Consider the following 459,201-nt stretch of genomic DNA (forward strand, 5'->3'; position numbering starts at 1 on the left):
CTGATCACTAAGATCGGCGATGTATCGATTGGGGAGGCGGCCAATCAACATGCTGAGCCTGCCCGCCCAGCTGATGCGAGAACCGCCTAATGAGCGGAAAGAACGATCAGGTTTTTCAGCTCTCGCTTACCGAAATCTTTATCATCGTCTGCTTTATTTTGTTGTTGTTAATGGGGTACCAGATTTTTAAGTTAACCCATAAAAATCAGGCGTTGAATGAGAAAATGGCCGCCTTCCAGGATTTGGATATGCGTGAAAAGGCGATCAGTACAGTAGCCGAGGCGTTGAAGGCACGTATGACCGCATTAGGTGTGCGTAAGCCTGATGAGATCATCAGCAAACTGATAGATGCCTCGAAAGCCAATGCAGAGCTGGATCGCTTGAAAGTGCTCTTGACCCAAAAAGATCAAGAGCTGACTGCTCTTGCAGCCATCGAAAAAGCGTTGATGGAAGTGGCCGGCCAGAAAAAAGGTGATGACGCCAAGCAACTGATACTAGAAACCATGATGTCGTTTGAGCAGTTGAAAAAGCTGGTTGTCGATCCTGATGACGAAAGCGACGCGCAGCCTACCGATGTGGTGAAGCGTGTCGCGGCGTTAAAGGCCCAAGAAGACATGCTAGAGGCGGCTTTCGGGACAACAAATGATCAACTCCAGCAAACGATCAAGCATGCTGTGGCCTTGGTTCAGGCAGAAAAAAGCGGCGTAAATCCGGTTGAGTTGCAGAAAGCGAATAAAGACTTACGGGGCCAAGTTCAGTTCCTGCAGAACCGCTTAAACAAGGGGCGCGGCGGCGACCTTCCACCGTGTTGGGTGAATGAGGTCACGGGCAAGGCGGAGATGTTCCTCACCGTCAAACTCAGTGAGAATAATCTCACGTTCGAACCTGCCTGGCCGCCTGCGCGCCAGGAGGATGCAATGACGCTGCCAGGTATTGGCGAGCTGATGGCTAATACCACTCGTACCTATGAGAGCTTTATTCAAGCGGCTAAACCGGTATCGGATTTGGGTACGCAGAAAGAGTGCAAGTACTACGTGCGCTTGGCGAGCCTGATTCAGGATGCGGTGACGTCTGATCGACGGCGGCTGATGGTTGAGAATTTGTTCTACAAGGTAGAAGTCAGGCGGTAGCGCCTTTGCGTGGCTATTACATATTTTTGGCTGTCGTCGGACCGGCGATGGCTCCACACGAATTAATCCCGCTCATTTTGCAGTTAAGCAAGGTGATTGGGTTAGGTTGCGGCATCTGTAGCTGTTTAGCTAAGGGAGAAAGGTATTGATGGACGTTTCGACTGCAGATGTATTGGCGCAATGCTCAAATGAGGATCTTGCGCCGTTGGTCAAGTATATCCTGGAGGCCAGTACAGAAAGTCTTTCCAGTCACGAACTGTACAAATCGCACGCGCCGGATCATCACCAATATGCAGCGCAGATACTCCAGGAGATACGCCTGTTCGGGGGTAATTCCTTCGTTAATCTGTTTCGCAAGGAAGGTCCTGAGTACCTTGAAGTCGTGCAAGATGTCGCGAGTAAATTCGGTGTACTCAAGGCCAGCAAATTCACTTCCGTTACGGCTCTGGAAGAAGAGCTGATTCAAAAGATACTTCGCGATGCTTTGAAAAAAGCCGATGGCCAGGCGCGTGAAGATATGGAAGCAATCCTCAAGGAGGCCGGCTTAGGTCAGGCGGACCTGAGCGCGCTGCTATCGGGATCTTCATTGGTCACCCTACTGGGCGCCAAGGCAGCGAGTTATCTGACCTACGAGTTGTCCAGCATAATTGCCGGAGCGGTGGCCAAACAGTTACTCGGAGTGGGTGCCAGAGTCGCAGGCAGCGCTGTATTAGGCAGGGGAATAGCAGCATTGGCGGGGCCAATTGGCTGGGCCATCACCGGCGTATGGACTGCGATTGACCTCGCGGGTCCGGCCTTTCGCGTGACGGTTCCTTCTGTTCTGCACATTGCCATGCTGAGGCAGCGCGTGATTTGCGCACACGCTACAGCGGGTATGAAGGAAGCTTTCAATGATTGATTTGAGTGTGGTGTTTAAGGTGCCTGAGTGGCTGGCCGCCGGTTTGGAATCTGGCGAGCTTGAGCGAGTGGGTGGGGTCATACGGGATAAAGTCACTAAAAAGGTCGTTGCCTGGCTGAAGGAGGGCGACACCATAAGCACTGAACCGCCCTCAGAAGTGCTTAACGGGCAGCTCTCGCAACTGATGATGCAGGGCCAGGTGTTGATGGGGTTGCAAATGGCCAACCTAGCTGTAAGCACAATCGGCTTTGCGATGATTTATCGCAAGCTTCAGGGCATCGAACGTAAATTGGAGGGTATTCAGTCTGGTGTCGAGCAGCTTCAGGACGGCCAGAAATGGCAGGACAGGAAGGCATTTATCAGCCATCTGGCGCCTGTGATGAGTGCGACAGGCGCGCTGTCGTCACTGCGTTCATACAAGTCTGCCGATTTTGCTCAGAACAAACTGATGCACGCCGAGCGCCAGTTTGACACAGCGGAATATTACTTCAAGCGGGTCACTCAAGAGCTAATGAGCGAGCGTAAGCACTACGCCCGGAATATCGAGTTTGCGATGAATTACCGTTCCTGGATCATCGCCGCGCAGGGCAAGGTGCAATCGCTCTATCAATTGGGAGAGTCAGTCGCGGCGGTTGATGCGGCAGTACGCCTTCAGTCGGAGCACGCCGACTTCGGTAAAGAACTCGCCAGCCTCCTAGCTGCTCCACTGCACCGTTTTGCCCCAGGCAATTACGAGGGAGGAGATGCGTTGACGTTGTTTGGCCAGCAGGCTGTGCAAACACATCAGATCCTCAAAGGTAACGCGTTGCAGCTGGCATTTATGAACGACAACGATATTCAAGTGCAGCAAGAGTTGATTTCAACTGAGATCGATCAAAGTGGTCTGCTGATTTACATTCCACGGTAAAGGACAACTTTTGTGATTGGGTATGTTCGCATGCGTTTCACGTATAACTTTTACCTTGACCTTGTTCAGATTCAGCTCGCCCACTGTATCTGGGCAAAGGAAATAGCGGTGGAAATGTCGAGCGATATCGAGGTAAAAGACTTCACGAGTAACGACTCCGGCAACGCCCAATCCCACTTTTCGCGCAACATATTTTGCACCTCCTCCAAAAGCGAATTGAGATCGCTAGGGTCCAACGTGCCCACAGTCTTGAGTGCCTCTCTTGCCTGATCGATGTTTGCATAGATCTCTATAGCCAAGCCCGAATTATCACAGGATAGGCCCACATGATTGAGCAGCAGACGCAGAGCATCATTAGCGTAATCCCCAAGCCAACTGATCAAATAACATTTCCCACTCGACTCGATAAGGTAGCGCTCGCCTAGCCCCGATAAGGCAAAAGTTTTTCGGGCCTCGTCGAGTAAAATCTTGGCGCCTTGATCGATAAACGGGCAGGGATTGGAGTCCGCCAAGACTGCTCGCATCTCCTCACGTACGGCGTCATGTACCATGGCGCCCAAGCCATCGAACTGTGGAGGAGCCCCGCCGCGTGCCGTTGAGACAATGATGACCTTGGCCTGCAGGTCAACATCACGCACCTGCCAGCGACGGCCACCGAAGATAATGCGTTGGTCTTTGGTCAGCGGACGGCTAACGGGGACCGAGCCCAAGGCTTTACCGTCGCATACCAGACGGAATTCTTCATCGCTGGTGAATGCGCTGTAGAACTCATAGTGATTGATCATGCGCTCGCCAACTGTTCCTGGCAGCAGCAATCCTGAGCTGTCCTGGACAATCAATTCGTGCTCACCCAGAGATTTGAGTAGTTTCACAAAGTCTGGCTTTTCAATACCTTGAAATACGCCTTCAGCAATCAAGTTTTTCCATAGGTCGGCAGCCGAAGCGCCGCCGCATTGAGCAATGATCGAAAGGCATTGCTGAACCAAGGTGGAGGCATGAATGCCCTGGGCTCTGGGAGGTTCAAACCAACCTCTGGTCAGCAGTCGAACCATGGCAATGGTTTGTACCAACCCTTGGCGTAATTGATCAGATAAGCCAGATTTATCCGTGAGCGGTGATTCTTTACAGTAAACGCGTAACGTTGCTTTCTCTCCTGGGCGTCTGCCGGAACGCCCTAAACGTTGACGCAGACTTGCCACGGAAGGTGGGGCACCAATTTGCACCACCGTTTTGATACTGCCGATGTCTATTCCGAGTTCAAGTGTTGTAGTGCAAATCGCAGATGCTGGCCGGTCGCCGGCTTTCAGTGCATGTTCAGCCTGCTCCCGCAGGTCTTTCGAGAGACTGCCGTGATGAGGCCAGAACTCGTTGGGCACGCCGTCTTTCTCGCATCGTCGGCGCAGTTGATCTGCGTACCATTCAACCTGGGAGCGACTGTTCGGGAAGATCAAGTTATTGCTGCCGCGTAGTACCTGGTAGAGATGCTCAGCAATTGCGAAGTCGGGGCTTGCCTCATTTTCCGTTTCGTCTTCATTCCCCTCCTGCTCATTGGGTTGAGCAGGTTTCTTTTTAAGCTCGCTCATTGGCGGCTGAATGTAGCCGCGAACTTGCACCTGAAGTGTCTGGTTAGCGTTTTTCGATTCAATAACGGTAACGTTATCGGCATTGGCTGGGCGCAAAAACGCTGACGCCATCTTCATATCGCCGAGGGTGGCTGAAAGCCCAACCCTGGGGAGGCGCCTCCCCGCAGCAAGTTCAACCCTGTGCATCAATGACTGAAGTTGTTTGCCTCGCTCACTGCCGATGAAAGCGTGTAGTTCGTCCACGACGATATAGCGCAGGTGTTGGAATACCCCGCCGAGACTTGAGCCACGGTTGACGAACAATGCTTCAAGAGATTCGGGAGTGATTAGCAGCACGCCCTCAGATGATTTGAGAAAACGGTGTTTTTTGCTGGATGAAACATCTCCGTGCCAAGCGACCACAGGGATCTCAAGCTGCTCACAGAGTCGGCTTAACCTGTCCCATTGATCGTTAATCAAGGCCTTGAGCGGACTGATATACAGCACCGCACCAGGCGGATCATCGTTATTGAGCAGATTCGTCAGGATGGGCAAGAAGGCGGCTTCGGTTTTGCCAGCGGCTGTTGCTGCGGCGATGATGACGTCCTGATCGGCGTGCACCAGAACAGGCACGGCCCATTCCTGGGCGTCGCGAAGGGAGGTCCAACCTTCAGCCCAAATCCAGCGCTGGATCCGGGGCTCTAGCTGTTCGAAGCCTGATGAATCAGAGTGTGAAGGTGGCAAGTTCATCGTCCGCATCGACCTTCATATCATCTTCACCGCCGGAATCCTTGGCGACCTCGACTGCCCCTAGCAGTGTTCGCCAATCGGCCCCTGGGTTTTGCTCCAGGATGGCCAGTAGATTGATGAACGCTGTAATCGTGGTACGCGGTGTGCGGAAGTAGGCTTCCCCTAGGCGTTGGTTGCAGTGAGCCATAAACAGAGGAAGCGCCTCGTCAGGCAGCAAATACTTTTCAGCATCGCCGCCGGCATATACGTGGCGGAGTTTTTGAAGCAGTACATAGAAGTCTTCAGGGGTAAGACTGGTAAGGCGAATGACCGGCCCTGAGAGATCCACCAGTCCGGTTTTGGCAAACGAGTTCTCAGCCAATCGCGACTGCAGGGCAGGGTAGCTGAATAACCCTCGACGAGTGTCCATCAAAAACTCGGGCGTGCCGCCCAGCACGAAACCTAACCCTTCGGATGACCCTTGCAATGAGTCGTTGAGGATGCGGAGGATCTGTTCGTAGTTGGCATTACGAGCCTGCGTATTCGCCAGTTTGTAGAGGTTAACCAGTTCGTCGAGGCAGATCATCAGGCCACCGAACCCTGCGAGCCTGACGAATCTGGAAAGCAACTTGAGCTGGTCGTAGACGGAGGCGTCATCAATGATGGTCCGCACGCCCAAGGCAGCGCGGGCATCGGTTTTGGTGGTGAATTCTCCGCGCAGCCAACGAATGGCGTCGGCCTTCAGTTGCTCATTGCCTTCCTCAAAACCGCGGCAATAGGCAGCGATCACCTCGGCAAAGTCGTACCCATTGACCATCTCGGTCAACTCGGCCAAGTGCTTACGAATAACTGTCTCGCTGTCGGTACCCGCTGCCTTGGCTTCTGTTTTGGCCTGGGAGATGAATTTCTCCACGATGCCTTGCATGGCACCACCGTCAGGCTTTGTGCGCGTTGACATGTTCTTGGCTAGTTCGGAGTAAAGCGAGCGAGCTTGCCCCCCAGTGGCATGCAACCGGCGGTCAGGGTTCAAGTCGGCATGCATGGTCACGAGTTTTCGTTCCATGGCGATAGCACGAACCAGGTTCAGAAAGAACGTTTTACCTGCGCCGTACTCGCCTATCACCACCCTAAACGCTGATCCGCTCTCCACCAGACGTTCGACATCCTTGATCAGAGCATCAAGCTCACCCACACGGCCAACCTGAATCAGGTGCTGACCAACACGTGGCACTACGCCCGCGCGTAACGATTGAATGACCGCATCGCGATCCTTGGCTCTGATAGTGCTCATAGGGCTAATTCTTCCAGGATGTCTGTGTTTATCTCGATCGGGTCGTCGCCTTCTGTGACGGGCATGTCGAATCGTTCAAAAGCCATGTCGTTGATTTGTTCCAGAGCGCCATCGAGCATGAGCTCCATGTCGCTGGCAGCGGCTTCCAGTTCTGCGCGGCTCCATTCCGGGCGAGAGATCAACAGGCGGAGGAACGCCGAGTGTTCCAGGTCAAGCCCTGGCACGTCCGCGCTCGACTCCGAATTCGGTTCAGCGCTTTCAGTCGGCCGCTCCGCCTCCTCAACCTGATCCTCAGTGAACACCCTGGCGAGGAGGGCGGAGACCTCCTCCGTCTCCCGCTGAAGCTGTGCAATCCGATCATGATCAAGGACGAAACCTTGTTTCGAAGATGAGGCAGGCTGCGCGCCGGGTTCGGCGGATGGGTAAGTGGTGGCAGGCGTCACGGCAATACCCACACCGGCTGCCGCCCCATGGAGGTCGCTGTAAAGCAACTGGCTATCCAATTGCAGTGCCTTATACACACGCTCCAGCAACTTCACTTCCGTAGGGCTGACGATGCCATCGGCCTGCGCCAGATGAGCGAGGAAGCCGGCAATGGTGCGTTTTGCATCGACGGGCAAGGGATCGAGCTTTTTCTTAAGGCTAGCAAGCGTGGGCGGTTGTTGGAGTTGGATTTGCAGATGTGCCTTGAGGCGTTTGTGATGGGCACCGCTCAAGTGACTCCATGAGTCGATATGTTGAGCAAGCAGTGTGATTTCTTCGTTGGAGGTATCACCGTCGGCCGAAGCCACCGCACTAGCCAAATCAAGGGTTACCGATGCGGCGTTGTATGCAGCAGACGCACGGAGTGATCCATCTTCAGGCTGGGTTACAAACAACGCGATCCGGTCCTCGGCTTTTGGCGTCTTGCTACCACCCAGTACGTCGGGTTCCATTCCAATATGCAGCGACTCCAATGCGCGGGCCAGAGCGAGTACTTTGTCTCGAGACAATGCGCCCGCGCTTTTAAAGCGCCCTGCGAGCTCTCCAAAACTCATGACGACCAGGTCGTTACCAATCCTGGACTGCAACTCATCCAATTCGTCGTGGGCTGCCTTCGGCCAGAGCGCGACAGGAAGCTGCAGGAGCCCCTCAAGTGCCTCTGCGCTTTCAGGGTTTCTTCCCAAATAACGGCTGTAGGGCTCAACTTCGCTGGTGCATTGCTCGACCAGCAGTTGCAAAATTTTACGTGTGCCCGAGGTTGCCATGACGTCAGGCAGATCCCCTAGGGTAAGGGTGGGGGCCTTTATTACGGCAGAGGCAGGGCGATAGCTGGCCTTGAGCTTGGTTTTGTTCTGCGCCAGTGTCAGGCCCGCAGGATAAGAGGTTTCGTACTTGAGCTTGAACAGGCGTGAAAACACATCTTTGCAGCGTATGACTGGCGTACGTTTACTGATGTTGGGGTCGGCCAACGCCCATGCCAGTGCCCAATCGGCAGTCAGCGGATGCTTATTGGACGCGTGCTGACCTAAACCAATGCGCAGCGGCAGAGGCATTTCGTAGCTGTGCTCGGCCACGTTGGGCGGCAGGCCAAGGTAGAGATTCGCGTCAACGGCGCGGTTGCCCAAGTAGTCGAGGAAGCTTTCTGCATAGCCTCGGAATGACCCATTTCCTCTATAAATACTCAGTAGGCGCCGGACCTCGTCGACTATAAGAGGCATCTCATTATTCACCTTTGAATCGTAAATAGGATCAATGAGGGCTCGACGTTCCAAACCGTAGAAAAACAAAAATACATAGCCGGTATCCGCCAACGGATCACTACGCCCACCTGCGAGCCATTGCAGGTATCCGCGTCGCGCTTGCGGTGTAATGGAGTGAAAACTCGGCCAATAAGACATCAGTCGCTCGTTGAGGTCGACGTAGTTCTTGGCAATCCGAAGCTTTGGGTTGATCAGTGAAGGCTCTTGAGCATCATGTTTGCTATCGAGTGTGCTCCCGATATAAAGCATGCCGCCAGGCAGGGAGAAGCCGGCAACTTCGATGATTTCGCCAGCAGGCACCCAGCGGGCGTCGGCCTTCTGTGAACTGATACTTGGAATTTTAAAGGTATTGGCAGGGGGAGAGCCAAGTTGCACCGTATAAAACTCGGGGCTTTCCTCATTGTCCCTATTGCTCGTCGAGACCTCACGCATGGAAAACGTTACGCCTAAGCCTTGTGGCTTTTGCGGGCGTATATTCTTTGCAGCCGATTCTTGAAGCTGATTGAGCCGGCGTTTTCCGCGTTCGGCCAGCAGCCACATAATCGTGCCGATACCCGCTATGACACCGATCGCTATCCAGGCGTTTTTGGGGATCGCAGCGAGAGCACTGAATGCCAGAGCAAAAATGATAAGTATGCCGGTGCCACCGGAGTTTTTGGCTTTCTTCCTTGCCATGTGTCATTTCAACCTTGAAAGATGGGTGCTGGCGCATTGGCAGTATCCAATGTTTCTAACGCTTGAGCCAATGGCTTGACTGAGCAGATGATCGGAAAGTTGAACGATCTTGGATGGAGATGTCATTTCAGCTCGAGATTTAATGCTTAGCGCATTTCATCTGAACGTCGCGGCGTTTACGTGAGCCATCCTCAGTAATTTCAAGCATCAGTAATGGGGCCTGTCTGACAACGACTTGACTCTAACGGAGCCTTCCGACCCCATTAATAAATACGGACCACATACCCAGGCGGATATTCCTGTGGGACTTTCGGTGAAGCGCTGGTTCGACACGCCGTTCGAGCATCCGTGGTTGCCGGCAGTGGCGGATTATTTCCAGCGCTTGAGCGAATTTGCCGAATCCCCCCTGCAGGGGCATGGATGCTACGGGGTGGCGTAGGGGCGCCCTGATGCAGTGTCCTCCTGGCCCTCGGCGTCGTTGTACACGGCCACCTGCCGCTGCCGCCTTGGAGCGCGGGCTTTGTGAAGTGCAAGCGCAAGCTTACGGACAACATCTATTGATGGTGCGCTACCATCATTGTCGTTCACACGACTCCTCACTTGTTCTCGTATGGAGGTTCATCCATTAACTGAGGTTATCGACTAGCGTTCGACGGCGGTTGGGAACAGCGCAGGGGAGACTTTTCGAGAGCGGAACTGTTGGGCCTTAGACTGGGGGCATCCTTTTCAAACCATCCAAAACATGCCCCCAATGTAGCAATCCACTGGAAGTCAATGGAGCTCCATGGTTTGTGGAAAGACAGAAATGATTAGCCGAACAGCCTGCCCGACGACGCCTAAAGACTATCCGGATCACCAAAGAACATCTGAATCCGCGAACGCAACCAGCGCTCCCCCGGATCATTGTCCTGGGAGCCGCGCCAGGCCATGTGCAGCTCGAAGCTGCGCACCGGCAGCGGCGGGTCTTCGGCGCGCACGCCGCCGGCAGCAGTCAGGGCCTCGGCGGTGTAGTCGGGCACGGTGGCGAGAATGTCGGTGCCGGCCAGCAGGGTGCTCAAGCCGTTGAACTGCGGTACGGCCAGTACCACATGACGTTTGCGCCCGAGTTTTTCCAGCTCTTCATCGATAAAACCACTGAGGTCTCCGGCAAAGGACACCAGGGCGTGGGGGCGGGCGCAGAAGTCGTCGAGGGTCAAAGGCCCGGGCACGGTGTCGGCGCGCAGCAGTTTCGGCAGGCTGCGCCGCAGCACCTTGCGCTTGGCGTTGGCCGGCAGGTCGGCGGTGTAGCTGACGCCGATGGAGATCTCGCCAGAGGCCAGCAGCGATGGCATCAACAGGTAGTTGGCCCGGCGTACCACCAGCACGATGCCCGGGGCCTCGGCCCGCAGGCGCTTGAGCAGCATCGGCAGCAGGGCGAACTCGACGTCGTCGGAGAGGCCGATGCGAAACACCGCGGTGCTGGTGGCCGGGTCGAATTCGGCGGCGCGGCTGACCGCGGTGGAGATCGAGTCCAGGGCCGGCGACAGCAGGGCGAAGATTTCCACTGCCCGGGCCGAAGGTTCCATGCTGCGGCCAGTGCGCACGAACAGTGGGTCATCGAACAGGTTGCGCAAGCGCGAGAGGGCGGCGCTGATCGCCGGCTGGCCAAGGAAGAGTTTCTCGGCGGCGCGGGTCACGCTGCGTTCGTGCATCAGTGTTTCGAACACGATCAACAGATTCAGGTCGACACGACGCAGGTCATTACGATTCATCTGGAGTCCTGGCAGAGTCAGCGAACTTGACGGTAGCGACCCTGTCAGTACAAAGGTCGGCGTGAATCTTACGGGTAAAGGCTGGTACTCTGCACCGGCTAAATGTTGTTTGTTTGTAGTCGGGCAGTGCTCCGGCAGGCTGTACGCCCTGATTTCCAAGGGCACGAAATCAATGACAGACATGTCGACTATTAATAGGCACTGATAGTCTTGCTTTCAAAGCCCGGATAAAGTTCGCGGCATTAGAGGTTAATTTGACGAGGTTTGCGATGTCCCGCACGATTCGTTTTCACAAGTTTGGCCCGGCCGAGGTGCTCAAATGCGAAGAGCATGCGGCCTCGTTGCCTGCCCCAGGCGAAGTGCAGGTACGAGTCGAAGCCATCGGTATCAGCTGGTATGACGTGCTCTGGCGGCAGAACCTGGCGTCGTCCCATGCCCGGCTGCCGTCCGGTCTCGGACATGAAATGGCCGGTGTGGTCACCGCCGTGGGCGAGGGCGTCGATGACCTTGCCGTTGGTGACAAGGTCGCCAGCTTTCCTGCCGAGAGCCCCAATGATTACCCGGTGTATGGCGAACTGATCGTCCTGCCGCGCTCGGCCCTGACTCGTTACCCGGACGTGCTGAGCCCGATTGAAGCGGCGGTGCACTACACGCCGCTGCTGATCGCCTATTTCGCCTACGCCGATCTGGCACGGGTCAAGCCCGGGCAGTTTGCCCTGGTGACCGACGCCAGCCACTGCGCCGGCCCGTCCTTTGTGCAGTTGGGCAAGGCCCTGGGTGTGCGAGTAATTGCCGCGACCAAGACTGCGCAAGAGCGTGAGTATCTCTTATCCCTCGGTGCCGAGAAGGTGATCGTCACCGAAGAGCAGGACCTGCTGATGCAGATCAACAAGCTCACCGACAATCGCGGCGTCGACGTGGTGTTCGACGGTCTCGGTGGCCCGCAGATGTCGATGCTCGGTGATGTCCTGGCGCCGCGCGGCAGCCTGGTGCTGTATGGCCTGCAAGGCGGCAACCAGACGCCGTTCCCGGCCTGTGCGGCGTTCCAGAAGAACATCCAGTTCTTCGTCCACTGCATCGGCAACTTCACTGGCAAGCCGGAACTGGGGATCCTTCAGGACCAGGTGGCGTTGCAGCGTGCGTTGCGCGACATCAACCAGCTGACCGCAGACCGGGTGTTGCTGCCGTTGAAGACCCGGGTGTTCCCTTTCGATGAGTTTGTCGAGGCGCATCGCTACATGGACGAGTGTCCATGCCGTGAGCGGGTCGCGCTGCAGGTCGAACCGGCCTGATTGACCAACGCCAGGCTTAGCCTGGCGTTTTTGCATCTGGCTCCTGTGTAGAAGAGGCGGCTTGCCGGCGAAGGGCGCGTTAGGTCATGCGTTGCTCATGCAGGCGCCTTCGCTGGCAAGCCAGCTCCTACACAAGCCAGCTCCTACACAGCCAGCTCCTACGCCAGCCAATGCCTACATGAGTCAGCTCGAAAAGGCGGGGCTGTACCGGGATAGATTTCGTCGCGCCGTGGTCAAACTGCCAGTAAACTGCGCTCCATTCCCGAACCATCCTTTTTCAGAGGTTTTGCATGACTCTCAGTCCTTTTGCGGGCAAACCGGCACCCGTTGAGTTGCTGGTCGATATCCCGCGACTGGTTACGGCGTATTACACCGGTCAACCCGATGCAGCGGTGCCGACCCAGCGAGTGGCTTTTGGCACCTCCGGGCACCGCGGCAGCTCGTTCGATCTGAGTTTCAATGAATGGCATGTCCTGGCCATCAGCCAAGCCATCTGCCTGTACCGCGAAGCCCAGGGCATCACTGGCCCGCTGTTCGTCGGCATCGATACCCACGCCCTGTCGACTCCAGCCGGGGCCAGCGCCCTGGAGGTGCTGGCGGCCAACGGCGTGACCGTGATGATCGCGGCCAATGATGAGTACACCCCGACGCCGGCGGTGTCCCATGCCATCCTCTGCTACAACCGCGGCCGCACCAGTGGCCTGGCGGACGGTATCGTCATCACCCCGTCCCACAACCCGCCACAAAGCGGTGGCTACAAGTACAACCCTACCAACGGCGGCCCGGCCGATACCCACATCACCAAATGGATCGAAGCCAAGGCCAATGAACTGCTGGCGGCCCGGCTCGCCGGGGTCAAGCGCATCAGCTACGAGCAGGCGCTGAAGGCCGAGACCACCCATCGCCACGACTACCTCAACACCTATGTCGCCGACCTGGTCAACGTCATCGACCTGGACCTGATCCGCAATGCCCAACTGCGCCTGGGCGTGGATCCGCTGGGGGGAGCAGGGGTGAACTACTGGTCGGCGATCGCCGAGCACTACCGCCTGGACCTCGAAGTGGTAAACCGCGAAGTGGATGCCACCTTCCGCTTCATGTCGGTGGACTGGGACGGGCAGATCCGCATGGACCCGTCCTCCAGCCACGCCATGCAAGGCCTGATCGGCTTGAAGGAACGTTTCGACGTGGCTTTCGCCTGCGACCCCGATCACGACCGCCACGGCATCGTCACCCCGAGTGGCGGCCTGCTGGCGCCGAACAACTACCTGGCGGTGTCCATCGACTACCTGTTCCAGAACCGTCCGCAATGGCGCGCCGATGCTGCGGTGGGCAAGACCGTGGTCAGCAGTGGCCTGATCGACCGGGTGACGACGCGCCTGGGCCGACGCCTGTATGAGGTGCCGGTGGGCTTCAAGTGGTTTGCCGACGGCCTGTTCGACGGTTCCCTGGGCTTTGGCGGCGAAGAGAGCGCCGGCGCCTCGTTCCTGCGCAAGGACGGTGGTGTCTGGTGCACCGACAAGGACGGCCTGATTCCGTCCCTGCTGGCTGCTGAAATGACCGCCCGTACCGGCCGTGATCCGAACCAGGCCTATCGCGCCCTGTGCGACGAGCTGGGCGAGCCCTTCTCGGTGCGGGTCGATGCCAAGGCCAATCCGCAGCAAAAGGCCTTGCTCAGCAAGCTTTCGCCGCAACAGGTGACCTCGACCCAACTGGCCGGCGAACCGATCCGCCAGATCCTCAGCCAGGCCCCGGGCAATGACCAGGCGATTGGCGGCCTGAAGGTCATGACCGAGAACGGCTGGTTTGCCGCTCGCCCGTCCGGCACCGAGGATATCTACAAGATCTACGCGGAAAGCTTCATCGGCGACGACCACCTCAAGCAACTGGTGCAGGAAGCCCAGGCCCTGGTGGACACGGCCATCAGCGGCAACTGATCCGCGTAGCCGGCTGGCCGGCGAAAAGGCCCTTAAGACGGATACAGGTCTTGCGGGCGCTTTCGCTGGCAAGCCAGCTCCTACGGTCGTTGTTCATTGCGCGGTCTTTGTAGCCGGCTCGCCGGCGAAAAAAAAGGGGGCGACCATCACGGTCGCCCCTTTTCATTTCACGCGGCGATTCACGCCAGGTCCACCAGGACGATTTCGCTGTCCTGCAGGGCGGTTACCCGCAGCACCTGCTCATCCTGTACCGCCACACCGTCTCGAGCTTCGGCGCGCAAGCCATTGATCTCGATCGCCCCGGTGGCCGGCACCAGATAGGCCCTGCGCCCGCTGTCCAGGTGGTACTCGGCGGTTTCGCCGGCTTTCAGGTTGGCCGCTACCAGCCGTGCATCGGCGCGAATCCGCAGGCTTTCACCGTCGCCGTCCTTGCCGCTGGCCAGGGTCACGAAGCCCTCGCGCTGGCCCTTGGGAAAAGGCTTGGCACCCCAGGACGGCGCAGAACCCGCCTGGTTGGGAATGATCCAAATCTGGAAGATCTTGGTCGGTGTGGCTTCCAGGTTGTACTCGCTGTGGGCGATGCCGGTGCCGGCGCTCATCACCTGTACGTCACCGGCTTCGGTGCGGCCCTTGTTGCCCAGGTTGTCCTGGTGGCTGATCGCGCCTTCGCGGACGTAGGTGATGATTTCCATGTCCCGGTGCGGGTGCTGCGGGAAGCCGGTGCCGGGGGCGATCACGTCGTCGTTCCAGACCCGCAGGTTGCCCCAGTGCATGCGCTTGGGGTCGTGGTACTCGGCAAAGGAAAAGTGGTGGTGAGCATCCAGCCAGCCGTGGTGAGCGCCGCCCAGGGAGCTGAAGGGTCTGAGTTCAAGCATGATCGTCTCCTCAAAAGGGCTCGTCATGGCGCCGGGATTGCGGGCCAGAGAACGATAACCGTGGGTTGATGGCGTGCATCATCTATCAGTCATTGATCGATAAAAAGCGCAAAAAATGCTGGAATTCAATCGTATAATTCGATGGTTATTTTGCCCGCAAGCTGCTGTCAAACCTTCGGTTCATCGCTTAAGTTAATGACTTGCAAGCAATTCGCTGGATGCCATGAAAGAATCCGGCGACCATTACCGCTCAGCCTCACACCCTGGAGTCCGCGTGTCGCAACACAATCCCGATCTGCCCCCCGAACTGCTACCCCTGGCCCAGATGCCGTGGCTCAAGCGCCTGGCGGCGCGTTTTTTCGGGCATGGCCTGAATCGCCTGCGGGCCCAGCATCGGGCGTCCTGGCTGCACGGCCAGGCCGACGGCTTTCGCAGCGGGCATACGGCAGGGGTGGAATACGGTTATCAGGAGGGGCGACTTGAAGGGCTCGAGGAAGGCCGCCAGGTGCTGCTGATCCGGGACAGTCGCGACACCGAGCACCGGCTGCCGGGGGTGGATGACCGGTTGTTCGATGATTGGCGCCTGCCGCTGGGCGCCGAGGTGAAGAAGCGCTTCAAGGCCGATGTCGCCCGCTTGCTGCCGCCCCAGGCGCAGCCCAGTGCAGCGCAGTGGAAGATGATCTTCAGTGATACCCCGGCCACCGCGGTGATTGCCGGGGCCGGGGCTGGCAAATCCACCTCGCTGGTATTGCGCCTGTTGCTGCTGGTGCACTACCTGGGGTTCGAGCTGGATGCCCTGACCGTGGTGACCTTCACCCGCGAGTCGCGCAAGGACTTCATCGGCAAGCTGCTGGAGGTCTTTGCCTTGTGGGGCCGGGTGCTCAACCCTCGTGAGGCCCGGGACCTGGTGCGTACCTTCCATTCGCGAATCCTGCCCATGGTTCGCAGCCTGCCGGGGTTCGAGCGCCTGCAGGCCTTCGAGAACCTCAGCGAGCGCCTGCAGGGCGCCGAGGATGAGGTGGACAGCAATCCCTTCGATCTGCGGATCAATGCTGCCCAGCGCCAGCAGCTGAATGCCTGCTATCAGGGGCTTTACAGCAGTGATGAGCGTTTTCGCCTGGCGCTCAAGCCCTTGTTGCGCCATGCCCTGCAGCTCAAGGAACTGGAGCGCGACCACCCGGATGTGCAAAAGCGCGTGGCGGTCACCGAGCTGGCCGCCAAGCGTGATGAGGAGCTCTGCGACACCGTCGAGGACCTGTGGATCCGCGCCGGTGCCTGGCCGATCAAAGGAATCGAGCCACAACGCCAGCGCTTTGAAATCAACGGCTCGACCTTTCATTGCCACGGCTATGCCGCCGAGCTGGATGCCTGGGTGGTGCTCGGGTTCGACCCGCGGGAAAGCCCGCAGATCACTCGGCCCGGGGCCAAGCTGACGGTGCGGGCCGAGTGGGCAGTGAAGCGCACCCTGTTTCAAGCTTTCTGTCGTAAGCCATTGATTTGGCTTGATAGTTATGAGGCATCAAAACGCTCGATGGGCGCTTTCAGTGCGCAGGTCAGTGCCGGGCCAGGCTTCGACTACAAGGTCAAGGGTGAGTTGGCCTCGGCGCCGTTGCTGGATTGTTTTGTCGCCGCCGCCGGTTTTATCGAGAACCTGGGGCTGGATGTCGGCGAAGCCGTAGGCAACATGAGCTTTGCCCAGGACGACCCCGATCGTTATTTCTTCGAGGCCTTGAGCCTGTTCTGGCGGGCCCTGGAGGATCATCTGCTGGATCAGTCGCCGCCCATCATGAGCTACAACCGGATGTTCGCCCTGTTCAGCGAACGTTCGCCGGAGAACTTCAAGCTGCTGAGCGACGCCTGCCTGAGGCCGATGTCGCACCTGATGATCGACGAATTCCAGGACGTATCGCCGCAGATCGTCTCCTGGATCAAGGCCTGCCTCAGGGAGATCCGCAGTCGCGGCACGGCCTTGCATATAGGGCGCGGGGCGCAGCATTCCTCCTTGCTCTGCGTCGGTGACGACTGGCAATCGATCTACGGCTGGCGCGGCAGTTCGCCCAAGTACTTCATCGAATTCGACAAGGAGTTCCCGTCTCCGAGCACCACCCGGGTGATGCTCAGCGACAACTATCGCAGCCATCAGCATGTGATCGATGCCGCGGAGCATATCGTCCGGGCGGCCCCGGCCATTGCCGGAAAAAAGGCCAAGGCCAGTGGCGAGCCGAGGGAGCTGTGGCCGGTGCAGGTGCTGGATCGCGACGATCAGGCCCTGGCCCAGCGTCTGGAAGAGCACTATCGGCAGGGTGATTCGATCTTGATGCTGTTTCGAAAAACTAGCGATAAGCTATTGATTGAGCAGCATATTTCACAGATAGTTAATGTTGATTCTAGCTTGCCGCCTGCCGCTCGCCGGCTGAAACAGCTGACCTATCACAGCGCAAAGGGCTTGCAGGCAGACGCGGTGTTCCTGTTGGGTGATTGCCAGCATTTGAGCGGTTCGCCCTACAAGAACCAGGTGTATCGCATGGCCGGGCTGGGCAAGGACGGCGACGCCGAGCCCTATGACAGCGCACAGAAGGACGAGATCCTGCGCCTGGCCTATGTGGGCATCACGCGAGCGGTCAAGCATTGCTACTGGTACGTCGATCGCCAGGAGCCGGGTTCCGGGAATGCGCCCAGGGCCTCGGCGCGAGTCCCCCGTGACAAACCTTACTTCCAGGACCTGCGCCAATGAGCATGAAAAAGCCCGCCGGTGCGGCGGGCTAAGGGGCAAAGGGGTGTTTCAGGCCTTGAATGACAGGGACGGAGAAAAGGCCTCCAGCTCATCTTCCACCGCCTCGATTATTCGCTCGACATCGGCGGCGCTCATCACGGTGGCGCAGGGGATGCCGGCAATGGCGATCATGGTTTCGCCGCTGGCACGGTCGAAGAGCCGGGCGATCATGCTGCCAGGCGCGTCCATGCTGGCCTCGAAACCCATGGGGTGAAAATGCCAGCGCATCAGCTGGCAAGCATTGGGAAAGGTGACTTTACTGGCCCAGACTCTGTTCATCGGTGGCCCACCCTGATTCATTGAGCGCTTCCTTGTGCTCGCGGTAGGAACGACCGGATCGTCAATGACCCGATCGGTTGAGGTTTTAAAAATAGCACCGGCCGGTGACCATTCGCAGGTTTTTTAGCCGCCGTCCGGCGGTTCATTCCTGGAATTTTGATGCAAGTCATGTCTTGTCAGCCACAAGCGCCGAAGGCCGCGGCCTTGCGCCATCGACCAGGCATTGAAGGGGCCGGCGAAGTTCGGCAAGCTGCGCTTTTGCCGCTTCGAGTAGCTTATGTCTGCCCCTGACGACGGGCCGCTGCAAACCCAGGCCACCGGCGAGACCGTGATGCGCTATCACCTGTGCTGGAAGCATCGCGACCTGGATGGCGTAATGGCGCTTTACCATCCCGAGATCCAGTACCACGACTTTTTCCAGAATCGCACCCTGGGCCTGGATGAGCTGCGCGAATACGTGCGGGTCAGCATGCCGCGGGCTCCTGATGAGGCCCTGGAACACAGCGATCGCATCCGCCTGGATGGCAACACGGCGTTCATCCAGTACCAGGTGACCCTGCGCGGTGGTCAGGGGCTGGTGTCATTTCGCTCAAGCGAGGCGATCACCGTGCGCGACGGGCTGATCTGGCGGGTCAACGAATACGCCTCCCTGGTGCGGGAGCCGGCGACCGGCAAGTCTGCCGGTGGCCTGCGTCCGGCGGTCAGCCGCCTGGGGTTGTCGCCGCGCCAGTTGAGTTTCATGGCCGAGGACCTGCAGCAGTATTTCCAGCACCAGCAGCCCTATCTCGATCCTGAGCTGGACCTGCAACGGGTGGCCCGGGAGTGCGGTTATAGCCGCAATCAGATCTCCTACCTGCTCAACCAGGTGCTGGGCCAGAGTTTCTATCGCTATGTGAACCAGGCCCGCTTGCAGCATGTGCTGAGGGCCCTGGACCAGAGCTCGCTACCGGTGCGCATCGATGAGTTGGCGTTCGCGGCCGGGTTCAATTCGCTGTCGGCGTTCTACAGCTGCTTTCGCCAGCATACCGGGCAGTCACCCAAGGCCTACGCCAAGCAAATTTCTTTGCGTGCACGCGCGCAAGACAGCGCTTGAGGTCAGGCACTAGGATCGCCGCATTCGAAGTTCGGGTTGCGGAGTGCTTGCATGCCAGCGTGGCGCAGTATCAGTTTGTGGATGGACCAGCTCGACGAGCCGCTGCTGCCGCGGCCGTCGCTCGCGCAGGACCTGGATCTGGACGTGGCGATCATCGGTGCCGGTTACACCGGGCTGTGGACCGCCTATTACCTCAAGCGCCAGGCGCCGCAACTGAATGTGGCGGTGATCGAGGCGCAGACCGCCGGCTTTGGCGCCTCGGGGCGCAATGGTGGCTGGCTGATGGGCAACCTGCTGGGGGAGGATCGCCTGTTGGCCGGGCTGTCACCGGAGCAGCGTCGGGCCTCGTTCGATCTGCTGCATGGCATTCCAGACGAAGTGGCCAACGTCATCGAACGTGAAGGCATCGACTGCGATTACCGCAAGGGCGGGGTGCTGTACTGCGCCGCTCGCTACCCCGAGCAGGAGGCCAGCCTGCGCCAGTACCTGGATTCGCTCTACGCCCAGGGCCTGAACCAGGATGACTATCGTTGGCTCAGCCCGGAACAGCTGGCCCAGCAAATCCGCGTGGCCAAGCCCTATGGCGGCATCTACGCCCCCCATTGCGCCACCATCCAGCCAGCCAAGCTGGTCCGGGGGCTGGCCCGGGCGGTGGAGCGCCTGGGGGTGCGTATCTATGAAAACAGCCCGGTGACCCATTGGCAGTCCGGCAGCCTGCAGACCCGTCAGGCGGCGGTGCGCAGCCGCTGGATAGTGCCGGCAGTGGAGGGCTACTCGGTGACCCTGCCGCCCCTCGGGCGTTATCAGTTACCGGTGCAGAGCCTGCTGGTGGCCACCGAGCCGTTGCCGGAGTCGACCTGGGAGGAAATCGGCCTGAGCCAGGGCCAGGCGTTCAGTGAAAGCAGCCGCCAGGTCACCTATGGCCAGCGTTCGATGGACAATCGGTTGGTGTTCGGTGCCCGTGGCGGTTATCAGTTCGCCAGCCAACTGCGCCACGACTTCGACCTGACCCGGGACGAGGTGGAGCTGCGCCGCTACCTGTTCGGCGAGCTGTTCCCGCAATTGAAGAATGTACGCATCACCCATTCCTGGGGCGGCAACCTGGGCATGTCCCGGCACTTCAAGCCGCACATGCTCTGCGACCGGCGCAAGGGCATTGCCCTGTCCGGTGGCTACGGCGGTGAGGGCGTGGGGGCCAGCAATCTCGGGGGACGGACCCTGGCCGACCTGATTTTGCAGCGTGACAGTCAACTGCTGCGCCAGCCCTGGGTCCTGCCTGAGCGTGGCCTGGAGGCCCTGCGCGCCTGGGAGCCGGAGCCATGCCGCTGGCTGGGCTACAACGCGATCATTCGCAGCTTTGTCCACGAGGACCAGACCCTGGCCAATCCGGCCTCGGCTCCATGGCGGCGCAGGATGGCCAGCCGGATCGCCGGGTTCATGGAAGGTTTCATGCACTGAGCCGGCTTCATGCACTGAACGACGTCCGTTCGGATTTTTCGTTGAAAGGTACAACCATGAGCATTACGCAATTCAAGAACACCGCCAGCGTCACCCTGGATGAATCGGCGCCAGTGGCAGTGCCCCTGGGCAGCCCGGTGGCCGTGACCTCGGTGACGGCCGTCGAGCGCAGCGATGGGGTCGAGACCGGTATCTGGGAGTGCACGCCGGGGCGCTGGCGGCGGCAGATCGTCGCCCAGGAGTTCTGCCATTTCATCCAGGGCCGTTGCACCTTTACCCCTGACAACGGCGAAACCCTGCATATAGAAGCCGGAGACGCACTGATGCTACCGGCCAACAGCACCGGGATCTGGGACATCCAGGAGACCGTGCGCAAGACCTACGTTTTGATTTTCTGATCCCTTGATTGCCTGCCAATAACAAAACCAGCCACAGGTATCGACTCATGATCCGCAAGACATCCGCATTGCTGTCACTCGGCCCGGTGTTCCTGGCCGCCTCCCTGGCCCAGGCCGCCGACACGGTGAAGATCTACAACTGGTCGGACTACATCGCCCCGGACACCACCAAGAACTTCCAGCAGGAAACCGGGATCGGTTTCACCTACGACGTCTACGACAGCAACGAAACCCTGGACGGCAAGTTGATGACTGGAAAATCCGGTTATGACGTGGTGTTTCCCTCCAACCACTTCATGGCCCGGCAGATCCAGGGCGGGGCCCTGAAGAAGCTCGACAAGAGCCAACTGCCCAACTGGAAGAACCTCAGTCCGGTGCTGCTCAAGGCCCTGGAGGTCAACGATCCGGGCAACCAGCACGGCTTCCCTTACCTGTGGGGCAGCACCGGTATCGGCTACAACGTGGCCAAGGTCAAGGAAGTGCTGGGGGACAATGCACCGCTGGATTCCTGGGACCTGATCTTCAAGCCCGAATACATGCAGAAGCTGCAGAAGTGCGGTGTGGCGATCCTCGACAACGGCCCCGAACTGCTGCCGACGGCCCTGAACTACCTGGGCCTGCCGCACCACAGCAGGAACCCGGCGGATTACAAGCAGGCCGAGGCGCTGCTGATGAAAGTTCGGCCTTATGTCAGCTACTTCCATTCGTCGAAGTACACCAGCGACCTGGCCAACGGCAATATCTGCGTGGCGGTGGGTTTCTCCGGTGACATCCTGCAGGCCGAGAGCCGGGCCCGGGAAGCGAAGAACGGGGTGCAGATCGGCTACTCGATCCCCAAGGAAGGTTCGCCGATCTGGTTCGACATGGTGGCCATGCCGGTGGACGCGCCGGATGAGAAGGCCGGTTATGCCTTCATGAACTACCTGCTGCGTCCCGAAGTGATGGCCGGCGTCAGCAACTACGTGCATTACGCCAATGGCAACCAGCAGGCCGACAGCCTGATCGATCCGGCCATCAAGAACGACACCAAGGTCTATCCCAGCCCGGCGATGATGGACAAGCTATTCGCCCTGGAGGCCATGCCGCTGGACATCGACCGCATCCGTACCCGGTTGTGGAACAAGATCCGCACTGGCAGTTGAGTGTCGGGCCGCTGCCCCTCCCGGGGCAGCGGCCTGGGTGGTGCCTACAACTGAGTGTTTTCCGGGAGCAGGGCGCCACCGTCCACCACCAGGGTCTGCCCGGTGATGTATCCCGCCTGTTTCGAGGCCAGGAACAGCATGGCCCAGGCAATGTCCTCCGGGCTGCCGAGGCGCCCCAGGGGAATGCCCCTGGCCAGTAGCGCTCCATCACCCAGATTGTCCATGGCCTGGGTGGCAATCAGCCCCGGTTCGACCCCGTTCACCGTGATCCCGTACTCCGCCAACTCCAGCGCTGCCGCACGAATGAACCCGTTGACCCCGGCCTTGGAGGCCGCGTAGTGGGCCAATCCGGGAATCGCCGTGCGCGGTCCGGTGACCGAGGAGGTGATGACGATCCTGGGCTGGGTGGCCTGGCGCAGTGCCGGCAAGGCCGCCTGGGTCAGCCAGAAGCAGCTCTTGAGGTTCACCGCCAGGGTGCTGTCCAGGGTCGCGTCCTCCAGCTCGGCGAGCTTCTGCATGGGGAAGATCCCGGCGTTGTGCAGCAGCAGGTCCAGGCCACCAAAGGTGTCCACTGCGGCGGCCACAGCCTGCTCGGCGGCGGCCCGGGTGCCGAGGTCCAGGGTCAGTAATTCTGCGGTTCCTCCGGCCTCGCGGATCAGGCGCAGGGTCTCGGTACCGGAGGCCTTGCTGCGGGTGGCCAGCAGTACCTTGGCGCCCTGGGCGGCGAACAACTGAGCGATGGCTCGGCCGATGCCCTGGCCGGAGCCGGTGACCAGGGCAACGTGCCCGCTGTGCGCGCGGCTCATGCCTGGGCTCCCGGCACGACCTGGGCCAGGCACTGGTCCAGCAACTGATTGTGCAGGTCAACCTGTTCCGCGCTGGCGTAGGGGCACAGCAGGGCCATGTTATGGAAGGGGGTCAGCAGCACGCCGCGATTGAGCAGGAACAAGTGCAGGTACGCCTCGATCAGTCCATGGCGGGCATGGTGGGCCTCGCCGCCGTTGCGCGGCGCCTGCTGCATGAACAGGTACTCGACCCGCGCCCCGATGCGGGTCACGTGCCAGGGCAGGCGGTGTTTGTCGATGATGGCCTCGACCCCGGCCCGCAGGCGTTCCGCGAGCTGGAACATGTGGGCGTAGTTGGCCTCGGTCATCACTTCGCTGAAGGTGGCGCGCATGGCGGCCATTTGCAGGGCATTGCCGGCCAAGGTGCCGCCAAAGCCGAAATGGTTGATCGCCTGGCCCGGCTGGAAATGCGGCAGCACTTGCCAGATCCGTTGCGCCATGGCCTGGCTGGCCCCCCAGACCGCAGTGGGGATGCCGCCGGCAATGGATTTGCCGACGACGAAAAAATCCGCTTGCAGCCCGTGTTCGCCGCAATACCCACCCGGCCCGCAGGACAGGGTGTGGGTCTCGTCGATGATCAGCGGCACCTCGAAACGTTGGGTCAGCGCCCGCAGGCCCTCATGAAAGCCCGGGGCGGGTGGCACCATGCCGACGTTGGTCATGAAAGGTTCGGTCAATACCGCGGCCACGTCGCCATGGGCCAGGGCCGCCTCCAGGGCCGGCAGGTCATTGAATTCCACCAGGCGGGTGGTGGCTTCGTGCTGCAAGCCATTGGCGTGCACGCCTTCTCGGGGAATCATCTGCCCCTGGGGGTCGAACTCCACCTGGGACTCATCGACGCTGCCGTGGTAGTTGCAGTTGAACACCAGGACCTTGTGGCGTCCGGTGATCATCCGGCACAGGCGCAGGACGAAGCGATTGGCGTCGGTGGCCGAGGTGGTGACCTGCCAGTAGGGCAGGCCGAAGCGCCGCTTCAGTTCCTTGCCGACCCACAGGCTGTCTGCCGTGGGCAGCATCAGGGTCGAACCATGCCGGGCCTGTTCGGCGATGGCGGCGGCCACGGCTGGTTGCCCGTGGCCGAACATGGCGCCGGTATCGCCCAGGGCGAAGTCCACGTATTGGTGGCCATCGCAGTCGGTGAGGGACGCGCCCTGGGCGTCCGCCACCATGATCGGGTACGAGCCCGGCCATTGCTGCATCCAGTGCAGTGGGGCGCCGTACAGCCAGTGCTGGAGGTTTTCCTGGTAGAAGGCGCCGGAGCGCGGGTGCTGCTCGGCAAAGCGTTGCAGTTCGGATTGATAGTTGTTGGCGACACGTTGCAGATCAAGGCCCAGGGTCATGGCGGTGTCCTGTGAACAAGAGGGTGGGCTGGCGCGGGTACCGAGGCCATTCGGGGGCTTTCGGGACTTGCGACAGGGGTGGAATCAGCGGTGCTGGGTGCGGTTGAGCACCTGGGCCAGGGCGCCGACCGGGAAGTTGGCGGCGCTGCTGAAGTCCGCGCCCTGGTAGCCAAAGATCTTGCCGTCGGTACGCCCGGCCTTCAGGTCAATGAGTACCAGGCCCAGGGTCGGTACGATCTTCTCGCGCCAGACGAACAGGTACAGTTGGTCGGCGATCTTGTAGGAGTGGCAGCGGTCGGTATCGGCCAGCCCTTGCTCGACTCCCTTGAGGCATTGCCAGCTGTAGAAATTGGCGTTCAGGTAGATGTGTTCATAGGCTTCGCTGGCGCTGTAGACATACTGGTTGCGCAAGCCGATCAACTCGTCGGTGGGCTCATGGCGTGGGGTGTTTGCCGTGGGCGGCGTGTCGAGGCTGCCGTGGAGGAACTGCGCCTTGACCGACGTCAGCTCGCCACCGGCCAGGGCTCGGCTGAACAGGTCGACACTGGCCTCGGCCTGGCTCGGCATTTGCCCGACAACCGCGGTGAAGCAGTGCTGCTCAAGATCGAGGATCAGGCTGATGGAGTGAGTCTGGCCTTGCTCCTGCTTGAGAAAGTCCACCAGGTAGAGGCTTGGGCGCAGCGCCGTGGCGCGGTAGGGCAACTCGATGCTGGCGGGTTCGCCGACGCGGTTCCAGCGCAGGGTCCGGGCGCCGAAGCGGTGCTCGATCTGCCAGCCATTGTCGAAGTACAGGGTCAGGGTACGACCATCCAGGTCATCCAGCGCCGGGAGGATATGGTTGTCACCGGCAAAACCGTCGGCCAGGGCGCCGACGGTGATCCATTCAGGTTGCGAGTTCATGGCAGGGCTCTTGTCTGTCGAGGGAGAGCCCCATGTTCAGCCTTCGATCCGGGGCTGAACATCAACCGGATGGTTGATGGGCGACGCCCTACAAGAACAGCGTGCCCACCAGTTCCGTGCGATTGACCACCCCGACCTTGCGAAACAGGTTGACCAGGTGGGTCTTGACCGTCGGCAGCCCCAGGTCCAGGCGCCGGGCGATGGTCTTGTTGTCCGCGCCGTCGCGCAGCAGCCAGGCAATCTCCCGTTCCCGTGGCGTCAGCCCGGCCAGGCGCTGATCGACTTGGCAATAGGGGGCCAGGGCGGCGATTTCCAGCAGGCCCTGCAAGGTGTGCAAGGTCTCCAGTTCGTCGACGCTGAAGCGCCCCAGGCTGCTGTCGCGCAGCAATGACAGGCCGGCGATGGGGCGCTCGCCGTCACAGGCGAGGATCTCTACCACATCCAGTACCCCGTGGCGTTGCAGGAACCCTTGGTAAACCTCGGCTTCATGGCGTTGCTGCTGGGCCATGCCCATGTGCAGCGACAGCACCGGGCGGCCCGCGGCGGCACAGTGGCGTGGCTGCAGCGGGTCGTAGTGGCGGTAGCGCTGCAGGTACGACTGATGCATCTGTGCGGGCATGCGGTGCAGCGAGAAGTCCTGGGCCTGCAGGTGCGGATCGATGCGGTAGAACGCGCACAGGGTCGCTGGCACCACCCGGGTAAAGGCGGCAATGCAGCGTTGCCCGAGCTCATGGGCCCCGGGCAAGGAAGCGGATGGGATCATCGGAGGGCTCCTGGACTGCCCGCCGGGCAGCAGCTCGGGTAGGAAAGACGATTACGTGCAGGGAGCATGCAGAGTACTGTGCCGAGTGAAAACCATGGGCAGGGTACCTGGCAAGCTCCGGTAGGCAGGAGGCAGGCTGCGATCGTCGTCCCGTCGACCGCAGCCTGTGCTGGTGACTAGCGGCGGGCTTTGCTCAAACCCTCGGCCAGGGCGTCGATGATGGCGTCGGCCTGTGCCTGCTGGATCACCAGAGGCGGCGAGAGGATGATCTTGGTGCCCACCGGGCGCACCATGACGCCGTTGTCCCGGGCGATCTGCGCCACCTGGTTGGCGTAGCCGCTCATGGGGTCGATGGGTTCACGGGTGCTCTTGTCCGCCACCAGGTCCAGGGCCAGCATCAGGCCCTGGCCGCGCACTTCGCCAACACTGTCGAAGCGCTCGGCGAAGGGCCGCAGCTTGTCCAGCATGTAGTCGCCCATCTTCGCGGCGTTGGCCGGCAGGTCTTCCTTGACCACGATGTCCAGGCAGGCCAGGGCCGCGGCGCAGGCCACCGGATGCCCGGAATAGGTGTAGCCATGCATGATGGCGCCGGTGAAGTTGGCGTTTTTTTCGAAGGCTTCCTCGATCCGCCGGTTGACCACGGTGGCGCCCAGGGGGATGTAGCCCGAGGTGATGCCCTTGGCCAGGCACATGATGTCGGGCTTGACCCCCCACAGGCGGCTGCCGAACATCGAGCCGCTGCGACCGAAGCCGGTGACCACCTCGTCGGCGATCAGCAGTACGCCGTACTTGTCGCAAACTTCGCGGATCAGCGGCCAGTAGTTGGCCGGCGGCACAATGACCCCGCCAGCTCCCTGGATCGGTTCGGCAATAAAGGCCGCCACGGTATCCGGGCTCTGGAACTGGATCTCGCGCTCCAGCAGGTCGGCGCAGATCTTGCCCAGCTCTTCCGGGTCCTGGCTGTAGGGGTTGCGGTACAGCCAGGGAGTGTCGATGTGGTAGCAGCCTGGCAGCAAGGGCTCGTAGTTGCGGCGAAACACCGTATTGCCATTGACCGAGGCTCCCCCGAAGTGGGTGCCGTGGTAGCCCTGACGCAGGGAAATGAACTTGGTGCGGTCGGCCTGGCCCTCGAGCTTCCAGTACTGGCGAGCCAGCTTCAGGGCGCTCTCGATGGCGTCCGAGCCGCCGGAGCTGAAGGACACCCGGCGCATGTCCTCGGGCTCCAGCAGGTTCATCACCACCCGCGAGAGTTCTTCGGCACGGGGGTGGCTGACGCCGTCGAACAGCTGGAAGTACTCCAGTTCGTCGAGCTGCGCGGTGATCGCGGCCTTCACTTCCTTGCGGTTGTGGCCGACGTTGACGTTCCACAGCCCGGCAACGCCATCCACCAGTTGGTGGCCCTTGTCGTCATACACGTAGCAGCCATCGCCACGGACAATGCGGATCGGCTCGCGTTGCTTCATTTCGTTGGGGTGCAGCATGGGGTGCCAGAAACGGCTTGGTTCGCTCACGTTGAGTCTCCTGATAACGCACGGACAGCGTGGGTCTATTAGTGCGTCATTTATAGACGCTTGGCTTGCTTCTGTGTGCCAGGGCATTTGATCCAGGCTGCCAGGTGGTGGGCATGGATGGCTATGCGTCCCAGTCCTGCGCTGCTGGCTGGCAGCCAGGGCCAAGTTTTGCGGCAGCCAGGGTCAAGACGGCGACGGCCTTTGGGCTCAGAGTCCTTATCGAACAAGGTCCAATCCAGAGGAATCAAGATGAGCGTTGCCATCGACCCACGCGTCGCCGCATTCATAGACAGCCAGCACGGTCTGCTGATCGACGGCCATAGCCAGCCGGCGCTCAGCGGTGCGCGAATGCCGGTGTACAACCCGGCCAGCGGCGAGCAGTTGACCCAGGTGGCCGCCGCCGCCCAGGCTGATATCGACCTGGCGGTAGCGGCCGCGCGCCGGGCCTTCGAAGGCAGTTGGAAGGCGCTGCGCCCGGCTGACCGGGAGCGCCTGCTGCTGAAACTGGCGGACCTGCTGGAGGCCCATGGCGAGGAACTGGCGCAGTTGGAGACCCTCAACAACGGGCAGTCGATTCACCTGGCCCGGGCCCTGGAAGTGGGCGCGGCAGCGGAGTTCACCCGCTACATGGCCGGTTGGGCCACCAAGATCGAAGGCAAGAGCCTGGATGTTTCCATCGCCGCAGTCCCCGGGGCGCAGTACCGGGCCTATACCGTGCCGGAGCCGGTAGGGGTAGTGGGGGCCATTGTGCCGTGGAACTTTCCGCTGCTGATGGCCATCTGGAAAATCGTTCCGGCCCTGGCTTGCGGTTGCACCGTGGTGCTCAAGCCGGCAGACGAGACACCACTGACCGCGCTGCGCCTCGGCCAGTTGTGCCTGGAGGCGGGCATCGCCCCCGGGGTGGTCAACGTGGTGACCGGCAGCGGCGCGGAGGCAGGGGCGGCGCTGGCCGCTCATCCGGGGATCGACAAGCTGGCGTTCACCGGCTCGACCCAGGTCGGCAAGCTGATTGGCCATGCCGCGGTGGACAACATGACGCGCTTCTCCCTGGAGCTGGGGGGCAAGTCGCCGGTGATCGTGCTCGACGACTGCGATCCGCAGACCGCTGCCGCCGGCGCTGCGGCGGCGATCTTCTTCAACCAGGGGCAGGTCTGCACGGCCGGGTCACGGCTGTACATCCAGCGCGAGATCTACACCGAGGTGCTGGAACGGCTGGTGGACATCGCCGGTTCCCTGAGCATCGGCCCGGGCCTGGATGAACAGGCGCAGATCAATCCGCTGGTTTCCGCCAAGCAGCAACGGGTGCTGCGCATGCTCGCCCGTGGCGTCGAGGAGGGGGCCAGGGTGCTCTGTGGCGGCGTTGCCCATGGTGACCAGGGGTTCTATGTGCGTCCGACCGTGGTGGCTGATGCCCACGGCGATTCGCAACTGGTGCGCGAGGAGATCTTCGGCCCGGTGGTGGTAGCCACGGCGTTTGACACCCTGGAGGAGGTGGTGGCCCTGGCCAACGACAACCAGTACGGGCTGGGGGCGAGCATCTGGTCCAACAACCTGGGGCAGGTGATGCAGTTGATTCCGCAGATCAAGGCCGGCACCGTCTGGGTCAACACCCACAACATGCTGGACCCGTCGATGCCCTTTGGCGGCTACAAGCAATCGGGCATCGGCCGCGAAATGGGGCATGCAGCCATCGAGGCCTACACCGAGAACAAGTCGGTGTGCATCGCCTATTGACCCCCCGTGAATCGGCGTGCCGGCGAGGAAGCCCTTGCCAGCACGCTTGCGTTGCAGGACCCGGTGCCGGGAAACCGGTCAACACTCATCCTTGAGCTGCGCCAGACAGCCAACCTACTGCGCCTTTGCCGGGCGTGCCCTTGAAATGCCTAGAACAACAATCATCAACCCATGCTTTCGAGGTTTGCCACCATGTCGCTCAACGACAGACTCAGCCGCCACCTGGACCAGGGTGTCGTCGGTTTCCCCACCGCGCTGGCCAGCGCCGTGGGCCTGATCATGGCCAGCCCGGTGATCCTCACCGCCACCACTGGCTTTGGCATCGGCGGCGGTGCATTCGCCGTGGCAATGCTGATTGCCCTGCTGATGATGCTGGCGCAATCCACCACCTTTGCCGAAGCCGCCTGCCTGTTGCCCACCAACGGTTCGGTCTATGACTACCTGGCCTGCGGGCTGGGGCGCTTCTTCGCCATAACCGGGACCCTGTCCGCCTACCTGATCGTGCATGTGTTCGCCGGGACCGCGGAAACCATCCTCAGCGGCATCATGGCCCTGGTGAATTTCGAATCCCTCAATACCCTCATGGAGCAAAGCGGCAGCGCCTGGCTGGTGGGAGTGGGGCTGGTACTGTTCTTCGGCCTGCTGAACGCCGTGGGGATCACCGCCTTCAGCCGTGCCGAGGTGATCCTGACCTTCGGCATGTGGATCACGCTGATGGTGTTTGGCGTGCTGGGGGTGATCAAGGCGCCGGCGGTGCAGCTGGACGGCTGGTTCGGGGCCTCGATGGTGGGCACCGACCTGCCGACCATCCTGTCCCTGGTGGGCATGGCCATGTTCATGTTCGTTGGCTGCGAGTTCGTTACTCCCTTGGCCCCCGATGTGCGCAAGGCCGCGAGGACCATTCCCCGCGCCATGGCCCTGGGGCTGGTGGGCGTGGCGCTGTGCATGTTCATCTATGGCGCGGCGATGAAGCGCCAGGTGGAGAACCTTGCCCTGAGCGAGGATGGCAGTGTCCATTTGCTGGACACGCCCATGGCCATCCCGCATTTCGCCGAGCAGATCATGGGGCCCTTCGGCCGCATCTGGCTGGGGATCGGCCTGCTGTTCGCCGGTGCGGCCACCATCAATACGCTGATGGCCGGGTTGCCGCGGATTCTCTATGGCATGGCCCTGGACGGTGCGCTGCCCAAGGTCTTCACTTACCTGCATCCGCGCTTCAAGACGCCGCTGCTGTGCATTGCCGTGGCGGTGCTGATCCCGTGCCTGCACGCCTGGTGGCTGGGGGGCAGCACTGACAGCATCATGCATCTGGTGCTGGCGGCGGTCTGTGCCTGGAGCACCGCCTACCTGCTGGTCACCCTGTCGGTGGTGATGTTGCGCATCCGCCGGCCAGACCTGCCTCGTGCCTATAAATCACCCTGGTTTCCGCTGCCGCAGATCCTGTCCTCGGTGGGTATCCTGCTGGGCATGTGGTTCATTACCCCGCCAGGGATGAACCCGCGGGATATCTATGTGCCGTTCGGCAGCATGCTGGGGCTGACCGCGCTGTATGCCCTGGCCTGGACCCTGCTGGTGCAGAAGGTCAATCCGTTTCGCCCGGTGCCGGTGGAAGAGGTCCTGGAACAGGCCCTGAACCTGGCGCCGGATGCAACCGCCACTTCCCGGGAGAACCTGTCTGATGAGCCTTTCAAGCTGGCGACTAAACCTTTCTGAGTTCTGGCACCGGCCGCCTTCGGGTTATCGGCCGGGGGTGACACTGGGGCAGGTGCGCCGGGACCTGGTCGGGCTTGATTTTACACAGCACAGTGCTGCGCAAGGGGTGTTCCGCTGCCCACGAAGCGGCCTGGAACTCGTTGTGCAGGAACGCGCCCAGGCGCAGTTCCTGATGCACATCGTGGTGTGCGAGTGGCACGTACAGGTACCCTGCGAACAGTCCCGGCAGGCACGCATTCGCATGCGCCACACCGGGGCGATTCGCCGCCAGGGCGTTGCCGCGCGCCTGCTCGCCGGTGAGGCTGGCGAATGGGACCCGTTGCTGCAAAGGCTGCGCAACGATCCGCAGTTGCTGGGGCACTTGCTGCCATTGGACTTCAAGCGCCTGGAACTGCGCCGTGACGACCAGGGCTGGCAGATACACCTGGAGCATTTCGGCGCCAGCGAAGTGGTCAACCGCTTGCCGGGGTTCAGGCGCTACATCCGCTTGAGCGCAGAGCAGCGAACAGCGCTGTTGGGCAGCTTCGTCCAGTTGTACAACCTTCTGCGAGAATTCTGACTGACATAACCGTATGCACTGGCATACACCCTGCTTAAGCCATAACAGACTATCCATGCTGTCAGGCGCCTTGCCTGGCAAATAGATAACATGTTAATGATATCGCCATAACAACAAAGGCGGTCTGAACCGGCTTCTGGAGGTGCACAGTGCTTGCTTCGCATAGTTTCAGTTCCTGGGTAGGCGCCCTGCAGGGCGTTTGCGGTCGATTCGATGCCCGTCCGGCGCGCAATCCTGCCTTGTTCATCGGAGAAGTGGGCCTGCAGGATTATGCCGGCCTGGAAGTGGCGCAGATCCGCACCAACGCCGGGCTGATTTCCCGGCAGGGCACCAAGGTCGACCAGGACGACGATCGCCATTGCTTCCTGATCATCCAGCGCAGTGGCCACGCACGATTGAGCCAGGGCGGGGAGAGCGTCGAACTGGCTCCTGGCGACATGGCCCTGCTGGATTCCGCCGGGGCCTGCGAGATCGTGCCCCACGGCCTGATCGAGCACGCCTCGTTCCACCTGTGCCGGGAAGAGGTCTATCGCCACCTGCCGGCCCAGCAGCGCAAATTCGGCAAGCTGTCGCAGAACTGCGCCAGCGGTCGCCTAATGCGCCTGCTGGTGGAGCAGGTCTGTGCCGGCGAACTGCAGGGCTGCGCCGCCCAGCAGGAAGGTCAGGCCTTGCAGGAAGCGTTGATTGCCCTGCTTGGTCCTACCCTGCGCCAGACCATCGGCACCCTGGACGGCTTTGACCAGCGCCTGCATGGCAGCGGCTTGCAGGATCAGGCCCGGCAGTTGATCCAGCAATCCCTCAACGAGCCGGGCCTGACCCCGGTGTCCCTGGCCGGTCAGTTGAACATCTCGGTGCGCCAGCTGTACCGACTGTTCGAAGAGCAGGGGGACAGCGTCTGTCGCTTCATCCAGCGCGCGCGGCTCAAGCGCAGCGCGGCGGACCTGAGCAATCCACACCTGCGCAACGAGTCGATCACCGACATCGCCTTCAAATGGGGTTTCACCGATTCGGCGCACTTCAGCCGGACCTTCAAGAAACATTTCGAACAGTCGCCCCGGGATTATCGTGCCCGCTCCCTGAACGCGTAGGAGCCGGACTTCCGCGCCGTCTCAAAGAGACCTCTGCTGACCCTGTAGGAGCCGGCTCGCCGGCGAAGAGGCCCTTGAATGTTGTATTGCTCCCGAGGGCGCCTTCGCTGGCAAGCCAACTCCTACGGCAGGCATGCCGTAGGAACAGGCAGGGATGCAGGAGGAACAGGTAGGCATGCAGGAGGTAGGTAGACAGGCGGGCAAGTCCGCACGCAGGCAGGAAGGCAAAAACGCAGAAACCCGAAACGACAGGCAACAGCACGCAGTGCAAGGGTTTCAGGGGTTTTCCAGGTCATGCCCCAGGGACTGGATGAACAGCGAAAACAACTCGGGCTGGCTGGAGATATCCAGCTTGGCGTAGAGGTGCCGGCGGTGCACCTTGATGGTGTCCGGCGAGATCTTCAAGCGTTCAGCCATGGCTTTGGAAGAGAACCCGCGGAGGATCAGCCGGGCGATCTCCAGCTCACGGTCCGAGAGCACGGCACTGCCGAAATGGCTCAGGGCGTCGCGAATCTGGCTGGCCATTTCCTCGGCCACCGGAGTCTGGGGCCGTATCTGGCTGTGTTGCCAATGCTGTTGCATCAGCGGCAGCACCCAGGCGGCAAAGGTCGTGAGCTGGCCGATTTCATCGCTGTTGAACACCCGCTGCCGGCCCAATGACAGGGACAGGGTGCCGCTATCGGGCAGTTGCAGGATGAACTGCACTTCATCTTCCAGCACGTTGTCGTGGAAGTAGCTGAGGAAGTATTCGCTCTGGCGAAAGTGATCCGGGGCCACTTCCTCCAGGCGGTACAAGCCACTGGGGTAGCCCTCGCGGCAGGCCTGGAAAAACGGATCCAGCAGGTACAGGCCGTTCAGGTAGGTGAGCATCGACGCCGGTTTGCTGCTGGGTTCCGCGTCATATTCCTCCAGGGCCCGGGGCGGCCCATCCACCGGGTAGAAAATCGCCAGGGCGTTGTCGAACGGCGTGGCCTGGTGCAGCAACAGGATCAGCTGTTTCCAGAGTCGCGGGTGGCCGATCAGTGTGAGGGTGCGACCCAGGCCGGCGTGCAGGCCGACCTCCCTGAACAGATTACTCACAGGCGTTGCTCCGTTGATCCGTAGAAAGTGTCCTGGCACGGTTTCGTCGATTTGCCGGTTGCCGTCAAGAGGAGTACTCCAATAGGGGAATTGGTCGCCACACCCCGACTGCCTAGAGTGGTCCCACCTAGTGTGTCCCAGAACACACCGCCCGATGAATTTCGTTTCTGCCTCAAACCAACAATAAACACGAGGATAACGACATGAGCTCTCCCTCCGCGCCAGACGGTGCGCTGAAACCAACCTTGAGTGTGTTCGATGTGGTGGCGATCACGGTTTCCGGCGTGACCCCTGCCAGTTCGGTATTCGTGATCGCGCCCTTTGCCATCCATCAGGCCGGCAGCGGGGTGTTCCTGGCGTTCGTCATGGCCGGCCTGCTGGCGCTGATGTTTGCCTTTTGCTACGCCGAACTGGGGCGGGCCCACAACAGCGCCGGTGGCGAATACGTGTACGCCAAGCGGGTGTTCGGCGGCATGGCCGGCTACGCCACCTTCCTCACGGTGCTGGTGATGCTGCTGTTCATCCCGCCGGTGCTGGCCACTGGCGCCGCCACCTACCTGAACAACGCCCTGGGCACGAATTTCGACTCCCAGACCGTGGCTCTGGTGATTGTGGTCTGCAGCTACCTGCTGGGCATCCTCAACATCAAGCTCAACGCCTGGATCACCGGGACCTGTCTGTTGCTGGAGATTGCGGCACTGCTGGTGATCGTCTGGCTGGGGTTCGGCAACGCGGCGCAGCCGATCAGCATCCTTCTGCAACCGCAGATCGTCGATCACGGCGTGTTGCAGATGGCACCCTGGGCGCTGGTGATCGGCGCCGTGGGCATTGGCCTGTTTTCCTACAACGGCTATGGGCCGGCGGTGCTGCTGGCCGAAGACATGAAGTGCCGGGGGCGAGGCGTGCACAAGGCGGTGCTCTGGTCTCTGGCGCTGGTGGTGATCATCGAGCTGGTGCCGATTACTGCCTTGCTGATAGGCGCGCCATCGCTCAGTGCGATGCTCGCCAGCCCCGACCCCATCGGCTACCTGTTGACCAGCCATGGCAATGAAACCCTGGCCCGGGTGGTCAGTGCCGGGATCTTCCTGTCGGTGTTCAACGCCATTGTCGCCATCGTCATCCAGATCGGTCGGGTGGTGTTCAGCAGTGGCCGCGACGCTCTGTGGACGCCAACCATCAACCGCCTGTTCACTCGGATTCACCCGCGCTGGGATTCGCCCTGGTTGGCGACGCTGTTCCTGGCAATTCCCTCGGCGGTGCTCAGCTTCAGTTCCAACCTGGCGGACCTGACATCCTTCAGCGTGCTGCTGATCATGCTGGTGTACCTGATCGTGGCCCTCAGTGCGCTGATGAGCCGGATACTGCTGCGTGATCGCGAGCACCCGTATCGCATGCCGCTGTGGCCGTTGCCGGCGCTGCTGGCGGTGCTCGGGGCGGGGTATCTGTTGATCAATCTGTTTCTTGAGGCGTCGCTGCGGGACATCATGGTGATTATCGGCCTGCTGGCGCTGTCGGTGATCCTCTATGGCACTAACGGCCGGTACAGCCCGGCGTTCCAGAAATTGTAAGGAGTGGTTATGCGAGCACGTCAATTGGGCATCAGCCTGGGCCTGGGGACACCGGGCCCGTTCAATGCGATCACCGATGTTCCGGGGGTGCGGGTAGGGCACAGCACCCTGAACACCACGCTGGCAGGCAAGCAGGTACGCACCGGGGTCACGTTGATCCAGCCCCGGGACGGGCATGCCCGGCAGCAACCCTGCTTTGCCGGTTGCCATGTACTCAACGGCAATGGCGACGCCACGGGGTTGGAGTGGATTCGCGAGGCCGGCACCCTGACCACGCCGCTGGCCATCACCAATACCCACAGCGTCGGCGTGGTGCGCGATACGCTGATTGCCCTGGAGCGCGAGGCCCTGGAGGACCCGGCGGTGTACTGGTGCATGCCGGTGGTGATGGAGACTTACGATGGCTTGTTGAATGACATCTGGGGCCAGCATGTCGGCCCGCAACAGGTGCTCGAAGCCATGGCCCGGGCCGAATCCGGTCCGGTGACCGAGGGGGCGGTGGGCGGCGGCACCGGGATGATCTGCCACGAGTTCAAGGGCGGCATCGGCACCGCTTCGCGGCGCCTGAGTGCGGAGCAGGGCGGCTACACCGTCGGTGCCCTGGTCCAGGCCAACCATGGCAAGCGCGAGGAGTTGCGGGTCGACGGTTACCCGGTGGGGCGCCACCTGGGAGCGATTGCCTCGCCCTTTGCCGAGCGTGGCACGCCGGGCATGGGGTCGATCGTGGTGATCCTGGCCACCGATGCGCCCTTGCTGCCCCATCAATGCCAGCGCCTGGCGCAGCGTGCGTCCATCGGCATTGCCCGCACCGGAGGCGGCACCGAGGATTCCAGTGGCGATATCTTCCTGGCCTTTGCCACGGGAAACCGGGACCTGCCCACGGCGGATTATTCGCGCAAGGACCTGGGATTCAGCACTTCACTGGCCATGCTCAACAACGATCACATCTCGCCCTTGTTCAGCGCTGCCGCCGAAGCGGTGGAGGAGGCCATCATCAACGCCCTGCTCGCCGGCGAGCCAATGACCAGCGCCGACGGGGTGCACGTGCCGGCATTGACCTCGCAAGTGCTGCTCGAGGCATTGGAACTAACTGGTTGGAACAGAAGTTGACGGACTAAGAAGTGCGACACAGTCGGCATAACTGTCTATATGGATATTTAATTATTAAATTGTAGATTGTCGGACAATGGCTGCCGTTAATCAGTTGAAAAAGAATCTTTCGACTGTATGGTCATTGTTTGCTGGAGTTCGTCGGAACAGTGGAATTTGGCGTCAAAAAAGTAGTGGACGCCAGATTTCAAATTGTGTCAGTTTTCTTGCGCCTGCTTAGGGCGAGTGATAGGACGATCTCGCCAGGGATTGTCGCTATCTGACAAAAACTGTTCCATTGATTACAAGGAAGTGTGTTTATGTCGAAAGTAAAAGTGAACGCTATTGATGCTGCCGAACAACAACTGGTGCCATTGGCGGCAGCAAGTTCGGCGTATAACCAGATCAATAGCTTCAGCCACCAGTACGACCGTGGCGGCAATCTCACGGTCAATGGCAAACCGTCGTTCTCGGTGGATCAGGCCGCCACGCAATTGCTGCGTGACGGTGCTGCCTACAAGGACCTGAACGCCAACGGCAAGATCGATCTGACCTATACCTTCCTGACCTCGGCCTCCTCGAGCACCATGTACAAGCATGGCATCTCCGGGTTCAGCCAGTTCAGCGCCCAGCAAAAGGCCCAGGCAGTGCTGGCCATGCAGTCCTGGGCCGATGTGGCCAATGTGGTCTTCACCGAGAAAGCCTCGGGTGGCGACGGTCACATGACGTTCGGCAACTACAGCGGTGGCCAGGATGGCGCGGCGGCATTTGCCTATCTGCCAGGCACCGGTGCCGGGTATGACGGGACGTCGTGGTACCTGATCAATAGCAGTTACACCCAGAACAAGAACCCCGATCTGAACAACTATGGCCGTCAGACCCTGACCCATGAGATCGGTCACACCCTGGGCCTGGCTCACCCTGGCGACTACAACGCCGGCGAAGGCAATCCCACCTACAAGGACGCCTCCTACGGCCAGGACACCCGTGGCTACAGCGTCATGAGCTACTGGAGTGAAAGCAATACCAGCCAGAACTTCAGCAAGGGCGGGGTCGAAGCCTATTCGTCCGGCCCGCTGATGGACGATATCGCGGCCATCCAGAAGCTCTACGGCGCCAACTACGCCACCCGTGCCGGCGACACCACCTACGGCTTCAACTCCAACACCGGGCGTGATTTCTACAGCGCCAGTTCGTCTTCGGACAAGCTGGTGTTCTCGGTGTGGGACGGTGGCGGCAACGATACCCTGGACTTCTCCGGTTTTACCCAAAACCAGAAGATCAACCTCAATGAAGCCTCGTTCTCCGACGTTGGCGGCATGGTGGGTAACGTGTCCATTGCCCAGGGCGTGACCGTGGAGAACGCCATTGGCGGTTCGGGCAACGACCTGCTGATCGGCAACAATGCCGCCAACGAACTGCGTGGCGGTGCCGGCAACGACATCATCTACGGTGCCGGTGGGGCCGATAAGCTCTGGGGCGGCTCGGGCTCGGACACCTTCGTGTTCGCTGCCAGTTCCGATTCCAAGCCGGGTGCGGCCGATCAGATCATGGATTTTGTCAGCGGCCTGGACAAGATCGATCTGACCGGGATCACCAAGGGTGCGGGGCTGCATTTCGTCAACGCCTTCACCGGCGCGGCGGGCGATGCCATCCTCACCACCTCCGGTGGCGTCAGCACCCTGTCCGTGGATTTCTCCGGGCATGGCGTGGCGGACTTCCTGGTCAGCACCATCGGCCAGGCAGCGGTCACTGACATCGTCGCCTGAGTGAAGTAGACGCGGGGCTGCGCCGATGCGCGGCCCGGCGTTCTTGCATTGACCCCGGGGCTGAGCGAGTCTACCGGGCGGATGGAGCACCCCATGACCCCACACACCTTGCGTTGCACGGCAGCCCGTTGGCTGCTGGCGACACTGATGATCTTTTATGGAGCAATGACCATGGCAAGCAGCCTGCGCTTGGCGGACCCCTCGGAACTGGTTGGACACTGGCAGTTGCAGCAAGCGGCCGATCCCGGCAAGGGTTGCACCCTGGACCTTTTGCAGAATGCGGCCCTGGGCGACGGCGCCGACTGCCTGTCGCAGTGGATCGGTGAAACCGCGGTGGGCTGGTTCCCTGAACCCGACGGTATTGCCATCACCGGCCGCGAAGGCTCGAAGGTCATTTTCTTCAGCCGCCAGAAGGACGGGCTCTATGAAGCACGCTTGAAAGCCGACGGCTTGATTGTTTTACAGCGTGGGGCTAATTAATAGGCCTCGGTGTTCGTCTATTAAGTTGGCGGCCAGTATATTGCCACTCTCTTGAACGACGTAAACATGCTCGGGCTGCTGTTGGATACAGCTGTCCGAATTGTTCGTGTTCGTCTGATTTATAAACTAAGAGGGTGGCTTGTTAGTTGTGCACTATATTGGTTCATCGCTACCGGGCACGAATTAACCGCTCAGGGAAAATGTTAAAAATGGTGAAGAACACTCCTCCTGCACCGCTGTTCAAGGCACTGGGCGAATATAAGAGCATCCTGATCAGCGTTGGTTGTTTCACCGCATTGATCAACGTGCTGATGCTGGTGCCTTCCATCTATATGTTGCAGGTCTACGACCGGGTGCTGTCTTCGCAGAATGAAACCACCCTGGTGATGCTGTCACTGATGGTGGTGGGCTTTTTCGTGTTCATCGGCCTGCTGGAAGTGGTACGCAGCTTTATCGTGATCCGCATCGGCAGCCAGCTGGAGCGGCGCTTCAACCTGCGGGTCTACCAGGCCGCGTTCGAACGCAACCTGGCGCGGGGCGAAGGCCATGCCGGGCAGTCCCTGGGCGACCTGACCCATATCCGCCAGTTCCTCACGGGGCCTGCGCTGTTCGCCTTCTTCGACGCTCCCTGGTTCCCCATCTATCTGCTGGTGATCTACGCCTTCAACGTCTGGCTGGGGGTGTTCGCCACCGTGGGTGCGGTGTTGTTGATCGCCCTGGCCTGCCTGAACGAGGCCATGACCAAGAAGCCTTTGGGCGAGGCCAGCGGCTATTCGCAAAAATCCACCCAGCTGGCCACCAGTCACCTGCACAACGCCGAGACCATCCAGGCAATGGGCATGCTCGGCGCGTTGCGCAAGCGCTGGTTCGCCGTGCATTCGGGGTTTCTCGGGCTGCAGAATCAGGCCAGCGACACCGGGTCGGTGATCAGTTCCCTGAGCAAGACCCTGCGCCTGTGCCTGCAGTCCCTGGTGCTGGGGCTGGGCGCCTGGCTGGTGATCAAGGGCGACATGACCGCCGGGATGATGATTGCCGGGTCGATCCTCATGGGGCGGGTGTTGAGCCCCATCGACCAGTTGATCGCGGTATGGAAGCAGTGGAGCTCGGCCAAGCTGGCCTATGGGCGCCTCGATGCGCTGTTGCGCGAGTTCCCGCCCAGCGACAGCGCCATGTCGCTGCCACCGCCCAAGGGGCAGGTGAGTTTCGAGCAGGTCAGCGCCGGCCCTCCAGGGCGCCGGGTCGCGACCCTGCAGCAAGTGAGCTTCAGCCTCAACGCCGGTGAAGTGCTGGGAGTGCTCGGCGCTTCCGGTTCCGGCAAATCGACCCTGGCCCGGGTGCTGGTGGGCGTGTGGCCGACCCTGGGGGGCACGGTACGCCTGGACGGTGCCGACATCCATCGCTGGAACCGCGATGAGCTGGGGCCCTATATCGGCTACTTGCCCCAGGACATCGAGCTGTTCACCGGCAGCATCGCCGAGAACATTTCGCGCTTTCGCCAGGCTGATCCGCAACAGGTGGTCCAGGCCGCGCAGATGGCTGGCGTGCACGAGCTGATCCTGCGTCTGCCCCAGGGCTACGACACGGTGCTGGGGGACGACGGCAGTGGCCTGTCCGGCGGCCAGAAGCAGCGAGTGGCCCTGGCCCGTGCGCTGTATGGCAACCCGAGCCTGGTGGTGCTCGACGAGCCCAATTCCAACCTCGATACCGTGGGCGAAAGCGCCCTGGCGGCAGCCATTTCCCAGCTCAAGGCCCGCGGCACCACGGTGGTGCTGGTCACTCATCGTTCCTCGGTACTGGCCCTGGCCGACAAGCTGCTGGTGCTCAATGACGGTCGCTTGCAGGCCTTCGGCCCCAGCCAGGAAGTGCTCAGGTCGCTGGCTGGCGGCCAGTCCCAGGCACAAGCTCAGGCTCAAGGGCAAGGGCAAGGGCAAGGGCAAGGGCAAGGGCAAGGGCAAGGGCAGGCGCAGGCGCAGGAAGCGCCCAGGGACAGGCCCGCAGCAGCGGCTCCCGGTGGCTTGAGCATGAGCCGCCAGTATTCGGCCCCGACACGGAATTCAGGCGCATGAGCAAGGACGGCAACATGATGATCGAACAGGATTACGCGCCGGAACGGGTTGAGCGGGACGCCGGCTTCTTTGCCCGCATGGGCTGGATCCTGGCCCTGGCCGGCGCCGGCAGTTTCTTCGTCTGGGCGGCCATGGCGCCCCTGGACCAGGGGATCCCGGTGCAGGGCACGGTGGTGGTGTCCGGCAAGCGCAAGGCGGTGCAGTCCATGAGCAGCGGCGTGGTCAGCCGGATCCTGGTGCGCGAGGGCGAGGCGGTGAAACAGGGGCAGCCGCTGTTCCGCCTGGACCAGACCCAGGTGGCGGCCGATGTGCAGTCGCTGCAGGCCCAGTACCGCATGGCCATGGCCAGTCTGGCTCGCTGGCGCAGTGAGCGCGACAACCTCAAGCAGGTGGATTTTCCGGTGGCGCTGAGCAACAGCGATGACCCGCGCCTGGCCCTGGTGCTGGAAGGCCAGCGGCAGTTGTTCAGCAGCCGGCGCGAGGCGTTCAATCGCGAGCAGGCGGGAATCCGCGCCAATATCGAAGGCGCCACCGCGCAACTGGCGGGGATGCGCCGGGCGCGTACCGATCTCAGCAGCCAGGCCGAGTCCCTGCGCCAACAGCTGAGCAACCTGCAGCCCCTGGCGGACAACGGCTACATCCCGCGCAACCGGCTGCTGGAGTACCAGCGCCAACTGTCCCAGGTGCAGCAGGAGCTGGCACAGAACACCGGGGAGAGCGGGCGGGTCGAGCAGGGCATCGTCGAGTCGCGGCTCAAGCTGTCCCAGCACAACGAGGAGTATCAGAAGGAGGTGCGCAGCCAGTTGGCCGAAGCCCAACTCAAGACCCAGACCCTGGAACAGCAACTGACCTCCGCCGGTTTCGACTTGCAGCACAGCGAGATCATCGCCACCGCCGACGGCATCGCGGTCAACCTGGGGGTGCACACCGAAGGCGCGGTGGTACGCCAGGGCGAGACCCTGCTGGAGATCGTGCCCCAGGGCACGCACCTGGAAGTGGAGGGGCGGTTGCCGGTGAATCTGGTGGACAAGGTCGGGCCCCACCTGCCGGTGGACATCCTCTTCACGGCTTTCAACCAGACCCGCACGCCACGGGTGCCGGGTGAGGTCAGCCTGATTTCCGCCGACCAGATGATCGATGAGAAAACCGGGATGCCGTACTACGTACTACGTAGCAGCGTCAGCGACCAGGCCCTGGAAAAGCTCAATGGATTGGTGATCAAGCCCGGCATGCCGGCGGAGATGTTCGTACGTACCGGCGAACGTTCGCTGCTCAATTACCTGTTCAAGCCTCTGCTTGACCGGGCTGGCTCTGCACTGACCGAAGAATAAGGATGTCGCGTCGTATGAGTAAGCTTTCCATTCTCGCGGCGGCCTTGGCGCTGTTTGCCTGTCAGGGCGCCCAGGCCATGGGCCCGTTCCAGATCTACGAGCAGGCGCTGCGCAATGACCCGGTGTTCCTGGGGGCCATCAAGGAGCGCGATGCCGGCCTGGAAAACCGCGCCATCGGCCGGGCAGGCCTGCTGCCCAAGGTGGGCTACAGCTACAACAAGGGTCACAACAACTCCAAGGTCACCTACCTGGACACCGTGCGCGGCACCGTGAGCGAAAAACGCAACTACGACAGCTACGGTTCGTCCCTGACCGTGCAGCAGCCGCTGATCGACTACGAGGCCTATGCCAACTACCGCAAGGGCGTGGCCCAGTCGCTGTTCGCCGACGAGAACTTTCGCAGCAAGAGCCAGGAGTTGCTGGTTCGGGTGTTGAGCTATTACACCAAGGCCCTGTTCGCCCAGGACCAGATCGACATCGCCCAGGCCAAGAAGAAGGCCTTCGAGCAGCAGTTCCAACAGAACCGGCACATGTTCCAGCAGGGCGAGGGCACCCGCACCGACATCCTCGAAGCCGAGTCGCGCTACGAGCTGGCCACCGCCGAAGAGATCGAGGCCCGGGACGAACAGGACGCCGCCTTGCGCGAGCTGGGGGCCCTGATCGGCGTACCGAGCATCGACGTGGGTGACCTGGACCCGTTGCAGGCCGACTTCCAGTCGTTCTCCCTGATTCCGGCCAACTACGACACCTGGCATGAGATGGCCCTGAGCAACAACCCGGTGCTGGCTTCCCAGCGCCAGCGCGTGGAAGTGGCGCGCTATGAAGTGGAGCGCAACCGCGCCGGACACCTGCCCAAGCTCAGTGCCTACGCCACCATGCGCCAGAACGAATCGGAAAGCGGCAACACCTACAACCAGCGCTACGACACCAACACCCTGGGTATCGAGCTCAGCCTGCCGTTGTACGCCGGTGGTGGGGTTTCAGCTTCTACCCGTCAGGCCAGCCGCTCCATGGAGCAGGCCGAGTACGAGCTGGACGGCAAGACCCGGGAAACCCTGATTGAACTCCGCCGCCAGTTCAGTGCCTGTCTATCAGGTGTGAGCAAGTTGCGCGCCTACCAGAAGGCCCTGGCCTCGGCCGAGGCGCTGGTGGTTTCGACCAAGCAGAGCATCCTCGGGGGCGAGCGGGTCAACCTCGATGCGCTGAATGCCGAGCAGCAGCTCTACACCACCCGGCGGGATCTGGCCCAGGCCCGCTATGACTACCTGATGGCCTGGACCAAGTTGCACTATTACGCCGGCACTTTGCGCGAAGAAGACCTGGCCAGGGTCGACGAGGCCTTCGGCCAGCGCGCTCAGCCTTAGGAAGCGTTGCCGACTGCAGGCTCAGGGACAATAAAAAAGAGGAACGAGCATGAGTATCTTCGATTACAAGACCGCCCTTGGCGGTGACGGCAAGGCCCTCTACAGCGAGGCCATCGCTTTGGCCCTGTATGCCTCTGCACCCACCGGCGAGGCGCTGCCGGGCACCGCCTGGCGCCCCATCAGCGCCAGCCAGCTGGGCTACCAGGGCAACGTCAGTGCCCAGGGCACCATTTCCGGCGAGCAGGCGATCGTCAGCGATGCCCAGGTCGAGGTGCTGGGCAAGTACGACGCCAGCGGGCAGTTGCTGTCCATCGGCATCAGCTTTCGCGGCACCGACAGCCTCAAGGACGCTATCAACGACCTGCAGGCCGCCTTCGTGCCGGGCTTTGCCGACAACTACAGCCGCCTGGCCTTCGACAACCTGTTGGGCAAGGTCGCGGCGTTTGCCGCGGCCCAGGGCCTGAGCGGCAGCGATGTGCTGGTCACCGGGCACAGCCTGGGTGGCCTGGGGGTCAACAGCCTGGCGGCGATGAGCGGTGAGCACTGGGGCGGTTTCTATCAGGACGCCAGCTACCTGGCCTTCGCCTCGCCGACCCAGAGCGCCAACAGCCCTCAGGTGCTGAACATCGGCTATGAAAACGACCCAGTGTTCCGCGCCCTGGACGGCACGCATTTCAACGCCTCGTCCCTGGGCACCCACGACAAGCCCCAGGAGTCGGCGACCAATAACATCGTCAGCTTCACCGATCACTACTCGTCGTTCCTCGGCAAGCTGATTCCCCAGAGCATTCTCAATCCGCAGTCTTGGTCGGCCCACAGCGCGGTGGACTATGCCGGTGGCCTCAACCGCCTGATCGAATCGGATTTCTATGACCTGACCAGCCGCGATTCCACCGTGGTGATCTCCAACCTGTCGGAAGGCAAGCGCGACCAGGTCTGGGTCAAGGACCTCAACCTGTATGCCGAGAAGCACAGCGGCAGCACCTTCATCATCGGCACCCAGGGCAACGACCTGCTGCATGGCGGCAAGGGCAACGACTACCTGGACGGTGGCGCCGGCGATGATCGCTTTCGCGACGATGGTGGCTACAACATCATCCATGGCGGGCAGGGCCATAACGTGCTGGAGCTGCAACAGCCGCTGAAGAACTTCTCCATTGCCAATGATGGCGACGGCACCCTGTACATCCGCGACGCCTACGGCGGCATCAGCATGACCCGGGACGTTGGCGCCCTGGTCAGCCACGAGGCCGGCAACTTCTGGCAGTGGTTCGGCAAGGACGTGACCTACAGCGTGACCGACGCCGGCCTGCAGAATGGCAACCAGTGGACCGCCTACAACCACTCGCTGAACGGCGATGCCTATGGCAACGCCCTGGTGGCCAGCGTCGATGGCGACTGGCTGTTCGGCCATGGCGGCGACGACCTGCTGAGCAGCGACAAGGCCAACGTGACCTTTGTCGGTGGCAGCGGCAACGACGTGATGCACTCCACCGGCGGCGGGGCCAATACCTTCCTGTTCAGCGGCAATTTCGGCCTGGACCTGATCCACGGTTATCAGAACACCGACAAGCTGGTGTTCATGGGCGTGCCGGGTGTCGATGGGCAATACGACTACAGCCAGCACCTGTCGCAGAACGGCAACGACACCCTGCTCAGTGTCGGCGAGTTCTCGGTGACCCTGGTGGGGGTCGGCCTCGACGGCCTGAACGGCTCGGGCATCGTGTTCGCCTGAGGCAAGCAGCAGGCGCGGCGTCCTTGAGGGGCGCCGTGGCGTTGACGGCAGTGTTCGGGGAGGGCGCTTCACTCCCCGGGTTCAACAAGCAGGAAAACCAGAGGACGGGCCCCGGCCCCAGGCGGTAACAGGCAACACAACGATCGGTCCCGGAAGGACGGTCCAACAACAACAAAAATCGAGAAGTCATCAACATGGATGTGAAGTGCGATCAGCTCAAGGCGCTGACGGGCACCCTGTGCCTGGCATTTGCCACAGGACTGCCGTTGCCGGCCCAGGCCACCTATCAGGACAGCGGACGGCTGGGGGACCCTGCCAGTTGGCGCTCCGCCGAATACCTGCAGGACTGGGGCCTGGAACGGATGCAGGCAAACCAGGCCTATGCCGCCGGCTACAGCGGTGCAGGAGTGAAGATCGGCGCCCTGGACTCGGGGTTCGATGCCGCCCATCCCGAGGCCAGTTCCACACGTTTTCATCCGCTCACCGCCACGGGAAACGATCGGGATGGCAAGCCGTTCAGCGTCTCCGGGGTGCTCAATGGCGCCAATGACAGCCACGGCACCCACGTCACCGGCACCATGGGCGCGGCCCGCGACGGTAACGGCATGCACGGCGTGGCCTTCAACGCCCAGGTGTATGTAGGCAATACCAATCACAACGACAGTTTCCTGTTTGGCCCCAGCCCCGACCCGCAGTACTTCAAGGCGGTGTACTCCGCCCTGGCCGAGGCCGGGGTGCGGGTCATCAACAACAGCTGGGGCAGCCAGCCCAAGGATGTCAGCTACCAGACCCTGGACGGCCTGCGGGCAGCCTACGCCCAGCATTTCCAACAGGGCACCTGGCTCGATGCCGCCGCCGAGGTTTCGCGCCGCGGGGTGATCAATGTCTTCAGTGCCGGCAACAGCGGCTATGCCAATGCCAGCGTGCGTTCGGCCCTGCCGTATTTTCAGCCGGAACTGGAAGGCCACTGGCTGGCGGTCTCGGGGCTGGACAAGAACAACCAGCAGAAATACAACCAGTGCGGCATCGCCAAGTACTGGTGCCTGGCCACGCCCGGCGCCGCCATCACCAGCACCGTGCCCGGCGGCGGCTACGCCACCTACAACGGTACGTCCATGGCTGCGCCCCATGCCACCGGCGCCCTGGCCCTGGTGATGGAGCGTTATCCCTACCTGGACAACCAGCAGGCCCTGCAAGTACTGCTGACCACCGCCCGGCAGCTCGACGGCTCGCCCACCCAGGGGCCCAGTGCGCTGGTGGGCTGGGGCGTGCCGGATTTGCGGCGGGCGATGCACGGGCCGGGGCAACTGCTGGGCGAATTCAACGTCAACCTGGGGCGCGGCCAAGGGGATGTCTGGAGTAACGGCCTTTCGGACCAGGCGCTTATCCAGCGTCAGGCCGAGGACGCCGCCGAACGCCAGGCCTGGCGGCAGACCCTGCAGGACCGGGGCTGGGAGCATGGCCTGAGCCCGGGAGCCAGCCAGCAGGAGCAGACCGACTATGCCCTGGGCATGGCCCGCGATGCGGCAGCGGCGGCGCGGATCTACCAGGGCAGCCTGGTCAAGTCCGGGGCCGGCTGGCTGGTGCTCAGCGGCGACAGCAGCTATCGCGGTCCAACCACGGTCAATGGCGGCTTGCTGGCGGTCAACGGCACGCTGGCGTCAGAGGTCAGGGTCAATGCCGGCGGCACCCTGGGCGGTTCCGGGCAGGTCGCCGGGATCAGCGCTGCGGCCGGTGCCCGGGTGGCGCCGGGCAACTCCATCGGCACCTTGAATGTGGCGGGGAACGTCGACTTCCAGCCGGGCTCGACCTATGTGCTGGAGCTGTCCCCGAGTGCCAGCGACCGGATCGTCGCCACGGGCCAGGCCAGCCTGAATGGTGCCGCTGTCGACCTGGTGCCCGAGCCTCGGGGGAATGTGCTGGCCGCGCAGCAGGTGCCGAGCCTGGTTGGCCGCCAGTACGACATTCTGCAAGCGGCAGGTGGCGTCGTCGGGCGTTTTTCCAGTGTCCAGCCCGAATCGCTGTTTCTTGGCACAGCCCTCGACTATTCGGCCAGCAGCGTGCAGTTGCAGGTAATGCGCAACGCGACCTCCTTTGCCAGCGTCGGCCTGACCCCCAACCAGCGCGCGACCGGCGCTGCAGTGGAACAGTTGGCGGCGGGCAATCCGGTCTATGAAAGCCTGTTGCTGTCGCCTTCGGCGGCGGTGGCCCAGGGTGCACTGCAGCAATTGTCCGGGGAGATCTACCCGGCCCTGAGTTCGATGCTGGTCAGCCAGGGCTCGGTGCTGCGCGACGCCCTGGGCGAACGCCTGCAACGCCCGGCCCTGGGGCACGCGGGAGCGGAGCCGGCGACTGCCAGTGGCTGGATCAAGGGCCTGGGGGCCTGGGGGCGGGTCGAGGGCGCCAAGGGCACCACTGCCTATGACAGCTCTCTTGGCGGCATGCTGGCCGGTATCGACCGCGACCTCGACGAGCAGACCCGTATCGGCCTGGCGGCTGGCTACAGCGAAAGTGCCTTGCACATGGGCGCCGGCACCCGGGCCAAGGCCGAGGTCGACAGCTATCACCTGGGGGCCTATGCCCGCCACGACCTGGACGCGCTGCGCCTGAGCCTGGGCGCCAGCCATAGCTGGCATCGCGCCGAGGTCCGTCGCGACCTGGCCTATGCCGATGTATCCGGCCGGGAGAAGGCCCGGGTCGATGCCCGCAGCACCCAGGTGTTTGCCGAGGCGGCCTATGCCGTGCCGCTGGCGCCCCTGGTGCTGGAGCCTTTCGTCAACCTGGCCTACCAGCACCTGGACCGGGATGCCTTCCACGAGAAAGGCGCCGCCGCGGCCCTGGAGGGCGACCGCGACCAGCGCGATGCCTGGCTCGGCACCCTCGGCCTGCGTGGTCGCCAGCAGCTGCGGCTGGCGTCGGGACAGGCCCTGGAACTGTCGGCGAGCCTGGGCTGGCAGCACCGCCTGAATGGCGCCCAGGCCCGCGAACCGTTGTCCTTTGCCGGCAGCGACCAGGGCTTTGCGGTGAACAGCGCCGCGCCCGTGCGCGACGCTGCGCAGGTCGGTGCCCAGGCACGCCTGGCTCTGGCCCGGGACCTGTCCCTGAGCCTGGACTACCAGGGGCAGTTGGCCAGTCGACAGCAACAGCATGGAGCAGGACTCAATCTCGAGTGGCGCTTCTGAGGCGCCACTGAACTCGACAGCGGCGCGGGATTGGCCGCAGGGATATTTGCCAACACAACTAAGGAAGGTCGTAGTGAAGAGAGTCAAACGCAAGGATCGCGCGCAGGCAGGACAGGGCGGGGTACGCACCCCGCTGAGCCGGGCATTGCTGGGGTGCGTGGCACTGATCGGCGGGGCCCAGGCCGCGCCCTATGTGGAAGCCGGTCGTGCTGGCGACGCCAGCAGCTGGCGCAGCGCCGAGTTCAAGGCGGACTGGGGCCTGGGAGCCATTCATGCCGACAGCGCCTATGCCGCCGGCTACAGCGGCAAGGGCGTCAAACTGGGGATCTTCGACCAGCCAGTGTATGCCCGGCACCCGGAGTTCGTCGGTCCGGACAAGGTCATCACCCTGATCACCAGCGGCATCCGCCAGTACACCGATCCCTATATTCCGGTGAAGGCCGGTGACGCCTTTCGCTATGACGGCAGTCCGTCCGTGGGCTCGGACGGCAAGCTCGGCTCCCACGGCACCCACGTCGGCGGGATCGCCGGCGGCAGCCGCGATGGCGGGGCCATGCACGGGGTGGCTTACGATGCGCAGATCATCAGTGCCGACAACGGTGACCCGGGCCCGGAAGACGGCATCGTCCTGGGCAACGACGGCGCGGTGTACAAGGCTGGCTGGGATGGCCTGGTGGCCAGTGGCGCGCGGATCATCAACAACAGCTGGGGCATCGGCATCACCGACCGCTTCAACAAGGGCGGCCGCGACCCGGCGTTCCCGCATTTCACCCTGGAGGATGCACGGGCCCAGTTCGCGCAGATCCAGCCGCTGCTGGGCACCTTGCCGGGGGGCGCCTACGACGGCGCCATTGCCGCGGCCCGAAGTGGGGTGATGACCATCTTCGCCGCCGGCAACGACTACAACCTGAACAACCCGGATGCCATTGCCGGCCTTGGCTACTTCGTCCCGGAGATCGCTCCCAACTGGCTGACCGTCGCCGCATTGCAGCAGAACCCCGATACCGCCAGCGCCGACCCCTATGTCATCAGCACCTTTTCCTCGCGCTGCGGCTATACCGCCAGTTTCTGCGTCTCGGCCCCCGGCACACGGATCTACAGCTCGGTGATCGGTGGCACGAACCTGGACAACATGACCCTGGGCTATGCCAACAAGAACGGCACCTCGATGGCCGCCCCTCACGCGGCGGGGGCCGCAGCGGTGCTGATGGAGCGCTTTCCCTACATGAGCGGGGCGCAGATCGCCAGCGTGCTACGCACCACCGCCACCGACCTGGGCGCACCGGGCATCGATTCGCTGTACGGCTGGGGCATGATCGACCTGGGCAAGGGCATCCACGGCCCGGGCATGCTGGTCGCGGAGCAGGACATCCCCGTGGACCTGCGGGTTCCCGGTGCCTATGGCGCAACCCAGTTCGTCGCTGACCTGCCGGGGGTGGGGGCCCTGGTGGACGTGGGCAAGCCAACCCAGCGGCGCTGCAACGACATCAGCTGCGGCCGGGATGTCTGGAGCAACGACATCAGTGGCCATGGCGGCCTGACCAAGCAGGGCATCGGCACCCTGGTGCTCAGCGGCAGCAATACCTATTCCGGCCCGACCCTGGTCAACCAGGGGCGCCTGGCGGTCAATGGCTCGCTGGTGTCGGCGGTGACCGTCAATGACGGCGGGATCCTCGGCGGTAGCGGCCGGGTCGGCGGGCTGATGGTCAATGCCGGTGCCACCGTGGCCCCGGGCAACTCGGTCGGCACCCTGCATGTCGCCTCCGACGTGACCTTCCTGCCGGGCTCGACCTACGCGGTGGAAGTGTCCCAGAGCGGCAGCGATCGGCTGATTGCCGACGGCCAGGCGCTGCTCGGTGGCGCCACGTTGTCCATGGAACTGCAAGGCGAAGGCGGCGCGGGCTTGCTCAGTCGGCAGAGCGTGCCGAGCCTGCTGGGGCGCCAGTTCGATATCATCGATGCGGCCGGCGGTATCCAGGGGCGCTTCGGCGCGGTGCAATCCAACGCGCTGTTCCTGACGGGCGATCTGGATTACGCGGCCAATGGCGTGCAACTGGCGGTGGCGCGCAATGCCACTTCCTTCAGCAGCATCGGCCTGACCCCGAACCAGCGCGCCGTGGGCGCCGCCACCGAGCAACTGGGGGCTGGCAATCCGCTGTTCGAAAGCCTGTTGCTGGCACCTTCGGCAGCCAGTGCCCAGCAAGCCTTCCAGCAATTATCCGGGGAGATTCACCCGGCCATCAGCAGCCTGCTGATCAACGACAGCCGCTACCTGCGCGACGCCATGGGCGAACGCCTGCGCCAGTCGCCTGCGGTGCCTGCGGCGGCAGGCACGGGCCAGGACAACGGGGTCTGGATGAAGACCCTGGGCGCCTGGGGCAAGGCCGATGGCGACGCCGACCATGCACGCTACAGCACCTCCATCGGCGGCTTGCTGGCGGGGATCGATGGCGCCGTGGACGAGGCCACGCGCCTGGGCTTCTTCACCGGCTACAGTGACAGTTCGTTGAACATGGGTGACGGCACTCATTCCTCGGCCAAGGTCGACAGCTATCACCTGGGGACCTACCTGGGCCGGCAACAGGAGGCGTTGCGCCTGAGCCTGGGTGGTTCCTACAGCTGGCACCGGATCGAGGTCAAGCGCGAGTTGCAGTACGCCGGGGTCGCCGACCGCCAGAAGAGCAAGCGCGATGCGCGCAGCGCCCAACTGTTCGGTGAGGCGGCATGGCAGTTCGAGCAGGGCCCAGGGCGCCTGGAACCTTTCGTTAACCTGGCCTACGTCAATATCGCCAGTGACGCCTTCAAGGAACAGGGCGGCGCTGCGGCACTCAAAGGCTCGGATGACCATCGCGAGGCCTGGCTCTCGACCCTGGGCATGCGTGCCGGCCAGCGCCTGGCGCTGGCGCAAGGACAGGCACTGGAGTTGTCCGCGACCCTGGGTTGGCAGCACAACCTGAGCGGCACCGGCTCCGACCAGCACCTGGCCTTTGCCGCGGGAGGGGGAGAGTACAAGGTCCAGAGCCTGTCCCTGGAACGTGATGCAGCAGTGGTCGGCGCACGTGCCGGGGTGGTCCTGGGGCGTGCGACCCGAGTCAATCTGGATTACAACGGTGTGCTGGGCAGCAAGGACAAGAGCCATGGGGTCGGCTTGACCCTGGACTGGGCGTTCTGACGCCGCGTCACCGCTGAAAGGTGTTGTACCGCGTCACCCAGGCCTGGCAACGGGCCTGGGTGGCCGGAGCTATCTCTGACAATTCCAACAAAAGAGAGGCAATACCATGGGTGTGTTTGACTACAAGAACTTCACTGCAGAGGATTCCAAGGCGCTGTTTACCGATGCCATGGCGATTACCCTGTACTCCTATCACAACCTCGACAACGGCTTTGCCGTGGGTTATCAGCACAACGGCTTCGGCCTGGGCCTGCCAGCGACCCTGGTCACCGCGCTGATCGGCAGCAGCGATTCCCAGGGGGTGATCCCCGGGATTCCCTGGAACCCCGATTCCGAGAAGGCCGCCAAGGAGGCGCTGAACCAGGCCGGCTGGTCCACCATCAGTGCCGAGCAGTTGGGCTATGGCGGCAAGGTGGATGCCCGGGGCACCTTCTTTGGCGAGAAGGCCGGCTACGGTACGGCCCAGGTGGAGATCCTCGGCAAGTACGATGCCCAGGGCCAGTTGAGCTCCATCGGCATCGGCTTTCGCGGCACCAGCGGCCCCCGGGAGTCGCTGCTCAGCGACTCCCTCGGCGATGTGATCAATGACCTGCTGGCGGCCCTGGGGCCCAAGGACTATGCGAAGAACTACGCCGGCGAGGCCTTCGGCACGCTGCTGGGCGATGTCGCGGCCTTTGCCCAGGCCCATGGCCTGTCCGGCAAGGACATCCTGGTCAGCGGCCACAGCCTGGGCGGGCTGGCGGTCAACAGCCTGGCGGACCTGAGCGGCGAGCGCTGGTCCGGGTTCTACAAGGACTCCAACTACATCGCCTATGCCTCGCCGACCCAGAGCGCCAGCGACAAGGTGCTGAACATCGGCTACGAGAACGACCCGGTGTTCCGTGCCCTGGACGGTTCGAGCTTCAACCTGGCGTCGCTTGGGGTCCACGATGCGCACCAGGACTCGGCCACCAACAACATCGTCAACTTCAACGACCATTACGCCTCGACCCTGTGGAACGTGCTGCCGTTCTCGATCCTCAACATCCCCACCTGGATCTCCCACCTGCCCACCGGCTACGGCGATGGCCTGACCCGGGTGCTGGAATCGAAGTTCTACGACTTCACCAGCAAGGACTCGACCATCGTCGTCGCCAACCTGTCGGACCCGGCGCGGGCCAGTACCTGGGTCCAGGACCTGAACCGCAATGCCGAGACCCACAAGGGCAGCACCTTCATCATCGGCAGCGACGGCAACGACCTGATCCAGGGCGGCCGCGGCAACGACTACCTGGAGGGTCGCGACGGCAATGACACCTTCCGCGACGAGGGCGGCTACAACATCATCCTCGGTGGCCAGGGCCACAACACCCTGGACCTGCAGCAGTCGGTGAGCAACTACAGCTTCGCCAGCGACGGTGCCGGCACCCTGTACGTGCGCGACGCCAAGGGCGGGATCAGCATCACCCGTGACATCGGCGCGATCCAGAGCAAGGAGCCGGGGTTTCTCTGGGGCCTGTTCAAGGACGATGTGTTCCATCAGGTTACCGACCAGGGCTTGAAGGCCGGCAACCAACTGACCCAGTACGCCTCGTCGGTGAAGGGCGATGGCAGCGACAACCTGCTTCGGGCCCATGATGGGGGCGACTGGCTGTTTGGCCTGGATGGCAACGACCACCTGGTCGGCGGCCGCGGCAACGACGTGTTCGTCGGCGGCAACGGCAATGACCTGATGGAGTCGGGGGGCGGCAATAACACCTTCCTGTTCAATGGCCATTTCGGCAACGATCGCATCGTCGGCTATCAGGGCGGCGACAAACTGGTGTTCATGGGCGTGGCCGGGGTGCTGCCGGACCAGGACTACCGGGCCCATGCCAGCAGCAGTGGCAACGACACGGTGCTGACCTTCGGCCAGGATTCGGTGACCCTGGTGGGAGTCAGCCTCGACCACCTCAACGGCTCGGGCATCACCATCGCCTGATACCGAAAGGGCGCGGGGCCTGCAACGGGCCCCGGGCCCTTGCCTGGATAAAAAAAGTGACCTGTCAGTCAAATGCCGACTCCAATACCGGTAAAGCTGCAGCCCGCTGATGCGTTACTAGAGGTACGCAAGGTTTCAGGGATGCAACCGCAATCGATTCAAGGCAGTGACAGGAGAGTTTTGACAGTGAGTAACAGCAAGAGGTATGCGAGCGGTCTGGTGCTGGCCCTGTGGGCATGCATGGCATCGGCCGAGGAGTTGCCTCACAGCTCGATTTTGAAACGCTACGGGGTGACCGTGGATCAGTTGCCGCCCGGTTTACCCGCGCCAGCCACCACCGAGGAGCCTGCCCCCAGTCTTTTCCAGCTGGACCCGGAGCAGCCCCTGGCGCAGTTTCGTCTGAAGGACGACGCGACGCCGGACACCACAGGCAACATCAGCATTGATAACGCCAATGCCAGGGAGCGTGATCGCTGCCGGCAGGTGAGCCAGGAGTTGTCCAAGCGTGGCAAGCCGGTGCCGGGGTTTTTCTGCGAGCCGGGGCAGGGAGGCTTGCTCTGGGGGCATTGAAGTGCTGCGGTGAATCATTTTTCCTGGCGGACGGTGGCCACATCGTCCGCCTTGACCCGAATGGTCTTGCCGGAGATGTCCTGGAATTCATAGAAACCATCGGCAGTCTTGGTCTTGGGCTGATCACGGGTCAGGTACTGCGTGCCGTTCTGCAAGGTCACCACGGTGGGCGAGGCGCAGCCGGCCAAGGTCAGGGCAGCGAGCAGGAGCAATCCCAGGTTTTTCAGGTTCATACAGGTTTCTCGTCAGTAGTGGTGCATCCACGATGCGCTGGACACTATAGCCATGGCCCGTTGGTGTAGTGAAGACGACAAAAGTTCTGTGGGCCATTGTAAAAAACTTCGCCGCGCCATTTATCCAATAGTGTTTGCCAGAGCGGGGCAACGGCTGTTATCTGTACGCATAACCAGTATTCAACCCGCCGTGGCGTCTTAGTTCCGTGACCTCCAATCCCCTCGAAAACCCCCTCTATTACCTGCACAACTTCCAGCAAGTGTTGAGCTGGCTGGAGCTGCGCTATGCCGATGTGCTGACGGACGCCGAGCAGTGCTTCATTCGTGACTTCACGGCCCTGGCCCAGCCGTCCCAGGCCTTGCTGGTGCGCATGGTGATGCGCAAGGGGCGGCACTTTCGCCTGGGCAAGCTGAGTTACCCGGAGATTGGCGACAGCGCCCGGGCCCTGGTGCCGCTGCTGGCCCTGGGCTGGGTCGACGAGCAGGCGCCGCTGAGCCTGGAGGAGTTGTTCGGCTTGCTGCACAAGGCCGAGTTGCAGCAGGCGTTCAAGGCCCTGGCGCTGCCGGCCAAGGCGAAGAAGAGCCAGTGGCTGGAGGCGCTGCAGGCCCAGCACCCGCAACCCCAGGCGTTTGGCCAATGGTGCCCGGAGCTGGATGACAGGCTGCTGAGCCTGACGCTCATGCCACTGTGCGACCGCTTGCGCCTGATGTTCTTCGGCAACCTGTACCAGGACTGGTCGGAGTTCGTGCTGGCGGACCTGGGCATCTACAGCTACGAAAAAGTCGAGATCAGCGCCGATGCCCGCGGCCTGCGCAGCCGTGACGACGTCGATGGCTTCTTTTACCTGCACCAGTGCCAGGAAGGATTCGAGGCCGGGGATGAACTGCCCCAGGTGCTGGAGCGAATCGCCGCGTTCAGCACCGCCAACCCCTGGCTGGAGAAGCGCCGGGGCAAACTCTTGTTCCTCCTGGGCCAGCACGGCGAGCGCCTGGCGGACTGGGCCCTGGCCCGGGCAATCTATCAGCAGTGTGCCTACCCCGGGGCGCGCTTGCGGCTGATCCGGGTGCTGGAGCGCAGCGAAGAGTACCCGGCGGCCCTGGCCCTGGCGGAGCAGGCAGCGGCTGCCCCCGAGAGTGCCGCCGAGGCCCAGCAGTTGCTGCGGGTCATGCCCAGGCTGCGACGCAAGCTGGGCGGGCCGCCACTGCCACGCACGGCCGCTCGCGAGGTGCAGCGCCTGGACCTGCAATTGCCCCAGGACGGGCAGGGACTGAGCGTTGAGCAACGGGTCCAGCTGCATCTGCACCAGCCCGAGGGGCCGGTGCACTACGTGGAGAACAGCCTGATCAATTCGCTGTTCGGGCTGCTCTGCTGGCCGGCGGTGTTCGCTCCGTTGCCGGGGGCCTTCTTCCATCCGTTCCAGCGCGGGCCGGTGGACCTGCTCAGCGAAGATTTCCATGAGCGGCGCAGCGCGCTGTTCCAGGGCTGCCTGGCGGAACTGGACGATGGCCGCTACCGCGACAGCATCCGCCAGCGCTTTGCCGAAAAGTGGGGCCTGCAATCGCCCTTCGTGTTCTGGGGGGCGCTGACCGAGGAACTGCTCGAACAGGCCCTCGACTGCCTGCCTGCCGAGCACCTGAAGCACTGGTTCCAGCGCCTGCTGCTGGACATCCGGGCCAACCGCGCGGGGATGCCGGACCTGATCCAGTTCTGGCCCGAGGAGAAAACCTACCGGATGATCGAGGTCAAGGGCCCGGGGGATCGCCTGCAGGACAACCAGTTGCGCTGGCTGGACTTCTGCCAGGAGCACCGGATGCCGGTGACGGTGTGTTATGTGCAGTGGCAGGACTGCGAGGGGTGAGCTATCGCATCGCGGTCCGGGCCTTGTGCGAATTCAGCGCCAAGAGTGGTGATCTGGACCTGCGCTTCACCCCGTCGCCGACCGCGCTGGAGGGCATGCACGGGCACCGTACCGTGGCCTCCCGCCGCAACCCCGAGTACCAGAGTGAAGTGGCGCTGGAGGGGCGCTACGGCGAGTTGCTGGTCAAGGGCAGGGCGGACGGCTACGACCCGACGCAGAACCTGCTGGAGGAGATCAAGACCTACCGCGGCGACCTGGCGCGCATGCCCGACAATCATCGGCAACTGCACTGGGCCCAGGCCAAGGTCTATGGCTGGTTGCTGTGCCAGAGCCTGCAATTGCCGGTCATCCGCGTGTCTCTGGTGTACTTCGACGTCCTCAGCGAGCAGGAAACATCGCTGGTACAGGAGCACAGCGCCCAGGTGCTGGAAGACTTCTTCAACCAGCAATGCGCGCTGTTCCTGCACTGGGCCCAGCAGGAAATGCAGCACCGCACAGCCCGTGACCAGGCCACCCGCAGCCTGAGTTTTCCCCATGGCGAGTTTCGCCGCGGCCAGCGTCACCTCGCCGAGTCGGTGTACAAGGCGGTCAGCACTGGCCGTTGCCTGTTGGCCCAGGCGCCCACCGGCATCGGCAAGACCCTGGGCACGATCTTCCCGATGCTCAAGGCCATGGCCCCGCAGCAACTGGACAAGCTGCTGTTTCTCACCGCCAAGACCCCGGGACGACAATTGGCCCTCGATGCGGCCCGGGTGCTGTTCGCCGACCAGCCCGAGTTGCCGTTGCGGGTCTTGGAGCTGGTGGCCCGGGACAAGGCCTGTGAGCACCTGGACAAGGCCTGTCATGGCGACTCCTGTCCGTTGGCCAGGGGCTTCTACCAGCGCCTGCCGGCGGCGCGCCAGGCGGCCAGCCAGGTGCCGATGCTGGACCGCCAGGCGCTGCGCCAGGTGGCCCTGGAGCATCAGGTCTGCCCCTATTACCTGAGCCAGGAAATGGCCCGCTGGAGCGATCTGGTGGTGGCCGACTACAACTATTATTTCGATTTCAGCGCCTTGCTGTTCGGCCTGGCCCAGGCCAACCAATGGCAGGTCGCGGTACTGGTGGACGAAGCCCACAATCTGGTGGAGCGCGGACGCGGGATGTACAGCGCCAGACTCGACCAGCAGCAACTGGCCAAGGTGCGTGCCAGCGCGCCCCAGGCCTTGAAAAGCTCATTGCAACGTCTCAATCGCGAGTGGAATGCCCTGCACAAGGACCAGGTCGCGCCCTATCAGGCCCATGACCGGCTGCCGACGGCGTTGCTCAAGGCGCTGGGGCTGTGTGTTGCGGCCCTGGGCGACTATTTCAACGAGCACCCCGAGGGCCTGGACAGCGAGCTGCAGGGCCTGTATTTCGAGCTGCTGCAATTTGCCCGGGTGGCGGAGCTGTTCGAGCCGCAGCAGTTCATCTTCGACATCAGCAAGCGCGTGTTGAGCGCCAAGCGCAGCCTGTCACGCCTGTGCCTGCGCAACGTGGTGCCAGCGGCGCTGCTGCGCCCTCGGTTGACGGCGGCCCGCAGCAGCGTGCTGTTTTCCGCGACGCTCAATCCCCGGCATTACTACGCCGATCTGCTCGGGCTGCCGGAAAACACCGTGTGGCTGGACGTCGAGTCACCGTTCGAGGCCCGGCAACTGGAGGTGCACATCGTCAGCCGCATCTCCACGCGCTACGTTCATCGGCAAGCGTCGCTGGCGCCGATTGTCGAGTTGCTGGCGCACCAGTTCCAGGCGCGCCCGGGTAACTATCTGGCCTTCTTCAGCAGTTTCGATTACCTGCAGCAAGTGGCCGAGTTGCTGGCCCTTGAGCATCCGCAGATTGCCTTGTGGCAACAGTCCCGGGGCATGGACGAGTCATCCCGCGAGGACTTTCTCCAGCAGTTTCGGGCCGAGGGGCAGGGCATAGGTTTTGCCGTGCTCGGCGGAGCCTTCGGCGAGGGCATCGACCTGCCGGGATCGAAACTCATCGGTGCCTTCGTCGCGACCCTCGGGCTGCCTCAGCTCAACCCCTTGAACGAACAGATGAAGCAGCGCATGGCGGCGCTGTTCGGCTCCGGTTATGACTACACCTACCTCTACCCCGGGCTGCAGAAAGTGGTGCAGGCCGCCGGGCGAGTGATCCGCAGCCAGGCGGACCGGGGTGTGCTGATGTTGATCGATGATCGCTTTGCCGAGCCGCGGGTCAGGCAACTGCTGCCGGGCTGGTGGGCCCTCGATGGGCCCGGCGGGTCGGTGGTTGCCGGCTAGGGGCGGCACCGGGCCTGGGTCCTGAAGCCTCGGCAAGAGGGGCCTGGCAGGTGCCAAGCCCCGGGGGTTCACTGGCCCTGACGGACCCGGATGAAGCGCCGCAGGGTTTCGCCCGGGCCGGTGTGGAAACGGGTTGGCCGGGGTTGGCCGGTGTCGGCGGCGATGAACACGAAGTGATCGTCGCTCAGCTGATAACTGGCGGGCAGGGGCTGTCCGGCATCAGCGCCGACGCTGTCGATCCAGGTGATGGACTTGGGCGTGGTGCTGCTGTCGAGGGTGAAGGTTCCGGCCAGCAGTTGCTCGCCCTCCACCGTGACCACGCGAAACCGGTTGCCTTCGATCAGGGTCAGGGCACCGGGAGCGCTGTGCTCGTCCGGTGGGTCGAATACACCGCCGTCTTCCATGCCGGTCTGCTCCCAGGCTCCTTGCAGGCGTTCGAGCTCCCGCAGGTCAGCTGCCTTGCGTGATGACAGAGTATCCATTGTCGATTGGTACCTTGGGGTGGGGTCAGTTGAAGATATTACGGCCAATGCAGTAGGTCAGCAGGTCCTGGTCGCTTTGCACTTCCAGTTTGCGCATCGCGGAAATTTTCTGCGCGCTGATGGTTTTCGAGCTGCGGTTCTGGCTGCGGGCGATGTCGCTGACGCTCTTGCCGGAAACGAACAGGCGCAGGATCTCGAACTCCTTGGGCGACAGGGTGGAGATTCGTGCATCGATTGCCACGTTGGATTCCAGCACCGAGTTGGAGGCCGGCTCCAGGCTGCGGTAGATGCCTTTTTGTGCAATGGCCTTGAGGGCGGTCTGGATTTCCTCGTGCAACTGGCTCTTCTGGATCACCCCGACCACCCCCAGTTCATGCAGGCGGGTGAGGATCAACTGGTTGGAAATCATGGTCAGGACCAGGATCTGCAAATGGGGGAAGTTGCGCTTGAGGTATTCCACCAGTTTCAGGCCGTCGCCGTAAGGCGAGTCCCCGGGCATGTTGTAGTCGGTGATGACGACATCCACCGGGCGCGCCTCCAGAAGCTGGACCAGGCCCTTGGAGCACACCGCCTCACCAACGATTTCAAATCGATCATCGCGCTCCATCAGCTCGCGAACGCCGAGCAACACAATCGGGTGATCGTCAGCAATGACTACTTTCAGTTTTTCCATGACAAACACACCCGTGTAAGACGCTAATTAATAAAGAAACCCGAGACTGACGGTACATTAAACCCTGGCGCTCATTATTCAAGGGGCAGCAGGAGTTCCGACAGGCGCTGCATCAATTGCCGGACCTGGGCAACCAGAGCCGGGCTCAGGCTGTTTTCCAGCAACTGGCACTCCAGTTCGGCGCAAGCCCTGGCCAGTGCCACGGCCTGCACGGCGCCCATGGCTCCGGCGATGCTGTGCAGGCGCTCGGCGGCAGCGTTGGCGGACCCGGTCTCCAACGCCTTGGTCAACCGTTGCAGGTCCTCGTGCATGGTACTGACAAACAGCGGGCGCATCTTTTCCGAGAGCTGGAGGGTGTTGCCCGCAGGCACAGGGGCGGTGTCTACCCTGGGCCGGGCTTCAGCCGGCGTCGGCGTTGCAGGCGCCGGAGGTGGGGGGGGAGTGCTTTGGCAAAGCTTCAATAGTTGGCCTCGCAACGTCTGCAGGTTCATGGGTTTGACGATCCAGGTGTTCATTCCGGCGGCCAGGCAACGGCTGCCTTCCTCGCGCATGGCATTGGCGGTGACGCCGATGATCGGCAGTTGCGGGTCGCGTCGGCGCAACTCCCTGGCCAGGTCGTAGCCATTCATGATCGGCATGTTGACGTTGCTGATGGCGATGTCGAACAGCTGCGGTTCCCACTGCTCCAGGGCCTGCTCGCCATTGGCCGCCAGGGTCACCTGGCAACCCAGGGCCTCGAGTTGCTCCTTGATGATCACCTGGTTGATCGGGTTGTCCTCCGCCACCAGGATGTGCAGGTGCAATGGCTGCAAGGAGTTCGGCTGATGCGGAGTCAGGTGCAGGGGAAGGCCTTGGCGCGCCAGGGCTGCGGCGCGGGCGATGGCGCGGATGTCGTGGGCGTCGACCTGGCATTTTTCCCCCTGGCGGCTGTCGCTGGTGTGCCCGCTGGATACAGCCCTCAGACAAGGCCCGGACCAGGGCGCGAGGGAGCCCCGGGGCAGCAGGTCGATGAGCAGCCGCTCCTGGGGCTGGTCTTCCCAGCCGTTGGGCAGCGGGTAGGCCTGGACCCCCAGGCGGCCGAGCCAGTCGCAGGTGCTTTTCACCAGTTCCGGCACCGGCGCGCGGACATAGACCGCAGGCCCGTCGGGCACCAGCGGAGTTGCCGGCAGGGCTCCAGGCAGGTGCTGCAGGCTCAGGCGCAGGGAGAAATTGCTGCCCAGCCCAGGCTCGCTGATCACCTGCATCTGGCCACCCATCATCTGGCTCAGGCGCTGACAGATGGCCAGTCCGAGCCCGGCCCCGGCCTCGCTGGAGGCATCGCGCACCTGATAGAAGGGATCGAACAGAAAGGGTTGCTGCTGGGCAGAGATGCCGATGCCGGTGTCGGTGACTTGCCACTCGATGCAGGCCTCTCGCTCTTCGAGCGTCAGCACCCGGACCCGCAGCACCACCCGGCCACTGTCGGTGAACTTGATCGCGTTGCTCAACAGGTTGTTGAGGATCTGGCGGATTCGTGTCGCGTCTCCCAGCATCAGGGCCGGCAGGTTCGGGTCGATGCAGGCGTAGAGCAGCAGCCCGCGCTGTTCGGCAGAGGCGGCGTAGGAGTGCAGGGCGTTCTCCAGCATGTCCAGCGGGCAGAACTCCACCGGGTCGATGCTCATCTGCCCGGACTCGATCTTCGACACGTCAAGCACGTCGCTGATCAGCTGGAACAGGGTGCTGGAGGAGCGTTGGATGGTCTGCAGGTAGTCGCTCTGGCGTGGATCCAGGGTGGTCAGCCCGAGCAGCTCCAGGGTGCCGAGCACACCATACAACGGGGTGCGGATCTCATGGCTCATGGTCGCCAGGAACAGGGTCTTGGCTTCGTTGGCAGCATCTGCCGAGCGCCTCGCCTGATCCAGCGCCTGGGCATCCTCGACGTGATGGGTGACGTCATTGAAGGCACAGAGCAGGGCATCCTGGCCCTTGTAGCGGGTCGAGACGAAACCGACCTGCAGGTGGCGCCCATCGATGTCGAGATAGGTTTCCCCTGCGTCGACCAGGCGTTGGTCACGTTGCAGCAGCGACAGCAGCTTTGCCGTGCCTTGCCAGTGCCGGGCCTGGTGGTTTTCCAGCAGCACCTTGAAGTTGTCCCGGCGCGCCACGCACAAGCCGGTAGGGGCGGTGTCGATGATCACCCGGTTGAAGGCTTCGCTTTCGGCGATGGTCTGGTGCGCCAGTTGTGCGGGTATCACCACGTGGTTGCGGTACCAGCGGCACGCCGCCCAGCCGCTGGCAACGGCGCCCAGGGCCAGGCCCAGCAGGCCCAGCAGCGCCCACTGGGCATAGTCGAAATAGCTCTGGTAACTGATGGTGTAGAGCCCGGTCCAAAGCGCCGGGGACTGGCTGGTGAGTTTGAAGGTCATTCCTCGCAGGCCGAAATTCAAGCCTTCCTGCAAGGCATTGGCAGGGTCATTGGCGCCGGTGAGGACCAGGCCCGAGGGGTCGATGAGGGTGAAATCGTCATAGATCGACCAGTGCATGAGCCGTTCGATGTTGTTGACACCGTCCAGGTTGAGCAGCGATGCCGCTACCACCCAGTCGCTGGCCCCGTTGATGTGCAACTGTTCCGAGCCCAGGTGCAGGTTGATGAAGGCCAGCAGCTTGGGGGCGACATCCGCCGAGTCCGGCTGGTTGTACCGCTCCCAATAGACCTGGCGGTCCGGGAAGCCGTTGTTCTTCACCGTCAGGTGGCGCAGCACCCGCTCCACCACGCTGTTGTAGGGTATCTCGCTGCGCCAGGGGTTGCCCCGCATGTGCCGCGCCGCCGGCACGCTGATGTCGAAATTGCCGTAGGCGTTGAAGATGAAGGTACGGGGCGCGGGATAGTGCGAAGTGGACCAGAAGGCGCTGTAGAAGGTCGACAGGTGCACGCCCAGGGCGAACACCTTGGGCAGTTCCCCGATGGCCAGCTGCTGGTGATTGAAGTTCAGGCTGAAGGGAATCGAGTAGGGGTATTCCTGGCCTTCATAGGCATTGTTGCCCTCGCTGGGCAAAGGCCGCTGCAGGTACAGGGCGTGAGGCTCGTCGCTCATCATCGAGTCGACCGCATGGTGCGCTGCCAGGCGGCGCAGAAACAGTTCCTGCTCCTGGACATTCTCCATCAGCCGGGCGAAGTGGAAACGTACGCTGCTGTACTGTTCGTCAATCAGGCGCTGGGTGGTCCAGTAGAGAGTGGCGAACAACAGCAGTGCCAGGCCCAGCAGGATCAACATGCCTTTGTTCAACCGGATCGAGCTGCGAGTCAGGTTCTCCAGGAAGGTGTTGCTGTTTTTCATCACTGATTTCCCAAACACGTATAAGGGCCTCGATCTTGAGATTCCTACCTCTGAAGCAAGGCCGTCAGCGATGAGTGACTGTTGCGCGGGTGAGCAATGGGTTCATCGGCTAATACATCGTTGCCGGTCCGTCTTGGGCCAGCAGTTGCTGAAACTGTTGCGAAGAGACCGCATGGGAGATCAGGAACCCCTGGACCTGGGTGCAGTCGATTTTCCTCAGCAGGGCGAGCTCCTGCGCGCTCTCCACCCCTTCGGCCACGACAGTCAGGCCCAACTGCCGGCCCAGCGCGATGATGCTGGTCAAGGCCTGGGTCATTTCTTCATTGTTGTGGCAGCCCTGGACCAGGCCGCGGTCGATCTTCAATTCAGTGAACGGAGTCGATACCAGGTTCATGTAGGAGCTGTAGCCCTTGCCGAAATCATCCTGGGACAGGCCGAAGCCCTTGATGCGCAGGCGGCAGGCGCCCGCATAGAAGTTGCTGATGTGTTCCGGGGTCGAGCACTCCATGAGTTCGAAGCAGATCTTGTTCGGTACGCCTTGGCGCTGGATCACGAAGTCGTGCAGGCGGTCGGCCAGATCCGGGCTGTTGAGCAGGTGGGTCGGCAGGTTGATGGACACCGGGATGTCATAGCCGTTGTCGCGCCAGCGCATCTGGGCGTCCAGGGCCTGCTGCAGGATCAGCCACAGCAGGTCTTCTTCCAGGCCCTCCACCGTGAGCTCGGGGAGAAAATCACAAGGCAGCAGCATGCCGTGTTGCGGATGCATCCAGCGCACCAATGCCTCGGCGGCGACGATGCGCCCATTGTTCAGGGCCTTCTTGGGCTGGAACCAGGCCTGGATCTGCCCGTTGCGCAGGGCATCCAGAAGGGTTTCACGGCTGCACTCCACGCCCAGGGCGGGCTTTTCAGCCGCGCTGAGAAGGCCGGGCAACTGGGCGGTGAGGCTGCGCAAGGCTGCCAGGTTCACCGGTTTGGATATCAGCCCGATCACCCGCAGCCCGAGGTTGCGCGCTACCAGGCTTGCCCCCATCAGCATGCGCCGGGACGAGGCGCTCATGATCGCCAGGGCCGGGCGGGCACGCTGGTCGGCCAGGCCCTGGATGAACTGCACGCCGTCCATGCCGGGCATCAGCAAGTCAGTCAGTACCAGATCGAAGTGCCGATGCTTGAGACGCTCCAGAGCTTCTGCGCCATTGCGCGCAACCTCCAGTTGATAGGGGCCCAGCTCGTTGAACAGGTGTTGCAGGTACATGTACTGAAACGGCTGATCTTCGACGATCAAAATGCTACAGGACTTCATGGGGAGCTCTTTCATAAGGCGCCAGATAGTTGAACAACGCTCTTAATGCAAAGGGCTTCACCAGGCAGTGGTTCATCCCGGCTGCAATACAGAGCTCTTCTTCTCCGCGCATTGCATTGGCCGTCGCCCCGATGATCGGGATCGAACAGCCCAGACGTCGAAGCTCCTTGGCCAGTTCATAGCCGTTGAGCTTCGGCATGTTCACATCCGTCAACACCACGTCGAATTGACCGCTTCTCCAGATGGCGAGGGCTTCTTCACCGTTCGAGGCCAGTTCCACGCTGCAGCCCAGTTCCTCCAGCTGGTCCTTGAGGATCAACTGGTTGATCACATTGTCCTCGGCCACCAGCACATGCAGGCTGAGCTTCTTCAACTCGCGGATATCCGGGTGTTCTTCACTCTGGGCCACCCATACACCCTGGGCCTGGCTGACGGCCTGATGGATCGCCCGCAGGTTGTTGGTGTTGACCTGCCAACTGCCGCCATGGATCCGCGGCTCGTTGTGACCGTCGCCACTGGCCAGCACCAGCGGGCCTTGCCAGTCGGGCTCCAGCCGGTGTTCCAGTGCCCCGGGGTGCAGCTCGATAAGGACATGGCCGCGGCAGCGATCCGACTGGGTGGGCAGGCTGAACTGAGCCCGGGCGCCCCAGCGGCGCAGCCAGCCGGCCACGGATTCGGCAAGCTCGCGCACCGGCGACACCACGTAGATCATCTCTGGCAGCAACGGGCTGATCATTGGCGTGCCCGGCATCGTCGAGGAGGCCTCCAGCGGCAGGGTCAAGGTAAAGCTGCTGCCCAGCCCGAGCTCGCTGACCATGCGCAGGTTGCCGTTCATCAACTGGGTCAGGCGCTGGCAGATCGGCAGGCCGAGGCCGGTGCCGGCGATGACGTTGGTATTGCCCTCGGTCTGGTAGAAGGGTTCGAAGATCAAGGCCTGATCGTCCTGGGCAATGCCGCGGCCGGTATCCGATACCTGCCAGAGGATGTTGCTGCGTTCGCCATCGCGGCTGTCGACCCTGACCCGCAGGACGATGCGCCCGGAGTCGGTGAACTTGACCGCATTGTTCAAGAGGTTGCTGAGGATCTGGCGGATCCGCGTGACATCACCCAGAAGCACTTCCGGCAATTGCGGTTCGATGCAGGCATAGAACTGCAGGCCCTTGGCCTGGGCTGCGGCGGCGTAGCCCTGAATGATCTCGTGGACCAGGTCCAGGGAGGAGAACTCGCTGAGTTCCAGGGCCAGTTGCCCGGCTTCGATCTTGGACACGTCGAGCACGTCGCAGATCAGTTGCAGCAGGGTCCCGGACGATCCTTCGATGGCCCGCAGGTAGTCTTTCTGCTGGTTGTCCAGATGGGTCCGCGAGAGCAGTTCCAGGGTGCCGAGCACACCGTACAGCGGGGTGCGGATTTCGTGGCTCATGGTGGCCAGAAACAGGGTCTTGGCTTCATTGGCGGTGTCGGCCAGGCGCTTGGCTTCCTCCAGCGCCGCCTCGATCTGCTTGCGTGCGCTGATGTCGCTGAAGGCACAGAACAGCACATCCTCGCCCTTGTAGCGGGTGGGAGCCGAGCTGAGGTAGAGGTGGCGCCCGTCAGCAGTCTCGAAGTAGTCCGAACTGTTGGGGCGGCTGGGGTTGAAGGCCTGTTCGATCCAGCCGGCACACAGTTGGTCGCGTTCGCTGCCATTGCCCAGCCACTGCTGGGACAGAGTGTTTTCCAGCACCACCCGGCCATCGCTGCGACGCAATACGCACAGGGCTACCGGGGCGATCTGGATCACGTCGCGGCTGAAGGCTTCGCTTTCGATCAGGGCCTGGATCCGGTGCAGCGCCGGACTGATCAGGCGCACTTCGATCCAATGCGTGAGCAGGCTGATCAAGCCCATGCCCAGCAGGCTGATGAGCAAGGCCGCAAGTATTTGCGGCCAGAGACTCTTGAGCAGGTTGTGCAGATCGAAGGAGTACACCAGTTGCCAATCCGATGACCCCAGCTGCTTGCGTATCACCAGGTGGTCCGGCCACCAGCGACCGCCAAGAAAACCGAAGAAGCTGCCTCCCTGGACCCGTTGCACGTCCGCGCTCAATCGGGCACTGGGGGTGGTGCTGAAAATTAATCCGCCCTGGGAATTGAACATCATGAAGTCCCCGGCGCTCTGGTCGCTGAGGGCGGTGGAGACGCTCTGGCCGTCCATTTCCAGGCCCAGCCAGCCGGAGTTGGGGAAACGTTCGTCGAGGCGGGTGAATATGTACAGGTGGGCGGCACCGGCGGAGTGGTCCATCAACCACAACTCTTCGCCGGGCGGCACGTCGTCGAGGTCCAGCTCGCTCAGCTTGTTGAGCAGCATCTTGGGGAAATAGGCCGATTCCGGTTGTGTCCTGAACAGGCGTTGCACCTGGGGCGGGTCGCCGTCGCGGACATAGAGCAGGTTCAGTTGTTTGTTCTGCAGGTAGTCGCGCATGCGCTGGGTCAGCCAGACACTCCACTGGTTTTCATTCGGGGCGCCCAGTTGCAGGTGGATTTCCTCATTCGGATCGGATTCGGAGTCTGCGTTGCTATCGTCCCCTCGAGAGCGATGCACGGCCGAAAGACTCAGGCTTTCCAGCAGCGCCTCGCGGCTGGTGAAGAAGGTCTGGGCTTCGGCGATGGCGCTGCTCATGTAGCTGCGCCGTTGTGACAATTCGTTGTTGAAACTGGTGCGCAGGAAGTTGTAAACGGCGCCTAGCAGGCCAATCAAAAGAATCAGCGCCACGACACGAAGCAGCCGACGGGCTGCTTCAGGACTGGAAAAAAGAGGATTGATCTGATGCAGGTAGCTTTTTAATCTCATCCGCCCACTGTAATTGGGGGGCATGCCAAGCAGGGATCAGACGATTCTTAAATCACTAGGTACAAAGTAGCATTGTTGTTTTTGGGCTCTAAACTAGGGCTTTTTGAGCGTTTTAAACGACAACGGTTCTCAAGAATCGATTGTCTTGTCAGGTCGCTGCCGGTTCAGACCATTTCCAGACGCTGCTTGCGCCGCGGGGCAGGGAAGGCTTGATCCAGGGCCTGCAGGTCCTCCGGTGCCAGCTGTAAATCCGCCGCCTGGGCATTGAGGCGAATGTGGGCCGGACGTACCGCCTTGGGAATCACCAACACACCCTCCTGGCGCAGCAGCCAGGCCAGGGCCACCTGGGCCGTGTCGACCCCGTGGCGCTGGGCGACCTGCTGCAGCGCCGGCTCGGCCAGCAACGCGCCGCCCTGGCCGATCGGGCAGTAGGCCATGAGTGGCATGTGCCGCTGCTGGCAGGCCGGCAGCAGGTCGAACTCGACCCCACGGGACTCGAGGTTATACAGCACCTGATTGGTGGCGCAGGCGCTTGAATCGAGCTCGTCCAGGTCGGCCACATCGAAGTTGGAGACACCCCAGCGGCGGATCTTGCCGGCTTCGCGCAGGCGTTCGAAGGCCTCGACGGTTTCCGTCAGCGGGTATTGGCCACGCCAGTGCAGCAGGTACAGGTCGATGACCTCGGTGCCCAGGCGTTTCAAGCTGCGCTCACAGGCCAGGGGCAAGCCTTTGAGGCTGGCGTTGTGGGGATAGGCCTTGCTCACCAGGAACACCTCGTCGCGGCGTCCGGCAATGGCCTGGCCGACCACTTCTTCGGCGCCGCCCTCACCGTACATCTCCGCGGTGTCGATCAGGGTCATGCCCAGGTCGATACCCGTGCGCAGCGCGGCGACTTCCTGATCCCGCTGCTGCCGACCCTCACCCATTCGCCATGTGCCCTGGCCAATGACCGGAACCTGTGTGTCGGCGAGTTGCAACATGCGCATGGCTACCTCCTGGTAGGTGTCGAATGGCGTCAGTGAGGGGCACAGGGAAGCAAAGCCGTCAGCAGGGGTCAAGGCCCTGGGGGGGCGAGGGCGGCAAGGGGGGGGAAATCATATATTCGATAAAGGAATAAAATACTAATTATTTATTCCTTTAAAGACTTTTTCCAAGGGTGCATGTTAACCACCAGCCGCTCAACTCCTGATTCCGGCCCTTGCGAAGGATTTTTCCCATGACTATTCAAGCCATCAACGTGCGCAACCAGTTCAAAGGTGTGATCAAGCAGATCCACGAAGGCCAGGTGGTCTCGGAAATCGACGTACAGACCGCCTCGGGTATCGTCACCTCGGTAATCACCACCCGCTCGGTACGGGACCTCGAACTGAAGATCGGCAGTGAGGTGATTGCCTTCGTCAAATCCACGGAAGTGTCCATCGCCAAGCTCTGAGACCGTCCTCACTGACCCAGGGCTCAGCGCCCTTCATGCTGCTTGCGGTAGGCCCCCGGTTGCAGTCCCACGGCCTTGGTGAAGGCTCGGGTGAACGCCGCGATGGACTGATACCCCACGGCGGCGGCTGCTTGCTCCACCGTCTGGTTGGCCTTGAGCAACTGGCAGGCATGGCGCATGCGCAGGGCCAGCAGCACCTGGCCGGGGGATTGTCCGGCCAATTCGTTGAACCGCTTGAAGAATGCCGAACGCGAGAGCCCGGTGCAGGCTGCCATGCTTTCCAGCGGCCAGGGCTGGCCGGGGTGCTGGATCAATTGTTCCAGCAGGGGCGCGAACCCCGGGTGGCGGGCCAGGGCCACCAGCCCGCCGAGGTCTTGGTTGGTGCTGACCTGCTGGCGCAGCACGTACAGGAACAGCAAGTGGCTGAGGCGCTCCAGCAGGGCCGAAGACGGCGCGGGAGTGCGTTGGCATTCCTCGAGAATCAGCTGGAACAGTGCCCGGGCGGCACTCAGGGACGGATCGCCGGCCCGCAGGATCAGCCAGCCCGGCAGGCCATCGATGATCAGCGACGATAGCCCGGACTTGAAGTGAAAGAAGCCGCAAACCAGCCCGACACCGTCCTGGGCCTGGGGATCAAGGGCGGTCATGGCCTGGCGTGGCAGCTGGCGCGCCAGGTCCGGTTGTTCGGCGCCGGACAATCGGTAGGGCAGATCCTGCAGCAGGAACACCGCATCCCCGCTATCGAGGCGCAAGGCTTCAGGCTGGCCGTCGATGTGCAGCCAGCAATGGCCCTGCACGATCAGGTGGAAGCTGGCCCGGGCCAGGCCCTGGGTGCTGGCGTGCCAGCCACCGCAGTAGCGTCCGACGTGAAACAGGCTGGCGTCGAGTTCCAGGCCTTCTAATAACCAATCAACCAGTGGGCTTGATGAAATCATCTAAGGGAAACACTCAGGAGCAAGTAATAGCTACTTTAGAATATGGATCGAATTTCTTATAACCAACAGACTTGGCGCACACCCCACAGCAGGAGTCCACTCCATGTCCCGCGTCACTCTACACACCTTGAACAGCGCCCCCGAAGCCGCTCGACCCTTTCTTGAGAACGCGCTGAAGAATTCCGGATTCATCCCCAATCTGCTGGGCATCCTGGCCAATGCGCCGGCGGCCCTGGAAACCTATGTCACGGTCTCGGCGCTCAACGGCAAGGCCGAGCTGAGCCTGGCCGAACGTGAAGTAGTGCAGTTGATTGCCGCCACCACCCATGGCTGCGATTTCTGTGTCGCAGGTCATACCTCGGTGGCCCTGAACAAGGCCAAACTCTCCGACCCGGTGGTCAGTGCCCTGCGTGAGCAGAGCACCTTGCCCGAAGCCCGGCTGGAAGCCCTGGCCGCCTTCGCCCGTGAAGTGATCGCCACCCGGGGCAAGGTCAGCGACGCAGGCTATGCCGAGTTCAAGGCCGCAGGATACAGCGAAGGCAATGCCCTGGAAGTGATCCTGGGCATCAGCCTGGCGACCCTGTGCAACTTTGCCAACGTGTTCGCCGGCACCGAACTGAACCCCGAACTGGCCAAGTATCGCTGGTCCGTGCAAGGTCAATGAATCAGCACGCCGGTGATTGACCGGCGTCCCCTTCAAGGAGAAAACCCATGCTCGATGCGCAATTGAGTGAATGGCTGGATGCCCAGGCCCAGGCCCTCGACCAGGGCCACTGCGACCCCCAGGAAGTGTTGGCGCGCCTGGCCGACGCCGGTGTGCTGCGGGTCGGCATCAGCCAGGCCCAGGGCGGCAGCGGCGGTGAACTGACCGATGCCCTGGAAGTGATGGCCGCCGTCGCCAGCCACTCCCTGGCCGCGGCCTTTGTCTTCTGGGGCCAGCGCGCCTTTGTCGAATACCTGCTGCACAGCCCCAATGCGGCGCTGCGCGAGCGCCTGTTGCCGTCGCTGCTCAACGGCGAGCTGGCAGGGGCCACCGGGCTGTCCAACGCCATGAAGTACCTGTCGGGGATCGAGGCCTTGCAGGTCCGGGCGCAGGACCAGGACCACGGCTGGAGCCTGAGCGGGCGCCTGCACTGGGTCACCAACCTGCGCAAGAGCGGCTTCGTGGTGGCCGCGGCCATCGAGCACGAGGAGGGCGGTGCGCCCTTTATCCTGGCGATTCCCGATGCCCTGGCCGGGTTGCAGCGCTCCGACGACCTGCAACTGATGGGGTTGCAGTCGAGCAACACCGCGGCCCTGGACCTGGATCAGGTGCAAGTGCCGCGGGAGTGGTTGCTGCACGAGGACGCCCGGGTGTTCCTGCCGGCGGTGCGCCCGGCCTTTCTCGGCCTGCAATGTTCGCTGGCCATCGGCCTGGCGCGTCGCGCCCTGGTTGAGGCGGGGCGTCACATCGAAGGCGCCCGTTCATTTCTGCTGCCGGCCTTGCAGGACCAGCGCGAGCAGTTGGAGCAGACCATCAGCGAACTCAAGAGCGGCCTGCTCGACGGCCGTTTCCTGGCTCAGCCGGCGGCGCTGTTCCGGGTGCGCATCGCCCTGGCCGAGGCCACCGCCAATGCGCTGCAACTGGAGCTGCAGGCCAGCGGCGGCAAGGCGTACCTGGACGAATACGGCAGTGGTTTCGCCCGGCGCTGGCGTGAATCGGCGTTCGTGCCGATCGTCACCCCGAGCCTGGTGCAACTGCGTGCCGAACTGCAGCGCCAGGCACGGAACGCAGCCGCATGAGTGCGCTGCTCAACGCCCAGGGGATCAGCCTGGGGTATGCCGCGCAGGGCGGCTGGCACAGGGTGCTGGAGGGCTTCGACCTGCAACTGCAAGCCGGCGAAGTGGTATCGATCCTCGGCCCCAGCGGGGTCGGCAAGTCCAGCCTGCTGCGGGTCCTGGCCGGCCTGCAGCAGGCCCACCAGGGGACAGTGAGCCTGTTGGGGGAGCCGATCACCGCGCCCCACCCGCGGGTCGCCGTGGCGTTTCAGGACCCGAGCCTGCTGCCCTGGCTGAACCTTGAGCACAATGTGGCGTTCGGCCTGGACTTCGCCCGCCAGCCCCGGCTCAGTGCACCGGAGCGCCAGCAACGGATTGATCACGCGATCGCCGCGGTGGGCCTGGCGCCGGCGCGCCAGCGCTACCCGGCGCAGCTCTCCGGTGGCATGGCGCAACGTACCGCGCTGGCCCGTTGCCTGGCCCGCCAGCCTCAGGTGCTGCTGCTCGATGAGCCGTTCGGCGCCCTGGACGAGGTGACCCGGGCCGACATGCAGCAACTGCTGCTCAAGGTGATTGGCGAGCACCAGACCGCCGCCTTGCTGATCACCCACGACATTGACGAAGCCCTGCTGCTGTCCGATCGGGTCCTGCTACTGGGTGACAGCCCGGCGCGTACCCTCGGCCAGTGGCGCATCGACCTGCCGGCGCCGCGTGCCGAACGGATCGAGGAACTGGGCGCCCTGCGTATCGAGATTCTCAAAACCCTTCGGCGGGCGAGCCGCAACCCCCTTCATTCCCCTTTGCCTGCATCGTCGGAGATTGACCATGTGCCTGGACGACTTCACCCACACCCGTCGTGACTTCCTCAAACTCAGCGCGCTGCTGACCGCCGGCGGCGCCTTGCCGCTGCTCAGCAGCCTGCAAGCCCGCGCCGCCCAGGAGCCGGATGCACCGGTGCGCATCGGCTACCTGCCGATCACCGATGCCACGCCACTGCTGGTGGCCCACAACAATGGCCTGTTCGAGGCCGAAGGCATCAAGGCCGAGCGCCCGGTGCTGCTGCGCAGCTGGGCCCAGGTGATCGAGGCGTTCATCTCCGGGCAGGTCAACGTGATTCACCTGCTGTCGCCGATGACCGTCTGGGCCCGTTACGGCAGCCGGGTGCCGGCCAAGGTGGTGGCCTGGAACCACGTCGGCGGCTCGGGCCTGACCGTGGCCCCGGGGATCACCGAGGTCAAGCAACTGGCCGGGCAGTCGGTGGCGATTCCGTTCTGGTACTCGATCCACAACGTGGTGGTGCAGCAACTGTTCCGCGACCACGGCCTGGTGCCGGTGAGCAAGGCCGCCGGCAGCACCCTGGGGGCCAACGAGGTCAACCTGCTGGTGCTGCCGCCGTCGGACATGCCACCGGCTCTGGCCAGCAAGCGGATTGCCGGCTACATCGTCGCCGAACCCTTCAATGCCCTGGCCGAGGAACTCAAGGTCGGCCGGGTGCAGCGCTTTACCGGGGATGTCTGGCGCAACCACGCCTGCTGCGTGGTGTTCATGCACGAACATGACCTGAACAACCGTCCCGAATGGTCGCAGAAGGTGGTCAACGCCATCGTCAAGGCTCAGTTGTGGACCCGCGACCACCGCGCCGAGGCCGCGCAACTGCTGTCCAAGGACGGCGCCAACCGCTACACGCCTCATGCGCCCCAGGTGCTCAACCGGGTGCTGGCGCCGGCGGCGGCCGACCGCGAGGCCTACCTGGCCAGCGGCGCGATCCAGCACAGCCACTGGGATGAGCAGCGCATCGACTTCCAGCCCTATCCGTTTCCCAGCTACACCGAAGAGTTGGTCAAGCGCCTCAAGGACACCCTGATCGAGGGCGACAAGGGCTTTCTCGCCGGCCTCGATCCGGCCCACACCGCCAAGGACCTGGTGGACGAGCGCTTCGTGCGCAACGCCATCGCCGCGGTGGGCGGGCTCAAGGCCTTCGGCCTGGCGGACAGCTTCGAACGCAGCGAGGAGTTCGGTCTTTGATGGGCAAGCAACCTTCCTCCCTGAGCCACTGGGTCCTGGGCCTTGCCGGGCTGTTGAGCCTGCTGCTGGGCTGGTGGCTGGGGGTGCACCTGCTGGGTGACGGCAATGGCCTGGCGGCGCGTTTCTCCCCCGAGGCAACCTTCGCCAGCCTGCTGGAACTGCTGGGGCGCGGCGAGCTGTATGAGCATGTGCTGGTAAGCCTCAAGCGCATCCTCGTGGGGCTGCTCCTGGCCCTGCTGATCGGCGTGCCCCTGGGCCTGCTGGTGGGCAGCTACCGGCACCTGGAGGCGGCCACCACCCCGGCGTTCCAGTTTCTGCGGATGATCTCGCCGCTGTCCTGGATGCCAGTGGTGGTGATGCTCATGGGGGTCGGGGACCAGCCGATCTACTTCCTCCTGGCGTTTGCCGCGCTGTGGCCGATCCTGCTCAACACCGCGGCTGGCGTACGCCAACTGGACCCACGCTGGCTGCAACTCAGCCGCAGCCTCAGCGCCACCCGCTGGGAAACCCTGCGCAAGGTGATCCTGCCCGGCGTGGTGGGGCACGTCCTGACCGGGGTGCGACTGTCCATCGGCATCCTGTGGATCGTCCTGGTGCCTTGCGAAATGCTTGGTGTCAGCGCCGGCCTGGGCTACTTCATTCTTGATACCCGAGACCGCCTGGCCTACTCGGAACTGATGGCCATGGTGCTGCTGATTGGCGTCCTTGGATTCGCCCTCGACGCCTGCGCCCGGGCCCTGCACCGACGCTGGTCCCACGCCTGAGCCCCATATTGCCGGCGCCACCCCGGCTCCCCTTGTAGGAGCCGGCTTGCCGGCGAAGAGGCCCGTGAGCCCTGCATCGCCCCGGCCGACGCCTTCGCTGGCAAGCCAGCTCCTACAGCCCCAGCGCAATCGCCGCAGTACCTGTGTAGGAGCCGGCTTGCCGGCGAAGAGGCCCGTGAGCCCTGCATCGCCGGTGCCGGCGCCTTCGCTGGCAAGCCAGCTCCTACGGCCCCAGCGCAATCGCGGCACTACCTGTGTAGGAGCCGGCTTGCCGGCGAAGAGGCCCGCAAGCCTTGCATCGCCGGTGCCGACGCCTTCGCTGGCAAGCCAGCTCCTACGGCCCCCACGTATTCGCGGTGCGCCCCGACAATCAATGCCCGACCAATTCCTCCAGCAGCTGCTCCTTGTAGCCCTGCAACACCGGGGAGCTGCGGTCCCGCGGATGGGGCAGGTCGACTCGAATCTCATGTTTGATCCGCCCGGGATGGGCGTCCATCACGATCACCCGGTCCCCCAGGTACAGCGCTTCTTCAATGTCATGGGTGACCATGATCACCGTGCAGCGCTGCTGCACCCAGATGCGTTGCAGCTCATGCTGCAAACGCACCCGGGTCAGGGCGTCCAGCGCCCCCAGGGGCTCATCCAGCAACAGCACCTTGGGCTGGTTGATCAGCGCCCGGGCAATCGCTCCCCGTTGCGCCATGCCGCCGGACAGTTGATGGGGATAGGCCTGCTCGAAACCCTGCAGGTTGACCAGGGCAATATGCTCGGCCACCCGCTGCTGTTTTTCCGCTTCGGACAGGGGGTGGTTCTTCAGCGCCAGGGCAATGTTCTGGGTCAGGGTCATCCAGGGAAACAGCCGATGGTCCTGGAACACAATGCCGCGTTCCAGGCTGGTGCCGGTCACCGGCTTGCCATCCAGCAGCATCTGGCCCTGGTAGTCGCCTTCCAGGCCGACGATCAGCCGCAGCAGGGTGGATTTGCCGCAGCCGCTGGCGCCGACAATGCTGATGAACTCGCCGGGTCGCACGTCAAGGTCGATGCCTTGCAGCACCGGCAGGGACTGGCCCTGGATCTGGTAGCGCTTGCTCAAGCCGCGGATTTCAAGGGCGCCGGACTGTTGCTGCTGGCGATGGAGTGGGGCGTGTTGGGCGATTGCATTCATGGGAGGGGCCTTAACGGGTTGGCCGCCAGCGCAGCAGGCGGCGGCTCAGAAGGGTCAGCAGCAGGGTCATCAGGTAGCCGCACAGGCCGATGCACAGCACACAGAGCACGATCACCTCCATGCGCGAGCCGGCCTCGGCATTCATCATCAGGTTGCCCAGGCCGGCACCGGAGGACAGGAACAGCTCGCTGCCCACCGCCGTGACCCAGGCAAAGGCCAGGGCCTGCAGCAGGCCGGTGGCAATGCTCGGCAGCGCCGCCGGCAGCAGGATGTGCCGCAACCGTTGCCAGGGCCCCAGCACCAGCACCTGGCCGACCTCGCGGTAGCGCGTCTCCAGCTGGCTGAAACCCTGGTAGGTGTTGAGCACCATGGGGTAGAAGGCCGCCAGGCTGACGATCAGCATCTTGGAGAACTCGCCGTTGCCGAACCACATGGCAATCAGCGGAATCCAGCCGAGCATCGGCACCTGGCGGATGGCATGGAACAACGGGCCGATCAGGCGGTTGGCCAGGGCCGACTGGGCCATCAGCGCCCCCAGCACCACCCCGGCCAGGGCGCCCAGCAGCAGGCCGCCACTGGCCCGCCCCAGGCTGGCCAGCAGGTTGACTAGCAGCTCGCCGTTGCCCAGCAGCTCCAGCAGGGCACTGGCGATGGTGGACAGCGGCACGAAGGCATAGGCCCCGGCGGCGTCCTGGCGCGACAGGTATTCCCAGCCGCCGATCAGCAGCAGGGGTAGCAACAGACCGCGAAGCCGGGTCAGTAAAAATGTCATGGGAAGCTCCTAGCGGGTTTGCCAGCGCAGCACGCGCCGCTCCAGGCGGCGCAAGGAAAAGTCCAGGGCAAAGCCGATCACCCCAGTGACCACTATCCCCACCATCACCACATCGATGCGCAGCATCTGCCGGGCCATCTCGATCATCTGCCCCAGGCCGCTGTCGGCGGCCAGCAGCTCGGTGGCCACCAGCACCACCCAGCAGCGGGTCAGGCCGATGCGCAGCCCGGTGATGATCGGCGGCGCGGCGGCGGGCAGGGCGATGTTCCACACCAGGGTTGGCCAGCGCAGACGGTAAACGTCGGCCACCTCGAAGTAACTGCGGGGAATGGCCTTGACCCCCTCGCTGGCGGCCAGGGCCACCGGAAAGAACGCGGTCTTGGCGACGATGACGATCTTGAAGGTTTCATCGATGCCCAACAGCAGCACGAACAGCGGGATCAGGGCAATGCTGGGGACCTGCCGCAGGGTATGGAACAGCGGCGCGCAGTAGGCCTCGACGCTTTTCGACAGGGCCATCAACACCCCGAACACCAGACCGCCGAGGGCCCCCAGGGCAAAGCCCAGGCCCAGGCGCGACAGACTGTTGTGCAAGTGCTCCAGCAGCTCGCCGCTGGCCAGCAGGGTTTCGAAGGTTTGCAGCACCTGGGCTGGGGGCACCAGCAGATTGCGCGGAAAGATCCCGGCGTCGGCCACCAGGGTCCAGAGCAGCAACAGGGCCAGGGGCGAGATCAGCCAGGTCAGGGAAGTGAGGATGCAGCGCAAGGAATGAGCCATGGCGGTTCTTATATCGGCGAAGTACCCGCTGCCTATCGCAAGACCTGTGCCATCCCACCCTTGTAGGAGCTGGCTTGCCAGCGAAGGCGTCCGTCCAGGCGCTGCAAGGCTCAAGGTCCCCTTCGCCGGCAAGCCGGCTCCTACGGGAGGAGCGCCGCTGGTGCCTGGGCAGCAGTCACTGCTGCCAGGGCAACACCCCGGCAGCAGTCCGGCATCAGAAGTCGTAACTGAGGCTGGTGTAGTAGAACGCGCCCTGGGCGCCCTCGGGGCTGGTGATGGAGTATTTCGGCACGCCATACAATTGCGCCCCGGATGCCTTGTCCGGGTGGGTATCGAACAGGTTGATGGCGCCCACGGACAGTTTCAGCGCCTTGTCGAAGCGGTAGGAAATGTCCAGGTCGGTCACCCACTGCGCGCTGTAGGTCTGGTCCAGGGTCGGGTTGCTGGCATTGAGGCTTTTCCATTGCCCGTAGCGGCGCTGGGCCAGGGTCAGGCCCCAGCTGTCGTACAGCCAGTTGGCGCTCAGGGTCAGCTTGTTCTTCGGCGTGCCGTCCTCGATCAGGCCCTGGGTGGTACGGCCGACAATCTGCGAGCCGGCGATATTGCCCACGTCCCGCAGGGCGGTGATCCGGATGTTGTTCTGGCTGTAGCCGCTGGACAGGTTCAGGCGCCCCCATTGCTGCAGGTCCAGCTGGTAGTTGCCGGTCAGCTCGACGCCGTCGGTGCGGGTGTCGGCGACATTGGTGTAGAACGCCGCGCTCTGGATGTTGGCGTACGGGGTGCCGGCAAAGATCGGCGTGACCACCGCGGCCGGCAATTGGTCGGACAGGGTGATGCGGTTGTCGATGTTGATCCGGTACGCATCCAGGGTCACCGAGGCGTTGGCCAGCGGGCGCCAGACCAGGCCCAGGGAGTAGTTGGTGGACTCTTCGGGTTTCAGTGCCTTGCCCCCCAGCAGCTTGGCCTCCGGGCTGTCGGCGCGCAGGGTGCGTTGCTGCACCTCGACGTAGTTGCCGCTGCCCGGCGGCTGTTCCACCACCTGCACGCTGAACGACGACAGCCCGCTTTGCACCAGGGACGGCGCCCGGTAGCCGGTGCTGGCGGTGGCCCGGGCGGCGAGTTGCGGGGTGAAGTCGTAGCGCAGCGACAGCTTGCCGTTGGTGGTGTCGCCAAAATCCGAATAGTGCTCGGTACGCACCGCGACCCCGGCCTGGAACTTCTCGGTGATCTGTCCTTCAACGTCGATGTAGGCGCCCCAGACCTTGCGCTCAAGGGATGCGGCGTCGACCTGGGTGATGCCCGAGTAGTAGCCGGGAATGCGCCGGCCGGTGACCGGGTCGGCGGTATTGAACAGCGGCCCGTTCTGCCAGCCCGCGGCTTCGCCGGCACTGAGCTCATAGTTCTCCTGGCGCCAGGCCAGGCCCGCCGACAGGGTCAGGGGCTTGAACAGCAGCTCGGTGGGAAAGTCCCGCACCCAGTCCAGGGTCAGGTTGGTCTGGTCGGCCTCGCGCTTGCCGGTGTAGATCTTCGCCGGGCTGGCGTCGCCCCAGCTGGGGTTGATGGCGTTGCGGTCGGTGGACTTGAGGCTGTTGTCGCCATGGTTCAGGGCCAGGTCGAACTTGCCCAGGCGCTCGTCCTCATAGCGCAGGCCGCCGGTCAGGGCGTAGTCCTCCAGCGCGTAGCGGGTGATCGGCAGGCGGCCGTCGGGGTAGCGTTGCAGGGCGTCGCTGCCGTAGTTGTTGCGCAAGGTGGTGGGCGGGTCGAAGAAGCCTTCGGCATCGGTGTTCTTGTGGGAGTAGGTGGCAAAGCCGTAGGCGGTCAGCCCTTCGCTCAGGCCGAACTCGCTGTTGGCGGCGAAGTTGTACTGGTCCGAGACATTGCCCGAGCCCCAGCGCCAGGTGCGGTAGCGGTTGTTCTGTTCCCGGGGAGTGCTGGTGCTGGTGGAGCCGGGGTAGAAAATCCGGTTGTCGGGGTTGGTGTCACTGGCCGGGTCCTGGCTGCCGGCGTCGAAGCTCAGGGTCAGGAAGCCGTCGTTGGGCAGGCTGAAACCCTTCCAGCCGCTGAGCTTGCGCTGCAGGCCGTCGCCCTTGTCGTAGCCACCGAAGCGATAGCCGAGGCTGCCGCCTTCGTCCTTTTCCTTGAGCACGATATTGATCACCCCGGCGATGGCGTCGGAGCCGTATTGCGCCGCCGCGCCGTCGCGCAGGATTTCCACCCGCTCGATGGCGCTCAGGGGGATCAGGCTCAGGTCCACGGCCGCCGCGCCGCGGCCGTTGACCAGGCTCTGGCGGGTGACGTTGGCGCTGGTATGGCGGCGCTTGCCGTTGACCAGCACCAGCACCTGGTCCGAGGCCAGCCCACGCAGGGACGCACCCTGGGCGATGGAACCGGAGAAGGCGCCCTGGGGCGACTGCGGGTAGCTGAAGGACGGCGACAGGGCGGTGAGGGCGCCGGACAGGTCGCTGGCCCCGGTCTGCTGCAACTGCGTGGCGGACAGCACGTCCACCGGCGCGGCGCTTTCCAGGGCGGTGACATCACTGCGCCGGGTGCCCAGCACCACCACGGTGTCCAGGTGATCGGCGCTGGCGCCGGGGGCATTGCTTGAGGCTTGGGCAGCGAACGCGGGCACGGCAAGGCTGCCGACGACCAGCGCCACGGCGCCGGCCAACGGATGACGATGGAACATGCTTGGATTCCTTCTGAAATGGATGGCCCCAACCGGCCCATGGGAGCTGGCTTACCAGCGAAGGCGTCGTCATGGACGGCGCAAGGCTTGCGGGCCTCTTCGCCGGCAAGCCGGCTCCTACAGGGTGGATGTGGGCGGTGGTTAGCGATACCGGCAGCCCGGAAATCAGGGTTTGGGTTCTCGCTCCCGTAGGAGCTGGCTTGCCAGCGAAGACGTCGTCATGGACGGCGCAAGGCTTGCGGGCCTCTTCGCCGGCAAGCCGGCTCCTACAGGGTGCGGCGGTGGTTAGCGATACCGGCGGCCCGGAAATCAGGGTTCGGGTTCTCGCTCCCGTAGGAGCTGGCTTGCCAGCGAAGGCGTCCGCATGGACAGCGCAAGGCTTGAGGGCCTGTTCGCCGGCAAGCCGGCTCCTAGCGGAAAGGGCGCGCAGTGCTGCGGCGTCAGAAGCGGCTGGTGACGCTCAGGCCCACGGTGCGCGGGTCACCGTAGGTGATGACGTATTGCCCCAGGGTGCCGTTGGGCCGGCCATGGACCTGGTAGCGGCGGTCGGTGAGGTTGTTGATGAAGCCGGTGACGCTGAGCTTTTCATCCGGGCTGAACCAGGTCAGGCGGCTGTTGGCCAGGGTGTAGTGGGGTTGGCTCAGGGTCTTGTCGGCGCTGCTCTGGCGGTCGGCGAGGAAATACTCCTTGTCGCGGAAACTCACGTCGCCACCGGCCACCAGCTTGCCGCCGATCTCCAGGGGAATGGTGTAGTCGGCCCCCAGGGACACTACGTTGCGCGGCGAACGCACGAAGCTGTTGCCGCTGTAGTCGCCGGTGATCGCGCCGGTGTTGGGGTTGGTGTTCTTGAAGTCGGTGTACTCGGTATCCAGGAACGAGATCGCCGCCCGCAGGTGCAGGTAGTCGGTGGGCTGGCCTTCCAGCTCCAGCTCGGCGCCCTTGACCTTGCCCTTGGCGCCATTGGTCAGGGCGGTGGTGAGCACGCCGTTGTTGACCGTCAGCAGGTTCACCTGGATGTCCGAGTAGTCGTAGTAGAAGACGTTGGCGTTGGCCGTCAGGCGGTGGTTGAACCATTCCGACTTGAGGCCGATCTCGTAGGCGTCCAGCTGTTCCGGGTCCACCGTGGTCAGCTGCGCCAGGCTGGTGGACAGCCCGGTATTGAAGCCCCCAGAGCGGAAGCCGTGGGCATAGCGGAAGAACACCCGGACGTTGTCGTTGATCCGGTATTCCGGGGTCAGGTCGTAGGTCCAGGCTTCCCAGGTCTTGCTCTCGTCGCGGCTGCCATTGCTGCCGGCGGCGCCCAGGGGAATCAGCGGGCCGTTGGCCGTGGCCCGGGTGAGCTGGGTCAGGTCCAGGTCGATGTCTTTCTTTTCCTGGGTCCAGCGCAGGCCACCGGTGACGGTGAAGTTGTCGGTGAAGTCGTAGGTCAGGTTGCCGAACAGCGCGTAGCTGTCGGTGGTGTGCTGGTAGTTGAGGTCGCGAAAGTCGGTGGCGCCGCCGGTCTGGTTGGAGCCGCTGCCATTGGGCGTGGGGCCCGGGGTGATGAGGCGCTTGGCCGAGCTGTCGAGGTCCTCATGGAAGTAGTGCACGCCTGCCAGCCAGCGCAGGGTTTCCTGCTGCGGCGAAGCCAGGCGCAGCTCCTGGGAGTACTGGTTGTAGCGGTTGTCGCTGATGGCCGCGCCATTGACCTCGTAGGGGGTGTAGTCGGCGTCGCTGGTGGATTGCCCGCGAATGTAGTCGTAGGCGCTGATGGAGGTCAGGGTGTAGTCCCCCAGGCGCCAGTTCAGGGTCAGGGAGGTGCCGTCGTGATCGAGCTTGGCGTCCTCGTTGACGTTGAGGGCGATGTTGCGTCCGTTGGGCCGCTGGTAGCCGACGTTGTAGTAGCGCCCCACCGGCAGCGAGCCGTTGCTGCCGTCGCCCTTGTATTCCCGGGCGTGGATCTTCAGCAGGGCGTCCAGGTCCGGGTTGAGCTTGGCCAGGAACTGCAGGCGCACGGCCTTCTTGTCGACGTCTCCGTAGGTATGGTCGTCGGTGAGGTTCTTCTGGAAGCCGTCGCGCTCTTCCGAATACAGCGACAGCCGCGCTGCCAGCCGGTCATCCACCAGGGCGCCGCCGATGGCGCCATTGAGGATGCGCTCGCTCTTGCTGCCGATGCCCAGGGTGCCGTAGCCGTCGGTGTCGAAGGTCGGCTTCTTGGAAATCACGTTGACCGCACCGGCGGTGGTGTTCTTGCCGTACAGGGTGCCCTGGGGGCCGCGCAGGATCTCGATGCGCTCCAGGTCGAACAACGGTCCGCCACCGGCAATCGGCGCATTGAGGTAGACGTCATCGGCGTAGATGCCCACTGGGAACACCGTGGCGGCCCCGGTATCACCGGTGCCCAGGCCACGGATATACCAGCGCGGCCGGCCGTCGCCGTCGGGGTTCTTGGCCGAGGCGTTGGGAATGAAAGTGGTGATGTCGCCCATGTTGCGCACCCCGTCGGTCACCAGGCTGGTGCCCTGGACTGCCGACACCGCCACCGGAACCTCTTGCAGGGTTTCCTCCCGGTGCTGGGCGGTGACGGTCACCGTCTTCAAGGCGGGCTCGGTGCTGTTTCTGGTGGTGTCGGCCTCGGTGGTTTCAGCGGCCAGTGAAGCCTGGCTGAATGAGCTCCCGGTGATGGCTAGCGCCAGCCATAGACTCTTGGTGATCGGATTAAGCGTATGCATGTGAATCTCCCCCATTTAAAGTTTCGCTGAAGGGGCAGGAGCAGAGATCGTGCCAAGAGTTTTTTATGGCTGTTTTGATTTGCTAAGTGATTGAAAACAAATGATTAAAGCCAAAGGCTTGGGCCGTAAAAACGGCAGCTTGCGCCGAGGCGAACAGCCGCATTGGAGAGGGGGTAAAACACCTGCGGTGGATTCAGCAGAAGTTGCTGGGTGGCTGCTGCTGGAGCAGCACCGCGTACCCCGCGAAATGCTGCCTCACCAACACAAGCGCAAGAGCCGGTTTGCCGGCGAAGAGGCCTTCGAATCTTGCGCTGAACTGGCGGACGCCTTCGCTGGCAAGACAGCTCCTACAGGTCCTAGGTGATTGCGGTGTTCCCCCCGTAGGAGCCGGCTTGCCGGCGAAGAGGACTTCGAACCTTGTGCTGAACTGGCGGACGCCTTCGCTGGCAAGCCAGCTCCTACAGGGCCCGGGTGATTGCGGTGCTTCCCCCGTAGGAGCCGGCTTGCCGGCGAAGAGGCCTTCGAGCCTTGTGCCGAACTGGAGGACGCCTTCGCTGGCAAGCCAGCGCCTACAGGTCCGAGGTGATTGCGGTGTTCCCTCCGTAGGAGCCGGCTTGCCGGCGAAGAGGACTTCGAACCTTGCGCCGAACAGACGGACGCCTTCGCTGGCAAGCCAGCTCCTACAGGTCCCAGGTGATTGCGGTGTTTCCCCCGTAGGAGCCGGCTTGCCGGCGAAGAGGCCTTCGAACCTTGCGCCGAACTGGCGGACGCCTTCGCTGGCAAGCCAGCTCCTACAGGTCCCGGGTGATTGCGGTGTTCCCCGGTAGGGGCCGGCTTGCCGGCGGGTCAGACGGCTACTCGGGAGGTGGAGCCGATGACCGTCTCCAGCACGCTGAAGTCGATCCATTCCCGTACATCGAAACGTCGGGGAATGAACTGCCAGCGGTGCAGGAAGTCGGTGAAGTCCTGCAAGGCCTCGATGGACCGCGCATCCAGGGTGGTACGCAGGCGTCGGTGGGCATCCTCGCCATAGGCGGCCGCCACCCAGTACTCGCTGGTGTTCAGCTCTCGGGCGAGAAAGCGCCGGGTTTCTTCAGGGTTGGCCCAGGCCCATTGCTCGGTGCGCAATACGGTGTCGACGATTTTCACGCTGGCATCGAAGTGCTCGCGCAGCAGGTGGGTGTCCACGGTCAGGGTACGGGGCGTGCCGTTGTTGGAGCGGATCAGCGGGTCGGGGTGGGAGCCGGTGTCCACCACCACCTGCAGGCCGAACTCGTTGGCCAGGTGCACGGCGTGGGCACCCTTGAGGAAGATCGCGTCGATGTCGCCGCGCAGCAGGCCGATCAGTTCGTTGTTGCGGCGGCTGAAGCGGGTCACCCCAAGGCTGACTTCGGAACCGTACAGGTGCTGTTTCTGCTCGTCGCTGTAGGTGCCGCCATAGGGGTAGTCCACCAGTTCGACGTCACTGACGGCCAGGCCTTCGAGCCTGAGGGCGTTCTCCAGGCCGCGCAGGGCCTGGGCCCGGGTGAAGTCGATCTGCACGTTGGCCCACTTGGGCAGGCCGAAGCGCCGGTTCTTCAGGTCGCGGATGCTCTTCACGCCGCTTTCCGCGGTGGTCAGGATCAACTGCACCTCGTCGCTCCAGGACAGCCCCAGGACCCGGGTCTGCACGCCGCTGGAGTAGGCCCAGATGGCCGGGATGTTGCCGCCATGGCGCACCGAGTTCTGCAGGTGGTGATCGTAGTGGGCTTCGCGCACTTCGCGTTCGCTGGATTCGCGCAGGGACTGGATATTGGTGCCGAACGGCAGGAAGGCCTCGGCCAGGCGTCCGGACTGTACCGCGATGCCGAGCCCGGTAGGCACCGGGCTATGGGTGTACCAGAGGGTATCGAGTGATTTGCTCATAAGGGTCTTCAGTTCGAATCCATGAAACCTGGCGCGGTCAGCCGGCCAGAGCGGTAGGGGTAGCCAGCAGCGCATCCAGCGGCCGGCGGTCGATCCATTGGCGTACGTCGACCTGTTGCGGGATGAAGCGCCAGCGCCGCAGGAAGGCGCTGAAGTCTTGCAGCGCAGCGATGGCCTGTTCATCCAGGCCGGTGCGCAGGCGTAGGTGGGCGTCGTCGCCATAGGCGGCGCTGACCCAGTACTCGCTGCTGTTGGTTTCCCGGGCCAGGTAGCGGCGGGTGTCTTCGGGGTGCCTGTGGGCCCAGTCTTCGGCCTTCAGCACCGCGCCGAGAATGCCCTGTGCGACGTCGAAGTGCTGCTCCAGCAGATGACTGTCCACCGTCAGGGTGCGTGGCGTGCCGTTGTTGCAGCGGATCAGCGGGTCAGGGTGGGCACCGGTGTCGATCAGGGTGCGCAGGCCGAACTCGTGGGCGTGGCGGGCGGCGCTGGCGCCCTTGAGAAAGATCGCGTCGACCTCGCCCCGCAGCAGGCCCTGCAGTTCCAGGTTGCGGCCACTGGCCGGCTGGGCGCTGACCGGGGTGTCGGCCAGGGTCTGCACCTGCGGGTCGCTGAAGGTGCCGCCGTAGCGGTAGTTCACCAGTTGCAGGTCGCCCACTTGCAGGCCCTCCAGGCCCAGGGCGTTTTCCAGGCCGCGCAGGGCCTGGGCGCGGGTGAAGTCGATCTGCGCCGCGGCCCAGTCGGGCAAGCCGAAACGCCGGCCCTTGAGCTGCTTGATGCTGTGAATGCCGCTGTCGGCGCGGGTCAGGATCAACTGCACCTCGTCGGCCCAGGACAGGCCGATCAACCGGGTTTCCCGGCCCTGGGCCCGGGCCCACAGGGCCGGGATGCTGCCGCCGTGGCGCACCGAGTTGCGCAGGCTGTGGTCGAAGTGGGATTCACGCACGGCCTGGTCGGCGGACTCGCGCAGCGACTGCACTTGGGTGCCCAGGGCACTGAGGCTGTCCTGCAGCCAGCCTTGCTGCACGGCGATGCCCAGGCCAGTGGGGACCGGGCAGCGGGTGTACCAGAGGGTGTCCAGAGGATGAGACATGAACGGGCTCCTTAAGGCGTCAGGCACGCGCCTGCAAGGGCGTCGCCTGGGCGACGGGGCGTTGCTGCACCAGGGGCAGCACTTCCTGGCCGATGCGCAGGGCTTCTTCCAGGTGCGGGTTGCCGGCCAGGATGAAGGTGGAGAAACCGGCGTCGCGGTATTCCACCAGGCGTTCGGCGATGTTCTGGTGGCTGCCCACCAGGCCCACGGTGGGGCCGGGCTTGGCCTTGGCGAAGCCGGCCCAGAGGTTGGGGCCGAGGATCAGGTCGTCGAAACGGTCGATGTTCTGGTGATAGGCGGTCTGTCGGGCGCCGCCGACGGAATCGGAACCACTGGTGAAGTTCTTGGCGATCAGGCTGCTCTTGCCTTCGAGCCTGTCGAACTGGCGGCGCAGGTCGGCCCAGGCCAGCTCCTCGGTTTCCCGGGCGAACAGGTCGACCCGCAGGCCGAAGCGCACCGTGCGGCCCTGTTTGTCCGCCAGCTCCCGAACCCGTTCGATATGCGGCTTGAGCTGGTCGATGGGCTCGGCCCAGTTGAGGTAGACGTCGGCATGCTTGGCCGCCACGTCCAGGGCCGCGTCGGAGAAACCGGAAAAGTACACCCCAGGCTTGCGTTCATGTTGCAGGCCCGGGGGCAGGGCGCCGTTCTCCAGCTGGTAGATATCGCCCTCATAGGAGAAGCGCTCGTTGTCCCAGAGACCCTGGATGATGTCGAGGAACTCGCCGGTGCGCTGGTAGCGCCGGTCATGGTCCAGGTAATCGCCGTTGGCCCGCTGGCTGACCGGGTTGCCGCCGGTGATGATGTTCCAGTCCAGGCGGCCGTGGCTGAGGTTTTGCAGGATCGCCGCCTGCTGGGCGGCATAGGCGGGCAGGGTCCAGGTGGCCTGGAAGGCGATCAAAAAACGGATGCGCCGGGTTTCCCGGGCCAGGGCCGCGGCGGCGATCCACGGCTCGGGGCCGGTGGGCAGCAGCGCACCCTCGAAGCCGGCGAGCTCGGCGGCCTTGGCCACCTGGGCGATGTAGTCGATGTAGGTGAAACCGTCGGCCTCGCCGTTGGGCAAACGCCCGGGAGCGATATGCCCGGGACGGTGCTGGGGGTTGCCGCGATTGTGTTTGTCGGTGCTCAACTGCGGACCGTCGGTGCCCAGCGGCAGGCGCCAGAAAAATTCAGTGCTCATGGGTGCTCCTGATTCAGTAACGCGTTGCGCCGCGCGGGTGCGAAGACGCCTTCAGGAGTGGTTGCAACGGCCATGCCATGGGCCGCTGATGCCGCAGGTAAGGGGATTGAGGGGCCATGCCAGTGGCCTTGGCGAGGGCGAGTGCTGCTGTAGCAGCACCCGGTCAGCAACCGTTGCTGAGCGCGCAACAGAGGCGCCGCCGCCCAATACCCCCGTAGGAGCCGGCTTGCCGGCGAAGAGGCCCTTGAGCCTTGTGCTGCCCTTGCGGGCGCCTTCGCTGGCAAGCCAGCTCCTACGGCTGGCGCGATAGCGGCGTCGTTCTTGTAGGAGCCGGCTTGCCGGCGAAGAGGCCCTTGAGCCTTGTGCTGTCCTTGCGGACGCCTTCGCTGGCAAGCCAGCTCCTACGGCTGGCGCGATAGCAGCGTCGTCCTTGTAGGAGCCGGCTTGCCGGCGAAGAGGCCCTTGAGACTTGTGCTGTCCTTGCGGACGCCTTCGCTGGCGAGCCAGCTCCTACAGCTGGCGCGATAGCGGCGTCGTTCTTGTAGGAGCCGGCTTGCCGGCGAAGAAGCCCTTGAGTCTTGTGCTGTCTTTGTGGACGCCTTCGCTGGCAAGCCAGCTCCTACAGCTGGCGCGATAGCGGCGGTGCTTTTGTCGGCGCCGGCTTGTCGGCGAAAGGGGCTGCGGGGGTTGCGCCGCCGGGCTGGTCGGCGCTGCGCAGGTAAGCCTGGTACAACGCAGCATAGGCACCGTTCTGCCGGATCAACTGCTGATGCGGCCCCTGTTCCACCAGCCGGCCATGGCGGATCACGGCTATCCGGTCGGCATCGCGGATGGTCGCCAGGCGGTGGGCGATGATGATCGCCGTGCGCCCTTCGCACAGACGGCGCAGGGCGCGCTGAATGCGCTGCTCGGTGTGGATGTCCACCGCCGAGGTGGCTTCGTCCAGGACCAGCACCGCCGGGTTGGCCAGGTAGGCCCGTACCAGGCACACCAGTTGCCGCTGGCCATGGCTCAAATGCCCGCCCAGGGGGCCGACCTCGCTGTGGTACTGGTGCGGCAGGCGCTCCAGCACTTCGTCCGCGCCCAGCTCCCGGGCCGCCGCGATCAGGGTCGCGTCATCGGCGTCGGGAGCCGCCAGGCGCAGGTTGTCAAGGATGCTGCCGCTGAACAGCACATTGTCCTGCAGCACCACGCCCACGGCCCGGCGCAGGTCATGCTGGGCCAGTTGCCGGATGTCGATGCCGTCGAGCTTCACGGCGCCGCCCTGGACGTCGTAGAAACGCGTCAGCAATTGCACCAGGGTGCTTTTGCCGTGACCCGAGGGGCCGACGATCGCCAGCACTTCCCCGGCCGCAATCTGCAGGTCCAGGTCATGGATCACCGGGGTCGGGCTGTTGGGGTCATAGGCGAAGCGCACCTGTTCGAAGCTGACGTCGCCCCGTGGACGCTGCAAGGGGGGCGGCTTGTGCGGGTCGAGGACCTGGGGCCGGGTATCGAGCAGCAGGAAGATCCGCTGGGCCGAGGCCGAGCCGGTGGCGTAGCGTTCGAACAGGTCGGACAGCTCCTGCAAGGGGCCGAGAAACAGAAACACGTAGAACAGGCTTTCCGCCACCTGGCCCACGCTGACTTGCGCACTGGCCAGGCCAAAGGCGCCCACCAGCAACAGCGCGGCCATGCCGGCGGAGCTGAGCAGGGCGGTGAACGGGGCGAACCAGCTGGAGCGCAGGCTGCCGCGGATCAGCGCCTGATTGAAGTCCTCCAGCAGGCCGCGATAGCGCTGCAAGTTGCGCCCTTGCTGGCCGCATTGCTGGAGCATGCGCACGCCGCTGACGCTTTCCACCAGGTGCGCGGTGAAACGGCTGCGGTTCTCCGCGACCTTGGCCCAGTTGCGCTGGGAGATGCGCTTGAACCCCCAGGTCGCCACTGCCAGCAGCGGCACCGTGGCCGCCAGGCTGAGGAAGAATCGCGGGTCGATGCGCCACAGCATCACCGCGGCCAGCCCGCAGCGCAGCAGGGCCCCCAACAGCTCCGGCGGGCCCTGGATCAAAAGCGGCTCCAGGCTGTCGACGTCGCGGTCGGCGCGGGAAATGATCCGTCCGGCACGCGTCTGGTCGAAGTAGCTGATGCTCAGGGCCTGGACATGGGCGAAGACCTTGATCCGCAGGTCGTTGAGCACCCGGATCGCCGCGCTGCCGGCGACGAACTGTGACAGCCCGGCGAGGACAAAGCGCCCCAGCCAGCTGGCCGCCAGCCCCAGTCCCAGCCACAGCAGCAGCGACTCGTCCAGCCACCAGTGCCCCTGGTCGAGCACCAACCCATGGTCCAGCAGTTCACGGACGAACCAGGGCCGCAGAAAGACCGTGAACACCAGCAGCAGCTCGATGCCGATCACGCCCAGGATGGCCCCGCGAATCGGTCGCAACAGGGGCAGCAGGCGGGAAAACATGCTGCGGTCCAGGGCCTGCCTGGCGAGCATTTCTTCTATTTCGATGTCGCTCAGGGCCTTGCCGGCGATTGGGTTAGCCATGGTCGATTCCCAGCAGTTCGCGGTAGTGCGCGTTGGTGTTCAAAAGGTCGGCGTGACGGCCGCTGGCGCTGATGCGCCCGTCCTGGAGCAGCAGTACCCGGTCCGCCAGGAGAATGGTCGAGAGCTTGCTGGAGATCAGCAGCAGGGTGGTGGCCCGGCCCTGGTCCCGGCGCAGTTGGCGGATGTTGTGCAGCACCTGGCGTTCGCTGATGGCATCCAGGGCACTGGTGGCGTCGTCCAGGCAGAGAATGTCCGGCTCGCCGAGCAGGGCCCGGGCCAGGCTCAAGCGCTGGCGCTGGCCGCCGGACAGGGTCACCCCGCGATCGCCGAGCCGGCTGTCCAGCCCTCGGGGCAGGCGTTCGAGTACCTCTTCGGCGGCCGCCAGGGCCAGGCCCTGGCGCAGTTGCCGGTCGCTGGCAGCGGGGGCGCTCAGGCGCAGGTTGGCGGCCAGGGTGTCGGAAAACAGAAAGCTTTCCTGGGGCACCACATGCACTCGGCGCCGCAGTTGGTCCAGGTCCAGGTCGCGCACGTCCTGCCAGCCGCTGTGCTCGGAGCCCAGCAGCAGGCGGCCTGCGCCGACTTCCGTGAGGCGCGGCAGCAGGCTGGCCAGCAGGCTCTTGCCGGTGCCGGTGGCGCCGACCAGGGCGACGATCTCGCCGGGCTGCAAGGTCAGGGAGCAGTGCTCGAGGATCTGCCGGCCACCGCCCGGAGCGCTGACGCTGACCTCTTCCAGCTTCAGCCCCAGAGGCGTCTGTGGCAGCAGGGCCGTGCCGCTGCGAATGCCGGCCGGCTCATCCAGCAGGTGCCAGATGCGTTCGGCGCTGGAGCGGGCGTCGGCGAAGGTCTGCATCACCCGGCCAATGCCCTCGATGCGAAACACCAGGGTGGTGACGATCAACAGCGCGCTGACCAGCTCGCCGATTGCCAATTGCCCGGCCGCCACCCGATGGGCGCCATACACCAGGACCCACACATGGCTGAGGGCGACCACCGCCTGGGGCAGGGGAATCCGCGAGCTTGAATAAGCCAGGGCCCGGCGTGCCTGTTCGGCGAACAGCGCGACCTGGGCGGCAAAGCCCTGGACACGGCTGTGCTCCAGGGCGAAGGACTTGATCACCCGCACGCCGCCGATGCCTTCGCTGAGGTCCTGGTTGACCCGGTCGTAGGCGGCACCCACGGCGCGGTCCAGGCTCACCAGGTGCCCGGTCTGGCGCACGAAAATCCACAGCCCGCAGGCGGTCAGCAACAACGGCACCACGCCGAGCCAGGGGCTGTACCAGCTCAGCAGGCCGACCGTGGCCAGCACCACCAGGGGCGTCTCCACCACCTGGCGCCAGAAGCTGATCAGGGCATCGCGGACCTTGTCCGCATCGCGGGTGGTACGGGTGATCATCTCGCCCATGCCGTGCTGCCAGTGGTAGCCCAGGTGCAGGCCCTGGACCTGCTGCAGGATGCGTTCGCGCAGGCGGGTCAACAGCTCCTGACTGAGCACCAGGGACAAGACGCTGGCGGCGTACTGCAATGCGCCACGGCCCAGGGCCACCGCCAGCATCAGCCACAACCAGTACCAGCCGAGGCGGGCGTCCAGGCTGCCGTCTGCCAGACGCTGCACCGCCCGCCCGGCACTGACATCGTTGATTGCATGGCCGATCAGCCACTGTTGCCAGACCAGCCCCAGATTGACCGCGATATAGAGCAGCGCCACCAGGGCGAAGCGCCAGGGCATTTCCCGGTAGATCGCCAAGGCGCGCAAGAGAGGGTGTTTTTCGATCATGCAGGGCTCATTCAAAAAAGTCGGACACCCCCGTAGGAGCCGGCTTGCCGGCGAAGAGGCCCTTGAGCCTTGCATCGCTCTTGCAGGCGCCTTCGCTGGCAAGCCAGCTCCTACAGCAGTCAGATGGATCCCGCAGTCTCTGTAGGAGCCGGCTTGCCGGCGAAGAGGCCCTCGGGCCTTGCATCGCTCTTGCAGGCGCCTTCGCTGGCAAGCCAGCTCCTACAGCAGTCAGATAGATCCCGCAGTCCCTGTAGGAGCCGGCTTGCCGGCGAAGAGGCCCTCGGGCCTTGCATCGCTCTTGCAGGCGCCTTCGCTGGCAAGCCAGCTCCTACAGCAGTCAGATAGATCCCGTAGTCCCTGTAGGAGTCGACTTGCCGGCGAAGAGGCCCTTGGGCCTTGCATCGCTCTTGCAGACGCCTTCGCTGGCAAGCCAGCTCCTACGCGGGGGGCGGCGGTGGTTGGGTTATGGGGTCGGGCGGGTCGCTCCCTGTTGCTCCTTGGCATTGAGGATGGCGGTGTATTCGCCTGGGTCGACGCCGTTCAGGTAGTAGTTGCCAACGTGGTGCAGGCGCCAGCGGATCGGGTCGTGGGTGGTGTGCACCCGGGCGTTGCGCCAGAAACGATCGAGGTTCCATTTGCTCAAGGAGGAGCTGGCCCCCAGCAGGGAGAAGATGTCGCTGGAGATCTTCAGCGAGGCACTGTCGGAGAGGGCCCGGGCGGTGGCCACGGACAGGATCAACTGGTCCTGCAGTTCCTTGTTGTCCGGGTCCTGCTCGTGTTCGTCGAACACTCGGGCAGCGTCGCGCAGCAAGGATTCGGCGGCGCGCAGGGCCACGGCGTATTCGCCGATCTGCTTGATGATGTGCGGCTCTTCGCTGGCGTGGTCGACGCCGCTTTCGACCCAGGGCCGGGCGTGCTGTTTCAGGTAGTCCACCGCCGCTCCCAGGGCGCCGGCGGCGATCCCGGTGTCGATGGCCGCATGGAGGATCTGCGGGAAGGTCAGGCCGGTGCGCTTCATCGGGCCCTTGCGCGGCGAGACGAAGTCTTCGTCCAGTTCGATGTTGTCGAAAATCACCGTGCCGCTGACCGAGTTCTGCTGGCCGAAGGCGTGCCAGTCGTCCACCAGGGTCAGGCCCGGGGTGTTGCGGTTGAGCAGCACTCCGGCACCGCCGTCCTCACTGGCGGCGGTCAGGGAAATCCACTCGGCCAGGTAGGCGCCGGTGGAGTAGAACTTGCTGCCATTGAGGATCAGCTTGCCGTCGGCGCGACGTTCGATGCGGGTCTTGAGGGCGAACTTGTTCTTGCCGCCGACTTCCGCCAGGGCGTTGCCAAAGCGCTTGCCGGCCAGCACATCGCTGATCAGGCGGTCGCGTACGGCATCCGGGTAGCCATTGAAGATGCCCCGCAGCATCACGTTGTGGATCTGCAGCAACTGACCGACGCCGCCATCGGCCACCGAGATCAGGCGCACCGTCTCGACGATGGTGGCCACCGAGGCCCCCAGGCCGCCAAAGGCTTTGGGTACACCGATGGCGGTCAGGCCGCTGGTGGACAGCAGCTCGGCCTGGCGCCGGGGCAACTGGCCATTGGCCTGGGGATCGGCGGCGATGGCGGCGATTTGCGTGGCGATCTCCCGGGCGGCGGCGATGGCCTCGGCCTCGCTGCGCAGGACGCGTACCGGCGCGATGCTAAGGGTTTGTACGCTACTCATGTGTCTACCTCTATCAAAGGAATCGATCCACCGCAGGAGCCGGCTTGCCGGCGAAGGGGCCCTTGAGCCTTGCGCCAGTCCTGGCGACGCCTTCGCTGGCAAGCCAGCTCCTACAGGGGCGTGTGTATCGGCCTGATCCGTAGGAGCCGGCTTGCCGGCGAAGGGGCCCTTGAGCCTTGCACCAGTCCTGGCAACGCCTTCGTTGGCCCGCCAACCCTTGCAGCAGGTGTTGTGAGGGGCTTGAGCAAGTTCTGCGCCAGGGCCTTTTCAGCTGGCGAAAAATCCGTTGCAGGCCTTGTGCAACAAGGCCTTTGGGCGGGTGGTCAGGCGCGGCCAAAGCAGGTGTTGCTGCTCCAGCAGCAATGTCCGTCGGCCCGTTGCTCCAACAGCAGCAGTCGCCGTGCAATGCTGCTGGCCGGGCAGCAGTCGGCCTCGCGTCGATTTCGCCAGCAGCGGCGCAGGCCCCGTAATCCGCGGCCTTGCCCGGTTGGCACGGGCGCTGCAATGGCTCCGGCAACCGCCATTGCACAGGAACCGGTCCATGACGCTTGCTGCCTCTTTACCCCTATCCACTGCCCAGCCCGAGCTGGAGCAGATCTGGTTCACCCGTTGCCCGGTGCCCACCGCGTCCGGAATCGCCTACAAGCTGGGCTGGCTCAGCGAGGAGTTCGCCGCCGACGGCCTGCCGGTGGCGACCCTGCAGGAAGCCCGGCAACTGGGCCATCACCACTACGATCACCAACTGCCCGGGCTGTTTCGCGAGGGCGGCAACGTCCCGGCCCTGGCGGCCCGCGCCGCCGGTTCGCCGAGCCGGTTGATCGGCCTGACCTGGATCGAGGAGTGGCAGACCCTGCTGGTACGCCCGGACTCCGGCATCCGCCGCCCCGAGGACCTCAAGGGCAAGCGCCTGGCCTTGCCGGCCTGGGGTGAAAATCGTCCGGGGAGCATTGCCCGGGCCATGAGCCTGCACGGCTACAAGGGCGCCCTGAGCCTGGCGGGCCTGAGCTTCGATGATGTCGAACTGGTGGAAGTGGCGCTGCAGGACCAGGAGCGGGCAGCCAACCCCCAGGAAGGTTTGCAGCGCCTGTGGTCCGGCCTGGACTACCTGGCGCGCGGCGAGGTGGATGCGGTCTACGTCAAGGGCGCGGCGGCCGCCGATGCCGCACGGCGCCTGGGGCTGGTGGTGGGCATCGACCTGGACCTGATCGCCGAGCCGCGCTACCGCATCAACAACGGCACCCCGCGGCCGATCACCGTGCACCAGAGCCTGCTGGACAACCACTTCGACCTGGTGGTGCGCTTTCTCGCCCAGACCCTGCGCGCCGCCGATTGGGCGGCGCACAACCGCCCGGCGCTGAACGCCATCCTGGAAGAGGAAACCCGTGCCGGCAGTGCCGGTGTGAATGAGGCCTACCGCGGCGATTTCCATACCACCCTGGCGCCGGACCTGTCGCCCCAGCGTCTTCAGTTTCTCGATATCCAGAAAAACTTCCTCTACCGGCACGGCTTCCTGGAACGGGATTTCGCCATTGCCGATTGGGTCGATCCACGCCCATTGCTCGCCGCCCATGAACTGCTGGCCAAGCGCCGCGCCTGAACCCGGAGAATCGCCATGACCGTATTGATCAACGAAACACCCATTACCCAGGAACTGCAGGCCTTTATCGACCAGGTGCTGCTGGAGGCCGAACAGGCGTTCACCGTGTTTCGCGAAACCCGGACCATTACCGCCAACGGCACCGTGGGCTTCATCGAGCGGGTGCCGGGCCAGGAACTGCTGGTGTCGGTGAACTACGGCGGCCCGTGGAACTACCACAAGCCGTTGCAGGCCACGGTCACCGACTTTGCCGGCAAGGTCATCCTCGGCCAGGGCAAGGGCGGCCTGGGGCGCTACACCAAGCTGTTCCAGCAACACCCCGACATCACCACCGTGTCCCACGTGCATTCGCCGTACCTGGGGGCCTGGGCCCAGACCCACCGGAGCCTGCCGTTCCACTACGTACCGGTGCAGCGTTACCAGCTGGCCCGGGAGCTGCCGGTGTACATCGACCGGCGCCAGCCCGAGGTGGACTTCATCCTCGACAGCATTGCCCAGAACCCCTTCAATCTGGCGATTCTCGAAGCCAATGGCGGCTCCACCGTATGGGGCAAGCAAGGCTTGCGGGCCACGGCGGAATTCATCCTGCTGCTGGAGGAGGGCGCGCAACTGCAACTGCTGGCCGACGCCTTGGGTGGCTCCCGTCCTTATGGGCCGGGGGTCTTGACCCAGCAATGGAAGATGAGCGGCCTCTACGAGCGCGCCAGCGAACTGGGCCTGGTGCCGGCCATCGACCGGCGCAATTGACCTGACGCCCCACCGAGTCGCGCCGCGCCGGGTCGGGTCCCTACGGGATCTATCTGACTGCTGTAGGAGCTGGCTTGCCAGCGAAAGCGTCCGCAAGAGCGATGCAAGACCCGAGGGCCTCTTCGCCGGCAAGCCGGCTCCTACAGGGACTACGGGATCTATCTGGCTGCTGTAGGAGCTGGCTTGCCAGCGAAAGCGTTCGCCAGGACAACGCCCGAACGCTGCCAAAGGCGTTCAATCATTCAAGGAACAGGCACATGGCCGTCAAGATTCTCTGGTACCTCACCACCCCCGATGGCCCCTATCCCTGGGAGCCGGAAGGGCGCTGGAACACTGATTTTCAACACCTCAAGCAGCTGGCGGTGGCCAGTGATCGCCTGGGTTACTACGGCTCGCTGCTGGGCTCGAGCCCCAATGAAAGCCTGGCGGTCTCGGCGGCGTTGATCGATGCCACCCAGCGCTTGCGCTTTCTGGTGGCCCAGCATCCGGGGGAGTTGTCACCGGCGGTGCTGGCCAAGTGGGCGCTGACCTTCGATCAGTTCTCCAACGGTCGCTTGCTGTTCAATGTGGTCAACGGCAGCGACGCCGGGTTGGCCACCCTCGGGGTGCACTATCCCCACGATGAACGTTATGACTTCAGCCTGGAGTACTGGCGGGCCTTTCAGGGCTTCTACGCCGGCGATACCGCCGGCTACGACGGTCGCTACGTCAGGCTGGCGCCGCGCTCGCCGGCTGCGGCCAGCCATCCCCTGGGCGGCTGGCACGCACCAAGGCAGCGCCCCGGAATCCCGCTGTGGGGTGCCGGCACTTCCGGCCCGGGAGTGGCGCATTCAGTGCAGTTGCTGGATGTGTACCTGAGCTTTGCCAACACCCCACCGAAGCTTGGCGAGAAGTTTCGCAAGGTGGCCGCCGAAGCGGCGAAGATCGGCCGCGAGCTGAGCTTTGGCACGCGCCTGCAGATCATTGTCCGGGAAACCGCGGAGGAGGCCTGGGCCCACGCCGAGAAGCTGCTGCAGCGCACCTCGTTGCAGACCGCCCGGGCCTCCATCGAGCGCCAGTTGCCGCCGGGAGAAACCCTGGACAGCTTCCACAGCGACGATCCGCAGATCCAGCGCAATGTCGAGGCCATCCGTGCCGGGCGCCTGCCTAGGGCCCGGGACCTGGAGATCTACCCCAATGTCTGGCTTGGCCCGAGCCTGTTCGGCTTCAACATCCTCGGTCCGGCTGCAGGCACCTACCTGGTGGGCAGTGCCGAGCAGGTGGCCGAACGTATTCGCGAATACGAGGAGCAGGGCACTTCGGCCTTCATTCTTTCGGGCTTTCCGCTGATCGACGAAGCCCATCGGGTGGCAGACCTGCTGTTCCCGCTGCTGGACCTGGATCACGGTTTCGAAGTACCGCGCCTGGGGGCCACTGCGCCGGCCCGAGAGCCGGCGGTTGCCAGCGAGCAGGCCTGAGGAGCGAGCCATGAGCGAGGTGTTTTCCCGCCGGGAGTTTCTCGGCAATTCCCTGGCCGTGGGTGGCGGCCTGTTGCTGGGCACCAGCCTGCTCGGCGGCTGCGACAGTGGCGTGGCGTTGAGCGCTGCGGCGCTGGCGTCTAGCACGCCGGTGCGCGGCGGACGCCTGCGGGTAGGGATCATCGATGGCGACCAGTCCGGCAACCTCGATGCCCATAAACCCGTGGGCGGCGGGATCATTCGTGGTTGGGCGCTGTACAGCAAGTTCTGGGAGTGGAACCCGGACGTCAGCACCCGCCTGGCCCTGGCGGAATTCGCTGAACCCAATGCCGATGCCAGCGCCTGGACCATCCGCATCAAGCCGGGGCTGGAGTTTCACCACGGCAAGAGCATCGGCGCCGACGACATGCTGTTTTCCATCCTGCGCCTGACCGATCCGCAGCTGGCGTCACCCTTCGCCGGGCTGGTGGGGGCCATTGACCGCCAGGCCTTGCGCAAGCTGGACGAGCGCACCATCGAGATCCGCTTCAAGCAGGGCCAGAGCTTCTTTCCCCTGGACGAGACCCTGATCAGCTTCGGCGGCATCGTGCCCACCGACTACCACCCGCAGACCAACCCGGTGGGCGCCGGCCCTTACCGGCTCAAGCGCTTCATTCCCGGCCAGCGTTCGCTGTACAGCCGTTTCGAGAACTACTACAAGCCGGGGCAGCCCTATGCCGACGAGCTGGAAATCATCGAGTTCAAGGATCAGGTCTCCCGGGCCGCCGCCCTGCGAGCCGGGCAGATCGATGTGGCCAGTGGGGTCCAGGCCGAGCACAGCGCGCTGCTCAAGGCCGATCCGCGGCTCAGGTTCTATGCCTCGCCGAGCACCTCGTTCACCGGCTTCAACCTCAACCTGGCCAAGGCACCGTTCCAGGACGAGCGGGTACGCCAGGCGTTTCGCCTGCTGGCCGACCGCCAGGAACTGGTGGATCGCGGCCTCAACGGTTTCGGGCGGATCGCCAATGACCTGTATTCGCCCCACGACCCGACCTACAACCACGGCATTGCCCAGCGCCCCTACGACCTGGACCAGGCCCGCTCGCTGTTGCGCCAGGCCGGGCAGAGCGACTTGCGGGTAGAGCTGACCAGCACCCCGGGTGCTGGTGTCAATGCGGCCCTGGTGTTCGCCCAGCAGGCGAAGAAGGCCGGGGTGCAGATCAAGGTGACCCAGGTCGACGGCTCGGTGTTCAACGGGCCCCAGCGGGAAAACTGGCTGCTGTCGCCCGGGTCGACCCCGGCCCGGGGCTTTCTTGCCTCGGCGTTGCACAACGACGCGCCCCAGGCCATCTATAACCGCAGTAATTTCCACGATCCGCGTTTCACCGAGCTCTACCGACAGGCCCTGGCCCAGCCCGACCTGGAATTGCGCAAACCCCTGGTGCATCAGGCCCAGGCCATCCAGCACCAACGTGGCGGGCTGTTGATCTGGGGCTTCAACGATGTGCTGGACGCCGCCTCGGTGCGGGTCGGCGGCCTGACGCCGGAACAGACCACCTTCGCCTCCTGGCGCTTCGACGAGTTGTGGTTGAACCATGTCTGAACCCTGCGCAAAAGCCTCCAGAACCCCAGCCTGGCTGTCCTGGTTCATCGGTCGCCTGGGCTATGGCCTGCTCACCGCCTGGGTCATCAGCCTGGTGGTGTTCGTCGCCACCCAGGCACTGCCCTCGGACCCGGCGCGGGTGATCCTCGGCCCGGATGCGCCCCTGGACAGCATCCTCACCCTGCAACGCCAGCTGGGGCTGGACCGGCCGCTGCTGGAGCAATACCGGCACTGGCTGGGGCAGACCCTGACCGGTGACCTGGGCCAGTCCCTGGATTCCAATGCCCCCGTGGCCGAGGTGCTCTTTGCCCGGCTGGGCTACACCCTGGCGCTGCTGGCCGGGGTCATGGCCCTGGTGGTGCCCGTGGCCCTGGGCCTGGGGGTGGCCCTGGCCCTGCGCCGGGACAGCCGCCTGGATCGCTGGAGCCTATCGCTGCTGATCTTTCTCAAGGCGACGCCGGGGTTTCTCCTGGCCATTGGCCTGGTGCTGCTGTTCTCCATGCCCCACATGGACCTGCTGCCGGCGGTGTCGATCCTCGACCCGCAGTTGCCGCTGTGGCGGCAGTTGCAGTTCCTGGTGCTGCCGGCGCTGGCCCTGGCGCTGTCAGCCTTGCCCTACCTGACGCGGATGCTGCGTGCGGCGATGATCGAAGCCCTGGAGTCCGACTATGTGATTGCCGCGCGGCTACGGGGCATCCCGCAGTGGCGCATCGTCTGGCGCCACACCTTGCCCAATGCCCTGGTGCCGGCCATCCAGGGCCTGGCCCTGACCCTGCGCACGCTGATTGGCGGGGCCCTGCTGGCGGAAGTGGTGTTCAGCTACCCGGGCATCGGCACCTCGCTGAACTCGGCGATCCAGATGCGTGATTTGCCGATGATCCAGGCCATCGTGCTGGTGATCACCCTGGGGGTGGTGCTGATCAACCTGCTGGCGGACCTGGCCACGGTATTGCTCACCCCGAAACTGCGCACCGCGAGGCGGGTCGGCCTGATCCGCCGCAACCGGCGCGGCATCCAGCCCTGGTGGCGCCGCTCGGCGCCCAAGGCCCCCTGAACCTGCGGCATGAGAACCGATCCATGAGTGATTTCCGTACGTCCCGCTGGCGCCTGTGGCTGGCCGAACCGCAAACCCGCAAGGGCGCCCTGATCACCTTGCTGGTGGTGCTGCTGGCGCTGTTCGGCCCCTGGCTCGCGCCCCGGGGCAGCACCGAGATGCTCGGCCCAGTCTACGGTGCGCCCGCTGCCGGAGCCTGGCTCGGCTATGACTTTCTCGGCCATGACGTGCTGTCGCGCCTGCTCAGCGGTGGCCTGTCGGTGCTGTGGATGTCCCTGGCGGCGGCGTCCATCGCCTTGCTGCTGGGGGGCACCCTGGGGTTGCTGGCAGGCCTGTCACGGCGCCGCCTGGACCAGTTGATCAGCTGGCTGGCGGACGTGTCCCTGGCCTTTCCCGACCTGATCCTGGTGCTGCTGATCGTCTCCATGCTCGGGCGTGCGCCCTGGTTGATCGTGCTCACCGTGGCCATCGCCTTCACCCCCGGGGTGGTGCGCCTGGCCCGGGGCAGCGCGGTGGCGGTGGCCGGCCAGGAGTTCGTCGAGGCGGCGCAGATGATGGGGTATTCGCAGTGGCGGATTGTGTCCCGGGAGATCCTGCCCAACATCCTCACGCCCTTGCTGGTGCATTTCGGCAACATGCTGACCTGGGGCGTGGGCATGCTCTCGGGCCTGAGCTTCCTGGGGTATGGCGTGGCGCCGCCGGCCGCCGACTGGGGGCTGATGATCAATGAAAACCAGGCCGGGCTGCTGGTCCAGCCCTGGGCGGTACTGGCCCCGGCGCTGCTGATCGGGATCTTCGCCTATGGCACCAACATCCTTGCCGAGGGCATTGGGCGCAGCCAGTCGCGGATCGGGGAGAAGCGCCCATGAACGCGGTCGCGGAAATTGCCCGGGACGTGCGGGTGCTGCAGGTCGACGACCTGCGGGTGGAGCTGGCGCCCGAGGTGGATGTGCTCTCGGGGGTGTCGTTCAGCGTCGCCACCGGGGAGATCCTCGGCCTGGTGGGGGAGTCCGGATCGGGCAAGACCACCCTGGCCACGGCGCTGCTGGCCCATGCCCGCCAGGGCGCGCGGATCGTCGACGGCCGGGTCGAAGTGGCCGGTCAATCGTTGCTGGAGCTCTCGGGCCAGGCCTTGCGCCGGGCCCGGGGCAGCCTGATCGGCTACGTCGCCCAGGACCCGGCCACCGCCTTGAATCCGTCCCTGCGCATCGGCAGCCTGCTGCGCGAAACCCTGGCCGTGCATCAGCAGCACCTGGCACGGGGCGCGCAGCAGCAGCGGATCGTCGAAACCCTGGAGAATGTCGGGCTGCCGGCAGACCCCGAGTTCCTCCGGCGCTTTCCCCATCAACTGTCCGGTGGCCAGCAGCAACGGGTGATGCTGGCCCTGGCCTTTGTCCTGCGGCCCAGGCTGATTGTCCTGGACGAACCGACCACGGCCCTGGATGTGACCACCCAGGCGCACATCCTCGCGACCCTGCGCCAGCTGTGCAAAAGCCAGGGCGTGGCGGCGATCTACGTCTCCCATGACCTGGCGGTGATCAAGGACCTGGTGGACCGGGTGCTGGTGATGTATGCCGGGCGGATCGTCGAAAGCGCATCCCGCGAGGCGCTGTTTCGCCAGCCGGCCCATCCCTATACCCGGGGCTTGCTGGCGGCGATTCCCGACGTCGGCCAGCGCCGGCCATTGCTGGCGATCCCCGGGCAGGCCCCGGCGCCGGGACAGCGCCCCCGGGGTTGCGCCTTCGCCCCCCGGTGCCCGCGTCGCGGCCCGCAATGCAGCGTGCTCGAACCGCCATTGCGCACCCTTGCCCCCGAGGTCCAGGTGGCCTGCGTCGATCCCCATCGCCAGGCACTGCCGGAGCCTGTACCCGGGCCCGCGCTGCAGTTGGCGCCCGGAGCCGGGCTGGTGCCCTTGCTGGAGGTCAAAGACCTGAACCTGGCCTATGACCGCCAGGTGCTCTTTGATGTGTCACTGCAGGTGGCGCCTGGAGAGTGCCTGGCCCTGGTGGGCGCGTCCGGCTCCGGCAAGACCAGCCTGGCCCGGGCCCTGGCGGGACTGGGCGACAACGCCCAAGGCCGGGTGCGCTATGCCGGCCGGCCCTTGAGCCTGGCGGCGCGCCAGCGCGAGAAAGGCCTGCGGCACCAGATCCAGTACATCTTCCAGAACCCGTACCGGGCGCTGAACCCGCGGCACACGCTGTACCAGACCCTGAGCGCGCCCCTGGAGCATTTCTTCGGCATCCAGGGCGCCGAGGCCCGGGCCCGAGTGGACGCGGTGTTGCAGCGAGTGTCGCTGTCGCCGGCCCTGGCGGACCAGTATCCCCACAGCCTGTCGGGGGGCGAACGCCAGCGGGTGGCGATTGCCCGGGCGCTGGTGTGCGAACCGAAACTGCTGATCTGCGATGAAGTGACCTCGGCCCTGGATGTGTCGGTGCAGGCCTCGATCCTGGCGTTGTTGCGGCAACTGCAGGAAGAGGGCCTGACCCTGCTGTTCGTCACCCATGACCTGGGCGTGGTGCGCGCCATTGCCGACCGAGTGCTGGTGCTCAAGCAGGGACGGGTGGTGGAGCAGGGCACGGTGGATCAGGTACTGGGCCGGCCCGAACATGCCTATACCCGGACCCTGCTGGAGAACTCGCCGCGGCTTGGGGGATGAACGACATCTTCAGAGACCATTGCCCCGCCTTCGCTGGCAAGCCAGCTCCTACAGGGTCCGCGCGCATCCGTAGGAGCCGGCTTGCCGGCGAAGGGAGCGCCACAGACACACCCCGAGCCACAATCCGCCGTCGCCATCGCCCCCCACGCATTAGCCTTCCAATGTCACCCCGGCATTTGGAGGGCAACAGCATGCCTCAGCGTTTTCACGGCAACCGGCTGCGCATCGGGCGCTACTCGCAAACTGGCCAGATCTACCTGCTTACTGCGGTGACCCACCGCCGAGAGCGGATCTTCGATGATTGGCGCATCGGCCGCCTGCTGGTGCAGCAACTGCGTCAGGCCGAGCTCCACGGGCTGGCCCATTCCCTGGCCTGGGTGGTGATGCCGGATCATTTTCACTGGCTGCTGGAGCTGGGCGGTTGCTCGCTGTCGAGCCTGATGCGCAGGATCAAATCCTGCAGCGCGGGGGATATCAACGCTCGCCTGCACCGGAGCGGTCGGCTCTGGCAAAAGGGTTACCACGACCGCGCCCTGCGTCGCGAAGAAAACCTGCGCCTGGTTGCCCGTTACCTCATCGCCAACCCGATCCGCGCCGGCCTCGTCACTCGCGTGCACGACTATCCCCTGTGGGATGCTATCTGGCTTGCTGACGAATAGCGCCGCGAGTCTCGTATTGCCCGTGCGGACGCCTTCGCTGGCAAGCCAGCTCCTACAGCAGTCAGATAGATCGTGCAGGTCCCTGTAGGAGCCGGCTTGCCGGCGAAGAGGCCCTTGAACCTTGTGCTGTCTATGCGGACGCCTTCGCTGGCAAGCCAGCTCCTACAGTAGCCAGATAGACCGTGCAGGTCCTTGTAGGAGCCGGCTTGCCGGCGAAGAGGCCCTTAGGCCTTGTGTTGCCCTTGCGGGTGCCTTCGCTGGCAAGCCAGCTCCTACCGGGATGGGTGGGGCGCGGGGGAGCGGCGGGCGGCGGCTTCGCGGACGGCAGGGATGATCCAGCGGCCATAGTCGACGGTGTCGTAATACGGGTCGTAACCCCGGTTGAGGAAGGTGCTGACGCCAAGGTCGACATAGTCCAGCAGGGCCTGGGCCACGGTCTCGGGGGTGCCAACCAGGGCGGTGGTGTCTCCGTAGGCGCCCACGGCGGTGGCGGTGGGCATCCACAGGGCGCGGTCGTGGCGGTCGCCGCGGGCTGCCGCCGCCAGCAGGCGTTCGGAACCAGTGCCCTTGAGGCGCTGCTGCCAGGGGCTGCCAGCGGCGAACTGCGGGTTGGCCTGGATCTGCGCGAGGATCTGCTCGGCCCGTTGCCAGGCCAACTCTTCGGTAGCCCCCAGGATCAGCCGCACCGAGAGGCTGACCCTGGGCGCGCTCACTCCGGCGGCGCTGGCGGCAGCCTTCAGTTTGCCGATCTGTTCGGCAACCCCGTCCAGGGGTTCGCCCCACAGGGCATAGAGGTCGGCGTGCTTGACCGCGATCTGGTAGGCGATGTCGGAGGAGCCGCCGAAGGAAATCGGAATCTGCGGTTGTTGCAGGGGTTTCACCGGGGAGAAGGCGCCCTTGATGTTGAAGTAGCGGCCTTCGAAGTCGAAGGGTTCCTCGGCAGTCCAGGTGCGCCGGACAATCTCCAGGTATTCGTCGGTGCGCTTGTAGCGTTCGGTCTTGTCCAGCAGGGTGTCGCCTTCCTGGGGCTCGGCGGTGATGCCGGTAATGGCATGCAGGCGGATGCGCCCGCCACCGGTGGTGTGGTCCAGGGTGGCAAAGGCCCGGGCGGCCACGGTGGGGGCGCTGAGGGCCGGGCGGTGGGCGATCATGAAGCCCAGGCGCTCGGTGTGGGCCGCGGCGTAGGCGGCGATCTGCAGGCTGTCGGCGCTGCCCGGGCCGCTGGCGATCAGCACCCGGTCGAAGCCAGCGTGTTCATGGGCGCGGGCGTGCTCGCGGATGAATGCCAGGTCGAAGTCCGGGCTGCGGATGCCGCGGGTTTCGGACCATTGGCGGGGGAAGATCATGCCGACGAATTCGATGCTCATAGGGGGCGTTTCCTCGGGGGCAGCGTGTGGGAAAAGGGGGTTAGAAGCGGTAATCCACTTGGGCCAGCACGGTGCGTCCGGGCATCGGCTGCAGGAAGGTGTTGGTGGAGCCGGCCAGGCCGCTGACGAAGTTCAGCTCGTTGGTCAGGTTGAGCACGCGCAAGGTGCTGCTCCACTGGGGCTGGCGGTAGTAGAGGGCCAGGTCGAGGTTGTATTCGTCGGGGATCTTCACCGTCTTGCTCAGGTTCAGGTACCAGCTGCTAGTCCACCAGCCGGAGAGTTCGGCGCCAAAGCCCGAGTCGAAGCGGTAGTCGAGGTAGCCGCTGGCGGTGTATTCGGGGATCTGCACCGCGTCGAAGCGCCCGGAGGGCCGCTGGTTGAGGCTGTTGTTGTCGCCGAACACGGTGCCGTTGTCGGCAATGAACCCGGCGGAAGCGAAGCCGGCCTGGGAGGTGAATTCGTTGTAGGCGCTGAGTCTGGACAGGTTCAGGCCGCTGCGCAGGTGCGGGTCTGGCTGGTAGCGCAGGGTGGCCTCGGTGCCCTTGATGATCAGCCGGGCGATGTTGTTGTTGCTGTCCGGGGACTGGTCCCGGGCCTGCTTGAAGGTGGCCAGGGTCATGAACAGCTGGTCGGGGATGGCTTCGACCTTCAGCCCCAGTTCATGCAGCACGCTGAGGCTCTGGAAGGCCAGGGGATTGAGCTGGTTGGCGCCACTGCCGCTGCCCCAGCCCAGGCCGTTGGAGAAGAACCCGGTGTTGACCGCCAGGGAGCGGTCGAAGGTGTAGTACAGGGTGCTGTTTTCGGTGGGTTTGACGTAGGGGCTGACCTGGAAGGCGAACAGCCGGTAGTTGTGGCTGTCGTGCCGGTCGTTGCCACCTTTGAGGACGAAGGGGTTGTCGATCTCGGCGTCGATCCAGCTGCGGCTGGCGCCGATGTTCAGCCCCACCCGGTCGCCCAGGCGCAGGTTGTGCTGGCTGAACAGGGTCTTGGTGGTCCAGGTGCTTTCGGCGGTGTAGGGCGCCAGGGATTCGGCGTACAGGCCGTGGCCGGCGGGGTACATGGCCCCCAGGTTGAGCCAGCCGTAATAGTTGGAGTACTGGGGCACCCCGGGCTGGCCGATCCAGGCGCCGTTGCCGCCGGCGGGGTTGCTGCCGGTGAGCCCCAGCAGGTCGCCGGGGTTCTTGCCGGAAGGGTCCTGGGTCAGGTCGTAGGCGTTGATGGTGGAGCCGAAGTGGTTGTTGGCAGCGATCGACTGGTTGAACTCGCGGCGGTAGATCAGCCCGCTGTTGCTGTCGTCCCGCAGGGTCAGGTTGCCGAGCCGGGTTTCATTGCCTGAGCGGAACTCGAAACGGTTGTCCAGCAGGTTGTCCCTGGACTGCACCTGGAAGGCGCCGACGGCGTCGGTCAGGTCCCTGGAGCGCTGGTAGAAGGTGCTGTTGGCCAGGGTGATGGTCGGTGACAGATCGGCCTCGACCCGCAACTGGGTGGTGAAGCGCCGCGAGCTGTTCTGGTCTTCGCGGCGCTGCCCGGCCTGGGGCGACAGGGAACTCAGGCCGTTGCCCGCCAGGCTCGGGTCATACACCCAGCCACGCAGGGTGCCGGGGCTGGCCTGGGTGTTGGGCGAGGCCGCCTGGAAGCTGCCATCCACCACGCTGTACTGGCCCTGGGCGTTGCGCTGGCGCTGCACCCAGCCCAGGGTCGGGGCATTGGCCGCGCCCGAGGCCAGCACCGGCGACCACAGGCTGTTGCCATTCTGGATGATCGGCGTGGCACGCCCGGCGTAGTACTTGCCGCTGTCCACCAGTTGCTGGGTGGCGCGGTTCCAGCCGTGGGTGATGTTGTAGTCGTAGTAGTTGTCGTAGCTGGCGTTCCAGTCCACCCGCAGGTTGTCGTTGCGCCAGGCCAGGGCGCCGTAGAAGGCGTCGAAATTGTTGTCGACGTTGTCGTAGTAGTCCTGCTGGCGCTGTTTGCTGATGCTCACCCGGTAGGCCAGCTGATCGCTCAGGGGGCCGGTGTTGTCGATGCTGAACTTGCTGGAATCCCGGGACTGGCCGTCAGGTACCCAGGCGCCGAGCTCGCCGCTGAGACGGGTCTTGAATGCGCTGAAGTTGGGCTTCTTGCTCAGGTAGTTGACGTAGCCACCGCTGCCGGACACCGAACCGTAGGTCACCGAGGAGGGGCCGGCGACGATGTCCGCCCCCTCGTAGGCGTTGAAGTTGGCCGGATGGCGCACGCCGTAGGCGCGCTGGCCGTCCTGGAATACCTCCGAGCCCTGGGCGCGGAACTGCGGGGCGATACCGGCGTTCTGCCCGCCACCGCGGGTGATGCCCGGGGCGTACTTGACCAGGTCGTCGGCGCTGCGGATCGGGTCGTTGGCCAGTTGTTCGGCGTTGATCTGGGTGATCGAGCGCGGGGTGTCCAGAACCTTGGTTTCGGTGCCGCCATACACTGAAGTCGGCGGCCGGGTGGGCAGGGCGTCGTCATCGGGCTGGCTGCTGGCCTGGACCGTCACGGTTTGCAGCTGGGTATCGGCGGCGCACAGCGGCGATGTCAGGGGTGAAAGCATCACTACGGCCAGAGCCGGGCCGAATGCGGGGCGAGCGAAGGCGTTGGAGGGCATGGCACATGAGCCTCATGTTGAATCGCATGGGTGTTCTGCAGGAGCCGGCTTGCCGGCGAAGAGGACCTTGAGGCTCGCGGTGCTCTTGCGGGCGCCTTCGCTGGCAAGCCAGCTCCTACGGGTTGTGTGGCGGTGCGGTGGTTCCTTGCAGGAGCCGGCTTGCCGGCGAAGAGGACCTTGAGGCGTGCGGTGCTCTTGCGGGCGCCTTCGCTGGCAAGCCAGCTCCTACGGGTTGTGTGGCGGTTGCGGTGGTTCCTTGTAGGAGCCGGCTTGCCGGCGAAGAGGACCTTGAGGTTGGCGGTGCTCTTGTGGGCGCCTTCGCTGGCAAGCCAGCTCCTACAGCAGTCAGATAGATCGCGCAGTTCCTTGTAGGAGCCGGCTTGCCGGCGAAGAGGGCCTTGAGGTTGGCGGTGCTCTTGCGGACGCCTTCGCTGGCAAGCCAGCTCCTACAGCAGTCAGATAGATCGTGCAGTTCCTACGGGGTCAGGCGCTGTCGTTGAGCCACAACCTTTCGAAACGCCAGGTGCTGAACAGCGATTGTTCTTCGTGGGCACCGCCGACGCGGGTGGAGACGCTGTCCAGCAGGTCGGCGTAGCCCCAGATCAGCAGGCCGCCACGCTCGTACTGGATCTGCTGCGCCTGGTGCACCAGGGCCGTGCGCCGTTGCAGGTCGGGCTGGGCCATGGCGGCAAGAAACACTTCGGCAAACTGCGGGTCGTTGAAGTGGGTCTTGTTGGACACGGCAAACGGCGCGTCGGTGTGGATGGCGCTGGCCAGGAACGGCGCACCGATGCTGCCGCCGGTGCTCAGGGTCCAGTCGTCGCGCTGCGGGCCCTGGAAGGTCGCCAGATCCACCTGGCGAACCTTGAGGGTCACGCCAATGCGCTTGGCCTGTTCCGCCAGCACCAGGGCCGAGGTCAGGCCCGGCCCGGGGGTGGTCACCAGTTCCAGCTCCAGGTTCTCTTGCCCGGCCTCCTTGAGCAGTTGCGCCGCGCGCTGTGGGTCGTGGGGGCGCGGGCCCAGGCTGTGGTTGAAGGTCGGGTCGCTGGGGGCATAGAGGTCGTTGGCCACCCGGCCCTGGCCATTGAGGGCGCGGCGCACCAGTTCCTCGCGGTCGGCCAGCAGGCGGAAGGCCTCACGCACCCTTGGGTCGTTGAACGGTGGCTTGTCCAGGTTCATGTCGAAGGACAGCCAGTTGCCGGTCACCGATTTCAACAGCCGTACCCGTGGGTCCCGTTGCAGCACCTGCAGCTGTTCGGTGGGCATCACGTTGGCCATGTCGATCTGCCCGGAACGCAGGGCCGCCAGGCGCGCCACCTGGTCCTTGAAGTCGATGATCTCCAGTTCGTCGGCGTAGGGCTGGCCGTCCTTGTAGTAGTTGTCGAAACGAGTGAACAGCGAGCGCTGGCCCGGGGTGAAGCTTTTCAGCTTGTAGGGGCCGGCGCCCACCGGGTTGGTCACCGGGTGGTAGTCCACCGGCACTATGCCGCCGAAGTTGACCCAGGTTTCCGCCAGGGGCATGTAGCTGCGGCCCTGGCGAAAGCTCAGGCGCACGGTGCGTTCGTCGAGCTTCACCAGGTTGTCGCGGTCGACCCAGTGCAGCAGCGCCGCGTAGGGCGAGGCCAGCTGCGGGTCGGTGAGGCGGCGGATGGAGAAGATCAGGTCGTCGGCGTCGATGCTCTTGCCGTGGTGGAATTCCAGGCCCTGGCGCAGGCGCAGGGTCCAGCTGCTGGCATCGGCATTGGGTTCGGCAAACTCGGCCAGGGCCAGGCGCGGTTGCATCTGTTCGTCCCATTCCCAGAGTTTGCTGTACAGCGCAAAGCCGCGGACGATACCGCTGCCGATGGGTTTGTGGGCGTCCAGGTTGCCGCTCTGGTTGCCATCGAGGATGCCCAGGCGCAAGCGCCCGCCGTAGCGCGGCGAGTGGCTGGTGGCGGTCACGCTGCCTGTGCCGCTGGAGCTTTCGGCACCGCAGCCGGCCAGCAGGCCGCCGCCCAGCAGCAGGCCGCCACCGAACAAGGCACTGTGACTCAAAAAGCTGCGACGGCTGAAACCGGAGGGGTCCTGGCTCATGGCATCAGGCTCCGGCCGGGCCGTTGGCGCTGCGCAGTTCCAGCGGCGCTTGCGGTTGGCGGTTCAAGGCGGCGCGTTCGCCGCGAAAGTGCGGCAGGATGTGCTCGCCCAGGCGGTAGGCCTCCTCCAGGTGCGGGTAGCCGGCGAGGAAGAACAGATCGATGCCGATGGCGTGGTACTCGCGGATGCGCGCCACCACGTTTTCGTAGCTGCCCACCAGGGCGCAGCCCGGGGGAATGCCGATGTAGCCGAAGCCGGTCCAGACATTGGGGTGGATGAAGAAGTCGTCGAAGCCCTGGGTCTCGTTCTTCTGCGCGAAGCCGTTCTCGTAGCTGAGCTTGCGCGCGGTGCGCAGCCCGGCATGGGCGGCCACGGCCTTGACCGCGCCCTTGGCGATGCCTTCGTCGAAGAAGCGCTTGGCCTCGGTGCGCGCCAGCTCTTCGGTCTCCAGGGTGATGACGTCGATCGACAGGCCGAAGCGGATGTCGCTGCGCCCGTACTGCAAGGCGCGCTCACGGATGTCGGCGATCAGCGCGGCGATCTCGTCCGGGTGTTCGGCGCGCATCAGGTAGAAATCGGCATGCTTGGCGGCGAACTCCCGGGCGGCGATGGACGATCCCGCGGTGCAGATCAGCGGCAGCTCGGCCTTCTTCAAGGGCCCGCGCAGGCCACCGCCTTCGGCGCGGTAGAAGCGCCCTTCGTAGTGAAAGTTCTCGTTGTGCCAGTAGCCCTTGACCAGGTCCATGAACTCGCTGGCGCGGGCATAGCGCTCATCGTGGTCGCTGAAGTCGCCGACCTGGCGCTGAATCGCGTCCGAGCCGCCATTGATGATGTTCCACACCAGGCGGTTGCCGGTGGCGCGCTGGTAGGTGGCGGCCTGCTGCACCGCGACCCAGGGTGTGTAGTGATAGGGCTGGAAGGCGGTGACGAACTTCAGCGTGCGGGTTTCCCGGGCCAGCAGCGAGCACACGGTCCAGGGCTCTTCGCCGGACGGCGCGTTAACCATCAGCGCGCCGCCGAAGCCGTTGATTTCCGCGGCCCGGGCGATCTGCCCCAGGTAGTCGATGTAGGTGAAGTGGTCACCGACGCTGAAGCCTGAGACGGCGCCGGTGCTGGGCCCGCCGCGGTGCCAGTCGCCACGGTTGCGCGGGTCGCCGGGAAGGAACTGGGTTTCGCCGTGCAGGGGCAGGCGGGTAAAGAATTCGATGCTCATGGCAATGGCTCCGGGTTATTGCACGCTGGGGTTGCAGACGGGGGTGATGGCTTGGCCGCTGATGACCTTGTGGGCGAAGGGCACCGAATCCTTGAGGGAGGCATTGACCGTTTCGCTGTGGCCCAGGCCCTTGTACAGGTGGCCCTCGACCACCGAGCCGGCCTTGCAGGCGTCCTGCATCAGCGCCACCTGGGTGGCGGCGGCCGGGGTCTTGTCTTCGGCGCCGGTGCCGATGAACACCGGCTGGGCGGTTTTCAGGGTCGGGTAGGACACTTGTTGCTGCCAGGCCGCCAGTTGGTTGCCCTGGTAGTCCTTCTTGGCGTTGGCCGGGGTCAGCCCGACTCCCACCACGTCGCTGACCAGGGATGCCAGGCAGCTGGTGCGGGCCTGTTCGAACAGCGGCAGGGCCTTGTCGGTGTAGAAGTCCTTGGGGTTGATGCTCGGGTCGTACTGCTGGGCGGCCAGCAGGGTGTAGAAACCGTAGGCCAGGGAGGCATCGACCTTGTTCGGATCCTGCTCGCCGACATTTTTCGCGCCGATGGTGTAGATCACCCCGGTGCCGATGCTGCCCTTGACCCCCAGGTCCGGGGCGTAGCTGGCGGCATAGGCGGCCGAGGCGAAAGCCCCGGCGCCGCCCTGGGACTGGCCGACGATCAGCACCTTGTTGGCCAGCCCGGGCACCCCGGCGACCACGGCTTTGGCGGCGTCGAGAATGCCGTAGGCAGCCATGCGGTTGTTCAGCAGCGGATGGCCGCCGGGCACCCCCAGGCCCTGGTAGTCGGTGGCGACAATGGCAAAGCCTTCATCCAGCCAGCGGCTCAGGTACTGCACGTCACGGTAGGAGCGGCCCTGCCAGGACGGTGCGCAGACGTCGGCCACGCCTACGGTGCCGTGGCCCCAGCTGGCCACCGGCCAACCGCCGGCGGGAGCCTTGCCCCTGGGCAGGAACAGGGTGCCGGAGACCACCACCGGGGTCTTGCCGTCGATGCCGTCGGTGGAGGTATAGAGAATCCGTTGCGCGCTGGCGGCGTTGGGCAGACTCAGGGTGGCTTCCAGGGGCTCGCTGCGCAGCAGCTTGCCCGGGGTGGCGGGAATCGCGTCCTGCCAGGCGTAGAAGGCCGAGACCCGGCCGTCGCCCTGCAGCGGATCGGGCTTGGGCGCGTAGGTTGGAGCCGCCAGGGCCGAGAGGGAGACGGCCAGGACACTCAGGCCAAAGGTGAATTTTGCGGACAGTTTCATCAAGAAGACTCGTGTTCAGGGTTCAGGGATGGGTGGCGATCTGGCCGCGCAGGGCGGGCCAGTAGTCACTCAGGTGCAAATCGATCAGCGCCTGGTTGGTGAAACCGGTGGCCAGTGCCGGGGTGATGTCGTAGGGCGTGCGGATCAGCTGGTTGGCCAGGGCGTAGGTGCTCAGCGCCTGGTAGTGAGCCTTGAGCTGCTGGTCGCTCTTGGGCGCCCAGCGCTCCTTCCAGGCCACCGGATCGCCCTGGTCGTCGCGACGCAGCACGCTCTCGGCGGTGCCGGCCCGGGACGACAGCTGGTAATAGGCGTCCTGGTTCTGTTCCTGGGAAATCCACCAGGCGGCCTTGACCCAGGCAGTGGCCAGCAGTTGGGTGATATCCGGGTGCTGTTCGATGAAACTGTCGGTGCCCCAGAGGTCGGAGATCAGCCGCCAGTCATTGGCCCCTTGCTTGGTGGACCAGATGATCCGGCCTACGCCCTTGTCTTCCAGGGCATAGGCCTCGCTGAGCAGCACCGCGGCGTCGACCTTGCCGGCGGACACCGCGGCCGCGCCGACCTGGGGGTTGAGGTTGGCGATCTTGAAGTCGTCGAGCTTCAGGCCCTTGCTGGCCAGGAAGTTGCTGAAGGCAAACTCCCAGGGCCGGCCGCGATGCAGGGCCAGGCGCTGGCCCTTGAGGTCCTCGATGCTCTTGGCCGTGGAGTTCGTCGGCACCACCAGATAGATATTGTTGCCACTGCCGCCGGGCACGATCAGCTTGCCGGGTACGCCGCCGGCGCCGGCGATCACCGAGGGCAGGTCGCCGCGCACGGCGAAGTCGATGCTGTTGTTGCTGAAACCTTCGTTGATCTGCGGCCCGGCGCCGGCGTGGGGCAGGGCGATCCACTGCAGCTTGATCCCGCGCTGGCTCAATTGCTGCTCCAGCCAGCCGTCCTCGATGACCCGCCCGGCGATCCCGCCGAACACCGGCTTGCCGCCCTGGGTAAAGGCGACGATGGCGATCTTCACCGACGCCGGGGCCGGGTTGGCCAGGGCGGTGCCACTGATCAGCAGTGCGGCCAATGCGGCCAGGGTGTTGCGCCATAAAGCTTGCATTGCACTCTCCCTAAAAATGTTTGCCGTCATCGCCCGAGCGAATCTCGACCTGGGCCCTTGAGCCTTGCGTCGCCCTTGCGGACGCCTTCGCTGGCAAGCCAGCTCCTACGGGTGTGGCGGTGTTTCCTGTAGGAGCCGGCTTGCCGGCGAAGAGGCCCTTGAGCCTTGTATCGCCGTTGCGGACGCCTTCGCTGGCAAGCCAGCTCCTACGGGGTGTAGCGGTGTTTCCTGTAGGAGCCGGCTTGCCGGCGAAGAGGCCTTTGAGCCTTGCGTCGCCCTTGCGGACGCCTTCGCTGGCAAGCCAGCTCCTACGGGGTGTGGCGGTGTTTCCTGTAGGAGCCGGCTTGCCGGCGAAGAGGCCCTTGAGCCTTGTGTCGTCCTTGCGGATGTCTTCGCTGGCAAGCCAGCTCCTACAGGGGGCGGTGTTGGTTGCAGCGGCGTGGGGGCCGGTGTTGGCAGGGAGAGAGCAGATTGCATGCCAGGGTCCGGAAAAATCGCTGCAGGCCTTGCAGGGCAAGGGTTTCAGAAGAGTCGGGGCGAGCCGCCGCAGGCTTCTGTTGCTGATCGGCGAACAGCTGGGTGCTGGCCGATTGCTGCTCCAGCAGCAGGCAAGGCGCAGTCATTGCTTATATTCGTAAAAGGAATATCTAAAGATTAATTAATAATTATTTAGTCTAAATATCTTCGTGCACTATTGAACCCGCGCTTTTACTGCCAGGAATGCACCATGTCGCTGATCACTCATCCACACGCCCGCGAATTGACCAAGTCGGTACGGGCCACCGTTCTGGTGTTCAAGGACCCGCGCTCCCAGGAATTGCTCAGCCGCATCGAGCGCCTGGCCCCCAGTGAGGCCAATACCCTGATCATTGGCGAGACCGGCACCGGCAAGGAGCTGGTGGCGCGGCATATCCATCATTTGAGCCGCCGCGGGCGCGAGCCCTTTGTTGCGGTGAACTGCGGGGCCTTTGCCGAATCCCTGGTGGAAAGCGAACTGTTCGGCCATGAAAAAGGCGCCTTTACCGGCGCCACCACCCATAAGGCCGGCTGGTTCGAAGCGGCCAACGGCGGCACCTTGTTCCTCGACGAGATTGGCGACCTGCCGTTGAACATGCAGGTCAAGCTGCTGCGGGTGCTGCAGGAGCGGGAAGTGGTGCGCCTGGGCTCGCGTACGCCGATTCCGATCAATGTGCGGCTGGTGGCGGCCACCAACGTCAACCTCGCCGATGCGGTGGTGGCCGGGCACTTTCGCGAAGACCTGTTCTACCGTCTGCACGTGGCCACCATCCGCCTGCCACCGTTGCGCGAACGCCCGGGGGACATCCTGCCCCTGGCCGAATTCTTCCTTGAAGAACACTGCCAGCGCCTGGGCTACAACCGCGCCTCGCTGACCGAGGAGGCCGAACGCAAGCTGCTGGAGCACAGCTGGCCGGGCAACATCCGCGAGCTGGAAAACGCCATTCACCACGCCTTGCTGGTGTGCCGCCAACAGCGAGTGGCACCGGGGGACCTGCACCTGGTGGACATGCGCTCCTCGGGCATCCGCCAGGAACAGGCGCCCCTGGCGGTATCGACGCCGCAGGCGCCGGCAGACCTGGGCCGGGCCTTGCAGGCGCTGTTCGAGCAGAACATTCCGGACCTGTACGAGCACATCGAAGAGACGATCTTCCGTGAGGCCTATCGCTATTGCCACGGCAACCAGTTGCAGACCGGGCGCTTGCTCAATATCAGTCGCAACATCGTGCGTGCCCGCCTGGAAAAGATCGGCGAGTTGAACAAGCCCCTGGCAACCTCGGTTTCCTAGGCCCGAAAACCGCCCCGGAGCTTTTTTTGCCCGGGCCGGTTGACGGCTGCCGGCTGGATCTCTAGTCTTTGGAACGATCATTCCAGAAAGGTAACAGCCGTGCGTCCCAAGGAGTTCGACCCCGAGCAGATTGCCGATGCGGCCATGCAGGTGTTCTGGCAGCGCGGTTACGCGGCCACCTCCATTCAGGACCTGGTGCAAGGCACCGGCCTGAGCCGCAGCAGCCTGTACAACGCCTTCGACAGCAAGCATGGCCTCTACACCTGCGCGCTCAAGCGCTACCAGCAGATGACCAGTGCCAATATCGAATTGCTCGGCGCGGACGTGCCGGTGCTGGAGCGGGTGCGGCGTTTGCTGATGCGCATTGTCGACAACGAGCTGGAGGACGGCCAACGCCTGGGTTGCCTGGCGGCCAATGCGTCCCTGGAAATGGCCGGGCAGGACCCGGCGGTGGCGCAGATCGTCGCGCAGAATTTTCAGCGCATTGAAAGCGCCCTGGAGCAGGTGCTGCGCCAGGGGCAGGAGCAGGGCGAGATCAATCCGCAGAACAATCCCCGGGCCCTGGCCAGTTTTGTGGTGTGCACCGTGCAGGGGCTGCGGGTGCTGGGCAAGGGCAGCCTGCCCAATGAGCGGCGCCAGCGCTTGCTGGATGTGGTCGAGGTGACGCTGGCCAGCCTGTCCCCGGCGCAGCCCCTCCCGTAGGAGCCGGCTTGCCGGCGAAGAGGCCCTCAGCGCTATCAGGCTCAAGGGCGCCTTCGCTGGCAAGTCGGTTGCTATCGGAGCGGGCGTTTTTTTTGCCTTGTATTGGAATGACCATTCCATAATTCGATCAACATTGGAGACACACAGATGGACAAGCAACCAGCAACCATCGCGGTATTGGGCATCGGCATCATGGGCGCGGCGGTGGCGCGCAATCTGCGGCGCAAGGGATTTGCGGTGCACGCCTGGAACCGCACGCCACAGCGGGCCCAGGCGCTGTTGGCGGAGGACATCCAGGTGTTTGACCAGGCCGCCGAGGCAGTGCGCGGGGCGCAGGTGATCATCACCTTGAACAAGGATGGGCCTGCCGTTCTGCAGGCCATGCAACAGGCCGCGCCGGGGCTGCAAGACGGCGTCATCTGGCTGCAGATGGCCACGGTCGGCGTGGACGCTATCGATGAGCTGCATGGTTTTGCCAAGGCCCGGGGGCTGGTCTTTTATGACGTGCCGGTACTGGGCACCCGGCAACCGGCAGAGCAGGGGCAACTGGTGGTGCTGGGGGCCGGTTCCGGTACCTATCGGCCATCGTTGCAGCCGCTGTTCGACGCCATCGCCAAGCGGGTGCTCTGGGTCAGTGAGCAGCCGGGGGCGGGCAGTCGCCTGAAACTGGCCCTTAACAGCTGGGTCCTGGCCCTGACTCACGGAGCAGCAGAAAGCCTGGCCCTGGCCAAGGGCCTGGGGCTGGACCCGGCGCTGGTGGTGGAACTGGTCAGCGGTGGCCCCCTGGACAGCGGTTATTTCCAGGCCAAGACCCAAGCCATGCTCAGTGGCGACTACAGCCCGAGCTTCACCCTGGCCAATGCCTTGAAGGATGCCGAGTTGATGGTGGCTGCGGCCCACAAGGTCGGGGTTCGGCTGGACCTGGCCGAGGCGGGCATCCAGCGTTTTCAGCGGGCCCTGGACCTGGGGCACGCAGACAAGGACATGGCCGCGTCCTACCTCGGCTGAATGCCCGTAGGAGCTGGCTTGCCAGCGAAGGCTGCCGTCCAGGCGCTGCATGTCTTGCGGACTTCTTCGAGAGCGATGCAAGGCTCGAGGGCCTCTTCGCCGGCGAGCCGGCTCCTACAGGGTCCTGCACGGTGTATCTGACTGCTGTAGGAGCTGGCTTGCCAGCGAAGGCTGCCGTCCAGGCGCTGCATGTCTTGCGCACTTCTTCGAGGGCGATGCAAGGCTCAAGGGCCTCTTCGCCGGCAAGCCGGCTCCTACGCGGTGGACTTTTTTTTCTTGTGTGAGCACCTGTTCATGAATCGTTCTTCATCTCTTCCGGCCGCCTCCAACCGGCTGCCGGTCTGGCAATTGCTGGCCTTCACCCTGGCCGGCTTTGTCGCCATCGTCACCGAAACACTGCCCGCCGGCCTGCTGCCGCAGATCAGCCAGGGCCTGGGCATCAGTCAGGCCCTGGCCGGGCAGTTGATCAGTGTCTATGCCCTGGGTTCGGTGGCCGCGGCGATTCCGCTGATCGCGCTCACCCGCAGCTGGCGTCGCCGGCCCTTGCTGTTGCTGGCCATCGGCGGCTTGTTGCTGTTCAACAGCCTCACCGCGTTGTCGACGAACTATCTGCTGACGCTGGCCGCACGCTTTGCCGCAGGCATGGCCGCCGGGCTGGTCTGGGGCTTGCTGGCCGGTTATGCCCGGCGTCTGGTGGTGCCCGAGCTGCAGGGCCGGGCCCTGGCGGTGGTGGGGGGCGGCCAGCCGATTGCCCTGTGCCTGGGGGTGCCCCTGGGGGCCTGGCTGGGAACGCGGATGGATTGGCAGGAGATTTTCTGGGGGCTGTCGCTGCTGGCGCTGCTGCTGTGGTTCTGGGTGCGCCTGGCGGTGCCGGACTATCCCGGCCAGTCGGCCCACCAGCGCCAGCCGATCGCGCGGATCTTTCTCACCCGGGGCCTGCCCCAGGCGCTGCTGGTGATCTTCGTGTGGATCCTGGCCCACAACATTCTCTACACCTACATCGCGCCGTTCCTGGCGTCCCTGGGCCAGGCGGCTTCCCTGGATCGAGCCCTGCTGGTGTTCGGCCTGGCCTCTCTGGCGGGGATCTGGCTGACCGGGCTCGGCGTCGATCGCTGGTTGCGCGGGCTGACCCTGTGCAGCCTCGCCGGCTTTGCCCTGGCCTGCCTGCTGTTGGGCATCGGCGCCAGCCAGCCCTGGCTGCTGTGGCTCGGCATTGGCGCCTGGGGCCTGACCTTCGGCGGCGCCCCGACCTTGCTCCAGACCGCCGTGGCGGACGTGGCCGGGGAGGGCGCGGACGTCGCCCAGTCGATGCTGGTGACGATCTTCAACCTGGGAATCGCCTGTGGCGGTGTGGTCGGAGGCCTGCTGTTGCAACGCTATGGCGCGGTGTCCTTTCCCTGGGCCATGGCCGCTCTGGCGCTGGCGGGCCTGATGCTGGTGTGGGGCGCACGCAGCCATGCCTTCAAGCCGGGTCAGCGCGCGACCTGCTCGGCCTGAGGTTTTGCCTCGCGGGCCTGCTGCAGGAGGGTTACCCATTCATTGGCGAAGCGGTGGCAGTCCCCCGGCCAGCGTGCGGTCAACAGGTTGCGGTCACGCACCACAAAGCCGCGCTCGGGATGCGCCGCCGAGTCCCGGCGGGGCAGCCAGGGGCCGCGGAGAAAGTCCGCCGGGCTGGCCAGTGCCTGCTTGATCTCGTGCTCGACGCTGTGGTCGTAGGTGCGGTAGTAGCGCCCCAGCCACGGCGCGGTGACGATCCAGGCCGCCAGTTCCATGGGGCCGGCGAGCAGGGCGGTGACCTGGCGTCCGTAGAGCACCGAGCGCCGGCTTTCGGGGTCGATGCAGCGGGCCAGCGCCAGGGGGCCATGACACACCGCGGCCACGGGTTTATCGGCCTTGAAGAACGCCAGGATGATGCGCCTGACCTCCACGGATTCCAGCAGGCTGCGCATGCCCCGGGCATGCCCGCCCGGAATCAGCAAGCCCTCGAAGGCCTGCGGATCGACTTCGGCGTAGTTCAGGGGGCTGAGAAACGCCGGGTCGCGGGTCATGCTGTGGTAGCGCTCAAGGTCGGCGGCCGGGGTCATCAACAGCGGGTTGAGCGGGCCGAAGCCCAGGCTCACCAGGCGCGAGTCGGCGTAGGCCACAAACCCCAGCGGCGTGGCGAATTGCGCCTCGAACCCGGCCTCCCTGGCAGCCTGCCAGGGCAGGCTGCTTTCAGTGGGATCGTAGTCGGCGTGGGGCAGCAGGATCAGGATCATGGCGCAGGCTCGCAGCACAAAAGGTGCGCTGCAGGTTAGCAGCCCCTGGCGTACGCGCAGGGGCTCAGGGCCGGGCGCTGTTGCAGCGCGCTGTTGCCGCTCACTTGGCCGCGGCGGCCCGGGTGCGTTCGATGTCCTGGACCAGGCCGTCGATCCGTTGCAATTGCTCGCGGTTGTCGTGATCCCAGGGATGAAAGCCCGGCTTGAAGAACTGCAGCCAGGGCAGGGCGATCCGCGGGAACACGCCCTTGGGCCCGTAGAGGTACTTGATCACCTGCCACAGGCCGCGCCAGTGGCCGCCGCGCCGGCGGTCGGCGATCAGCATGCGCAGGTGAAAGTCGAACACCACCAGCCAGAAGGTCAGGGTGGTGAACAGCATGCTTCCGGTGCGGATCAGGTAACGCTTGGGCCCGGGCTTGAGCACGCTGTTGAAAACGTCGTAGGACACCGCCTTGTGCTCGGTTTCCTCCAGGGCGTGCCACAGCCACATCTGCCGATAGCCCGCCAGCGAATCGCCAAAGCGGCTCGGGTCGCGCAGCAGCAGGTCGGCGAGGATCGCCGTGTAGTGCTCCAGGGCCACGGTGATCGCCAGGTTGAAGGCCGCGGGGAAGTGTTTCTTCTGGAAGTCGAGGATCATCCGCAGCCGCCGGTCCAGCAGATGGGCCGGCAGCCCGGCGTCCTGCAGCAGGTCGTTGTAGCGCAGGTGCTCGCGGCTGTGCATGGCTTCCTGGCCGATGAAACCCTGGATCTCGCGCTTGAGCTCGGGGTCGTGAATCTGCTCGCGGTAATGGCGCACGCTGTCCATGAAGAACAGCTCGCCGGCAGGGAACAGCAGCGACAGGGCATTGAAGAAGTGGCTCACGTGGCTGCCTTGTTCGTGCCAGTCGCAGGCACGGTCGGCAGGCAGCTCGACCTTGATGTCACGGCGGATGGGCAGCATGGCTGGCGCTCCTCTAGACATGAATCGGCATGGGGCCTCAGAGGCCCCGCTCGTCCTGGGTTTCGTAGACCGCCGGCGCCTTGCCGGGCCTGGGCGCCATGCGCCGGCTGATCCACACCACCAGGGCCTGGTAGGCACTGGGCAGCAGGCGCACGAACAGGTCGAGGAAGTGCGCATCGCGCCCGATCAGCACTCGCCGTCTGTTCTTGCGCACGCCCAGCAGGATCACCTTGGCGGCGGTCTGCGCCGAGGTGATGAAGAGTTTCTCGAAGTCGTCGCGGGCCTGTTGCTCGTTGTCGATCAGGAAGCCCTTGACGTTGTCGCAGATGCGGCTGGAACGGGCGATCTCGGTCTGGATGCCCCCCGGGTGCACGCAGGTGGCGGAGACGCCGTTGCCTTGCAGGTCCAGTTCCTGGCGCAGGGATTCGGTGAAGCCGCGCACGGCGAACTTGGTGGCGTTGTAGCCGCTCATGCCCGGCTGGGCGAACAGCCCGAAGACGCTGGAAGTGTTGATGACATGGCCTTCGCCGGCCTGCTTGAGGTAGGGCAGGAAGGCCTGGGTGCCGTGGACCACGCCCCAGAAGTTGACGTCGACGATCCACTCCAGGTCAGCCAGGCTCGAGCCTTCCACGGTGCTCGACAGGGCCACCCCGGCGTTGTTGAAGATCAGGTTAACCTGCCCGTGCTCGGCCACAGTGGCGGCCGCCCAGGCGAACATGGCCTGGCGGTCGCCGACGTCGAGTTCCTGGCTGCTGATGCGCAGTGCCAGCAAGGTGGCGGCCCGGGCCTGGGCCACGGTCTCGGCCAGGCCCTGGGGGTTCTTGTCCGCCAGCGCCAGGTGGCAGCCTTCCCGGGCCAGGGCCACGGCCAGGGCGCGGCCCATGCCGGAGGCGGCGCCGGTGATGGCGGCGACTTTACCGTTAAAGTTTTTCATCGAGGGCAGCCTCTTGCAGGTTCAATGGGCGTGCTGCAGCCGGCGTGGCGAGCACACCGGGATGGGGCAGGTGGGTGGTCAGGTAGTCCTGCAGTGCAAAGTGCTGCACGGTCTTCCTGAAGGCCCAGGTGGAGCCGGGCCAGAGGGTGGTGTTCTGGCCGCTGCGCGGGTCCAGGTACCAGCTGCGGCAGCCGCCGGTGGACCAGATGGCCCCGGCCAGGCGCTGTTGCAGGCGCTGGTTGTACTGGCTCTCGACCTGGGGCTTGACCTCCAGGGTGGCAATTGCCCCTTGGCGCATCTGCTCCAGGGCCTTGAGCAGGTAGTCCACCTGGGCCTCGATCATCAGGATCATCGAGTTGTGCCCCAGGCCGGTGTTGGGGCCGATGATCATGAAGAAATTCGGAAAACCCGGCAGGCAGGTCCCCAGATAGGCATGGGCGCCTCTGGCCCAGCTATCCATCAGGTCCTGGCCCTGGCGGCCGAACAGCAGGCCCCGGGGGATCGGGTCGGTGGCCTGGAAACCGGTGCCGAAAATGATGCAGTCCACCGGGTGGCGGCTGCCGTCGGCGGTGACCACGGCGTCGCCGTCGATGCGCTGGATGTCATCGCTGATCACCCGCACGTTGCCCCGAGACAGGGCCGGGTAGTAGTCGTTGGAAATCAGGATGCGCTTGCAGCCGATGGTGTAGTCGGGGGTCAGGCGCTGGCGCAGGGCCGGGTCGAGCACCTGTTTGCGCAGGTGCCGCAAGGCCACCCGCTGCACCATTTTCATCAACCCGGGACGCCGGGCAAAGGCGATCACCCGGCTTTCCAGGGCCCAGTACAGCGCCGAGCGCATCAGCCGCTGGGTGAACGGCAGGTGCTTGAAGGCCCAGCGCTCCACAGTGCCGAGTTCGCGGTCGGGCTTGGGCATGATCCACGGCGGGGTGCGCTGGAACAGTTTCAGCTGGGCCACCCGCGGGGCGATTTTCGGCACGAACTGGATCGCGCTGGCACCGGTGCCGATCACCGCCACCCGCTTGCCCTGCAGCCCGTAGCGGTGGTCCCACTGCTGGGAGTGGAAGCGCTTGCCGGTGAAGCTGTCGAGCCCGGGGATGTCCGGGATCGCCGGGCGCGACAGGCCGCCCATGCCGGAGATCAGCACTCGAGCACTGACTTCGCGGCCATTGCCAAAGCGCAGCTGCCAGCGCTCGCGGGTCTCATCGAAGACCGCCCGCTCCAGGCCCATGTTGAAGTGCAGAAAGGGCGCCAGGGCGTACTCCCGGGCGCAGTTCTCCAGGTAGTCGCGGATTTCCGCCTGGGGCGCGAACTGCCGGGTCCAGTTCGGGTTGGGGGCAAAGGAGAAGGAATAAACGTGGGATTGCACGTCGCAGGCGCAGCCGGGGTAGTGATTGTCGCGCCAGGTGCCCCCCAGGGACGCGGCTTGTTCGGCAACCAGGAAGTCTTCCAGCCCGGCTTCCTTGAGCTTGATCGCCATGCACAGTCCGGCGAAGCCGGCGCCGATGATGGCGATGTCAACGACCTCGGGGTCGTTGGGTGGCGAGTACGCATTCATGGTGTGTACCTCGATTGTGGTGACGCTTGGGGTGACTTTCGTCGGTGGGTGAAAACTCAGGATTGCACAATTTAAAATAATGTTTTAAAAATTAATTTAAATAAATTACCTGGAAATGTCACCTGCACCGGCCGCCAGTGGATTGTGTGGGGCTCATCCGGATCAAGGATGGGACGTCACCGGCGGTACCGGACCTAAGGCGACAGCCGCGAGCCGGATCATCCTGATCCCGGACGCCGGCGCAGGGAAGCTGAGGGGGCGCGTTATGGAGTGGCTGGTAGCGGCAGCGGTGTTCCTGGCGGTCAGCGCGGTGCTCGGGGTGGTGAGCTATCGCATCAATCGACGGATCGAACGCCAGGTGCCGATCAATGGGCGGTTCCTGGAGATCGGCGGCGAGCGCATTCATTACACGGACGAGGGCAGGGGGCCGGCGCTGTTGATGATCCACGGCCTGTCCGGTTGCGCACGCAACCTGACCCACTCCCTGGCGCCGCAGCTGCGCGAGCAGTTCCGGGTGATCACCATCGACCGCCCCGGTTCCGGTTACTCCACCCGGGCCCGGGGCGCGTCGGCGGACCTGCCGGCCCAGGCCAGCCTGGTGGCCAAGTTCATTCGCACCCTGGACCTGGGGCAACCCCTGGTGCTCGGGCACTCACTGGGTGGCGCGGTTGCCCTGTCCCTGGCCCTGGATCACCCACAGTCGGTCTCCGGCCTGGTGCTGGTGGCGCCGCTGACCCATCCGCAACGCATGCTGCCGCTGGTGTTCCTGTCCCTGGGGGTGCGCCCGGCATTGCTGCGGCGCTGGGTGGCCCTGACCCTGGCGGCACCCATGGCCATGCTCGGGCGCCGCGCTCTGGTCAAGGCGGTGTTTGCCCCGGACCCGGTGCCCGAGGACTTTGCCGAGCGTGGCGGCGGCTTGCTGGGCATGCGTTCGGAAAACTTCTACAACGCCTCCAGCGAGATTGCGCTGGTCAATCGCTTCCTGCCGGACATGGTCAAGCACTACCCCAGCCTGACGCTGCCGGTCGGGCTGATCTACGGCTCGGCCGATCCGGTACTCAACTACCGCCGGCATGGCGAGTCCATGGTCGGCAAGGTGCCAGGGCTGACGCTGGAGGTGGTCCCGGGCCGTGGGCACATGCTGCCCATCAGCGCGGTCGAGCGGGTGGTGGCCATGGTCCGGCACGTTGCTTCCCAGGCTGCGCCGCAGCGCAGCGCGACGATCCTGCATCCGCCGTTCGCGGCTTCAAGAGCAAGTTGAGGGGGTGGCGAGGGCGGTCTTGAGCGCTCGCGTCACGGCTTCGACAGCAGTGGTAAACGCTTCACGGGTGACATTCGAAACAAGCCGAAAAAATAGTTGACGAGCTAACGAACCCGAGCTATTTTTTTAAAAAAATGTTTTGAAAGTGCAATTGAGCGATTAAAATAATGAAAATAACGCCATTTCACGCTTTTGTTTTTTCATCCCTTCACGCTCTGAACGGCGCCACCGCGCTGTCCTTTATAGCACCTCTGCCGACTGCCATCCTGCGGAGGCTGCCATGACTGTTTCCGTGGCGGCACCCGGCGTCTGGACCGATGGCAAGCGCCACCTGTGGTGGCTCGGCACCTTGCCCATGATCACCCCACTGCTGGCCGGTCTGTTTGCCCTGGCCACCGGTGTCCAGGTGTTCTGGTGGAGTGGGGTACTGGTGATCTTCGGCCTGATCCCGCTGATTGACGGCCTGATGGGGGAGGACGCCAGCAACCCGCCGGAGTCGGCGGTCCCTGATCTGGAAAAACAACCCTACTACCGCTTCATCGTCTACAGCTGCGCCGTGCTCTCGGTGCTGTCCCTGGTGGTGACGGCCTGGATGGCGGTCAGCGGGGTGGACTGGATCATCGCCGGCGGCCTGTTGCAGTTGAGCGAGCAGTTGAACCTGCACGGCAGCCTGGCGAGCTTCGCCGCCTTCCTCACCGAGCGCTCACAGTTGCACGGCAGTGTCGGCTGGTTCACCTACCTGGGCATGGCCATGTCCACCGGCGCGGCCACTGGCATCGCCATCAACATTGCCCATGAACTGGGGCACAAGAACCGCGGGATGGCCAAGTTCCTGGCCAAGCTGGCCCTGGCCTCGACCTTCTACGGGCACTTCTTCATCGAACACAACCGTGGCCACCATGTGCGGGTGGCGACCCCGGAAGATCCGGCCAGTTCGCGTCTGGGCGAGTCGTTCTGGAGCTTCCTGCCACGCACCGTGTGGTTCAGCCTGAGTTCGGCCTGGCATCTGGAAAGCCAGCGCCTGGAGAAGCTCGGCCTGCCGACCCTGCACTGGAAGAACGGGGTGCTCAGCGCCTGGCTGTACAGCGTGGTGCTCTGGGGTGTGCTGATTGCCTGGCTGGGGGTGGCGGTGATTCCTTTCCTGGTGATCCAGGGGATCTACGGTTTCTCCCTGCTGGAGGTGGTCAACTACGTCGAGCACTACGGCCTGCTGCGGCAGAAACAGCCCAACGGCCGCTATGAACGCTGCTCGCCGCGTCACTCCTGGAACAGCAACCGGATCGTCACCAACATCTTCCTGTTCCAGCTGCAGCGTCACTCCGACCATCACGCCAACCCGACCCGTGCCTACCAGGCCCTGCGCCACTTCGACGAGTCGCCACAGCTGCCCTACGGCTACGCCACCATGATCGTCTGGGCCTACGTGCCGGCGCTCTGGCGGCGCTTGATGGATCACCGGGTGCTGGCGCACTACGCGGGAGATGTACGCCTGGCCAACATGCACCCGGCCAAGCGCGATGAATTGCTCAAGCGCTACGGTTTCAGCAACACCGATTGAGACACCGCTCTTTAGTCGTACTGCTCACCACTTCAAGTGCTGGTGAACCTGCGGTGTTCGCCGGCGATTCCCCCGCTTGAAGTGTGAGCAGAGCAACACAGAAGTCCTTAAGCAGGTTGACCGACAACAACAATAAGCAACTGTAAGGAAGTCACGGATGTCTATCTCACCTTTGTTCGCTGCCCGTCTGTTCGTGGTCCTGGTGGGGGTATCGCTGATGGGCGCTGCCGATGCCGCGCGCATCGAACCGGCCAACAGCGAGTTCACCGCCAAGGGGCCCATCAGCTTTGCCAAGAGCATCATCAATGCCGACTGCACCATCCAGGTCAGCGGCAAGGTCAGTGCCGATGGCAGTTTCGCCAGCGTCGAGAAGGTCGACTTCAGCGGCGGCCTCAAGTGCGGCCAGGTCGAAGCCACCCACCTGCCCTGGAAACTGATCGCCAAGGATGAAACCAGTGGTGCCATGTCCGGCATCCAGGTCACCGTGCACGCGCCCCTGGTGGGCGGTGACTGCGGGCCGACCACCGCCGAAGGCTCATGGAACAACAGCACCGGGAAACTCGAGGCGGCCCAGGTCAGCCTTGACGGTGGCTGCACCATCAAGACCGTATCGATCCAGATGCCGCCCACGTTTCGGGTCGCACCCTGAGGCACTACAGAATCCATGGAGGGACGCTGATGAAACTGCGATTGATTGCGCAAGCACCGGTGGTTCAAACCGGGTCGGTATCGCCCTAGCGTGCTCCAGCACCGAATTCGGTCGAGTCCGAGAGCCGATGGCGTCATCGACCCCCTGGCAAGGCTGATAACCCCCTGGCAACTGCCTGTTGCCTAAATCTTGAGGAAAACAACAATGCAAAGCATCAAGACTCTGGTATCCGTAGCTTCTTTCGCTATCTGCATGGGCGCCGCGTCGCTGGCCAGCGCTGCAACCATCGCTCCTGCCGGGGCAACCTTCTCGGCACCGGGTACCATCGCGGTATCTTCGCCTGCTTCGTTCGGCCTGCCGGTCACCTGCAACATCAACTTCACCGGTACCGTGGCCGCCAACGGCTCCAGTGCTGCGATCACCGGTGCCACGGTCAGCGGCAGCAACTCCCTGTGCAGCGTGCCGGTCCTGCTGAACCTGCCTTGGACCCTGACTGCCTCCAGCGCTACTGCCGGCACTGTAACGGGCGTCAACTTCAAGATCCTCTCCAATTGCAGCAGCACTCCGGTGACCATCAACGCCACCTGGAACAACGCGACCAACACCCTGAGCATTCCTTCGGCGCAAACCGTCGGCAGCTGCAAAATCACTGCTCTTAGCGTCAACCCAAGCCCAGCCTTCACCGTTACTCCATGAAGTTGATGTGACTTCAGCCTGTTGATCACTTGCTGAAAAAAACAGGCGCCTCGTCAGAGGCGCCTGTTGCAACACCCTGGATCGGTGGTGACCGGTCACGGTTGATAATAATAAGGAGTGGGGCATGAATAATAAGAAACAGAGGATCCAGGTGGTCGTCGGTCTGGCGGTGCTGGGTGGCTTGATCAGTTCCGGACCAGTGCAAGCAGGCGGCTTTACTACTCCTACCTATGGCACCCCCGGTTGGGGCCGGGCATTCGGTGGCGGCTCGCTGTTCAAGAATGATCCCAGTGCGGCCTACAACAACCCGGCGGCCATGGCGTTCATCGATCACAACGTGGCTCAGATGACCGTCGACTACGCGCGAATCAAGATGAAATACAAGGGCAGTGCCTACGACTATCAAGGCAATCCGGCGTCCAGTTCTCCGATCGACGACCCTTTCGCCCAGACCCCTCTTGAGGGCAATGGTGGCGAGGGTGGTTTTACCGCCTGGCTGCCGACCGGCTTCCTGGTCATGCCGATCAATGATCGCTTTGCCTTTGGCCTGAGCCAGGTGGTTCCCATGGGCATGCGCAGCACCTGGGACAACGGCTGGAAGGGGCAGGACTTTGCGGTGGACACCAAGATCGAAACGGCGGGGGTCTCCGGTTCCTTCTCGTTCAAGGTCAACGATCAATTCTCCCTCGGCCTGGGCGCGATCCTGCAACACACCAATGGCTTTGTCAGTCAGAACCTCAACTTGAGTGGTGCCGCCGGGGTCTCGCTGCTGCCGGGCGCGCCTTCAGGCGTGGGTTCCAACCTGATGCGGGTCAAGGTGGACAACACCTCCGTCGGCTGGTTTACCGGGGTGACCTGGAAGCCCACCGAACGGGACACCCTGGGGGTCAACTATCACGCCAAGATCAAGAACAAGCTGGAAGGCAAATACAATATTCGCGCCGACGATTTGGGCCGGGCCTACACCGATTCCTCTTCGGGGCCGTCCCTGGTGGAAATCGCCTACCCGGGGCTCAAGCTGTACCCGGATGGTGCCAACGCCTCGGCTCAGCTGGACATTCCGGCCAGCGCCGGGATCGACTGGGTACACGTGTTCAATGATCGCTTCACCCTGGGTGTCAGCGCCCTGTGGACGCAGTGGTCGTCGTTCAAGGACCTGACGCTCAAGTCCGATGGCAACACCCTCATTTCGATTCCCTACCGCTACAAGGACTCGATGATGTACTCGGTGGGTGGCGATTACCGTTTCACCGATCAGCTGACACTGCGTGCCGGTGTGGCCTTCGACCAGACGCCGACCCGTGGCTCGACCCGTGACCCGCGGATTCCGGACAACGATCGCTGGTTCACCTCGCTGGGTTTCGGCTATGACATCAAGGCGGTTCCAGGGCTGACCATCGACGGCGCCTACTCACGGCAATTCGTCAAGGAAGCCCGGATCCAGACCCAGAACCAGGATCGTCTTGGCGGCTCTCGCCTGGACGGCAAGGTCGACGCCAAGGGCGAGGTGGTGAGTCTCTCCGCGACTTATCACTTCTGAGGGTAAGCGCCTTACCCACCCCTCGAAATGACGGCAGTACAAAGGACTGTGCTACTGCCGTCGGCGGGACGGGTCATCTCAGGACCCGTCTTGGCCCGCCATTTTCCCAAGCCCTGGCTGACATCGTTCGGCCGTTGTGCGTTGCCGAAAGCTCTCAAAACAATATTTAAAAATAAAATTTGAAACGCGTCAGTTTCCTTTGTAGGGTGAGCTTCGAGGGGCCGGCACAACGCCCAGGCTCCAAGTCGTCGTCTCGTTAGAACAAGAGAGGTATTCCATGATTGTCTGGTTATTGGCGGGATTCGCCGCCGCACTCACACTGGCTTACCGACAGGCGACTGCGGCCCTGTGGCTGGCTGCCGGCCTGGCCTGGCTGGCGGCCGGGTATGTGTTCAACCTGTCGGGAACCCTGGGCCTGACCCTCGGCACCTTGCTGGTGCTGCTGCCGGCGGCGCTGCTCAGCGTCAAGCCCCTGCGCCGGGCCTTGCTCACGCGCCGGGCCCTGGCGATGTTTCGCAAGATCATGCCGGCCATGTCCGACACCGAGCGCGCGGCCATCGAATCCGGCACGGTCTGGTGGGACGCCGAGCTGTTCAGCGGCAAGCCCGACTGGCCACGCCTGCTGGACTCGGCCCCCGCGAGCCTGAGCGCCGAAGAACAGGCGTTCATGGACCATGAAGTGGAAACCCTGTGCGACATGGCCAACGACTGGGAAACCACCCAGGTCTGGCAGGACCTGTCGCCCAAGGCCTGGCAGTACACCAAGGACGCCGGCTTCCTGGGGATGATCATTCCCAAGCAGTACGGTGGCAAAGGCTTCTCCCACTACGCCCACTCCCAGGTGGTGATGAAGCTTTCCACCCGTTGCTCGGCGGCGGCGATCTCGGTGATGGTGCCCAACTCCCTGGGCCCGGCCGAACTGTTGCTGCACTACGGCACCGAGGCCCAGCGCCAGCACTACCTGCCGCGCCTGGCCCGGGGTGAAGACATCCCGTGCTTTGCCCTGACCAGCCCCTATGCCGGCTCCGACGCCGGGGCGATTCCCGATGTCGGGGTGGTCTGCAAAGGCCAGTTCGAAGGCCAGGAAGTGCTGGGCTTTCGCGTCACCTGGGACAAGCGCTACATCACCCTGGGGCCGATCGCCACCGTGCTCGGCCTGGCGTTTCGCGCCGAGGACCCGGACGGCCTGCTGGGCAGCAAGGGCAGCCTGGGCATCACCTGCGCGCTGATCCCCACGAGCCATCCGGGCGTCAACACCGGGCGCCGCCACTGGCCGCTGAACGCGGTGTTCCAGAACGGCCCGACCACCGGCAAGGACGTGTTCATCCCAATGCAATGGGTGATCGGCGGAGGTGACCAGGTGGGCAACGGCTGGCGCATGCTGATGGAGTGCCTGGCAGCCGGGCGGGCAATTTCCCTGCCTTCGGCCAACGTCGGCATGGGCAAGGTCGCGGTACGCGGCACCACCGCCTATGCGGCGATGCGCAAGCAGTTCGGCCTGCCTATCGGCAAGTTCGAAGGGGTACAGGCGCCCGTGGCGCGCATGGCCGGGCACCTGTATGCCTGCGATGCGGTGCGCAAGGTTTCGGTGGCGTCCCTGGATGCGGGAGAAAAACCTTCGGTGATCTCGGCCATTGCCAAGTACCACGTCACCGAACGGGCCCGAGCCATCGTCAACGACGGCATGGATATCGTCGCCGGCAAGGGCATCTGCATGGGGCCCAACAACTTCCTGGCCCGGGCCTACCAGCAAAGCCCGATCGCCATCACCGTGGAAGGCGCGAACATCATGACCCGTTGCCTGATCATCTACGGCCAGGGGCTGATTCGTTGCCATCCCTATGTGTTCCGCGAAATGGAAGCGGCACGCGACACCGGGCGCAAGGGCCTGGAGGAATTTGACAGCGCGATGTTCGGGCACATCAGCTTTGTCTTCGCCAACACCGTACGTGCGGCGGTGCATGGGCTCAGCGGCGGGCGCCTGATCAAGGCCCCGGCCAAGGCCGACAAGGCCCTGGCCCCTTACTACCGGCAGATCCAGCGTCTATCGGTGGTGCTGGCCCTGGCTTCGGACATTTCCATGGGCGTGCTGGGCGGTGCCCTCAAGCGCAAGGAAAGCATCACCGGGCGCCTGGGAGACATCCTGTCCCAGCTGTACATCCTGTCCTGCGTGCTGAAGCGATTCGAGGACGATGGCCGTCCCCAGAGCGACCTGCCGCTGGTGCACTGGTCAGCCCAGGACTGCCTGCTGCGGGCGCATGAAGCCCTGGCCGAGGTGCTGGACAATTATCCGTCCCGGGCGGCGGCGCGCATCATTCGCGGCCTGAGCTTCCCCCTGGGCATTCCCCAGCACAAACCCTCCGACCGCTTGCTGGCCGAAGTCGCCGAGCTGGTGCAGACCCCGGGCCCGACCCGCGATCGCCTGCTGGCAGACTCCTACATGCCACAGCCGGACATCGACAAGCTGGCCTATGGCGAACTGGCGTTCCGTCTGCAGCCCCAGGTGGACCTGATCGAGGCACGGCTCAAGCCGGCGATCAAGCAGGGCACCCTGGCACCGCTGCCGATCTCCCGCGAGGCGTTCGTGATCTGGCGGGTCAAGGCCCTGGAACTGCAACTGATCAGCCAGGACGAGGACGAGTTGCTGGGCCGGTATGTGGAATACGGCGATCACGCGATCCAGGTCGACGACTTCCCGCAGGACTTCGGTCTGCTGGAAGCCCTGCAACAGCGTCAGGCGCACCTCGAGCAGAGCGCCAAGCCGGCCTCGCGCAAACGCGCGGCCAGCAGCGAAGACGCGGTGACGGCCAGCGATTCGGCCTATTGACCTTCTACTGGTTTTGATCGGGATCTCTTTATGTCTGACGGTTATCTTTCGTTCGTCAATTCCGGGTGGGGCCGCTGGCTGGCCCAGCGTACCGGCCTGCCGCAACCTATGCCGCTGCAACGCCAGCGCGAAGGGCAGGGCAGCCACCTGGTCAACCCGGTGGTGCTCGCCGCGGCACCCGAGGGGCGCCTGCTGGGTGAGCTGCAACGGATCTTCGCCGCCACGGACACGGTGGCGGCCCAGGCCGCCAGCATCACTGCGCCTTCCACGGTGAAGGTCCAGGGCCTGGTGTATGACGCCAGCGGGTTGGGGGACATTGCCCAGCTCGACGAGCTGTACCGCTTCTTCCATGCCAATGTCCGGCGTCTGGCCGCCCACGGCCGGGTGCTGGTACTGGGCACGCCGCCGGAACACTGCAAGGAACTCGCCCAGGCGGTGGCCCAGCGCGCCCTGGAAGGCTTCGTGCGTTCCCTGGGCAAGGAGTTGCGCCGGGCGATCACCGTGCAGTTGCTGTACGTCGAGCCCGGCGCCGAAGCCGAGCTGGACAGCAGCCTGCGGTTCTTCCTGTCCCGGCGTTCGGCCTATGTCTCGGGCCAGGTGGTGCGCATTGGCGAACCGGTGGAGCTGCCCAGGGACCTGGACTGGCACCAGCCGCTCAGCGGCCGGCGCGCCCTGGTCACCGGGGCTTGCCGCGGCATTGGCTTGGCCATCGCCAAGGTCCTGGCCCGTGAAGGCGCCCAGGTGGTGTGCCTGGATATTCCCCAGAGCGAGGCCGAGCTGCAACAAGCCGCCGCCAGCCTGGGGGGCAGCGCCCTGGCCCTGGACATCACCGCCGCCAACGCCGGCCAGCGCTTGCTGGCGTTCGTCGGTGAGCACGGCGCCTTCGATATCGTGGTGCACAACGCCGGAATCACCCTGGACAAGACCCTGGCGAAGATGACCGAGGCCGCCTGGCGCAAGGTCATGGCGGTCAATCTGGAGGCGCCGCTGCTGCTCAGCCAGACGCTGCTGGAGGGCCAGGGGCTGAACCCGGGTGGACGGATTGTCTGCGTCTCGTCGATTTCCGGGATCGCCGGCAACCTCGGGCAAAGCAACTACGCGACCTCCAAGGCCGGGGTCATCGGCCTGGTGCAGAGCCTGGCCCCGCTGGCGGCACGCCAGCAGATCACGGTCAATGGCGTGGCACCGGGGTTCATCGAAACCCAGATGACCGCGAAGATCCCGCTGATGATCCGCGAGGCGGGACGGCGGATGAATTCCATGTCCCAGGGCGGGCAGGCCGTGGATGTGGCGGAGACCATCGCCTGGCTGGCCCATCCGGCCTCCGGCGGGATCAATGGCCAAGTGGTCCGCGTCTGCGGGCAAAGCCTGCTGGGAGCCTGAACCATGAATGCCGATTCCGCGATCCGCATCATCGAACCGCCGCCGTCCCGGGGCCAATTGCTCTACGACGGCATCCGCAGCTTGCGCAAACCCAAGCTCGAGGCTGCGCCACCACTGCCTGCCGAGCGCCTGGTGCGCCCGGCGGTGGAACTGCAGGCTGGGGACATTGCCCGCTATGCCCAGGCCTGCGGGTTTCGCCGGGAACACGGGGTGCCCCTGGCATTTCCCCATACCCTGGCGTTTCCCCTGCACCTGCTGCTGCTTACCCACCGCACGTTTCCCTACCCGGCCAGCGGCATGGTGCACCTGGCCAATCGCATCCGTCAGTACCAGAGGCTCGAAGAGGGCCAGGCCCTGCGCCTGGAAGTGTTCGCCGAACGCTGGCTGGCCCATCCCAAGGGCCAGGCCTTGTCCATTGCCACCCGGGTCCACAGTGGCGGTGACCTGGTCTGGGAGAGTGACAGCCTGTACTTGCGGCGGGGTGTCGCCGGGCCCATCGGCGAGCCCTGGGAAAGCTCCCTGAATCTCGACGAGCAGGCCCTGGTACGCACTCAGCGCTGGAGCCTGGGGGGCGACCTGGGCCGGCGCTTTGCCCAGGTCAGTGGGGATTTCAACCCGATCCACAGCTCCTGGCTCGGCGCCCGACTGTTCGGATTCCGGCGGCCCATCGCCCACGGCATGTGGACCCTGGGGCGGGCCCTGGCGGCCCAGCAGCCACCGCACCCGCTGGTCGCGGCGCAACTGCACTGCGAGTTCAAGCTGCCGATCTTCCTGCCGGCCGCGGTGACCCTGTGGAACCGTCTGCCGGATGGTCCACGCCATGAGTTCGAAGTGCGCAACAACGCGGGGGACAAGCCCCACATGCGCGGTCTATTTATCTGGGGAGCTCGTTGATGGCTGAGTACAGTTTCAATCCGGCGCCGGTGCGCCGGGTGGCGATCATTGGCGGCAACCGGATTCCGTTCGCCCGTTCCAACACGGTGTATGCCAATGACAGCAACCAGGACCTGCTGGTGGCGGCGTTGCAGGGCCTGGTCGACCGCTATGGCCTGTCGGGCCAGCGCCTGGGGGAGTTCGCCGCGGGGGCGGTGATCAAGCACTCGCGGGATTTCAACCTGGCCCGCGAGAGCCTGCTGTCCACCACCCTGGCGCCCGAGACGCCGGCCTATGATGTGCAGCAGGCTTGCGGCACCGGTCTTGAAGCGGCGCTGCTGGTGGCCAACAAGATCGCCCTGGGGCAGATCGAAGTGGGCATCGCCGGCGGCGCCGACACCACCTCCGATGCGCCCATCGGCATTAACGAAGGCCTGCGCCGCACGCTGCTTCAGGCCAACCGCGCCAAGGGCACCGGCGACAAGCTGCGCAGCCTGCTCAAGGTGCGCCCGGGGATGTTCTTCAAGCCGTTGCTGCCGCGCAATGGCGAACCGCGTACCGGGCTGTCCATGGGGGAGCACTGCGAGGAAATGGCCAAGCGCTGGCAGATCAAGCGCCTGGCCCAGGATGAGCTGGCCCTCACCAGCCACCAACAGTTGAATGCGGCGTACCAGCGCGGCTTTTTCGATGACCTGATGACCCCGTACCGCGGCCTGCAGCGCGACAACAACCTGCGGGCCGATGCCAGCCTGGAGAAGCTCGCCGGCCTGGGCCCGGCCTACGACCGCGCCAACGGTACCCTGACCGCCGGCAACTCGACGCCGCTCACCGATGGCGCCTCGGTGGTGCTGCTGGCCAGCGAAGACTGGGCCGCGGCCAACAACCTGCCGGTGCTGGCCTACCTGCGTACCGGGGAAACCGCGGCGGTGAACTTCGTCGATGGCAGCGAAGGGCTGCTGATGGCCCCGGCCTATGCGGTGCCACGGATGCTGGCCCGGGAAGGCCTGGGCCTCGGGGATTTCGACTTCTACGAGATTCACGAAGCCTTCGCCGCCCAGGTGCTGTGCACCCTCAAGGCCTGGGAGGACCCCGACTACTGCAAGGACAAGCTCGGCCTCGACGGCGCCCTGGGCAGCATCGAGCGCAGCAAGCTCAACGTCAACGGCGGTTCCCTGGGCTGCGGGCATCCGTTTGCCGCCACCGGTGGGCGGCTGTTGGCGACCCTGGCCAAGGCGATCCATGAACGCGGCAGCGGCCGCGGGCTGATTTCCGTTTGTGCAGCAGGCGGGCTGGGTATCACCGCCATCGTCGAAAAATAAAATAACAAGGAGACTGCCAATGAGTGTCGTGAGCCTGCAACCTGTCGAGCGCATCTGGCTGAACGCTTACCTGCCGGGTGTGCCCAGCGATATCGAAGCCGAGATCGACCGCTACCCGTCGCTGCGGGAAGTGTTCCTCGAGCACGTGGACAAGTACCGCCAGCGGGTCGCCTATGTGAGCATCGGCACCGAGATGGGCTACGACCTGTGGGAACAGCGGGTATTCGCCTTTGCCGCCTGGCTGCAGTCGAAAGGGGTGAAGAAGGGCGACCGGGTGGCGCTGATGATGCCCAACAGCCTGCAGTACCCGATCTGCCTGTTCGGCACCCTGCTGGTGGGCGCGGTGGTGGTCAACGTCAACCCCTTGTACACCGCCCATGAGCTGCGGCATCTGCTCAAGGACAGCGGTGCCGAGACCGTGGTGATCTTCGAGAACTTCGCCCATACCCTGGAGCAGGCAATGCCAGGCAGCCAGTTGAAGAACATCGTGGTGGCCTCGATTGGTGACCTGGTGGGGACCTTCAAGGGCGCGGCATTGAATTTCGTGCTGCGCCATGTGCAGAAGCAGATCCCGGCATTCAACCTGCCTGGGGCCATTCGCTTTCCGGCGATGATGAAACAGGCCTCGGTGCTGGAGCATCGTCCGGTGGAGCTCAAGCAGGAGGACATCGCCTTCCTGCAGTACACCGGCGGCACCACCGGCGATGCCAAGGGCGCCATGCTCACTCACCGCAACATCCTCGCCAACCTGATGCAGGCCAAGGCCTGGGTCGGCGACCAGTTGGACGAGAGCCAGCAGGAAACCAACGTTACCTTGCTGCCGCTGTATCACGTGCTGTCGCTGACAGTGAACTGCCTGATGTTCATGTGCCTGGGCGGGCGCAACATCCTGATCGCCAACCCCCGGGACGTGAAGCGGGTGCAGATGATCCTGCGCAAGGAAAAGTTCAGCGGCATCGTCGGGGTCAACACCCTGTTCAACGGCCTGCTGGAGAACGAGGAGTTTCGCGGCCGGGATTTCTCCGACCTGAAACTGGCGATCGCCGGCGGCATGGCCACCCATACCTCGGTGGCCCGCCGCTGGAAGGAAGTCACCGGGGTGCCGATCATCGAGGGCTACGGCCTGACCGAATGCTCGCCGGTGGTGAGCATCAGCCCGATCGACATCGCACGCATGCGTGAAGGTGATTTCACCGGCACCATCGGCGTGCCGCTGCCGTCCACCTGGGTGCGCTTCATCCGTGAGGACGGCGAGCTGGCGGAACTGGGCGAGGAGGGCGAGTTGCAGGTCCGTGGCCCGCAGGTGATGAAAGGCTACTGGCAGCGTCCGGAGGAAACCGCCAAGGTCCTGGACCGTCACGGCTGGCTGGCCACCGGGGACATCGGGGTGATGAACGAGCAGGGTTTCATCCGCCTGGTGGACCGCAAGAAGGACATGATCCTGGTGTCCGGCTTCAACGTGTACCCCAACGAGATCGAGGACGTGGTGGCCTTGCACCCGGGGGTGGCGGAAGTGGCGGCGATCGGCATCGAGGACGAGGTGACCGGCGAGAAGGTGAAGATCTTCGTGGTGCGCAAGGACCCGAACCTGACCCAGGAACAGCTGCTGGCCCACTGCCGCGAATACCTCACCGGCTATAAGGTGCCGCGCTATGTCGAGTTCCGCACCGAGGAGCTGCCCAAGACCACGGTGGGCAAGGTCCTGCGCCGGGCCTTGCGCTGAGCCCCTGAACGGCCGCCAGCGCCGACACGCCGACGGTGTTTGTGTCGGCGCCGGCTTGCTGGCGAAGAGCTCCGCAAGATCTGCAGCGCCCGCGCTGGCGCCTTCGCTGGCAAGCCAGCTCCTACGGGGGTGTTGTGGGTGTCTGTGGGGGCGTCACGGGGCGCCGGGGAGGCGCACCTGGCCCGGCTGCAGGCCGAACACTTCGACCCCCTCGGCGGTCGATTGGCCAACGCTCACCGACAGCCGCTTTGCCGGCTGATCGGCGCTCGCCCGGTACTCCACGCTCATGCCGTCTGCTCCACGCTGGATCGCGGCGGGCGGGACGACCATCGCCTGGTCGTTGCGGTAGGTGATGATGGTCAGCCGCGCACTCATGCCCAGGCGCACCCGCTGCAGTTGTTCGCGACTCAGTTTGGGAATCGACAGGCTCACCGGGAACTGCGCGCTGCCGCTGGAGGCGTCCCCTGGCAAGGCCAGGCTGCTGACGATATCGACCACGCCGCTGAGGCGCTCACCGTCGAAGCCGTCGCCAAGGATCTCCACGCTCTGGCCCTGGTGCAACTGGTTGATGTCCAGTTCCGAGACCTTGCTGACGATTTTCAGTTGCTCGATGTTAGCCAGCCCGAACAGCACCTGGCCCTGGCCGACCTTGCTGCCGGTCTGCACAGGGCCTGCGGCGCCGGTCGACGCCGCCTGGGCGAGGTTGATCCCCGGCGCTGGCACCACGATACCGGCGAACGGCGCCGTGACATCCTTGCCCGCCAGGAGCGTGCGCAGGGCTTCATACTTGACCGTGGCATTGGTCAGTTCCATGTCGGCGATCTGCCGGTACTCACCGGTGCCCTGGTTCAGCGCCTGCTGCAATTCGCCCTGGGCCGCCGTCAGGTCCAGGCGCTGGGTCTGCAGCAGTTGGCTGAGGTCGTCCAGCTCGTTGCGGGGAATGATTCCACGGGCGAACAGGTTCTGGCTTTCATTGAGCTTGCGTTCGGAATTGCTCACGGTCATCTGCGAAGTGCGCAGGGTGCGTCGGGCCCGGGTGACCTGGGCGCTGTTGTTCCAGTCCTGCAGTTCCTGCACCGCGCGGCGGGCCTTGAGCTGGGCCGAGAGCGCCTCGCGCAGCTGAATCTCCACCAGGCTGGGGTCCATTTTCAGCAACACCTGGCCGGCGGCGACCCGTTGGCCCTGTTCCACCAGGTTGGCCAGGACATTGCCATCGAACGGCGCGGTCAAGCTGATGGTTGCCTGGGGTTCTATCTTGCCCACCAGGCCGATCTGATGAATCAGCGGCGCGCTGTTCACCTGGATCCAGCGCCCGTTGTCGGGGCTCGGGTCGGCCGGTGCCCGGGAGGCCAGCAGCCCCGCGACCGCCAGGGCCAGCAGGGCAACGGCCACGCCCCCTTGCAGGTAGCGCTTGCGCGGTGATCGTGGGTCAGAAGTCATTGAGCGCAATGTCCCAGGTCTCCAAGGTCATGCCCAGGGTCAGATCCAGCTGACTCTGGGCGTTGAGGTAGGCGATGAGGGCATTGAGGCGAGCATTCTCGCTGGTGCGCAAATCGCTTTCATAACTCAGTACCTGGAAGTTGCTGGAGCGTCCGGCGCTGAGTTTTTCCCGTTCGATGTCCAGCTTGCGCTTGGACAGCTCCACGGCCCGCTGAGAAATTTCGTATTGCCGCCAGCGGGTGCCCAGGTCCCGCACCACATCATTGACGCTGCGTTCCAGGGCCTGGCGGGCATCGGCCTGCACCAGCTCCTGGTTTTCCACGTCGACCCGGGCATGGACTTCGGCCTGGCGGGTGCTCAGGTCGCCAATGGGAATCCGTACCTGAACCCCGGCGTAGCTGTCCCAGGTACGCCCAGAACCACTGCCGCCGTCGTTGTCGTAGCGGTTGCGCACCTGGTTGGCACCGGCCACCAGCGAGACGTCCCAGCGGCTCTGGTCCTTGGCGATCACCAGGTTCAGGTCGGCCTGCTGGCTGCCCAGCAGCGTCGCCAGGTACGCGGGCTGCTGGACCTGAGCCATGCGCAGGGCTTCCTTTTGATCGATGCTGATGCGCGCCGCCTGCAACCCCTCGCTGGCACGAACGCGGGTGGACAGGTCCAGGGCCAGCAGGCGCAGCAGGGACAGGCGATTGATGTCCACCTGGTTGCGGGCCTCTTCGACCCCCAGTTCCTGGGTGGCGATATCGGCTTCGGTCTGCACGATCTCGAACTCGGCCATGCGCCCGGCGCCGATCAGCGCCTTGTTCACCTCCAGCAGGGCATTGGCGCGCTTGAGCGCATCCTCCACGATCGCCAGTTGTTCCTGGGCCCGCAGCAGTTCGCGATAGGCACCGATAATGTCGGTGATGGTCTGGGCCACGCTGGCCTTGAGGTTGAGGCGATAGGCCTGCTCGTTGATCCGGGCCAGGCGCACCGGTGCGGTGGTCACGTCCCAGCCGGCGCCCTTGAGCAACGGCTGGATAATGGCCAGGTCCAGGCCGTCGCGGCGGTAGTAGCCGGCATGGTTGGCGTTGTTCAACTCTTGTCGCCAGGCCAGGTTCAGGCGGGTGCCGTACTCCCCCAGCAGGCTCGAGGAGGGGTTGAGGGTGGTGTTGCGTACGCCATCGTTGCTGCCGCGGTTGGCCTGGGAGGTGGCGCTGAGCAAGAGTTTGGGGTTGAAGGTGTCCTCGGACACCCGCAGGTCGAACTTCTGCGCCACCCGCTGCAGGTAGGCGCTGCGAATCCCGCGGTTGTTGCGCAGCCCCAGGTACACCGCATCGCTCAAGGTCAGGTCGGTCTGCTGCTGGCTGAGCATCACGCTGCGGTCATAGGCGCTGCGCATGGTCGGGGCCGAGGCTTGGCGGGCCACGTTCATGTCCTGGGAACCGGCCTGGCCCAGGGGGCTGAGCAGGCACAGCAGCAACAGCGCGGCGCGGCGCGGGCTATTCATCTCGCAGGGCCTCCACCGGTTGCAGGCGTGAGGCCGAGATGGCGGGATACAGACCGAAGAACAGCCCGATCAACAGGGTACTGCCGATGCCCAGGGGCAAGGACGCCGAAGCCAGGGAAAACTCCCAGCCCGAGACCCGGGCATAGGTGTAGGCTGCGGCCATGCCGAGCACGGCCCCGGACATCGCGCCCACTGCGGTGAGGGTCACCGCTTCGAGCAGGAACAGGTTGCGAATGTCTCGACGCCGGGCCCCGAGGGCCATGCGGATGCCAATCTCCCGACGCCGCTCCGAGACGTTCATCAACATCACGTTCATCACCCCGACGCCGCCGCCCACCAGCGAGATCCCGCCCAGGGCCATCAGCAGGTAGCCGAAGGTGCGGCTTTGGCGAGTCATGCCGTCGATGATCTTCTGCGGTACCTGCACCTCCACGCCACGTCCCGGGAGCATGTGCTTGAGTTGCGTGCCGAGAGCCGCGGCCAGTGTGCCCATGTCCTGGGCCGGGGCTGCCCGGGCAATCAGGTTGCTGATCTGCGGGCTGCTGGAAATCCGCCGCATGCCCTCCAGGGGAATGAACAGCGATTCGTTGGTCTGCACCGGAATCAGCACGGCGGCGGGCTGGTTGCGCAGGATGCCGATGACTTGGAACAGGTAGTCGTTGATGCGGATCCGGTCTCCCAGGCGCAGGGGGGCGTGGGGTTTGCCCAGGGCCTGGGCGACCTGGGCGCCGACCACCGCGTAGGTTTGCGTGGCGTCGAACTCTGAAAGAAAACGCCCCTCCTGCAGTTGCAGGCGCATGGCATTGGCCAGGGACGCGGTGCTGCCCACCAGGTTGGCGTTGGTGCTGCGCCCCTGAAAGACCACCGGCCCGCTGAACAGGGCGATCGGCGCGATGTGCAGGATCGTGGGCAGGGCCTGGTGCAGCGCTTGGGTGTCCAGGGTCGCCGGCATCGGCGTACGACCTGCCGAGGTATCGGGAAACTGCACCGCCAGGGTGTCGGTGCCCATGTCCTGGAAAATCGCCGCGGCGTCTTTGGCGGCGTTGTGGCCGATGTTGATCAGGGCCACCACCGATGAGCTGCCAATAATGATCCCCAGCAGGGCCAGGATCGAGCGCTTGCCCAGGGTTCGCAGGCTGACGAAGGCTTCATGCAGCAACTGGCTGGCGCTTTGCTCGACCTTGAGGCTCATGCCGGGCAGGCCTCCTGGACCACGCCGTTGGTGACGCGGATCTGCCGTTCCAGACGCAGGGCGATGTTGGGGTCGTGGGTGACGATGATCAGGGTCACCTGCTGCTGGCGATTGAGCGCCAGCAGCAGGTCCATGATGTCCTGGGCGGTGTGGCTGTCGAGGTTGCCGGTGGGTTCGTCGGCGAGGATCACCGCAGGTTCGCCCACCAGCGCCCGGGCGATCGCCACCCGCTGGCGCTGGCCGCCGGAAAGGTCCGCCGGGCGATGCCCGGCGCGTTCCGCCAGGCCTACCTGTTCGAGCATGTGCATGGCCCGTTCCAGGGATTCACGCCGGGCCACGCCGCGATAGCTCAGGGGCAAGGCGACGTTGTCCAGGGCGCTGAGGCGCGGCAGCAGGTTGAAGCTCTGGAACACGAAGCCGATCTGCCGGTTGCGGATCGCCGCCAACTGGTCCGGGCTGGCGCGGAAAATGTCATGGCCGGCAAAGCGATAGTCGCCGCTGTCGGGCAGGTCCAGCAGGCCGAGGATGTTCAGCAGGGTGCTCTTGCCGGAGCCGGAGGCGCCGAGAATGGCGCAGCTTTCGCCGGCTTCGATGGAAAGGGAAACGTTCTTCAGGATATGGAGCGGTTGCTCCGCCAGCCGATAGCTCTTGCCTATGCCCTGCAGGGAGATAAAACCTTGCTCGATTATCGTCTCTGTCATCGCTTACTGCGCCGGCTGGCTCGACGGACTGCTGGTCGGGGTCGCGCCACGGGACTCATCGGGCGGGATTTTCGAGGGCAGCGCCAAGCTCTGGTTTTATTTATTATTTTAAAAACTTTGTTTGAATAGTAACTGCGTTCATCCTGGCGCGCCAGCCGTCTGAACCGGGTAATTGAGGGCTTTTTTCGGCGGTTTTTCTACAGGAACCCACGGGTCACAAAAAGGCCTGCGGCCACTTCGAGAGTCCCCCAGGCGCTTGCTTTTAGGGCTTCTCACGGGTATAAAAAATCAAATTTTTTTTTAAAACACTGTTCGAACGGTCAGTTTTTCATCCCAGCAAAGGTTAGTCCTCCATGGTCGCCAAGAAACTCAGTGCCCCCAATGTCACCAAGACCCGACTGCTGGAAGCGACCGAGGCATTATTCATCAAGTACGGCTACGACGCGGTGCTGCTGCGCCAGATCACCGAGCGAGCCAAGGTCAACCTGGCCGCGGTGAACTACCACTTTGGCGACAAGGATTCGCTGATGAAGGCACTGCTCATGCAGCGCCTGGGCCCGCTCAATGACCAGCGCCTCGAACTGCTGGCCAAATGCGAGGAACAATCGGACGGCCCCCTGGATTGCGAGACCCTTCTGGGGGTGCTGTTCGCACCGGCCATGGGCCTGGAGCGCAGCGATGAAAGTGGTGGGCTGGAGGGGCGCTCGTTCATTCGCTTCCTCGGCCGGGTGTACAGCGACACCTCGCCGTTCATTCAGGAATACCTCAAGGAACACTACCAGCCGGTGTTCGAGCGCTTCTTCAAGGGTTTCGCCCTGGCCTTGCCGGATCTGCCGCGCAACGAACTCGGGGTGCGCCTGCAATTCGCCCTCAAGGCGATCTCCGGGGTAATGGCCGGCACAGAACTGCGCTTGCTGATGCAGGCCATGAGCCTGGGGCGCCCGGCCACCGACGCTGAAGTCATGGCCAAGCTGATCAGCCTGGTGTCGGCGGCGATTCGTGCACCGATGCAAGACCCGGATTCCGAGCAGGCACTGGAGAAAGTCCTCAATACCCAGCGCCTGATCCGCCAGCAATCCCAGTCCCTGGCCGGCCTGATTCCCGGTTGACCCCGAGCTGCAGCCGCGCGTCGCGTCCCTGCGCCAGCGGCTGCACAAGCACCTGGATCATTCCAGCGATCAATGATTCTCAAGGGGTGAAGCAACCTCTGCTAGTTTCTGCTCCCTGAACCTGTTCTGGAGCCCGCGCCATGTTATTCCCTGAACCGCACCTCCTGGCCGTCAATGGCATTGAACTCAGTGTTCGGATCAGCGGCCCGGAGCAGGGGCGCCCGGTCTGGCTGCTGCACGGTTTTCCCGAGTGCTGGCATTCCTGGCGGCATCAGGTACCGGCGCTGGTGGCGGCGGGATATCGGGTCTTTGTGCCGGAGTTGCGCGGTTACGGCCGCAGCTCGGCACCCCAGGCGGTAGAGGCCTATGACCTGCTGACCCTGTGCGCCGACATCCAGCAGGCCATGGACCTGCTCGGCCATCGGCAGGTGTGCATCGTCGGCCACGACTGGGGCGCACCGCTGGCCTGGCACCTGGCGCTGCTGGAGCCGCAGCGGGTGGTGGCCCTGGTCACGCTTTCGGTGCCTTTCGCCGGGCGCCCGAAACGCCCGGCCAGCGAGATCATGGCCGAAGTCCACCGCGAGCACTTCAACTACATCCTCTACTTCCAGCAGCCGGGTGTGGCCGAGGCGGAACTGGACGCGGACATCGACGCCAGCCTGCGACTGTTCATGGGCAACGTCGCTGCGCTGCTGCAGCTCAAGCCTGCCGATGCCCGGCTGTTTGATGGCGTTGCAGTCCCCGCCGGGCTGCCCGACTGGTGCAGCGAGGATGATTTCCAGGCCTACCGGGAGACGTTTGCCGAGCGCGGCTTTCGCGGGGCCTTGAACTGGTACCGCAACTTCGAGCGCAACTGGCAGCGCAGCGAGTTCCTCAAGGAGGCCCAGGTGCTGCAACCGACCCTGTTCCTGCTGGGGGATCGTGACCCGGTGGGCGTGCTCGAAGCCCATACCCTCAAGCGCATGCCGGCGGTGGTGGCGCAGCTCGAGCAGCACACCCTGCGCGACTGCGGGCACTGGATCCAGAACGAGCAGGCGCCTGAGGTCAATCGCCTGCTGTTGGACTTCCTGAATCGTCACTTTGCCGCTCAAGGTGCGGATTGACCCCCACACCGTGCCCGGCGCTGGCAGTAAGCTCAGATCCGGCTATCACCCACGAAGCGCTTGCGTTTGCCCCATTCGCGCACTGACGCCACCAGGGCCCTCACCGCCGGGCTGCCCCCTTCGGCAAAGGCATAGAACCGGGCCACGGCCAGCTCCGGCAACGCCTGCTCGGAACCCAGCTCGCAGAGCCCCTCACGCAGTTGGCTGCGGGCGATCGGGGTGACGGCAAACCCCGCCAGGGCCGCGGCGATGCACCCGGCCATGCTGCTGCTCTCGAAGGCCAGGCGCCAGGCCCGCTGCCCCTGGGACAAGGCATCGACGGCCGACTCACGGTACACGCAGGGCTCAGGGAACACCGCCAGGGGCAGGGGAGACAGTGGGTCCAGTGACAACTGGCTGCTATAGGCCCAGACCAATGGCTCTTCCCACAGCAACTCGCCTTCCTGTTCGACCCGCCGGCATTGCTTGCCGAACACCAGGTCCAGGTGGCCCAGGTCCTTGAACTGCAGCAGTTCGCTGGTGACTCCGACCTTGAGCTCGACGCTGGCCTGGGGATGGGCACGGCTGAAAGACTGCAACACATAAGGCAACCAGGTGCTGGCGAAGTCCTCGGAGGCGCCGACCCGCAGGCGACCTTGCAGGGGGCTGCCAGTGAGCTTGGCGCGAACTTCTCGTTCCAGGTTGAGGATGTTTCGCCCATAGGCGTAAAGCGTCTCGCCTTGGGCGGTCAGTTCCAGGCGGCGGGTGGTGCGGGCCAGGAGCTTGACCCCGAGATTGTCTTCCAGGCGCTTGATGTGCCCGCTCACTGCCGAAGGCGTCAGGGCCAGCCAGTCGGCCGCCAGAGCGAAGCTGTGGGCGTCGACCACGCAGAGGAAGGTGCGCAGCAACTGCAGGTCGAGGGTCGCGGAAAGGGCGCTGATCGGGGAGTTCATTGCAGCTCGACTCATCAGGAAATATCAACAGTACGACCTGATTCATCAGCAATCAATCGGCAATGCCTGCCTAGGATGGGGCTTTCTCTTGAGCGAGAGTCGAGCATGCAGCCCTATTCATTCGTTACCACCGTTGAACTTGAGGTGGCCTATCTGCAATGGAACCCTGAAGGGGTCAGGACCGCAGTACTGGTACACGGCTGGCCGGACAGCGCGCACACCTGGCACGGCGTAGCAACGCTTCTGGCAGCGGCTGGCTATCGGGTATTGGCGCCGGTACTACGCGGTTTTGCGCCGACCCGTTTCCGACAACGCAACACCTTGCGCAGCGGCCAGTTAGCGGCGCTGGGGGTGGACTTGCTGAACTTCATCGACGCACTTGAGGTGCAACAGCCGCTGCTGGTCGGTCACGACTGGGGGGCTCGGGCGGTGGCCAATGCCTGTGGCTTGCGTGCGGACGTGGCGTCGGCCCTGGTGATGCTGTCGGTGGGCTATGGCACCAACCATCCACAACAACCCTTGACCCTGGAGCAGGTCCGCAACTATTGGTACCACTGGTTCATGGCCACCCCCCGTGGACAACGCACGGTGAGCGAAGAGCGCCAGGCCTTTGCGCGGATGATGTGGGACTCCTGGTCCCCGCCGGGCTGGTACAGCGAGGCAGCGTTTCGCCAAGCCGCCCAAGCGTTCGAGGGCGAAGACTGGGCCGCCGTGGTGCTGCATTCCTATCAGCATCGCTGGGGAATGGCGCTGGGTGACCCGGCCTACGAGGCGGCCGAGGCGCAACTCGACCCGGCGCCCATTTTGGCGGTACCGACCCTGGTGCTGCATGGCGCCGTGGATGGCTGCAACCATCCGGACAGTTCCACGGGCCGTGAGGCCTGTTTCTCCGGGCGCTACCAGCGCACCGTGCTGGAAGGCGTCGGGCATTTCCCCCAGCGGGAAGCGGCGCCTGCGGTGGCCGAGGCCATTTTGCGCTTCATCCAGCCCTGATCCGGTTGCCCCCGGCACATCCGGGGGCGCGCTCGCGGGTTAACCCAGGGTTTCGCGCAGGCGATGCCAGAGCATGCCCAGGGCCAGCAGCGGGGTTCGCAAGGCCGGGCCGCCGGGGAAGGTCATGTGGGGCACCGCACTGAACACATCCAGACCCTGGCTGTGGCCGGCATGGATGGCTTCGGCCAACAGGCGCGCGGTCCAGTGGGTGACATTGAGGCCATGGCCGGAGTAACCCTGGGCGTAGAACACGTTGGGGTACTGGTTCAGGCGCCCGACCTGGGGAAAGCGATTGGCGGTGATGCCGATCTTGCCGCCCCATTGGAAGTCGATGGCGACCTGGGCCAATTGCGGGAACACCTTGAGCATCTTCGGCCGCATGTAGGCGGCAATGTCCGTCGGATCGCGCCCGGAATAATGGCAGGCGCCGCCAAACAGCAGGCGCCGGTCCGCGCTGAGCCGGTAGTAGTCCAGGCCGACCTTCTGGTCACAGAGCGCCAGGTTCTGCGGGATCAACCGGGCAGCCAGGGCTTCGGGCAGGGGCTCGGTGGCGATGATGTAGCTGCCCGCGGGCAGTACCTTGCCGCTCAGGCGCGGCTCCAGTTCATCCAGGTGGGCATTGCAGGCCAGCACCAGGCGCCCGGCTCGCACCGTGCCGGTGGCGCAGCGCACCTTTACGCTGTCACCGTGGAGCAGCTCCAGCACCGGGCTCTGCTCGAAGATCCGCACCCCCAGGGATGCGGCGAGCCGAGCCTCGCCGGTCACCAGCTTGAGCGGGTGCAGATGCCCCGAACCCATGTCCACCAGGCCCCCGGCATACACCGAGGATGCCACCACTTGCTGCATGTCCTCGGGCGCCACCAGGCGCGTGGGGTGAGGGTAGTCAAGGGCGGCCAGCTCCTCCTGCTCGGCCTTGAAGGCGGCAAATTGCGCCGTCGTATTGGCCAGTTCGCAGAAGCCCCAGCGCAGGTCGCAATCGATGCCGTGCTCGATGACCCGGCGGGCCACCACTTGCACGGAATCGATGCCGGCGCGGTTCAGGTAGCGCACACCTTCATGGCCGACATGCCGGGCGAAACCGCTGACGTCATGGCCGATGCCGCGGATCAACTGGCCGCCGTTGCGGCCACTGGCGCCCCAACCGATGCGCCGGCCCTCCAGGAGAATCACCGACAGCCCGCGCTGGGCCAGCTCGATGGCGGTGTTGACCCCGGTGAAACCGCCGCCGATCACACAGACGTCGGCCTGCAAGTCGCCTTCCAGCAGCGGATAGCGGGGCAGCTCGCCAGCGGATGCGGCGTAGTAGGAGCGGGCGTGCTCGTTGGCGTGGGTGAAAACAGTTTGCTGATTCATTTGTTGGATTTCACTTTGCTCCAGGAGCGGGTCATCAAACGCATGATGGCCGGCGACTGGGTGGTGGAAATGTACAGCTTGTCGAGCACCTCCTGAGGCGGGTACACCTCGGGGTTGCTCACCAGCTCGGCCTCCATGTACTGCTGGGACGCCGGGTTGGGGTTGGCATAGCCGACATAGGCGCTGACCTTGGCAATCACTTGCGGGTCCAGCAGGTAGTTGATGAAGGCGTGGGCCTCCTTGACGTTGCCGGCATCGGCGGGGATCGCCAGCAGGTCGAACCACAGGTTGCTGCCTTCCTTGGGAATCGAGTAGGCGATGTTCACCCCGTTCTTGGCTTCCTTGGCCCGGTTGGCGGCCTGGAACACATCGCCGGAGTAGCCGAAGGCGATGCAGATATCACCGTTGGCCAGGTCCGAGACGTACTTGGAGGAGTGGAAGTAGGTGATGTAGGGGCGCAGGGTCAATAGCTTGGCTTCGGCCTTCTTGTAGTCCTCGGGGTTCTCGCTGCGCGGGTCCAGGCCCAGGTAGTTGAGCACCGCCGGGAACACTTCATCCGGCGAGTCCATCATCGACACCCCGCATTGCTGCAGCTTCTTCAGGTTCGCAGGCTCCAGCAGCACCGCCCAGGAATCGATATGGTCGATGCCCAGCACCTGCTTGACCTTGTCGACGTTGTAGCCGATGCCGTTGGTGCCCCACAGGTAGGGCACCGAGTACTGGTTGCCGGGGTCGTTCTGCTCCAGCAGGGCCAGCAGCTTGGGATCGAGGTTCTTCCAGTTGGGCAACTGCGAGCGGTCCAGCTTGAGGAACGCGCCGGCCTTCACCTGGCGCGCCAGAAAATGGTTGGAGGGCACCACCACGTCGTAGCCGGTGCGCCCGGCCAGCAACTTGCCCTCCAGGGTTTCGTTGGAGTCGAAGACGTCGTAGATCACCTTGACCCCGGTCTTGCCCTGGAAGTCGGCGAGGGTGGTCTGGCCGATGTAGTCGGTCCAGTTGTACACGCTGACACTGGGTTGTGCCTGGACGGCGGTGCTGCACAAGACCGCCAGTGCGGCCGGGATCACTGCTTTCAAAAGACGCATGTCGACACCTCTTCGGGTTGGTTTTTGTGGATTGCAGACTGCGGGTACTCAGACGCTGAGCAGCAGGAACTCACGTTCCCAGGAACTGATCACGCGTTTGAAGTTCTCGTGTTCGGCACGCTTGACCGCCACATAGCCGCGGACGAACTTGCGCCCCAGGTACTGCTCGATGGTCGGGCAGTCTTCCATGTGGGCCAGGGCGTCCTCGATGGTGATCGGCAGGCGCAGGCTGCGCCGTTCATAGGCCCGGCCTTCCACCGCGGCGCTGGGCTCGATGCCCTCGACCATGCCCAGGTAGCCGCACAGCAGGCTGGCGGCGATCGCCAGGTAGGGGTTGGCGTCGGCACCGGGCAGGCGGTTTTCCACGCGCATGGCCTCCGGGCTTGCGGTCGGCACCCGCAGGCCCACGGTGCGGTTCTCTTCGCCCCACTCGACGTTCACCGGGGCCGAGGTGTCCGGCAGGAAGCGGCGGAACGAGTTGACGTTGGGGGCGAACATCGGCAGCACCTTGGGGATGTACTTCTGCAGGCCGCCGATGTGGTGCAGGAACAGCTTGCTTTTCTCACCGTTGGCGTCGACGAAGATCGGCTTGCCGGTGGCGATGTCCACCACGCTCTGGTGCAGGTGCATGGCGCTGCCGGGCTCGTCGGCCACCGGCTTGGCCATGAAGGTGGCGGTGACGTTGTGCTTGAGCGCGGCCTCGCGCAGGGTGCGCTTGAACACGGTGATCTGGTCCGCCAGATCGAGGGCGTCGCCGTGGCGGAAGTTGATTTCCATCTGCGCCGGGCCGTCTTCGTGGATCAGCGTGTCCAGGTCCAGGCCCTGGGCTTCGCACCAGTCGTAGACATCCTCGAACAGCGGGTCGAATTCGTTGGCGGCATCGATGGAGAACGACTGGCGACCACTTTCCGCGCGGCCCGAACGGCCCAGCGGCGCCTTGAGCGGCAGGTCCGGGTCTTCGCAGCGCTGGGTCAGGTAGAACTCCATTTCCGGGGCAACGATCGGCTGCCAGCCCTTGTCGGTGTACAGCTGCAGCACTTTTTTCAGCACGTTGCGCGGCGACAGCTCGATCGGGTTGCCGAACTTGTCGAAGGTGTCGTGGATGACGATGGCGGTGGGCTCGATGGCCCAGGGCACCAGGTAGATCGATGACGAGTCGGGGCGGCAGACCATGTCGATGTCGGCCGGGTCCAGCAGTTCGTAGTACAGGTCGTCGTCGACAAAATCCCCGGTTACCGTTTGCAGCAGGACACTTTCCGGCAGGCGCATGCCGCGCTCATGCAGGAACTTGTTGGTGGGCGCGATCTTGCCGCGGGCAATGCCGGTCAGGTCGCTGACCACGCACTCTACTTCGGTAATCTTGTGATCTTTCAGCCAGGAGGAAAGCTGATCGAAAGGGGCATTCATAAAGACCTCGATGATTGGTTGTACCTGCTCCGAGGTGAGCGGGAGTATCCCGGCAAGGCTTCCCCTGCGGCGCATTGGCGACTATCTTGGGCGAGCCTTGTTGTTCCATCTATCCACTTTAAGCAGCACCAAAGCGCACCAAAAGAGTGCGCAAGGTCCCCCGATGACAGCGTCCAATCCGCTCCAGGTTCAAGCCTTCAACACCTTCGATGTGGCCGAGCAGGTCCGTGCCACCCCGGGTTGGGTGCAGCACTACCAGCAGATGTCCCCCGGGCATTTCAATGGCCTGGTGCGCTACCTCGACCTGCAGGGCGTAGAGATCTACGAGGAGTGCATGAACACCCGGGTCGAGCAGAACTTCAGCGCCCCCGAGGGCGCCCTGGCGTTCTGTTTCGATCGCAGCGACAACGCCCTGTACCTGCTCAATGGCGAGAGCCGCAATATCTGGATCACCCCGGAGAACTACCAGGAAGTGGCGGTGGTGTTCGGCCCCGAGTTCGTCCAGCGCCAGGGCCTGGGGCTGGAGCGCCTGGACGGCCTGTTCATGGCGCCGCTGACCAACCAGCAGAACGCCCTGTTCTGTCGCTGGCTGAGTTCCACCTTGACCCGCCTGTCCCAGACCTTTGACCCACCCAGCCGCGAAGCCCTGACCCAGCAACTGCTGGACGACTGCCTGTACATCCTCGACAACGCCTGCGTGCGCCTGGACCCGGGCGGCCTGCAACGGCGCAACGAGGAGCGGGGGATCATGCAGCGGGTGGCGCAATGGGCCGCCGACGTCCCCGAGGAAACCCTCAACCTGCTGGAGTTGTCCCAGGTGGCCGGGGTTTCCCTGCGTCAGTTGCAAAGCGCGTTCAAGGCCTTTACCGGCATGGCCCCCAGCCAGTGGCTGCGCCTGCGCCGGCTCAACAGCGCGCACCGCGAACTGCTCAGCCGCGGGCCCAGCGAGACCACCGTGGCCGAGGTGGCGATGCACTGGTCGTTCTGGCACCTGGGACGGTTCTCCAGCAGCTATCGGGCGCTGTTCAGGGAATTGCCCAGTGAGACGTTGAAACGTCGTTCGAGCTGATCGGTGCCCGTCTAGCCTAGGCGCTGGCCGGCCAGCGAAGGCATGCGCAAACACCCCCGCGGTCCTGCTGGCCCGCAAGCCGGCTTCTGGAAAAAAACAATGGTGCGGGGAAGTTCGATTCTCGGAATCGGCATGTTTGCACGGTAGAGAGTGCCGTACGTCGCGGCCCTGGCCCGGCATTCGCAACGACGCTGAGGTGTTCAAGGTGCAACCCGAACTGGACTGGGGCATAGCCCGCGAGGTGGCGCTGACGGCGGCCGAATGGGCCCGCGACGCCGATCCTGAATAAGCACAAGAGGGGGGAGTGGCAATGCGCCATAAAGCATTTAAAGTAGGCGCCCCTCACCCATGCTCAAGGATTGGCGATGCGCAGAACTCGACTCTGGACCCATTGCAAGACAACGTTGCTGACAAGCTGCCTGCTGGGCCTGCCATTGGCCGCTCTAAGCCTTGAAGCCCAGGCCGCGGAGCCTGATTTCATCACCCTGGTGATCGAGAACGAAGGCGACTATCCCATCACCTTCGAGCCGCCGTTCAACGTCAACTCCTCGGACTTCGAGCGCAAGTACCCGGTCGATGTGCCCCGGTATGCCACGGTCAAGGGCCTGGAAACGGGGCCGGTGGTGATCGGCGCGCGCCAGCAGGGGATGCTGGTGATGGCCTTGAGCAAGCCGATGTTCAATTTCCTCGATATCTTCAGCAAGGACTGGGGCTTCAACCTCAAGTTCTGCCAGGAGCGCGGAGCCTGCGACGAGGCCCGGCTCAGCGGGACCATCCGCTCCACCACCAGCTTCAACTGGAATCAGTCGAAAAACTTCAGCGACGCGCAAGTCAGCAACCTGACCAATGACGAGCTGGACGCCTACGCCAAGACCAAGGTCATGGTCTCGGGCATTCTCACCACCCTGGGCAGCGTGCTCGGCCTGCCGTTCGGTGCCGCCGGCATGATCGGCGGCCTGCCGGACGTGCAGAACTTCAAGGTGACCCTGAAGCAGCAGTGCAACGCGCGCTTCTCGATGAACCTGGAACCTTCGCTGGCGGCCAACGGCGACTTTCTCGTCGACTTGCGAGTCAACCGCGTGCTGCCCAGCGACATGAGCAACTTCAACGGCTTTGTCATCGACGACAGCGCCGTGGTCGGCAAAGGCTTGCGCCTGATGGAAAACGGCTGCCGCGATGGCCGGCAGGCCCAGTGCCTGATCCGCTTCAACGGCGGCACCGACATGAAGAACCTCAACACCACCGAGTTTGCCGTCACCGACCGCGCCGGTTGCCAGGCCGGTGACAAGCTGGCCTATTCCCAGGGCGCCTTCATGCTCAGCAACAAGGTCGGTTTCCCGGTGCGCTACACCCTGTTCATCAAGGACCGCATGGTCGACAACGGCGAAGTCTGGCCCGACCAGAACAAGGACCTGCGCCAGCTGGTGGGCCAGGTCATGGCCACCGTCGGCGATCAGGAATGCCCGCAGGCCCAGGACCCCTGGATGGGCGGGCGACGCATGGGTGTCTGCCCGTTGCGCCTGGAAGTCCAGGGTGACGGCGGCCCGGGGCTCAAGGGCAGCCTGCGTTGCAGCCTGTCCATGCGCCAGGGCACCGTGGGCGAGCCGAATGCCGACTACATGAACCTCTACAGCCTGACCGGCTGCACCCCCGGCATGCCGGCGTCCATCAGCCCGGTGACCGATTTCTACCAGATGGACATCAAGCGCATGGTGCCGCTCAGTGGCATGCACAAGATGATTTCCATCGACCTGATCAAGCCGCAGCAGCAATAGGGCTGCGGCTCATCCAGCCCGGCAGGCAAACGCAAACCAGCACAAGGATCTAGGCAGATGTCGGCAACACAGGTATCCAGCGCCCCGGGCGGGCATGATGCGGCGCTCACTCAACGCGCCGACGATCTCCTGGACCGCTGGCCGGTGGCCAAGCTGATCCAGCGCATGATCACCGCGACGCCCACGGGCAGGTCCACCCGGATCGGCCTGTACGGCCCGTGGGGCAGCGGCAAGACCAGCGTGCTGAATTTTCTGCAGCAGATTGCCGAGGAGACCGGTGACATCGTGGTGCGCTTGCCCGTGTGGCAGGTCACCGGAGAGGCGGGGTTCATGGCGCAGTTCTATCTGCAATTGACCACGGAGTTGCACCGCAGGAACCTGGCCGAGCCCTTGCAGCCCTGGTTGAAGCGGTTGAGTAAAAAGGTCACCGACACCCTGAGCAAAGTGTCGAACTCCACTGCCCAGGTGACGCTTCCAGACTCGGCCGAGTACGCCTCGGTGATCAGCGCCGCAGCTCAGGTATCCGGAGTGGTTTTCGACAAGCTCAGCGGCATGCTGCAGCTGGATGCAGAAGACCTGAGCGCATTGCACGAAAAACTGGCAAAGAAGCGGGTGATCGTCTTCATCGACGACCTCGACCGGGCCGATCCGCAGGTGATTCCGCAGACGCTGCTGGCCCTGCGGGAACTGCTCGACTGGCCGGATTTCGTGTTTGTCCTGGCCTTTGACAAGGCGCTGGTCAGCCGGGCGCTGCACAGCTATTCCGCGGCCTTTGGCGAGTCTGCCCAGCATTTTCTCGACAAGATCATCGACCTGCCCTTCACCTTGCCGGCACCAACGCCCAAGCAGGTGCAGAGAATGGCGGCTAAAAGTCTGGCGGACAGCTGTGGGTTCCTGCCGGCCCTGGCCATCGAGCAGTGCGCCCAGTGGTTTCCCGGCAACCCGCGCTACGCCAAGCGCATCTGCCGCAGCTTGTCGGTCTTCGGCGCAGCCCGCGATCGGCACGCAAAGGATGAGCTGGATTGGCGCGGGATTATCCTGCAGACCCTGTTGCGCGAGAGCGAGCCGGGCATGGCGGAGTATTTCACGCAGCACTTCCAGGAGATCGTCAATGCATTCAGGCCACTGATGTTTGCTTCGCCCAATGAAGAGGCGTGCAACCTGCACCGGCAGGCTGCGCTGGCCATGACGCCCCATGCCGCCAACAGCCCGCAAGGCATCTGGGCGCTGGGGCTGTTCGAGGAGGTGATCAAAGCCCGGATCGATAGCCAGTCGTGGCTGGAAAAAATCCACTACGAGATGAGCCTGGCAGTGGGCGTACCGGCCTTTACCTCTTCCGAGCTCACAGGGTTTTTCGACGCCTGGCTTGAGCACAGAACCCCGCGAATCATTGATGAATTCATTCATGGCGCAGTGGATCGAAGTGGCGAAGCTGAAGCGGCCGTGGCCGCGGACATGCTCAAGGCTGTCAATATTCTCTATGCCCAACTGTGCAACGAGGCGCGTTCGAGCTACTCGCGCGACGGGTTTGAACGTGTCTCTGAAAACTGTGCTGACCTGCTTGAACTGATGGCGCTCTTGTACGGCGGCGAGCTGGGAGGCGTGCTGGCCGTTGTCGGTCGTGAACCTGAGACTTGTGTTACGGCGATCAGGACCTTCTTTAACTACTCGACCCAGGATGACACCGCGCTTGAGCGCGACCTGCGCCAGCGTGAACGGGCGCTGGCCCGCGACATCGCCCGGCGCTGCAACGACCCTACGGTGGTTTATCGTCAGGCCCAGGAGTTGCAGAACAACCTGACCTACAGCCGACAGGACCCGGAGCTGCGAATGGCTTACCTGCAGGATATAAGCCAGTCAGTAATACCGGAGCTCATCAGTCGGGCCCTGGAGCTGTTCTTCCTACCCAACGGAATCGCCAACGCCTATCTCAAGGGGGAGTCGAAATATCTCTGGGTCCTGAACTCCATGACGTCCCCCTTGTATCGAACACCGGAGGCAGTACAGCAGCTGGAGCAGCTCATGCGGCGCCCGAGAAACCCTGGGCAGCAGGCGGTAGTGGCCGAGAACGCAATGAGCTACCTGGGTAACTTCGGCCTGGAGCAGGACGGGATCCTATCGCTAATGCCCCAGTACTCGGCGCCGCTTCATGCCCGGTACATTGAACTGGCTTGGGAAGCGCTGATGCAGGTCGAGCCGAGAATACAGACGCTGGTCTACCTGGAGGAGCTGCACCAGCGACTGCTGCGCGGTGGCGTGGCAGTGGAACTGCTGCCGCTGCCCGCGTGGTGGAATGGCCGGGAGGGCGATATTCGGCATCCACTGCAAAGCCTGTTGTGATCCGTAACTGTAGATCAGCCTTGTTTAGCTGCCGTCATGCCTTCGCTTCACCCTGTTCCTGCTACAACGCGGCGAGCGGGCCTTGCACTGCCCTGGACGCTGGAGCAAGTTTCCCGGCTTTTCAGTGATTAACACCCTCGGACCTCAGGCTTAAGCTCAATCCATCGCCCGGTGCCACTGGGCGAACAGATGACTGACGAGCGCAGCAGAAGGTTCAAGCATGAAAAAACTGGAAAAGAAAATCGCCCTGGTGACCGGTTCCTCCAAGGGCATCGGCGCCGAGATCGTCAGGCAGCTCGCCGCAGAGGGCGCTACGGTCATCGTCAATTACACCCGCAGCCAGGCCGATGCCGAGCGGCTGGTGACGCAGATCGTCGAGCAGGGCGGCAGGGCCTTTGCGATCCAGGCCGATGTCTCGAAAAGCCTTGAGGTCAAGGCGTTGTTCAAGACCATCGGCCATCAGTACGGCCACCTGGATATCCTGGTCAACAATGCCGGGGTCTATTCCACCGGGGCCCTGGCCGAAGTCACCGAAGAAGCCTTCCACCGCCACTTCGACTTGAATGTCCTGGGCCTGATTCTCTGCTCCCAGGCCGCCCTCGAATACTTCAACCCGGCCGGTGGCAGCATCGTCAACATCAGCTCCAGTGTCACCTCGTTCACCCCGGCCAACTCCACGGTCTACACCGCGTCCAAAGGGGCGGTGGACGCCATTACCCGCACCCTGGCCAATGAGCTGGGGGCCAGGAAGATCCGCGTCAACTCGGTGAACCCGGGGCTGGTGGAGACCGAGGGTGTGCACGCCAGTGGTTTCTTCGCCGACGAGTTCCGCAGCAGGATCGAGTCCATCACGCCCCTGGGGCGGATCGGCAGCCCCCGGGACATTGCGCCGGCGGTGGCATTCCTGGCCTCGGACGCTGCCGGCTGGATCACCGGCGAGACCCTGATCATCGGCGGTGGCTTGCGCTAGCGGCGTTGTTGCCCGCGTTGGTAGTGCCGCGGCGCTTCGCTCATCACCCGCTTGAACGCGGTGCTGAAGGCGCTTTCCGATTCGTAGCCGAGGGAGAAGGCGATGCTGGAGATGCTGTCGTCGCCATTGCGCAGGCGGTCGCTGGCCAGGAGCATGCGCCAGCGGGTCAGGTACTCCATGGGGGCGACCCCGACAATGCTCTTGAAGCGCAGGGCGAAGGCCGAGCGCGACATGTTCGCCCGTTGGGCCAGCTCTTCCACGGACCAGCGTCGCGCCGGGTCGGCATGCAGTGCACTCAGCGCGGCGCTGAGGTTGCGGTCGGCGAGGCCGGCAAACCAGCCGGTGCCTTCGCTGCCGAGGGCGTTCAGGTGAGCCCGCAGCACTTCAACGAGCATGATGTGAGCCAGGTGTTCAGTCATCAGCGAGCGCCCCGGCTTGTGTTGGCGCAGCTCCGAGGTAAATCGCTCCAGGGCCCAGCGCAGGATGGACGCCTGGGCTGAAGCCCCGGTGATGTGGACCAGTGACGGCAGGGTGCTGAGCAGGACCTGGGCCGGCACTCCGGTGAACTCGAAGCGGCCGCCGACCAGTTGGGTCTGCTCGCCACCGTGATCGAGGGCGATCTCATCTTCGGCGAGCCGTCGAAAGTACGGGGTGGAATCCAGCGCAACCTGAGTCATATCGCTGTAGAGGGCGAAGGGAACGCCTCGGGTCATCAGGAAGCAATCACCTTGTTGCAGTTGTTGTGGTTGTTCGCCTTCAACTAATAACCAGCAGCCACCCTGGACCACGGTGGTGAACTTGATCCCGGCATTTTCAGGAAAGCTGAATGCCCAATCGCCTGCCAGTTTCAATGTTGCAGAGTGATAGTTGCGAATGCGCAATAAAGACAGAACACCTGAGAGCGGGTCCATTGGTCATCCGTTGTGTTGTTGAAAGTGGGAGAGGGATGTTAACACCGTGATTATCCAGCGAGATATATAAAGCACCATTTTTATCCCTATAGCAGTTTGTCGAGAGTTTCAATTTCAAGAGGCAGGATCATGAACGTCGAATTTTCTGAAGTGTACGGGCCGTTGATTAACGGCGTATTTGAAATAAACAATAACGGCACATTTACCGCACAGGACCCGGCGACGGGCAAGTGCCTGGCAACTATCCATTACTGCAATGAACAGGATGTTGATCGTGCGGTCAGTGCTGCCCATGGCGCCTTTGCCGGATGGAAAGCCCTGGGGCAGCAGGAGCGCGCACGGCTGATCAATGCCCTGGCCGATGCAGTGGAGGCCGACAGTGAACGCCTGGCGCGGATCGATGCCCTGGACGTTGGGCGCTGCATCAGTGAAGTGCGCAAGGACTACCAAACCGCAGTGCGGCACTACCGCTACTTTGCCTCGGTGATCCTGGCCCATGAGGACCATGGTCGCGAGATCGCTGGTGGCTATGCCCTGGGCAAGCGTGAGCCCCTGGGCGTTTGCGGGCAGATCATTCCCTGGAACGCACCGGCCATCATGGCGGCATTCAAGCTGGCGCCGGCCTTGGCCGCGGGCAACACCGTGGTGCTCAAGCCCGATGAAAATGCCTCGCTGTCGACCCTGGAGCTGGGGCGGCATATCGCGCGGATTTTCCCCGCCGGGGTGGTCAACATCGTCACCGGCCTCGGTGAAGTGGTGGGGGCGGCCCTGAGTGCCCATCCGCAGGTGCGCAAACTGTCGTTCACCGGCAGCACCGAAGTGGGCAGGATTGTCGCCGGGGTGGCTGCCGAGCGCCTGGTGCCGGCGACCCTGGAGCTGGGGGGCAAGAGCGCGAATATCGTCTTTGCCGATGTCGAGGACCTTGACGCCGTGGTGGATAACGCCACCTTCGCGGCGATTCACAACAACGGCCAGTCGTGCCTGGCCGGCACCCGGCTGTTTGTCCACGGGGATATTTTCGAGGCCTTCAAGGACAAGCTGATCGAGTCGTTCCGGCGGGTCAGGGTCGGCTCGCCCCTGGATGAAGAATCCCGGGTCAGTTGCCTGGTCTCGGCCCATCAGGGGCGCAAGGTCCTGGAATACATCGATATCGGCATAGCCGAGGGCGCCACGCTGCTGGTAGGGGGCGCACGGGCCGAAGTTGCCGGTTGCGAGGCGGGCTATTTCATCCAGCCCACGGTGTTGCTCGCCGGCAATCACATGCGTATTTGCCAGGAAGAGATTTTCGGTCCGGTGCTGTCGTTGATCCAGTGGAACGATTACGAAGAGATGATCGCCCAGGCCAATGACACCGAATACGGCCTGGCCGCCGGGATCTATACCGCGAACCTGAAGAACGCCATGGCCACCGCCAACCGTCTGGAGGCTGGTTCGGTGTGGATCAACCGCTACTCCAATATCAGTGATGGCACCGCCTTTGGCGGCTACAAGAACAGTGGCATCGGCCGTGAGTTCTGCCGCGAAACCCTGAATGCCTATACCCAGGTCAAGACGATTACCGTTCAGGCTGAAGTGCCGGCACCCTGGTTTGCTCCGCGTTAACTGCCAAGGGTTTTCCCAACTTCAGAGATGAACTTCTCAGGGCGGGCTGTGTTCGGTTGATTATCGAGTTGATGATTGCGAGTTGAATCGCCTGGCTCTTTCGAAGAGCAGGGTCCGCCTGCTGATTTGTGCTGATCATGCATATTGCCGGGTCTGCTTTTATTAACTTTTATCACCGTCGGCAGTAACTTTTGCGAAGCGGTCGGTGGGCTTTAGTTACCCGCAGGGCATTAACCTGCTGGGGGTAACAAATGAGGGTTATCGTCAATTGCAGTGCAGGTTCCTACACTTCGAGCCCTTAATCGATCGAATGTGGAGAGTGCAACAATGCGTTTACGCGACCTTGGCATCACCTTGGGTTCGGGTACCCCAGGCGTCTACAACGCTATTACCGATGTGCCCGGCGTGCGGGTCGGCCATCACACCCTCAGCCTGGAAACCGCCGAGGCGTCGATTCATACCGGGGTGACGGTGATCGAGCCGCGCAGCGGATCGGCGCACCTGGAACCCTGCTTTGCCGGGGTCCATGTGCTCAATGGCAATGGTGACGCCACGGGCCTGGAGTGGATTCGCGAGGCGGGCCTGCTGGCTTCGCCGATTGCCTACACCAACACCCACAGCGTGGGTGTGGTCCGCGATGCGCTGGTGGCGGCCGAGCGGGAGATGGCCAGGCAACACACCTACTGGTGCATGCCGGTGGTGCTGGAGACCTACGACGGGGTGCTGAGCGATATCTGGGGGCAGCATGTCACGGCCGAGCATGTGGCGGCGGCCCTGGGCGAGGCACGTTCGGGGCCGGTGGCCGAGGGCAATGTCGGCGGCGGCACCGGGATGATTTGCCATGAATTCAAGGGGGGCATCGGCACTGCATCGCGGGTCTTGAGCCAGGAGCAGGGGGGCTGGACCGTGGGTGCACTGGTACAGGCCAACTATGGCGTGCGCGAAGAGTTGCGCGTAGCGGGCTACCCGGTGGGCCGGGTGCTGGCTGAGGTGGCATCGCCGTTCAAGGGCGCGGGCCATGTCGGCGAGCCGGGCATGGGTTCGATCGTCATCACCATTGCCACCGATGCACCCTTGTTGCCGCACCAGTGCACCCGGCTGGCACAGCGAGCCAGTGTCGGCCTGGCCCGGGTCGGTGGCGGGACTGAGGATTCCAGCGGCGATATCTTCCTGGCGTTCTCGGTGGGCAACCGCAACCTGCCGGTGGCCAACCACGGGCATCCGGGGGCACCGACCACGGCTGTGCAAATGGTCAACAACGACTACATCTCGGCACTGTTCCTGGCCGCTGCGGATGCTGTGGAGGAGGCGATCCTGAATGCGATGCTGGCCGCCGATGACCTGAGCGGCTGTGGCCGCCAAGTCCTGGCCTTGAAGCCCGAGGGCCTGCTGGCGGCCCTGGAGCAGGTGGGCTGGCGCCGCTGAAAGCGATGGCCCGGCACCCGCTGACGGGTTGCCTGACCGACCGCTGCGGGTGCCCGCAGCCGGGCCGATCCACGATTTGATCTGGCGAGCGCACCTTGAGTGGTCCGCTCGCTTTTTTTTGCCTCTCTAGCCTTGCTCGCCACCTTCCTGGGCCTGCAGGAACAGGGCGAACAGCTCGGACTGGGACTTGATCCCCAGCTTGCTGTACAGGTGCTTGCGATGCACCTTCACGGTTTCGGCGGAAATCGCCAGCTTGCGCGCGATTTCCTTGTTCGAGCAGCCGCTGAGCAGCAGTTGAACCACTTCCATTTCCCGTGCCGAAAGGGCCGTGCCTGATTGCCAGGTGGCCTGTTCCAGGCGGCTCTGCCAGCTGGGCGCGGGCTGGGGCAGATCCGCCGGCTCGCGCTCGAACACCAGGCGCTGGCGCATCAGCGCCGCCACCCAGGGCTGGACCAGCCCCAGCAGGGCGGTCTGCTCGGGGCTGAAGCGGCACTGGCAGCCCAGGGACAGGCTGAGGGTGCGCTGGCCATCGAGCTGGACATTGATGTGCACCTCGTCGGCCACCACGTTGAGGCGGAAATAGCGCTGGTAGTAGTCGGTCTGCTCGAAGCATTCCGGGGCCACGTCCTCCAGGCGAAACAGGCCGCTGCGGGGCGTTTCCCGGTTGTGGATGTAGAACGGGTCCAGCAGGTACAGGCCCTTGAGGTAGTCCTGGAACAGGGCGTCCGGCTCGCCGTCTGCCGCCGCGGACTCGGCCAGGACCCGGGGCCGGCCAGGGCTGAAGATCAGCACCACCCAGTTGTCCACCGGCACGTAGTGGCGGAGCAGGCGTACCAGCGCGCTCCAGAAATGCTCCTGGTCCAGGGTTTCGATCAAGCGGCCCACGGCGTCGTGCCAGGCCACATCCTGCAAGGTCAGGTGCGTTTCGCTACCCATAGCGGGGTACCCCATCGAAGTGATTCTTTGCCGCTGTGCGGCGCTCCATACTCCAAGGGTCGCCGGTGCCTGTAGCGGCCATCGGCGACGCCTCCAACGCGTGCAAGGATCAGAGATGAAGATTGAACTGGTGCAACTGGCTGGCCGTGACGGCGACAGCGTTTATAACCTGGGGCGGGTGCTCGAAGCCATTACAACCTGCGCCGCGGACACCGATCTGCTGGTGTTTCCGGAAACCTGCCTGAGCGGGTTCGTCGGCGCCGAACAATTGCCGCTGTGCGCCGAGCCCCTCGACGGGCCGAGCGTGCAGGCGGTGCTGCAGGTGGTGCGCCAGCGCAATGTGGCGGTGGTCATCGGCCTGGCGGAAAGTGCCGAAGGCCACTACTACAACAGCTCGTTGCTGCTGACCCCCGAAGGCATCGCGCTGCATTACCGCAAGACCCATCTGTGGCCCTCGGAGCGCGGCGACTTTCGCCCCGGTGACCGCTATGCCACGGTGCTGTGGAAGGGCCTGCGGGTCGGCCTCCTGATCTGCTACGACATCGAGCTGCCGGAAAGCGCTCGGGCCCTGGCGCAGCTGGGGGCCGAGCTGATCATCGTCAGCAACGGCAATATGGACCCTTATGGGCCGGTGCACCGCACCGCGATCATGGCCCGGGCCCAGGAGAACCAGCTGTTCGCGGTGATGGTCAATCGGGTCGGCGAGGGCGACGACGGGCTGGTGTTCGCCGGTGGCAGCGCCGCCATCGATCCGTTCGGCCGGGTGCTGTTCGAGGCCGGGCGCGATGAGTGCCGGCAGGTGGTCAGCCTCGATCCGCAGCAGCTCCAGGCTGCCCGCCGCGATTACCACTACCTCAGCGACCGTCGCTTGTTCTTGAACGGCGAACGCATCGACCACCCGGACGGTCGTCGTGAACTGTTGATTCCCTGACTCAGCTTCAGCGCTCTGATTCCTGCCACAACAATCCCACTATCAGCAGGCACGGTGCTGTCCCCCCAGGGGCGGAAGCCGGCGCTGTGGAGTATCCCGATGACAAGCATGCGCTGCGCCCGACGGGCCCTGGCCTTGGTGTTCAGTTTCAGCCTGGCCTGCGCCGCCAGCGCCGAGCCCCAGGTACACATCTACAACTGGTACGACTTTATCGCCCCGGACACCACCAAGGACTTCCAGGCGCAAACCTCGATCGTTGCGACCTACGACGTGTTCGACAACAGCGATGTCATGCAGAGCAAGCTGATGGCCGGGCGCAGCGGCTACGACGTGGTGGTGGCCACCGGCGACCTGCTGCCGAACCTGATCAAGGCCGGGGTGCTCAAGGAGCTGGACCGCAGCCAATTGCCCAACTGGTCCCACCTGGACCCGCAGATCCTGGCCAAGGTCCAGGGCAACGACCCGGGCAACCGCTACGCCGTGCCCTACCTGTGGGGCACCACCGGCATCGGCTATGACGCCGACAAGGTCAGGGCGATCCTCGGCGCCGACGCGCCGGTGGATTCCTGGGACCTGATCTTCAAGGAAGACAACCTGGCCAAGCTCAGCCAGTGCGGCGTGGCCATGCTGGATGCCCCAGGCGAAGTAATTCCCATCGCCTTGCACTACCTGGGCCTGCCCTACAACAGCCAGAAGCCCGAGGACTATCGCCAGGCCGAGGCCCTGTTGCTGAAGCTGCGCCCCTATGTGCGCTACTTCGATTCCTCGAAATTCATCACCGACCTGGCCAACGGCAATATCTGCGTGGTGCTGGGCTGGGCCGGTGGCGTGCTGGACGCCAGGACCGCCTCGGAAGCGGCCGGCAATGGCCGGCATATCGAATACCGCATCCCTGGGGAGGGCGCGCCGATCTGGGTCGAAAGCCTGGTGCTGCTCAACGATGCACCCAACCCGCAACAGGGGCTGCAGTTCATCGACTACATGCTGCGCCCGGCAGTGATCGCCCAGACCACCAACTACCTGAAGTACCCCAACGGCAACCTGGCCGCCAAGGCGCTGATCGAGCAGAAGATCCGCGACAACCCCAGCGTCTACCCGAGCCAGGCGGTGCTCGACACTCTGTTCCCGCTGGAGCCGCTGCCGTTGAAACTGGAGCGGGTACGCACCCGGGTCTGGAGCAAGGTCAAGAGCGGCAGCTAGCGGTGCCGGTGGTGGCTTGGACCCGGCTCCGCGGTCACGGGCGCGGGCAGGCCAGGCGGGTTCTGTGGGCCATCAGCAACAGCGCGCTGCCGAGCACGAGGAACACGATCAGCGCGCTGTTGATCGCCCGGGCCATGCCGGATGAGTCCACCAGCAGGCCGAGGGGAATCGGCACGGCATTGAAGCCGTAGATGGTCATGTAGAAGTAGGCGATGAGCGTGCCGTGGCTACGGCCTTGGGCCAGTTGGTTGATCAGCCGGGCACTGCCGACGAAGATTGCGCCGTAGGCGTAGCCGCCGACGATCATGGCCAGCACCGCCAACAGCAAGGAGCCCTGGTAGAAGGCCATCAGCAGCATGACGAAGGCCAGGTTCTGGCACAGCAGGCCGCCCAGCAGGGCGCGCCGGGCCTCCAGGCGCTGGCAGAACAGCTGGCTGGCCCCGGCGATCAGCAGATAGGCGCAAATGCCGTAGCCGAATATTCCGTGGTCCTGCAGCCCCAGCAGTTGCTCGGCGGCTCCAGGGCCGATGACGAACACGCAGGCGGCAAACGACCAACTGAAAAACACCGCCCAGGCGCACAGGTGATAGGGCAGGCCAATGCCCTGCAGGCTCTGGACCAGCCCGGGGGACTTGATCGGCGGCGGGTCGGCAACGGTCGGCGCTAGGGTCGGCGCTGACGGCCAGCATCCCAGCACACCGACGCAGGCCGCCAGCCCCAGGAGCATGATCAACCAGAACGGCAGCATCAGGGGATAGAGCTCCAGCTGCAGGGCGGCACCGCTGAGCAGCGGGCCCAGGGCCAGCCCGCTGACCATCGCCAGGGTGGCCAGCAGCGCCGCGAGCTTGCCGTTGTCGGCGGGGCCGAAGCGCAACAGCGCCAGGTTGATCCCGACGGTCATCGCCCCCGAGCCCAGGCCTGCGATCAGCCGCCCGCTACCCAGTTGCCACAGGGAGTTGCCCTGGGAAAAAAGCCAGGCGCCCAGCACCACCAGGCTGGCGGCGGGCAGCAAGAGCTTGCGCAGGTCCGGCAGGCGCCCGGCGATCCCGGCCAGGGTCAGCAGCGACAGCAGGACGCCGACGCCGTACACGCCGAAGATCAACGTCAGCTCTACGGCGCTCAACTGCAACTGTTGCTTATAGAAGGGGTACAGCGGCGTCGGCACGCTGCTGTTCATCAAGGACACCATCAGTGACAGCGTCAGAAAGACCAGAAAGATTCGGGACGGCGCTTTATTGCAGGCGTGAGTGTTCGTGGACATGAGTTATCCAGGCCAATGGTTGTATCTGCATGGCAGTAAGGGGGACGCAGGAAGAGCAGGTTGGCGGGCAGGTTACCGCTCGGGACGATAACCCAGGTGCTGTGCCGGCCCCGTCTCGGGACAGGGACTTCGAGCGCCAGGGGCTGAAATACCCCCGCTCAAACCCTCCGGCAAATGATAGCGCCGGCCCTGGCCACTACCATGCTTGAAACCCCCGAGTTGTTTCTTCTGCGTCCAGCCGGCGCCTTGTGGGGCAAGACGCCACTCAGCCCGGCGGCAACAGGCGCAACGGGTCGACGGGCACGCTGTTGGCGCGGATCTCGAAATACAACTGGGCGCGGTCGGTGTCCTGGGACCCGGCCTCGGCGATCTTCTGGCCCTTGATTACCATCTGGCCCTCCTTGACCACCAGGCGGCTGTTGTAGGCGTAGGTGCTGGTGTAGGAGGGGCCGTGCTGGAGGATCATCAGGTTGCCGTAGCCGCGCATATAGCCGGCGAACGCCACCTTGCCGCCCAGGGTGGCGTGGATCGGCTGGCCCTGGGTGGTGGCGATGCGGATGCCCTGGTTGAGCTTGCCGGTGGGCGAGAAGCGGCCGATCAGCACCCCGCGCAGTGGCCAGCTCCAGCCCTGCAAGGTGACCTTGGGCATCGGCGGGGCAGGCGGCGCGGCCTTGCCCTTGCTCTTGCTGGCGGTGCTGCGCGACTTGCTGCTGACCACCCGGGTGGTCCTGGCCGCACCGCCAACCCGCAGCACCTGGCCGACTTCCACGGTATAGGGCGCCCGGAGGCCGTTGAGCCGCGCCACTTCCTTCCAGTTCGTGCCATTGCGGCTGGCAATCGAATACAGCGTGTCACCACGCTTGACCCGATACTCACCGGCCTTGAGGGGCGCGTTGCCGCCAGGGCTGGAGGAATTGGAGCTGCAGGCCGATACCGCCAGCAGTAGTGCAATCAATAGAAGTCTTACCAACACACGGCAACCATTAAGTCCTGATAAAGCCCTGCAGCTCGAGCTGCCCGCGACGCGCCAGGCAAGCCGGCAACTATACCTGTTTGCGACTTGAGAGGCGCGCTATAGACCGCAACAAGCAGCGTTAAATTCAATCAGGATGTCACCGCGTGCAGGGCCTTGTCCGCCGTTTCCCTGTCCGGGGAGCTGCCAGTGCGCAAACTTAATGAACCCTCGCTTGCGCCGCCCACCTAAAGCAGTTCAGACCGGGAGGAACTTCATGCCTATCGAATACATCTGGATCGCTCTGGCAGTGCTGGTGCTGCTGGCCGAACTCTGGGCCATCAAGGCTTTGCTCAAAAGCGCTGCGCGGGCCGAAAACAAGGGGCTGTGGATCGTGGTGATCATCTTTTTACCCTTGCTGGGGCTGCTGCTCTGGCTCTGCGTCGGCCCCAAGGCGTTGAGCCGTGACGCCGCCGCGTCGAATGCCGGCAAAGGCTGAGACGCAGTATTGACTGCATAACCGAGGAAGACCTTGCCGTGCCCAGAATCCTCATGTCCCAGGTGGATGAAGCCGAACTCAGCGAGCACAACGCCAAGATGTTCGGCTCACCCAAGGAGCGCCTGGACTTCTACCGCCGGGAAATCCAGTACGAAACCACCATCCTGGCCAACCGCACCGACGCGTACCTGACGGCCCAGGCCTTTCTGGTGATCGCCTTCGCGTCCTGCATGGCCAACCTCAATCCGGAGTGGGGCAAGCTCTTTACCCTGTCGGTGCCGCCGTTTCTGGCGTTGCTGGGAATCCTCAGTTCCCTCAATGCCTGGCCGGGGATCAGGGCCGCGTACGAGATCATCGATCACTGGCACTTCAAGCAGAGCCACCTGCTGCACAGTGAGCCGCTGATGGGCCTGGCCTACGACGAATCGCCACTGTTCTGCGAGAGCGAATCGAGCCACAAGGGCTATCGCAAGTCGTTGCTGTTTTCCATGCGCTCCCCCTGGTTGTTCGCGGTGTTCTGGCTGCTGTTGGGGAGCTGGGCGGTGTACATCCAGGTGACCAACCCGGGGTCTTGAGCCGGCTCATGGGTGGGCGCGGCACATCCGGCCAAACCTTCGGGAGCCCGCGTGGTCAGTCAGGGTAGGAGCCCGGCAAGAAGGGCATCGGGAGAAGGGGCATGAGCATTGTCTGTCTGGTGCGTGGTTGCCGGTGGTGCACCAAAGAACAACCCAGCGAGGGCCAGTTGCTGTGTCAGCGCTGCCTGCGCTGCGGCACGCAACGCTACCGGCACATGACCACCCGCCTGCCGGCTTGACGGGGGAGCAGGCGAGCGCGGCCCCTGGCCACGCTCGCGGGTCACTCAGTGCGGTGCGCGGTGAATGGTCTTGAGCAGGTCTTCAGGGCTGATATGGCCGACAACGGAATCGCCGGCGCTGCCTGGTAGCGGCAGGTCGAGGATATGGCCCTTGATCTTGCCCACCACGTGCATTTCGCAGGGCTTGCAGTCGAACTTCAGGGTCAGCACTTCGTCACCGTGCACCAGTTGCATCGGCGCCACCTTGGTGCGCACGCCGGTCACGCCCTTGGCCTGCTTGGGGCACAGGTTGAAGGAGAAGCGCAGGCAGTGCTTGGTGATCATCACCGGCACGTCGCCGTGCTCTTCGTGGGCCTCGAACGCAGCGTCGATCAACTGCACCCCGTGGCGGTGGTAGAAGTCCCGGGCCTTCTGGTTGTAGACGTTGGCCAGGAACGACAGGTGCGACTCCGGGTACACCGGCGGCGGGTTGCTCTCGGCCTTGCGGCTACCCCGTGGGTGCGCGGTGATGCGTGCCGCATCCAGGGCTTCGATCGCCTCACGGCGCAGGGCCTTGAGCTGGGAGTTGGGAATGAAATACGCCTGGGGCGCGTCCAGCTTGATGTCGGTGGCGTGGTAGAGGGTGGTGCCCAGTTGCCCCAGCAGGTCGCGCAATTGCTCCAGGGCCTGTTCCGGTTTGTTGGCCACGCCGAACGGGCCATCCAGGGTGACGCTGGCCTTGATGCCTTCTTCGCTGGTGGCGCTCAGTTCCAGACGCTCCGCGCTCAAGCGTGCGAGCCAGGACAGGCCGATGCGGCGCTCGGAAGAGGTGCGGGTCAGGGCCTGTTGCCAGTTGTGGTCGAGGTTGCGGCTCAGGGGATGGTTGGGCCGCAGGCGATGCAGGCCTTCGGGCATCTCGTTGGGCTCGACCCGATAGCGGTAGCGCTTCTCGCCGTCTTCCTCGAATTCGCCGCGGGCCTCGGCGATGTTGGCGCGAAAGCCCACCACTTCACGCTTGACCAGCAGGTTGAGGCCGTCGCCGTTGGACAGCGGCTCGAAGGTCACCACTTGCAGGTCGCGCTTGCCGACTTTTTCCACGGTGCCCACTGGCAGACCGGTGAAGGTCGGCGAATCGAAGGCGCCGATGTCGATCTTGCGCTCACTGACGAAATAGTCGGTGCTGCCACGGTGGAAGGTCTTGTCCGGGTCGGGGACGAAGAAGTGCGCGGTGCGGCCGCTGGACGCCCGGGCCAGGTCCGGACGGTCTTCGAGAACGTCGTCCAGGCGCTGGCGGTAGTAGGCCGTGATGTTCTTCACATAGGCCATGTCCTTGTAGCGCCCCTCGATCTTGAACGAGCGCACGCCGGCTTCCACCAGGGCGCGGATGTTGGCGCTCTGGTTGTTGTCCTTCATCGACAGCAGGTGTTTCTCGTAGGCGATCACGCCGCCGTGCTCGTCCTTGAGGGTGTAGGGCAGGCGGCAGGCCTGGGAGCAGTCGCCACGGTTGGCGCTGCGCCCGGTCTGGGCGTGGGAGATATTGCACTGGCCGGAAAACGCCACGCACAGGGCGCCGTGAATGAAGAACTCGATGGCCGCGTCGGTTTCGGCGGCAATCGCGCTGATTTCCTTCAGGTTCAGTTCACGGGCCAATACCAACTGCGAGAAACCGGCCTGGTCGAGAAACCTGGCCCGCTCCAGGGTGCGGATATCGGTCTGGGTGCTGGCGTGCAGCTCGATGGGCGGAATGTCCAGCTCCATCACCCCCAGGTCCTGGACGATCAACGCATCGACCCCTGCGTCGTACAACTGGTGGATCAGCTTGCGCGCCGGTTCCAGCTCGTTGTCGTGGAGGATGGTGTTGAGGGTGGTGAAGACCCGGGCGTGATAGCGCCGGGCGAACTCCACCAACTGGGCGATTTCACCCACCTCGTTGCTGGCGTTATGACGGGCGCCGAAGCTCGGGCCGCCGATGTACACGGCGTCGGCGCCATGCAGGATGGCCTCGCGGGCGATGGCCACATCGCGGGCAGGGCTGAGCAGTTCCAGGTGATGCTTGGGCAAGGACATATTTTTTTAATCAGGCTTGTCACGGTCGAGGCGCGCATTGTAGCGGCGAAACGCTCGACCGGCACCTGTGTGCTGCCCGATGGCGGCCGCCGGCATCGCACGGCCGCAGCTGTGGCAGCCGGTTCAGCCCTTGGCGGCCATCGCGGTGACTTCCACACGCATGCCTTCCACTGCCAGGGCGGCGACGCCGACCGCAGCGCGCACGGGCCAGGGCTTGGCGAAGAAGCGCTGGTAGACCTGGTTGAAGGCGGCGCGGTCGGCCATGTCGGTGAGGTAGATGGTCAGGTGCAGGACCCGGTCCATGGAGCTGCCGGCACCTTCGAGGGCCACCTTCAGCGCCTGCAGGGTGCATTCGCTCTGCGCGCTGATGTCGCCCAGTTCCAGGCTGCCGTCGGCGCGGGTGGGGATCTGGGTGGAAACCAGCAGGCCGCCGAAGCCGGCAACGTCGGAGGAAATGGAGTCGGCGTCGGGATCGGGAATGAAGGTCAGGTCCGGATTGGTCATGGAGAGCTCTTGTGGCATGGGGAAAAGGGTGATCTGCCGGGCAGTTTAAGGGTAAAGCGAGGTGACGGATATTCTGCCGAGCGCCTGATCCGCTCAGAACTGCAGGCTGAGCATTCTGGCCAGGCGCTGGTGGTGGTCCTCGCGCGAGCGGTTGCAGGCTTTCAGGGTCGTTTGCAGGCACTGGATAAAGCAGCGGGCGGCCGAGTCCAGGGGCTGGTCGCGCAGGTGAATCACACTGATGTCGGCCTCTTCGAGGGGCTCCTCCAGCTCCAGCGCCTGGGCGCTTTCGCGCAAGGGGGCGCACAGGAGCATGGGCTCGGGGGAGTAGCCGAGCATGCCGGCATCGACGATCAGGCTGCTGAGCATGGCGCTGGACTGGGCACACACGATGCGTCCGGGCGGCACGCTGAAGCCGTGCCGGCTGAACAGTTCATGGATCACCGCAGCGTAGCTGGACTGGCTGAAGTTCATTACCCAGTCTTCATCGAGCAATTGCCCCAGTGAGCGGGCGGCGCGTTGCGGGTGAGCGCGCGATGCCAGAACCCGCATGCGATAGCGCGCCAGGGGCAGATGGACGAACTCCTGGGCGGGCAGGGCACTGGCAGGGCCCAGGGTCAGGTGCATCAGACCGCTGCGCAGCAACGGCAGGCTGACCGCCTGCAAGCCTTCGTACAACTCCAGTTGAACGGCCGGCAGCGCTTGGCGAAAAGCCCGCACGGCCGGGGCCAGGAGCGTCTGCCCAAGCCAGGGTGTGACCCCGACGCAGAGCCTGGACGGGGTTTCTCCGCGCAGGCTGGCCAAATCCCTCTGGGCATTTTGCAACTGGTTGGCGATCTGCGTGGCGTGGGGCAGCAGGATCTGCCCCGCGGTCGTCAGCCGTGCGCCCCCTGCATGGCGGGTCAGCAAGGGCAGGCCCTGTTCATCCTCCAGCTCGCGCAGGGCCCGGGTCACGGCCGCCTGGGACAATCCCAGCCCGCGAGCGGCGGCGCGTATCCCACCGCCCTCGGCCACCGCGATCAACGCCTGCAATTGATGCAACTTCACGGGCTTGCCTCTCCTGAATACCAAAGGTTGTCACGACAACGTTTTTGCGGCTTATGTCCGCCGGTTCGCGGCGCTAGGTTAGCCACAAGGCCTGGACCGGTTCAATGGCGGTGCCAGCCTTCCTTGACGCTCAGGACATAACCCCATGCATAAAACCTGGATAACCCCCGGCATCGCCGATATCACCCCGGCCATGATCGAACTCAGGCAGGCGATCCACGCCGAGCCCGAGCTGGGCTACGAAGAATTCCTCACCCGGGAGCGGGTGATCCACCACCTGCGCGAATGGGGCTACGAGGTCCATCAGCACCTGGCCGGCACCGCGGTGGTGGGCACCTTGCGCAATGGCAGCGGGCCGTCCCTGGGGCTGCGGGCAGAACTGGATGCCTTGCCGATACAAGAACAGGGGCAACAACCGTGGCGCAGCCGCACCCCCGGCAAGATGCACGCCTGTGGCCATGACGGGCACATCGCGATGCTGCTGGCCGCAGCCTGCGAACTGGCCCGGGAACGGACCTGGCGCGGCACCCTGCACCTGTTCTTCCAGCCGGCGGAGGAGGGCCACGGGGGTTCCGGGGCCAAGCGCATGCTCGATGAGGGCGTGTTCGAACTGTTTCCCTGCGCTGCCATCTTCGCCTTGCACAATTCACCGGGCATGCCGCTCGGCCAGTTCGGAGTGCTCGGCGGGCCCTGCATGGCCTCGACCGACAGCATACGCATCCTCATCCATGGCACCGGCGGGCATGGCGCCATGCCGGACAAGGCGGTGGATCCGGTGCTGGTCGGTGCGTCCCTGGTCATGGCGTTGCAGAGCGTGGTCTCGCGCAATGCGCCACCCAGCGAAACCGCGATTATCACCGTCGGTGCGTTTCTCGCCGGTGATGCGCCCAACGTGATCCCCGAGCAAGCGGAGCTGCGCCTGAGTGTCCGGGCGCTGCAGCCCCAGGTGCGGCAGATGCTCAGACAACGGATCGAGGACCTGGCACGCCTGCATGCCCAGGGTTATGGCGCCAGGGCCGAGGTGATCGTTGGCGAAGGTTATCCGGTGCTGGTCAACGATCCGAGCGCCAGCCACCTGGCCGCCGAGGTGATCCGCGATTGGCTGGGCGAGCAGGGCCTGGTGCAGGGCATGCGCCCGATATGCGCCAGCGATGACTTCGCCTACTGGCTGGAACAGGTGCCGGGCTGTTACCTGCTGATCGGCAACGGCGACGGCGTGGGCAGCTGTGAGGTGCATAACCCGGGGTATGACTTCAATGACCAGGCCCTGCCGTTGGGGGCCAGTTTCTGGGTCCGGCTGGCACAGCGTTTTCTGGCCTGAATCGACAACCTGAGAGGATCCGTTGATGACAACAAAAGCAACAACAACCCTGCTCGAAACCTGCACCGAATCAAGCCCGCCGAAGAATCCCCGGGCCATTGCCGTGATCTGCGTGGGCAACGCCCTGGAGTTCTACGACTTCCTGGTCTACAGCATGCTGGCGACCCTGATGGCCCGGCTGTTCTTTCCCTTTGGCGACCACTCGCTGATTCCCCTGATGCTGTCACTGGCGGTGTTCGGCACCGGGTTCGTGATGCGCCCGCTGGGAGGCCTGGTGATCGGCCTGTACGCCGACCGCGTGGGCCGCAAAGCGGCATTGCGCCTGACCCTGTGGCTGATGGCCATCGGCTCGTTGCTGTTCACCGTGGCCCCCACCTATGCCCAGGCCGGGCTGTTCGGGCCGGCCGTGATCATCGTGGCCCGGTTGATCCAGGGGTTTGCCGTTGGCGGCCAGATCGGCACCTCCACCACCATGCTGATGGAGTATGCGGACAAGCATTCACGGGGCTACTACTGCAGCTGGCAAACCTTCAGCCAGAGCCTTGGTATCGTCTTTGGCGGGGTACTGGTGATGGGCCTGAGCAATCTGCTGACGGCAGAAGCGATGGACAGCTGGGGCTGGCGACTGGTCTTTGCCATCGGCATCCTGGCGATTCCGGTCAGCGAATACATCCGCCACCGGCTGCAGGAGCCCGAGGTGCACCGCAACCTCGTCCGGCACCAGCAACGGCCCAGCAGTTCCAGCCAGGTGCAACTGTTGCTGGCGCATCCGCGGCAGATCCTCGCCGGGGTGCTGCTGGTGATCGGCGCCACGGTGCCGATCTACACCATCCAGTTCTACCTGGCCAACCATGCCATCAGTGTGTTGGGCATGCCCCTGGGCGTGGCGACCTGGGCCGCGATCTTCGCCTGCCTGCCGCCGTTGCTGCTGTCGGCCCACGCTGGCCGTCTGAGTGATCGCATCGGGCGCCGCAAGTCGATCTTCTGGCCATTGCCGATTCTGCTGGTGGCGATCTATCCGGCGTTCCTGCTCATCAACCAGCACCCGAACATCGGAGTCCTGTTGCTGGTGGTGACCTTGCTCAGCATCCCCTTGACCTACACCATCGTGCCTAACTTGGCGATCCTGCCGGAGCTGTTTCCGGTGCAGATCAGGGCCAGCGGCATGTCCATCGCCTATTGCGTGGGGGTGGCCCTGTTCGGCGGCTTTACCCAGCTCTTCGCCACGGGCCTGGTCAGTCTCACCGGCAATCCGAATGCGCCGGCCTGGTACATGTTTGCCGCCATTGTGCTGTCCCTGGTGGGGCTGAAACTGGCCCCTGAAACCGCAGGCAAGGAACTGGACTGAGTGCAAGCTCAGGGATGAGCCCCAGGCACACAGCCTGGTCAGCGGGCCTGCTCGCCAGGCCCGTCCTGCAAGGCCCCATGCAGAAACATCCGCAGCAATGCGTCGGCCGAATTGGCGCTGGCTGCACGCCCGCGGCGCTCGGCATCCACCATGCCGTAGATCAAGGTGATGAAGAGCTCGGTGAAGATCGCCGCGGTGATATCGATGCGCAGTATTCCCTGCTGCTGGCCCCGCAGGAAAAAATCGTCAAGGGCATCGAGGTAGAACCGCCAGGGCGAATCTTCGCCGCTCACTTCAAGAAAATCCGGGCGGTAGCGGGCAATCAGGAAGGCCAGCAGCTCCCGGTGCGCCAGGTGTTCGTCGATCAGCCACGCCAGGGCCTCGAGGGGCGCGGCCTGCTGCAATCGAGCATTGTCGATGATGCGTTCGAGCACACCCCGGGCATGGGCTTCCAGCCTGTGCCCGAGGTTTTCCCGGGTGCCGCAGAAGCGGTGCAGGGTGGCCTTGCTGACCCCGGCCAATTGCGCCAGTTCACGCATGGTGGCCCGAGGACGGTCGATAAAGGCCAGGGTCAGGCGCTTGAGAAGACGCTCATCATGAGGCTGTGCAGCCTGGGCGATTTGCGCTGGGCGTGAGGAATTGACGAACGCGTGCATGTCGAGGGTCGTTCTCCAAGGTGAAGAGGCGAAGCCTTAAATATTTCATATGAGACATATTTGACTCATCAGGATTTGAAAAGTACCATTCGAGCCGTTTCCAGACAAGGCCGGGTGATACATGGGCAATTTGCGTGCAGTAGGGATGGCCGGCTCGTTGGCAGTCGCCATCATGTTGGCCGGATGTGGACCGGCAAGTGAACAGCAGGAAGCCGCCGAAGTAGCGTTTCCGGTACAAGTGGTCGCCGTGGTGGCCGAGCCCCTGACGTTGGTGTCGGAACTGCCTGGGCGGGTCGAACCGATGCGGGTTGCCGAGGTGCGGGCCCGGGTCGCAGGCATCGTCCTGCACAAGCGTTTCGACGAAGGGGCCGACGTCAAGGCCGGCGATCTGCTGTTCCAGATCGATCCGGCGCCGCTCAAGGCGGCGCTGTCCCGGGCTGAGGCCGAGCTGGCCCGCACCCAGTCGGTGGTCCTGGAGGCCCAGGCTCGGGTCAAGCGTTATGAGCCACTGGTGAAGATCGAGGCGGTCAGCCAGCAGGACTTCGACACCGCCAGTGCTGATTTGCGCAGTGCCCAGGCGGCCACCCGTAGCGCCCAGGCCGACCTGGAAAACGCGCGCCTGAACCTGGGCTATGCCTCGGTGACCGCGCCGATTTCCGGACGGGTCGGGCGAGCCCTGGTGACCGAGGGTGCGCTGGTGGGGCAGGGCGAGGCGACCTTGATGGCGCGTATCCAGCAGTTGGATCCGATCTACGTCGACTTCAACCAGTCTGCCGCCGACGCCTTGCGCCTGCGCCAGTCCTTCAAGGATGGCAGCCTGGCAGCCGGCGATAGCCGTGCCTTGTCGATCCGCGTCGACGGCACCTCCTATGAGCGCCAGGGCGCGCTGCAATTCACCGATGTAGCGGTGGACCGCAGCACTGGCCAGGTTTCCCTGCGGGGCAGGTTCGACAACGCCGACGGCATCCTGCTGCCGGGCATGTACGTGCGGGTGCGTACCCCGCAGGGTACCGACAACCAGGCGATCCTGGTGCCGCAGCGGGCAGTCCAGCGCGGCGGTGACGGCAACGCCCGGGTGCTGGTAGTGGACGAGGACGGCCGGGCCCAGGTGCGCGGGGTGCGCACCGGAACCATGCAGGGTTCGCGCTGGCAGATCAGCGAAGGGCTCAAGAGCGGTGACCAGGTCATCGTTGGCGGTAGTGCAGGCTTGCAGCCGGGCACCAAGGTCGCGCCGCAGCAGGCGCTTGAGCAACAGGCCCTGGGTCATTGAGACCCGGATCGCCACGAGGATCAGCAATGTCTCTGTTTTTTATCAAGCGCCCGAACTTTTCCTGGGTCATGGCGCTGTTCATCTCCCTGGCTGGCCTGCTGGTGATTCCAGCACTGCCCGTGGCCCAGTACCCGAATGTGGCGCCACCGCAGATTACGGTCACTGCCACTTATCCCGGCGCGTCGGCGAAGGTGCTGGTGGATTCGGTCACCAGCGTGATCGAAGAGTCGCTCAACGGCGCCAAGCACCTGCTGTATTTCGAGTCGACCAACAACTCCAACGGCGTTGCTGAAGTGCTGGTGACGTTCGAGCCCGGCACCGACCCGCAACTGGCCCAGGTGGATGTGCAGAACCGCCTGAAGAAGGCCGAGGCGCGCATGCCCCAGGCCGTGCTGACTCAAGGCATCGAAGTCGAGCAGACCAGTGCCGGTTTCCTGTTGATCTATGCCCTGAGCTACAAGGACGCCGCAGCCAATTCGGATACCACCGCCCTGGGCGACTATGCTGCGCGCAACATCAACAACGAGCTGCGCCGCGTCCCGGGGGTGGGCAAGTTGCAGTTCTTCTCCTCCGAAGCGGCCATGCGGGTGTGGATCGACCCGCAGAAACTGGTGGGCTACGGCCTATCCATCGATGACGTGAGCAACGCCATTCGCGGGCAGAACGTGCAGGTACCGGCCGGCAGCTTCGGCGGTGCTCCCGGCAGTTCCGAGCAGGAGTTGACCGCAACCCTGGCGGTGAAGGGCACCCTGGATGACCCGCAGGAGTTCGCGCGGATTGTCCTGCGGGCCAACCAGGATGGCTCCCGGGTCGTGCTCGGCGATGTCGCGCGCCTGGCCATCGGCAGCGAGAGCTACAACTTTTCCTCGCGCCTGGACGGTAAACCAGCGGTGGCAGGCGCCATCCAGCTGTCACCGGGGGCCAACGCGATCCAGACCGCCGCGGCGGTGAAGGAGCGCCTGGCCGAGTTGTCGGCGTATTTCCCGGAAGGCGTGGAGTATTCCGTGCCCTATGACACCTCGCGCTTTGTCGAGGTGGCGATTGAAAAGGTCATCTACACCCTGATCGAAGCCATGGTCCTGGTGTTCCTGGTGATGTTCCTGTTCCTGCAGAACGTGCGCTACACGCTGATTCCGTCGATCGTGGTGCCGGTGTGCCTGGCCGGCACCCTGGCGGTGATGTACCTGCTGGGGTTCTCGGTGAACATGATGACCATGTTCGGCATGGTCCTGGCCATCGGCATCCTGGTGGACGACGCCATCGTGGTGGTGGAGAACGTCGAGCGCATCATGGCCGAAGAAGGCCTTTCGCCGGCGGCGGCCACGGTCAAGGCCATGGGCCAGGTGTCGGGAGCGATCATCGGCATCACCCTGGTGCTCTCGGCGGTGTTCATGCCGCTGGCGTTCATGTCCGGCTCGGTGGGGGTGATCTACCAGCAGTTTTCCCTGTCCCTGGCGGTATCGATCCTGTTCTCGGGTTTCCTCGCGCTGACCTTCACCCCGGCGCTGTGCGCCACGCTGCTCAAGCCGATCCCCCACGGGCATCACCACAAGGGCGGGTTCTTCGGCGCCTTCAACAACGGCTTCACTCGCCTGACCCAGCGCTACTCGCGGATGAACAGCGCGCTGGTGGCCAAAGCCGGGCGCTGCATGCTGGTGTACCTGGGGGTGGTGGTCTTGCTCGGATTCTTCTACCTGCGCCTGCCGGAATCCTTTGTCCCGGTGGAAGACCAGGGCTACGCCATTGTCGACGTGCAACTGCCACCCGGCGCGAGCCGCAGTCGCACCGACCAGACCAGCCAGGACCTGGAGCGTATGCTGATGGCCCAGGAGGCGGTGGCTTCGTCTTTCCTGGTCACCGGTTTCAGCTTCTCCGGCATGGGCGAGAACGCCGCGCTGGCGTTCCCGACCTTCAAGGACTGGTCGGTACGGGGCAAGGACCAGTCGGCCGCCGCCGTGACTGCCGCGGTGAATGAGCAGTTTTACGGCTATGGCGATGGCACCATCACTGCGGTGACGCCACCGCCGATCGACGGCCTGGGCAGCTCGGGCGGTTTCGCCCTGCGCCTGCAGGACCGTGCGGGCCTGGGTCGCCAAGCCCTGCTGGATGCCCGCGATCGCCTGCTGATGCAGGCCAACAGCAACCCGAAGATCCTCTACGCGATGATGGAAGGCCTGGCCGAGGCTCCGCAGTTGCGGCTGGACATCGACCGCGAGAAAGCCCGGGCCCTGGGCGTTACTTTCGAGACCATCAACAGCACCCTGTCCACGGCGTTCGGTTCCGCGGTGATCAACGACTTCTCCAACGCCGGGCGCCAGCAGCGGGTGGTGGTGCAGGCCGAGCAGGGCGAACGGATGACCCCGGAAAGTGTGCTCAGGCTCTATGTGCCCAATGCCAGTGGCGAGCAGGTGCCCCTCAGTGCTTTCGTCACCACCCACTGGGAGGAAGGCCCGGTGCAACTGGTGCGCTACAACGGCTACCCGTCGATCCGGATTTCCGGTGACGCCGCCCCAGGTTTCAGTACCGGCCAGGCCATGGCCGAGCTGGAACATCTGATGGCCGAGCTGCCGGCGGGCATCGGCTATTCGTGGACCGGTCTGTCCTATCAGGAAAAGCTCTCCAGCGGCCAGGCCACGCAGCTGTTCGCCCTGGCGATCCTGGTGGTGTTCCTGCTGCTGGTGGCGCTCTACGAGAGCTGGGCGATTCCCTTGACGGTGATGCTGATCGTGCCGATCGGCGCCCTGGGTGCGGTACTGGCGGTGATGCTCGCCGGCATGCCCAACGACGTGTACTTCAAGGTCGGCCTGATCACCATCATCGGCCTGGCGGCGAAGAACGCGATTCTCATCGTCGAGTTCGCCAAGGAACTGTGGGAGAAGGGCTACAGCCTGCGCGACGCCGCCATCGAGGCCGCACGCCTGCGCTTTCGCCCGATCGTCATGACCTCCCTGGCCTTCATCCTCGGCGTGGTGCCCCTGGCCCTGGCCACCGGTGCCGGGGCGGCGAGCCAGCGGGCCATCGGCACCGGGGTGATCGGCGGCATGCTCAGCGCGACCTTGCTGGGGGTGGTGTTCGTGCCGATCTGTTTTGTCTGGGTCCTGTCGCTGCTGCGCTCCAAACCCGCCACCGTCGAACAACCGGCCCCGGGCCTGGAGTGATCCCCATGCGTATTGCCGTTTTGCCCCTGTGGTTGCTGGTGCCCCTGGTCCTGGGGGGCTGCTCTCTGGCCCCGACCTATGAACGCCCGGTCGCGCCGGTGGCCGAGCACTGGAGCGGCGCCCGCCCATCCGTCTCGGCCGCCAGCGAGCTGGATTGGCAGAGCTTTATCCTCGATCCGCAACTGCGGCGCCTGGTAGGCACCGCACTGGACAACAACCGTCCGCTGCGCCAGACCCTGCTGGACATCGAACAGGCCCGGGCGCAGTACCGCATCCAGCGGGCCGAGCGGGTGCCGGGGCTGAGCGCCAGCGCCAGCGGCAATCGCCAGCGACTGCCGGCGGACCTGGCCAGCAACGGCCAGTCCGGGGTTGCCAGCACCTATCAGGTGGGCCTGGCACTGCCGGAGTACGAGCTGGACCTGTTCGGCCGGGTCAAGAGCCTCAGCGACGCGGCATTGCAGCAGTACCTGGCGACCGAGGAGGCCGCCCGCGCAGCCCGCATTGCCCTGATTGCCGAGGTCAGCCAGGCCTACCTCAGCCATGACGGCGCCCAGCGGCGCTGGCTGCTGACCCAGCAGACCCTGGCCAGCCGTGAAAGCTCCCTGGCGCTGATCAGTCAGCGCCGGGCCAGTGGGGCCGCCACCGCCCTGGATTACCAGGAGGCCCTGGGGCTGGTGGAACAGTCCCGGGCCGAACAGGAAAGCAACCTGCGCCAGAAACAACAGGCATTCAATGCCCTGGTGCTGCTGCTGGGCACCGCTGATGCGGTGCACTCCATTGCCCAGGGGCCGCACTCGCAGCCGATGCTGGTACAGGACATCGCGCCTGGTGCGCCTTCGGCGCTGTTGGAACAACGCCCGGACATCCTGGCTGCCGAGCATCGCCTGCGGGCGCGCAACGCCGATATCGGTGCGGCGCGCGCGGCGTTTTTCCCGCGGATCAGCCTGACCGGCAGCCTCGGCACCTCCAGTGCGCAGGTGTCCGGCCTGTTCGACGGCGGCTCGCGCTCCTGGAGCTTCGTGCCGACCCTGTCGCTGCCCTTGTTCGATGCCGGCCGCAATCGCGCCGGACTGAGCCTGGCCGAAGCCCGCAAGGATTCTGCCGTGGCAGCCTATGAAGGCACGATACAAGTGGCCTTTCGTGAAGTCGCCGATGCCCTGGCGGCCACTGATACCTTGCGCCGCGAAGAGGCCGCACGGCGCGCCTTGGCCGGCACCAGCAGTGCAACGCTGAAATTGGCCAAGGCCCGTTATGAAGGAGGGATCGACAGCCATCTGCGCTACCTCGATGCGCAACGCAGCAGCTTCGTCAACGAATCCGCGCTGATCGAGATCGGCACCCAGCGGCAGATTGCCCTGGTGGACCTGTTCCGCTCCCTGGGCGGAGGCTGGCCGGCGCAATAGACCGATGGCCATGGGCGATCGGTAACCGCTCCTTTGGTTGGCCGCATCCAACCAATTTTAGCCCTGTGGGTCCTTGACTCACGGGGCTCTTTTTTTCTACCGGGGACGGCGATCGGGGAGGCAGGGCAGGGGCGATGGCATCATTGAGGGCGAGGAACGAGGGCGCCATGAAGGAACAGCTGTTCCAGTACATTCAATGAATTGGCGCTGGCGGCCCGTCCGCGGCGTTCGGCATCGACCATGCCGAAGATCATGGTCAGGAACAGCTCGGTAAAGACCGCCGCAGGGATGTCGATGCGAAACACCCCCAGCTGCTGACCGCGCAGAAAGAAGGCATCCAGGGCATCGCAATAGCCCTGCCAGCGGTCGTCGTCATCCGAGCAAAGCGTGTCGGGGTGGTACTGGAACAGCAGGAACATCAACATTTCACGGTGGGTCAGGTGTTCGCTGATCAAGGCCCGCAGCGCCGCCAGCGGTTCACCGTGCTCCAGGTCGATCGCCGCAATGATCCGGTTGAGTATGGTTTCACCATGGTTCTCCATCATCTGCACCAGGTTGTCACGGGTTCCGCAGAAACGGTGCAACGTGGCCTTGCTGACCCCAGCGGACTCGGCCAACTCCTTGAGCGTCGCCCGGGGGCGGTCAACGATGGCCTGGGCTAATGCCTTGATGAGTCGTTCGTCTTGGGGTGTCAGGTGCATCAGTGAACCTCGAATCCATATTCAGATGCATGCATTGTGCAGAAAAACCCGGGTGCTTCAACGCCAATGACCCTCTGGATCAGAAAAACCCCAATGCACGACGCTGCATCCATGCCAAGTGTGACGGGCTCACGGGGCGCTGCTGTCCTCCTGGGACGGGGCCAGCCATGACGCGATCACCCGCCGGTCCAGTTCCTCCCATTGCGCCATGCCCAGCACCCGGGTGGTGTTCAGCCCGCGCAAGTAGCCCCGCAACTGGTAGGCCACGGCGCGCCGGGTTTGCGGGTCGGCGCTGCCTGCATTGAGCACGGTTTCATACTCGACCAGGTATTCGGCCACGCGCTCGCGAAATTCCGGCAGGACAGCATCACGAATCAAGTCAAACGTTCGCACAGGGAGGATCCTTTTTTTAGTTGTAGTTGGGCTGCCAGCCAGTCTGCACGTGGCGTGGCTATGGGTTCAAGCGTCAGTGGCAGGGACCGTGCGCATAGGTTTGTAGTTGATAATCATTTGCAGTTAAGGGCAGAATGCCGACCCCCTCGTCTGATCCAGCCTTGAATGATCGCCGCCGTGTCTTGCCCCAGCGACAAACTCGAGCTCTACCTTTCCCATCGCGCTGCGCTGGTGGACTACTCGGCCCCCATCGTCGGCTGCCGGGCTCAAGCCGAGGAGGTGGTCCAGGAAGCCTGGCTGCGTTTCTGCGGCCAGGCCCCAGGAGGAGCCCAGCCGAACAACCCGGTGGGCTACCTGTACCGTATCGTGCGCAACCTGTCCTTCGACCTGCTGCGGCGCTCGACCCTGGAAAACCGCCACCCCGATGGTGGCGAGTTGCTCGACGAGTTGCCATCGACCGCACCTTCGCCGGAACATCAGGCGTTGCACCGCGACCAGTTGCGCTTGCTGCAGGACGCGCTGACGCTGCTGCCGGAGCGCACGCGCCGGGCCTTCCACATGCACCGCCTGCAGCACATGACGTTCCAGGAAATCGCCGTTCAATTGCAGATTTCCACCAGCTTGGCGCACCAGCTGGTGCGGGACGCACTGACCCATTGTGCGGAGCACCTGGCCGATGACTGAGACTCCCTTGTCTTCCCCTGTATCCGCTCCACTGCAGCACGACCCTATATGGCAGGCAGCCATGGACTGGCTGCTGCAATGCCGCGCCGCGCCCGATGACCTGTCGCTGCACCAGGCCCATGCACGCTGGCTGGCCGCTGATGAGCGCCATGCCGCCGCCTGGCGCAAGGCCGAGAAAGTCTGGCTGCTCAGTGGTCTGCTGCAGCCACTGGATACGCCCGAGCCGCAACCTGTGCCAGCCAGCGTGCACAAACTGCGGGGCCGGCGCCACGGGTGGCGACGTGCAATGGCCGCCGCCGCGCTGGCGGCCTGCGTACTGTTGCTGGTCGGGCGAGCACCACCGGCCGACCTGGCCAGCCCCGTCGGCGAGCACCGACAGCTGCGTCTGAGTGATGGCAGCCGCATCGAACTGGGCAGTGACAGTGCCATCCGAGTGGCCTTCGAGCCGGGTACGCGGGCCGTGACCCTGCTCAGGGGGCAAGCGTTCTTCGAGGTCAGCCACGACGCCGCGCGCCCGTTCACGGTGCAGGCTGCAAACGTGACGGTCAGGGTCGTAGGGACTGCGTTCGATGTGGACCTCAGCCGCCATGCCGTAGAGGTGGCAGTGCAGAGTGGCGCAGTCCAGGTTCGTGATGGACGCGGCGAACTGGCGACTCCGGCCCTGGGCCCCGGCGATAGCCTGCGCCTTGGCCTGGACCACAGCCCGCCACAACGCGGTCGACTGTTGCCTGGCCAGGTTGCCCCCTGGCGCCAGTGGCAGTTGCTGGTCAATGACCGGCCGCTGTCCGAGGTGATCGAGACACTGCGCGACTATTACCCCGGCGTACTGCTGTTGACGGACTCCGCCCTGGGCGAGCGGCGCATCACCGCTTCGCTGAACCTGCGCTCGCCGGTCAGCGCGCTGCAGCTGGCCATCGCACCGCTGGGCGCGCATCTCAGGCAGTGGGGGCCGTACCTCACTCTGATCGATGAAGAGCCCCAGGCGCCGGTAAAACAATAATTTTCAAAAACTTCTGGAAGTTCGCGATCGCCGTTCGTTTATTGCCCCGTTGAGTTAATCGTAAGCATTCTCATTAACAGGTGCGTATTGTTCGCACTGAACGGGGAGTCACCAGAGCATGTCCATTCGCCCCCTAGCAAGTTTTCAGGGTTGCCGGCGCAGCGCGCGTCTACTTTGGCTGTCGGTTGGGTTGTCGGTGTCGTTGCCGCTGCTGGCCGCTGATCCGCAAGCGCGGCACAGCATCGACATTCCGCGCCAGCCCCTGGGTGCGGCGCTGATGGCGCTGGCCCAGCAGACCGGCCTGCAGATCAGCGTCGAGAGCCAACTGTTGCTCAACCTGAAGGCTCCGGCAGTGCAGGGCGAGTTGAGCGTCGATCAGGCGCTGGCGAAACTGCTCAAGGGCAGCGATCTGGAATGGAAGTACATCGGCGACGATGCCCTGCTGTTGCAACGAGTGACCCGCCCGCGTACCGACCCGATCCGCCTGGGCAATACCAAGGTGCCTGGTGAATGGTTGCTGCCCCAGGGTGAAACCCGCGTGGATCGCGCGACGATCGAAGCGATGCCGGCCGGCAATGGCGACATCACCAGCCTGCTGCGCAGCCATCCCAACGTACAGTTCGACGACGCCCAACTGAGCAGCAAGACACCCGGTGAAATCAGCCCGGCCAACATCAGCATCAACGGTGCGCAGTTCTACCAGAATGCCTTCCTGGTGGATGGCATCAACATGAACAATGACATCGACCCGGCCGAATACCGGGTGCAATTGCTGGACGCGGTGCCGGGGCGCAGCCAGGGCCTGGCACTGGACACCGACCTGCTGGAGAACATCACGGTCCTGGACAGCAACGTGCCGGCGGCCTATGGCGGCTTCAACGGCGGCGTCATCGATGCGCAAACCCGCGCGCCGACCCAGGCCCTGCACGGCAAGTTCTCGGTGCAGACCACCCGTTCCGCCTGGACCAAATACCACGTCGACGCAAGCGAAGAGCAGCGCATGGAGAATTCCGGCTCCCCCGACGAGCAGCCCAGGTTCAACAAGGTCACCGTTCGCGGCACCCTGCAGGGGCACCTGACCGAGAATTTCGGCCTGCTCGGCAGCTTCAGTCAGAAGCGCTCGACCATCCCGCTGGGTTTCTATTCCTATACCAACGTCGACGAAATGGGCTTTCACGAGGAGAAGCAGGAACGGCGCATCGACAACTACTTCCTCAAATCGGTGTGGCGAGCCAGCGATCAGCTCACTGTCGAGACCAGCGTGACCCATGCGCCGGAGGAGAGTCATTACTTCCGCGCCAACGTCGCCAACTCGGGTTACGACAACAAGGTCGGCGGCACCCAGCTGAACCTGCGCACAATATGGGACGGCGAGCTGGCGCGGGTCGAACAGCACCTGGCATGGAGCGGCCAGGAACAGAGCCGCCAGTCGGACTCGGCCGACTACTGGAACTGGCGCAAGTCGGCCACCAAGGACTGGGGCATCGGCAACAAGGCCACCTCCAACACCCTGGAAGGCGGTTGGGGGGATATCGAGCAGCAGCAGCGCACCTGGCAGTACAAGCTCAATGCCGACTGGCGCAGCGTTGACTGGTTGGGCATGACCCACCGCCCGCAGACCGGCCTGGAGTTCTCCCGCCAGTACGTGCGCTACGAGCGCCTGACCGACAGCAGCACCTATGTTGCCCCCGCGGCCACCAAATCCTGCACCAACAGCGCCGGGGTTACCGACAACGTTGCCTGCAACATGGGCCAGACCCTGAACGGCTGGGCGGGCCAGTACATGAAAAGCCGTACCCGCTACGCGCCCGGCGAGTTCGACTTCACCACCACTTCCTGGGGCAGCTGGTTGCAGGACGAGATCAGCATCGGCCAACTGACCCTGCGCCCTGGCGTGCGCGTGGACAGCGACGACTACATGGACAAGACCACCTGGGCGCCGCGCTTCTCCCTCGAATATGACCTGTTCGGCGACCGCACCACCTTGCTCAATGCCGGGATCAACCGTTACTACGGACGCAGCGTCAGCAGCTGGCAGCTGCAGGACGGGCGCAATCGCCTGCGCTTCAGCGAAACCCGCGACAGCCTGGACAAACCCTGGGTGGTCAAGTCCAACGCCGCCAACCAGGTGCGTTTCAATCAGCTGGACATTCCCTACGACGATGAGCTGATGCTGGGGGTGGTGCAGCAATGGGCCGGGGTCGAATACGCCCTCAAGTATGTCAAGCGCAAGGGCCGCGACCAGGTGGTGCAGGTCTCCGGAAAGACCTTGGGCGAGCCCTCCACGGACCCGACGCTGGCGAGCAACTACACCACCTACACCAACGACGGCAAAAGCGAGACCGACACCTACACCCTGACGGTGACGCCGCTGCAACGCTGGACCCTGCTGGGCACCCAGACCGGGGGACAACTGGCCCTCAACTGGACCGACAGCAAGGCCTCCGCGCCGACCTACGTCGCTGCCGAAAACCTCTACTACCAGAACAACGTGATCCAGTACCAGGGCAGCTTCATCAACTATGACGACCGCCCGGCCAGCAACTTCAACCGGCCCTGGACGGCCCGCCTGACCACCATCACCGAGATCCCCCAGGCCAACCTGCAATGGAGCAACTTCTGGCGCTACCGCGCCGGCTACAAGCGCATTGGCGACACGGGGCGCAATGTGGACTACATGGGGACCTCGGTGGACGTCTGGGAGGAACAGAAATTCCAGGCCGCGCTGACCTGGGACACGCGCCTGGGCTGGCGCATTCCCACCGCCAAGGACCAGACGGTGTTCGTCAATGTCGATGTGTTCAACGTGCTCGACAAGAAGTCGGTCAATGCCAACCAGCTGGTCAACAGCAACTCGGTCTCGACCTATGAGGTGGGCCGCCAGTACTGGCTCGAAGTCGGGTACGCGTTCTGAGATGCGCCGGTCTCTGAAGCGTCTTGTGGTCATGCTCGGCATGCTGCTGGTGCTCGGGCCGCTGCCGGTGCTGGCCTGCACACTGAGCGAACCGGCTTGCCTGCGCGCGATGTACAGCCGGCCCTCCGCACAGTGGCCGGCGCCCCAGGTGGATGCCGGTGTGGCCTGGCAAGAGCTGGCCCCGTTGCCCGAGCGGGCGCCGGCTCCGGAACACAACCCCTACACCGAGCAGAAGGCCGAACTGGGCCGCCAGCTGTTCTTCGACCCGCGCCTGTCGCGCTCGGGGCAGATCGCCTGCGCCTCCTGCCATGAGCCGGACCTGGCCTTTGCCGACGGGCGTCGGGTTTCCTTCGGGCATGACCGGGCAGCGGGCCGGCGCAATGCGCCGAGCCTGGTGACCAGCGGCCTGGCCGGGCATCTGTTCTGGGACGGGCGCGCCGACAGCCTGGAGATGCAGGCCCTGATGCCGGTGGTCGACCCCAAGGAGATGGCCTTCAGCGTCGCGGAGCTGGTGGCCCGGCTGCGTGACAGCACGGACTATCCGCCGCAGTTCGCCAAGGTGTTTCCCGGACAGGCGCTGGGTGCCGAGCAGGTGGCGGCGGCATTGGCGACTTATCAGCGCGGACTGCTGCGGGTTGCACAACGCACGCCCTTCGAGCGCTTTCTGCGGGGCCAGGCACAGGCGCTCAGTGACCAGCAATTGCAGGGGCTGCACCTGTTTCGTACCAAGGCCCGCTGCATGAACTGCCACTTCGGCCCGGGCCTGCAGGACAACCGCTTCCACAATGCAGGCCTGACCTTCTATGGGCGACGCCGCCAAGACCTGGGGCGCTATGAGGTCACCGGGCTGGCGCAAGATGTCGGGCGTTTCCGTACGCCTTCACTGCGCCTGGTGAGTCGTACCGGCCCCTGGTTCCACAATGGACTGGCCAGCAGCCTCGAGCAGGTGCTGCTGTTCTACAACAGTGGCATGCCCAGGCCTGTTGCGAAGGGGGAACAACTGCACGATCCGAAGTTTCCCGTGACCTCGGCGCAGTTCCAGGTGTTGGCCCTGGACCGCACCGAGCTGAAGGCACTGAAGGCTTTTCTGCAGGCCTTGTGAGCGAGCCACGTTCAGTGCCGGGCGGCGCCATGCTCCGAAACAAGCGGCCGGCGCTGTCTGTCCCTTCAGCACCTGGCCCTCGATGGGCTCCCTGCCGGGTGGAGTCCGCCCCATCTGGCAGGCCCGTTACCCCTGGCCTGCCAGGCTGCTGAGGAAATCACCGAATCCGCCTTGCACCCGACAGTCACTGCGGCTGCTGGTGGAGACACTGTTGCGTGCGGTCCAGACGATACGGGCACCGCTTTGCTGCAGGTCATTCACCAGTTGCACGTCCTCGTGCAGCGCCAAGGCCTGGAAACCGCCGACCCGAGCATAGGCGCGGGCGCAGATGCCGAGGTTGGCGCCATGGATATGCCGATGCCCTTCGCGATCTTGGTAGTGGGCCTGGTAGCGTGCCCGCAGGGCGGCCCCCTGGTGGGGCTGCCAGGCTTCGATATGCACGGTGCCGCACACCGCATCGGCGGCAAAGGCCAGCTGGCACAGGAGCCAGTCGGCCGGTACGCAGCTGTCGGCATCGGTAAACGCCAGCCAACGCGCCCCGCGCTCGAGCATCAAGGCCGCGCCGGCGCGACGAGCCTGGCCGACATTGCGCGCCACCACCTTGAGCACCTCCACCCCATGGGCACGCGCCACCGCTTCACTGGCGTCGCTGCAATCATCGAGCACCACCACTGTCTGCACCTCCTCGCCGCTGACCGATGCCCCAAGGGTGGCCTGGGCCAGGGCCCGCAGGCAGCGGCCGAGCAGTTGTTCTTCGTTATGGGCAGGGATGATCACGGCAATCATAGGCAGGCCTCGTTCAGGTCAAGGGCACAAGGCTGGGCACACCAGCACTCAAGAAGAAAATCCGTCTCCTCGTGGTACAGGCTACGGTGCAGCGCCAGGCGCTCGGCCAGCAGTTGGTGGACCTGGCGTCCGGTTTGCGGGCAGCCTTCTATGGGGTGCAGCCAATGGCAGAGCAGCAGCGCGCCATCCGCAGCCAGGCTGGCAGCGGCGAGTTGCAACACGTGGCTCCACGCGGCGGGGTCGAGGTAGTAGCCGATTTCGCTCAGCACGATCAGGTCGAACTCGCCATCGGGCCAGTCATCCGGCAGGCTGCCTTGCACAACGCGGGCGTTCGGCCAGGGACGCAGGCGCTCGGTGGCCAGTGTCACCGCCTTGGCGTTGAGGTCCTGGCACAGCAGGTATTCGCAGCGTTCGGCGAGCCCGGCACTGAGCTCGCCGTTGGCACAGGCGGGCTCGAACACCCGCCGGTAGCGCTGGCGAGGCAGGCTGGCCAGCAGCAGCTGGCGTTTGCGCTTCTCGTACCAGCGGCTGCGGAAGGCCCAGGGGTCATCGTCGTGCTTGAAGAGTTGTTCGAAGTAGTGCGCCGGTACGCTCATATGAACACCAGTTCAAAGGGTTGCAGCAGGCGGGCCAGGGCCTCGTGCTCGAGGACCGGCGGGGTCTTGCCGTCGGCCTGCACCTGGCTGGCATGGGCGGCGATGGCGTGTTGCTTGCGGGCCAGTACATCGCGCGGCAGAAACAGTTTGCGGGCCCGTTGCCAAGGCAGCCGTGGGTCGTTCGGGTGCGCCCAGTGCCAGGCCCAGATGGGCACCTCGATCAACTCGGCAGCGCTGATCCGGCAGGCCTGGGCGCAGGCCCGGCCTACGGCTTCGTGGTCACAATGGCCGTCCTGGCGCCAAGTGCTCAGCACCCGATCGCCGGGTTGCAGCAACGTCCGCAGGTGGTCCCCGAGCCAGCGCTCGCGGCTGGCCACGGCGCTGTCCGCCAGGCCCAGGCGCAGCCAGCTCAGCTGGGGCAGGTGCAAGCCCAGGCGGCGCAAGGCTTCGGCACTCTCGCGAGGGCGTTGCTGGCGCAGGCGCCCAGGGTTCCAGTGGGTGGAATTCGGGTGGCTGGCTTCACCGTCGCTGACTGAAACCAGCAGCACCTCGGTCTCCCTGCCGGCCATGCCGGCGAGGATCCCGCCACAGCCAAGGATTTCATCGTCCGGGTGCGGGGCGACCACCACCAGGCGGCAGCCGGGAGGCAGCAGCTGCTCATGCCGGATCGCTGGAGTGGCCTGCAGCAACCCGCAGGTCTGCCACTGGGCCAGCGGCGTTCCCGGCGCCTGGATCGGGTTCAACACCGGTTGCTGGTTCATAGCGGCCACTCCCTGTGGGCGGTCCCAGGGAGCTGTCGGCCAAGCTCCGCGAGGTCACGTTCGGCATGGCTCTGGCGCATGAACACCGGCAGGTCGGCACTCAGGCGGGCAAAGTGGCTGTTGCGGCACAAGGGCGTCGCCCCCAGGGCTCTGCCGACATGCCTGAGGACTCTGTCGGCGGCGTCTTCGACCTGGGCCCGCAGGCGCCGGACCGGCAGTTGCGCATCGCGCTCGGGCTGTTCGTCGATCCACGCCGCGGTTTCGCGCAAGGCTGCCCGGGCGCCGGCCAGAGCGGCATCCACTGCTCCCAGGTGAGCCAGGGCGTGCGGGTCGGCGCGCCGCTCGCAGTGTTCCAGCAGGTATCCGCCCAGGGCCTGGGCCGCACCGTACCAGCACGCGGCGATGCCGGCGCCACCGTGCCAGAAACCCGGCCGTGACAAGTACTCACCGCTGCTGCCCACCAGTTGTCCCTGGCAGGCATCGAGCTGGACATCGACGCTTGCCGTGCTGGCCATGCCCACGGCCTGCCAGCCTTGCTCAAAAGTGCGCAGGGAAGGCTGGTCCAGCCTGACCGCAACCAACTGTGGGCACTGTTGCTCATCCCAGGCGGTGACCAGGGCGCAATCGAGCTGCAGCGCCCCCGAGCACCAGGCCTTGCGCCCTTGCAGGCGCACCTGGTGACCGTCGCGGGCGACGATGCGCACTCGTGCGCTGGGCGGCTCGGCTGCCCAGACGCCCCAACTGCCGGTGATGTCCAGATGGCTGGCAGCGCACTCATCGATGATGGCCAGGGCATCGGTATGGCCTTCGAACAGCTTGGCCAGCGCCAGGTCGGCACCGGCGACCTCGGCCAATACCCGCCAGCGCTGCAGAGTATGGCCCTGGCCGGGCAGGGGCAGTTGATCGAGGCCGCAGGCCCTGCACTGATCAAGGCAGCGCTGCAATTGCGGGTCCAGGTCCAGGTCCAGGCCCTGGGGCCGCTGGGCGAAAACCTGGAGGAAGGACAGGGTGGCTGGGTTCATCGGGGCAACTCCAAGATCGGCTTCTGCTCATTCGCGGTGCTTTTTTGCAAGCGGCGCAGGTTCAGGGCCACCAGGTACCACTGCCCCACGAGCCGCGCCCAGAGCAGGCCGACCAGGTTCCATCGGCTAACGCCCCTGGACTGCGGTCTGGACGACTGGCTATTGGGCGCCAGCCAGGTGCGCTCGCTGAGTACGCTGTGGGGGCGCGCCTGCAGAATGTCGTAGTCTTCCTGCTGGCGGGCCTGGGGATCGGCAGACTTGACCAGCAGCCACTGCTCCTGGTTGCCGGCCATGCGGGTCCGGAACAAGCTCCAGTTGCCCAGAAGCTTTGCCCCTTGCAGGCGAAAGCGCAGCCTACCGTTGGCATACCCCTGATGCGGGTCGCCCTCGGGAATCCAGACCCCACGGTCCCAGACAATCACCTCGCCCGCGCCGTAATGACCTTCAGGGATGCGCCCTTCGAAATCGACGTAGTCCAGCGAATGATCCTCGACATGCACCGCCAGACGCCGAACCCTGGGGTCCAGGGACGGCCCCTTGGGAATCGCCCAGCTCTTCAGGGCACCGTCCAGCTCCAGGCGAAAGTCATAGTGCAGGTGGCTCGCGTCATGCCGCTGGATGCAGTACTGCAATGCCTTTGCCGGGCCACCGCGAAGCGACTTGCTGGCAGGCTGCGGCGTGGCGTCGACGTCGTGTGGGTGCGGGTGCTCATCGAGGGGCTGGGCCATTGAGATACTCCAGAGAGCGTTGTCTAGCGTTGGGCGAACCGGCTTCTATTGCTTGGGAAAGTCCGGGGAGGGCGGAGTTCAATCTGCTTGCCTGGCCTGTGTCGGCCGCGCTGGCCGTTGCAGGCGCGGCCGATAAGAATCACCGGCCATTGGCGGGAGAGGGCGCGGTTCGGCACATCACCCGTGCGGGACGCAGGAGCGCTCAGCGATTGAGCAAGGCCCGGGCAATGGCCTGTTCGAAGTAGGGGCGACGCTGGGGGGCGCCTGACGATGGAGCCCCGGTCCAGGCAAAGGTTTGATTTTTTGCCCGCCCTGCGGACGACAGGGGGCAGGGGGCCGAACCCGCTGCAGCGCCGCGCAGACCTGGCGGCAATACCCCGGGCAGTTGTTCAAGATCTACGCCATACCCTAGGGGAACCGGCAGCAACGGACCGGCTCACCCTGATCCGTCTACCGATCCGGGAAATCCCCGCAGCGGCTCCGAGAGGCTGCCCCGGCAGCAACTGCAGCCCCCCGTGATGCCGCGGCAACGGATCTAAGACCGCTGCAGCGGCTCATTCCAGATGTTCAGGGTTGACCGGATCGCCAGACTTCATGTTCAGCTGTACCCGCACATCTTCGAACATGGCGTCGTAGTGCTTGTGGATCGAGCCGATGCTGCTCATGGCCTTGGGAATGCCGTATTTCTCGGCGATCTTGGTCACGTTGCTGGCGAAGTTGTAGGCCTGGTCCTTGGGCAGGTAGAAGGTTTCCTTCAGCTCCTTGCCCTGGATGCTGCCATGCATGGTGAACAGCATGCCCTTGCCTTCCCTGGGGTCCTGGGTGACTTGGTAGTCGATGCACAGGTTGTAGCTGACGTCGTCCTTGTTCAGCGCATGGCGCTCGATATGCAGGTGTCCGGGTTCGAACGTAGCCATTGTCATCTCTCCTCGCGATAGACCCAGATGATCTACTTTCATCTGGACGTTAGTGTGTTTTGAGGCTTTGTAAAGTGCGATTCGGGGGCCAGGAATTGCAAGGGTTTCCCGCGAAATCACGGCCCAGAATCGTCAGCGGACTGTTTCGCACTACACTCAAACCGGCCCGCGCCGACAGAGGTTTTCCCTGTGCCCGAGCCGGACATACGCGACCAGAGTCTGGACCTTCAAGCCTGGTCATTGTCAACCAGTGACCTGTACTTGTGAGGCTTTGACCATGGCAAAAGGTAAGAAGCTCGCCGCAAAGGGCACCAGCCCCCAACGCTCCAGGCTCAAGAACAAGGACTACCTGGCTCACCTGCAGCAGCTGCATGTGGAGTTGGTCAAGTTGCAGCAGTGGGTGATGCACAAGGGCATCAAGATCTGCATCATCTTCGAGGGGCGCGACGGTGCCGGCAAGGGTGGGACGATCAAGGCGCTTACCGAGCGGGTCAGCCCGCGGGTGTTCCGGGTGGTGGCGTTGCCTGCGCCTACCGATCGGGAAAAGAGCCAGATGTACCTGCAGCGCTATGTGCCGCATCTGCCCGCCGCCGGTGAAGTGGTGATCTTCGATCGCAGTTGGTACAACCGGGCAGGGGTCGAGCGCGTGATGGGGTTCTGTACTCCAGCCCAGGCCGACAACTTCCTCAAGTCCGTACCGCTGGTGGAGCGGGCCATCGTCGACTCGGGGGTGATCCTGCTCAAGTACTGGCTGGAGGTCAGCGAGGAGGAACAGACCCGCCGGCTTCAAGCGCGGATCAAGGACGGGCGGAAAATCTGGAAGCTGACGCCTATGGACCTCAAGTCCTATAGCCGTTGGTATGACTACTCGCGGGCAAGGGACGCGATGATCAAGGCCACCGACACCGAGTACGGCCCCTGGCTGGTGGCCGACTCCAACGACAAGCGCCGGGCCCGGCTCAACATCATCACCGACTTGCTCAGCCGCATTCCGTACAAGGCCGTGCCCCGCGCCAAGGTGACCCTGCCCAAGCGCCAGAAGCCGGACGGCTATCGCGAGGCGGACTATCCGTACCGGCATATCCCGGAGAAGTTCTGACAGCCTGTGCCAATAGCCGCGGCCCCAGGCCCTGTGCTTATCCTCAGCGCAGGGCAGGGGCATGAGCGGTGTCTATGGCCGATCCGCGCGCATGCCTTTCCAGCGCTCGTCCGGCGCCACGCGCCTGCTCGACCGCGCCCGGCGGTTGCGGGCGCATGCACGTGCCTAGCGTGAGGTTTTGACTTTCAGCACTTCGGTGTAGATGGCATCGACGGTCTGACCGACCTGGAGTTTCTTCATGCGGACCTGGAGGTCAGGATCCTCAACCTTGAGGACCCTGACTTTGCCTTCCGGCGGCAGCAAGGTCACCTCATGCTGGTTCAAGTCGATCTGGGTGATCTTCGAGGTGACCTTGACCCGGCGAATAGCCTCGCCACCCGGGTTGGGATTGTCCGGGGTGGCACGCACCGTCACCGTTTCGTTGCTGACCCCGGGGGCGCCGCCAACGTTGGTGTCGAGCACGTAGGCGACCGAGCGCATGACCTGTATGTCGACCTTGTCGCCGACTTTCAGGTTGTGCAGGGCCTTGGCCTGGTCCGTGAGCTGGATCGGCACCGGGCTCTTGTCCAGGCCTTCTACCGTGACCTGGTAGTTGGCCGGGTCCACCGCCAGAACCTGGGTGACGATATGCCCCTCCATGGCTTGGCTGCCCAGGGGGATGTCTGCGGCATGAGCGCTCAGGCTCCAGGTGAACAGGGTCGAGGCGAAGGCACCAGCGTACGCAAGCGTGCGGAGCGGTTTCATAGGGTTGCTTTCCATGTGGTGGAGAAGATCCGGGGACGGCGCACAAAGTGCGCCTGTCAGAGCATAGACATTGATTGGCGATGGGGTGGCAATGCCGGCAGCGCAAGCAGGCACAGGCGCTGGACCAAGGGAAAGCGGCGCCAGGCCGGTGTGCAACCTCGATTGGCAGAGGCTGCCGGCGACCAGCAGGCCGCCGGCAGTCGTTGGGTCAGAAGCTATAGTCCGCGGTTACAAAGAATGAACGGGGCTCGCCCATCAACCATTGCTGGCCGCTGTTCTGCTGGGCCACGGCGTAACGCCGATCCAGCAGGTTGTTCAACTGCAGGCCCAGGCGCACATCGGGCAGGGCCTGCCAGCCCAGGTTGGCATCCAGCACCGTGTAGCCCGGGACATCGACGGTGTTGGCAGTGTTGGCATAACGGGCATCGACGTAGCGCAGGCCCATGCCGGCCTCCAGGCTCTGGGTCAGCGCCTTGTTGAGCCACAGGTTGGCGGTGCGTCGCGGCACATTGGTGGGGCGGTTGCCTGCGCGAGACAGCGGTTTTGCGCCGACCATTTCATTGAAATCATCGTATTCGGCACGCACCACCGAGGCGTTGCCCGAGACCTTCCAGCCCTGCTCCAGGGCCAGTTCCAGGGAGGCCTCAAGGCCGTCGGAGGACTGTTGGCCAACCTGTTGCGCCAGGCGCGTGACCGGGTCGGTGGTCAGGAGCTTCTTCTTGACGATGTGGTAGGCCGCCAGGGTCCATTCGCCACGGCCGCTCCAAAACTGCTGCTTGAGGCCGAATTCGGTCTGCTTGGATTCGGTCAGGTCCAGCTGCTGCTGACTCGGGCTCAGGCTGATCAGGTTGTTGACCCCGTCTTCGCTGGTGGAGTACTGGCCATACAGGGAGAGCTGGTCAGTGACGGCAAACACCAGGCCGGCTCGCCAGTTGCCACCGCTCAGGCTGCGGTCGCTGCGGGAATCGGCTCGCAGGTCATTGCGGTCGATGTGGTTCTGGTCGCGGCGAATGCCGGTGACCAGGGACCAGCGCTCCGACAGCTGCAGGCGGTTTTCGGCAAACAGGGCAAAGGTGCGGGTCGTGCTTTCGGTCTGCGCCGAGAACGGCGACTGACTCTGGAAGTAACCGGGAGCAGGGTTCCAGGGGGCGATGTAGTCACCCCCCAGGTCCTTGTAGGGCGAGTTGTTGGCCACCCCGAAGCGGATCCGGTTGTACTCCAGGCCGACCACGGTCCTGCTGTCCAGGCCGAACAGCGAGTGATTGAAGGTAAAGCTCTGGCGGTCGCCGATCTGTTCCTGGTCGTGCTTGATCTCCAGGTAGTCACCGCGCAGCAACTGGTCCCGGGCGCTGATCCAGTTGTAGGCCTCGGCGTTCCGCCAGTGGCGGCGGCTCTTGATGTAGTAGAGCTGGTTGCTGGCGCTGACGTCGTCGCTGAGCTGCCAGTCGGTATTGAAACGGGTCCACTCGTCGTTGTAACGCTGCACGGCGTTGCGCAGGTTGTAGTTCTTGTCCCGCAGGCTGTCGCGGTACTGGCCTGCGATCAGCGGGGTGCCGAAATAGTTCGAGGGTTCGCTCTCGCCCCGTTCATGGGCCAGGGTGAAGCTCAGGTCATCGCTGGCCTGCCATCGCAGCGCGGCGCTGAGCGCCAGGTTGCGGGATTCGCCATGATCCACCCAGCCATTGCTTTGTTGCTGGTTGAGGGTCAGGCGATAGCTGAGGGTGTCACTCAGCGAACCGCCACTGTCCAGGCCCAGTTGCTGGCGATCATTGGAGCCATACCCCAGGCGCAGGCGGTTGCGGATGTCACCGTCGAAGGGCTTCTTGGGGATCACATTGATCACCGCGCCGGTGGCCCCTTCGCCATACAGCACCGAAGCCGGGCCGCGAATCACGTCGATGCGCTCGATCATCCACGGGTCCACTGGAAAGGTCTGGCTGCCGGCGCCGGTGTACAGGCGTGCGCCGTCGAACAGGGTCATGACCGAGGTGTGCCCGGTAAAGCCGCGGGCCGACAGCGCGGTGTTGCCATTGCCCGGCGTGGCCGCGCTGGTGATGCCCGGTGAACGGGTGACGGCGTCCTGCACGGTCAGGTTGTTGCGGTTAAGGATGGCGTCGCTGCCGAGGCTGCTGGTGCTGGCCGGTGTCTCCAGGGCGCTCAGGTTGAGACGGGAGCCGGCGGGCAGGGGCGTATTCAGGGGCAGTTCAAAGTGCTCTGAAACCCCGCTGACCTGAGTCTCGGGCAACGCCAGGGAGGATTGCTCCTGCGCGAAAACCGAGGTGCACATGGCCATGCACGGCAAGAGGGTAAAACGCAGCGAAGGACTCGCCAGATATTGAAACAGAGAGTTACGGGACATGATTCCTACTACTGATAAGGAATGAATGAATCCCGGAGGGAACAACGCATAGGGAATCGCGGGCAGCCGCGCCCACGCAAACCGGACTGCGCCCGCCCACCGCGGGGTTGTCAAACGAAGTTGCAGGCCGGTCTCCGGGCTTGCGAGGGGCATGAAGCATTCACCTTCCCATGCCTTGGCACAGTGGTCTGTCGAATGCTTCGCTCGCTTACCGTTGCGGGGGCAGCGCCGGACTGATCATCGAAATGACGCACCGGCTTCCCGTTTAACCCCATGCACGACGACATGGGACACCTGAAACTGGCGCGCATGGGACCACCCTTGAGGGGATCTCGTCAATGGCATCAGGCCAGTAGGGCGGGCAGGAGGCGGGCTGTACGGAATAACCCGCTGACCGTGGTAATCTGCGCGCCGCCTGATCGGCGGCACAGCCCATTCACTCGGCTGCCGATGCCGGCGACAACCGAACGGAGAGACACGGATGTTTGACGAGTTGCTCTTCAGCCCCGAGCCGCCTGCCGGCGACGCTGCCTATGCGGGAGGCGGGGCCTGCCTGCCACAGGCGCTGGCTTGGCCACGTGACGCTGAAGGAGTGCCCTTGACCCACTTGCTGGCGATTCCAGGCAGCTGGTTTTGCCCGGCATTGAAGGGCAGCGGCTACTGGGTTTCGCTGTTCATCCCCTATCAGCCCGGCGAGGTGGCCCACTACCGAAGGCTGCGTGCCCGGGAGGGTGCCTGCGAAGCGGTGGTCATGGGTTACCTTCGCGCCGCAGCTGAACGCCATGAGGCGCCAGCGCCGCTGCTGGAACGGGGAAGCATCCGCCTGTTGGCGAACGCCGATCCTGACGATGACGAGAACCTGGCTTCCAAGCTGGATGGCGTGGATGCCTGGTTGCAGTCGGCGCTGTCCTTTCCTGCAGGGCGCCGGAGGCTGTCGATCTATGGGGGCGACCTGGACCAGGCGTTGCCTGCGCACAAAGGCATTCTGTCCGATGGCATGGGCTACCTGTTTCTCGATGAAGACTTTGCAGCACGGACAGGTGCCCAGCTCGGCGGGTTTTTCCTGCAACTGGGGTAGGCCCGCGAACGGGGAGCAGGACGCCTGTCCAGCACAACCCCGACCAGGATCGGAGCACCATCGATGACCTCAAGGACCAAGAGATAAAAGGCATGAGCCAGGACTACAACTTCTTTGCCGCGCAGCTGAAGAGTAACGCCGCGGTCAGCCTGACGGAGGTCAGTGGGCTGCTGCGACAGTGGTTTGGACTGATGCAGTTGCCGATCCAGCGCTATGGCAGTCCATCGGGCAAGGTCGTCAAGTTTGCCGAGAAAGGCTATGAGAAAGCGCTGTTGGCAAAGCAACGGCGAGGCTTTTACCTGTGGGACATGACCGGGGCCGATCAGAGCGCTGCCAGAAAAGAGCTGATCAAACACGAGCTGCTTGCGGCCTGCATTGACCCAAGCGCAGGGCCTGCTATTTGAAAACCGAGTGCTGCCAATGAACTCTGCTTGCTACTCAAGAGCAATCCTTTATCGAAAGGCTCAAGGGAAAAAACGCCTGGCCGGCTACAAGGACAAAATCGAGCTGCTTCTGCACTCGGACTTCGATCCGGCACGGCTTTTGCGCCTGCCTGAAACAGACAAGCTGATCAGCGAGCTGCAGGCCCGCAATGAAAGCAGCTGCGAGCCGCTGGAGTTTGCTTCGGCCGCTGCAAGCCTTGATTTTGCTTCATCCAGAATGGCTGATCGCAGGGTCTATCTGCTGATCGATGACGACTGGAAATACTGCGGAGCCTACAGGCTGGAAAGCGCGCGTAGCCTTTGTACAGGGTTCGACTTTGATCAAGCCAAAAGCGATGAAGTCCGGCTGATCAGCAGCGACTTTTGCACACAACTCTCCATTGATTACAGCGAGGATCGCGGTGTCGGGATCTTCGAGTGTTGCCTGAGAACCTACGCATCAACCTGAGCAAGCCTTGCTCGGCGGCGCCGACCTGCTGTCGATCCGGGAGCGCCGATCAGCGCCGCGGCAGTCAGGCATTGGCCCCGGTCCATCGCCCGGACTTCGCCGTGTTTCCCAAAAGCCTCTGTTGTCGCCGTGTCGGTGCGCTGGTGGGAAACAGCACTTCGTTCGGCTGAAAGCGGGCCAAGCCACAGGCGGCGGCTAGGCGTTGGCGCTGCTGGCCTCGGGCAAGCACCTGGCGAAAATTGTTCTGGTTCTGCGCCAGTCCCCCTATGTAACCGACCCCCGCCTGGAAATGACCACCATGGGCTTGCCACCAGGCAGCGATGGCCTGTGGCGCGGGCCAGGGCAGGTTCTCATCGGGGTCCATGGCGACATGGGTATCGTGCGGGTCGTCATTCGGGCCGGCATCGAAGTCCGGCGGGTCCTGCAGCTCCAGGTCGAGCAACGCCAGGTCAGCGCCGGTGATCAGGCTGAAGGCTTCGCCAGCGACCCGGGCATAAGGCGGCTCGCTCATCTGCTGGATCAGCCAGGGCACGCCAGCCGGATCACCCAGCAGGCCAATGGCCTGGATGCCGATGCGGCGTTGTTCGGGATGCTCGAGCAACTGGCGTATCCAGGCAATGCTCGGCTCACGCTGTTGCCAGGCCAGCAACACGCAGAGCGCACGGTACTGGAATTCCCCCGGTTGCTCGGCGAACGGGCGCAGCAGTTCCAGGGCGCTCTGATCACCCATCTGCGCGGTGGCCCAGTTGGCCCAGAAGCGCGTGGCGTCCTCCTGATGCAGGCGATGCAGGCGAATGTTCGCCATCAGGTCGTGCCGGCGCAGTTCGCCGGCAGTACGGGCGGCGCGGGCCAGCAGCTGGGGCTCGGCAGCGCAAAGCCCGGCCAGCAGGGCCGGGCCGGGGTCGTAGCGATGCATGCCGCAGGCCGCCAGGCCAAGACGGCGGAACAGCGGCACGGAGGAGGCGAGCATGGATTCGATCCAGGGCAACAGGCACTGCCAGTCGAGCCAGCCCAGGGCCATCAGGTAACCGCGCTCGGTGTCCACCGCGGTTCTCAAGTGTTCGCTGAGCCGCGCCAACAGGGGCGCATCCTCGGCCTCGAAGGCCAGCACCACACTGGCGAACATCTCACCGACGGCCCGAGGCCCGAGCTGCGCCAGCAGGACCTCCTGGCCCCGTGCACCGGCAATGCGCAGGCCGTCGAGATGCGCGTCGATGCGCTGGTCCAGCTTGTCGAGGTCATCCAGGTCGTAATGCGGTGCGCGCAATGCATGATCCCGCAGCAGGGCGAGGAAAGCGGCTTCTTCGGCATGCAGGTCAAGGACCAGCGGCAGTGTGTTCATCAAGCGTCGTTCCTGGTGCCGAGGCCGGCTGGGGCTGTGGGGTTAGTCAATGCGCAGGCGCCGGGTCCAGCTCGAGCCGTCGAACTCCATGACATCCTTGGGCCCGATGGACCACAGGATGCCGTCGGCCGCACTCAGGTGATAGCAGCTCTGTGGTGCCTCGTCGCCAAAGTCCACGGGCTTGAGCTTGCCGTCCTCGAGGCGATAGACGAAATGGGTGGAAGACAGGTACAGCTGTCCGTCGAACACCTCCATGCCCCAGAGGTCTTCCCGGGTGCTGTCATGCTCGATCACTTCCCATTGCTCGTCGCGGCCCCGCAGCAGGGTCCCGAGCTGGCCACAGGCATAGACATAACCGTCCGGCGCGCAGCGAACCTTGTACAGCGCCAGGTTGGTGGGACTGTTCTGCTGGGTGAAGCGAGCGCCGTCGTACTTCCAGATTTCGCCTTCCCAGCCGACGGTATAGATTTCCTGCTCGCTGAACCCATCGATGGACTCGAAGCTGGTGTCGGTGATCGGGGTGTCGCCGCCCTGGGCGCTCTGGTCGATGCAGCGCCACTGGTCTTCGCCGTCGCGTACATAGGCCTGCCGGCAAGTGCCCACGGCATAGGCGCGACCTTTGGCGATACCGCGGATTTCACGAAGGGGGCCGCGCTTTTTCGGGTCGACGCCGCAGGTTGCGATGGGGGCCTCCTCCTTGACTACGCCGCCGCCACTGGCCCGTACCGAACCATCGGTGCCCAGCACCAGGTAACGTTCGGCCGGCACGTGGCAGACGGTTCCGGAACAGGCAAGCCAGGGCACGGTGCCGGCGCCCCAGGTTCCACGATCCAGGGTGAACAGCAGTGAGTCGGCGTAACCTTCACTGACAGAGGCGTCGTTGGTGGCAATCAAATAACTCAGGTCTGAATAGCGAACAGCTCCAGTCGTAATGCTCAGTCCGCTGAATCGTGGATCTCGTGTATCCATGTTGCTCTCCGGGTGTAAATGAATTAACGGGCAGACTCACTGGCGAACATCTCGGCCACCGCCTTGCCACGCTCATGCGGATCACTGGTCATCGACGCACTAGCGTTGATCGGTTTCTCTGGCCCAGGGTCCTTGGCCTTGTCGTGATAACTGTTCAACTGGGCTTCCAGGCACTCCTGGCTGCAGTCTGAATCTGGAAAGGTTTTCTTCGCCGCCTTGGCCCCTGTATGGGTCGCCTTGGACCTTGGCCATTCACCCTTCGCATCGGCCTCGTGCAGGGCCACCACCCCACGCCGGGTATGCATCTGGCCGTGGGTCGCGGTGGTCTGGTTGGGCCCCTCCGCACACATGACCGGGGCCTTGTCGGTCATGTATTTGCTCCAGCCGGCTTTGGTCGGGTGCTTGCTTCTGGGCTGGCCGGGAAAGGCCGGCCCGTCGGTAAAGGACGCCGAGTCGATAAGGTGGTCGCCGGTCTGTCCCGGGCAGCATCGGTTGGGCTTGAAGGGCACGAGAAAACAGCGCATGGCTTTCTGACAAGGATCGGCGTTGATGGTTTGCGCCAGGGACGAATATTCGCTCTGGACCTCGGCGTGCTTGGCCGCGTAGGCCAGGTTGTCCTTGAACCCGTCGCCTGCGGCGTCCTTGGCAGCCTTCCTGGCCTTGGTCGCGGCCTGCAGCTTGCTGATATCCGGGCAGATCATTTTCTGCTCGGTGTCCTTGCAGGCGTCTTTCGCGCGCTTTCTTTCGCCCTCGCACTGGGCCAGGTCCTTGGCCATCGCCATGCGGTCGGTGTAGGGCCAGGGCATGGTATTGCCCGGTTGAGAGGCATGGTTGTGGGTGGTCAGGTCCATGTGCCGGACGACGTTCTTGCCTTCGTACTTCACATCCATCGACCAGGAGGTGAAATACACCTTGCCCTTGTTGCGGCTGGTGACGACCCCCTTCTTCGGTGCGTTTCCAGCCTCATCCCCATAGCTGGTCTTGAAGAAGCTCTGGTCCTTGAGCATCACTTCCTTGCGGGTGATCTTCACCGTCCGCGTGCCCTTGGTGGTGTCCTTGGCCATGCCGGTGTTGGGGTAGGGGATGGGCACGCCCAGCGGGGTAGGCGGGGCCTGGGGCGGGGTGAAACAGACATCCGGGAAGCAGGCGATCGACTTGCCGTCGGCCGACTTGCAGGACACTTCCATATTGTTGGCAAACACCTGGTTGGCCATCAGGCAGCCCTCACTGTCTGGTAGCTGAGCAGGGCGACGGCCCGTTGTCCGGCATCGTTGCCCAGGTGGCAGAAAATCTTCGGTCCCTCGCCATAGCCCTTGCGGCTGGCGGCCAGTGCCACGGCGAGCATGGCCGGGCCGATGGCCGCGCCGACTTCGCCGATGCAGTCAGCGGGATGCCAGAGGTGGAAGAACTCCTTGCGCACCCGCAGGTTGCGGCTCAGGGCCAGGGACGCTTCCTTGAAGTAATACTGCTCGCCGGAAATATCCGTCAGGCGATAATCCATCTGCTCCAGGCCGCAGCCGGCTTCGCCGAAGGCCGCCCGCACCGCCTGGGTCAGGCCGTCTGCGCGCAGCGGCAGGTCTTCGGCCTCCACCGTGGCCTTTTCCATGCCAAAACCCAGGCCGATGCAGAGCAGTTGCGGCTGTTCGCTGGCGACAGGAGCCGCCAGCACCACGGCCGCGGCGCCTTCACCCGGGATGAAACCGTTGGAATTCTGGCTGGTCAGCAGGCGCTCCCGTTGTTCGAAGGCGGTCAGGGTCGCGGCGCTGAGGAACGAGTCGACGCCGGCCACCAGTACGTGGCGATGCCCTCCCTGGTAGAGCAGCTTGCGCGCCTCGAGCAGGGCCACGGCAGCGCTGACCCGGCCGTGAACGATGATGCTGGAGGCAGGGTGGAAGCGCAGGCCCAGTTCGTCTTCGATGGCGTGCAGCAGCGTCCTGTCCAGATCCTTGAGCCGTCCCGGGCGTTCGCCTTCCGCCAGCCCCAGCAGCAGCGGGGTCTGTTCCGGGGCCAGCCCGGGGGTGCTGTGCAGGGCCTCGGCAATGGCCCGGGCGGCCATCTTGATCAGTTTGGTGCGGCCGCGCCAGGGCTGTTCCAGCGGCACACTGGCCGCCATCAGCCATTCGCCAGCGCGGTCGATGAAGCGGGTTTCCTGGAAATTGTCGATGGCGCAGCGGATCGCCGCGCAACTCGCCGGGGCACTGAGGCCGACGGCGCTGACCATGCCGGAGCCGATAATGCTAAGGGCATTCATCCGTGGCTGTCCTCCGTGGCGCGCCTGGCTTTGACCAGGGCGCCGAGCGAGGGGTAGTAGTCCTTGCCCAGTTCCCGGGCGCGCCACCAGCCGGTGGGCATGGTGCCGACCAGCACCTGGGCTATCTCGAACACATTGCGCCGTAGCGGGCGCGAGATACGCCAGGTCAACTGCACCTGGGCGGTGTCGGTGTCGATCAGCAGAGTGTCGATCACCGCCGACACGGTCTCGTGACCGCCTTTTTTCAGGAAAAAAGTCACCGGCACCTCCATTTCGGGGATACGAAACCCGGCACGTTCCTGGGCGCTGAGGTTGAGCAACAGCACCTCTTCACCGCCGCGCAGGTAGTCGATCTGTTGGTCTTCGGGGGCCGCCTGGAAGTAGCGGGTATCGAAATCCTCCGGCAGAAACGGAAAGCTGTCGGCCAGCCAGGCATCGTCGTAGGTACCGGCGTAGCGCGCGCGTTGCGGCCAGCTGCGGCCGATGGGGCCGAGGGCCATGGGGCGAAAGTCGCCAAAGGGGCTGTCGACCGGCTTGCCCAACTCCTCGGTGCTGGGCATGGGCCGGCCAACGATGTCCAGGTCATCGGTGCCACGGGGAAACCAGCCGCAACCGCTGGGGTTGTCCGGGAAACCGTGGCGCATCTCGGGAGCGTTGGCCATGGGGTGGGAGCCCCCATAGGCCTGGGCATAGGTGATGCTCTGTTGGGTAAAGGGCTGGGGGACCCCGGGGGCAACGCCCAGCACCCCTGGCTGCCAATGCCTGGGGCCAAGGACGGAAAAGGCCTTGCTCATCCGGCCCACGCGTATGCCCGCAGTCAATTGCGTCACGGGGCGCCCGCCGGGGGCATGGGCCTTGCCGCACACCAGCACATCGCAAAATGGCTTGAACGGGGCGAAGTCCATCTCCTGCGAGGGGGCGCTGAGGCCCGGTTCGCCGAAAAAGGTGTCGGCCATCAGCAGCGGCGGCTGGTGCGCGGCAAGTGTCGCGGCGCGGCCGTCCAGGGGCAGATTGAAAGTACCCTTGGCCACCACGACCAGGGATTCGCGGCCATCGCGCGCCACCCCGAGGGTATAGGCCGTGACCAGGGGGCTGGCATTGAGCAGTTCCATGGAGCGGATACCTGTCTAGTTGATCTGCACCGAGCCACCCTTGATGCGGTTGACCCCGCTGGAGCGGCTGGACAGGTAGGCCCCCTGGATGATCACCTTGCCGGCGCGGGTCAGGGTGATGCTGGCCTTGCCGCAACGCAGCACGATCTCGCGTTCGGCGCTCAACTCCAGGCATTGCTCATCCAGCCGCACACTGGCGACGGGAGCGGGCAGGGCGCCGAGCAGGCGACCGATCACCAGCGGACGCAGCGGGTCACCGCCTTCGAACATGAGGGCCACCTGGCTGCCGATGTCCGCGGTACTCAGCAACGCGGTGCAACGAGCGATTACACCGTCGCTGCTGGGGCAGCCCGGGTAGGTGACCCTGGGCGCGCTTGCGTCGGGCAGCTCGAGCAGGGTGCCGATGATCACCGAGTCGATGCGCGCCTGGGCGGGTAGTGAGTGCTGAACCGTCATTTAGAAACCTCCACTGTCCTAGTTCTGCAGGATCTTCTGTCCTTTGATCACCACGTTACGGTTGGCCTTGACGTTGATGGCACCCGAGCCGTCGATGGTGATGTTCTTGCCGCTGATGACGATGGTGCCGTCTTTCTTCAAGGTGATGCTGGCCGCGCCGGTGGTCAGGCTGATGGAGTCGCCGGCGGTCAGGGAAAAGTGCTTGCCGACGTCCAGGTTGTCGCTTTGCCCGATCTGCGTGCCGCGGTTGCGGGAAACCTCACGAGATTCGTTCTGGCCGATCCGGGTGCTCTGGTTGCCGTTGATCTCGATCCCTTCGTTGCCCTGGACCGTCTCGTCGCGGTTGCCGGAGATGTCGATGGTCTCGTTGCCGCCGACATCCTCGGTGCGGTTGCTGGCGATGCTGATCTTTTCGTTGGCGCCGACCTTTTCCGTGCGGTTGGCACCGATGGTGATGGTTTCGTTGCTGACCACGTGCTCAGTGCGATTGGCGCCGATGGTGATCTTCTCGTTGTTGCCCACTTCCTCGGTGCGGTTCACGCCGATGGTGATGGTTTCGTGGTTGTCCACCGTTTCGGTCCGATCGTGCTTGACGTGCACGGTCTCGTCGTTGTCGATGGTCTTGCTGCGGTCATGGCCGACCCAGTGGGTCTCGTCGTTCTCGACCTCGATGTCCTGGTTCTTCTCGGCATGGATGAACAGCTGTTCTGCGCCTTTCTTGTCCTCCATGCGGATTTCATTGAAATTGGCCGGTGAGCCGTCCTTGCTGGAGCGGCTTTTCACCCCGCTCTGGGTGGCGTTGGCCGGCAGCTTGTAGGGCACGGTCTGTTCGGCGTTGTAGACCCGACCGGTGATGATCGGTCGGTCCGGGTCGCCTTCCAGGAAGCTGACGATGACCTCCTGGCCGATCCGCGGGATCTGCACCGATCCCCAGTTCTTGCCGGCCCAGGACTGGGACACGCGAATCCAGCAGGAGCTGTTTTCGTTGGACTGGTCATGGCGATCCCAGTGGAAGTGCACCTTGACCCGGCCGTACTGGTCGGTCCAGATCTCCTCGCCGCTGGGGCCGACCACCACGGCGGTCTGCGGCCCGCGGACAATCGGCATGGGGGTCAGGGGCAGGGGGCGGAAGGCCTGGCTGGCGTCCATGCAGTCCAGTTCGCTGACGAACTGTTCGGCCAGGTCCAGTTGCCCGCTTTCATAGACTTCCTGGCGGATCTGGTAGCGTGCGACCACCACCAGGTATTCGCGGTTCTGGTCCGCGCGGTCATAGCCGGTCAGCTTGAACAGATGGCCGGAACCCAGGCCACGGGTGCGACCGCGCAGCTGCACGCGTTCGAACTGACTGTGAATGGCTTCGATGCGGGTGCGCGCGTAATGCTCGCCGTCGTTGTATTGCAGGTATTCACCCGGGTAGTCGTAGAGCGGGTGGTCGCCGTTGCTGTGGTTGCGCGGCACGCTGGAGCGCACCTCCAGGCTGGCGCGGGGCCGCTGGAAGTCATAGTCGTTCAGTGCCAGCGAGCCGGGCTGGACCTCTCGGGCCATTTGCCAATCGTAGAAGTGGTCGCGCTCGCGCATTTGCTGATCGGGCGGGAAGAACGGCACCGATTCATAGCCCGGTGCGCTGAAGTGAGCGCCGTAGGCGTCCGCCAGGACCAGCACATGGCGGGACTTTTCATGGCGGAAGTAGTAATAGATGCCTTCCTGTTCCATCAACCGGCTGACGAAGTCGAAGCTGGTTTCACGGTACTGGACGCAGTATTCCCACTCCCGATAGCTGGCGCTGAGGTTGTCTTCGAAATCGGAGAAACCGAGGTCGCGAAACACCTGCTTGATGATGTCCGGCACGGTCTTGTTCTGGAAGATCCGGCAGTCCGAGGTGCGGGTCAGCAGCCAGAACCAGGGGCGCAGGCTGACGCGGTAACCGGCGAACTGGCCGTGGCCGGTCAATTGCCGGCAACTGCTGACAATCCCGTGGAAGTAGCGTTGGCCGCCGCCGTACAGTTCCAGGCCCAGGCCCATTGGCTTGCCCAGCAACTGGTCGAACTTGATCGCCCGGTCTTCGGAGGTGAGGTCCAGCTCATAATGGAACAGGCGTCCCAACTCTTCGCTGCCTTCCATGCTTTGCAGTAGCAGGACATCGCCGCCCAGGGGGCTGTCGACCTGCACCAATCGAGTGTTTTGCGTGATTGCCATCAACGGCTTCCTCTGGCTCGGGTTCGGGCGTCAGTTGGCCGTCTTGAAGCGAGGGGAAGGCGTGCCTGCCTTTTGTTGTACATCCACCACAGAGGTCATCTCCTTATCGGCCTCACAAACGGCGCTCAAGGTTGGGCGCGGTCTGATTTCAAACGAAAACTGCTCCAGTGAGGTGAACACGGAGGTGTCTCAAGATAAGTGAGCGAAGGTTTTTTATTTAGTTTCTTTAGCTATATGTATTATTCATTTATCGAATAACGGAGCGAGAACCTCGACGGTTCAGGGGTTCATCAAGCGCAGCTGGCGATTTGCCCGTAGTCCCGGGCCCTGAACCCAAGCCTAGGTGCTGGAGGGCATTGTGCAGAAGGGAGTGCGCAGAAGGGGTTGTGTAGAAGGGACAGGCCAAGCATGGAATGTCCTCTGCTGCATGAGCATTGCATCCGTTGCATCTCTTGAGGTTGCAGCTAGGTTCTGTACGAAAAGTTTTGAGACGAAGGTCAGGCAAGGCGAAAACGGTCGAGGAAGCGGAGTTTACGGGTTGTAAATGAGCATTCCGAGAGCGTTTTCAACGCAGCATCACCGAGTATCAAGGCTTTTCGTACAAAACCTAGTCTGTGGCGCCTGGCCCAGGGGCTGGCCCGGTGATGGTGGTTGCGCCGATGCTCGACGGATTTTTTTCAAGTGAGGAAGGGTTTTTGATCGATCGCAAGGTTTCGGCAGCAGGCGGCCAGGTCAGCCGTTTTTCTGAGCATAAAGACACTCGCTGTATTGTGCTCCTGGGCGACCCTGGAGCCGGCAAGAGCCATCTGTTCGAGGCCCTTGCCCGGCAGTCGGGCGGCCACTACCTGCAAGTTCGGGACTTCCTGCGCAGGAAACCCACGGTCTTTGCCCCAGGCAGCACGCTGTTTCTCGATGCGCTGGATGAATGCCGTGTGCATTACGCAGATGCGCCGGCCATGGACAGCCTGGTCAGACAGATCGGCGAATTGCAGTCGTGCCAGGTGCGGATTTCCTGCCGCAATGCCGACTGGATGTGGCAGGACGATCGGGAGGCGCTGAAGGATTGCTTTCCCGACGAGAACGCAGTGCAGGAACTGTATCTGCTGCCACTGGATGAAGAGCAACAGCAGCAGGTCATCGCCAGCATTCCCCAGGTGGCTGCGGACTTTCTGGCCCAGGCTCGACAACGGGGGCTCGAGGATATGCTGGGCAACCCCCTGACCCTGCGGTTGCTCGCCCAGGTGGTGGCGCAGGCGCCATGGCCGCGCACGCGTCGGGAGCTGTTCGAGCGTTCTTGCACGGTGCTCCTCACCGAAGACAACAGCACCCACCTCAATGACCGGCGCTTGCGTGCCGAACTCAGTACCCTCGAACTGCAGCGCGCAGCCGGGCTGTTGTGTACGGTGCGGTTGCTGGCGGATATCGATGGGTTCAGTGTCCAGGCGTCGAACAACCAGCGTTTTCCCTCCCTGGCGGCGCTGAACTTGTGTACGCCCAAGGCGCTGCGTGCCGCGCTGGCCAGTCGCCTGTTCAGGGCCACTGGTGAGCCTGGGGTGTTTGATCACAGCCACAAGGCCATCGCCGAATACCTGGCGGCCAGCTACCTCGGTGAACGGTTTCAGGAAGGTGTGCCGCTGAGCCGGATTCGCCTGCTGCTGGGGGGAGAGGGAACGCCGGTCTCCTACCTGAGGGGCCTGCATGCCTGGCTGCCGTTGACCCTGTGCGGCCATGCCGAGGAATTTATCCAGGCTGACCCGATGGGGATCTTGAGCTACGGCGATGGCGCGTCACTGAGCAGTCACAGCAAGCGCCAGCTGTTCCAGGCATTGACCCGTCTCGCCGAGAGCGATCCGGGCTTTTGGGGCACCGACTATTCTTCGAAGGTCCTGGCAGGCCTGGCGGAACCGGCCATGGTGGAGTGTTTCAGCAGCATCCTCAAGGACCCGGCCAAGCCCCATGAGCTGAAGATCCTGGTGCTCGATACCTTGCGAGTCGGGCAGCCGTTGCCAGAACTGGTGGGCGTCCTGGCGCAACTGCTGGCCGACGCCGCTACCCATCCCAATGAATGTGCCTACGCAGCCCAAGTGCTGTCGCAGTTGGGCGAGCCGGGACTGCACGCCTTGCGCATGGCTTTCAAGACTCTGGTCAGCGAGCGTCGGGGCCGGCGTCTGCGGGCCTTTATCCTCAGCCGGGTACTCAGGTCGGAGGCCGGTTACCAGGACCTGCTGGAGCTTTATCGGCTCAACGCCGAGCAGTTGCTGGACGATGAGGCGGCGCTGGCTCGCTGGAACCTGCATGAGCTGGTGGCGAGCGGGGATATTCCCGCCTGCCTCGACGGCCTGCTGGCGATCGATAGCCACGGCCTCAGCGATGCAGCCGGCCTGGACGCCCTGACATTCATGGCGCCGTTGATCATTCGTTACCTCGCCACTCAGACCTCGCTGGACGAAGCCAGGCTGTTCGCCTGGTTGTCCGCCTGCAACGGCTTGACCACGTACAAGGGCTACCGGCAGTTCAATGAGCTTAACGAGGCCCTGGGCAGTTACGACCGGACCCACGCACCGGGTTTGCTGCTGCGGGCGGCCCGCCATCCCGGCCTGGAGGGGTTTGCCGTTTCCGCAGCGCCGGCCAAGGAGCCCGAGGAGGTCCAGGCCGAAGTCGAGGAATCCGCCGCCGAGACATCCCTGGACCAGCGGGTGCTGGAGCTTGTCAACCGCGCCCTCGAGGAGCTTGAGCAGCAGCTGGACGCAGGCTATCCAGTCGCGGACGCCGATCCCTTGTTCCTCGGGGAGGTGCTGTTCAAGCTGATCGAACAGGATCAACTGGCAGGCAAGCCCTGGTTCCAGGCATTTCGCCGGGACCACTATGCGCTTTACATCGACTGCCTCGCCCAGCATCTGCTGAGTGAGGTCATCACCGGCGCAACGAGCCACTGCCTAGGCTTGAAACTCACCGGCCAAGTGCCCCTGGCGGACAAGCTGGATACGGTTCGCCAGTTGCTGGAATACGCGCCGCACCTTGACAAGACCCAGCTCTACTACCTGGTACGACCTTACTGCCGCCACCTGGGGCAGCAACAGTTCGGCGACGCCTTACTGGCTCTCCTGGCCGATGAGGCCGCTGCCCCCCATCGAGGTTTTATCACGGCTCTGGGCGTGCTGATGTCGCTGGACCGATTCGCTCCAGCACTGGCAGCGCTGGACCGCGACGGGAAAAATGAAGTGCTCTGGTACCTGCGGGACCTGACGGACCTGGTACGTGGTTTCGAAGCTCCGCTGGAAATGAGTGCCCTGCAGGCGGCCAGTTTTTGTCGCATGGTCGCCGAGCAGTTTCCCGTCGCGCTGGTGGACTCCGACTGGTTCACGCCCGTCAACACCGGCCCCGAGGATGCCGACGAGTTCATTCGAACGCTGATCGGTTTTCTCGCCACACACCCTTCCAGGGAGGCCGGAGAGCATTTGCTGGGGCTACAGGCCGATGCGGCCCTGGTCCCCTGGGGCGATTGTTTAAAGCATGGCTTATCGGTCTATCGAGCCCGGCAACATGACGCTCAGTACATCCGCAGCGGTTGGGAGCAAGTGCGTGATGTGCTGAGCAACGGGCCACCGGCCAACATCATGCACATGCAGGCGCTGGTCCTGGATGAGCTACACGCGGTGGCCAGCCAGCTGAAGAGCAACCTCGACGGGCATAAGTTCTTCTGGAACGAAGCCAACGGCAAGATCGACTCGCCCAAGTGGGAGAACAGCTGTCGCGACGCGCTCCTGGGGCTGTTGCGTCCGCGCCTGGAGGGCCGACGCATCACCGCCGAACCAGAAGGGCACATGCTCCATGGCAATCGAGTGGACATCGCGGTGCAGCATGGCGCCATCAAACTGGTCATCGAGCTCAAGCGAACCAGCCACGCCGAGCTATGGACCTCGATCCAGGATCAACTGGTCGCGCTCTACACCTCGGACCCCGGTGCTCGGGGCTATGGCATCTATGGGGTGTTCTGGCATGGCGTCGGCGTCCCGATCACCAGTGCCCCCACAGGGGTATCGCCACGCTCGGCTGCCGAGCTCAAGGCGCAGCTGGAGGCCAGCATCGCGCAAGAATTGCAGCCCTACATCAAGGTATTTGTACTGGATGTCTCCGGCACTTGAGGAATGCTCTCAGGGCCAGTTCGGGGCAGGCAGCGTGGGGGAACCGGAGCAAGGGTGGCCCCCTTGTTTCAGCTTCGTCAGCGCCCTCATGCAGCCATGGCCGGGGCGCCGGCGCCAATGAGCGACTGATAGCCGCAACACTTCAATGGGCGAGGGCCTGCACCCGGCAGCGACTCAAGGCTTTTCGCCGGCCTCGAACAACTGCAGCAAGCCCTGCAGGGCGTTGTCGACGAAGCGTTCGTCGCTGGTGCCCGCGGGAAAATGCAGCACCCCATGGATCACCAGTGACGCCAGGCCGTGGGTGTAGGACCAGCCGGCGAGGGCGACGCGGCGTACTTCCGGGGCCTGCGGCGTCAGCCCGAGCATCTGGGCGATGATCCGCTGCAGTTCGCCGAAGGCCTGTTCACGGGCCGCGATCAGCTCCGGGATCATCTGGCCATTGGCAAACTCGGCGCCGAACATCAGTTGATAGAGCGCCGGGTTGGCCCGGGCAAAACTGAAATAGGCCAGGCTGGCGCTGCGCAGTTTCTGCCGCCCGACCTGCTGCTGATCGTGTTGCACCAGCACCTGGGCCAGCTCGATAAAGCCCTGGGCCGCCAGGTGGCCGATGAGTTCCGCGCGATTGGCGTAGTGGTGGTAAGCCGCAGTGGCACTGACCCCGACCCGCTCCGACAGCGCTCGCAGCGACAGTTTGGTGGGGCCCACTTCCTCGAGCATGGCCCGGGCGGCGGCAAGCAGTTGTGGGGCCAGGTTGCCAACGTGGTAGGCGTCCCGTGAGCGTGGAGCGTGGGGCTTCATCAGAGGGTCCCGGATGGCGTGGACAGGGCTGGAAATCCGCGGAATCTTAGCATGGCGAAGAATCTTGACGGCGCTAAGATCGGACCGTAGCCTGAATCCCACAACAACACACTGCCCCCAGGGAGTACCCGATGTCCGAAGCGAAACTGCAACCCTCGGCCCAAGCCACTCTGCAACGCTGGCACAGCATGGTCGCCCGCCAAGACCTCAGTGCCTTGCCCGAACTGCTGTCGCCCCAGGTGGTGTTCCGCTCGCCCATGGCCCATACGCCTTACCCTGGAGCGCCGGTGGTGGCGACCATCCTTGGCACCGTACTGCAGGTGTTCCAGGACTTTACCTATCACCGCGAACTGGCGACGGCCGACGGCCTGAACCTGGTGCTGGAGTTCAGCGCACGGGTAGGGGAGCGGGAGGTCAAGGGCATCGACATGATCCGTTTCGATGAGACGGGCCAGATCATCGAGTTCGAGGTGATGGTCCGTCCCATGAGCGGGTTGCAGGCCCTGGGCGAGGAAATGGGAAAACGCCTGGCTGTCTACCTGGCGGCGAGCAAGGGGGCATAGCAGCCCCTCGGGACATGCCGCTCCAGAGGTTAATCCGGCGTGCTGATTCAGCCAGGATGCCGCCACCCGGGGGCGGCCCTGTGCAGGCAGCCGTGCCCGATACCGGGTTGCCAGACAGCGCTCCAGCGACCTGAACCGGGGCTGACTATCGGTTGAAGTGATAGTGACAATCAAACAACGCAGATTTTTTTTTGTTCGCTGACCCTGGATAATTGCCGCCGAAGAACACCATGACCGCAAGGGCAGCTCCGTGATGCTGGCCCCTTGCGCACCGAACCAGGCTTTTATTTCAGGATTCCCCCCGATGCGTTCTCCCGTTGTTCCCGCCTTGACCCTGGCGGCCTTGTTGTTGACCGGCTGTGCCTCTGCCCCCAATGACCCGAGCCTGGTGCTGCAGACCAGCAAGACTCCCGCCGAATATGCCGAGTGCGTGGTGCCCAAGCTGCAGGATCCAACGGTCTCCCAGACCCAGCGCGGCTACCGGATCGTGGTTTCCAGCAAGATCGCAGCAGACAACGTACTGGAAGCCTACAAGGCCCCCAATGGCGGCAAGGTGTACCTTTACGAGCGCCATTTGCTGGCTTCGAGCTTCAGCCCTTCGAGTTTCGAGCGGGCCGCCCAGGGCTGCCTCTAGTTCCTGTCAGATCGTTCTGTTCCAGCCATCTCCAGTGCCTGCAACAAACGTCCGACTTGTGCCAGCTCCCAGGTGCTCAACAGGCTGACCGGGTCGGTGCCGAAGCGCTGCCGAGCGTCGAGCTGCCACTCCAGGCCTTCGGCACTGCGGCAATGTCGGCAGTGCTGTAACTGACTGCCATCGACATCCAGCAGCAAGCGCCAATCGCCAATCTCCACTTGCACCTGGCCCTCGGTCCCGGTGACCAGGTGCAAGGGATAGACACCGAGGGCGGCGTCCCGCAGGCGCTGGCAAACCTGGCGGGCGTTGAGGGTGGCTGATGGTTGCATAGCGATCCTGAGCGGGAGGTGGTCCGGTAGCGGAAGGCGCAATGATGTCTGCGCCAGGGCCTCGGGGTCCAGTGCTGCGAGCGCCAGTGGCGACCAGCCCGGCTCGGGTTGGCGCAGGTACCCGGGGCAGGCCGGTGACAGCAGCACCGTCCCCGCCCCGGCCACCCGGGTCAGGGCTGCAGGCGTCGCACCGTCCAACCGGTTTCGTTCAGATCGTAGCGCAGGCGTTCGTGCAGGCGCTCCTGGCCGTTGCCCCAGAATTCCACGGAGTGGAAGCGCAACTCGAACACGCAATACCCCGCTGGACGAGGCAGGGGCCCCGGTACTGCAGCCAGTTCGCGGGCGGCGCGGCGCATGGCCTGGATATCCTTCAGTTCTTCGCTCTGGTGCGACACCGTGGACATCGGGTGGGTGGCATAGGGGCGGTTCAACCAGGCCTCGTCGGCCCGGCTATCGGGCAGGCGCACGGCGCGGCCGTTGAGGATGATCTGCTGGCTGGTTTCACGCCAGTACAGCACCCCCGAGGCCCAGGGATTCTGCGCCAGTTCACGGCCTTTCTGGCTGCCGGCGTGGGTGCTGAACAGCAGCCCGTTGTCGGTGATCTCACTGATCACGACGATGCGTGTCGACGGCCGCCCCTGGCTGTCGGCAGTGGCCAGCGCCAACGCCTTGGGTTCGCGTATACCCATGCGCCGAGCGCGCTCCAGCCAGTTGCGCAGCACACCCATGGGGTCTTGGGGCAGGGTCTGGTACTCGGGAAACGGAGCGTCGAGGGTTCCAGTGAGGGATTCCGACATGCCGTTGCCCAGCAACGGCTTGCCTTGCAGTGGGTTATTCATAGCACGATGCTCCCCCGTCCAAAGGTTACGCCATTGCCAGAAACCTCGACCCGCTTCAGGTCATCGGCACGGCCTTCGGCCCTGGCGAACATCAGCGATGGCCGGCCGATCTCCACGCCCTGGAGAATCTCCACCTGCTGGCCAAACGGCACCTGGCCATGGCGGCCCAGGTGGATGGCCAGCGGCCCGGCGGCAGAGCCGGTGGCGGCATCTTCGACCACGCCATAGGCGGGCGAGAACATCCGACTGCGCCAGTGCCGTCCCGCACCGGCAAAACAGTTGATGGCCATGTCGTGGAAGTTGGACAGGGCGCGATGATCGGGGTGCAAGGCAGACAGCGCCTCGATGCTCGGCAAACCGACGAACACGTGGCGCGGGCCGTTGTGGTAGATCTCGATGGCAAAGGTCGAGGCACTGATGCCCAGGGCACTGAGCAATTCGGCATCGCGTCCCAGGGCCGACCAGGTCGGTATCGGCTGGTCCATGCTGGCGGCGATCACCCGGCCGGCCTGGCGCTCCAGTTCGAAGACGATGGTGCCCATCTGGGTTTCCAGGTACAGGCGGTGATTGTCCGTCAGGGCCCCCAGCGCGATAGCGGTGCCCAGCAGCGGATGGCCGGCGAAAGGCAGCTCGTTGACCGGGGTGAAAATCCTGATCCGCCAGTCCCCCCCATTGCGTGGCTGGAGCACGAAGGTGGTTTCCGACAGGTTCATCTCCCGGGCAATGCCTTGCATCTGCTCGGCCGAGAGGTCGTCGGCCTTGAAGAACACCGCAACCGGGTTGCCTTCCAGTGGCACACTGGCGAAGGCGTCGATGATGGCATATTCGTGCATGGGTCAGCTCCCGGCGGCCGAAGCGCTGTTGTCGACAGTGGTGTTGATGAGCGCATGACGCAGCAGGTCGGCCATGATCCGTGGGCCTTCCTGGGTCAGCAATGATTCGGCATGGAACTGCATCGAGGCGAACGAAGGACCGCGCAGCGCATGCACTTCGCCGGTCTCGCGGTCGCGGCTGATTTCGACGGTGCCGAGGCCGTGGACATCCAGGCGGTCACTGCTGCTCTGGGCGGCAAAGGTGTTGTAGAACCCCACCCGCTCGGCGTTGCCGAACAGGTCGATCTGCTTCTGCACGCCCTGGTTGGGAATCAGCTTGCGTTGCAGTTCAAGGCCCAGGCACAGGCTCAGTACCTGGTGGCTCAGGCACACCGCAACGAAGGGCCGCTGCTGGCTGAGCAACGAGCGGATGGCCAGGTGCAGGTGGCTGATCTTCGGCTGCTGGACATCGCTGGGGTTGCCGGGGCCGGGGCCCATGATCACCAGGTCGTAGCCGTCGAAGCTGTATTCGTCGTTGAAACTGCACACGCTCACCATCAGCCCCAGGGACCGCAACTGCTTGGCGATCATCGAGGTGAAGGTGTCCTCGGCATCGACGATCAGCACCTGGCGCCCGCTGAAGTCGCTCTGGACCTGCTGCCGCTGCTGACTGTCCATCAGCCAGAAGTCGGAAACGTAGGCATTGCGGCTGGCCAGCGCGGCGCGCACCTGCAGGTGGTTGCCGAAGCGCGAGGGCGTCTGGTTCTTCAACGCACCAATCAAGCCGGCGGCCTTGGCCCGGCTTTCGGCGGCTTCGGCCATTGGCTCGGAATGCCGGACAATGGTCGAGCCCACGCTGATTTTCACCTGCCCGTGGCGGTCGATATCGGCGGTACGGATCAGGATCGCCGAATCCAGCGAGCGTCCGCCCTTGCCATCGCTGCCGATCAACGCTGCCATGCCGCTGTAGTAGCCGCGGCCCAGGGGTTCATGGCGGTGGATGACCCGGCAGGCGCTTTCCAGCGGGCTGCCGGTGACGGTCGGGGCAAACAGGGTTTCGCGCAGTATGTCGCGGACGTCGCGACGGGTCTTGCCTTCGATGAAGTACTCGGTGTGCGCCAGGCAGGCCATTTCCTTGAGGTAGGGGCCGCGTACATGCCCTCCGTCCTCGCAAATGCGCGCCATCATCTTCAATTCCTCATCCACCACCATGTACAGCTCATCGGCCTCCTTGCGGTTGGCCAGGAATGCCATGACCTCGCTCAGGCTGGGGCCGGCGGGTGGGTATCGGTAGGTGCCGCTGATCGGGTTCATCACCGCCACGCCGTCCTTGACGCTGATGTGGCGCTCGGGCGAGGCGCCGACGAAGGTGCGCTCGCCGGTATGGATGATGAAGGTCCAGTACACCCCTTTTTCCCGCTCCAGCAGGTGGCGGAAGAATGACAGGGCCTTGGCCGCACCGTACTCGCTGATCTCCGCCAGGAAGGTGCGCTTGATCACGAAGTTGGCACCTTCCCCGGAGCCGATTTCATTCGCGATCACCTGGCTGACAACCTCGGCGTAACGCTCGTCGCTGAGGTCGAAACGCTCGCCGTTGAGCTGGAGCGGCTCGTCAGGCAGCACGCCCAGCAATTGTTCGATGCCAATCGATTGCTGTTCGGTGATTTTCATCGCCAGCAGTGGCGACTGGTCGTCCACGGCCTCGAAACCGCGTTCGGCGATCTGCCTGTAGGGAATCAGCGCCAGCACCTCCAGACGCGCGGCACCGACGGTGGTGGCGGGCAGTTCGATGTCCGCCAGGCACCCGGGTTCGGACATCGTTCCCAGCAGCACGTCCAGCACCCCCGGGCCAGTGGACTCGGGGCGGTAGAGCAGGGCGAAGGGCCCGGGCGCCGGTTGCAGGATGCGCCCGATGAGGTGGGCAGTGGTCTGGCTCATAACACCACCTCGTCAGTGGTCACGACCATGGCGCAACGGCTGGCCGCATATTCGATGGCCATCCAGTGGTGTTCCTTGCTGAAGTCGGCGATCGCATCGGCAACCAGGAACGGCTGGATATCGTTGGAGTAGGCATCCACGGTGGAAATCAGCACCCCGACATGGGCGTATACACCGCACAGGACCAACTGGTTGCGGCCGCTGGCGCGCATGCGTTCGAGCAGGTCCGAGTTGAAAAAGGCGCTGTAGCGCCACTTGGTCAGCAGCCAGTCGCCCGGGCGCGGCGCCAGGGCATCGACCACCTCGCGGTCGTTCGGGCTGGCCTGCATGCCCGGGCCCCAGAAGTCCTTGAGCAAGCCTCGTTGCTCCTCGCTCATGCTGCCAGGCTGGGCGGTGTAGGCCACCGGCAGTTGGTGCTCGGCGGCCCATTGGCGAATGCGTGCGGCATTGCCCACCAGGCTTTCACGCAGGGGCTCGGGCAACGGCCGCAGGAAGTAGCGCTGCATGTCATGCACCAGCAGTACGGCGCGCTGAGGGTCGATATGCCATTGCGCGAGGTTGACGGGCAGGTCGCGGGCAGTGGGCAGGGCGTAGGGGACGATCGATGGAATGCCGGTCATGGCGACGAACTCCAGTCAGAAAATGGCAGCGGTGGGCGCGGTTTTCCAAGCCATGACCGCGGTGACGGCCTGCCAGGGAGTCAGGCGCGGATCGCACAGGCTCTTGTAGTGGCTGGCGACCTGGTCCAGCCCCAGGGCATCGGAAACGCATTCGCTGACCTCATCCGGGGTGGTCTCCAGGTGCAGGCCGGCGGCCACGCCCCCGGCCGAGGTGACGGCGTGCTTGAAATTGATGATTTCTTCGGTGATGGTCCGCACCATGCGGGTCTTGTTGCCGCAGGGGGCGACGATGGTATTGCCGTGCATCGGGTCGCTCAGCCAGATGATCTGGTGACCGGCGCTGCGAACGGCCGCCACCAGGGGCGGCAGTCGATCCCCGACCTTGTGCGCGCCCATGCGGGCGATCAGGGTCAGCCGACCGGGCTCGCGCCGTGGATCCAGGCGTTCGCACAGGCTCAGCAACTGGTCCCGGGTAATGTCCGGGCCGATCTTGCAGGCCACCGGGTTGAGCACTTCGCTGAGCAGGGCCACGTGGGCGCCGGCCAACTGGCGGGTGCGTTCGCCGATCCACGGCCAGTGGGTCGAGCCGAGAAAGACCCGGCCCTGGTGATCCTGGCGAACCTGGGGCAACTCGTAGTCGAGCACCAGCATCTCGTGGCTGGTCCAGGCTGGCGAACCACACAATGGCTCCTGGTTTGCCGGCTCGTTCCAGCCCAGGTGCTGCAGGATGTCATGGGCCGCGTGGTAGCCGCGCACCAGGCGCTGGGCATCATGCTGGCGATGGCTGCCCAGGGCCTCGCGGCCGTTGACCATGTCACCGCGATACACCGGCAACTCGACGTTGCCGATGCGCTCGCTGTTGCTGGAGCGCGGCTTGGCGAATTGCCCGGCAATCCGTCCCACCCGCACCACCGGCTGCTGGGTGACCAGGCGCAACGCACCGGCCAGGATGTCCAGGACCGCGGCTTTTCGCGCCACGTGGGCGGGAGAGCTTTCATCCATGTCTTCGGCGCAGTCACCGGACTGGATAATCATCGCCTCGCCAGCCGCGACTCTGGCCAGAGTGGCGCGCAGCACCAGAATGTCCTCGACTCGAATCAAGGGCGCGCTGTCCCTGAGATAGGCCTGCGCATCGTGCAGTTGTGAGGGCTCGCTCCATTGAGGTTGCTGGAACGCTTCACAACTTAGAACCCGTTTCAGTAAGTCTTCCATGATGCGATCACTCTCCCAGGGGGGATTAAGTAGGTAAGCCTTCGCGCTTGATTTGCGGCACGGGAATACCTAGGGCGCGCAACTGCTGGAAGACATTCATGAACTCGCGGTTCTGTTTTATCTTGCCGTCCTGCAACTCGAAAGAATGCAGGAAGTGATTCTCGTAATAACCTTCCGGGTACCCGGGAAACAGGATCTTGCCGTGGCCATCACATTCGACCCAGATATGGTTGGGGTCATCGGTTTCAAATATCTTGATGTTGTACCACTCCCAATCCGGGAAGCATCTGAGTGACCAGACCGCATGTTCGGCCAACTTTGCCTTGCCGTTGATGGCAATGGGGGCGCCGGTGTCCGTGGTCCACAGACCGCCGGAGCCATCTTCGGTAAACAGTTCGTGGCGCCGCAGGCGAGCCTGGCCCTGGGTATGCATGTATTGCTCGACCGTAGCGCGGTTTTTGCGTCTAAGTTCAGTGTCGTCGTGTTGGTTTAGTTGACGGGCTGGACTATTTGGCATGCGGAAATCTCCTATAGCAAGATGGGGTTTATGACGCAGGAATACCTTCGCGCTTGATCTTCGGTAGCGGAATGCCAAGACCACGAAGTTGCTCGAAGGGGTTCATGAATTCACGGCTCTGAGTGATCTTGCCGTTGTCCAGCTCGAATGAATGAATGTAATGATTTTCGCAATAGCCTTCGGGATAACCGGGCACCCGGGTCTTGCCGCGGCCATCGCTTTCCACCCAGAAATGGTTGGGGTTATCGGTGGCGAATACCCGGACATTGTGGAACTGCCAATCAGGAAAACACTTCTCTACCCAGGCTCCGAGGGCGGCGAGCTTGGCCTGGCCCTTGATTTCCAGCGGTTTTCCGCTCTCGGTGTTCCAGGAGCCAAGGCTGCCGTCGTGGGTGAAGAGTTCATGGCGGCGCAGGCGATCCTTGCCATTAGTGCCCATGTACTGTTCGACGGTGGCACGGTTTTTTCTGCGCAGTTCAAGTTGATCGTTAAATCCGTTGGCAGCTGTTGAAGCGGGCATGGGCAGCCTCCTCAGTTGTTTGAGTCATGAACCAATGATTTCGCTATTATAAAAAAAGTGCCGGGTTGATTGGCGCCAGGCGAAAGCCGTTACTTGCTTAAGCGATGCACTGTTTCGGCGGTGAGTGGAGGTTGTTTATACACTTGCATTTGTTGATGCTGGAACTACCAGATTTTGTAGTGAAAAGACCGCAGGGAGTTCGACCCAATGGACTGTTTCAGTATCGTGAAGTGATCAGGGCGTTGGTCGTCTGAATCGCAGTAGTGGCCCCGCAATATCAAGCATGACTGATGGCTATGGAGCCCAACTAGATAGTAGGGCTGCAGTATTAGTTCGAAGCAATCTATGGTTGTTCTGAATTAACTGTTGACATGAGTTCGGCTTGGTCTAGTCTCACGTCCTCCTTCAAACTTTAGTGGTGTTCAAAATGGAGTTAGGACAGCTGTTTGGATGGGATGCCTATTTTTACAGTATCTTTACGCAAGCCATGAGCGCCGAAGAGTTCACGGCGGTGGCGATCAGAGTACTGCAGGAACTGGGCTTTGATTTCTTTGCCTATGGCATGTGCAGCGCGACACCGTTCATGCGGCCCAAGACTTATATACACAGCAATTACCCTGTGGACTGGGTGCAGCACTACCAAGCACAGAACTACGCCCTGATCGACCCCACGGTGAAGCACAGTAAAGTTTCGTCGGCGCCGATCCTGTGGGGTAACGAGTTGTTCCGGGAATGCCCGCAGTTGTGGTCCGAGGCCAGGGACTCGGGCCTGTGCCACGGCCTGGCGCAACCGTCGTTCAATGGCCAGGGGCGGGTCGGCTTGCTGAGCCTGGCACGCAGGAACAAGGCCATCAGCCTTGAGGAACTCGAAGCCTTGAGGCCGGTGACCAAGGCATTTGCCGCCGCGGTTCATGAGAAGATCGGCCAACTGGAAAACGACCACCGTCTCGCCAAGGCCATCGTCGAGTTCAGTGGGCGTGAATGTGATGTGCTGCGCTGGACCGCCGACGGCAAGACCTCGGAGGAGATCGGCGTGATCATGGGGGTATGCACCGACACGGTGAATTACCACCACCGCAACATCCAGCGCAAGATCGGCGCCAGCAACCGGGTGCAGGCCGTGTCCTACGCGGTTGCCCTGGGCTACATCTAGGTCCAGCGCGAAGGCCGAAGTTCGACTGCCAACTGCTGCCGACCTGGCACAGTGATCAGGGCCGAAGCCCTCCGGGTTAGGCCCACTGGCGGTGGAACACGGCGCCATTTTGCCGGGGCTCATCCCTTGCGTCCGGATCAATCTTGAGGTCCGGCCGTTCCAGTCAGGCGGTCTCTTGCAGCAACGCGTCAGGGGTGAACAGGGCAGGGGCGAGGGCGCCACCATGCTGTTCGCGGTGAGCCGACAACGCGATCGCGAGGATCTTTTCATCCTGGTGCACGGTGACCGGTCCCAGCGCCTCGTAGCGCACACCGTTGATTTTGTAATAGCGCTGCATGGTCCTGTTGACGACCCCAACTATTGTGTCGGCCCCTGCAAGGCTGGCGAGTTTGAGGCTGTACCAGAACAGCGGCATGGCCAGTTGCGGCTCGCAGGTGGTAAAGCGGGACATTTCCCAGATCGCCGGATGCCGGGGGGGCGCCCCGGCACAGGCTTGGCTGAACACCCCCTCAAGCAAGTTGGGAAATGTGCTGGGTATCAGGCGGGCGCAGCCAATGATTGCGCCCTGCGGGTCGAATGCCAGCACGTAGCGGGCATGCGGGGTGTCGTACTGATCCCATTCACATCGGTCCGGGTGCGGATGGGCTGGCAAGTGCCAGCCCAGTTTCACGACAAACTGCTCATACCGAAAGCGACCGAGCATCCATCGCAGCGCGTCGCTCATGTCATTCAGCGAGTGCTCTTCCATGTGCATGGCTGGAGATTCCTGGCGGATAGGGGCAGTTTTTTATAGAGGACTTGCAGCGGCTTGGCACCTACAAGATTTGGTAGTGCCCTGGGTCGGCAAGTGGCGCACGTACTGGCGCCGATGACCGTGGTCGCAGCGGCAACGGCTACAACCGCGACCGTGTTTGCCCCATGCGTCCCGGGGATACCCAGGCCCCGGGACCGGCCATGGCAGGGCTGTCGGGCGACCGGCGCAGGGGCAATACCGGCCGCTGCAGGCGCCCGAAGCAGGCAGCCAGGCTGCCCGTGGCCTTTGCCAATGCCTGGCCACGGGCAGCCCGGGGCTCAATTGCCGCGGTGGAAGGCTTGCTCGGCAGGCAGCAGGGGGATTTTCATCGACGCCGGTGCCTCGACGCTGAAACTCTTGAGCTTGAAGGTCGTGCTGTTTGTCTTGAACACCGTTGGGTAGTTCTTCTTGGTCCAGGCGTTCCAACTGGCCACGCCCATGGCCATCTGCAGCGAATAGTCCAGCGAGTTGAAGCCGGGAGTGAAGGGCTGGTTGGATTGCAGATTGCGGTAGAACGGCGCTACCGCCACCTCATTCACCACGCACCCGGGCACACGCCCGTAGGTTTCGTTGATGCTGCCGCTGGGCTTGATCACTTCCAGGCAGTTGTCAGCGGGCTTGGGGTTAAAGTCCGGCCCGGGCTTTCCTCGGGTATCCATGGCCCGGCTGTGGCAGCTCATGCAACTGGACAGTGGACTGTCGACCGGGCCGTTCATGCGAGCCAGGTAACCTAGCTGGTCATCCGGTGCGCGTTTGGCGAACAGCGCCTTGGCCTCGGGATTGATCCAGCTTTCCTCAGGGCGTTTACCGGCCTGGTAGTCGGCGTAGGTGAAGCCAGGCGAGTTGCCCCACTCCAGGCCCACGGGAATCAGGTTCTCCCAATAGTTGGCCGCGCCCCGGGAACCGTTGAACACGAAGGTCGCGAATACCCAGCCGCTGTGAGTGGCATCGGCCTGTTCCTTGACCGCGATATCCATCTGCAGCAGGCGCAGGCTTTTCGGCTGGCCGTTGCCGGCTATATCCGCTTGCCACTGCAGGTTGTTGCCCTTGAGGTAGGGCGCCTCGCTATCGGTGGCATCGGTGAACAGCAGCTTGGCGGTGACCGTGCCCACCGGGAACACGGCACTGGTGGTGCTCGGCCGCACCGAGCCTTGCCACACCTTGCCGAAGGTACTGCCACCCAAGTCATTGTAGAAACCCACGGCCCAATTGCTGGTGCGCCGAGTCTGGTTCGGCCCGAGCTCGTGCAGGCGGCTGCCTCTTTCCATGGTCAGCCCATGAACGGGTTCGCGCTTTTCATGCATCCACGGGGCGTGATACCAGCGCCGCACGCTGTTCCTTTGCAATTCCCAGTCGACCTCGGTGTTGCCCTCAACGACATAACTCAGGACTTCGGCCATGTACTTCTGCGGGTCGCTCTTGTAGTTGGTGGCGCTCCATGGAAAGTGCGGCGTGCTGGCGAGCGGGCTGACCGGGTATTGGTTACTGATGGCGAAGCAGGGAAAACCGCTGATGCAGGGAGCCCTGGCGGAGGTGTTGAATTGCTGTTTGGCAGCCTGCTCATAGTCGCCATTGGACAGCGCATGGGCGTCGAGGGTTTAGACGGTCGGTAGGGTGAAGGCGGTGCAAAGCAGTAAGGATCTGTATGACATAGCGCTCTCCTTGGCCATGAGTCATTGCGATCAAGCTTGACTGCGCAGGGCGGCTTGGGCGCGCTACTCCAGGCATTAACAGCTATAAGTGGGAAGCCGAGTGCCGATGGCGAACGTCCATGCACAGCAGAACAGTAGTTGAAAAAATGCCCTTGTGCGTGGCCCCGAGAACGCGAAGGAGGGGGCCGGGCCCAGCCAGGCCGGCGGACAATCGCTATCCTGCAAGTCCGTGATGGGCGGCCGGGGCAGGGCGCGCAGGGGTGGCCCCTGCCAATTATTGAGGGAAATGAGTACCGGGCTTGCCAGCGCCCCTTGAACATTGACCTGGATCGACCTAAAAGCTGCTCCAGCTCATGGCTATCACGCGGCCAATTCGCTTGAATAGCGCCCCGCATCGCCTGGCCAACGAGATGGCTTGCCAGGGCGTGGCCGAATAAAAATATGCACCACTTAGAAAGGACTCTGCATGTCGCTCTTGCGTTGGTTATCTGGTCTGTCCAACTTGTTGCACTATCGCCGCGAGTGGTTGCGCGCCGACCTGCGTGCCGGCCTGTCCGTGGCCGCCATCCAGATCCCCATCGCCATCGCCTACGCCCAGATCGTCGGCCTGCCCCCGCAGTACGGGCTTTACGCCTGTGTATTGCCGATGATCGTCTATGCCCTGATCGGCAGCTCGCGGCAGTTGATGGTCGGCCCCGACGCCGCGACCTGCGCCATGCTCGGTGGGGCAGTGGCGCCCCTGGCCATGGGCGACCTGCAGCGCACCGTCGAATTGTCGATGATCGTCACCGTGCTGGTGGGCCTGATGCTGATCGCCGCCGGTATCGCCCGGGCGGGGTTTATTGCCAGTTTCTTCTCGCGGCCCATTCTCATCGGCTACCTCAACGGTATCGGCCTGAGCCTGATTGCCGGGCAGATGGGCAAGGTGGTGGGGTTCCAGATCGAAGGCGAGGGGTTCATCCTCGGCCTGCTGGATTTTCTCCAGCGCCTGGGCGAGATCCATTGGCTGACCCTGGCCATTGGCCTGGTCAGCCTCGGCCTGCTGATCTGGCTGCCGCGGCGCTACCCGCGCTTGCCGGCGGCGATGGTGACGGTGGCGGTCTTCACCTTGCTGGTCGGGCTGTTTGGGCTCGATCACTTCGGCGTCGCCATCCTGGGCCATGTGCCCGCCGGAATCCCCGAGCTGTCCTGGCCCAAGACCACCCTGGAAGAAAGCAAGAGCCTGCTGCGCGATGCCCTTGGGATTGCCACGGTCAGCTTCTGCAGCGCCATGCTCACGGCCCGCAGTTTCGCTGCGCGCCACGGCTACGCGATCAATGCCAACCACGAGTTCATCGCCCTGGGCATGAGCAACCTGGCGGCCGGTGCCTCGCAGGGGTTCGCCATCAGCGGGGCGGATTCGCGTACCGCGGTCAACGACATGGCCGGAGGCAAGAGCCAGTTGGTCGGGATCATCGCCGCTGTGGTGATCGCGTTGATCCTGTTGTTCTTCACCGCGCCCATGGCGTGGATCCCGCAACCGGCCCTGGGCGCGGTGCTGTTGATGGCCGGCTGGGGCCTGATCGACATCAAGTCCCTCAAGCAGATCTACACACTCAGTCGCTTCGAGTTCTGGCTGTGCCTGCTGACCACTGTCAGCGTGCTTGGCTTGGGCGTGCTGCCGGGCATCATGTTTGCCGTGACCCTGGCCATCCTGCGCCTGCTGTACAGCATCTACCAACCGACAGATGCAGTGCTGGGCTGGATGCCCGGCATCGAGGGCCAAGTCGATATCAGACGCTACCCGCAGGCCCGTACCGTCCCCGGCCTGGTGGTGTATCGCTTCGACGAGGCGATCCTGTTCTTCAACGCCGATTACTTCAAGATGCGCCTGCTCGACACGGTCCAGCGTGCGACCAAGCCCGAATTGGTGCTGTTCAACGCCGAGGCGGTCAACGACATCGATGTCAGCGGCATCGCGGTGCTGCGTGAGGTCCGCGATACCCTGGCCGCCCAGGGCGTGCACTTCGCCATTGCCCGGGCACGGGGCACCTTCCTGAGCATGCTCAAACGCTCGGGAATGGCCGCAGAGATGGATGACCCACTCCTGTTCACTTCAGTGCGCTCAGGGATAAGGACCTACCGGGTATGGCGCAACAGTATGCGCAAGAGCAATCCCCCGGAGGGGGGAGGAGAAGGCTAGCCAGCGGGGAGTTGCCCTAGCCGGCGGATTGATCGAGTTGCAAGCGGTCGAGGAAACCGTGATCAGCATCAGCACGGCATGCCCAGGTACACCGGGCATGCTGCTCATCAACGGCCTTACTGAGTGATGGTCATGCTGCTGGTGGCCTGGACCGAGCCGTAGCGGATGCGCGGATACGTCGGATCGGCGTAGCTGAAATCCATGACGGTGCCGATGGAGCCGTTAAACATCGCCAGGCAACTGAAGTTCACCGCCACCTGGCCGCCATAAGGCGTTACCCCTATGGCGACCTGGGTCGGCCCGGTCCATTCGATCTTGCAAGCCAGCGAGCTGCCGGCCGCGCCGCCATTGTATCCGCGGCAATTCAAGGTGGCATTGCCATTGCTGCTGCTGGGAAACCCGGCCCATTTTGCAATCGCCAGGTTGGCCGAGCATGAAGTGTTGACGCTACTGGCTCCCGGAGCGAGCTTGTACACCCCGGATGGCGGTGAAAGCGTTGCCGTTACCGGCGTCAATGGCAGGGCCGCAAGACGCAAGGCCGCCTGGTTTTCAACGACCGTCGTCGGCGACGGCGGGAGCTTGCACACCACCACGGCGCCGACGTCTTCAGACTTTTTCAACTCACCAAGCGCAGTAATATCAGTGCCGCCTTTGGATTCACAGAACAGCTTTCTCAACTGGGCTTTTTCTTCGAGATCGGCCGTGGACGAAGCCTGGACCCAAGGAGAAAGTGCCAAGCCGATGGCTCCTGCCAGCAACAGACGAGAGAGACTCATGATCGATTCCTTATCGGGGGTGTAAGGCTCAGCAAGATAGAGGCGGCAACCGGGTTATTTAATGACAAAAGCTCGGGTGTTGAATGGGGTGGCCGCCGCCAGGTCCTGGAGCACGACGCAATCTGCCCGAGTGCCTCCATGGCTGATCCGGCGTCAACACCGCGTCGCCTTCGGCTTCGTCTGGCGCAAGGCGCAACGCTTGAGGGCCGACAAGGGCCATGACAGCGAACGGGGCGGCCTCTCTTCGGCGCCGAAGTGGCGCTTCGCGCAGTCGGCTATCAATTTCTAGTTAACGACCGTTAACGAATCTCCTGATTATCAGCCTCAAGCCGCTCTCTCAGAATCCATTCATCCCACCAAGTCCCATGCGGCCGGTGGATTGCTCCGGTGAATGGAAGAGCTTCAATGACGTCATCAACTGCTGCCCCTGAAACGCTCAGTGCGACACCGGTGAGTCCCCGAGGGCTCAGTGATGTGCACTCAGCATTGCGCTGCTGTCACTTGTTGCTGCAACTGCATCAGGATCGGGTGCCATTGGCCGCCGATGGGCATGCCCGTGGAAGCGTGCGCCAGTCGGTGAATAGCTACGCGACCGCTTGCGGCGTCGATTTGCGTCTGGGGCGACTGAATCTGCTCGCTCTCAAGCCAAAGATGCTTCCACTGGCCTGGCGTACCCCCGCGGGTGACTACGCCCTCCTGGCGCGCTTGTCACCGACCCAGGCACTGGTGCAATCACCGCAGTCCAGCACGCCGCAGATTCTCAGTCGTCAACAGTTGCAGCAGGCCTGGACGGGCGAGGTCATCCGGCTACGACAAGGTGGCCTGCGTTTTGACCTTTCCTGGTTCATTCCCGAGCTGCTGCGCCATCGTCGAATTCTGGGTGAGGTACTCCTGTGTTCGTTGCTGCTCCAGGTGCTGGCCCTGGCAACACCCCTGTTCTTTCAGGCGGTGATGGACAAGGTCATGGTCCACCGTGCGCTGGCATCCTTGGATGTGCTGGTGCTCGCGCTGGTGCTGGTTGGTGTGTTCGAGGTCCTGCTCAAAGGCCTGCGGGAGTATCTTTCAGCGCACACCGCCAACCGCATTGATATCGGACTTGGGGTCAAACTGTTTCGCCATCTATTGGGCCTGCCGTTGCTCTATTTCAAGCAGCGACAGGTCGGCGCGATCATTGCCAGGGTCCAGGAGCTGGACGGAATTCGTGAGTTTCTCACCGGATCGTTGCTCACGCTGTGTGTCGATGTCGCCTTTTCGGTGGTGTTCTTCAGTGTCATGGCATGGATCTCCTGGCCGTTGACCTTGGTGGTACTGGCGACGTTGCCAGTGTATGCGGCTCTGGCCTGGGCCAGCGCCGGCCCGCTGGAGAGGCGTATCGAGCGGCAGTTCCAGACCACCGCCCGCAACACGGCCTTTCTCAACGAGACCGTCAGCAGCAGCGAAACCATCAAGAGCCTAGCGGTGGAACCGCGCATGCAACGGCGCTGGGAGGCGCAAACCGCCGAGATGGTCGAGGCCGGGTTTGCCAGCCAGAGCCTGGGGAGCGCCATCAGCCAGTGTGTGACCTTGTTGCAGAAAGTCACCGCGGTGGCGGTGATCTACTGGGGGGCGCACATGGTCATCGCCCTGGAGCTGACACTGGGGCAATTGATCGCCTTCAACATGATGCTGTCCCATGTCAGCCAGCCGTTGGCCAAGTTGATCGATGTCTGGCAGCAGTTCGTGCAGGTTCGCGTGTCGGTGGACAAGCTGGGTGACATGCTCAATCTCCCCGTCGAGCAGGCCCAGGGGCAACTGCGCCCTTGCGCGATATTGCGTGGCGAGGTTCGCATCGAACAACTGGCCTTCCGCTACCGTCCCGACCTGGACCTGGTGCTTGATGGGCTGGACCTGCACATCGAGGCGGGGCAGAGCCTGGGGATCGTCGGGCCATCCGGCTCAGGCAAGAGTACCTTGACCCGCCTGCTGCAGAAGCTCTACGTCCCCGACGCGGGGCGCATCCTGATCGATGGGCAGGTCCTGGAACAGTTGGACCCGGCCTGGCTGCGCAGTCAGGTCGGTGTGGTGCTGCAGGAAAACTATCTGTTCAACCGCAGCGTGCGTCAGAACATCGCCCTGCGTCACCCCACCGCGTCTCTGGAACGGGTCATCGAGATGGCGCGGCTGGCCGGCGCCCACGATTTCATACTGCAGCTGCCGCTGGGCTACGACACGGTGCTGGCCGAGGCTGGCAGTTCTTTGTCTGGCGGTCAGCGCCAACGCATCGCGATCGCCCGGGCGTTGATGGGCGACCCACGGATCCTGATATTCGACGAGGCCACCAGTGCACTGGACGATGAGTCCCAGGCGCTGATCCAGGACAACATGGCGCAGATCGCCGCGGGCCGGACAGTGATCGTCATCGCTCATCGGCTCACTGCAGTGCGTGACTGCCAGCGCATCATCGCCCTGGAGCATGGACGCATCAGTGAAAGCGGCAGCCACGCGCAACTGCTGGCCAAGGGTGGTTGCTACGCACGGTTGTGGACGATGCAGCAGGAGGTGCGGGCATGAACCGCAATCTTGCGGGTGTGTTCAGTCGACTGCGCGAGTTCTTGGGTAGAACCAGACGCACTCGGGACGAGTACGAGTTTCAACCGGGGTACCTGGAAATCGTCGAGCGTCCTCCAGCCCCATGGGCCCGTGGTACAGCCTGGTTACTGATCGGCACGGTGGTGATCGCCCTGGTCTGGGCGATCCTGGGCTTTCTGGATATCCACGCCAGCAGTACGGGGCGGCTGATCGTGTCCAGCTACACCAAAGTGGTCCAGGCCCATCAAGCGGGGGAGGTCAGCGCGATCTTCGTTCGTGAAGGCCAGCGGGTGCGCGCGGGAGCGCCACTGGTGGCCCTGAACCCCATCGGCGTCGATGCCGAGCTACGCGAGCTGCAGGCGCAACTGACCTTCAAACGCCTCGAAGTTGCCAGGGCCGAGGCACTGCTGAGCAGTGACCCGCTTGCCCACTATCAACCGCCGGCCGCCCTGTCTGCCGAGCAACTGACGGCCGCCCGCGCCCAACTGCACAGCACTTCGCGTGAAATCAACGCCAACCTCGACAGCCTCAAGGCAGAGATCAGCATCAACCTGGCCAACCAGCGCGCCCGCGCCGTGGAAATCGCTTCCCTGACCAAGCTGGCAAGCAATGTGCGGCTCCGTCTGCAGGCGCGGCGGGCCATGGCGGCCGAAGAGCTGATGCCCAGGGTCGAGTTGCTCGAGCAGGAAAAGGAACAGTTGGATGTGGAGCGCTCGCTGGCCCAGCAGCACGCCGAATTGAATGTGCTCAAGGCGCAAGCACGCAACCGCATCGAGCAGCGTGACAGCTACCTGGCCAAGACCCAGCGTGAACAGCATGAACTGGTCAACAGCAGCCGGCAGGATATCGCCGTGCTGCAGGAGCAGCTGGTGCGTGGGCGTGACCGGCAACGCCAGCAGACCCTGCTTGCGCCCGTGGATGGCGTGGTCCAGCAGTTGTCGGTGCACACCCTGGGAGGTGCCGTGCAGCCGGCGCAGCAGTTGCTGGTCGTGGTGCCGGACGGCAATGAACTGGACGCCGAGGTCATGGTGCTCAACAAGGACGTGGGCTTCGTCAAGGCCGGGCAGGCCGTCGAGGTGAAGGTCGATGCATTCCCCTACACCCGCTACGGCACCTTGCATGGCGAGGTGGTCCATGTCTCCCGGGACGCCATCAAGGATGAACAGCAAGGCCTGGTGTTTCCAACCCGGATACGCCTCGCGCGCACCAGTATCGCCGTCGACGAGCAGTGGCTGCCGTTGCAGGCGGGCATGAGTGTGACCGCGGAGATCCGCACCGGCGATCGACGGGTCATCGACTATCTGCTCAGCCCGATCCAGCAATACCAGTCCGAAGCCTTGCGGGAGCGCTGAGCATGAGCGAACTGTTCACCCATGAATCGCCGTCTCCACCGCAGCTGCTGGACACCGGCCTGAAGGCGCTGGCCTGGGCTGCGCGACGCTTCGAGATCGCGGCGGACGTTGCCCAGTTGCAGCATCGTCTGGGGCGCCTGGAGGGCATGGCAACGGCGATTGATTTGTGCCGCTGCGCAGGCTGGATCGGCCTGCGTGCCCGCCTGGTGCAGAGTACGCTCAAGCGCCTCGGCAACCTGCCACGGCCGGCACTGCTGGATACCCTGCACGGCTGGGCCGTGCTCGATGGCCTTGATGACGACCAGGTCACGCTGTACTGGCCACTGGAGGATCGTTGCCAGACCTTGAGCACGGATCTGCTGGGCGCACTCTGGCAGGGCACAGCCCTGCTCCTGGCGGACCGCCACGCTGCACTGCAGCCCCCGGGTTTCGGTATCGCCTGGTTCCTGCCGTCGATCGTCAAGCACATCAGGCAGTTTCGCAGTGTGCTGTTGGTGTCGTTGATGCTGCAACTGACGGCGCTGGTCACCCCGATGCTGTTCGAGAACATCATCGACCGGGTGCTGGTCAGTCGAGGGCTGTCGAGCCTGCAGGTGCTGGGGATGGCATTGCTGGCCCTGGCCTTGTTCGAACCCCTGTATGGGTTTGTGCGCAGCTGGCTGTTCTCCAACCTGGCGAGCAAGGTCAATGCCGAGTTGTCGGCGCGGCTCTACCAGCACCTGATCCAGCTGCCCCAGGGCTATTTCCAGCAACGCCAAACGGGCGAGATTATCGCTCGGGTCGGTGAGATGCAGCAGATCCGCCAGTTTCTCACCGGCTCGGCACTGACCCTGGTGCTGGACCTGGCGTTCTGCGGGTTGTTCATCGCGGTGATGTACAGCTATGCACCCACCCTGACCTGGGTAGTGCTCGGCTCGCTGGCCCTGTATTTCCTGTTCTGGCTGTGCGTGGGGCCCTTGCTGCGCAAGCGTGCCCTGCGCGAATACGAACGGGGCGCGGACAACACCGCCTTTCTCACCGAGACGGTGACGGGCATCGAGACGATCAAGACCAGTGCCACCGAAGAGGGCTTCCAGCAGCAGTGGCAACGCCGGTTGGCGGGCTACGTGCGCGCCGCGTTCTCGACGCGGCTGGTGGGCATCTGCGCCGGGCAGGGGATTGGCCTGATTCAGAAACTCACCGCCGCGTTGCTGCTGTGGTGGGGCGTGACCCTGGTGATGGACGGCCAGCTCAGCCCCGGTCAACTGGTGGCCTTCAACATGCTGGCCGGGCATGTGGTCGAGCCGATCCTGCGCCTGGCCCAGGTCTGGCAGGACTTCCAGCACACCCTGATCGCCCTGCGACGCTTGGGCGACATCCTCGACACCGAGTGCGAGAACGGCAGCGGTGGGCTGGCCTCGGTGCCGGCGCTGGCCGGCAGCGTGAGCTTCCAGGGCGTGCGGTTCCGCTATCACGAAGATGGCCAGGAGGTCCTGCGCAATCTCAGCGTGCAGATTGAACCGGGCGAGTTCGTCGGCATCACCGGGCCCTCCGGCTCCGGCAAGTCGACCCTGACCCGGCTGCTGCAGCGCCTGTACATCCCACAGCACGGACGGGTGATGGTCGATGGCATTGACCTGGCCATCGTCGACCCGGTGGCGCTGCGCCGCAACATGAGTGTGGTGTTGCAGGAGAGCGTGCTGTTCGCCGGTTCCATCATCGACAACATCCGCCTGTGCTGCCCGCAGGCCAGCGATGCGCAAGTCCGCGAGGCTGCGGCACTGGCCGGGGCTGATGGTTTCATCGAGGCCCTGGCACACGGCTACGAGACCCAGGTAGGCGAGCGGGGCGGCCAGCTTTCCGGAGGGCAGCGCCAACGCATCGCCCTGGCCCGGGCGTTGATCAGCAATCCGGCAATCCTGCTGCTGGACGAAGCGACCAGTGCCCTGGACTACGAGTCCGAAGCGGCGGTGATGGCCAACCTCATGCGCATCACCCAGGGGCGCACGGTGATCAGCGTCGCCCATCGCCTCAACACCTTGCGCCATGCCGACCGGATCCTGGTGATCGACCAGGGGCAGGTGGTGGAGCAGGGCAACCATGAACAATTGCTCGCACTTGGCGGTGTGTATGCCAGGCAATGGGCATTGCAGACGAAGGAGTGAAGTACGCCAACGGAGGGCGCCGGGCATGTCCCGACCTTGCAGAACTTCAGAATCTCAAAGCGGCTTAGCGAACCACCATCAGGAGTAGCACGATGTCTACTGACTTCAACGCAATAATGGAAGGCATTATCCGTAACCAGTTGGCCACTCAAGGACGGTACAGTGAGTGGTTCAGCATGACACCTGAAGAACAGGCTCAGTACATCAGTACCGTCAACCAGCGCCTCACCGAGATGCAGCAGAGCACCTTGAGTGTGCTGGCGGCGCAGTACTACGAAATGGAATCCAACCCTGTTTCCATTGATGAGCACCTGCAGCTGCTCAAAGACAGTATGGTCGTGGCACAAGCTCGACCCGATACAGATGCGAACCGCGATTACAGGCGCCAGTTGCAGATCGATATTGATCTCTACACTCGGCAGCAGACCGCCATGCGCAGTTTTGAGACGGCATGGAGCGAAGCCCTGAGCATCGTGTCACCGTCCGCTCAGGTGAACCAGGATGTACAGGCGCTGGTAAACGACAAAGACGCCAAGCAAGGGATGATCAGCGCCAGGATCAAGCAGTTGCAGGGTGCGCTGGCAGCCCAGGTCAAAACCGACACCTTCACCGAGAGCTACGTGAGGTTGTTTTCAGAGCTACAGGCCTTCAAACACGTCGAGCGCAATTACCAAACATTGCTGGCGGCCAAACCAGGTAACGCGCAGAACGAAGCGCTCGATGCGATGAGCAAAGTTCCCCAAGCGTCGGACAATGCACCGGTCAACGCATCGTTGCTGCTGATGGAAGAGCGTCCAGGCTACATTCGTATGAATGTAGCCCTGGTCAACGCCAGTTATGGCGGTCAATACAAGGACATGTTCCTTGATGGTGACAGGCTGGTCTTGCCCAAGGAGGGCATGCTCAACTTCTCCTTTGGTACCACCGCGCGCTCGTTGGCCTGGCAGGAGCAGTACCGCGTAAAAAACGAACCGGGTACTTCGCCGACCTTCACGCCCATTCGCTCGGTGTTGATGAAAACCGAGTTTGTCGAGAAGTACTTTGGACATTACCTGGTGTCCGAAAGTAGTGCGCGCGATGGCTTTAACATTCAACCCCTTGATGACCAGACCGGCATCAAACTGACCAGTGTCGACAGGAAGATCCCCAACCAGATCGGTATTGCGGTCGGCGAAATCACACCGCCCAAGAAAAATACTGTCGAGGAAACACTTAAGATCAAACCGGCAGATCTTGAGCGGCGGATCAATGAATATGCGGATATCAAGTCGTTCCAGACCATTGCTATGGAAGGCTTCCGACACACCTATTACTCAAAGGCGCGTGATGGGGCGTTCGTCAACATCAGCGATTTGGAACAGTCCATCGGATTCGCCGACCGCCTGTACCTGTTGGAGAAACCTGAAGGCAGTGACTTCGTTGCCGCAACACCCTTCATGAGTGTTACCCGACAAAAAAACAATACCCTGACCAGCAAGTTGCTGAGCCAAGCAGAAACACGTGAACTTTACGAGTACAACCTCGCATTCTTCGAAAAGCTCGAGGCGCTTCAGGACGGTCGCCACGTGGACAGTCCATGGTTCAACGACGCACAACAGCGTCACCAATTCGAGGCCCAGTTGACTCGAACGCTCGAGCGCAACCATATGACTCCTGGTGGCGTTGTTTTACCGACTCTCGAGCATGGTAATGATCAACGTGATACCAAGGGCAACAGCCTGAATAAAGTATTGTGGGAAAAAGATTTCGCTAAGGTGGTATGGCAGAACGCGTCCACTGATCAGTTGTTGTTCGATCTCTCGCAAAAGCTGGCAACCCGTATCACTCCGGTAAAATTGGTCAAGCTGCGCAAAAATGGCTATTTGGACAGTGACCTGGCAGCGCTAAAGCAGCTGCTGCCTGATGTGTACCAAGTGTTGAAGTCGAAGGCGCATGCTGAAGAGCAAGCGTACGTCGATGCCGAGAACGCCAAGCGCAACCCACAGGATAAACGTCCACCCCTCAGTAAAAGTCTCTCTGCGATTGAAGATGCGACCTCCGACAAACTGATCACGTTGCTGCTCAGTGCCCCTCCGTATCACTCAATTACCGATAACATTTTGCGCTCGAACGCGGCTGCGCTCCTCGAGAGCAGCGCTGGTAAATCATTGCGCAAACAGGTCTTGTTTCATGTCTTGCGACCTGTGGCAGAAGACGCGGTTGTCAGCACCCCGGACACGACCTACGCGCACCCGGAGATGGAAGGAAATCCAGGCTTGGACGTGGCGATCAACAATCGTGTGGCGCAACCTGATCCTTACCTGATCCTGAACACCAGGTTTGAAAGCCTGGCCTATCAGGAGGGCAGTTACGTCATCCTGGATGACAAGTACCAAAGCTACTCTCAGTTTCTGCCGGATCCCAACAAGAACAGCACCCTGTACATGCGTGACCTGGACACGCCTTTTGTGGGAGGTATTTCGGGCACCACGAGAATGGTGACCAAGGCATTGTCGGGGAAAGACCTCTTCGGACGAGGGCTGACCCTGAAGGAGTATTGGCAGTTCCAGATGGCCAATGCGGCCTTCATGATTCGCAACGGCTACCATTCGTTCTTCGAGACACTCTACGTGGCAGCACGGTACGAGCCGGCTCTGGCCGGTGGCGTTGGGCGCAAGCTTCTGGATATGTTTGACCGTTATCGGGTGCTTGGTGCCGGGCAGGAATTGCAGGGCAGTGTCTATGAAGAGGTCATGGCGCTTGTACTGCCGGTTGTCAATCAGGGCCTGCCGCCAGCAGAGCAGCTCAACGCCCCATCATACGACCGCTTCGGCCCTCGCTTGCAACCGCTGCTTAGCGAAGCCCTGCCCTACAGGACACTGCGGGAAAAGATTCAGTTGGTAGGGGAGGTCTACGAACGGCTCACCCGTGAATTGCGCTTGGGCGACGAAGTGCTGACACCGGGCTTCAAACAGTTGAGCGCAACCGAACTTGCCGCTCTCGACCTGACGGAAGCCAAGCTTCATCTGAAATCCGAACTGGACAAACTACTTGAGGCTCAACGCCGGCAAGGGTTCGCCGGGCCACTCGGTTTCAATGATGCCCAACGTGATCGAATTACCGAGTTGGCCGTGGAAGGGATTTTGCGCCAGGACTTCGGTAAACGCTCGGAATTGATGTTGTACCTTGAGTCGCTGGGCTTTTCGTTTGCCGCCAAGGGCAATCCAAACCGTTTGCTGACCTTCTGGTCCGACGATTTCCAAGGTTACAAAAGCGTGCTTGACGGCGCGTTGACCGCAGGCATCGCCACTGATTACGACGTGGCTGCACTGGATTTCGTGCACCAACTGCGTAATACCCTCGTCAATCACGCCAAGGGCAAACCATTGGAGAGTGCGACGTTCCAGGGCTCGTTGACCGTTGCCGGTTTTCTCAGTTCTGTTTATGCCGCCAGTACCGCCGATCTTGGTGGGACAATCTATGTGATGTCCAAGGGCGGTTTGAAGATCAACAGTTTCTTCTGGAACGCTGAGTTGCCGATCCTGCGGGCCTTGCAGAAGGCGGGAGTGGTGGGCGAGCTGCGAATGCTCCACGAACCATTTACCAATTATGAGGGGAAACCGCTCAACGACATTGGATCGCCCCTGACCAGCGCCGATGTCAAAGTCCTGGCCAATCCTAAATACCTGTCACAGGCATTCGCCGACGAGATGAACGCGGCTGCGCACAAACGCTGGCTCGATAATGGGCCCAAGACAATTCTGATCAGCTTGCACCAGGAGGTGAAGCGTTACATCGATACTCACGGGGGCTCCGGTCGCAACGCGGCAATGATCGCAGTGCTCAAACAGACCACCGCCAAGCTGCTTGAACTCAATGCCATGGACGCCCTGTCGGCCGGAGAGCGAATCGCCGCTGCCAGAGGCGATCTGGTGATGCCAGGAGCGCTTTGGAGCACAGCTGAACTGGTCAAGCAGGCCAATGTGTTCGGCAAGCGCCAAGGGGAATCCTACGTCAGCATTCAGCATCTGCTGGACAGCTGGCATGCTTCGACAAAACGCGGGGCTTTCACCTTCGCCGGGGATCCCAACAAGCTGTACCTTGAATTGTCGTTCAAGGGTAATGTCATCGATCGCTATACGGATCAGTTGAAGCGCCTGTTGCCATTCGATCTTCTCCGTAGCACCTGGGACATCGAAGTCACCAACAAGAGCGCGGAGGGTCTGTTAATCCTCAAGAACCGCGCCAACGCGACTACGCAAGTGCGTTTCGACCCCGCCACCACCTTCGAGCAGAAACGCGTCCAACAGTACCAGCTGGCATCGTTGCAACGGTTGCTGCTGGACAATTTCAGCGCCGAGACATTACCGGCCACCCTGAATATTCAAGGCACAAAGATTTACAGTGGCACGAGTGTCCTTGCCACTTTGGCAAACGATGCCTTGACTACTGACGAGGCTGCGATCAGCGCGGTACGTCGGGTGGCCAGCGGTCCCTTGACGGATGCTCCACTGCACAACCAGCAAGTCGGCAACTGGTCCAATGTGATCGTGCAAGCGAACCCGGAAGGGAGTGACAGTCAGTATCGGGCCCAGATCATCATTCAGAGTGAAAACGATCCCGTGGTTGCCAAAGCCGCCGCGAATCTGGCCGGTAAACATCCGGAAAAAACTCTGGTGATACAGCTCGATGCTTCAGGGCAAATTCGCCTCGTGCATGGCGATCCAGGTATGTTCCAAAGCCTCGACGTCAATGACAAGGTGCGCTGGCAGGTGGTAGGGCACGGGCGTGGGCCGGCCCAGGCGCGTACCCTAGGTGGGCTCGATGCCGAGCAATGGGCAATGCACCTGGATCGTTTCCAACAAGCGTTGCACGAGCAATACGGTATCGGCTCGGTACCCGCACGTATCAGCCTGGTCGGTTGCTCACTTGAGGATGCCGAGCAACAGGTCGGCTTTGGTCGCCAACTTGTTGCTGCATTGCAGACCCCTGAGCTGGAAGTCTCTGTACGTAGCGCCAATGTCTCGGTGGACAGCGATGGACGCAAGCTGACCCTCGATGTTGCCGGCGAATGGATTCACAGTGATGGCACCAACAAGCGGGTGTTGAATTGGACGCGAGCACAAGGGGTGCTCGAACGGGACGAATACGTCGCTGGCAGCGTCCTGCTCGGCCGCGAGAATATCGATGTGGTGGCGTTGCTTGACGATCTCGGACAAGGACGGATCAGGCCAGAACAACTTGGCGCAGCGCAGGAGTACGCGCTGAGCAGGCTTTACCCAGGAGTCGATGAGCGCCTCGATCAGGCCAAGCTGCGTTCGCTCCTCGATAATCCAATGGAAGTCGCCCAATTGCAGGACGCGCTGGAGGGGTTGGCCAAGCGCTATCAAAGCAGCGCGGAGCTGGAAAGCCTTGGCGCGGAGCAAATGATTCGAACCATGCTCGAAGAGCAACAGCGCAAGGCTGCATCGCAAAGCGGTGTGGCCATCGAAGGTGACCGGCTATTGACGGCGATGCTCGATAACAGACTGGATGTCGATATCGACCGTGGTCGTGCAGTGAGTCACCTCGACCCTGAAAGCCATGTCGAGCGCCTGCGCGCGGGTAATCGCCAGCAATTGTTGGCCGCAGGTTCTGTCTTGTTCGATGGTCCGTCCAAGGGACCCTTTGGGCAGACGATTCCGCTCGTGCAGGGTTCGCTATCAGCCGTGCTGCTGCATGACATGGGGTTGCTGGTGGACGGCAAGCCGCTCACCGCCGGGCTGTTGGCAACCCAGGGGGGCAAGCTGCGCGCGAATCAACAACTGACATTCGATCCGGTACGTTTCAACTATGAAATGTCAAAGGTGCCGTTGCAGCCCGAACTGATCGAGCTGTCGCGCCTGGTCAGCGTTCTGGTGGAGCGCAGTCGCGGTAGCAATGTCGCCTTGTTCAGCACCGAGGACGTCCCGCAGGAGGCGCTCAGGTACATCAACTTGCTGAAGGACTATTCCGGCCCTCAGCTGGAGGTGGAAATCGCCAAGGCCGCACAGGCCGCATTGGGCACCCGCCTGGGTGAGCGCGCCCAGTGGCTGGCGCAGGCTGGCAGCCTCAGCGTGGATGAGCGGCGCAAGGTGCAGAACCTCTACGAACTGTCGCGAGACGTGGGTGGTTTCGACCTCGAGCGGTTCAAGCAACTGCAGACGCAGAACCCGGGCGTATCGGGGGATCAGATCCTGCAGTCAATGGCGCTGGATGCGGCGGAAAAGCGCGTTGCTCCAGGGCAGGACACCGAGAGGGTGCTGCAGGCCGCACGCTGGACAGAGCAGCAGGCCACCTCGTTCATGCTTGAACGGGGATTGCTGGGTAAAAGTGGTGCGTCGATCAATGTCAATCGTGCTGCCTTCGAGCGCTTTGTCGAAAGTGCAAGTGGTATGGACCGTGTGCGCCTGGCGTCCGCCATGCTCAAGATCGCACCTGATCAGCATCTGGCCGTCAAGCGTGCACTGGAGAGCTCTGCGGACGCGCGGGTCCGAGGTCTCGTCGACACAGTCGATGCCCAGCGCACCAGCAAACCGAGCAAGGCGGTGGAAGCGGCTGACCGCTTCGGCAGCGCGCTGGATGTGTTCGAAACCCTCAACTCTGTGCGCGACCTGATCGGCAACTGGCAGCACATGAGCTCTACGGACAAAGGGCTCAACCTGACCGGGCTGATCGGTGGTGTGGCCATGTCGCCATTGAGCGCCGCAATCGCCAAGGCGGTGTCGGCGGCGGGCAAGGCCTTGGGGGCGGTAAGTTCGTTCTCCAAGGCGGCTACCGTGATCAGGGGTGGCGTGCTGGATGCCGCGCTGGCTCCAGTGACGTTTGCCAGCATCGGCCTGCAATGGCAGTCGTTCTGGTCGGGCAACGGTGACATGGGCAGCTACGAATACAAGAGCCTGGTGGCCAACACGGTGATCACCACCGTGACGACAGCTGTCAGCCTGGCACTGACTGGCGTGTCCATCGCCGCCTCGCTGAGCAGCGCGGTGGCCGCTTCGGTGCTGGGCACACTGGCGGCGTCGGCGGGGCCGATAGGGGTGGCGATTGCGGCTGCCGGCTTCATCATCAATGGCGTGGTGCAGGGGGCCATGCAGCTCGCCGAATTCGGTGACTATTTCGCCAGCACCGCCGACCAGGTCGCTCAGTTCTTCGCAGCCTGGGTGGGTGTTGAAACCGACGCGCTCAAGCGCGCAAGAATTGAGAAGGCAGCTGTCGGCGCCGCGAATGAGCTGCGCAACACACTTAACAGCGATTGGGAGAAAACCAAACTCTACCTCTCCGATCTGTTCGCCAAGGACAAATATGGCTACCTGAACTTCCGAGATCGGGATAACAAAGTCGCCCACGGTACATTGAAGTCAGGCGAGGATTTCTACTACGCCTTGCAGCACCAGGTGGCCTACGGTGGGGTGAATCGGGTCGCCACACAGATGTCCAACGACGGTGGTCAAGTCTGGATGGAACTGGGCAACCAGCATCCTGACTTCCAGGCGGTGGGCAGCCAGGACAAGCGCAACCTCTTCAATCTTGCCGGTCTGGCACTGGATAAGGCGACGGGTGGACGTCTGTCTGATGCATTCAACCTGGATGCGGGCACGCGCATTCGCCAGATCGATGCTGGGAGCCTGGATGCACAGCAACTGCAACAGGGGCTGAACGAGAACGACAGCCTGATGTTCGATGCCCAAGGAATGAATGTCGCTCTGGCGAGCGATACCGATGGGTCGATGACATTGAGTTACCGCGGTTCACGAGTGCTGCGTGGCGGGCTGACCAACCGCTCAGGGTCTTCTCGCCCGGCAGTGACACAGGCGGTCGATCGCCAGGTGCGTGTGGAGGGTGTCGAGAGCTATGTTCTGCATGGCGCGAACAAAGCCGACGTGAGAGGGTCCACGCGTCAGGAGTTCTTCGACGTGGCGGGGACGCAGGTGACGATCCAAGGCGGAGCCGGTGAGGGTAATGTCTACTCCGTCAACAAGGACAACCGCATCACCAGCACGAGTAACGATACTGCTCTGTGGAGCGCGGTCAACGCGACAATCAGCCTGCAGGGCGCCCGCAATGCACAAGGTGAGTTGCAAGCGTCGCAGACACTGCAGGTCAGCCTGTCGTCACGTTACAGCCAAATCAGCTTGCGGCGCAATGGCCAGACCATCGAGCTCAATGATGGCAAGGGTGTTCTCACTATCCTGGGGCTGTACAACGCGGATGGCTCGGTGGACAACGGCAAGGTTTTGCAACTGTTGGATGCCAACAAGTACAGCTTCTCGCTGCCAGGGCTGGGCCTGATCGACGACCAGTGGCGTTCCCTGGAAACCATGGCCAAGACCTTTGTATTCGGAGCCGATCCACAACGCGCTATCCAGCGGCTGAGCAACGACCATGCGGTCAATACTTATGCGCTGAAAGCCGGGGCGGGGAATTTCCGCGCGGCGTTGCATACCAACCAGCTGATGCAGTTCATGCTTGAGGCGCCTTTGACGTCTCTCAGCTTCAGCATCAGCGACGGCACGCTGACGCTTCGCTCCAACGACAAAGAAAAACCGTTGCAACTCAGTATCGAGAATTATCAAGACGCCAAAGAGCGACAGTTACTTAAACTCTGGCTGCAAGATAATAATGACAGTGGCAAATCCCGGCTTGTAGAAATCGCGCTGCCGGCGATTCAGGAAGGGTTTGATCAACCGCTGACTGCAGTGGACAGTCACCAGGCTGACGCAGAAATAGACAAGGCTATGGCCAGTTTGGTCAAGACGCACAAAGTGTCATCCCTCACGCGTTTGAACTTGCTCACCAGCACTGAGATTTATGAAGTTGACGCTTTGGCGAACCCTCAGGTTTCCCTCGTGATGCCTCCCAGTTGGCTGTTGAAGGGCCGACCTGAAATTCAACTCAAGCAGGTCCGGGTGGGTGACGATCTGGTGCTGTATTACGCCAATCGGCTGAGCGCCAACGGTTTGATGCAGACGCCGCACTTACGGGTCCGCCAATATTTCACCCTGCCTGCCGATGCTGCGCCAAGAATCCGCTACGACCTGAAAACGTTTGATCTGAAGGTAGCGATCGACCAACACATTGGCGATGAGCGCGATGAAACACTTGATGCGGTACAGGCGAGCAACCTGGCGGGGGGGAATGGAAGCGACCGTTATCGGATCGATGTAGCGTCGACCACCTTGGTGACGTTGGACAACATGTCTGGGGACAGCAAACTCGACACCCTCGAGCTTCAGGGGAATATCAGCCTTGATCGATTGGGTTTGAGCGTGGTTGGCGACGATCTTCAGTTGCTGGTCTTTGATACAGCCGCTGCGGCGCATCGGCGAGTAGCGGGTGGGTACGGGACGCCGAGCAAGACGATTGTGTTGAAAAACTACGTCGCCGACAGCCGAGGTCGCCATCTGCAGCTGGAGCTGCAGGGCCAGCGGTACAGCCTGCCAGAGGTGGATGCACAGAGTGGCTACTTCATTCACATGCCGCAAACTGCCAATGCGGTATTGGGCATTGGCATCCATGGCCTGCGGGTTTCCCCGTTCGCGCCGGCCAACAGCCTGGTGGTCGCGCTGGAGAGGCCCTTGGGTGATTATCTGTCTGCAGTGGGAGGCCAGGGTTATGATCTGACGCTTGTCAAAGATGGGCAGAGCCTGGTGTTGCGTGATTACTACCGCAATCCACAGAGCGTGAAATTCAGTTGGTTTGACGCTTCGCAAAACCGTATGCAAATGCATGCAAATGTCGTGTTCCCGCCGAACTACCGAAGCGCCGAACTGGCTTTGCTCCAGGAATTGAATGTTCCTGTGGCCGATCGGATGGCATTTATCAACAACGCTGTTACTTCACGCGAAGATATTCAGGCACTCGTGAAACTCGACGTTAGCGCCCGTGCCGAATCCTTCACGACGTTGCCCGGCACGCAGGACTTCAGTGTCTATGTGCGGGTCATACCCGATCCACGCGACGAGCAAATGTTGTTTGGTACCGGTGGTTTTTCAAACGAAGGATTCCAAGTGGTGATTGATAGCGAACGCCGCCTTGGTTTCAGTAGTTTTTCGAGAAGTACCATAAGCTCGAGCCCCGTTATTGAGCGGATTGATTTCGGTGGGTTCCACGCGCCAGCGATAAACTCCACGCAACTGGACTTGTCCTCGGGTGAACTGGTGCTTCGATTCAGGGAGAATCGTTACATTGACGTGTATGCGCCGAACAACGGCATTCCATTTCTGCTCAGGAAGTACGATTTGGGTGAAGGTGGTTCGTCAAGAGACTCGGCAGGTTTCGCACGACCAACGCTCAGTGCGACGCGCGGCTTGAGCAACTTCGTGAGAAGCAACTTGTCACAAACGCCCAAGGTGCTCAACGGTGTCGCTACCGATGCGCAGATTCGTGCCATTTTCAATAGCGATGGCGACAATTGGGGAGTGATGTCAGAACACGCTAAAAAGTATTTGCGAGTCAAAGGGGTGTCGGAGACCATCGTTGGCGAGTTAGGCATGTGGAACGTTCTGACCCGCGCAAACCTGGAGAAGGTTGTTGGCCTTCACCAGCGGGGTCAAGGGCAACTGTCGGCATCCTTCATTGTCGACTATGTACTGTCCGGTCGTAATTGGATCCTTAACCAGACGCACGCCGAGTACGCCGTAAACCTTGAGAAGTTGCATGTTGATGGGACTTTCATCGCCCGGGCGTTCAACTACGGTCTTTCGCTGGATGACGCAGCCGTCTACCTCAAAACCCAGCCAGCAGGTTGGCCGGGCAGGGACATGCTGTTGAACTTTGCCTTGGCCTTGCGCGGCGACGATAGCAATTATCTGGATAACGAGCTTCAAGTAATTCGTAATAGCAACGGCATAGGATCCGACAACCGTGCCAAGTTCTACTTCCGTCCCGATGATGTTGAAGATGCCCAGGTACTGCAAGCTGCACTGATGCATAAAGGCTATTTGCCGCTACGTGCCAAGCAACTGGCCCAACACATGGTCGCGATCCACTCGCTCGATTACCGTCGTGTCGATAGCCTGCTCAAGGCGGGGATTGCCGATGATGTCCTGCTGGGACGGCTGGTGGCGGCCGGTATCGATGGTGATGATCTGATCGCTGGCAACAGCGAGCATCAACTCTATGAAACCGGTAACCGTGGCGAACGCATCAAGGTGAGCAGCAGTGGCAACCTGTCGCAGTTCTCCTCGCGCAGTTCGTCTCAGTTCTACTCCAGGCAGTACCTGCGTGTGGACGGTGATGGCAACGTCTATCAACTGGGCGATCAACCCTATGACCTGGCCAGTTTCAATCAACAGCAACGCAGCATTGGCCTGCCTGTCTATGCAACGGTTGAGCAGGCGTTGGCATCCGTTCACGGTTCGCGGTTGCGCGACAACTTCCGGTATACCTTCCAGCCTGGCCAGGTGCTGGGCGCCAACGGCAACACCTTGACTTACCAGCAGATCGGCAGCGGCGAGCGGGATGGCGCATTGGCGCTGTGGGAGCAGGGCGCCATTGAACGCGCCGATGGTGAGGTACCTGCTGAGCAAAGTTGGTTCGGCCGAAGCGCGCCAGGCAACCTGGTCGACGGCTTTGACCAGGCTGGCGAAGCATTCGCCTGGCGAGCGGCCAGCAACATGGGCTTCGGTGATCAGGCCAGCAAGGTGGCGGATGTGCAATTCGTGTCCGGCGCGCGTACGCCAGACATGGAAGCCAAGGCCAGTTATCTGCGCTTCGACTTGAAGCACAAGGTGGTAATGACCGCGCTCACCCTGCATACACAGAACAGCGTGGCCCAGGATGGCCAGGCGGATACCACCCGCAGCGGTACCTACCGTGTTGAAGCCTTGCGCTCAGGCAACGACTGGATCGAAGTATCTGGCGACTTGAATTGGAGCGGCCAGCAGGATGTCATGCGGGTGGCGATCAACACTCAGGGTGTGCCGTACCAGCACTACCGGCTGCGCGGCATCTCGGGGAGTTATGACCGTGATCGCTGGATCAAGGAAGTCACCTTCGACACCGCCGCTGTTGCGGTGGTGCCGGACAGCGCGGGGCAACTGGCGAAGCTGAGCGGGGCCATGGCCACGTTCCCGGACGCGGGGGTAGCCAGTAGCACTGGCACGCCGGCACGCCAGGCCGAGCGACCACTGTTGACCTCGCCGTTGGCTTGACGCCGTTACGGTCGGCTGGCGGGGCAGTGCCCCGCCAGCCGCTTCCTGTTTTTCCTGCGGAATTCCATACCCATGCGTACGCCAATCAATCCGATTCGGCGGGCCACTGCTGGCCTGCTGTTTGCCATCGCAATACCCACGACACCCGCCAGCGCTGCCAGCAGCGATCTCTGGCAGGTTTATTTCGATGCTGCCCAGAACAACAGCGAACTGGCCGCGGCCCGCTCCGACCAGGCTGCTCGCGCCGAAGCAGTGCCGCAGGCGCGCGCCGGCCTGCTGCCAACCCTGACCGCCGGTGCCGAGCTGAACAACAACAGCACGCACCTGAACCAACCTGCGCAAGACACCCGCCGCAGTGGCACCAGCTACCAGCTCACGCTCAATCAACCGGTGTTCCGCGCCGATCGCTGGTTCAGCCTCAAGGCCGCCCATGCCCAGAGCGACCAGGCACTGCTGGAGCTTTCCGCCACCGAACAGAAGCTGATACTCGACAGCGCCGAGGCCTATTTCGGTCTGCTCAAGGCTCAGGACGGCTTGGCCGCCAGCAAGGCTGAGGAGTCTGCGTTCCTGCGGCAGCTGGAGCGTGCCGGCAAGGGCTTGCAGCTTGGCCTGTCCGACCGTACCGATGTGCTGCAGGCGCAGGCGGGTCACGATAGCGCCCGGGCGACCCGCATCGTTGCGCAAAAGCGCCTGGAGGATGCCTTCGAAGCCCTCGACAGGCTGACTCACCAACGCTACACCGCGATCCAGGGCTTGCGCCACGACATGCCGCTGTCTCTGCCAAGCCCGAATGATGCCCGGACCTGGGTCGACTCGGCGATGCGCCAGAACCTGTCGCTGCAGGCCAGCCAGCAGGCGCGGGACGTTGCCCAGCACACGCTGAGCGCACGCAAGGCCGGGCACCTGCCAACCCTGGACGCCGTCCTGCGTTACCAGACCGGCGACAACGACAACCTCGGTTATGCCAACAGCGACCTGCGCGGCGGCGGTTACGGCAGTGGTGTCGAGCAACGATCGATCAATCTGCAACTGAACATTCCGTTGTTCAGTGGCGGGCAGACGCGCTCGCAAGTGCGTGAAGCCAGCGAGCGCCTCAACCAACGCGAGTTTCTCAACGATCACCTGCAACGCCAGGTGGTGGAACAGACCCGCAACCTCCATCGCAGCCTCAACAGTGGCGTCGAACAGGTCCAGGCACGCCGCCAGTCGATCATCTCCAACCAGGGCGCGGTGCTGGCCTCGCAGATGGGCCTGCAGGTCGGTACCCGCAACATCGTCGATGTGCTGGAGGCCCAGCGTCAGCTATACAACGCGGTACGTGAGTACAACGACAGCCGCTACGACTACATCCTCGACACGCTGCGCCTCAAACAGTCCGTAGGCACCCTGGCCCCGGAAGATCTGAAGGCCCTTTGCGAATATCTCAAAGCCGATTACGATCCGGATCGGGACTTCCTGCCACCAGAGTTCCCTCACCGTTTGGCGCGCCGCTGAGCCGGCGCGCAGGATGAGCGGTGTCGGGAGAGCGCATGCAATGATCGTGAACTATTTCGACCGTCACCGGTGGATCTGCCTGGCGTGGTGCCTGATCGTCGCCATCGTGGTTGGCATCGGCATCGGTGGTTATTACCGTGATCGAGTCGAAGGCCGCTTCCTCGCCGAGGTCCTGCAACAGAACCAGGAGCGGGCGATCGATCTTGGTGACTGGAATGTCGACGGTTTCACGATTGGCGCGCTGTCGGTGCTGGGACGGCACAACGCTGCGCTGAAGGCGGTGATCGATCAGCCCGTGGCGCAGTCGCGCCAGGCGGCTGCCATGCCATTGAAGACCCTGGCCATGGTGGTCGGTGCCGACCATGCGTTCGTTGCCAACCGCGAAGGGGTGATCGTTGCCGCCTACGACAGCCTGCAGCGATCAGTGGTGGGACTCGACGTCGGATTCAGGCCCTACTTCAAAACGGCGTTGCAGGGTGGTCACAGCGTCTATGGCGCCATCAGCAGCACCACCGGCCAGCGCATGTTCTACATGGCCGCGCCTGTCTATGAGTCGCAGAACAAACATGACCGGATCATCGGCGTGCTGGTGGCGCGGTTCGATGCCCGCACGCTGGAGTCCGGCTTCAGCAAGCCACGCAGCAACGACCTGGTGTTGGTGCTGTCGCCCGACGGCATCGTACTGGCCTCCAATGCGCCACAGTTCGTGCTCAAGGCCGATCGTCCCTGGACACCGGCCGCGTTCTCCGGTGATATCCGCCGTCAGTTCAGCGATCACGCATTTCCTGGCGGGGTACCTGAGCCCTTGCCATTCGACATGGGGCGCCCGGTAGTGGAGATCGATGGTCAGCGCTATGCCGTGGCTCGGAACAGTTTCGACTGGAGCGATCCGGGTGGTCGTTGGTCCGTGGTGACCCTGAGCAGCTTCAAGCAAGCGCTGGGCGATGGCCCGGTGCTGCTGGTTTCGGGCGCCAGTGCGGGTTTTCTGATGCTGTTGATGTGGGCAGGCTTGCGGCGTATGTCCGACGCACGCCAGCACCAGCGCGATGTGCATCGGATCGAGCAGAGCGAGCAGCGCCTGGATCTGGCGTTGCAAAGTGGCACACTGGGCTTGTGGGATTGGCACGTGAGCCTGGGCATTATCGTCAACAATGACGTCTGGCTGCGTATTCTCGGTTACCGCAAAGGTGAACTGGAGCGGACCTTCGGCAATGGCCTTGAACGCTGGGCCCGCCTGGTGCATCCGGATGACCGCCCACAGGTATTGGCCAAGCTGTACGTCCATGTCGACAAGCACACCGACGAGTATCGCGCCGAATACCGCATGCTCAGCAAGCGTGGCCAGTGGCTGTGGGTTCTGGACATCGGCAAGGTCATGGAACGTGACATGCACGGGCGGGCCACGCGTATTACCGGCGTGCTGCAGGACATCAGCGCGATGGTCGAAGTACAGCGGGCAATCATCGATAGCCAGACCAAGCTCAGTTCAATGATCGGCAACATCCCTGGTGCAGTGTTCCGCAGTCGACCGAACCGGGAACGCACGATGCTGTTCGTCAGTGACGCGATTGAGGCGATCTGTGGCGTTTCGGCTCAAGCCTTCATCGCTGGGCGGCCATTGCGCGATTTTGTCCACCCGGATGACCGGGTGGTGTTTGATCGGAGCCTGGAAGGTCCGGATTACGTCCTTGAGTACCGCATCATCGCCACTGACGGTACGGTCCGCTGGCTGTATGACAAGGGGCAGATCATCAGTCACGGTGGGCTCCCCCAGTACCTGGATGGGGTGATCTTCGATATCAGCGACCGCAAGGCATCCGAGGCCTTGCTGCAGCACTCCCGGCAGCAGGCCGAGCAGGCTATCCAGGCTAAGTCGGTGTTCCTCGACAGTATTTCCCATGAGATCCGCACACCACTCAATGCGCTCATTGGCATGGCTCATCTGGTACTCGACATGCCATTGGAAATCACCCAGCGCGGTTACATCGAGAAGATGGACCGGGCGGCCAAGCACCTGGTCAATACGGTCAACGGCATGCTCGATCTATCCAGAATCGAGTCCGGGCAACTCGCGCTGGAACAGGTGAGCTTCAATCTCTGCGACCTGCTTGACGAAGTGCTGGGGCTGATGAGCTCGCGTCTGCAGCACAAGACGATTGATTTGCGTACGGCCGTTCCGCAAACGCTCAAGGGGACCTACCTCGGTGACCCTCATCGCTTGCAGCAGGTCCTGATCAACCTTGCAGACAACGCGATCAAGTTCACCGAGTCGGGGAGTGTGACTATCGAGGTCGTTCTCCTGAAGCAATGGCAGGAGAACATAGAGCTTGAATTCAACGTTCGCGATACCGGGGTGGGCATGACACCACAGCAATGTGCCCGTCTGTTTGATAGCTTCGTCCAGGCCGATGCGTCCATCAGTCGGCGCTACGGCGGAACGGGGCTGGGCTTGGCCATCAGCAAACGTATCGTGCAAATGATGGGTGGCAGCATCGAGGTGCAAAGCATTGAAGGGCAGGGCAGCGCCTTCCGCTTCAGCGTATGTTTGCGCATCCCGGAGGCTTCACGGAACGAGCCAGCGCATGGCGCGGGAGAGGAACAGGCAGAGCCGTCGCTGGCAGGAACACGGGTACTGGTAGTGGAGGACAACGCGCTTAACCAGGAAGTCTTTACCGACCTGTTGCAGCGTGCCGGCGTTCAGGTGGTCATTGCTGGCAACGGTGAGGAGGCGCTGGCAGTTCTGGCTCAAGGTACGGCGTTCGATGCCGTGCTCATGGACTGCCAGATGCCCATCATGGATGGCTACCAGGCCACCGTCCGAATTCGCCAGGAGTTGGGCCTTCACAACCTGCCGGTCATCGCGGTGACCGCCAATCTGCCAAGCGAAGTCGAGGCAAGAATCCTCTCCGCGGGCATGAACGACTGCGTCGCCAAACCCTTGGATGTCGAGCTGTTCTACCGAACCCTGTGGCGCTGGATAGGCCATGGCACGGTGAGGGCTGACCAGCAGGCGAGTGCTGTTCGTTCATCGGCGGCACTGGCAGGCATCAATCTGGCCTATGGACTGGCGGTGGCCGGCCAGGACCATGACTTGCACCAACGCCTGTTGCGCATGTTCCTGCGCGACAACCAGACGCTGTTGTCACTGCTCTGGGCAGCCCATGAGAATAACGACAGAGCAACCCTGAGGGCATTGGCCCACGGTCTGCTAGGCAGTGCCGGGCATATTGGTGCCACGCTCGTGCAGGCCGCCGCCGCCAGGCTGGAGCAGGCTGCCGCGTGTGATGAGGACACCTCGCCGTTAATGGCGGTGCTGACGGATTGCCTGCAATCGTTGCTGGCATACCTGGCGTCATTGCCGCTGCAAGGAACAGGCGTTGCGACCGAAAGCGAAGCAGATGTGCCGGCTAACTGGCCATCCCAGGTCGAGCGATTGGCGGGCCTGCTATTGGACAACAACGCCCAGGCGCTGGATCTGGCCGAAGCACTGTGCCAGCGCGATACAAGCGGGCAATTACTGGAAGTTCGTGAAGCGATTTTCCACCTGGAGTTTGCCCATGCACATCAATTGCTCACGACTCATTGGCGATCCTAGCGTGATGTTTTACACCCGGTGATCTTGGGGGCAATCCCGTGGCCTCGTGAGGCGCCTGACACGGCGCAGGAACGGTCAGTCAATTGGACAACCGTCCCCCTTAAACCTCGGCCCCAGGCAAGCAAACATCACCGGTCAATTGACGCCGTGCAATCCAAGTCTTTGGTGCGGGAGCTGATAAAGTCGCGCAGGTGACGCATCAGAGGAGTCAGTTGACGCCGGCTGGGCAGCACCATGAACAGTGGCGCCGCCTCGGTGCTCCAATCGGTACACAATGCCCGAAGCCGCCCCTGGGCCAAGTCCTCAGCCACGTCTAAACGTGCTTTGTAGGCGATGCCCTTACCGAGCAGCGCCCAAAGGCGAACGGCATCACCATCGTTGGATACATTCACGCTTCTGACGCGCACAGTGATATCCGGGTCATTCCTGTAAGAAAAGCGCCACCTGTCACGCACGTTTTCACCGAGCATAAAGCACAGGCAGTTGTGCTCGGCCAGTTCATGCGGGGTCATCGGTTCACCATGCTTGGCCAGATAAGCGGGTGACGCACAAAGAACCCGGCTATGGGTGGGCATCAGCGGTAGCGCCACTAGAGCGGAGTCCGGTGGTTTGCCATAGCGAAATGCCGCGTCCACCGGCTCACTGTAGACATTGGCCATGCGATCGGACAATTGCAGGCGGATATCGACCTGGGGATGCTGATCCTGAAACTCGTTGAGCCAAGGCAGTAATAGATTGCGTCCAAAATCTGACGGCGCAGCCAGTTTCAGTACGCCGCGCAGCGCCTGATCGCCCACACTCACTTGCTGGGCCGCCTGCTGCAGTGCCTGCAAGGCCGGACGGCACTCCTCCAGGAAGCGCTCGCCCTGTTCAGTGAGGCGCAGACTGCGAGTGGAGCGCACGAAGAGTTGCACCCCCAGTTCTGCCTCCAGTCGTTTGAGCGCGGCACTGGCGGCTGCGGGTGTCAGATCCAGTGCCCGGGCAGTAGCAGACAGGCTTCCGGTGTCTACAGTGCGAACAAAGATATCTAGATCCTGTAGGGCTTTCATGGGTATGCGGAGTGCTCTGAAGGGCCAGATATTCAAATATTATTTGAATATCTATTCTGGCTAAAGCCAGTTTTTCAAATGATTCCGTTGCTGGATGATGATTTTCATCGACTCCATCAAGCGGATTACCCACCATGCCTAACCTTGCAGACCGTTCCTCTTCTCCCATGCCTCTGGCCGTGTGGGTTCTGACCCTTTCGGCATTCGCCATCGGCACCGCCGAATTCGTGATTGCCGGCATCTTGCTCCAGGTCGCCAAATCGCTGGGTGTCAGCGACGGGGCGGCCGGCAATCTGATCACTGCCTATGCCCTGGCCATCGTGATTGGTGGTCCGATCTTGACCATCTATCTGGCCCGCTTTGATCGCAAGCGGGTACTGATCGGCCTGATGGTGCTGTTCACCATTGGCAACCTCGTGTCCGCCTTGACCAACGATTACAACGTACTGCTGGTGAGTCGGGTCATCACTGGCCTGGCGCAAGGTCCGTTTTATGGGATCGGCGCTGTCGTCGCGACACGCATGGTGCCTGAGGGGATGGCGGGGCGCGCCGTGGGGCAGATGTTTGCTGGCCTGACGCTGGCCAACGTGCTTGGCGTGCCTGCCGGGGCCTGGATCGGCAATGCCTATGGCTGGTCTGCCACCTTCTGGGCTGTCGCCCTGTTGGGCGTCGGCGCGATAGCGGCCATCGCCGCGTTGGTACCACACATCGTCACCGAGAAGGTCGAATCAATCGCCAGCCAACTGGGGGCTTTTCGCAACGCTCAGCTGTGGTTGAGCCTGGCCATCACGGTGTTCGGCTGGACCGGCTTCATGACCTTCTACGGATACATTTCGCCGGTGGCGCAATATGCCGTAGGTCTTTCGGTTCCGGGCGTGACGGGGTTGCTGGTGGCGGTGGGAGCGGGGCTGGTTGTGGGCAACGCAATCGGTGGTCGCGCCGCCGATGCGAATCTGCACAGGGCGCTGTTTGGTGGTGTTCTGGCGATGGTTATCGCGCTGATGGTCGTGGGGCTCTCCACTGCCCATATCTGGACCTTTGTCGGCGCATCCGTGCTGTTTGGCATCGCCGCATTCGCCAATGTGCCGCCGATGCAGATGCGCGTCATGCGCCATGCCGGAAGCGCCCAGGAACTGGCTGCCACGGCCAACATCTCGGCCTTCAATATTGCCAATGCCCTGGGCGGGATCATCGGCGGCTACGCAGTGGACCATGCAGACATCGGCGCTCCAATGGTGCCTTACCTTGCCGCCATCGTGCCCTTGATGGGCTTGGCTCTGATTGTGCTGGCCGAGCGCGGTGCGCCGGGTGCTGCGGTCAAGGCGCCCGCTGCTTGACGCCGCATATGCAAATTTTTGCTGAATATACCTTCAAGTGTTCGACGGTTTTTCAAACCGTTCGATGAGGTGAATATTCATCCGCCGCTTCTGGAGACTGCTCATCAGTAGCGTTGCACCTGCCCCGAAGGGGCCGATCCACAGAACTGCGTATGACTTCAGCGACTTGCTGGTCGGGCCCAGTGCGCCGGATGAGCGGGCCTACGGTGCCGCTCAAACCTCATCCGATCGCTCAGATTCCTAACCCTGCAATCAGTTCACTGCCTTTGTTCAAGGAGTTTCATGATGTCCACTTCTGCACTGTTTCAACCCCTGCAACTAGGCCCAATGCAGCTTCCCAGCCGCCTGGTCATGGCACCGATGACTCGCAGCCGCACCAGCCAACCCGGTAACGTCCCCAACGAGCTGATGGCCCAGTATTACGCCCAGCGTGCTAGCGCGAGCCTGATCATCAGCGAAGCCACGCAAATTTCCCCCCAGGGCCAGGGCTACAGCTTTACACCGGGCATTTACAGCAATGCCCAGGTGGACGGTTGGCGCCTGGTCACCGATGCGGTGCATGCCGCCGGTGGCCGCATCGTGCTGCAACTCTGGCATGTGGGGCGCATGTCACACGCCAGCTTCCAGGTCGATGGTCGGCCGGTGGCACCATCGGCACTGTCGCCTGAAGCGCAGGTCTGGGTGGTGGGTGATGACGGCGTCGGGCGCATGGTCGACTGCCCGATGCCACGCGAGATGACCACTGAAGACATTCGTGCGGTCATTGAGGACTTCCGTCGTGCTGCCGCCAACGCCATGCGTGCCGGCTTCGACGGCGTTGAGATCCACGCTGGCAACGGCTACCTGCTCGACCAGTTCCTGCGCACCACATCCAACCACCGCAGCGACGAATACGGTGGCAGCATGGCTAAACGCTGCCGCTTCGTTGAAGAAGTGGTCGCCGCCGTCGCTAGCGAGGTAGGAGTGGACTGCACGGGCATCCGGCTGGCCCCCTTCATCACCCAGCGCAACATGAACTGTCCGCAAATCATTCCCACGATCCTGCACCTGGCGAAGAAGCTTGACGATATCGGCCTGGCCTACATTCATCTGTCCGATGCGGACTGGGACGATGCCCCGCAGATTCCAGAAGCCTTCCGCCATGAGTTGCGCCAGGTTTATCAGGGCACAGTGATTGTTGCCGGTAAATACGATGTGGCGCGCGCAGAACACATCCTCAATCAGGGGCTGGCTGACCTGGTGGCCTTTGGTCGTCCCTTCGTGGCCAACCCCGATCTGCCCGCGCGTTATGCGCAACAGTTGCCGCTGGCCGAACTCGACCCGCAACTACTGTTTGGTGGCGATGCCCGCGGGTACACCGATTACACGGCTTACAACGCCTGACTCTCAGACCCATCCATCAGCCGGTCAATGAAAGGGCTTCAAGCCCTTTCAGTCAGGCAGCAACGCTTGAGGAGCACCGCCATGAAGCATCGTTTTGATCGTAAGGTTGCCCCCATCATCGCCGCCATGAGCGCAACATTGGCGCTCGCTGTGCAGGCCGCGGACTTCACTCTGAGCAGCCCCGAATTCAAGGCCGATAGTGCGCTCACCGCCGCACAGTACGGCAATGCCTTCGGCTGCACCGGGGCAGGCATTTCCCCTGCCTTGGCTTGGGCAAATGCGCCGGCAGGCACCAGGAGCTTTGCAGTCACTTACTACGACAAGGACGCGCCTACAGGCAGCGGTTTCTGGCATTGGGTGGTCTACGATATTCCCGCCGCAACCTCTCGGATCGAGGCAGGCAAGATTCCCCCGGGGGCCGTAGAACACAATACCGATGTGGGTAAGCCAGGCTACGTGGGGGCCTGCCCGCCACCTGGTCGCGAGCACAACTACGTTTACACCGTACACGCACTCAACAGCGACAAGCTCGACATTCCTCCTGATGCAACGGCGGCCTATGCCCGCTTTGTGATCTACGCCAACACCCTGGCGAAGGCCACCTTGCCGGTAACCGCAGGACCCCGCCCATAGTAGAAAGCCCTGCACGAAAGCGGACGGCAGTTGCAAAAGCCTGCCGTGCGCTAGCGAACCCGGGCTGAAGCGCTTGTGCTGAAGCGGGACGATCCCGTGGCGCAGAGCAGACTTGGCAACGCTCGGTCAGCGGCTGGGCTGAATATCGCCAGGCCGAATGCTGGTCCAGCCAGTTGCTCTCGGGACCTACAGTGCCAGCGCCCGGTGCGGTCTCGTGCGGGCCATGCCTCAACGTGCAATCAGGCTTGCTCCAGAGTCGAAAACTGGTTGATCAACCAGGTGTATAGCTGAGTCACGGCTGGGGAAATCTGCTTGCGGTGCGGGCAGACCAGGCTCAGTGGTGAAGACTCGCCAGGATAGTCAGGCAGCAGCAGGACGAGCCGCCTTGCGGCTACATCACCACTGACATCCAGCCAGGATTTGTAGGCAATGCCTTCTCCTGCCACTGCCCAGCGGCGGACTATATCGGCGTCGTCGCTGAACAGCTGGCCACTGACTTGTATGGTCTGCTTGCCCAGACACCACTTATCGTAGACTCGGCCATTTTGCTGGTAGAGCAAGCAGAGGTGGTGGGTCAGGTCACTCGGTGTTTTCGGGTACCCGTGCCGTTGCAGATACTCCTCTGAAGCCACCAGCACTTTTCGATTCCTCGGCGCTAAAGGCAGGGCCACATAGTTGGCATCTTCATTCGAGCCGTAGCGAATGGCCACGTCCACCGGGTCGCGAAATAGGTCGGCCATCTGGTCAGACAGCACAAAACGCAACGTCAGTTGCGGATGCTGACGTCGGAATGTCGAGAGCCAGGGGAGCACAATGTTACGCCCCAAATCAGAGGGTGCTGATACTTGCAGCACCCCCTGAAGCGGCGCGTTTTCACCGCGCAGGTTTTCTTTACCTTGCCTCAAGGCTTCCAGCACGGCGTGGGCGGTGGGCAAATACTGCTCACCCTCGGCTGTCAGTCGAAGGCTGCGGGTGGTACGTGCGAACAAGCGAACGTCCAGCTCTCGCTCCAGGCGCTTGATCGCTGCCGCTACCTGGCCAGGCAGCAGATCAGCCTCCAGCGCCGCCGCAGTGAAACTGCCCAGTGCGGCACTGCGGGTAAACAACCCAAGGTCGTCGATACGGACCATTTTCACTCCAGGGATGAAAGTGTTGGCGCATTCTGCAGGTTTTTCTTTGAGCACGGGACATCGAAGATGGCTGCAAGTGAGTGCACCAGCCCTTCAGACAGTGAGTTTCCATGAAAGCCATCACGTTTACCCAACACGCCTTGCCCATTGAAAACCCGCAATCGTTGCAGGATATCGACATCGCCATCCCGGTTCCTGGTCCACGGGATCTGTTGGTTGAAGTCCGTGCTGTTTCAGTCAATCCGGTCGATACCAAAGTGCGCGCCGGCACCTTCACCAAAGAACCGAAAATCCTCGGCTGGGATGCAGCAGCCATCGTCCGCGAGGTTGGCTCGAACGTGACGTTGTTTCAACCCGGCGATGAAGTCTTTTATGCAGGCTCAATTGCCCGTACGGGTAGCTACAGCGAGTTCCACCTGGTTGATGAGCGAATCGTCGGGATCAAGCCGCGCTCGTTAAGTGCTGCGCAGGCGGCAGCGTTGCCCTTGACGTCGATTACTGCTTGGGAATTGCTGTTTGACCGGCTCGGCGTTGCAGAGGGCTCGGGGGAGGGCGAGTGCCTGTTGATCACCGGTGCGGCCGGTGGCGTAGGCTCGATGCTGGTGCAGCTGGCCCGTCAGTTGACCCGCCTTACCGTGATTGGCACCGCTTCACGTCCGCAGACCGCTGATTGGGTTCGCCAGTTGGGCGCGCATCACGTGATCGATCACCACCAGCCGTTGGCTGCCCAGCTGCAAGCGCTTGGCATTGCGCAGGTTGGTTACGTCGCCAGCCTGACCCATACCGAACAGCATTTCCCGCAGTTGATTGAGGTGCTTCGTCCGCAAGGGCGTCTGGGGGTGATTGATGATCCAGAAAGCTTGGATGTGATGCCCCTCAAGAGAAAGTCCTTGTCGTTGCATTGGGAACTGATGTTCACCCGCTCGCTGTATGAAACCCCGGACATGATCAACCAGCATCATCTGCTCAACCGCGTTTCTGAGCTGGTTGATCTTGGCGTGTTGCAAACCACCGTAGGCCAGCACTTCGGTGTTATCAATGCGGCGAATATGCGGCGCGCCCATGCACTTGTCGAGAGTGGCAAAGCCCAAGGCAAGATCGTACTCGAAGGCTTCTGATCCTCCCTGCCGAACATTGAGATGGCGCGTTAGCGAATCCATCAGGAGCACGTCATGCACATGAAAAAAGTCCCCGGCATGTTGGCCATCCTATCGGCCACCCTGTTTGTCGTGCCGTTTGCCCAGGCCATAACGGCTGTCGCGCTGCCGGCCGATGCACCGGCCGACAGACCCTTCGGTAAGCTCGAACAGGTGCATGCGTTCTACGACGCGATGCCCACTGGCGTGACCGTGACCGAGACCGGACGAATTTTCGTCAACTTCCCGCGTTGGGGCGATGAGGTGCCGTTCACTGTGGGCGAGATACGCAACGGCAAAGTCGTGGCTTATCCGAACGCGGCGATCAATCAGGAAACGCCCAACGACCCGAGTGATGGTCTGATCAGCGTGCAAAGCGTGGTAGCCGATGGTCAGGGCCGCGTCTGGTTACTTGACACGGCTGCGCCAGGTTTTGCCGAACCCAAGCCCAAAGGCGCGAAGCTGGTCGCGGTGGACCTGGCCAGCAACCAGGTGGTCAAACGCCTGGTGTTTCCGGACGACGTGATATTGCCCAGTACCTACGTCAACGACATGCGTTTTGACTTTCGCAGCGGTTCGCAAGGCACGGTTTACCTCACCGACTCGTCGCTGCGAGGGCCGGGCGCGATCATTGTCATGGATATTGCCAGTGGCCGTGCGATGCGCCGCTTGAGCGGTGCGCCGGCGACTTCGGTCGATCCGAGTTTCGTGCCGGTGGTCGAAGGCCTGCCGGTCACGGTCGAAGCAGCGGACCGCAAGCGCAAGCCACTGGGCGTGGCGTCGGACGGCATCGCGCTGTCGGCGGACGGCAAGACGCTGTACTTCACACCCTTGTCGAGCCGGCACCTGTACTCGATTTCCACCCTGTTGCTGCGCGACCCCAATGTCAGTGAGCAACAACTGGCGGCGGCCGTGCAGGATCTGGGTGAGAAGGGCGCATCCGACGGCCTTGAGGCTGATGCCGCCGGGGCAATCTATGCCGGTGACTATGAGCACAACTCGATTCGCAAACGCCTGCCGGATGGCCAATGGCAAACGCTGGTGCACGACCCGCGCCTGCTCTGGCCGGACACCTTGTCCATCGGACCCGACGGTTATCTGTATTTCACCGCGAACCAATTGCATCGTCAGGCGGCGTTCCGCTTTGGGCAAGATCAGCGGCAAAAACCTTACAGCCTGATGCGTCTGAAAATAGACGCAGCCCCGGCGCCTACCCGCTGATTGCCTGCAGCCTAGAACCTCAGCGTTTCACTCTTCAGATCAGGAGCTCAATCATGGATCTCGTTTCTATCGCCAAGCGCCGTTTCACCACGAAAGTCTTTGATGCCGACCGCAAGATTCCCAAGCAAACGCTGGAGTTGCTGCTCGAGCAATTGCGCAACAGTCCGTCTTCGGTCAATTCCCAGCCCTGGCATTTCGTGATCGCCGAAAGCGATGAGAGCCGGGCGCGGATTGCCCACAGTACGCAGGGGCCGTTCAGCTTCAACCAGCCGAAGATCCTCAACGCGTCTCACGTCATTGTCTTCTGCACACGCACTCACCTGCCGGAGGAGTATCTGCAGGCGCTACTGGCTCAAGAGGCCATGGATGGGCGTTTCCACAATGCCGAGGCACGTGCCGGGCAGGAGCGCGGACGACGCGGCTTTATCGATCTGCATCGCTTTGATCAAAAAGATCTGCAGCACTGGATGGAGAAGCAAACCTATCTCGCGCTGGGGACGTTATTGCTGGGCGCCGCCTCGTTGGGGATTGATGCAACGCCCATGGAAGGTTTTGACAGCAAGCTCCTGGACAGCGAGTTGGGGCTGCGTGAGCGTGGTTTCACCAGCCTGGTGGTGGTGAGCCTTGGCTACCACAGTAGCGAGGACTTCAATGCCGCCTTGCCCAAATCCCGATTGCCTGCGCAAGCCCTGTTTACTGTGCTCTGAGTGCGGGCGGCCAGCGCCTGGCTGATGAATTAGACAATTCGAATGTGTGGAGAAGTGCAATGGATACGTCGACTAAACCGTTGGTTTCGATTGCCGTGCTCAAAGCCCAGGCAGGGCAGGAGCACGCATTGAAAATGGGCCTGTTGGCGCTGGTGGAACCGACACGAGCGGAACCGGGGAACCTTGACTACGTGCTGTTTGAACTGCGCGACCAGCGTGGAACGTTCTACATGCGTGAGGCCTTCCAGGATCAGGCCGCACTCGATGCGCATTTCGCCACGCAGCACTTCCTTGCCTTTGCAGCCATCGCCGGCGACTTGCTCGATGAACCTCTGCAATTGATCTTTCTTGAGCAAGTCTCGCCTTAGCTCAGCGGCACCTTTCCAAGGCTTGTCCTGCCTGCCGGGGAAGCGTCTCGCTCGCCCGGCAGCGGTTCCGTAGATCAGCGTGTTCCGCGTCCAAGGCGCGCACCCTGCTTGGGACCGACGCAGATGCCCAAGCCCCATGGAATGGTGGAAGCAGGATCGCCCCAATCCTTGACCGACGGTGGAGTGCCAGCGCTCCAGGTGATCACTTGCGCTGACCGCTCCCGCCTCAACTCACATCAAGAGCCCCACTATGCCCGTCATTCGCCTTATCAACTTTGCCCGCAGCGCCGACTCTGCGCTGGTCCACTGGAAGCCCACACTGAGGGCCGCACGTTCATGCTGCTGTGGGCTGATAATCGCCGCGGCGCTGGCGGGCTGTGCAAACCCGCAAGACAAGCCCGCGGTTTTGGAGGCCGTACTGCAAAGCCGGGAGCAAATCTGGAACGCGCTGGCCCGTTTCGACGGTCAAACCTACCTGGCCGGCCCCCGTTGGACCGGTACGCAGGGACCGCAGTTGACCGTTGTCGATACGCAGGGACGGCGCGCGGCGTTTCCTGATGCGGCCTGGAATGCCTGGGCACCCGGAAAGGATGCACGCCAAGCGTTCGTCAACATCAACGCCCTGCGTCTTGAAAAGTCGGTGCTATGGGTCGTGGACACTGGTGCTGCGGAGTTTGCCGGCAATCCGATACCAGGCGGGGCCAAGCTCGTCGCGTTCGACCTGGTGGAAAAACGTGTAGTGCGTTCCTATCCATTGCCTGCCGAGATCGCCCGGCCAGGCAGCTACATCGATGACGTTCGATTTCAAGGCGGCTATGCCTTCCTGACCGATGCCGGCAACGCGGGTATCGTTGTCCTCGATCTTCAGACTGGCAACGCCAGACGGGTGCTGGATGGACACCCCGCGGTGAGTGCCGGGAACGATCGGGATATCGTGCTCAGTGGCCAGCAGGTCAAGGCTCCCGGGGGAGCGCCACTGCGTGTCAATGCCGACCCGCTGGAGGTCAGCCTGGATGGCCAGTGGTTGTATTTCGGGCCGCTTCAGGGCCCTTGGTCCAAGGTCCGTATTCACGATCTGATAGCCCCCCAGTTGACCCCGGAACAACTCGCCCGTCGTGTTGAGCCGTTCGCCGACCTGCCTCCCACCGGCGGCACGGTCATGGACAGCGAGGGCAATCTGTTTTTCTCCGATCTGGCGCATGACGCGATACGGGTCCGTCGCCCCGATGGGCGCATCGACACCTTGATAGTCGATCAACGACTGCATTGGGTGGATGCACCATTTCTTGATGCGCACGGCACCCTCTGGTTGCCGGCGGCGCAAATGGATCGGGTCAGTCTGTTCAACGACGGCGTTGAGCGAATCCAGTGGCCGATCACGATTTTCCGTCTGCCGACTCGCCAGGCGGCCCTCGCTGAGCCGGAGACCCGATAGCGGTCGATCCAGAGTTTCCCTGCAATCCATAAAAATTATCAATTGATAATTTATGGGCTTAATTTAGTTATCGATAGATAATTAATTGCGCCTTGTCCCGCTTCAAGGTTCGCGCAGCCACCTCAAATTCACTGCCTCAAGAATGAATATCAGGAGACATCATGGGAGTGCTAACGCTCGACCATTTCACCATTCGGACCGCGCTGTGGGCCGAAACCGCCGAGTTCTTCGAACAGGTCATCGGCCTGACTCCTGGGCCACGACCAGGGTTTCGGTTCCCCGGGTGCTGGATGTATGCCGGTGGCCATCCTCTGCTGCACATCGCCAGTGTCAGTAATGACCCGGGCGAGTTGCAGGCTTACCTCGGCAACAAGCAGGGGGGGTACGGTTCAGGGTCGCTCGATCATGTATCAATGCGCTGCGAGGGGCTGGAACAGGTCCAGACGCACCTGCAATCGCTGAACATCGCTTTTCGTGAACGGGTCATTCCAGAGATCAGCGAGCACCAGTTGTTTCTCGAAGACCCCAACGGCATCACCGTAGAGATGATCTTCGACTACGTACCCGGTAGCCGGATCGTTGGCCAGGCCATGCCACAGCTTGTTGTCGACTCCTCTCAGGAAAAACGCTGATGGCCGGCCTCAACCGCAGAAAGTTCATTCATGCCCTGGGTGGTGCAGCGCTGTTGGCGCCGCTGCTCGCCCGTGGCAATAACCTGACGAGGAGCCAGGCAATGGTACGACTCGGTGTAACCGATCTTTCCTTTCATCGAGCGACTGCTGGTGTGGTTGCACTGGTATTGCAGCGCATGGGTTTTATGGTCGAGCGATCCTATGCACTGCATGAGGCCAACTTCGAGCAACTGCGTGAAGGGACCATCGACATGATCGCCTCGGCCTGGATTCCATCAAGCCACGGTTTATACAAGGCCCGTGTTGAGGAGAGGGTTGCGACCCGAGAGCTGGGGTTGCACTACGCCCCTTATGCGCTGTGGGGCGTGCCCGACTATGTCCCGGTGTCAGAGGTCGATTCGGTAGCGGACCTGCTCAAGCCAGAGGTCCTGGCGCGCATGCACAAAGAACTGCACGGGATCGGTCCGGGAGCCGGTATCACGCGCTTCTCGCTGCGGATGATGGACGATTACGGTCTCGCCGCGGCGGGCTACAGCTTTCACACCGGGACTCAGGAAACCTGTGTGGCCGCGTTCGAAAAACTGGTCGAGGCGCGGCGCTGGGGAGTGGTTCCACTCTGGCATCCACAGTTTCTGCACTTTCGCCATCGTATCCGCGACCTCAAGGACCCCAAGGGGTTGTTGGGCAGCGTTGATCGCGCAGTGCTGCTGGGGCGGGTCGACCGCCTGGAGCGTTTCAGCGCCGCGCAGATTCAAGTGCTCGACAACATTCGCCTGAGCAACGCCATCGTCGCCGAACTCGATTACGCGATTAACCGCGATGGCCAAAGTGCGGACCAGGCAGCGGCCAGATGGCTGGCTAAAAACCCGCAGGCCCTAGCCTCATGGCTTGCCCCGCTGGGCTGAGCAACATCAGCGTTTTCCTCGGTATAGCGTCCAGGCGCGCCGTCGGCGTGCTTGAGAATAACAACAGTAAAGGACCTCACCATGAGCATTCCGAATACCCCCGAAGTGCGTCTTCAAGCCGCCGGATTGACCTTGCCAACCCCGGCCCCGGCCTTAGGCAACTATGTACCCTGGACGATTGTCGGCAATACCCTGATGACCTCCGGACAGTTTCCCTGGATTGATGGAGACCTGAAATACCGTGGCAGCTTGGGACGCGACCTGAATTTGACGCAAGGTTACGCGGCGTGTCGCCTGGCAGCACTGAATGCGATTGCGCAACTCAAGGATGCGGTGGGGGAGTTAAGCCGCATCCGCCAGATCTATCGGCTTGAGGGTGTACTCAATGTGGCTGAGGATTTCTACGATCACCCCAAGGCACTGGATGGTGCCTCCGACCTCCTGGTCGAGATCTTTGCTGAACGAGCCCGGCATACACGGATGATTTGGTCCAACTCGGTGATGCCCATGAATGGCTTTTGCCTGGTCTACCTGTTCGCCGAAATAGAACCCCAGTGAGCAGGAGGCAGCATCATGATTCAGGCCAATAAACTGTTCTTCGCCAGCTGCTTGTCGTTGCTGGTCACTTCCATGATCTTCTCCATTCGTGCGGATGTAGTGCAATCGATCAGTAGCGACTATCTGTTGTCCAACGCGGTGATCGGCTTGACGATCTCATCGGTATTCTGGGGCTTTACCTTGGGCATTATCGTGTGTGCCCTGATTGTCGATTATGTCGGCATGAAGCGGCTGCACATCCTCTCGGGGTTGGGCTACCTGCTGGGGATTGCATTGATCCTCCTGGCACCGGCCAACACCAGCGGCCAGCCGATCGATGATGTTTTCGCGGCCTCCGGGACCACGGTGTTGTACTTCGGTTTTCTACTCACCGGTATCGCCCAGGGCATTGTCGAGGGCGTAACCAACCCACTGGTGGCGACGCTGTTCAAGCAGGATAAACGCCGCATGCTAACCAAGCTGCATGCCTGGTGGCCCATGGGCCTGATTGTTGGCGGCCTGGCTGCCTGGGTGCTGGGGTTGTTGGGCTTGAGCTGGCAGGTCAAGCTGGCGGTGGTGGCGCTGCCAACGCTCGGCTACCTGGCGCTGATCATCTCACTGCAATACCCCAGCACTGAGCGGGTCAGCGCCAGGGTGAGCAGTCGAGACATGTTCGCCCAGATCAAACGGCCGCTGTTCATTGTGCTGATGGCACTGATGTGGGTGACCGCTGCAACTGAACTCGCCCCGGATCAATGGTTCGCCAAGATCATGGTCGACCTGTTACCGCAACTGGGCAGCAACAGTATCTTGCTGTTGGTGTACACCGCAGGCTTGATGTTCGTCCTCAGGCAGTACGCTGCGGGCTGGCTCTTTGCGCGCTATTCACCGTTTGCAGTGCTTAGTGGCAGTGCGCTGTTGGCGCTGGTCGGTTTACTTGGGCTTGGGCTGTCAGGACACAGCGAAATGCAGGGTAGCCTGACGGCCGTCGCGGCGCTGCTTTGCGTCACTGCATTTGGCGTAGGCAAGACATTCTTCTGGCCGACCATGCTCGCAGTCACCAGCGAGTTGCTGCCCAGAGGTGGTGCGCTGCTGCTCAATCTGATGGGCGGGGCGGGAATGCTATCAGTGATGGTCGCCGTCCCGACGATAGGTACGCTGATGGATCAGTACAACACGGCCAGCGCCTTGATGCTGGTTGCCCTGTTGCCCGCATCACTGGTCATTGCGTTCGCCAGCCTGTGGGGCTATTTCCGCATGAGGGGAGGGTACCGCCCGGACCTGCTGGCAGTACCGCACTGAGCGAGCCTGTGCAAGCTCGGTGCTAATGCGTTGGCACCGAGTCGCGGGACAAGGCACCGTCCAGAAAGGCATCCACCCGGCGGGTAATCAGCTCAGGCAGGTTTTCTGGGACTGGCATCTGATAAACCCACTTTCGCACTCCGAGGTAAAAGAAGCTGCTGTGGAAACCCCACAGCACTTCGATCTGAAGTTCCAGCTCGTGCTCGGAGGGCAGGGCGGTAACGTGATTCTGATGACGTATTTCGTCATTGATGACCAGGAAAATGTGCTCATGCAGGCGCTTGAGGTAGCGCTGGTTCAAGGACGGGTCCTGCAAGCCGGCATACAGGAAGATACGCACCCATTCACTGCTCAGAATCGCCTGGCTGTAGTCGATGAAGTACTCAATCAACCGCTCCTTGAGAGGCACGGTTCGATCCTTCAGTCGAGGCTCCCACTCAGGATCCCAGCGATTCATGAAGACTTGCTGATACACCTGTTCGATTAAAAGTTGTTTGCTGGGGAAATACCGGTAGAGCAACGGCTGGGTGACTTGCAGGCCTTTGGCGAGTTCGCGGGTGGTCAAGGCAAAGCCTTTCTGAGCAAACAGTGCAATCGCCCGGTCGACCATCTGCTGTTGGCGGTCCGCCGCTGCGAGGTTCTTGCGGCCAACTGAAGTCGCCTTGTTGTCGCTAATTTTTGCCATTGTCTACCTTTACAGTGACTCATCTAGGTCAGCTTAAATAATTATACGCATCAGCAAGTTGCACTTCTTTTTACACCGTGTGGCGCTTCAACGGTAACTCCGATACACCACTCTCGTTATCGAGCACTGCCTGGTAGCGGGCGATCCGCTCGTTACAGGCCTCGACCAACAATTCATGCAGCAGGCGCAATGAGGCGGTAATCCGCGAGCGATGGGAGACCACCAGGCTCAAAGGCGCCAGATCGCCGCTCCAGCCTGGTAACAGCGGTTGAAGCCGACCAGCTTGCAAATCCTGCACAACATTGAGCAGGGGCAGATAGCAGACACCTTGGCCTGCCAGTGCCCAACGCCTTGCCATGTCGCCATCATCGCAACAGAACAGCCCCTTGATCCGTGCATGCACGACCTCCTCAGCGTTATGGAAGCGCCAATGCGATTCGGCCTTGCCCAGGCTGTGGCTGACAACACAGTCATGCGCGCTCAACTGCTCAGGGTGATCCGGCAAATGGTGCGATGCCAGATAAGCCGGTGACGCACAGGCGATGAAGTGGTGCTGCTTGAGGATGGGGAGCTCGACCAGGTCCAGTGTCACGCTGTGGCCAAAACGCAGCGCGGCATCGAACCGCCCTGTGAACAGGTCCTCTTCCTTGTCATTCAGAGAAAGACGGATCTGCAGTTTGGGTTGCTGTTTCTTCTGATGCAGCAAAAGGTCGAGCAACAGGTGGCGCCCCAGGTCGGAAGACACCGACAGCTCTAATTGGCCGTCATTCTGCGAGAGGGCACGCTGGCCCTGGGCAAGAATCTTCAAGGCGTGCTGCGCGCTGTCCAGATAGCGCGCGCCCTCGCTGGTCAGTTTCATCAGGCGCGTCGAGCGGGTGAACAGCCTTACCCCCAGACGGTTCTCCAGGCGCTTGAGCGCCAGGCTCGCGGCCGCCGGCGTGATGGACATAGCGCGCGCCGCAGGGGAGAGCCCTTGCAACTCGGCGATGAGGACAAACAGCTCGAGGTCTTCCAGGTTGGCCATGGTCGGAGAGCTCGCTCAAGTGTCCAGATGAGCATGGGCGATGCTCAGCAGGGTCGAACAAAGAGCTTCGCTATCACCGGGCAGGCCATGCGCAGCAGGATGCATGAACATTTGCCCAAGGGCCTGGCTGTGCCGATGTACGACATTTTCCCCCGGCTGCAGCAGTGCCAGGTGATACGTCAGCGCGAGCGCGAACAGACGGGCCGACAGTGGAGGAGGCTCAGGCGATGTGGCTGCCGTGCAGCCCTCCAGCAGGCCATCGGCATGGCTGAGGTCCCACGCCAGGTTCAGCACGGGGTCCTCGGCATTGGTGTGCCCGATGATTTCCTCGATCAGCAAGCGACTGCTGCCAATTGCCTGGGGCAGCGCGTTGTGCGGTTGGTTCAGGCCGATCAATGCCAGGCAAGCCGCTGAGCGCAAAGCCGCTTGGTCGGGTTCGCTCAGCGCATGGGCGAGCAGGGCAGCAAAGCTGTCCAGCAGGGCATCCAGATGCACCTGGTCGTTATGCCGCAACTGCAAGGCCAGGGCCCCGATGAACCCTTCGCGCATGTCGCTGCCCGCTGTTGAGGCGCTGCTGTGCTGGCATGGATGCAGCAGCTTGTCGCGATATCCCAGGTGAGTAGCGACCCTGGCCAGCACGACCGGAGGCGAAATGGGTTTGGTGATGTAGTCCGACGCGCCGAGCAGAAGCCCGAGACGCTCATCCTCGATACTGGTGCGGGAGGTCAGGAAGATCACCGGAATAGCGGCTGTGGCCGGGTGTTTCCTGAGTTCGCCGAGCACGTGGAAACCGTCCATCTCCGGCATGGTGATGTCCAGGATGATCAGGTCAGGCTGACTGTTCATCGCCAGTTCCAGGCCACGCGCGCTGCTCTTGGCCAGGAACACCTCGTACTCGGCGGTGAGAATCTTCGACAGGATCACCAGGGTTTGAGGATCATCATCGATAGCCAGGAGGGAGTAAGGCTTGGCAGTGCGCGCAGCGGGCATGGTGACTCGGCCTGTTCGGAAATGAGCGAAGGGCAGCCTACCATTCGGATAGCGCGGATGTCCTGCGCCGCGGCCAACGAAGCGCAGCGTTCGCGCAAAAAAAACTGCAGGCAATGATGCAGAGGAGGGTGACCGGCAGGGAGCAGCCCTGCCGGCGCTTGATCGAAGCTCAGCCGAGCATGAACCCCATCACTGGGTGATGGTCATGCTGCTGGTGGCCTGGACCGAGCCATAGCGGATGCGCGGATACGTCGGATCGGCGTAGCTGAAATCCATCACCGTGCCGACGGAGCCGAAGTACAGGGCCTGGCAATTGAAGTTCACCGCTACCTGGCCGCCGTAGGGGGTGACTCCGATGGCGACCTGGGTCGGCCCGGTCCATTCGATCTTGCAACCCAGCGTACCGCCTGCTGCGCCGGCATTGTATCCACGGCAGTTCAAGCTGGCGTTGCCGTTGCTGGTATTGGGAAAACCCGCCCATTTGGCGATGGCCAGGTTGGCCGAACACGAGGTGTTTATGCTGCTGGCGCCCGGGGCGAGCTTGTAGACCCCGGACGGTGGCGCAAGCGTTGCCGTGACAGGCGTCAGTGGCAGCGGGGCAAGGCTCGATGCCGCCTGGTTTGCCACCACGGTGGTGGGCGACGGCGGGAGCTGGCACACCACCACGGCGCCGACGTCGTCGGACTTCTTCAACTCCCCCAGCGCAGTGATATCGGCGCCGCCCTTCGATTCGCAGAAGAGTTTGCGCAGCTGGGCTTTTTCTTCGCTGTCAGCCGTGGACGAGGCTTGGGCCAAGGGTGCAAGTGCCAGCCCCATGACTCCAGCCATCAGCAAGCTTGAAAGATTCATGATCGATTCCTTATCGAGGTTATGACTTGCAGCACCCTATGAACGCCAGGTGGTTTTTTCATGACAAAAGCTCGGGTGTTTCGCGCAAGCAGGGACGCTGGAGTCTTGCCCTTTCGGGGCTTGACCTGATGCCGCTATCTGCTGTTGAATGCGCGCCCTGAAGCCTCTGCAACCTTTTCTCCACGTGGTGAAGCCAGTGCCCGACGCCCGCCAACACGCCTGATACCGACGACGGTCCATCCTGCCTGATGGCTGCCCGTGCCTGTACGCGGCGGCGCTTCATCGCTATGCCTGCCTGATCCTGTCGTTGGTTTTTCTCTATTTTCGAGGACAAACCCATGCACATGGATATTCGTGCCACCGCGCACAACCTGGAACTGCTCAAATACCCCCGCACGCCCCACCTGCAAGGCTCACGCCTGCAGGATGGCGACACTGACACTGGCCAGGTGCGCTATGCCGCCCTGGCCGGGCAGTGGCTAGTGGTGGAAGAAAAACTCGATGGCGCCAACGCCGGCATCAGCTTTACCGCAGGCGGCGAGTTGCGCCTGCAGTCACGCGGTCACTACCTCACCGGCGGTGGTCGCGAGCGCCAGTTCAATCTGTTCAAGCAGTGGGCCACGGCCCATGAGCACTGGTTGCTGGAGCGCCTGGAAGACCGCTTCGTGCTGTATGGCGAATGGCTGCACAAGAAGCACTCGGTGTTCTACGACCGCTTGCCACATTACTTCTGCGAGTTCGATGTGTGGGACCGCGCCACAGGGCTGTTCCTCTCCACCGCGGCGCGCCGATGCCTGCTTGAGGGTGGGCCGGTGCTTGCGGTGCCGGTGCTGTACGAAGGCCCGGCGCCGCGCCGGCATGCCGAACTGATGGCGCTGGTGAGCGATTCGCTGGCCAAGAGCGCGCGCTGGCGCGAGGTGTTCGAGCAGGTGGTACGCCGCGAAGGGCTGGACCTGGCCCGTGCCTGGCGCCAGTGCGACCGCTCCAGTCGCATGGAGGGCTTGTACCTGAAGCTTGAGGATGAGCAGCAGACCCTTGGCCGGCTCAAGTGGGTACGCCAGGACTTCGTCCAGGCCATCCTCGATGCCGATCAGCACCATGCCAATCAACCCTTTATCCCCAATCAACTGGCCGACGGCGTCGATCTCTATGCGCCACGCCTGTCCATGGACTGGCAGGGCCCACGCCACGGCTACTGAAGGAGCATCCCGAAATGGATATTCGACAACTGCAGCAACTGGTCCCCGAGCCGGGGCGCGATATGGACGCCGCCGCCTGCCTGGAGGCGATTCCGGCTCTGGCGCGCCTGGCCGACACACCGCAAGACCCGACCTACCACGCCGAGGGCGATGTGTGGATTCATACCCGTCTGGTGGTCGAAGCCTTGCTGGCGCAAACCGCCTACCAGCAGGCCAGCGCCGAGCAGCGTTTTGTGCTGTTCTTCGCCGCCCTGTTGCACGACATCGCCAAGCCTGACACCACGGTGATCGACCCGGATACCGGGCGTATCGGCCAGCCCGGTCACTCACGCCGGGGCGCGGTGGATGCGCGGCTGCTGTTGTGGCGCGCCGGCGTGCCTTTCGAGCTGCGCGAGCAGATCTGCCGCATCATCGCCGTGCACCAGGTGCCGTTCTTCGCCCTGCAGGGTGACCGCAGCGGCCGCAGCGCTGAGTTCCTGTTGCACAAACTGTCCTGGGAACTGCCGCTGTGGATGCTCTGTGCCGTGGCCGAGGCCGATATGCAGGGCCGCCACTTCGCCGGCAAGGCCGATGTACTGGACGCCATCGAACTGTGGCGCGAACTGGCGGAGGAGGAGGGCTGCCTGCACGGGCCGCGGGCCTTTGCCGACGACTACACACGCATTCAGTACCTGCGTGGCGCCCGGGTACACCCTGACTACCCCTTGCATGCGCCGCAGGGTTCGTCGGTGGTGATGCTCTCGGGCCTGCCGGCCAGCGGCAAGGACACCTGGACCGCACAGCACTACCCGGACCTGCCGGTGGTGTCGTTCGACGACGCGCGCCAGGCCCTTGGCCTGCGCCATGGCCAGAACGAGGGCGCCGCTGCGCACTACGCCATCGACCGGGCCAAGGCCCTGTTGCGCGAGCACAAAGCCTTTGTGTGGAACTCGACGCACCTGTCGACGCAGATGCGCAACCGCACCCTGGACTTGCTCTACGGTTACGGCGCGCAGGTGCAGATTCTTTACCTGGAGCGCCCCGAGGACGAAATCATGCGGCGCAACCAGAAGCGCGACACCTCGCTGCGCAACGATGATATCCGCCGCATGCTGTTCAAGTGGGAAGTGCCACTGCCAACCGAGGCACATCGAGTTGTTTATCAGGCAGTGACGGGATGAACGGTACTTACGTTCCTGATATAAGACCGCACTTCATTAACAGCTTTAAAAGTTTTATAGCAGAGTAAAAGAAAACAAATTAATTAGTTGATAAGTGCGGATGGAGCCCCCTAAGAATGAAGCTTACGGATGTCTACAGCAAAATAATCAGTGAAGAACCGTACAATGACATGGATGTATTCTTTGACAACTATGAAAGCTTTGAAGAAATTCCGCTTGTATCAAGATACAGCCGCTTAAAGCCCTTGAAGGATGAGCTGAGCGGCAGCGGGGCTTCTGGCTTTCTGACAGGGCTCGCTGTATTTCTTTTGAATACTTTAAGATTGTTAGAAGTATCAAGAAGTGAAAGTGTGTTTTTTGCCGTGACCTTTACAGACTTTGAGGGGCTGGAGGAACAAGGCATCCTCATACCTAATATATTTATTTATCCAAAACCGGCCTCGGTCGGTTTTTTGGAAAAACTACGAGAAAATGATGGAGGTCTTGAGTCACGGGAGATGCAGGAAGTAAAAAGGCATTTTTCCAACTGCGGGGTAGAAACTGCTTTTGATTTTTATGAAAGCAGATTTCATGACGCCGTTTGCGCTGAGGAAATTGTAAGGGTCTTTACTGTTGCCAGGACTTGTTGAGTGCCAAGAACTCGTCTGATCGATGAAGATGAGAAGTTTCTTTGGCGCCTAGTCAGGGTTCAGTCCGTGGCACTGTAGTCAGCACTTGATGGTAGAGGCTTTAAGTGTTTTGAAGATGGCAATGCGGATGACGAGGTTGGCCTGAATGAAGCCTTCCGCGTCTAGACGAATCATTCGTCATGGAGCAATGGAGTCATCCAGTTGTTGGCGCTGATATGACCTTGACCCGGTCGCCTGATTTTGAATGACCCATCAGCCTCAAGGCCTTGAATGCGACAGATGCTTAACGGCGTGAGCGAGCGGTTGATCCATGCCGGCACAATACATGATTTAACATAATATACATTATGCGAATCATTATACGCGGGGCTGGGGGGCTCTGGAGGTCAGATTTGAAGCCTGGCACGGCCTCTTACGCATCACCAGGTCCTGCTTGCAGACTGGCGATGTAACTCACAATGAATGCATCCTCCGATCCGCGCTCCTTGTGATAACCAACCACGTTGGCCAGCGTCCACCGCAGCAACCTCATCAGCACCGGATCGGAAAATTTCCAGCTGCTCGACTCGTACTGATACCGGCTGTTGGTGAAAACATCTCGGTACCGCTCGAACGAATCTTCCTGGCTGTCCAAGGCCAACGCTTTACGAATGTCTGGAGGCACGGCATGAAACAAGGTCAACAGATCGTGACCGTCACGACGCTGATCGGCTGGCGTCTTGCCGGTTGACTGAAGATGCTTGTGAGCCGCTTTGAGTGCATCAACGTCAATCGTATAGGTTTCACCGGAAGTATCTTGATGCTGGTCAGATACAGAGATAACGCTTTTCAGCAGTATTCCCATGCTGATCGCTGCGTTACCCATGGAAATATGTGGGAGGTTTTGCGCGTCTAGAAGCTCGGAAGCCTTGAGATAATTATGGGCGCTTTCAAGCATCCAACCCGAGAAGTAACTCATCGAACGCAGCTCCTTTTGATCCATGTAAGAATTCGATTTTCGTTAAGTGATCACCTGGAGGAACTGGAAGTAAAACCTAACAGCACAATAATTCTGTGCTCCAGTTCGTACGTAGCATCAATTATGGTTGAGAGATAGCGTTAAAATTTGGAAGATAACGAGCAAGGATGACCTACCCCTAGGTCATCTGGTGAACTACCCTGCCACTTTAATAACTATAAAATATAACTCAACTAAATGACTATTTAGTTGAGTTATATGCTCTCGCTCTATCAAGTCTTATACATTCGCCCCGGCTGACTGACTAACTTCAGGATATTCAACCAACGTGCTGTTCATGTTTATCCCTGACTCGCGGCAATCGCGACCTGCAGCCTATGACCAACCGATACCATGTGGGGGTTTGCCGGGACAGGGTTCGGACAGGCAGATAGGAGCGCAGTCGCTCAAGCCCTATAGTCCGCCCGCGGTGAATTGGAAGGACTCCAGCCGCCCACTAATAACAACCCAGCAAGTATCAGGAGTTGCATGATGTACAAGGTCAAGGACGATGCGCATTCCCCCTGCATTGACTCTATCCCGCAGCCCTCTTCGCGCAAGCCGACCGCCCTCTCCTCCTGCCTGTGCCATTCCCGGCACTCCCGCAACTGACGACAGCAAACCGCTGAACCCTCAAGAATAAGCGCCGTGACAGTCCAGGCAGTCACCGCGTTTGCGTGCCTCAAACAAAATAGATCGGGTGTGCCATGACCCTCACAAGCTTTCTCGATAAGGCTGCTGCCAACCCTTTGGACATCGAGCCAAAAAACCATGCATTCACTTTCCGCCCGGGGCGCGGCGAGGATATCCCGCGCCTCGCCGAGTTGTTCCAGAGCGTGTATGGACAAACCACCCACCCCTGCCAAAGCCCGGACTATATTCGCCGCTCCATGGATGGCGGACAGCAGCAATGGTTCGTCGCGGAACAGGGGGCGCGGATCGTCGGTTGTTCCTGTATCGCCCGCCGCCCATGGAATCAGTCATGGGAAGTCTGTCACGGGGTGATTTCGCCCGAGGCCCGTAGAACCGGGGCCATCTCCAGCCTGATCAGGCTCAGCCTGGAAAACCACCAGTGCGCAAGCCTGGAGCTGGGCTTCTATATCACGCGCAATATCGCCAGCCACTCGCTGATGAAGAAGATCAAGCCGGCGGTGCTGGTGGGGCACGACGGTGGCCCGGACAAGGTCGACGGCATTCGGGAATACCACCTGACCGCCATCCACCCGCCCACCCAGGAAGGCTTCGTGCATATCGCCCCCTGGTATGTGCAGGCACCGGGCGTCGATTTCATTCGCCAATACCTGTACGCCTCGTTGCAGCTGGCTGCGCTGCCGGGGGTGTATCCGAGTACCTGCTTGAGCGGCACGCTGGCCGGTGAGCGCTACGGCCAGTTGCGCTATACCCGCGACTCCGAAGCCAATGCCCTGATGATCTGCGGCCGCGTCGGGAGCTACCCGTCGGAGCAGGCAGCCACCCTTGAACTCGGCAGCCTGCTGCAAGAATGCAAACGGGTCGAGTACGTGAGCCTCTATGTGCTGGCCGACAAGCTGCAACTGCTCGCCAACCTGATGAGCCTGGGGTTCTCGATGACCGCCTACCTGCCGGCCTGGCACCTGGAGGGCGGTGCCAGGTATGACTGCATCATGCTGGTGTTCCAGGAGTTTGCCCCGGCACCCCGCAGCCATGGTTTCGATGGCGACGTTGCCTTCTTCGACCAGACCTACGCCCGCCTGGCTGACGGCCTCTGCAGCCTGAACCCCGACCACACCCTTCGAACCGCCATTTGACCCACCGGGGGCCGAAAGGCCCCTGGCGGATGACTATTGGAGATAAAAAAATGACAAAAGAACAATGGCTTAGCGTTAGAAAACAGATTCCGGACGGCGCCAAGGAGCCGTGGACGGTCATGCTCTGGATTGCCGACCTGCTGATGCTGGTGCTGGCCTGGAACCTGTGGCTCGACTCGTCCACCCTCCTGCAAGTGCTGGGCCTGGTGCTGGCCGGGTTCGCCACCCTGCAGATCTACCTGATCCTGCATGAGGCCCTGCACGGCGCGGTCTCGGAAAACCGCAACCTCAACAACTTCATCGGTCATTGCAGTGGCTGGCTGATCGCCTTGCCGTTCCTGGTTCGGCGCCGGTTCCACATGGCCCACCACACCTGGACCGCGCACCCGGTCAACGACCCGGAAAACCGCGGGATGATCGAGAAGTTCGCGGTCATGACCAAGAAGCAGGAGCGGACCCTGGAGTTCATGTGGAAGCACTGGATCCCAATGATTGCCGCCAACCATTTCCTGCTGAACTGGCGTGCCCCCTTTATCGCCCGCGCCAAGGGCGACAACTCGCCTCGGATCCTCAAGGAAATCCGCTTCGCCCGCCTGTACCTGCTGGGGTACGTGGCGATGGCCGGCGTGGCACTGTTTTTTGGCCACCTGGCGGACCTGGTGCTGTTCTACCTGATCATCTGGCTGTTCCTGTTCTTCATGGTGGAGTTGCTGAACCTGCCCCACCACGCCGAGGCCCCCTTGCTGGCCAAGGATGCCGAGCGCCTGCAGTACTGGGAGCAGGACCTGGTTTCCCACGACTGCAAGAACCTGCCGCTGTGGTCACGCTTCGTCATCCTCAACTTCAACCTGCATATCGTCCACCACGCCTTTCCTTCAGTTCCCTGGTACCGCTTGGCCGAGGTCCAGACGCTGCTGCACCGGCAGGAGCAACAGCCCGCTGCCACGCAGATCAGTGAATGGGATTTTGCCTGGACCAACCGCCGCCGGCCGTTGCTGAAGCTGATGGGACATTTCTTCGATCACCGGGCCTGATCGGCCCAGGCCAGGCCCTGGCGATCCAGGGTCTGGCGCCTTGCCCGCGGCCTTCGATGAGTCGCTGTCAGGCGCTGTTTCCCTGGGCATGAATACCCTGCCCAGGGCCCTGGTTCCGAGCGCTGAACAAGCGCTGAACTGGCAGGCGCATAGCGACCAGTGGCCGACGAGCTTACTGGTACTCGATGATGCCCAGCTGCTTGGCCATGAACAGTTCATTGCGCTCGACAATCTCTTCAACGATCTTACCGTCCGTGCCAAAGCGGAAGTAGGTCAGTGAGGTCCAGGTCAGGCCCTTGCCGGTCACGTCGTACCCGTGCCAGGTGTTGGAACCCTTGGCCTCATGGGTCAGGGCCACGACCACCGTATCGGCAGTCACCACCTCTTTCTGGAAGGTGGTATGAATCGACTCATAGCGATCCGTTACATTGAAACGCAGGGCCGACTTGAAGGGCTCCAGGCCAACAATCGGCAGGCTGCAATCGGGACGATGGATCACCACGTCCGCCGCAAAGAACTCACTGACCCGCTCAACATCCTTACCGTCTACACAGACTTCGAAATAGCTTTTCACAACCTGCAAAAGATCAGTCATTGCCACTCCCACCTCGAATAACCTTCAGCGTCGAGTTTCTTCGCTGCAAAGGATTGGGCGATGATGGACAAAGCCTCCAGGCTGAAAAAGCCTCATTCCGGAAATCACATTTCCATCCACTGGAAGAATGCCGATGGACCGCTGGACCGAGTACGAACTGTTCGTCAAGACCGCAGAATTGGGCAGCCTGAGCAAGGCGGCAGACGCCCTGAGCCTCTCCAATGCGGCGGCCAGCCGCCACTTGGCGGCGCTGGAGGACCGACTCGGCGTGCGCTTGATCGAGCGCAGTACGCGCAGGCTCTATGTCACCGAGGTCGGCAAGGACTTCTACGACAACGCCAGGGCTGCACTGCTGGCCATGCAAGGGGCTACCGATGCGGTGACCGCGAGCAAGAACCACCCGGCCGGCATCTTGCGGGTCACCGGTTCCCTGGCCTTGTGCCTGCAACATATCCTGCCGCTACTGCCCAGGTTCAATCAGCTGTACCCCGATGTGCGCCTGGAGATCATTGCCGAGAATCGCTACTTCGACATCATCGACGACCACATCGATGTGGCGATCAGAGCCCGGGACAGCGAACCCGACAGTGGCTTGATCTTGCGTCACCTGACCGAGACGCACCGGGTGCTGGCCGCCACTCCCGACTACCTGAGCCAACATGGCTGGCCAGCGCATCCCCAGGACCTGGCCAGGCATCAACTGCTGCTCTACACCTACGCCACCGATCCTTATGAACTGGCCTTTCAGCGAGGTGCAGAACAGATCACCGTCGCCACGACACCGGCCCTGGAGTCCAACGACGGTCACTTCATCCGGGCCGCGGCCCTGCGTGGCATGGGCATCCTGGCCCAACCCGCCTATGTGATCCATGACGATCTGCTGGCCGGTCGCCTGGTGCCCTTGCTGACCGACTGGCAACTGCCCAGGCTGGCGATCAACCTGGTCTACACCTCGCGCCGGCATCTACCGGCAAAGACCCGGGCCTTCATCGACTTCCTGATCCAGGAGTTCCAGCATCTGGATTGAGCGCCGTGCCCGGCCCGCCACCACGCCAGGTGGTGCTACCCAAGGAGCAGACATTGCAATGAGCCCTTCGATTGAACAGATCCGCCCCTTTGCCTTGAGCGATCGTGATGCCTGCCTGGGGGTGTTCGACAGCAATACCCCGGCGTATTTCGACACAGCAGAGCGTGCGGCCTTCGGTGATTACCTGGAATGTTCGGCCCCGGGGTACTACGTGCTCGAGCGCGAGGCGAGGATTGTCGCTTGCGGCGGATACGCCCTCCAGGCCGACGGCAACAACGCCAGCCTGTGCTGGGGCATGGTCGCCCACGGGCTGCACGGCCAGGGGCTGGGCCGGTTGTTGACCGAGGCACGGCTTGCGGTGCTCAGGGGCCTGCCGCAGATCGCTGCAGTGCATATCAGCACCAGCCAGCACAGCCAGGGCTTCTACACCGGCTTGGGTTTCGTGGTCGTCAAGATCATCGCCGACGGCCACGGCCCTGGCCTGGATTGCTGGGACATGCGCCTGGCGTTGCGCTGAAAGCCCCACTCTTCTGCCCTCGCCCCTCCAACCGAACCTTCACCGATCGCGGACAATGCCCGGGGTCAGGGACGGCGATCGGGCATCGCGGTCCGGGTGATCACGCTCGAGAAAGCGCCGCAGCCCCTCCTGGGTCTCTGGCTGGTGGATCGAGCGATTGAAGCACTGCGCCTCGATTTTCAATCCTTCATCCAGGGGCAATCCGTACCCACGAATCGCCGCTTCCTTGTCCGAGCGCATGGCCGGTTGCGGCAGGCCGGCCAGGACGGTGGCCAGCTCCATCGCCCGCTTCAGCGAACGCCCGCTGGGCACTATTTCGTTGACCAGGCCGATGCGGTACGCCTCTTGGGCATCGATCACCTTGCCCGTCAGAATCAGCTCCATGGCCCGGCCCATGCCGACAATCCGTGGCAGGCGCTGGGTGCCGCCGTCCGCCAGGCCGATGTTCCAGCGGCGGCAGGTGACCCCGAACGAAGCATGCTCCTCGGCGATGCGCAGATCGGCAAAACAGGCCCATTCCAGGCCACCGGCATAGGCCACGCCGTTGATCGCGGCGATCACCGGTTTGTAGATATCGGTCCAGCGGCTGGGGCCGATGATCCCGGGGCGCTCGCCGCGATCATGGGCGGCCATTTCCTCGGCGTTCGAGGGCACCAGTTGTGCGGCGGCCTTGAGGTCGCCGCCGGCACAGAAGGCCCGATCACCGGTGCCGGTAATGATCGCCACCAGGGCCGTGTCGTCGTCGCGAAAACACGTCCAGGCGTCGATCAGTTCACGGTGGGTCACAGGGCCGACGCAGTTGCGCTGCTCGGGGCGATTGAAGCGGATGACCACTACGGGTCCATGCTGCTCGTAGGCGATTTCCTTGAAGTTCATGGCAGCTCCTGTTGCAGGTCGTGGCACGCTTGAGCGAAACCCGGATTGCAGTATAGGCAGCCTTGGCTGCCCTCCTCCGCCCACTTGCAACCGCCGGTTTGCCGGCGCCGGTCCCCTCCGCCAGGAGCGGGCCTGGGACTCAATCCGCCAGAGCCTGCTGGAACGAATGATCAATCAACGGCGCGGTGGCCAAGGGCGCCGGCAAGGCCTTGACCTTGAACAGGAAGTCCGCGGTGCCTTGCAGGTCCGAGGCTGCTTGCGGGTCCACCGGGCCCAGGGTCAGGTGGGCCTGGCGCAACCAGTGGCGGGAGACGCTCTGGTCGAGGTTGGCTTTCCTGGCCCACAGATCGGCGTACTCGTCGGTGTGGTTGTCGACCCACTGCCGGGCCTGTTTCAGGCGCACGAGAAAGTCGGCTATGGCGGCGTGCTTGTTGTCGACGGCCGCAGTGGACGCCGCCACCGCACTGAGACCGGGCATCAGGTTGCGCGCGGTGATGATCGGGCGCGCACCGGAGAACACAATCTGCTGGGAAATGTAGGGTTCCCACACCGGGAACGCATCGATACCGCCCTGGGGCAAGGCCGCAGCGGCGTCGATGGGCATCAGCTTGACGAACTGCACATGGGTTTCCGGCAGGCCGGCCTGTTCCAGGGCGCGCAGGGTCAGTTGCTGGCTCCAGGCCCCGGGCCAATAGGCGACTTTCTTGCCCTTGAGGTCGGCGATGCTGTGCACCGGTGAGTCCTTGGGCACCAGCAGTGCAATGGTGTCCGGGTTCTGCCGGGACACACCGATCAGCTTCACGGGCGCCTGCTTGGCCGCCAGGAACAGAAAGCCCGAGTCGCCAAGAAAGCCCAGGTCCAGCGCGCCGGTATTCAGGGCCTCGGCCAGGGGCGCCGCTGCCTGGAAGTGCTTCCACTCGACCTTGTAGGGCGCCCCTTCAAGTGCCCCGGAGGCCTCCACCGAGGCGCGGATGTTGTAGTAGTTCTGGTCGCCGACATTCAACACCAGGGGCTCGGCGGCCTGGGCCAGGGGAGTGAGCAGCAAGGCACTGGCGAGTAATTCGCGCAGGCGTCGTGAGAGGTTCATGGGGGCGGTTCCTTGGACAGGGTTCAGGAGAGTCATATAGACCATAACGGTCTTGATATGGCGCCTTGAAATTCTCTTTTTGCATAAGCTAAGAGAGCCATGAACTCGCCCCGGCCTGCAGCCGGCCGCAGGTGGCGTCGGGAACCCCGGGACCCTAGGCCCCGGGGCTGGTTGCAACCTTGCTAGCCGCGACCGCGGATCAATACACCACCATCAACTGCGGCGAGATCTGCACATCCAGGGAAATGAGCTTGCAATAGCCCCCCAGCGGCTGATTGGAAGCGTTCAGGCTGGAGGTGCTGTTGTTCCATAGGATACGGATGGTACTGATTCCGCAGTTCGCGGAGGTCCCGGTAAGGGCCAGCCCCATCTCCGAAATGCCGCCGCTGAGCTGGCTGTCCATGTACATCGGCCAGGAAAGGTTCTTGGCCACCAGCAACGAGCAAAAGGGCGAGCTCCCCGCGAACCTCGCCGCAGTGATCTTGGCGCTGTTCACCGGATTGACCGAGCCGTCGATAGTGACGTTGCAGACGATCGTCTGCTGGAAGGTGGCAGGGGTTTGCAAACGAATGGTGCCATGCCCCTGGAAGTTCACCACGGGAGTGAAGTGCGGCTCAGCCACTGCGGGCGATGCCGCGGCGCACGCCAGTATCAGCGCACTGGCAGCAAACAGGCGATTCAGGTTTTTCATTGTTGTTCCTCGCAGGTAGGGCGATGCAGATCGCCGGGTAATGGCCGTGATCGAGAAGTCACGAGAAACGGCAGGACATCCCTTTCCAGCCAAATTTCAGAGCTATTACCGCTGCGCACGGGCAGCCAGGAGGTACGCGATAGCAGCACATTCCGAGGGAATTCAAAATACACATTCAAAAATATTTTTGAATTATCGATCGGGCCACGTCGATATCGGGCCTTTATAGATCTAGGAAGAATTAATAAATGAATATTGATTATTTATGGCTATATGAAAATCCACGTACTCTCAACTCACCCGACTCCTCGTCATCACAGTGAGTGCCCACCATGCAGCCGACTGACAACCTCATCGACCTGGCCAGCTACCGCAAACGCAAACAGGCTCAGCAACGGGCACGACTGATGTGGGAACTCTACGCGCGCAACGCCGCCTGCCAGGCCATGCAATGGGTTCAGGCCCGGCACGGCGACGAGACCCGCCACGGGTGAACGCTCAAGACCCCTCGCGCTTTCTCGCCGGTGATGCCCCGCCGCTGCTGGATCTTGCGCCCCTGCACACCCAGGACCAAGACCCCATCAGCCAGCGGGTTGCGCAGAACCTGCTGCGCCTGCGGGGCAAGCGCCACCTGTCCCTGGATGCCCTGGCCCGCCAGTGCGGCGTGAGCCGGGCGATGCTGGCGCAGATCGAGTCCGGGCGCAGCGTGCCGTCAATCAAGGTACTGTGCAAGATCGCCAAGGGCCTGAAGGTTTCGGTGGCGGCCTTTCTCGAAAACCGGGCCTTCGAGGGTGTGGCGCTGCTCAGGGCGAGCCAGAGCAAGCGTCTGGTGAGTGCCAATGGCGCCTTCGTCAGCCGCGCACTGTTTCCCTTCGACGTGGCGCGCCAATCGGAATTCTACGAGTTGCGCATTGCGGCCCTCGGTGAGGACCAGTCCGAAGGCCATGGCCCTGGCGTCCAGGAGAACCTGGTGGTGGCCCAGGGGGTGCTGGAGATCAGCGTCAACGAAGAGCGCTATCTGCTGTCTCCGGGGGACTCGATCCTGTTCTACGCCGACCAGCCCCACCGCTATCGCAACCCGGCGGACAGCGAAGCCGTGGCCTATCTGGTGGTGACCCACCCCGAACGCCTGGACTGAGCCGCCAGGCCAAAAAAAGCCCGGCAAGGGAGTGATCCCCGCCGGGCTTTGGCGTTCCTGCAGAACCTAGCAGGTGCAGCACATCATCGGCATGCCATTGCAGCTCATCATCATCGGCATGCTGCAATCGTTCATCATCTTCATCATCAGGGTGCAGCAGTTCTGCATCATGTCCATGTTCATGCCGGGCATGGGCATCAGCTTGCACAGCATGCCATCGGCCATCAGGGTGCATTCCATCACGCACTTCATCGAGGGCATCGGCATGCCCATCATCGGCATCGGCATCATCATGTTCATCATCGGCATGGCCATCGCCGCCTGGGACATGCACAGCATGCTCATGTTGCCGCAGTGCATCATCATCGGCATGCCGCAGTTCATCATCATCTGCAGCATTTCAGCGCTGTTCTTGAACATCGCCATGTCCATGCCCGCGGCCGGCATCATCTTGCACTGCATGCCGTCTTCCTGCATTTCGCAGCTCATGGTCGCCATCATCATCGGCATGCCCATCATCGGCATGGTGGTGTTCATTGGCATCTGCATGGCGTTCATCATGATCTTGTTCCCTGAAGTATCGATAGTTGGATGAAGCGAATGGGGCGGATTCTAAGGATCGCCGCCGGGGCGGCAAGAGGCCGGTCCTGCAGCGGCGACGGCTGTCGCGACACGCTTTCCAGCGTGGCGCAGCCGGTGATTTCCGTTGCTGCAGCGATTACTCATGCATAGCGGAGGGAACGGGCTCTAAAGCGTCACTGGCCCTGCTGTGGATATGCGTAAAACAGCTATCTACATAACCCAGAGAAATAAACGATCTAACCACGCCCGATCTTTCCCCCGGCCCGGCCCCCGGGGCGCCACCCCGCCGCGGAACCGCCCCCGCAACACAGGCTGGCCCCGGCCCGATCCGGCCTGTTAGCCTAGCCGCCCGCTTCCCCCTTTCTGCGGAACTGCAATGACTCCTTCAGCGCAATTCTGGCGTGACCCGAACCTGCCTTACGTCGAAAGCCGCCGGGCCTGTGACAGCCGCGCCAACTACAAGGCCCACAGCCACCCGACAGTCTCCATCGGCGCCGTGGATCGTGGCGTCAGCCTGTTCAGTGGCGCCGCCGAGGGGGCAACCCTGATCCGGGCCGGCAGCGTGGTATTCGTCCCGGCCCATTGCGCCCATGCCTGCAATCCCCTGCCCGACAGTGCCTGGAGCTACCAGATGCTGCACCTGGACCCCTGCTGGGTCGCAGGCGTGCGTGAAGAAGCCCAGCAGCAGGCGCAATTACTGCTGGGCCAAGTGTTATTGAGCCACGATGGCGAGCTGTACCAGCGCTTTTGCCAGCTCAACGACCTGCTGTTTTCCACTGCCAGCTGGCAGGACAAGGAAGCCGCGCTGATCGAGTTCATTGGCGACTTTCCAATCCACGAGCAGCCGGTGATTGCCCTGGCCGCCGATCCGGCCCGGGCCAGCGTCGGGGTACGTCGGGTCATGCTGTTCCTGCAGCAGGATGCGCAACAGGCCCAGCCTCTAGAACACCTGGCGGCGCTGGCCGGCATCAGCCGTTACCAGCTGATCCGGGCCTTTCGCGCTGCCACCGGGATGACGCCCCACGCCTACCAGCTGAACCAGCGCATTATCCAGGCCCGGGCCTCGCTGCAGGCCGGCGAGCCCCCGGCGGCCCTGGCCCAGCGCCTGGGCTTTGCCGACCAGGCGCATTTCCAGCGAGTGTTCAAGGCCCATGTCGGGGTCACCCCGGGTTTGTACAAGCGCTGAGCGCCGCGCAATTTTCTTCAATACCTCGATCCCGGCTCCCAGCAGACTGCCAACCCCTCAAGGTCCCTGGAAGCCTGCCCCCATGATTCAACAGTTTTTGCTGGTCGCCGCTGCGCATTTTCTCGCCCTGCTCTCCCCCGGCCCGGACTTTTTCCTGGTGGCGCGCCTGTCCATGGCCACCGGCTGGAAACCCGCCACCGGTGCCTGCCTGGGCATCGCCCTGGCCAACGGCCTGTTCATTGTCCTGGCCTTCGGCGGGGTGTCGGTGTTGCGTCCCGACAGCTCACTGTTCCTGGTGATCCAGCTGGCCGGTTGTGGCTACCTGCTGTACCTGGGCTGGCTGTTCATCCGCTACGCCGGTGCCAGCTCTCTGGCGGCGGTGGACACCCAGGGCGACACCCGGGCGCTGAACCGGGCCACCTGGTGGCGCGGCCTGGGCATGGGCCTGCTGTCGGGCCTGCTCAACCCGAAGAATGCCCTGTTCTATGTCAGCCTGGCGTCCCTGGTGGGCACCGACACCAGCAGTGCCTGGAAGCTGGCCTATGGCGTGTGGATGTTCAGCGTGGTGCTGCTGTGGGATCTGTTGGTGGCCCTGGCCATCGGCAATGGCCGGGTCCGGGAACGCTTCTCTAAGGCCCTGCCCTGGCTGGAAAGCATCACCGGGGTGATCCTGATCCTCCTGGCACTGGCGGTGATCAGCGCCACCCTGTTTCGCCATTGAGCCGGGGAGCCAATCGGCGGGCCGAGTCAGCGGCCGCCCTGCACCTTCAAAGTTACAAATAAACAACAAAGCAACACGCGGTTGTCATCCTCGACAGTCGATATTGTGCGACCCCCACAGCAACTGCCGGGCAGCACCACGGGCCTCCCCTCTCTGCCCAACCCACAGGAGTAGCGCCATGCCACAACAGCCCCGCCTAGGATGCGGCGCCGCGATCGTCCGCGACGGTCACCTACTGCTGGTCAAGCGCCTGCGGGATCCGGAAGCCGGTTGCTGGGGACTGCCCGGTGGCAAGGTCGACTGGCTGGAACCGGTGGAACAGGCCATGCGCCGGGAAATCCTCGAAGAACTGGGGTTAACCCTGGACGGCGTCAGGCTGCTGTGCGTGGTGGACCAGATCGATCCCGAGGGCCAGCAGCACTGGGTATCCCCGGTGTACCTGGCGTCTGCCCCGGCGATGCCGGCACGCAATTGCGAACCGGACAAACACAGTGACATGGCCTGGTTCGAACTGGACCGCCTGCCGCAACCCCTGACCCAGGCCACCCGCGTTGCCGTGCGGGCACTGGTGCAGATCGCCGCGTTGGAGACATGAAGCACCCATGGCGCCGGGCAGCGGGCTGACTGCTGATCGTCGCGCCCCTGACCCGGACCGAGGTCCCGGTGGCGGCGCCTGTGGCGCAGCAACTGCAACGGCCAGATGGCTCCACCCTCGCCTATTGCCTGCTGCCGCGCAGCGCTGCTCACCGCCCCTGGCTGGTGATCATTCGACGACCTGCTGCACAGCGTCGAAGCCAGCTCACTGTCGCCCTGGAAGCCAAGTCGACAACGCAGCGCCAGTGCCCCTCACCTGCGACCGATGGCCGCAGGCATTGGTCTAATTAGCCCGCCACGGCCTTCGTCTGTTTGCTACCATGCGCGGGTTTTTTGCCTGTCTGGCTGTTCAAAGGGCGTTATTTCATGAGTGTTCTACTGACTCGCCGTACGCTGCTCACCAGTGCCGGCCTGCTCGGCCTGGGCCTGCTGGCCGGTTGCGACAACAGTCCCCGACTGTCCTTCAAATACGGCAAGGACCTGAGCAATCAGATTCTCGGCCGCACCTTCAAGCTCACCGATTCCCAGGGCGAAACCAAGTCGCTGTCCAGCTACCGCGGCCTGATGCCGATGATCTTCTTCGGCTTCACCCAATGCCCGGCCGTGTGTCCCACCACCCTGGCCCGTGCGGCCCAGGCCAAGAAGCTGATGGGGCGTGACGGCGACCGCCTGAAAGTGGTGTTCATCACCCTGGACCCCGAACGCGATACGCCGCAAGTACTGGACGCCTACGTCAAGGCCTTCGACCCGAGTTTCGAGGCGCTGTACGGCACCCTCGAACAGACCGCGGCCACCGCCAAGGAATTTGGCGTGTTCTACGAAAAGATCCCCAGCGGCTCGACCTACACCCTGTCGCACACCGCCACCAGTTTTGTCTTCGACTCCCGGGGTACCTTGCGCCTGGGCCTTTCGCAGTCCCTCACCGCTAAAGAGTGCGCCGAAGACCTGCTCACCGTCATGGAGGTTTGTTAATGAATTCGCATCAACGCCCATCCCGTATCAAGCGAGCTTTGCTGCTGGTTTCCCTGCTGGGCCTGGCCGGCACTGCCGGCGCCGCCACCCAGGTGGACAATGCCTGGGTTCGCGCCACGGTTCCTGGCCAGCACGCCAGCGGCGCCTTCATGGACCTCACCGCCAGCAGCGACAGCAAGCTGGTTGACGTGCAGTCGCCGGTGGCCAAGAACGTGCAGATCCACCAGTCGAGCATGCACAACGACGTGATGAGCATGCAGCAAGTGGACGCCGTGGCCCTGCCAGCCGGGCAGAAAGTCAGCCTGGACAGCCACGGCTACCACGTGATGCTCATGGAGCTGACCGGCCAGATCAAGGCCGGCGACAAGGTGCCGCTGACCCTGACCGTGGAAAACGCCAAGGGCGAGAAGGAAACCCTCAAGGTCGAAGCCGAGGCCCGGGCACTGAATGCGCCGGATCACAGCATGATGAAACACTAAAGTGAATTAGCTGAAACGGCCCTAGGGCCCACTAAAGACGCCGCGTTCTCCTGAATGGAACGCGGCGTTTTTTTGCTTGTGGCCAAGCACCCTGGCCTGGAAACTTCAACAGTCGACAGTAGCTTGAATGCACAGTTGGCTATTTCCCGCGCCCTACTCATATGCGAACCGACGCGCCATTTTTATAATGGCTCATAGCTACTTCATCCAACCATCTAGCTCGGTAGTCAGGGCTCAAGGACTGGACTGAAAAACAATTATCAGGGATTCGATATGTCGCCAGACCGCACTGTGATCCATGTGCTTTTTTTCGTCGGAAAATCGGGACGGCCGATAGTACTGCCATTGACCGACGCTTATGAGGCGGTAATTCATCCGGCCGAGGAGCCCGATGACACTCTCCCTTTCACTCTGGAAATAACTCGGTCTTCCAGCACCTGCAGCCGACAACCTCTGGATGTGGCCTCGTTCACTACTCTTTATGGCGAGAATGGCAGCGGCAAGACCGAGATGTTGCTGAAACTGTGCGAGGGACTGGCTGATTGGGAAACTAAATCCAAAGTCGGCGTTCTTTGGGAAAACGAACAGGGGCTGTACCTTGCAAAAGGTGTTTCGCTTAACAAGACCCGACTGCTTTCCAACCTCCAGATCACTCAAGACACCTCTTGCGTACCGCCTGACTTTTCCGCGGTTTTCTACTCTACCTCTCCGTTTGAAAAAGTCAGGCGCGCCCTCTTACGTCGTAGAAAAGTAAAAGATGTCAGCCCGCGGTTTGGCCTGGTCGTGGAATCGGAGATGGTCGCTGCATTCAATGCTTATCCTTTTCTTAAGGACAAGGCCACTTTCGTGTCCGAGGCGACGGCAGAAATAAAGCTCAAGCCGGTTTCATTGGTCGATTTGGTGAAGTCATATGCCGTGGATGGAGCCAGAACCTACAAGACCCTGGAGCCGGAAATGAAGAGCCGGCTGCATGAAGTCGACAGGCGCTCGTCGGTACAGACGAGATTTATCTGCTCTTTTGCCGTCTTGGAATGCCTGGACAGAGTGACCGCAGAGAAACTTCATCTGTTGATCGATGCGTTGCTGGCGATGATTAAGGTTCACGGCCCCTGGCTCAACGACCTGTTGCTGGTTGACCTCCCTGAACTGCTCCTACTGACAAGAGACGACCTTCTGGCCGAACAACTGCTCAAGGCGCGCAATGCACTTGAGGTGATCCGTCCCCTGTTTAATAACGTCAACACCTGGAGACGGCAGGCCACTTTGGCTTACCTGGATGAGCAAGCCGGTCATCAGATCCGTCAACATGAAGGTGTGTTTTCCGAAGTGGCGGCGCTGGGCTTGCTGCAATTCTCCTTCAAGCATCTGAGCTCCGGCCAGGCCAGCATGATGTCCCTGTACTGCGCCATCGCCAGGGCCTTCGGTGAGTTCGAGCGCGAGTCGCAGGACCGCTTGATGCTGCTGTGCGTCGATGAAGGTGAAATGTTCATGCACCCCAAGTGGCAACGCATGTACATCGACAGCCTGCTGAAATTCATCAAGGAGTTCGGCTCCCTGGCCAAAAGAACTTATGTGTTCATTTCCACTCACTCACTGATCATCGCCGCCGACACCCCGGCCGGTCGCCTGTTCGACCTGGACAACCAGCAACTGACCAATGCCTTCGGCTACACCCCCAAGCAAACCCTGAACTCGGTATTCGCTGTCGGAGATTTCACGGGCGAGTTCAACCTGCACTTGCTGACCAAACTCTCCGCAGTCCTGAACCGTGAGATGCAGGACCCGCAAAGCATCAGGCACGCCAGGCAGATCGCCGGAGCATTGGCCAACGATGTCCTCAGGCGCCATGTGCAACAACAACTGAACGTGCTGACCGGGAGTGAAGATGCTCAAGCTTAAGGTGGCCTCTTCGGGCATTGCCAAACAGCACCTGGAAACCTTGGGCAAGCGTTTTGACAAGGCCATGAGTACCTGGAAGTCGCCCTTCACCGACTATCCACCCTTGACATCAGCCTTGAAGGCTGTGTTGCAGAGTGAGCGCGCTTCCATACTTGTCGGCGATGTGAGCCAACTGCGTAGTGTAATTCTGCGGGTCAAGCAGGCAGCCCCGGCCCTTGATCACTACTTGCGAAACCGACCCACCGAAAAGTCCGGCGCTCGACAAGTCGACATGGAGAACCTGATCAAAAAGCTGGGCAAGATCTTCGACTACACCAAGTTCATCGACAAGGACAGTGGCTGGAACGCCTACAAGCTGGTGGGCAGTTACTCATTGCGTATCTGCCCTTACTGCCATCTGCACCATGTGAACTATCACGGCCAGAAAGCCGGCGACCCAAAGAAACTGGAATTGCGGCCTCCCCTCGACCATTTCTTGCCCAAGTCGATCTACCCCTATCTGGCGGTATCGCTGTACAACCTGGTGCCCTCTTGTCACCAGTGCAACTCCTCGATCAAGGGGGATGAAGACCCGTCTGACACGATGCCTCATCCATTCGACACTAGCGTCGCTCTGGATATGAGCTTCACCCTCAAGGGCTCGCTGCTCGGAATTGCCGGAGTCACCCATGAAGAACTGGGGCTGACCGTTACCGGCAACAGTACCTGGAATGAGTTCGCCACCTTTTTCCACCTGCAGGAGCGCTATCAGTGGTACGCCCCGGAGGTGACCGACATGCTCAAGCGCAAGCAGTTTCGGGATGAAAGTGATGCGGTCGTCCAGTCGCTGATGCGCGCGGATTTCATTCTCGGGTTCGATCCTCTCGACTTTGAAAAACGTGCCCTTGGCATCTGCTTACGGGACATCGCCAAAAACCTCAAGGTGCTCTGAACCTCAGTAAATCCCCCGCGCCAACCACACCGTCAGCCCACAACACTCCGGGTCTTCACTGACCTGCTGCACCACCTCGAAACCATGGGTGTCGAGCAAGGTGCAGTATTCCCCCGGGTCCAGGCTGGCGTGGTACAGGGCCTCGCCCTCGAACTCGCCGATGGCCTCCCCTGCCGCCGGGCCGCTGGTGAACATCAGGGCGCAGCCCGGGCCGGCGTGGCGTTCGAACACGGCGAACATGGCGCGCTGATCGTCCGGGCTCAGGTGGAACAGGCTGTTCCAGGCGAGGATGCCGGCAAAATCCTGGTCCAGGGCCAGGCTGCGCATGTCGGCGTGGATCCATTGCTGCTGGGGAAAGCGCCGGCGGCACTGCTCCAGCAAGGCGGCGGAGCTGTCGACGCCGGTGACCGTGCATTCATGTTCGATGAGATAGCGCGCTACCGGCTCGCCGCCTCCGCAGCCCAGGTCCAGTACTTGCCGGCCCGAGCCCATGACCTGGCGAAAGCGCTCGAACCAGGCTTGTTCACTGTGAAAGGCCTGGGTGCTGGCCTGCCGCGCCCGGTCCCAGGCCTGGGCATGACGCTGGTACAGATCGACGATGTGATGAGCGGATTCGTGCATCCACAGGCTTCCTTGTGCTGTTCGGTGGCTGCGGATTACAGCACAGCTGCACTGGGCAAAGCGAAGTGGGTGGTGCCGTCGGGCCGCGAAACGGCGGTTCCCGGTGTTGCTTGATCCACTTGATAGAACACCGCTTCAACTGCGCCCCGCCAGCTCCAGCAACTGCCCGCGCAGCCAGCGGTTGGCCGACTCGTTCTGCACCTGCTTGCTCCAGTACAGGTTCAGGCACACCTGCGGCAGGGTCAGGGGCATGTCGAGAATGCGATTGCCCAGGCCGGCATTGATCAGCCGTGCATTGTTGCGGGTCAGGGTCAGGAGCCAGTCGCCCTGGGCCACCAGTTGCCCGGCGGTGAGGAAATGCTGGCAGTGCTGGCGGATGCGCCGCACCACCCCCAGGTGCCCCAGGGCCAGGTCTTCGACGCAGATGCCGCGGCGCCGGGAGGTCACCGCCACATGCTCGGCCGCCAGGTAGCGCTCCACCGTCAGTTCACCGCGAAAGCCGGGGCCGGCCATCACGCAGAAGGAATCCTGCAGCAGCAATTGCTGTTGCAGCTGCGGGTCGGTCAGGCGTGACAGTTCGATGGCCAGGTCAATGCGCCCGGCAATCATCTCCAGCTTCAGGTCGGCCCAATGCACGCTGGTGCTGCGCACCTCCAGGTGCGGGGCCACACGGCTCAGGTGCCCCAGGATCAACGGCAGGATCACCGGCTCCAGTTGCTCCGGCATGTTCAGGGTAAAGCGCCTTCGATCACGCTGGGGGTCGAAGGCCTGGGTCGGGTTGAGGCTGCGGCGCAGGCCGCTGAGGGCATCCTGGATACCCGGCGCCAGTTGCTTGGCCAGGGGCGTGGGCGCGACGCCGTAGCCTTCGCGAACGAACAGCGGATCATCCAGCTGCGTGCGCAGGCGCGCCAAAGCGTGGCTGATGGCCGATTGGCTGAGGTGCAGCACCGAGGCGGCGCGGGTCAGGTTGCGCTCCTGGTACACCACCTCGAAGACCCGGAACAGGTTCAGGTCCAGGCGGCTGAGCCCTGACCATTCATGCGGTGAGTTCATGGTTGCGCCCTCGCAGTCTCGACCCGCAGCAGGCTAGCAGCGCGCCGGTGCCGGCAGAACCATGTAGCGCATTCATGAATCTCGATGAATAACCGTCGGTTCTGTGACGCCCCGGGCGCTGCCTAAGATAGCCACGCCGATAACAACAATTCAGGAGGCACCATGGACCTTGCGGCCTATCAGCAGCACCTTCATGCCCTGCAGCAGGCCGCCTGGCCCGAAGGCACGCCCCGTACCCCGCAGTACCCCCAGGGCCAGCAGCCCCTCACCGAGTACCTGCGGGCCTGGGCGCAGTCACAGGCCAGTGCCGTGGCCCTGGACTTTTATGGTTACCAGTTGAGCTTTGCCGAGCTGGACCGGCTCTCCGATCGTTGCGCGGCCTTGCTCGGCGAACTGGGGGTCGGCCCCGGCGATCGGGTGGCGGTGTACATGCCCAACTGCCCGCAACTGCATATCGGCTTCTGGGGCATCCTCAAGTGCGGCGCGGTTTATGCCCCGGTCAGCCCCCTGGCCCGCACGCTGGAGCTGGAGTACCAGCTCAAGGACAGCGGCGCCCGGGTGATCCTGTGCTTCGATCAACTGCTGGATGTGGTCCACGCCGTGGCGCCGGCCTGCGCCCTGAACCGGATCCTCGCCAGCAGCCTGTCGGAGCTGTGCCCGGCGACCCCGAGCATCCCGGTGCCGGACCTGCTGCTGGCGCCCAAGCGCCTGGACCCCGGAGTCCTGGACTTCTACCCGGCCCTGGAAAACTGCCGCGCCGCCCCCCCCGAGCACCGCCCGGCCCTTGCAGACATCGCCGCCCTGAACTACACCGGCGGCACCACGGGCCTGCCCAAGGGCTGCATCCACAGCCACGGCGACATGCTCTACACCTGCGCCAGTTTCGTGCCGGTGGCCCTGGGCCTTGCGCGCGACAGCGTGATGCTCAACTTCCTTCCGGAGTTCTGGATCGCCGGGGAAAACGCCGGCCTGCTGTTTCCCATCTACGCCGGCTGCCGCCTGGTGCTGTTGGCACGCTGGGATGCGCCGGCGTTCATGGCGGCGATCGATCACTACCGGGTCAGCCATTGCGGCTTGCTGGTGGACAGCGCCGCCGAAGTGCTGGAGCACCCTGACGTCGCCAAGCATGACTTCAGCTCCCTGCGGGCCACCGGCTGCATCTCCTTCGTCAAGAAGCTGACCCCGGACTACCGCCGACGCTGGCACGAGCTGACCGGCTGCACGCTGTTCGAATTCAGCTTCGGCATGACCGAAACCCACACTTGCGACACCTTCACCGCCGGCTTGCAAGACGACGATTTCGACCTCAAGAGCCCGCCGACCTTTGTCGGCCTGCCGGTGCCGGGCACCGAGTTCAAGGTCTGCGATTTTGTCAGCGGCGCCCTGCTGCCCCTGGGCAGTGAAGGCGAACTCTGCGTGCGCAGCCCCTCCCTGCTGCAGGGCTACTGGCAACAACCGGAGGAAACCGCAGCGGTGCTGCGCGAGGGCTGGCTGCACAGCGGCGACCTGGGGCAAATCACCGAGCAAGGTTTTATCCGCTACCTGGGACGGCGCAAGGAGATGCTCAAGGTTAATGGCATGAGCGTGTTTCCCAGCGAGCTGGAAGCGCTCTTAGGCCAGCACCCACAGGTGCTGGCCAGCGCGGTGATCGGCCGCGCCGATGAGCGTCGCGGCCAGCAGCCGGTGGCCTTTGTCGTGCTCAAGGCCGACGCCCCCCAGGACCCTCAGGCCCTGGCCGCGTGGTGCCACCAGGTGATGGCCGCCTACAAGGTGCCGCAGATCCGCCTGGTGAGCAGCCTGCCCATGACCGCCACCGGCAAGGTCAAGAAGAACGAGCTGGAACAACAGCTCTGACCGCCCGAGTGAAAACACCCTTTGCCCTTGTGAGAATTGCCATGTTTCAGAGTCTGTTGATCGCCAATCGCGGCGAGATTGCCATCCGTATCGCCCGGGCCTGCGCCGACCTGGGCATTCGCAGCGTCGCGGTGTATGCCGAGGACGACGCTGCCAGCCTGCACCTGCGCCGGGCCGACCTGGCCCTGCCCCTTAAAGGACGCGGGGTGCCGGCCTACCTGGACCGCCGGCAGCTGATCAGCCTGGCCCTGGAGCACGGCTGTACAGCGATCCACCCCGGCTACGGCTTTCTGGCTGAGAATGCCGACTTCGCTCGGGACTGCCTGGAGGCCGGCCTGACCTTCATCGGGCCGGCCCCCGAGGTGCTGCAACTGTTCGGTGACAAGGCTGCGGCCCGGGCCCTGGCCCAGGATTGCCGGGTACCGCTGCTGGACGGGATCAACCATCAGGTGAGCCCGGAACAGGCCGCCGCCTTCCTTGCGCGCCACGGCGCGCTGATGCTCAAGGCCCTGGCCGGCGGCGGTGGCCGCGGCATGCGCGCGGTCACCGAAGCCGGGCAACTGCAGCAGGCCTTTACCCGCTGCCAGTCCGAAGCCCAGGCCGCCTTCGGCAATGGCGCACTGTACGTCGAGCAGTTGCTGCAACACGCCCGGCACATCGAGATCCAGGTACTGGGGGACGGCAGCGGCGCGGTCAGCCATCTGTGGGAACGCGATTGCAGCCTGCAGCGGCGCCATCAGAAGCTGGTGGAAATAGCCCCCAGCCCGGACCTGGCTGACGAACTGCGCCAGCAACTGATCGACGCCGCCTTGCAACTGGCCAGCCGGGTGCGCTACCAGGGCATTGGCACCTTCGAGTTTCTCCTCGATCAGCAGCACCCGGGACGTTTCTACTTCATGGAGGCCAACCCGCGCATCCAGGTGGAGCACACAGTGACCGAGGCGGTGACCGGCATCGACCTGCTGCACACCCAACTGCGCCTGGCCGCCGGTGCCTCCCTGGACAGCCTGGGCCTGACCCGGCCACCGAAGCCCCAGGGGTTCGCGCTGCAGGTGCGGATCAATCTGGAGGAGCAACGGGCCGACGGCGGCACCCGCCCGGTGGCCGGAACCTTGAGCGCCTATGAAGCGCCCAGCGGTCCCGGATTGCGGGTCGATGGCTACGGCTACGCCGGGTATCCGGTGAACCCCAGCTACGACTCCCTGCTGGCCAAGCTGATCGCCCATGGCGCGGACTACCCCAGCGCCCTGGGGCGGGCCTATCGCGGGCTCTGCGAGTTCCGCCTGGAAGGTGTCGCCAACAACCTGGGGCTACTGCAGAACCTGCTGCGCCATCCGGCAGTGGCCGAATATCAGCTCAGCACCGGCTTCGTCGAGCAGCACTGGGCGACGTTGGCCCAGGTCGCCGCTGATAACCATCCCTCGCGGTTCTTTGCCCAGCAGGCGCTGGCCCCGGAGCAACTGCGCAGCGACCTGCAGGCGCCCCCGGGCACCCTGGCCCTGGAGGCCCCGAGCACCGGCGTGGTGGTGACCCTGGAAGTGGCCGAGGGTGATGAGCTGCAAGTCGGCCAGCGGGTGGCGGTGCTGGAAGCGATGAAGATGGAGTTCGAGGTCAAGGCCCAGTGCAGCGGCATCGTCCGGGCCCTGGCCACCCGGGTCGGTGATGCCCTCAGCCACGGCCAGCCGCTGCTGTTCCTGGAACCGGCCGAGGTCGCAGGTAGCGACCAGCGCAGCGAAGAGCAGCTTGACCTGGAGTTGATCCGCGCCGATCTGGCCGAGGTCCGCCAACGCCACGCCCTGTTGCACGACGCCCAGCGCCCGGACGCGCTGGCCAAGCGCCGCAAGACTGGCCAGCGCAGCGCCCGGGAGAACCTCGACGACCTGTTGGACCCGGGCAGCTTCATGGAATATGGCGCCATGGCCCTGGCGGCGCAGCGCCGCCGGCGAAGCATCGAGGAACTGCAGGCCCTGAGCCCCGCCGACGGCCTGGTGGCCGGCATCGGCACGGTGAATGCTGGATTGTTTGATGCCCCGTCTGCCCGTTGCCTGGCCCTGGCCTACGACTACACGGTGTTCGCCGGCACCCAGGGGGTGATGAACCACAAGAAAACCGACCGCCTGCTGAGCCTGGCCCAGGAATGGCGGCTGCCGGTGGTGCTGTTTGCCGAAGGCGGCGGTGGTCGCCCCGGCGACAGCGACTTTGTCGGGGTTGCCGGGCTGGACTGCCATACCTTTGCGGCCATGGCTCGGCTTTCCGGCTGGGTGCCGACGGTGGGCATCGCCTCAGGCCGTTGTTTTGCCGGCAACGCCGCATTGCTCGGCTGCTGCAACCTGATCATCGCCACGGCCAACGCCAGCATCGGCATGGCCGGCCCGGCAATGATCGAAGGCGGCGGCCTGGGCAGTTTTACGCCTGAGCAAGTGGGCCCGGTAACGGTACAGGGCCCCAATGGGGTGATCGATGTGCTGGTCAAGGACGAGGCCGAAGCCGTGGCCGTGGCCAAGCAGTACCTGGGCTACTTCCAGGGGCCGCTCGAGGATTGGCAATGCGCGGACCAGCGAGCGCTGCGCCAGCTGATCCCGGAAAACCGCTTGCGGGTCTACGACATCCGCCAGGTGATCCAGACCCTGGCCGACCGTGACAGCGTGCTGGAGTTGCGACGCCAGTTCGCTCCGGGGCTGATTACCGCACTGATCCGCATCGAGGGCCGGGCTTTTGGCCTGATCGCCAACAACCCCGCGGTGCTGGGGGGCGCTATTGATGCCGCGGCCGGCGACAAGGCCGCGCGTTTCATGCGCCTGTGCGAAGCCTTTGGTCTGCCGTTGGTGTCCCTGTGTGACACCCCGGGATTCATGGTCGGGCCCGATGCGGAACAGCAAGCCACGGTGCGCCATGTGTCGCGGATGTTCGTCAGCGCCGCCAGCCTGACGGTGCCGTTCTTCACCCTGGTGCTGCGCAAGGGCTATGGCCTGGGGGCTCAGGCCATGGCGGCCGGGAGCTTCCACAACCCGATGTTCACCGTGGCCTGGCCCAGCGCCGAGTTTGGCGCCATGGGCCTTGAGGGTGCGGTGCGCCTGGGCTTCGCCAAGGAACTGGCGGCCCAGCCCGGCCCTGAGGAGCGCCAGGCGCTGTTCGACAAACTGGTAGCCAAGGCCTACGCCCAGGGCAAGGCCCTGAACATGGCCAGCTACCTGGAGATCGACGCCGTGATCGACCCCCTGGACAGCCGCTCCTGGCTGCTTCGCGGCCTGCAGGCAGCACCCCGGCCGCAGCCCTGGGCCGAGCGCCCCCAAGGCTTCGTCGACACCTGGTAAACCCACCCGCCGCCAGCTTGTGTAGGAGCTGGCTCGCCAGCGAAGGCGTCCGCAAGGACAGCACAAGACTCAAGGGCCTCTTCGCCGGCAAGCCGGCTCCTACGAGGACGACGCCGCTATCGCGCCAGCTGTAGGAGCTGGCTTGCCAGCGAAGGCGTTCGCAAGGACAGCACAAGACTCAAGGGCCCTTTCGCCGGCAAGCCGGCTCCTACGAGGACGACGCCGCTATCGCGCCAGCCGTAGGAGCTGGCTTGCCAGCGAAGGCGTCCGCAAGGACAGCACAAGACTCAAGGGCCTCTTCGCCGGCAAGCCGGCTCCTACAAGGACGACGCAGCTATCGCGCCAGGTGTATACGGGTGGGCATTGCCCCCCCCCAGCAACCTGGTCCTGGCCAAGAGATGAATCCAGGCAGCCTCAAGCCTCGGCCAAACCCCGGGCATGGCTGCGCCGGACCTGGCGCACGCTGATAAACAACAGCGCCGATACCCCGGCATAGAGACCGAACAGCCAGGCCGCGGCCTGGCCCGCACCGGCCACACCTGCGCTGGAACCGAGGCCGGCCAGGTTGACGATCATCCCCGCCAGGGCCGCGCCCAGGGCAGTGGCCACCAGTTGCACCGTGGTGATCGAGGCGCCCGCCAGTTCCTTCTGGTCAGCGGCGGCGTTTTCCAGCACCCGGGACAACAGGTGCGGCCACGCCAGGCCGATTCCTGTGCCCACCAGCAACATCGCCAGGCACACCGCCCCCAGGCTCAAGGCCGGCGTGGTCGTGGCGGGCATGAACAGGCAGGCCAGAAGCAGGCCGGCCACCACCAGCAATGGTCCGCTGGCGATGGCACGGGACGCGCCCCGGGGGCTCAGGCCGGAGCTGAAGATCGCCCCCAGGGTCCAGCCGGCCGCCATCAGCGCGGCGATGTAACCCGCCAGCAAGGGCGTCTGCTGATGCAGCACCTGCAAAAACAGCGGGACAAAGACCTCGCTGGTCATGCCCACCACCAGCAGTGCCATGGAGATGTACAGCGCCAGCAAGGGGCTGCCTGGCTTCAGGCTGTCACGAGGCAAGAGCCGTTTGCCGGAGCGGTTTTCCACGATCACCACCAGCAGCAGAAGGCCCAGGCCCACCCCCAGGCCCAGGGCGTTGTACCCGGCTGAAGGCGTGATGCTGCCAATGGAGATTGCCAGCACCACAGCGGTCAGCAGCACCAGCTGCAGGCCGGGAATGGGCGTGCGCGGCGCCGCTTCGCGGCTTTTTCCCGGCAGCAGGGCGAGCGCCAGCAGCATGAACAGCAAGGTGCAGGGCAGCAGCACCCAGAACGCCGCACGCCAGGAGCCATGCTCGGCGAAAACCCCGCCCACGGCAGGACCGATCAGGGTGGCCGCGCCCCACATGGCGGAGATCAGCGCCATCGCCCGGGGCCACAGCGGCTCGTCGAACACCAGGCGGATCATCGCGTAGGGCAAGGCGAACAACAGCCCTCCGCCCAACCCCTGGACGCTGCGCCCGAAGATCAGCCAGCCCATGTCCGGGGCCAGGGCGCACAGACCGCAACCGAGCATGAACACCAGGCCTGCCAGGGCATAGGCGAGCTTCGGCCCCAGTCCTCCCAGCGCGCGGGTGGACAGCACCGAGCCGATGATCGAGGCCACCACGAACAAGGTGGTGTTCCAGGCGTAGTAGTCCAGGCCGCCAATATCCTTGACCACCGAAGGCAACAGCGTGGTGACCAGGTACACATTGATTGCATGCAGTGCCACGCCACCGGCCAGGGCTGCCGAGCGCAGCCCGTTCTTGCCCAGTAACAGTGCCGACCATCCGCTTGTTGAAGCCATGCCTTGCTCCCTTCGGGTTGTTCGAGAAAGCCGCACTGTATTACACAAGCATTTGCTTTGATAATTAATTTTTCATCGCCTGGGCAACCGCCTGCATGCGCCGCTGAAAGATCGACAATCGCCAGGCCCCGAGGCTGGAGCCTGTTATGCTTGCGCGGTTGGTAGCGTCTTGCACGCCCTTGATACCCCACTTGCGCATTGGTTAATGGCCCAGCATGTCCTCGATGTCCTCCCCTGCCGAGAAGAAGAACCCCGGAGCCACCGCCGAGCGGATTCTGTTTCTGCTGAAAACCCACGGCCCGCTGAAAACCGCCGACCTGGCCCCGCTGCTCAAGGTTTCCCAGGAAGCCACCCGCCAGCAGTTGCAGAAGCTGGTGGACGGCGAGCTGATAGTCGGGCAGATGATGCCGGCCCAGGGCGCCGGGCGCCCGTCGCAGAAATGGCTGTTGACCGAACAGGCCCAGGCGCGCTTTCCCGACACCCATGCGCACCTGACCCTGCAACTGATCGATTCGATTCGCGCGGTCTACGGCTCCGACGGCGTGGAGCGCATCGTCACTGACATGGAGCGGGTCAACACCGCGCAGTACCTCGACGTCTGCGCCCCGCTGCCGACCCTGGAAGAGCGGGTCCGGGCCCTGGCGCACATCCGCGAAGTGGCCGGCTACATGGCCAGCGTCGAGGCCGACGGCGACGGCTGGCTGTTGATCGAGAGCCACTGCCCGATCTGCGTCGCCGCCCAGCAGTGCCAGGGTTTCTGCCGTGCCGAACTGCAGGTGTTCCAGGCCGCCATTGGCGACCTGGGCCAGGTGCAGCGCGTGGAGCACCTGATTACCGGCGATCGACGCTGCGTCTATCGCATCCGTGCCACCCAGACGAGTCCCTGCCCGTGATCGCTCCCGCCCTGTCCCGCCTGCTCAAGCGCGGCGCGCTGATCCTTGGCGTTGCCGCATTCACCCTGCTGGCCTGGCGCGCCTTCGACAGTGAGCGGGGTCCGGCATTGCAACCCTGGCACCTGCGAGTGCCCCATGAGCTGAGCATCGAACAGATCGATGGCGCCGACTGGGCGGCCTGGCTGCAGGCCGAGGATCGGGTGTTCGCCGAGGTCCGGCACGAAGTCAGCGACCGCCTGGACCCGACCCAGGTCCCGCCCTTCAACCGTTATCGGGTGGACAGCCGGGTCTACTCGCCGCGTTTTGCCACCGACTGGAACCGCTCCTACCTGCTGCGCCCCCCTGGCACACCGCGGGGCGTGGTGGTGCTGCTGCACGGTTTGACCGACTCACCCTACAGCTTGCGCCACGTTGCCCGGCGCTACGTCGAGCGCGGCTACCTGGCCATCGGCCTGCGCCTGCCCGGCCACGGCACCGTGCCGGCCGGCCTGACCGACGTCCACTGGCAGGACTGGCTGGCCGCCACCCGCCTGGCCCTGCGTACCGCCCGGGCCGAAGTCCCGGCGCCGGCGCCCTTGCACATAGTCGGTTACTCCAACGGTGGCGCCCTGGCGGTCAAGTACGCCCTCGATGCCCTCGACGATCCGCAATTGCCTCAGGCCCAGCGCCTGGTGCTGATCTCGCCGATGATCGGTGTCGCCTCCTCCGCCCGCTTTGCCGGGCTGGCGGCGTTGCCCGCGGTGTTCCCGGCTTTCAGCAAGGCGGCCTGGCTCAACCTGCGGCCCGAATACAACCCGTTCAAGTACAACTCGTTTCCGGCCAATGGGGCGCGCCAGTCCTGGCTGCTCACCGATGCCCTGCAAAGCCAGTTGCAGGCCCTGGTGACGGACCCGCGCCTGAACCGCCTGCCGCCGATCCTCAGCTTCCAATCCTTGACCGATGCCACGGTCAGTACCCCGGCCCTGGTCAGCGGCCTGTATCGGCAACTGCCGGCCAACGGCAGTGAGCTGGTGATCTTCGACCTCAATCGCGCCCGGGACTTCGAGGGCCTGCTGGACCCGGCCAGTGTCACCTCCCTGGCCAGCCTGCTACCGCCGGCGCCGCGCAACTACGCAACCCAGCTGCTGACCAACGAGGGCACCGGCACCGCGGCGCTGGAGGCTGTGAGCACTCCGGCCCAGAGCCTGAACAGCCAGCGCCAGCGGCTGAACCTCAACTACCCGCCCGAGGTGTTCTCACTGTCCCACGTGGCCTTGCCTTTCCCCGTGGACGATGCCCTGTACGGCACACAACCCACTGCCAGCGAGGATTTCGGCGTGCACCTGGGCACGGTGGCGGCCCGTGGCGAGCGCGGGGTGCTGGTGGTGCCGATGGATGAACTGATGCGCCTTACCAGCAATCCCTTCTACTCGTATCTGATCCAGCGCATCGACGCCGATATAAACTAAGCAACAGTTCATTCATTGATCCCTTGAATGGATAGGTGCTAGTTTGCGCCCCCTTTTTGCCCCCATGATTTCCACGGGGGCACAACTGCCGCCATGGCAGGGAACCACGATGAAACCCATGATTCGACCCCACGCCCCTGGCCTGCCCTTGCCGACTCGCCGCTGGGCTCGCGCCACCATGGGCGCGGCCTTGCTGGCAGTGACCGCCCTGGAGGGCGCCCAAGCCGATCAGCAGCAGGACTACTGGATGGTGCAGACCAGCGTCTACACCAACCACTGGAGCAACGACCCCGACCACAACAACCACCAGGACCTGATCGGCCTGGAGCGCAACTACGCCGACGGCGAGTTGTGGGGTGTGAGCACCTTTCGCAACTCCTTCTCCCAGCGCTCCTACTACGCCTACGTCGGCAAGGCCTGGGAGCTGGCCGACTGGCCGGTTTACGCCAAGCTCAGCGGCGGCCTGATCCAGGGCTACAAGGGCGACTACAAGGACAAGATCCCGCTGAACCACTTCGGCGTGGCCCCGGCGCTGATCCCGGCGATCGGTGCGCATTACGGGCCGGTGAGCACCGAGCTGGTGGTGCTCGGCGCCGCAGCGGTGATGGTCAACGCCGGCTATCGCTTCTGAGTGACCAGGGCAGCCGGTGCCCTTGCATCCCTCAAGCCCGCACCTGCTGGCGGGCCTGCAGTGGCTAGCGGCTACTCCTCGCAGCCCAGCCCCTGGCGCTGGGGCTGCTCGGCCGCCAGGGTCTTGCCGGTACGGGCCATGATCTGGCCCTGCAAGGCCCGCAGTTCAGCGCCGTCCAGGCGCTGGCAGCGATTGATCTCCCAGACATCCCCCGTGGCCAGGCTGACCGAGAACAGCCCCCAGTATTCGGTGGCACCGGCCTTGGGATCGTTGTAGCCGAGGCTGAAATCGAAGTAGCCCGGGTGCGGCGGCTGGCCGCTTTCATCTTGCAGGTCACCGTCGATAAACACCCCTGGCTTGCCCATGGGGTAATCCTGATGCTTGAGAGCCACCTGCAAGACTGCCTGGGCCTGCTCGCGCGTCAGCCCCGCGGGATTGACCTGGGCCGGCTGCAAGGTGCCGGCGGCGCAGGCGCTGAGAGCGACTGCGGCCAGGCACAGCCACAGCCCCCATGAACCGGCTGGTTTTGTCAGCACGCCAAACGCCCTCTGACCGCGTTGATGATGTCCGCCAGGTAGCTGGCGAAACCGTTGCGCCCGCCGGTGGCGGCATCGCCCGTGTTGTAGCCGCTGCGAACCAGCGCCTGGGCGAACTCCAGCGGATCGCGCTTGCTGCGCACCGAGGCGCCATAGCGCTGGGCAAAGGACTGGGCGGATTTCTGGAAGGAGTCGAACTTCGCCACCTTGATGCTGGCATTGCCCTGGGGCGACTCGGCACCGCTCTGCAAGGGCGCCGGGGCGTGCATGGAGAAGTAGTTGTTGAGTTCCCGGGCAATGCGCCCGGTGCCGTACTGGCTCTCCTGGGCCGCCAGGCCCAGGATGTTCTCCACCGGCAGGTCCAGTTGATCGGCGATCGGTTGGCAGACCGCCTTGTATTTGCTGACAAAGGTGACAGCGCTGATGTTGTTGCACAGTTTGGCGCTCAAGAAAGCTCCCTCTTTTGACTGAACGATTGCAGGCTCATCCTGGCTTGATGCCCCGGTCGATTACCGGGCTCACCTTGCTCGGCCTGAGCCTGTGCCCTGGACGGCAACTTGGCTTGGAGCCTCAGCAATTGCAGGAAGCGAGGGGCATTCTGGCCGTTCCCTGGCAACTTGCATGTCTAGCGATCCTTGCTGTTGTAGCGCGTGCTGGCCGGCGGCCGGCAGGACGGAAAGCGACGGCACAGAACGGCCGATCGGGTGCAGCGAATCAAAACAGAAATGACAAGGATTCACCATAAATTTGACGATTTTTTCTGGTTTGCCGCTCTACATTTGCCATCGGACGCACATGCAAATGATTCCCATTAGGTGACGACATTACGAGTCATCCCGATTGATTCCATGCGCCGTCCCTTCCTTCGAACAATAACCGCGCAGGAGCTGCACCCCGATGACTGTCCGTCTCTCTTCCCTGTTCAAACGTGCACTGCTGGCCACGGCGTTGCTGGCGGCTGGCCACGCCTACGCCGCCTCCGATGGCATCCTGGTGTACAACGCCCAGCACGAGGGCCTGACCAAGGCCTGGGTCGAAGGGTTCACCCAGGCCACCGGAATCCAGGTCACCCTGCGCAACGGCGATGACAGCGAAATGGGCAACCAGCTGGTGCAAGAAGGCGCCGCCTCCCCCGCGGATGTATTCCTCACCGAGAACTCACCGGCCATGGCCCTGGTGGACAACGCCGGGCTGTTGGCCAGCGTCGCCCCCACGACCCTGGAGCAGGTAGGGGCGGCCTACCGCCCGGCCCAGGGACACTGGGTCGGGATTGCCGCCCGCTCCACGGTGCTGGTCTACAACCCGGCCAAGTTGAACCAGGCCCAGTTGCCAGGCTCGCTGATGGACCTTGCCGCCGCCAATTGGAAAGGCCGCTGGGCCGCCTCGCCGGCCGGCGCCGACTTCCAGGCGATTGTCAGCGCCGTGCTGGAGCTCAAGGGCGAAGCCGCCACCCTGGAATGGCTCAAGGGCCTGAAAGCCAATGCCAGCTTCTATCGTGGCAACAGCGCCGTGCTCAAGGCGGTCAATGCCGGGCAGGTGGACAGTGGGGTGATCTATCACTACTACAGCTTCGTCGATCAGGCCAAGACCGGCGAAAACAGCAAGAACACCGCCCTGCACTACTTCAAGCACCAGGACCCGGGGGCCTTTGTCAGCCTGTCCGGCGGCGCGGTACTGGCTTCCAGCCGCCACCAGGAACAGGCCCAGGCCTTCCTCAAGTGGATCACTGGCCCTAAAGGGCAGGAAGTGCTCAAGAACGGCCACTCATTCGAATATGCCGTGGGCAATGGCGCTCAATCCAACCCCAAGCTGGTGCCCCTGGCAGAACTCGATGCGCCCAAGGTCGAGGCCAGCAAACTCAACAGCAAGAAGGCAGTGGACCTGATGACCCAGGCCGGAATCCTCTGAGCCATGGCCGACGACTTGTCCCTGGCACCCACGGCTGCCGTGGCCCCGACCAGCTGCACGCCCCTGCCCGGCTATCGCCGCCGATCTCCGGGCAGCCGATCGGCTTCCTGGTTGCTGGGGGCGGCGCTGCTGGTGTCACTGCTGGCCTTGCTGCCCCTGGGGTTTGTCGTCGGCGTGTCGATCCAGACCGGCTGGGCGACCATCGTCCAGCTGGTGTTCCGGCCACGGGTCGCCGAGCTGCTGGGCAATACCTTGTTGCTGCTGGTTCTGACCCTGCCGCTGTGTGTGCTCCTGGGCGTGGCCCTGGCCTGGCTCACCGAGCGCAGCGACCTGCCCGGGCGGCGAACCTGGTCCCTGCTGGCGGTGGCACCCATGGCGGTGCCGGCGTTCGTCCACAGCTACGCCTGGGTCAGCCTGGTGCCTGCCCTGCACGGCCTGCCCGCCGCGGTGCTGGTGTCGGTGATCGCCTATTTCCCCTTTGTCTATCTGCCCGTCGCCGCCTCGCTGCGCCGGCTCGACCCGGCCCTCGAGGATGTCGCCGAATCCCTCGGGCTCAAGCCCTGGCAGCTGTTGCTGCGGGTGGTGCTGCCGCAGTTGCGCCTGGCCATCGCCGGCGGCGCGCTCCTGGTGGGCCTGCACCTGCTGGCCGAGTACGGCCTGTACGCAATGATTCGCTTCGATACCTTCACCACCGCCATCTACGATCAGTTCCAGTCCACCTACAACGGTGCGGCGGCGAACATGCTGGCGGGTGTCCTGGTGCTCTGCTGCCTGCTGCTGTTGTGGGCCGAGTCCGCCAGCCGGGGCCGGGCGCGCTATGCCCGGGTTGGCTCCGGCAGCCCGCGAGCGCAACGGCTGCAGGCCTTGCGTGGCGCTGCCCGCTACGGCGCATGGCTGTTGCCGTTGCTCACCACGACCCTGGCGCTGGGGGTGCCACTGCTGACCCTGGGCCACTGGCTACTGGCCGCGGGCATTGCCCCCTGGCAAGCACCGGAGTTGCTGCCCAGCCTGCGCCAGACCCTGGAACTGGCTGCGCTCGGGGCACTGCTGACCACCTGCGCCGCGGTGCCCGTGGCCTGGCTGTCGATCCGAATGTCCGGGCCCTTGCTGCGCCTGCTGGAAAGCTGCAACTACATCGCCAGTTCCCTGCCGGGCATCGTGGTCGCACTGGCCCTGGTGACCCTCACGGTGAAGCTGGCTCGCCCCATCTATCAAACCAGCATCAGCTTGTTTCTGGCCTATGCCTTGATGTTCCTGCCCCGGGCCCTGGTCAGCTTGCGGGCAGGTATCGCCCAGGCCCCGGTGGAACTGGAAAACATCGCCCGCAGCCTTGGCCGCTCACCGCTGCAGGCGCTGTGGCGCGTCACCCTGCGCCTGGCCGCGCCGGGAGCGGCCGCCGGCGCGGCCCTGGTGTTTCTGGCCATCAGCAATGAGCTGACCGCCACCCTGCTCCTGGCCCCCAACGGCACTCGCACCCTGGCCACCGGCTTCTGGGCCATGACCAGTGAAATCGACTACGCCGCGGCAGCGCCCTATGCCCTGCTGATGATCCTGCTCTCACTGCCGTTGACCGGCCTTCTCTACCACCAATCCAGAGTGACGGCGGGCCGATGAATACCCTTGAACTACAGGCATTGCACAAATCCTTTGGCGGCTTCAGCGCCTTGTCCGATATCAGTCTCAGTGTCCCGGCCGGCAGCCGTACGGCGATTGTCGGCCCCTCCGGCTCAGGCAAGACCACCTTGCTGCGGATGATCGCCGGGTTCGAGTTTCCCGACAGCGGACGCATCACCCTCAACGGCCAGGTACTGGTGGATGGACAGGGAGCGGTGCCGGCCCATCAACGCCTGATCGGCTATGTCCCCCAGGACGGCGCGCTGTTTCCACACTTGAGCGTGGCGGACAATATCGGCTTCGGTCTGGCGGGCAAGCAGGCGGACAAACAGCCACGGATCACCGAGTTGCTGGACAGGGTCGCCCTGGATGGCCGCCTGGCAACGCGCTGGCCCCATGAGCTGTCCGGCGGCCAGCAGCAGCGAGTGGCCCTGGCCCGGGCGCTGGCCCAGCGCCCGCGGCTGATGTTGTTGGACGAGCCTTTTTCCGCCCTGGACACCGGCCTGCGGGCCGCGATGCGCAAGACCGTGGCCCGCCTGCTGGCGGACGCCGGAGTCACCACCTTGCTGGTCACCCACGATCAGGCCGAGGCCCTGTCCTTCGCCGACCAGTTGGCGGTGATGCGCCAGGGGCGGCTGATCCAGGCCGGCGCGCCGCTGGACCTGTATCGCCACCCCCTGGATGCGCAGACCGCAGTGTTTCTCGGCGACGCCGTGCTGCTGCCCGCGCGGCTCGCCAACGGCCTGGCCCATTGCGACCTGGGTCAGGTGCCCATCGGCGATCACTCGCTCAAGGGACCGGCACAGATCATGCTGCGCCCGGAACAGCTGCAACTGCGCACCGATGCCCCGGCTAGCGGGGGCGACGCCGGCTGCGCAGGGGTGGTCAGCGACTGTGATTTTGCCGGCAACACCTGCACCCTGAGCATCAGCGTCGCCGCCGTCGATGGCAGCCAACACCGGCTACCGGTACGCAGTTCCGGGTTGTATGCCCCGAAGGTCGGCAGCCGGGTATGGATCTCGACCCGGGGCCATGCCCATGTCCTGGGGGCGGCGCCGGGGGCATCAGCGTCCTCGTTGACCTGAGACCTTGGCCGGTGGCGCATTCAGTCCGATACTGACGCAGCATCCGCGGCCCGCAGGCGCCCCCGGCGTTACCTTGAACAAGGATTGATCGATGACGAATCCTGCCAGCGAAGCAGACGAATACTTGATGATGCAGGCCGCGCACTGGTGCCTGCGCCTGCGGGAAGCCGATTGCACCGTCGAGGAGCGGCGGGCCTTCGAAGACTGGCTGCAGAGCGACCCGAGCCATGCCTTCGAGTACGCGAAAATGCTCGAAGCCTGGGACCTCGCAGGACAATTGTCCCCCACCCTGTCAGCCCCCTGAGGCGGTCACAGGTCGAAACGGTCGACGGCTCGGCGGCGCTCGTTGTCATCGCGCAGGTCGTAACTGGCGGTGGTCTGGATGTTGCTGTGGTGCGCCAGTTTCTGGGCGATCGACAGGTCGTGCTCCTCGATCACCCGGGTAATGAACGAACGACGGAAATCGTGAGGCATGATCCGCACGCCGACCTCGGCCCCGCGTCGCCGGGCAATGTAGTAGATGGCGTGCTTGGTAATGCGCTCGCGGGTGATGTGGCCGCCCCGGCGGATCCGGTTGAACAGGAACGGGTCGTCTTCCTGGCCTGCGGGCAGGTGCGAGCGACGCAGCTCCAGCCAGGCCTGCAATTTGTCGAAGGCCCAGGTGGGCGCGTACTTGATCAACTGGCGATTGCCCTTGGCCAGCACCTGCAGGCTGCGCTCGTTGAAGTCCACCTGGGCCAGGTCCAGGTTCACCGACTCGGACTTGCGCATGCCCGAGCCATAGAGCACCGCAATCAGCGCTGCATCGCGTACGCCCTGGGGGCGCGGGTCGGCGGCGCACCTGGCCATCAGTTCATGGATCAGACCACGCTTGAGGTTGCGCCCACGGGCCAGGCGTGTGCCGCTGATGGCCTTGACCGAACGCATCTTCAACAGGTGGTCCTGGCTGATCAGGCTGGCGCGCCAGGCCTCGTTCATCACCCCGCGCAAGGCGTTGACGTACAGCGATGAGGTATTGGGCGCGTAACCGTCTGCGCGCAGGGTGGCCACCAGGGCCGTGACATGCTCGGGCTGCAACAGGTGCCAGGGAATCTCTTCGAGGTTCTGTTCGGCATAGCCCAGGCGGTCGGCGGTGTCCTGCAGCACGTAGCGCAGGGTCGACTGGCTGGAGGGGGCCAGCCGCTTCAGGTACAGGCTCAACGGGTTGGGCGCGCCCAGGCTGGCGACGCGGTCATGGCCCGACGGATTCATGGGTTCTGCACTGGGCAAGGTTGCACCGGGTAGCACCTTTGCGAGGTAAGAAAAATACTTTCGGTGGCCCCTTCAATCGCCATTGAAAACTGGTTACAAGAGTCGCCGCATCTGTGCACTTCGATAACTTTGGAAACAAACTGAACACTAGCTGTCTGGCTCGCAGAAAAACGGACTTTTACCTTATTTTTCATATTCGTTTCACATTTTTCGGCTTAATCTCAGCCCCCGACAGACAACCGTCCGAGTGCAGTTTTTTCTCAGGTTGCAAAGATAACACCTTGATCCACCTTTACTTTTAATAAACCTAGTCTTTACTGATTCGCTGCATGGAATGCCCTGTTGGCTCAATAACTGGATGCGCCTTGATGACTGCAAGACCTCCCCGCTTTCCATGAACTGTCTGTTCACCCGCACCACCCCGTATTCCGGCAATTAGCATTGTGTAAACCCGAGGTAACCATGAACCAGGCTTTCCTTCCTTTCTCGCGCCCGAGTATTGGCGAAGAAGAGATCGCTGCAGTGGAGCAGGTTCTGCGCTCCGGCTGGATCACCACCGGCCCGAAAAACCAGGAACTGGAACAGCAGTTCGCCGAACGTGTCGGTGCCCGGCATGCCGTGGCGCTGTCCTCGGCCACCGGCGCCATGCACATCACCCTGCTGGCCCTGGGCATCGGCCCTGGCGACGAAGTCATCACCCCCTCGCAGACCTGGGTCTCCACGGCCAACATGATCTGCCTGCTGGGGGCCACCCCGGTGTTCGTCGACATCGACCCCGACACCCTGATGAGCGATGCGGCGACCATCGAGGCCGCCATCACCCCGCGGACCAAGGCGATCATTCCGGTGCACTACGCCGGTGCCGCCTTCGACCTCGACCCGCTCTACGCCCTGGCAGCACAGCATGGCATCGCGGTGATCGAGGACGCGGCCCACGCCGCAGGCACCACCTACCGTGGGCGTGCCATTGGCGCCCAAGGCACGGCGATCTTCTCCTTCCACGCGATCAAGAACATGACCTGCGCCGAAGGCGCGATGTTCGTCAGCGATGACGAGGCCCTGGCCAACCGGGTGCGCATGCTCAAGTTCCATGGCCTGGGGGTGGACGCCTACGACCGCCTGACCCATGGCCGCAAACCCCAGGCCCAGGTGATCGAGCCCGGCTTCAAGTACAACCTGGCGGACATGAACGCGGCCATTGCCCTGGTGCAGTTGCAGCGGCTGGATGAAATCAACGCCAAGCGCGAAGTGCTGGCCCAGGCCTACCTGCAGCGCCTCGAAGGCTTGCCGGTGCAACCCCTGCTTCAACCCCGGTACCCGCAGCAGCATGCCTGGCACCTGTTCATCCTGCGCATCGACGCCGAACGCTGCGGCCTGGACCGCGATGCCTTCATGAAGGGCCTGCAGGAACAGAACATCGGCACCGGCATCCACTTCATTGCGACCCACCTGCATACCTATTACCGACAGCGCTTCCCTGAAGTGCATCTGCCTCATACCGAGTGGAACTCGGCGCGGCTATGCTCGATTCCACTGTTCCCGGACATGTCCCTCGACGACGTCGAGCGGGTCTCCGGTGCCATTACCAACCTCCTGGACTGAAGCCTTTGAAACCTTATCCGATTCAGTTCGTGTCGATCGTCATTCCGGTCTACAACGAAGAACAGAGCCTCCCCGAGCTGTTGCGGCGCACCGAAGCGGCCTGCCGCCTGCTCAAGCATGATTTCGAGATCGTCCTGGTGGACGACGGCAGCCGCGACGAGTCGGCGAACATCCTGCAGGAAGCCGCCGAGCGCGAAAACAGCCCAGTGGTGGCGGTAATCCTCAACCGCAACTACGGCCAGCACGCGGCGATCATGGCCGGCTTCGAACAATGCCGTGGCGACGTGGTGATCACCCTCGACGCCGACCTGCAGAACCCGCCGGAAGAAATCCCGCGCCTGGTGGCCCAGGCCGAGCTGGGCTACGACGTGGTCGGCACGGTGCGCAACAACCGCCAGGACTCGGCCTTTCGCCGCTGGCCGTCGAAGCTGATCAACCTGGCCGTGCAGCGTTCCACCGGGGTCGCCATGAGCGACTACGGCTGCATGCTGCGGGCCTACCGCCGGACCATCATCGACGCGATGCTGGCCTGCACCGAGCGCAGCACCTTCATTCCGATCCTGGCCAACAGCTTTGCCCGGCACACCACCGAGGTGCTGGTGGAGCACGCCGAGCGCGAGCACGGCGACTCCAAGTACAGCCCGATGCGCCTGATCAACCTGATGTTCGACCTGATCACCTGCATGACCACCACGCCCCTGCGGCTGCTGAGCATCATCGGCTTCGGCATGGCCGGCCTCGGTGCGGTGTTCGCCCTGATGCTGATCGTCCTGCGGCTGATCTTCGGCGCCACCTGGGCCGGCGACGGCACCTTCGTGCTGTTCGCGGTGCTGTTCGTGTTCACCGGTGGCCAGTTCATCGGCATGGGCCTCTTGGGTGAATACCTGGGGCGCATGTACAGCGACGTGCGCGCCCGCCCACGCTTCTTCATTGAAAAAGTCTTGCGCAGCCAACCGGCGGCTCCGGCCCCGACTGTGACTGTCGACGGTTTAACTTCCACCCATACTGATCAGGTTTCGCCATGAGCAATAAAGCTATCGTCTTCGCCTACCACGACATCGGCTGTGCAGGCATCGAAGCCCTGCTCAACGCAGGTTATGAGATCGCCGCGGTGTTCACCCACGCCGACGACCCCAAGGAAAACACCTTCTACGGCTCGGTGGCCCAGCTCTGCGCACGCAAGGGCATTGCCGTGCACGCCCCGGAAGATGCCAACCATCCGCTGTGGATCGAGCGCATCGCCAAGCTCGACCCCGACTACCTGTTCTCTTTCTACTACCGCAACCTGCTGAGCGAGCCACTGCTGGCCACCGCGAAAAAGGGTGCGTTCAACCTGCACGGCTCGCTGCTGCCGCACTACCGTGGCCGCGCACCGGCCAACTGGGTGCTGGTCAAGGGCGAAACCGAAACCGGCGTGACCCTGCACCGCATGGTCAAGCGCGCCGACGCCGGCGCCATCATTGCCCAGCAACGGGTCGCCATCGAGCGCAGCGACACCGCGCTGACCCTGCACCACAAACTGCGTGACGCCGCCGCCAGCCTGCTGCGCGACACCCTGCCGGCACTGGCCCAGGGCAAGATCACCGAGACCGCCCAGGACGAATCCAAGGCCAGCTATTTCGGTCGTCGCACTGCAGCGGACGGCAAGATCGACTGGCAGCGCCCGGCCGAAGAACTGTTCAACCTGGTACGTGCCGTCACCCAGCCGTACCCGGGCGCCTTCTGCGCCGTGGGCGAGCACAAGCTGATCGTCTGGAGCGCCGAAGTCGCCAAGGGCAATGAAGGCCAGGCCCCGGGCCGGGTCATCAGGGTCGACCCGCTGCGCATCGCTTGCGGCGAAGATTCCCTGGTCATCACCTCGGGCCAGCGCAATGCCAACGGCCTGTACCTGGGCGGCCCGCAACTGGCCAATGAACTGGGCCTGGTGGACGGCTCGATCCTGCGCGGTGCGGAGTCCGGCCGTAAGCCACGTCGCACCCGGGTACTGATCCTCGGCGTCAACGGCTTTATCGGCAACCACCTGTCCGAGCGCCTGCTGCGTGACGACAAGTACGACGTCTACGGCCTGGACATCGGCTCCGACGCCATCGAACGCCTGCGCAGCCACCCCAACTTCCACTTCGTCGAAGGCGATATCAGCATTCACTCCGAGTGGATCGAATACCACATCAAGAAGTGCGACGTGGTCCTGCCGCTGGTGGCCATCGCCACCCCGATCGAATACACCCGCAACCCACTGCGCGTGTTCGAACTGGACTTCGAGGAAAACCTCAAGCTGGTGCGCTACTGCGTCAAGTACAACAAGCGCGTGATCTTCCCGTCGACCTCGGAAGTCTATGGCATGTGCCAGGACAAGAACTTCGACGAAGACACCTCCAACCTGATCGTCGGCCCGATCAACAAGCAGCGCTGGATCTACTCGGTGTCCAAGCAGTTGCTGGACCGGGTGATCTGGGCCTACGGCGCCAAGGGCCTGAACTTCACCCTGTTCCGTCCGTTCAACTGGATGGGCCCGCGCCTGGACCGTCTGGATTCGGCACGCATCGGCAGCTCCCGGGCCATCACCCAGTTGATCCTCAACCTGGTGGAAGGCACGCCGATCCGTCTGTTCGACGGTGGCGAGCAGAAGCGCTGCTTCACCGACATCGCCGACGGCATCGAAGCCCTGGCGCGCATCGTCGACAACGACAATGACTGCTGCAACGGCCAGATCGTCAACATCGGCAACCCGGACAACGAAGCCAGCATCCGCCAGCTGGGCGAAGAGCTGCTGCGTCAGTTCGAAGCCCACCCGCTGCGCAGCAACTTCCCGCCGTTCGCCGGTTTCCGCGACGTCGAAAGCAAGGCTTTCTACGGCGCCGGCTACCAGGACGTGGAACACCGCAAGCCAAGCATCGACAACGCCAAGCGCCTGCTGAACTGGGAGCCGACCGTGGAAATGAGCGAAACCATCGGTAATACCCTGGACTTCTTCCTGCGTGAAGCCATGCTGGAAATCGCCGATCGCGCCAAGAAAGAAGCACGCTGATGCAGGCAGGTCTGCGCATTGATGTCGATACCTACCGCGGCACCCGGGAGGGGGTGCCACGGCTGCTCGAAACGCTGGATGAGGCCGGGGTCAAGGCGACCTTCTTCTTCAGCGTCGGGCCGGACAACATGGGGCGCCACCTGTGGCGCCTGATCCGTCCGCAGTTCCTCTGGAAAATGCTGCGGTCCAATGCCGCGGGCCTGTACGGCTGGGACATTCTCCTGGCCGGCACTGCCTGGCCGGGCAAACCCATAGGCCGGGACCTGGGGCACTTGATGCGCCAGACCCTGGCCGCCGGCCATGAAGTCGGCCTGCACGCCTGGGATCACCACGGCTGGCAGGCCAATACCGGGCGTTGGAGCCAGGCACAACTGATCGAACAGATCCGCCTGGGCGTCGACTGCCTCAACGATATTCTCGGGCAAGCGGTGAGCTGCTCGGCGTCCGCCGGTTGGCGCGCCGATGAACGCGTCATCGAGGCCAAGCAACAATTCGGCTTTCGCTACAACAGCGATTGCCGCGGCCAGAGCCTGTTCCAGCCGCGCCTGGCGGACGGCAGCCTGGGCGCACCACAGATTCCGGTGGACCTGCCGACCTTCGACGAAGTGGTCGGGCCGGTGGTGGCCGCCAATGATTTCAACCGCTTCATCCTTGACCGGTTCAGCCCGGACAAACTCAACGTCTATACGGTGCATGCCGAAGTAGAAGGGATTCTCATGGCCAATGATTTCCGCCAGCTGCTGGCCAGTGCCAAGCAGCGCGACATCCACTTCCAGCCCCTGGGGGACCTGCTCCCGGCCAACCCTGCCAGCCTGCCCGTTGGCCAGGTGGTGCGCGGCGCCCTGGAAGGCCGCGAAGGCTGGCTGGGAGTGCAAGGCGCATGACCAGACGTTGGGCCCTGCCGCTGTTGCTGATCGCTTTCGGTCTGTTCTACCTGTTGCCCATGGCCACCCACGGCCTGTGGATTCCCGATGAAACCCGCTACGCGCAGATCAGCCAGGAAATGCTCCTGAGCGGCCACTGGGCGTCGCCGCATTTCATGGGCATCCGCTATTTCGAGAAACCCGTCGCCGGCTACTGGATGATGGCCATCGGGCAGGCGCTGTTTGGCGACAACCTGTTCGGCGTGCGCGTGGCCTCGGCCCTGAGCACCGGCCTCAGCGTGATCCTGGTGTACCTGCTGGCCCGGCGCCTGTGGAACGATCCACGCAAGAGCCTGGCCTGTGCCCTGCTCTACATGAGCTTCACCGTGGTCGCGCTGCTGGCCGGCTACGCCAACCTCGATCCGCAGTTCACCTTCTGGGTCAACCTGAGCCTGGTGGCGCTGTGGTTCACCTTCGACTGCCAGACCCGGCGCGGCCAGTTGATGGCCTGGGTGGTGCTGGGCCTGGCCTGCGGCATGGGCTTCATGACCAAGGGTTTCCTTGCCTGGCTGCTGCCGGTACTGGTGGCCCTGCCCTATGCGATCTGGCAGAAGCGCTTGCGTGCGCTGCTGGTGTACGGCGGCATCGGTGTGCTGGTGGCGGTGCTCATCAGCCTGCCCTGGGCCCTGGCGGTGCATGCCCAGGAACCGGATTACTGGCGGTTCTTCTTCTGGCACGAACACATCCGCCGCTTCGCCGGTGACGATGCCCAGCACGCTTCGCCCTGGTGGTACTACCTGCCGCTGCTGGTGGGGTTCTGCGTGCCCTGGGTGCTGTTGCTGCCGGTCGGCCTCAAGCAGGCCTGGCAGGACCGACGCACTCCCGCTAGCGGTTTTCTGCTGCTGTGCCTGGTCCTGCCCCTGGCCTTCTTCAGCCTGAGCAAGGGCAAGCTGCCGGCCTATATCCTGCCGTGCCTGCTGCCCCTGGCGCTGTTGATGGGCAGCGCCCTGATCGACCGCCTGGCCGCCGGCAAGACCCGGATCGTCAGCCTCAACGGGCTGCTCAATCTGCTGGTCGGGGTGCTGGCCCTGCTGGCCCTGGTGTACTTCCAGATGAAGAAGCCGGTGTTCGTCAACGAGCCGCAGCACCTGGTGCTGGTGTACGTGCTGCTACTGGGCTGGATCCTCAGCAACCTGCTGCAGGCCATGCGCCCCCTGACCCTGTGGGCCGCACCGGCCCTGGGCAGTTTCCTGCTGGTGGCCCTGGCCCCGGCGGCGTTGCCCAACTCGGTGGTCTACAACAAGATTCCCGACCAGTTCATCATCGATCACGTGGCCGAACTGGGGCAGGCCAAGGCGTTGCTGAGCAATGACCTGGGCGCGGCTTCGGCCCTGGCCTGGCGCCTGCGGCGTCCAGACGTGACCCTGTACAACACCTCCGGCGAGGTGAAATACGGCCTGGCCTATTCAGACTCGATCCAGCGCAAGGTCGACCTCAACCAGGTCCAGCCGTGGATCGCCGAAGCCCGCAAGCAGGGTTCCATCGGCGTGGTGATGCGGGTCAAGAGCAGTGACGAGATCCACGAAGTCGAACTGCTGCCCAAGGACGCCAAGCGCTACGAGCAAGGCAATATCGTGATCTTCATCATTCCCCAGAGCCAGCCATGAGCCTGGTGCTTCTACTCCTGGCCTGCGGGCTGACCTGCCTCGGCCAGGTGGCGCAGAAGTTCGCCGTGGAAAGCTGGCGCGACCAGCCGTCGAGCCTGCTGCACAAGCTGCGCTCGGGCTGGCTGTGGCTGGCCCTGTTCAGCCTCGGCCTGGGCCTGCTGGTGTGGCTGCTGGTGCTGCAACGCATGGAGGTGGGCGTGGCCTACCCGATGCTCAGCCTGAATTTCGTGTTGATTACCCTGATTGCCCGCTTCGTCTTCGACGAGCCCATCGACCGTCGCCATTGGTTCGGCGTGGCCCTGGTGATTGGCGGTGTGCTGCTGTTGAGTCGCCACGCATGAGCCGGGCCAAGGGATTCGCCTTCGCCCTGGGCAGCGTGGCCCTGGTCAGCGGCGCCCAGCTGGGCATGCGCTGGAGCATGACCCGCCTGCCCGCCCCGGATCAGTGGCTGGCGGCGCTGAGTGCCGGCAGCGTCGATCTCGCGGCCCTGGCGGTGGTCATCGCGGCCATCGGCGCCTATGCGCTGTCGATGCTCTGCTGGCTGCTGGCCCTGCGCGACCTGCCGCTGGGACGGGCCTATTCGTTGCTGAGCATCAGCTACGCCCTGGTCTACCTGCTGGCCGCCGGCCTGCCGCTGTTCAACGAACCGTTCACGCTTTCCAAAACCCTCGGGGTGGCCTTGGTCATCCTCGGGGTCATTACCATCAACTCTCGACCTGCACCCGCGACAAGTCCCAGGAATACCCCATGAAAATCAGCGTATTTGGAAGTGGTTACGTCGGCCTTGTACAAGCCGCCGTATTGGCTGAAGTCGGCCACGATGTCATCTGCATGGACATCGATGAGCAAAAGGTCAAACAGCTGCAACAGGGGCATGTGAGCATCTTCGAGCCCGGGCTCGCGAGCCTGGTGAAGGAAAACCTCGAGGCCAAGCGCCTGCACTTCACCAGCGATGAAAAACTCGCGGTGCAGCACGGCCAGGTGCTGTTCATCGCCGTCGGCACGCCGTCCAGCGAAGACGGCTCGGCGGACCTGCGCTACGTGCTGTCGGTGGGCGATGCGGTGGCCCGCCACCGCGAGCAGCCGGCGATCCTGGTGGAAAAATCCACCGTACCGGTGGGCACTGGCGATACCTTGAAGGCGCACATCGAAAAGGCCCTCGACGGCCGTGCGCTGCAATTCGATATCGTCTCCAACCCGGAATTCCTCAAGGAAGGCTCGGCCGTCAGCGACTGCCGCCGTCCGGACCGGATCATCATCGGCTGCGAGCGCGAGGAAGTGCGTGAGGTGATGCGCGACCTGTATGCGCCATTCAACCGCAACCACGACCGCATCATGTTCATGGACCTGCGCAGCGCCGAGCTGACCAAATACGCGGCCAACTGCATGCTGGCCACCAAGATCAGCTTCATCAACCAGATCGCCGAGCTGGCCGAGCACCTGGGCGCGGACATCGAATCGGTGCGCCTGGGCATCGGTGCCGACTCACGCATCGGCTATCACTTCATCTACCCGGGCTGCGGCTACGGCGGCTCGTGCTTTCCCAAGGACATGCGCGCCCTGATCCACAGTGCCCAGGAAGCCCACTGCTCGAGCGACCTTTTGCAAGCGGTGGAAGCCATCAACGAACGGCAGAAACACAAGCTGTTCGAGCGCATCAACGCCTTCTACAAGGGCGACCTGGCGGGCAAGACCTTCGCCGTCTGGGGCCTGGCGTTCAAGCCCAACACCGACGACATGCGTGATGCGCCGAGCCGGGTGCTGCTCGATGCCTTGTTCGCCGCCGGGGCCGAAGTCCGTGCCTTCGACCCGGAAGCCATGCAGGAAACCCAAAAGCTCTACCCGGACGAATCGAAGCTGATGCTCATGGGCACTCCGGAATCAGTGCTGGTGGGTGCCGACGCACTGATCATCTGCACCGAGTGGCAGCAGTTCAAGGCGCCGGATTTCGACTTGATCGAGCAGCGCCTGAAATCCCCGGTGATCTTCGACGGGCGCAACCTGTACGACGCCGAACGCCTGGCGCGCAATGGCTTCACCTACTTCCCGATCGGTCGCGGTGAATCGCGCAACCTGCCGATTCCTCACCAGCAGTGGACTCCCGAGGCCTGAATGAACACCTCCCCCAGCTCCCCTTCGAACACACTTCTCTGGCAATCGTTGGGGCTGGGGCTGTTGGCCTTGCTGCTGTTCTGCGCCGGTGCCGACCATCAGTCGGCGATCGGCTTCGATTCGCGCTTCGTGCTGTTTGCCAAGGAAATGCTGCGCCACGGGCCGGGGTTCTTCCCCACCACCTATGGCCAGCCCTATGCCGACTATTCCAGCGCCTCGACCCTGCTGGTCTGGCTGTTCTCCCTGCCTTCGGGCCAGGTCAGCAGTCTTAGCGCCTGGTTGCCCACGGCCATCGCCTCGGCCTTGATCGTCAGCCTGGTCTATCGCCTGTTGGCCCCCTATTCCCGGACCTGGGCGCTGTTGAGCATTGCCTTGCTCCTGCTCAGCAACACCTTCATCAGCGAAACCCGCGCCGTGTCCCTGGACCAGATGCTCGCCGCGGTGTCCCTGGCGGTGTTCTACCTGGGTTATGCCCATGACCACTTCGGCGCTCCACGGCGCCTGGGCTGGATCTTCCTCCTGCTGCTCCTGGGTTTTGCCATTCGCGGGCCCATCGGCCTGGTGATCCCCACCGGCATGCTGTGCAGCTACTACCTGATGTCCGGCCAGTGGCGGCGGCTGTTCAGCGTCGGTTTCAGTGCCCTGTTGCTGTTGGGTGCCTGCGTTGCCTTGTTGCTCTGGCTGGCCAAACTCAGCGGCGGCCAGGTTTTTGTCGACGATGTGATCCGCATGCAGTTCATGGGCCGCATGGATGGCAGCGAAGGCTCCAGCGGGGTGTTCTATTACTTCACCAGTTCCCTGGGCAATTACGCCCTGGCCTACCCGCTGGCGATCCTCACGTGGATCGCGGTGTTGCTGAAGCGCCCTGGCCAACCCGGCCCGGCCTTGAACCTGCTGCGCCTGTGCACTGCCGCCGGCCTGGTGGTGATGATCGGCCTGTCGATTCCCCAGGCGAAAAAGGCCCGTTACCTGCTGCCGATGCTGCCCATGGCGGCAATCATTGCTGCCTATCCGTTCCAGGCCGGCCGGGAGCGCCTCATGGGCTGGCTGCGCGGGTTGATCCAGGGCTTGTGGCTGTTGCTGCCAGGGCTGCTGATCATCGGCCTGATGGTGTTGCGCCGCAGGTTTCCCGAGCACCTGAGCGACCTCACCCCAATGCTGCTGATACTGGGCCTGTTGCAACTGCTGTCCCTGGGGCTGCTGTGCAAACGCCAGTGGCGCGCCGTGGGCCTGGCCTACAGTGCGGTGGCGGCGGTCTGGGCCTGTTACATCGGGGTGTTCGAGCCGGTGGAGCACCAGCTCTATGACACTCGGGCATTCAGCCACGCGGCCATGCAATTGATCGAAGCGGACCCGGCGCCGGTGGTCCTGCACCGCATGGGCAAGGATGCCAAGGCGATCAAGTTCATGGTCAACCTGGACCGCGACCTGCAACCGCAGTTCACCGACCAGCCGGCAGCCCTGGCCCAGGTCCCGGGGCCGGCCTGGGTGATCCTCGACCAGAGCGACCTGCCGAGCCTGCAGGGCACGCCCCTGGCACAGCTGGCCCCGGTACTCAGCGGGCGTTTCGACAAGAACGACTTCATCCTCCTGCACCTGCCCAAGACCAGCGCTGCGCAACCCTGAAACCGTTGCGCGGCCCCCCGCCCGCTCCTTACACTCGCGCCCATGACCATTCAGATTCGTCGGGCGCAGGAGCCCGATGCGGCCTTTCTTCCCGCAATTGAAACCTCGGCTGCCGAGCTGTTCCGCCTGGACCCGGAACTGGCCTGGCTGGCCGAGGCCGAAGTGGCGGACGCCGCCAGCCATCAGGACAACATCCAGCGCCACCCCGTCTGGGTCGCAGTGACCGCTGACAACCAGCGCTGCGGCTTTCTCAACGCCCAGGTCTGTGATCGCGAACTGCATGTCTGGGAAATTTCCGTGGCCAGCCACCACCAGGGCCGGGGCATCGGCAGGCGCCTGCTGCAAGCGGCACGCAAATACGCCCGGCAGCAGCGACTGCAGGCCCTGACCCTGAGCACCTTCCGTGAGCTGCCATGGAACGAGCCGTTCTATCAGCGCCAGGGCTTTGTCACCCTGGAAGAATCACAACTGGACTCGCGCCTGCGCCGGGTCCTGGCCGATGAAGCGCGCCATGGTTTACCCGTGCAGCGGCGCTGCGCCATGCGCCTGAGTCTGTAGGGGCGCTTCACCCTGTAGCTGTCGCAGCAGCTGATGGTCAGCCAGGCCCGGCGGCAAGCCCTGGACACCCTGGCCGCCCTGCTGGCCGGCAATGCCCTGTGGGTGATGCTGCAGCACCCGATCGGGCGCCTGCTAAAACGCGAGCACCTGCGCCACTGAATCCTTGCCGGCAGCGGCCTGTTCATGCCCGGTCCGATCAGCGTCAGCCTGGCCGAGAGCCTGCTGGGCCGGTGCCTGGCGATGGGGCTGTTGACCCTTGGCGAGATGATCATCTACCCGGCGCAATTCCTCTTCACCGGCACCCTGGCCGGCGAAGCGCTGCGCGGCAGCTGCTACGGCGCGCAGAACCGGCGCCCTGAGCCCTATCATCTGTGGCGACCTGCTGACCCACAGTGCACCAGAACATGCTCCACGTCCTCGCCGGCCTGAGGGCCCTTGAGGGCTGCCAGTGCTACCGAAGCGCAAGCCGGGCTCAGCACAGGATCCAAAAATAATGCATTTAAGCAGCATTATTATGAATTTGTCAGGTGTTTGGTTCCTCGGCACACTGTGCCGGTTCCTCCCCCAAATGTTGGAACGTTCAAGGGCTTTCTGGTGATCCAGACAAGCCCTTCTTTTTGCCCGCTCTCTGGAAATGGATCGTTGCTGCCGATGTTTGCCCGCTGGAAACCCGCCGCCATCAATACCCGCCCCCTGGAATGGAGTCGCGCCGCCATCGGCATGGCCCTGGGCACCCTGTTCAGTGTCTGGTTCTGCGCCCAGGTGTTCAGCATGCCGGTAGCGGTGCACCTGATCGGCCCCCTGGGGGCTTCAGCGGTGCTGCTGTTCGCGGTGTCCTCTGGGGCCTTGGCACAGCCTTGGTCGATCCTCGGCGGCTACCTGTGCGCCGCCGTGGTCGCGCTGCTGGTGGCCCAACTGCTGGGACGAACCCTGGGCAGCGCCTGCCTGGCTGCCGGCATGGCTCTGGTGCTGATGTGCTGGCTGCGTTGCCTGCACCCACCGGCCGGGGCCCTGGCCCTGACCCTGGTGCTGGCGGACCCGGCCACCATGAGCCTGGAATGGCGCGAGCTGGGGCCGGTGATGCTGGCGGCCGCCAGCCTGCTGCTGTCTGCCCTGGCCTACAACAACCTGACGCGAATTCGCTACCCCAAGGGCCCCGGCGACCTCCCCGCCGTGCTGGCCTCCTCCCAGGCATCCGGTGACAGCCTGGCAATCACCGCCCAGGACCTGAAGCTGGCCCTGGCGGAGATGGAAGAGTTCTTCGATGTCACCCCCGAAGACCTGGAACAACTGATCCACGCCAGCGAGGTCCATGCCCGACGCCGCAGCATCGGCCAGGTGCTGTCCTCGCGCACCTGAGCCAGGCGCAGCCAGAGTCGCTTGAAAACCACCCAGGACGCTCATGGTTCAACCGGTACTGGCGCTGGCGCCGTTGCTCAGCGTCGAGCAGCCGGCTGCTCAGACCATCGGCGACCAGCGCTGGGACCAGTCATTGTCGTGCTCGATCACTTCGCGCAGGACTGCAAAGGCCTGCTGCAACTGTTGTGAATCCCGCTCGCGGGCATACAGCAGGTAGGTGGGAAAGCTGAACTCCGGGGCTTTTTCCACCCGTTCCAGCACGCCGCTGTCCAGGTAGCTCTGTACCACCCGGGTGCGGAAATAGCCGCTGCCGCCGGCCTCGAGAATGAACTGCAGGGCCAGCGGTCCGAGGTTGAAGCCCACCGCTGCCCTGGCCTGTTCAGGAAGTGCCGCGTCGTGCTGGCGCCGAAAGCCTTCGCCCCAGTCGATGTACACATAGGGCTCGGGGCGGCCGGCCAGACGCACCAGGATCAGTTTTTCCTCGAGCAGTTGCTCCACTTGCAGCCCGGGCGAGTACAGCGGCTGGAACACCAGTGCGGCGTCCAGCACGCCAAGTTCGAGCTGGCGCTGCAGGCTCGCGCCGTCGCCGATCTGGGTACGCAGCGCATGGTTGGGCAAGGCCTGGCGCAGGCGCCGCACCCAGTTGAGCATCAACGGATTGCACAGGCTCAGTTCGCCGCCGATGTGCAACACATTGCGGTAGCCCGCCAGCAGAGGCAGATCGCGCTGGGCCGCTTCCCAGGTTTGCACCAGCTGGTTAGCGTAGGTGATGAAAGCCTCGCCATCGGCAGTGGGCCGGGCGCCAGCGCGGTTGCGCACGAGCAACTTGCAGTTGAGCTGGCTCTCCAGGTTCTGCACCCGGGCGCTGATGGCGGTCTGGGTCAGGTGCAGGCGCTCGGCCGCAGCCACCAGGCTGCCGCTGCGGACGATTTCAAGGAAGGTACGGGCCAGTTCGATGTCCATGGTGCCTCGTCATTGGAAAGTCGAGCGCCATTGTAGCGGCGACGTTCACCAGCCGCGCCATTGAAGTGGCAATGAACAGAATGAGCGCTGCGGACCCACAACAATGAATAGCGTGGATAACAACTGGATAACGACGCCGTCATTTAACTGACAACTAACGAGTTGCAACTTGATTAAATACCCAGGACAAATTTCCGGATAAAAAGATAACAATATTGAAACTATAAATCTTGAAACATTTAATCGCAGCGACCAACATATTTTTCACAAATCCTGCCTCGGCAAATGACATCTTTGATTCAAGGATTCTCGCCACTTCAAACTCGGACAATACAATCTGCCAAGGCAGGAGTGTTTAATGCTGCGCCTCTCCAACAAAGTTCAACGACAACATGTCATCCAACTCCCGCGTTATCTGCTGGTGGGTGGTTTTGCCACTGCCAGTCACTATGGCGTCTTCCTGCTGTTGATCGGCCTTACCGGGCCTCTGCCTGCCAGCCTCGCCGGCGCCCTGGCCGGGACCCTGCTCAGCTACCTGGGCAATCGCCGCTGGACCTTTGCCCAGAACCAGTCGGCCAGCGGCAACGGGCAGTTGATGCGGTTTGCCATTACGGCCCTGGGCTACAACCTCGGCAATGCCGCGATGATGCTGTTGTTACTGGATCACTGGCCACAGTCGCCCCTTCAATTGCAATTGTTCTGCAGCGCCAGCCTGACGCTGATGACTTACTGGACCCACCGCGCCTGGACGTTCAAACATGAACCCAACTGAAGAATTCACTGTTCCCGGGACCCGCTTCTTGAGCGTGGTGATCTGCTGTTATAACGAGGCCCATGTATTGCCGCAGTTCCATGCCCGGTTGATGACGGCAATCAACCAACTATCGATTCGCCATGAAGTACTTTATGTGAACGATGGCAGTAGCGACGGCAGCCTGGCGCTATTCGACGGCTTTTGCCAATCGCCCGAAGTGCGCTGCCTTAATCTCTCGCGCAACTTCGGCAAGGAGTCGGCCATGGCGGCCGGTATCGACCACGCCTGTGGCGAGGCGATCCTGTTTATCGACGCCGACCTGCAAGACCCTCCCGAACTGATCCCGCAGATGGTCGAACACTGGCTGGCCGGTTGCGACATCGTCAACATGCAGCGCAGCGACCGACGCAGCGATACCGCCGGCAAACGCATCAGCGCCATGCTCTATTACCGCCTGCTGCGGGTCCTGGTGGACAAGTACGCGGTCCCCCAGGACGTCAGCGACTTCCGCCTGATCGGTCCCGCACCGCTGCGGGCGCTGCGGGCCATGCCCGAGCGGGCGCGGTTCATGAAGGGCATGGTCAACTGGCTGGGGTTCAAGACCGTGGAGCTGCCGTATGACCGTGCGGCGCGCAGTGCCGGCCAGTCCAAGTGGGGGCCACTGGCCCTGGTGGACCTGGCGATCGAGGGCATCGTGGCCTTTTCCCGCAAGCCCTTGCGCTGGTTCAGCCTGCTCAGCGCCGGGATCTTTTTGCTGACCCTGATCTATATCGCTCGGCAGATCGGCACCGGCAGCCTGAACATTCATGACTTCATCCTCGGCGTCGGCGCCATGCTGTCCCTGGGTGTGGCCCTGGTGGGCGAATACATCGGGGCCACCCTGAGCGAGGTCAAGCGCCGGCCGGTGTACCTGCTCAGCAGCACCTTCGGTGGCTTGGCCAAGCGCCTGGCGGCGCCCACGACGCCACGACTGGGCAAGGAAGAGAAAAACTGATGAAGCGACTTTCCATTGGTTCGTTGTGGTGGCTGCTGTGGGCCATTCTCGGCTTGCGCCTGCTCAGCCTCGGGCTGTATCCGCTGATGGACACCTCCGAGGCCCGTTATGCAGAAATGGCCCGCAAGATGCTCGAGCTCGATGACTGGGTGACCCCCATGTTCGATTACGGCGTGCCGTTCTGGGGCAAGCCGCCACTGGCGTTCTGGAGCCAGGCGCTGAGCATGCAGTTGCTGGGGGTCAACGAGTTCGCGGCGCGTTTCCCGGCCTGGTTGTTTCATCTGGGCAGTTGCCTGTTGATCCTGCGGTTTGCCCGCGAGGAGCGTGACCTGCGCAGCGGTTTATATGCGGCGATTATCTTTTCCAGCACTACCCTGGGCCTGCTGGGTGCCGGTGTGGTGCTGACTGACCCGGCCCTGGGGTTTGCCCTGTTGCTGGCCAGCTACGGCTTTTGGCGAGCAATGATGCATGGCGACCGGCGTTGGGCCCTGGCGGGTTTTTTCGGCCTGGGCCTGGGCTTGTTGGCCAAAGGGCCGTTGGTGGTGGTGCTGGTCGGAGCCCAGGCGGGGCTCTGGACCCTGCTCAACCGCCAGTGGCAGGCCTTCTGGCGCCTGCCCTGGCTGTCGGGCCTGGGCCTGATGCTGCTGGTGGCCGTGCCCTGGTACGGGTTGGCGGAACTGCGCACGCCGGGTTTCCTCGACTACTTCCTGGTGGGCGAGCACTGGAAGCGCTACGTGGTCAGCGACTGGGCCGGGGACCTGTATGGCAGTGCCCACGCCCGCCCGCCGGGCAGCATCTGGCTCGACCTGCTGCTGGCCCTGTTCCCCTGGAGCCTGTGGTTGCCGATCCTGTGGCTGCAGCGCCGGCACTACCGGGCCCTGCCCCGGTACTACAGCTTCCTGGCCTTGTGGGCGCTAATCACCCCAGCCTTCTTCACTCTGTCGGGAAACATTCTCTGGACCTACGTCCTGCCGGCACTGCCCGCCTGGAGCCTGTTGCTGGCGAGCGCCCTGCACGCCCGTCAGCCCGAGCCGGGCCTGGTAGCGCAGGCCGGAGCCCTGGGCAGCTCGCTGTTGCTGCCCGTGGTCCTGGTGCTGGCGGCGCTCCAGGGCGCGCTGTTCGAGCGCCCGAACAATCAGCAGCCCCTGGTCGCTGCGTGGAAAAAACTCCAGGCCACCCAGCCCGGTACGCTGTACTACTGGGGGCGGCGTTCGTACTCCGCAGAGTTCTACAGCGCAGGTCAGGCCCGGCACATCGAGGCGCTCACGGCACTGCCGGACCATGGTCCGTATTATCTGGTGCGCCGGGAAAAGGACCTGGATCCAGAGCGTAACGAGCTGGCGCCGCTGCAGTGCAGTGAGCAGTTGCGGGCCAGCCGGAGCGTGCTGTTGCGCTGTGCCGGGCGCTGAGCAGGCCAGTGCCTGCCACAAAACGGAGGTGGGCTGTTCTTGAGGTAAAAATGCACAGCCAACCTGCATTTTTTGGGGTTGTATTAGGCAAATTTGCACTGTTACGATCCAGCGATGCTCGTGCGCGAGCGTCTTATAAAAAACAATAAAAGCAGGGAGTTAGTGATGACTGCTCAGGTTTCATCCCAGGCCACACGGGATTGCGACACCCCTCAAGAGGATGTGCTGGTCGAGGTGCGCAACCACATCGGCCACCTGACCCTCAACCGCCCCGCCGGCCTCAATGCCATCACCCTGTCGATGGTCCGTACTTTGCAGCAGTGCCTTGACCGCTGGGCCCAGGATCCGCTGATCCACGCCGTTGTCCTGCGTGGCGCGGGCGACAAGGCTTTCTGCGCCGGCGGCGATATCCGCTCGCTGTACGACAGCTACCACAGCGGCGACACCCTGCACCAAGAGTTCTTTGTCGAGGAATATGCCCTTGACCTGACGATCCACCACTACCGCAAGCCGGTGCTGGCGCTGATGGACGGTTTTGTCCTGGGCGGTGGCATGGGCCTGGTGCAAGGCGCCGACCTGCGGGTAGTCACCGAGCGCAGCCGCCTGGCGATGCCGGAAGTGGCCATCGGTTACTTCCCTGATGTCGGCGGCAGTTACTTCCTGTCGCGCATCCCCGGCGAGCTGGGAATCTACCTCGGCGTCAGCGGCGTACAGATCCGCGCCGCCGATGCCCTGTACTGCGGCCTCGCCGACTGGCACCTGGACAGCAGCAAGCTGGACCTGCTGCACCAGCGCCTGGACCGCCTGCACTGGAGCGACTCGCCCCTCAAGGACCTGCAAGGCCTGCTGGCCAAACTTGCGGTGCAGACCTTGCCTGACGCGCCGCTCGAAACCCTGCGCACGGCCATCGACCATTTCTTTGCCCTGCCCGACATGCCAAGCATCGTCGAGCAACTGCGCACGGTCACCGTGGCCGACAGTCAGCAATGGGCACGAACCACCGCCGACCTGCTGGAGACCCGGTCGCCCCTGGCCATGGCCGTGACCTTGGAAATGCTGCGCCGCGGCCGCCAGTTGAACCTGGAACAATGCTTCGCCCTGGAACTGCACCTGGACCGGCAGTGGTTCGAGCGTGGCGATCTGCTGGAAGGCGTACGCGCCCTGATCATCGACAAAGACAAGACTGCGCGCTGGAATCCACCCACCCTGGCGGCCCTCGACGCCGATCGGGTGGCGAGCTTCTTCAGTGGTTTTGACGGCAGCGGGAGCTGAATACATGCACGACATTGAACTGAGCGAAGAGCAAGTGATGATCCGCGACATGGCCCGGGACTTCGCCCGAGGCGAGATCGCGCCCCATGCCCAAGCCTGGGAAAAGGCCGGCTGGATCGACGACGCCCTGGTGCGCAAGATGGGCGAACTGGGCCTGCTGGGCATGGTGGTGCCCGAGGAATGGGGCGGCAGCTACCTGGACTATGTGGCCTACGCCCTGGCCGTCGAGGAGATCGCCGCCGGCGATGGCGCCACCGGCGCCCTGATGAGCATCCACAACTCGGTGGGCTGCGGGCCGATCCTCAACTACGGCAGCCAGGCACAGAAAGAGGCATGGTTGCCACGCCTGGCCAGTGGTGAAGCCATCGGCTGCTTCTGCCTGACCGAACCCCAGGCTGGCTCCGAAGCCCACAACCTGCGCACCCGCGCCGAACTGCGCGATGGCCAGTGGGTGATCAACGGCGCCAAGCAGTTCGTCAGCAACGGCAAGCGCGCGCAACTGGCCATCGTCTTCGCCGTGACCGATCCGGAACTGGGCAAGAAAGGCCTGTCGGCGTTCCTGGTGCCCACCGACACCCCGGGGTTCATCGTCGACCGCACCGAACACAAGATGGGCATCCGCGCCTCCGACACCTGCGCCGTGACCCTCAACCAATGCACCATCCCCGAGGCCAACCTGCTGGGTGAACGGGGCAAGGGCCTGGCCATCGCTCTGTCCAACCTCGAAGGCGGGCGCATCGGCATCGCCGCCCAGGCCCTGGGCATTGCCCGCGCCGCGTTTGAAGCAGCCCTGGCCTACGCCCGGGAACGGGTGCAGTTCGACAAGCCGATCATCGAACACCAGAGCATCGCCAACCTGCTGGCCGACATGCACACCCGCCTGAATGCCGCACGCCTGCTGATCCTCCACGCCGCGCGCCTGCGCAGCGCCGGCCAGCCGTGCCTGTCGGAAGCGTCCCAGGCCAAGCTGTTCGCCTCGGAAATGGCCGAAAAGGTCTGCTCCTCGGCCATGCAGATCCACGGCGGCTACGGCTACCTGGAGGACTATCCGGTGGAGCGTTACTACCGCGATGCGCGAATTACCCAGATCTACGAAGGTTCCAGCGAAATCCAGCGCCTGCTGATTGCTCGCGAGCTCAAGCATTACCAGCTGTGATGGGGGCCGCTTGAGCTGAAAGATCGCAGCCCAGGCTGCGATTTTTTTGCGACATGCTCTTGTAGGAGCCGGCTTGCCGCCGAACAGGACCTTGAGCCTTGCGCTGTCCTGGCGGACGCCTTCGCTGGCAAGCCAGCTCCTACAGCTGGCGCGATGGCGGCGGCGTCCTTGTAGGAGCCGGCTTGCCGGCGAAGAGGACCTTGAGCCTTGTGCTGCCCTTGTGGACGCCTTCGCTGGCAAGCCAGCTCCTACAGTTGGCGCGATAGCGGCAGCGCCCTTGTAGGAGCCGGCTTGCCGGCGAAGAGGCCCTTGAGCCTTGTGCTGCCCTTGTGGACGCCTTCGCTGGCAAGCCAGCTCCTACAGTTGGCGCGATAGCGGCGTCGTCCTTGTAGGAGCCCGCTTGCCGGCGAACAGGACCTTGAGTCTTGCGCTGTCCTGGCGGACGCCTTCGCTGGCAAGCCAGCTCCTACGGCTGGCGCGATAGCAGCGGCGCCCTTGTAGGAGCCGGCTTGCCGGCGAAGAGGATCTTGAGCCTTGTGCTGTCCTGGCGGGCGCCTTCGCTGGCAAGCCAGCTCCTACAGCTGGCGCGATAGCGGCGGCGCCCTTGTAGGAGCCGGCTTGCCGGCGAAGAGGACCTTGAGCCTTGTGCTGTCCTCGCGGACGCCTTCGCTGGCAAGCCAGCTCCTACGCGGTGCAGGCGGGGTGGTTATTGATCCTTGAACTGCGGGTCGCGCTTGGCGATGAAGGCGGCCATGCCTTCTTTCTGGTCCTGGGTGGCGAAGGCGGCGTGGAATACCCGGCGCTCGAAGCGCACGCCCTCGGACAGGCTGACTTCAAAGGCGCGGTTCACGCTTTCCTTGATCATCATGCTCACCGGGATCGATTTGCCGGCAATCACCGCCGCCACTTTCAGGGCTTCTTCCACCAGTTCATCGGCCGGCACGATGCGCGCAACGATGCCGCAGCGCTCGGCTTCCACGGCGTCGATGAAACGCCCGGTCAGGCACATCTCCATGGCCTTGGCCTTGCCCACGGCGCGGGTCAGGCGCTGGGTGCCGCCCATGCCCGGCAGTACGCCGAGGTTGATTTCCGGCTGGCCGAACTTGGCGTTGTCGCCGGCCAGGATGAAGTCGCACATCAGCGCCAGTTCGCAACCGCCACCGAGGGCGAAGCCGTTGACCGCGGCGATGATCGGCTTGCGCCGGTTGGCCACGCGGTCGCTGTCGCTGAACAGGTCGTCGAGGTAGATCTGCGGGTAGCTCAGCTCGGCCATTTCCTTGATGTCGGCACCGGCGGCGAAGGCTTTCTTGGAGCCGGTGATGACGATGCAGCCGATCTGCGGGTCGGCCTCCAGGCGATCCAGGGCCTGGTTGACCTCGCCGACGATCTGCGCGTTGAGGGCGTTCAGCGCCTGGGGACGGTTGAGGGTAATCAGGCCGACCCGGCCCTTGATGTCCAACAGAATGGTTTCGTAGCTCATGAATCAGCTCCTGCTAAAAGTCAGAGATTGCGCGAAATGACCATGCGCTGAATGTCGCTGGTGCCTTCGTAGATCTGGCAGATGCGCACATCGCGGTAGATGCGCTCCAGCGGGAAGTCGCTCAAGTAGCCATAGCCGCCCAGGGTTTGCAAGGCGGCGGAGCAGACCTTCTCGGCCATTTCCGAGGCGAACAGCTTGGCCATCGAGGCTTCCACCAGCGCCGGCTTGCCGCTGTCGCGCAGGGCTGCGGCGTACTGCACCATCTGCCGCGCCACGGCGATCTGGGTCGCCATGTCCGCCAGGCGGAAGGCCACGGCCTGGTGCTCGATGATCGGCTTGCCGAAGGTTTCGCGCTCACGGGCGTAGTCCCGCGCCGCTTCGAACGCGGCCCGGGCCATGCCCACCGCTTGCGAGGCAATGCCCACGCGCCCGCCCTCAAGGTTGGCCAGGGCGATCTTGTAGCCCTCGCCCTCCTCGCCCAGACGGTTGGCCACTGGCACCTGCACATCCTCGAAGAGGATCTGGCAGGTGTCGGAAGCGTGCTGGCCGAGCTTGTCCTCGATGCGCGCGACCTTATAGCCCGGCGCATCGGTGGGCACGATAAAGGCGCTGATACCGCGCTTGCCGGCCGCCGGGTCGGTGACCGCGAACACGATCACCACCCCGGCGTTCTGCCCGGAGGTGATGAACTGCTTGCAGCCGTTGAGCACATAGTGGTCGCCGTCGCGGCGGGCCCGGGTCTTCAGGCTGCTGGCATCGGAGCCGGCCTGGGGCTCGGTCAGGGCGAAGGCGCCGAGCATGGCGCCACTGGCCAGGGGCTTGAGGAAGCGCTCCTTCTGCTCATCGTTGCCGAACTTGAGGATCGGCACACAGCCCACCGAGTTATGCACGCTCATGATGGTGGAACAGGCGCCATCACCGGCGGCGATTTCCTCCAGGGCCATGGTGTAGGCCAGGTAGCCGGTGTCGCAACCGCCCCACTGCTCGGGCACCAGCATGCCGAAGAAACCCAGCTCGGCCATCTCGGCAATGGCTTCCCTGGGAAAACGGTGCTCACGGTCCCAGTCGGCGGCGAAAGGCTTGAGGCGCTCCTGGGCGAATTGCCGGGCCGCGTCGCTGATCTGCAGTTGTTCGTCATTGGGCAACATCGGGATTCCTCGTTACAGGCATTCAACGGCCATGGCCGTGGCTTCACCACCGCCGATGCAGATCGCGGCCACGCCACGCTTGAGGCCTTTCTGGCGCAGGGCCGAGAGCAGGGTCACCAGGATCCGCGCACCGGAAGCACCGATCGGGTGGCCCAGGGCGCAGGCGCCGCCGTGCACGTTGACCTTGGCGTGGGGGATTTCCAGCTTGCTCATGGTCACCAGGCTGACCACGGCGAAGGCTTCGTTGATCTCGAACAGGTCGACCTCGTTCAGCGACCAGCCGGTCTTCTTCATCAGCCGCTCGATGGCGCCCACCGGGGCCACCGGGAACAGCCCGGGGGTGTCGGCGAAGGCTGCGTGGCCGTGGATCACTGCCAGGGGCTTGAGGCCGCGCTTGTCGGCTTCGGAGCGGCGCATCAGCACCAGGGCCGCGGCGCCGTCGGAGATCGAGCTGGAGTTGGCCGCAGTCACGCTGCCACCGTCGCGAAACGCCGGTTTCAGGGTGGGGATCTTGTCCAGCTTGGCCTTGGGCGGTTGTTCGTCGTCGCTGATCAGCTTCGACTCCTTGCCGACCATCACCTGCAGGGGAACGATCTCGTCCTTGAACAGGCCGTCCTTGATCGCCTGCTGGGCCCGGGTCAGGGAGGCCACGGCGAAATCGTCCTGGGCCTGGCGGGTGAAGCCGTTGGCCTCGGCGCAATCCTCGGCGAAGGTGCCCATCAGGCGGCCCTTGTCGTAGGCGTCTTCCAGGCCGTCGAGGAACATGTGATCGAGGACCTTGCCATGGCCCATGCGGTAGCCGCTGCGGGCGCGGTCCAGCAGGTACGGGGCGTTGGACATGCTTTCCATGCCGCCGGCGATCACCACCTCGGCGCTGCCGGCCAGCAGCATGTCGTGGGCCAGGATGGTGGCCTCCATGCCGGAGCCGCACATCTTGTTCAGGGTGGTGCAGCGGGTGCCCTTGTCCAGGCCCGCGCCCAGGGCCGCCTGACGGGCCGGGGCCTGGCCGAGGCCGGCGGACAGCACGCAGCCGAACAGCACTTCCTGTACCCCATCGGCGGCAATACCCGCGCGCTGCACGGCGGCGCGGATGGCTTCGGCCCCCAGCTGCGGGGCGCTCAGGCCTTTCAGGTCACCCTGGAATCCGCCCATGGGGGTACGGACGGCGCTGACAATGACAATCGGATCTTGGGCAATGGACATGATGAATCCTCCTTACTTGGCGGCCATGCGCAAGGCACCGTCGAGACGGATCACCTCGCCGTTGAGCATGCTGTTTTCAATGATATGCCGCGCCAGGGCGGCGTACTCGGCGGGTTTGCCCAGGCGTGGCGGGAATGGCACGCCGGCAGCCAGGCCGGCCCGCACTTCGTCGCTCATGCCGGCCATCATCGGGGTTTCGAAAATCCCCGGGGCGATGGTCATCACCCGGATGCCAAAACGCGCCAGCTCCCGGGCCACCGGCAGGGTCAGGCTGGCGATGGCGCCCTTGGACGCGGCGTAGGCGGCCTGGCCGATCTGCCCGTCGAAGGCGGCGATGGACGCGGTGTTGATGATCACCCCGCGCTCGCCGTCGGCATCCGCCGGGCTCTCGGCAATGGCCGCCGCGGCCAGGCGCAGCAGGTTGAAGCTGCCGATCAGGTTGACGTTGATCACCTGGCTGAAACTGGCCAGGGCATGGGGGCCGTTCTTGCCCAGGACCTTTTCGCCACGCACGATCCCGGCGCAGTTGACCAGGCCATTGAGCCCGCCAAAGGCCTTGACCGTGGCCTGCACCGCCGCTTCGGCCGCGGCCTCCTGGCTGATGTCGGCGACCACGCTCTGGCACCCCAACTGCTGGGCCTTGGCGGCCACGGCATCGGCATTGAGGTCCACCAGCATCACTTTGGCGCCGGCGGCGACCAGCATTTCAGCGCTGGCAGCACCCAGGCCGGACGCGCCGCCACTGACGAGAAACACCTTATTTTCGATCTGCATCATTCAAATCCTGTTCATGCGGTAGCTGTTGACGCCGCGGCCTCTTGAGCCTTGGCGATTTCCTGGTTGCGCAAGATAAAGCGCTGCAACTTGCCGCTGGGGGTCTTGGGCAAGTCGCTGACAAATTCGATTTCACGGGGGTAGGAATGGGCCGCCAGGCGCTTGCGCACATGCTGGCGCAGCTCCTCGGCCAGCTCTGCGGTGGCGCGGTATTGCTCGCTGAGCACCACGAACGCCTTGACCAGTTCGGTGCGTTCCGGATCGGGCTTGCCCACCACTGCGGCTTCGACCACGGCCGGGTGTTCGATCAGTGCGCTTTCCACGTCGAACGGGCCGACCCGGTAGCCGGAGGTGGTGATCACATCGTCGCTGCGGCCGACGAAGCTGATGCTGCCGTCCTGGTTCAGTTCTACGGTGTCGCCACTGAGGTAGTAGTCGCCGACGAAGGCCTTGGTCGGCACCCCGGCGTAACCGGCGAACCAGCACATCGGCGACTGGCTGCGGTCGATGGCGAGGATCCCCGGCTGGCCGACGCCCAGCTCCTGGTACTGCTCATCGAGCACCACGATGCGGTGGCCCGGCGAAGCGAAACCGGCGGCGCCGACATGCACCGGGTGCTCCAGGCCATGGTGGTTGCACAGCACCATGCCCAGCTCGGTCTGGCCGTAGTGGTCGTGGATCACCACGTCCAGTTGTTCGGCGAACCAGCGGATGACTTCCGGGTTGAGCGGCTCGCCGGCGCTGCTGACGATACGCAGGCGGCCCTTGATCGAGCGGGCGAACTGGTCGCCCCCGGCAATCAGCAGGCGGTAGGCGGTGGGTGAACCGGTGAGGTTGGTGATGGCGTATTTGTTGATCACCCGGCAGGTGCTTTCCAGGGTGAAGGGGCCGTCGTAGAAGGTGATCGGGTGGCCCAGGCCCAGAGGGCCGGTAACGCCGAAGTAGATGCCGTAGGCCCAGCCCGGGTCGGCGACGTTCCAGAACGCGTCTTCGGGGCGCAAGTCCACGGCGTCGCGGGTGTAGGCCTGGAACGCAACGATGGCCTTGAGCGGCACTTCCAGGGCTTTCGAGGGGCCGGTGGTGCCCGAGGTGAACATCAGCAGGAACGGGTCTTCGCCGGTCAGCAGCACGGGCTCGCACTGGGCCGGGTACTGCTCCAGCTCGGCCCAGAAGCTGAAATCGCCGCGCACGATGCCCTGGCCCTTGGCGCCTGCGACCGTGACGATGGTCGGGCATTCGGCGACTTCCGCCAGCTTGGGCCGGTTCACCGCGTCGCTGACCACAATCCTGGCCTTGGAGCTGTTGAGGCGGTGCTCGATGGCCTTGGGGCCGAAAGCGGTGAACAGCGGTTGGTACACCGCGCCAATGCGCCAGGTGGCCAGCACCGTGATCAAGAGTTCGACATTGCGCGGCAGCAACCCGGCGATCTTGTCGCCCTTGCCGACCCCCTGGGCCAGGAAGAAGTTGGCCAGGCGTGCGGCCTTGTCCTGCAACTCGGTGAAGGTATAGGTGGCGCTACTACCGTCCCGGCCCTCCCAGAACAGCGCGATGCGCCCGGGCAAGGCATGCCGGTCGCAGCACTCGACACAGGCATTGAGGGCTGAGAGCGAGCCCGCGAGGGCGGACTCCATGGTGTGCTGATAATCGAATTCCTTGATAGCGGACAGGTAGTTGCGCATTGCCAGAATCCCTCACTGTTCTTATTAGGATGGGAACCTCATGAAAATCAGGGAAATACTGGCGCCAGAGCCCTTGCGGGACAATGGTCAAAGCTATCAAGTTGCGTGACCGGTTTGGCCAAGAGCCCGAGCGGCGCCAGCGAGATTGCCGCGACCGCGGGAGTGGTGCGAGGCTTGCGGGCCTCTTCGCCGGCAAGCCGGCTCCTACAGGGAACTGCACGGACTGTCTGACTGCTGTAGGAGCTGGCTTGCCAGCGAAGGCGCCCGCACAGGCGGCACAAGGCTCAAGGGCCTCTTCGCCGGCAAGCCGGCTCCTACAGAGAGCTGCGCGGTCTATCTGACTGCTGTAGGAGCTGGCTTGCCAGCGAAGGCGCCCGCCCAGGCGGTGCAAGGCTCAAGGGCCTCTTCGCCGGCAAGCCGGCTCCTACGGGGAACCGCACGGACTGTCTGACGGCTGTAGGAGCTGGCTTGCCAGCGAAGGCGCCCGCCCAGGCGGCACAAGACTCAAGGGCCCTCTTCGCCGGCAAGCCGGCTCCTACGAGAGGTGCGGGTCGTTGAGGATCAGGCTGCGATAATGCCCGGGGTTGGAGCCCGACCATTTGCGAAAGGCTTTGTAGAACGAACTGGTGTCGGCAAACCCCAGGCGCCCGGCAATCTCGGCAAAGCTGATCTGCGGCTCGGCCAGCCAGACGATAGCCAGTTCCTTGCGCACGCTGTCCTTGAGCGCCTGGTAGCTCTGGCCTTCTTCAGCCAGGCGCCGACGCAAGGTCGAGGCGGAGATGCACAGGCTCTGGGCCAGGCTTTCGCTCTCGGGCCACTGCTCCCCGGGGAGTTGCCGCAACTGGTGCTTGATACGACTGGCCAGGCTCTCGGGGTCGCGGTATTTGACCAGGATGTTGGCCGGGGCATGGGCCAGAAAACGCTTGAGCTCGTCCTCGCTGCGCTTGATCGGCAGGTCCAGGCAGTCGGCAGCAATGATCATCCGCGTGCGTGGCCGCTCGAAACGCAGGTTGTCGGAGAACATCACCCGATAGTCGTCGCAGAAATCCGGCTGCGGGCAGCGCAGCTCGATGGCCAGGATCGGAATCCGCCGCCCCGCCAGCCAGCAGGCCACGCCGTGGACGATCATCCAGTAGGTGAAGTAGGTAAAGGCCCGCCGCGGCTCGTGTTCATCCTCCAGCAAAACGATTTCCGCCAGGCTCTGCTGGTGCACCAGTTGCGCCGGCATGCGCTCGAACATCAGCGTCAGAAAACCCAGCACCGAGTCCAACCCGCTGGCCAGGGTCGGCTGGGCCATGGCCGAGCGGCAGAGAAAGGCCAGGCTGCCGGATTTCAGGCGGCGCGGGTCCATGCCGAAGAACTCGTCGTCCAGGCGCCGCGCCAGCAGGCGCCAGAGCCGTGCGTAGGCACTGGCCGGAACCCGCGCTGTGCCCTGCTGCAAGCCTGCCGGATCGATGCCGACCTTGTTCAGCACTTCATCGGTGGCGGCGCCCGGCGCGCAGCTTTGCAGCAGCGCCTCGCGCACCAGTTGCATGGAGATGGTGTCTTTTTCCGACATCGCGGCCAACGGTTTACTCAGTCCTGGGACGGCCATCTTAGGCAGTGACCGGGAAAAAGCCAGTGGGCTTTGGGCTAAGTGGCAACCCCTCCTGCGGGGCAAAACCAATACGCATCTGCAAGGTCGCGAACAAGCCCAGGCGCCAGTTAGTCCCGCAGAGCGTCTGCCCAAGCCAAGGTCCCCGTGACAGGCCAGTGCAAAAAAGTATCAATTCAAGTGTCAGGGATGATTTGTCAGCACCGCGTTTGAGGGCTGTAATCAGCCCACATTCTTCCTGGCATCCGGAAGACATAACAACAATAACCGTCCTTCTGCAGCCCTCAGCGGCGCAGGACAGGAGTGAACGATGAAACCCTGCAGCAAAGCCCTGCTCCTCACCACCTGCATGACCCTGAGCAGCGTCACCCTTGGCGCCCAGACCCTGACCATCGCCACCGTCAATAACAGCGATATGATCCGCATGCAGAAACTCTCGAAGACCTTCGAGGCCGAGCACCCGGACATCAAGCTGAACTGGGTGGTGCTGGAAGAGAACGTGCTGCGCCAGCGCCTGACCACCGACATCGCCACCCAGGGCGGCCAGTTCGACGTGCTCACCATCGGCATGTACGAAGCCGCACTCTGGGGCGCCAAGGGCTGGCTGCAACCGATGCAGGACCTGCCGGCCAACTATGAGCTGGACGATGTCTTCCCTTCGGTGCGCGAAGGCCTGTCGGTCAAGGGCACGCTCTATGCCCTGCCGTTCTACGCCGAAAGCTCCATGACCTACTACCGCACCGACCTGTTCAAGGAGGCCGGCCTGAGCATGCCCGAGCGGCCGACCTGGGAGCAGATCGGCGAATTCGCCGCCAAGCTCAACAAGCCTGACCAGGAGCAATACGGCCTGTGCCTGCGGGGCAAGGCCGGCTGGGGCGAAAACATGGCGCTGATCGGCACCCTGGCCAACAGCTACGGGGCGCGCTGGTTCGATGAGAAGTGGCAGCCGGAGTTCACTGGGCCGGAGTGGAAGAACGCGCTGACCTTCTACGTCGACAACATGAAGAAATCCGGCCCGCCGGGGGCTTCGAGCAACGGCTTCAACGAAAACCTGGCGCTGTTCAACAGCGGCAAGTGCGCGATCTGGGTCGATGCCAGCGTCGCCGGCTCCTTCGTCACCGACCAGAGCCAGAGCAAGGTCGCCGAGCATGTGGGCTTCACCTACGCGCCGCATCAGGTCACCGACAAGGGCAGCGCCTGGCTGTACTCCTGGTCGCTGGCGATCCCCACCAGCTCCAAGGCCAAGGAGGCGGCCAAGACCTTCACCACCTGGGCCACCTCCAGGGAGTACGCGGCCCTGGTGGCCGAGAAGGACGGCATCGCCAATGTACCGCCGGGCACCCGGGCCTCCACCTACAGCGAGGCCTACATGCAGGCCGCGCCGTTCGCCAGGGTCACCCTGGAATCGCTGAAGGTCGCCGACCCGAGCAAGCCGACCCTCAAGCCGGTGCCCTACATCGGTATCCAGCTGGTGACCATTCCCGAGTTCCAGGCCATTGGCACCCAGGTGGGCAAGTTGTTCTCCGCCGCGCTGATCGGCCAGACCACGGTGGATCAGGCCCTGGCTGCGGCGCAGCAGACCACCGAACGGGAAATGAAACGCGCCGGCTACCCCAAATAGCCCGGCCGTCCCTGTAGGAGCCGGCTTGCCGGCGAAGAGGCCCTTGAGCCTTGTGCTGTCCTGGCGGACGCCTTCGCTGGCCAGCCAGCTCCTACCTCCGCCGACAATGCCAGCGCGGTGTCGCGCGCCCCTTGTACCCAATTGGTTGTGACCCTCATGAATACCTCGACTGCCAAGCTGCATGTGCAACCGCAGGCGGCGCCCCGCAAAAGCCGCCTGGCCAACCCCGGCTGGTTCCTGGTCAGCCCCTCGGTGGCGCTGTTGCTGCTGTGGATGATCGTGCCCCTGGGCATGACCCTGTACTTCTCCCTGATCCGCTACAACCTGCTCTACCCCGGCGAAAACCAGTTCGTCGGCCTGGAGAACTTCAGCTACTTCCTCACCGACTCGGGCTTCCTGCCCGGGGCCACCAATACCCTGCTGCTGGTGGGCAGCGTGCTGCTGATCAGTGTGGTACTCGGGGTGCTGATCAGCGCCCTGCTGGAGGCCAGCGAGTTCTTCGGCCGCGGCCTGGTGCGGGTGCTGCTGATCTCGCCGTTCTTCATCATGCCGACGGTGGGTGCGCTGATCTGGAAGAACCTGATCTTCCACCCGGTGTCGGGGATCCTCGCAGCCGTGTGGAAGCTGTTCGGTGCCCAGCCGGTGGACTGGCTGGCCCACTACCCGCTGCTGTCGATCATCATCATCGTGTCCTGGCAGTGGCTGCCGTTCGCCATCCTGATCCTGATGACCGCCATGCAGTCCCTGGACCAGGAACAGAAAGAAGCCGCGCGCCTGGACGGCGCCGGGCCCATCGCGATCTTCTGGCACCTGACCCTGCCCCACCTGGCGCGGCCGATTGCCGTGGTGGTGATGATCGAGACCATCTTCCTGCTCTCGGTGTTCGCCGAAATCTTCACCACCACCAACGGCGGCCCGGGCTATGCCTCGACCAACCTCGCCTACCTGATCTACAACCAGGCGCTGGTGCAGTTCGACGTGGGCATGGCTTCGGCCGGCGGCCTGATTGCCGTGGTCATCGCCAATATCGCCGCGATCATCCTGGTACGGATGATCGGCAAAAACCTGACTGACCAGCCCTGAGGTGCGCGCCATGACCCTGCAACAATCCCGACGCCTGCAAAGCCTGCTGCTGGGCACCCTGGCCTGGGCCATCGCGATCCTGATCTTCTTCCCGATCTTCTGGATGGTGCTGACCAGCTTCAAGACCGAGATCGACGCCTTCGCCACGCCGCCGCAGTTGATCTTCAGCCCGACGCTGGAAAACTACCTGCACATCAACGAGCGCAGCAACTACCTGGCCTTCGCCTGGAACTCGGTGGTGATTTCCTTCAGTGCCACCGCCCTGAGCCTGCTGATCGCGGTCCCGGCGGCCTACTCCATGGCCTTCTACGAGACCCGTAACACCAAGCGCACCCTGCTGTGGATGCTCTCCACCAAGATGCTGCCACCGGTGGGGGTGCTGATGCCGATCTACCTGCTGGCCAAGAGTTTCGGCCTGCTGGACACGCGCATCGCGCTGATCCTGATCTACACCCTGATCAACCTGCCGATCGTGGTGTGGATGGTGTACACCTACTTCAAGGACATCCCCCGGGACATCCTCGAAGCCGCGCGCCTGGACGGCGCCACCCTGCTCCAGGAAATGCTTCGGGTGTTGCTGCCCATCGCCAAGGGCGGCCTGGCCTCGACGGTGCTGCTGTCGCTGATCCTGTGCTGGAACGAAGCGTTCTGGTCGCTCAACCTGACCTCCTCCAACGCCGCGCCGCTGACCGCTCTGGTTGCCTCCTACTCCAGTCCAGAAGGGCTGTTCTGGGCCAAGCTCTCGGCGGTCTCGACCCTGGCCTGTGCGCCGATCCTGATCTTCGGCTGGATCAGCCAGAAGCAGCTGGTGCGCGGCCTGTCCTTTGGCGCGGTGAAATGACCCGCATGCCCCATCCAGCCTGATCCAGACCCTGTCGCCGCAGTTCCGCGCTCATGCCGCCGGATGCTGCGGTCCAGCAACCTACACAGTGAGCGGAGGCCCGTCATGGCCCACCTGAAAATCAACAATCTGCAAAAAGGTTTCGAAGGCTTTTCCATCATCAAGGGCATCGACCTTGAGGTGAACGACAAGGAGTTCGTGGTTTTCGTCGGCCCCTCGGGCTGCGGCAAGTCGACCCTGCTGCGGCTGATTGCCGGGCTTGAGGAGGTCAGCAGCGGCAGCATCGAGCTGGACGGTCGCGACATCACCGAAGTCAGCCCGGCCAAGCGCGACCTGGCCATGGTGTTCCAGACCTATGCCCTGTACCCGCACATGAGCGTGCGCAAGAACATGTCCTTCGCCCTGGACCTGGCCGGGGTCGACAAGGCCCTGGTGCAGCAGAAGGTCGACGAGGCGGCGCGCATCCTCGAACTGGGGCCGATGCTCGAGCGCAAGCCCAAGCAGCTCTCCGGCGGCCAGCGCCAACGGGTGGCCATCGGTCGGGCCATCGTGCGCAACCCGAAGATCTTCCTCTTCGACGAACCGCTGTCCAACCTCGACGCCGCCTTGCGGGTGCAGATGCGCCTGGAGCTGGCACGCCTGCACAAGGAGTTGCAGGCCACCATGATCTACGTGACCCACGACCAGGTGGAAGCCATGACCCTGGCGGACAAGGTGGTGGTGCTCAACGCCGGCCGGGTGGAGCAAGTGGGCTCGCCCCTGGAGCTGTACCACAGCCCGGCCAACCTGTTTGTCGCGGGCTTTCTCGGCACGCCGAAGATGGGTTTCCTCAAGGGCAGCATCACCCAGGCCGACGGCCAGGGCTGCGAGGTGCAACTGCAGGCCGGGGCGCGCCTGCGCCTGGCGCAGAGTGGCGCGCAACTCTGCGTGGGCAGTGCGGTGACCCTGGGCATCCGCCCCGAGCACCTGGAGCTGGGAGCCGCCGGCCCTGGCAGCCTGCAAGTCACTGCAGACGTCGCCGAGCGCCTGGGCAGCGACACCTTCTGCCATGTCCGCACCGCGTGCGGCGAAGCCCTGACCCTGCGCATCCGTGGTGACCTGGCCAGCCGCTACGGCGAACAGCTGAACCTGCACCTGGACCCGGCGCACTGCCACTTATTCGATGCCCAAGGTGTCGCCATCCCGCGTGCCCTGCGCGCCGCTGCCTGATCCCAGAGAGCCCCTGCATGAAACTCAAGCGCTTCAACCTCAGCCAACTGCCGCCCCAGGTGCGGCTGCCCGCCTACACTGCGGCCGACACTCGCCAAGGCATGGTGCACATCGGCGTCGGTGGCTTCCACCGGGCCCACCAGGCCTATTACACCGACGCCCTGATGAACCAGGGCCTGGGCCTGGACTGGAGCATCTGCGGATTTGGCCTGCGCCCCGAGGACCGCCGCGCCCGGGATGACCTGGCGGGCCAGGACTACCTCTACACCCTGTTCGAACTGGGAGATGGCGACAACCATGAAGTGCGGGTGATCGGCTCCATCAGCGAAATGCTGCTGGCCGAGGACGGTGCCCAAGCGCTGATCGACAAGCTCGCCAGCCCGCAGATCCGCATTGTCTCGCTGACCATCACCGAGGGCGGCTACTGTATCGACGACAGCAGCGGCGAGTTCATGATCCACCTGCCGCAGATCCAGCACGACCTGGCCCATCCCCAGCAACCGCGTACCGTGTTCGGTTTCCTCTGCGCCGCCCTGGCCCGGCGCCGGGCCGCGGGGATCCGCGCCTTTACCCTGATGTCATGCGATAACCTGCCGCACAACGGCGCGGTGACCCGCAAGGCGTTGCTGGCGTTCGCCGCCCGGCGTGACGCCGACCTGCACGACTGGATCGCCGAACAGGTGAGCTTTCCCAATGCCATGGTCGACCGCATCACCCCCATGACCAGCACCGCCCACCGCCTGCAGTTGCACGATCAGCACGGCATCGACGATGCCTGGCCGGTGGTCTGCGAACCCTTCGTGCAGTGGGTCCTGGAGGACAATTTCGTCAACGGCCGTCCGGCCTGGGAACAGGTCGGCGTGCAGTTCACCGATGACGTCACGCCCTATGAAGAGATGAAGATCAAGCTGCTCAACGGCAGCCACCTGGCCCTGACCTACCTGGGTTTTCTCAAGGGCTACCGCTTCGTCCACGAGACCATGAACGACCCGCTGTTCGTCGCCTACATGCGTGCCTACATGGACCTCGACGTCACCCCACAGCTGGCGCCGGTGCCGGGCATCGACCTGGCGGCCTACAAGGACACCCTGGTCCAGCGCTTTTCCAACCAGGCGATCGCCGACCAACTGGAGCGGGTGTGCAGCGACGGTTCGTCGAAGTTTCCCAAATTCATCGTGCCGACCCTCAACCGCCTGATCGCCGATGACCGCGACACTGAACGCGCGGCCCTGGTGGTAGCGGCCTGGGCCCTGTACCTCAGGGGCGTGGACGAGAATGGCCTGGAGTACCGGATCCCCGATCCCCGGGCCGAGTTCTGCCAGGCCCTGGTGGCCGACGACAGCCTGCTGACCCAGCGGTTGCTGGCGGTGGAGGAAATCTTCGGCCCGGCAATCCGCCACTCCAGCGCCTTTGTCCAAGCCTTCGAACAGTGCTTCAACAGCCTGCGCGAGCACGGCGTGAGCGCTACCCTGGAGCGTCTGCTGGCCAGGCAGGCCGCCTGAAGCGCGCCACCGGGCCAGGTTCGCCTGGCCTGAGCGAGCGCCGTCGGATCCGGCAGTGGGCACCTGGCACAACCCGCGAGGCCTTAGCACCTCAAACCAGCGCAGCAATGGCGACAGGGATCGACAACCAATGAAGACCACCGCAACGCTTTACCTGGGGATCGACTGCGGCACCCAAGGCACCAAGGCCCTGATCCTCGACAGTCACAGCGGCCAGGTCCTGGGGCTGGGCGCCGCGCCCCACAGCCTGATCAGCGGCGCCCATGGCCGCCGTGAGCAGGACACCGGGCAATGGCTGCAGGCCTGCATCGACGCTACTCGGCAGGCCTTGCAGGCGGCCGGCGTGGATGGCCAGCAGATTCTCGGGGTTGGCGTCTCCGGCCAGCAGCACGGCCTGGTGCTGCTCGATGACCAGGGCCAGGTGCTGCGCCCGGCCAAGCTCTGGTGCGACACCGAAACCCTGGCGCAAAACCAGCGCCTGCTGGATTACCTGGGCGGCGAACAGGGCTCCCTGGACCGCCTCGGGGTGGTCATTGCACCGGGCTACACGGTATCCAAGCTGCTCTGGACCCGGGAACAGTACCCGCAGTTGTTCCAGCGCATCGCCCAGGTCCTGCTGCCCCACGACTACCTGAACTACTGGCTCACCGGGCGTTGCTGCAGCGAATACGGCGACGCGTCCGGCAGCGGCTATTTCAATGTTCGCAGCCGCGACTGGGACCGCGCGCTGCTGGCCCACATCGACCCCGAGGGACGCCTGGAACAGGCCCTGCCGGAGCTGATCGAAGCCCACCAGCCCGTCGCCCGGATACGTCCGCCAATCGCCCGGCTGCTGGGCATCAACCCACGGGCACTGGTGTCCAGCGGCGGTGGCGACAACATGCTGGGGGCCATCGGCACGGGCAATATCCAACCAGGCATCATCACCATGAGCCTGGGCTCGTCCGGCACCGTGTACGCCTACGCCGATGAACCGCCAGCCAGCCCCCAGGCCTCGGTGGCCAGCTTCTGCTCCTCCAGCGGTGGCTGGCTACCACTGATCTGCACCATGAACCTGACCAATGCCACGACTCTGGTGCGCGAGCTGCTGGGCCTGGACCTGGCGAGCTTCAACCAGCGGCTGGGGCAAGCGCCGATCGGCGCCGAGGGCCTGTGCCTGTTGCCGTTTTTCAACGGCGAGCGGGTGCCCGCCCTGCCCCATGCCCAGGGCAGCCTGCTGGGCATGACCCTGGATAACCTGACCCAGGCCAACCTGTGCCGGGCGGTGGTGGAAGGCACTACCTTCGGCTTGCGCTATGGTCTCGACCTGCTGCGCGCCAATGGCTTGCACAGTCGCAGCATCCGCTTGATTGGTGGCGGATCGAAAAGTCCGCTGTGGCGACAGATCGTCGCCGATATCATGGACACCCCGGTAATCTGCACCGGGCAGGCCGAAGCGGCGGCGTTGGGCGCAGCGATCCAGGCCGCCTGGTGCCACGGCCGCGAAAGCGACCCGAGCCTGGACCTGACGTCAATCTGTGAACGTTGTGTCAGCCTCGACCCGGCCAGCCAAACCTGGCCCGTCCCCGAGCACGTGAAGGCCTACGGGCCGGTGTATGAACGCTATCGACAGCATCTGGCAACCCTTTGAAGAGCGAATGACTATGTATCTGGTGTGTGGCGAGGCGCTGTTCGACTTTTTCAGCGCGGATCAGGCAAGTACCCAGGCAAACACCGTGGATTTCCGCGCCATTGCCGGGGGTTCTCCGTTCAACGTGGCCGTGGGTTTGCGCCGACTGGGCATCGATGCCGGATTACTGGCCGGCCTGTCCAGCGATTACCTGGGCCAGCGCTTGCGCCGGGTGCTGGACACCGAGGGCGTGAACACCGACTACCTGCAGACCTTCGACGCCCCCACGACCCTGGCGATGGTGGCCGTGGGCAGCGACGGCTCGCCCCACTACAGTTTCCGCGGCGAAGGCTGCGCCGACCGGCAGTTGCTGGAGGCGCACTTGCCACTGCTGGGCGAAGCGATACGCGGGCTGCACATCGGCTCTTTTTCCCTGGTGGTGCAGCCGATCGCCGACACCCTGCTGGCCCTGGTACGCCGCGAGCAGGGGCGACGCCTGATCAGCCTCGACCCCAATGTTCGGCTCAACCCGCAACCGGATATCCAGCTGTGGCGCCAACGCATTGGCGAACTGGTGAAACATGCCGACCTGATCAAGGTCAGCGACGAGGACCTTGACCTGCTGTACCCCGGGCAAGCGCCGCAAACCCTGATCCAGGGCTGGCTGCAGCAGCGCTGCCAACTGGTGTTCCTGACCCGGGGCGGGCAAGGCGCGAGTGTCTTCAGTCGCCGTCACGGCCACTGGTCGGTGCCGGCGCAGCAGGTCAAGGTGGCCGACACCGTGGGGGCCGGCGACACCTTCCAGGCAGCGCTGATCGCCTGGTTGACCGAGCAAGGCCTGGATTCACCCCAGGGCCTGGAACAGCTGAGCCGCGAACAGATCGATGCCCTGCTGCGTTTCGCCGTCAACGCCGCGGCCCAGACCTGCACCCGCACCGGCCCGGACCTGCCGTACCGGCATCAACTCCCGTAGGAGCCGGCTTGCCGGCGAAGAGGCCCGCGAGCCTTGCGCAATTGCGGATGCCGTCTTCGCTGGCAAGCCAGCTCCTACACAAGCCAGCCCCTGCGCAAGCCAGTTCCTACAAGGGGCATCTCCGTTGCGCCGCTGCAGGAGTCGGCGGTCAGAGCAGTGAGAAGTTGTAGCTGACGATCAGCCGGGTCTCGTCCATGTCGCGGGCGATCTTCTGGTAGTTGCTGCGGTAGGTGGCATTGCGCAGGCGCAGGCTGACATCCTTGAACGTGCCGCTCTGCACCACGTACTTGAGCTCGCTGTCGCGCTCCCATTCGCGGCCTTCGCGCAGGCTGCCCGGGACCTTGATGTGGTCGCCGCTGACGTAGCGGGTCAGGAAGCTCAGGCCATTGAGGCCAATGGCCTTGAAGTCATAGTCATAGCGCAGTTGCCAGGAACGCTCCTGGATCGCGGCGAAGTCGTTGACCTGCACGTAGTTCACCAGATACGGGTTGCTGCCATCCAGGTAAGGCATCGAGTTGTCGCCGTACATGCGCTGCCAGCCGGCACTGAACACGTGCCCAGCCACGCTGTAGCCGAGCATGGTGCTCAGGGCGCGGTTGTCGATGCCGCCGGCGCGCTCGGCGCCAGTGTCGGCACTCTTGAGCAGGCGCAGGTCGCCTTTGAGCACGCCGGGCCCCAGGGGCTGGTTGGCCAGCAGGCCGACAAAATGCTGACGGTAGATGTCTTCCAGCTCGGCGTAGTGGTACTGGCCGGTCAGGCGGTCGTTGAACTTGTAGTCCAGCCCATAGGTGTCGAAGTGATCCGCCGTGGTGTTGCAGGCATAGCGCTTGTTCTTGCAGTGCACGCGGATGTCCTGGGCATCGCTGGAGTCACGTGCGGTGTAGCGGTTCAAGCGGGCCGCGGTCAGCGTCAGGTCCTTGACCTCCCGGGAAGTCAGCAGCGCGCCGTTGAACATGGTGGGCAGCAGGCGCCCGTCGTTGTACTTGAGCAGTGGCAGGTCCGGCAACTGGGCGCCGTACTTGAATACCGTCTGCGAGACCCGGACCTTGGCGGTCAACCCCAGCTTGGCGTACTGGTCCGCCGAACCCCGCGGGTCATGACCGCTGGAAGGCAGCAAGCCGCTGTTGCTGCGGTCGGGGCTGGAATCGAGCTTGATCCCCAGCATGCCCAGGGCATCCAGGCCGAAACCCACTGTGCCCTCGGTGTAGCCCGATTGCAGGTTGAGAATAAAGCCCTGGGCCGACTCCTCACGCTTGGACGCCCCCTGGTCGGTGCTGGTGTGGCCGTCACGAAAATCCCGGTTGAAGTAGATCGTACGCGACTCCAGCTTGGCGCTGCTGTCCTCGAAAAAGCCATCGGCGTTGGCCTGCGGGGCAAAACCTGCGCACAGGACGGCGGCTCCGAGCCCCAGCAGCGGGCACGGATTGAGTAAAGGGAAAGGGGGACGCATGAACAGGCTCCAGCAGAAAATCAGTGACGCGCGGTAAAGAAAGACCCAGGGGAAATTCACCCTGCAAATCAAAGAGTGCAAGTTGAATTGATTGAATCAATGAAGACCGACAATGGTGGCAGATCGCCTTGTCCTGCCCAACCCGACTTTAGTCGGACCTGGCCTGAGCAGCACCTCGAGAAGCCTGGTAAAAATCACAAAAAACCTATCAATTTCAACAGTTTTTACTGATTTCTCGAGGCGTCAATAAAACCTCCTACTCGATCATAATCAACACTATGAATGGTGCCTCGCTAGTCGACAATGGCAAAAAAACATCACCGCTCAGGTCGAAAATGTTGCCATTCGTCGGTTTTTTTTAGATTTCTCACGCTGTAAACAAGTATTTGACGCTTTCCATGATGACCATCATGAATAGATATAAATCATTGTTTTATATGGATTTTATCCATAACGAAAATTAAATAAAACAGCAGTGTCATTTATGTAACACGGATAAACGTCAATTAACCGCCTCATCATTGTGATAGTGTCAAAAAAAGAGCGTGATAGCGGCCTTGTGCCATAACCCTTTCAGAACGGTGAGCGATGTCCTCACCCAACACTCATCATGGACGAGGTCATTTCCTTGGAAGTCAGCGTTTTTGGTACTGGCTATGTCGGTCTGGTACAAGCAGTCGCTCTCGCCGATGTTGGGCATAACGTGGTCTGTGTCGATATCGACAGCCACAAGATCGCCCAACTGCAGCGTGCCATTCCACCGATTCACGAACCGGGCCTGGCGACCCTGATCGAAGAGAATCAAAAAGCCGGCCGACTGCATTTCACCACCCAGGCCAGCGACGCCGTGAGCCATGGGCAAGTGATCTTCATCGCAGTCGGCACCCCCTCCAATGAAGACGGCTCGGCGGACCTCGACCATGTCCTGGCGGTGGCCCGCAACATTGCCTGCCTGATGCTCAGCGACAAGACCTTGGTGATCAAGTCCACGGTGCCGGTGGGCACCGCCGACCTGGTGATCGAGACCGTCGCCGAGCAACTGGCCGATCTGGGCAAGTCCGAGCTGCGGGTGCATGTGGTCTCCAACCCGGAGTTCCTCAAGGAAGGCTCGGCCGTGGCCGACTGCATGCGCCCGGACCGGATCATCGTCGGTTGCTCCCACGAGCAGCCGCGCCAGCAGTTGAGCGAACTGTACGCGCCGTTCAACCACAACCATGACCGCCTGATGTTCATGGACAACCGCAGCGCCGAGCTGGTCAAGTACGCGGCCAACGCCATGCTCGCCACGCGCATCAGCTTCATGAACGAGATGGCCAACCTGGCCGAACGCCTGGGGGTAGACATCAACGCCGTGCGCAAGGGCATCGGCGCCGACCCGCGGATCGGTTACCACTTCATCTACCCCGGTGCCGGTTTCGGCGGCTCGTGCTTCCCCAAGGACCTGCGGGCGCTGATCCACACCGCCGAGAGCCACGGCCTGGAGCCGCACATGCTCAAGACCGTGCGCGACGTCAACGAGCAGCAGCGCCATGTGTTGTTTCGCAAGCTCAAGGCGCACCTGGGCGACAACCTCCAGGGCAAGGTGATCGCGCTCTGGGGCCTGGCCTTCAAGCCCAACACCGATGACATGCGCGAAGCCACCAGCCGCTACCTGATGGAGGCACTGTGGGACGCCGGGGCCAAGGTCTATGCCTACGACCCGGAAGCCATGACCGAATGCCGGCGCCTGTACGGCTACCGCGACGACCTGCACCTGTGTGCAACCCGCGACGACACCCTGCAATGCGCCGACGCCCTGGTGATCTGCACCGAGTGGAAGGCCTTTCGCGTGGTCGACTTCAAGCTGCTGCGGGACAAGCTCAACGATCGCCTGGTCGTCGACGGACGCAACCTCTACAACCCGCAACAAGCGGCGGATGCCGGGCTGCACTACCTGAGCATCGGCCTGCCCTACCGTGTGCCCGAGGCTCTGAGCGCATGAATATCCTGATCACCGGGGCCGCCGGGTTTATCGGCGCCCATACCGCACTGCGTTTGCTCAAGGATGGGCACCAGGTCACCGGGCTGGATAACTTCAACGACTACTACGACCCCCAGCTCAAGCACGACCGGGTGCGCTGGGTGGAACAGCAGGTGGGGCACTTTCCCCTGCTGCGCCAGGACCTGGCCGACAGCGAGGGCCTGGAGCGACTGTTCGCCGAAGTCCGTCCCCAGGTGGTGATCAACCTCGCCGCCCAGGCCGGAGTGCGTTACTCCCTGGAGAACCCCAAGGCCTACCTGGACAGCAACCTCACCGGCTTTCTCAACCTGCTGGAGATGTGCCGGCGCTACCCGGTGCAGCACCTGATCTACGCCTCTTCAAGCTCGGTGTACGGCGCCAACCAGCAGACCCCGTACAAGGTCAGCGACAACGTCGACCACCCGCTGTCGCTGTACGCCGCGAGCAAGAAAGCCAACGAACTGATGGCCCACAGCTACAGCCACCTGTTCGGCGTGCCCGCCACCGGCCTGCGGTTCTTCACCGTCTACGGTCCCTGGGGCCGGCCGGACATGTCGCCGATCCTGTTCGCCGACGCCATCAGCCAGGGCCGGCCGCTGAAACTGTTCAACTATGGCATGCACCAGCGCGACTTCACCTACATCGACGACATCGTCGAATCCCTGGTACGCCTGCTGGGCAAGCCGCCAACGCGCGACCCGCTGTGGGACCGCGAACAGCCGGACCCGTCCACCAGCATGGCGCCCTGGCGCCTGTTCAACATCGGCGGCCAGCGCCCGGTGGAACTCAAGGACTACGTGGCGACCCTGGAAAAGCTCCTCGGCCACCAGGCCCAGGTGGAATACCTGCCCCTGCAGCCTGGCGACGTGCTCAACACCTGCGCCGATGTCAGCGCCCTGGAAAACCTCACCGGTTTCGGCCCGCAAGTGCCCCTGGAAGACGGCTTGAGCCATTTCGTCCAGTGGTACCAGAGCTACTACCAGCGCGGCGCTTCCTGAGCCGCGGCTCGCCTCCCTGCTCGTTTTCTCCCAACCCTTTGCAATGGAAGTACTTCCGGTGGATATGGAAAGACCCTTCTCCGCGCCTGCAACCGAGGCGCCTGCACCGGCGCGCATCGATCGCCGCAACGATTCGTTCCGGCGCAAGGTCCAGGCCGCCATCGATCTGCAGCAGCACGGCTGGATCAGCGGTCGCAACGGCGGCCGCTCCTGGACCCTGTCACGCAGCAAGCGCCTGACCTCGGCACTGCTGGCGGCACTGCTGCTGGTGCTGCTGTCGCCGCTGCTGCTGGGTGTGGCCCTGCTGATCAAGCTCACCAGCCCGGGCCCGGTGTTCTTCGTGCAATTGCGCACCGGTTTTCGTGGCCGGCGCTTTGGCATGTACAAGTTCCGCACCATGGTGGTCAACGCCGAAGCCCTGAAGGATTCGGTGCGCCATCTGAACAAGCACGGCCCGGACTCGGTGGACTTCAAGATCGACCGCGACCCGCGGATCACCGGGATCGGCGGCTTCCTGCGCCGTACCAGCCTCGACGAGCTGCCGAACCTGATCAATGTGGTGCTCGGCCAGATGCGCATCGTCGGCCCGCGCCCCACCTCGTTCCATGCCCAGACCTACAAGGAACATCACCTCGGCCGCCTGAGCATCTACCCCGGGATCACTGGCCTGTGGCAGGTGTCCGGGCGCAGCGATGTGGACTTCGACGGCCGGGTGACCCTCGACATGACGTACATCTTCCGGCAGAGCCCCTGGCTCGACCTGAAGATCCTGATCAAAACCCCTTTCAAGGTCCTCAACGGCCATGGAGCAAGTTGAAATGGCGGCAGCAACCTTAGCCAGTCTGAACATCCAGAGCCCCAGCGAAAGCAACCTGGCAGTCACCGTGCTCGACCAGGAGTTGCGGGTGATCCTGCTGACGGCGGCCAACCGCAACAGCGGCATCACCAGCAGCAGCCTGAGCATGGCCAATGAATTGGCGCGCACCAGTCGCGGCCGGGTGTTGCTGGTGGACACCAGCCTCTCGGAAAACAGCCTGACCCGGCGCCTGGACCTGGGCGAGCGCGAAGGTTTCCTCGACCTGGCCCTGGCCGATGTCCCGCCCTCCCTGGCCTCGTGCATCGAGCGCAGCGAAGCGCTGGATTTCGATTTCCTGCCCCTGGGCCGCCGCCAGCAGTACAGCGAGCGCCTGACTCCGGAACTGCTGCGCGAACTGCTGCAGGTCCTGGCCGAGGAATACCGCTTCGTGATCATCGACGGCGACCCGGTGTACAGCAGCGGCGACATCCTCACCCTGAGCACTCAGGTGGACGGTGTGGTGCTGGTGGTGCGCAGCGAGGAAACCCGCTGGGAGGTGGCCCAGGCTGCCGCGCAACGGCTGATCCAGGCCGAGGCGAAGCTGATCGGCAGCGTGTTCAACGCCCGCAAGTACTACATGCCCAAGTGGGTTTATGACCGTCTCTGACCGGCACAAGGACCGTGTAACCATGAACAAGCCAACGCTCTCCCTGCTGAGCCTGTCGCTGCTGCTGGCGGCCCTCGGCGGCTGCGTCAACCGCGAGCCGCAGCAAATGCCGGTGCAGATCCTCAGCGCCCCGGCCGACCAGGCCCAGCTCACCGAAGTCATGCCCATCGAACAGGTGCTGCGGCCCCAGGACGTGCTCGACGTGATCTTCCACATCGGCACCACCAGCCAGCAGCGCTACCTGGTGCAGCCCGGCGACCAGGTGGACGTGAGTTTCCTCACCGCGCCGGAACTGGGCGGCAGCAAGCTGGTGCTGCCCGACGGCAGCATCGACATGCCCTACGTGGGCAATATCCAGGTCGCCGGGTTGTCCGCCGAACAGGCGCGCCAGGCCCTGGAAACCCAGTACGCCAAGGTCTTGAAGAAGCCGCAGATCACCTTTTCGATCTCCCACGCCATGGCCCAGTTGGACAACCTGCGCACCAGCCTGACCAACCCGGCCACCGGCCTGAGCCGCGAGATCGTGGTCGGCTCCGACGGCCGCGCCAGCTTCCCGCTGCTGGGCAGCCTGTCGTTGCAGGGCAAGAGCCTGAGCGAGCTGCAGCGCCTGATCAACCAGCGCTATGCCAAGGAAGTCGGCCCGGTGAGCGTCGATGTGCTGCTCAAGACCACCGCCGCCAACGAGGTGTTCGTCATGGGCGAAGTCGGCCAGCCGGGGGCCTATCCGATCCGCCGGCCGATTTCGGTGCTTGAAGCCCTGACCCTGGCCAAGGGCGCCGGCCCCACCGCGCGCCTGGATTCGGTGGTGATCATGCGGCGCAAGGGCAACCAGGTCGAAGCCCGGGTCTATGACGCCGATGCGGCGCTGGACGGCAAGGCCCTGCAGTTCGCCTACCTGCAGCCCGACGACATGCTCTACGTGCCCAAGACCCGCCTGGCCAAGGCCGGCGCCCTGAGCAAGCAGCTGGCGGACGTGATCATGTTCCAGGGTGTCGGGTTCAGCTTCGGCTACCGCGTCGACAACAAAGAAACGAACAACAACTGAGTTCCCTCTTGATGACCAAGATCGAAAACTACCTGCACGAGTTCCTGCTCGTGTTCTTTGTCAATCGGCGCCTGATCAAGCGGGTGTTCCTGGGTTTCGCCGTGGTCGCGCTGCTGCTGCCGCTGGTACTCAAGCAGAGCTTCGAGATCACCGCGGAAGTCATCGTGCAGTCCAAGAAACTGTCCCAGACCGACGCCAACACCATGCTCACCCCGGACAGCGACAAGTTCATTCCGCCGTCCCTGGCCGACATGGAGACCGAGAGCAACATCCTGCGTTCGCCGACCCTGATCCGCACCACCATCGACCAGTTGCGTAGCGAGGGCCAGTTCGGTGGCAGCGAGGGCCTGTTGACCCGGCTGATCGTCAAGCCGATCCGCAATGGCCTGATCGACCCGCTGCGCAACCATGTGATCAACCCGGTGCGCGGCTTCTTCGGCCTGGCCGTGGACCCGGTGCGCGACACCAGCCTGGATGCCTTCACCGACCAGGCGGTCAAGGACCTGAAGATCGGCACCCTGCCCGGCTCCAACGTGATCTCCATCGTCTACGCCAGCCCCAATGCCGCCGAAGGCACGCGCTTCGTCGAGCGCCTGCTGGCCAACTACCTGAAGAACCGCCAGGACCTGCAATCCAACGAACTGCCCGAAGCCTTCTATGAACAGAAGAAGGCCCAGTACCAGTCGCGCCTGGATGACCTGGAAGGCAAGCGCCAGGCCCTGCTGGAAGCGGCCCACGCCTCCGACCCCAAGGAAGAGATCACCTTCCGCCTGAACGCCATCAACACCGAGGAACAATCCCTCAACGGCTACCGCGACCAGGCCCTGGAGAACCAGCGTCGCCTGGACTACCTGCAAAAGAACCTGGCCGCCGCGCGCAAGGGCAGCCTGACCGACTACACCTTCCCCTTTGCCTTCGCCAATACCGTGGACAACGTGGCTTATGAAGACCGCGAGATCAAGCAACTGGGCGAGCAACTGACCAACCTGGTCAGCCAGTACGGCACCACCGCCGACACCTACCGCGCCGACAGCGTGCCGATGCAGCAGCAGCGCGAGCAGATCACCCGGGCCCGCGCGCAATTCCTCAAGGTCGTGGAAAACCGTGTGCGCGAGCGCAGCAGCGACCTGCAGATCACCCAATCGGTCATTGCCCAGAAGACGGCGCGAATCAACGAATACAAGACCCGGGTGCGCGACCTGCAAGAAGTCCTGAGCAAGTTGCGCCAGCTGGACACTGAAATCGATGCCTTGCACAAAGCCTTCTTCACCTACACCCAGCGCTACGAAGAGAGCCGTGGCGAACGGATGATCAGTGGCGAGCTGTCCAACGCGCGGGTCCTCAGCCAGCCTTACGAACCCAGCGAGGCAGCGTTTCCCAAGCCGATGCTGATCATTCCCCTGGGCCTGCTCACCGGCCTGCTGCTGGCCATCGCCCTGGGTTATGTCTACGAGTTCTTCGACCACCGCTTCAAGCACCCGGCCCAGGTCAGTGATCACCTCGGCCTGCCGGTGCTGATGGTGCTCAATGCGGTCGAGGAGCAGCAGGTCAACCCCTACCCGCGCTGGACCTGGCGCTGGGCCTGGTATTGGGCCAAGCAGTGAGCGACCTGAGCATGGCCGCACAGCCCATCGTGCACCTGATCCACAGTGGCGGCTTCTACGGTGCCGAACGCATGCTGCTGGATCACTGCCGGGTCACACCGGGGCAGCACCGGGTGGTGTTCCTCAACGCCCCCGATGCCCTGTTGGCGCGTTTCACCGATGCCGGCGTACCGAGCCACAACTGCCGGTGCCTGAAGAGCCTGCTGGCGCACCTGCGGCAACAGCCGGGGCTGCTCAACGCGCACAACTTCAAGGCCCAGGTGTTTGCCTGGGTCTGCGCCCGACGCCTGCACCTGCCCCTGGTCCTGACCCAGCACGGCTTTACCCCGCGCAGCCTGAAACAGAAGCTCTACACCTGGACCAGCCTGCGCCTGTGCCGCAGCCGGCAGGTACGCCGGGTCGCCTGCGTGGCCCAGAGCATCGCCCAGTTGCACCTGCGGGCTGGGGTGGCCGAGAGCAAACTGCTGGTGATCCCCAATGGCCTGCCGGAGCTTGCGGTGGAACTGCCCACGGCCCCTGCGGCGCCATTGCTGCGCAGTGAAGTACGGCGCGAGGAACTGGGGCCCCTGGTGGGGTTTGTCGGCCGCCTGAGTGCGGAAAAAGGCCCGGACCTGTTCCTCGACGCACTGATCGCCCTGTGTCACCAGCGCCCGGAGCTCAAGGCCGTGCTGCTCGGGGATGGCGAGCAGAACCAGGCCCTGCGCCAGCGTATCGAAGAGGCCGGGCTGGCCCTGCGGATCCTGTTGCCGGGGTACCAGCAGGACATGCAGCCCTGGCTCAAGCGCCTCAATGTGCTGGTACTCAGTTCACGCACCGAAGGCACCCCGATGATTCTGCTCGAAGCCATGCAGGCCGGCACCCCGGTGGTGGCCTTCGCCGTGGGCGGGATTCCCGATGTGCTGCAGCACCGGCACAACGGCCTGCTGGCCAAACCCGAGGACAGTGCCGACCTGGAGCGGCAGATCGGCCAACTGCTGGATGACCCGGCCCTGGGCGAGGCGCTGGCCCAGGCCGCCCGCGCCACGCAGCGCAAGCACTATCACCTGCCGACCCTGGCGCAACGCTGGGATGAGCTGTACCGCGTTGCCAGAGAGGCCACCCCGGTATGATCGCCGCACCTTTTCTCGGGCTCCTGCTGGGCCTCGCCAGCTTGCTGCTGCTCGCCAGTCCCTGGCCGTTTCTGGCGCCGCTGGTGGTAGTCGGGCTGTTCGGCCTGGCCCTGCTCTATCGCCGGCCCGGCTGGGGCCTGCTGGGGATCTGCGCCCTGGTGCCCTTCGAAGGCCTGTTCAAGGACAGTGCGTTTTCCGGGGCCAAGCTGCTGGGCGCCTCGCTGATCCTGATCATGCTGTTCAAGCTGCTGTTGCGGCAGATCCCCGACACCCGACTGCGCAGCAACCTGTGGCGGGCCCTCGGCCCGTTCCTGCTGTGCCTGCTGCTGAGCCTGATGTACAGCGAGAACCTGCTGGTGTCCCTGGACAGCCTGCGGGAGCTGGCGGTAGGCCTGGTGCTGTTCTTCGTCACCCTGCTGATCGCCCGCGAAGTCAACCTGCTGATGCTCTGCCGCCTGCTGGCGGTGAGCGTGGCGATCACCTGCGTGATCGCCCTGGTTTCCGCCAAGTACCAGGTCGGCGGCCGCGCCATCGGCCTGTTGCAGGATGCCAACTACTTCGCCTTGCTGATCGCCATGGCAGTGCCGCCGGCGATCTTCCTCGCCCTGCGCTCACCCCACTGGCCGGTGCGGCTGTTCTGGATCGGCATCAGCCTGACCCTGATGGCCGGGATGACCAAGACCGACTCGCGCTCGGGGCTGCTGGTGGTGCTGTTCACCCTCGCCATCGGTGCCTGGCACTACCGCGACCGGCTCAAGGGCCTGCGGCCCAAGCACCTGGGGTTCGCCATGTTCGCCGTGGCGATCATCGTGCCGGTTGGGATTGCCGTGCTGCCGGCGGACTACGTGGCCCGGATCCAGTCCCTGGGCATGCTCAAGTCCGGCGCCCATTCCGCGGACACCTCCCTGGGCCGGCGCACCTCCTACCTGGTGGTGGGCGGCCAGATGATCCGCGAAAACCCACTGCTGGGCTCGGGCCTGGGGACCTTCCCGATCCACTACGCGCAGACCGGTTTCGCCAGCAGCTTCTCGGAGAACATGAACGAGCCGGACCTGTTCCGCCGGGCCCACAACACCTACCTGGAACTGTTCAGCGAACTGGGCATTCCCGGCGGCCTGAGCTTTGTTGCGCTGATGCTCATGGGCCTGCGCAACTTCGAACGGGCGCGCCTGGCATTCCTCGCCCGGGGCCAGCGCGAACAGGCCGACATCGCCACCCACCTGGGCCTGAGCCTGCTGGCCCTGGCGGTCTTCCTGCTGTTTCTCAGTGCGCCGAACCACAAGTACCTGTGGATTTTCCTGGCCCTGTCCAGCGTGCTGCGAGTGCAGGCCGAGCAAGCCTCGACGCATCCCGGCCCTAGCTGATCCGGCGCGCCCCGTGGCTGCGGGCCAGGCGCCCTCCACACCCGCCCGGCCTCGCGCCCTTGGGGGTCGGGCACGCCCTCGGCAACGGCCGCAGGCACAGGAAGCAGACCGCAGAACCCAGCGCCGTGACCCGGCGCCCATGACAACAACGCAATCTGGCCAAGGGAGGCAAAGATGCAAAGGATCAGCGTGATAGTGCCCATGTACAACGAGGCGCGTCACATCACCCGGACCCTGGACAGCGTGATTCGCGCGGCCAGGGCCGCCGCCGTCGACTGCGAATTGATCGTGGTCGACAACGGCTCCACCGATCGCGGCCCGCAGCAGGCCCGGGAACGGGGGGCGCAGGTCCTGCTGTGCCCCGGCATCAGCATCGGTGCCCTGCGCAATCGCGGGGCCGCGGTGGCCACGGGCGACTGCCTGGCGTTTCTGGATGCCGACATCGAGGTCCCCGGCAACTGGCTGCAACTCTGGCAGCAGACCCTGGAGCAACAGCGCGCGGAGGTCTTCGCCCTTGATTGCGCCGCCCCTGAAAGCGCGCCCTGGTTCGCCCGGGCCTGGCAACGTCGCAGCCTGGCTGCAGGCGGCCAGGCGCGCCTGCTGCAATGGATGCCGACCCCCAACCTGTGCCTGCAACGCATCTGGTTCGAGCGTGTCGGCGGCTTCGATGAACAGCTGCGCACCGGCGAGGACAAGGATTTTGGCCTGCGCCTGCACGCGGCTGGCGCCCGGCAGTTGAGCCTGCCACAGCCCCAGGTGTTGCACTGGGGCTTCGAAGGCAGTTGGGGTGAATGGGCCGGCAAGGAACGCTGGCGCCAGGGCAGCCATGTGCAACTGCTCAAGGGCAGCGGTTTCAATTGGCGTCTCTTGCGCTTCCCGCTGCTGTGCCTGGCCTGCGCCGCCCTGAGTGCGCTGGCCTTGCTCGGCCTGCTGCTGGGCCGGCCGGGCATCGCCGCTCTGTGCCTGCTGAGCGGCGCTCTGGCGCCCCTGGTCCTGGCCTTGCGCCAGGGCCTGCGGCAACGCGACCCGCTATTCGTCCTGCAACTCTGGCTGCTGCACTGGGTGCGCCTGCACCTGGGCGCCGCGGCCCTGGTTCAGGGTCTGTTCAACCGTTCTGCAGTGAGACCTGACCGTGGCTAAAACAATTTTCTGGCTGTGCCTGCTACTGCCCGTCTATGCCTGGGTCGGCTACCCCTTGCTGCTGGCCCTGCTCAGCCTGTTCGTCAAGCGCCGCCCCGAGGAACAGGGCCCGCCCCTGTCGGTCAGCGTGATCATCGCCGCGCACAACGAAGGCCCGCACATCGAGCACAAGCTGCGCACCCTGCTGGCGCAGGACTACCCGGCCACGGACCTGCAGATCATCCTCGCCAGCGATGGCTCCAGCGACGACACCGTGGCCACGGCCCTGGGAGTGCGCGACTCACGGGTAGTGGTCCTGGACCTGCCTCGGGTGGGCAAGGCCGGGGCGTTGAACGCCGCGGTGGAACTGGCGCGCAATGACATCCTGGTGTTCACCGATGCCGACAATCAATGGTCCAACGACACCTTGGGCAAGCTGCTCGCGCCCCTGGCCGACCCCCAGGTCGGGGCCTGTGGCGGGCACATGATCATTCCCGATCCGGGGCACAACCTGAGCCTGGGCGACAGCCTGTACCGCCACTACGAAGCCTGGCTGCGCCAAGCGGAAAACCGCACCGGCTGCATGGTCTCGGCCGACGGCGCGCTGCTGGCCCTGCGCCGGGAGCTGTTCCAGCGGATTCCACCACAGGTCAACGATGACTTCTTCCTCAGCACCTGCGCCCCGGTGGCGGGCAAGCGCATCGTCTATGTGGAAGAGGCCCAGGTCCTGGACCAGGGCGTAGACGAAGCCGGCAAGCAGTTCCGCCGGCGCATCCGGGTCACGGTCGGGGGCCTGCAGAGCCTGGCCCAGCGCCGCGAGCTGATGAATCCCTGGCGTCACGGCGCCTATGCCATCGCCCTGATCAGTCACAAGCTGATCCGCCGCCTGGCACCGGTGCTGTTGCTGCCGCTGCTGCTCAGCAGCCTGTTGCTGTGGAACGCCGGGGCCTTCTACAGCCTCAGCCTGATCGCCCAGGTGCTGGGCTACGGGGCCGGGGTGCTGGGGCTGCTGGACAGTCGCGGGCGATTGCCCAAGGTGTTTCGTCTCGCCGGCTTCGTGCTGGTGACCCTGGCCGGCATGAGTGTGGGCCTCTGGCAATTTCTCCGCGGGCAGCACTACGCCCAGTGGAACCCACAACAGAACCGCTGACATGACCCTCAAACAATCCTTCAAGCGCGTGCTCGGCAGCGCTTACCTGCACAGCCTCGGGCGCGCCCGCCTGAGCGATGCCGGGGTGGTACTGATGCTGCACCGGGTGCTGGCCGATTCCAGCACCGCGGCCAAGCCCCACCGGGCTGCCCTGTGCGTCGGCCAGAAACAGTTCGAACAGTTGCTGCGCTGGCTGCGCCGGCATTTCGACTGCGTGCCCCTGCAGCAGCTCCTGGAGCTCCCGGGCGGCGACCGGCCGCGGGTTGCGCTGACCTTCGACGACGGCTGGCGCGACAACGCCGACATCGCCTATCCGCTGCTGGAACGCTACGAAGTGCCGGCGAGCATCTTCCTCTCCACCGATTTCATCGGCAGCCACCAGGGCTTCTGGTGGGAATCCATCGGCGAAACCCTGTGGCAGCCGGGCCACGGCGCAGCCCTCCAGCCCTTGCTCGCGCAGCTGCAGGAGCTGCAACTGACGCCACCGCCGAGCCTGCTGCAGCCCGGCACCAGCGATGCGCGCAGCCGTGCGCTCGCCTGCTACTTGCAGCGCCTCAAAGGCCTGGCGCCAGAAACCTTGCAAACCCTCGCCGACAGTTGCCCCGACACTGGCGCCCCCCAGAGCCTGGACTGGGCCCAGGTCAAGCGCCTGGAGCGCTCCGGGCTGGTGCGCTTCGGGCCCCATGGGGCCAGCCACGGCATTCTCACCCGCCTCGACGCAGCGGCATTGCGCGCCGACCTGCTGCGCTCCCATGCCACACTCCGGGAGCATTGCCAGGCACCGCTGGCGGTCTACTGCTACCCCAATGGCGACCACAGCCCTGAGGTGCGCGCCGCGGTGGCCGAACTGGGCTATCGCTACGCCCTGGGCACCCGGCCCGGCCTGATCGAGGCCGAAGGCAATCCGGCGCTGGCCCTGCCCCGTATCGATGTCAGTCACGCCAGCGCCGCGCACCCTGGTCTCCTGGCCTGGCGCCTGCTCCAGGGGGCACGGGCATGAAGCGCGGCGGCTACCTGTGGCACCTGGCGCTGAGCATGGGCACGCGCCTGGCGATGATCGGCCTGCGGCTGCTGCGCAACGTGTTGCTCGCACGCTTGCTGGGGCCGGCGGACCGTGGCCTGTTCGCCCTGCTCAGCACCCTGCCGGACCTGATCGCCGCCCTCACCAGCGGCGGCCTCAATACCGCCGTTGGCTATGACGCCGCGCGCCAGCGGCCCATGGGCCTGTTGCTGACCCAGGTGCTGGTCTATGGCTGCCTGCTGGCCAGCCTGTTGACCCTGGCGGGCCTGGCACTGATGAACACCGTCGGCAGCCAGTGGGACCTCAGCCTGCAACTGGGGGACCTGGCCTGGCTGTTGCTGCTGGCAGTGCCGATTACCGTGCTCAAGAGCGGGCTGTTGACCCTGCACAACGCCGATGGCCGGGTCGAGGCCTTCAACGCCTTGCGCCTGCTGGAGTCCCTGGTGCCGCTGCTGCTGTTCGTCGGCCTGTGGTGGATCTGGCGCGACCAGCCACTGTCGGCCGCCGTGCTCAGCTGGCTGGGCGGTACCTTGCTGGTGGTGGTGGTCGGCTGGTGCTGGCTGGCGCGCTTTCATGACCTGCGCCTGCGCTGGCAGACCGGGGAACAAGGCAAGCTGTTGCGCTACAGCGCCCAGAGCCACCCGGGGGTGCTGTCCCAGCAACTGATGTTGCGCTCGGACTATCTGTTTATCGGTGCGCTCCTCGACCCGGCCGCCCTGGGCTGGTATGCCATGGCCAGTGCCGCTGCGGAACTGCTGCTGATCATTCCCGAAGCGGTGACCACGCCCCTGATGAAGCGCCTGCTGCAACAGGGCGCCGGCATCGAGCAGCTCACCTCCCTGGCATTGCGCCTGACCGCCACGGTGATGCTCGGCGCCTGCCTGAGCATGGCGCTGATCGGCCAATGGCTGATCGTCACCCTGTTCGGCGCCGATTACGCCCCGGCCTACAACGCCTTGCTGGCCCTGCTGCCGGGGCTGTTCGGCCTGTGCTACGCGAGCATCCTGCGCCTGGACCTGCTGGGCAAGCAGCGCCCCGGCAGCCTGTCGCTGCTGCTGGCCGGCGGCGCGCTGCTGAACCTGGCCCTCAACGCGCTGCTGATTCCCCACCTGGGCATCGTCGGCGCCGGCCTGGCTTCGTCCATCGCCTACCTGGCGGTGAGCCTGGTGATGCTCGGCCTGTATTGCCAGCTCAGCGGGGTGGCCTGGTATCGCACCCTGTTCCTGCTGCCCGAGGACCTTGTCTACCTGCGCCAATTACTGCGCCCTAAGGAAAAGCGTCAATGAAACCCTGTTCCCTGCTCGCCCTGACATGGCTCTGGGCAGCCTCATCCCTGCACGCGGCGCCCATGCAATGGGGCGACATCCGCGACGGCAGCCTGTACCTCCAGGCCGACACCGCCGACACCCTGCAACTGCGCTGGAGCCCGGCCTGGCAAAGCGACGCCAATCAGGAGCAGCTGTACCTGCTGGCCCCAGACGGCCAGTTGCTGCAACAGCTGGAGATTCGCGCCGACCAGCCCTATGGCCAGCGCGACGTGCCGCTCCCCGCCGCCCAGGGCGATTACCGACTGCAGGTGCCGGGCTATAGCTTCCGCAACTTCAAGGTGTTCCACGACAGCGCCACCCGTGCCCAGTTCGAGCCGGCCAAGGTGCACTTCAGTGCCGACGTGCCCAGCGGGGTCGAGCTGTACTTTCGCGTGGCTGCAGGTGAGCAGGCGGTGCTGGCCGGCAAATACTACGGCGGAGTCAGCGTGCTCCAGGCGGTCCGGCTGAGTGACGGCCAGCGGGTGCGCCTGCAGCTCGAAGAACACCCGCAATACGGCGAGTTCGACCAGGTGGCGCTGCCCGTGGCCCCGCAGGACGAAATCTGGCGCCTGTCCCTGGGTGGCTCGGGCAAGGTCGCCTTCTGGCTCGACGGCAGCGCCAACCTGTTCGCCCAGGACCTGCGCCAACTGCACCCGCTGCAATGGACCCCGGCGCAGGTCGAGCTCAGCCTCAAACCGCAAGTGCGTGGCCCCAGCCCGCAATTGGGGATCGCCCTGCCCTACGCCGAACCGCCACAATCGACCTTCGAACTGTTGCGCGCCCTCGGCCCGCGGGCGGCCAACTTCTACAGTTTCGTCGATGTGATCAAGGCCGAGCCCGAACGCGAGCTGAGTTTTCGCAAGCTGTACCGCGAAACCTTCGGGATCGATCGCGACATCACCCTGCTGGCGGGCACCGGGCGCCGTGCGGTGCTGGATGCCGACAGCACCAGCTTCGCCGGGCTCGACGCCTGGCTGGCCGACAGTGTGCGCTTGGGCAACCAGGGCCTGCACTACCTGGCCTTCGCCGACGAGCCCAACCTCAACTACCCCAGCTATGGGGCGTTTGCCAGCTACTTCACGCGGATGCTGGAGCATACCAAGGCCAACCCAGAGGCCCGGGCGGCCGGCGTGCGGATCGCCATGCCGGCGAGTTCCCGGCTGCTGGACGGGCCGTTCCGGATCGGTGCCGGGCAGCGCCGCGGCATCGACTGGGCGCGGCAACTGCTGGCCGAGCACGGCCACGACATCGATGCCCTGGCCTGGCATGAATGGATGGTCCGCGACCTGCTGGCCACCCGCCGCTACCGCAACAGCGTGCGCGCCGCCGCCGACCTGGTGGGGCTCGACGAACAGGGCCGGCCGCGCAAGGCCCTGCTGCTGAGCCAGACCAACATCTCCAGCGGCCCGGACCTCAGCCCCTATCAGCAAGACACTCACTATGCCGCCCTGTGGTGGGCCTCGGTGGTGATCAACGCCTCCCAGGATGGCCTGCTGGACATGCTCAACTGGTTCCAGGCCGCCGATGAGCCTGAGTACCCCAAGGGCATGCTGGCCCAGCGCAACGGCCAGAGCTTCAGCCTGAAACCGGTGGCGGTGGCTCAGCAGTTCATCCAGCAGCACTGGCTGGCGCAGGTCCAGGCCCTGGACAACCCGGCCTTCGAAGTCGACGCCCTGGCCCTGCAGGATGGCCGGCGCCACAGCCTGCTGGGGGTGGCCAAGACACCCCGCACCCAGACCATCGCGCTGAGCGGCGCGCTGCAGATCTGCCAGTCCGGCCCGAGCCTTGCCCTGCTCGGCCCCGACGGCCGCAGGCGCAGCGCTGAGGTGCAGTGCAGCGATGGCCGAGCAGTGTTCCAACTGCCCGGTGAAACCCTGTTTGCCTTGACCTGGAAAACCCTATGAGTCGCTTGACCGGCCTGCTGGCCAAAATCCGCCGCAAGGGCCTGCGTGGCAGCCTGCGGGTGTTCTGTGAACGCTTCTTCTATTACCACTGGGAACTGCTGACCCTGGAACGCTCCCTGGCCTTGCCGGTGCCCTGCCCGATCAATCCCAGCCGCTGGCCCCAGGTGCGCATCACCAGGGAGCTGCTGCCGGCCTTCGACAAGTACTTCAAGGCCCAGTTGCCGGCGATCCGCGGGCTGCTCGACAAGGGCAGCCGCGGCAGCGCGCACCTGGACGAAGACGGCAACGTGATGATGATGGTCTGGATCAGTGAACGCGACTACTACGATGATCAACTGTACCGCTGCTGGATGCGCATACCGCCCGGCTGCCTGTACCAGTTCGCCGGTGAATGCGCGCTACCGTTCCGCGGTTCGGGGGTGGTGATCCTGGCGCAGAAGATGCTTTGGGACGAGTACCGCGGGCGCGGTTTCAAGGCTACCCGGGCCCTGGTCAACGTGCGCAACGAGCCGGCCCTGAAGATGCACATGCGCCTGGGCTTCCAGGAGGTCGGCGAATCCCTGCATGTCTATTGCCTGCTGCGCTGCCTGCATTTCCACCGCCGCCGCCCCTATCACCAGACGCGCCTGCATCACCTGCGCCGTGGGCGCCTGGCCCCGCCACAGGGCGCGGCCAGCCAGTCCGACAAGGAGCACTCGTGAACCTGCGCTGGCAATGGTGTACAAGCCTCACCGCCGAAGACTTTCCTGTGGGCGCCTATGAACAGCTGCGCCAGGGGGTCGAGCGGGCAACGCCGTTCAACCGCCTGAGCTGGCTGCGGGGCGCCCAGCAGGCCCTGAACCCCTCGCAGCAGCTGCAGATTTTGCTGGGCTGGCAGGAGCAGCGCCTGGTGCTCTGCCTGCCGCTGGTGCGCAGCCGCGAATCCAGGGCCGGCCTGGCGCTGCAGGTGGTGCGTCACTTGGGGCATCCCCTGAGCGACCGCCTGGCGCTGCTGGTGGCGGACCCGGCGCACGGGGCCATGCCCGAGGCGCTGCGCAGGATCCGCCGGCAGTTGCCCCACGACCTGCTGCAACTGCATGAGCTGGTGCAGGCCGAGGGCCTGCTGGCGCCTTGGTGCCGGGCCAGCAGCTACAGCGACCAATCCCTGAGCTGTCGCGCACCCGAGCACCTGATTGTCGACAGTGACCGCGGGGAAGCCACCGGCACCTTGCGCTATGAACTGCGCCGGGCGAAGAAGCGCTGCGGGGAAATCGACGCCCGGGTGGTGCGCCTGGCGCCCCAGGCCGATGCCATGGGCAGCGTCCTGCAGAGGCTTTGCGAAGTGGAACAGGCCAGCTGGAAAGGCGCCGACGGCCTGGGGATCTTCTCCGGCGAACAGCGCCAGCAATGGATGCACACGGCCCTGTGCGGCCTGGCTGTCGAAGGCTGCGTCCGGGTGGTGATGCTCGAGCACCAGGGGCGCTGCATCAGCTATCGCCTGGGCCTGTTGGAGCAGGGCCGACTGTATGACTACAACATCGCCTTCCTGGCCGACTACGCCAACCTGGGCAGCGGCCGACTGCTGCTGGACGAATGGATCCGCTGGGGCCTGGACGAGGGCTGGCAGTGGGTCGACGCCTCCCGGGTCAGCCTCAGCCGCTCCAGCCACCAGTTGCATGAACGCATGAGCGGCGTGGTCGAGCACCAGCGCTGGAGCTTCTACTCCTGGCGCCCCCGGGGCCTGCTGGCGGGCGTCGCCGAACGTCTGTGGCAGCAACTCAAACCTCGCCTCAAGGCCTGGCGCGACCGGCGTCAGGCCATCACTGAACAAGGGGCTCGCCCATGAAACACAACTTGGCTGCCAGCCACGCGCACCGCGTCATCGTCAACGCCGACGACTTCGGCCTCGACCCGGACTACAACCAGTTGACCCTGCGCGCGTTCAAACGCGGGGTCATCAGTTCCGCCACGCTGATGGCCAACATGCCGGCCTTCGAGGATGCCTGTCGCCTGGTCCACGAGCATGCGCTGCTGGGACGTATCGGCTTGCATTTCAACCTGACCTACGGCGCGCCCCTGAGCGTGGCCATCCGTGCCCAGCCGCTGTTCTGCAATGCCCAGGGCCAGTTCGACCTGGAAGTGCCGCGCTCGGCCCTGCGCTTGCCGGCGGCGGCGGTCGAGGCGGTGCAGCAGGAACTGCAGGCACAGTGGCAGCGCTGTCTCGACCAGGGCCTGCGCCCGAGCCATATCGACTCCCACCAGCACGTGCACAACCTGTGGCCGATTGCCCCGATCGTCGCACGCTTCGCCGCCCGGCAAGGGGTGCCGGTACGCCTGGCACGCAACGTGGGCGGCAATATCGGTCCGCTCAAATGGCTGTTCAAGAGTGCCTTGAACCGGCGTATACGCTGGTTGTCCGGGCAGCCGCCAAGCGCGGTATGCACGCCCCGGGACCTGCTGGAGGGCTTTCGGCCCTCAGGGCTGGTGGAAGTGGTGGCCCATCCAACGCAATGGGCCGATGGCGATTTCGGCGACGACTATCTTCCGCCTGAACAATCCCTGGAACAGTTGCTCAACCAGGCCTTGCCCCACCATCAACGGATTGCCTACAGCGAGCGATAAAGGACGAACAGAAGGCAGGAAAAGATTATTAGCTCCCTACTGAAATTAATCGACGGTTAATCCTGCCGCTCGACACTGAGCTTGACCGCGCTGACTCAGAATATTCTGACGCATTGCGCGGCAAGTTCTGTGCCTGTTCGGGCGCAAAACTGACGTTCAGTCTGTCTTGGAGAACCGCCATGAATCTGCGTACCGGATTGACCGCTGCCTTGCTGCTCAGCGCCCTCAGCGGGCTGGCCCAGGCCGACAGCACGGTGGCCGTGCCCTACCACTACGGCATGCCGCTGCACGTGGCCAAGGTGATCTCGATGAGCGAGCCCGATACCGCTGATTGCAAGGTCATCACCGCCGACATGAAGTACATCGACAATACGGGCAAAGCTGAGGAAATCACCTATCGCAAGATGTCCCAGGCCTGCGACTACCAGAACTGAAGCCGGTCGCTGGAGGGCGTATTGCCGTCACCTCCCTCCTGGTCAGGGCAGGCTGGTCTGCCCGGGCACGTGCCGGGCCCGTGACCACCTTGCCAGCACACGATCCCCAGCCACCGCAGGTACGCTTGCGGTGGCCGCTTGCAAGAGGATTGTTTCCCGGCAACAGCAACGCGGTCAGTGCACGCGCCTGGCAGCGGCCAGCAAGCTGGGATTATGGGCCAGGTCGTAACGCAACTCGGCGATCAGCTCGTTGATCTCGCGACAGCCATTGAGCAGCGAAGCATCGATGCCGGTGACCAGCAGGTCGACCCGGTCGGTATTTTGATCTGCGAAGACTTTCACCGTCATCGACAGGTCTGGACTCAAGGTGCATTGACAGCGCTTGGGCAGAAAGCTGCTTTCAATGATGTTGCGCAATTCCAGGGCAGATAAAAACATGGCGACTCTCTCCTTTTCTCGAGACGGCCAATAATTGGCAAACCGCTGCACAGCAGTGACGTCCGTGTTCGTGGGTGTTCCCGGCTCGGCCTTGGGTTCCTTGCAGACCAAGCCAAGTTACAGACTAAGCCGCTTTGCCGACCCTGCTAAATTCGATTTCGCTCTGAGCACCGGGCTTTACGGCTTGAATCGGCGGAGGCGATCAACCACCTATCCAATTGCGTGCCAGGCGAGGTTCTGCAAAGCGGTGTTCGACCACCGGGCCTTGGGTTGAAGAGGCAGGAAACGTGCCTGCCTTGCCCTTGGCGACACCACCAGGCAAATCAAGATGTTGGGCAAATTCGCTGCGGCAGTGCCCATGCAAAGTGCAAGAAATGCCCCCGTCAGCCGGGCAAAATGCCCTGTCACGCAACCTGCGTTTGCAGGAAGGCGACGGCGCCCTGCAGAATGCCCGGGACGATTTCTCACCCGAATGGCACCCGATCGGGTGCAAACGCTGTTCACTGTTCCAGATTCCATCAGCCAGGAGGCACCATGCGTCCGATTGCCCTTAACACCGCGGCCCTGCTCTCGGCCCTGTCCGTGCAGGCCCTGGCCGCCACGCTCGAAGACACCGCGCCCTACCCCAAGGCCGAGGACGGTTTCACCCGTCAGGTCATCCACCTGCCCAAGCAGCAGCATGAAGACCGCTACAAGGTCGAGATTCTCGCCGGCAAGACCCTCACCGTGGACTGCAACCGACAGCGTCTGGGGGGCAACCTGGAGGAAAAGAACCTCGAAGGCTGGGGTTATCCCTACTATCGCCTGGAGCAGGTCAGCGGCCCGGTGAGCACCAAGATGGCCTGCCCCGATGGCCAGACTCGCCAGGACTTCGTGCCGGTGATCGGCGACGGCTTTGTCCTGCGCTACAACAGCAAACTGCCGATCGTGATCTATGCGCCCAAGGACGTGGAAGTGCGCTATCGCCTGTGGAGCGCTGCCGACAAGGTCCAGCAGGCCCGCCAGGAATAACCCGTTCTCATGCCAGGAGCTCGCCCTTGATTACCTGCCACGTCAGATATGTGATCGATCCTTACCAACTGGCCGAGTTCGAGGCCTATTCCAAAGCCTGGATCGCCGTGGTCAGGCGCCTTGGTGGCACCCACCATGGTTACTTCCTGCCCTCCGAAGGCGCCAGCAACATTGCCTATTGCCTGTTCAGCTTTCCCTCGCTGGCAGACTATGAAGCCTATCGCCAGGCGGCCCTGAGCGACGCCGAAAGCGTGGCCCTGGTGGCTTCGGTGGTGGAGAAGAAATTCATCCTCAGCTACGAGCGCAGCTTCCTGCGGCCATTGCTGTCCTGACCCGCCGCTGAAGGCACAGGCCCGAGCTCCGGCTTGCCAGCCATGCACTGGCCAGCCGGGCACCCGCGAGGAGCGCCTTGGCCAGCCCTGCCCTCCGCACACGGCACAGCCTCCACAGAGATTGCCTCAAGCCTGCAGCGCCAGCTCCTGGGAACGGCACAAGGCGGCGCGCTCGGCCACATGGCGCAAGCTGTCGAAGTTGATATTGGCCCCCGAATCAATGGCCACCAGGGTCTGCCCCCGCGCCCCGGTCTGGGCGACGTATGCCTTGATCCCGGCCACCGCCAGGGCCCCGGAGGGTTCGGTGATCGAGCGGGTATCGTCGTAGATGTCCTTGATCGCCGCACACAGCTGGTCATTGCTGACGCTGATCACCTGGTCCACATGGTGCCGGCAGACCTGGAAACCGTGCTCACCGATCTGCGCCACCGCGACACCGTCGGCAAAGCTGCCCACCGAAGGCAGGATCACCCGTTCGCCCGCCGCCAGCGCCTGCTGCAGACAGTTGGAGTGCTCGGATTCGACACCGATGATGCGGATTTCCGGACGCAGGTATTTGACGTAGGCGGCGATCCCGGCGATCAGCCCGCCACCGCCCACCGGGACGAAGATCGCATCCAGCGCGCCTTGCTGCTGGCGCAGGATCTCCATGCCCACGGTGCCTTGCCCGGCAATCACATGGGGGTCATCGAAGGGTGAGACGAAGGTGCTGCCCGTGCGCTCGGCAAGGTTCAGGGCATGGGCCAGGGCAAAGGGGAAACTCTCGCCGTGCAACAGCGCCTCGGCACCGCGACTGCGCACCCCCTGCACCTTGAGCTCGGGGGTGCTGGCGGGCATGACGATGCAGGCCTTGATCCCCAGTTCACGCGCCGCCAGCGCCACGCCCTGGGCATGATTGCCGGCGGACGCGGTGATCACCCCGCGCTGCCTCTGCTCGGCGCTCAGTTGCACCAGGCGGTTGTAGGCACCGCGGATCTTGAAGGAAAAAGTCGGCTGCAGGTCTTCACGCTTGAGCAGCACCTGGTTGCCCAACTGCTGCGACAGTGCCGGTGCAGCCTGCAACGGCGTGCAGAGCGCCAGGTCGTAGACCGGCGCGGCGAGAATCATCTTCACGTAGCGCTCCAGCAAGGCCATGTCGGCAGAGGGCTGGGGCGTGCTGGCGGGACGGCTGGGGCGGTTCATGAGGGTTCTCCTGGCTGTGTTCGAAGCCCGGGAGACAGAGAGAAAAAACCCGCCTCCAGGGCGGGTTGGGTGCAGTCGTCAGCAAGCCCGCCAATAAGGAATGGCGGTAATAATGCTTGGCTGGGAACGAAAGGCTTGGAAAGTCATGGGCAGAAACTAGCGAATCCAGCGTCCAGCCGCAAGCCTCTTTCTTGCCGCTCGCCGCCCGCCGCTTGAGCTGAATTATACGGTTCATATATGATTCGTATATTCACTCCAGAGGGTTTTCCGTCACATGGGCATCGTCAAGATCTCCGATGAACTGCACGAACAACTGCGCATGGCCAGTGCCGCCATGGACCGCTCGATCAACGCCCAGGCCGAGTTCTGGATCAAGATCGGCCTGCTGGCCGAGCTCAACCCACACCTGACCTACAACGATCTGGTCAACAAGCTGCTGTTGAACAAACCCGACCTGCTCAGGGGGCGCCCATGACCCAGGCACTGATCAAGTCTGCGCAACAGCTGGCGCTGATGCGCGAGTCCGGGCGCCTGCTGGCCCAGGTGTTCACCTTCCTCGATGGTTTTGTCGCCGCCGGGCTGTCGACCCTGGAGCTGGACGCTGCGGTGGAGCACCTTATCCGCCATGAACTCAAGGCGCGCCCGGCCAGCAAGGGCCAGTACAACTACCCCTACTGCATCAACACCTCGATCAACGAGGTGGTGTGCCACGGCATGCCCCACGCCAAGGCAGTGCTCAAGGACGGTGACATCGTCAACATCGACATCACTCTGGAAAAGAACGGCTACATTGCCGACTCCAGCAAGATGTACCTGATCGGCAGCGTCGGCCCCAAGGCCCAGCGCCTGGTGACCAGCACCTTCGAGGCCATGTGGGCGGCGATCCAGGTGGTGCGTCCCGGCGCCCGCCTCGGCGACATCGGCCACGCCATCCAGTCCCATGCCGAGGCCAAGGGCTATAGCGTGGTCCGCGAATACTGCGGCCACGGCATTGGCCGGCAGATGCACGAAGAGCCGCAGATCCTGCACTTCGGCCGTCCCGGCACCGGCCTGGAACTGCGCGAAGGCATGGTCTTCACCATCGAGCCGATGCTCAACCAGGGCAGCGCCCGGGTGCGCGGGCTCAAGGACGGCTGGACCGTGGTCACGCGTGACAACGCCCTCTCCGCCCAATGGGAACACACCATCGCGGTCACCCGGGACGGCTACGAAGTGCTGACCCTGCAACCGCAGTAGGACCTATGGCCGCCTGCCAGCGCACCAAGACCCGCAACAGCGGCCAGGCGCTTCACCAGGCCTGGCCGCGACGCTTGAGTTCCAAGCGGCGGACGAACTCCTCCAGCACCAGGGCATACAGGTCGTCCTGCAGGTAGGCGTCCTCGATGCCGGCGTCGAGGTTGGGGTTGTCGTTGACTTCGATCACCACCACCTGCTCGCCCGACTGCTTGAGGTCGACCCCGTAGAGACCGTCGCCAATCAGGTTGGCGGTCTTCACCGCCAGCTCCACCACCGCTCGCGGCGCTTCATGGATCGCCAGGGTGCGGCATTCGCCATTGATGTCCTGGCCCTTGGCCTTGTGGTTGTAGATCTGCCAGTGGCCCTTGGACATGAAGTACTGGCAGGCAAAGATCGGCTTGCGGTTGAGCACGCCGATGCGCCAGTCGTACTCGGTGTAGAAGAACTCCTGGGCCAGCAGCAGCACCGAATGCTCGAACAGCTCGGCGGTGGCCTCCAGCAATGCCTGCTGGCTTTCGACCTTGATCACCCCGCGGGAGAAACAACCGTCGGGAATCTTCAGCACCAGGGGGAAGCCCAGGCGCTCGCCGACCCGCTCGAAATCCTGCGGTCGCTCCTTGTAGAGGATCTCGGTGGCGGGCATGCCCAGTTGATGCCCCTTGAGCAGATCAGTGAGGTAGACCTTGTTGGTGCAACGCAGGATCGAGGTCGGATCGTCCATCACCACCAGCCCTTCGCTTTCGGCTTTCTTGGCGAAGCGATAGGTGTGGTTGTCGACGCTGGTGGTCTCGCGGATCAGCAGCGCGTCGTACTCGGCGAGGCGCGAGTAATCCTTCTTCTCGATCAGTTCGACATCGATCCCCAGGCCCTTGCCGACCCGGATGAAACTGTCCAGGGCCCGGGCGTTGGACGGCGGCAGCGCTTCCTCGGGATCGTGGAGAATCGCCAGGTCATAACGGGCCAGCCGTCGGGACCTGGGAAGCCGCCAGACCTTGCGGCTGAAACTGTCCAGGGAGTTGGCGAACTGATCTTCCTGGTCATCTCGCAACTTGTGCAGCGCACCGGACTTCACCCCTTCTATATGCCAGCCGTTAGTTCGTTTGAAATCAACTAGCAGAATTGGACAGGGGAACAACTCGAACAACTGGCGCGCCAACTCCTGCAACGGTTCTATATGTGTCCTGCCGAAATAAAGAGTCAGGGTAAAACCTTCGGTGTCGCTGTAGAGATGATTGCTCAGGGCTTTTTCCAGGGTTTTATCCAGGTCATCCAGGGCCAGCCCGTACAGGGCCTTGCGGGTCAGCTCGCTGATGGTGCGCACCGAGGGAATCACCCGGTGGCCGCGGGCCTCGGCCAGCAGCGAACAGTAATAGCCGTGCCCCAGGTACTTGTAGCTGCGGCACAGGTTGATCACCTGGACCCGCTTGCCCGGCTCGTGCTCGCGACTCTGTTCCAGGTATTCCTGGGCCGTGAGAATGCCTTCGCTGGGAAAGTAGGACGCCCAATCTTCCTTGCGTTCGACAATGATGATGACTTGGCTGGAGACCTTGTCGACCGCAGGAAATAAAATCGGTGAAGTGATTGCCGCCGGCAAACTTTGCTCGGATACTTCTCGCCAATGACCTTGTACCGCTGACATAAAGTTCGCTCTCGCTGAAGAACCTGACCCTTTCTATTAAGCACGAACTTTTTTTGAAGTCTCGTTTCATTACGCAACTTTTACGGCGGTCATATGGATCTTGTCTTTCGCACTGCAACCCCCGACGATCTGGCGGCGCTGGTGGCCCTGGAACAGCAATGTTTCACCAGTGACCGACTGACGCCACGCAGCTTCCAGTGGATGATCAGCCGGGCCCACGGCCAACTGCTGGTGGCCCAGCACCAGGAACGGTTGCTGGGGTATGCCCTGGTGCTGTTTCATCGCGGCACTTCGCTGGCGCGCCTGTACTCCATCGCCATTGCCGCCGATACCCGCGGACTCGGCGTCGGCAAACGCCTGCTGCAGCAGATCGAGGCCTGTGCCTTGGCCCATGACTGCGCCTACCTGCGCCTGGAAGTGCGCAGCGACAACCCGGCAGCGATTGCCCTGTACGAACGCCACGGCTACCGGCGTTTTGCCCGGATCCACGACTACTACGAAGATCATGCCGATGCCCTGCGCCTGGAAAAGCGCATCCTCCAGCACCGCGAGAGCCGCAGCATCCGCGTGCCCTACTACCCGCAGACCACCGACTTCACCTGCGGTCCGGCCTGCCTGCTGATGGCCATGGCCGCCCTGCACCCGTCACGGCCCCTGGAACGACGTGAGGAACTGCAGATATGGCGCGAAGCCACCACCGTGTTCATGACCGCCGGCCACGGCGGTTGCAGCCCCCAGGGGCTGGCCCTTTCGGCCTGGCGCCGGGGCTTTGCCGTGCGCTTGCAGGTCAACAGCGCCGGTCCGTTGTTTCTCAATGGCGTGCGTGATGAGCACAAGAAAGACGTGATGCGCCTGGTCCACGATGAATTCTGCAAGGACTTGGACGCCAGTGATGTCCAGCAAGTGCTCGGCGGCCCCCTGGACCTGCCGCGGTTGCTCAGCGAAGGCGGCCAGCCCCTGGTGCTGATCAGCAGCTACCGACTGACCCGTTCCAAGGCTCCCCATTGGGTGGTAGTCACCGATTGCGATGAAGACTTCGTCTACCTGCACGATCCGGATGTCGACCACAGCCAGCATCGCCAGGCGATGGATTGCCAGCACCTGCCAGTCAGTCATGCCGAATTCGACAAGATGTGCAGTTTCGGCAGCAACAAGCTGCGGGCCGCGGTGGTGCTCTCCTCACCCGCCCGCCATCCACCAGAGGCCGCTTGCCAGTGAAGGCGCGCTGAAGCTCCCGCGGCCTCTTGGTCAAGGGGCCCCTGACCAGGGTTGGCGCGCCAAGGTCTACCCGGGTGCGCAGGGTTAGTCCAGGCCGACCTTGTACAGGGTGCCCTGGTCCTCGTCGGTGAGAATGTACAGGTAGCCATCCGGCCCCTGGCGCACATCACGGATCCGCGCCTTGAGATCGCCCAGCAGGCGCTCTTCATGTTCGATCCGATCGCCGTCGAACTGCAGGCGGATCAGTTCGCGACTGGCCAGGGCGCCAATGAACACATTGTGCTGCCAGGGCTTGAAGCGATCGCTGTCGTAGAAGGCCATTCCACTGATACCGGGGGATTTTTCCCAGACGTGGTGCGGGGCCACGGTGCCGGGCGCCGTCTGGCCACCGGCCTCGGCAATCGGCTGGCCGGAATAGTCGATGCCGTGGGTCGCCAGGGGCCAGCCGTAGTTCTTGCCACGCTCGATGAGGTTGATCTCGTCACCGCCCTTTGGCCCGTGCTCGTTCTCCCACAAGGTGCCGCTCCAGGGATTGAGCGCCGCCCCCTGCGGGTTGCGATGGCCGAAACTCCAGATTTCCGGGCGCACCCCGGGGCGGCCGACGAAGGGATTGTCATCTGGCACCCGGCCATCCGGGTACAGGCGCACGATCTTGCCCTGGAGCTTGTCCAGGTCTTGGGCGGTGGCACGCTCGTTGTTTTCCCCGAGGGTAATGAACAGGTAGCCATCGCGGTCGAACACCAGCCGTGAACCGAAGTGGTTACCGGTGGACAGCTTGGGTTCCTGGCGGAAGATCACTTGGAAGTCCTTGAGCCCGCCGAGGTCATCAGCCAGGCGTCCACGGCCCACCACGGTGCCGGCGGTGCCTCCCGTGCCACCACCCTCGGCGTAGGACAGGTAGACCAGGCGGTCCTGCTTGAAGTCCGGCGACAGCACCACATCCAGCAGGCCGCCCTGGCCGTTGGCCCAAACCTGGGGCACTCCACTCAAGGGCGCCGACAGCTTGCCCTGGGGGCTCACCAGCCGCAGGCTTCCGGACCGTTCGGTGACCAGCATGCCCTGGTTGCCCGGTAAAAAGGCCAGGGCCCAGGGATGGTTCAAGCCCTCAACCAGCGGGGTCAGGTGCACGGTGCCCTGCTCACTGGGAAATGACTGGCTGCTGGCAGCCGAGGCCGCTCCTGCAACGCCCAGCAGGACACTGGCGCACAGCCCGGCGAAAAAGGTTTTACCCAACATGCTCGCTTCCTTCTGTGGATCACAATCCATGGCCGCTGCGCGTGAACCAGCCGCCGGTTCGACACAAGGGCGCCTCAGCGCCGGTTGCTGTTATCGGTATCACGAGGGTTCTGCACCTGGGGGGCGGGGTTAGGCTGCTGCGCCCCGCCCCGCGGGTAGCCATTGCCGATGCCGCCATTTTCCAGGGTTGGCGGCCGCCCGATCGGCACGGTATTGGGCCCGCGCACGGGCGGCCCAGCGGGCTGAGTGCCCTGCATGCTATTGGGATTGGCCCGCCGGATCGGGTTGCTGTAGGGGTTGTTGTTGCCACTGTTGGGCAGGTTCTGCACCAACTGCAACGGGCCGGGGACCTGGCTGGAGGCAGGCGTGCCGACACTGCCGGCCGAGGCGGCGCCAACGCTGCAACTGAGTGCGATGAATGCGGCAAACCCGCGAGCCAGAGTGTTCATGACAAGTCTCCTGAGGAGCGACAAGGTATCGGATTCGATTCCACGCTACGCCCAGGGTTCGGCTTTGTTAACTAAATAAACCGTCAGAACATGTAACACCGGATGCCGGCAGGGAGGCAGGCGCCAGGCGAATGAACCGGCCGGCACCTGCAAGCTCGGAAGTTGCAGGTGCCGGCCGACGGAGATAGCCCGAAGGGCAGAAGAATCAGATGTAGATGAACAGCAACAACAAGGACGCGAAGATCGCCCATTTTTCCAGGTAGTAGCGCGTGCGGTTGCGCTTCTTGAGCTCTTTGCCCCGCAGGCGGATCTTGTACAGCTTGGTGAAGGCCCGGTTCAGTCCGCCGGTCTTGTCGCCGGCATCGTTCGGCGAACCGGCCGCCGACATCACCGTGCGGCTGAACCAGCCGTTGAACGCCGCGGCCCAGCGATACTTCATCGGCCGCTCGACATCGCAGAACAGAATGATGCGGTTCTGCTCGGTGGTGTTTTCCGCGTAATGGATATAGGTCTCGTCGAACATCACCGCTTCGCCATCGCGCCAGTGATAGCGCTCGCCGTCAACTTCGATGTAGCAGCCTTCGTTGTTGGGCGTGGACAACCCCAGGTGATAGCGATAGGAACCGGCATAAGGGTCACGGTGGCGCACCAGTTTCGAGCCTGGGGGCAGCTCGGCGAACATTGCCGCCTTGATCGAGCCGATGCTCTGCACCAGTTCGGTGGTGCGCGGGCACAGTTTCATCGCCGACGGATGGCTGTCGCCGTACCACTTCAGGTAGAAGCGTTTCCAGCCGGTCTTGAAGAAGGAATTGAACCCCACGTCGTTGTATTGGTCCGATCGTTTGATCGCCCCGGCCTGCATCAGGTTCTGACCTTCGGCGCGGATCTCTTCCCAGTGCTCCTGGAGCTTGTTCATCTCGGGAAAGTCGGCGGGATCGAGATACGGCCGGTTGGGAAACTTGGAGAACAGGTAGAGAAAGCAGTTGATGGGGGCCAGAAAGGTTGAGTGATCACTCAGTTGGCGTCCCAGTTTGTGGCGCACGCGCCCCCGCAGGTGTACGTACGCAATGGATAAAACGTATACAGCGGCAATGATGAGTTTCACGGAAATTGTCACACTTCAGAAGAGAGCGTGCTGCGCCTCTAAAACCCCGGGAGGGGCAGAAGGCAAATGGCAGCGTCTGAGTTGAAAAAAAACGTGATCGGCGATCGTCTTGGTCGCCGATCCGACCCTCGGCGTCCGGCCGTCGGCAGGCATTTTAGCCACACTTTGTAACCAATGGTTAACTCAAATTTGTGAAAAGGTGCAGTGGTTCTGTAGGAATCCCTCTGTACTGCGCCAGGTTTTGATCCAGCTCAACAAAACTCATCCCGGGGCCTCACCGACGGCGCCGAGCTGGGTCGGACGGATTTCCCAAGGTATCCTGCGCACCGCCTCTCGCTCCCTTTCCCGGCAAGGACCGCTGATATGACCGCCTCCCCGATCCCCCCTCGCCTGGTGCTGCTCCCGGGCATGGACGGTACCGGCAGCCTGTTTGAACCGTTGCTGCAGGCCTTGGGCCCGGACTGGCCGGTACAGGTCCTGAGCTACCCTGACGACCAGCCCCTGGATTACCCGCAACTGCTGGAACGCGTGCTGCAACAGATACCGCAGGATCAGCCCTTTGTGCTGGTGGGCGAGTCCTTCTCCGGGCCGCTGGCGGTCAGCCTTGCCGCCAGGCGCCCGGCGAACCTGCGGGGACTGGTGCTGTGCTGCAGTTTCGTCTGCAATCCACGCCCCGCGCTGGCCCCCTTGAAGCCGTTCCTCAGGTTCCTGCCCCTGCAACGCTTGCCCTTATGGCCATTGGACGCGCTGTTGCTGGGGCGCTTCTCCACGGAGCCGTTGCGCCGCGCCCTGGCCAAGGCGATTGCCCAGCCTGCCGCGCACGTGCTGCAAGCCCGTCTGCAAGCCGTGATCGCCGTGGATGTACGCCAGGCCCTGGGGCTATCAGAGGTGCCGCTGCTGTACCTGCGAGCCCGGGCCGACCGCCTGGTGCCACCCTCGGCTTGTGCCCTGATCCGGCAACTGCGCAAGGATGCCCGATGGGTAGAGATCGATGCCCCCCACTGCCTGCTCCAGGCAGCGCCAGCCGAGGCGGCGCTGCACTTGCAGCGGTTCGTAAATGGGCTGGACGAGCACCCGCGCACCCTCTGACGACAGCTGAGCCGGCCCCTTCCAGGCTAAATTCCCTGCCTCAGCGTCATACAACTGCTCGTTTACATATGCGACAATGCGCGCAAATTCCAACGCGCACCCCGCACTCTTTGCTCAGCAACCCGGCCCCGGCGCCGGAATGTTGCGCTCGACGTACGTCCGCTGGCTCAGTTCCACACCCAGACCGGCCCGACCTGGAAGGTTCCAGATCGCGCCCTGTGAATTCGCCCCAGCGCTAAATCATTGGCAGGTAAGTAATTGATCTCCACAGCTAACATCACCATGCAGTTCGGCGCCAAGCCGTTGTTCGAGAACGTTTCGGTCAAGTTCAACGGCGGCAACCGCTACGGCCTGATCGGCGCCAACGGTTGCGGCAAGTCGACTTTCATGAAAATCCTCGGTGACGACCTCGAGCCATCCGGTGGCCAGGTCATGCTGGAACCGAACGTGCGCCTGGGCAAACTGCGCCAGGACCAGTTCGCCTACGAAGAATTCACCGTGATCGACACCGTGATCATGGGCCACGAGGAGCTGTGGAAGGTCAAGGCCGAGCGCGATCGCATCTACTCGCTGCCGGAAATGACCGAAGAAGACGGCATGGCCGTGGCCGAGCTGGAAACCGAATTCGCCGAGATGGACGGCTATACGGCCGAATCCCGCGCCGGTGAACTGCTGCTGGGCCTGGGCATTCCCCTGGAACAGCACTTCGGCCCGATGACCGAAGTCGCACCCGGCTGGAAACTTCGGGTATTGCTGGCCCAGGCACTGTTCTCCGATCCGGAAGTGCTGCTGCTCGACGAACCGACCAACCACCTGGACATCAACACCATCCGTTGGCTGGAAACGATCCTGACGGCGCGTAACAGCACCATGATCATCATTTCCCACGACCGTCACTTCCTCAACAGCGTCTGCACCCACATGGCCGACCTGGACTACGGCGAACTGCGTCTGTTCCCGGGCAACTACGACGAGTACATGACCGCGGCGACCCAGTCCCGCGAGCAGCTGCTGTCGGACAACGCCAAGAAGAAAGCCCAGATTGCCGAACTGCAGACCTTCGTCAGCCGCTTCTCGGCCAACGCCTCGAAAGCCAAGCAGGCCACCTCCCGCGCCAAGCAGATCGACAAGATCCAGCTGGCCGAGGTCAAGCCATCGAGCCGCGTCAGCCCGTTCATCCGTTTTGAACAGACCAAGAAGCTGCACCGCCAGGCCGTGACCATCGAACAGATGTCCAAGGGTTTCGACGGCAAGACTCTGTTCAAGAACTTCAGCTTCACCATCGAGGCCGGCGAGCGCGTAGCGATCATCGGCCCGAACGGTATCGGCAAGACCACCCTGCTGCGCACCCTGGTGGGCGAACTGACCCCGGACGCCGGTTCGGTGAAATGGACTGAAAGTGCCGAGGTCGGCTATTACGCCCAGGACCACGCCCACGACTTCGAAGACGACGTCAGCCTGTTCGACTGGATGGGCCAATGGACCCAGGGCGAGCAGATGATCCGCGGCACCCTGGGCCGCATGCTGTTCTCCAACGACGAGATCCTCAAGTCGGTCAAGGTGATTTCCGGTGGTGAGCAAGGCCGCATGCTGTTCGGCAAGCTGATCCTGCAAAAGCCCAACGTGCTGGTGATGGACGAACCGACCAACCACTTGGACATGGAATCCATCGAGGCGCTGAACCTGGCCCTGGAAAACTACCCGGGCACCCTGGTCTTCGTCAGCCACGACCGCGAATTCGTGTCGTCCCTGGCCACCCGCATCATCGAGCTGAGCCCAAGCGGCGTGACCGACTTCAGCGGCACCTACGATGATTACCTGCGCAGCCAGGGTGTGATGTTCTAAAGGCAGCGGCGAGTTTCAAGCCTCAAGCTGCACCTGAAGAGCCCCGTCCATTGTGATGGGGCTTTTTTTTGCGTGGTCCTCCTTATATAGAGGCCGGCGGCGGGCGGGATAAATAGTTAGCATGCTTTCTTTTACCGTCGCGGCACGCGATGATGCCGGTCTCTAACCGCCGCCCGCGAACGAGCCTTCATGCCTGAACCACAGACGCCCGCCCCCAGCTCCATGGCGATCACCCTGCAGATCGTCTCCATCGTCTTCTACACCTTTATCGCGTTCCTCTGCATCGGCCTGCCGATTGCCGTACTGCCGGGCTATGTCCACGATCAGTTGGGTTTCAGCGCGCTGGTTGCGGGGCTGGTCATCGGCTCGCAGTACCTGGCCACCCTGCTCAGCCGGCCCATGGCCGGGCGCATGTCGGACACCGTGGGCACCAAGCGCTCGATCATCTATGGGCTGCTGGGGATTCTCCTCAGCGGGGTGCTGACCCTGGTGTCGGTGCTGCTGGAACATCTGCCCTTGTTGAGCCTGACGGTGCTGCTCGGCGGACGCTTGCTGCTGGGGGTGGCCCAGGGGCTGATCGGCGTCGGCACCATCAGCTGGTGCATGGGCCAGGTGGGCACTGAACACACGGCGCGGTCGATTTCCTGGAATGGCATTGCCTCCTATGGCGCCATTGCCATCGGTGCCCCGCTGGGGGTGAAGATGGTCGAGAATTACAGCTTCGCCAGCCTGGGCATCGCCCTGTCGGCCATGGCCTTACTGGCCTTGCTGCTGATCCGCAACAAGCCCTCGGTCCCGGTGGTTCGCGGTGAGCGCCTGGCGTTCTGGGCGGTGTTCGGACGCATTGCGCCCTTTGGCGCGAGCCTGAGCCTGGCATCCATCGGCTACGGCACCCTGACCACCTTCATTGCGCTGTTCTATGTGAGCCGAGGCTGGACCGGCGCCGCCTATTGCCTGACGGTATTCGGCATCTGCTTCATCTGCTCACGTCTGCTGTTCATCTCCAGCATCAGCCGTTTTGGTGGTTTTGCATCGGCGATTGCCTGCATGTGCGTCGAAACCCTGGGGCTGGTCCTGCTCTGGCTTGCACCGTCCGCCGGCTGGGCGCTGGTCGGGGCCGGGCTCACCGGTATCGGCCTGTCGCTGGTCTATCCGGCATTGGGCGTGGAGGCCATCAAGCAGGTGCCCAACAGCAGCCGCGGGGCCGGTTTGAGTGCCTATGCGGTGTTTTTTGACCTGGCCCTGGCCATCGCCGGCCCCTTGATGGGCGCAGTGGCGCTGAACCTCGGCTATTCGTGGATCTTCTTCTGCGCCGCCCTGCTCTCGGTCACCGCCCTGGGCCTGACGCTGCTGCTCAAGCGCCGCAACGGCGCCTGAGTCACTGATCGGCGGTTTGCATGCCGGCACGGCTCGGCTTGCCCAGGGTGTGGGCGAAGAACTTGCCGGCCTCGGAAATCAGATTGCGGTGGATGTCCTCGCGATCGACGCCGTCGGCATCGGTGCACAAGGCCGGCATCGCCGCCAGTTGCTCTGCGCTGCAAGGCGCCATGAACACGAAGTGCCCGGCACCGGCCAGCAGCTTGAAGTCCGGCGCCACCGGCAACTTGCGGGCCAGGGCCGCGGCATTCTTGTCCAGGGCCACCAACTGATCGCCATCACCGCTGTAGAGCAGCACCGGCACATGCACTCCGGCCAGGGTCTGGCGACCGAACTTCAGGCTCAACGGGGCCATCAGCAACAAGGCATGTACCCGCGGATCGGCCACTGGCTGCAGATCGTCACGATCGACGATCAGTTCACCCTGGGTATTGCAGGCGTCATGGTCACCAGGGCGTTCCAGGCAGTAGCGTCGCAGGCGGTCCAGGTCCGGAGTGGCGCCGGAGAGGATCAGGGCGGTTTCGCCGCCAGCGGAATAACCTATGACCCCCACCTGGTCGGCGTTGACGAAAGGCGACAGCATCGGGTCGCTCAATGTCGCGGTAATGGCTTCGGAAATCTGGATCGGCCGCCCATAGAGATTGCTCAAGGTGCCCAGGCGGCTGTGGTCCTTGGAATTGTCACCCGGGTGGATCACCGCCACCACGACAAACCCCTTGCGCGCCAGGGAGGTGGCCAGGTCGTGCAGGGCCAGGGGCGTGCCGGTATTGCCGTGGGAGAGCATCAGCATCGGGAAACGGCCGATGGCGACCTTGGCATCCCGGGATGCCGCAATCTGATAGCCCTCAAGTGGGCTGTTGTGCTCAATGCCGGTGGACGGATAGAAGGCGATGGCGCGCATCGGCTGCTGGTCCAGGGGATCGAGAAAACTCATCTCATGGAAACCGACGCTCCAGTGCGGGTGTGGCGCAGGCGCGGCCTGGACTGAATTCAGGCTGCTGAGCAGGCAGATCAGTAACAATGCACCAAGACGTTTCATCACACGCCCACCTTCGCTGCTGGATCAAGAAAGCCCATTGCCCCTGCCATCCCTTGCCGCCAAGGCTTGAAGCCACATGGCCCGCTCATGCTGGCTGCACATGCCGGGCCTATCACTGTATGCCCTGCATAACCCGGGCCAAAAAACACAGACAACAAAAAACTCCGTACTCCGATCACTTTGCACAGTGAGCAGAATACAGAGTCTAGTGGTGCTCGACGCGCTTGAAAGCGTCTTTACACAAGCCTTACGCGGCGGCGAAGAGTTGCTCGCCGATTTGCGCCTGGGCGTCAGTCATGGCCTTGTTGCGCACCTCTTCACCGTAGGCCAGGCCATGGGCGCGGACGAACTCGATGTCGGTGATGCCGAGGAAGCCAAACAGCACTTTCAGGTAATCCTCATGGGCAACCCCGGTCGCCTGGCCAACGTGCAGGCCGCCGGAGGTGGACACCACAATCACCTTCTTGCCACCGCACAGGCCTTCCGGACCGGCCTCGGTGTAGCGGAAGGTCTGGCCGGCCACGGCGATGCGGTCGATCCAGGCCTTGAGCTGGGTGGGGATGGTGAAGTTGTACATCGGCGCGGCGATCACCACCGCGTCGGCCGCCTGGAACTCGGCCAGGGCCTGGGCGCTGAGTTCGGCCTCGTGCTTCAGTGCGGCATCGCGCAGTTCGGCGGCAGTGCCGGCGGCCACCAGGGTTGCGGCGGAGAAGTGGCTGATAGCGTCACCGGCCAGGTCGCGGTAGGTCACGGCGATGTCGGCACGGGCGGCTTTCCAGGCCTCGACCACGCTGTGGCTCAGTTGGCGGGAGGCCGAGTTGTCGCCAAGGATGCTCGAATCGATATGCAACAGTTTCATGGGAGATCTCCAAGTGAGGACCGCCACTGGGCGATCAGATGTTGGCAATCCTACAGATGAAATCAATGGCTGATTAGTCAGCAAAAATGCGATAGTTCGTCCCATCAGCAGGACAGTAGAGCCCTCCTCATGCAAGACCTCAACGATCTCTATTACTTCGCCAAGGTAGTGGAAGCCGGCGGCTTTGCCGCTGCCGGGCGTCTGCTGGGCATTCCCAAGTCGCGCCTTTCAAGGCGCATCGCCGAACTCGAAGAGCGCCTCAACGCCCGCTTGCTGCAACGCACCACCCGGCAGTTGAAACTGACCGCGGTGGGCGAACGCTACCTGAGTCATTGCCAGGCCATGCTGCTGGCCGCGGAAATGGCCGACGAAGCCGTGGCCGCCATGGCCAGCGAACCCCGCGGGCGCCTGCGGGTGTCGAGCCCGGTGGGCCTGGCCCATGAATTACTGACGCCGCTGGTGGCGCGCTTCTTGGAAAAGTACCCTCAGGTGCAACTGGAGATGTTGCTGCTCAACCGCCGCGTCGATCTGGTCAATGAAGGCGTCGATGTAGCCTTGCGCGTGCGCGAGCACGGTGATGAGGACCCGCTGCTGGTCACCCGCCGCCTGCGACCGGCGCAGACCGTGATGGTCGCCACCCCGGCCTTTGTCCGCGAGCACCCGGTGGAGCATCCCGAAGACTTGCGGCGCCTGCCATTGCTCGGTGCCCTGGAGGCCGATCGCCTGCTGCACCTGCGCCTGCTGGATCAACAGGGCAATACCTGCGACCTGGCCCTGGAGGCACGCCTGGGAATCGACGACTTCATTGTCCGTCGCGCCTGCGCCCTCGCAGGCCTGGGCTGTACGGTATTGCCAATGCTGTATTGCGAAGAAGAACTGGCCAGCGGCCAGCTGGTCCAGCTGCTGCCGCAATGGTCGTTGCCCGGCGGCTGGCTGCAAGCGGTGTATCCTCACCGACGGGGTGTCCTGCCGGCCGTACGGGCCTGGCTCGAGCACCTGAGCGAATCCTTCGAGAGCTGCGGAGAACGACTGCTGTGAAAGCCCGAACCCTGGATGAACAACAAGTGGCGCAATTCTGCCTGGCCCTGCCGGGCGCGCGGGAAGACTACAAGTGGGGTGGCGTGCGGGTGTTTTCGATTGCCGGCAACAAGATGTTCGCCGTACAGAACCTGCGGGGCGACTCCCTGGCATTCAAGGTCGACCAGGAACTGTTTCTCGGCCATGTCGACCGCCCGGGCATTGCCCCCGCGCCCTACCTGGCCCGGGCGCACTGGATCATCATGTCCAGCCCCTACCCGCTGGATGCAGCAGAGCTTGAGCAACTGCTGCGGCGCTCCCACCAATTGGTGGTGAGCAAGCTGCCCAAGCGGGTACAGGTTGCCCTGCTGCTCTAGAACAGGCTCGGCAGCTGGCTTTGCACAAACAGGCGGTCGATCCAGAACACCTGGTGCAGGGCCACGATCAGCCAGAACAGCGTCTGGTAGGAAACCTTGCGGGTCTTGTGGCGCAGCAGTTGCTGGGCCAGCAAAGCGCCGGGCCAGCCGCCAGCCAGCTCCAGCGCATGCAGGACATTCTCTGGGGTGCGCGGGCCCTGCGCCTGGGCGCGGCGCTTGTCGTGCCAATACACAATAAAGGTCAGCAGGCTGACCGCAGCGTAGATCGCCAGGGGCAGGATCGACTCTCCCTGCCACCACAAGGACAGCGAACCGTACAGCGGCAACGCGCAAAGCACTGCGAACACCAGCAGCTTGGCGCGCGGATTCTGAATACGTGCGCCGCGGCTGGCGCCCTGTTCGTTGCGTGCCGCCTTCACGCTTTGGCCGCCGCCCAGTCGACCCAGCCGAACTGCCAGGTCGCCAGGATCAGCAGGCCGAAGGCGATGCGATACCAGGCGAACGCTGCATAGCTGTGGCTGGCAATGAACTTCAGCAAGCCCTTGACCGCGATCATGGCGAAGATGAACGCGGTGATGAAACCGATGGCGAACACCGGGAAATCATCAGGCTGGAACAGGTGACGGTATTTGTAGCCCGAATACACGGCCGCTCCGACCATGGTCGGCATGGCCAGGAAGAACGAAAACTCGGTGGCGGTCTTGCGTGACAGGCCGAACAGCAGCCCGCCAATAATGGTCGAGCCTGAGCGCGAAGTACCCGGGATCATCGCCAGGCACTGGGCGCAACCGATCTTCAGGGCATCCTTCCAGGTGATCTGGTCGACGTTCTCGGCGTGCACCTGATGCTGCCGGCGCTCGGCCCAGAGCATGATGATGCCGCCAATCACCAGGGCCGTGGCGACGGTGATGGGATTGAACAGGTAGGCGTGGATCAGGTCGGCGAAGATCACCCCCAGCACCACCGCCGGAAAGAAGGCGATCAGCAGGTTGACGGTAAAGCGTCGGGCCTTGGGCTGGGTCGGCAAACCCAGCACCACATCGAGGATCTTGCCCCGGAACTCCCAGACCACCGCCAGGATGGCCCCCAACTGGATGATGATGTTGAAGGCCATCGCCCGCTCACCACCGAAGTCGAGCAGGTCGGCCACGATGATCTGGTGCCCGGTGCTGCTGATGGGTAAAAACTCGGTCAGGCCTTCGACGATCCCGAGTATCAATGCCTGCGCGGCGGTCCAAAGATCCATCAATCCCCCATGAGGCGATGCGCTTGGCATGCCTCTTCTTCTAAGTATTCAAGACGTTCACTGCGAGACGAGCGTAGCCGAGAATTCGGCGCCCGTAAGATCAACACAAACCCATGAAAATTCTGTGAAAACTGCAGAAATGTTCAGGTTTTGCCTCAAGGCGCCGAAATCCTAACAGACAGGCGCAAAATGCGCCGCGATGTTATTGGACTTCCGTAGGGTTGGCGCTAAGGGGCAGGCATGCTTGGATGCTCGCGGCCTTTTATGACAAGAACAAGAATCTGGAGTGACCGGATGATAAACAGCTTACGCAAGATCTCCATCAGTCAGCGCCTGTGGCTGATTCTGGTCGTCGCGGTACTGACCCTGGTGGCCCTGGGCCTGATGATGCTCAAGCAGACCCACAGCGACCTGTACCAGGCCAAGGCGCAGAAAACCCAGCATGTGGTGCAGACTGCCGCCGGCGTACTGGACTATTACCACGGCCTGGAAGCGGCCGGCAGCCTGAGCCGCGAGCAGGCGCAACAGCAGGCGCTGCTGGCGATTCGCGGGCTGCGCTACAACCAGAACGACTACTTCTGGATCAACGACCTGACGCCAGTGATGATCATGCACCCGGCCAACCCCAAGCTCGATGGGCAGAACCTGGCCGCGATCAAGGATCCGGACGGCTTCGAGGTGTTCAACGAGATGGTCAGCCTGGCCAAGGCCAAGGGCGCTGGCATGGTCGACTACCGCTGGCCCAAACCCGGGGCCGAGCAGCCGGTGCAGAAGACCTCCTATATCCAGCTGTTCCAGCCCTGGGGCTGGATCATCGGCTCCTGGGTCTACATCGATGACCTGCAGCAGGAATTCCGCGCCCAGGTACTGCGGGCCTCTACCATTGGCCTGGTGATCGCCCTGCTGATGACGGCGCTGGTGGTGCTGATCCTGCGCAGCATCGTCAATCCGCTGCGCGAGACGGTGCACGCCATGGCCAACATCGCCAGCGGCGAGAGCGACCTGACCCGCAGCCTGGATACCCACGGCCAGGATGAAGTCACCGAGCTGGCCCGGCACTTCAATGGCTTCAGCGCCAAGCTGCGTCGGGTGGTCATGCAGTTGCAGGACAGCGCCGGAGCCCTGGAGCAGTCTTCCAGCGAACTGGGCAGCAACGCTGCCGAGGCCCAGGAACGCAGCCAGCAGCAATCCCAGCAGATGGAACAGGTGGCCGCGGCCATCAGCCAGGTCAACACCGGCGTCCAGGACGTGGCGAAGAACGCCGAGCATGCCGCCGAAGAAGTGCGTGAAGCCGAGGCCCAGGCCCAGCAGGGCCAGGTCAATATCGACGGCAGCCTGCAACAGATCGATCAACTGTCGGGGACCATCGACCAGGCCGTGGAGGTGATCCGCACCCTGGCGGCGGAAAGCACCCAGATCGGCAGCGTGCTGGAGGTGATCCGCTCAATTGCCGAACAGACCAACCTGCTGGCCCTGAATGCGGCCATCGAGGCCGCCCGGGCTGGCGAGCAGGGACGCGGCTTTGCCGTGGTCGCCGATGAGGTACGCCTGCTGGCCCAGCGCACCCAGCAGTCCACGGCGGAAATCCAGGGCATGATCGAACGCCTGCAGAACCACTCGGAAGCGGCAGTCAAGGTCATCGGCGACAGCAGCCGGGCCTCGCAACTGACCATCGAGCAAGCCGGGCTGGCCGGCGCCAGCCTGAGTGCCATCGGCCAGGCCCTGCGCACCCTCAACGGCCTGAATGCCTCGATTGCCAGTGCCACCCTGCAGCAAGCCCATGTGGTCGAAGACATCAACCACAACGTCGGCCAGGCTGCCGGCCTGTCCCAGGGCACGGCCTTGGCCGCCCAGCATTCCAGCGCCGCCAGCCGGCATCTCAAGGAACTCTCCGAACAGCTCAACGGCCTGCTCCGGCAATTTCGCGTCTGAGCCCCGCAACCGCCCGAAAACCCGCCGAGCACCAGCCCGGCAGTTTTCGGGCAGGCCCTGACGTGCGGCGCCCAGTCTGGGTACAATCCGCCCCCTTCTCCACTTCCCCCAAGGAACCGCCATGTCCGGGCTTGAACTGTTTGCCGCTGCCCTCGGCGTCATCGCCGTCTGGCTGACGGTCAGGCAGAACCCCTGGTGCTGGCCCATCGGCCTGGTGATGGTGCTGCTCTACAGCTGGATCTTCTACGAGGTCAAGCTCTACTCCGACATGCTGCTGCAGGTGGTCTACGCCGTGCTGCAACTCTATGGCTGGTGGCAGTGGACCCGGGGCGGAGAGCAGCATCAGGGGCGTCCGGTCAGCCAGTTGCAAATCCCGGCGCTGCTCCAGGGATTGGGCCTTGGGGCCCTGGGCAGCCTGGTGCTGGGCGCGGCCATGGCCCACTGGACCGACGCTGCGCAACCCTGGCTGGACGCGGCCCTGACCGGTTTCAGCCTGGTGGCCCAATGGTGGATGGCGCAGAAGCGCGTGCAGTGCTGGCCGCTGTGGATTGCCGTGGACGTGATTTTCGTCGGCCTGTTCATCTACAAGGATCTCTACCTGACAGCGGCGCTGTACGCCCTGTTCACCCTACTGGCCGTGCAGGGCTGGCGAGCCTGGCGCGCCGACCCGGCGCTGCAATCGTGAAGACCGTGGTCCTGACCGGGCCCGAGTCCAGTGGCAAGAGTTGGTTGGCGGCGGAACTGCAGGCGCATTTCGGTGGCATCCAGGTGGGCGAGTACGTGCGCCACTTCATCGATCAGCAGCGCCGCGATACCTGCCTGGCCGACATCCCCGAGATTGCCCGCGGGCAACTGGCCTGGGAGGATCAGGCTCGGGCACAACGGCCCGAATTGCTGATTCTCGACACCCACCTGCTGAGCAACCTGCTCTGGAGCCAGACCCTGTTCGGTGACTGCCCGTCCTGGCTGGAAGCGCAATTGCTCGCCCGGCATTACGACCTGCACCTGCTGCTGTCGCCGGACGACGTGGCCTGGAGCGACGATGGCCAGCGCTGCCAGCCGCAACTGGCCGAGCGCCAGGCCTTTTTTGAAGCCACACGGCTCTGGCTCCAGCAGCACCGTCAGCCTTACCGCATCATTGGCGGTGACTGGCCAGCCCGTCGGCAACAGGCCTTCGAGCAGATCCGCCAGCTGCTGTCGGCGTGACCGAGCACCACGCCTTAAGGCCACCGGTGTCCATCCCTGAAACACTCCTCTGGCGATCCGGCCGCCATTTTCCTGGCTAACGCCGGCTGCCGGAGAATCTGTTAAGCCACTGATACAACCCCGCAGCAACCCCTGTTCCAGAGCTTTGCGCCGGCTATGGCCAATGGCCGTCGGGGGGGCTTGTTTCAGCCATGAAACAGTTCCCCCCAGCTACGCTCCAAATCTTTTGCAACCCCTTGAACCTGCTATGAAATTCAAAAGCGGCACGGCTTCTGCTCTCTTCCTCGCAACGCTGACTAGGGCCAGCACTGAGAAGAAGGAATACCGCCGTGGGGACTCTGAATAAAAGCTTCACCCACCTGTTGCTGATCGGTTGTGCTGTCAGCGCGGTGTACAGCCTTCCGGTTCTGGCGGCAGGCAATGGCGAAATCGTCCTTGAACGCCAAGTGCACCCAACCCCCGCCGGGCGCCCGCTGAATCTCGATCCCAATCCCACTACGGTCAATGCCAATCCTTCGGGACTGGTCACTGGCACGCTCAACAGCGAAATGAGCGACAACGAGTTCGCCGGGGTCAACAGCGGGTCTCTGGTTCGCGGCGCCATGATGCCCAACAACACTAGTGTCCCCGGCCTCAACGTGGTGACCAATCCCGATGGCCTGCCCGGCATGGCCGCCGGCCACGGGGGTGGCTCGGGCGCGTCGATCTCCAATTCGATCAATCGCTCCATCAGCTCCGGCATGGCGCCCTTGAACAACATCGGAGGCCGCTGAGATGAAACGCACGCTGCTCCTGCTCGCCCTCCTCGGCTGCGCCTCGGCCATGGCCGATAACGGCGGCCAGCCCCAGGACACCGCGACCTTGATCAATTCCGGCTCGGCCTACACCGGCAACCTCAACATCAACCAGGCCGCGGGCGACCAACAACAGCAAACCAACGTGCGGGCCATCGCCATTGGCACCAACGCCAAGGCCAGCACCAGCGTGACCCAGAAACTCACAACACCAGCCGATCGCTCGCTCAATGCCAGCAGCACCATCGGCGGCAACTCTTTCAGCAACGGCAACGGCGCACTGGGCGTGAACCAGTCGTCCGGGGCCAACAACCAGATGGCCAATGCCTTGCGGATCAGCATCAGTGCCAATCCGCAAAGCGTTGACGACAGCGCCCTGTCACAACAGAACGTGGCGCTGTTACCAGACTCAGGAGCAACTGGCACCCAGCAAGGCAGCCGCCAGGTCGTTACCAGCGACCAGGCCTTCACCGGCAGCCGTGGAGTGATTCAGGTGAACCAGAGTGCCGGGGTGGGGAACCGAATGGCTAACACCCTGAGTATCCGGGTCGCAGATTGACCCCTCGTAGTGCAATTAGAAAGTACCAACACTTAACCAACTAATAAGCACCGGAGAAACACCATGAAACCCACAATGGCTCTCAAACCACTGGTTTTCGCCCTGGCCGCAGTCATGGCAATGGCCGCTCAGGCAGGTGGTAACGATCATGGCAACAACGGCGGTCATGGCAACGATCACGGCAATCAGGGTCCTGATCTCAACACCCTGCTGCAGATCACCGCAGGCGCAGGCGCTGCCGTTCTGGACGTACAGAACAGCAACACCAACGTGGTGAAAAACCAGGGCACCAACAACAACGCCAAGATTGACAACTCGCTGAACAACTCCAACGGCAACATGGGCGCCAACGCCGCCGCCGGCGACGGCAACCAACAAGACAATGCCGCCGCCCTGGCCACCGCCGATGAATCCTTCATCTTCGGCAGTGCAGTGGCCGTCTCCAGCGCCACCCAGGTCAACAACAACAACTACGTGAAAAACTCCTCCACCCAAAACAACGCCGTGCTCAACAACTCTGGCAACAACGGCTCCGGCAACATCGGCATGAACGTCACCTCCGGCGACTTCAACCAACAGAAAAACAACCTGGCGATTGCCGTTTCCGGTGGTCGCGTAGCCACCGCCGCCGCCTCGGCCAACCAATCCTCGACCAACCTGGTGGTGGATAACAAAGGTGTCCAAGCCTACAAAAAAGACACCCTCACTGGCGGCTTCGTAGCCTCTGGCACCTACAAAGGCACCGGCAGCGGCAAAATTGAAGGCGGCGATGATCACGGCGGCGGCCATGGCTATGGCGACAACAAAGGCCACGGCAACGACGATCAGAAACTCACCTTCAAAGAACAAGGCACGATCGAACTGGCTGGCTACTGGACCCAGCAAGTGCTGACCAAAGACGGCTGGAAAAACCCAGTGGTCAACAACGCCAGCATGACCGGCTCGATGAACGGCTTCTCCGGCAACGGTGGCGCCAACGTCTCGGCCGGCGTCGGCAACCAACAAAGCAACTCGCTGTCCATTGCCGCCGGCTGCAAAGCCTGCATGTAGTCGCAATCGTAACGAAAGCCCCGGAAACGGGGCTTTTCCACAGTCTCACCAGGCGTAACGATCATGCGAACTGCGATCATCATTCTACTGTTGAGCCTTTGCGGCCCCGTGCATGCAGCTCAGATGGCAGTGGCCGGGCTTCCAGGCGGCGGCCTGATCTTCAAGCAAGTGCAGAGCGTGCGTGAACGCAAGTTCAGCGACATCGTCGAACAAAAAACCGACTTCAGCTGTGGTGCTGCGGCTCTGGCGACCATCCTGCGCCAGGCCTACTGGCTGGATGTCAACGAGGAACAAGTGATCAAGGGCATGCTGATGAACTCGGACCAGAAGCTGGTTCAGACTCAGGGGTTCTCGATGCTGGACATGAAACGCTACGCGGAAAGCATTGGCATGCGCGCCCGGGGCTACCGGATTCCTCCGGAAAAGCTCGAGGCCGTGACCATTCCGGTGGTCGTCCTGATGGAAATTCGCGGCTACAAGCACTTCGTGGTGATGCAGCGGGCGCAAAAAGACTGGGTCTACATCGGTGACCCGGTGCTGGGTCACAAGCGCTACACCCATGAAGACTTCGTCAAGGGCTGGAATGGCATCGTCTTCGCCATCATCGGCCCAGGCTATGACAAGGCCAATGCCTTGCTCGACCCACCCGCCCCGCTGACCGCGAAGAACAAGCTCGACACCTTCTACCCGGTCAAAGACGCGGAACTGATGGATTTCGGTTTCATCCAGAGCGACTTCTTCTAGAAGCGTGCACAACGATAAAGGGGAGCAGGACGCTCCGGGAGCGGCAGATGAAGACTTCATACTGGCTGGCTGCAGCTTGCCTGGCAGCAGCGCTTCCAGCCCATGCTGGTTTCAAACCCATCGAAGTTCAGGACCAGGAACTCTCGCAGATGCGCGGACGGTATGTGATGCCGGGACGGATCATCAGTTTCGGCATCGTCATGAGCAGTACCTGGCGCAACGCCAGTGGCGACCTGATTGGCGCCACCAGCAGCCTGCAGATTCAACAATCCACCGTCACCCCGCAGTTCTATGTCACCACCGTCAATCAAGCGGGTAACGGCAGTCCGCCCTCCCAGGGCACAGGCAACGTGATAGGGGGCGCCGGCCTGGGCACAGGCCAGGGCGTGACTCAGGTAGTGCGAGCCGCCGGTGACGGCAACAGCGCCTATAACAACGTCAGTATCAATGTCAGCGAAGCCAACCAGGCGCCCGCCCTGAGCAATACGCCAGGGCAAGCCCTGCTCAATGGCCAGACCATCACTGGCAGCAACGCGGCCGGCAGTGTCTCGGTTTCAGCGATCAATGGCGGGATCCAGATGGCCATTCTGGCCAGCAGCAATCAGGGCGGCACCTTGCAGCAAGTGGCCCAGGGCAATGTCCTGCAAAACACCCGGCTGCTGGGTAACAGCAACCTGGTCAACAACCTGACCCAACTCAACGTAGTCCTGCAAAACAACGGCCCCAGTAAAGGCGCGCTGGACTGCAACCTGACCACGCTCAACGGACTACGCAATTTAAAATTCTGAACTACGCTCCTTCCGACCATTGGGGTTTACAAGGGACGGTTTATTTCATGTATCGATCGGTTTCACTGCGCGCAGTTGTATGTTTGAGCACTCTTATCCCGGCGGCGACGCTGCAAGCCGCCCCCGCCTCGGATGTAGAGACCCTGAAACAGGAACTTCTGGAGCTGAAGCAACGTTACGAAGTGCAGCAGAAGGCGCTGGCAGTGCTGGAACAACGGGTTCGTCAAGTCGAAGACCAACCCGCTGCGCCAACTCCCAAGCGCTTGGCCAAATCGCCATCCGATCTCAAAGGCAACCAGCAAGTCGCTGGCAGAGGCGCTGCGGCAGCGTCCGGAGGGGCTGCCGGGGGAGGTGCTAGCTATGGCCAGTCGCTCAAGGATGATTCAACCCCAGCTCAAAGTGTGACCAACCTCTATGACGAAGCCAGCGGTTTCTTTGGTGGCGGCAAGTTCAGCTTCGAAACAGGCATGACCTATGCCCGCTACGACACCCGGCAACTGACCCTCAACGGGTTTCTGGCGCTCGACTCGATCCTGCTGGGCAACATCAACCTGGATCGGATCAAGTCCGATACCTGGACCCTCGACCTGACCGCTCGCTACAACCTCAACAACCGCTGGCAGTTCGATATAAACGCGCCAGTCATCTATCGTGAGTCGACTTATCAATCGGGTGGCGCAAACGGCGGCAGCAGCCAATCCATCTCGGAAAATACCGTTACTCGCGACCCGACGCTGGGGGATGTCAACGTCGGGGTTGCCTACAAGTTCCTCGACGAGTCCGACTCCCTGCCTGATGCGGTAGTCAGCGTGCGGGTCAAGGCGCCCACCGGCAAGGATCCTTTCGGTATCAAGTTCATCCAGCCGGACCCCAGCAACAACAATCTGGTGGTACCTGAAAGCCTGCCAACCGGTAATGGCGTCTGGTCTGTGACCCCCGGGATCTCGCTGGTCAAGACGTTCGACCCGGCGGTGCTGTTCGGCAGCCTGTCCTACACCCACAACCTGGAAGAATCGTTCAGTGACATCAGCTCCAATGCCGGCGAGAAGATCCCCGGCAAGGTGCGACTGGGCGACAGCTTCCAGATTGGCGCCGGCGTCGCCTTTGCCCTGAACGAAAAAATGAGCATGGCGTTCTCGGTGTCTGACCAGATTCAAAGAAAAAGCAAGATCAAGTACACCGGCCAGGACTGGCAGTCAGTGGAATCCAGCGATGCCAACGCCGCCTATTTCAACGTCGGCATGACCATTGCCGCCACCGACCACCTGACCATCGTGCCCAACCTGTCCCTGGGCATGACCCAGGACGCACCGGACTTCACCTTCAGCCTGAAATTCCCCTACTACTTCTAACCCGCTCGCACAAACGCCAAGGCCCGCTGCGATTGCTCGATCGCAGCGGGCCTTGGCGCTTCTCCCCGCCCTAGCGGATCTGGTGCTTGTGCAGCAAACGGTAGAAGGTCGGGCGCGAGATGCCCAGCACCCGTGCCGCGACGCTGAGGTTGTCGCTGTGCCGGTTCAGCACATCGCACAGCGCCTGGTGTTCGGCACGGTGCTTGTAATCTTCCAGGGTGCCCATGGGGGCATCCTGGGGCTGCAGGCTCTGCAGCCCCAGGTCACTGGCCTGGATCTGCCGCCCTTCGGCCAGTACCAGGCCACGGCGCACTCGGTTGGCCAGCTCACGGACGTTGCCCGGCCAGTCATGCTTGCCCATGGCGGCCAGGGCAGCCTCGCTGAAGCTACGGGGACGCCGTCCGGTTTCCTGGCTGTAGAAATGCGCAAAATGGCTGGCCAGCATGCCCAGGTCGCCATGGCGCTCGCGCAACGGCGCGGTGATCACCTGCAGCACATTCAGCCGGTAATAGAGGTCTTCGCGAAAACGCCCACTGGTAATGGCGGCCTCCAGGTCGACGTGGGTCGCCGCGAGGACCCGCACATCCACCGGAATCGGTTGGCTGCCCCCGACCCGCTCGATGTGCTTTTCCTGCAGGAAACGCAGCAGGTTGGCCTGCAGCTCCAACGGCAGGTCGCCGATTTCATCAAGAAACAAGGTGCCGCCATGGGCCGCCTCGATGCGCCCGACCTTGCGTTGATGGGCACCGGTAAAGGCGCCCTTCTCATGGCCGAAGAGCTCGGACTGGATCAAGTGCTCGGGGATCGCCCCGCAATTGATCGCGACAAAGGGTTTGCCGTGGCGCTGTGACTGACGATGCAGGGTCCGCGCGACCAGTTCCTTGCCCGTGCCGCTTTCACCGCGGATCAGCACTGGCGATTCGGTAGGCGCCAGTTTGCTCAACAATTTGCGCAGGTCACGGATCGAACGACTGTCACCGAGCAACTCGTGCTCGGGCTGGTCCACATGAATCGCCCCCTGGCCCCGCAGGCGCGCCATGCCGAACGCTCGGCCCAGGGTCACCTGGACCCGCGACACGTCAAACGGCAAGGTATGAAAATCGAAGAACCACTCGCAGACAAAGTCACCGACCTTCTGCAACCGCAACACTTCCTGGCTCAACACGGCGATCCACTCGGTGCCGCTGTGGCTGATCAGGTCCTTGACCGCTTCCGGACGTTCCAGATGAAAGGGCTGCAAGCGCAGCAAGCCGACATCGCAAGAACGCTCGCGGGCGGATTCCAGGTCACAGCTGTCGACGTCCCAACCAATGCTGCGCAATCCCGGTAACAGACGATGACAATCGTCGCAGGGATCGACCACCAGCAAGCGCCGCTGCACGGGGGCTTCGAGCATGAAGATTCCTCGCTGCCAGGGAAGGGAAAAGTTATTAGAAACAGTGGTTTGGCAAACCTGGCTGTAACATTAGCAAGAACTTGACACCGGAATGTATCGTTTGCTTATAGCGCTGCTTACCAAAGGAACTAAGGTCAGGCTGCAGTGGCCAACCGAGCGACTGATTGTCGCAGCTGTTTTTTCAAATCCCCGTAACTAAGGGCTCTGCCACAAGGCTCAGGCCTGGAAGTTGTAAAAAGTTGTTTTTCCATGTGACCCGCTCCCCACCTCAGTGCATCAGTACAAGTATCCAGCCGAACGGTCAGCCCAACCGACGGCACATCATCTGATTGGGCACATAGAGAGAAGACCCCATGAACGCCCCGCTCCGTATCAACGAAGCACTTTTGATCGCCGACCGCGCATTCCAGCCTTTCCAATGCGTGGCCTGGGCCCCACAGGACGGTAACGGCGAGCTGAGCCTGACCGTCATCGACCGTACCAGCACCCGTATCGGTCACACCCAGATTCCCAGCAGCGCCTACTCCGATCCGGCGCAACTGGAAGACCTGCTCAAGCAGGCCCGGGCCGAAATCAGCCAGGACGGTTACACCCTGCTGTCCTGGGCGATGCCCAAGTAAGGGATGCTATTAACGGATCACCCCGACGGGTGATCCGTTATTCACTGAGCAACAACTAAGCACGCTATCTATTTATTCGTACTCAATAACTTCTGCCTTGAGGCATTAGTTGTCCTGCCTGTTATAAAAACCTCCTGTTAGTACTGTTGCGCCCTGTCGACGGCAAGGGTTTGCCCTTGCCGCAAGCACTCGCTCCGCCAGCTCAGGCCTTGCCCATCAGTGGATCACTGATGCTGTGGGCGCCGGTTTCCAGGCGCCCGGCAACCCTGCGCAACCAGCCGCCGTCGCTGTGCAACGTCAAGTCGTACCAGCCACCTGCAGAGTCACAGGCAAAGACCTGACGTACTTCCCCGCCGGCCGGTACTGCCAGGGTCCAGGGCCCCTGTTGGCTATAGGGACAGCGATCGATGCTGATCGACAGCTCACGACTGCCCGGATTGCTCAAGGTCAGTTGCAATTGATGGTTGCTCGACGTCACCAGCAGTTCGGGCTGATGCCCTTGCAACTGCCCATGAAAGCTGCGGTGAAAGCCGTTGGGCCCCAGCACCCAGAGTTGATAGCGCTCCAGCACCGACCAGCTGTCCTGGAGCGCCTTGCCGGCCTCCACGGTGTAGCGCCGCGGAATATCGTTCAGGTGCAAAGCGTCATAGACGTGGAACACCGCTCCCTGCTCACCGGTGTTCTGCAGGTTCAGGGTCAAGGTGCGCGCCTTGGGGTCGAGCCGGCTGTCGACATGCAGCCGATACGGCAATGCCCGTGACGGTCGCGACAGGCGTTTCTGCTCCGGTGGCAACTGCTGGCTGGCCGCAGGTACTGGCACCGGCAGGAGCTTTTCCTGGCGCTGGCGCAAACTGTCGGCGGCCTGCCGGGTGGTAGTCTGCAGTGCCGGCAGGATCTCGTGGTTGGGGTCGACAAAGTTGAACGCCGACGTCAGGTCGCCGCATACCGCCCGCCGCCAGGGGCTGATGTTGGTTTCCCTGACCCCAAAGCGTTTTTCCAGAAATTGCAGCACCGAGGTGTGGTCGAACACCTGCGAATTGACCCAGCCACCCCGGCTCCAGGGCGACAGCACCAGCATCGGCACCCGCGGCCCCGGCCCGTACACACCGCCATCGGGCCGCGGTTGCTGGGTCGAACCGGCAGGCGCCGGATGCTTGAACAGCTCGCTGTCGAAACCCAGGGTGGACTTGCCGGCGAAGCTGCCGTCCGGGCGCTGGGAAGGTGCCGAGGGCGACGGCGCGTGGTCGAAGAAGCCGTCGTTTTCATCGTAGGTCAGGAGCAATACGGTCTTGCTCCAGACCTCGGGGTTGGAGGTCAACGCCTGGAGAATCTCCTGGGCGAACCAGCCGCCCTGCACCGGGCTCGATGGCCCGGGGTGCTCGGAATAGGCGGCCGGCGCAACAATCCAGCTGACCTGGGGCAACTTGCCCGCCTGCACGTCATTGCGAAACCCGCCAATGATCGCCTCCAGGTTGCTGCCGCTGCTGGCCGGCAGGGTATTGCCATTGCCCTTGTACAGCGGCGCCACGGCATTCAAGGCATCGCTGTAGGGCACAAAGGCGTTGAAGTCCTTCGGCGGCTGCGCCGGGTTGCCCACCTGCACGCTGGCAGCGCGGTATTGGCGAAAGCCGGCCAGGGGGTTGTCGCCGAAGTTGTCCGGCAGGTGCTGATAGACCTTCCAGCTGACGCCCTGCTCCTCCAGGCGCTCCGGGTAGGTTTTCCAGGTGTAGCCGACGTTCACCGCGCCTGGGCCGTCCCATTCGTTGACGACCGCGGCCACCTGCCCTGCGCTCGGGCCATTGCTGCCAGTCCAGAGAAACAGCCGGTTGGGGTTGGTGCCGGCATGCACCGAACAGTGATAGGCGTCACACAGGGTGAAGGTGTTGGCCAGGGCGAACTGGAACGGCAGTTCCTGCTCGCGGTAGTAGCCCATGGACGTCGTGGTCTTGTGGGTTGGCCAGGCGCTCATGCGCCCATCGCTCCAGGCCGAGTGCGCATCGGCCCAGGAATGGGGCGTACCGCTGACCCGCTGGGCATTGCCGCGACTGCTGTCCAGGTGATACGGCATCACCAGGCGGCCCTTGCCCTGCTGCTCCCAGATGTCGCGCTGGCCGGGCAACGGAATGGTGAAACGGTCACTGAAACCGCGCACACCGGGGAACGTGCCGAAGTAATGATCGAAAGAGCGGTTTTCCTGCATCAGGATCACCACATGTTCAACGTCCTTGATGGTTCCGCTGCGGTTGTTGGCGGGTATTGCCAGGGCCTGGCGGATGGACACCGGCAAGGATGAAAAGAACGAACCGATGGCGGCCGCTTGCAACAGCTTCCTGCGTGTAAGACTGGGCATGGGTTATTGGGTCCTTGTGATTGCAGCGCGATATATAACGCTGTACGCAAGGTATTCACTTCAAATAACAATGCAGTGACATTGCTATTGCAGTTACTTAATAACCTGCTCAACAGCTTACTGCAGCGCCTCGCCAATAACCCAAAACTTCCAGCGGCAAGGAGAATATTTCATGAACAAAACACCCGAGCTTTTTCCTGCTGCAAATACACAGCGCCAGCGGCACTTTGATCAATAGCGCCAGCCCGCCAAAGCCGGTCGATGGTTATTCCTCGCGCCGGCACGCAAGCAGGGGCAGTTAGTGCACTTTCCTGCCCCTGCCATATATGCACGCCTGGCCACTCAACAATGGCCAGGCATCGATTTATTGAAGATCGTCAGCCACTTCATTGCGCTGGACCCGAAGTGGATTGAGTAACAGCCGGATAAACTGCGGATCCTTTGCGAGCTTGTAATCCTTGCCGACAAAGTACTCCTTGGCCGCCGGATCATGCTTGCCGAGATACAAGATCCAGGCCGTGGTAATCCCCGCGAACTCGTTTTCCCTGACACTTCTGACCGGGCTGAAATGGGTGGCGTTATGAGCCGTGGCGCTCCACCCCGGCACCGTCCTGATCAGCCCGCCCTGCCACAGCCGTGGCCAGGCCCAGGCTGGCACTACCACGTCCGCCGCCCCGGTAAGCACCAGGGTCGGGGTTCGCACCGTGGAGCCCAGGCCAATAGGCCCGGGCTCGATCGGCAGCGAGCCAATGTAGTTCAACTGGGGATCAATGGCCTTCAAGGTCTCCGGGGGCAGGCTCGAGGACAGGATCGAAGCCCCGCCTCCTGCCGAGTGCCCGGCGACTATGGTGCGCGACAGATCGACCTTGCCAAACAGCGGCGAGGTCGGGTCCTGATTGAGGGTGCTCAACTCCAGCGCCCCCAGTACATGCATGGTCGGCGCGGTATTGATGAAGTCCGAGGAGATGATCACGACAAACCCGTAACTCGCCCACAACCGCAGCAAATCGGTGTATTGCCCCTGGTTCGAAAGAATCCCGCCAACGAAGTTGACCACCGGCAACTTGTCCAGCTCCTTTATATTCGCCGGATAATAGACGCTGGTTGAAATCGGGTTGGAAAACCCATAGGGAAAGGATTGATTACATTGCAGGCTGTTATCCAGCAACATGATCCTGGCCAACACCCCGAGCAAACCCCGGCAGTCACTCAGCACCGCATTGGTCGATACTTTATAGGGCCCTGGCGCCTTGGCATATTGATCATTGGCCAACCCCAGTGCCGGAACTAATTGTGAAGCAAGTGCCAGATTTGCCCCTGTACACAACAGCCCGGCCAGGCACATCCCTGCAGCCAGTTTGCGCATTCTTTTCATTGATATTTCCCTTATCTGTCTGCTGTCCATGCAAGACCGAATGCTGGTGTCTGGCCGTGCTCTCCTTACTGCAAGACGCTGGGACTCCAGCGTGGATTCATCCCCCTGCAACACCGCTGAAACATTAGCTCGGCTAGTTGCAAGAAAGACTTGCGCGACCCTAGAACAGGACAAATTCAACGGTCAATGACTATTTCGGATACAGGCGGTTTCGGGTGTTTTTTCAGCCGCGACACAAAGCCACCCGCGTGGCCTGCGCCTGAACGGCATCGAGCACAGGCATTCGCCAGGCCCTGCTCTAGTTCAATCCACCAAAACGCCGGTAGTAGCTCTCGCCCACGTCCGGCAACGGGCCATCGGCATTTTCCAGGGCGGTGCCCAGCCACTCTTCGGCCCTGGCCTGGATCAGGCGGTAGATATTGCGGCACAACTGGCGCGCCGCCCGCCCTTCCCAATCCCCGGGCAGCAGTTCGTCTGGCAACTGCGGATCGCGCAGGAGCAGCTTGCGGTATTCATGGATCAGCAGCAGGCGTGCCAGAAAGCAGTCCGCCGGCTGTAGGTGCTCCTGCTCACGCAAGGCCTGCCAGAGCGGACGGAACAGCTGGATGAACTCACTGTAGTGAGCCGCCAGCTCATCGATGTTCCAGCTCTCGCGCACTTGCAGGCGCAGGGCCCTGGAGCCCAGCACGTCCTGGGGGGTGGTCTCGAAGACAATGGTGTCCTCCAGGACCCCGAGTTCACTCAGGGTGGCGTTGATCTCGGCGCGGTCGCTGCGCGGGCACGCCAGCAGTACCGGCGACATCGCGCCAAACCCCTGCCATTCCAGCTCTTCACGCACCTGCTTGCGCAGTTCCGGACTCAGCTGCGAAAGCATCACCAGGCACCAGGCGCCGTCCCAGGCCGGCACACCGGCGCTGTACACCCGCTTGAAGGCTTTGTCGAAACGTCGGCGACCGGTCAGGGTCAGGCTGTAGTAGCTGCGCCGACCGACCTTTTCCGCGCTGAGCCAGCCCTCCTTGCTCAGGCGGAAGATCGAGGTACGGATCAGCCGTTCATTGATTCCCATCGGCTCCAGCAGCTGAATCAGGCTGCCCAGCCAGACTGTGCCGCCGTGGGGCTCGATGGCATCGCCGTACAAGGTGATGATCAGCGAACTGGCGCGGATCGGGGTCTGCTCCTGGAAGCGTTTGATCAGATGGTTCAGTGGCGCTAGGGACGACATGGACGTACCGGGAAAAAAGGAAGGAATATAGCCGGTTTCGGGCGGTTGCTGCGGCTTGGCGGACTCATTGCCGTGTCCGGTGATGCAGGCTGTGCCCGGCAATTCGCGGCCGGTCGGCCTCCACCTGCGACAAGGGCTCGCAGGCTTGCATCTGCTCCAGGCAGCGCCGGGTCAGATGCTGGTACTCGCGGGTACCGGCCTGCTTCCAGGCCACTTCCTCGTCGCTCAGCGCACGGCTGACCCGGGCCGGCGTGCCCATGACCAGCGATTGCGGCGCACAGTGGAAGCCGGCCTTGACAAAGGCAGCCGCGGAAACGAAGGAGCGGGCGGCAATATGCGCGTTATCCATCACCACTGCGTTCATGCCCACCAGGGCGTCGGCGCCGATCCGGCAGCCATGCAGTACCGCGCCATGCCCGATATGGCCGTTGCGCTCGACCACCGTGTCGCTGTCGGGAAAGCCATGCATCACGCAGGTGTCCTGCAGGTTCGCCCCCTCCTCGAGGATGATCCGCCCGAAATCCCCCCGCAGGCTCGCCAGGGGGCCGACATAACAATGGGCGCCGACTATCACATCGCCAATCAGTACCGCCGAAGGATGTACGTAGGCGCTAGGATCGACCACCGGGGTCAGGCCGTCGAGGCTGTAGCAGGTCATAAGGGTTTCCTTGAAGGCAAGGCATGGGAACTGGGCAATCTGCTCGCCAATGCCGAACATTTTGTATCAGAATTTTCTGCAAGTACAAGCCGGGCGATAAATCCCGGGCGGCCCGTCTGCAACACCCGAGCAGCCCGCAAGCTGGCTGTGCCACGAGCTTTTGGCCGCTGAACCTGTTGGTTGGCCTCGGGGCATGCCCAGCACCAGCCTTGTAGCACCGACGATCGATTAGGACACATTAAATATCATTAGCTATTGTTTTTGTGTATCGCATTGGCGATATACTCGGCGAAAACCGGCTCACCAGCCGATCCAATAATCGAGCCGGCTAACGGCCGCGCCACCCCGAGGACATCCACCATGCCTCAATACCTTGCTGTCGAACCCCTGACCGGGGGTGTCCGCCTGATCACCCTGCAGCGCCCGCAAGCCCACAATGCCCTGACCACGGCCCTGCTCGCCGAACTGGCTGCTGCCCTGGGCGAGGCGCAACAGGATCCCCATACCCGGGCCGTGGTTCTGACCGGCCATCGCCAGGCCTTCGCCGCCGGCGCCGACCTCAAGGAGATGGCCGAGCTTGACCTGGTGGGCATCCTCAACGATCCGCGCCAGGCCAGCTGGCAGCAGATCCGCGGGTTCAGCAAGCCGTTGCTGGCCGCGGTCAATGGCTACGCCCTCGGCGGCGGCTGCGAACTGGCGATGCACGCTGACATCATCATCGCCGGCAGCGATGCACGCTTCGGCCAGCCGGAAATCAACCTCGGGATCATCCCCGGCGCCGGAGGCACCCAGCGTTTGCCGCGCACCCTGGGCAAGTCCCTGGCGATGCAGATGGTGCTCACCGGCGTCGCCATCGATGCCCAGCACGCCTTGCGGGCGGGTCTGGTGAGCGAGGTGGTCGAGGCCGATCAAGTGGTCGAGCGCGCCGTCGAACTGGCCCGGCTGATCGCCAGCAAGGCCCCGCTGGCCGTCCGCCTGGCCAAGGAGGCGCTGCTCAAGGCCATGGACACCGACCTGGCCAGCGGCCTGGCCTTCGAACGCCACGCCTTCACCGTCCTGGCCGGCACCCGGGACCGCCAGGAAGGCATTGCCGCTTTTTCGGAAAAACGTCCGGCCGAGTTCACCGGTCGCTGAGACGGCGCCCAGCGCCGCCGATTACCCACGAGCCAGCACAGAGCGTCCCGACCATGAAATTTGCAACCATCGTGTTTTCCATCAGTGAGGGCGTTGCCCTCCTCAGCCTCAATCGCCCCGAACAGCTCAACAGCTTCAACCCGCAGATGCATGGCGAGGTCCAGGCGGCCCTCGCGCAGGTGCGCGACAACCCCGAGGTTCGTGTCCTGCTGCTGACCGGTGAAGGCCGCGCCTTCTGCGCCGGCCAGGACCTGGGGGATCGCCAGGTCGCGTCCGGCGAGAGCGCACCGGACCTCGGGGAGTCCATCGAACAGTTCTACAACCCGTTGGTGCGTGCGCTGCGCGATCTGCCGTTGCCGGTGATCTGCGCGGTCAACGGCGTGGCCGCCGGGGCCGGCGCCAACCTGCCCCTGGTCTGCGACCTGGTGCTGGCGGCCCGTTCGGCAAGCTTTATCCAGGCCTTCTGCAAGCTCGGGCTGATCCCCGATTCGGGCGGTACCTGGCTGCTGCCACGGCTGGTGGGCATGGCGCGGGCCAAAGCCCTGGCCCTGCTGGGCAACCGCCTGAGCGCCGAGCAGGCCGAGCAGTGGGGGCTGATCTACCAATGCGTGGACGACGACCAATTGCGCGACCAGGCCCTGACCCTGGCCCGTCACCTGGCCAGCCAACCGACCTACGGCCTGGCCCTGATCAAGCGCAGCCTGAACGCCAGCCTGCACAACAGCTTTGACCAGCAACTGGATCTGGAGCGCGACCTGCAACGCCTGGCCGGACGCAGCGAGGACTACCGCGAAGGCGTCAGCGCCTTCATGGCAAAGCGCAGCCCCGTGTTCAAGGGGCGCTGAACATGGCCGCACTGAACACCAGCGCACGCATTGCCGTGGTCGGCGCCGGGGCCATGGGTGCCGGGATCGCCCAGGTCGCGGCCCAGGCCGGGCACCCGGTATGGCTGCACGACAACCGCCCCGGGGCCGCCGCCCGGGCCCGGGACGACATCGACCGCCGCCTGGGCCTGCGGGTGAACCACGGCAAGCTCGATGAGGGCTCACGCCAAGCCACTCTGTCCCGGCTGCATCCGGTCGACCGCCTCGAGGACCTGGCGGACAGCGACCTGGTCATCGAGGCCATCGCTGAACAGCTGCCAGCCAAGCAGGGACTGTTCGCCGAACTGGAAGCCCTGTGCCGGGCCGACTGCATCTTCGCCAGCAACACCTCGTCGCTGTCGATCACCGCCATCGCCGCCGGACTGCAGCAGCCACGGCGGATGCTCGGCCTGCACTTCTTCAATCCGGCGCCGGTAATGGCCCTGGTGGAGGTGGTGCTGGGCCTGGCCAGCGATCCCGCGCTGGCCCACTGCCTGCACCAGACAATGGTCGCCTGGGGCAAGCAACCGGTGCAGGCCCGTTCCACCCCGGGGTTCATCGTCAACCGTGTGGCCCGCCCGTTCTATGGGGAAAGCCTGCGCCTGCTGCAGGAAGGCGCGGCGGATTGCGCCACCCTGGATGCCTTGCTGCGTGACGCTGGCGGCTTTGCCATGGGGGCCTTCGAACTCACCGACCTGATCGGCCATGACATCAACTACGCCGTGACCTGCTCGGTGTTCGACGCCTGTTACGGCGACCGGCGCTTCCAGCCGTCCCTGGTGCAGAAGGAACTGCTGGACGCCGGCCATCTGGGCCGCAAGAGCGGCCAGGGTTTCTACGCCTATGCCGATGGCGCGCAACGCCCCGCCGCCCGTGCCTTGCACAGCCAGGTCGAGGTCGGGCATTGCGTGGTGGAAGGCAACCTGGCCTGGGCCGAGCCCCTGGTGCAGCGCCTGGAGTCCCAGGGCGTGCGGGTGATCCGGCGCGACGGGCGCGGCTTGCTGCGGGTTGGGGATGCGGTCCTGGCGCCCAGTGACGGGCGCCTGGCGAGCCAGCGCGCCCGCGCCGATGACCTGGGCAACCTGGTGCTGCTGGACCTGGCAGCCGACTACCGGCAGGCCACGCGCCTGGCCATCAGTTGCAGCCACGACATCCAGCCCCAGGCCCTGGACCAGGCGGTCGCCCTGCTGCAACGGGCCGGACTGCAGCCCAGCCGGCTCAGCGACACCCCGGCCCTGGTGGTCCTGCGCACCGTGGCCATGCTTGCCAACGAGGCCGCCGATGCCGTGCTGCAGGGCGTCGCATCGGCGGCGGACATCGATCTGGCCATGCGCTGCGGGGTCAACTACCCCCAGGGACCACTGGCCTGGGCCGAGCAACTGGGCCTTGGGCAATTGCTCAAGGTGCTGGAAAACCTGCAGGCCGCCTATGGCGAGGAACGCTACCGACCGTCCCTGCTGCTCCGCCGCCGGGTCGCCGAAGGGAGAGGATGGCATGACTGAACAAGAACAGATGGAGCAAGCCCGGCGCTGCGCGCAAAGCCTGTTCCAGCGGGATCGGGCCAGCAACGAATTGGGCATGCGCCTGCTCTCGGTGGCCCCCGGCATGGCGCGCCTGGGCATGAGCGTCAGGCCCGAGATGCTCCAGGGCCACGGCACCTGCCACGGTGGTTTCATCTTCAGCCTCGCCGATTCGGCATTCGCCGTGGCCTGCAACAGCTACGACCAGGCTTGCGTGGCCATGGGCTGCAACATCGAATACATCGCCCCGGCGCACCTGGGCGACACCCTGACCGCCGACTGCCATGAACAAAGCCGGCGGGGCCGCACCGGCCACTATTCGGTGCGCATCGAAAACCAGCAGGGACAGCTGATTGCCCTGTTCCAAGGCAAATCCTACAAAGTGCGCGGCCAGGTGCTGACACCGGAGACTCCCCATGAATGATGCATTGATCATCGACGCCGTCCGTACTCCCATCGGCCGCTATGCCGGGGCCCTGAGCTCCATCCGTACCGACGACCTGGGGGCGATTCCCCTGCGCGAACTGATGCGTCGCCATCCACAGATCGACTGGAACCAGGTCGACGACGTGATCTACGGCTGTGCCAACCAGGCCGGTGAAGACAACCGCAACGTCGCGCGCATGTCGGCGCTGCTCGCCGGGCTGCCGGCCAGCGTGCCCGCCAGTACCCTCAATCGCCTGTGCGGCTCCGGGCTCGATGCCATTGGCAGCGGCGCCCGAACCATACGCTGTGGCGAGGCCGGCTTGCTGCTGGTGGGCGGCGTGGAATCCATGTCCCGGGCACCGCTGGTGATGGCCAAGGCCGAGAGCGCCTTTTCCCGCCAGGCCGAGCTGTACGACACCACCCTGGGCTGGCGCTTCATCAACCCCTTGATGCAGCAGCAGTACGGCGTCGACTCAATGGCGCAGACCGCAGAGAACGTCGCCGAACAGTTCAACATCGGCCGCGCCGACCAGGACGCCTTCGCCCTGCGCAGCCAGCAACGGGCGGCCGCGGCCCAGGCCAGCGGGCGCCTGGCCCAGGAGATAGTCCCGGTCAGCATCCCGCAGCGCAAGGGCCCGCCCCTGGTCGTGAGCAGCGACGAACACCCCCGCGCGAGCACCAGCCTGGAGCAGTTGCAGAAGCTGCCCACGCCCTTTCGCAGCAACGGCAGCGTCACCGCCGGCAACGCCTCGGGGCTCAACGATGGGGCCTGCGCCCTGCTCCTGGCCAGCCCGTCCCTGGCCCGGCGCCACGACCTGCGAGCCCGGGGCCGGGTGGTGGCCATGGCCACGGCCGGGGTCGAGCCACGAATCATGGGCATCGGCCCGCTGCCAGCCACGCGCAAAGTGTTGGAACTGGCCGGCCTGAGCCTGGATGACATGGACGTCATCGAACTCAACGAAGCCTTTGCCGCCCAGGGCCTGGCAGTGCTGCGCGAACTGGGCCTGGCGGACGACGACCCCCGGGTCAATCCCAATGGCGGCGCAATTGCCCTTGGCCATCCACTGGGCATGAGTGGTGCACGGCTGGTGACCACCGCCCTGCACGAGCTTGAACAGCGCCAGGGCCGCTACGCGCTGTGCACCATGTGCATCGGCGTCGGCCAGGGCATTGCCCTGATCATCGAGAGGTTGTAAGCCAGCCCAGTGAATTTGCCCGAGGCGTCCCCAGGACGTCCCACAGCCTGCACTCAGAACCCACCCGCCGGTGGGTTGCAAGACAACAACAATTCGAGTGAAGCCATGAACATGCCGATTGCCAGAACCGTGCCCGAAACACTGCTGGACCCGATGGAAACCGCCAGCATCGATCACCTGCGCCAGCATCAACTGGAGCGCCTGCGCTGGAGCCTGAACCACGCCTACGACAAGGTCCCGCTGTATCGCCAGCGCTTCGACGCCCAGGGCGTCCACCCCCAGGACATCAAGCGCCTGGAGGACCTGGCCCAGCTGCCCTTCACCACCAAGTCCGACCTGCGTGACCACTACCCCTACGGCATGTTCGCGGTGCCGATGCAGGAGGTGGCGCGCCTGCACGCCTCCAGCGGCACCACCGGCAAGCCCACGGTGGTCGGCTATACCCGCAACGACATCGACACCTGGGCCCAGGTGGTGGCCCGGTCGATTCGCGCGGCCGGGGGCCGGCCCGGGGACAAGGTGCACATTTCCTACGGCTACGGCCTGTTCACCGGCGGCCTGGGCGCGCACTACGGTGCCGAGCGCCTGGGCTGCACGGTGATCCCCATGTCCGGTGGCCAGACCGAGAAGCAGGTGCAGCTGATCAAGGATTTTCAGCCGGACATCATCATGGTCACGCCGTCCTACATGCTCAACATCGCCGACGAGATCGAGCGCCAGGGCCTCGACCCTCACCAGCTGGCCCTGCGCCTGGGGATCTTCGGCGCCGAACCCTGGACCGACGAGTTGCGCAGCGCCATCGAGCAGCGCCTGGGCATCAGCGCCCTGGACATCTACGGCCTGTCGGAGATCATCGGCCCCGGGGTGGCCATGGAGTGCGCAGAAACCCGCGACGGCCCAACCCTCTGGGAAGATCACTTCTACCCCGAGATCATCGACCCGCAGAGTGGCCGGGTGCTGCCGGATGGGGAAATGGGCGAGCTGGTGCTCACCTCCCTGACCAAGGAAGCCCTGCCGATGATCCGCTACCGCACCCGCGACCTGACCCGCCTGCTTCCGGGTACGGCACGGCCCATGCGCCGCATCGACAAGATCACCGGACGCAGCGACGACATGCTGATCATCCGCGGGGTCAATGTGTTCCCCACCCAGGTCGAGGAACAGGTCCTGAAGATTGCGCAACTGGCGCCCTGCTACGAAATCCACCTGTATCGCCACGGCAACCTCGACAGCGTCGACATCCACGTCGAGCTCAAGAGCGAGCACCAGCAGTTGAGCGACGAACAGCAGCGCACCCTCTGCGGCGATCTGAGTCGCCACATAAAGACCCATATCGGCATCAGCTCACGTATCGTTTTGCAACCGCTCTTCAGTATCAAGCGCTCGGAAGGCAAGGCGTGCCGGGTTATCGATAACCGTCGCTAGCTTTCAGACGTAGCGTTGTGCCCCGTGCAAACGGGGCTTTTTTTTGCCTGGTGCACCGGGTTGCCGGGAATCTGATACGAAAAAACAATACGACACCATTTTTTATGTTTGATATTTATTTGTGTATCACATATAAACATCTCCATGCCCACCCACACCTTCAACCCGGGAGACACTGCATGTACGCACAGCTGGTAGAAACGGGGGTCAAGCACGTCAAGTCGCTGGAGCAGATGTCCGAGCAAGAACGCGCCTTCCAGGAAAAGATCGATCGGGAGATCAAGATCGAGGCCAAGAACTGGATGCCCGAGGCCTACCGGCAGACCCTGATCCGGCAGATCTCCCAGCACGCCCATTCGGAAATCGTCGGCATGCTGCCCGAAGGCAACTGGGTGACCCGGGCCCCGACCCTCAAGCGCAAGCTGCAACTGATGGCCAAGATCCAGGATGAAGCCGGCCACGGCCTGTACCTGTACAGCGCCATGGAAACCCTCGGCGCCGACCGCGACGAGGAAGTCGCCAAGCTGCACAGCGGCCAAGCCAAGTATTCGAGCATCTTCAACTACCCGACCCTGAACTGGGCCGACATGGGCGCCGTGGGCTGGCTGGTGGACGGCGCCGCGATCGTCAACCAGGTGGTGCTGCAGCGCACCTCCTACGGCCCCTACTCCCGGGCCATGGTGCGCATCTGCAAGGAAGAGAGCTTCCACCAGCGCCAGGGCTACGAAATCCTCCTGACCATGATGCGCGAGGGCAACCAGGCGCAGAAGGACATGGTCCAGGACGCCATCAACCGCCTCTGGTGGCCAGCCCTGATGATGTTCGGCCCCAGCGACGAACACTCGCCCAACAGCGCCCAGTCCATGGCCTGGAAGATCAAGCGCCAGAGCAACGACGAACTGCGCCAGCGCTTCATCGACCAGACCATCCCGCAGCTCGAACTGCTGGGCTGCACCTGCCCGGACCCAGACCTTGCGTGGAACGCCGAGCGCGGCCACTACGACTTCGGCGAGATCCGCTGGGAGGAATTCTACGAAGTGCTCAAGGGCAATGGCCCGTGCAACCAGGAGCGCCTCGCCACCCGGCGCCAGGCCATCGAGGACGGTGCCTGGGTGCGCGCGGCCGCGGTTGCCCACGCTCGCAAGAAAACCAATAAAAACGCCGCTTGATTCGCCCAACCTCGATCCAGCGCCTGATGTGGAGCCACCCTGATGTCTGAATGGACCCTTTTCGAAGTCTTCGTGCGCAGCAAGCACGGCCTCAACCACAAGCACGTCGGCAGCGTACATGCCGCCGACAGCACCATGGCCCTGGACAACGCCCGCGACCTCTACACCCGCCGCAGCGAAGGCGTGAGCCTGTGGGTGGTGCCGTCGGCGCTGATCGTCGCCTCCTCGCCGGACGACAAGGAACCCCTGTTCGACCCCGCCGACGACAAGGTCTACCGCCACGCCAGCTTCTACCAGCTGCCGCCTGAAGTCGGACACATGTGAGGCCTGCCATGACCGTTCAATCCGATCTGATCCCTTACCTGCTGCGCCTGGGCGACAGCGCCTTGATCCAGGGCCAGCGCCTGTGCCAATGGTGTGGCCGCGCGCCGGCCCTGGAAGAAGAGCTGGCGCTGATGAACGTCGGCCTCGACCTGGTGGGCCAGGCCCGCAACTGGCTGGACTACGCCGCTGAACTGCTGGACGACGGCCGCGATGCCGACCGCCTGGCGTTCCACCGCGACGAACGTGCCTACCGCAACCTGTTGCTGGTGGAGCAGCCCAACGGCGACTTTGCCGTGACCATGCTCAAGCAGTTCCTGTACGACGCCTGGCACCTGCAGGTGCTCAAGGGCCTGAGCCAGAGCCGGGACGAGCGCATCGCCGGGATCGCCGCCAAAGCCGTCAAGGAAGCCACCTATCACCTGCGCCGCTCCGCCGAATGGGTCGAGCGCCTGGGCGACGGCACCGAGGAAAGCCACCAGCGGATGCTCGACGCCATCCCCCTGCTCTGGCGTTTCACCGTGGAGCTGAGCAGCCCCGATGACGGCGAGAACCGCCTGCACCAGGCGCGCCTGATACCCGACCCCGCCGCCGTGGCCGCGGCCTGGCAAGCCCAGGTGGCCGAGACCTTCGCCAACGCCACCCTGCCGGTGCCCGCTGCCGCCAGTTACTTCTACCTTGACGCCCGCCGCGGCCTGCACAGCGAACACCTGGGCATCCTGCTGGCGCACATGCAGTCCCTGCCGCGAGCCTACCCCGATGCGACCTGGTGAACTGATTGCCAGCGACCAGGGCGCCCGCGCGCTACAGGCTGGCGACCTGCAGGCGGCCTGGGCGACCCTGAACCAGGTCATGGACCCGGAAGTGCCGGTGGTCAGCGTGGTCGACCTGGGCATCGTCCGCGACCTGGACTGGCGCGCAGGCCACTTGCACGTGGTGGTGACCCCGACCTACTCCGGCTGCCCGGCCACCGAGGTGATCGAAAGCGACATCCGCGCAGCCCTGGAGCTCGCCGGATTTCGCGCCCCGCACCTGCAACGCAAGCTGACCCCGGCCTGGAGCAGCGACTGGATCACCGCCGCAGGCCGCGAGCGCCTGCGGGCCTATGGCATCGCCCCGCCGGAGTCCAGCACCAGCAAGCGCAGCCTCCTCGGACAACGCCCGCAGGTGGCCTGCCCCCAGTGCGGCAGCGAGCACACCGAGCGCCTCAGCGAGTTCGGCTCCACTGCCTGCAAGGCCTTGTACCGCTGCCGCGACTGCCTGGAACCGTTCGACTATTTCAAGTGCATCTGAACGGCCAGCGGCCGTGTCAGAGGGAGAATCAGCATGAGTAAATTCCACAGCCTGACCATCAAGGATGTGCGCAGCGAAACCCGTGACGCCGTGTCCATCGCCTTCGAGATCCCGCCGCACCTGCAACAGCGCTTCCACTTCACCCAGGGCCAGCACCTGGTGATGCGCACCCAGCTGGACGGCGAGGAAGTGCGCCGCTCCTACTCGATCTGCACCGGGGTCAACGATGGCGAACTGCGCGTTGCAATCAAGCGCGTGGCCGGCGGGCGTTTCTCGGCCTTCGCCAATGAGCGACTCAAGGCCGGCCAGCAGCTGGAGGTGATGCCACCTGCAGGGCAGTTTCACGTCGAGCTCGACCCGGCCCGCCACGGCCACTACCTGGCCGTGGCCGCTGGCAGCGGCATCACGCCGATCCTGTCGATCATCAAGACCACTCTGGAAACCGAACCCCACAGCCGCCTGACCCTGCTCTACGGCAACCGCTCCAGCTCCAGCGCGCTGTTTCGCGAACAGCTGGAAGACCTGAAGAATCGTTACCTGCAACGCCTCAACCTGATTTTCCTGTTCAGCCGCGAACAGCAAGACATCGACCTCTACAACGGCCGGATCAATGCCGACAAATGCCAGCAGCTGTTTTCCCGCTGGCTCGACGTCAAGAGCCTGGACGCGGCCTTTATCTGCGGCCCGCAGCCCATGACCGAAACCGTGCGCGACAGCCTCAAGGCCAAGGGCATGCCCGCCGCGCGCATCCACTTCGAACTGTTTGCCGCCGCTGGCAGCGAGTACAAGCGCGAGGCCCGGGAAGCTGCACGACAGATCGATGCTGCCACCAGCCAGATCACCGTGATCAGCGACGGCCGCGCCCTGGCCTTCGACTTGCCGCGCAACACCCAGAGCATCCTCGAGGCCGGCAACGCCCAGGGTGCCGAACTGCCGTACTCGTGCAAGGCCGGGGTCTGCTCCACCTGCAAGTGCAAGGTCATCGAAGGTGAAGTGGAGATGGACAGCAATCACGCCCTGGAGGACTACGAAGTAGCGGCCGGCTACGTGCTGTCCTGCCAGTCGTTCCCGATCAGCGACAAGGTGGTCCTGGACTTCGACCAGCTCTAGAACACCGCGAGCGCAGGCGTGCTGGCGCTCGCGAGTTGCAACGCCCGAACAATAACAACAGCAAGAGAGCGTGCCCAATGACCCCGCAAGAAATAGAACGGATTCGCCTGCACCCGGACTTTATCCAGCTGGTGCGACGCAAACAGAAGCTCTATTGGTCCCTGACCCTGGCCATGCTGCTGATCTATTACGGTTTCGTGCTGCTGGTGGCGTTTTCCCCGAGCACCCTGGGCCAGTCCCTCAGCGGCGGGGTGACCACGGTCGGCATGCTGGTGGGTGTGGCGATCGTGCTGCTGGCCTTCGCTCTGACCGGCTTCTATGTCTACCGCGCCAACCATGTGATTGACCCACTGAATGAAAAGCTCAAGCAGGAGTGCGCCCAATGAAGCCATTGTCGCTGTCATTCCTGCTGCCCGGCCTGCTGCTTTGCGACCTTGCACTGGCGGCAGAAGGCGCTGCCCGGCCCCTGAACTGGAACGCCATCGGCATGTTCCTGGTGTTCGTCCTGTTCACCCTCGGGGTCACCCGCTGGGCCGCCCTGCGCACCCGCTCGGCCAGTGATTTCTATACCGCTGGCGGCGGCATGAGCGGCTTGCAGAACGGCCTGGCGATTGCTGGCGACATGATCTCCGCGGCGTCCTTCCTCGGCATCTCGGCGATGATGTTCCTCAACGGCTACGACGGCCTGCTGTATGCCCTGGGGGTACTGGCCGGCTGGCCGATCATCCTCTTCCTGATCGCCGAACGCCTGCGCAACCTGGGCAAGTACACCTTTGCCGACGTGGTTTCCTACCGCCTGGAGCAAACCCCGGTGCGCCTGACATCGGCCTTCGGCACCCTGACCGTGGCCCTGATGTACCTGGTGGCGCAGATGGTCGGCGCCGGCAAGCTGATCGAACTGCTGTTCGGCATCAGCTACCTCTATGCGGTGATGCTGGTGGGGGTGCTGATGGTGTTCTACGTGACCTTCGGCGGCATGCTGGCCACCACCTGGGTGCAGATCATCAAGGCGGTGATGCTGCTGTTCGGCACCAGCTTCATGGCCTTCATGGTGCTCAGGCACTTTGGCTTCAGCGTCGAGGCAATGTTCGCCGGGGCCACCGCGGTACACGCCAAGGGCACCGCGATCATGGCCCCCGGCGGCTTGCTGTCGAACCCCATCGACGCCATTTCCCTGGGGCTGGGGATGATGTTCGGCACTGCCGGCCTGCCGCATATCCTGATGCGCTTCTTCACCGTCAACGACGCCAAGGAAGCGCGCAAGAGCGTGTTCTACGCCACCGGCTTCATTGGCTACTTCTACCTGCTGCTGATCGTGGTCGGCTTTGGCGCCATCGTCATGGTCGGCACCGAGCCCGAGTACCGCGACGCCAGCGGGGCAATCGTCGGCGGCGCCAACATGATCGCCGTGCACCTGGCACAGGCGGTGGGCGGCAACCTGTTTCTCGGTTTCATCTCGGCGGTGGCCTTCGCCACCATCCTCGCGGTAGTGGCCGGACTGGCCTTGTCCGGCGCGTCGGCGGTGTCCCACGACCTGTATGCCTGTGTGATTCGCAAAGGCCAGGCCACGGAAAAACAGGAAATCCGCGTCTCGCGGATCGCCACTCTGTGCATTGGTGTGCTGGCGATCATCCTCGGCCTGCTGTTCGAGTCGCAGAACATTGCCTTCCTTTCCGGGCTGGTACTGGCGATTGCCGCTTCGGTCAACTTCCCGGTGCTGTTCCTGTCGATGTTCTGGAAAGGCCTGACCACCCGTGGTGCCGTCAGCGGCAGCATGGCCGGGCTGGTCTCGGCGATTGTCCTGCTGGTGCTGAGCCCCGCGGTGTGGGTCAACGTCCTGCACCACGAACACGCACTGTTCCCTTACTCCAACCCGGCCCTGTTCTCCATGAGCCTGGCATTTGCCTGTGCCTGGCTGTTCTCGGTCACCGACCGTTCGGCTCGGGCGGATCTGGAACGCGGGCGCTACCTGGCGCAGTTCATCCGCTCCATGACCGGGATCGGCGCTTCCAGCGCCAGCAAACACTGACATTGGCTTGATAACAGGGAATAAAAATAATGCACCCCGTTTACCTCAATGCGCGCAAAAATCCGCTGTACCTGCTGACGGCCGCCAGTCTGCCGCTGTTCGCCCCACCGGCCCTGGCCGACTTTGTCAGTGACAGCAGCGCGCGCCTGGAAATGCGCAATCACTATATCAACCGCGACTTCCGCCAACACAACGCGGCGCAGTCCAAGGCCGAGGAATGGGCCCAGGGCTTTACCGCGCGCATCACCTCCGGATTCACCGAAGGCGCCTTCGGTTTCGGCCTGGATGCCCTCGGCGAACTGGGGCTCAAGCTTGATTCCAGCCCCGACCGCCGTGGCACTGGGCTGCTGCCATATGGGCGCGACAGCCATGAACCGGCGGACCAGTTCAGCGAGCTGGGCCTGACCGGCAAGGTCCGCGTGGCCGACAGCGTGCTGAAAATCGGCACCCTGCAACCTTTGCTGCCGGTGGTCACCTACAACGATACTCGCCTGTTGGGCTCGACCTTCCAGGGCGGCCTGCTGACCAGCCAGGACATTCGTGACCTGACCCTGAATGCCGGGCGCCTGACCAAGACCAACCTGCGTGACTCATCGAGCAACGATGACATCGGCTACGGCGCCGCCACCAGCGATCACTTCGACTTCGCCGGCGGCAGCTACGCCTTCAACCCGCAACTGAGCCTGAGCTACTACTACGCCAAGCTGGACCAGATCTATCGCCAGCAATTTGTCGGCCTGCTGCACACCCAGCCCCTGGGCAACGGCTTCAGCCTGCGCAGCGACCTGCGTTACTTCGACAGTCGCGGCGACGGCATCAAGCGCGCCGGGCGCATCGACAACCGCAACTTCAACAGCATGTTCACCCTGGCCCATGGCGCCCATAAAGTCAGCGCCACCTGGCAGCAACTGTCCGGCGACAGTGCCTTTCCGTTCCTTAACGGCGGCGACCCGTACGTGGTCAACCTGGTGACCTACAACACCTACACCCGGGCTGACGAGGACTCCTGGCAACTGCGCTACGACTACAACTTCGCCGCCCTCGGCGTGCCTGGCCTGAGCTTCATGACCCGCTACACCGACGGCCGTCACGCCAAGGCCGGCGCCGTGGACAACGGCCGCGAGTGGGAACGTGACACCGACATCACCTACGTGATCCAGAGCGGAGTGCTCAAGGACGTCAGCCTGCGCTGGCGCAACGTGACCTTTCGCTCGGGCAACGGCCTGACCACCGCCCTGGATGAGAACCGCCTGATCGTCGGTTACACCCTGGCCCTTTGGTAAACCCCAACCGGCGCCAAACGGGCGCCGGCCGTTTTTTCTTCCGGAGCAATCGTGATGACTCACGCCCCTACGCTGCAAAGCTTCATCGCCGGTCGCTGGATTGGCCAACACGCTGCCCAGGTCCTGCGCAGCGCGATTGACGGCCACGAACTGGCGCGCACCCACGAAGAACGCCCGGACTTTGCCGAAGCTGTCGAGCACGCTCGGCGCCAGGGTGTCGCGGCGCTGATGGCGCTGGACTTCCAGCAACGGGCGCAACGGCTCAAGGCCCTGGCCCTGTATCTCAGCGAGCGCAAGGAACAGCTGTACGCCCTGTCCCACCACAGCGGCGCGACCCGGGCCGACAGCTGGATCGATATCGAGGGCGGCAACAGCACCCTGTTCACCTACTCCGGCCTGGGTTCCCGGGAACTGCCCTCGGGCAACATCGTCCACGAAGGCCCGGCGCTGTCACTGAGTAAGCTGGGAAGCTTCGCCGGTAGCCATATCCTGGTGCCCCGGGGTGGCCTGGCGGTGCACATCAACGCCTTCAACTTCCCGATCTGGGGCATGTTGGAAAAGTTCGCTCCCAGTTTCCTCGCCGGTATGCCGTGCATCGTCAAGCCCGCCAGCTCCACCAGCTACCTGACGCAAGCCGTGGTACGCCTGATGGATGAGTCGGGCCTGCTGCCTGCCGGCGCCCTGCAACTGGTGATCGGTGGCACCGGCGACCTGCTGGACCGGCTGCAAGGCCAGGATGTGGTGACCTTCACCGGTTCGGCCGATACCGCCGCCAAGCTGCGGGTCAACCCCAACCTGATTCGCCATTCCGTGCCGTTCAACGCCGAGGCCGACTCGCTGAACTGCGCCATCCTCGCCCCGGACGTGAGCCCGGACGATGAGGAGTTCGAACTGTTCATCAAGGAAGTCGCTCGGGAAATGACGGTCAAGGCCGGCCAGAAATGCACCGCGATCCGCCGCGCCATCGTTCCGGCCAAGCACATCGATGCCGTGGCCGAACGCCTGCGCGCACGCCTGGCCAAGGTGGTGGTCGGCGACCCATCGGTGGAAGGGGTGCGCATGGGCCCACTGGCTTCCCACGACCAGCAACGTGACCTCACCGAGCGCCTGGAGAGCCTGCTGCGCAGCAGCGACCTACTGTTTGGCGCCAAGGACGGCTTTGCGCCGCGTGGCGAAAACGTCAACCAGGGCGCGTTTTTCGCCCCGACCCTGCTGCGTGCCCGAGATCCCCATGCAGAAGGCGGTGCTCACGACATCGAGGCGTTCGGCCCGGTCAGCACCCTGATGACCTACGACGATCTGGATGAAGCGCTGGTCCTGGCCGCGCGCGGCAAAGGCAGCCTGGTGGCCAGCCTGGTCACCAAGGACCCACGCATCGCGGCCCGGGCGATCCCTGTCGCAGCGGCCTGGCACGGGCGCCTGCTGGTGCTGGACCGCGAGTCTGCCGCCGAATCCACCGGCCACGGCTCGCCCCTGCCACAACTGAAACACGGTGGCCCGGGCCGGGCCGGTGGTGGCGAAGAGCTGGGCGGCCTGCGCGCGGTGAAACACTACCTGCAACGGGCCGCGGTCCAGGGTTCGCCGAGCATGCTGGCGGCTGTCACTGGGGAATACGTGCGCGGCGCCAAAGTGATCGAGACCGAGGTTCATCCGTTCCGTCGTTACTTCCAGGACTTGCAGATCGGCGAATCGCTGCTGACCCATCGGCGCACAGTCAGCGAAGCCGACTTGGTGAACTTCGGCTGCCTGTCCGGTGACCACTTCTATATGCACTTCGATGACATCGCGGCCAAGGAATCGCAATTCGGCAAGCGCATCGCCCATGGCTACTTCGTGCTCTCGGCAGCAGCCGGGCTGTTCGTCTCGCCAGCGCCGGGCCCAGTGCTGGCCAACTACGGCCTGGACACCCTGCGCTTCATCAACCCGGTGGGCATTGGCGACACCATCCAGGCCCGGTTGACCTGCAAGCGCAAGATTGACCAGGGTAAAACCAGTCCCCAGGGCCTTCCTCAGGGCGTGGTGGCCTGGGATGTGGAAGTCACCAACCAGTTGGGCGAATTGGTAGCCAGCTACGACATCCTGACCCTGGTGGTCAAACGCGACGACTGAGCCCTTTGCCCCCCCACACCTTCCCTGGGAGCTGGCTGCCGGCTCCTAGGGGAACCAGCAGATAATTGTGGCAAAAGATTTCATCATTTCTTGATTCTGCACCCGGCTTGCGGCAAGTTGCGCGCTTCTCACCACAAGGAACCGCCCATGTCCGGCTCAATGGCCCAGGCGTTCGCGCACAACTTTCTCGGCCAGTCCCCGCGCTGGTACAAGGCAAGCATCCTTGCCTTCCTGCTGCTCAATCCCCTGCTGTTCTATACCGTCAGCCCGGCGGCGGCCGGCTGGTGCCTGGTGATCGAGTTCATCTTCACCCTGGCCATGGCCCTCAAGTGCTACCCGCTGATGCCCGGCGGCCTGCTGCTGGTGCAGGCCATGCTGCTGGGCATGGCCACCCCCGAGGCACTGTATGAGGAGCTGGTGCACAACTTCCCGGTGATCCTGCTGCTGATGTTCATGGTCGCCGGCATTTATTTCATGAAGGAGTTGCTGCTGTTCCTGTTTTCCCGGCTGTTGCTCGGGGTGCGCTCCAAGGCGCTGCTGGGGCTGCTGTTCTGCTTTCTTTCGGCCTTTCTCTCGGCGTTCCTCGATGCCTTGACCGTCACTGCGGTGATCATCAGCGCTGCCGTGGGCTTCTATTCGGTGTATCACCGGGTGGCGTCCGACAATGACCCGCGCCAGGACAGCGCCTACGGCGATGACCAGCAACTGGCCACCCTGCACCACGATGACCTCGAGCAGTTTCGTGCCTTCCTGCGCAGCCTGCTGATGCACGGCGCCGTAGGCACCGCCCTGGGAGGGGTGTGCACCCTGGTGGGCGAGCCGCAGAACCTGTTGATCGGCCATGAGATGGGCTGGCACTTCGCCGAATTCTTCAGCAAGGTGGCACCGGTTTCCCTGCCCGTGCTGGCGGCCGGCCTGGTGACCTGCGTGCTGCTGGAGAAGCTGCGCTGGTTCGGCTATGGCACCTTGCTGCCGGACAACGTGCGCGGGGTGCTGGCCAACTATGCCGCTGAAGACGACGCCCAGCGCACCTCGCGCCAACGGGCGGCACTGCTGGTCCAGGGCCTGGCGGCGTTGATCCTGATCGTCGGCCTGGCCCTGCACGTGGCGGAAGTCGGGTTGATCGGCCTGCTGGTGATCGTGCTGATCACCGCCTTCACCGGGATCACCGATGAGCACCGCCTGGGCAATGCGTTCAAGGACGCCATGCCCTTCACCGCACTGCTGGTGGTGTTCTTCGCCGTGGTCGCGGTGATTCACCAGCAGCAACTGTTCACCCCGCTGATCCAGTGGGTGCTGGCGCTGCCGGCGGACCAGCAACCGGGCATGCTTTTCATTGCCAACGGGTTGCTGTCGGCCATCAGTGACAACGTGTTCGTCGCCACCATCTACATCACCGAGGTCAAGCAGGCCTTTGTCACCGGGCAGATGAGCCGTGAGCACTTCGAGACCCTGGCCATCGCCATCAACACCGGCACCAACCTGCCCAGCGTGGCCACGCCCAACGGCCAGGCGGCGTTCCTGTTCCTGCTGACCTCGGCGATTGCGCCGCTGGTACGCCTGTCCTACGGTCGGATGGTGTGGATGGCCCTGCCCTACACCGTGGTGATGGGGCTGCTGGGCTGGTACGCGGTGAGCTACTGGCTGTAGGGGCATCCTGCACGGGCCCGAGGCCGGCAATCGGCGGCCGCGGCATGAAGGACCGGAGGCCGTGGCCTGGCGCTATGCCAGGCTGCGCCCCTCAACGCCGGAGGAGGAGGTAGCGCTCGATCGCTTCGGCGGCGCCGTCTTCCAGGTTGCTGCCGGTGACCAGGTCGGCCTGGCGCTTGACCTGTTCCTCCGCCTGGCCCATGGCAATCGACAGGCCGGCACGCTGGAACATCGCCGTGTCGTTGCCACCATCCCCCAGCGCCGCAGTGCGCTCCAGCGGCACACCCAGGTGCTCGGCCAAGGTGGCCAGGGCCTGGCCCTTGTCCGCTTGCAGGGCGGTGACATCGAGGAACCTGGGCTGCGAGCGCGAAGCCTGGGCCTGCCCGGCGGTGGTTGCATGCAGGCGCGCCTCCAGCTCCACCAGCAGCCGATGGTCGCTGCTGGCGGCCACGATCTTGTCGATGCGCGGCAGGTACTCCTCGAAACTGTCCACCACTTTGGGGGCGTACCCCAGTGCATGGCGCTCCAGGGGCATCAGGGCACCCTCGAGGTTGCGCAGCAGCCATTGGTTGTCGGCAAAGACCCAGGTTTCGATCTGCGGGCAGGGCTCGAACAGCAGCAAGGCGCTCACCGCCGCTTCCACCGGAACAGTGTGGCGCACCAGTAAGCTGCCATCGGGGTTGACGATGCTGCCGCCATTGAACCCGGCGGTGGGCAGGTCCACGCCCAGGGCTTCGATCTGCTGCTGCATGGCCCGGGGCGGGCGCCCGCTGGCCAGGCTGAAAGCCACCCCGGCGTCGCGCAGGGCACGCACCGCATCGAGGGTTCGGGGGCTCAAACTGTGGTCCGGACGCAGCAGCGTGCCGTCCATGTCACTGAGCAGCAACTCGATGGGCCGTACCGTCATGCCGCTCATCCCAGGGGGCGCCAGACGCGACCATCCCGGGCCAGCAGTTCGTCACCTGCGGCCGGGCCATCGGTGCCGGCCGGGTAGTTCTGCAGCGCCCCGTCCTGCTTCCAGGCATCGAGGAAGGGCTGCACCGCGCGCCAGCCGTTCTCGATGTTGTCCGCCCGCTGGAACAGCGTCTGGTCGCCGATCAGGCAGTCGTAGATCAGGGTTTCGTAACCGGTGGACGGCTGCATCTCGAAGAAGTCCCGGTAGGCGAAACCCAGCTCGATATTGGCCATGTCCAGGCTCGGGCCGGGTTTTTTCGCCAGCAGGTCGAACCACATGCCCTCGTTGGGCTGGATCTGGATCCGCAGGTAGGTCGGCGACAGGCGCTCGACCTCGGTGTCGCGAAACTGCGCATAGGGCGCCGGCTTGAAGCAGATGACAATCTCGGTGTCGCGCACGCTCATGCGCTTGCCGGTGCGCAGGTAGAACGGCACCCCGACCCAGCGCCAGTTGTCGATCATCACCTTCAGCGCAACGTAGGTTTCAGTGTGGCTGTCGGGCGCCACGTTGGCTTCCTCGCGGTATCCCGCCAGAGCCTTGCCGGCCACCTCGCCGGCGCTGTATTGGCCACGTACCGAATTGGCCCGGGCCTCCTCGGCGGACCAGGGACGGATCGCTCCCACCACCTTGGCCTTCTCGCCCCGTACCGCATCGGCACCGAAGGCTGCGGGCGGCTCCATGGCCACCATCGCCAGCAACTGGAACAGGTGATTGGGCACCATGTCGCGCAGGGCGCCGGTATGTTCATAAAAGCTGCCACGGGTTTCCACCCCGACGGTTTCCGCCGCGGTGATCTGCACGTGGTCGATGTAATGGTTGTTCCAGAAGGCCTCGAACAGGCTGTTGGAAAAACGGCTGACCAGGATGTTCTGGACGGTTTCCTTGCCCAGGTAATGGTCGATGCGGTAGATCTGCTTCTCGCTCATGACCTTGAGCAGGCAGGCATTGAGGGCCTCTGCGGTCTGCAGGTCGGAGCCGAAGGGCTTCTCGATCACCACCCGGCGAAACGCCTGTGGCCCCTCCTCCAGCAACCCCGAGGCGCCCAGGCGCTGCACCACTTCACTGAAGAAGCGCGGTGCAGTGGCCAGGTAGAACACCGCGTTGCCGGTGCCACTGGCGGCAATCCGTGCCGCCAGCTCGGCATAGGTGGAATCGTCCAGGAAGTCGCCCTGGACATAGCTGATCCCGCGGGTCAGCCGGGCCCAGACTGCGGCATCCACAGCCGCCCCCTGGGCTTGCTTGTTCAGCACTTCATCGCGAAGGAAGTCTTCCAGCAAGGTGGCGAACTCAGCGTCGCTCACCGCATTGTGGTCAACGCCGACAATCCGCAGTCCCTCATCCAGCAAGCCGTCACGGCTCAGGTTGTACAGCGCCGGCATCAACAGGCGCTTGACCAGATCACCGCGGGCGCCGAACAGGAACAGCGTGGTCGGCGGCGCCGGCAACGCCTTGGACTTCTTTCGCGTAGAGGTCATTTTTTCCCGGTCTCCACGTGGCCGCCAAAGCCGAAGCGCATGGCCGACAGTACCTTGTCGCCGTAGGTGCCCTGCCCGCGCGAACGGTAGCGTGAGAACAGCGAGTTGGACAGCACCGGCACCGGCACCGCCTGCTCCATGGCGGCCTCGATGGTCCAGCGACCTTCGCCGCTGTCAGCCACCGAACCGGAGAAGCCGTCGAGTTTCGGGTCGCTGGCCAGGGCGTCGGCGGTCAGGTCCAGCAGCCAGGAGGAAACCACGCTGCCACGACGCCAGACTTCGGCGATATCGCCGACATTGAGATCGAAACGCTGGTCTTCCGGGAGGTTTTCCGAGGATTTGGTCTTGAGGATGTCGAAGCCTTCGGCGAAGGCCTGCATCATCCCGTACTCGATGCCGTTGTGGATCATCTTGACGAAGTGCCCGGAGCCGGCAGGCCCCGCATGGATGTAGCCACGCTCGGCGCGGTCGTCGGCAGATACCCGGTCCTTGGTCCGCGGAATCGAACCCAAACCCGGAGCCAGGGCGCTGAACAGCGGGTCAAGGCGCAGCACTTCGTCGGCATCGCCGCCGATCATCATGCAATAGCCGCGCTCCAGGCCCCAGACGCCGCCGGAGGTGCCGACGTCAATGTACTTCAGGCCCTTGTGCGCCAGGTCCCGGGCGCGACGGATATCGTCCTTGTAGTAGGTGTTGCCGCCGTCGATGATCACATCCCCGGGGGCCAGCAACTGGCTCAGGGCCTCGATGGTCGCTTCGGTAGGCTCGCCGGCGGGCAGCATGACCCAGACCGCACGAGGCTGTTCCAGGCCCGCCACCAGGGCCGGCAGGTCGGCGACGCCCTTGGCGCCTTCAGCGGCCAGGGCGCTGACAAAATCGGTATTGCGGTCAAAGACTACGGTTTCGTGCCCATTGAGCATCAGGCGCCGTGCAATGTTGCCGCCCATGCGGCCCAGTCCAATAATCCCCAGTTGCATGTGCTGATGCTCCTACTGCAAAAAATTCAGATCAAAAATGTATAGCCCAATGGGCCGGGTGCAAACTTCGAGGGGCGCAACTATACAAGGCAAAAAGCTCCAAGACAGCGCAATCTTTAGGCACGGCAGCAGTTTTTTGCCGTTCCCTGCGGGTCCTGCGGGCTGTCCGGGCCGCACCTGCCGCAGCCGATCGCCGGGGTTTAATCAAGGATTAGTCTCAACACCGGCGGCGAAGTTTCGCAAAAATTCGGTGGATAACGACACAAAGTGCCCGCAAGGCACAGCGACCACCCAAAATAAAAAAGTTCCCTTTGCGCAAAAAAGAAATAAAATTGCCACCGATAGTGCTTTGCGCAAGGGAATGCGGACCACGAAGCATAGTTGAGACACGCCATTTGCGAGGTGAGCAATGGGCACAGTACTACCGGCAAGACCCGCACAAACCCTGTACGTCACCATCCGTCGTGATGAACTGCGTCAACTCAAAGATGAACGCGATCAGTTGCAACAGGAGTTGGCACAGCTGCGCCTGCTGCTGAAGCAGGGTCCATCCGTAGCACCGCTGCACCTTCCCTCCGCGAGCTGAACCTCGCCCCGAACGCAGGCGCGCCCTGCGTTCGCTGCATATTCAAACGCCCTTCTGCCGCACTGTGGCGCGCTGATCCTCGGCCTGGCCCGGTGTTATTGCAGCGGCCGACAAAAAAACAACATCGCCCTGACGATCTTTTCACATTTGCCTGTCGATACTCCCGGCCATTGTGGCCGTCTTGTTACAGAGGACGGCCTTCATTCGCGACGCTGAACCGGCGCGCAATGATCACGGATTCCTGGGGAGCACCGAATGGCATTGTTCAAACGCAGTAGCAGCGCTGCGAAAGGTTTTGACTGGATGGGCCTGCTCTGGCTGTTCCTGTTCTTCTGGTACTTCTCCGGCATCACCCAACTGCTGATCCAGCTGACCGACACCTCCGGCTTCAGCGGATTCCGCCAGGCGTTCTTCATGAGTGGCGTGTGGCTGGCGCCGATGCTGCTGTTCCCCTCGCGCACCAAAGTCATGGCCGCAGTGATTGGCGTGGTGCTCTGGGCCTGCTCCATGGCCAGCCTGGGCTACTTCTTCGTCTACCAGCAGGAGTTCTCGCAAAGCGTCATCTTCATCATGTTCGAGTCCAACCCCTCGGAGGCCGTTGAGTACCTGACCCAGTACTTTGCCTGGTGGATGGTCCTGGCTTTCCTCGCCCATACCGCCTTCGCGATCTTCCTCTGGACCCGCCTGCGCCCGGTCTACCTGCCTCGCGGCCAGGCCATGGTGGCGGCTGCGGCGATCCTCGTGGCGATTGTCGGCTACCCGCTGGTCAAGCAGATCTCCCGCACCGATAACCTGGCCGAAGGCCTGGAGAAGTTCGAAACCCGTATCGAGCCTGCGGTGCCCTGGCAGATGGTGGTGGCCTACCGGCGTTACCGTGAACAGCTGGACGGCATGCAAGGCATGCTCGACAGCGTCAGCAAGATCCCGCCCCTGAGCAACCTCAAGGACAGCATGGCCAATCAGCCGGCGACCCTGGTGCTGGTGATCGGTGAGTCCACCAACCGCCAGCGCATGAGCCTCTACGGCTACCCGCGCCAGACCACGCCCGAGCTGGACAAGCTCAAGGACCAGCTCGCGGTGTTCAACAACGTGATCACCCCGCGCCCCTACACCATCGAGGCGCTGCAGCAGGTACTGACCTTCGCCGACGAGGAAAACCCCGACCTGTACCTCAAGTCGCCGTCCCTGGTCAGCATGATGAAACAGGCCGGCTACAAGACCTTCTGGATCACCAACCAGCAGACCATGACCAAGCGCAACACCATGCTCACCACCTTTTCCGAACAGGCCGACGAGCAGGTGTACCTGAACAACAACCGCAACCAGAATGCCCGCCAGTACGACGGCGACGTGCTCGAGCCTTTCGCCAAGGCCCTGGCCGACAACGCGCCGCGCAAACTCATCGTGGTCCACTTGCTGGGCACCCACATGAGCTACCAGTACCGCTACCCGCCGACCTTCGACAAGTTCACCGACCGCCAGGGCGTGCCGGCCGGGGTGCGCGACGATCAGGTGCCGACCTACAACAGCTACGACAATGCAGTGCTGTACAACGACTTTGTGGTCTCCAGCCTGATCAAGGACTACGCCAAGACCGACCCCAACGGTTTCCTGCTGTACCTGTCCGACCACGGCGAGGACGTCTTCGACTCTGCGGGTCATGGCACCCTGGGACGCAACGAAGGCAAGCCGACGGCGCCGATGTACACCATTCCGTTCATGGCCTGGGCCTCGCCGAAATGGCGCCAGACCCATGACTGGAGCTTCGCCTCCGACCTCAACCGGCCCTACAGCAGCTCCCAGCTGATCCACACCTGGGCCGACCTGGCCGGCTTGAGCTTCGATGAGTGGGACCCCAGCCGCAGCCTGGTCAACGCCAGCTTCAAGGCGCGCCCCCTGCTGATTGGCGACCCCTACGCACGCCAGAGCAAGCCACTGATCGACTTCAGTCTGATGAAGCCCACGACGCCGGTGGAGACCAAGGTGGTCCAGCAGTAATCCTCACCCTCGGGGGCCGCAATGGCCCCCGAATCGTTCCGCCCCAGGCCACCTTACCCTCCGCCCCTCACCGCCCCTCGAATGCCCACGGCTGATGTGCCAAGGGCGCTTGCTCCTGCGCGGTAGCACTACCCGCCAATGCCTGCCTGCGCGCACTGGCCACAACCTGCCTTCCGGCTTTAGCACCGCAGCCCCTGGGACGCCGAGCGCCCGCGCCACCGCTGACCTGTGGCGCCGTCGCCCAGCGGATCGGCCTGCCGCCCTGCCCGTTATTTCACCTCACTGTCCTCCATCCGGCCCGGGCCACACCTGGTGTCGACACATGATGTCAAGAATGTAATCGGCGCTTCAGGCTCGCGTTAACCCTGACTTAATACACTTAGGTTTAACTTCTCCCGTTACTTCTTGTGCAGGGATGAAACAAGTACCGAACACTCTTAAGCAGGAAACACAGCATGAAACTTTCAACTCTGGTAGTTAGCGGTCTGATTCTCGTCGGTTCCAGTGCGGCCTTCGCCGAGGGCGGCGCGGAAAACATGCAGCGCTTCTATGAAAACTTCCAGGTGAGCCAGCAACAACTTCACGGCAATAAAAACGACAATACAGCCAAGACCGAGCAGCAGAAACCGGCTCCCCGCTATTCCACGTCGGACACCAAGCAACAACAGCCCGATGCCTGACAGCGAATTCCAGTAATACCCACTCTGGACAATGTGCTCCTTTGCCAGAGATGGATGTTTGGCGCCCTTGTGGCGCCTTTTTTATGCCCCGATACAAAGGTTTCTTTCACCTTGGTGACCTGGACATTACAACTTTGTCATTCAGCACTTTCACTGTTTGAGCTCGATTAGTATCCCCGCGCGCCACCCTCCTTAGCGGAAGCCAGTACCTCAGCAACCGCGCCTTACCGGTCATCGGACAGACCGCTTAATCGGTTGAATTACCAGGGTTAATTTATTGACCCTGTAGCTACTTCAGGCTTCATTCTTCATCCATTCGATAACCTCCGAACAATTCAAGAGGATCTAGCAATGCGCATTCTGGTGGTTGAAGACGAACCGAAGACAGCGGACTACCTGCATCAGGGACTGACTGAAAGTGGTTATGTGGTGGATCGCGCGAACAATGGTGTCGACGGCCTGCACTTGATTCAGCAACAACCCTATGAACTGGTGATCCTGGATATAAACCTGCCCGGCAAAGATGGTTGGCAGGTATTGGAACATATGCGCGGGCAATACCCGGCGCGAGTCATGATGCTCACCGCCCGCGGGCGCCTGGAAGACAAGGTCAAGGGACTGGACATGGGCGCCGATGATTATCTGGTCAAGCCCTTTCAATTCCCCGAGTTGCTGGCCCGGGTCCGCACCTTGATGCGTCGCAGTGAAGTCATTGCCCAGCCGGAAGTCCTGCAAGTTGCCGACCTGCAACTTGATCCCCGCCGTCATCGAGCCTATCGCGGCACTCGGCGAATTGACCTGACCACCAAGGAGTTCACCCTGTTACAGGTATTGATGCGCCATTCGGGGGAGGTGCTGACCCGTACCCAGATCATTTCCCTGGTCTGGGACATGAACTTCGATTGCGACACCAACGTGGTGGAAGTGTCCATCAGCCGCCTGCGGGGCAAGATCGATGACAGCAGCGAGGTCAAGCTGATCCACACCTTGCGGGGTGTCGGTTATGTGCTGGAAGTGCGCCCATGAATCCGCGCCCCGGCCCCGTCGACAACAGCCTGTCCATGCGCCTGGGGCTGACTGTCAGCCTGATGGGCGCGGCGTTGGTCCTGCTGCTGGCGACCCTGGCCTACCTGGCCCTGAACCACGAACTGGACAACCTGGCGCGCAAGGGCCTGGACAGCAAGCTGGAGCAGATCCGCCACAGCCTCACCAGTGACATCAAGAGCAGTGACCTGCCCACCCGCCCCCATTCGCTGCTGGACCTGGTGATGGGCCACGACAACCTGCAACTGAGCATCCTCGGCAGCAACCCGCAGGCTGCCCCTTTGCTGAGCGTCGGAGGCATCGCCCAGCAGCCCCTGCCCAGGGCGCTGGGCAGCACGGCCGGCGACGGCTACCTCGACTGGAGCGACAATCGCGGCAATCCGCTGCTCAGTGCCACGCGCAAGATGAAGCTGCGCAACGGCGAGCAGGTGCAAGTGGTGCTGAGCCTGGATCGCGGCAATGACCAGGCACTGCTCCAGGCCTACCTGCGCTCCACGGTGATCGCCCTGCCGCTATTGCTGTTGCTGATAGGCGTCGGTGCCTGGTGGCTGGTGCAGCGCGGGCTGTTACCGCTGCAGCAGTTCACCCGGGTCGCGGCGAAAGTCACCACCCAGGACCTGACCCACCGCCTGAACCTGGACAAGCTGCCCCGGGAGCTGGCCGAGCTGGGCCAGGGCATCAATGTCATGCTGCAGCGCCTGGACGGTGGCGTGCAGCGCCTGTCGCAGTTTTCCGATGACCTGGCCCATGAACTGCGTTCGCCCATCAGCAACCTGATGGGCAAGGCCCAGGTGACCTTGTCCCGGGAACGCCCGCCGGAGGAATACAAGGCCGTGCTGGAGGCCAGCATCGAGGAGCTGGAGCGGGTCACGCGGATCGTCGCCGACATGCTGTTCCTGGCCCAGGTCAGCCAGCCGGCGACCCAGGCACGCTTTGCCCGGGTGTCCCTGGGCGAGGAAGCGCGCCGGGTCATGGACCTGTTCGCCCTCAGCGCCGAAGACAAGCAACTGAGCGTCGACCTGAATGGCGATGCCTGGGTCCTGGGTGACCGGCTGATGATCCAGCGGGCGATGTCCAACCTGCTGTCCAATGCCATCCGCCACAGCCCGCCCCAGAGCCGGATCAGCCTGCGGGTCGAACAGCAGTTGCACAGCGTCAGCCTGGTCGTGGCCAACCCCGGGCCGGGCATTGCCGCCTGCCACCTGCCCCATCTGTTCGAACGTTTCTATCGGGTCGACAGCAGCCGCACTCGCGCCGAAGGCGGCACCGGGCTGGGCCTGGCGATCGTGCGCTCGATCATGAACCTGCACCAGGGGCAGACCGAGGTCAGCAGCGTCCCGGACAGCCTGACCGAGTTCCGCCTGCTGTTCCCCAAGCTCGATCCTACCCAGCACGACACCTAGGGCCCTAGAGCAGCCAGGCGCCCAGCGCCGCCCCCAGGCACACCAGCATCCAGGGCGGCACCCGTCCACTGCACAGCAGCCCGAGGGCCAGGGTCGCGCCCGCCAGCTCCCCGGGGCCGGTGATGCTGTGGGTCCACAGGGGCTGATACAAGGCGGCTGCCAACAACCCCACCACTGCGGCATTGACCCCGGCCAGCGCCGTCTGGACGCTGTGGCGCTGCCGCAAGGCCTGCCAGAACGGCATGACCCCGATCACTAGCAGCAGCCCCGGCAGGAAAATCGCCAGCAGACAGACCAGCGCCCCGGTCCAGCCGTCACTGCTCGCGCCAAGAAAGGCGGCGACGCTGAACAAGGGGCCCGGCACCGCCTGGGCACTGGCATAACCGGCCAGAAACAGCGGGCTGCTGACCCAACCCGGCTCCACCACCTGGGCCTGCAGCAACGGCAGCACCACATGACCGCCGCCGAACACCAGGGCGCCCACCCGGTAGAACCCGTCGAACAGGCCCAGCAGGCGATTCGGCCAAATAGCCGCCAGCCCCGGCAGGACCAGCAGCAACAGCAGCGCCAAGCCCAGGCACATGGCACCCAGGCGGCGACTGGATGCCGCGGGCTGCTGCTGGAGCGGTACGCCCAGCACGGGGCTGATCCACAGCCGGCCCAACAGCGCGGCCAGCAGCATCACCAGCAACTGCCCGCCCAGGCCCGGCCAGCGCCCCACCAGAAACATCGCCAGCAGCGCGATGGCAATCCGCAAGGGACCGCGGCACAGGCTGCGGGCCATTCCCCACAGGGCTTGCGCCACCACCGCCACGGTCACCAGCAGCAGCCCCTTGAGCACGCCCGGTGGAACACCGGCCCCCACCCCCAGGGCCAGCAAGGTCAGGGCCAGGGCCGAAGGCAGGGTAAAGCCGGCCCAGGCGCACAGGGCGCCCGGCACCCCGGCGCGGGACAGGCCCAGGGCAATGCCGACCTGGCTGCTGGCCGGCCCCGGCAGGAACTGACACAGCGCGACCAGCTCGGCATACGCGGCCTCCCCCAGCCAGCGTCGGCGCAAGACGAACTCCTGGCGAAAATACCCCAGGTGCGCCACCGGCCCGCCGAACGACGTCAAGCCCAGGCGCAGGAACACCAGGAACACCTGCCAGGGCGAGTCCGTGTGGCTGCCCTGGTCATGCGCCGGGGGCCTGACGTCGGTCATTACAAGGCTTTGCTCCAGAACAGCATGCGGCCGTGGGCGGGATCGAGCATGACGCTGGCAAATCCACTGGCCTGGTAGGCGGCCTGGGCCGAGGCATTGCCCTCCAGCACCTCCAGGGTGATCTTGCAGCAACCGCGCTGGCGGGCGATGTCCTCGACCTTCTGCAGCATCCGCTTGCTCAGGCCCTGGCCGCGAAAACCGTCCAGCACCACCACGTCATGGACATTCACCAGGGGCCGGCAGGCAAAGGTGGAAAACCCCTCGAAGCAGTTCACCAGCCCCACCGGCTGGCCACCGGCAAAGGCCAGCACGCTGAAGGCCTGGGGCCGCTTGGCCAGTTCCGCCGGCAACTGCTGGAGCTGGTCCGGTGCCAGGGACTGGCCACCGCCCATGGGATCTTCGGCATAGTGATTGAGCAGCACGCCTATGGCTTCGGCATGCACCGGGTTGCTGTAGCTGGCTTGCAGCACCACGACATCGGCAACGTCCATGTTCATCCTCGATCAACGGGTTGAAAGTGAGCCTCAGGGCTCAGGCAGCCTCGATTGTAGGCTGGGGCATTTGACCAAACGAAGATTTTTCACCTGTTTGCGGCAGAAAAACCCTAAGCAATGACCAGGCGCACCTGCAGCAGGAATGGCTTCCCCCCTTCAAGCTCGCGGCGCCGCGCCAAAGCGCTGCCGTTGCATTTCCTGCAGGCGGCTGAGGGTGCGACGGAACGCAAACTCCAGGTAGCCCTCGGTATATAGCCGAGTCATCGGCACTTCGGCCTCCAGGTAGAGCGGCACCTTGCGGTCGTAGCATTCGTCCACCAGGGCAATGAAACGCCGCACGGCATCGTCATGGATCGACAGTTGCGGCAATTGGCGATCCCCGGCCGCCACCCGCTGGGCACCGTCCTCGGTGCCCCGGGCAATCCGTCCCGGACGTGGCTGGGCACTGAGGTTGGGCACCTCGCTGAGGAGAATGGCCTGGAAACGGTCACACAAGGCCATGAAGTCCATGGCCGAGAATGGCTGCTCGCACAGATCGGCAAAACGGCACCAGATCACTGTCTCGGCGGCCTTGACCACGGTCACCGGGCGATAGCCGATCAACAGCGGCTCGCCGGACACCGGCTGCCCGGCACTGAGCTGGGCGAACAGCGGTTCCAGCGCGCTGGGCTGGCCCGCGACGCCGACCCAATAGCGCTGCGTTGCCGCCCCCGGGTGCAGGCGGTGATCCTGTTCGCCATCCACCGCCACCACCGCCATGTGCTGGCGGATGGCGCTGATCGCCGGCAGGAAGCGCTCACGGTTGAAGCCTTCGGCATAGAGCTGCTCGGGCGGCTGGTTGGAGGTACAGACCATGACCACGCCCTGCTCGAACATCACCTGGAACAGACGCCCGAGAATGATCGCGTCACCGATGTCATTGACGAACAATTCGTCGAAGCACAGCACCCGCACCTCCTCGCTCAACTCGCGGGCCAGGGCCTGCAAAGGGTCGGGGGTGCCAGTCAACTGGAAGGACCGCTGGTGCACCCAGCCCATGAAGTGATGGAAGTGCTGACGGCGCGCCGGGACCCTGAGGCTCTGGTAGAACTGATCCATGAGCCAGGTCTTGCCACGCCCCACCGAACCCCACAGGTACACCCCCTGCACCGGCCCACGCCCCTGGTGCAGCGCTTGATGACAGTGTTGCAGGGCCTGCACCGCCCGCGCCTGTGCGGCATCGACGACGAAGCCGTCGTGCTCCAGGGCATGCTGATAGGCGCTCAAGGGTGAGTCGAATGGCATGGGGCTCTGGCCTCCTGGCAAAGGGTCACAGTATGCCAGGGCTGAGAGCGGCAAGATCCAGGCTTGAGGCTTGCAGCGCGAAACTCAGGAGTGCCCGGCCGAGATATCCAGGCGTTCGATCTTGCCTTGGGGGTCCAGGCGGAAGGTGTAGCGCAGCGCCTGGGGGCTGCCGGGGAAATCACCGGAAATCAGGTTGTCCAGCAGCACTTTGCCGGTGCGCTGCTGCACGCCGAGAATCTCCAGCCGCGGGCGGTAGCGACGCCCGGTGTCATCCATCCAGCGGGCGATTTCCTCGGGGCCTACGCGGTGTTCGCGCTCATCGAAGACTTGCGCCCGGGCAGCGAAGATCGACGCCGCCCGGGAGCTGTCTCCGGCATTGGTGGCCGCCACATAGGCAATGATGGCTGGGGCCAGCGAAGGGTCGATACCTGACATGACCAAGGTTCCTTTTGAGTGAAGGTGCAGGTAATGCTAAGACGCCTCCACGTCATTTCCTGTCAGGAGTGAAGCGGCTGTTTTCATCCCCTTGCAGGCGCTTGCGCCAGGTCCGCAGCCAGTCGCTGCGCCGCCCCGGGTAGACCTCGCCCAGCTCCTGGGCCGCGGCCACGCGGTCGGTGCGAAAGGTCCGGTAATCCTCGCGCAGTTCGCACCAGGCGACGATCACCCGGGCCTCGTTGAGAAAGCCCAAGGCCAGGGGCCAGATCAGCCGCTGGCTGGGGGTCTGGTTGACGTCGGCGTAGTCGATCAGCAGCTTGCCCTGGTGACGGATGGCCTGGCGAAACACGTTCAGCGACACCGGGTTGTCGGGAAAGCCATAGCCCGCCGGCCCGGGCAGCAAGGTCGGGTTGCGCAACGCATCCTGGGCCGCCGGGGCCAGTACCGCGGCGATCTTGGCCATGGCATCGGCGGCGGCCTTGCTCAGCTCCTCATCGCCCCGCTGATCGACGTAGCGCAACCCCAGGACCACCGCTTCGGTTTCATCGGCATTGAGCATCAGCGGCGGCAGGAACAGCCCGCTGCGCAGTACATAGCCGATCCCGGCCTCGCCATAGATGGGCGCGCCCAGGGCGCTGAGCTCGGCAATGTCGCGGTACAGGGTGCGCTCGGAAACCTCCAGCTCCCGGGCCAGGTTGGCCGCGGTGACCGGGCGGCTCTTGCCGCGCAGCATCTGCAACAGGGTGAGTAGACGACTGGCTCGCGACACGTGGGGTGAACTCCCTGAAAAACACCGGCGCAGGATAGCAAAGCCTCCTGACAGAAACTGTCAGGAGGAACGTCTGCGTGCCCTGTGTGGGGCCTCGGTCACAGGAAGCCTGGCGGGCCACCGGCAATCCGCCCCGCCGAGCGGGCTAGCGCGGGTGTTGCATCCGCCCAGCACCCCGGCATCGGAGCGCGAGCGCTGCCAGCGTCAGCCGGTCAGACATCGACCTTGTGCCGCGCGGCGTAGAGGCAAAGCATCTCCATGGCCAGGGTCGCGCCCGCCAGGGAGGTGATCTCGGCGTGGTCGTAGGCTGGCGCCACTTCCACCAGGTCCATGCCCACCAGGTTGATCCCCCGCAGGCCGCCGAGGATCTCCAGCGCCTGGGTGGTGCTCAGGCCGCCGCATACCGGGGTTCCGGTGCCCGGGGCGAACGCCGGGTCCAGGCAGTCGATGTCGAACGTCAGGTACACCGGGTGATCGCCCACCCGCTCGCGAATCGCCGCGACAATCGCCTCGCAGCCGCGTCGGTGCACCTGGCGCGCATCCAGTACCTGGAAGCCCTGGTGGTCATCATTGGTGGTGCGCAGGCCGATCTGCACCGAGCGCGCCGGGTCCACCAGCCCTTCCCTGGCGGCGTGCCAGAACATGGTGCCGTGGTCGATGCGCTGGCCCTCTTCATCCGGCCAGGTGTCGCTGTGGGCGTCGAAGTGGATCAGCGCCAGCGGGCCGTGGCGACGGTGGTGGGCCTTGAGCAGCGGATAGCTGATGAAGTGGTCGCCTCCGAACGTCAGCATCGCGCAGCCGGCGTCGAGGATCTGCCGGGCATGGGCCTCGATGCTGTCCGGCACCGACTGCGGGGTGCCATGGTCGAAGGCGCAATCGCCGTAGTCGATCACCGCCAGATGGTCGAAGGGGTCGAACGCCCAGGGCCAGTGGCGTTCCCAGGCGATGCCGGCGGATGCGGCGCGAATCCCCCGCGGCCCGAAGCGGGCGCCGGGACGGTTGGTGGTGGCGGTGTCGAACGGCACGCCGCTGACCACCAGGTCGACGCCCCGCAAGTCACGGCTGTAGCGCCGACGCATGAAGCTGGTGATGCCGGCATAGGTGGTTTCGGCGCGGGTGCCGTACAGGCTGTCGCGGGTCAGGGCCTGATCGTTGAGGTCGGCGATGTCCATGGGGGTTCCTCAGGGTTGGCGGCTACGGAAAGTGGTCCAGATACGGGTGCGCTGGCGCATGTCCTTGAGGCCCATGCTGCGGTCGGCGTAGAGCCGCGCCCGCACCAGGGGCCCGGGGTAGATGTCCGGGTCATTGCGGATCGCCGCGTCCACCAGGGGCGTGGCCGCCTGGTTGGCGTTGGCGAAGAACAGGCTGTTGGTCAGCGCCGCCACCGAGTCCGGGCGCAGCATGAACTCGACAAAGGCCCGGGCGGCCTGCGGGTGCGGCGCGTCCTTGGGTATGGCCAGGTTGTCCTGCCACACCAGGCTGCCGTCACGGGGAATGCGGTAGACGATCTGGTAGGCCTTGGCGGCCTTGCGCGCCTGGTCCGCGGCCATGCCGGCATCACCGTTGTAGGTCAGCGCCAGGCACACACTGCCGTTGGCCAGGTCATTGATCTGCCGCCCGGTGGCCACATAGCGCACGTTGGGTTGCAATTGCCGCAGTAGCGCCTCGGCCTGGGCCAGGTCGGCGCGATCGCTGCTGTAGGGGTCCTTGCCCAGGTAATGCAGGGCCAGGCCGATGACTTCCTGGGGCGAATCGAGAATGGCGATGCCGCAGTCCTTGAGGCGCTCGGCGTACTGCGGCTTGAACAGCAGGTCGAGGCTGTCCAGCGGTGCCTCGGGCAGACGCTGGCGCACCGCTTCCAGGTTCATCCCCAGGCCCAGGGTGCCCCAGGTGTAGGGCACGCCGTAGCGGTTGCCCGGGTCCACTGCGGCCAGTTTTGCCAGCAGGTCCGGGTCGAGATTGGCATAGCCCTTGAGCCCCTCGCGGGGTATTTCCTGCAGGGCCCCGGCCATCAGCGCCCGGGCCAGTACGCTGGAGGACGGCACCACCACGTCATAACCGCTGCCACCGGTGAGCAGCTTGGTTTCCAGCACCTCCGGGGTGTCGAAGGTGTCGTAGCGCACGCGGATCCCGGTTTCCTCGGTGAAGCGTTGCAAGGTCTGCGGGGGGACGTAGTCGGCCCAGCTGTAGAGGTTGAGCAGCGGCTCCTCGGCCCGGACCAGCGAGGCCTGGGCCAGGAGCACAAGAGGAAGGAAGCGGCGAAGGAGCGAATGCATGGCAACCACCTGCGAGGAAGAAGTGGCTGCAGCTTGCCCGGCGCTATACATTACAAAAATACCAAGTTTGTTAACCTGAGATTGCGCCGGAGTAATGTTTGATGCTGGGTCAACTGCACGATCTGGACCTGCAGCTGCTGCGCCTGTTCGTCAGCGTGGTGGAGTACGGCGGCTTCAGCGCCGCCCAGGGCGAACTGGGGCTGAGCCAGTCAAGCATCAGCCAGCAGATGGCGCGCCTGGAAACCCGCCTTGGCTACCGCCTGTGCAGCCGTGGCAAGGCCGGTTTCAAGCTGACGCCCAAGGGCGAGCAGTTGCTCAGTGCCTGCCGCAGCCTGTTCCAGTCCATTGAAGTGTTCCGTCACCAGTCCAACGGTGTGGCCGGACGCCTGATTGGCGAGGTGCGGGTGGGCTTGTCCGAAGCCCTGGACCGTTCAGTGCTGCAAAAGGTCGCCACGGCGATCCGGCACTTTCGCCAGCGCGATGAATCAGTGCGGATCGAATTGATGAGCGCCATGCCCGGCGAAATGGAGCGTCTGCTGTTGCAGCAGCGCCTGGACCTGGCCATCGGCTATTTTTCCCAGGTGCAGCGGGCCTTCGACTACCGCCGGCTGTTCAGCGAGACCCAGCAGCTGTACTGCGGGCTGGGTCACCCGCTGTTCGATGACCCAGCCCCGGATCTTGCAGCCTTGCACCGCGCCGACCGGGTGGACCACCCCTACCGCTTCCTGCGCGCCGACGAACCCTTCCAGGGCCAGCGCTGCTCGGCCCGGGCCGAACAGGTGGAGGGCACCCTGGCGTTCATCCTTTCCGCGCAACACATCGGCTACCTGCCCAGCCACTTCGCCGAACCCTGGGTCAAGGCCGGGCAACTCAAGGCGCTGGGGGCGGCGCAGTTGAACTTCGAGGTGGACTTTCACCTGGCCCGCCACCGTGCCCAGGTGCCCGGCGAAGCCCAGCAAGCCTTCGAGGAAGACCTGCTGCGGGCCTTCGCCTGAGGCCTCGCCCCTCAGTACGCCATGGACCAGCTCAGGGTGTAGGTGCGGCCGCGCCCCTGGTAGTCGTAGAGGTATTGCGGGCCGTAGGTCGGCGAGTAGAACAACTTGGCGCGCTGGCCCCAGACCGTGCTGTATTGCTTGTTCAGCAGGTTCTGGATGCCGCCGCTGAAGGTCCCGAAGCCCGTTTCCTGGCTGCCCAGCAGGTCGAAGGTGGTGTAGCCGTCAATGGTGTGATCGGCATCGTCCTTGAGGGTGAAGGCGTGGTTGCCTTGCAGGCGCGCGCTGCGGCTGTCGCCCTTCCAGCCGACAAAGGCGGTGGATTTGGACAGCGACGCGTAGCGGGCATCGCGCTTGATCCAGCCGCCGTTCGGGCCTTCCTCCTCGGAACGCACCAGGTGCAGGGTGCCACCGGCTTCCCAGCCACTCTGGAAGTGCCGGGTCAGGGCGCTTTCAAAGCCGTAGTCGCGGCTCTTCTGGTCTTTCACGTCGATGGTCAGGGTGGCGCTGTCGGTGGTGATCACCTTGTCCGACCAGATGTAGTACAGCGCCGCCTGGGCGTCCCAGTCGCTGTCCGAGAAGCGCCAGCCGGTTTCCACCTGGCGGCTCTTGATCCCCGCCAGGGGGTTGTCGTCGACGCTCAGGCCCGGCTTGCCATAGAACTTGGCCGGGTCCGGCAGATCGAAGCCCTCGCCGTAGTTGACCCAGACCTGATGGCCGTTCTTGAAGTCGTAGATGCTGCCCAGGTTGAACAGGTTGACCTGGTAGTCGTTGCTGCCGCCGGGCACGTTCTTGAACTGGCCGACGTCGACGTCCATCTGCTGGCGCCGGTAACCGCCGGAGACCGTCAGGTTGTCAGTGGCGTGCCAGTCCAGCTGGGCGTAGCCGGAGACCCCGTCGACCCGGTAGCTGGGATAGCGCGGGGCCTTGCTCGCGGTCACCAGGTCGAGGCCGCCACTGCCCGAGGAGAGGCCCTGGTCGAAGGTGCTCTGCTCGGCATTGAAGCGCTCGCGGTCCAGGTCCACGCCATAGGTCAGCTTGAACGCGTCGAGTTCCTTGGCGAACAGTGCCTTGAGGCTGGTGACCTCGAAGTTCTGCTGCGAGGCGGCAAAGTACACGCCCTTGGATCCGACCGGCGAGCCGCTGTTGTAATAGGGGAACGGGAAGAAGTTGTCGTCTTCCTTGCGGTAGGACGCCTGCAGGTAGAAGTCCTGGCCCAGCACATCGCTGTGGTGATAGTTGGCGTTGAGCAGCAGGCGTTTGGTGCGCGGCTCCAGGTCGGTGGAATAGCCGCCCCGCAACTCGGCGTCATTCAGGTTGGACGGTGCCTTGTACTTGAGGTTGGGGAAATAGATCCCGGTGCTGCCGTGGTTGCCCGAGTCGTAGTACTGGGCCAGCAGGTCCAGGCTCTGCTCCTCGTTGAACTGCAGGGCCAGGCTGCCCATCAGGTCGAGGGTGCGGTTGTACTGCAGGTCGGTCTGGGTGTTGTCGATGAAGATCTGCTTGCCGGCACCGTCGTAGAAGGCTTCATTCTGCTCCCCCGCCACCGCCAGCCGGCCGCTGATGGCCTCGCTGCCGCCGCTCACCGACTGGGCGATGCGAGTGCTCAGGTCGTCGCTGTTGTTGAAGCCGCTGCTGGCGCCGAGCTGGGTTTCGAAACGCGCCGGCCCCGGCTCGCCCTTCTTGGTGACGATATTGATGATGCCGCCGGTGGCCCCGCCGCCGTAGATGGCGCTGGCCCCGGAAAGCACTTCCACCCGCTCGACGTTGAACGGCGAGAGGCTGTCGAACTGCCGGGACAGGCCCCGGGAGCTGTTCTGGCTGACCCCGTCGATCATCACCAGCACGTTGCGCCCGCGCATGTTCTGGCCGTAGTTGGTGCGGCCCTCGGGGGCCAGGTCGAGGCCGGGCACCAGCTTGCCGATGGCCTCCTTGAGGCTGACCCCGGTTTCCAGCTGTTCGCGCAGCTGGCTCTGCTCCACCACCCACACCGTGCCGGGAATCTCGCTGATGGCGGTGCTGGTGCGCGACGCCACGGTGACCTGGGTCGGCTTGAGGTTGAGGCTGGCCGCCGGCGCAGCAGCGCGCCGCAGGATCACCGTGCGCCCATCACTGAAGGACCAGCTCATGCCACTGCCGGCCAGCAGGCTTTGCAGGGCCTGGGCCACGGTGAACTGGCCATTCAGCGCCGGCGACTGCAGGCCATCGACATCGCTGGTGGTGTACAGCAGGCGCAGGTTGGCCTGGTCGGCAAAGCGGGTCAGCGCCTGGTCCAGGGACTGGGCCGGCAGCGCCACGGACACCTGGCGCTCCTGGAGCGCACTGCCCTGGCGAGCGGAAGTCCCCTCCTCGGCCTGCACCAGGAGCGGCGCCAAGGCTCCGGCCAATACCGCCTGGGCCAATAATGTGCGGCGCAACACCTCGGTACCGCGTGCCACTGTCGACTGCTTGAACATAGCTTTCACGTGTTCTTTCCCGGCCAATTGAAATGACGTCAATGAGAATGATTGTCTTCTCAGTCTCACTACGACGATTGTCCGAGGCAGAACTTGCAGTGCCCTGCGTAAAAAAATTGCCTTCAGTGCAACACCGCCAGGAACGGCAGGTAGGTGACCTTCAGCGGATAGCGCTGCTCCAGGGCATGCAGCGAGCCCTGGGGATCGCGCAAATCGAACACGCCACTGATGGCCAGCGCCGCCAGTTGCGAGTCGGAAACCAGGATCCGCCCATGCTGGTACCGCTCCAGCTCGGCGATCACTTCACCCAGCGGACGTCCGTTGAAGATCAGCTTGCCGCGCTGCCAGGCGGTCTGGCTGGTGGCATCGACCTTTTGCTGGGCATACAGCGGCTGGCCGGCCTGGTAGTCCACGCGCTGGTCGGCCTGCAGCAGCAAGGGCGGATGGTCGCCGGTGAACTGCACCTGGCCATCGCGCACCACCACCGTCAGCCGGCTGCCGTCGCGGCGCACGCTGAAGGCACTGGCGGCGCTTTGCAGGCGCTGGTCCTCGGCCACCACCACAAAGGGCCGCCGGGCATCGGCCAGCGGCTCGAACAGCGCCTCGCCGCCGCGCAGGATCACCTTGCGCTCATGCTCGGAGTAGGCCACGGACACGGCACTGGCACTGTTGAGGGTCACGGTCGAGCCATCGGCCAGGATCAGGGTGCGCTGCTGGCCGACGCCGGTGTGGTAATCGGCCATGAGCCCCGGCCATTGCTGCCAGCCAATGGCGGTGCCCAGGGCCAGCAGCACGCTGGCCGCCACGGCCGGCCACCAGCGCCGACGCTGGGGGGCTCGTTGCGCCGCCTGGTGCGCCACGGCGCTTGGGGTCTGCCCCAGGTCACCCCACAATTGCTCCGCCTCTTCGGCCGCCGCGGCGTGGGCCGGGCTGCGCTGGCGCCATTGCTGGAAGGCCATGCGCTGAGCCGCCGTGGCGTGCCCCGAGTGCAGTAGCACCAGCCAGTCGATGGCAGCGTCGTCGAGGTTCTCGGGGTGTTCGGGCAGGGTGTTGTCGGCGGCAGGCAAGGAGGCGTCACTCATGATGGACTTTCAGCCAGTCGCGGCAATGGCGCAGGGCCTGGCCGATGTATTTTGCCACCATGCTTTCGGAAACGCCCAGGCGCAATGCGATCTGCGCCTGGGTCAGGCCTTCCAGGCGATTGAGCAGCAAGGCCTGGCGGGCATTCTCCGAGAGTTGCGCCAGGGCCTCGTCGAGCACCGCCAGGCGCTCCTTGGCCAGCAGCACGGCCTCCGGTGCCGGTGCCGGATCCACGGCTTCGGTGTGCTCCCCGGTGTCGCCGTGGCTGGCCGCCAGGCGCTGTTCGCGGCGCAGGGTGTCGATGGCCAGGTTGCCGGCCACGCGGAAGATGAAACGGCGGTCGTTGTGCACCTCGACGCTCTGCTGATCGACCTTGAGCAGCTTGAGGTAGGTTTCCTGGGCCACGTCGGCCGCCCGCTGGCGATCGCTCATGCGCCGGGTGAGAAACTTCAGCAGGTCGTCGTAGTGCTCTTGGAAACTGCGCAGCAGGCTGGGTGTCGGCAGCATCGAGGGGCGGTCCGCAAATCGGGGCCGGGGATTATTCCACAAAGGCAAATGAGAAACAGTATCTTTCGTATCCCTGCAAAGTAACGGGTTTTCGCCGATTTGCCCTTCAGGCTGCGGCGCCTTTCTGGCATCCTGCGCCTCCTTTTTTCCGACCGGGCTCGCAAGCTGTGGCCGATGCCCCGCTTTTGCGGCCCAAGTCCCGTCCACTTTCCGGCGTGTGCGCCCGTTGTCTGCACACGCCACTGGCAGGCCTTTTCCATGACCGCACCTGATCGCTCCCCGCCCCGCTACAAGTCCGACCTGATCTACGGTCTCAACGACCGCCCGCATTTCAGCGCGGCGATCTTCGCCGCCCTGCAGCACGTGCTGGCCAGTTTCGTCGGGATCATCAGCCCGACCCTGATCTTCGGCGGCGTGCTGGGCCTTGAAAGCGAACTGCCCTACCTGATCAGCATGGCGCTGTTCGTCTCGGGCCTGGGCACCTTTGTCCAGGCCCGGCGCCTGGGGCCGATCGGTTCCGGCCTGCTGTGCGTGCAGGGCACCAGCTTTTCCTTTATCAGCGTGCTGCTCAGCGCCGGGTTCATGGTCAAGGGCCGTGGCGGCAGCACTGAAGACATCCTCTCGACCATCTTCGGCATCTGCTTTGTCGCGGCTTTCATCGAGATGTTCCTCAGCCAGTTCATCGGCAAGCTGCGCAAGCTGATCACCCCGGTGGTCACCGGCACCATCATCACCCTGATGGGCCTGTCGCTGATCAAGGTGGCGGTCACCGACATGGCCGGCGGCTACGGCGCCAGCGACCTGGGGGCAGCGAGCAACCTGGGCCTGGCGGCGCTGGTACTGCTGACCATCGTGGTGCTCAACCGCTTCAACCACCCGATGCTGCGCCTGGGCTCCATCGTCATCGGCCTGACCCTGGGCTTCTTCGTCGCCTGGCTGCTGGGCCGGGTCGACCTGGCGGCGATGCCCGAGGTGCCCCTGGTCAGCGTGCCAGTGCCGTTCAAGTACGGTTTCTCCTTCGACCTGATCGCCTTCATTCCCCTGGCGGTGATCTTCCTGATCTCGCCCCTGGAAGCCGCCGGCGACCTGACCGCCAATTCGATGATTTCCCAGCAGCCGGTGAAAGGCCCGCTGTACATCAAGCGCATCAAGTCCGGGCTGCTGGCGGACGGCTTCAACTCGGCGGTGGCGGCGGTGTTCAACAGCCTGCCGATGGTGACCTTCGCCCAGAACAACGGGGTGATCCAGCTGACCGGCGTGGCCAGCCGCTACGTGGCCTACTTCATTGCCGGGCTGCTGGTGCTGCTGGGGCTGTTCCCGGTGATCGGCGCGGTGCTGCAACTGATGCCCAAGCCGGTGCTGGGCGGCGCCACCCTGATCATGTTCGGCACCGTGGCGGTGGCCGGGATCAAGATCCTCGCCGAAGCCGGGCTGCACCGACGCAACGTGCTGATCGTGGCCATCTCCTTAGGCATGGGCCTGGGGGTCGCGGCGGTGCCCGAGGTACTGCGCGAGCTGCCCAAGGCCTTGCACAATATCTTCGAATCGCCGATCACCGTGGGGGCCTTCTGCGCGATCTTCCTCAACATCTTCCTGCCGGAAGAATTCCTCGAACTGGAAGAGGACGAGTTCGACCCGGAAGCCGCGACCCTCAAGGTCATGCAGGACCCGGACATGAGCGCCAAAGCGAACTCCTGAAGCCGTTCGGCGTCTATGCTGCGTGCGGCCCCGTCCCGGGGCCCCACAGTCGGCGCCGGCCTTGCCAGCGCGCCGCTACTCGGCAGGGCCCGCGCCCTGCCCACCCGCCCTCCTGCAGACAGGTAGCCCATGCGCAAACTCATCGCCCTGACCCTGGTCCTCCTCAGCCTGAGCGCCTGCGCCCTGTTGCCCAACCGTGATCCCCTGGCGATCAACGTGGTGGGCATAGAACCGCTGCCGAGCCAGGAGCTGGAGATGCGCTTTGCGGTAAAGCTGCGCCTGCAGAACCCCAACGAGAACGTCATCGACTACAACGGCATCGCCCTGGACCTTGAGGTCAACGGCCGACCACTGGCCTCGGGGGTCAGCGACCAGCAGGGCCGCATCGGCCGCTACTCCGAAGAAATCCTGGTGATTCCGGTGAGCGTCTCGGCCTTCTCGGTACTGCGCCAGACCCTGGGCCTGAGCCAGACCCAGAGCCTGGACAACCTGCCCTACGTGCTGCGCGGCAAGCTCGCCGGCGGGCTGTTCGGCACCCAGCGCTTCATCGACCGCGGGCAGATCAGCCTGAACAACCCGGGCGCTTGGTAAGGCGCCTTCAGAACACCGACCAGCCGATCCTTTGGCTGAGCAGCTCCAGGGCCGCCATGCCCGCCAGCGAATTGCCCGCGGCGTTCAGTTCCGGCGACCACACGCAGACCGTGAACTGCCCCGGCACCACCGCGACAATCCCCCCGCCCACCCCGCTCTTGCCCGGCAAGCCGACTCGATAGGCAAAGTTGCCGGCCTCGTCGTACAAGCCGCTGGTGGCCATGATCGAGTTGACCTGCTGAGTCTGGCGGCGCGTCAGGACCTGCTCGCCGCTGTGTTTGCAAAAGCCGTCATTGGCCAGGAAACAGAACGCCCGGGCCAGGTCGACACAGCTCATGCGCAAGGCGCAATGGCTGAAATAGCTGCGCAGCACCACTTCCACATCATTGTGAAAATTACCGAAGGACTGCATCAGGTAGGCCATGGCCGCGTTGCGCGCACGGTGCTGGTATTCCGACTCGGCGACCTTGCCGTCCACCATCACCTGCGGGTTGCCCGACAAGCGTCGGGCAAAGTCGCGCATGGACAGCACCGGCGCGGCAAACCGCGACTGGTTGATGTCGCAGATCACCAGGGCGCCGGCGTTGATGAAGGGGTTGCGCGGCCGGCCACGCTCGAACTCCAATTGCACCAGGGAGTTGAACGGCTGGCCGGAAGGCTCATGGCCCAGGCGTTGCCAGATCGCCTCGCCGGAATGGCCGATGGCCTGTACCAGGCTGAAGACCTTGGAAATGCTCTGCACCGAGAACAAGGTATCGGCGTCCCCGGCACTGAACACCTGGCCGTCGTTGCCATACACGGCAATTCCCAACTGATTGGCCGGCACATCCGCCAGGGCCGGGATGTAATTGGCAACCTGGCCCTGGCCAATCAGGGGACGGACTTCATCGAGGATCTGGTTCAACAACGCTTGCATGGTCGGGCTCATCATCACGGGCCCCGATACGGCTGCGGGGCTATGGCTGCTAGACGCACGCCGGCACCCGCGCAGCACAGTCAACCGGCAACCCAGGGCAGGACCAGCGCAGAAACAGGCCAGGGCCGCCCTCGCTGGCCCACCTGCACGGATAGGGAAATCCGCACAAATGAATCGAAATGCAATTGATATTCGATCATTTCCAACAATTAAAAAGCCAATAGACTGCTGACACAGATCACCTTGAAACAGGCATTACAAGCTAGAATACTCTCCGGTTCGCGTGCAAAAACCTGTCACAACCGCCTCAATTGCCGCCAGCCACCGCTTCATGCATCGCGCCCTTGAACAGCACCCGAGTCGTTTTCAGCGGCCCCACTGCAACAGTCGATGCTTACGCCATGACGGCATTTCCTCATCGGAGTCATGCACCTTTGAAAACCTGGCATACGATCATCGGCATCTTGCTGATCACCACCTTCACTCTCCTGCTGGAGATCCCCGCCGATACCTGGCTGACCTCCGCCACCCTGAGCCTGGTGCTCGGCAGCGCGGCCCTGGCCTACATGGCCGTGTCCTGCCTGCTGGCCAGCCGCTGGGGCTTCGTCGAGCGCCTGTTCGGCGGCCTGGACCGGGTCTACGAGGCGCACAAGTGGCTGGGCATCTGGGCCCTGGCATTCGCCAGCTATCACCTGGTGTTCAAGGCCAACCTCGAGCAATGGAACAGCGTGCCGATCCTCGAACTGTCGAAATACTGGACGCGCATGGTGCGCCAACTGAGCTACGTGGCCCTGGGCCTGATCGTTCTGTTGGCATTGAACCGCAACATCCCCTACAGCCAGTGGCGCTGGTGGCACAAGCTGTCCGGCCCGCTGTTCCTGATCGTCATCCTGCACTGGCTGAGCTTCAAGTCGCCGATCGCCCTGGACACGCCGTCGGGCATCTGGCTCACCGTGCTGTGTACCCTCGGCGTGCTCGGTGCCTTGTACAAGCTGCTGCTCTACCCCTGGGTGGCCAAGGTCGGCGAATACCGGGTGACCTCGGTCAAGGTGGAAAAACACTCCCTGCACCTGGAATTGACGCCGGAGGGCCGGGGTTTCCCCTTCAAGGCCGGGCAGTTCGCCTTTCTCTCGCTCCAGGAAAAGGGCTTGCGCGAACCCCACCCGTTCACCATTGCCAGCGCCGAGGCCCACGACGGACGCATCGAGTTCGTGATCCGCGCCCTGGGCGACTACACCCAACGGTTGCGCCAGCAGGTGAAGGTCGGCATGCGAGCCGACATCTATGCGCCCTATGGCCGCTTCAAGCGCCCCGAGGCCGGCACCCGGGAAATCTGGATCGGTGGCGGGGTCGGCATCTCGCCCTTCATTTCCTGGCTGCAGGATGCGTCCGCGGGGCAGTTCGACAAGGCCACCCTGGTCTACTGCTACAACCCGTCCCGGGCCTTTCCCAGCGTCGATGCCCTGCAAGGCATGGCCCAGGCCCGGGGGGCGACCTTCGTTGGCAACAGCGGCGGCGTCGAGGCCCTGGCCCAGACCCTGAAGCGTGCAGCGGCAGAAACCGACCCCAAGGAAATCCAGATCAGCTTCTGCGGCCCCAAGGGCCTGCTGGGCCGAGTGCGGGAGCTGATGAGCGAATGCCGGATTCCCGAAGGCAACCTGCATTACGAGTTCTTCGAGTTCCGCTGATCAGTCAGCCCCGCCCTGCGGGTGGCGCCCCTCGTGCAGCGTCGCCCGCACCACCAGTGCCGCCAACAGGGTGATCACCATCAACACCTGCAACAGCCGGCTGAAGGCTTCGGCATAAACGGCCTGCCACTGTTGCCGTTCGATCCCGGGCAAGGACGCCACACTGGCCGCCAGGTCACCACCGGCCAGTTGCCGGGCGGCCAGCAGCACCGGCTCGCCGGGGCTTGCCGCCGCTTCCAGCGCCTGCTGCAACAGCCCCGTCAGCAGCGCCACCACCAGGGCCAGGGCAATGCCTTCGCCAGCAACCCGCGTGGTGCTGAAAATGCCGCTGGCCATGCCCGCCCGCTCCCTGGGCACCACGCTCACCGACAGCCCATCCATCAAGCCCCAGGGCAGCCCGCTGCCCAGGCCGATCAGCAGCAGCGGCCAGACCCGCGGCCCGGGCCCCTGCCCTGGGGCCACCCGGCTCAACCAGAACAAACCGCCGGCCGCCAGCACCAGGCCCAGGGCCGACAGGTTGCCGGCGCTGAACCAGCGGTTGAGCCAGGCCGCCGCCAGCGGCACCACCAGCATCGGCGCCGACAAGGCGAGCATCAGCAACCCGGCGTCGATGGCGCCGTAGCCTTCGACGCCGATAAAGCGGATTGGCAGCAGGATCAGCAACACCACGTAGCAGTAGCAGGTGGCGATGGGCAGCACCTGCACGCCGACAAACCGCGGGTAGCGAAACAGCGACAGATCGAGCATCGGCCGCAGCGCCCGGCGCTCCACGACAATGAACAGCCACAGCGCCAGCCCGGCCGCCCCCAGCAGCAACCAGACCCAGGGAGTGCCCCAGCCGCTTTGCGGCGCCTGCAGGATGCCCCAGGTCAGCAGCACCAGGGCCAGGGTGAAGCTTGCCGTGCCGGGCCAGTCCACACCCCGGGCCTCGGGGTCCCTGGACTCTTCCATGCGCGGTACGCCAAGCCCCAGGGACAGGCCGCCGATCAAGGCCCCGGAAACGAATATCCCGCGCCAGCCGGCATGCTCCACCAGCACCCCGGCAAGGATCGGCCCGAACGCCAGGCCGACACCAAAGGTGGTGCCCAGCAAGCTGAAGGCACGGGTTCGCGCGCGGCCCTCGAAGGCCTGGGCCAGGGCCGCCGAACCGCCCGCCAGGGCGGCGGCGCCGGCCAGCCCCTGGACCCCGCGCAGCAGGTTCAGCCACAGCAGCGACGGCACGAACACCAGGGCCAGGGAGGTCAGCCCGAACAGCGCCACCCCAAGGCTGAACACGCGCTTGCGGCCAAACTCGTCGGCCAGGGTGCCGGCGGCCATCAGCAGGCTGCCGAAACTCAGCATGAAGGCCTGGGTGGTCCAGCTCAGGGCCAGGGGGCTGCCCCCCAGTTCACGGCCGATGGCCGGAGTGGCCACTGCCACCCCGACAAAGGTCAGGGGCAGCATCAGCGCCGCCAGGCACACCGCCGCCAACACGCCGTTGGCGGCTTTTTCACGCCGATGGGTCGCCGCCCCCAGGGATAATTCGAGTTCAGGATCCACACTCACCTCCACGCCCTGGCCATCAGGGTTGCCGGAAAAAATCCATGGTAGGGATGCCGCAATCGACGAAAAACAGGGCATTCTTCCGGTCTTTACCGACAGAAACGCTTGAATCAAGGTGAGCAATGGACAACCTCAACGGTCTGCAGGTGTTTGTCTGCGTGGTCCAGAGTGGCAGCCTGGTGGCCGCCGGCGCGCGCCTGGGGCTATCGGCCTCGGCGGTGGGCAAGTCCCTGGCGCGCCTGGAACAGCGCCTTGGGGTGCGCCTGCTGAACCGCAGTACCCGGCGCATCAGCCTGACCGACGAAGGCGCGCTGTTCTACGAGCGCGGCCAGCGCATCGTCGAACAGGTGCAGGAAGCCGAGACCGAACTGGCGCGTATCAGCGACACGCCCCGGGGCCGGTTGCGGGTCAGCCTGCCAGCAATCGGCTATCGCATGCTGCTGCCGATCCTTCCGGAGTTTTCCAGCCGTTACCCGGACATCGAACTGGACCTGGATTTCAATGACCGGCTGATCGACGTGATCGCCGAAGGCGTTGACGCGGTGATCCGCAGCGGCGCACTGGCGGATTCGCAACTCAAGTCCCGCAGCCTCGGGCCTTTCGGTTTCGTGCTGATCGGCGCTCCTGGCTATTTTGCCCGGCGGGGCACGCCACACACCCCCGGTGACCTGCAGCACCACGCCTGCCTGCGCTACAGGTTTCCCGGCGGCACCCAGCTGCAGCCCTGGCGCCTGCGCCTGGCCGAAGGTGCGCCGCCCCTGGTGCTGGGGAGTGCCCTGACCAGCAACAACCTGGAGTCGTTGATCCATGCCGCCACCCAGGGCCTGGGCCTCGCCTATGTACCGGAATTCGTGGTCGCTGGCGCCCTGGCCGAGGGCAGCCTGGTGGCGGTGCTGGACGACTACCAGGAAGAGCGCGGCACCTTCTCCATCCTCTGGCCCGGCAGCCGCCACCTGCTGCCCAAGCTGCGGGTGTTCGTCGACTTCCTCAGTCAACGCCTGGTGCTCGGCAAAGGCACCGGGCAGCCTTGACCGCGCGCCCCTTCCGAGCCGCATCGGCAGCCTGTCGCCACGCCCGCATACATCAATAAAAGCTGATCTCAGCTTACCAATACTGATATTCACATTGATGTTTCCCCTCCGTAATCTGGCCCTGTCCTGCACCAGCAGGCCAGGCAACGTCGGTACGCCAAAAACAACAGCTAAAAGGCCATCCCAATAACAATCTGATCTGCCGACTCCAGGAATCCCCATGCCCTATCTGCTTCGATGCCGCCGGTACGCCCGCGGCCTGCACCCTCACGCCCCCTCGCTGGACGAGGTGCGCCATGACTGAGCCGATGATCCAAGGCAGCGACGAACATCTGCTGCAACGCCAGGGCTACTGCCAGGAACTGCACCGCGGCCTGACCCTCTGGTCGTCTTTCTCGGTGGGCTTTGCCACGGTGTCGCCGGTGGTCGGCATCTACTCGGTGATGGCCCTGGGCGCAATGAGCGTCGGCCCGTCCTGGGTCTGGATCGTGCCGCTGTGCCTGGCCCTGCAACTGCTGGTGGCCCTGGTCTACGCCGAGCTCGCGTCCGAGTACCCCCTGGCCGGTGGCTGCTACCAGTGGGTCAGGCGCCTGGCGGGTGATCGCTGGGGCTGGTTCACCGGGTTCATGTACCTGGCTTCGGCCCTCGCCTCGTTGACCACCGTGTCCTACCTGGGCGGGTTCTGGCTCTGGCTGCTGGCCACCGGCGAGCCGCCCGCGGCCAATGCCCAGGTGCTCAGTGGCGCGGTGCTGCTGGTCCTCGGGCTGGGCATCAACCTGCTGGGCATCAACCCGCTGAAGTACTTTGTCAACGCCGGGATCATCGCCGAGGCCATCGCGTCGATCGGCATCGGCGTGCTGCTCCTGCTGTTCTTTCGCAATCACTCCTGGTCGCTGCTGTTCGAAGGCCTGAGCACTTTCGGCAGCGGCGAGGGCTCCTACCTGGGCGGCTTCGTCACCGCGATGGCGGTGGGCGGCTGGGCCTTCCTCGGCTTCGATGCCTGCTCCCAGGTGTCCGAGGAAACCGCCGATGCGCGCACTTCCACGCCTCGGGCGATCCTGCGCTCGATGCTCCTGGTGGGCCTGACGGTGATGCTCACCGCCTTTGCCGTGACCCTGTCGTTCCAGGACACCGGAGCACTGGTGGCGGGCCAGGTGATAGACCCGGTGACCCCGGCCGTGGTGGACGCCTTCGGCGCCTGGGCCGAACGGCCCTTTGTCGCCGTGGTGCTGGTGGCCTTCATCGCCTGCGTGGTGTCGGTGCAGACCTACATCGGCCGAGCAGTGTTCGGCATGGCCCGCGACTCGATGCTGCCGGCATCCCGCCTGCTGCGCCGGGTGGATCGGCGCAAAGTGCCATTTGCCGCGATGCTGGTGAGCACCCTGCTGGCCAGCCTGGGCCTGGTGCTGGGACTCAATGCCACGGCCGTCGGCACGCTGATTGCCTTCGGCAGCGGTGGCTTCTTCATGGTCTTTTTGATCGTCATCGGCTGCGCCTTGCGCCATCGCCTGCGCGGGCGCTGGCAACCCGAGCCCGGGGTCTTCAGCCTCGGGCGCTGGGGCCTGGCGGTGAACCTGCTGGCGTTCATCTGGTTGCTGTTCGAAAGCGTCAACGTTGCCTGGCCCCGGGCCTCACTGGCACCGGCCGGCGCGCCCTGGTTCCAGGTCTGGGCGGTGCTCCTGGTGTTCTCGTCCCTGGCCCTGCTGGGCCTGCTGTACATGGTCCTGGCCAAGCCTGAGCAACGGCGCTGAAGCCTCCGGCCATTTCCTCGCGCCGCTCCTGATCGCGCCCTCTGCCGGGGCCGGTGGCCGCTTCTCGGTCAGCCGCCCCGGCCCTTTCGTTGTGGAGACAATCGATGCCCCCTTCCGTGCATTACTGGAATTACCCTACCGAGATTTTCTGTGGCGCCGAGGCCCTGCATGGCCTGGCCCAGCGCTGCGCCCTGCTGGGCATGCGCAAGCCCCTGCTGGTGACCGACCCGGGAATGCTGGCGCTCGAACCCTACGCGCTGGTGAGCGCACACCTGCAACAGAGTCGCCAGGAACATGGGGTATTCAGCGACCTGGCCAGCAACCCCAGCCTGGAAGACGTGCAGCGTGGGGTCCTGGCCTTCCACGCCGGCGGCCATGACTCGCTGATCGCCCTGGGCGGCGGCAGCGCCATGGACGCCGCCAAGGGCATTGCCCTGCTGGCCGTGGCTCCCGAGGGGCTGCAGCACTTCGAGTGGTCCCGGGTGATCGAGCATTACCCCAGCCTCGCCGACTTCCCCCGTCTGCAGCTGCCCACGCTGATCGCCCTGCCCACCACTGCCGGCACCGGATCGGAGCTGGGGCGCGAGGCGGTCCTGACCGATAGCCAGCAGCAGATCAAGCGGGTGATCAGTCACCCCGGAATGCTCCCCGCCTGCGTGATCCTCGACCCGCTGCTGACCTGCAGCCTGCCCCCGGCCCTGACCGCCGCCACCGGCATGGACGCCCTGACCCACCATATCGAGGCCTTCTGCTCGCCGCTCTACCACCCGATGTCCAGCGGGGTCGCGGTGGAAGGCATCCGCCTGGTGCAGCAGCACCTGCTCCAGGCAGTGACTAACAGCCAGGACCTCAACGCCCGGGAAGGCATGCTGGTGGCCTCGGCAATGGCGGCGGTGGCCTTTCAGAAAGGCCTGGGCGGCGTGCATGCCCTGGCCCATCCCCTGGGGGCCCGCTACCACCGCCACCACGGCCTGCTGAACGCCATCCTGCTGCCCTATGTGCTGGTGGCCAACCGTTCGGCAATCGCCCAGGACATCGCCCGCCTGGCTCGGTACCTGCAACTGCCCCGGGCTGATTTCCAAGGCTTTCTCGATTGGCTGCTGGCGCTGCGCGCGGAACTGGGCATTCCCCATTGCCTGGCGGACATCGGCCTGGACAGCGGCGACGCCGAGTGGGTCGGGGCCCAGGCCCTGGCGGATATTTCCTCCTCCGACACCAACGCCCGCCCGCTGAGCGCGGCCGACTACAGCCAGATCTTTCGCAACGCCGTGCACGGCGTACTGCCGGGGGCCCCGACATGAGGCCCGGCCTCTACATCGACGGCAGCTGGCTGGCCGGCGCCGGCCCGCCACGGATTGCGGCCTACGCCCCAACCCTGGGCGATGCATTACCACCTGCCTGCAGCCAGCCGGCATCAGCTGGACCAGGCCGCGCCCTGCCGGCCGGACTCAACCGGGATGCTCGGCCAGTAAATCCTCGATGAAGGCCCGCCGCGCTTCGCCGTGGGGATGCCCGGCGTGGGTGATCAGGCTGTGCTGCACCTCGTAGCGCAGGGCATCGGGGTGCAGCACGCGCATCTGCCCGGCCTGCACCCAGGGCTTGGCAGAGTGATGGGGTAAATAGCCCAGGTGCGTACCGGCCAGCACCCCGTGCACCACCGCTTCCATGTGATAGGCGGTGGCAGAGGCGCGCTGCGCAATCACCGGCAGCACCTGGTTGGCCGGCAGGAAGCCGTGCCTGATCCAGTCACAGGCCTTGATCAGTTCCAGCCCGGGGTGCTCGATGGCGAACAGCGGGTGCGCCGCGCCGCAGAACAGGCCGATCTCCTCGCGATACAGCGGTTGGTAGTCAAGGGTCGGCAGGCTGCGACTGAAGTAGGAAATCGCCATGTCCAACTGACCATCGATCACCGCCCGCTCAAGTTCAGTGGGCGAGTTGATGAACACGTGCAGGTGCACGTCATGCTCACGCTGGTAAAAACGCGCAATTGCCGCGTCGATCCGTGCCGCGGGCAAGGTGGCGATGTTGTCTGCCAGTCCCAGGTACAGGTCACCCACCAGGCGCCCGGACAACTCCTGCGCCTCGCTTTGAAACACCTCCACCGCGCCAAACAGGGCCTGGGCGGCCGCCAGGATGCGCTGGCCCTTCTCGGTCAGGCGGAAACCACCCTTGCCCCGCTCGCAGAGGCGATAGCCGAGGCGTTTCTCCAGGCTGGAGATGTGCATGCTGATGTTCGACTGGCTCATGTTCAGCTCGGCCTGGGCAGCGGTGAAGCCGCCGCACTTGACCACCACGGAAAAAATCCGCAGCAGACGCAGGTCCATATCGGTGACGTTTCTAAGCACGGCGGGTTCCGGTAGTTCGCAAGGGGTGAACCGAGGGCGCTATTCAACGGCAGCGCCCGAGCCCCGTCAAATCCGCCCGGCTTGATTCAGCCAGGGCTTTGCAGGGAGTATGCACACCCGCTTGACGATTCAGGACCCTGCACCGATGGACCTGCACCCAACGCCCGCCCTCGCCACCGAACGCCTGTTGCTGCGCCCCCTGGAACGGGCGGATGCCCAGGCCATCCAGCAACTGTTCCCGCAGTGGGAAGTGGTGCGCTACCTGAATGCCCAGGTGCCCTGGCCCTACCCGGCCGACGGCGCCCTGTGCTTCCTGCAAGATGTCGCCCTGCCCGCCATGGCTCGGGGCGAGGAATGGCACTGGACGATCCGCCTGCACAGTGCACCCGAGCAACTGATCGGCAGCATCAGCCTGATGCTGGAGGCCGACAATAACCGCGGTTTCTGGCTGGCGCCGCAGTGGCAGGGCCATGGCTACATGAGCGAAGCCTGCCAGGTGGTGGACGAGTACTGGTTCGAGGTCCTTGAGCAACCGCTGATGCGGGTACCCAAGGCCGCGCCGAACCAGGGCTCGCGACGGATTTCCGAGCGCGGCGGGATGCGCCTGATCCGCTCCGAAAGCGGCGAGTTCGTGAGCGGCCACTTCCCCCTGGACATCTGGGAGATCAGCCGCGAGGAATGGCGCGGCTTGCGCCGAGGCGCCGCGCAGCTCAGGTAAAGCGCACGCCAGGACGGGGGCGCTGGTCCACGCTCAGCTCGAACACATCCGGGCGCGCATAGTGGCCGACCACGTCATAGTCGTAGCGGGCGCGCACCAGGTCGTCGGTATCGATCTGCGCGCTGATCAACCCGGCGCGCCCCACCAGCGGTCCGGCCAAAACATCGCCCATGGGCCCGACAATCACACTGCCCCCGGCAATCAGCGGCCGCTCTGCCGGCCAATTGGCAATCTGCAGGCCCAGTTCCTCGGGCGAGGCCTGCACCTGGCAGGCACTGACCACGAAGCAGCGCCCCTCATGGGCGATATGGCGCATGCTCACTTGCCACATCTCACGCTCGTCCACGGTCGGCGCGCACCAGACCTCGATGCCCTGGGCGTACATTGCAGTGCGCAGCAGCGGCATCATGTTTTCCCAGCAGATCACCGCCCCGACCCGACCCACCTGGGTGTCCAGCACCGGCAGCGTGGAACCGTCGCCCTTGCCCCAGATCAGCCGTTCGGTGCCGGTAGGCATCAACTTGCGATGCTTGCCCACCAGCCCTTGCTGCGGGTCGAAATACAGCGCGGTGCAGTAAAGGGTGCTGGCGCTGCGCTCGATCACGCCCAGCACCAGGTTGGCCCCGGTGCGGGCCGAAAGCGCGGCCAGGGCCTCGGTCTCCACCCCCGGCACCTCGATGGCATTGGCAAAGTAGCGGGCAAAGGCCTCGCGACCTTCAGGCAAGCGATAACCCAACTGGGTGCCGAAACCTTCACCCTTGGGATAGCCGCCGAGCAGCGCCTCGGGCATCACCACCAGTTGTGCGCCGGCTTCGACGATGGCGGCCTCGTAAGACAGTATCTGCTCCAGGGTGGCGGCCTTGCCCTCGGGCAGGGAACCGATCTGCAGCGCGGCGACGATGGACTTGGGCATACGGTGACTCCTTCAACGATCAGGTGTTGCCCATTCTGCTGCGGCCACCGATCATCGATAAACCCAATTTCAGTGCTTAATGATATGAACCAGATGAATATCGCCAGCGTCGACCTCAACCTGCTCAAAGCCTTCGAGGCCCTGCATGACGAATCCAGTGCCAGCCGTGCCGCGTTGCGCCTGGGGGTCACCCAGTCAGCCATGAGCGCGGCCCTGCGCCGCCTGCGCGAGCTGTATGGCGATCCGCTGTTCGTGCGTACCGGCCGCGGCCTGGCGCCCACCCTCAGGGCCAATCAGTTGAAGCCGGTGGTCAGCGAAGCCCTGAACAAGTGCCGCCAGAGCCTGGCCATGGTCGCCCCTGACGCCGCCGACTATCAGGGACGCTCGGTGACCCTGGGGCTGTCCGATGATTTCGAGATTGCCTACGGCCGGCAGATGATCGAAGCGGTGGCGCGGCGGGCACCCAAGCTGCGCCTGATCTTCCGCCAGACCCACAGCCAGATCGTCGCCGAAGCGCTGTTGCAGCGCAGCATCGACCTGGCCATCAGCGCCGGCGGTTTTGCCGAGCGCCTGCTCAGCCGCCAGGTATTGGGGGAAGGCGATTACCTGTGCCTGGCGGACCCGGCGAGCCTGAGCCCCGGCCAGCAGGCCATCAGCCTTGAGGCCTTCGTCGAGCGCGAACACCTGCTGGTGTCGTCCCAGGGCTTTATTGGCATTACCGATGAAGGCTTGGCGAACCTGGGCCTGAGTCGCCAGGTGTGCGCCTCGACCACGCACTTCGCTGCGTTGCCCTTCCTGCTCAAGGGCAGCCAGGCGGTGGCGACCATTCCGGCCCATGCGGCCCGGCGCATCGCCGCGCTCACCGGGCTGCAACTGCTGCCCTGCCCCCTGGCGCTGCCGCGCTATCCGATTGAACTGGGCTGGCGCACCAGCCCGCAGACCGACCCGTTGCTGGTGAAGGTACGGGAGGCGATCGTCGAGAGTTTCGCGGTTACTTGTTCGCCGCCATCAGGCGATTGACTTCGCTGCGCACCATGTTCGAGAACTCCGGCGGCGACATGCCGTCGAGTTCCGCGCGAACCCACTCGGCCCACTTGCCCTTGCGCTTGCCGCGCTCGCCGAACAGCCGTGCGGCCTCGCCCTTGGCCTTGCCCAGGTTGCTCTGCCACAACTCGAACAGACGGGATTTTTCATCCTCGATGGCGGCGCGCTCGGCCAGGGACTTGTTAGCCAGATTGAAGCTCATGGAAAATTCCTGCTGCGTAAAATAGGCGCCATCTTACACTGTGGCGGCTGAGGGTTTTACCCCGGGGTAGCGAAGGATGCGCAAAACAGCTGCAACTTTTGCCCACGCGCCAGACTCCATTGCTTGTACCCGGTAACCTGTAGCCACTGCCGCCGGCTTGGGCGGCACCCGGTACGCAGGAGACCCGCTCCTGCACCACAGGCCACATTGACAAGGAACCACTTCATGGCTCGCAAATCTGCCGCGCAAGCGGAAAACGATCAAATCAAGGACCAGGCATTCAGTGACCTGCAGGCATTGATCGAGGAATCGGAAAAGCTCCTCAAGGGCAGCGCCACACTGGTGGGCGAAGAAGGTGAAAGCCTGCGCCAGCAAGTGAGCCTGAAGCTCAAGCAGGCGCTGGACTCGGTGAACAGCGTGCGTGAACGCAGCAAGCCGGCGGTGCAAGCGACCGAGCAGTACATCGGCGGCCACCCTTGGCAGACCGTGGCCATTTCCGCCGGAGTCGGCCTGGTGGTGGGCCTGCTGCTGGGGCGTCGTTCGTAAAACCGTTTGCCCGGGGCCAGGCACGTCAGCGACGCCCTGGCCCCGGGCCATTCACCCCTCTTCGGCCAGCGCCCGCAGTTGCTGCAACTGCTCGACGGCAATGGCGATCCCATGCTGCTGCGAACGCTCGCGCTGCTGCTGGCGGCGCTCTCCCGGCAGGCGCTTGAGCCCCACCGCATGCATCTGCCGCACCAGTTCCTGGCTGCGCTCGGCGAAACTCTGCCCGGCCGCCTTGCTCGGGTCGATGACAATCAGCAACTGCCCGGTCCACGGGGTCCTGGCCCCGGGATGATCGGACCAGTCGAACTCGAACGAGAAGTTGCCCCCCGTCAGCGCCGCGGCCAGCAACTCCACCATCATCGACAGCGCCGAACCTTTATGCCCACCGAACGGCAGCAAGGCGCCGCCTTCGAGAATCGCCCGGGGGTCCTGGGTCGGCTGCCCCAGGCTGTCGACACCGATCCCCGGTGGCAGGCGCTCACCCTTGCGCGCGGCAATCTGCACATCGCCATGGGCAATGGCACTGGTGGCGAGGTCGAAGACGATCGGCTGGCCCTGGGCCTGGGGGGCGGCAAAGGCAATCGGGTTGGTGCCGAACAGCGGCCGGTCGGCGCCATGGGGCACTACGCAGGTCATGCTGTTGACCACGCTCAAGGCCACCAGTCCTTCCTCGGCAAAGGGCTCGACATCCGGCCAGAGCGCCGCGAAGTGGTGGGAATTGCGGATCGCCAACAGTGCAATGCCGGCGCTACGGGCCTTGTCCACCAGCAACTGGCGAGCAGCGGCCAGGGCCGGCTGGGCAAACCCGTTGGCAGCATCGACCCGGACAAACGCCGCGGCCACATCTTCCACCACCGGCACCGCCCGCCCATCGACCCAGCCACTGGCCAGGGTCGAAACGTAGCCCTGGATACGAAACACGCCATGACTGTGGGCGCCGTCACGCTCGGCAGCGGCGCAATTCTCGGCCAGGCAGCGGGCCACTTCCGCGCGACAGCCATGACGCTGGAAAATCGTCTGCAGCAACTGCACCAGATCGGGCAGCGAAAGGGTTTCAGAGGGTACTTCAACAACCGGGGACGATGCAGACATCTGAAGCTCCATTGTCATTGTTGGAGGGGGCAACAGCATGCGATCGACGATTAAACAACGGCACACTCCAGCCCTGTCAACCACCGTCGGTGACACCCACGGAGGCTGCCGGCCACAGGGCATTTTGATCACCTGGATCTCCACATGACTGCCCCGGGTCTTGACAAGGTGGAATCAGAAAGAACGCAGGTGAAATAAGTCGACTTTGATACTCATTAGCCATGACGGCTGTTCTACAAGGCTTGCCTTGAAGGGTAGAATGCGGGAAATCAGGAAGAGTCAATGAGCGAACACATCCTCTCAGAAGCCGAATACGACGCCATTACCCAAGCTGCGGCGCAATGGTGCATGCGCCTGCATGAAGCCGACTGCAGCGATGCGGAGCGTCTGGCCTTTCAGCAATGGCATGATGCCGACCCCGTGCACGCCTTCGAATACGAGGCGATGCGAGAAATATGGGAAGTGGCCGATCAACTGCCGCCTTCCACCCTGACCTCTTCGGTGCCGAGCAAGCCGGTGCGCCGGCGTGCCTGGCAGCATTACGGCGTGGCCGCAGCGATCGCCCTCTGCGCCCTGCCCCTGGCGGCCTACAGTGGCTGGGAGCTGGGCTGGCTGCCCTCCTCCTATGAGCGCTTCGAAGCCGGTGACAGCGTGCGCCACCTGACCCTGGCCGATGGCAGCCAGGTGGAACTGAACCTGGGCAGCACCCTGGTCTACAGCAACTACAAGCATCAACGCCGGGCCATCCTGAAAAAGGGCGAGGCCTTCTTCGAGGTCAGCCACGACAGCAGCCATCCGTTCGTGGTCAAGGCCGCCAGCGGCCAGATCAAGGTCACAGGGACCCGCTTCAACGTGTGGATGTACCAGGACCAGGTGCGAGTCACCCTGCTCCAGGGTTCGGTCCTGGTCACCAGCGACAGTGCCGCGCCCGGCGAGGGTTTTCGCCTCGAACCCGGCATGCAGGCCCGCTACAAGGCCGGCGACTACCAGCCGCAGATCAGCCAGACCTACAGCAACGACAGCTCCCTGGCCTGGCGCAGCGGCAAGCTGGTCCTGGACAACCTGTCCCTCCACGAGGCCCTGCCGCTGATCAACCGCTACCTGGACAACCCCGTGCAGGTGGCTGACAGCAACACCGGCAAGATCCGCGTCGGCGGCATCTACAACACCCGGGAAATCGGCAGTCTGCTGACCTCCCTGCCCAAGGTGCTGCCGGTGTACCTGACGCGCAACCGCGACGGCAACCCGGTGATCAACTCGCTGCCGCAGTCCCCGGCAAAAAACTGAAGGCCGCCCCGTTGCCGGGGCGGCCTGCCGTCGCTGCCACTGCCTGGACTTACTGCTGCGCCAGTGGCGTCGAGTCCTTGCGCGGTTCGCTGATCACCTGCGACTGGTACTGGCCATCGGCGCGGATCTGCGCTTCGGTAAAGGGCAGCACACTCCACTGGTTCTTGGCGAACGCCTCGGTCTGATCGCGAAAGTGCGCCGAGGCCGGGTCGCTGGACAGGGAAAACGCCAGCAGTCCCAAGGCTCGCGGCCCCTGCTCGTCGAAGCTGACCACGTTCAGGTAGCTGGTGCCGCTCACCACCTCGCGCTTGCCGTCAGCCCCCGGCACGCTCTGGATGGCGTTGTACACCCCCAGGCTTTCCGGGCCGCCGGGCACCGGGGTCGGCTTTCCGCCCTGGCTCACCTGCTGGATGTCACCCCAGCGAACCTCGCTGCCCAGCCCGGCCTTCATCACTTGCTGCGCCGACGCCAGCATCGCCTCGCGCAAGGCCTGGGCCACTGGCGCACGGCTGATGGCCAGCCCCCTCGGCGTATGTTGCGGGTCCCGGGGATCGAAGGCCACGCGCCAGATGTCCGGGTTCTGCAACAGTGGCTGCATGATCCCCTGGAAATGCACGAAGCCCAGGCCCGCCTGCAAACCGGCGCTACGGTCCCAGGTCTTGAGGCTGGAACACAGCGACGCCAGTCGCTCGGCGTCCTGCCCCAGGTCCTGTTCGCAGAACTGCAGCAGGTCCGGCATCACCTGGCCGGCCAGGTACACCTGATCGTCGCTGACCAGGTGCTGCAGATCGCTGGGCCGGGCCTGGTGCAGGCGACTCAGGCGATCCAGGGCAAAGCGTGCGCGCATCTTCAGGGGCACGTCCTGCTGGCTGATCACCGGCGAAAAGCCCTGCAGCGGCGCCGCCGGGTTGACCATCCAGGCCGAGTCGTTGGAATGCTGCAAGTAGTCGTTGCGGGCCAGCTGCGGCAACTGGCTGGCGGCGAAGATGCCCGGCTGGGCCGCCGCCGGGTCGATATCCCAGGCGCAGGCACTGCGGGAGCCATCAAGCACGATGACCTGGGTGCCCGCCCGGGGGTCGCTGCACTGCGCCAGCTTGGCCGGGGTGACGTTGGGCACCACGGACTGGTTCATGTACAGGGCGCGGCCCTGGTCATCCACTGCCAGGGTGTTGACCCAGGGGATGCCCTGCAGCTGGTGCACGCTGTCCTGCAGCCCGGCGACGCTGGCGGCCTGGTTCATCGCATACCACTGGGCCAGCACCCGGGTGTTGTCCAGGTTGGCGTCCCGCAGGCTGTAGGCGTATTGGCGGTCCCAATCCAGCTCTCCGGGCCATTGCACGATGGGGCCAAAGGCCGAGCTGTAGAGGGTTCGCGACACGCTCTGCAACTGGCCGTCGGGGCCTTTGCTCTGCACGCTGACCGTCTGGCGTTCCAGGGGCAGCGAGCGGCCATCCAGCAGGTAGCGGGTCGGATCCTTCGGGTCCAGTTGCAGGCGGTACAGGGTGAAGTGCTTGGAAGCGTCCACCGTATGGGTCCAGGCCAGGTGCTGGTTGAAGCCGATATTGATCAGCGGCAGGCCGGGCAAGGCCGCGCCCATCACGTCCAGTTGCCCGGGGATGGTCAGGTGCATTTGATAGAAGCGCATACCGCCGACCCAGGGAAAGTGCGGGTTGGCCAGCAGGAGGCCACGGCCGTTGAACGAACGCTCGCTGCCGATGGCCACCGCATTGCTGCCACGGTCCAGGGCATAACGCTGCTGGCGTGCCGCCGCCAGTTGCCAGCGGTTGTCCGCCCGCGCGGCCTGCGCCATGGCCCCCGGTGGCGTGGCACCGGCCAGGGCCTCGGCGAACTGGCCGGCGCCGCCTTCCACCAGCAGGCGCCGGGTCAGCTTGACCAGGTCGGCGCTGGTCAGCGGCCGCACCCACTCACCCTGGCACTGTTGCGGCAGGCCCTGGGCCCGGCGCTCGGCCAACTGGCGGTTGTAGCCGTCGACATAACCCAGCATGCGCTCGCGCACCGCCGGGGTCTGCGCCTGCCAGAAGCCGGCCACCGCCTGCGGGGTGTTCAGCCAACTGAAAAACACATCGCTGCTGAGGTTGTCACGCTGCTCCAGGGTCTGGCCCTCGGCGCCAAAATATTTCGCCCGCTCGGCGTTCACCGTCAGCACTTCATTGGCCATCAGGCACAGGTTGTCCTGGGCATAGGCGTAACCGATGCCATACCCCAGGCCGCGTTCGTCGGCCGCGCGAATGTGCGGCACCCCAAAGCTGGTGCGGCGAATCTCGGCACGGGTCTGCTCGGGCTGCGCCAGCGCGAAGGCGCCACCACTGAGGCTGAGAAACAGGGCTGCAAGGCAAAAATTCGGTAACTGCCTGGAAATGATCACGCCGACTCCTGATGCAAAAGAACAGAACCAGGACTGGCGTGCAGGGCGCGGGGGAGCAATGCCGCCAGTCTGGGAATCAGCCGCGCACGGATGATCCGGCGCCTGCCTGCCCATAAAGACGAAGTCGAAGGAGAAAAATTAGCCCAGCGCGGCGCCAAACGGTGCGCCGTGACATGTCAGCGACTTGATACCGACAAATTTTCTACATCTGCCGCCTCATGATTTGCCGTGCTCGTTCGTCTAGTAACTAGAGCACCCATCATTCTTTTCCTGATCAGGCTCTGATAAGGAGTTTTTGCATGTACAACCAGCAACTGCCAATGGACGGCAACACCGTGAACAATCCGCCTTCCCTGAATGCCGGCGCCGGTGTCTTCGGCAAGAACGCCGAGCGCAACAGTAACGATCGCATCAAGCACCTGCTGAAAAGCTTCGGCCTGCGCACCAGCCTGATACGCCTGAAAGTCATCGACGCACTGCTCACGGCAGCCCAGAGCGAACGCTCGCTGGGGGTACGCGGCATCCACAGCCAACTGCTGGAGCTGGATATTCCCCTGTCGTTTCTAAGCGTGCGGGAAGTGTTGAAGCGGCTGTGCAGCGAAGGTGTCATCACCCTCAACCCGGACAAGAGCTACAGCCTGCACCAGCAGGCCGCAGCGGTCCTCGACGGCCTCGCCTGAGGCCGTCAGGCCCGGCTCAGGGCTTGACCTTGCGACGCATCACGCCGTTGATCACCACCACGATCACCGCCACCGCGATGGCGATGTACTGGAAGGTCTTTTCACTGATGACCCCGTGATTCTGCAGGTAGGAAAGGCCAAGCATGGTTCCCAGTACCACCAGGGAAATCAGAATCGAGTATTTCAAACGTTGTGACTGAGTCATTGCCGGGTCCTGAAGCTGAAAATTGTATCTGCTGTGTATCAAGAACGATGCCAAGCCCATACCCGGATTCGGGGATGGAGCGGGGAAATCGGGGTCACATGGTACAGGCGCAAAGGAGTTTTTTCTGCCTTTGTCGACCTGCCCTGTTCCCGAGTGCTTGAGGATTGAGAAATGCTTCGTCGAATCACACTGCTGATTCCCCTGCTGGCCCTGCTGACCCTGTCGGGCTGCATCATCATGCCCCGCGATGGCGGGCACCATCGCTATTACGACGCGGGCCCTGGCTACTACCACCGCTGAGTCATCCGGCCAGTGCACCGGCCACCCCGCCCCACAAACAACGCCCGCCCCGCCGCGGGCGTTTTGCCGATTGCCCCAGCCACATTCATGGACGCCTGGCATGGCTGCCCGGACGGGCAAACACTTCCACCAGCCAATCGATGAACACCCGCACCCGGGTAGACAGGTGCCGCTGGGGCGGGTAAAGCGCGGTCAAGGGCAGCGCCGGCGGCGGAAAAGCCTCCAGCACTTCCTGCAAGGTCCCGGCCTGCAATTCTCGGGCAACGTGATAGTAGGGCGTCTGCACCAACCCGTAACCGGCTTCGCAGGCGGCCAGGTAGCCATCGGCGCTGTTGACCGCTACCTGCTTGGGCAGCTCGACCGGGCGCAACTCATCGCCAAAGAAGAACTCCAGGCCATAGCGCTTGCCACTGACGCTGGAGAAATACTCCACTACCCGGTGCCCTTCCAGGGCGTCCGGCGACTGGGGAGTGCCGTACTGGCGCAAGTAGCCGGGGCTGGCGCAGGTCACCTGCTGCAACTGCGCCAGCGGCCGCGCCACCAGGCTCTCATCCAGGGCGGGGCCGCCTCTGAGGGCACAGTCGACGCCTTCGCGGACCAGGTCCACCGGTCGGTCGTTGAGGCCGATCTCCAGCTCGATCAACGGATAGCGGGCGGAGAACTCCGGCAGCGCCGGAATCACGATCAGCCGGCCGATACCGGCCGGCATGTCGACGCGCAAGGTGCCCCGGGGGTTGTGCCGAGCCAGCGAAAAAGCCGCTTCGGTCTCTTCCAGGTCCGCCAGCAGGCGCACACAACGCTGGTAGTAGGCCGCTCCATCCAGGGTCGGGCTGACCTGCCGGGTGGTGCGATGCAGCAGTTGCACCCCCAGATGGGCCTCTAGCTGCTTGATTAGGATGGTCACCGAAGCCCGGGGCAGTTGCAGGCTGTCGGCAGCCCGGGCAAAGCCGCCGAGCTCGACGATCCGGGTGAAGACGCGCATGGCGTTGAAACGGTCCATGAAAGGCCACTCGAAGATTGTTTGGAAAATCCAAATAGTGATAGTGCTTTTAGCCGGTTTATCGGCTTTTTGTCGAGTAGCACAATGAACGCTCTTTCCCCTACTCCGGAGTCATCGACGATGCGCACTCGACAACTGGGCCACAACGGCCCGCAGGTTTCCGCGATTGGCCTGGGCTGCATGGGCATGAGCGATTTCTACACCACCGGCAGCGATCCGCGGGAATCCATCGCCACCCTGCACCGCGCCCTGGAACTGGGCGTCAGCCTGCTGGACACCGCCGACATGTACGGCCCCCACAGCAACGAAGAACTGATCGGCCAGGCGATTCGCGGCAAGCGCCAGCAGGTGTTCCTCGCCAGCAAGTTCGGCATCGTCCGCGATCCGGCCAACCCTGGCGCCCGTGGGGTCGATGGCCGCCCTGAGTACATTCGCGCAGCCATCGACGGCAGCCTGCGCCGCCTGGGCGTGGAAACCCTGGACCTGTACTACCAGCACCGGGTCGATCCGGAGGTGGCCATCGAGGAAACCGTCGGCGCCATGGCTGAGCTGGTCAAGGCTGGCAAGGTACGCTACCTGGGCCTGAGCGAGGCTTCGGCAGCCACCCTGGAGCGGGCGCACAAGGTGCACCCCATCAGCGCCCTGCAAAGTGAATACTCGCTGTGGAGCCGCGACCAGGAAGACAACGGCTGCCTCGCCGCCTGCCAGCGCCTGGGGATTGCCTTCGTGCCCTACAGCCCCCTGGGCCGGGGGTTTCTCACCGGTGCCCTGAAAAGCCCGGACGACTTTGCCGCCGACGATTACCGGCGTTTCAGCCCGCGCTTCCAGGGTGAGAACTTCCAGCGCAACCTGCGCCTGGTGAAGCAGGTGCAGCAACTAGCCGCGGACAAGGGCGTGAGCGCCGGGCAACTGGCCCTGGCCTGGGTACTGGCCCAGGGCGATTACCTGATCCCGATTCCCGGCACCAAGCAACGGCGTTATCTGGAAGAGAACGTGGCAGCGCTGGACATTCATCTGAATCCGAGCGAGCTGGAGTCCCTGGAGCAGACTTTCAGCCCGCAGACGACGTCCGGCTCGCGCTATGCCGAGGAAGTGATGGCGTTGCTGGATCGTTGACGCAAAACCGCGAGGGAGCGCTCGAAGGGTGAACGCTGCCTCGCTGCAGAGACCGGATCGAGCGATCAGGCCTTGGCGGAGACGTTCTTGTCGGTCACCGTGGTGCCGTTGCCCTTGCCGTAGTTCTGCAGGCCCTGGAGTACGTAGATGGCTTTCTTGTACTCGGGAATCAGGTAGTTGGCGTACTTGTTGCCCTTGAGGTTGTTGCTCTGAATATCCTCGAGCTTCATGGCGAAGTACTCCAAAGCATTGAATGACTGCTCCGGATCCTTGGGAATCCCAAAACGATCGAACTGATCACCAGCATTGATCAGGTTCAACGCCGTCACATCACTGATCAGGCCATTGTTCTTGAGGAAAGTACTCATGCCTCCCAGGGACTTGGACGTGACATTGGTTGGATCGAAGCCCTTGATCTGTTTGTGCAGCTTCAGCTCGTCCATCTTGCGGGTATTGAGCACTGTTGGATCGCTGCCCACCAGGGCCAGCATTTGCCGGACTTTGACGCTCTGCGATACAGGCTTGCTGGAGCGGGTACCGCCATCCTCGCGAACCAGCAGGCCAGCCTTGCTGGTCCAACCACCGACGTATCCGATTGCCATGCCTTCACTCCTGTGCCGCCCTTGCCCCTTTGCGCCCCCTCCAACACCGCGCGTGAACGCTTGCGAAGGCTCTGCAATGGACGTAAGAGCGAATTGATTCATTTGACTGGGCGCCAGTATCCACGCCCGAACTACGCACCAACAACGATTTATTTCCGATACTTACAAATATTGTACATTTTCGACACATTTCCTTGAAAGCCCCAATTCGGTGGGTTTCAACACTGCAACTGAAACACAAGCGTCAACTGTATCCACAGGTGCCTACTCAGAGGTGCTGGGTTTTTAGGCAGTGCCAACCTGATTGGTCAAAAGCTCGGCGCCGGCAGGCTCGACGCTGAATGTGACTTTTTTGCACGATCGTACTAAAGCCAAGCATGCTTGCGCCGACACCTTGTGGATGCCCTGAAAAGGCTCACGACCCGAATAATAAAAACGCTCGGAAAGGACAGGCCCCATGCCCGCTTTGCGCACGATTCAAGCCCGCTACACGCTGTTTCTGGTCCTGTTCATTGTCTTGATGCTGGTACTTACGGTGACCGGCATCAGCCAACTGGTCGCCCCCAAGCTGCGGCATACCGAAGAACAGGTGGTCCTCAACCGCATCGCCGAAGTGGCGCAGCGCATCCAGGGCGAACTGCACAAGGTCCAGGCCCAGCAACGCAGCATCACCCAGACCATTCCCCTGCTCGACAGCGACAGCATCGACAAGGTCCTGCCGGGCCTGGTGGACCAGTACGGCGAACAGAAAGTCTTCGGCGGCGGCATCTGGCCCCTGCCCGGCCAGCGCACCCCGGGCCGTAACAAGCACAGCACCTTCTGGCACCGCGACGCCTCCGGCAAGCTGGTGGTCAATAGCTTCTGGAACAGCGACCCGGCGCCCAACTACTACGAGCAGACCTGGTACCGCGGCGGCCTGCAGACCACCCCCGGCCAGTGTGCCTGGGCCGCAGCCTACAAGGACGACGCCAGCGCCGAGCCGCGGACCAACTGCGCCATGGCCATCCAGCGCGACGGCCAGCCCTGGGGCGTGGCCACCATCGACGTGACCCTGGGCTTCTTCAACGAGCTGGTGGCCCGCCAGGAGAAAGCCCTCAACGCCCAGATGCTGATCGTCGAGGCCGACGGCAAGATCATCAGCAACAGCTCGCGGATCAATGGCCAGATCGTCCTCAAGAACATCCGTGACCTGAGCAGCGGCTCGCCCTTCGCCGCCCAGGTCCAGGCCGCCCTGGCCCGGCACGACAGCGGTGCGCAGCGCGCCGAGTTCGATAATGCCGGGGTGCCCAGCACCTTTTTCATCAGCGCCATCCAAGGCACGCCCTGGTTTCTCGCCAGCGCCCTGCCGACCCAGTTGCTCACGGCCCAGCGCGATGAGGTGCTGAGCACCCTGAGCCTGTTGCAGATTCCCATGGTGATCCTGCTGGTGCTGCTGCAGGTCTATGCGATCCGCCAACTGGTGCAGCGGATGAAGGTCCTCAAGGGCAATATCGACGCCCTGGCCACCGGCGACGCCGACCTGACCCGGCGCATCACCATCCGCGCCGAAGATGAACTGGGGGCCATCGGCCATTCGGTCAACCGCTTCATCCAGTACCTGCAGGGCATGATCGGCGAAGTCACCCAGGCCACCACAGCCATGGCCGGCAGTCTCGAACAGTTGCAGCAGAGTTCGGCCCACAGCCAGCAGATTCTCCTGCGTCATGCCTCGGAAACCGACCAGACGGTGACCGCCATCACCCAGATGAGCAGCACCGCCGACAGCGTCGCCGCCAACGCGGCACAGACCGCCGACTTCACCCGTCGCGCCAACGAGCATGCGGAGCGTTCGCGGGTGGTGGTGGGCGAAGCCTCCGGCAGCGTCATCGCGCTGATCGACGAGGTCGCCGAGGCCACCCACAAGGTCGAAGCCATGCAGGCCGACGCCCAGCGCATCACCGAGGTCCTCGGGGTGATCGGCGCCATCGCCGGGCAGACCAACCTGCTGGCCCTGAATGCCGCCATCGAGGCCGCCCGGGCCGGGGAACAGGGGCGCGGTTTCGCGGTGGTCGCCGATGAGGTGCGTGCCCTGGCCGGGCGGACCCAGGACAGCACCTCGCAGATCAACGAAATGCTGGCCCGCCTGACCCAGGGCGTGAGCTCCTCGGTAAGCGCCATGGAGAACACCCAGAGCAGTTGCCAGTCCGCGGCGGATGCCACGGCACGGGTCAACAGCGGCCTGGACCAGATGGCCGACTCGGTCAGCCAGATCAACAGCCTCAGCACCCAGATCGCTACCGCCGCCGAACAGCAGAGCGCGGTGACCGAGGAGATCAACCGCAGCATGGTGAGCATCCGACACATGGTCGAGGAACTGGTGCAAAGCGCCCGGGCCGGTGAAAGCAACACCCAGAGCCTGTTGCAGGCCAACGCCCAGGTCAGCCACCTGATGGGCCGCTTCAAAGTCCGCTGAACGGTCTGCCCCCGTCGCTGGCAAGGCGCCACGGCGGGGCTATATTTGCAGCCTCCGGTCACAAGGAAGTGGGGTGCATCATGGGTCAGCGCCAGACACACCTGTTGCAAGAGCAGATCAGCCATGAGCTGTTCATCCAGGCCAGCATCGACACCGTCTACTACTACGTGACCCAGCCGGATCGCTGGCCGGAATGGCACCCCAGTTCCCTGCGGGCCGATACCGGCCTGTGCGGTTCCCTGCCCGCCGGCCATCGTTTCAGTGAGGTCCTGGATTTGCTCGGGGTCCAAATGCCCCTGAGCCACCGGGTGCTCAGTGCAGTCTTTCCCAAGGAGTTCAAGACCGTCTTCAGCTCCACCGCGCTGGACGGCTCGGTGCTCTTCCAGCTGAGCAAGCTGAGCGATGGCACGCTGTTCAGGCGCACCCTGAGCTATGCCACCGACCTGCAACTGAGCGGCCTGCGAACCCGCATGGAACGACTCTCGGCGCAAGCCATGGCCAACCTCAAGCAGCACCTGGAAACCCCAGGCAACTGAGGGCAAGCCGTCAGGCGTGTCTGCCTCGCCCCTGTGCCGCTGCAACCGAGCGGCGCCCTAACGCTCGCAAATCCATCTCCGTTCCAGGCCACCGAGGCCACGGCGCAGCCATTGAGCCGGCCCGTGCAGCCCTGGGCCTGAAGCCCTGGGCTGACAATTATGTAACCTGAACCTCAGTTTGCTGACAGCCACCGTTGATTAGCCTGGCAACCAATCTGCAATTCTAGGACTGACGGGGCTCTATCGGCATGCATGGCAATCCAACAAGACGCAGTGTGATCAAAGGCCTGGCCGCCGGTGCGGTACTGACCGGCAGCGGACTCTGGCGGCAACCAGTGTGGGCCCAGGACAGCGGCAGCTACCCCCAGCAGCTGAGCGGCCGCCAGTTCGACCTGTTCATCGCTCAAACGCCGGTCAACTTCACCGGCAGCCCGCGCACCGCCATGACGATCAACGGGGGCCTGCCCGGCCCCTTGCTGCGCTGGCGCGAAGGCGACACCGTGACCATCCGTGTGCACAACCGCCTCGACCAGGACACCTCCATCCACTGGCACGGCATTCTCCTGCCGGCCAACATGGATGGGGTGCCGGGGCTGAGCTTCCACGGCATCGCACCGGATGGCCTCTACGAATACCGCTTCCAGGTACGGCAGAACGGCACCTACTGGTACCACAGCCATTCCGGGCTGCAGGAGCAGGCCGGGGTCTACGGCCCCCTGGTGATCGATGCCCGTGAACCGGAGCCCTTCAAGTACGACCGCGAACAGGTGGTGATGCTCAGCGACTGGAGCGACCAGGCACCGGAACGCCTGATGCACATCCTGAAAAAGCAGTCCGGCTACTTCAACCAGCACAAACGCACTGTTGGCGACTTTATCGAGGATGTCAGCCGCGACGGCTGGGCCGCCACCGTCGCCGATCGCAAGATGTGGGCCGAAATGAAGATGAGCCCCACCGACCTGGCCGATGTCAGCGGCGCCACCTACAGCTACCTGCTCAATGGCCAGACTCCCGGCAGTAACTGGACCGGGCTATTCCGGCCGGGGGAAACCCTGCGCTTGCGCTTGATCAATGGCTCGGCCATGACCTACTTCGATGTGCGGATTCCCGGACTGAAAATGACCGTGGTCGCCGCCGATGGCCAATACGTGCATCCGGTCAGCGTCGACGAACTGCGCATTGCCGTGGCCGAAACCTACGATGTGCTGGTCGAGCCGGGCCGGGAGCCGGCCTATACCCTCTTCGCCCAGTCCATGGACCGTAGCGGCTATGCCCGCGGCACTCTCGCCGTGCACCAGGGCCTCAGCGCGCCGGTTCCGGCCCTGGACCCGCGTCCGCTGATCAGCATGGCCGACATGGGCATGGACCACGCCAGCATGGCGGGCATGGACCACGGTGCCTCAGCCGGCATCGGCGAGCTGCAGAGCATGGATCAGGAGCAGATGGCCGGCATGGACCACAGCGCCCCGTCCAGGATCGACAGCATGCCGAACATGGACCACAGCCAGATGGCTGGCATGGACCATGGAGCAATGAGCGGCATGGCCCCGATGCAGTCCCATCCGGCATCGGAACGCGGCAACCCGCTGGTGGACATGCAAACCATGAGCCCTGCGCCCAAGCTCGCCGACCCGGGCATCGGCCTGCGCAACAACGGTCGACGGGTCCTGACCTATGCCGACCTGCGCAGCACCTTCGACGATCCCGATGGCCGTGAGCCAAGCCGCACCATCGAGCTGCACCTGACCGGGCACATGGAGAAGTTCGCCTGGTCCTTCGACGGCATCAAGTTCAGCGATGCCCAGCCCTTGCGCCTGACCTACGGCGAGCGGGTGCGCATCACCCTGGTCAACGACACCATGATGACCCACCCCATCCACCTGCACGGGGTCTGGAGCGATCTGGAGGATGAGCAAGGGCGTTTCCTGGTGCGCAAGCACACCATCGACATGCCTCCAGGCACCCGGCGCAGCTATCGGGTCACCGCCGACGCCCTGGGCCGCTGGGCCTATCACTGCCACCTGCTGTTCCACATGGAGATGGGCATGTTCCGCGAAGTACGAATCGAGGAAGCGAGGGTCCCGGCATGAAGCTCACACTCTCCCGGCTCTTGCCCGGGGCC

At 63.6% G+C, this 459,201-nt stretch carries 383 protein-coding genes, 4 pseudogenes and 1 riboswitch (2 of these 388 cut by a window edge); of the genes and pseudogenes, 237 read left to right on the forward strand and 150 right to left on the reverse strand.

Going from position 1 to position 459,201, the window contains the following annotated elements; genetic code table 11:
• The 4 genes from ACZ5BO_RS16875 to ACZ5BO_RS16890 all read left to right on the forward strand — a co-directional run.
• A protein-coding gene (locus ACZ5BO_RS16875; RefSeq protein WP_464695798.1) for a hypothetical protein crosses the window boundary here: on the forward strand, positions 1-90 show its 3' portion. The gene continues 1,395 nt to the left of window position 1, outside the view; the window shows 90 of its 1,485 coding nt (coding positions 1,396-1,485); the start codon falls outside the window, past its left edge; its stop codon occupies positions 88-90.
• A complete protein-coding gene (locus tag ACZ5BO_RS16880) occupies positions 90-1,130 on the forward strand; it encodes a hypothetical protein (protein ID WP_464695799.1) in 1,041 nt (346 codons plus the stop codon). The genes ACZ5BO_RS16875 and ACZ5BO_RS16880 overlap by 1 nt, the downstream gene beginning before the upstream one ends.
• Positions 1,131-1,278: 148 nt before the next feature.
• Complete coding sequence (locus tag ACZ5BO_RS16885; RefSeq protein ID WP_464695800.1) at positions 1,279-2,028, forward strand: YaaW family protein; 750 nt, start codon at positions 1,279-1,281, stop codon at positions 2,026-2,028.
• Complete coding sequence (locus tag ACZ5BO_RS16890; protein ID WP_464695801.1) at positions 2,021-2,935, forward strand: hypothetical protein; 915 nt, start codon at positions 2,021-2,023, stop codon at positions 2,933-2,935. Before ACZ5BO_RS16885 ends, ACZ5BO_RS16890 begins: the two co-directional genes overlap by 8 nt.
• A 71-nt stretch (positions 2,936-3,006) precedes the next feature.
• Here ACZ5BO_RS16890 and ACZ5BO_RS16895 read toward each other — a convergent pair whose 3' ends face one another.
• Genes ACZ5BO_RS16895 through ACZ5BO_RS16905 form a run of 3 tightly spaced genes read right to left on the reverse strand, consistent with a single transcriptional unit; the run spans position 3,007 to position 8,934 of the window.
• The gene (locus ACZ5BO_RS16895) at positions 3,007-5,247 is read right to left on the reverse strand and encodes a DEAD/DEAH box helicase (protein WP_464695802.1); all 2,241 of its coding nucleotides are present in this window, start codon (positions 5,245-5,247) and stop codon (positions 3,007-3,009) included.
• Positions 5,222-6,517 (reverse strand): ATP-binding protein, encoded by a 1,296-nt coding sequence (locus ACZ5BO_RS16900; protein ID WP_277378197.1) that lies wholly within the window; start codon positions 6,515-6,517, stop codon positions 5,222-5,224. The genes ACZ5BO_RS16895 and ACZ5BO_RS16900 overlap by 26 nt, the downstream gene beginning before the upstream one ends.
• Positions 6,514-8,934: a tellurite resistance TerB family protein gene (locus ACZ5BO_RS16905; protein WP_464695803.1), complete on the reverse strand. Its 2,421-nt coding sequence runs from the start codon at positions 8,932-8,934 to the stop codon at positions 6,514-6,516. The genes ACZ5BO_RS16900 and ACZ5BO_RS16905 overlap by 4 nt, the downstream gene beginning before the upstream one ends.
• A 301-nt stretch (positions 8,935-9,235) precedes the next feature.
• Here ACZ5BO_RS16905 and ACZ5BO_RS16910 point away from each other — a divergent pair, with 301 nt between their 5' ends.
• Positions 9,236-9,373, forward strand: coding sequence for a hypothetical protein (locus ACZ5BO_RS16910; protein ID WP_464701429.1), 138 nt, complete (start codon positions 9,236-9,238; stop codon positions 9,371-9,373).
• Between the two features lie 397 nt (positions 9,374-9,770).
• On the opposite strand, the gene ACZ5BO_RS16915 is transcribed toward ACZ5BO_RS16910, so the two are convergent.
• Positions 9,771-10,685, reverse strand: a complete 915-nt coding sequence (locus ACZ5BO_RS16915) for a LysR family transcriptional regulator (protein WP_464695804.1) — start codon at positions 10,683-10,685, stop codon at positions 9,771-9,773.
• Positions 10,686-10,954: 269 nt separating this feature from the next.
• Between ACZ5BO_RS16915 and ACZ5BO_RS16920 the strand changes: the two genes are divergently transcribed.
• Both ACZ5BO_RS16920 and pgm read left to right on the forward strand, forming a co-directional pair.
• Complete coding sequence (locus ACZ5BO_RS16920) at positions 10,955-11,977, forward strand: zinc-dependent alcohol dehydrogenase family protein (protein WP_464695805.1); 1,023 nt, start codon at positions 10,955-10,957, stop codon at positions 11,975-11,977.
• Positions 11,978-12,267: 290 nt separating this feature from the next.
• On the forward strand, positions 12,268-13,914 hold the full coding sequence (pgm, locus tag ACZ5BO_RS16925; RefSeq protein WP_464695806.1) for a phosphoglucomutase (alpha-D-glucose-1,6-bisphosphate-dependent): 1,647 nt from the start codon (positions 12,268-12,270) through the stop codon (positions 13,912-13,914).
• Positions 13,915-14,093: 179 nt separating this feature from the next.
• Here the strand turns inward: pgm and ACZ5BO_RS16930 are convergent, their stop codons facing one another.
• Positions 14,094-14,789, reverse strand: a complete 696-nt coding sequence (locus ACZ5BO_RS16930; RefSeq protein ID WP_464695807.1) for a pirin family protein — start codon at positions 14,787-14,789, stop codon at positions 14,094-14,096.
• 274 nt (positions 14,790-15,063) lie between these two features.
• Here ACZ5BO_RS16930 and ACZ5BO_RS16935 point away from each other — a divergent pair, with 274 nt between their 5' ends.
• Positions 15,064-17,523: a UvrD-helicase domain-containing protein gene (locus tag ACZ5BO_RS16935; protein ID WP_464695808.1), complete on the forward strand. Its 2,460-nt coding sequence runs from the start codon at positions 15,064-15,066 to the stop codon at positions 17,521-17,523.
• 48 nt (positions 17,524-17,571) lie between these two features.
• Here ACZ5BO_RS16935 and ACZ5BO_RS16940 read toward each other — a convergent pair whose 3' ends face one another.
• Positions 17,572-17,841: a DUF1652 domain-containing protein gene (locus ACZ5BO_RS16940; protein ID WP_025129089.1), complete on the reverse strand. Its 270-nt coding sequence runs from the start codon at positions 17,839-17,841 to the stop codon at positions 17,572-17,574.
• A 277-nt stretch (positions 17,842-18,118) separates the two neighbouring features.
• Here ACZ5BO_RS16940 and ACZ5BO_RS16945 point away from each other — a divergent pair, with 277 nt between their 5' ends.
• The 4 genes from ACZ5BO_RS16945 to ACZ5BO_RS16960 are packed head-to-tail and all read left to right on the forward strand — an operon-like array spanning position 18,119 to position 21,932.
• The gene (locus tag ACZ5BO_RS16945) at positions 18,119-18,934 is read left to right on the forward strand and encodes a helix-turn-helix domain-containing protein (protein WP_464695809.1); all 816 of its coding nucleotides are present in this window, start codon (positions 18,119-18,121) and stop codon (positions 18,932-18,934) included.
• A 51-nt stretch (positions 18,935-18,985) separates the two neighbouring features.
• A complete protein-coding gene (locus tag ACZ5BO_RS16950; RefSeq protein ID WP_464695810.1) occupies positions 18,986-20,392 on the forward strand; it encodes an NAD(P)/FAD-dependent oxidoreductase in 1,407 nt (468 codons plus the stop codon).
• Between the two features lie 56 nt (positions 20,393-20,448).
• Positions 20,449-20,790 (forward strand): cupin domain-containing protein, encoded by a 342-nt coding sequence (locus tag ACZ5BO_RS16955; protein ID WP_025129086.1) that lies wholly within the window; start codon positions 20,449-20,451, stop codon positions 20,788-20,790.
• Positions 20,791-20,837: 47 nt separating this feature from the next.
• Positions 20,838-21,932: a polyamine ABC transporter substrate-binding protein gene (locus ACZ5BO_RS16960; protein ID WP_464695811.1), complete on the forward strand. Its 1,095-nt coding sequence runs from the start codon at positions 20,838-20,840 to the stop codon at positions 21,930-21,932.
• 44 nt (positions 21,933-21,976) lie between these two features.
• Here ACZ5BO_RS16960 and ACZ5BO_RS16965 read toward each other — a convergent pair whose 3' ends face one another.
• The 5 genes from ACZ5BO_RS16965 to ACZ5BO_RS16985 form a co-directional block, all read right to left on the reverse strand.
• Positions 21,977-22,738, reverse strand: coding sequence for an SDR family oxidoreductase (locus tag ACZ5BO_RS16965; RefSeq protein ID WP_464695812.1), 762 nt, complete (start codon positions 22,736-22,738; stop codon positions 21,977-21,979).
• On the reverse strand, positions 22,735-24,117 hold the full coding sequence (locus ACZ5BO_RS16970; RefSeq protein WP_464695813.1) for an aspartate aminotransferase family protein: 1,383 nt from the start codon (positions 24,115-24,117) through the stop codon (positions 22,735-22,737). Before ACZ5BO_RS16970 ends, ACZ5BO_RS16965 begins: the two co-directional genes overlap by 4 nt.
• Before the next feature lie 84 nt (positions 24,118-24,201).
• Positions 24,202-25,017 carry a molybdenum cofactor biosynthesis F family protein gene (locus ACZ5BO_RS16975; RefSeq protein ID WP_464695814.1) on the reverse strand — a complete coding sequence of 272 codons (816 nt, stop codon included), beginning with the start codon at positions 25,015-25,017 and terminating at the stop codon, positions 24,202-24,204.
• A gap of 88 nt (positions 25,018-25,105) precedes the next feature.
• Entirely contained in the window at positions 25,106-25,780 is a 675-nt protein-coding gene (locus tag ACZ5BO_RS16980; RefSeq protein WP_464695815.1) for a helix-turn-helix transcriptional regulator, read from the reverse strand.
• Positions 25,781-25,956: 176 nt separating this feature from the next.
• On the reverse strand, positions 25,957-27,291 hold the full coding sequence (locus tag ACZ5BO_RS16985; RefSeq protein ID WP_025129080.1) for an aspartate aminotransferase family protein: 1,335 nt from the start codon (positions 27,289-27,291) through the stop codon (positions 25,957-25,959).
• Between the two features lie 249 nt (positions 27,292-27,540).
• Here ACZ5BO_RS16985 and ACZ5BO_RS16990 point away from each other — a divergent pair, with 249 nt between their 5' ends.
• The 4 genes from ACZ5BO_RS16990 (at position 27,541) to feaR (ending at position 32,385) form a co-directional block, all read left to right on the forward strand.
• Positions 27,541-29,025, forward strand: a complete 1,485-nt coding sequence (locus tag ACZ5BO_RS16990) for an aldehyde dehydrogenase family protein (RefSeq protein WP_464695816.1) — start codon at positions 27,541-27,543, stop codon at positions 29,023-29,025.
• A 192-nt stretch (positions 29,026-29,217) separates the two neighbouring features.
• Entirely contained in the window at positions 29,218-30,738 is a 1,521-nt protein-coding gene (locus ACZ5BO_RS16995; protein ID WP_464695817.1) for an APC family permease, read from the forward strand.
• Positions 30,704-31,297, forward strand: a complete 594-nt coding sequence (locus ACZ5BO_RS17000) for a DUF3156 family protein (RefSeq protein ID WP_464695818.1) — start codon at positions 30,704-30,706, stop codon at positions 31,295-31,297. Before ACZ5BO_RS16995 ends, ACZ5BO_RS17000 begins: the two co-directional genes overlap by 35 nt.
• Before the next feature lie 149 nt (positions 31,298-31,446).
• Positions 31,447-32,385: a transcriptional regulator FeaR gene (feaR, locus tag ACZ5BO_RS17005; RefSeq protein WP_464695819.1), complete on the forward strand. Its 939-nt coding sequence runs from the start codon at positions 31,447-31,449 to the stop codon at positions 32,383-32,385.
• Between the two features lie 276 nt (positions 32,386-32,661).
• On the opposite strand, the gene ACZ5BO_RS17010 is transcribed toward feaR, so the two are convergent.
• Complete coding sequence (locus tag ACZ5BO_RS17010) at positions 32,662-33,465, reverse strand: helix-turn-helix transcriptional regulator (RefSeq protein WP_025129075.1); 804 nt, start codon at positions 33,463-33,465, stop codon at positions 32,662-32,664.
• 203 nt (positions 33,466-33,668) lie between these two features.
• Here ACZ5BO_RS17010 and ACZ5BO_RS17015 point away from each other — a divergent pair, with 203 nt between their 5' ends.
• The 12 genes from ACZ5BO_RS17015 to ACZ5BO_RS17070 all read left to right on the forward strand — a co-directional run bounded on the left by ACZ5BO_RS17015 (position 33,669) and on the right by ACZ5BO_RS17070 (position 53,751).
• On the forward strand, positions 33,669-35,033 hold the full coding sequence (locus ACZ5BO_RS17015) for an APC family permease (RefSeq protein ID WP_025129074.1): 1,365 nt from the start codon (positions 33,669-33,671) through the stop codon (positions 35,031-35,033).
• A 9-nt stretch (positions 35,034-35,042) separates the two neighbouring features.
• On the forward strand, positions 35,043-36,143 hold the full coding sequence (locus tag ACZ5BO_RS17020) for a DmpA family aminopeptidase (RefSeq protein WP_025129073.1): 1,101 nt from the start codon (positions 35,043-35,045) through the stop codon (positions 36,141-36,143).
• Positions 36,144-36,442: 299 nt separating this feature from the next.
• Complete coding sequence (locus ACZ5BO_RS17025; RefSeq protein WP_025129072.1) at positions 36,443-37,891, forward strand: serralysin family metalloprotease; 1,449 nt, start codon at positions 36,443-36,445, stop codon at positions 37,889-37,891.
• 93 nt (positions 37,892-37,984) lie between these two features.
• Entirely contained in the window at positions 37,985-38,371 is a 387-nt protein-coding gene (locus tag ACZ5BO_RS17030) for an AprI/Inh family metalloprotease inhibitor (RefSeq protein WP_025129071.1), read from the forward strand.
• A 209-nt stretch (positions 38,372-38,580) separates the two neighbouring features.
• Positions 38,581-40,437 carry a type I secretion system permease/ATPase gene (locus tag ACZ5BO_RS17035; protein ID WP_464695820.1) on the forward strand — a complete coding sequence of 619 codons (1,857 nt, stop codon included), beginning with the start codon at positions 38,581-38,583 and terminating at the stop codon, positions 40,435-40,437.
• 14 nt (positions 40,438-40,451) lie between these two features.
• Complete coding sequence (locus ACZ5BO_RS17040) at positions 40,452-41,768, forward strand: HlyD family type I secretion periplasmic adaptor subunit (protein ID WP_464701301.1); 1,317 nt, start codon at positions 40,452-40,454, stop codon at positions 41,766-41,768.
• Positions 41,769-41,782: 14 nt separating this feature from the next.
• Positions 41,783-43,132, forward strand: coding sequence for a TolC family outer membrane protein (locus ACZ5BO_RS17045; protein WP_464695821.1), 1,350 nt, complete (start codon positions 41,783-41,785; stop codon positions 43,130-43,132).
• A gap of 49 nt (positions 43,133-43,181) precedes the next feature.
• On the forward strand, positions 43,182-44,867 hold the full coding sequence (gene pueB, locus ACZ5BO_RS17050) for a polyurethane esterase B (RefSeq protein ID WP_464695822.1): 1,686 nt from the start codon (positions 43,182-43,184) through the stop codon (positions 44,865-44,867).
• Between the two features lie 194 nt (positions 44,868-45,061).
• Positions 45,062-48,049, forward strand: coding sequence for an autotransporter serine peptidase EprS (gene eprS / locus ACZ5BO_RS17055; RefSeq protein WP_464695823.1), 2,988 nt, complete (start codon positions 45,062-45,064; stop codon positions 48,047-48,049).
• Between the two features lie 133 nt (positions 48,050-48,182).
• Entirely contained in the window at positions 48,183-51,221 is a 3,039-nt protein-coding gene (locus tag ACZ5BO_RS17060) for an autotransporter domain-containing protein (RefSeq protein ID WP_464701303.1), read from the forward strand.
• Between the two features lie 106 nt (positions 51,222-51,327).
• Complete coding sequence (locus tag ACZ5BO_RS17065; protein ID WP_025129064.1) at positions 51,328-53,181, forward strand: polyurethane esterase; 1,854 nt, start codon at positions 51,328-51,330, stop codon at positions 53,179-53,181.
• A gap of 186 nt (positions 53,182-53,367) precedes the next feature.
• Entirely contained in the window at positions 53,368-53,751 is a 384-nt protein-coding gene (locus tag ACZ5BO_RS17070; RefSeq protein ID WP_025129063.1) for a hypothetical protein, read from the forward strand.
• A 14-nt stretch (positions 53,752-53,765) separates the two neighbouring features.
• Here the strand turns inward: ACZ5BO_RS17070 and ACZ5BO_RS17075 are convergent, their stop codons facing one another.
• Positions 53,766-53,984 carry a YgdI/YgdR family lipoprotein gene (locus tag ACZ5BO_RS17075; RefSeq protein ID WP_025129062.1) on the reverse strand — a complete coding sequence of 73 codons (219 nt, stop codon included), beginning with the start codon at positions 53,982-53,984 and terminating at the stop codon, positions 53,766-53,768.
• 206 nt (positions 53,985-54,190) lie between these two features.
• Between ACZ5BO_RS17075 and ACZ5BO_RS17080 the strand changes: the two genes are divergently transcribed.
• Together ACZ5BO_RS17080 and ACZ5BO_RS17085 are read left to right on the forward strand one after the other, a co-directional pair.
• A complete protein-coding gene (locus tag ACZ5BO_RS17080; protein WP_025129061.1) occupies positions 54,191-55,843 on the forward strand; it encodes a VRR-NUC domain-containing protein in 1,653 nt (550 codons plus the stop codon).
• Positions 55,840-58,125 carry a helicase C-terminal domain-containing protein gene (locus tag ACZ5BO_RS17085; RefSeq protein ID WP_464695824.1) on the forward strand — a complete coding sequence of 762 codons (2,286 nt, stop codon included), beginning with the start codon at positions 55,840-55,842 and terminating at the stop codon, positions 58,123-58,125. Before ACZ5BO_RS17080 ends, ACZ5BO_RS17085 begins: the two co-directional genes overlap by 4 nt.
• 68 nt (positions 58,126-58,193) lie before the next feature.
• Here ACZ5BO_RS17085 and ACZ5BO_RS17090 read toward each other — a convergent pair whose 3' ends face one another.
• The 6 genes from ACZ5BO_RS17090 to ACZ5BO_RS17115 form a co-directional block, all read right to left on the reverse strand.
• Positions 58,194-58,607: a TIGR03067 domain-containing protein gene (locus ACZ5BO_RS17090; protein WP_464695825.1), complete on the reverse strand. Its 414-nt coding sequence runs from the start codon at positions 58,605-58,607 to the stop codon at positions 58,194-58,196.
• A gap of 25 nt (positions 58,608-58,632) precedes the next feature.
• A complete protein-coding gene (locus ACZ5BO_RS17095) occupies positions 58,633-59,280 on the reverse strand; it encodes a response regulator (RefSeq protein ID WP_025129058.1) in 648 nt (215 codons plus the stop codon).
• 74 nt (positions 59,281-59,354) lie between these two features.
• The gene (locus tag ACZ5BO_RS17100; RefSeq protein WP_464695826.1) at positions 59,355-62,597 is read right to left on the reverse strand and encodes a hybrid sensor histidine kinase/response regulator; all 3,243 of its coding nucleotides are present in this window, start codon (positions 62,595-62,597) and stop codon (positions 59,355-59,357) included.
• A gap of 109 nt (positions 62,598-62,706) precedes the next feature.
• Entirely contained in the window at positions 62,707-63,897 is a 1,191-nt protein-coding gene (pvrR, locus tag ACZ5BO_RS17105) for a response regulator cyclic di-GMP phosphodiesterase PvrR (protein ID WP_025129056.1), read from the reverse strand.
• On the reverse strand, positions 63,884-66,721 hold the full coding sequence (locus ACZ5BO_RS17110) for an ATP-binding protein (RefSeq protein ID WP_025129055.1): 2,838 nt from the start codon (positions 66,719-66,721) through the stop codon (positions 63,884-63,886). The genes pvrR and ACZ5BO_RS17110 overlap by 14 nt, the downstream gene beginning before the upstream one ends.
• A gap of 164 nt (positions 66,722-66,885) precedes the next feature.
• Positions 66,886-67,707 (reverse strand): aldo/keto reductase, encoded by an 822-nt coding sequence (locus ACZ5BO_RS17115; protein WP_464695827.1) that lies wholly within the window; start codon positions 67,705-67,707, stop codon positions 66,886-66,888.
• A 230-nt stretch (positions 67,708-67,937) separates the two neighbouring features.
• Here ACZ5BO_RS17115 and ACZ5BO_RS17120 point away from each other — a divergent pair, with 230 nt between their 5' ends.
• A complete protein-coding gene (locus ACZ5BO_RS17120; protein ID WP_025129053.1) occupies positions 67,938-68,153 on the forward strand; it encodes a TOBE domain-containing protein in 216 nt (71 codons plus the stop codon).
• Positions 68,154-68,176: 23 nt separating this feature from the next.
• Here the strand turns inward: ACZ5BO_RS17120 and ACZ5BO_RS17125 are convergent, their stop codons facing one another.
• Positions 68,177-69,088 carry a cupin domain-containing protein gene (locus ACZ5BO_RS17125; protein ID WP_464695828.1) on the reverse strand — a complete coding sequence of 304 codons (912 nt, stop codon included), beginning with the start codon at positions 69,086-69,088 and terminating at the stop codon, positions 68,177-68,179.
• 103 nt (positions 69,089-69,191) lie between these two features.
• On the opposite strand from ACZ5BO_RS17125, the gene ACZ5BO_RS17130 reads away from it, so the two are divergent.
• Genes ACZ5BO_RS17130 through ACZ5BO_RS17150 form a run of 5 tightly spaced genes read left to right on the forward strand, consistent with a single transcriptional unit; the run spans position 69,192 to position 73,635 of the window.
• Positions 69,192-69,752 carry a carboxymuconolactone decarboxylase family protein gene (locus ACZ5BO_RS17130; protein WP_025129051.1) on the forward strand — a complete coding sequence of 187 codons (561 nt, stop codon included), beginning with the start codon at positions 69,192-69,194 and terminating at the stop codon, positions 69,750-69,752.
• A 47-nt stretch (positions 69,753-69,799) separates the two neighbouring features.
• Positions 69,800-70,870: an acyl-CoA dehydrogenase family protein gene (locus ACZ5BO_RS17135; protein ID WP_464695829.1), complete on the forward strand. Its 1,071-nt coding sequence runs from the start codon at positions 69,800-69,802 to the stop codon at positions 70,868-70,870.
• Entirely contained in the window at positions 70,867-71,706 is an 840-nt protein-coding gene (locus ACZ5BO_RS17140; RefSeq protein WP_025129049.1) for an ABC transporter ATP-binding protein, read from the forward strand. Before ACZ5BO_RS17135 ends, ACZ5BO_RS17140 begins: the two co-directional genes overlap by 4 nt.
• Positions 71,672-72,871, forward strand: coding sequence for an ABC transporter substrate-binding protein (locus ACZ5BO_RS17145; protein ID WP_025129048.1), 1,200 nt, complete (start codon positions 71,672-71,674; stop codon positions 72,869-72,871). The genes ACZ5BO_RS17140 and ACZ5BO_RS17145 overlap by 35 nt, the downstream gene beginning before the upstream one ends.
• Positions 72,871-73,635 carry an ABC transporter permease gene (locus ACZ5BO_RS17150; RefSeq protein WP_025129047.1) on the forward strand — a complete coding sequence of 255 codons (765 nt, stop codon included), beginning with the start codon at positions 72,871-72,873 and terminating at the stop codon, positions 73,633-73,635. Before ACZ5BO_RS17145 ends, ACZ5BO_RS17150 begins: the two co-directional genes overlap by 1 nt.
• Before the next feature lie 370 nt (positions 73,636-74,005).
• Here the strand turns inward: ACZ5BO_RS17150 and ACZ5BO_RS17155 are convergent, their stop codons facing one another.
• The 5 genes from ACZ5BO_RS17155 to ACZ5BO_RS17175 all read right to left on the reverse strand — a co-directional run bounded on the left by ACZ5BO_RS17155 (position 74,006) and on the right by ACZ5BO_RS17175 (position 81,746).
• Positions 74,006-74,800 (reverse strand): ABC transporter ATP-binding protein, encoded by a 795-nt coding sequence (locus ACZ5BO_RS17155; protein ID WP_464695830.1) that lies wholly within the window; start codon positions 74,798-74,800, stop codon positions 74,006-74,008.
• Positions 74,801-74,810: 10 nt separating this feature from the next.
• The gene (locus tag ACZ5BO_RS17160; protein ID WP_025129045.1) at positions 74,811-75,572 is read right to left on the reverse strand and encodes an ABC transporter permease; all 762 of its coding nucleotides are present in this window, start codon (positions 75,570-75,572) and stop codon (positions 74,811-74,813) included.
• 9 nt (positions 75,573-75,581) lie between these two features.
• The gene (locus ACZ5BO_RS17165) at positions 75,582-76,349 is read right to left on the reverse strand and encodes an ABC transporter permease (protein ID WP_025129044.1); all 768 of its coding nucleotides are present in this window, start codon (positions 76,347-76,349) and stop codon (positions 75,582-75,584) included.
• A 214-nt stretch (positions 76,350-76,563) separates the two neighbouring features.
• Complete coding sequence (locus ACZ5BO_RS17170; protein ID WP_464695831.1) at positions 76,564-79,035, reverse strand: TonB-dependent receptor plug domain-containing protein; 2,472 nt, start codon at positions 79,033-79,035, stop codon at positions 76,564-76,566.
• Positions 79,036-79,475: 440 nt separating this feature from the next.
• A complete protein-coding gene (locus ACZ5BO_RS17175) occupies positions 79,476-81,746 on the reverse strand; it encodes a TonB-dependent receptor (RefSeq protein WP_464695832.1) in 2,271 nt (756 codons plus the stop codon).
• A gap of 100 nt (positions 81,747-81,846) precedes the next feature.
• Between ACZ5BO_RS17175 and ACZ5BO_RS17180 the strand changes: the two genes are divergently transcribed.
• Positions 81,847-82,110, forward strand: a complete 264-nt coding sequence (locus ACZ5BO_RS17180; RefSeq protein ID WP_464695833.1) for a hypothetical protein — start codon at positions 81,847-81,849, stop codon at positions 82,108-82,110.
• Positions 82,111-82,592: 482 nt separating this feature from the next.
• Here ACZ5BO_RS17180 and ACZ5BO_RS17185 read toward each other — a convergent pair whose 3' ends face one another.
• From ACZ5BO_RS17185 to ACZ5BO_RS17210, 6 genes are all read right to left on the reverse strand, one after another.
• Positions 82,593-83,651 (reverse strand): ABC transporter substrate-binding protein, encoded by a 1,059-nt coding sequence (locus ACZ5BO_RS17185; RefSeq protein ID WP_464695834.1) that lies wholly within the window; start codon positions 83,649-83,651, stop codon positions 82,593-82,595.
• A gap of 37 nt (positions 83,652-83,688) precedes the next feature.
• Positions 83,689-84,741 carry an ABC transporter substrate-binding protein gene (locus ACZ5BO_RS17190; protein WP_025129038.1) on the reverse strand — a complete coding sequence of 351 codons (1,053 nt, stop codon included), beginning with the start codon at positions 84,739-84,741 and terminating at the stop codon, positions 83,689-83,691.
• 19 nt (positions 84,742-84,760) lie between these two features.
• The gene (locus ACZ5BO_RS17195) at positions 84,761-85,918 is read right to left on the reverse strand and encodes an LLM class flavin-dependent oxidoreductase (protein WP_464695835.1); all 1,158 of its coding nucleotides are present in this window, start codon (positions 85,916-85,918) and stop codon (positions 84,761-84,763) included.
• A gap of 619 nt (positions 85,919-86,537) precedes the next feature.
• Complete coding sequence (locus ACZ5BO_RS17200) at positions 86,538-88,445, reverse strand: ABC transporter ATP-binding protein (protein ID WP_464695836.1); 1,908 nt, start codon at positions 88,443-88,445, stop codon at positions 86,538-86,540.
• Positions 88,438-90,219 (reverse strand): ABC transporter ATP-binding protein, encoded by a 1,782-nt coding sequence (locus ACZ5BO_RS17205; RefSeq protein WP_464695837.1) that lies wholly within the window; start codon positions 90,217-90,219, stop codon positions 88,438-88,440. The genes ACZ5BO_RS17200 and ACZ5BO_RS17205 overlap by 8 nt, the downstream gene beginning before the upstream one ends.
• 463 nt (positions 90,220-90,682) lie before the next feature.
• Positions 90,683-91,930, reverse strand: coding sequence for an acyl-CoA dehydrogenase family protein (locus ACZ5BO_RS17210; RefSeq protein ID WP_464695838.1), 1,248 nt, complete (start codon positions 91,928-91,930; stop codon positions 90,683-90,685).
• A 541-nt stretch (positions 91,931-92,471) separates the two neighbouring features.
• Here ACZ5BO_RS17210 and ACZ5BO_RS17215 point away from each other — a divergent pair.
• The 8 genes from ACZ5BO_RS17215 (at position 92,472) to ACZ5BO_RS17250 (ending at position 101,682) form a co-directional block, all read left to right on the forward strand.
• Positions 92,472-93,527 carry an ABC transporter substrate-binding protein gene (locus ACZ5BO_RS17215; protein WP_464695839.1) on the forward strand — a complete coding sequence of 352 codons (1,056 nt, stop codon included), beginning with the start codon at positions 92,472-92,474 and terminating at the stop codon, positions 93,525-93,527.
• Between the two features lie 15 nt (positions 93,528-93,542).
• Positions 93,543-94,274: a class II aldolase/adducin family protein gene (locus tag ACZ5BO_RS17220; RefSeq protein ID WP_464695840.1), complete on the forward strand. Its 732-nt coding sequence runs from the start codon at positions 93,543-93,545 to the stop codon at positions 94,272-94,274.
• A 257-nt stretch (positions 94,275-94,531) separates the two neighbouring features.
• Positions 94,532-95,731: an LLM class flavin-dependent oxidoreductase gene (locus ACZ5BO_RS17225; RefSeq protein ID WP_025129031.1), complete on the forward strand. Its 1,200-nt coding sequence runs from the start codon at positions 94,532-94,534 to the stop codon at positions 95,729-95,731.
• Positions 95,732-95,741: 10 nt separating this feature from the next.
• Positions 95,742-97,313: an ABC transporter substrate-binding protein gene (locus tag ACZ5BO_RS17230; protein WP_464695841.1), complete on the forward strand. Its 1,572-nt coding sequence runs from the start codon at positions 95,742-95,744 to the stop codon at positions 97,311-97,313.
• A complete protein-coding gene (locus ACZ5BO_RS17235; protein ID WP_025129029.1) occupies positions 97,306-98,367 on the forward strand; it encodes an ABC transporter permease in 1,062 nt (353 codons plus the stop codon). The genes ACZ5BO_RS17230 and ACZ5BO_RS17235 overlap by 8 nt, the downstream gene beginning before the upstream one ends.
• A gap of 23 nt (positions 98,368-98,390) precedes the next feature.
• Complete coding sequence (locus ACZ5BO_RS17240; RefSeq protein WP_464695842.1) at positions 98,391-99,236, forward strand: ABC transporter permease; 846 nt, start codon at positions 98,391-98,393, stop codon at positions 99,234-99,236.
• Positions 99,233-101,023 (forward strand): dipeptide ABC transporter ATP-binding protein, encoded by a 1,791-nt coding sequence (locus ACZ5BO_RS17245; protein ID WP_464695843.1) that lies wholly within the window; start codon positions 99,233-99,235, stop codon positions 101,021-101,023. The genes ACZ5BO_RS17240 and ACZ5BO_RS17245 overlap by 4 nt, the downstream gene beginning before the upstream one ends.
• Positions 101,024-101,214: 191 nt before the next feature.
• Complete coding sequence (locus tag ACZ5BO_RS17250; protein WP_464695844.1) at positions 101,215-101,682, forward strand: REP-associated tyrosine transposase; 468 nt, start codon at positions 101,215-101,217, stop codon at positions 101,680-101,682.
• Between the two features lie 272 nt (positions 101,683-101,954).
• On the opposite strand, the gene ACZ5BO_RS17255 is transcribed toward ACZ5BO_RS17250, so the two are convergent.
• From ACZ5BO_RS17255 to ACZ5BO_RS17280, 6 genes are all read right to left on the reverse strand, one after another.
• A complete protein-coding gene (locus ACZ5BO_RS17255; RefSeq protein WP_464695845.1) occupies positions 101,955-103,049 on the reverse strand; it encodes an LLM class flavin-dependent oxidoreductase in 1,095 nt (364 codons plus the stop codon).
• A 40-nt stretch (positions 103,050-103,089) separates the two neighbouring features.
• Positions 103,090-105,669: a TonB-dependent receptor plug domain-containing protein gene (locus tag ACZ5BO_RS17260; RefSeq protein WP_464695847.1), complete on the reverse strand. Its 2,580-nt coding sequence runs from the start codon at positions 105,667-105,669 to the stop codon at positions 103,090-103,092.
• A 483-nt stretch (positions 105,670-106,152) separates the two neighbouring features.
• The gene (locus ACZ5BO_RS17265) at positions 106,153-107,742 is read right to left on the reverse strand and encodes an ABC transporter substrate-binding protein (protein WP_464695848.1); all 1,590 of its coding nucleotides are present in this window, start codon (positions 107,740-107,742) and stop codon (positions 106,153-106,155) included.
• A gap of 4 nt (positions 107,743-107,746) precedes the next feature.
• Positions 107,747-108,955, reverse strand: coding sequence for an LLM class flavin-dependent oxidoreductase (locus ACZ5BO_RS17270; protein WP_464695849.1), 1,209 nt, complete (start codon positions 108,953-108,955; stop codon positions 107,747-107,749).
• 15 nt (positions 108,956-108,970) lie between these two features.
• On the reverse strand, positions 108,971-110,194 hold the full coding sequence (locus ACZ5BO_RS17275; protein WP_464695850.1) for a lipase family protein: 1,224 nt from the start codon (positions 110,192-110,194) through the stop codon (positions 108,971-108,973).
• A gap of 22 nt (positions 110,195-110,216) precedes the next feature.
• Positions 110,217-111,290 (reverse strand): ABC transporter substrate-binding protein, encoded by a 1,074-nt coding sequence (locus ACZ5BO_RS17280; RefSeq protein WP_464695851.1) that lies wholly within the window; start codon positions 111,288-111,290, stop codon positions 110,217-110,219.
• Between the two features lie 727 nt (positions 111,291-112,017).
• On the opposite strand from ACZ5BO_RS17280, the gene ACZ5BO_RS17285 reads away from it, so the two are divergent.
• From ACZ5BO_RS17285 to ACZ5BO_RS17300, 4 genes are all read left to right on the forward strand, one after another.
• Positions 112,018-113,094, forward strand: coding sequence for a sigma-54 interaction domain-containing protein (locus ACZ5BO_RS17285; RefSeq protein WP_025129019.1), 1,077 nt, complete (start codon positions 112,018-112,020; stop codon positions 113,092-113,094).
• A gap of 99 nt (positions 113,095-113,193) precedes the next feature.
• Complete coding sequence (locus ACZ5BO_RS17290; RefSeq protein WP_464695852.1) at positions 113,194-113,796, forward strand: TetR/AcrR family transcriptional regulator; 603 nt, start codon at positions 113,194-113,196, stop codon at positions 113,794-113,796.
• 147 nt (positions 113,797-113,943) lie between these two features.
• Positions 113,944-114,804, forward strand: coding sequence for an NAD(P)-dependent oxidoreductase (locus tag ACZ5BO_RS17295; RefSeq protein ID WP_464695853.1), 861 nt, complete (start codon positions 113,944-113,946; stop codon positions 114,802-114,804).
• Between the two features lie 294 nt (positions 114,805-115,098).
• Positions 115,099-116,301, forward strand: coding sequence for an MFS transporter (locus tag ACZ5BO_RS17300; protein WP_464695854.1), 1,203 nt, complete (start codon positions 115,099-115,101; stop codon positions 116,299-116,301).
• On the opposite strand, the gene ACZ5BO_RS17305 is transcribed toward ACZ5BO_RS17300, so the two are convergent.
• The 4 genes from ACZ5BO_RS17305 to ACZ5BO_RS17320 all read right to left on the reverse strand — a co-directional run bounded on the left by ACZ5BO_RS17305 (position 116,277) and on the right by ACZ5BO_RS17320 (position 120,491).
• On the reverse strand, positions 116,277-117,062 hold the full coding sequence (locus ACZ5BO_RS17305) for a type 1 glutamine amidotransferase domain-containing protein (RefSeq protein WP_464695855.1): 786 nt from the start codon (positions 117,060-117,062) through the stop codon (positions 116,277-116,279). The two genes, ACZ5BO_RS17300 and ACZ5BO_RS17305, sit on opposite strands and share 25 nt — an antisense overlap.
• 100 nt (positions 117,063-117,162) lie before the next feature.
• A complete protein-coding gene (locus ACZ5BO_RS17310; protein ID WP_464695856.1) occupies positions 117,163-118,002 on the reverse strand; it encodes a metal-dependent hydrolase in 840 nt (279 codons plus the stop codon).
• A 37-nt stretch (positions 118,003-118,039) separates the two neighbouring features.
• Complete coding sequence (locus tag ACZ5BO_RS17315; protein ID WP_464695857.1) at positions 118,040-118,936, reverse strand: SDR family NAD(P)-dependent oxidoreductase; 897 nt, start codon at positions 118,934-118,936, stop codon at positions 118,040-118,042.
• Positions 118,923-120,491 (reverse strand): flavin-containing monooxygenase, encoded by a 1,569-nt coding sequence (locus tag ACZ5BO_RS17320; protein ID WP_464695858.1) that lies wholly within the window; start codon positions 120,489-120,491, stop codon positions 118,923-118,925. Before ACZ5BO_RS17320 ends, ACZ5BO_RS17315 begins: the two co-directional genes overlap by 14 nt.
• A 265-nt stretch (positions 120,492-120,756) precedes the next feature.
• On the opposite strand from ACZ5BO_RS17320, the gene ACZ5BO_RS17325 reads away from it, so the two are divergent.
• The 10 genes from ACZ5BO_RS17325 (at position 120,757) to ACZ5BO_RS17370 (ending at position 134,320) form a co-directional block, all read left to right on the forward strand.
• Entirely contained in the window at positions 120,757-121,752 is a 996-nt protein-coding gene (locus tag ACZ5BO_RS17325; protein ID WP_464695859.1) for an alpha/beta fold hydrolase, read from the forward strand.
• Between the two features lie 280 nt (positions 121,753-122,032).
• Complete coding sequence (locus ACZ5BO_RS17330; protein ID WP_464695860.1) at positions 122,033-123,310, forward strand: alkane 1-monooxygenase; 1,278 nt, start codon at positions 122,033-122,035, stop codon at positions 123,308-123,310.
• Positions 123,311-123,467: 157 nt separating this feature from the next.
• The gene (gene praA / locus ACZ5BO_RS17335; protein ID WP_025129009.1) at positions 123,468-123,959 is read left to right on the forward strand and encodes an alkane oxidation protein activator PraA; all 492 of its coding nucleotides are present in this window, start codon (positions 123,468-123,470) and stop codon (positions 123,957-123,959) included.
• 204 nt (positions 123,960-124,163) lie between these two features.
• The gene (gene praB, locus ACZ5BO_RS17340) at positions 124,164-124,655 is read left to right on the forward strand and encodes an alkane oxidation protein activator PraB (protein ID WP_025129008.1); all 492 of its coding nucleotides are present in this window, start codon (positions 124,164-124,166) and stop codon (positions 124,653-124,655) included.
• A gap of 124 nt (positions 124,656-124,779) precedes the next feature.
• Positions 124,780-126,195, forward strand: coding sequence for an outer membrane protein transport protein (locus ACZ5BO_RS17345; protein WP_025129007.1), 1,416 nt, complete (start codon positions 124,780-124,782; stop codon positions 126,193-126,195).
• Between the two features lie 277 nt (positions 126,196-126,472).
• Positions 126,473-129,022 carry an acyl-CoA dehydrogenase gene (locus ACZ5BO_RS17350; RefSeq protein ID WP_464695861.1) on the forward strand — a complete coding sequence of 850 codons (2,550 nt, stop codon included), beginning with the start codon at positions 126,473-126,475 and terminating at the stop codon, positions 129,020-129,022.
• Positions 129,023-129,052: 30 nt separating this feature from the next.
• Entirely contained in the window at positions 129,053-130,405 is a 1,353-nt protein-coding gene (locus ACZ5BO_RS17355) for a 3-oxoacyl-ACP reductase (RefSeq protein WP_464695862.1), read from the forward strand.
• A gap of 3 nt (positions 130,406-130,408) precedes the next feature.
• Positions 130,409-131,299, forward strand: coding sequence for a MaoC/PaaZ C-terminal domain-containing protein (locus ACZ5BO_RS17360; RefSeq protein ID WP_464695863.1), 891 nt, complete (start codon positions 130,409-130,411; stop codon positions 131,297-131,299).
• Positions 131,299-132,597, forward strand: coding sequence for an acetyl-CoA C-acetyltransferase (locus ACZ5BO_RS17365; RefSeq protein ID WP_464695864.1), 1,299 nt, complete (start codon positions 131,299-131,301; stop codon positions 132,595-132,597). Before ACZ5BO_RS17360 ends, ACZ5BO_RS17365 begins: the two co-directional genes overlap by 1 nt.
• Before the next feature lie 19 nt (positions 132,598-132,616).
• Positions 132,617-134,320 (forward strand): AMP-binding protein, encoded by a 1,704-nt coding sequence (locus tag ACZ5BO_RS17370; RefSeq protein ID WP_025129002.1) that lies wholly within the window; start codon positions 132,617-132,619, stop codon positions 134,318-134,320.
• A 153-nt stretch (positions 134,321-134,473) separates the two neighbouring features.
• On the opposite strand, the gene ACZ5BO_RS17375 is transcribed toward ACZ5BO_RS17370, so the two are convergent.
• The 4 genes from ACZ5BO_RS17375 to ACZ5BO_RS17390 are packed head-to-tail and all read right to left on the reverse strand — an operon-like array spanning position 134,474 to position 139,142.
• Positions 134,474-135,760: an efflux RND transporter periplasmic adaptor subunit gene (locus ACZ5BO_RS17375; protein ID WP_464695866.1), complete on the reverse strand. Its 1,287-nt coding sequence runs from the start codon at positions 135,758-135,760 to the stop codon at positions 134,474-134,476.
• Positions 135,750-137,249 carry a TolC family protein gene (locus tag ACZ5BO_RS17380; RefSeq protein ID WP_029978416.1) on the reverse strand — a complete coding sequence of 500 codons (1,500 nt, stop codon included), beginning with the start codon at positions 137,247-137,249 and terminating at the stop codon, positions 135,750-135,752. The genes ACZ5BO_RS17375 and ACZ5BO_RS17380 overlap by 11 nt, the downstream gene beginning before the upstream one ends.
• A complete protein-coding gene (locus ACZ5BO_RS17385) occupies positions 137,242-138,441 on the reverse strand; it encodes an ABC transporter permease (RefSeq protein WP_464695869.1) in 1,200 nt (399 codons plus the stop codon). Before ACZ5BO_RS17385 ends, ACZ5BO_RS17380 begins: the two co-directional genes overlap by 8 nt.
• Positions 138,438-139,142, reverse strand: a complete 705-nt coding sequence (locus ACZ5BO_RS17390; RefSeq protein ID WP_464695870.1) for an ABC transporter ATP-binding protein — start codon at positions 139,140-139,142, stop codon at positions 138,438-138,440. The genes ACZ5BO_RS17385 and ACZ5BO_RS17390 overlap by 4 nt, the downstream gene beginning before the upstream one ends.
• A 353-nt stretch (positions 139,143-139,495) precedes the next feature.
• Here ACZ5BO_RS17390 and ACZ5BO_RS17395 point away from each other — a divergent pair, with 353 nt between their 5' ends.
• Together ACZ5BO_RS17395 and ACZ5BO_RS17400 are read left to right on the forward strand one after the other, a co-directional pair.
• The gene (locus tag ACZ5BO_RS17395) at positions 139,496-140,251 is read left to right on the forward strand and encodes a TetR/AcrR family transcriptional regulator (protein ID WP_464695871.1); all 756 of its coding nucleotides are present in this window, start codon (positions 139,496-139,498) and stop codon (positions 140,249-140,251) included.
• A gap of 140 nt (positions 140,252-140,391) precedes the next feature.
• Positions 140,392-141,354, forward strand: coding sequence for an alpha/beta fold hydrolase (locus ACZ5BO_RS17400; RefSeq protein WP_464695872.1), 963 nt, complete (start codon positions 140,392-140,394; stop codon positions 141,352-141,354).
• A gap of 32 nt (positions 141,355-141,386) precedes the next feature.
• Here the strand turns inward: ACZ5BO_RS17400 and ACZ5BO_RS17405 are convergent, their stop codons facing one another.
• On the reverse strand, positions 141,387-142,286 hold the full coding sequence (locus ACZ5BO_RS17405; protein ID WP_464695873.1) for a LysR substrate-binding domain-containing protein: 900 nt from the start codon (positions 142,284-142,286) through the stop codon (positions 141,387-141,389).
• Positions 142,287-142,391: 105 nt separating this feature from the next.
• Between ACZ5BO_RS17405 and ACZ5BO_RS17410 the strand changes: the two genes are divergently transcribed.
• Entirely contained in the window at positions 142,392-143,279 is an 888-nt protein-coding gene (locus tag ACZ5BO_RS17410) for an alpha/beta fold hydrolase (protein ID WP_464695874.1), read from the forward strand.
• A gap of 39 nt (positions 143,280-143,318) precedes the next feature.
• Here ACZ5BO_RS17410 and ACZ5BO_RS17415 read toward each other — a convergent pair whose 3' ends face one another.
• From ACZ5BO_RS17415 to ACZ5BO_RS17425, 3 genes are read right to left on the reverse strand one after another with little or no spacing between them, the layout of a single operon-like run.
• Positions 143,319-144,632, reverse strand: coding sequence for an NAD(P)/FAD-dependent oxidoreductase (locus ACZ5BO_RS17415; RefSeq protein WP_464695875.1), 1,314 nt, complete (start codon positions 144,630-144,632; stop codon positions 143,319-143,321).
• Positions 144,629-145,717: a polyamine ABC transporter substrate-binding protein gene (locus ACZ5BO_RS17420; RefSeq protein WP_025128994.1), complete on the reverse strand. Its 1,089-nt coding sequence runs from the start codon at positions 145,715-145,717 to the stop codon at positions 144,629-144,631. Before ACZ5BO_RS17420 ends, ACZ5BO_RS17415 begins: the two co-directional genes overlap by 4 nt.
• 48 nt (positions 145,718-145,765) lie before the next feature.
• On the reverse strand, positions 145,766-147,124 hold the full coding sequence (locus ACZ5BO_RS17425; RefSeq protein WP_025128993.1) for a glutamine synthetase family protein: 1,359 nt from the start codon (positions 147,122-147,124) through the stop codon (positions 145,766-145,768).
• A 163-nt stretch (positions 147,125-147,287) separates the two neighbouring features.
• Here ACZ5BO_RS17425 and ACZ5BO_RS17430 point away from each other — a divergent pair, with 163 nt between their 5' ends.
• The 5 genes from ACZ5BO_RS17430 to ACZ5BO_RS17450 all read left to right on the forward strand — a co-directional run bounded on the left by ACZ5BO_RS17430 (position 147,288) and on the right by ACZ5BO_RS17450 (position 153,278).
• Positions 147,288-148,193, forward strand: a complete 906-nt coding sequence (locus ACZ5BO_RS17430) for a helix-turn-helix domain-containing protein (protein ID WP_464695876.1) — start codon at positions 147,288-147,290, stop codon at positions 148,191-148,193.
• Positions 148,194-148,329: 136 nt separating this feature from the next.
• Entirely contained in the window at positions 148,330-148,482 is a 153-nt protein-coding gene (locus tag ACZ5BO_RS17435) for a hypothetical protein (RefSeq protein ID WP_464695878.1), read from the forward strand.
• A gap of 76 nt (positions 148,483-148,558) precedes the next feature.
• Positions 148,559-149,968: a hypothetical protein gene (locus ACZ5BO_RS17440; protein ID WP_464695879.1), complete on the forward strand. Its 1,410-nt coding sequence runs from the start codon at positions 148,559-148,561 to the stop codon at positions 149,966-149,968.
• A gap of 144 nt (positions 149,969-150,112) precedes the next feature.
• On the forward strand, positions 150,113-152,308 hold the full coding sequence (locus ACZ5BO_RS17445) for a KAP family P-loop NTPase fold protein (protein WP_464695880.1): 2,196 nt from the start codon (positions 150,113-150,115) through the stop codon (positions 152,306-152,308).
• A 220-nt stretch (positions 152,309-152,528) separates the two neighbouring features.
• Complete coding sequence (locus ACZ5BO_RS17450) at positions 152,529-153,278, forward strand: SDR family NAD(P)-dependent oxidoreductase (RefSeq protein ID WP_464695881.1); 750 nt, start codon at positions 152,529-152,531, stop codon at positions 153,276-153,278.
• Here ACZ5BO_RS17450 and ACZ5BO_RS17455 read toward each other — a convergent pair.
• A complete protein-coding gene (locus ACZ5BO_RS17455) occupies positions 153,275-154,189 on the reverse strand; it encodes an AraC family transcriptional regulator (RefSeq protein WP_025128982.1) in 915 nt (304 codons plus the stop codon). The two genes, ACZ5BO_RS17450 and ACZ5BO_RS17455, sit on opposite strands and share 4 nt — an antisense overlap.
• Positions 154,190-154,318: 129 nt before the next feature.
• Here ACZ5BO_RS17455 and ACZ5BO_RS17460 point away from each other — a divergent pair, with 129 nt between their 5' ends.
• The gene (locus ACZ5BO_RS17460) at positions 154,319-155,791 is read left to right on the forward strand and encodes an aldehyde dehydrogenase family protein (protein WP_464695882.1); all 1,473 of its coding nucleotides are present in this window, start codon (positions 154,319-154,321) and stop codon (positions 155,789-155,791) included.
• Positions 155,792-156,118: 327 nt separating this feature from the next.
• A complete protein-coding gene (locus ACZ5BO_RS17465; protein ID WP_025128980.1) occupies positions 156,119-157,216 on the forward strand; it encodes a DmpA family aminopeptidase in 1,098 nt (365 codons plus the stop codon).
• 126 nt (positions 157,217-157,342) lie between these two features.
• Here the strand turns inward: ACZ5BO_RS17465 and ACZ5BO_RS17470 are convergent, their stop codons facing one another.
• The gene (locus ACZ5BO_RS17470; protein WP_029978414.1) at positions 157,343-158,152 is read right to left on the reverse strand and encodes a helix-turn-helix transcriptional regulator; all 810 of its coding nucleotides are present in this window, start codon (positions 158,150-158,152) and stop codon (positions 157,343-157,345) included.
• 115 nt (positions 158,153-158,267) lie between these two features.
• Here ACZ5BO_RS17470 and ACZ5BO_RS17475 point away from each other — a divergent pair, with 115 nt between their 5' ends.
• Complete coding sequence (locus ACZ5BO_RS17475) at positions 158,268-159,083, forward strand: carbon-nitrogen hydrolase family protein (protein WP_025128978.1); 816 nt, start codon at positions 158,268-158,270, stop codon at positions 159,081-159,083.
• Between the two features lie 108 nt (positions 159,084-159,191).
• The gene (locus tag ACZ5BO_RS17480) at positions 159,192-160,283 is read left to right on the forward strand and encodes a polyamine ABC transporter substrate-binding protein (RefSeq protein ID WP_464701305.1); all 1,092 of its coding nucleotides are present in this window, start codon (positions 159,192-159,194) and stop codon (positions 160,281-160,283) included.
• A gap of 34 nt (positions 160,284-160,317) precedes the next feature.
• Here ACZ5BO_RS17480 and ACZ5BO_RS17485 read toward each other — a convergent pair whose 3' ends face one another.
• Together ACZ5BO_RS17485 and ACZ5BO_RS17490 are read right to left on the reverse strand one after the other, a co-directional pair.
• Entirely contained in the window at positions 160,318-161,544 is a 1,227-nt protein-coding gene (locus ACZ5BO_RS17485; protein ID WP_464695883.1) for an MFS transporter, read from the reverse strand.
• A gap of 265 nt (positions 161,545-161,809) precedes the next feature.
• On the reverse strand, positions 161,810-162,517 hold the full coding sequence (locus ACZ5BO_RS17490) for a peptidoglycan DD-metalloendopeptidase family protein (protein ID WP_464695884.1): 708 nt from the start codon (positions 162,515-162,517) through the stop codon (positions 161,810-161,812).
• 256 nt (positions 162,518-162,773) lie between these two features.
• On the opposite strand from ACZ5BO_RS17490, the gene ACZ5BO_RS17495 reads away from it, so the two are divergent.
• From ACZ5BO_RS17495 to ACZ5BO_RS17505, 3 genes are all read left to right on the forward strand, one after another.
• Positions 162,774-162,995: a PLDc N-terminal domain-containing protein gene (locus ACZ5BO_RS17495; RefSeq protein ID WP_025128974.1), complete on the forward strand. Its 222-nt coding sequence runs from the start codon at positions 162,774-162,776 to the stop codon at positions 162,993-162,995.
• A gap of 53 nt (positions 162,996-163,048) precedes the next feature.
• Positions 163,049-163,570, forward strand: a complete 522-nt coding sequence (locus ACZ5BO_RS17500; RefSeq protein ID WP_115658605.1) for a hypothetical protein — start codon at positions 163,049-163,051, stop codon at positions 163,568-163,570.
• 101 nt (positions 163,571-163,671) lie between these two features.
• Positions 163,672-163,809: a PSPA7_2676 family Cys-rich small protein gene (locus ACZ5BO_RS17505; RefSeq protein ID WP_464695885.1), complete on the forward strand. Its 138-nt coding sequence runs from the start codon at positions 163,672-163,674 to the stop codon at positions 163,807-163,809.
• 45 nt (positions 163,810-163,854) lie between these two features.
• Here ACZ5BO_RS17505 and ACZ5BO_RS17510 read toward each other — a convergent pair whose 3' ends face one another.
• From ACZ5BO_RS17510 to ACZ5BO_RS17520, 3 genes are all read right to left on the reverse strand, one after another.
• Positions 163,855-165,855, reverse strand: coding sequence for a peptidase U32 family protein (locus ACZ5BO_RS17510; RefSeq protein WP_464695886.1), 2,001 nt, complete (start codon positions 165,853-165,855; stop codon positions 163,855-163,857).
• A 123-nt stretch (positions 165,856-165,978) separates the two neighbouring features.
• On the reverse strand, positions 165,979-166,359 hold the full coding sequence (locus ACZ5BO_RS17515; protein WP_464695887.1) for a RidA family protein: 381 nt from the start codon (positions 166,357-166,359) through the stop codon (positions 165,979-165,981).
• Positions 166,360-166,452: 93 nt separating this feature from the next.
• Complete coding sequence (locus ACZ5BO_RS17520) at positions 166,453-167,403, reverse strand: LysR family transcriptional regulator (RefSeq protein WP_464695888.1); 951 nt, start codon at positions 167,401-167,403, stop codon at positions 166,453-166,455.
• 145 nt (positions 167,404-167,548) lie between these two features.
• Here ACZ5BO_RS17520 and ACZ5BO_RS17525 point away from each other — a divergent pair, with 145 nt between their 5' ends.
• On the forward strand, positions 167,549-168,724 hold the full coding sequence (locus ACZ5BO_RS17525) for a M20 aminoacylase family protein (protein WP_464695890.1): 1,176 nt from the start codon (positions 167,549-167,551) through the stop codon (positions 168,722-168,724).
• 25 nt (positions 168,725-168,749) lie between these two features.
• A complete protein-coding gene (locus tag ACZ5BO_RS17530; protein WP_464695891.1) occupies positions 168,750-170,072 on the forward strand; it encodes an MFS transporter in 1,323 nt (440 codons plus the stop codon).
• Between the two features lie 38 nt (positions 170,073-170,110).
• Here ACZ5BO_RS17530 and ACZ5BO_RS17535 read toward each other — a convergent pair whose 3' ends face one another.
• Positions 170,111-170,728 (reverse strand): TetR/AcrR family transcriptional regulator, encoded by a 618-nt coding sequence (locus ACZ5BO_RS17535; RefSeq protein WP_025128967.1) that lies wholly within the window; start codon positions 170,726-170,728, stop codon positions 170,111-170,113.
• A gap of 121 nt (positions 170,729-170,849) precedes the next feature.
• On the opposite strand from ACZ5BO_RS17535, the gene ACZ5BO_RS17540 reads away from it, so the two are divergent.
• Genes ACZ5BO_RS17540 through ACZ5BO_RS17550 form a run of 3 tightly spaced genes read left to right on the forward strand, consistent with a single transcriptional unit; the run spans position 170,850 to position 176,559 of the window.
• Positions 170,850-171,998: a MexC family multidrug efflux RND transporter periplasmic adaptor subunit gene (locus ACZ5BO_RS17540; RefSeq protein ID WP_464695892.1), complete on the forward strand. Its 1,149-nt coding sequence runs from the start codon at positions 170,850-170,852 to the stop codon at positions 171,996-171,998.
• A 26-nt stretch (positions 171,999-172,024) separates the two neighbouring features.
• On the forward strand, positions 172,025-175,156 hold the full coding sequence (locus tag ACZ5BO_RS17545; RefSeq protein ID WP_464695893.1) for a multidrug efflux RND transporter permease subunit: 3,132 nt from the start codon (positions 172,025-172,027) through the stop codon (positions 175,154-175,156).
• Between the two features lie 5 nt (positions 175,157-175,161).
• Positions 175,162-176,559, forward strand: a complete 1,398-nt coding sequence (locus tag ACZ5BO_RS17550; RefSeq protein WP_464695894.1) for an efflux transporter outer membrane subunit — start codon at positions 175,162-175,164, stop codon at positions 176,557-176,559.
• Positions 176,560-176,699: 140 nt separating this feature from the next.
• On the opposite strand, the gene ACZ5BO_RS17555 is transcribed toward ACZ5BO_RS17550, so the two are convergent.
• Together ACZ5BO_RS17555 and ACZ5BO_RS17560 are read right to left on the reverse strand one after the other, a co-directional pair.
• Positions 176,700-177,260 carry a TetR/AcrR family transcriptional regulator gene (locus tag ACZ5BO_RS17555; protein ID WP_025128964.1) on the reverse strand — a complete coding sequence of 187 codons (561 nt, stop codon included), beginning with the start codon at positions 177,258-177,260 and terminating at the stop codon, positions 176,700-176,702.
• A gap of 129 nt (positions 177,261-177,389) precedes the next feature.
• Complete coding sequence (locus ACZ5BO_RS17560; protein ID WP_025128963.1) at positions 177,390-177,653, reverse strand: hypothetical protein; 264 nt, start codon at positions 177,651-177,653, stop codon at positions 177,390-177,392.
• A 165-nt stretch (positions 177,654-177,818) separates the two neighbouring features.
• Here ACZ5BO_RS17560 and ACZ5BO_RS17565 point away from each other — a divergent pair, with 165 nt between their 5' ends.
• From ACZ5BO_RS17565 to ACZ5BO_RS17580, 4 genes are all read left to right on the forward strand, one after another.
• Entirely contained in the window at positions 177,819-178,337 is a 519-nt protein-coding gene (locus ACZ5BO_RS17565) for a sigma-70 family RNA polymerase sigma factor (protein WP_029978409.1), read from the forward strand.
• A gap of 61 nt (positions 178,338-178,398) precedes the next feature.
• A complete protein-coding gene (locus tag ACZ5BO_RS17570) occupies positions 178,399-179,337 on the forward strand; it encodes a FecR family protein (RefSeq protein ID WP_256244351.1) in 939 nt (312 codons plus the stop codon).
• A gap of 118 nt (positions 179,338-179,455) precedes the next feature.
• On the forward strand, positions 179,456-182,251 hold the full coding sequence (locus ACZ5BO_RS17575; protein WP_464695895.1) for a secretin and TonB N-terminal domain-containing protein: 2,796 nt from the start codon (positions 179,456-179,458) through the stop codon (positions 182,249-182,251).
• Between the two features lies 1 nt (position 182,252).
• Positions 182,253-183,353, forward strand: coding sequence for a cytochrome-c peroxidase (locus ACZ5BO_RS17580; RefSeq protein WP_464695896.1), 1,101 nt, complete (start codon positions 182,253-182,255; stop codon positions 183,351-183,353).
• Between the two features lie 126 nt (positions 183,354-183,479).
• Here ACZ5BO_RS17580 and ACZ5BO_RS17585 read toward each other — a convergent pair whose 3' ends face one another.
• The 6 genes and pseudogenes from ACZ5BO_RS17585 to ACZ5BO_RS17610 form a co-directional block, all read right to left on the reverse strand.
• Positions 183,480-184,139: a glycosyltransferase family 2 protein gene (locus ACZ5BO_RS17585; RefSeq protein ID WP_025128958.1), complete on the reverse strand. Its 660-nt coding sequence runs from the start codon at positions 184,137-184,139 to the stop codon at positions 183,480-183,482.
• Positions 184,136-184,735, reverse strand: coding sequence for a class I SAM-dependent methyltransferase (locus ACZ5BO_RS17590; RefSeq protein ID WP_464695897.1), 600 nt, complete (start codon positions 184,733-184,735; stop codon positions 184,136-184,138). The genes ACZ5BO_RS17585 and ACZ5BO_RS17590 overlap by 4 nt, the downstream gene beginning before the upstream one ends.
• Positions 184,732-185,496, reverse strand: coding sequence for a PIG-L deacetylase family protein (locus tag ACZ5BO_RS17595; RefSeq protein WP_025128956.1), 765 nt, complete (start codon positions 185,494-185,496; stop codon positions 184,732-184,734). Before ACZ5BO_RS17595 ends, ACZ5BO_RS17590 begins: the two co-directional genes overlap by 4 nt.
• A complete protein-coding gene (locus tag ACZ5BO_RS17600; protein WP_464695898.1) occupies positions 185,493-186,518 on the reverse strand; it encodes an acyl-CoA dehydrogenase family protein in 1,026 nt (341 codons plus the stop codon). Before ACZ5BO_RS17600 ends, ACZ5BO_RS17595 begins: the two co-directional genes overlap by 4 nt.
• 122 nt (positions 186,519-186,640) lie before the next feature.
• A pseudogene (locus tag ACZ5BO_RS17605) lies at positions 186,641-187,246 on the reverse strand (DNA polymerase ligase N-terminal domain-containing protein); the annotation flags it as partial.
• A 554-nt stretch (positions 187,247-187,800) separates the two neighbouring features.
• Positions 187,801-188,163: a DUF5064 family protein gene (locus ACZ5BO_RS17610; protein WP_025128953.1), complete on the reverse strand. Its 363-nt coding sequence runs from the start codon at positions 188,161-188,163 to the stop codon at positions 187,801-187,803.
• 277 nt (positions 188,164-188,440) lie between these two features.
• Between ACZ5BO_RS17610 and ppk2 the strand changes: the two genes are divergently transcribed.
• Positions 188,441-189,262, forward strand: coding sequence for a polyphosphate kinase 2 (ppk2, locus tag ACZ5BO_RS17615; RefSeq protein WP_025128952.1), 822 nt, complete (start codon positions 188,441-188,443; stop codon positions 189,260-189,262).
• 165 nt (positions 189,263-189,427) lie between these two features.
• Here ppk2 and ACZ5BO_RS17620 read toward each other — a convergent pair whose 3' ends face one another.
• Together ACZ5BO_RS17620 and ACZ5BO_RS17625 are read right to left on the reverse strand one after the other, a co-directional pair.
• Positions 189,428-190,006 carry a hypothetical protein gene (locus tag ACZ5BO_RS17620; RefSeq protein ID WP_464695899.1) on the reverse strand — a complete coding sequence of 193 codons (579 nt, stop codon included), beginning with the start codon at positions 190,004-190,006 and terminating at the stop codon, positions 189,428-189,430.
• Positions 190,007-190,214: 208 nt separating this feature from the next.
• Positions 190,215-192,299: a TonB-dependent receptor gene (locus tag ACZ5BO_RS17625; RefSeq protein ID WP_464701308.1), complete on the reverse strand. Its 2,085-nt coding sequence runs from the start codon at positions 192,297-192,299 to the stop codon at positions 190,215-190,217.
• A 174-nt stretch (positions 192,300-192,473) separates the two neighbouring features.
• Positions 192,474-192,678, reverse strand: a riboswitch (cobalamin riboswitch).
• 168 nt (positions 192,679-192,846) lie between these two features.
• On the opposite strand from ACZ5BO_RS17625, the gene ACZ5BO_RS17630 reads away from it, so the two are divergent.
• The 3 genes from ACZ5BO_RS17630 to ACZ5BO_RS17640 all read left to right on the forward strand — a co-directional run bounded on the left by ACZ5BO_RS17630 (position 192,847) and on the right by ACZ5BO_RS17640 (position 194,334).
• On the forward strand, positions 192,847-193,443 hold the full coding sequence (locus tag ACZ5BO_RS17630; RefSeq protein WP_025128949.1) for a hypothetical protein: 597 nt from the start codon (positions 192,847-192,849) through the stop codon (positions 193,441-193,443).
• A gap of 92 nt (positions 193,444-193,535) precedes the next feature.
• Positions 193,536-193,847: a hypothetical protein gene (locus ACZ5BO_RS17635; RefSeq protein WP_464695900.1), complete on the forward strand. Its 312-nt coding sequence runs from the start codon at positions 193,536-193,538 to the stop codon at positions 193,845-193,847.
• Entirely contained in the window at positions 193,819-194,334 is a 516-nt protein-coding gene (locus ACZ5BO_RS17640; RefSeq protein ID WP_157838085.1) for a hypothetical protein, read from the forward strand. The genes ACZ5BO_RS17635 and ACZ5BO_RS17640 overlap by 29 nt, the downstream gene beginning before the upstream one ends.
• A 64-nt stretch (positions 194,335-194,398) precedes the next feature.
• Here the strand turns inward: ACZ5BO_RS17640 and ACZ5BO_RS17645 are convergent, their stop codons facing one another.
• Genes ACZ5BO_RS17645 through ACZ5BO_RS17675 form a run of 7 tightly spaced genes read right to left on the reverse strand, consistent with a single transcriptional unit; the run spans position 194,399 to position 202,660 of the window.
• Positions 194,399-195,676: a TIGR02270 family protein gene (locus ACZ5BO_RS17645; RefSeq protein WP_464695901.1), complete on the reverse strand. Its 1,278-nt coding sequence runs from the start codon at positions 195,674-195,676 to the stop codon at positions 194,399-194,401.
• A gap of 42 nt (positions 195,677-195,718) precedes the next feature.
• Positions 195,719-196,645, reverse strand: a complete 927-nt coding sequence (locus tag ACZ5BO_RS17650; RefSeq protein WP_025128945.1) for a beta propeller repeat protein — start codon at positions 196,643-196,645, stop codon at positions 195,719-195,721.
• A gap of 23 nt (positions 196,646-196,668) precedes the next feature.
• A complete protein-coding gene (locus ACZ5BO_RS17655) occupies positions 196,669-197,859 on the reverse strand; it encodes a PAAR-like domain-containing protein (protein ID WP_025128944.1) in 1,191 nt (396 codons plus the stop codon).
• The gene (locus ACZ5BO_RS17660; RefSeq protein ID WP_464695902.1) at positions 197,859-198,896 is read right to left on the reverse strand and encodes a beta-ketoacyl synthase N-terminal-like domain-containing protein; all 1,038 of its coding nucleotides are present in this window, start codon (positions 198,894-198,896) and stop codon (positions 197,859-197,861) included. Before ACZ5BO_RS17660 ends, ACZ5BO_RS17655 begins: the two co-directional genes overlap by 1 nt.
• Positions 198,893-200,008: a DUF2169 family type VI secretion system accessory protein gene (locus ACZ5BO_RS17665; RefSeq protein ID WP_464695903.1), complete on the reverse strand. Its 1,116-nt coding sequence runs from the start codon at positions 200,006-200,008 to the stop codon at positions 198,893-198,895. Before ACZ5BO_RS17665 ends, ACZ5BO_RS17660 begins: the two co-directional genes overlap by 4 nt.
• A gap of 15 nt (positions 200,009-200,023) precedes the next feature.
• Positions 200,024-200,464: a DUF6484 domain-containing protein gene (locus ACZ5BO_RS17670; RefSeq protein WP_464695904.1), complete on the reverse strand. Its 441-nt coding sequence runs from the start codon at positions 200,462-200,464 to the stop codon at positions 200,024-200,026.
• 18 nt (positions 200,465-200,482) lie between these two features.
• Positions 200,483-202,660 carry a type VI secretion system Vgr family protein gene (locus ACZ5BO_RS17675; RefSeq protein WP_025128940.1) on the reverse strand — a complete coding sequence of 726 codons (2,178 nt, stop codon included), beginning with the start codon at positions 202,658-202,660 and terminating at the stop codon, positions 200,483-200,485.
• A 695-nt stretch (positions 202,661-203,355) separates the two neighbouring features.
• Between ACZ5BO_RS17675 and ACZ5BO_RS17680 the strand changes: the two genes are divergently transcribed.
• The gene (locus ACZ5BO_RS17680) at positions 203,356-206,805 is read left to right on the forward strand and encodes an NACHT domain-containing protein (RefSeq protein WP_464695905.1); all 3,450 of its coding nucleotides are present in this window, start codon (positions 203,356-203,358) and stop codon (positions 206,803-206,805) included.
• Positions 206,806-206,979: 174 nt separating this feature from the next.
• On the opposite strand, the gene ACZ5BO_RS17685 is transcribed toward ACZ5BO_RS17680, so the two are convergent.
• Positions 206,980-207,603, reverse strand: coding sequence for a TetR/AcrR family transcriptional regulator (locus tag ACZ5BO_RS17685; protein WP_464695906.1), 624 nt, complete (start codon positions 207,601-207,603; stop codon positions 206,980-206,982).
• Positions 207,604-207,734: 131 nt separating this feature from the next.
• Here ACZ5BO_RS17685 and ACZ5BO_RS17690 point away from each other — a divergent pair, with 131 nt between their 5' ends.
• Together ACZ5BO_RS17690 and ACZ5BO_RS17695 are read left to right on the forward strand one after the other, a co-directional pair.
• On the forward strand, positions 207,735-208,166 hold the full coding sequence (locus tag ACZ5BO_RS17690; protein WP_464695907.1) for a nuclear transport factor 2 family protein: 432 nt from the start codon (positions 207,735-207,737) through the stop codon (positions 208,164-208,166).
• Positions 208,167-208,470: 304 nt separating this feature from the next.
• The gene (locus ACZ5BO_RS17695) at positions 208,471-208,800 is read left to right on the forward strand and encodes a hypothetical protein (protein ID WP_025128936.1); all 330 of its coding nucleotides are present in this window, start codon (positions 208,471-208,473) and stop codon (positions 208,798-208,800) included.
• On the opposite strand, the gene ACZ5BO_RS17700 is transcribed toward ACZ5BO_RS17695, so the two are convergent.
• From ACZ5BO_RS17700 to ACZ5BO_RS17735, 8 genes are all read right to left on the reverse strand, one after another.
• Positions 208,797-209,129, reverse strand: coding sequence for a DUF7693 family protein (locus ACZ5BO_RS17700; RefSeq protein WP_464695908.1), 333 nt, complete (start codon positions 209,127-209,129; stop codon positions 208,797-208,799). The genes ACZ5BO_RS17695 and ACZ5BO_RS17700 overlap by 4 nt on opposite strands.
• A 170-nt stretch (positions 209,130-209,299) precedes the next feature.
• Positions 209,300-209,968, reverse strand: coding sequence for a phenazine biosynthesis FMN-dependent oxidase PhzG (gene phzG / locus ACZ5BO_RS17705; protein WP_464695909.1), 669 nt, complete (start codon positions 209,966-209,968; stop codon positions 209,300-209,302).
• Positions 209,965-210,801: a PhzF family phenazine biosynthesis protein gene (locus ACZ5BO_RS17710; protein WP_464695910.1), complete on the reverse strand. Its 837-nt coding sequence runs from the start codon at positions 210,799-210,801 to the stop codon at positions 209,965-209,967. The genes phzG and ACZ5BO_RS17710 overlap by 4 nt, the downstream gene beginning before the upstream one ends.
• A 3-nt stretch (positions 210,802-210,804) precedes the next feature.
• Complete coding sequence (locus tag ACZ5BO_RS17715) at positions 210,805-212,718, reverse strand: anthranilate synthase family protein (protein WP_464695911.1); 1,914 nt, start codon at positions 212,716-212,718, stop codon at positions 210,805-210,807.
• The gene (locus ACZ5BO_RS17720) at positions 212,715-213,338 is read right to left on the reverse strand and encodes an isochorismatase family protein (RefSeq protein ID WP_025128931.1); all 624 of its coding nucleotides are present in this window, start codon (positions 213,336-213,338) and stop codon (positions 212,715-212,717) included. Before ACZ5BO_RS17720 ends, ACZ5BO_RS17715 begins: the two co-directional genes overlap by 4 nt.
• A 15-nt stretch (positions 213,339-213,353) precedes the next feature.
• Positions 213,354-214,550: a 3-deoxy-7-phosphoheptulonate synthase gene (locus ACZ5BO_RS17725; protein ID WP_464695912.1), complete on the reverse strand. Its 1,197-nt coding sequence runs from the start codon at positions 214,548-214,550 to the stop codon at positions 213,354-213,356.
• A gap of 25 nt (positions 214,551-214,575) precedes the next feature.
• Entirely contained in the window at positions 214,576-215,067 is a 492-nt protein-coding gene (locus ACZ5BO_RS17730) for a PhzA/PhzB family protein (protein WP_464695913.1), read from the reverse strand.
• A gap of 28 nt (positions 215,068-215,095) precedes the next feature.
• Positions 215,096-215,587 carry a PhzA/PhzB family protein gene (locus ACZ5BO_RS17735; protein ID WP_464695914.1) on the reverse strand — a complete coding sequence of 164 codons (492 nt, stop codon included), beginning with the start codon at positions 215,585-215,587 and terminating at the stop codon, positions 215,096-215,098.
• Positions 215,588-216,074: 487 nt separating this feature from the next.
• Here ACZ5BO_RS17735 and ACZ5BO_RS17740 point away from each other — a divergent pair, with 487 nt between their 5' ends.
• On the forward strand, positions 216,075-216,740 hold the full coding sequence (locus ACZ5BO_RS17740) for an autoinducer binding domain-containing protein (RefSeq protein WP_464695915.1): 666 nt from the start codon (positions 216,075-216,077) through the stop codon (positions 216,738-216,740).
• Positions 216,741-216,903: 163 nt separating this feature from the next.
• On the opposite strand, the gene ACZ5BO_RS17745 is transcribed toward ACZ5BO_RS17740, so the two are convergent.
• Together ACZ5BO_RS17745 and ACZ5BO_RS17750 are read right to left on the reverse strand one after the other, a co-directional pair.
• Positions 216,904-217,494: an acyl-homoserine-lactone synthase gene (locus tag ACZ5BO_RS17745; protein WP_464695916.1), complete on the reverse strand. Its 591-nt coding sequence runs from the start codon at positions 217,492-217,494 to the stop codon at positions 216,904-216,906.
• Between the two features lie 317 nt (positions 217,495-217,811).
• The gene (locus tag ACZ5BO_RS17750; protein ID WP_464695918.1) at positions 217,812-218,933 is read right to left on the reverse strand and encodes a hypothetical protein; all 1,122 of its coding nucleotides are present in this window, start codon (positions 218,931-218,933) and stop codon (positions 217,812-217,814) included.
• A gap of 718 nt (positions 218,934-219,651) precedes the next feature.
• On the opposite strand from ACZ5BO_RS17750, the gene ACZ5BO_RS17755 reads away from it, so the two are divergent.
• A complete protein-coding gene (locus tag ACZ5BO_RS17755) occupies positions 219,652-221,367 on the forward strand; it encodes a SulP family inorganic anion transporter (RefSeq protein ID WP_025128924.1) in 1,716 nt (571 codons plus the stop codon).
• Positions 221,368-221,483: 116 nt separating this feature from the next.
• Here the strand turns inward: ACZ5BO_RS17755 and ACZ5BO_RS17760 are convergent, their stop codons facing one another.
• On the reverse strand, positions 221,484-222,143 hold the full coding sequence (locus ACZ5BO_RS17760; RefSeq protein WP_464695919.1) for a hypothetical protein: 660 nt from the start codon (positions 222,141-222,143) through the stop codon (positions 221,484-221,486).
• A 405-nt stretch (positions 222,144-222,548) separates the two neighbouring features.
• Between ACZ5BO_RS17760 and ACZ5BO_RS17765 the strand changes: the two genes are divergently transcribed.
• From ACZ5BO_RS17765 to ACZ5BO_RS17790, 6 genes are all read left to right on the forward strand, one after another.
• Positions 222,549-224,693 (forward strand): type I secretion system permease/ATPase, encoded by a 2,145-nt coding sequence (locus ACZ5BO_RS17765; RefSeq protein ID WP_464695920.1) that lies wholly within the window; start codon positions 222,549-222,551, stop codon positions 224,691-224,693.
• A complete protein-coding gene (locus ACZ5BO_RS17770; RefSeq protein WP_464695921.1) occupies positions 224,690-226,063 on the forward strand; it encodes an HlyD family type I secretion periplasmic adaptor subunit in 1,374 nt (457 codons plus the stop codon). Before ACZ5BO_RS17765 ends, ACZ5BO_RS17770 begins: the two co-directional genes overlap by 4 nt.
• Before the next feature lie 2 nt (positions 226,064-226,065).
• On the forward strand, positions 226,066-228,207 hold the full coding sequence (locus ACZ5BO_RS17775) for a type I secretion system permease/ATPase (protein ID WP_464695922.1): 2,142 nt from the start codon (positions 226,066-226,068) through the stop codon (positions 228,205-228,207).
• A gap of 92 nt (positions 228,208-228,299) precedes the next feature.
• Complete coding sequence (locus tag ACZ5BO_RS17780; protein ID WP_464695923.1) at positions 228,300-240,359, forward strand: C80 family cysteine peptidase; 12,060 nt, start codon at positions 228,300-228,302, stop codon at positions 240,357-240,359.
• Between the two features lie 72 nt (positions 240,360-240,431).
• Positions 240,432-241,853 (forward strand): TolC family outer membrane protein, encoded by a 1,422-nt coding sequence (locus ACZ5BO_RS17785; protein WP_464695924.1) that lies wholly within the window; start codon positions 240,432-240,434, stop codon positions 241,851-241,853.
• Positions 241,854-241,893: 40 nt separating this feature from the next.
• Positions 241,894-245,448 carry a PAS domain-containing protein gene (locus ACZ5BO_RS17790; RefSeq protein ID WP_464695925.1) on the forward strand — a complete coding sequence of 1,185 codons (3,555 nt, stop codon included), beginning with the start codon at positions 241,894-241,896 and terminating at the stop codon, positions 245,446-245,448.
• A 128-nt stretch (positions 245,449-245,576) separates the two neighbouring features.
• On the opposite strand, the gene ACZ5BO_RS17795 is transcribed toward ACZ5BO_RS17790, so the two are convergent.
• Positions 245,577-246,497 carry a LysR family transcriptional regulator gene (locus ACZ5BO_RS17795; protein ID WP_464695926.1) on the reverse strand — a complete coding sequence of 307 codons (921 nt, stop codon included), beginning with the start codon at positions 246,495-246,497 and terminating at the stop codon, positions 245,577-245,579.
• Positions 246,498-246,631: 134 nt separating this feature from the next.
• Here ACZ5BO_RS17795 and ACZ5BO_RS17800 point away from each other — a divergent pair, with 134 nt between their 5' ends.
• The 3 genes from ACZ5BO_RS17800 to ACZ5BO_RS17810 all read left to right on the forward strand — a co-directional run bounded on the left by ACZ5BO_RS17800 (position 246,632) and on the right by ACZ5BO_RS17810 (position 249,850).
• Positions 246,632-247,834, forward strand: a complete 1,203-nt coding sequence (locus tag ACZ5BO_RS17800) for an MFS transporter (protein WP_464695927.1) — start codon at positions 246,632-246,634, stop codon at positions 247,832-247,834.
• 285 nt (positions 247,835-248,119) lie between these two features.
• Entirely contained in the window at positions 248,120-249,217 is a 1,098-nt protein-coding gene (locus tag ACZ5BO_RS17805) for an alkene reductase (protein WP_464695928.1), read from the forward strand.
• A gap of 81 nt (positions 249,218-249,298) precedes the next feature.
• Positions 249,299-249,850: a YbhB/YbcL family Raf kinase inhibitor-like protein gene (locus ACZ5BO_RS17810; protein ID WP_464695929.1), complete on the forward strand. Its 552-nt coding sequence runs from the start codon at positions 249,299-249,301 to the stop codon at positions 249,848-249,850.
• A 239-nt stretch (positions 249,851-250,089) separates the two neighbouring features.
• Here ACZ5BO_RS17810 and ACZ5BO_RS17815 read toward each other — a convergent pair whose 3' ends face one another.
• A complete protein-coding gene (locus ACZ5BO_RS17815; protein WP_464695930.1) occupies positions 250,090-250,980 on the reverse strand; it encodes a LysR family transcriptional regulator in 891 nt (296 codons plus the stop codon).
• Between the two features lie 110 nt (positions 250,981-251,090).
• On the opposite strand from ACZ5BO_RS17815, the gene ACZ5BO_RS17820 reads away from it, so the two are divergent.
• The 9 genes from ACZ5BO_RS17820 to ACZ5BO_RS17860 all read left to right on the forward strand — a co-directional run bounded on the left by ACZ5BO_RS17820 (position 251,091) and on the right by ACZ5BO_RS17860 (position 259,223).
• On the forward strand, positions 251,091-252,098 hold the full coding sequence (locus tag ACZ5BO_RS17820) for a zinc-binding alcohol dehydrogenase family protein (protein WP_464695931.1): 1,008 nt from the start codon (positions 251,091-251,093) through the stop codon (positions 252,096-252,098).
• Positions 252,099-252,152: 54 nt separating this feature from the next.
• The gene (locus ACZ5BO_RS17825) at positions 252,153-253,337 is read left to right on the forward strand and encodes an L-dopachrome tautomerase-related protein (protein WP_464695932.1); all 1,185 of its coding nucleotides are present in this window, start codon (positions 252,153-252,155) and stop codon (positions 253,335-253,337) included.
• A gap of 53 nt (positions 253,338-253,390) precedes the next feature.
• Positions 253,391-254,044, forward strand: a complete 654-nt coding sequence (nfsB, locus tag ACZ5BO_RS17830) for an oxygen-insensitive NAD(P)H nitroreductase (protein ID WP_464695933.1) — start codon at positions 253,391-253,393, stop codon at positions 254,042-254,044.
• A gap of 59 nt (positions 254,045-254,103) precedes the next feature.
• The gene (locus ACZ5BO_RS17835) at positions 254,104-254,412 is read left to right on the forward strand and encodes a putative quinol monooxygenase (protein ID WP_464695934.1); all 309 of its coding nucleotides are present in this window, start codon (positions 254,104-254,106) and stop codon (positions 254,410-254,412) included.
• Positions 254,413-254,662: 250 nt separating this feature from the next.
• A complete protein-coding gene (locus ACZ5BO_RS17840) occupies positions 254,663-255,847 on the forward strand; it encodes an L-dopachrome tautomerase-related protein (protein WP_464695935.1) in 1,185 nt (394 codons plus the stop codon).
• A 161-nt stretch (positions 255,848-256,008) separates the two neighbouring features.
• Positions 256,009-256,479, forward strand: a complete 471-nt coding sequence (locus ACZ5BO_RS17845; RefSeq protein WP_464695937.1) for a VOC family protein — start codon at positions 256,009-256,011, stop codon at positions 256,477-256,479.
• Positions 256,479-257,384, forward strand: a complete 906-nt coding sequence (locus ACZ5BO_RS17850; protein WP_464695938.1) for a glycine betaine ABC transporter substrate-binding protein — start codon at positions 256,479-256,481, stop codon at positions 257,382-257,384. Before ACZ5BO_RS17845 ends, ACZ5BO_RS17850 begins: the two co-directional genes overlap by 1 nt.
• 81 nt (positions 257,385-257,465) lie before the next feature.
• Positions 257,466-257,942: an Atu1372/SO_1960 family protein gene (locus tag ACZ5BO_RS17855; RefSeq protein ID WP_464695939.1), complete on the forward strand. Its 477-nt coding sequence runs from the start codon at positions 257,466-257,468 to the stop codon at positions 257,940-257,942.
• 15 nt (positions 257,943-257,957) lie between these two features.
• The gene (locus ACZ5BO_RS17860) at positions 257,958-259,223 is read left to right on the forward strand and encodes an MFS transporter (RefSeq protein WP_464695940.1); all 1,266 of its coding nucleotides are present in this window, start codon (positions 257,958-257,960) and stop codon (positions 259,221-259,223) included.
• Between the two features lie 22 nt (positions 259,224-259,245).
• Here ACZ5BO_RS17860 and ACZ5BO_RS17865 read toward each other — a convergent pair whose 3' ends face one another.
• From ACZ5BO_RS17865 to ACZ5BO_RS17880, 4 genes are all read right to left on the reverse strand, one after another.
• Positions 259,246-259,908 (reverse strand): TetR/AcrR family transcriptional regulator, encoded by a 663-nt coding sequence (locus tag ACZ5BO_RS17865; protein WP_464695941.1) that lies wholly within the window; start codon positions 259,906-259,908, stop codon positions 259,246-259,248.
• A 70-nt stretch (positions 259,909-259,978) separates the two neighbouring features.
• On the reverse strand, positions 259,979-260,932 hold the full coding sequence (locus tag ACZ5BO_RS17870) for a LysR family transcriptional regulator (protein ID WP_464695943.1): 954 nt from the start codon (positions 260,930-260,932) through the stop codon (positions 259,979-259,981).
• A 15-nt stretch (positions 260,933-260,947) separates the two neighbouring features.
• The gene (locus ACZ5BO_RS17875; protein ID WP_464695944.1) at positions 260,948-261,922 is read right to left on the reverse strand and encodes a response regulator; all 975 of its coding nucleotides are present in this window, start codon (positions 261,920-261,922) and stop codon (positions 260,948-260,950) included.
• A gap of 189 nt (positions 261,923-262,111) precedes the next feature.
• A complete protein-coding gene (locus ACZ5BO_RS17880) occupies positions 262,112-262,771 on the reverse strand; it encodes a hypothetical protein (RefSeq protein ID WP_464695945.1) in 660 nt (219 codons plus the stop codon).
• A gap of 338 nt (positions 262,772-263,109) precedes the next feature.
• Here ACZ5BO_RS17880 and ACZ5BO_RS17885 point away from each other — a divergent pair, with 338 nt between their 5' ends.
• The 3 genes from ACZ5BO_RS17885 to ACZ5BO_RS17895 all read left to right on the forward strand — a co-directional run bounded on the left by ACZ5BO_RS17885 (position 263,110) and on the right by ACZ5BO_RS17895 (position 265,759).
• The gene (locus ACZ5BO_RS17885; protein WP_464695947.1) at positions 263,110-263,970 is read left to right on the forward strand and encodes an RNA ligase family protein; all 861 of its coding nucleotides are present in this window, start codon (positions 263,110-263,112) and stop codon (positions 263,968-263,970) included.
• Positions 263,971-263,984: 14 nt separating this feature from the next.
• A complete protein-coding gene (locus ACZ5BO_RS17890; protein WP_464695948.1) occupies positions 263,985-265,130 on the forward strand; it encodes an AAA family ATPase in 1,146 nt (381 codons plus the stop codon).
• Between the two features lie 116 nt (positions 265,131-265,246).
• Positions 265,247-265,759, forward strand: a complete 513-nt coding sequence (locus ACZ5BO_RS17895; protein WP_464695949.1) for an Imm15 family immunity protein — start codon at positions 265,247-265,249, stop codon at positions 265,757-265,759.
• 412 nt (positions 265,760-266,171) lie between these two features.
• On the opposite strand, the gene ACZ5BO_RS17900 is transcribed toward ACZ5BO_RS17895, so the two are convergent.
• The gene (locus tag ACZ5BO_RS17900; protein ID WP_464695950.1) at positions 266,172-266,717 is read right to left on the reverse strand and encodes a hypothetical protein; all 546 of its coding nucleotides are present in this window, start codon (positions 266,715-266,717) and stop codon (positions 266,172-266,174) included.
• 746 nt (positions 266,718-267,463) lie between these two features.
• Between ACZ5BO_RS17900 and ACZ5BO_RS17905 the strand changes: the two genes are divergently transcribed.
• Both ACZ5BO_RS17905 and ACZ5BO_RS17910 read left to right on the forward strand, forming a co-directional pair.
• A complete protein-coding gene (locus ACZ5BO_RS17905) occupies positions 267,464-268,543 on the forward strand; it encodes an N-acetyltransferase family protein (protein ID WP_464695951.1) in 1,080 nt (359 codons plus the stop codon).
• A gap of 50 nt (positions 268,544-268,593) precedes the next feature.
• Positions 268,594-269,577, forward strand: coding sequence for a fatty acid desaturase family protein (locus tag ACZ5BO_RS17910; protein ID WP_464695952.1), 984 nt, complete (start codon positions 268,594-268,596; stop codon positions 269,575-269,577).
• A gap of 172 nt (positions 269,578-269,749) precedes the next feature.
• Here the strand turns inward: ACZ5BO_RS17910 and ACZ5BO_RS17915 are convergent, their stop codons facing one another.
• The gene (locus tag ACZ5BO_RS17915; protein WP_464695953.1) at positions 269,750-270,172 is read right to left on the reverse strand and encodes an ester cyclase; all 423 of its coding nucleotides are present in this window, start codon (positions 270,170-270,172) and stop codon (positions 269,750-269,752) included.
• 133 nt (positions 270,173-270,305) lie between these two features.
• Between ACZ5BO_RS17915 and ACZ5BO_RS17920 the strand changes: the two genes are divergently transcribed.
• Both ACZ5BO_RS17920 and ACZ5BO_RS17925 read left to right on the forward strand, forming a co-directional pair.
• Complete coding sequence (locus ACZ5BO_RS17920) at positions 270,306-271,199, forward strand: LysR family transcriptional regulator (RefSeq protein ID WP_464695954.1); 894 nt, start codon at positions 270,306-270,308, stop codon at positions 271,197-271,199.
• A gap of 70 nt (positions 271,200-271,269) precedes the next feature.
• Positions 271,270-271,716: a GNAT family N-acetyltransferase gene (locus tag ACZ5BO_RS17925; protein WP_464701310.1), complete on the forward strand. Its 447-nt coding sequence runs from the start codon at positions 271,270-271,272 to the stop codon at positions 271,714-271,716.
• 39 nt (positions 271,717-271,755) lie between these two features.
• Here the strand turns inward: ACZ5BO_RS17925 and ACZ5BO_RS17930 are convergent, their stop codons facing one another.
• The 3 genes from ACZ5BO_RS17930 to praB (ACZ5BO_RS17940) form a co-directional block, all read right to left on the reverse strand.
• Entirely contained in the window at positions 271,756-272,592 is an 837-nt protein-coding gene (locus ACZ5BO_RS17930) for an enoyl-CoA hydratase/isomerase family protein (RefSeq protein WP_464695955.1), read from the reverse strand.
• A gap of 139 nt (positions 272,593-272,731) precedes the next feature.
• Positions 272,732-273,679, reverse strand: coding sequence for an ABC transporter substrate-binding protein (locus tag ACZ5BO_RS17935; RefSeq protein WP_464695956.1), 948 nt, complete (start codon positions 273,677-273,679; stop codon positions 272,732-272,734).
• 199 nt (positions 273,680-273,878) lie between these two features.
• The gene (praB, locus tag ACZ5BO_RS17940) at positions 273,879-274,370 is read right to left on the reverse strand and encodes an alkane oxidation protein activator PraB (protein ID WP_025127313.1); all 492 of its coding nucleotides are present in this window, start codon (positions 274,368-274,370) and stop codon (positions 273,879-273,881) included.
• A 332-nt stretch (positions 274,371-274,702) separates the two neighbouring features.
• On the opposite strand from praB (ACZ5BO_RS17940), the gene ACZ5BO_RS17945 reads away from it, so the two are divergent.
• Positions 274,703-274,864, forward strand: coding sequence for a hypothetical protein (locus ACZ5BO_RS17945; RefSeq protein WP_177330243.1), 162 nt, complete (start codon positions 274,703-274,705; stop codon positions 274,862-274,864).
• Positions 274,861-275,508, forward strand: a complete 648-nt coding sequence (locus ACZ5BO_RS17950) for a helix-turn-helix domain-containing protein (RefSeq protein WP_464695957.1) — start codon at positions 274,861-274,863, stop codon at positions 275,506-275,508. The genes ACZ5BO_RS17945 and ACZ5BO_RS17950 overlap by 4 nt, the downstream gene beginning before the upstream one ends.
• A gap of 66 nt (positions 275,509-275,574) precedes the next feature.
• Here the strand turns inward: ACZ5BO_RS17950 and ACZ5BO_RS17955 are convergent, their stop codons facing one another.
• Positions 275,575-276,069, reverse strand: a complete 495-nt coding sequence (locus ACZ5BO_RS17955) for a hypothetical protein (RefSeq protein WP_464695958.1) — start codon at positions 276,067-276,069, stop codon at positions 275,575-275,577.
• 397 nt (positions 276,070-276,466) lie between these two features.
• On the opposite strand from ACZ5BO_RS17955, the gene ACZ5BO_RS17960 reads away from it, so the two are divergent.
• From ACZ5BO_RS17960 to ACZ5BO_RS17990, 7 genes are all read left to right on the forward strand, one after another.
• Complete coding sequence (locus ACZ5BO_RS17960) at positions 276,467-277,276, forward strand: helix-turn-helix domain-containing protein (protein WP_464695959.1); 810 nt, start codon at positions 276,467-276,469, stop codon at positions 277,274-277,276.
• Positions 277,277-277,358: 82 nt separating this feature from the next.
• The gene (locus ACZ5BO_RS17965; RefSeq protein ID WP_464695960.1) at positions 277,359-277,997 is read left to right on the forward strand and encodes a LysE family translocator; all 639 of its coding nucleotides are present in this window, start codon (positions 277,359-277,361) and stop codon (positions 277,995-277,997) included.
• A 178-nt stretch (positions 277,998-278,175) separates the two neighbouring features.
• Complete coding sequence (locus tag ACZ5BO_RS17970) at positions 278,176-278,592, forward strand: NUDIX hydrolase (protein ID WP_025127318.1); 417 nt, start codon at positions 278,176-278,178, stop codon at positions 278,590-278,592.
• A gap of 365 nt (positions 278,593-278,957) precedes the next feature.
• Positions 278,958-279,563: an SCO family protein gene (locus tag ACZ5BO_RS17975; protein ID WP_025127319.1), complete on the forward strand. Its 606-nt coding sequence runs from the start codon at positions 278,958-278,960 to the stop codon at positions 279,561-279,563.
• On the forward strand, positions 279,563-280,042 hold the full coding sequence (locus ACZ5BO_RS17980) for a copper chaperone PCu(A)C (RefSeq protein ID WP_464695961.1): 480 nt from the start codon (positions 279,563-279,565) through the stop codon (positions 280,040-280,042). Before ACZ5BO_RS17975 ends, ACZ5BO_RS17980 begins: the two co-directional genes overlap by 1 nt.
• Positions 280,043-280,315: 273 nt before the next feature.
• Positions 280,316-281,941 carry an AAA family ATPase gene (locus ACZ5BO_RS17985; RefSeq protein ID WP_464695962.1) on the forward strand — a complete coding sequence of 542 codons (1,626 nt, stop codon included), beginning with the start codon at positions 280,316-280,318 and terminating at the stop codon, positions 281,939-281,941.
• A complete protein-coding gene (locus tag ACZ5BO_RS17990) occupies positions 281,922-282,872 on the forward strand; it encodes a hypothetical protein (protein WP_464695963.1) in 951 nt (316 codons plus the stop codon). Before ACZ5BO_RS17985 ends, ACZ5BO_RS17990 begins: the two co-directional genes overlap by 20 nt.
• A gap of 3 nt (positions 282,873-282,875) precedes the next feature.
• On the opposite strand, the gene ACZ5BO_RS17995 is transcribed toward ACZ5BO_RS17990, so the two are convergent.
• Both ACZ5BO_RS17995 and ACZ5BO_RS18000 read right to left on the reverse strand, forming a co-directional pair.
• Positions 282,876-283,493, reverse strand: a complete 618-nt coding sequence (locus ACZ5BO_RS17995; protein ID WP_464695964.1) for a class I SAM-dependent methyltransferase — start codon at positions 283,491-283,493, stop codon at positions 282,876-282,878.
• A gap of 135 nt (positions 283,494-283,628) precedes the next feature.
• Positions 283,629-284,546 (reverse strand): LysR family transcriptional regulator, encoded by a 918-nt coding sequence (locus ACZ5BO_RS18000; protein WP_464695965.1) that lies wholly within the window; start codon positions 284,544-284,546, stop codon positions 283,629-283,631.
• Between the two features lie 162 nt (positions 284,547-284,708).
• Between ACZ5BO_RS18000 and ACZ5BO_RS18005 the strand changes: the two genes are divergently transcribed.
• Entirely contained in the window at positions 284,709-286,400 is a 1,692-nt protein-coding gene (locus tag ACZ5BO_RS18005) for an AMP-binding protein (protein ID WP_464695966.1), read from the forward strand.
• A 41-nt stretch (positions 286,401-286,441) separates the two neighbouring features.
• Positions 286,442-289,714 (forward strand): carboxyl transferase domain-containing protein, encoded by a 3,273-nt coding sequence (locus tag ACZ5BO_RS18010; RefSeq protein WP_464695967.1) that lies wholly within the window; start codon positions 286,442-286,444, stop codon positions 289,712-289,714.
• Between the two features lie 414 nt (positions 289,715-290,128).
• Here the strand turns inward: ACZ5BO_RS18010 and ACZ5BO_RS18015 are convergent, their stop codons facing one another.
• Positions 290,129-291,544, reverse strand: a complete 1,416-nt coding sequence (locus ACZ5BO_RS18015; protein ID WP_464695968.1) for an MFS transporter — start codon at positions 291,542-291,544, stop codon at positions 290,129-290,131.
• 224 nt (positions 291,545-291,768) lie between these two features.
• Here ACZ5BO_RS18015 and ACZ5BO_RS18020 point away from each other — a divergent pair, with 224 nt between their 5' ends.
• The 3 genes from ACZ5BO_RS18020 (at position 291,769) to ACZ5BO_RS18030 (ending at position 294,516) form a co-directional block, all read left to right on the forward strand.
• Positions 291,769-292,437, forward strand: a complete 669-nt coding sequence (locus ACZ5BO_RS18020) for a helix-turn-helix transcriptional regulator (protein WP_464695969.1) — start codon at positions 291,769-291,771, stop codon at positions 292,435-292,437.
• Complete coding sequence (locus tag ACZ5BO_RS18025; RefSeq protein ID WP_464695970.1) at positions 292,434-293,885, forward strand: alpha/beta hydrolase; 1,452 nt, start codon at positions 292,434-292,436, stop codon at positions 293,883-293,885. Before ACZ5BO_RS18020 ends, ACZ5BO_RS18025 begins: the two co-directional genes overlap by 4 nt.
• A 178-nt stretch (positions 293,886-294,063) precedes the next feature.
• On the forward strand, positions 294,064-294,516 hold the full coding sequence (locus ACZ5BO_RS18030; RefSeq protein WP_464701312.1) for a sn-glycerol-3-phosphate transporter: 453 nt from the start codon (positions 294,064-294,066) through the stop codon (positions 294,514-294,516).
• Between the two features lie 71 nt (positions 294,517-294,587).
• On the opposite strand, the gene ACZ5BO_RS18035 is transcribed toward ACZ5BO_RS18030, so the two are convergent.
• Positions 294,588-295,052: a hypothetical protein gene (locus ACZ5BO_RS18035; RefSeq protein ID WP_025127331.1), complete on the reverse strand. Its 465-nt coding sequence runs from the start codon at positions 295,050-295,052 to the stop codon at positions 294,588-294,590.
• Entirely contained in the window at positions 295,046-295,501 is a 456-nt protein-coding gene (locus tag ACZ5BO_RS18040; protein WP_025127332.1) for a glucosaminidase domain-containing protein, read from the reverse strand. Before ACZ5BO_RS18040 ends, ACZ5BO_RS18035 begins: the two co-directional genes overlap by 7 nt.
• 448 nt (positions 295,502-295,949) lie before the next feature.
• On the opposite strand from ACZ5BO_RS18040, the gene ACZ5BO_RS18045 reads away from it, so the two are divergent.
• The 4 genes from ACZ5BO_RS18045 (at position 295,950) to ACZ5BO_RS18060 (ending at position 299,963) form a co-directional block, all read left to right on the forward strand.
• Positions 295,950-296,960, forward strand: coding sequence for an iron ABC transporter substrate-binding protein (locus ACZ5BO_RS18045; protein ID WP_464695971.1), 1,011 nt, complete (start codon positions 295,950-295,952; stop codon positions 296,958-296,960).
• Between the two features lie 3 nt (positions 296,961-296,963).
• Entirely contained in the window at positions 296,964-298,574 is a 1,611-nt protein-coding gene (locus ACZ5BO_RS18050) for an ABC transporter permease (RefSeq protein WP_464695972.1), read from the forward strand.
• A complete protein-coding gene (locus ACZ5BO_RS18055) occupies positions 298,571-299,659 on the forward strand; it encodes an ABC transporter ATP-binding protein (RefSeq protein WP_464695974.1) in 1,089 nt (362 codons plus the stop codon). The genes ACZ5BO_RS18050 and ACZ5BO_RS18055 overlap by 4 nt, the downstream gene beginning before the upstream one ends.
• Before the next feature lie 91 nt (positions 299,660-299,750).
• Positions 299,751-299,963 (forward strand): FecR/PupR family sigma factor regulator, encoded by a 213-nt coding sequence (locus ACZ5BO_RS18060; RefSeq protein WP_464695975.1) that lies wholly within the window; start codon positions 299,751-299,753, stop codon positions 299,961-299,963.
• Between the two features lie 5 nt (positions 299,964-299,968).
• Here ACZ5BO_RS18060 and ACZ5BO_RS18065 read toward each other — a convergent pair whose 3' ends face one another.
• Complete coding sequence (locus ACZ5BO_RS18065) at positions 299,969-300,910, reverse strand: site-specific integrase (RefSeq protein ID WP_464695976.1); 942 nt, start codon at positions 300,908-300,910, stop codon at positions 299,969-299,971.
• A 462-nt stretch (positions 300,911-301,372) separates the two neighbouring features.
• Between ACZ5BO_RS18065 and arnB the strand changes: the two genes are divergently transcribed.
• From arnB to ACZ5BO_RS18130, 13 genes are all read left to right on the forward strand, one after another.
• The gene (gene arnB / locus ACZ5BO_RS18070; protein WP_464695977.1) at positions 301,373-302,512 is read left to right on the forward strand and encodes a UDP-4-amino-4-deoxy-L-arabinose aminotransferase; all 1,140 of its coding nucleotides are present in this window, start codon (positions 301,373-301,375) and stop codon (positions 302,510-302,512) included.
• A 5-nt stretch (positions 302,513-302,517) separates the two neighbouring features.
• Positions 302,518-303,537 carry an undecaprenyl-phosphate 4-deoxy-4-formamido-L-arabinose transferase gene (arnC, locus tag ACZ5BO_RS18075; protein ID WP_025127339.1) on the forward strand — a complete coding sequence of 340 codons (1,020 nt, stop codon included), beginning with the start codon at positions 302,518-302,520 and terminating at the stop codon, positions 303,535-303,537.
• Entirely contained in the window at positions 303,534-305,540 is a 2,007-nt protein-coding gene (gene arnA / locus ACZ5BO_RS18080) for a bifunctional UDP-4-amino-4-deoxy-L-arabinose formyltransferase/UDP-glucuronic acid oxidase ArnA (protein ID WP_464695979.1), read from the forward strand. The genes arnC and arnA overlap by 4 nt, the downstream gene beginning before the upstream one ends.
• Complete coding sequence (arnD, locus tag ACZ5BO_RS18085; protein WP_464695980.1) at positions 305,540-306,424, forward strand: 4-deoxy-4-formamido-L-arabinose-phosphoundecaprenol deformylase; 885 nt, start codon at positions 305,540-305,542, stop codon at positions 306,422-306,424. Before arnA ends, arnD begins: the two co-directional genes overlap by 1 nt.
• The gene (gene arnT, locus ACZ5BO_RS18090) at positions 306,421-308,070 is read left to right on the forward strand and encodes a lipid IV(A) 4-amino-4-deoxy-L-arabinosyltransferase (RefSeq protein WP_464695981.1); all 1,650 of its coding nucleotides are present in this window, start codon (positions 306,421-306,423) and stop codon (positions 308,068-308,070) included. The genes arnD and arnT overlap by 4 nt, the downstream gene beginning before the upstream one ends.
• Positions 308,067-308,411, forward strand: a complete 345-nt coding sequence (gene arnE / locus ACZ5BO_RS18095) for a 4-amino-4-deoxy-L-arabinose-phosphoundecaprenol flippase subunit ArnE (RefSeq protein WP_464695983.1) — start codon at positions 308,067-308,069, stop codon at positions 308,409-308,411. Before arnT ends, arnE begins: the two co-directional genes overlap by 4 nt.
• Entirely contained in the window at positions 308,408-308,821 is a 414-nt protein-coding gene (arnF, locus tag ACZ5BO_RS18100; protein ID WP_025127344.1) for a 4-amino-4-deoxy-L-arabinose-phosphoundecaprenol flippase subunit ArnF, read from the forward strand. Before arnE ends, arnF begins: the two co-directional genes overlap by 4 nt.
• The gene (locus tag ACZ5BO_RS18105; protein ID WP_025127345.1) at positions 308,818-310,182 is read left to right on the forward strand and encodes a UDP-glucose dehydrogenase family protein; all 1,365 of its coding nucleotides are present in this window, start codon (positions 308,818-308,820) and stop codon (positions 310,180-310,182) included. The genes arnF and ACZ5BO_RS18105 overlap by 4 nt, the downstream gene beginning before the upstream one ends.
• Positions 310,183-311,808, forward strand: coding sequence for an ArnT family glycosyltransferase (locus tag ACZ5BO_RS18110; protein WP_464695984.1), 1,626 nt, complete (start codon positions 310,183-310,185; stop codon positions 311,806-311,808).
• Positions 311,809-311,850: 42 nt separating this feature from the next.
• The gene (locus ACZ5BO_RS18115) at positions 311,851-312,366 is read left to right on the forward strand and encodes a GNAT family N-acetyltransferase (RefSeq protein WP_025127347.1); all 516 of its coding nucleotides are present in this window, start codon (positions 311,851-311,853) and stop codon (positions 312,364-312,366) included.
• Positions 312,367-312,399: 33 nt separating this feature from the next.
• Positions 312,400-312,525, forward strand: coding sequence for a hypothetical protein (locus ACZ5BO_RS18120; protein WP_464695985.1), 126 nt, complete (start codon positions 312,400-312,402; stop codon positions 312,523-312,525).
• A 24-nt stretch (positions 312,526-312,549) separates the two neighbouring features.
• Positions 312,550-312,795: a hypothetical protein gene (locus tag ACZ5BO_RS18125; protein WP_464695986.1), complete on the forward strand. Its 246-nt coding sequence runs from the start codon at positions 312,550-312,552 to the stop codon at positions 312,793-312,795.
• 222 nt (positions 312,796-313,017) lie between these two features.
• A complete protein-coding gene (locus ACZ5BO_RS18130) occupies positions 313,018-313,725 on the forward strand; it encodes an HPP family protein (RefSeq protein ID WP_025127349.1) in 708 nt (235 codons plus the stop codon).
• Positions 313,726-313,824: 99 nt separating this feature from the next.
• On the opposite strand, the gene ACZ5BO_RS18135 is transcribed toward ACZ5BO_RS18130, so the two are convergent.
• The gene (locus ACZ5BO_RS18135; RefSeq protein WP_464695987.1) at positions 313,825-314,688 is read right to left on the reverse strand and encodes a LysR family transcriptional regulator; all 864 of its coding nucleotides are present in this window, start codon (positions 314,686-314,688) and stop codon (positions 313,825-313,827) included.
• Between the two features lie 358 nt (positions 314,689-315,046).
• Between ACZ5BO_RS18135 and ACZ5BO_RS18140 the strand changes: the two genes are divergently transcribed.
• From ACZ5BO_RS18140 to ACZ5BO_RS18160, 5 genes are all read left to right on the forward strand, one after another.
• Positions 315,047-315,460, forward strand: a complete 414-nt coding sequence (locus tag ACZ5BO_RS18140; protein ID WP_464695988.1) for a GtrA family protein — start codon at positions 315,047-315,049, stop codon at positions 315,458-315,460.
• The gene (locus ACZ5BO_RS18145; RefSeq protein WP_464695989.1) at positions 315,447-316,436 is read left to right on the forward strand and encodes a glycosyltransferase family 2 protein; all 990 of its coding nucleotides are present in this window, start codon (positions 315,447-315,449) and stop codon (positions 316,434-316,436) included. Before ACZ5BO_RS18140 ends, ACZ5BO_RS18145 begins: the two co-directional genes overlap by 14 nt.
• Entirely contained in the window at positions 316,436-317,845 is a 1,410-nt protein-coding gene (locus ACZ5BO_RS18150) for an ArnT family glycosyltransferase (protein WP_464695990.1), read from the forward strand. The genes ACZ5BO_RS18145 and ACZ5BO_RS18150 overlap by 1 nt, the downstream gene beginning before the upstream one ends.
• Before the next feature lie 165 nt (positions 317,846-318,010).
• On the forward strand, positions 318,011-319,117 hold the full coding sequence (locus ACZ5BO_RS18155; RefSeq protein ID WP_025127354.1) for an enoyl-CoA hydratase/isomerase family protein: 1,107 nt from the start codon (positions 318,011-318,013) through the stop codon (positions 319,115-319,117).
• A 4-nt stretch (positions 319,118-319,121) separates the two neighbouring features.
• Entirely contained in the window at positions 319,122-320,273 is a 1,152-nt protein-coding gene (locus tag ACZ5BO_RS18160) for an acyl-CoA dehydrogenase family protein (RefSeq protein WP_025127355.1), read from the forward strand.
• Between the two features lie 706 nt (positions 320,274-320,979).
• Here ACZ5BO_RS18160 and ACZ5BO_RS18165 read toward each other — a convergent pair.
• The 6 genes from ACZ5BO_RS18165 to ACZ5BO_RS18190 all read right to left on the reverse strand — a co-directional run bounded on the left by ACZ5BO_RS18165 (position 320,980) and on the right by ACZ5BO_RS18190 (position 328,115).
• Positions 320,980-321,753, reverse strand: a complete 774-nt coding sequence (locus tag ACZ5BO_RS18165; RefSeq protein WP_011061351.1) for an enoyl-CoA hydratase — start codon at positions 321,751-321,753, stop codon at positions 320,980-320,982.
• Between the two features lie 20 nt (positions 321,754-321,773).
• Positions 321,774-322,901, reverse strand: a complete 1,128-nt coding sequence (locus ACZ5BO_RS18170) for an acyl-CoA dehydrogenase (protein WP_025127356.1) — start codon at positions 322,899-322,901, stop codon at positions 321,774-321,776.
• 12 nt (positions 322,902-322,913) lie between these two features.
• Positions 322,914-324,104 carry an acetyl-CoA C-acyltransferase gene (locus ACZ5BO_RS18175; RefSeq protein ID WP_025127357.1) on the reverse strand — a complete coding sequence of 397 codons (1,191 nt, stop codon included), beginning with the start codon at positions 324,102-324,104 and terminating at the stop codon, positions 322,914-322,916.
• 12 nt (positions 324,105-324,116) lie between these two features.
• The gene (locus ACZ5BO_RS18180) at positions 324,117-324,878 is read right to left on the reverse strand and encodes an SDR family NAD(P)-dependent oxidoreductase (RefSeq protein ID WP_464695991.1); all 762 of its coding nucleotides are present in this window, start codon (positions 324,876-324,878) and stop codon (positions 324,117-324,119) included.
• Positions 324,879-324,892: 14 nt separating this feature from the next.
• Positions 324,893-326,557: an AMP-binding protein gene (locus ACZ5BO_RS18185; RefSeq protein ID WP_464695992.1), complete on the reverse strand. Its 1,665-nt coding sequence runs from the start codon at positions 326,555-326,557 to the stop codon at positions 324,893-324,895.
• 535 nt (positions 326,558-327,092) lie between these two features.
• Positions 327,093-328,115 (reverse strand): AraC family transcriptional regulator, encoded by a 1,023-nt coding sequence (locus tag ACZ5BO_RS18190; RefSeq protein WP_464695993.1) that lies wholly within the window; start codon positions 328,113-328,115, stop codon positions 327,093-327,095.
• A gap of 385 nt (positions 328,116-328,500) precedes the next feature.
• Here ACZ5BO_RS18190 and ACZ5BO_RS18195 point away from each other — a divergent pair, with 385 nt between their 5' ends.
• The 7 genes from ACZ5BO_RS18195 to ACZ5BO_RS18225 all read left to right on the forward strand — a co-directional run bounded on the left by ACZ5BO_RS18195 (position 328,501) and on the right by ACZ5BO_RS18225 (position 336,989).
• Positions 328,501-329,772: an ABC transporter substrate-binding protein gene (locus ACZ5BO_RS18195; RefSeq protein ID WP_256244295.1), complete on the forward strand. Its 1,272-nt coding sequence runs from the start codon at positions 328,501-328,503 to the stop codon at positions 329,770-329,772.
• 156 nt (positions 329,773-329,928) lie between these two features.
• Entirely contained in the window at positions 329,929-330,855 is a 927-nt protein-coding gene (locus tag ACZ5BO_RS18200) for a carbohydrate ABC transporter permease (protein ID WP_025127362.1), read from the forward strand.
• Positions 330,856-330,865: 10 nt separating this feature from the next.
• Positions 330,866-331,696: a carbohydrate ABC transporter permease gene (locus tag ACZ5BO_RS18205; protein ID WP_464695994.1), complete on the forward strand. Its 831-nt coding sequence runs from the start codon at positions 330,866-330,868 to the stop codon at positions 331,694-331,696.
• Positions 331,697-331,801: 105 nt separating this feature from the next.
• A complete protein-coding gene (locus ACZ5BO_RS18210) occupies positions 331,802-332,905 on the forward strand; it encodes an ABC transporter ATP-binding protein (protein WP_464695995.1) in 1,104 nt (367 codons plus the stop codon).
• Between the two features lie 17 nt (positions 332,906-332,922).
• Complete coding sequence (locus ACZ5BO_RS18215; protein ID WP_464695996.1) at positions 332,923-334,407, forward strand: mannitol dehydrogenase family protein; 1,485 nt, start codon at positions 332,923-332,925, stop codon at positions 334,405-334,407.
• 130 nt (positions 334,408-334,537) lie between these two features.
• A complete protein-coding gene (gene xylB / locus ACZ5BO_RS18220; protein WP_464695997.1) occupies positions 334,538-336,037 on the forward strand; it encodes a xylulokinase in 1,500 nt (499 codons plus the stop codon).
• A 13-nt stretch (positions 336,038-336,050) separates the two neighbouring features.
• Positions 336,051-336,989 (forward strand): carbohydrate kinase family protein, encoded by a 939-nt coding sequence (locus ACZ5BO_RS18225; protein WP_464701315.1) that lies wholly within the window; start codon positions 336,051-336,053, stop codon positions 336,987-336,989.
• 148 nt (positions 336,990-337,137) lie between these two features.
• Here ACZ5BO_RS18225 and ACZ5BO_RS18230 read toward each other — a convergent pair whose 3' ends face one another.
• Positions 337,138-338,439, reverse strand: a complete 1,302-nt coding sequence (locus ACZ5BO_RS18230) for an OprD family porin (protein ID WP_025127368.1) — start codon at positions 338,437-338,439, stop codon at positions 337,138-337,140.
• Between the two features lie 628 nt (positions 338,440-339,067).
• On the opposite strand from ACZ5BO_RS18230, the gene ACZ5BO_RS18235 reads away from it, so the two are divergent.
• The 17 genes from ACZ5BO_RS18235 (at position 339,068) to ACZ5BO_RS18315 (ending at position 357,557) form a co-directional block, all read left to right on the forward strand.
• Entirely contained in the window at positions 339,068-340,420 is a 1,353-nt protein-coding gene (locus tag ACZ5BO_RS18235; RefSeq protein ID WP_464695999.1) for a UDP-glucose dehydrogenase family protein, read from the forward strand.
• Complete coding sequence (locus ACZ5BO_RS18240; protein ID WP_464696000.1) at positions 340,417-341,436, forward strand: NAD-dependent epimerase; 1,020 nt, start codon at positions 340,417-340,419, stop codon at positions 341,434-341,436. The genes ACZ5BO_RS18235 and ACZ5BO_RS18240 overlap by 4 nt, the downstream gene beginning before the upstream one ends.
• A gap of 64 nt (positions 341,437-341,500) precedes the next feature.
• Positions 341,501-342,253: a sugar transferase gene (locus tag ACZ5BO_RS18245; protein WP_025127371.1), complete on the forward strand. Its 753-nt coding sequence runs from the start codon at positions 341,501-341,503 to the stop codon at positions 342,251-342,253.
• A gap of 1 nt (position 342,254) precedes the next feature.
• Positions 342,255-342,899, forward strand: a complete 645-nt coding sequence (locus ACZ5BO_RS18250; RefSeq protein ID WP_025127372.1) for a CpsD/CapB family tyrosine-protein kinase — start codon at positions 342,255-342,257, stop codon at positions 342,897-342,899.
• Between the two features lie 22 nt (positions 342,900-342,921).
• Complete coding sequence (locus ACZ5BO_RS18255; protein WP_025127373.1) at positions 342,922-343,944, forward strand: polysaccharide biosynthesis/export family protein; 1,023 nt, start codon at positions 342,922-342,924, stop codon at positions 343,942-343,944.
• Between the two features lie 11 nt (positions 343,945-343,955).
• On the forward strand, positions 343,956-345,548 hold the full coding sequence (locus ACZ5BO_RS18260) for a GumC family protein (RefSeq protein ID WP_025127374.1): 1,593 nt from the start codon (positions 343,956-343,958) through the stop codon (positions 345,546-345,548).
• Between the two features lie 11 nt (positions 345,549-345,559).
• Entirely contained in the window at positions 345,560-346,657 is a 1,098-nt protein-coding gene (locus tag ACZ5BO_RS18265; protein ID WP_464696001.1) for a glycosyltransferase family 4 protein, read from the forward strand.
• Positions 346,654-348,021, forward strand: coding sequence for an O-antigen ligase family protein (locus tag ACZ5BO_RS18270; protein WP_464696002.1), 1,368 nt, complete (start codon positions 346,654-346,656; stop codon positions 348,019-348,021). The genes ACZ5BO_RS18265 and ACZ5BO_RS18270 overlap by 4 nt, the downstream gene beginning before the upstream one ends.
• 174 nt (positions 348,022-348,195) lie before the next feature.
• The gene (locus ACZ5BO_RS18275) at positions 348,196-349,161 is read left to right on the forward strand and encodes a glycosyltransferase family 2 protein (RefSeq protein WP_464696003.1); all 966 of its coding nucleotides are present in this window, start codon (positions 348,196-348,198) and stop codon (positions 349,159-349,161) included.
• The gene (locus ACZ5BO_RS18280) at positions 349,154-350,290 is read left to right on the forward strand and encodes a glycosyltransferase (RefSeq protein ID WP_025127378.1); all 1,137 of its coding nucleotides are present in this window, start codon (positions 349,154-349,156) and stop codon (positions 350,288-350,290) included. The genes ACZ5BO_RS18275 and ACZ5BO_RS18280 overlap by 8 nt, the downstream gene beginning before the upstream one ends.
• 1 nt (position 350,291) lies before the next feature.
• Positions 350,292-351,290: a polysaccharide deacetylase family protein gene (locus ACZ5BO_RS18285; protein WP_464696004.1), complete on the forward strand. Its 999-nt coding sequence runs from the start codon at positions 350,292-350,294 to the stop codon at positions 351,288-351,290.
• Positions 351,287-352,597, forward strand: coding sequence for an oligosaccharide flippase family protein (locus tag ACZ5BO_RS18290; RefSeq protein ID WP_025127380.1), 1,311 nt, complete (start codon positions 351,287-351,289; stop codon positions 352,595-352,597). The genes ACZ5BO_RS18285 and ACZ5BO_RS18290 overlap by 4 nt, the downstream gene beginning before the upstream one ends.
• Positions 352,594-354,522 (forward strand): hypothetical protein, encoded by a 1,929-nt coding sequence (locus ACZ5BO_RS18295; protein ID WP_464696005.1) that lies wholly within the window; start codon positions 352,594-352,596, stop codon positions 354,520-354,522. The genes ACZ5BO_RS18290 and ACZ5BO_RS18295 overlap by 4 nt, the downstream gene beginning before the upstream one ends.
• Complete coding sequence (locus ACZ5BO_RS18300) at positions 354,519-355,223, forward strand: N-acetyltransferase (RefSeq protein ID WP_464696006.1); 705 nt, start codon at positions 354,519-354,521, stop codon at positions 355,221-355,223. Before ACZ5BO_RS18295 ends, ACZ5BO_RS18300 begins: the two co-directional genes overlap by 4 nt.
• Complete coding sequence (locus ACZ5BO_RS18305) at positions 355,220-356,347, forward strand: GNAT family N-acetyltransferase (protein WP_464696007.1); 1,128 nt, start codon at positions 355,220-355,222, stop codon at positions 356,345-356,347. The genes ACZ5BO_RS18300 and ACZ5BO_RS18305 overlap by 4 nt, the downstream gene beginning before the upstream one ends.
• A complete protein-coding gene (locus ACZ5BO_RS18310; protein WP_025127384.1) occupies positions 356,344-357,123 on the forward strand; it encodes a ChbG/HpnK family deacetylase in 780 nt (259 codons plus the stop codon). Before ACZ5BO_RS18305 ends, ACZ5BO_RS18310 begins: the two co-directional genes overlap by 4 nt.
• 179 nt (positions 357,124-357,302) lie before the next feature.
• Positions 357,303-357,557 (forward strand): DUF2790 domain-containing protein, encoded by a 255-nt coding sequence (locus ACZ5BO_RS18315; protein ID WP_025127385.1) that lies wholly within the window; start codon positions 357,303-357,305, stop codon positions 357,555-357,557.
• A gap of 174 nt (positions 357,558-357,731) precedes the next feature.
• Here the strand turns inward: ACZ5BO_RS18315 and ACZ5BO_RS18320 are convergent, their stop codons facing one another.
• Positions 357,732-357,995 (reverse strand): DUF1652 domain-containing protein, encoded by a 264-nt coding sequence (locus ACZ5BO_RS18320; protein WP_025127386.1) that lies wholly within the window; start codon positions 357,993-357,995, stop codon positions 357,732-357,734.
• A gap of 534 nt (positions 357,996-358,529) precedes the next feature.
• On the opposite strand from ACZ5BO_RS18320, the gene eco reads away from it, so the two are divergent.
• Positions 358,530-359,006 carry a serine protease inhibitor ecotin gene (gene eco / locus ACZ5BO_RS18325; protein ID WP_464696008.1) on the forward strand — a complete coding sequence of 159 codons (477 nt, stop codon included), beginning with the start codon at positions 358,530-358,532 and terminating at the stop codon, positions 359,004-359,006.
• Between the two features lie 26 nt (positions 359,007-359,032).
• Complete coding sequence (locus tag ACZ5BO_RS18330) at positions 359,033-359,338, forward strand: NIPSNAP family protein (RefSeq protein WP_464696009.1); 306 nt, start codon at positions 359,033-359,035, stop codon at positions 359,336-359,338.
• A 144-nt stretch (positions 359,339-359,482) separates the two neighbouring features.
• Here ACZ5BO_RS18330 and ilvA read toward each other — a convergent pair.
• Positions 359,483-360,520: pseudogene (gene ilvA, locus ACZ5BO_RS18335) on the reverse strand (threonine ammonia-lyase, biosynthetic); the annotation flags it as partial.
• A 274-nt stretch (positions 360,521-360,794) separates the two neighbouring features.
• On the opposite strand from ilvA, the gene ACZ5BO_RS18340 reads away from it, so the two are divergent.
• Together ACZ5BO_RS18340 and map are read left to right on the forward strand one after the other, a co-directional pair.
• A complete protein-coding gene (locus ACZ5BO_RS18340; RefSeq protein ID WP_025127390.1) occupies positions 360,795-360,995 on the forward strand; it encodes a ParD-like family protein in 201 nt (66 codons plus the stop codon).
• Entirely contained in the window at positions 360,992-361,756 is a 765-nt protein-coding gene (gene map / locus ACZ5BO_RS18345) for a type I methionyl aminopeptidase (protein WP_029978193.1), read from the forward strand. The genes ACZ5BO_RS18340 and map overlap by 4 nt, the downstream gene beginning before the upstream one ends.
• 52 nt (positions 361,757-361,808) lie before the next feature.
• On the opposite strand, the gene ACZ5BO_RS18350 is transcribed toward map, so the two are convergent.
• Positions 361,809-363,395, reverse strand: a complete 1,587-nt coding sequence (locus tag ACZ5BO_RS18350; RefSeq protein ID WP_025127392.1) for a RimK family protein — start codon at positions 363,393-363,395, stop codon at positions 361,809-361,811.
• A gap of 93 nt (positions 363,396-363,488) precedes the next feature.
• Between ACZ5BO_RS18350 and rimI the strand changes: the two genes are divergently transcribed.
• Positions 363,489-364,613: a ribosomal protein S18-alanine N-acetyltransferase gene (gene rimI, locus ACZ5BO_RS18355; protein WP_464696010.1), complete on the forward strand. Its 1,125-nt coding sequence runs from the start codon at positions 363,489-363,491 to the stop codon at positions 364,611-364,613.
• 84 nt (positions 364,614-364,697) lie between these two features.
• Here the strand turns inward: rimI and ACZ5BO_RS18360 are convergent, their stop codons facing one another.
• The 3 genes from ACZ5BO_RS18360 to lpxO all read right to left on the reverse strand — a co-directional run bounded on the left by ACZ5BO_RS18360 (position 364,698) and on the right by lpxO (position 367,403).
• Positions 364,698-365,849 carry a PQQ-dependent sugar dehydrogenase gene (locus ACZ5BO_RS18360; protein ID WP_464696012.1) on the reverse strand — a complete coding sequence of 384 codons (1,152 nt, stop codon included), beginning with the start codon at positions 365,847-365,849 and terminating at the stop codon, positions 364,698-364,700.
• A 74-nt stretch (positions 365,850-365,923) separates the two neighbouring features.
• Positions 365,924-366,298 (reverse strand): hypothetical protein, encoded by a 375-nt coding sequence (locus tag ACZ5BO_RS18365; protein ID WP_464696013.1) that lies wholly within the window; start codon positions 366,296-366,298, stop codon positions 365,924-365,926.
• A 205-nt stretch (positions 366,299-366,503) separates the two neighbouring features.
• On the reverse strand, positions 366,504-367,403 hold the full coding sequence (gene lpxO / locus ACZ5BO_RS18370; protein WP_464696014.1) for a lipid A hydroxylase LpxO: 900 nt from the start codon (positions 367,401-367,403) through the stop codon (positions 366,504-366,506).
• A gap of 363 nt (positions 367,404-367,766) precedes the next feature.
• Between lpxO and ACZ5BO_RS18375 the strand changes: the two genes are divergently transcribed.
• The 3 genes from ACZ5BO_RS18375 to ACZ5BO_RS18385 all read left to right on the forward strand — a co-directional run bounded on the left by ACZ5BO_RS18375 (position 367,767) and on the right by ACZ5BO_RS18385 (position 371,714).
• The gene (locus tag ACZ5BO_RS18375) at positions 367,767-368,492 is read left to right on the forward strand and encodes an alpha/beta fold hydrolase (RefSeq protein ID WP_464696015.1); all 726 of its coding nucleotides are present in this window, start codon (positions 367,767-367,769) and stop codon (positions 368,490-368,492) included.
• 258 nt (positions 368,493-368,750) lie between these two features.
• Positions 368,751-370,337, forward strand: a complete 1,587-nt coding sequence (locus tag ACZ5BO_RS18380) for an ABC-F family ATPase (protein ID WP_025127398.1) — start codon at positions 368,751-368,753, stop codon at positions 370,335-370,337.
• Positions 370,338-370,526: 189 nt separating this feature from the next.
• Positions 370,527-371,714: an MFS transporter gene (locus ACZ5BO_RS18385; RefSeq protein WP_464696016.1), complete on the forward strand. Its 1,188-nt coding sequence runs from the start codon at positions 370,527-370,529 to the stop codon at positions 371,712-371,714.
• 1 nt (position 371,715) lies between these two features.
• Here the strand turns inward: ACZ5BO_RS18385 and ACZ5BO_RS18390 are convergent, their stop codons facing one another.
• Both ACZ5BO_RS18390 and ACZ5BO_RS18395 read right to left on the reverse strand, forming a co-directional pair.
• On the reverse strand, positions 371,716-372,753 hold the full coding sequence (locus ACZ5BO_RS18390) for an alpha/beta hydrolase family protein (protein WP_464696017.1): 1,038 nt from the start codon (positions 372,751-372,753) through the stop codon (positions 371,716-371,718).
• 247 nt (positions 372,754-373,000) lie between these two features.
• Positions 373,001-373,612 (reverse strand): FMN-dependent NADH-azoreductase, encoded by a 612-nt coding sequence (locus tag ACZ5BO_RS18395; protein WP_025127401.1) that lies wholly within the window; start codon positions 373,610-373,612, stop codon positions 373,001-373,003.
• 129 nt (positions 373,613-373,741) lie between these two features.
• Here ACZ5BO_RS18395 and ACZ5BO_RS18400 point away from each other — a divergent pair, with 129 nt between their 5' ends.
• Together ACZ5BO_RS18400 and ACZ5BO_RS18405 are read left to right on the forward strand one after the other, a co-directional pair.
• Positions 373,742-374,650, forward strand: a complete 909-nt coding sequence (locus ACZ5BO_RS18400) for a LysR substrate-binding domain-containing protein (RefSeq protein ID WP_464696018.1) — start codon at positions 373,742-373,744, stop codon at positions 374,648-374,650.
• 11 nt (positions 374,651-374,661) lie between these two features.
• Positions 374,662-375,006, forward strand: a complete 345-nt coding sequence (locus ACZ5BO_RS18405; protein ID WP_025127403.1) for an MmcQ/YjbR family DNA-binding protein — start codon at positions 374,662-374,664, stop codon at positions 375,004-375,006.
• Here the strand turns inward: ACZ5BO_RS18405 and ACZ5BO_RS18410 are convergent.
• A complete protein-coding gene (locus tag ACZ5BO_RS18410) occupies positions 375,003-375,425 on the reverse strand; it encodes a DUF1294 domain-containing protein (protein WP_464696019.1) in 423 nt (140 codons plus the stop codon). The two genes, ACZ5BO_RS18405 and ACZ5BO_RS18410, sit on opposite strands and share 4 nt — an antisense overlap.
• On the reverse strand, positions 375,422-376,252 hold the full coding sequence (locus ACZ5BO_RS18415; protein ID WP_025127405.1) for an undecaprenyl-diphosphate phosphatase: 831 nt from the start codon (positions 376,250-376,252) through the stop codon (positions 375,422-375,424). The genes ACZ5BO_RS18410 and ACZ5BO_RS18415 overlap by 4 nt, the downstream gene beginning before the upstream one ends.
• A gap of 297 nt (positions 376,253-376,549) precedes the next feature.
• Here ACZ5BO_RS18415 and ACZ5BO_RS18420 point away from each other — a divergent pair, with 297 nt between their 5' ends.
• The 9 genes from ACZ5BO_RS18420 (at position 376,550) to ACZ5BO_RS18460 (ending at position 384,677) form a co-directional block, all read left to right on the forward strand.
• Complete coding sequence (locus ACZ5BO_RS18420) at positions 376,550-378,184, forward strand: methyl-accepting chemotaxis protein (RefSeq protein ID WP_464701318.1); 1,635 nt, start codon at positions 376,550-376,552, stop codon at positions 378,182-378,184.
• Positions 378,185-378,305: 121 nt separating this feature from the next.
• Complete coding sequence (gene pnuC / locus ACZ5BO_RS18425; protein WP_025127407.1) at positions 378,306-378,869, forward strand: nicotinamide riboside transporter PnuC; 564 nt, start codon at positions 378,306-378,308, stop codon at positions 378,867-378,869.
• Entirely contained in the window at positions 378,866-379,390 is a 525-nt protein-coding gene (locus ACZ5BO_RS18430) for an AAA family ATPase (RefSeq protein ID WP_464696020.1), read from the forward strand. Before pnuC ends, ACZ5BO_RS18430 begins: the two co-directional genes overlap by 4 nt.
• Before the next feature lie 329 nt (positions 379,391-379,719).
• Entirely contained in the window at positions 379,720-380,163 is a 444-nt protein-coding gene (locus tag ACZ5BO_RS18435; protein ID WP_464696021.1) for a hypothetical protein, read from the forward strand.
• Position 380,164: 1 nt separating this feature from the next.
• Complete coding sequence (locus tag ACZ5BO_RS18440; protein ID WP_464696022.1) at positions 380,165-380,743, forward strand: adhesin; 579 nt, start codon at positions 380,165-380,167, stop codon at positions 380,741-380,743.
• 63 nt (positions 380,744-380,806) lie between these two features.
• A complete protein-coding gene (locus tag ACZ5BO_RS18445) occupies positions 380,807-381,793 on the forward strand; it encodes a heme utilization protein (RefSeq protein ID WP_464696023.1) in 987 nt (328 codons plus the stop codon).
• Between the two features lie 63 nt (positions 381,794-381,856).
• A complete protein-coding gene (locus ACZ5BO_RS18450; RefSeq protein ID WP_464696025.1) occupies positions 381,857-382,537 on the forward strand; it encodes a C39 family peptidase in 681 nt (226 codons plus the stop codon).
• A gap of 47 nt (positions 382,538-382,584) precedes the next feature.
• Positions 382,585-383,325: a hypothetical protein gene (locus ACZ5BO_RS18455; RefSeq protein ID WP_025127413.1), complete on the forward strand. Its 741-nt coding sequence runs from the start codon at positions 382,585-382,587 to the stop codon at positions 383,323-383,325.
• Between the two features lie 47 nt (positions 383,326-383,372).
• Positions 383,373-384,677: a hypothetical protein gene (locus ACZ5BO_RS18460; RefSeq protein WP_025127414.1), complete on the forward strand. Its 1,305-nt coding sequence runs from the start codon at positions 383,373-383,375 to the stop codon at positions 384,675-384,677.
• A 70-nt stretch (positions 384,678-384,747) separates the two neighbouring features.
• Here the strand turns inward: ACZ5BO_RS18460 and ACZ5BO_RS18465 are convergent, their stop codons facing one another.
• Positions 384,748-386,073 (reverse strand): sigma-54 dependent transcriptional regulator, encoded by a 1,326-nt coding sequence (locus tag ACZ5BO_RS18465; protein ID WP_464696026.1) that lies wholly within the window; start codon positions 386,071-386,073, stop codon positions 384,748-384,750.
• A 353-nt stretch (positions 386,074-386,426) separates the two neighbouring features.
• On the opposite strand from ACZ5BO_RS18465, the gene ACZ5BO_RS18470 reads away from it, so the two are divergent.
• Entirely contained in the window at positions 386,427-386,693 is a 267-nt protein-coding gene (locus ACZ5BO_RS18470) for a hypothetical protein (protein ID WP_025127416.1), read from the forward strand.
• Positions 386,694-386,895: 202 nt separating this feature from the next.
• On the opposite strand, the gene ACZ5BO_RS18475 is transcribed toward ACZ5BO_RS18470, so the two are convergent.
• From ACZ5BO_RS18475 to paaY, 4 genes are all read right to left on the reverse strand, one after another.
• Positions 386,896-389,043 (reverse strand): phosphocholine-specific phospholipase C, encoded by a 2,148-nt coding sequence (locus ACZ5BO_RS18475; protein ID WP_464696027.1) that lies wholly within the window; start codon positions 389,041-389,043, stop codon positions 386,896-386,898.
• A gap of 364 nt (positions 389,044-389,407) precedes the next feature.
• Entirely contained in the window at positions 389,408-390,448 is a 1,041-nt protein-coding gene (locus ACZ5BO_RS18480; protein ID WP_371261284.1) for a poly(ethylene terephthalate) hydrolase family protein, read from the reverse strand.
• A gap of 268 nt (positions 390,449-390,716) precedes the next feature.
• A complete protein-coding gene (gene paaX / locus ACZ5BO_RS18485; RefSeq protein WP_464696028.1) occupies positions 390,717-391,640 on the reverse strand; it encodes a phenylacetic acid degradation operon negative regulatory protein PaaX in 924 nt (307 codons plus the stop codon).
• A gap of 64 nt (positions 391,641-391,704) precedes the next feature.
• On the reverse strand, positions 391,705-392,298 hold the full coding sequence (gene paaY / locus ACZ5BO_RS18490) for a phenylacetic acid degradation protein PaaY (RefSeq protein WP_025127420.1): 594 nt from the start codon (positions 392,296-392,298) through the stop codon (positions 391,705-391,707).
• Between the two features lie 360 nt (positions 392,299-392,658).
• Here paaY and paaF point away from each other — a divergent pair, with 360 nt between their 5' ends.
• The 16 genes from paaF (at position 392,659) to nhaB (ending at position 409,826) form a co-directional block, all read left to right on the forward strand.
• The gene (paaF, locus tag ACZ5BO_RS18495; RefSeq protein WP_025127421.1) at positions 392,659-393,432 is read left to right on the forward strand and encodes a 2,3-dehydroadipyl-CoA hydratase PaaF; all 774 of its coding nucleotides are present in this window, start codon (positions 392,659-392,661) and stop codon (positions 393,430-393,432) included.
• A gap of 53 nt (positions 393,433-393,485) precedes the next feature.
• Positions 393,486-394,277: a 2-(1,2-epoxy-1,2-dihydrophenyl)acetyl-CoA isomerase PaaG gene (gene paaG / locus ACZ5BO_RS18500; RefSeq protein WP_025127422.1), complete on the forward strand. Its 792-nt coding sequence runs from the start codon at positions 393,486-393,488 to the stop codon at positions 394,275-394,277.
• Positions 394,278-394,279: 2 nt separating this feature from the next.
• Positions 394,280-395,797 (forward strand): 3-hydroxyacyl-CoA dehydrogenase PaaH, encoded by a 1,518-nt coding sequence (gene paaH / locus ACZ5BO_RS18505; protein ID WP_464696029.1) that lies wholly within the window; start codon positions 394,280-394,282, stop codon positions 395,795-395,797.
• Entirely contained in the window at positions 395,790-396,239 is a 450-nt protein-coding gene (paaI, locus tag ACZ5BO_RS18510; protein WP_025127424.1) for a hydroxyphenylacetyl-CoA thioesterase PaaI, read from the forward strand. The genes paaH and paaI overlap by 8 nt, the downstream gene beginning before the upstream one ends.
• Entirely contained in the window at positions 396,232-397,437 is a 1,206-nt protein-coding gene (gene pcaF, locus ACZ5BO_RS18515; RefSeq protein ID WP_464696030.1) for a 3-oxoadipyl-CoA thiolase, read from the forward strand. The genes paaI and pcaF overlap by 8 nt, the downstream gene beginning before the upstream one ends.
• A 105-nt stretch (positions 397,438-397,542) precedes the next feature.
• Positions 397,543-398,862, forward strand: coding sequence for a phenylacetate--CoA ligase PaaK (paaK, locus tag ACZ5BO_RS18520; protein WP_464696031.1), 1,320 nt, complete (start codon positions 397,543-397,545; stop codon positions 398,860-398,862).
• Between the two features lie 179 nt (positions 398,863-399,041).
• Positions 399,042-400,031: a 1,2-phenylacetyl-CoA epoxidase subunit PaaA gene (paaA, locus tag ACZ5BO_RS18525; RefSeq protein WP_464696032.1), complete on the forward strand. Its 990-nt coding sequence runs from the start codon at positions 399,042-399,044 to the stop codon at positions 400,029-400,031.
• A gap of 42 nt (positions 400,032-400,073) precedes the next feature.
• Positions 400,074-400,355: a 1,2-phenylacetyl-CoA epoxidase subunit PaaB gene (gene paaB / locus ACZ5BO_RS18530; protein WP_025127428.1), complete on the forward strand. Its 282-nt coding sequence runs from the start codon at positions 400,074-400,076 to the stop codon at positions 400,353-400,355.
• 8 nt (positions 400,356-400,363) lie between these two features.
• Complete coding sequence (paaC, locus tag ACZ5BO_RS18535; RefSeq protein WP_464696033.1) at positions 400,364-401,125, forward strand: 1,2-phenylacetyl-CoA epoxidase subunit PaaC; 762 nt, start codon at positions 400,364-400,366, stop codon at positions 401,123-401,125.
• Positions 401,112-401,645: a 1,2-phenylacetyl-CoA epoxidase subunit PaaD gene (paaD, locus tag ACZ5BO_RS18540; RefSeq protein ID WP_464696034.1), complete on the forward strand. Its 534-nt coding sequence runs from the start codon at positions 401,112-401,114 to the stop codon at positions 401,643-401,645. The genes paaC and paaD overlap by 14 nt, the downstream gene beginning before the upstream one ends.
• A gap of 33 nt (positions 401,646-401,678) precedes the next feature.
• Positions 401,679-402,755, forward strand: a complete 1,077-nt coding sequence (paaE, locus tag ACZ5BO_RS18545) for a 1,2-phenylacetyl-CoA epoxidase subunit PaaE (RefSeq protein ID WP_025127431.1) — start codon at positions 401,679-401,681, stop codon at positions 402,753-402,755.
• Between the two features lie 77 nt (positions 402,756-402,832).
• Entirely contained in the window at positions 402,833-403,141 is a 309-nt protein-coding gene (locus tag ACZ5BO_RS18550; protein WP_025127432.1) for a DUF485 domain-containing protein, read from the forward strand.
• A complete protein-coding gene (locus tag ACZ5BO_RS18555) occupies positions 403,138-404,784 on the forward strand; it encodes a cation acetate symporter (RefSeq protein WP_464696035.1) in 1,647 nt (548 codons plus the stop codon). Before ACZ5BO_RS18550 ends, ACZ5BO_RS18555 begins: the two co-directional genes overlap by 4 nt.
• Before the next feature lie 29 nt (positions 404,785-404,813).
• Positions 404,814-406,067 carry an OprD family porin gene (locus ACZ5BO_RS18560; RefSeq protein WP_464696036.1) on the forward strand — a complete coding sequence of 418 codons (1,254 nt, stop codon included), beginning with the start codon at positions 404,814-404,816 and terminating at the stop codon, positions 406,065-406,067.
• 54 nt (positions 406,068-406,121) lie between these two features.
• Positions 406,122-408,176 (forward strand): phenylacetic acid degradation bifunctional protein PaaZ, encoded by a 2,055-nt coding sequence (paaZ, locus tag ACZ5BO_RS18565; RefSeq protein ID WP_464696037.1) that lies wholly within the window; start codon positions 406,122-406,124, stop codon positions 408,174-408,176.
• 147 nt (positions 408,177-408,323) lie between these two features.
• Complete coding sequence (gene nhaB, locus ACZ5BO_RS18570) at positions 408,324-409,826, forward strand: sodium/proton antiporter NhaB (RefSeq protein WP_464696038.1); 1,503 nt, start codon at positions 408,324-408,326, stop codon at positions 409,824-409,826.
• Positions 409,827-409,917: 91 nt separating this feature from the next.
• Here the strand turns inward: nhaB and ACZ5BO_RS18575 are convergent, their stop codons facing one another.
• From ACZ5BO_RS18575 to gnd, 3 genes are read right to left on the reverse strand one after another with little or no spacing between them, the layout of a single operon-like run.
• Positions 409,918-410,742, reverse strand: coding sequence for a Cof-type HAD-IIB family hydrolase (locus ACZ5BO_RS18575; protein WP_464696039.1), 825 nt, complete (start codon positions 410,740-410,742; stop codon positions 409,918-409,920).
• The gene (gene zwf, locus ACZ5BO_RS18580) at positions 410,739-412,256 is read right to left on the reverse strand and encodes a glucose-6-phosphate dehydrogenase (RefSeq protein ID WP_464696040.1); all 1,518 of its coding nucleotides are present in this window, start codon (positions 412,254-412,256) and stop codon (positions 410,739-410,741) included. Before zwf ends, ACZ5BO_RS18575 begins: the two co-directional genes overlap by 4 nt.
• Positions 412,253-413,233: a phosphogluconate dehydrogenase (NAD(+)-dependent, decarboxylating) gene (gene gnd, locus ACZ5BO_RS18585; RefSeq protein WP_025127438.1), complete on the reverse strand. Its 981-nt coding sequence runs from the start codon at positions 413,231-413,233 to the stop codon at positions 412,253-412,255. The genes zwf and gnd overlap by 4 nt, the downstream gene beginning before the upstream one ends.
• Before the next feature lie 409 nt (positions 413,234-413,642).
• Here gnd and ACZ5BO_RS18590 point away from each other — a divergent pair, with 409 nt between their 5' ends.
• The 5 genes from ACZ5BO_RS18590 (at position 413,643) to ACZ5BO_RS18610 (ending at position 418,944) form a co-directional block, all read left to right on the forward strand.
• Positions 413,643-413,819 carry a DUF6026 family protein gene (locus tag ACZ5BO_RS18590; RefSeq protein WP_177330244.1) on the forward strand — a complete coding sequence of 59 codons (177 nt, stop codon included), beginning with the start codon at positions 413,643-413,645 and terminating at the stop codon, positions 413,817-413,819.
• A gap of 255 nt (positions 413,820-414,074) precedes the next feature.
• Positions 414,075-415,817, forward strand: coding sequence for a phosphoethanolamine transferase CptA (locus ACZ5BO_RS18595; RefSeq protein ID WP_464696042.1), 1,743 nt, complete (start codon positions 414,075-414,077; stop codon positions 415,815-415,817).
• Positions 415,818-416,272: 455 nt separating this feature from the next.
• The gene (locus tag ACZ5BO_RS18600) at positions 416,273-416,497 is read left to right on the forward strand and encodes a hypothetical protein (RefSeq protein ID WP_025127440.1); all 225 of its coding nucleotides are present in this window, start codon (positions 416,273-416,275) and stop codon (positions 416,495-416,497) included.
• A gap of 351 nt (positions 416,498-416,848) precedes the next feature.
• Positions 416,849-417,523 carry a heavy metal response regulator transcription factor gene (locus tag ACZ5BO_RS18605; RefSeq protein WP_025127441.1) on the forward strand — a complete coding sequence of 225 codons (675 nt, stop codon included), beginning with the start codon at positions 416,849-416,851 and terminating at the stop codon, positions 417,521-417,523.
• Positions 417,520-418,944, forward strand: coding sequence for a heavy metal sensor histidine kinase (locus tag ACZ5BO_RS18610; protein ID WP_464696043.1), 1,425 nt, complete (start codon positions 417,520-417,522; stop codon positions 418,942-418,944). Before ACZ5BO_RS18605 ends, ACZ5BO_RS18610 begins: the two co-directional genes overlap by 4 nt.
• 4 nt (positions 418,945-418,948) lie before the next feature.
• On the opposite strand, the gene chrA is transcribed toward ACZ5BO_RS18610, so the two are convergent.
• The 7 genes from chrA to ACZ5BO_RS18645 all read right to left on the reverse strand — a co-directional run bounded on the left by chrA (position 418,949) and on the right by ACZ5BO_RS18645 (position 425,403).
• On the reverse strand, positions 418,949-420,145 hold the full coding sequence (gene chrA / locus ACZ5BO_RS18615) for a chromate efflux transporter (RefSeq protein WP_464696044.1): 1,197 nt from the start codon (positions 420,143-420,145) through the stop codon (positions 418,949-418,951).
• Entirely contained in the window at positions 420,145-420,636 is a 492-nt protein-coding gene (locus ACZ5BO_RS18620) for a GNAT family N-acetyltransferase (RefSeq protein ID WP_464696045.1), read from the reverse strand. Before ACZ5BO_RS18620 ends, chrA begins: the two co-directional genes overlap by 1 nt.
• 159 nt (positions 420,637-420,795) lie before the next feature.
• On the reverse strand, positions 420,796-421,923 hold the full coding sequence (gene zapE / locus ACZ5BO_RS18625; protein ID WP_464696046.1) for a cell division protein ZapE: 1,128 nt from the start codon (positions 421,921-421,923) through the stop codon (positions 420,796-420,798).
• An 84-nt stretch (positions 421,924-422,007) separates the two neighbouring features.
• Positions 422,008-422,358 carry a nuclear transport factor 2 family protein gene (locus tag ACZ5BO_RS18630; protein ID WP_025127446.1) on the reverse strand — a complete coding sequence of 117 codons (351 nt, stop codon included), beginning with the start codon at positions 422,356-422,358 and terminating at the stop codon, positions 422,008-422,010.
• Positions 422,359-422,410: 52 nt separating this feature from the next.
• Entirely contained in the window at positions 422,411-423,127 is a 717-nt protein-coding gene (locus tag ACZ5BO_RS18635; protein ID WP_464696047.1) for a helix-turn-helix transcriptional regulator, read from the reverse strand.
• 212 nt (positions 423,128-423,339) lie between these two features.
• Positions 423,340-424,299, reverse strand: coding sequence for an agmatinase (gene speB / locus ACZ5BO_RS18640; protein ID WP_025127448.1), 960 nt, complete (start codon positions 424,297-424,299; stop codon positions 423,340-423,342).
• Positions 424,300-424,308: 9 nt separating this feature from the next.
• On the reverse strand, positions 424,309-425,403 hold the full coding sequence (locus ACZ5BO_RS18645; protein ID WP_025127449.1) for a polyamine ABC transporter substrate-binding protein: 1,095 nt from the start codon (positions 425,401-425,403) through the stop codon (positions 424,309-424,311).
• A gap of 101 nt (positions 425,404-425,504) precedes the next feature.
• Between ACZ5BO_RS18645 and ACZ5BO_RS18650 the strand changes: the two genes are divergently transcribed.
• Positions 425,505-426,398 (forward strand): LysR family transcriptional regulator, encoded by an 894-nt coding sequence (locus ACZ5BO_RS18650; protein WP_464696048.1) that lies wholly within the window; start codon positions 425,505-425,507, stop codon positions 426,396-426,398.
• 11 nt (positions 426,399-426,409) lie between these two features.
• On the opposite strand, the gene ACZ5BO_RS18655 is transcribed toward ACZ5BO_RS18650, so the two are convergent.
• From ACZ5BO_RS18655 to ACZ5BO_RS18665, 3 genes are all read right to left on the reverse strand, one after another.
• A complete protein-coding gene (locus ACZ5BO_RS18655; protein WP_464701320.1) occupies positions 426,410-428,851 on the reverse strand; it encodes a TonB-dependent receptor in 2,442 nt (813 codons plus the stop codon).
• A gap of 122 nt (positions 428,852-428,973) precedes the next feature.
• Entirely contained in the window at positions 428,974-429,933 is a 960-nt protein-coding gene (locus ACZ5BO_RS18660) for a FecR family protein (RefSeq protein WP_464696049.1), read from the reverse strand.
• The gene (locus ACZ5BO_RS18665; RefSeq protein ID WP_464696050.1) at positions 429,926-430,438 is read right to left on the reverse strand and encodes an RNA polymerase sigma factor; all 513 of its coding nucleotides are present in this window, start codon (positions 430,436-430,438) and stop codon (positions 429,926-429,928) included. The genes ACZ5BO_RS18660 and ACZ5BO_RS18665 overlap by 8 nt, the downstream gene beginning before the upstream one ends.
• Before the next feature lie 258 nt (positions 430,439-430,696).
• On the opposite strand from ACZ5BO_RS18665, the gene ACZ5BO_RS18670 reads away from it, so the two are divergent.
• Together ACZ5BO_RS18670 and ACZ5BO_RS18675 are read left to right on the forward strand one after the other, a co-directional pair.
• Complete coding sequence (locus tag ACZ5BO_RS18670; protein WP_025127454.1) at positions 430,697-432,136, forward strand: nucleobase:cation symporter-2 family protein; 1,440 nt, start codon at positions 430,697-430,699, stop codon at positions 432,134-432,136.
• A gap of 129 nt (positions 432,137-432,265) precedes the next feature.
• Entirely contained in the window at positions 432,266-432,727 is a 462-nt protein-coding gene (locus ACZ5BO_RS18675) for an LEA/WHy family protein (RefSeq protein ID WP_025127455.1), read from the forward strand.
• 7 nt (positions 432,728-432,734) lie between these two features.
• Here ACZ5BO_RS18675 and glsB read toward each other — a convergent pair whose 3' ends face one another.
• Positions 432,735-433,643 (reverse strand): glutaminase B, encoded by a 909-nt coding sequence (gene glsB / locus ACZ5BO_RS18680; RefSeq protein ID WP_025127456.1) that lies wholly within the window; start codon positions 433,641-433,643, stop codon positions 432,735-432,737.
• A gap of 434 nt (positions 433,644-434,077) precedes the next feature.
• Here glsB and ACZ5BO_RS18685 point away from each other — a divergent pair, with 434 nt between their 5' ends.
• Complete coding sequence (locus ACZ5BO_RS18685; protein WP_025127457.1) at positions 434,078-435,331, forward strand: ferredoxin reductase family protein; 1,254 nt, start codon at positions 434,078-434,080, stop codon at positions 435,329-435,331.
• On the opposite strand, the gene ACZ5BO_RS18690 is transcribed toward ACZ5BO_RS18685, so the two are convergent.
• Complete coding sequence (locus ACZ5BO_RS18690) at positions 435,332-436,870, reverse strand: MFS transporter (RefSeq protein WP_029978199.1); 1,539 nt, start codon at positions 436,868-436,870, stop codon at positions 435,332-435,334.
• A 125-nt stretch (positions 436,871-436,995) separates the two neighbouring features.
• Between ACZ5BO_RS18690 and ACZ5BO_RS18695 the strand changes: the two genes are divergently transcribed.
• From ACZ5BO_RS18695 to ACZ5BO_RS18705, 3 genes are all read left to right on the forward strand, one after another.
• A complete protein-coding gene (locus tag ACZ5BO_RS18695) occupies positions 436,996-437,904 on the forward strand; it encodes a LysR family transcriptional regulator (protein ID WP_025127458.1) in 909 nt (302 codons plus the stop codon).
• Between the two features lie 296 nt (positions 437,905-438,200).
• On the forward strand, positions 438,201-439,655 hold the full coding sequence (locus ACZ5BO_RS18700; RefSeq protein WP_464696051.1) for an amino acid permease: 1,455 nt from the start codon (positions 438,201-438,203) through the stop codon (positions 439,653-439,655).
• A gap of 104 nt (positions 439,656-439,759) precedes the next feature.
• Positions 439,760-440,956 carry an iron-containing alcohol dehydrogenase gene (locus ACZ5BO_RS18705; RefSeq protein ID WP_464696052.1) on the forward strand — a complete coding sequence of 399 codons (1,197 nt, stop codon included), beginning with the start codon at positions 439,760-439,762 and terminating at the stop codon, positions 440,954-440,956.
• 147 nt (positions 440,957-441,103) lie between these two features.
• Here ACZ5BO_RS18705 and ACZ5BO_RS18710 read toward each other — a convergent pair whose 3' ends face one another.
• Positions 441,104-442,000, reverse strand: coding sequence for a LysR family transcriptional regulator (locus tag ACZ5BO_RS18710; RefSeq protein ID WP_025127460.1), 897 nt, complete (start codon positions 441,998-442,000; stop codon positions 441,104-441,106).
• 145 nt (positions 442,001-442,145) lie between these two features.
• Here ACZ5BO_RS18710 and ACZ5BO_RS18715 point away from each other — a divergent pair, with 145 nt between their 5' ends.
• Entirely contained in the window at positions 442,146-442,718 is a 573-nt protein-coding gene (locus ACZ5BO_RS18715) for a GNAT family N-acetyltransferase (RefSeq protein ID WP_464696053.1), read from the forward strand.
• Here ACZ5BO_RS18715 and ACZ5BO_RS18720 read toward each other — a convergent pair.
• The gene (locus ACZ5BO_RS18720; protein WP_464696054.1) at positions 442,711-443,631 is read right to left on the reverse strand and encodes a carbon-nitrogen hydrolase family protein; all 921 of its coding nucleotides are present in this window, start codon (positions 443,629-443,631) and stop codon (positions 442,711-442,713) included. The two genes, ACZ5BO_RS18715 and ACZ5BO_RS18720, sit on opposite strands and share 8 nt — an antisense overlap.
• 84 nt (positions 443,632-443,715) lie before the next feature.
• On the opposite strand from ACZ5BO_RS18720, the gene ACZ5BO_RS18725 reads away from it, so the two are divergent.
• Positions 443,716-444,651, forward strand: coding sequence for a LysR family transcriptional regulator (locus tag ACZ5BO_RS18725; RefSeq protein WP_464696055.1), 936 nt, complete (start codon positions 443,716-443,718; stop codon positions 444,649-444,651).
• On the opposite strand, the gene ACZ5BO_RS18730 is transcribed toward ACZ5BO_RS18725, so the two are convergent.
• On the reverse strand, positions 444,623-444,877 hold the full coding sequence (locus tag ACZ5BO_RS18730) for a hypothetical protein (RefSeq protein ID WP_025127464.1): 255 nt from the start codon (positions 444,875-444,877) through the stop codon (positions 444,623-444,625). The two genes, ACZ5BO_RS18725 and ACZ5BO_RS18730, sit on opposite strands and share 29 nt — an antisense overlap.
• A gap of 225 nt (positions 444,878-445,102) precedes the next feature.
• Between ACZ5BO_RS18730 and ACZ5BO_RS18735 the strand changes: the two genes are divergently transcribed.
• Positions 445,103-445,423 (forward strand): ElaB/YgaM/YqjD family protein, encoded by a 321-nt coding sequence (locus ACZ5BO_RS18735; protein WP_025127465.1) that lies wholly within the window; start codon positions 445,103-445,105, stop codon positions 445,421-445,423.
• A gap of 51 nt (positions 445,424-445,474) precedes the next feature.
• On the opposite strand, the gene ACZ5BO_RS18740 is transcribed toward ACZ5BO_RS18735, so the two are convergent.
• Positions 445,475-446,515, reverse strand: a complete 1,041-nt coding sequence (locus ACZ5BO_RS18740) for an Ldh family oxidoreductase (RefSeq protein ID WP_464696056.1) — start codon at positions 446,513-446,515, stop codon at positions 445,475-445,477.
• 282 nt (positions 446,516-446,797) lie between these two features.
• On the opposite strand from ACZ5BO_RS18740, the gene ACZ5BO_RS18745 reads away from it, so the two are divergent.
• On the forward strand, positions 446,798-447,802 hold the full coding sequence (locus ACZ5BO_RS18745; RefSeq protein WP_025127467.1) for a FecR family protein: 1,005 nt from the start codon (positions 446,798-446,800) through the stop codon (positions 447,800-447,802).
• A gap of 49 nt (positions 447,803-447,851) precedes the next feature.
• Here the strand turns inward: ACZ5BO_RS18745 and pvdQ are convergent, their stop codons facing one another.
• Positions 447,852-450,188 (reverse strand): bifunctional acylase PvdQ, encoded by a 2,337-nt coding sequence (gene pvdQ, locus ACZ5BO_RS18750; RefSeq protein WP_464696057.1) that lies wholly within the window; start codon positions 450,186-450,188, stop codon positions 447,852-447,854.
• Between the two features lie 299 nt (positions 450,189-450,487).
• On the opposite strand from pvdQ, the gene ACZ5BO_RS18755 reads away from it, so the two are divergent.
• Positions 450,488-450,868 carry a fe2+ zn2+ uptake regulation protein gene (locus ACZ5BO_RS18755; RefSeq protein WP_025127469.1) on the forward strand — a complete coding sequence of 127 codons (381 nt, stop codon included), beginning with the start codon at positions 450,488-450,490 and terminating at the stop codon, positions 450,866-450,868.
• A 16-nt stretch (positions 450,869-450,884) separates the two neighbouring features.
• On the opposite strand, the gene ACZ5BO_RS18760 is transcribed toward ACZ5BO_RS18755, so the two are convergent.
• Positions 450,885-451,073 carry a hypothetical protein gene (locus ACZ5BO_RS18760; RefSeq protein ID WP_025127470.1) on the reverse strand — a complete coding sequence of 63 codons (189 nt, stop codon included), beginning with the start codon at positions 451,071-451,073 and terminating at the stop codon, positions 450,885-450,887.
• Positions 451,074-451,244: 171 nt separating this feature from the next.
• Here ACZ5BO_RS18760 and ACZ5BO_RS18765 point away from each other — a divergent pair, with 171 nt between their 5' ends.
• Positions 451,245-451,373, forward strand: coding sequence for a hypothetical protein (locus tag ACZ5BO_RS18765; protein ID WP_256244291.1), 129 nt, complete (start codon positions 451,245-451,247; stop codon positions 451,371-451,373).
• Between the two features lie 85 nt (positions 451,374-451,458).
• Here ACZ5BO_RS18765 and ACZ5BO_RS18770 read toward each other — a convergent pair whose 3' ends face one another.
• Positions 451,459-452,373 (reverse strand): LysR family transcriptional regulator, encoded by a 915-nt coding sequence (locus tag ACZ5BO_RS18770; RefSeq protein WP_464696059.1) that lies wholly within the window; start codon positions 452,371-452,373, stop codon positions 451,459-451,461.
• 120 nt (positions 452,374-452,493) lie between these two features.
• On the opposite strand from ACZ5BO_RS18770, the gene ACZ5BO_RS18775 reads away from it, so the two are divergent.
• A complete protein-coding gene (locus tag ACZ5BO_RS18775; RefSeq protein ID WP_464696060.1) occupies positions 452,494-453,489 on the forward strand; it encodes an aldo/keto reductase in 996 nt (331 codons plus the stop codon).
• 65 nt (positions 453,490-453,554) lie between these two features.
• Here the strand turns inward: ACZ5BO_RS18775 and ACZ5BO_RS18780 are convergent, their stop codons facing one another.
• The gene (locus tag ACZ5BO_RS18780) at positions 453,555-454,091 is read right to left on the reverse strand and encodes a hypothetical protein (protein ID WP_025127473.1); all 537 of its coding nucleotides are present in this window, start codon (positions 454,089-454,091) and stop codon (positions 453,555-453,557) included.
• Between the two features lie 520 nt (positions 454,092-454,611).
• On the opposite strand from ACZ5BO_RS18780, the pseudogene ACZ5BO_RS18785 reads away from it, so the two are divergent.
• The 5 genes and pseudogenes from ACZ5BO_RS18785 to ACZ5BO_RS18805 all read left to right on the forward strand — a co-directional run.
• Positions 454,612-455,682 (forward strand): annotated as a pseudogene (locus ACZ5BO_RS18785) (HAMP domain-containing protein); the annotation flags it as partial.
• Positions 455,683-456,027: 345 nt separating this feature from the next.
• Positions 456,028-456,543, forward strand: a pseudogene (locus ACZ5BO_RS18790) (methyl-accepting chemotaxis protein); the annotation flags it as partial.
• A gap of 80 nt (positions 456,544-456,623) precedes the next feature.
• A complete protein-coding gene (locus ACZ5BO_RS18795) occupies positions 456,624-457,079 on the forward strand; it encodes an SRPBCC family protein (RefSeq protein ID WP_025127475.1) in 456 nt (151 codons plus the stop codon).
• 248 nt (positions 457,080-457,327) lie between these two features.
• The gene (locus ACZ5BO_RS18800; RefSeq protein WP_464696061.1) at positions 457,328-459,169 is read left to right on the forward strand and encodes a copper resistance system multicopper oxidase; all 1,842 of its coding nucleotides are present in this window, start codon (positions 457,328-457,330) and stop codon (positions 459,167-459,169) included.
• Positions 459,166-459,201 carry the start of a copper resistance protein B gene (locus ACZ5BO_RS18805; RefSeq protein WP_464696062.1) on the forward strand. 846 nt of this gene lie beyond the right edge of the window, so only the first 36 of its 882 coding nucleotides appear in the window; it begins with the start codon at positions 459,166-459,168; its stop codon lies beyond the right edge, outside the window. Before ACZ5BO_RS18800 ends, ACZ5BO_RS18805 begins: the two co-directional genes overlap by 4 nt.

It is taken from the genome of Pseudomonas sp. FFPRI_1 (assembly GCF_055384485.1).

Bases quoted from the DNA above. Each gene is read 5' to 3' on its own strand.
- ACZ5BO_RS16880 (WP_464695799.1), top strand. From the start codon at position 90: ATGAGCGGAAAGAACGATCAGGTTTTTCAGCTCTCGCTTACCGAAATC.
- ACZ5BO_RS16885 (WP_464695800.1), top strand. From the start codon at position 1,279: ATGGACGTTTCGACTGCAGATGTATTGGCGCAATGCTCAAATGAGGAT.
- ACZ5BO_RS16890 (WP_464695801.1), top strand. From the start codon at position 2,021: ATGATTGATTTGAGTGTGGTGTTTAAGGTGCCTGAGTGGCTGGCCGCC.
- ACZ5BO_RS16895 (WP_464695802.1), bottom strand. From the start codon at position 5,247: ATGAACTTGCCACCTTCACACTCTGATTCATCAGGCTTCGAACAGCTA.
- ACZ5BO_RS16900 (WP_277378197.1), bottom strand. From the start codon at position 6,517: ATGAGCACTATCAGAGCCAAGGATCGCGATGCGGTCATTCAATCGTTA.
- ACZ5BO_RS16905 (WP_464695803.1), bottom strand. From the start codon at position 8,934: ATGGCAAGGAAGAAAGCCAAAAACTCCGGTGGCACCGGCATACTTATC.
- ACZ5BO_RS16915 (WP_464695804.1), bottom strand. From the start codon at position 10,685: ATGAATCGTAATGACCTGCGTCGTGTCGACCTGAATCTGTTGATCGTG.
- ACZ5BO_RS16920 (WP_464695805.1), top strand. From the start codon at position 10,955: ATGTCCCGCACGATTCGTTTTCACAAGTTTGGCCCGGCCGAGGTGCTC.
- pgm (WP_464695806.1), top strand. From the start codon at position 12,268: ATGACTCTCAGTCCTTTTGCGGGCAAACCGGCACCCGTTGAGTTGCTG.
- ACZ5BO_RS16930 (WP_464695807.1), bottom strand. From the start codon at position 14,789: ATGCTTGAACTCAGACCCTTCAGCTCCCTGGGCGGCGCTCACCACGGC.
- ACZ5BO_RS16940 (WP_025129089.1), bottom strand. From the start codon at position 17,841: ATGAACAGAGTCTGGGCCAGTAAAGTCACCTTTCCCAATGCTTGCCAG.
- ACZ5BO_RS16945 (WP_464695809.1), top strand. From the start codon at position 18,119: ATGTCTGCCCCTGACGACGGGCCGCTGCAAACCCAGGCCACCGGCGAG.
- ACZ5BO_RS16950 (WP_464695810.1), top strand. From the start codon at position 18,986: ATGCCAGCGTGGCGCAGTATCAGTTTGTGGATGGACCAGCTCGACGAG.
- ACZ5BO_RS16955 (WP_025129086.1), top strand. From the start codon at position 20,449: ATGAGCATTACGCAATTCAAGAACACCGCCAGCGTCACCCTGGATGAA.
- ACZ5BO_RS16960 (WP_464695811.1), top strand. From the start codon at position 20,838: ATGATCCGCAAGACATCCGCATTGCTGTCACTCGGCCCGGTGTTCCTG.
- ACZ5BO_RS16965 (WP_464695812.1), bottom strand. From the start codon at position 22,738: ATGAGCCGCGCGCACAGCGGGCACGTTGCCCTGGTCACCGGCTCCGGC.
- ACZ5BO_RS16970 (WP_464695813.1), bottom strand. From the start codon at position 24,117: ATGACCCTGGGCCTTGATCTGCAACGTGTCGCCAACAACTATCAATCC.
- ACZ5BO_RS16975 (WP_464695814.1), bottom strand. From the start codon at position 25,017: ATGAACTCGCAACCTGAATGGATCACCGTCGGCGCCCTGGCCGACGGT.
- ACZ5BO_RS16980 (WP_464695815.1), bottom strand. From the start codon at position 25,780: ATGATCCCATCCGCTTCCTTGCCCGGGGCCCATGAGCTCGGGCAACGC.
- ACZ5BO_RS16990 (WP_464695816.1), top strand. From the start codon at position 27,541: ATGAGCGTTGCCATCGACCCACGCGTCGCCGCATTCATAGACAGCCAG.
- ACZ5BO_RS16995 (WP_464695817.1), top strand. From the start codon at position 29,218: ATGTCGCTCAACGACAGACTCAGCCGCCACCTGGACCAGGGTGTCGTC.
- ACZ5BO_RS17000 (WP_464695818.1), top strand. From the start codon at position 30,704: ATGAGCCTTTCAAGCTGGCGACTAAACCTTTCTGAGTTCTGGCACCGG.
- ACZ5BO_RS17015 (WP_025129074.1), top strand. From the start codon at position 33,669: ATGAGCTCTCCCTCCGCGCCAGACGGTGCGCTGAAACCAACCTTGAGT.
- ACZ5BO_RS17020 (WP_025129073.1), top strand. From the start codon at position 35,043: ATGCGAGCACGTCAATTGGGCATCAGCCTGGGCCTGGGGACACCGGGC.
- ACZ5BO_RS17025 (WP_025129072.1), top strand. From the start codon at position 36,443: ATGTCGAAAGTAAAAGTGAACGCTATTGATGCTGCCGAACAACAACTG.
- ACZ5BO_RS17030 (WP_025129071.1), top strand. From the start codon at position 37,985: ATGACCCCACACACCTTGCGTTGCACGGCAGCCCGTTGGCTGCTGGCG.
- ACZ5BO_RS17035 (WP_464695820.1), top strand. From the start codon at position 38,581: ATGGTGAAGAACACTCCTCCTGCACCGCTGTTCAAGGCACTGGGCGAA.
- ACZ5BO_RS17040 (WP_464701301.1), top strand. From the start codon at position 40,452: ATGATGATCGAACAGGATTACGCGCCGGAACGGGTTGAGCGGGACGCC.
- ACZ5BO_RS17045 (WP_464695821.1), top strand. From the start codon at position 41,783: ATGAGTAAGCTTTCCATTCTCGCGGCGGCCTTGGCGCTGTTTGCCTGT.
- pueB (WP_464695822.1), top strand. From the start codon at position 43,182: ATGAGTATCTTCGATTACAAGACCGCCCTTGGCGGTGACGGCAAGGCC.
- eprS (WP_464695823.1), top strand. From the start codon at position 45,062: ATGGATGTGAAGTGCGATCAGCTCAAGGCGCTGACGGGCACCCTGTGC.
- ACZ5BO_RS17065 (WP_025129064.1), top strand. From the start codon at position 51,328: ATGGGTGTGTTTGACTACAAGAACTTCACTGCAGAGGATTCCAAGGCG.
- ACZ5BO_RS17075 (WP_025129062.1), bottom strand. From the start codon at position 53,984: ATGAACCTGAAAAACCTGGGATTGCTCCTGCTCGCTGCCCTGACCTTG.
- ACZ5BO_RS17090 (WP_464695825.1), bottom strand. From the start codon at position 58,607: ATGGATACTCTGTCATCACGCAAGGCAGCTGACCTGCGGGAGCTCGAA.
- ACZ5BO_RS17095 (WP_025129058.1), bottom strand. From the start codon at position 59,280: ATGGAAAAACTGAAAGTAGTCATTGCTGACGATCACCCGATTGTGTTG.
- ACZ5BO_RS17100 (WP_464695826.1), bottom strand. From the start codon at position 62,597: ATGAAAAACAGCAACACCTTCCTGGAGAACCTGACTCGCAGCTCGATC.
- pvrR (WP_025129056.1), bottom strand. From the start codon at position 63,897: ATGAAGTCCTGTAGCATTTTGATCGTCGAAGATCAGCCGTTTCAGTAC.
- ACZ5BO_RS17110 (WP_025129055.1), bottom strand. From the start codon at position 66,721: ATGAGATTAAAAAGCTACCTGCATCAGATCAATCCTCTTTTTTCCAGT.
- ACZ5BO_RS17115 (WP_464695827.1), bottom strand. From the start codon at position 67,707: ATGCGCATGTTGCAACTCGCCGACACACAGGTTCCGGTCATTGGCCAG.
- ACZ5BO_RS17120 (WP_025129053.1), top strand. From the start codon at position 67,938: ATGACTATTCAAGCCATCAACGTGCGCAACCAGTTCAAAGGTGTGATC.
- ACZ5BO_RS17125 (WP_464695828.1), bottom strand. From the start codon at position 69,088: ATGATTTCATCAAGCCCACTGGTTGATTGGTTATTAGAAGGCCTGGAA.
- ACZ5BO_RS17130 (WP_025129051.1), top strand. From the start codon at position 69,192: ATGTCCCGCGTCACTCTACACACCTTGAACAGCGCCCCCGAAGCCGCT.
- ACZ5BO_RS17135 (WP_464695829.1), top strand. From the start codon at position 69,800: ATGCTCGATGCGCAATTGAGTGAATGGCTGGATGCCCAGGCCCAGGCC.
- ACZ5BO_RS17140 (WP_025129049.1), top strand. From the start codon at position 70,867: ATGAGTGCGCTGCTCAACGCCCAGGGGATCAGCCTGGGGTATGCCGCG.
- ACZ5BO_RS17145 (WP_025129048.1), top strand. From the start codon at position 71,672: ATGTGCCTGGACGACTTCACCCACACCCGTCGTGACTTCCTCAAACTC.
- ACZ5BO_RS17150 (WP_025129047.1), top strand. From the start codon at position 72,871: ATGGGCAAGCAACCTTCCTCCCTGAGCCACTGGGTCCTGGGCCTTGCC.
- ACZ5BO_RS17155 (WP_464695830.1), bottom strand. From the start codon at position 74,800: ATGAATGCAATCGCCCAACACGCCCCACTCCATCGCCAGCAGCAACAG.
- ACZ5BO_RS17160 (WP_025129045.1), bottom strand. From the start codon at position 75,572: ATGACATTTTTACTGACCCGGCTTCGCGGTCTGTTGCTACCCCTGCTG.
- ACZ5BO_RS17165 (WP_025129044.1), bottom strand. From the start codon at position 76,349: ATGGCTCATTCCTTGCGCTGCATCCTCACTTCCCTGACCTGGCTGATC.
- ACZ5BO_RS17170 (WP_464695831.1), bottom strand. From the start codon at position 79,035: ATGTTCCATCGTCATCCGTTGGCCGGCGCCGTGGCGCTGGTCGTCGGC.
- ACZ5BO_RS17175 (WP_464695832.1), bottom strand. From the start codon at position 81,746: ATGCATACGCTTAATCCGATCACCAAGAGTCTATGGCTGGCGCTAGCC.
- ACZ5BO_RS17180 (WP_464695833.1), top strand. From the start codon at position 81,847: ATGATTAAAGCCAAAGGCTTGGGCCGTAAAAACGGCAGCTTGCGCCGA.
- ACZ5BO_RS17185 (WP_464695834.1), bottom strand. From the start codon at position 83,651: ATGAGCAAATCACTCGATACCCTCTGGTACACCCATAGCCCGGTGCCT.
- ACZ5BO_RS17190 (WP_025129038.1), bottom strand. From the start codon at position 84,741: ATGTCTCATCCTCTGGACACCCTCTGGTACACCCGCTGCCCGGTCCCC.
- ACZ5BO_RS17195 (WP_464695835.1), bottom strand. From the start codon at position 85,918: ATGAGCACTGAATTTTTCTGGCGCCTGCCGCTGGGCACCGACGGTCCG.
- ACZ5BO_RS17200 (WP_464695836.1), bottom strand. From the start codon at position 88,445: ATGGCTAACCCAATCGCCGGCAAGGCCCTGAGCGACATCGAAATAGAA.
- ACZ5BO_RS17205 (WP_464695837.1), bottom strand. From the start codon at position 90,219: ATGATCGAAAAACACCCTCTCTTGCGCGCCTTGGCGATCTACCGGGAA.
- ACZ5BO_RS17210 (WP_464695838.1), bottom strand. From the start codon at position 91,930: ATGAGTAGCGTACAAACCCTTAGCATCGCGCCGGTACGCGTCCTGCGC.
- ACZ5BO_RS17215 (WP_464695839.1), top strand. From the start codon at position 92,472: ATGACGCTTGCTGCCTCTTTACCCCTATCCACTGCCCAGCCCGAGCTG.
- ACZ5BO_RS17220 (WP_464695840.1), top strand. From the start codon at position 93,543: ATGACCGTATTGATCAACGAAACACCCATTACCCAGGAACTGCAGGCC.
- ACZ5BO_RS17225 (WP_025129031.1), top strand. From the start codon at position 94,532: ATGGCCGTCAAGATTCTCTGGTACCTCACCACCCCCGATGGCCCCTAT.
- ACZ5BO_RS17230 (WP_464695841.1), top strand. From the start codon at position 95,742: ATGAGCGAGGTGTTTTCCCGCCGGGAGTTTCTCGGCAATTCCCTGGCC.
- ACZ5BO_RS17235 (WP_025129029.1), top strand. From the start codon at position 97,306: ATGTCTGAACCCTGCGCAAAAGCCTCCAGAACCCCAGCCTGGCTGTCC.
- ACZ5BO_RS17240 (WP_464695842.1), top strand. From the start codon at position 98,391: ATGAGTGATTTCCGTACGTCCCGCTGGCGCCTGTGGCTGGCCGAACCG.
- ACZ5BO_RS17245 (WP_464695843.1), top strand. From the start codon at position 99,233: ATGAACGCGGTCGCGGAAATTGCCCGGGACGTGCGGGTGCTGCAGGTC.
- ACZ5BO_RS17250 (WP_464695844.1), top strand. From the start codon at position 101,215: ATGCCTCAGCGTTTTCACGGCAACCGGCTGCGCATCGGGCGCTACTCG.
- ACZ5BO_RS17255 (WP_464695845.1), bottom strand. From the start codon at position 103,049: ATGAGCATCGAATTCGTCGGCATGATCTTCCCCCGCCAATGGTCCGAA.
- ACZ5BO_RS17260 (WP_464695847.1), bottom strand. From the start codon at position 105,669: ATGCCCTCCAACGCCTTCGCTCGCCCCGCATTCGGCCCGGCTCTGGCC.
- ACZ5BO_RS17265 (WP_464695848.1), bottom strand. From the start codon at position 107,742: ATGAGCCAGGACCCCTCCGGTTTCAGCCGTCGCAGCTTTTTGAGTCAC.
- ACZ5BO_RS17270 (WP_464695849.1), bottom strand. From the start codon at position 108,955: ATGAGCATCGAATTCTTTACCCGCCTGCCCCTGCACGGCGAAACCCAG.
- ACZ5BO_RS17275 (WP_464695850.1), bottom strand. From the start codon at position 110,194: ATGAAACTGTCCGCAAAATTCACCTTTGGCCTGAGTGTCCTGGCCGTC.
- ACZ5BO_RS17280 (WP_464695851.1), bottom strand. From the start codon at position 111,290: ATGCAAGCTTTATGGCGCAACACCCTGGCCGCATTGGCCGCACTGCTG.
- ACZ5BO_RS17285 (WP_025129019.1), top strand. From the start codon at position 112,018: ATGTCGCTGATCACTCATCCACACGCCCGCGAATTGACCAAGTCGGTA.
- ACZ5BO_RS17295 (WP_464695853.1), top strand. From the start codon at position 113,944: ATGGACAAGCAACCAGCAACCATCGCGGTATTGGGCATCGGCATCATG.
- ACZ5BO_RS17300 (WP_464695854.1), top strand. From the start codon at position 115,099: ATGAATCGTTCTTCATCTCTTCCGGCCGCCTCCAACCGGCTGCCGGTC.
- ACZ5BO_RS17305 (WP_464695855.1), bottom strand. From the start codon at position 117,062: ATGATCCTGATCCTGCTGCCCCACGCCGACTACGATCCCACTGAAAGC.
- ACZ5BO_RS17310 (WP_464695856.1), bottom strand. From the start codon at position 118,002: ATGCTGCCCATCCGCCGTGACATCAAGGTCGAGCTGCCTGCCGACCGT.
- ACZ5BO_RS17315 (WP_464695857.1), bottom strand. From the start codon at position 118,936: ATGAAAAACTTTAACGGTAAAGTCGCCGCCATCACCGGCGCCGCCTCC.
- ACZ5BO_RS17320 (WP_464695858.1), bottom strand. From the start codon at position 120,491: ATGAATGCGTACTCGCCACCCAACGACCCCGAGGTCGTTGACATCGCC.
- ACZ5BO_RS17325 (WP_464695859.1), top strand. From the start codon at position 120,757: ATGGAGTGGCTGGTAGCGGCAGCGGTGTTCCTGGCGGTCAGCGCGGTG.
- ACZ5BO_RS17330 (WP_464695860.1), top strand. From the start codon at position 122,033: ATGACTGTTTCCGTGGCGGCACCCGGCGTCTGGACCGATGGCAAGCGC.
- praA (WP_025129009.1), top strand. From the start codon at position 123,468: ATGTCTATCTCACCTTTGTTCGCTGCCCGTCTGTTCGTGGTCCTGGTG.
- praB (WP_025129008.1), top strand. From the start codon at position 124,164: ATGCAAAGCATCAAGACTCTGGTATCCGTAGCTTCTTTCGCTATCTGC.
- ACZ5BO_RS17345 (WP_025129007.1), top strand. From the start codon at position 124,780: ATGAATAATAAGAAACAGAGGATCCAGGTGGTCGTCGGTCTGGCGGTG.
- ACZ5BO_RS17350 (WP_464695861.1), top strand. From the start codon at position 126,473: ATGATTGTCTGGTTATTGGCGGGATTCGCCGCCGCACTCACACTGGCT.
- ACZ5BO_RS17355 (WP_464695862.1), top strand. From the start codon at position 129,053: ATGTCTGACGGTTATCTTTCGTTCGTCAATTCCGGGTGGGGCCGCTGG.
- ACZ5BO_RS17360 (WP_464695863.1), top strand. From the start codon at position 130,409: ATGAATGCCGATTCCGCGATCCGCATCATCGAACCGCCGCCGTCCCGG.
- ACZ5BO_RS17365 (WP_464695864.1), top strand. From the start codon at position 131,299: ATGGCTGAGTACAGTTTCAATCCGGCGCCGGTGCGCCGGGTGGCGATC.
- ACZ5BO_RS17370 (WP_025129002.1), top strand. From the start codon at position 132,617: ATGAGTGTCGTGAGCCTGCAACCTGTCGAGCGCATCTGGCTGAACGCT.
- ACZ5BO_RS17375 (WP_464695866.1), bottom strand. From the start codon at position 135,760: ATGACTTCTGACCCACGATCACCGCGCAAGCGCTACCTGCAAGGGGGC.
- ACZ5BO_RS17380 (WP_029978416.1), bottom strand. From the start codon at position 137,249: ATGAATAGCCCGCGCCGCGCCGCGCTGTTGCTGCTGTGCCTGCTCAGC.
- ACZ5BO_RS17385 (WP_464695869.1), bottom strand. From the start codon at position 138,441: ATGAGCCTCAAGGTCGAGCAAAGCGCCAGCCAGTTGCTGCATGAAGCC.
- ACZ5BO_RS17390 (WP_464695870.1), bottom strand. From the start codon at position 139,142: ATGACAGAGACGATAATCGAGCAAGGTTTTATCTCCCTGCAGGGCATA.
- ACZ5BO_RS17395 (WP_464695871.1), top strand. From the start codon at position 139,496: ATGGTCGCCAAGAAACTCAGTGCCCCCAATGTCACCAAGACCCGACTG.
- ACZ5BO_RS17400 (WP_464695872.1), top strand. From the start codon at position 140,392: ATGTTATTCCCTGAACCGCACCTCCTGGCCGTCAATGGCATTGAACTC.
- ACZ5BO_RS17405 (WP_464695873.1), bottom strand. From the start codon at position 142,286: ATGAACTCCCCGATCAGCGCCCTTTCCGCGACCCTCGACCTGCAGTTG.
- ACZ5BO_RS17410 (WP_464695874.1), top strand. From the start codon at position 142,392: ATGCAGCCCTATTCATTCGTTACCACCGTTGAACTTGAGGTGGCCTAT.
- ACZ5BO_RS17415 (WP_464695875.1), bottom strand. From the start codon at position 144,632: ATGAATCAGCAAACTGTTTTCACCCACGCCAACGAGCACGCCCGCTCC.
- ACZ5BO_RS17420 (WP_025128994.1), bottom strand. From the start codon at position 145,717: ATGCGTCTTTTGAAAGCAGTGATCCCGGCCGCACTGGCGGTCTTGTGC.
- ACZ5BO_RS17425 (WP_025128993.1), bottom strand. From the start codon at position 147,124: ATGAATGCCCCTTTCGATCAGCTTTCCTCCTGGCTGAAAGATCACAAG.
- ACZ5BO_RS17430 (WP_464695876.1), top strand. From the start codon at position 147,288: ATGACAGCGTCCAATCCGCTCCAGGTTCAAGCCTTCAACACCTTCGAT.
- ACZ5BO_RS17440 (WP_464695879.1), top strand. From the start codon at position 148,559: ATGCGCAGAACTCGACTCTGGACCCATTGCAAGACAACGTTGCTGACA.
- ACZ5BO_RS17450 (WP_464695881.1), top strand. From the start codon at position 152,529: ATGAAAAAACTGGAAAAGAAAATCGCCCTGGTGACCGGTTCCTCCAAG.
- ACZ5BO_RS17455 (WP_025128982.1), bottom strand. From the start codon at position 154,189: ATGGACCCGCTCTCAGGTGTTCTGTCTTTATTGCGCATTCGCAACTAT.
- ACZ5BO_RS17460 (WP_464695882.1), top strand. From the start codon at position 154,319: ATGAACGTCGAATTTTCTGAAGTGTACGGGCCGTTGATTAACGGCGTA.
- ACZ5BO_RS17465 (WP_025128980.1), top strand. From the start codon at position 156,119: ATGCGTTTACGCGACCTTGGCATCACCTTGGGTTCGGGTACCCCAGGC.
- ACZ5BO_RS17470 (WP_029978414.1), bottom strand. From the start codon at position 158,152: ATGGGTAGCGAAACGCACCTGACCTTGCAGGATGTGGCCTGGCACGAC.
- ACZ5BO_RS17475 (WP_025128978.1), top strand. From the start codon at position 158,268: ATGAAGATTGAACTGGTGCAACTGGCTGGCCGTGACGGCGACAGCGTT.
- ACZ5BO_RS17480 (WP_464701305.1), top strand. From the start codon at position 159,192: ATGCGCTGCGCCCGACGGGCCCTGGCCTTGGTGTTCAGTTTCAGCCTG.
- ACZ5BO_RS17485 (WP_464695883.1), bottom strand. From the start codon at position 161,544: ATGTCCACGAACACTCACGCCTGCAATAAAGCGCCGTCCCGAATCTTT.
- ACZ5BO_RS17495 (WP_025128974.1), top strand. From the start codon at position 162,774: ATGCCTATCGAATACATCTGGATCGCTCTGGCAGTGCTGGTGCTGCTG.
- ACZ5BO_RS17500 (WP_115658605.1), top strand. From the start codon at position 163,049: ATGTCCCAGGTGGATGAAGCCGAACTCAGCGAGCACAACGCCAAGATG.
- ACZ5BO_RS17505 (WP_464695885.1), top strand. From the start codon at position 163,672: ATGAGCATTGTCTGTCTGGTGCGTGGTTGCCGGTGGTGCACCAAAGAA.
- ACZ5BO_RS17510 (WP_464695886.1), bottom strand. From the start codon at position 165,855: ATGTCCTTGCCCAAGCATCACCTGGAACTGCTCAGCCCTGCCCGCGAT.
- ACZ5BO_RS17515 (WP_464695887.1), bottom strand. From the start codon at position 166,359: ATGACCAATCCGGACCTGACCTTCATTCCCGATCCCGACGCCGACTCC.
- ACZ5BO_RS17525 (WP_464695890.1), top strand. From the start codon at position 167,549: ATGCATAAAACCTGGATAACCCCCGGCATCGCCGATATCACCCCGGCC.
- ACZ5BO_RS17530 (WP_464695891.1), top strand. From the start codon at position 168,750: ATGACAACAAAAGCAACAACAACCCTGCTCGAAACCTGCACCGAATCA.
- ACZ5BO_RS17535 (WP_025128967.1), bottom strand. From the start codon at position 170,728: ATGCACGCGTTCGTCAATTCCTCACGCCCAGCGCAAATCGCCCAGGCT.
- ACZ5BO_RS17540 (WP_464695892.1), top strand. From the start codon at position 170,850: ATGGGCAATTTGCGTGCAGTAGGGATGGCCGGCTCGTTGGCAGTCGCC.
- ACZ5BO_RS17545 (WP_464695893.1), top strand. From the start codon at position 172,025: ATGTCTCTGTTTTTTATCAAGCGCCCGAACTTTTCCTGGGTCATGGCG.
- ACZ5BO_RS17550 (WP_464695894.1), top strand. From the start codon at position 175,162: ATGCGTATTGCCGTTTTGCCCCTGTGGTTGCTGGTGCCCCTGGTCCTG.
- ACZ5BO_RS17555 (WP_025128964.1), bottom strand. From the start codon at position 177,260: ATGCACCTGACACCCCAAGACGAACGACTCATCAAGGCATTAGCCCAG.
- ACZ5BO_RS17565 (WP_029978409.1), top strand. From the start codon at position 177,819: ATGATCGCCGCCGTGTCTTGCCCCAGCGACAAACTCGAGCTCTACCTT.
- ACZ5BO_RS17570 (WP_256244351.1), top strand. From the start codon at position 178,399: ATGGACTGGCTGCTGCAATGCCGCGCCGCGCCCGATGACCTGTCGCTG.
- ACZ5BO_RS17575 (WP_464695895.1), top strand. From the start codon at position 179,456: ATGTCCATTCGCCCCCTAGCAAGTTTTCAGGGTTGCCGGCGCAGCGCG.
- ACZ5BO_RS17580 (WP_464695896.1), top strand. From the start codon at position 182,253: ATGCGCCGGTCTCTGAAGCGTCTTGTGGTCATGCTCGGCATGCTGCTG.
- ACZ5BO_RS17585 (WP_025128958.1), bottom strand. From the start codon at position 184,139: ATGATTGCCGTGATCATCCCTGCCCATAACGAAGAACAACTGCTCGGC.
- ACZ5BO_RS17590 (WP_464695897.1), bottom strand. From the start codon at position 184,735: ATGAGCGTACCGGCGCACTACTTCGAACAACTCTTCAAGCACGACGAT.
- ACZ5BO_RS17595 (WP_025128956.1), bottom strand. From the start codon at position 185,496: ATGAACCAGCAACCGGTGTTGAACCCGATCCAGGCGCCGGGAACGCCG.
- ACZ5BO_RS17600 (WP_464695898.1), bottom strand. From the start codon at position 186,518: ATGAACCCAGCCACCCTGTCCTTCCTCCAGGTTTTCGCCCAGCGGCCC.
- ACZ5BO_RS17610 (WP_025128953.1), bottom strand. From the start codon at position 188,163: ATGGCTACGTTCGAACCCGGACACCTGCATATCGAGCGCCATGCGCTG.
- ppk2 (WP_025128952.1), top strand. From the start codon at position 188,441: ATGGCAAAAGGTAAGAAGCTCGCCGCAAAGGGCACCAGCCCCCAACGC.
- ACZ5BO_RS17620 (WP_464695899.1), bottom strand. From the start codon at position 190,006: ATGAAACCGCTCCGCACGCTTGCGTACGCTGGTGCCTTCGCCTCGACC.
- ACZ5BO_RS17625 (WP_464701308.1), bottom strand. From the start codon at position 192,299: ATGGCCATGTGCACCTCGGTTTTCGCGCAGGAGCAATCCTCCCTGGCG.
- ACZ5BO_RS17630 (WP_025128949.1), top strand. From the start codon at position 192,847: ATGTTTGACGAGTTGCTCTTCAGCCCCGAGCCGCCTGCCGGCGACGCT.
- ACZ5BO_RS17635 (WP_464695900.1), top strand. From the start codon at position 193,536: ATGAGCCAGGACTACAACTTCTTTGCCGCGCAGCTGAAGAGTAACGCC.
- ACZ5BO_RS17645 (WP_464695901.1), bottom strand. From the start codon at position 195,676: ATGAACACACTGCCGCTGGTCCTTGACCTGCATGCCGAAGAAGCCGCT.
- ACZ5BO_RS17650 (WP_025128945.1), bottom strand. From the start codon at position 196,645: ATGGATACACGAGATCCACGATTCAGCGGACTGAGCATTACGACTGGA.
- ACZ5BO_RS17655 (WP_025128944.1), bottom strand. From the start codon at position 197,859: ATGGCCAACCAGGTGTTTGCCAACAATATGGAAGTGTCCTGCAAGTCG.
- ACZ5BO_RS17660 (WP_464695902.1), bottom strand. From the start codon at position 198,896: ATGAATGCCCTTAGCATTATCGGCTCCGGCATGGTCAGCGCCGTCGGC.
- ACZ5BO_RS17665 (WP_464695903.1), bottom strand. From the start codon at position 200,008: ATGGAACTGCTCAATGCCAGCCCCCTGGTCACGGCCTATACCCTCGGG.
- ACZ5BO_RS17670 (WP_464695904.1), bottom strand. From the start codon at position 200,464: ATGACGGTTCAGCACTCACTACCCGCCCAGGCGCGCATCGACTCGGTG.
- ACZ5BO_RS17675 (WP_025128940.1), bottom strand. From the start codon at position 202,660: ATGGCAATCACGCAAAACACTCGATTGGTGCAGGTCGACAGCCCCCTG.
- ACZ5BO_RS17685 (WP_464695906.1), bottom strand. From the start codon at position 207,603: ATGAAGCCCCACGCTCCACGCTCACGGGACGCCTACCACGTTGGCAAC.
- ACZ5BO_RS17690 (WP_464695907.1), top strand. From the start codon at position 207,735: ATGTCCGAAGCGAAACTGCAACCCTCGGCCCAAGCCACTCTGCAACGC.
- ACZ5BO_RS17695 (WP_025128936.1), top strand. From the start codon at position 208,471: ATGCGTTCTCCCGTTGTTCCCGCCTTGACCCTGGCGGCCTTGTTGTTG.
- ACZ5BO_RS17700 (WP_464695908.1), bottom strand. From the start codon at position 209,129: ATGCAACCATCAGCCACCCTCAACGCCCGCCAGGTTTGCCAGCGCCTG.
- phzG (WP_464695909.1), bottom strand. From the start codon at position 209,968: ATGAATAACCCACTGCAAGGCAAGCCGTTGCTGGGCAACGGCATGTCG.
- ACZ5BO_RS17710 (WP_464695910.1), bottom strand. From the start codon at position 210,801: ATGCACGAATATGCCATCATCGACGCCTTCGCCAGTGTGCCACTGGAA.
- ACZ5BO_RS17715 (WP_464695911.1), bottom strand. From the start codon at position 212,718: ATGAGCCAGACCACTGCCCACCTCATCGGGCGCATCCTGCAACCGGCG.
- ACZ5BO_RS17720 (WP_025128931.1), bottom strand. From the start codon at position 213,338: ATGACCGGCATTCCATCGATCGTCCCCTACGCCCTGCCCACTGCCCGC.
- ACZ5BO_RS17725 (WP_464695912.1), bottom strand. From the start codon at position 214,550: ATGGAAGACTTACTGAAACGGGTTCTAAGTTGTGAAGCGTTCCAGCAA.
- ACZ5BO_RS17730 (WP_464695913.1), bottom strand. From the start codon at position 215,067: ATGCCAAATAGTCCAGCCCGTCAACTAAACCAACACGACGACACTGAA.
- ACZ5BO_RS17735 (WP_464695914.1), bottom strand. From the start codon at position 215,587: ATGCCCGCTTCAACAGCTGCCAACGGATTTAACGATCAACTTGAACTG.
- ACZ5BO_RS17740 (WP_464695915.1), top strand. From the start codon at position 216,075: ATGAGCGCCGAAGAGTTCACGGCGGTGGCGATCAGAGTACTGCAGGAA.
- ACZ5BO_RS17745 (WP_464695916.1), bottom strand. From the start codon at position 217,494: ATGCACATGGAAGAGCACTCGCTGAATGACATGAGCGACGCGCTGCGA.
- ACZ5BO_RS17750 (WP_464695918.1), bottom strand. From the start codon at position 218,933: ATGGCCGAAGTCCTGAGTTATGTCGTTGAGGGCAACACCGAGGTCGAC.
- ACZ5BO_RS17755 (WP_025128924.1), top strand. From the start codon at position 219,652: ATGTCGCTCTTGCGTTGGTTATCTGGTCTGTCCAACTTGTTGCACTAT.
- ACZ5BO_RS17760 (WP_464695919.1), bottom strand. From the start codon at position 222,143: ATGAGTCTCTCTCGTCTGTTGCTGGCAGGAGCCATCGGCTTGGCACTT.
- ACZ5BO_RS17765 (WP_464695920.1), top strand. From the start codon at position 222,549: ATGACGTCATCAACTGCTGCCCCTGAAACGCTCAGTGCGACACCGGTG.
- ACZ5BO_RS17770 (WP_464695921.1), top strand. From the start codon at position 224,690: ATGAACCGCAATCTTGCGGGTGTGTTCAGTCGACTGCGCGAGTTCTTG.
- ACZ5BO_RS17775 (WP_464695922.1), top strand. From the start codon at position 226,066: ATGAGCGAACTGTTCACCCATGAATCGCCGTCTCCACCGCAGCTGCTG.
- ACZ5BO_RS17780 (WP_464695923.1), top strand. From the start codon at position 228,300: ATGTCTACTGACTTCAACGCAATAATGGAAGGCATTATCCGTAACCAG.
- ACZ5BO_RS17785 (WP_464695924.1), top strand. From the start codon at position 240,432: ATGCGTACGCCAATCAATCCGATTCGGCGGGCCACTGCTGGCCTGCTG.
- ACZ5BO_RS17790 (WP_464695925.1), top strand. From the start codon at position 241,894: ATGATCGTGAACTATTTCGACCGTCACCGGTGGATCTGCCTGGCGTGG.
- ACZ5BO_RS17795 (WP_464695926.1), bottom strand. From the start codon at position 246,497: ATGAAAGCCCTACAGGATCTAGATATCTTTGTTCGCACTGTAGACACC.
- ACZ5BO_RS17800 (WP_464695927.1), top strand. From the start codon at position 246,632: ATGCCTAACCTTGCAGACCGTTCCTCTTCTCCCATGCCTCTGGCCGTG.
- ACZ5BO_RS17805 (WP_464695928.1), top strand. From the start codon at position 248,120: ATGTCCACTTCTGCACTGTTTCAACCCCTGCAACTAGGCCCAATGCAG.
- ACZ5BO_RS17810 (WP_464695929.1), top strand. From the start codon at position 249,299: ATGAAGCATCGTTTTGATCGTAAGGTTGCCCCCATCATCGCCGCCATG.
- ACZ5BO_RS17815 (WP_464695930.1), bottom strand. From the start codon at position 250,980: ATGGTCCGTATCGACGACCTTGGGTTGTTTACCCGCAGTGCCGCACTG.
- ACZ5BO_RS17820 (WP_464695931.1), top strand. From the start codon at position 251,091: ATGAAAGCCATCACGTTTACCCAACACGCCTTGCCCATTGAAAACCCG.
- ACZ5BO_RS17825 (WP_464695932.1), top strand. From the start codon at position 252,153: ATGCACATGAAAAAAGTCCCCGGCATGTTGGCCATCCTATCGGCCACC.
- nfsB (WP_464695933.1), top strand. From the start codon at position 253,391: ATGGATCTCGTTTCTATCGCCAAGCGCCGTTTCACCACGAAAGTCTTT.
- ACZ5BO_RS17835 (WP_464695934.1), top strand. From the start codon at position 254,104: ATGGATACGTCGACTAAACCGTTGGTTTCGATTGCCGTGCTCAAAGCC.
- ACZ5BO_RS17840 (WP_464695935.1), top strand. From the start codon at position 254,663: ATGCCCGTCATTCGCCTTATCAACTTTGCCCGCAGCGCCGACTCTGCG.
- ACZ5BO_RS17845 (WP_464695937.1), top strand. From the start codon at position 256,009: ATGGGAGTGCTAACGCTCGACCATTTCACCATTCGGACCGCGCTGTGG.
- ACZ5BO_RS17850 (WP_464695938.1), top strand. From the start codon at position 256,479: ATGGCCGGCCTCAACCGCAGAAAGTTCATTCATGCCCTGGGTGGTGCA.
- ACZ5BO_RS17855 (WP_464695939.1), top strand. From the start codon at position 257,466: ATGAGCATTCCGAATACCCCCGAAGTGCGTCTTCAAGCCGCCGGATTG.
- ACZ5BO_RS17860 (WP_464695940.1), top strand. From the start codon at position 257,958: ATGATTCAGGCCAATAAACTGTTCTTCGCCAGCTGCTTGTCGTTGCTG.
- ACZ5BO_RS17865 (WP_464695941.1), bottom strand. From the start codon at position 259,908: ATGGCAAAAATTAGCGACAACAAGGCGACTTCAGTTGGCCGCAAGAAC.
- ACZ5BO_RS17870 (WP_464695943.1), bottom strand. From the start codon at position 260,932: ATGGCCAACCTGGAAGACCTCGAGCTGTTTGTCCTCATCGCCGAGTTG.
- ACZ5BO_RS17875 (WP_464695944.1), bottom strand. From the start codon at position 261,922: ATGCCCGCTGCGCGCACTGCCAAGCCTTACTCCCTCCTGGCTATCGAT.
- ACZ5BO_RS17880 (WP_464695945.1), bottom strand. From the start codon at position 262,771: ATGAATCTTTCAAGCTTGCTGATGGCTGGAGTCATGGGGCTGGCACTT.
- ACZ5BO_RS17885 (WP_464695947.1), top strand. From the start codon at position 263,110: ATGCACATGGATATTCGTGCCACCGCGCACAACCTGGAACTGCTCAAA.
- ACZ5BO_RS17890 (WP_464695948.1), top strand. From the start codon at position 263,985: ATGGATATTCGACAACTGCAGCAACTGGTCCCCGAGCCGGGGCGCGAT.
- ACZ5BO_RS17895 (WP_464695949.1), top strand. From the start codon at position 265,247: ATGAAGCTTACGGATGTCTACAGCAAAATAATCAGTGAAGAACCGTAC.
- ACZ5BO_RS17900 (WP_464695950.1), bottom strand. From the start codon at position 266,717: ATGAGTTACTTCTCGGGTTGGATGCTTGAAAGCGCCCATAATTATCTC.
- ACZ5BO_RS17905 (WP_464695951.1), top strand. From the start codon at position 267,464: ATGACCCTCACAAGCTTTCTCGATAAGGCTGCTGCCAACCCTTTGGAC.
- ACZ5BO_RS17910 (WP_464695952.1), top strand. From the start codon at position 268,594: ATGACAAAAGAACAATGGCTTAGCGTTAGAAAACAGATTCCGGACGGC.
- ACZ5BO_RS17915 (WP_464695953.1), bottom strand. From the start codon at position 270,172: ATGACTGATCTTTTGCAGGTTGTGAAAAGCTATTTCGAAGTCTGTGTA.
- ACZ5BO_RS17920 (WP_464695954.1), top strand. From the start codon at position 270,306: ATGGACCGCTGGACCGAGTACGAACTGTTCGTCAAGACCGCAGAATTG.
- ACZ5BO_RS17930 (WP_464695955.1), bottom strand. From the start codon at position 272,592: ATGAACTTCAAGGAAATCGCCTACGAGCAGCATGGACCCGTAGTGGTC.
- ACZ5BO_RS17935 (WP_464695956.1), bottom strand. From the start codon at position 273,679: ATGAACCTCTCACGACGCCTGCGCGAATTACTCGCCAGTGCCTTGCTG.
- praB (WP_025127313.1), bottom strand. From the start codon at position 274,370: ATGAAAAACCTGAATCGCCTGTTTGCTGCCAGTGCGCTGATACTGGCG.
- ACZ5BO_RS17945 (WP_177330243.1), top strand. From the start codon at position 274,703: ATGCAGCCGACTGACAACCTCATCGACCTGGCCAGCTACCGCAAACGC.
- ACZ5BO_RS17955 (WP_464695958.1), bottom strand. From the start codon at position 276,069: ATGATGAACGCCATGCAGATGCCAATGAACACCACCATGCCGATGATG.
- ACZ5BO_RS17960 (WP_464695959.1), top strand. From the start codon at position 276,467: ATGACTCCTTCAGCGCAATTCTGGCGTGACCCGAACCTGCCTTACGTC.
- ACZ5BO_RS17965 (WP_464695960.1), top strand. From the start codon at position 277,359: ATGATTCAACAGTTTTTGCTGGTCGCCGCTGCGCATTTTCTCGCCCTG.
- ACZ5BO_RS17970 (WP_025127318.1), top strand. From the start codon at position 278,176: ATGCCACAACAGCCCCGCCTAGGATGCGGCGCCGCGATCGTCCGCGAC.
- ACZ5BO_RS17975 (WP_025127319.1), top strand. From the start codon at position 278,958: ATGAGTGTTCTACTGACTCGCCGTACGCTGCTCACCAGTGCCGGCCTG.
- ACZ5BO_RS17980 (WP_464695961.1), top strand. From the start codon at position 279,563: ATGAATTCGCATCAACGCCCATCCCGTATCAAGCGAGCTTTGCTGCTG.
- ACZ5BO_RS17985 (WP_464695962.1), top strand. From the start codon at position 280,316: ATGTCGCCAGACCGCACTGTGATCCATGTGCTTTTTTTCGTCGGAAAA.
- ACZ5BO_RS17995 (WP_464695964.1), bottom strand. From the start codon at position 283,493: ATGCACGAATCCGCTCATCACATCGTCGATCTGTACCAGCGTCATGCC.
- ACZ5BO_RS18000 (WP_464695965.1), bottom strand. From the start codon at position 284,546: ATGAACTCACCGCATGAATGGTCAGGGCTCAGCCGCCTGGACCTGAAC.
- ACZ5BO_RS18005 (WP_464695966.1), top strand. From the start codon at position 284,709: ATGGACCTTGCGGCCTATCAGCAGCACCTTCATGCCCTGCAGCAGGCC.
- ACZ5BO_RS18010 (WP_464695967.1), top strand. From the start codon at position 286,442: ATGTTTCAGAGTCTGTTGATCGCCAATCGCGGCGAGATTGCCATCCGT.
- ACZ5BO_RS18015 (WP_464695968.1), bottom strand. From the start codon at position 291,544: ATGGCTTCAACAAGCGGATGGTCGGCACTGTTACTGGGCAAGAACGGG.
- ACZ5BO_RS18020 (WP_464695969.1), top strand. From the start codon at position 291,769: ATGTCCTCCCCTGCCGAGAAGAAGAACCCCGGAGCCACCGCCGAGCGG.
- ACZ5BO_RS18030 (WP_464701312.1), top strand. From the start codon at position 294,064: ATGGGCGCGGCCTTGCTGGCAGTGACCGCCCTGGAGGGCGCCCAAGCC.
- ACZ5BO_RS18045 (WP_464695971.1), top strand. From the start codon at position 295,950: ATGACTGTCCGTCTCTCTTCCCTGTTCAAACGTGCACTGCTGGCCACG.
- ACZ5BO_RS18050 (WP_464695972.1), top strand. From the start codon at position 296,964: ATGGCCGACGACTTGTCCCTGGCACCCACGGCTGCCGTGGCCCCGACC.
- ACZ5BO_RS18055 (WP_464695974.1), top strand. From the start codon at position 298,571: ATGAATACCCTTGAACTACAGGCATTGCACAAATCCTTTGGCGGCTTC.
- ACZ5BO_RS18060 (WP_464695975.1), top strand. From the start codon at position 299,751: ATGACGAATCCTGCCAGCGAAGCAGACGAATACTTGATGATGCAGGCC.
- ACZ5BO_RS18065 (WP_464695976.1), bottom strand. From the start codon at position 300,910: ATGAATCCGTCGGGCCATGACCGCGTCGCCAGCCTGGGCGCGCCCAAC.
- arnB (WP_464695977.1), top strand. From the start codon at position 301,373: ATGAACCAGGCTTTCCTTCCTTTCTCGCGCCCGAGTATTGGCGAAGAA.
- arnA (WP_464695979.1), top strand. From the start codon at position 303,534: ATGAGCAATAAAGCTATCGTCTTCGCCTACCACGACATCGGCTGTGCA.
- arnD (WP_464695980.1), top strand. From the start codon at position 305,540: ATGCAGGCAGGTCTGCGCATTGATGTCGATACCTACCGCGGCACCCGG.
- arnT (WP_464695981.1), top strand. From the start codon at position 306,421: ATGACCAGACGTTGGGCCCTGCCGCTGTTGCTGATCGCTTTCGGTCTG.
- arnE (WP_464695983.1), top strand. From the start codon at position 308,067: ATGAGCCTGGTGCTTCTACTCCTGGCCTGCGGGCTGACCTGCCTCGGC.
- arnF (WP_025127344.1), top strand. From the start codon at position 308,408: ATGAGCCGGGCCAAGGGATTCGCCTTCGCCCTGGGCAGCGTGGCCCTG.
- ACZ5BO_RS18105 (WP_025127345.1), top strand. From the start codon at position 308,818: ATGAAAATCAGCGTATTTGGAAGTGGTTACGTCGGCCTTGTACAAGCC.
- ACZ5BO_RS18110 (WP_464695984.1), top strand. From the start codon at position 310,183: ATGAACACCTCCCCCAGCTCCCCTTCGAACACACTTCTCTGGCAATCG.
- ACZ5BO_RS18115 (WP_025127347.1), top strand. From the start codon at position 311,851: ATGACCATTCAGATTCGTCGGGCGCAGGAGCCCGATGCGGCCTTTCTT.
- ACZ5BO_RS18120 (WP_464695985.1), top strand. From the start codon at position 312,400: ATGGTCAGCCAGGCCCGGCGGCAAGCCCTGGACACCCTGGCCGCCCTG.
- ACZ5BO_RS18125 (WP_464695986.1), top strand. From the start codon at position 312,550: ATGCCCGGTCCGATCAGCGTCAGCCTGGCCGAGAGCCTGCTGGGCCGG.
- ACZ5BO_RS18130 (WP_025127349.1), top strand. From the start codon at position 313,018: ATGTTTGCCCGCTGGAAACCCGCCGCCATCAATACCCGCCCCCTGGAA.
- ACZ5BO_RS18135 (WP_464695987.1), bottom strand. From the start codon at position 314,688: ATGGACATCGAACTGGCCCGTACCTTCCTTGAAATCGTCCGCAGCGGC.
- ACZ5BO_RS18140 (WP_464695988.1), top strand. From the start codon at position 315,047: ATGCTGCGCCTCTCCAACAAAGTTCAACGACAACATGTCATCCAACTC.
- ACZ5BO_RS18145 (WP_464695989.1), top strand. From the start codon at position 315,447: ATGAACCCAACTGAAGAATTCACTGTTCCCGGGACCCGCTTCTTGAGC.
- ACZ5BO_RS18150 (WP_464695990.1), top strand. From the start codon at position 316,436: ATGAAGCGACTTTCCATTGGTTCGTTGTGGTGGCTGCTGTGGGCCATT.
- ACZ5BO_RS18155 (WP_025127354.1), top strand. From the start codon at position 318,011: ATGACTGCTCAGGTTTCATCCCAGGCCACACGGGATTGCGACACCCCT.
- ACZ5BO_RS18160 (WP_025127355.1), top strand. From the start codon at position 319,122: ATGCACGACATTGAACTGAGCGAAGAGCAAGTGATGATCCGCGACATG.
- ACZ5BO_RS18165 (WP_011061351.1), bottom strand. From the start codon at position 321,753: ATGAGCTACGAAACCATTCTGTTGGACATCAAGGGCCGGGTCGGCCTG.
- ACZ5BO_RS18170 (WP_025127356.1), bottom strand. From the start codon at position 322,901: ATGTTGCCCAATGACGAACAACTGCAGATCAGCGACGCGGCCCGGCAA.
- ACZ5BO_RS18175 (WP_025127357.1), bottom strand. From the start codon at position 324,104: ATGTCCATTGCCCAAGATCCGATTGTCATTGTCAGCGCCGTCCGTACC.
- ACZ5BO_RS18180 (WP_464695991.1), bottom strand. From the start codon at position 324,878: ATGCAGATCGAAAATAAGGTGTTTCTCGTCAGTGGCGGCGCGTCCGGC.
- ACZ5BO_RS18185 (WP_464695992.1), bottom strand. From the start codon at position 326,557: ATGCGCAACTACCTGTCCGCTATCAAGGAATTCGATTATCAGCACACC.
- ACZ5BO_RS18190 (WP_464695993.1), bottom strand. From the start codon at position 328,115: ATGTCGGAAAAAGACACCATCTCCATGCAACTGGTGCGCGAGGCGCTG.
- ACZ5BO_RS18195 (WP_256244295.1), top strand. From the start codon at position 328,501: ATGACCCTGAGCAGCGTCACCCTTGGCGCCCAGACCCTGACCATCGCC.
- ACZ5BO_RS18200 (WP_025127362.1), top strand. From the start codon at position 329,929: ATGAATACCTCGACTGCCAAGCTGCATGTGCAACCGCAGGCGGCGCCC.
- ACZ5BO_RS18205 (WP_464695994.1), top strand. From the start codon at position 330,866: ATGACCCTGCAACAATCCCGACGCCTGCAAAGCCTGCTGCTGGGCACC.
- ACZ5BO_RS18210 (WP_464695995.1), top strand. From the start codon at position 331,802: ATGGCCCACCTGAAAATCAACAATCTGCAAAAAGGTTTCGAAGGCTTT.
- ACZ5BO_RS18215 (WP_464695996.1), top strand. From the start codon at position 332,923: ATGAAACTCAAGCGCTTCAACCTCAGCCAACTGCCGCCCCAGGTGCGG.
- xylB (WP_464695997.1), top strand. From the start codon at position 334,538: ATGAAGACCACCGCAACGCTTTACCTGGGGATCGACTGCGGCACCCAA.
- ACZ5BO_RS18225 (WP_464701315.1), top strand. From the start codon at position 336,051: ATGTATCTGGTGTGTGGCGAGGCGCTGTTCGACTTTTTCAGCGCGGAT.
- ACZ5BO_RS18230 (WP_025127368.1), bottom strand. From the start codon at position 338,439: ATGCGTCCCCCTTTCCCTTTACTCAATCCGTGCCCGCTGCTGGGGCTC.
- ACZ5BO_RS18240 (WP_464696000.1), top strand. From the start codon at position 340,417: ATGAATATCCTGATCACCGGGGCCGCCGGGTTTATCGGCGCCCATACC.
- ACZ5BO_RS18245 (WP_025127371.1), top strand. From the start codon at position 341,501: ATGGAAAGACCCTTCTCCGCGCCTGCAACCGAGGCGCCTGCACCGGCG.
- ACZ5BO_RS18250 (WP_025127372.1), top strand. From the start codon at position 342,255: ATGGCGGCAGCAACCTTAGCCAGTCTGAACATCCAGAGCCCCAGCGAA.
- ACZ5BO_RS18255 (WP_025127373.1), top strand. From the start codon at position 342,922: ATGAACAAGCCAACGCTCTCCCTGCTGAGCCTGTCGCTGCTGCTGGCG.
- ACZ5BO_RS18260 (WP_025127374.1), top strand. From the start codon at position 343,956: ATGACCAAGATCGAAAACTACCTGCACGAGTTCCTGCTCGTGTTCTTT.
- ACZ5BO_RS18265 (WP_464696001.1), top strand. From the start codon at position 345,560: ATGGCCGCACAGCCCATCGTGCACCTGATCCACAGTGGCGGCTTCTAC.
- ACZ5BO_RS18270 (WP_464696002.1), top strand. From the start codon at position 346,654: ATGATCGCCGCACCTTTTCTCGGGCTCCTGCTGGGCCTCGCCAGCTTG.
- ACZ5BO_RS18275 (WP_464696003.1), top strand. From the start codon at position 348,196: ATGCAAAGGATCAGCGTGATAGTGCCCATGTACAACGAGGCGCGTCAC.
- ACZ5BO_RS18285 (WP_464696004.1), top strand. From the start codon at position 350,292: ATGACCCTCAAACAATCCTTCAAGCGCGTGCTCGGCAGCGCTTACCTG.
- ACZ5BO_RS18290 (WP_025127380.1), top strand. From the start codon at position 351,287: ATGAAGCGCGGCGGCTACCTGTGGCACCTGGCGCTGAGCATGGGCACG.
- ACZ5BO_RS18295 (WP_464696005.1), top strand. From the start codon at position 352,594: ATGAAACCCTGTTCCCTGCTCGCCCTGACATGGCTCTGGGCAGCCTCA.
- ACZ5BO_RS18300 (WP_464696006.1), top strand. From the start codon at position 354,519: ATGAGTCGCTTGACCGGCCTGCTGGCCAAAATCCGCCGCAAGGGCCTG.
- ACZ5BO_RS18310 (WP_025127384.1), top strand. From the start codon at position 356,344: ATGAAACACAACTTGGCTGCCAGCCACGCGCACCGCGTCATCGTCAAC.
- ACZ5BO_RS18315 (WP_025127385.1), top strand. From the start codon at position 357,303: ATGAATCTGCGTACCGGATTGACCGCTGCCTTGCTGCTCAGCGCCCTC.
- ACZ5BO_RS18320 (WP_025127386.1), bottom strand. From the start codon at position 357,995: ATGTTTTTATCTGCCCTGGAATTGCGCAACATCATTGAAAGCAGCTTT.
- eco (WP_464696008.1), top strand. From the start codon at position 358,530: ATGCGTCCGATTGCCCTTAACACCGCGGCCCTGCTCTCGGCCCTGTCC.
- ACZ5BO_RS18340 (WP_025127390.1), top strand. From the start codon at position 360,795: ATGGGCATCGTCAAGATCTCCGATGAACTGCACGAACAACTGCGCATG.
- map (WP_029978193.1), top strand. From the start codon at position 360,992: ATGACCCAGGCACTGATCAAGTCTGCGCAACAGCTGGCGCTGATGCGC.
- ACZ5BO_RS18350 (WP_025127392.1), bottom strand. From the start codon at position 363,395: ATGTCAGCGGTACAAGGTCATTGGCGAGAAGTATCCGAGCAAAGTTTG.
- rimI (WP_464696010.1), top strand. From the start codon at position 363,489: ATGGATCTTGTCTTTCGCACTGCAACCCCCGACGATCTGGCGGCGCTG.
- ACZ5BO_RS18360 (WP_464696012.1), bottom strand. From the start codon at position 365,849: ATGTTGGGTAAAACCTTTTTCGCCGGGCTGTGCGCCAGTGTCCTGCTG.
- ACZ5BO_RS18365 (WP_464696013.1), bottom strand. From the start codon at position 366,298: ATGAACACTCTGGCTCGCGGGTTTGCCGCATTCATCGCACTCAGTTGC.
- ACZ5BO_RS18375 (WP_464696015.1), top strand. From the start codon at position 367,767: ATGACCGCCTCCCCGATCCCCCCTCGCCTGGTGCTGCTCCCGGGCATG.
- ACZ5BO_RS18385 (WP_464696016.1), top strand. From the start codon at position 370,527: ATGCCTGAACCACAGACGCCCGCCCCCAGCTCCATGGCGATCACCCTG.
- ACZ5BO_RS18390 (WP_464696017.1), bottom strand. From the start codon at position 372,753: ATGAAACGTCTTGGTGCATTGTTACTGATCTGCCTGCTCAGCAGCCTG.
- ACZ5BO_RS18395 (WP_025127401.1), bottom strand. From the start codon at position 373,612: ATGAAACTGTTGCATATCGATTCGAGCATCCTTGGCGACAACTCGGCC.
- ACZ5BO_RS18400 (WP_464696018.1), top strand. From the start codon at position 373,742: ATGCAAGACCTCAACGATCTCTATTACTTCGCCAAGGTAGTGGAAGCC.
- ACZ5BO_RS18415 (WP_025127405.1), bottom strand. From the start codon at position 376,252: ATGGATCTTTGGACCGCCGCGCAGGCATTGATACTCGGGATCGTCGAA.
- pnuC (WP_025127407.1), top strand. From the start codon at position 378,306: ATGTCCGGGCTTGAACTGTTTGCCGCTGCCCTCGGCGTCATCGCCGTC.
- ACZ5BO_RS18440 (WP_464696022.1), top strand. From the start codon at position 380,165: ATGAAACGCACGCTGCTCCTGCTCGCCCTCCTCGGCTGCGCCTCGGCC.
- ACZ5BO_RS18445 (WP_464696023.1), top strand. From the start codon at position 380,807: ATGAAACCCACAATGGCTCTCAAACCACTGGTTTTCGCCCTGGCCGCA.
- ACZ5BO_RS18450 (WP_464696025.1), top strand. From the start codon at position 381,857: ATGCGAACTGCGATCATCATTCTACTGTTGAGCCTTTGCGGCCCCGTG.
- ACZ5BO_RS18455 (WP_025127413.1), top strand. From the start codon at position 382,585: ATGAAGACTTCATACTGGCTGGCTGCAGCTTGCCTGGCAGCAGCGCTT.
- ACZ5BO_RS18460 (WP_025127414.1), top strand. From the start codon at position 383,373: ATGTATCGATCGGTTTCACTGCGCGCAGTTGTATGTTTGAGCACTCTT.
- ACZ5BO_RS18465 (WP_464696026.1), bottom strand. From the start codon at position 386,073: ATGCTCGAAGCCCCCGTGCAGCGGCGCTTGCTGGTGGTCGATCCCTGC.
- ACZ5BO_RS18470 (WP_025127416.1), top strand. From the start codon at position 386,427: ATGAACGCCCCGCTCCGTATCAACGAAGCACTTTTGATCGCCGACCGC.
- ACZ5BO_RS18475 (WP_464696027.1), bottom strand. From the start codon at position 389,043: ATGCCCAGTCTTACACGCAGGAAGCTGTTGCAAGCGGCCGCCATCGGT.
- ACZ5BO_RS18480 (WP_371261284.1), bottom strand. From the start codon at position 390,448: ATGGACAGCAGACAGATAAGGGAAATATCAATGAAAAGAATGCGCAAA.
- paaX (WP_464696028.1), bottom strand. From the start codon at position 391,640: ATGTCGTCCCTAGCGCCACTGAACCATCTGATCAAACGCTTCCAGGAG.
- paaY (WP_025127420.1), bottom strand. From the start codon at position 392,298: ATGACCTGCTACAGCCTCGACGGCCTGACCCCGGTGGTCGATCCTAGC.
- paaF (WP_025127421.1), top strand. From the start codon at position 392,659: ATGCCTCAATACCTTGCTGTCGAACCCCTGACCGGGGGTGTCCGCCTG.
- paaG (WP_025127422.1), top strand. From the start codon at position 393,486: ATGAAATTTGCAACCATCGTGTTTTCCATCAGTGAGGGCGTTGCCCTC.
- paaH (WP_464696029.1), top strand. From the start codon at position 394,280: ATGGCCGCACTGAACACCAGCGCACGCATTGCCGTGGTCGGCGCCGGG.
- paaI (WP_025127424.1), top strand. From the start codon at position 395,790: ATGACTGAACAAGAACAGATGGAGCAAGCCCGGCGCTGCGCGCAAAGC.
- pcaF (WP_464696030.1), top strand. From the start codon at position 396,232: ATGAATGATGCATTGATCATCGACGCCGTCCGTACTCCCATCGGCCGC.
- paaK (WP_464696031.1), top strand. From the start codon at position 397,543: ATGAACATGCCGATTGCCAGAACCGTGCCCGAAACACTGCTGGACCCG.
- paaA (WP_464696032.1), top strand. From the start codon at position 399,042: ATGTACGCACAGCTGGTAGAAACGGGGGTCAAGCACGTCAAGTCGCTG.
- paaB (WP_025127428.1), top strand. From the start codon at position 400,074: ATGTCTGAATGGACCCTTTTCGAAGTCTTCGTGCGCAGCAAGCACGGC.
- paaC (WP_464696033.1), top strand. From the start codon at position 400,364: ATGACCGTTCAATCCGATCTGATCCCTTACCTGCTGCGCCTGGGCGAC.
- paaD (WP_464696034.1), top strand. From the start codon at position 401,112: ATGCGACCTGGTGAACTGATTGCCAGCGACCAGGGCGCCCGCGCGCTA.
- paaE (WP_025127431.1), top strand. From the start codon at position 401,679: ATGAGTAAATTCCACAGCCTGACCATCAAGGATGTGCGCAGCGAAACC.
- ACZ5BO_RS18550 (WP_025127432.1), top strand. From the start codon at position 402,833: ATGACCCCGCAAGAAATAGAACGGATTCGCCTGCACCCGGACTTTATC.
- ACZ5BO_RS18555 (WP_464696035.1), top strand. From the start codon at position 403,138: ATGAAGCCATTGTCGCTGTCATTCCTGCTGCCCGGCCTGCTGCTTTGC.
- ACZ5BO_RS18560 (WP_464696036.1), top strand. From the start codon at position 404,814: ATGCACCCCGTTTACCTCAATGCGCGCAAAAATCCGCTGTACCTGCTG.
- paaZ (WP_464696037.1), top strand. From the start codon at position 406,122: ATGACTCACGCCCCTACGCTGCAAAGCTTCATCGCCGGTCGCTGGATT.
- nhaB (WP_464696038.1), top strand. From the start codon at position 408,324: ATGTCCGGCTCAATGGCCCAGGCGTTCGCGCACAACTTTCTCGGCCAG.
- ACZ5BO_RS18575 (WP_464696039.1), bottom strand. From the start codon at position 410,742: ATGAGCGGCATGACGGTACGGCCCATCGAGTTGCTGCTCAGTGACATG.
- zwf (WP_464696040.1), bottom strand. From the start codon at position 412,256: ATGACCTCTACGCGAAAGAAGTCCAAGGCGTTGCCGGCGCCGCCGACC.
- gnd (WP_025127438.1), bottom strand. From the start codon at position 413,233: ATGCAACTGGGGATTATTGGACTGGGCCGCATGGGCGGCAACATTGCA.
- ACZ5BO_RS18590 (WP_177330244.1), top strand. From the start codon at position 413,643: ATGGGCACAGTACTACCGGCAAGACCCGCACAAACCCTGTACGTCACC.
- ACZ5BO_RS18595 (WP_464696042.1), top strand. From the start codon at position 414,075: ATGGCATTGTTCAAACGCAGTAGCAGCGCTGCGAAAGGTTTTGACTGG.
- ACZ5BO_RS18600 (WP_025127440.1), top strand. From the start codon at position 416,273: ATGAAACTTTCAACTCTGGTAGTTAGCGGTCTGATTCTCGTCGGTTCC.
- ACZ5BO_RS18605 (WP_025127441.1), top strand. From the start codon at position 416,849: ATGCGCATTCTGGTGGTTGAAGACGAACCGAAGACAGCGGACTACCTG.
- ACZ5BO_RS18610 (WP_464696043.1), top strand. From the start codon at position 417,520: ATGAATCCGCGCCCCGGCCCCGTCGACAACAGCCTGTCCATGCGCCTG.
- chrA (WP_464696044.1), bottom strand. From the start codon at position 420,145: ATGACCGACGTCAGGCCCCCGGCGCATGACCAGGGCAGCCACACGGAC.
- ACZ5BO_RS18620 (WP_464696045.1), bottom strand. From the start codon at position 420,636: ATGGACGTTGCCGATGTCGTGGTGCTGCAAGCCAGCTACAGCAACCCG.
- zapE (WP_464696046.1), bottom strand. From the start codon at position 421,923: ATGCCATTCGACTCACCCTTGAGCGCCTATCAGCATGCCCTGGAGCAC.
- ACZ5BO_RS18630 (WP_025127446.1), bottom strand. From the start codon at position 422,358: ATGTCAGGTATCGACCCTTCGCTGGCCCCAGCCATCATTGCCTATGTG.
- speB (WP_025127448.1), bottom strand. From the start codon at position 424,299: ATGGACATCGCCGACCTCAACGATCAGGCCCTGACCCGCGACAGCCTG.
- ACZ5BO_RS18645 (WP_025127449.1), bottom strand. From the start codon at position 425,403: ATGCATTCGCTCCTTCGCCGCTTCCTTCCTCTTGTGCTCCTGGCCCAG.
- ACZ5BO_RS18650 (WP_464696048.1), top strand. From the start codon at position 425,505: ATGCTGGGTCAACTGCACGATCTGGACCTGCAGCTGCTGCGCCTGTTC.
- ACZ5BO_RS18655 (WP_464701320.1), bottom strand. From the start codon at position 428,851: ATGTTCAAGCAGTCGACAGTGGCACGCGGTACCGAGGTGTTGCGCCGC.
- ACZ5BO_RS18660 (WP_464696049.1), bottom strand. From the start codon at position 429,933: ATGAGTGACGCCTCCTTGCCTGCCGCCGACAACACCCTGCCCGAACAC.
- ACZ5BO_RS18665 (WP_464696050.1), bottom strand. From the start codon at position 430,438: ATGCTGCCGACACCCAGCCTGCTGCGCAGTTTCCAAGAGCACTACGAC.
- ACZ5BO_RS18670 (WP_025127454.1), top strand. From the start codon at position 430,697: ATGACCGCACCTGATCGCTCCCCGCCCCGCTACAAGTCCGACCTGATC.
- ACZ5BO_RS18675 (WP_025127455.1), top strand. From the start codon at position 432,266: ATGCGCAAACTCATCGCCCTGACCCTGGTCCTCCTCAGCCTGAGCGCC.
- glsB (WP_025127456.1), bottom strand. From the start codon at position 433,643: ATGCAAGCGTTGTTGAACCAGATCCTCGATGAAGTCCGTCCCCTGATT.
- ACZ5BO_RS18695 (WP_025127458.1), top strand. From the start codon at position 436,996: ATGGACAACCTCAACGGTCTGCAGGTGTTTGTCTGCGTGGTCCAGAGT.
- ACZ5BO_RS18700 (WP_464696051.1), top strand. From the start codon at position 438,201: ATGACTGAGCCGATGATCCAAGGCAGCGACGAACATCTGCTGCAACGC.
- ACZ5BO_RS18705 (WP_464696052.1), top strand. From the start codon at position 439,760: ATGCCCCCTTCCGTGCATTACTGGAATTACCCTACCGAGATTTTCTGT.
- ACZ5BO_RS18715 (WP_464696053.1), top strand. From the start codon at position 442,146: ATGGACCTGCACCCAACGCCCGCCCTCGCCACCGAACGCCTGTTGCTG.
- ACZ5BO_RS18720 (WP_464696054.1), bottom strand. From the start codon at position 443,631: ATGCCCAAGTCCATCGTCGCCGCGCTGCAGATCGGTTCCCTGCCCGAG.
- ACZ5BO_RS18725 (WP_464696055.1), top strand. From the start codon at position 443,716: ATGAACCAGATGAATATCGCCAGCGTCGACCTCAACCTGCTCAAAGCC.
- ACZ5BO_RS18730 (WP_025127464.1), bottom strand. From the start codon at position 444,877: ATGAGCTTCAATCTGGCTAACAAGTCCCTGGCCGAGCGCGCCGCCATC.
- ACZ5BO_RS18735 (WP_025127465.1), top strand. From the start codon at position 445,103: ATGGCTCGCAAATCTGCCGCGCAAGCGGAAAACGATCAAATCAAGGAC.
- ACZ5BO_RS18740 (WP_464696056.1), bottom strand. From the start codon at position 446,515: ATGTCTGCATCGTCCCCGGTTGTTGAAGTACCCTCTGAAACCCTTTCG.
- ACZ5BO_RS18745 (WP_025127467.1), top strand. From the start codon at position 446,798: ATGAGCGAACACATCCTCTCAGAAGCCGAATACGACGCCATTACCCAA.
- ACZ5BO_RS18755 (WP_025127469.1), top strand. From the start codon at position 450,488: ATGTACAACCAGCAACTGCCAATGGACGGCAACACCGTGAACAATCCG.
- ACZ5BO_RS18760 (WP_025127470.1), bottom strand. From the start codon at position 451,073: ATGACTCAGTCACAACGTTTGAAATACTCGATTCTGATTTCCCTGGTG.
- ACZ5BO_RS18765 (WP_256244291.1), top strand. From the start codon at position 451,245: ATGCTTCGTCGAATCACACTGCTGATTCCCCTGCTGGCCCTGCTGACC.
- ACZ5BO_RS18770 (WP_464696059.1), bottom strand. From the start codon at position 452,373: ATGGACCGTTTCAACGCCATGCGCGTCTTCACCCGGATCGTCGAGCTC.
- ACZ5BO_RS18775 (WP_464696060.1), top strand. From the start codon at position 452,494: ATGCGCACTCGACAACTGGGCCACAACGGCCCGCAGGTTTCCGCGATT.
- ACZ5BO_RS18780 (WP_025127473.1), bottom strand. From the start codon at position 454,091: ATGGCAATCGGATACGTCGGTGGTTGGACCAGCAAGGCTGGCCTGCTG.
- ACZ5BO_RS18795 (WP_025127475.1), top strand. From the start codon at position 456,624: ATGGGTCAGCGCCAGACACACCTGTTGCAAGAGCAGATCAGCCATGAG.
- ACZ5BO_RS18800 (WP_464696061.1), top strand. From the start codon at position 457,328: ATGCATGGCAATCCAACAAGACGCAGTGTGATCAAAGGCCTGGCCGCC.